424 protein-coding genes, 1 tRNA gene, 3 rRNA genes, 8 pseudogenes and 4 riboswitches (1 of these 440 cut by a window edge) are annotated in these 452633 nt (G+C 63.0%); of the genes and pseudogenes, 216 read left to right on the top strand and 220 right to left on the bottom strand.

Annotated elements, in window-relative coordinates:
- Positions 1-380 precede the first annotated feature (380 nt).
- Positions 381-542 carry an isochorismatase family protein gene (locus QN084_RS24045; RefSeq protein ID WP_319641371.1) on the top strand — a complete coding sequence of 54 codons (162 nt, stop codon included), beginning with the start codon at positions 381-383 and terminating at the stop codon, positions 540-542.
- 69 nt (positions 543-611) lie between these two features.
- On the opposite strand, the gene QN084_RS10180 is transcribed toward QN084_RS24045, so the two are convergent.
- The 4 genes from QN084_RS10180 to QN084_RS10165 all read right to left on the bottom strand — a co-directional run bounded on the left by QN084_RS10180 (position 612) and on the right by QN084_RS10165 (position 4028).
- A complete protein-coding gene (locus QN084_RS10180) occupies positions 612-1553 on the bottom strand; it encodes an ABC transporter substrate-binding protein (protein ID WP_069694445.1) in 942 nt (313 codons plus the stop codon).
- 78 nt (positions 1554-1631) lie between these two features.
- Positions 1632-2495 carry an ABC transporter ATP-binding protein gene (locus QN084_RS10175; protein ID WP_069694446.1) on the bottom strand — a complete coding sequence of 288 codons (864 nt, stop codon included), beginning with the start codon at positions 2493-2495 and terminating at the stop codon, positions 1632-1634.
- Positions 2485-3258: an ABC transporter permease gene (locus QN084_RS10170; protein ID WP_069694447.1), complete on the bottom strand. Its 774-nt coding sequence runs from the start codon at positions 3256-3258 to the stop codon at positions 2485-2487. The genes QN084_RS10175 and QN084_RS10170 overlap by 11 nt, the downstream gene beginning before the upstream one ends.
- Positions 3255-4028 carry an ABC transporter permease gene (locus QN084_RS10165; protein ID WP_069694448.1) on the bottom strand — a complete coding sequence of 258 codons (774 nt, stop codon included), beginning with the start codon at positions 4026-4028 and terminating at the stop codon, positions 3255-3257. Before QN084_RS10165 ends, QN084_RS10170 begins: the two co-directional genes overlap by 4 nt.
- A 221-nt stretch (positions 4029-4249) precedes the next feature.
- On the opposite strand from QN084_RS10165, the gene QN084_RS10160 reads away from it, so the two are divergent.
- The 4 genes from QN084_RS10160 to QN084_RS10145 all read left to right on the top strand — a co-directional run bounded on the left by QN084_RS10160 (position 4250) and on the right by QN084_RS10145 (position 8206).
- Complete coding sequence (locus QN084_RS10160; protein WP_206599653.1) at positions 4250-5167, top strand: polysaccharide deacetylase family protein; 918 nt, start codon at positions 4250-4252, stop codon at positions 5165-5167.
- Positions 5168-5176: 9 nt separating this feature from the next.
- Positions 5177-5845, top strand: coding sequence for an isochorismatase family protein (locus QN084_RS10155; RefSeq protein ID WP_083262053.1), 669 nt, complete (start codon positions 5177-5179; stop codon positions 5843-5845).
- Positions 5846-5965: 120 nt separating this feature from the next.
- Complete coding sequence (locus QN084_RS10150; RefSeq protein WP_069694451.1) at positions 5966-6682, top strand: FadR/GntR family transcriptional regulator; 717 nt, start codon at positions 5966-5968, stop codon at positions 6680-6682.
- Positions 6683-6943: 261 nt separating this feature from the next.
- Positions 6944-8206 carry an NAD(P)/FAD-dependent oxidoreductase gene (locus QN084_RS10145; RefSeq protein WP_069694452.1) on the top strand — a complete coding sequence of 421 codons (1263 nt, stop codon included), beginning with the start codon at positions 6944-6946 and terminating at the stop codon, positions 8204-8206.
- Positions 8207-8284: 78 nt separating this feature from the next.
- On the opposite strand, the gene QN084_RS10140 is transcribed toward QN084_RS10145, so the two are convergent.
- From QN084_RS10140 to QN084_RS10130, 3 genes are read right to left on the bottom strand one after another with little or no spacing between them, the layout of a single operon-like run.
- Positions 8285-9280: an amidohydrolase family protein gene (locus QN084_RS10140; RefSeq protein WP_069694453.1), complete on the bottom strand. Its 996-nt coding sequence runs from the start codon at positions 9278-9280 to the stop codon at positions 8285-8287.
- Positions 9277-9984 (bottom strand): 4-carboxy-4-hydroxy-2-oxoadipate aldolase/oxaloacetate decarboxylase, encoded by a 708-nt coding sequence (locus tag QN084_RS10135; protein ID WP_069694454.1) that lies wholly within the window; start codon positions 9982-9984, stop codon positions 9277-9279. The genes QN084_RS10140 and QN084_RS10135 overlap by 4 nt, the downstream gene beginning before the upstream one ends.
- Positions 9984-11132 carry a zinc-dependent alcohol dehydrogenase gene (locus QN084_RS10130; protein ID WP_069694455.1) on the bottom strand — a complete coding sequence of 383 codons (1149 nt, stop codon included), beginning with the start codon at positions 11130-11132 and terminating at the stop codon, positions 9984-9986. Before QN084_RS10130 ends, QN084_RS10135 begins: the two co-directional genes overlap by 1 nt.
- 98 nt (positions 11133-11230) lie before the next feature.
- Between QN084_RS10130 and QN084_RS10125 the strand changes: the two genes are divergently transcribed.
- Complete coding sequence (locus QN084_RS10125; protein ID WP_062098695.1) at positions 11231-12178, top strand: substrate-binding domain-containing protein; 948 nt, start codon at positions 11231-11233, stop codon at positions 12176-12178.
- Here the strand turns inward: QN084_RS10125 and QN084_RS10120 are convergent.
- From QN084_RS10120 to QN084_RS10060, 13 genes are all read right to left on the bottom strand, one after another.
- Positions 12175-12843, bottom strand: coding sequence for a 2,3-bisphosphoglycerate-dependent phosphoglycerate mutase (locus QN084_RS10120; protein ID WP_285751635.1), 669 nt, complete (start codon positions 12841-12843; stop codon positions 12175-12177). The genes QN084_RS10125 and QN084_RS10120 overlap by 4 nt on opposite strands.
- Entirely contained in the window at positions 12843-13691 is an 849-nt protein-coding gene (locus tag QN084_RS10115) for an alpha/beta fold hydrolase (protein WP_069694458.1), read from the bottom strand. Before QN084_RS10115 ends, QN084_RS10120 begins: the two co-directional genes overlap by 1 nt.
- A 10-nt stretch (positions 13692-13701) precedes the next feature.
- Positions 13702-14508 (bottom strand): 3-methyl-2-oxobutanoate hydroxymethyltransferase, encoded by an 807-nt coding sequence (locus QN084_RS10110; protein WP_062098685.1) that lies wholly within the window; start codon positions 14506-14508, stop codon positions 13702-13704.
- Positions 14505-15020, bottom strand: a complete 516-nt coding sequence (locus QN084_RS10105; RefSeq protein ID WP_062098683.1) for a hypothetical protein — start codon at positions 15018-15020, stop codon at positions 14505-14507. The genes QN084_RS10110 and QN084_RS10105 overlap by 4 nt, the downstream gene beginning before the upstream one ends.
- A gap of 3 nt (positions 15021-15023) precedes the next feature.
- Positions 15024-16304 carry an aromatic ring-hydroxylating dioxygenase subunit alpha gene (locus tag QN084_RS10100; RefSeq protein WP_062098681.1) on the bottom strand — a complete coding sequence of 427 codons (1281 nt, stop codon included), beginning with the start codon at positions 16302-16304 and terminating at the stop codon, positions 15024-15026.
- Between the two features lie 77 nt (positions 16305-16381).
- Positions 16382-16705 (bottom strand): 2Fe-2S iron-sulfur cluster-binding protein, encoded by a 324-nt coding sequence (locus QN084_RS10095; protein ID WP_069694459.1) that lies wholly within the window; start codon positions 16703-16705, stop codon positions 16382-16384.
- A gap of 179 nt (positions 16706-16884) precedes the next feature.
- Complete coding sequence (locus tag QN084_RS10090; RefSeq protein WP_069694460.1) at positions 16885-17985, bottom strand: carbon-nitrogen hydrolase family protein; 1101 nt, start codon at positions 17983-17985, stop codon at positions 16885-16887.
- A gap of 24 nt (positions 17986-18009) precedes the next feature.
- Positions 18010-19014, bottom strand: a complete 1005-nt coding sequence (locus tag QN084_RS10085) for an ABC transporter substrate-binding protein (RefSeq protein WP_062098675.1) — start codon at positions 19012-19014, stop codon at positions 18010-18012.
- 43 nt (positions 19015-19057) lie between these two features.
- Positions 19058-20500: a DHA2 family efflux MFS transporter permease subunit gene (locus QN084_RS10080; RefSeq protein WP_069694461.1), complete on the bottom strand. Its 1443-nt coding sequence runs from the start codon at positions 20498-20500 to the stop codon at positions 19058-19060.
- 13 nt (positions 20501-20513) lie between these two features.
- The gene (locus QN084_RS10075; RefSeq protein ID WP_069694462.1) at positions 20514-21296 is read right to left on the bottom strand and encodes an ABC transporter permease; all 783 of its coding nucleotides are present in this window, start codon (positions 21294-21296) and stop codon (positions 20514-20516) included.
- Positions 21297-21304: 8 nt separating this feature from the next.
- Entirely contained in the window at positions 21305-22099 is a 795-nt protein-coding gene (locus QN084_RS10070; RefSeq protein ID WP_062098671.1) for an ABC transporter ATP-binding protein, read from the bottom strand.
- A gap of 16 nt (positions 22100-22115) precedes the next feature.
- The gene (locus tag QN084_RS10065) at positions 22116-22979 is read right to left on the bottom strand and encodes an ABC transporter permease (protein WP_062098670.1); all 864 of its coding nucleotides are present in this window, start codon (positions 22977-22979) and stop codon (positions 22116-22118) included.
- A 33-nt stretch (positions 22980-23012) separates the two neighbouring features.
- Positions 23013-24041 (bottom strand): ABC transporter substrate-binding protein, encoded by a 1029-nt coding sequence (locus QN084_RS10060; protein ID WP_062159989.1) that lies wholly within the window; start codon positions 24039-24041, stop codon positions 23013-23015.
- Positions 24042-24223: 182 nt separating this feature from the next.
- Here QN084_RS10060 and QN084_RS10055 point away from each other — a divergent pair, with 182 nt between their 5' ends.
- Positions 24224-24850, top strand: a complete 627-nt coding sequence (locus QN084_RS10055) for a cysteine hydrolase family protein (protein ID WP_069694464.1) — start codon at positions 24224-24226, stop codon at positions 24848-24850.
- 70 nt (positions 24851-24920) lie between these two features.
- On the opposite strand, the gene QN084_RS10050 is transcribed toward QN084_RS10055, so the two are convergent.
- Together QN084_RS10050 and QN084_RS10045 are read right to left on the bottom strand one after the other, a co-directional pair.
- Positions 24921-26267, bottom strand: coding sequence for an SLC13 family permease (locus QN084_RS10050; RefSeq protein WP_062098667.1), 1347 nt, complete (start codon positions 26265-26267; stop codon positions 24921-24923).
- Between the two features lie 13 nt (positions 26268-26280).
- Entirely contained in the window at positions 26281-27099 is an 819-nt protein-coding gene (locus tag QN084_RS10045; RefSeq protein ID WP_128397134.1) for a maleate cis-trans isomerase family protein, read from the bottom strand.
- Positions 27100-27328: 229 nt separating this feature from the next.
- Between QN084_RS10045 and QN084_RS10040 the strand changes: the two genes are divergently transcribed.
- Positions 27329-28045: an IclR family transcriptional regulator gene (locus tag QN084_RS10040; protein ID WP_264398783.1), complete on the top strand. Its 717-nt coding sequence runs from the start codon at positions 27329-27331 to the stop codon at positions 28043-28045.
- A 148-nt stretch (positions 28046-28193) separates the two neighbouring features.
- Positions 28194-28826, top strand: a complete 633-nt coding sequence (locus tag QN084_RS10035) for a flavin reductase family protein (RefSeq protein ID WP_062098664.1) — start codon at positions 28194-28196, stop codon at positions 28824-28826.
- 11 nt (positions 28827-28837) lie between these two features.
- On the opposite strand, the gene QN084_RS10030 is transcribed toward QN084_RS10035, so the two are convergent.
- Complete coding sequence (locus QN084_RS10030) at positions 28838-29329, bottom strand: MarR family winged helix-turn-helix transcriptional regulator (RefSeq protein ID WP_069694465.1); 492 nt, start codon at positions 29327-29329, stop codon at positions 28838-28840.
- Between the two features lie 211 nt (positions 29330-29540).
- Between QN084_RS10030 and QN084_RS10025 the strand changes: the two genes are divergently transcribed.
- Together QN084_RS10025 and QN084_RS10020 are read left to right on the top strand one after the other, a co-directional pair.
- Positions 29541-29759, top strand: coding sequence for a hypothetical protein (locus QN084_RS10025; RefSeq protein WP_062098660.1), 219 nt, complete (start codon positions 29541-29543; stop codon positions 29757-29759).
- Between the two features lie 75 nt (positions 29760-29834).
- The gene (locus tag QN084_RS10020) at positions 29835-30365 is read left to right on the top strand and encodes an EAL domain-containing protein (protein WP_259362751.1); all 531 of its coding nucleotides are present in this window, start codon (positions 29835-29837) and stop codon (positions 30363-30365) included.
- Between the two features lie 160 nt (positions 30366-30525).
- On the opposite strand, the gene QN084_RS10015 is transcribed toward QN084_RS10020, so the two are convergent.
- The 9 genes from QN084_RS10015 to QN084_RS09975 form a co-directional block, all read right to left on the bottom strand.
- Complete coding sequence (locus QN084_RS10015) at positions 30526-30978, bottom strand: YybH family protein (RefSeq protein WP_062098656.1); 453 nt, start codon at positions 30976-30978, stop codon at positions 30526-30528.
- Positions 30979-31042: 64 nt separating this feature from the next.
- Positions 31043-32038 carry a sugar kinase gene (locus QN084_RS10010; protein ID WP_021473246.1) on the bottom strand — a complete coding sequence of 332 codons (996 nt, stop codon included), beginning with the start codon at positions 32036-32038 and terminating at the stop codon, positions 31043-31045.
- Positions 32035-32703: a bifunctional 4-hydroxy-2-oxoglutarate aldolase/2-dehydro-3-deoxy-phosphogluconate aldolase gene (locus tag QN084_RS10005; RefSeq protein ID WP_021473245.1), complete on the bottom strand. Its 669-nt coding sequence runs from the start codon at positions 32701-32703 to the stop codon at positions 32035-32037. The genes QN084_RS10010 and QN084_RS10005 overlap by 4 nt, the downstream gene beginning before the upstream one ends.
- A gap of 110 nt (positions 32704-32813) precedes the next feature.
- A complete protein-coding gene (locus tag QN084_RS10000; protein WP_069696891.1) occupies positions 32814-33542 on the bottom strand; it encodes a FadR/GntR family transcriptional regulator in 729 nt (242 codons plus the stop codon).
- A 179-nt stretch (positions 33543-33721) separates the two neighbouring features.
- A complete protein-coding gene (locus QN084_RS09995; RefSeq protein ID WP_021473243.1) occupies positions 33722-34876 on the bottom strand; it encodes a sugar ABC transporter substrate-binding protein in 1155 nt (384 codons plus the stop codon).
- Positions 34877-34998: 122 nt separating this feature from the next.
- A complete protein-coding gene (locus QN084_RS09990) occupies positions 34999-36066 on the bottom strand; it encodes an ABC transporter permease (protein WP_069694467.1) in 1068 nt (355 codons plus the stop codon).
- Between the two features lie 8 nt (positions 36067-36074).
- Positions 36075-37082, bottom strand: a complete 1008-nt coding sequence (locus QN084_RS09985) for an ABC transporter permease (protein WP_021473241.1) — start codon at positions 37080-37082, stop codon at positions 36075-36077.
- Entirely contained in the window at positions 37079-38689 is a 1611-nt protein-coding gene (locus tag QN084_RS09980) for a sugar ABC transporter ATP-binding protein (protein WP_021473240.1), read from the bottom strand. The genes QN084_RS09985 and QN084_RS09980 overlap by 4 nt, the downstream gene beginning before the upstream one ends.
- A gap of 192 nt (positions 38690-38881) precedes the next feature.
- Positions 38882-39586 (bottom strand): cysteine hydrolase family protein, encoded by a 705-nt coding sequence (locus QN084_RS09975; RefSeq protein ID WP_021473239.1) that lies wholly within the window; start codon positions 39584-39586, stop codon positions 38882-38884.
- Positions 39587-39968: 382 nt separating this feature from the next.
- On the opposite strand from QN084_RS09975, the gene QN084_RS09970 reads away from it, so the two are divergent.
- From QN084_RS09970 to QN084_RS09935, 8 genes are all read left to right on the top strand, one after another.
- Entirely contained in the window at positions 39969-40970 is a 1002-nt protein-coding gene (locus QN084_RS09970; RefSeq protein ID WP_021473237.1) for a dihydroxyacetone kinase subunit DhaK, read from the top strand.
- 2 nt (positions 40971-40972) lie between these two features.
- Positions 40973-41617, top strand: coding sequence for a dihydroxyacetone kinase subunit DhaL (gene dhaL, locus QN084_RS09965; protein WP_021473236.1), 645 nt, complete (start codon positions 40973-40975; stop codon positions 41615-41617).
- A gap of 267 nt (positions 41618-41884) precedes the next feature.
- Positions 41885-42502: a type 1 glutamine amidotransferase domain-containing protein gene (locus QN084_RS09960; protein ID WP_082694467.1), complete on the top strand. Its 618-nt coding sequence runs from the start codon at positions 41885-41887 to the stop codon at positions 42500-42502.
- 190 nt (positions 42503-42692) lie between these two features.
- On the top strand, positions 42693-44363 hold the full coding sequence (locus tag QN084_RS09955) for a GMC family oxidoreductase (RefSeq protein ID WP_021474676.1): 1671 nt from the start codon (positions 42693-42695) through the stop codon (positions 44361-44363).
- 18 nt (positions 44364-44381) lie between these two features.
- On the top strand, positions 44382-45095 hold the full coding sequence (locus QN084_RS09950) for a gluconate 2-dehydrogenase subunit 3 family protein (RefSeq protein WP_062098650.1): 714 nt from the start codon (positions 44382-44384) through the stop codon (positions 45093-45095).
- Between the two features lie 89 nt (positions 45096-45184).
- Positions 45185-46330 carry a mandelate racemase/muconate lactonizing enzyme family protein gene (locus tag QN084_RS09945; protein WP_031217326.1) on the top strand — a complete coding sequence of 382 codons (1146 nt, stop codon included), beginning with the start codon at positions 45185-45187 and terminating at the stop codon, positions 46328-46330.
- 102 nt (positions 46331-46432) lie between these two features.
- Positions 46433-47311, top strand: coding sequence for an SMP-30/gluconolactonase/LRE family protein (locus tag QN084_RS09940; protein WP_069696818.1), 879 nt, complete (start codon positions 46433-46435; stop codon positions 47309-47311).
- An 89-nt stretch (positions 47312-47400) separates the two neighbouring features.
- A complete protein-coding gene (locus QN084_RS09935; protein ID WP_069696819.1) occupies positions 47401-48411 on the top strand; it encodes a 2-hydroxyacid dehydrogenase in 1011 nt (336 codons plus the stop codon).
- A 327-nt stretch (positions 48412-48738) separates the two neighbouring features.
- On the opposite strand, the gene QN084_RS09930 is transcribed toward QN084_RS09935, so the two are convergent.
- The 7 genes from QN084_RS09930 to QN084_RS09900 form a co-directional block, all read right to left on the bottom strand.
- A complete protein-coding gene (locus tag QN084_RS09930) occupies positions 48739-49326 on the bottom strand; it encodes a type 1 glutamine amidotransferase domain-containing protein (protein WP_182264018.1) in 588 nt (195 codons plus the stop codon).
- A 168-nt stretch (positions 49327-49494) separates the two neighbouring features.
- Positions 49495-50523 carry an ABC transporter permease gene (locus tag QN084_RS09925; protein ID WP_168529802.1) on the bottom strand — a complete coding sequence of 343 codons (1029 nt, stop codon included), beginning with the start codon at positions 50521-50523 and terminating at the stop codon, positions 49495-49497.
- A 139-nt stretch (positions 50524-50662) separates the two neighbouring features.
- Positions 50663-52228 (bottom strand): sugar ABC transporter ATP-binding protein, encoded by a 1566-nt coding sequence (locus QN084_RS09920; protein ID WP_069696263.1) that lies wholly within the window; start codon positions 52226-52228, stop codon positions 50663-50665.
- Between the two features lie 48 nt (positions 52229-52276).
- Positions 52277-53320: a sugar ABC transporter substrate-binding protein gene (locus QN084_RS09915; RefSeq protein WP_069696264.1), complete on the bottom strand. Its 1044-nt coding sequence runs from the start codon at positions 53318-53320 to the stop codon at positions 52277-52279.
- Between the two features lie 111 nt (positions 53321-53431).
- Complete coding sequence (locus QN084_RS09910; protein ID WP_069696265.1) at positions 53432-55093, bottom strand: GMC family oxidoreductase; 1662 nt, start codon at positions 55091-55093, stop codon at positions 53432-53434.
- Positions 55094-55095: 2 nt separating this feature from the next.
- Positions 55096-55740 (bottom strand): gluconate 2-dehydrogenase subunit 3 family protein, encoded by a 645-nt coding sequence (locus QN084_RS09905; protein ID WP_069696266.1) that lies wholly within the window; start codon positions 55738-55740, stop codon positions 55096-55098.
- 546 nt (positions 55741-56286) lie between these two features.
- The gene (locus tag QN084_RS09900) at positions 56287-57192 is read right to left on the bottom strand and encodes an Abi family protein (RefSeq protein ID WP_069696267.1); all 906 of its coding nucleotides are present in this window, start codon (positions 57190-57192) and stop codon (positions 56287-56289) included.
- A 322-nt stretch (positions 57193-57514) separates the two neighbouring features.
- Here QN084_RS09900 and QN084_RS09895 point away from each other — a divergent pair.
- Positions 57515-58953, top strand: a protein-coding gene (locus tag QN084_RS09895) for an IS3 family transposase (RefSeq protein WP_374978454.1) whose coding sequence is annotated in 2 segments (ribosomal slippage) — positions 57515-57896 and positions 57896-58953 — 1440 coding nt in all. Because the reading frame shifts where the segments join, the coding sequence is not laid out codon by codon here.
- Between the two features lie 438 nt (positions 58954-59391).
- Here QN084_RS09895 and QN084_RS24040 read toward each other — a convergent pair.
- The gene (locus QN084_RS24040) at positions 59392-59925 is read right to left on the bottom strand and encodes a GNAT family N-acetyltransferase (protein ID WP_069696270.1); all 534 of its coding nucleotides are present in this window, start codon (positions 59923-59925) and stop codon (positions 59392-59394) included.
- A gap of 288 nt (positions 59926-60213) precedes the next feature.
- Complete coding sequence (locus tag QN084_RS09885) at positions 60214-60894, bottom strand: GntR family transcriptional regulator (protein WP_069696271.1); 681 nt, start codon at positions 60892-60894, stop codon at positions 60214-60216.
- A 254-nt stretch (positions 60895-61148) separates the two neighbouring features.
- On the opposite strand from QN084_RS09885, the gene QN084_RS09880 reads away from it, so the two are divergent.
- The 11 genes from QN084_RS09880 to QN084_RS09830 all read left to right on the top strand — a co-directional run bounded on the left by QN084_RS09880 (position 61149) and on the right by QN084_RS09830 (position 73389).
- Positions 61149-62615: a sugar ABC transporter ATP-binding protein gene (locus QN084_RS09880; protein ID WP_225740075.1), complete on the top strand. Its 1467-nt coding sequence runs from the start codon at positions 61149-61151 to the stop codon at positions 62613-62615.
- On the top strand, positions 62612-63655 hold the full coding sequence (locus QN084_RS09875) for an ABC transporter permease (protein WP_021474686.1): 1044 nt from the start codon (positions 62612-62614) through the stop codon (positions 63653-63655). The genes QN084_RS09880 and QN084_RS09875 overlap by 4 nt, the downstream gene beginning before the upstream one ends.
- Positions 63652-64695, top strand: a complete 1044-nt coding sequence (locus QN084_RS09870) for an ABC transporter permease (protein WP_021474687.1) — start codon at positions 63652-63654, stop codon at positions 64693-64695. Before QN084_RS09875 ends, QN084_RS09870 begins: the two co-directional genes overlap by 4 nt.
- A gap of 50 nt (positions 64696-64745) precedes the next feature.
- A complete protein-coding gene (locus QN084_RS09865; protein WP_225740076.1) occupies positions 64746-65951 on the top strand; it encodes an ABC transporter substrate-binding protein in 1206 nt (401 codons plus the stop codon).
- A 304-nt stretch (positions 65952-66255) separates the two neighbouring features.
- Entirely contained in the window at positions 66256-66546 is a 291-nt protein-coding gene (locus QN084_RS09860; RefSeq protein ID WP_021474689.1) for a hypothetical protein, read from the top strand.
- Positions 66543-68111, top strand: a complete 1569-nt coding sequence (locus QN084_RS09855) for a GMC family oxidoreductase (protein WP_062098624.1) — start codon at positions 66543-66545, stop codon at positions 68109-68111. The genes QN084_RS09860 and QN084_RS09855 overlap by 4 nt, the downstream gene beginning before the upstream one ends.
- Positions 68112-68163: 52 nt before the next feature.
- Entirely contained in the window at positions 68164-69540 is a 1377-nt protein-coding gene (gene aldh / locus QN084_RS09850; RefSeq protein WP_021474691.1) for an aldehyde dehydrogenase AldH, read from the top strand.
- A 75-nt stretch (positions 69541-69615) separates the two neighbouring features.
- Positions 69616-70785, top strand: a complete 1170-nt coding sequence (locus tag QN084_RS09845; RefSeq protein ID WP_069696272.1) for a Gfo/Idh/MocA family protein — start codon at positions 69616-69618, stop codon at positions 70783-70785.
- Positions 70782-71990, top strand: coding sequence for a dihydrodipicolinate synthase family protein (locus QN084_RS09840; protein ID WP_069696273.1), 1209 nt, complete (start codon positions 70782-70784; stop codon positions 71988-71990). Before QN084_RS09845 ends, QN084_RS09840 begins: the two co-directional genes overlap by 4 nt.
- Positions 71991-73160, top strand: a complete 1170-nt coding sequence (locus QN084_RS09835) for a glycerate kinase (RefSeq protein ID WP_031217240.1) — start codon at positions 71991-71993, stop codon at positions 73158-73160.
- 43 nt (positions 73161-73203) lie between these two features.
- The gene (locus tag QN084_RS09830; RefSeq protein WP_021474511.1) at positions 73204-73389 is read left to right on the top strand and encodes a hypothetical protein; all 186 of its coding nucleotides are present in this window, start codon (positions 73204-73206) and stop codon (positions 73387-73389) included.
- Between the two features lie 100 nt (positions 73390-73489).
- Here QN084_RS09830 and QN084_RS09825 read toward each other — a convergent pair.
- The 5 genes and pseudogenes from QN084_RS09825 to QN084_RS09805 all read right to left on the bottom strand — a co-directional run.
- A pseudogene (locus tag QN084_RS09825) lies at positions 73490-74344 on the bottom strand (IS3 family transposase); the annotation flags it as partial.
- 35 nt (positions 74345-74379) lie between these two features.
- The gene (locus tag QN084_RS09820) at positions 74380-74670 is read right to left on the bottom strand and encodes a transposase (protein WP_062098648.1); all 291 of its coding nucleotides are present in this window, start codon (positions 74668-74670) and stop codon (positions 74380-74382) included.
- 459 nt (positions 74671-75129) lie between these two features.
- Positions 75130-75774, bottom strand: a complete 645-nt coding sequence (locus tag QN084_RS09815) for an NADPH-dependent F420 reductase (RefSeq protein ID WP_069696401.1) — start codon at positions 75772-75774, stop codon at positions 75130-75132.
- 92 nt (positions 75775-75866) lie between these two features.
- Positions 75867-76298 carry a DoxX family protein gene (locus QN084_RS09810; protein ID WP_069696377.1) on the bottom strand — a complete coding sequence of 144 codons (432 nt, stop codon included), beginning with the start codon at positions 76296-76298 and terminating at the stop codon, positions 75867-75869.
- 188 nt (positions 76299-76486) lie between these two features.
- Positions 76487-76972, bottom strand: a complete 486-nt coding sequence (locus tag QN084_RS09805; protein WP_264398779.1) for a flavin reductase family protein — start codon at positions 76970-76972, stop codon at positions 76487-76489.
- 265 nt (positions 76973-77237) lie between these two features.
- On the opposite strand from QN084_RS09805, the gene QN084_RS09800 reads away from it, so the two are divergent.
- The 7 genes from QN084_RS09800 (at position 77238) to QN084_RS09770 (ending at position 85500) form a co-directional block, all read left to right on the top strand.
- Positions 77238-77807 (top strand): hypothetical protein, encoded by a 570-nt coding sequence (locus QN084_RS09800; protein WP_069696379.1) that lies wholly within the window; start codon positions 77238-77240, stop codon positions 77805-77807.
- Positions 77804-80698, top strand: coding sequence for an ATP-binding cassette domain-containing protein (locus QN084_RS09795; protein WP_069696380.1), 2895 nt, complete (start codon positions 77804-77806; stop codon positions 80696-80698). Before QN084_RS09800 ends, QN084_RS09795 begins: the two co-directional genes overlap by 4 nt.
- A 563-nt stretch (positions 80699-81261) precedes the next feature.
- On the top strand, positions 81262-82347 hold the full coding sequence (locus QN084_RS09790) for an ABC transporter substrate-binding protein (RefSeq protein ID WP_021474505.1): 1086 nt from the start codon (positions 81262-81264) through the stop codon (positions 82345-82347).
- Positions 82348-82395: 48 nt separating this feature from the next.
- Positions 82396-83508, top strand: coding sequence for an ABC transporter ATP-binding protein (locus tag QN084_RS09785; protein ID WP_021474504.1), 1113 nt, complete (start codon positions 82396-82398; stop codon positions 83506-83508).
- Positions 83505-84422 carry an ABC transporter permease gene (locus QN084_RS09780; RefSeq protein ID WP_021474503.1) on the top strand — a complete coding sequence of 306 codons (918 nt, stop codon included), beginning with the start codon at positions 83505-83507 and terminating at the stop codon, positions 84420-84422. The genes QN084_RS09785 and QN084_RS09780 overlap by 4 nt, the downstream gene beginning before the upstream one ends.
- 2 nt (positions 84423-84424) lie before the next feature.
- On the top strand, positions 84425-85240 hold the full coding sequence (locus QN084_RS09775; RefSeq protein ID WP_021474502.1) for an ABC transporter permease: 816 nt from the start codon (positions 84425-84427) through the stop codon (positions 85238-85240).
- A gap of 95 nt (positions 85241-85335) precedes the next feature.
- Entirely contained in the window at positions 85336-85500 is a 165-nt protein-coding gene (locus tag QN084_RS09770) for a hypothetical protein (protein ID WP_021474501.1), read from the top strand.
- A 73-nt stretch (positions 85501-85573) separates the two neighbouring features.
- Here QN084_RS09770 and metH read toward each other — a convergent pair whose 3' ends face one another.
- The 7 genes and pseudogenes from metH to QN084_RS09740 all read right to left on the bottom strand — a co-directional run bounded on the left by metH (position 85574) and on the right by QN084_RS09740 (position 94532).
- The gene (gene metH / locus QN084_RS09765; RefSeq protein ID WP_069696381.1) at positions 85574-89236 is read right to left on the bottom strand and encodes a methionine synthase; all 3663 of its coding nucleotides are present in this window, start codon (positions 89234-89236) and stop codon (positions 85574-85576) included.
- A gap of 51 nt (positions 89237-89287) precedes the next feature.
- Positions 89288-89515: pseudogene (locus tag QN084_RS24185) on the bottom strand (transposase); the annotation flags it as partial.
- Positions 89509-89849, bottom strand: a pseudogene (locus QN084_RS24180) (ISL3 family transposase); the annotation flags it as partial. The pseudogenes QN084_RS24185 and QN084_RS24180, both read right to left, overlap by 7 nt.
- A gap of 281 nt (positions 89850-90130) precedes the next feature.
- Positions 90131-92092 carry an ABC transporter ATP-binding protein/permease gene (locus tag QN084_RS09755; RefSeq protein ID WP_069696383.1) on the bottom strand — a complete coding sequence of 654 codons (1962 nt, stop codon included), beginning with the start codon at positions 92090-92092 and terminating at the stop codon, positions 90131-90133.
- Positions 92089-93051: an RND family efflux transporter gene (locus tag QN084_RS09750; RefSeq protein WP_139128022.1), complete on the bottom strand. Its 963-nt coding sequence runs from the start codon at positions 93049-93051 to the stop codon at positions 92089-92091. The genes QN084_RS09755 and QN084_RS09750 overlap by 4 nt, the downstream gene beginning before the upstream one ends.
- Before the next feature lie 201 nt (positions 93052-93252).
- A complete protein-coding gene (locus QN084_RS09745; RefSeq protein WP_139126894.1) occupies positions 93253-94131 on the bottom strand; it encodes a hypothetical protein in 879 nt (292 codons plus the stop codon).
- Positions 94132-94226: 95 nt separating this feature from the next.
- Positions 94227-94532, bottom strand: a complete 306-nt coding sequence (locus tag QN084_RS09740; RefSeq protein ID WP_021474494.1) for a hypothetical protein — start codon at positions 94530-94532, stop codon at positions 94227-94229.
- A gap of 212 nt (positions 94533-94744) precedes the next feature.
- On the opposite strand from QN084_RS09740, the gene QN084_RS09735 reads away from it, so the two are divergent.
- Together QN084_RS09735 and QN084_RS09730 are read left to right on the top strand one after the other, a co-directional pair.
- A complete protein-coding gene (locus QN084_RS09735) occupies positions 94745-95989 on the top strand; it encodes a WD40/YVTN/BNR-like repeat-containing protein (protein WP_259362744.1) in 1245 nt (414 codons plus the stop codon).
- A gap of 8 nt (positions 95990-95997) precedes the next feature.
- Entirely contained in the window at positions 95998-96285 is a 288-nt protein-coding gene (locus tag QN084_RS09730) for a MoaD/ThiS family protein (protein ID WP_031217229.1), read from the top strand.
- Positions 96286-96332: 47 nt separating this feature from the next.
- Here QN084_RS09730 and QN084_RS09725 read toward each other — a convergent pair whose 3' ends face one another.
- Positions 96333-96569 carry a hypothetical protein gene (locus QN084_RS09725; RefSeq protein WP_062098596.1) on the bottom strand — a complete coding sequence of 79 codons (237 nt, stop codon included), beginning with the start codon at positions 96567-96569 and terminating at the stop codon, positions 96333-96335.
- A gap of 279 nt (positions 96570-96848) precedes the next feature.
- Between QN084_RS09725 and QN084_RS09720 the strand changes: the two genes are divergently transcribed.
- Positions 96849-99644 carry an FG-GAP repeat domain-containing protein gene (locus tag QN084_RS09720; RefSeq protein ID WP_069696384.1) on the top strand — a complete coding sequence of 932 codons (2796 nt, stop codon included), beginning with the start codon at positions 96849-96851 and terminating at the stop codon, positions 99642-99644.
- A 68-nt stretch (positions 99645-99712) separates the two neighbouring features.
- Here QN084_RS09720 and QN084_RS09715 read toward each other — a convergent pair whose 3' ends face one another.
- Positions 99713-101035, bottom strand: coding sequence for an MFS transporter (locus tag QN084_RS09715; protein WP_069696385.1), 1323 nt, complete (start codon positions 101033-101035; stop codon positions 99713-99715).
- Positions 101036-101237: 202 nt separating this feature from the next.
- Here QN084_RS09715 and QN084_RS09710 point away from each other — a divergent pair, with 202 nt between their 5' ends.
- From QN084_RS09710 to QN084_RS09655, 12 genes are all read left to right on the top strand, one after another.
- On the top strand, positions 101238-102008 hold the full coding sequence (locus QN084_RS09710) for an IclR family transcriptional regulator (RefSeq protein WP_062098593.1): 771 nt from the start codon (positions 101238-101240) through the stop codon (positions 102006-102008).
- A gap of 251 nt (positions 102009-102259) precedes the next feature.
- A complete protein-coding gene (locus tag QN084_RS09705) occupies positions 102260-103156 on the top strand; it encodes a shikimate dehydrogenase (RefSeq protein ID WP_069696386.1) in 897 nt (298 codons plus the stop codon).
- Entirely contained in the window at positions 103156-105036 is a 1881-nt protein-coding gene (locus QN084_RS09700) for a bifunctional sugar phosphate isomerase/epimerase/4-hydroxyphenylpyruvate dioxygenase family protein (RefSeq protein ID WP_069696387.1), read from the top strand. Before QN084_RS09705 ends, QN084_RS09700 begins: the two co-directional genes overlap by 1 nt.
- A 54-nt stretch (positions 105037-105090) precedes the next feature.
- Complete coding sequence (pcaH, locus tag QN084_RS09695; RefSeq protein ID WP_069696388.1) at positions 105091-105960, top strand: protocatechuate 3,4-dioxygenase subunit beta; 870 nt, start codon at positions 105091-105093, stop codon at positions 105958-105960.
- A gap of 4 nt (positions 105961-105964) precedes the next feature.
- A complete protein-coding gene (pcaG, locus tag QN084_RS09690; RefSeq protein ID WP_069696389.1) occupies positions 105965-106579 on the top strand; it encodes a protocatechuate 3,4-dioxygenase subunit alpha in 615 nt (204 codons plus the stop codon).
- Positions 106576-107994, top strand: coding sequence for a lyase family protein (locus QN084_RS09685; protein ID WP_069696390.1), 1419 nt, complete (start codon positions 106576-106578; stop codon positions 107992-107994). Before pcaG ends, QN084_RS09685 begins: the two co-directional genes overlap by 4 nt.
- Positions 107987-108790: an alpha/beta fold hydrolase gene (locus QN084_RS09680; RefSeq protein WP_069696391.1), complete on the top strand. Its 804-nt coding sequence runs from the start codon at positions 107987-107989 to the stop codon at positions 108788-108790. The genes QN084_RS09685 and QN084_RS09680 overlap by 8 nt, the downstream gene beginning before the upstream one ends.
- A complete protein-coding gene (gene pcaC / locus QN084_RS09675) occupies positions 108787-109263 on the top strand; it encodes a 4-carboxymuconolactone decarboxylase (protein ID WP_021474648.1) in 477 nt (158 codons plus the stop codon). Before QN084_RS09680 ends, pcaC begins: the two co-directional genes overlap by 4 nt.
- 80 nt (positions 109264-109343) lie before the next feature.
- A complete protein-coding gene (locus tag QN084_RS09670; RefSeq protein WP_062098580.1) occupies positions 109344-110558 on the top strand; it encodes a thiolase family protein in 1215 nt (404 codons plus the stop codon).
- A 4-nt stretch (positions 110559-110562) separates the two neighbouring features.
- Positions 110563-111249, top strand: coding sequence for a 3-oxoacid CoA-transferase subunit A (locus QN084_RS09665; protein ID WP_021474650.1), 687 nt, complete (start codon positions 110563-110565; stop codon positions 111247-111249).
- A gap of 2 nt (positions 111250-111251) precedes the next feature.
- Positions 111252-111920 (top strand): 3-oxoacid CoA-transferase subunit B, encoded by a 669-nt coding sequence (locus QN084_RS09660; RefSeq protein WP_069696392.1) that lies wholly within the window; start codon positions 111252-111254, stop codon positions 111918-111920.
- Positions 111921-111953: 33 nt separating this feature from the next.
- A complete protein-coding gene (locus tag QN084_RS09655; RefSeq protein ID WP_069696402.1) occupies positions 111954-112757 on the top strand; it encodes an IclR family transcriptional regulator domain-containing protein in 804 nt (267 codons plus the stop codon).
- Positions 112758-112761: 4 nt separating this feature from the next.
- Here the strand turns inward: QN084_RS09655 and QN084_RS09650 are convergent, their stop codons facing one another.
- Entirely contained in the window at positions 112762-113106 is a 345-nt protein-coding gene (locus QN084_RS09650) for an iron chaperone (protein WP_069696393.1), read from the bottom strand.
- Between the two features lie 239 nt (positions 113107-113345).
- Here QN084_RS09650 and QN084_RS09645 point away from each other — a divergent pair, with 239 nt between their 5' ends.
- Positions 113346-114455, top strand: a complete 1110-nt coding sequence (locus QN084_RS09645) for an EAL domain-containing protein (protein ID WP_083262044.1) — start codon at positions 113346-113348, stop codon at positions 114453-114455.
- A 96-nt stretch (positions 114456-114551) separates the two neighbouring features.
- Here QN084_RS09645 and QN084_RS09640 read toward each other — a convergent pair whose 3' ends face one another.
- The gene (locus QN084_RS09640; protein ID WP_021474655.1) at positions 114552-115331 is read right to left on the bottom strand and encodes a VOC family protein; all 780 of its coding nucleotides are present in this window, start codon (positions 115329-115331) and stop codon (positions 114552-114554) included.
- 296 nt (positions 115332-115627) lie between these two features.
- Between QN084_RS09640 and QN084_RS09635 the strand changes: the two genes are divergently transcribed.
- Both QN084_RS09635 and QN084_RS09630 read left to right on the top strand, forming a co-directional pair.
- On the top strand, positions 115628-115894 hold the full coding sequence (locus QN084_RS09635) for a hypothetical protein (RefSeq protein ID WP_021474656.1): 267 nt from the start codon (positions 115628-115630) through the stop codon (positions 115892-115894).
- A 1-nt stretch (position 115895) separates the two neighbouring features.
- Positions 115896-116573, top strand: coding sequence for an HAD family hydrolase (locus QN084_RS09630; protein ID WP_062098572.1), 678 nt, complete (start codon positions 115896-115898; stop codon positions 116571-116573).
- Here QN084_RS09630 and QN084_RS09625 read toward each other — a convergent pair.
- Together QN084_RS09625 and QN084_RS09620 are read right to left on the bottom strand one after the other, a co-directional pair.
- Positions 116570-116974 (bottom strand): superantigen-like protein SSL4, encoded by a 405-nt coding sequence (locus QN084_RS09625; RefSeq protein WP_021474658.1) that lies wholly within the window; start codon positions 116972-116974, stop codon positions 116570-116572. The two genes, QN084_RS09630 and QN084_RS09625, sit on opposite strands and share 4 nt — an antisense overlap.
- Positions 116975-117087: 113 nt before the next feature.
- Complete coding sequence (locus QN084_RS09620; RefSeq protein WP_021474659.1) at positions 117088-117699, bottom strand: NADPH-dependent FMN reductase; 612 nt, start codon at positions 117697-117699, stop codon at positions 117088-117090.
- Between the two features lie 184 nt (positions 117700-117883).
- Between QN084_RS09620 and QN084_RS09615 the strand changes: the two genes are divergently transcribed.
- From QN084_RS09615 to QN084_RS09595, 5 genes are all read left to right on the top strand, one after another.
- Positions 117884-119044, top strand: coding sequence for a Re/Si-specific NAD(P)(+) transhydrogenase subunit alpha (locus tag QN084_RS09615; protein WP_062099400.1), 1161 nt, complete (start codon positions 117884-117886; stop codon positions 119042-119044).
- Positions 119044-119415, top strand: coding sequence for an NAD(P) transhydrogenase subunit alpha part 2 (locus QN084_RS09610; RefSeq protein ID WP_021474661.1), 372 nt, complete (start codon positions 119044-119046; stop codon positions 119413-119415). The genes QN084_RS09615 and QN084_RS09610 overlap by 1 nt, the downstream gene beginning before the upstream one ends.
- Entirely contained in the window at positions 119412-120785 is a 1374-nt protein-coding gene (locus tag QN084_RS09605; RefSeq protein ID WP_021474662.1) for an NAD(P)(+) transhydrogenase (Re/Si-specific) subunit beta, read from the top strand. The genes QN084_RS09610 and QN084_RS09605 overlap by 4 nt, the downstream gene beginning before the upstream one ends.
- Before the next feature lie 31 nt (positions 120786-120816).
- Positions 120817-121164 (top strand): hypothetical protein, encoded by a 348-nt coding sequence (locus QN084_RS09600; protein ID WP_062098566.1) that lies wholly within the window; start codon positions 120817-120819, stop codon positions 121162-121164.
- 983 nt (positions 121165-122147) lie between these two features.
- Positions 122148-122384, top strand: a complete 237-nt coding sequence (locus QN084_RS09595; RefSeq protein ID WP_021474664.1) for a hypothetical protein — start codon at positions 122148-122150, stop codon at positions 122382-122384.
- A gap of 287 nt (positions 122385-122671) precedes the next feature.
- Here QN084_RS09595 and QN084_RS09590 read toward each other — a convergent pair whose 3' ends face one another.
- Positions 122672-123919, bottom strand: coding sequence for an IS256 family transposase (locus tag QN084_RS09590; RefSeq protein WP_069696394.1), 1248 nt, complete (start codon positions 123917-123919; stop codon positions 122672-122674).
- A gap of 101 nt (positions 123920-124020) precedes the next feature.
- On the opposite strand from QN084_RS09590, the gene QN084_RS09585 reads away from it, so the two are divergent.
- Entirely contained in the window at positions 124021-124206 is a 186-nt protein-coding gene (locus QN084_RS09585) for a hypothetical protein (protein ID WP_062098561.1), read from the top strand.
- 46 nt (positions 124207-124252) lie between these two features.
- Here QN084_RS09585 and QN084_RS09580 read toward each other — a convergent pair whose 3' ends face one another.
- Positions 124253-124597 (bottom strand): hypothetical protein, encoded by a 345-nt coding sequence (locus tag QN084_RS09580; protein WP_021474465.1) that lies wholly within the window; start codon positions 124595-124597, stop codon positions 124253-124255.
- A gap of 330 nt (positions 124598-124927) precedes the next feature.
- Here QN084_RS09580 and QN084_RS24175 point away from each other — a divergent pair, with 330 nt between their 5' ends.
- Positions 124928-125068, top strand: a complete 141-nt coding sequence (locus QN084_RS24175) for an immunity protein Imm33 domain-containing protein (protein WP_420831516.1) — start codon at positions 124928-124930, stop codon at positions 125066-125068.
- A 240-nt stretch (positions 125069-125308) separates the two neighbouring features.
- Here the strand turns inward: QN084_RS24175 and QN084_RS09575 are convergent, their stop codons facing one another.
- From QN084_RS09575 to QN084_RS09535, 9 genes are all read right to left on the bottom strand, one after another.
- Positions 125309-125803, bottom strand: coding sequence for a barstar family protein (locus QN084_RS09575; protein WP_021474466.1), 495 nt, complete (start codon positions 125801-125803; stop codon positions 125309-125311).
- A 4-nt stretch (positions 125804-125807) separates the two neighbouring features.
- Positions 125808-129065: a ribonuclease domain-containing protein gene (locus QN084_RS09570; protein ID WP_069696395.1), complete on the bottom strand. Its 3258-nt coding sequence runs from the start codon at positions 129063-129065 to the stop codon at positions 125808-125810.
- Between the two features lie 12 nt (positions 129066-129077).
- Entirely contained in the window at positions 129078-129806 is a 729-nt protein-coding gene (locus tag QN084_RS09565) for a maleate cis-trans isomerase family protein (protein WP_069696396.1), read from the bottom strand.
- Positions 129807-129815: 9 nt separating this feature from the next.
- Positions 129816-131237 carry an amidohydrolase family protein gene (locus QN084_RS09560; protein ID WP_021474478.1) on the bottom strand — a complete coding sequence of 474 codons (1422 nt, stop codon included), beginning with the start codon at positions 131235-131237 and terminating at the stop codon, positions 129816-129818.
- 26 nt (positions 131238-131263) lie between these two features.
- On the bottom strand, positions 131264-132073 hold the full coding sequence (locus QN084_RS09555) for an aspartate/glutamate racemase family protein (RefSeq protein ID WP_069696397.1): 810 nt from the start codon (positions 132071-132073) through the stop codon (positions 131264-131266).
- The gene (locus QN084_RS09550; protein WP_069696398.1) at positions 132070-132759 is read right to left on the bottom strand and encodes a GntR family transcriptional regulator; all 690 of its coding nucleotides are present in this window, start codon (positions 132757-132759) and stop codon (positions 132070-132072) included. The genes QN084_RS09555 and QN084_RS09550 overlap by 4 nt, the downstream gene beginning before the upstream one ends.
- Before the next feature lie 100 nt (positions 132760-132859).
- Positions 132860-134200 (bottom strand): MFS transporter, encoded by a 1341-nt coding sequence (locus QN084_RS09545; RefSeq protein WP_021474481.1) that lies wholly within the window; start codon positions 134198-134200, stop codon positions 132860-132862.
- Between the two features lie 480 nt (positions 134201-134680).
- The gene (gene mscL / locus QN084_RS09540; protein ID WP_069696399.1) at positions 134681-135121 is read right to left on the bottom strand and encodes a large conductance mechanosensitive channel protein MscL; all 441 of its coding nucleotides are present in this window, start codon (positions 135119-135121) and stop codon (positions 134681-134683) included.
- 76 nt (positions 135122-135197) lie between these two features.
- Positions 135198-137786: an AMP-binding protein gene (locus QN084_RS09535; RefSeq protein WP_069696400.1), complete on the bottom strand. Its 2589-nt coding sequence runs from the start codon at positions 137784-137786 to the stop codon at positions 135198-135200.
- 255 nt (positions 137787-138041) lie between these two features.
- A riboswitch (glycine riboswitch) is annotated at positions 138042-138141 on the top strand.
- Positions 138142-138289: 148 nt separating this feature from the next.
- On the opposite strand from QN084_RS09535, the gene gcvP reads away from it, so the two are divergent.
- The 7 genes from gcvP to QN084_RS09500 all read left to right on the top strand — a co-directional run bounded on the left by gcvP (position 138290) and on the right by QN084_RS09500 (position 147529).
- Positions 138290-141163: an aminomethyl-transferring glycine dehydrogenase gene (gene gcvP / locus QN084_RS09530; protein ID WP_069696885.1), complete on the top strand. Its 2874-nt coding sequence runs from the start codon at positions 138290-138292 to the stop codon at positions 141161-141163.
- 11 nt (positions 141164-141174) lie between these two features.
- On the top strand, positions 141175-142296 hold the full coding sequence (gene gcvT, locus QN084_RS09525) for a glycine cleavage system aminomethyltransferase GcvT (protein WP_069696539.1): 1122 nt from the start codon (positions 141175-141177) through the stop codon (positions 142294-142296).
- 21 nt (positions 142297-142317) lie between these two features.
- Complete coding sequence (gene gcvH, locus QN084_RS09520) at positions 142318-142701, top strand: glycine cleavage system protein GcvH (RefSeq protein WP_069696538.1); 384 nt, start codon at positions 142318-142320, stop codon at positions 142699-142701.
- Entirely contained in the window at positions 142698-144017 is a 1320-nt protein-coding gene (gene glyA / locus QN084_RS09515; protein WP_069696537.1) for a serine hydroxymethyltransferase, read from the top strand. The genes gcvH and glyA (QN084_RS09515) overlap by 4 nt, the downstream gene beginning before the upstream one ends.
- A gap of 276 nt (positions 144018-144293) precedes the next feature.
- Positions 144294-145706, top strand: coding sequence for an L-serine ammonia-lyase (locus tag QN084_RS09510; RefSeq protein ID WP_182264012.1), 1413 nt, complete (start codon positions 144294-144296; stop codon positions 145704-145706).
- 23 nt (positions 145707-145729) lie between these two features.
- Positions 145730-146737: a lipoyl synthase gene (gene lipA, locus QN084_RS09505; RefSeq protein ID WP_182264011.1), complete on the top strand. Its 1008-nt coding sequence runs from the start codon at positions 145730-145732 to the stop codon at positions 146735-146737.
- A gap of 30 nt (positions 146738-146767) precedes the next feature.
- Complete coding sequence (locus QN084_RS09500) at positions 146768-147529, top strand: methylenetetrahydrofolate reductase (RefSeq protein WP_062098536.1); 762 nt, start codon at positions 146768-146770, stop codon at positions 147527-147529.
- A gap of 50 nt (positions 147530-147579) precedes the next feature.
- Here QN084_RS09500 and QN084_RS09495 read toward each other — a convergent pair whose 3' ends face one another.
- The 7 genes from QN084_RS09495 to QN084_RS09470 form a co-directional block, all read right to left on the bottom strand.
- Positions 147580-147882, bottom strand: coding sequence for a transcriptional regulator (locus tag QN084_RS09495; protein ID WP_069696183.1), 303 nt, complete (start codon positions 147880-147882; stop codon positions 147580-147582).
- The gene (locus tag QN084_RS09490; protein ID WP_069696184.1) at positions 147882-148355 is read right to left on the bottom strand and encodes a SoxR reducing system RseC family protein; all 474 of its coding nucleotides are present in this window, start codon (positions 148353-148355) and stop codon (positions 147882-147884) included. Before QN084_RS09490 ends, QN084_RS09495 begins: the two co-directional genes overlap by 1 nt.
- Before the next feature lie 143 nt (positions 148356-148498).
- Entirely contained in the window at positions 148499-148717 is a 219-nt protein-coding gene (locus tag QN084_RS09485) for a GNAT family N-acetyltransferase (protein ID WP_069696881.1), read from the bottom strand.
- Between the two features lie 167 nt (positions 148718-148884).
- Positions 148885-149031, bottom strand: a complete 147-nt coding sequence (locus QN084_RS24035; RefSeq protein ID WP_352231348.1) for a DUF6188 family protein — start codon at positions 149029-149031, stop codon at positions 148885-148887.
- Positions 149032-149123: 92 nt separating this feature from the next.
- On the bottom strand, positions 149124-149945 hold the full coding sequence (locus tag QN084_RS09480; protein WP_285751582.1) for a nuclease-related domain-containing protein: 822 nt from the start codon (positions 149943-149945) through the stop codon (positions 149124-149126).
- Between the two features lie 181 nt (positions 149946-150126).
- Positions 150127-151422 carry an Nramp family divalent metal transporter gene (locus QN084_RS09475; protein ID WP_206599702.1) on the bottom strand — a complete coding sequence of 432 codons (1296 nt, stop codon included), beginning with the start codon at positions 151420-151422 and terminating at the stop codon, positions 150127-150129.
- Between the two features lie 139 nt (positions 151423-151561).
- Entirely contained in the window at positions 151562-152503 is a 942-nt protein-coding gene (locus tag QN084_RS09470; RefSeq protein ID WP_069696185.1) for a dihydrodipicolinate synthase family protein, read from the bottom strand.
- A gap of 165 nt (positions 152504-152668) precedes the next feature.
- Between QN084_RS09470 and QN084_RS09465 the strand changes: the two genes are divergently transcribed.
- The 12 genes from QN084_RS09465 to QN084_RS09410 all read left to right on the top strand — a co-directional run bounded on the left by QN084_RS09465 (position 152669) and on the right by QN084_RS09410 (position 163822).
- Positions 152669-153706 (top strand): LacI family DNA-binding transcriptional regulator, encoded by a 1038-nt coding sequence (locus QN084_RS09465; protein ID WP_069696186.1) that lies wholly within the window; start codon positions 152669-152671, stop codon positions 153704-153706.
- A gap of 618 nt (positions 153707-154324) precedes the next feature.
- Positions 154325-154777: a hypothetical protein gene (locus QN084_RS09460; RefSeq protein WP_069696187.1), complete on the top strand. Its 453-nt coding sequence runs from the start codon at positions 154325-154327 to the stop codon at positions 154775-154777.
- 97 nt (positions 154778-154874) lie between these two features.
- Positions 154875-155723, top strand: coding sequence for a COG1470 family protein (locus QN084_RS09455; protein WP_069696188.1), 849 nt, complete (start codon positions 154875-154877; stop codon positions 155721-155723).
- Position 155724: 1 nt separating this feature from the next.
- On the top strand, positions 155725-156243 hold the full coding sequence (locus tag QN084_RS09450) for a hypothetical protein (RefSeq protein ID WP_259362738.1): 519 nt from the start codon (positions 155725-155727) through the stop codon (positions 156241-156243).
- Positions 156244-156272: 29 nt separating this feature from the next.
- Positions 156273-157502 carry an Ig-like domain-containing protein gene (locus QN084_RS09445; protein ID WP_069696244.1) on the top strand — a complete coding sequence of 410 codons (1230 nt, stop codon included), beginning with the start codon at positions 156273-156275 and terminating at the stop codon, positions 157500-157502.
- 102 nt (positions 157503-157604) lie between these two features.
- Positions 157605-157949, top strand: coding sequence for a helix-turn-helix transcriptional regulator (locus QN084_RS09440; protein ID WP_031216700.1), 345 nt, complete (start codon positions 157605-157607; stop codon positions 157947-157949).
- On the top strand, positions 157933-159177 hold the full coding sequence (locus tag QN084_RS09435) for a type II toxin-antitoxin system HipA family toxin (protein WP_021472931.1): 1245 nt from the start codon (positions 157933-157935) through the stop codon (positions 159175-159177). Before QN084_RS09440 ends, QN084_RS09435 begins: the two co-directional genes overlap by 17 nt.
- Positions 159178-159341: 164 nt before the next feature.
- The gene (locus tag QN084_RS09430) at positions 159342-160373 is read left to right on the top strand and encodes an FUSC family protein (protein ID WP_168529686.1); all 1032 of its coding nucleotides are present in this window, start codon (positions 159342-159344) and stop codon (positions 160371-160373) included.
- Between the two features lie 137 nt (positions 160374-160510).
- Complete coding sequence (locus QN084_RS09425) at positions 160511-160999, top strand: MarR family winged helix-turn-helix transcriptional regulator (RefSeq protein WP_021472933.1); 489 nt, start codon at positions 160511-160513, stop codon at positions 160997-160999.
- Positions 161000-161181: 182 nt separating this feature from the next.
- Positions 161182-162084, top strand: a complete 903-nt coding sequence (locus tag QN084_RS09420) for a serine/threonine-protein kinase (protein WP_021472935.1) — start codon at positions 161182-161184, stop codon at positions 162082-162084.
- A gap of 66 nt (positions 162085-162150) precedes the next feature.
- Positions 162151-162411, top strand: coding sequence for a GlsB/YeaQ/YmgE family stress response membrane protein (locus tag QN084_RS09415; protein ID WP_021472936.1), 261 nt, complete (start codon positions 162151-162153; stop codon positions 162409-162411).
- Positions 162412-162589: 178 nt separating this feature from the next.
- Positions 162590-163822: a hypothetical protein gene (locus QN084_RS09410; RefSeq protein ID WP_069696191.1), complete on the top strand. Its 1233-nt coding sequence runs from the start codon at positions 162590-162592 to the stop codon at positions 163820-163822.
- Positions 163823-163844: 22 nt separating this feature from the next.
- Here QN084_RS09410 and QN084_RS09405 read toward each other — a convergent pair whose 3' ends face one another.
- Together QN084_RS09405 and QN084_RS09400 are read right to left on the bottom strand one after the other, a co-directional pair.
- A complete protein-coding gene (locus QN084_RS09405; protein WP_021472938.1) occupies positions 163845-164306 on the bottom strand; it encodes a hypothetical protein in 462 nt (153 codons plus the stop codon).
- Positions 164303-166707, bottom strand: a pseudogene (locus QN084_RS09400) (molybdopterin oxidoreductase family protein). Before QN084_RS09400 ends, QN084_RS09405 begins: the two are co-directional and overlap by 4 nt.
- Positions 166708-166999: 292 nt before the next feature.
- Between QN084_RS09400 and QN084_RS09395 the strand changes: the two are divergent.
- The gene (locus QN084_RS09395) at positions 167000-167497 is read left to right on the top strand and encodes an Hpt domain-containing protein (protein WP_259362736.1); all 498 of its coding nucleotides are present in this window, start codon (positions 167000-167002) and stop codon (positions 167495-167497) included.
- Positions 167498-167561: 64 nt separating this feature from the next.
- On the opposite strand, the gene QN084_RS09390 is transcribed toward QN084_RS09395, so the two are convergent.
- The gene (locus QN084_RS09390; RefSeq protein ID WP_069696192.1) at positions 167562-168830 is read right to left on the bottom strand and encodes an MFS transporter; all 1269 of its coding nucleotides are present in this window, start codon (positions 168828-168830) and stop codon (positions 167562-167564) included.
- Between the two features lie 145 nt (positions 168831-168975).
- On the opposite strand from QN084_RS09390, the gene QN084_RS09385 reads away from it, so the two are divergent.
- The 3 genes from QN084_RS09385 to QN084_RS09375 all read left to right on the top strand — a co-directional run bounded on the left by QN084_RS09385 (position 168976) and on the right by QN084_RS09375 (position 171270).
- Positions 168976-169716: an IclR family transcriptional regulator gene (locus QN084_RS09385; RefSeq protein WP_031216704.1), complete on the top strand. Its 741-nt coding sequence runs from the start codon at positions 168976-168978 to the stop codon at positions 169714-169716.
- Positions 169717-169822: 106 nt separating this feature from the next.
- On the top strand, positions 169823-171010 hold the full coding sequence (locus QN084_RS09380; RefSeq protein ID WP_021472943.1) for a 4-hydroxybenzoate 3-monooxygenase: 1188 nt from the start codon (positions 169823-169825) through the stop codon (positions 171008-171010).
- 50 nt (positions 171011-171060) lie between these two features.
- Positions 171061-171270 (top strand): hypothetical protein, encoded by a 210-nt coding sequence (locus QN084_RS09375; protein WP_062098494.1) that lies wholly within the window; start codon positions 171061-171063, stop codon positions 171268-171270.
- A 21-nt stretch (positions 171271-171291) separates the two neighbouring features.
- Here the strand turns inward: QN084_RS09375 and QN084_RS09370 are convergent, their stop codons facing one another.
- Positions 171292-173160 (bottom strand): glycoside hydrolase family 15 protein, encoded by a 1869-nt coding sequence (locus QN084_RS09370; RefSeq protein WP_021472944.1) that lies wholly within the window; start codon positions 173158-173160, stop codon positions 171292-171294.
- Between the two features lie 225 nt (positions 173161-173385).
- On the opposite strand from QN084_RS09370, the gene QN084_RS09365 reads away from it, so the two are divergent.
- Complete coding sequence (locus tag QN084_RS09365; protein WP_021472945.1) at positions 173386-173616, top strand: DUF6458 family protein; 231 nt, start codon at positions 173386-173388, stop codon at positions 173614-173616.
- 73 nt (positions 173617-173689) lie between these two features.
- Complete coding sequence (locus tag QN084_RS09360) at positions 173690-173974, top strand: hypothetical protein (RefSeq protein ID WP_069696193.1); 285 nt, start codon at positions 173690-173692, stop codon at positions 173972-173974.
- A 9-nt stretch (positions 173975-173983) separates the two neighbouring features.
- On the opposite strand, the gene QN084_RS09355 is transcribed toward QN084_RS09360, so the two are convergent.
- The 3 genes from QN084_RS09355 to QN084_RS09345 all read right to left on the bottom strand — a co-directional run bounded on the left by QN084_RS09355 (position 173984) and on the right by QN084_RS09345 (position 175573).
- Positions 173984-174508: a DUF488 domain-containing protein gene (locus tag QN084_RS09355; protein WP_200769301.1), complete on the bottom strand. Its 525-nt coding sequence runs from the start codon at positions 174506-174508 to the stop codon at positions 173984-173986.
- Between the two features lie 70 nt (positions 174509-174578).
- The gene (locus tag QN084_RS09350) at positions 174579-174860 is read right to left on the bottom strand and encodes a hypothetical protein (protein ID WP_021472948.1); all 282 of its coding nucleotides are present in this window, start codon (positions 174858-174860) and stop codon (positions 174579-174581) included.
- Positions 174861-174979: 119 nt separating this feature from the next.
- Entirely contained in the window at positions 174980-175573 is a 594-nt protein-coding gene (locus QN084_RS09345) for a histidine phosphatase family protein (protein WP_031216708.1), read from the bottom strand.
- Positions 175574-175843: 270 nt separating this feature from the next.
- Between QN084_RS09345 and QN084_RS09340 the strand changes: the two genes are divergently transcribed.
- The gene (locus QN084_RS09340) at positions 175844-177328 is read left to right on the top strand and encodes a serine/threonine-protein kinase (protein WP_069696246.1); all 1485 of its coding nucleotides are present in this window, start codon (positions 175844-175846) and stop codon (positions 177326-177328) included.
- A gap of 432 nt (positions 177329-177760) precedes the next feature.
- Positions 177761-178228 carry a DUF8821 family protein gene (locus tag QN084_RS09335; RefSeq protein WP_069696195.1) on the top strand — a complete coding sequence of 156 codons (468 nt, stop codon included), beginning with the start codon at positions 177761-177763 and terminating at the stop codon, positions 178226-178228.
- A gap of 48 nt (positions 178229-178276) precedes the next feature.
- Here the strand turns inward: QN084_RS09335 and QN084_RS09330 are convergent, their stop codons facing one another.
- From QN084_RS09330 to QN084_RS09300, 7 genes are all read right to left on the bottom strand, one after another.
- On the bottom strand, positions 178277-179635 hold the full coding sequence (locus tag QN084_RS09330; protein WP_069696247.1) for a NosD domain-containing protein: 1359 nt from the start codon (positions 179633-179635) through the stop codon (positions 178277-178279).
- A gap of 59 nt (positions 179636-179694) precedes the next feature.
- A complete protein-coding gene (locus QN084_RS09325) occupies positions 179695-180642 on the bottom strand; it encodes a carbohydrate kinase family protein (protein WP_062098482.1) in 948 nt (315 codons plus the stop codon).
- 12 nt (positions 180643-180654) lie between these two features.
- Positions 180655-182202: a glycoside hydrolase family 32 protein gene (locus QN084_RS09320; RefSeq protein WP_069696196.1), complete on the bottom strand. Its 1548-nt coding sequence runs from the start codon at positions 182200-182202 to the stop codon at positions 180655-180657.
- 38 nt (positions 182203-182240) lie between these two features.
- Complete coding sequence (locus tag QN084_RS09315) at positions 182241-183281, bottom strand: LacI family DNA-binding transcriptional regulator (protein WP_069696197.1); 1041 nt, start codon at positions 183279-183281, stop codon at positions 182241-182243.
- A gap of 59 nt (positions 183282-183340) precedes the next feature.
- On the bottom strand, positions 183341-184264 hold the full coding sequence (locus tag QN084_RS09310) for a carbohydrate ABC transporter permease (RefSeq protein WP_374978464.1): 924 nt from the start codon (positions 184262-184264) through the stop codon (positions 183341-183343).
- A gap of 5 nt (positions 184265-184269) precedes the next feature.
- A complete protein-coding gene (locus QN084_RS09305; RefSeq protein WP_021472957.1) occupies positions 184270-185157 on the bottom strand; it encodes a carbohydrate ABC transporter permease in 888 nt (295 codons plus the stop codon).
- Between the two features lie 79 nt (positions 185158-185236).
- Entirely contained in the window at positions 185237-186523 is a 1287-nt protein-coding gene (locus tag QN084_RS09300; RefSeq protein ID WP_069696199.1) for an ABC transporter substrate-binding protein, read from the bottom strand.
- 282 nt (positions 186524-186805) lie between these two features.
- Between QN084_RS09300 and QN084_RS09295 the strand changes: the two genes are divergently transcribed.
- The 8 genes from QN084_RS09295 (at position 186806) to QN084_RS09260 (ending at position 194009) form a co-directional block, all read left to right on the top strand.
- Complete coding sequence (locus QN084_RS09295) at positions 186806-186973, top strand: hypothetical protein (protein WP_168529684.1); 168 nt, start codon at positions 186806-186808, stop codon at positions 186971-186973.
- 99 nt (positions 186974-187072) lie between these two features.
- A complete protein-coding gene (locus QN084_RS09290) occupies positions 187073-187267 on the top strand; it encodes a hypothetical protein (protein ID WP_062098472.1) in 195 nt (64 codons plus the stop codon).
- Positions 187268-187356: 89 nt separating this feature from the next.
- Entirely contained in the window at positions 187357-188562 is a 1206-nt protein-coding gene (locus QN084_RS09285; RefSeq protein WP_069696200.1) for a NosD domain-containing protein, read from the top strand.
- A gap of 30 nt (positions 188563-188592) precedes the next feature.
- Positions 188593-191190: a GH32 C-terminal domain-containing protein gene (locus tag QN084_RS09280; protein ID WP_069696248.1), complete on the top strand. Its 2598-nt coding sequence runs from the start codon at positions 188593-188595 to the stop codon at positions 191188-191190.
- A gap of 116 nt (positions 191191-191306) precedes the next feature.
- Positions 191307-191534, top strand: a complete 228-nt coding sequence (locus QN084_RS09275) for a hypothetical protein (protein WP_021472962.1) — start codon at positions 191307-191309, stop codon at positions 191532-191534.
- Positions 191535-191621: 87 nt separating this feature from the next.
- Positions 191622-192425, top strand: coding sequence for a DUF1206 domain-containing protein (locus tag QN084_RS09270; protein ID WP_069696201.1), 804 nt, complete (start codon positions 191622-191624; stop codon positions 192423-192425).
- Positions 192426-192515: 90 nt separating this feature from the next.
- Positions 192516-193433 carry an SDR family oxidoreductase gene (locus QN084_RS09265; RefSeq protein WP_069696202.1) on the top strand — a complete coding sequence of 306 codons (918 nt, stop codon included), beginning with the start codon at positions 192516-192518 and terminating at the stop codon, positions 193431-193433.
- 30 nt (positions 193434-193463) lie between these two features.
- The gene (locus QN084_RS09260) at positions 193464-194009 is read left to right on the top strand and encodes a cysteine hydrolase family protein (protein WP_069696203.1); all 546 of its coding nucleotides are present in this window, start codon (positions 193464-193466) and stop codon (positions 194007-194009) included.
- Here QN084_RS09260 and QN084_RS09255 read toward each other — a convergent pair.
- From QN084_RS09255 to QN084_RS09240, 4 genes are all read right to left on the bottom strand, one after another.
- Positions 194006-194872 carry an AraC family transcriptional regulator gene (locus QN084_RS09255; protein ID WP_069696249.1) on the bottom strand — a complete coding sequence of 289 codons (867 nt, stop codon included), beginning with the start codon at positions 194870-194872 and terminating at the stop codon, positions 194006-194008. The genes QN084_RS09260 and QN084_RS09255 overlap by 4 nt on opposite strands.
- A gap of 149 nt (positions 194873-195021) precedes the next feature.
- Positions 195022-195282 carry a hypothetical protein gene (locus QN084_RS09250; protein WP_069696204.1) on the bottom strand — a complete coding sequence of 87 codons (261 nt, stop codon included), beginning with the start codon at positions 195280-195282 and terminating at the stop codon, positions 195022-195024.
- Positions 195275-195553: a GlsB/YeaQ/YmgE family stress response membrane protein gene (locus tag QN084_RS09245; protein WP_021472968.1), complete on the bottom strand. Its 279-nt coding sequence runs from the start codon at positions 195551-195553 to the stop codon at positions 195275-195277. The genes QN084_RS09250 and QN084_RS09245 overlap by 8 nt, the downstream gene beginning before the upstream one ends.
- A 337-nt stretch (positions 195554-195890) precedes the next feature.
- Complete coding sequence (locus QN084_RS09240) at positions 195891-196079, bottom strand: CsbD family protein (RefSeq protein ID WP_021472969.1); 189 nt, start codon at positions 196077-196079, stop codon at positions 195891-195893.
- 198 nt (positions 196080-196277) lie between these two features.
- On the opposite strand from QN084_RS09240, the gene QN084_RS09235 reads away from it, so the two are divergent.
- Positions 196278-196700: a hypothetical protein gene (locus tag QN084_RS09235; protein ID WP_069696205.1), complete on the top strand. Its 423-nt coding sequence runs from the start codon at positions 196278-196280 to the stop codon at positions 196698-196700.
- Between the two features lie 4 nt (positions 196701-196704).
- Here the strand turns inward: QN084_RS09235 and QN084_RS09230 are convergent, their stop codons facing one another.
- From QN084_RS09230 to QN084_RS09220, 3 genes are all read right to left on the bottom strand, one after another.
- Complete coding sequence (locus QN084_RS09230; RefSeq protein WP_069696206.1) at positions 196705-197409, bottom strand: alpha/beta fold hydrolase; 705 nt, start codon at positions 197407-197409, stop codon at positions 196705-196707.
- A 144-nt stretch (positions 197410-197553) separates the two neighbouring features.
- Positions 197554-197916: a nuclear transport factor 2 family protein gene (locus tag QN084_RS09225; protein WP_069696207.1), complete on the bottom strand. Its 363-nt coding sequence runs from the start codon at positions 197914-197916 to the stop codon at positions 197554-197556.
- 45 nt (positions 197917-197961) lie between these two features.
- Entirely contained in the window at positions 197962-198519 is a 558-nt protein-coding gene (locus QN084_RS09220) for a hypothetical protein (protein WP_259362732.1), read from the bottom strand.
- A 287-nt stretch (positions 198520-198806) separates the two neighbouring features.
- Here QN084_RS09220 and QN084_RS09215 point away from each other — a divergent pair, with 287 nt between their 5' ends.
- A complete protein-coding gene (locus QN084_RS09215) occupies positions 198807-200015 on the top strand; it encodes an aspartate transaminase (protein WP_069696208.1) in 1209 nt (402 codons plus the stop codon).
- Positions 200016-200032: 17 nt separating this feature from the next.
- Entirely contained in the window at positions 200033-200707 is a 675-nt protein-coding gene (locus tag QN084_RS09210; protein ID WP_021472976.1) for a 4-carboxy-4-hydroxy-2-oxoadipate aldolase/oxaloacetate decarboxylase, read from the top strand.
- 257 nt (positions 200708-200964) lie between these two features.
- Here QN084_RS09210 and QN084_RS09205 read toward each other — a convergent pair whose 3' ends face one another.
- Together QN084_RS09205 and QN084_RS09200 are read right to left on the bottom strand one after the other, a co-directional pair.
- A complete protein-coding gene (locus QN084_RS09205; RefSeq protein WP_021472977.1) occupies positions 200965-201186 on the bottom strand; it encodes a hypothetical protein in 222 nt (73 codons plus the stop codon).
- 121 nt (positions 201187-201307) lie between these two features.
- Positions 201308-202252, bottom strand: coding sequence for a LysR substrate-binding domain-containing protein (locus tag QN084_RS09200; RefSeq protein ID WP_021472978.1), 945 nt, complete (start codon positions 202250-202252; stop codon positions 201308-201310).
- Between the two features lie 287 nt (positions 202253-202539).
- Here QN084_RS09200 and QN084_RS09195 point away from each other — a divergent pair, with 287 nt between their 5' ends.
- The 5 genes from QN084_RS09195 (at position 202540) to QN084_RS09175 (ending at position 207325) form a co-directional block, all read left to right on the top strand.
- A complete protein-coding gene (locus QN084_RS09195) occupies positions 202540-203328 on the top strand; it encodes a LamB/YcsF family protein (protein ID WP_170828586.1) in 789 nt (262 codons plus the stop codon).
- Between the two features lies 1 nt (position 203329).
- Positions 203330-204067, top strand: a complete 738-nt coding sequence (locus tag QN084_RS09190; protein ID WP_069696210.1) for a 5-oxoprolinase subunit B family protein — start codon at positions 203330-203332, stop codon at positions 204065-204067.
- Positions 204064-205077 carry a 5-oxoprolinase subunit C family protein gene (locus tag QN084_RS09185; protein ID WP_021472981.1) on the top strand — a complete coding sequence of 338 codons (1014 nt, stop codon included), beginning with the start codon at positions 204064-204066 and terminating at the stop codon, positions 205075-205077. The genes QN084_RS09190 and QN084_RS09185 overlap by 4 nt, the downstream gene beginning before the upstream one ends.
- A gap of 57 nt (positions 205078-205134) precedes the next feature.
- Positions 205135-206475 (top strand): MFS transporter, encoded by a 1341-nt coding sequence (locus QN084_RS09180; RefSeq protein WP_069696211.1) that lies wholly within the window; start codon positions 205135-205137, stop codon positions 206473-206475.
- Positions 206476-206575: 100 nt separating this feature from the next.
- The gene (locus tag QN084_RS09175; RefSeq protein ID WP_021472983.1) at positions 206576-207325 is read left to right on the top strand and encodes an SDR family oxidoreductase; all 750 of its coding nucleotides are present in this window, start codon (positions 206576-206578) and stop codon (positions 207323-207325) included.
- A gap of 153 nt (positions 207326-207478) precedes the next feature.
- Here QN084_RS09175 and QN084_RS09170 read toward each other — a convergent pair whose 3' ends face one another.
- The 4 genes from QN084_RS09170 to purB all read right to left on the bottom strand — a co-directional run bounded on the left by QN084_RS09170 (position 207479) and on the right by purB (position 210873).
- The gene (locus QN084_RS09170; protein WP_021472984.1) at positions 207479-207913 is read right to left on the bottom strand and encodes an acyl-CoA thioesterase; all 435 of its coding nucleotides are present in this window, start codon (positions 207911-207913) and stop codon (positions 207479-207481) included.
- Positions 207914-208015: 102 nt separating this feature from the next.
- Positions 208016-208519 (bottom strand): GNAT family N-acetyltransferase, encoded by a 504-nt coding sequence (locus tag QN084_RS09165; protein ID WP_021472985.1) that lies wholly within the window; start codon positions 208517-208519, stop codon positions 208016-208018.
- Between the two features lie 192 nt (positions 208520-208711).
- Positions 208712-209368 (bottom strand): histidine phosphatase family protein, encoded by a 657-nt coding sequence (locus QN084_RS09160; RefSeq protein ID WP_069696212.1) that lies wholly within the window; start codon positions 209366-209368, stop codon positions 208712-208714.
- Between the two features lie 98 nt (positions 209369-209466).
- Positions 209467-210873 (bottom strand): adenylosuccinate lyase, encoded by a 1407-nt coding sequence (gene purB / locus QN084_RS09155; RefSeq protein ID WP_062099383.1) that lies wholly within the window; start codon positions 210871-210873, stop codon positions 209467-209469.
- 168 nt (positions 210874-211041) lie between these two features.
- Between purB and QN084_RS09150 the strand changes: the two genes are divergently transcribed.
- Positions 211042-211353, top strand: coding sequence for a hypothetical protein (locus QN084_RS09150; RefSeq protein WP_062098452.1), 312 nt, complete (start codon positions 211042-211044; stop codon positions 211351-211353).
- Positions 211353-212711 carry an alpha/beta hydrolase family protein gene (locus tag QN084_RS09145; RefSeq protein WP_062098450.1) on the top strand — a complete coding sequence of 453 codons (1359 nt, stop codon included), beginning with the start codon at positions 211353-211355 and terminating at the stop codon, positions 212709-212711. The genes QN084_RS09150 and QN084_RS09145 overlap by 1 nt, the downstream gene beginning before the upstream one ends.
- Positions 212712-212728: 17 nt before the next feature.
- On the opposite strand, the gene QN084_RS09140 is transcribed toward QN084_RS09145, so the two are convergent.
- Complete coding sequence (locus QN084_RS09140) at positions 212729-213157, bottom strand: phage holin family protein (RefSeq protein ID WP_021472990.1); 429 nt, start codon at positions 213155-213157, stop codon at positions 212729-212731.
- 105 nt (positions 213158-213262) lie between these two features.
- On the opposite strand from QN084_RS09140, the gene QN084_RS09135 reads away from it, so the two are divergent.
- The 4 genes from QN084_RS09135 to QN084_RS09120 all read left to right on the top strand — a co-directional run bounded on the left by QN084_RS09135 (position 213263) and on the right by QN084_RS09120 (position 218344).
- Positions 213263-214381 (top strand): histidinol-phosphate transaminase, encoded by a 1119-nt coding sequence (locus QN084_RS09135; protein WP_069696213.1) that lies wholly within the window; start codon positions 213263-213265, stop codon positions 214379-214381.
- A gap of 151 nt (positions 214382-214532) precedes the next feature.
- Positions 214533-215717 carry a pyruvate dehydrogenase (acetyl-transferring) E1 component subunit alpha gene (gene pdhA, locus QN084_RS09130; RefSeq protein WP_021472992.1) on the top strand — a complete coding sequence of 395 codons (1185 nt, stop codon included), beginning with the start codon at positions 214533-214535 and terminating at the stop codon, positions 215715-215717.
- Positions 215717-216697 (top strand): alpha-ketoacid dehydrogenase subunit beta, encoded by a 981-nt coding sequence (locus QN084_RS09125; RefSeq protein WP_021472993.1) that lies wholly within the window; start codon positions 215717-215719, stop codon positions 216695-216697. Before pdhA ends, QN084_RS09125 begins: the two co-directional genes overlap by 1 nt.
- A 51-nt stretch (positions 216698-216748) precedes the next feature.
- Positions 216749-218344, top strand: a complete 1596-nt coding sequence (locus QN084_RS09120; protein WP_069696214.1) for a dihydrolipoamide acetyltransferase family protein — start codon at positions 216749-216751, stop codon at positions 218342-218344.
- A 117-nt stretch (positions 218345-218461) separates the two neighbouring features.
- Here QN084_RS09120 and QN084_RS09115 read toward each other — a convergent pair whose 3' ends face one another.
- The 10 genes and pseudogenes from QN084_RS09115 to QN084_RS09070 form a co-directional block, all read right to left on the bottom strand.
- Entirely contained in the window at positions 218462-219085 is a 624-nt protein-coding gene (locus QN084_RS09115) for a hypothetical protein (protein WP_083262012.1), read from the bottom strand.
- Positions 219082-219408 (bottom strand): hypothetical protein, encoded by a 327-nt coding sequence (locus QN084_RS09110; RefSeq protein ID WP_021472996.1) that lies wholly within the window; start codon positions 219406-219408, stop codon positions 219082-219084. Before QN084_RS09110 ends, QN084_RS09115 begins: the two co-directional genes overlap by 4 nt.
- Before the next feature lie 74 nt (positions 219409-219482).
- Positions 219483-219872 (bottom strand): hypothetical protein, encoded by a 390-nt coding sequence (locus QN084_RS09105; RefSeq protein ID WP_021472997.1) that lies wholly within the window; start codon positions 219870-219872, stop codon positions 219483-219485.
- A 24-nt stretch (positions 219873-219896) separates the two neighbouring features.
- Positions 219897-220853, bottom strand: a complete 957-nt coding sequence (locus tag QN084_RS09100; protein WP_069696215.1) for a DUF808 domain-containing protein — start codon at positions 220851-220853, stop codon at positions 219897-219899.
- Between the two features lie 117 nt (positions 220854-220970).
- Entirely contained in the window at positions 220971-222368 is a 1398-nt protein-coding gene (mtr, locus tag QN084_RS09095) for a mycothione reductase (RefSeq protein WP_069696216.1), read from the bottom strand.
- A gap of 50 nt (positions 222369-222418) precedes the next feature.
- Positions 222419-222616 (bottom strand): hypothetical protein, encoded by a 198-nt coding sequence (locus QN084_RS24170; RefSeq protein ID WP_236593566.1) that lies wholly within the window; start codon positions 222614-222616, stop codon positions 222419-222421.
- A pseudogene (locus QN084_RS24165) lies at positions 222617-222907 on the bottom strand (DUF2306 domain-containing protein); the annotation flags it as partial. It lies immediately after the preceding gene.
- 60 nt (positions 222908-222967) lie between these two features.
- Positions 222968-223306 carry a hypothetical protein gene (locus QN084_RS09080; protein ID WP_021473000.1) on the bottom strand — a complete coding sequence of 113 codons (339 nt, stop codon included), beginning with the start codon at positions 223304-223306 and terminating at the stop codon, positions 222968-222970.
- Positions 223307-223450: 144 nt separating this feature from the next.
- Positions 223451-223879 carry a universal stress protein gene (locus tag QN084_RS09075; RefSeq protein WP_021473001.1) on the bottom strand — a complete coding sequence of 143 codons (429 nt, stop codon included), beginning with the start codon at positions 223877-223879 and terminating at the stop codon, positions 223451-223453.
- Positions 223876-225183, bottom strand: a complete 1308-nt coding sequence (locus QN084_RS09070; RefSeq protein WP_069696217.1) for an aminotransferase-like domain-containing protein — start codon at positions 225181-225183, stop codon at positions 223876-223878. The genes QN084_RS09075 and QN084_RS09070 overlap by 4 nt, the downstream gene beginning before the upstream one ends.
- Before the next feature lie 104 nt (positions 225184-225287).
- Here QN084_RS09070 and QN084_RS09065 point away from each other — a divergent pair, with 104 nt between their 5' ends.
- The 3 genes from QN084_RS09065 (at position 225288) to QN084_RS09055 (ending at position 227855) form a co-directional block, all read left to right on the top strand.
- A complete protein-coding gene (locus QN084_RS09065; protein WP_021473003.1) occupies positions 225288-226136 on the top strand; it encodes an isocitrate lyase/PEP mutase family protein in 849 nt (282 codons plus the stop codon).
- 125 nt (positions 226137-226261) lie between these two features.
- Complete coding sequence (locus QN084_RS09060; protein ID WP_069696218.1) at positions 226262-227335, top strand: hypothetical protein; 1074 nt, start codon at positions 226262-226264, stop codon at positions 227333-227335.
- Complete coding sequence (locus QN084_RS09055) at positions 227316-227855, top strand: hypothetical protein (RefSeq protein ID WP_021473005.1); 540 nt, start codon at positions 227316-227318, stop codon at positions 227853-227855. The genes QN084_RS09060 and QN084_RS09055 overlap by 20 nt, the downstream gene beginning before the upstream one ends.
- Positions 227856-227867: 12 nt before the next feature.
- Here the strand turns inward: QN084_RS09055 and QN084_RS09050 are convergent, their stop codons facing one another.
- Positions 227868-228818 (bottom strand): hypothetical protein, encoded by a 951-nt coding sequence (locus tag QN084_RS09050; RefSeq protein ID WP_285751561.1) that lies wholly within the window; start codon positions 228816-228818, stop codon positions 227868-227870.
- A gap of 174 nt (positions 228819-228992) precedes the next feature.
- Complete coding sequence (locus QN084_RS09045) at positions 228993-229562, bottom strand: NAD(P)H-dependent oxidoreductase (RefSeq protein ID WP_069696220.1); 570 nt, start codon at positions 229560-229562, stop codon at positions 228993-228995.
- Between the two features lie 87 nt (positions 229563-229649).
- Here QN084_RS09045 and QN084_RS09040 point away from each other — a divergent pair, with 87 nt between their 5' ends.
- The 6 genes from QN084_RS09040 to QN084_RS09015 all read left to right on the top strand — a co-directional run bounded on the left by QN084_RS09040 (position 229650) and on the right by QN084_RS09015 (position 238571).
- Positions 229650-230255, top strand: a complete 606-nt coding sequence (locus QN084_RS09040; RefSeq protein WP_021473008.1) for a TetR/AcrR family transcriptional regulator — start codon at positions 229650-229652, stop codon at positions 230253-230255.
- Between the two features lie 331 nt (positions 230256-230586).
- On the top strand, positions 230587-231570 hold the full coding sequence (locus QN084_RS09035; RefSeq protein ID WP_062098423.1) for an ABC transporter permease: 984 nt from the start codon (positions 230587-230589) through the stop codon (positions 231568-231570).
- Positions 231570-232559 carry an ABC transporter permease gene (locus QN084_RS09030; RefSeq protein WP_021473010.1) on the top strand — a complete coding sequence of 330 codons (990 nt, stop codon included), beginning with the start codon at positions 231570-231572 and terminating at the stop codon, positions 232557-232559. Before QN084_RS09035 ends, QN084_RS09030 begins: the two co-directional genes overlap by 1 nt.
- Positions 232556-234718: a dipeptide ABC transporter ATP-binding protein gene (locus QN084_RS09025; RefSeq protein ID WP_069696221.1), complete on the top strand. Its 2163-nt coding sequence runs from the start codon at positions 232556-232558 to the stop codon at positions 234716-234718. The genes QN084_RS09030 and QN084_RS09025 overlap by 4 nt, the downstream gene beginning before the upstream one ends.
- A gap of 76 nt (positions 234719-234794) precedes the next feature.
- Positions 234795-236522: an ABC transporter family substrate-binding protein gene (locus QN084_RS09020; protein ID WP_021473012.1), complete on the top strand. Its 1728-nt coding sequence runs from the start codon at positions 234795-234797 to the stop codon at positions 236520-236522.
- 999 nt (positions 236523-237521) lie between these two features.
- Positions 237522-238571 (top strand): Gfo/Idh/MocA family protein, encoded by a 1050-nt coding sequence (locus QN084_RS09015; RefSeq protein WP_069696222.1) that lies wholly within the window; start codon positions 237522-237524, stop codon positions 238569-238571.
- On the opposite strand, the gene QN084_RS09010 is transcribed toward QN084_RS09015, so the two are convergent.
- Entirely contained in the window at positions 238568-239041 is a 474-nt protein-coding gene (locus tag QN084_RS09010; RefSeq protein ID WP_069696223.1) for a hypothetical protein, read from the bottom strand. The two genes, QN084_RS09015 and QN084_RS09010, sit on opposite strands and share 4 nt — an antisense overlap.
- A 25-nt stretch (positions 239042-239066) precedes the next feature.
- The gene (locus tag QN084_RS09005; protein WP_069696224.1) at positions 239067-240254 is read right to left on the bottom strand and encodes a hypothetical protein; all 1188 of its coding nucleotides are present in this window, start codon (positions 240252-240254) and stop codon (positions 239067-239069) included.
- Between the two features lie 268 nt (positions 240255-240522).
- On the opposite strand from QN084_RS09005, the gene QN084_RS09000 reads away from it, so the two are divergent.
- From QN084_RS09000 to QN084_RS08990, 3 genes are all read left to right on the top strand, one after another.
- Positions 240523-241248 carry a hypothetical protein gene (locus QN084_RS09000; protein ID WP_069696225.1) on the top strand — a complete coding sequence of 242 codons (726 nt, stop codon included), beginning with the start codon at positions 240523-240525 and terminating at the stop codon, positions 241246-241248.
- Positions 241249-241394: 146 nt separating this feature from the next.
- On the top strand, positions 241395-241952 hold the full coding sequence (locus tag QN084_RS08995) for an RNA polymerase sigma factor (protein WP_021473018.1): 558 nt from the start codon (positions 241395-241397) through the stop codon (positions 241950-241952).
- Complete coding sequence (locus QN084_RS08990) at positions 241949-242767, top strand: hypothetical protein (RefSeq protein ID WP_021473019.1); 819 nt, start codon at positions 241949-241951, stop codon at positions 242765-242767. Before QN084_RS08995 ends, QN084_RS08990 begins: the two co-directional genes overlap by 4 nt.
- Before the next feature lie 178 nt (positions 242768-242945).
- Here the strand turns inward: QN084_RS08990 and ald are convergent, their stop codons facing one another.
- The gene (gene ald, locus QN084_RS08985) at positions 242946-244064 is read right to left on the bottom strand and encodes an alanine dehydrogenase (RefSeq protein ID WP_021473020.1); all 1119 of its coding nucleotides are present in this window, start codon (positions 244062-244064) and stop codon (positions 242946-242948) included.
- A gap of 199 nt (positions 244065-244263) precedes the next feature.
- On the opposite strand from ald, the gene QN084_RS08980 reads away from it, so the two are divergent.
- Both QN084_RS08980 and QN084_RS08975 read left to right on the top strand, forming a co-directional pair.
- Positions 244264-245478, top strand: coding sequence for a PucR family transcriptional regulator (locus tag QN084_RS08980; protein ID WP_021473021.1), 1215 nt, complete (start codon positions 244264-244266; stop codon positions 245476-245478).
- Positions 245479-245610: 132 nt separating this feature from the next.
- Positions 245611-246531 carry an AEC family transporter gene (locus tag QN084_RS08975; protein ID WP_069696226.1) on the top strand — a complete coding sequence of 307 codons (921 nt, stop codon included), beginning with the start codon at positions 245611-245613 and terminating at the stop codon, positions 246529-246531.
- Between the two features lie 254 nt (positions 246532-246785).
- On the opposite strand, the gene QN084_RS08970 is transcribed toward QN084_RS08975, so the two are convergent.
- Positions 246786-248069, bottom strand: a complete 1284-nt coding sequence (locus QN084_RS08970) for a hypothetical protein (protein WP_069696227.1) — start codon at positions 248067-248069, stop codon at positions 246786-246788.
- A gap of 2 nt (positions 248070-248071) precedes the next feature.
- Positions 248072-248221: riboswitch (cyclic di-AMP (ydaO/yuaA leader) on the bottom strand.
- A gap of 215 nt (positions 248222-248436) precedes the next feature.
- Here QN084_RS08970 and QN084_RS08965 point away from each other — a divergent pair.
- Positions 248437-249504, top strand: coding sequence for an ATP-dependent DNA ligase (locus tag QN084_RS08965; RefSeq protein WP_069696228.1), 1068 nt, complete (start codon positions 248437-248439; stop codon positions 249502-249504).
- A gap of 7 nt (positions 249505-249511) precedes the next feature.
- Here the strand turns inward: QN084_RS08965 and QN084_RS08960 are convergent, their stop codons facing one another.
- The 6 genes from QN084_RS08960 to ptsP all read right to left on the bottom strand — a co-directional run bounded on the left by QN084_RS08960 (position 249512) and on the right by ptsP (position 253602).
- Complete coding sequence (locus QN084_RS08960) at positions 249512-249754, bottom strand: DUF6480 family protein (RefSeq protein ID WP_021473025.1); 243 nt, start codon at positions 249752-249754, stop codon at positions 249512-249514.
- Positions 249755-249870: 116 nt separating this feature from the next.
- Positions 249871-250665 (bottom strand): alpha/beta fold hydrolase, encoded by a 795-nt coding sequence (locus tag QN084_RS08955; protein ID WP_069696229.1) that lies wholly within the window; start codon positions 250663-250665, stop codon positions 249871-249873.
- 18 nt (positions 250666-250683) lie between these two features.
- Positions 250684-250926, bottom strand: coding sequence for a hypothetical protein (locus QN084_RS08950; RefSeq protein WP_021473027.1), 243 nt, complete (start codon positions 250924-250926; stop codon positions 250684-250686).
- A gap of 80 nt (positions 250927-251006) precedes the next feature.
- Positions 251007-251426 carry a helix-turn-helix domain-containing protein gene (locus QN084_RS08945; RefSeq protein WP_021473028.1) on the bottom strand — a complete coding sequence of 140 codons (420 nt, stop codon included), beginning with the start codon at positions 251424-251426 and terminating at the stop codon, positions 251007-251009.
- Between the two features lie 135 nt (positions 251427-251561).
- A complete protein-coding gene (locus QN084_RS08940) occupies positions 251562-251840 on the bottom strand; it encodes an HPr family phosphocarrier protein (protein WP_062098398.1) in 279 nt (92 codons plus the stop codon).
- A gap of 61 nt (positions 251841-251901) precedes the next feature.
- On the bottom strand, positions 251902-253602 hold the full coding sequence (gene ptsP, locus QN084_RS08935; RefSeq protein WP_031216722.1) for a phosphoenolpyruvate--protein phosphotransferase: 1701 nt from the start codon (positions 253600-253602) through the stop codon (positions 251902-251904).
- Between the two features lie 129 nt (positions 253603-253731).
- On the opposite strand from ptsP, the gene QN084_RS08930 reads away from it, so the two are divergent.
- The 4 genes from QN084_RS08930 (at position 253732) to QN084_RS08915 (ending at position 258210) form a co-directional block, all read left to right on the top strand.
- Entirely contained in the window at positions 253732-254454 is a 723-nt protein-coding gene (locus QN084_RS08930) for a TetR/AcrR family transcriptional regulator (RefSeq protein ID WP_021473031.1), read from the top strand.
- Positions 254455-254518: 64 nt separating this feature from the next.
- Positions 254519-256588, top strand: a complete 2070-nt coding sequence (locus QN084_RS08925; RefSeq protein WP_021473032.1) for a PTS mannitol transporter subunit IICBA — start codon at positions 254519-254521, stop codon at positions 256586-256588.
- Positions 256588-257733 carry a mannitol-1-phosphate 5-dehydrogenase gene (locus tag QN084_RS08920; protein WP_069696230.1) on the top strand — a complete coding sequence of 382 codons (1146 nt, stop codon included), beginning with the start codon at positions 256588-256590 and terminating at the stop codon, positions 257731-257733. Before QN084_RS08925 ends, QN084_RS08920 begins: the two co-directional genes overlap by 1 nt.
- Positions 257734-257871: 138 nt before the next feature.
- Positions 257872-258210, top strand: coding sequence for a DUF8129 domain-containing protein (locus QN084_RS08915; protein ID WP_021473034.1), 339 nt, complete (start codon positions 257872-257874; stop codon positions 258208-258210).
- 175 nt (positions 258211-258385) lie between these two features.
- Here the strand turns inward: QN084_RS08915 and cycA are convergent, their stop codons facing one another.
- The 5 genes from cycA to QN084_RS08890 form a co-directional block, all read right to left on the bottom strand.
- Positions 258386-259846, bottom strand: coding sequence for a D-serine/D-alanine/glycine transporter (cycA, locus tag QN084_RS08910; protein ID WP_021473902.1), 1461 nt, complete (start codon positions 259844-259846; stop codon positions 258386-258388).
- A 170-nt stretch (positions 259847-260016) separates the two neighbouring features.
- On the bottom strand, positions 260017-260778 hold the full coding sequence (locus QN084_RS08905; protein ID WP_069696231.1) for an ABC transporter permease: 762 nt from the start codon (positions 260776-260778) through the stop codon (positions 260017-260019).
- Positions 260775-261560, bottom strand: coding sequence for an ABC transporter ATP-binding protein (locus QN084_RS08900; RefSeq protein ID WP_069696232.1), 786 nt, complete (start codon positions 261558-261560; stop codon positions 260775-260777). Before QN084_RS08900 ends, QN084_RS08905 begins: the two co-directional genes overlap by 4 nt.
- Before the next feature lie 3 nt (positions 261561-261563).
- A complete protein-coding gene (locus tag QN084_RS08895) occupies positions 261564-261929 on the bottom strand; it encodes a DUF1048 domain-containing protein (RefSeq protein WP_021473905.1) in 366 nt (121 codons plus the stop codon).
- A gap of 1 nt (position 261930) precedes the next feature.
- Positions 261931-262260: a PadR family transcriptional regulator gene (locus tag QN084_RS08890; RefSeq protein ID WP_069696233.1), complete on the bottom strand. Its 330-nt coding sequence runs from the start codon at positions 262258-262260 to the stop codon at positions 261931-261933.
- A gap of 135 nt (positions 262261-262395) precedes the next feature.
- Between QN084_RS08890 and QN084_RS08885 the strand changes: the two are divergent.
- The 3 genes and pseudogenes from QN084_RS08885 (at position 262396) to QN084_RS08875 (ending at position 264704) form a co-directional block, all read left to right on the top strand.
- A pseudogene (locus tag QN084_RS08885) lies at positions 262396-262876 on the top strand (GNAT family N-acetyltransferase).
- Positions 262877-262999: 123 nt separating this feature from the next.
- On the top strand, positions 263000-263443 hold the full coding sequence (locus QN084_RS08880) for a MarR family winged helix-turn-helix transcriptional regulator (protein ID WP_021473907.1): 444 nt from the start codon (positions 263000-263002) through the stop codon (positions 263441-263443).
- A 19-nt stretch (positions 263444-263462) separates the two neighbouring features.
- Complete coding sequence (locus tag QN084_RS08875; protein WP_021473908.1) at positions 263463-264704, top strand: MFS transporter; 1242 nt, start codon at positions 263463-263465, stop codon at positions 264702-264704.
- Positions 264705-264748: 44 nt separating this feature from the next.
- Here the strand turns inward: QN084_RS08875 and QN084_RS08870 are convergent, their stop codons facing one another.
- The 3 genes from QN084_RS08870 to rraA form a co-directional block, all read right to left on the bottom strand.
- On the bottom strand, positions 264749-266215 hold the full coding sequence (locus tag QN084_RS08870; protein WP_031217005.1) for a sugar porter family MFS transporter: 1467 nt from the start codon (positions 266213-266215) through the stop codon (positions 264749-264751).
- A gap of 276 nt (positions 266216-266491) precedes the next feature.
- Positions 266492-268144, bottom strand: coding sequence for an MDR family MFS transporter (locus tag QN084_RS08865; protein WP_021473910.1), 1653 nt, complete (start codon positions 268142-268144; stop codon positions 266492-266494).
- 113 nt (positions 268145-268257) lie between these two features.
- Complete coding sequence (rraA, locus tag QN084_RS08860) at positions 268258-268731, bottom strand: ribonuclease E activity regulator RraA (RefSeq protein ID WP_021473911.1); 474 nt, start codon at positions 268729-268731, stop codon at positions 268258-268260.
- Between the two features lie 155 nt (positions 268732-268886).
- Here rraA and QN084_RS08855 point away from each other — a divergent pair, with 155 nt between their 5' ends.
- Positions 268887-270191 carry an MFS transporter gene (locus tag QN084_RS08855; protein WP_021473912.1) on the top strand — a complete coding sequence of 435 codons (1305 nt, stop codon included), beginning with the start codon at positions 268887-268889 and terminating at the stop codon, positions 270189-270191.
- On the opposite strand, the gene QN084_RS08850 is transcribed toward QN084_RS08855, so the two are convergent.
- The 4 genes from QN084_RS08850 to QN084_RS08835 form a co-directional block, all read right to left on the bottom strand.
- The gene (locus QN084_RS08850; RefSeq protein ID WP_256869678.1) at positions 270188-271417 is read right to left on the bottom strand and encodes an FG-GAP-like repeat-containing protein; all 1230 of its coding nucleotides are present in this window, start codon (positions 271415-271417) and stop codon (positions 270188-270190) included. The two genes, QN084_RS08855 and QN084_RS08850, sit on opposite strands and share 4 nt — an antisense overlap.
- 58 nt (positions 271418-271475) lie before the next feature.
- Entirely contained in the window at positions 271476-272759 is a 1284-nt protein-coding gene (locus QN084_RS08845; protein ID WP_069696234.1) for an FG-GAP repeat domain-containing protein, read from the bottom strand.
- A gap of 144 nt (positions 272760-272903) precedes the next feature.
- Positions 272904-274046, bottom strand: a complete 1143-nt coding sequence (locus QN084_RS08840) for an FG-GAP repeat domain-containing protein (protein ID WP_069696235.1) — start codon at positions 274044-274046, stop codon at positions 272904-272906.
- Positions 274047-274097: 51 nt separating this feature from the next.
- On the bottom strand, positions 274098-275225 hold the full coding sequence (locus QN084_RS08835) for an FG-GAP repeat domain-containing protein (protein WP_031217011.1): 1128 nt from the start codon (positions 275223-275225) through the stop codon (positions 274098-274100).
- A gap of 204 nt (positions 275226-275429) precedes the next feature.
- Between QN084_RS08835 and QN084_RS08830 the strand changes: the two genes are divergently transcribed.
- The 3 genes from QN084_RS08830 to QN084_RS08820 all read left to right on the top strand — a co-directional run bounded on the left by QN084_RS08830 (position 275430) and on the right by QN084_RS08820 (position 278177).
- Positions 275430-276038 (top strand): TetR/AcrR family transcriptional regulator, encoded by a 609-nt coding sequence (locus QN084_RS08830; protein WP_021473918.1) that lies wholly within the window; start codon positions 275430-275432, stop codon positions 276036-276038.
- A gap of 311 nt (positions 276039-276349) precedes the next feature.
- Entirely contained in the window at positions 276350-277543 is a 1194-nt protein-coding gene (locus QN084_RS08825) for an NAD(P)-dependent malic enzyme (protein ID WP_069696236.1), read from the top strand.
- Between the two features lie 130 nt (positions 277544-277673).
- Positions 277674-278177: a DUF456 domain-containing protein gene (locus QN084_RS08820; RefSeq protein WP_021473920.1), complete on the top strand. Its 504-nt coding sequence runs from the start codon at positions 277674-277676 to the stop codon at positions 278175-278177.
- Positions 278178-278253: 76 nt separating this feature from the next.
- On the opposite strand, the gene QN084_RS08815 is transcribed toward QN084_RS08820, so the two are convergent.
- The gene (locus QN084_RS08815) at positions 278254-279207 is read right to left on the bottom strand and encodes a polysaccharide deacetylase family protein (protein WP_021473921.1); all 954 of its coding nucleotides are present in this window, start codon (positions 279205-279207) and stop codon (positions 278254-278256) included.
- An 11-nt stretch (positions 279208-279218) separates the two neighbouring features.
- Complete coding sequence (locus QN084_RS08810) at positions 279219-280760, bottom strand: purine-cytosine permease family protein (RefSeq protein ID WP_069696237.1); 1542 nt, start codon at positions 280758-280760, stop codon at positions 279219-279221.
- Between the two features lie 108 nt (positions 280761-280868).
- Here QN084_RS08810 and QN084_RS08805 point away from each other — a divergent pair, with 108 nt between their 5' ends.
- On the top strand, positions 280869-282335 hold the full coding sequence (locus QN084_RS08805) for a PucR family transcriptional regulator (RefSeq protein WP_021473923.1): 1467 nt from the start codon (positions 280869-280871) through the stop codon (positions 282333-282335).
- Between the two features lie 106 nt (positions 282336-282441).
- Here the strand turns inward: QN084_RS08805 and purU are convergent, their stop codons facing one another.
- From purU to glyA (QN084_RS08770), 7 genes are read right to left on the bottom strand one after another with little or no spacing between them, the layout of a single operon-like run.
- Positions 282442-283341 (bottom strand): formyltetrahydrofolate deformylase, encoded by a 900-nt coding sequence (purU, locus tag QN084_RS08800; RefSeq protein ID WP_021473924.1) that lies wholly within the window; start codon positions 283339-283341, stop codon positions 282442-282444.
- A gap of 2 nt (positions 283342-283343) precedes the next feature.
- Entirely contained in the window at positions 283344-284723 is a 1380-nt protein-coding gene (locus tag QN084_RS08795; protein WP_021473925.1) for an L-serine ammonia-lyase, read from the bottom strand.
- Entirely contained in the window at positions 284723-285367 is a 645-nt protein-coding gene (locus QN084_RS08790; protein ID WP_069696238.1) for a sarcosine oxidase subunit gamma, read from the bottom strand. The genes QN084_RS08795 and QN084_RS08790 overlap by 1 nt, the downstream gene beginning before the upstream one ends.
- Positions 285360-288305 carry a 2Fe-2S iron-sulfur cluster-binding protein gene (locus QN084_RS08785; protein ID WP_069696239.1) on the bottom strand — a complete coding sequence of 982 codons (2946 nt, stop codon included), beginning with the start codon at positions 288303-288305 and terminating at the stop codon, positions 285360-285362. Before QN084_RS08785 ends, QN084_RS08790 begins: the two co-directional genes overlap by 8 nt.
- On the bottom strand, positions 288302-288682 hold the full coding sequence (locus tag QN084_RS08780) for a sarcosine oxidase subunit delta (protein ID WP_021473928.1): 381 nt from the start codon (positions 288680-288682) through the stop codon (positions 288302-288304). The genes QN084_RS08785 and QN084_RS08780 overlap by 4 nt, the downstream gene beginning before the upstream one ends.
- 12 nt (positions 288683-288694) lie before the next feature.
- Complete coding sequence (locus QN084_RS08775) at positions 288695-289915, bottom strand: sarcosine oxidase subunit beta family protein (RefSeq protein ID WP_021473929.1); 1221 nt, start codon at positions 289913-289915, stop codon at positions 288695-288697.
- Positions 289912-291261, bottom strand: coding sequence for a serine hydroxymethyltransferase (glyA, locus tag QN084_RS08770; RefSeq protein ID WP_069696240.1), 1350 nt, complete (start codon positions 291259-291261; stop codon positions 289912-289914). Before glyA (QN084_RS08770) ends, QN084_RS08775 begins: the two co-directional genes overlap by 4 nt.
- A 152-nt stretch (positions 291262-291413) precedes the next feature.
- Between glyA (QN084_RS08770) and QN084_RS08765 the strand changes: the two genes are divergently transcribed.
- The 6 genes from QN084_RS08765 to QN084_RS08740 all read left to right on the top strand — a co-directional run bounded on the left by QN084_RS08765 (position 291414) and on the right by QN084_RS08740 (position 300635).
- Entirely contained in the window at positions 291414-292085 is a 672-nt protein-coding gene (locus QN084_RS08765) for a GntR family transcriptional regulator (protein ID WP_062098360.1), read from the top strand.
- A 1055-nt stretch (positions 292086-293140) separates the two neighbouring features.
- Positions 293141-294336 (top strand): IS3 family transposase gene (locus QN084_RS08760; RefSeq protein WP_259362723.1). Its coding sequence is split into 2 segments (ribosomal slippage): positions 293141-293408 and positions 293408-294336, totalling 1197 coding nucleotides; the frame shifts between segments, so codons are not numbered across the junction.
- Between the two features lie 456 nt (positions 294337-294792).
- Positions 294793-296154, top strand: a complete 1362-nt coding sequence (locus QN084_RS08755; RefSeq protein WP_069696252.1) for an MFS transporter — start codon at positions 294793-294795, stop codon at positions 296152-296154.
- A 31-nt stretch (positions 296155-296185) separates the two neighbouring features.
- Positions 296186-297442 carry an aminopeptidase P family protein gene (locus QN084_RS08750; RefSeq protein WP_062098358.1) on the top strand — a complete coding sequence of 419 codons (1257 nt, stop codon included), beginning with the start codon at positions 296186-296188 and terminating at the stop codon, positions 297440-297442.
- Between the two features lie 107 nt (positions 297443-297549).
- The gene (locus tag QN084_RS08745) at positions 297550-298365 is read left to right on the top strand and encodes an IclR family transcriptional regulator (RefSeq protein WP_021473934.1); all 816 of its coding nucleotides are present in this window, start codon (positions 297550-297552) and stop codon (positions 298363-298365) included.
- 221 nt (positions 298366-298586) lie between these two features.
- Positions 298587-300635, top strand: coding sequence for a glycosyl hydrolase family 28 protein (locus QN084_RS08740; RefSeq protein WP_069696253.1), 2049 nt, complete (start codon positions 298587-298589; stop codon positions 300633-300635).
- Positions 300636-300736: 101 nt separating this feature from the next.
- Here the strand turns inward: QN084_RS08740 and QN084_RS08735 are convergent, their stop codons facing one another.
- Positions 300737-301210 carry a DUF4383 domain-containing protein gene (locus QN084_RS08735; protein WP_021473937.1) on the bottom strand — a complete coding sequence of 158 codons (474 nt, stop codon included), beginning with the start codon at positions 301208-301210 and terminating at the stop codon, positions 300737-300739.
- A 155-nt stretch (positions 301211-301365) separates the two neighbouring features.
- On the opposite strand from QN084_RS08735, the gene QN084_RS08730 reads away from it, so the two are divergent.
- Entirely contained in the window at positions 301366-302337 is a 972-nt protein-coding gene (locus tag QN084_RS08730) for a hypothetical protein (RefSeq protein ID WP_021473938.1), read from the top strand.
- Between the two features lie 55 nt (positions 302338-302392).
- Here QN084_RS08730 and QN084_RS08725 read toward each other — a convergent pair whose 3' ends face one another.
- Positions 302393-303037, bottom strand: a complete 645-nt coding sequence (locus tag QN084_RS08725; RefSeq protein ID WP_021473939.1) for a LysE family translocator — start codon at positions 303035-303037, stop codon at positions 302393-302395.
- Positions 303038-303139: 102 nt separating this feature from the next.
- Here QN084_RS08725 and QN084_RS08720 point away from each other — a divergent pair, with 102 nt between their 5' ends.
- Entirely contained in the window at positions 303140-303595 is a 456-nt protein-coding gene (locus QN084_RS08720) for an Lrp/AsnC family transcriptional regulator (protein WP_062098353.1), read from the top strand.
- A gap of 18 nt (positions 303596-303613) precedes the next feature.
- On the opposite strand, the gene QN084_RS08715 is transcribed toward QN084_RS08720, so the two are convergent.
- Positions 303614-304072 carry an Lrp/AsnC family transcriptional regulator gene (locus QN084_RS08715; protein ID WP_031217015.1) on the bottom strand — a complete coding sequence of 153 codons (459 nt, stop codon included), beginning with the start codon at positions 304070-304072 and terminating at the stop codon, positions 303614-303616.
- Positions 304073-304449: 377 nt separating this feature from the next.
- Between QN084_RS08715 and gluQRS the strand changes: the two genes are divergently transcribed.
- Genes gluQRS through QN084_RS08700 form a run of 3 tightly spaced genes read left to right on the top strand, consistent with a single transcriptional unit; the run spans position 304450 to position 307346 of the window.
- Positions 304450-305352 (top strand): tRNA glutamyl-Q(34) synthetase GluQRS, encoded by a 903-nt coding sequence (gene gluQRS, locus QN084_RS08710; protein WP_069696254.1) that lies wholly within the window; start codon positions 304450-304452, stop codon positions 305350-305352.
- Between the two features lie 9 nt (positions 305353-305361).
- A complete protein-coding gene (locus tag QN084_RS08705; RefSeq protein WP_069696255.1) occupies positions 305362-306516 on the top strand; it encodes a serine hydrolase domain-containing protein in 1155 nt (384 codons plus the stop codon).
- Positions 306517-306557: 41 nt separating this feature from the next.
- A complete protein-coding gene (locus tag QN084_RS08700; RefSeq protein ID WP_069696256.1) occupies positions 306558-307346 on the top strand; it encodes an SDR family NAD(P)-dependent oxidoreductase in 789 nt (262 codons plus the stop codon).
- 125 nt (positions 307347-307471) lie between these two features.
- Here QN084_RS08700 and QN084_RS08695 read toward each other — a convergent pair whose 3' ends face one another.
- From QN084_RS08695 to QN084_RS08645, 11 genes are all read right to left on the bottom strand, one after another.
- Positions 307472-308791, bottom strand: a complete 1320-nt coding sequence (locus QN084_RS08695; protein ID WP_069696257.1) for an ATP-binding protein — start codon at positions 308789-308791, stop codon at positions 307472-307474.
- Positions 308792-308912: 121 nt separating this feature from the next.
- Positions 308913-309833 (bottom strand): fumarylacetoacetate hydrolase family protein, encoded by a 921-nt coding sequence (locus tag QN084_RS08690; RefSeq protein WP_069696262.1) that lies wholly within the window; start codon positions 309831-309833, stop codon positions 308913-308915.
- Between the two features lie 103 nt (positions 309834-309936).
- A complete protein-coding gene (locus tag QN084_RS08685) occupies positions 309937-310608 on the bottom strand; it encodes a FadR/GntR family transcriptional regulator (protein ID WP_021473948.1) in 672 nt (223 codons plus the stop codon).
- Positions 310609-310785: 177 nt separating this feature from the next.
- Complete coding sequence (locus QN084_RS08680) at positions 310786-312294, bottom strand: amino acid permease (RefSeq protein ID WP_021473949.1); 1509 nt, start codon at positions 312292-312294, stop codon at positions 310786-310788.
- A 126-nt stretch (positions 312295-312420) separates the two neighbouring features.
- Positions 312421-313836, bottom strand: a complete 1416-nt coding sequence (gene aspA, locus QN084_RS08675) for an aspartate ammonia-lyase (protein WP_021473950.1) — start codon at positions 313834-313836, stop codon at positions 312421-312423.
- Positions 313837-313845: 9 nt separating this feature from the next.
- Complete coding sequence (locus QN084_RS08670) at positions 313846-314838, bottom strand: asparaginase (RefSeq protein ID WP_069696348.1); 993 nt, start codon at positions 314836-314838, stop codon at positions 313846-313848.
- Positions 314835-315563, bottom strand: coding sequence for a FadR/GntR family transcriptional regulator (locus QN084_RS08665; RefSeq protein WP_031217021.1), 729 nt, complete (start codon positions 315561-315563; stop codon positions 314835-314837). Before QN084_RS08665 ends, QN084_RS08670 begins: the two co-directional genes overlap by 4 nt.
- Before the next feature lie 78 nt (positions 315564-315641).
- The gene (locus QN084_RS08660; RefSeq protein WP_225739991.1) at positions 315642-316532 is read right to left on the bottom strand and encodes a GIY-YIG nuclease family protein; all 891 of its coding nucleotides are present in this window, start codon (positions 316530-316532) and stop codon (positions 315642-315644) included.
- A 78-nt stretch (positions 316533-316610) separates the two neighbouring features.
- Complete coding sequence (locus QN084_RS08655; protein WP_069696862.1) at positions 316611-317906, bottom strand: type II toxin-antitoxin system HipA family toxin; 1296 nt, start codon at positions 317904-317906, stop codon at positions 316611-316613.
- The gene (locus QN084_RS08650; RefSeq protein WP_225740095.1) at positions 317900-318115 is read right to left on the bottom strand and encodes a helix-turn-helix domain-containing protein; all 216 of its coding nucleotides are present in this window, start codon (positions 318113-318115) and stop codon (positions 317900-317902) included. Before QN084_RS08650 ends, QN084_RS08655 begins: the two co-directional genes overlap by 7 nt.
- Before the next feature lie 164 nt (positions 318116-318279).
- The gene (locus QN084_RS08645; RefSeq protein WP_021473957.1) at positions 318280-319374 is read right to left on the bottom strand and encodes a thermonuclease family protein; all 1095 of its coding nucleotides are present in this window, start codon (positions 319372-319374) and stop codon (positions 318280-318282) included.
- A gap of 219 nt (positions 319375-319593) precedes the next feature.
- Here QN084_RS08645 and QN084_RS08640 point away from each other — a divergent pair, with 219 nt between their 5' ends.
- Together QN084_RS08640 and QN084_RS08635 are read left to right on the top strand one after the other, a co-directional pair.
- A complete protein-coding gene (locus QN084_RS08640) occupies positions 319594-320199 on the top strand; it encodes a hypothetical protein (RefSeq protein ID WP_205680063.1) in 606 nt (201 codons plus the stop codon).
- 33 nt (positions 320200-320232) lie between these two features.
- Positions 320233-320694 (top strand): DUF3817 domain-containing protein, encoded by a 462-nt coding sequence (locus QN084_RS08635; protein ID WP_021473960.1) that lies wholly within the window; start codon positions 320233-320235, stop codon positions 320692-320694.
- Positions 320695-321212: 518 nt separating this feature from the next.
- Here the strand turns inward: QN084_RS08635 and QN084_RS08630 are convergent.
- From QN084_RS08630 to QN084_RS08610, 5 genes are all read right to left on the bottom strand, one after another.
- Positions 321213-321935, bottom strand: a complete 723-nt coding sequence (locus QN084_RS08630) for a hypothetical protein (protein ID WP_069696346.1) — start codon at positions 321933-321935, stop codon at positions 321213-321215.
- A 245-nt stretch (positions 321936-322180) separates the two neighbouring features.
- A complete protein-coding gene (locus QN084_RS08625) occupies positions 322181-322648 on the bottom strand; it encodes a DUF6318 family protein (protein WP_139126890.1) in 468 nt (155 codons plus the stop codon).
- A 417-nt stretch (positions 322649-323065) separates the two neighbouring features.
- Positions 323066-323443 carry an RNA-binding S4 domain-containing protein gene (locus QN084_RS08620; protein WP_062098334.1) on the bottom strand — a complete coding sequence of 126 codons (378 nt, stop codon included), beginning with the start codon at positions 323441-323443 and terminating at the stop codon, positions 323066-323068.
- A 187-nt stretch (positions 323444-323630) separates the two neighbouring features.
- Positions 323631-324728 (bottom strand): sulfite oxidase, encoded by a 1098-nt coding sequence (locus QN084_RS08615; protein WP_021473964.1) that lies wholly within the window; start codon positions 324726-324728, stop codon positions 323631-323633.
- A 102-nt stretch (positions 324729-324830) separates the two neighbouring features.
- Entirely contained in the window at positions 324831-325865 is a 1035-nt protein-coding gene (locus tag QN084_RS08610) for an aldo/keto reductase (protein WP_021473965.1), read from the bottom strand.
- 243 nt (positions 325866-326108) lie between these two features.
- Here QN084_RS08610 and QN084_RS08605 point away from each other — a divergent pair, with 243 nt between their 5' ends.
- Complete coding sequence (locus QN084_RS08605; RefSeq protein WP_021473966.1) at positions 326109-326600, top strand: flavin reductase family protein; 492 nt, start codon at positions 326109-326111, stop codon at positions 326598-326600.
- A gap of 6 nt (positions 326601-326606) precedes the next feature.
- Here the strand turns inward: QN084_RS08605 and QN084_RS08600 are convergent, their stop codons facing one another.
- Complete coding sequence (locus tag QN084_RS08600; RefSeq protein WP_069696345.1) at positions 326607-327464, bottom strand: hypothetical protein; 858 nt, start codon at positions 327462-327464, stop codon at positions 326607-326609.
- Between the two features lie 183 nt (positions 327465-327647).
- Here QN084_RS08600 and QN084_RS08595 point away from each other — a divergent pair, with 183 nt between their 5' ends.
- Positions 327648-328052 (top strand): YchJ family protein, encoded by a 405-nt coding sequence (locus QN084_RS08595; RefSeq protein WP_206616228.1) that lies wholly within the window; start codon positions 327648-327650, stop codon positions 328050-328052.
- A 12-nt stretch (positions 328053-328064) separates the two neighbouring features.
- Here QN084_RS08595 and QN084_RS08590 read toward each other — a convergent pair whose 3' ends face one another.
- Positions 328065-330029, bottom strand: coding sequence for an acyl-CoA dehydrogenase family protein (locus QN084_RS08590; protein ID WP_069696343.1), 1965 nt, complete (start codon positions 330027-330029; stop codon positions 328065-328067).
- 62 nt (positions 330030-330091) lie between these two features.
- On the bottom strand, positions 330092-330394 hold the full coding sequence (locus QN084_RS08585) for a hypothetical protein (protein WP_069696342.1): 303 nt from the start codon (positions 330392-330394) through the stop codon (positions 330092-330094).
- Positions 330395-330760: 366 nt separating this feature from the next.
- Here QN084_RS08585 and QN084_RS08580 point away from each other — a divergent pair, with 366 nt between their 5' ends.
- Genes QN084_RS08580 through QN084_RS08570 form a run of 3 tightly spaced genes read left to right on the top strand, consistent with a single transcriptional unit; the run spans position 330761 to position 336547 of the window.
- Positions 330761-332218, top strand: a complete 1458-nt coding sequence (locus QN084_RS08580; RefSeq protein ID WP_031217356.1) for a DUF3375 family protein — start codon at positions 330761-330763, stop codon at positions 332216-332218.
- A gap of 43 nt (positions 332219-332261) precedes the next feature.
- Complete coding sequence (locus tag QN084_RS08575; RefSeq protein ID WP_225740191.1) at positions 332262-333107, top strand: DUF4194 domain-containing protein; 846 nt, start codon at positions 332262-332264, stop codon at positions 333105-333107.
- On the top strand, positions 333104-336547 hold the full coding sequence (locus QN084_RS08570) for an ATP-binding protein (protein ID WP_069696341.1): 3444 nt from the start codon (positions 333104-333106) through the stop codon (positions 336545-336547). Before QN084_RS08575 ends, QN084_RS08570 begins: the two co-directional genes overlap by 4 nt.
- An 84-nt stretch (positions 336548-336631) precedes the next feature.
- Here the strand turns inward: QN084_RS08570 and QN084_RS08565 are convergent, their stop codons facing one another.
- Positions 336632-337126, bottom strand: a complete 495-nt coding sequence (locus QN084_RS08565; protein ID WP_021474722.1) for an FBP domain-containing protein — start codon at positions 337124-337126, stop codon at positions 336632-336634.
- Positions 337127-337621: 495 nt separating this feature from the next.
- Between QN084_RS08565 and QN084_RS08560 the strand changes: the two genes are divergently transcribed.
- Genes QN084_RS08560 through QN084_RS08540 form a run of 5 tightly spaced genes read left to right on the top strand, consistent with a single transcriptional unit; the run spans position 337622 to position 342788 of the window.
- Positions 337622-338692: an iron-siderophore ABC transporter substrate-binding protein gene (locus QN084_RS08560; RefSeq protein ID WP_069696340.1), complete on the top strand. Its 1071-nt coding sequence runs from the start codon at positions 337622-337624 to the stop codon at positions 338690-338692.
- Between the two features lie 5 nt (positions 338693-338697).
- Positions 338698-339810 carry a FecCD family ABC transporter permease gene (locus QN084_RS08555; protein WP_062098320.1) on the top strand — a complete coding sequence of 371 codons (1113 nt, stop codon included), beginning with the start codon at positions 338698-338700 and terminating at the stop codon, positions 339808-339810.
- The gene (locus tag QN084_RS08550) at positions 339807-340913 is read left to right on the top strand and encodes a FecCD family ABC transporter permease (RefSeq protein ID WP_069696339.1); all 1107 of its coding nucleotides are present in this window, start codon (positions 339807-339809) and stop codon (positions 340911-340913) included. The genes QN084_RS08555 and QN084_RS08550 overlap by 4 nt, the downstream gene beginning before the upstream one ends.
- 1 nt (position 340914) lies before the next feature.
- Complete coding sequence (locus tag QN084_RS08545) at positions 340915-341739, top strand: ABC transporter ATP-binding protein (protein ID WP_069696338.1); 825 nt, start codon at positions 340915-340917, stop codon at positions 341737-341739.
- Positions 341736-342788 carry a siderophore-interacting protein gene (locus QN084_RS08540; protein WP_021474716.1) on the top strand — a complete coding sequence of 351 codons (1053 nt, stop codon included), beginning with the start codon at positions 341736-341738 and terminating at the stop codon, positions 342786-342788. The genes QN084_RS08545 and QN084_RS08540 overlap by 4 nt, the downstream gene beginning before the upstream one ends.
- Positions 342789-342859: 71 nt before the next feature.
- On the opposite strand, the gene QN084_RS08535 is transcribed toward QN084_RS08540, so the two are convergent.
- Entirely contained in the window at positions 342860-343147 is a 288-nt protein-coding gene (locus QN084_RS08535) for a YciI family protein (RefSeq protein ID WP_069696337.1), read from the bottom strand.
- Positions 343148-343214: 67 nt separating this feature from the next.
- On the opposite strand from QN084_RS08535, the gene QN084_RS08530 reads away from it, so the two are divergent.
- The 12 genes from QN084_RS08530 (at position 343215) to QN084_RS08475 (ending at position 357339) form a co-directional block, all read left to right on the top strand.
- The gene (locus QN084_RS08530; protein ID WP_031217354.1) at positions 343215-343694 is read left to right on the top strand and encodes a MarR family winged helix-turn-helix transcriptional regulator; all 480 of its coding nucleotides are present in this window, start codon (positions 343215-343217) and stop codon (positions 343692-343694) included.
- 49 nt (positions 343695-343743) lie between these two features.
- Positions 343744-344514 (top strand): SGNH/GDSL hydrolase family protein, encoded by a 771-nt coding sequence (locus QN084_RS08525; protein ID WP_021474713.1) that lies wholly within the window; start codon positions 343744-343746, stop codon positions 344512-344514.
- Positions 344515-344831: 317 nt separating this feature from the next.
- Positions 344832-345068 carry a 50S ribosomal protein L28 gene (gene rpmB / locus QN084_RS08520; RefSeq protein WP_021474712.1) on the top strand — a complete coding sequence of 79 codons (237 nt, stop codon included), beginning with the start codon at positions 344832-344834 and terminating at the stop codon, positions 345066-345068.
- A complete protein-coding gene (gene rpmG, locus QN084_RS08515) occupies positions 345068-345235 on the top strand; it encodes a 50S ribosomal protein L33 (RefSeq protein WP_003798558.1) in 168 nt (55 codons plus the stop codon). The genes rpmB and rpmG overlap by 1 nt, the downstream gene beginning before the upstream one ends.
- A gap of 4 nt (positions 345236-345239) precedes the next feature.
- Positions 345240-345545, top strand: a complete 306-nt coding sequence (gene rpsN, locus QN084_RS08510) for a 30S ribosomal protein S14 (RefSeq protein ID WP_021474711.1) — start codon at positions 345240-345242, stop codon at positions 345543-345545.
- A gap of 730 nt (positions 345546-346275) precedes the next feature.
- A 16S ribosomal RNA gene (locus QN084_RS08505) occupies positions 346276-347804 on the top strand.
- A 561-nt stretch (positions 347805-348365) separates the two neighbouring features.
- Positions 348366-351527: ribosomal RNA gene (locus QN084_RS08500) — 23S ribosomal RNA — on the top strand.
- Between the two features lie 141 nt (positions 351528-351668).
- Positions 351669-351785 (top strand): 5S ribosomal RNA (gene rrf, locus QN084_RS08495).
- The 16S, 23S and 5S rRNA genes sit together here, the layout of an rRNA operon.
- A gap of 85 nt (positions 351786-351870) precedes the next feature.
- The gene (locus QN084_RS08490) at positions 351871-352434 is read left to right on the top strand and encodes a GNAT family N-acetyltransferase (RefSeq protein ID WP_062098313.1); all 564 of its coding nucleotides are present in this window, start codon (positions 351871-351873) and stop codon (positions 352432-352434) included.
- A 214-nt stretch (positions 352435-352648) separates the two neighbouring features.
- Positions 352649-352936 (top strand): HU family DNA-binding protein, encoded by a 288-nt coding sequence (locus tag QN084_RS08485; RefSeq protein WP_011776355.1) that lies wholly within the window; start codon positions 352649-352651, stop codon positions 352934-352936.
- A gap of 258 nt (positions 352937-353194) precedes the next feature.
- Complete coding sequence (locus QN084_RS08480) at positions 353195-355354, top strand: bifunctional copper resistance protein CopD/cytochrome c oxidase assembly protein (protein WP_079941392.1); 2160 nt, start codon at positions 353195-353197, stop codon at positions 355352-355354.
- Positions 355354-357339 carry an NHL domain-containing thioredoxin family protein gene (locus tag QN084_RS08475; RefSeq protein ID WP_062098311.1) on the top strand — a complete coding sequence of 662 codons (1986 nt, stop codon included), beginning with the start codon at positions 355354-355356 and terminating at the stop codon, positions 357337-357339. The genes QN084_RS08480 and QN084_RS08475 overlap by 1 nt, the downstream gene beginning before the upstream one ends.
- 105 nt (positions 357340-357444) lie before the next feature.
- Here QN084_RS08475 and QN084_RS08470 read toward each other — a convergent pair whose 3' ends face one another.
- The 4 genes and pseudogenes from QN084_RS08470 to QN084_RS08455 form a co-directional block, all read right to left on the bottom strand.
- A complete protein-coding gene (locus tag QN084_RS08470; protein WP_164888699.1) occupies positions 357445-358437 on the bottom strand; it encodes a hypothetical protein in 993 nt (330 codons plus the stop codon).
- 188 nt (positions 358438-358625) lie between these two features.
- On the bottom strand, positions 358626-360353 hold the full coding sequence (locus QN084_RS08465) for a helicase HerA-like domain-containing protein (protein ID WP_021474189.1): 1728 nt from the start codon (positions 360351-360353) through the stop codon (positions 358626-358628).
- Positions 360354-360362: 9 nt separating this feature from the next.
- The gene (locus tag QN084_RS08460) at positions 360363-360881 is read right to left on the bottom strand and encodes a GNAT family N-acetyltransferase (RefSeq protein WP_021474188.1); all 519 of its coding nucleotides are present in this window, start codon (positions 360879-360881) and stop codon (positions 360363-360365) included.
- A gap of 69 nt (positions 360882-360950) precedes the next feature.
- A pseudogene (locus QN084_RS08455) lies at positions 360951-361280 on the bottom strand (hypothetical protein); the annotation flags it as partial.
- A 43-nt stretch (positions 361281-361323) separates the two neighbouring features.
- On the opposite strand from QN084_RS08455, the gene QN084_RS08450 reads away from it, so the two are divergent.
- Together QN084_RS08450 and QN084_RS08445 are read left to right on the top strand one after the other, a co-directional pair.
- Positions 361324-361614 carry a transposase gene (locus tag QN084_RS08450; RefSeq protein ID WP_062098648.1) on the top strand — a complete coding sequence of 97 codons (291 nt, stop codon included), beginning with the start codon at positions 361324-361326 and terminating at the stop codon, positions 361612-361614.
- Positions 361615-361649: 35 nt separating this feature from the next.
- Positions 361650-362504 (top strand): annotated as a pseudogene (locus QN084_RS08445) (IS3 family transposase); the annotation flags it as partial.
- A 42-nt stretch (positions 362505-362546) separates the two neighbouring features.
- Here QN084_RS08445 and QN084_RS08440 read toward each other — a convergent pair.
- Positions 362547-364175 (bottom strand): FAD/NAD(P)-binding protein, encoded by a 1629-nt coding sequence (locus QN084_RS08440; protein WP_259362719.1) that lies wholly within the window; start codon positions 364173-364175, stop codon positions 362547-362549.
- Positions 364176-364462: 287 nt separating this feature from the next.
- Here QN084_RS08440 and QN084_RS08435 point away from each other — a divergent pair, with 287 nt between their 5' ends.
- From QN084_RS08435 to QN084_RS08415, 5 genes are read left to right on the top strand one after another with little or no spacing between them, the layout of a single operon-like run.
- Complete coding sequence (locus tag QN084_RS08435; protein WP_241650883.1) at positions 364463-365431, top strand: amino acid ABC transporter permease; 969 nt, start codon at positions 364463-364465, stop codon at positions 365429-365431.
- Positions 365428-366285, top strand: coding sequence for an amino acid ABC transporter ATP-binding protein (locus QN084_RS08430; RefSeq protein ID WP_021474185.1), 858 nt, complete (start codon positions 365428-365430; stop codon positions 366283-366285). Before QN084_RS08435 ends, QN084_RS08430 begins: the two co-directional genes overlap by 4 nt.
- An 11-nt stretch (positions 366286-366296) precedes the next feature.
- Positions 366297-367271: an ABC transporter substrate-binding protein gene (locus tag QN084_RS08425; protein WP_021474184.1), complete on the top strand. Its 975-nt coding sequence runs from the start codon at positions 366297-366299 to the stop codon at positions 367269-367271.
- Between the two features lie 24 nt (positions 367272-367295).
- The gene (locus QN084_RS08420; RefSeq protein ID WP_069696376.1) at positions 367296-368363 is read left to right on the top strand and encodes an LLM class flavin-dependent oxidoreductase; all 1068 of its coding nucleotides are present in this window, start codon (positions 367296-367298) and stop codon (positions 368361-368363) included.
- A gap of 9 nt (positions 368364-368372) precedes the next feature.
- Positions 368373-369716 (top strand): NtaA/DmoA family FMN-dependent monooxygenase, encoded by a 1344-nt coding sequence (locus QN084_RS08415; protein ID WP_021474182.1) that lies wholly within the window; start codon positions 368373-368375, stop codon positions 369714-369716.
- A gap of 229 nt (positions 369717-369945) precedes the next feature.
- Here QN084_RS08415 and QN084_RS08410 read toward each other — a convergent pair whose 3' ends face one another.
- Complete coding sequence (locus QN084_RS08410; protein ID WP_021474180.1) at positions 369946-371181, bottom strand: FG-GAP repeat domain-containing protein; 1236 nt, start codon at positions 371179-371181, stop codon at positions 369946-369948.
- Positions 371182-371381: 200 nt separating this feature from the next.
- Between QN084_RS08410 and QN084_RS08405 the strand changes: the two genes are divergently transcribed.
- A complete protein-coding gene (locus QN084_RS08405; protein ID WP_021474179.1) occupies positions 371382-372311 on the top strand; it encodes a threonine/serine dehydratase in 930 nt (309 codons plus the stop codon).
- An 11-nt stretch (positions 372312-372322) separates the two neighbouring features.
- On the opposite strand, the gene QN084_RS08400 is transcribed toward QN084_RS08405, so the two are convergent.
- On the bottom strand, positions 372323-372739 hold the full coding sequence (locus QN084_RS08400; RefSeq protein ID WP_069696375.1) for a DUF302 domain-containing protein: 417 nt from the start codon (positions 372737-372739) through the stop codon (positions 372323-372325).
- Between the two features lie 47 nt (positions 372740-372786).
- Complete coding sequence (locus tag QN084_RS08395; RefSeq protein WP_062098293.1) at positions 372787-373044, bottom strand: metal-sensitive transcriptional regulator; 258 nt, start codon at positions 373042-373044, stop codon at positions 372787-372789.
- 127 nt (positions 373045-373171) lie between these two features.
- On the opposite strand from QN084_RS08395, the gene QN084_RS08390 reads away from it, so the two are divergent.
- The 7 genes from QN084_RS08390 to QN084_RS08360 all read left to right on the top strand — a co-directional run bounded on the left by QN084_RS08390 (position 373172) and on the right by QN084_RS08360 (position 378801).
- Complete coding sequence (locus QN084_RS08390; RefSeq protein ID WP_021474176.1) at positions 373172-373792, top strand: rhodanese-like domain-containing protein; 621 nt, start codon at positions 373172-373174, stop codon at positions 373790-373792.
- Complete coding sequence (locus QN084_RS08385) at positions 373792-374691, top strand: sulfite exporter TauE/SafE family protein (protein WP_069696374.1); 900 nt, start codon at positions 373792-373794, stop codon at positions 374689-374691. The genes QN084_RS08390 and QN084_RS08385 overlap by 1 nt, the downstream gene beginning before the upstream one ends.
- Positions 374692-374717: 26 nt before the next feature.
- Complete coding sequence (locus QN084_RS08380; protein ID WP_021474174.1) at positions 374718-375059, top strand: rhodanese-like domain-containing protein; 342 nt, start codon at positions 374718-374720, stop codon at positions 375057-375059.
- 53 nt (positions 375060-375112) lie between these two features.
- A complete protein-coding gene (locus tag QN084_RS08375; RefSeq protein WP_069696373.1) occupies positions 375113-375409 on the top strand; it encodes a rhodanese-like domain-containing protein in 297 nt (98 codons plus the stop codon).
- Positions 375410-375475: 66 nt separating this feature from the next.
- Positions 375476-375838: a thioredoxin gene (gene trxA, locus QN084_RS08370; protein ID WP_021474172.1), complete on the top strand. Its 363-nt coding sequence runs from the start codon at positions 375476-375478 to the stop codon at positions 375836-375838.
- 157 nt (positions 375839-375995) lie between these two features.
- A complete protein-coding gene (locus tag QN084_RS08365; protein ID WP_021474171.1) occupies positions 375996-377396 on the top strand; it encodes an MBL fold metallo-hydrolase in 1401 nt (466 codons plus the stop codon).
- A 118-nt stretch (positions 377397-377514) separates the two neighbouring features.
- Positions 377515-378801, top strand: a complete 1287-nt coding sequence (locus tag QN084_RS08360) for an MFS transporter (protein WP_062098289.1) — start codon at positions 377515-377517, stop codon at positions 378799-378801.
- A 21-nt stretch (positions 378802-378822) separates the two neighbouring features.
- On the opposite strand, the gene QN084_RS08355 is transcribed toward QN084_RS08360, so the two are convergent.
- Together QN084_RS08355 and QN084_RS08350 are read right to left on the bottom strand one after the other, a co-directional pair.
- Entirely contained in the window at positions 378823-379545 is a 723-nt protein-coding gene (locus QN084_RS08355) for a VIT1/CCC1 transporter family protein (RefSeq protein ID WP_021474169.1), read from the bottom strand.
- 82 nt (positions 379546-379627) lie between these two features.
- Positions 379628-380608, bottom strand: coding sequence for an ABC transporter substrate-binding protein (locus QN084_RS08350; RefSeq protein WP_021474168.1), 981 nt, complete (start codon positions 380606-380608; stop codon positions 379628-379630).
- Positions 380609-380833: 225 nt separating this feature from the next.
- Here QN084_RS08350 and QN084_RS08345 point away from each other — a divergent pair.
- The 3 genes from QN084_RS08345 to QN084_RS08335 all read left to right on the top strand — a co-directional run bounded on the left by QN084_RS08345 (position 380834) and on the right by QN084_RS08335 (position 385852).
- A protein-coding gene (locus QN084_RS08345; protein ID WP_139126917.1) for an IS3 family transposase occupies positions 380834-381981 on the top strand; the annotation gives its coding sequence in 2 pieces (ribosomal slippage) (positions 380834-381107 and positions 381107-381981; 1149 coding nt in all).
- A gap of 154 nt (positions 381982-382135) precedes the next feature.
- On the top strand, positions 382136-383125 hold the full coding sequence (locus QN084_RS08340) for an LLM class flavin-dependent oxidoreductase (RefSeq protein WP_069694892.1): 990 nt from the start codon (positions 382136-382138) through the stop codon (positions 383123-383125).
- Between the two features lie 90 nt (positions 383126-383215).
- Entirely contained in the window at positions 383216-385852 is a 2637-nt protein-coding gene (locus QN084_RS08335; protein WP_069694891.1) for a trehalase-like domain-containing protein, read from the top strand.
- 68 nt (positions 385853-385920) lie between these two features.
- Here the strand turns inward: QN084_RS08335 and QN084_RS08330 are convergent, their stop codons facing one another.
- The 8 genes from QN084_RS08330 to QN084_RS08295 form a co-directional block, all read right to left on the bottom strand.
- Positions 385921-386847 carry an AEC family transporter gene (locus tag QN084_RS08330; protein ID WP_069694890.1) on the bottom strand — a complete coding sequence of 309 codons (927 nt, stop codon included), beginning with the start codon at positions 386845-386847 and terminating at the stop codon, positions 385921-385923.
- A 186-nt stretch (positions 386848-387033) separates the two neighbouring features.
- Complete coding sequence (gene panD / locus QN084_RS08325; RefSeq protein WP_170828595.1) at positions 387034-387465, bottom strand: aspartate 1-decarboxylase; 432 nt, start codon at positions 387463-387465, stop codon at positions 387034-387036.
- Between the two features lie 104 nt (positions 387466-387569).
- Positions 387570-388103 carry a DUF6036 family nucleotidyltransferase gene (locus QN084_RS08320; protein ID WP_225739997.1) on the bottom strand — a complete coding sequence of 178 codons (534 nt, stop codon included), beginning with the start codon at positions 388101-388103 and terminating at the stop codon, positions 387570-387572.
- 29 nt (positions 388104-388132) lie between these two features.
- Positions 388133-388711: a helix-turn-helix transcriptional regulator gene (locus QN084_RS08315; protein WP_021474162.1), complete on the bottom strand. Its 579-nt coding sequence runs from the start codon at positions 388709-388711 to the stop codon at positions 388133-388135.
- Positions 388712-388743: 32 nt separating this feature from the next.
- Positions 388744-390252, bottom strand: a complete 1509-nt coding sequence (locus QN084_RS08310) for a rhamnulokinase (protein ID WP_069694889.1) — start codon at positions 390250-390252, stop codon at positions 388744-388746.
- Complete coding sequence (locus QN084_RS08305) at positions 390249-392282, bottom strand: bifunctional rhamnulose-1-phosphate aldolase/short-chain dehydrogenase (protein WP_069694888.1); 2034 nt, start codon at positions 392280-392282, stop codon at positions 390249-390251. The genes QN084_RS08310 and QN084_RS08305 overlap by 4 nt, the downstream gene beginning before the upstream one ends.
- A gap of 6 nt (positions 392283-392288) precedes the next feature.
- A complete protein-coding gene (rhaI, locus tag QN084_RS08300) occupies positions 392289-393455 on the bottom strand; it encodes an L-rhamnose isomerase (RefSeq protein ID WP_069694887.1) in 1167 nt (388 codons plus the stop codon).
- Complete coding sequence (locus QN084_RS08295; RefSeq protein WP_062098277.1) at positions 393452-393814, bottom strand: L-rhamnose mutarotase; 363 nt, start codon at positions 393812-393814, stop codon at positions 393452-393454. The genes rhaI and QN084_RS08295 overlap by 4 nt, the downstream gene beginning before the upstream one ends.
- Positions 393815-393941: 127 nt before the next feature.
- On the opposite strand from QN084_RS08295, the gene QN084_RS08290 reads away from it, so the two are divergent.
- Positions 393942-394958 carry a LacI family DNA-binding transcriptional regulator gene (locus QN084_RS08290; RefSeq protein WP_062098275.1) on the top strand — a complete coding sequence of 339 codons (1017 nt, stop codon included), beginning with the start codon at positions 393942-393944 and terminating at the stop codon, positions 394956-394958.
- Positions 394959-395016: 58 nt separating this feature from the next.
- On the opposite strand, the gene QN084_RS08285 is transcribed toward QN084_RS08290, so the two are convergent.
- The 8 genes from QN084_RS08285 to xylA form a co-directional block, all read right to left on the bottom strand.
- The gene (locus QN084_RS08285; protein ID WP_069694886.1) at positions 395017-395910 is read right to left on the bottom strand and encodes an aldose 1-epimerase family protein; all 894 of its coding nucleotides are present in this window, start codon (positions 395908-395910) and stop codon (positions 395017-395019) included.
- A complete protein-coding gene (gene araA, locus QN084_RS08280; protein ID WP_069694885.1) occupies positions 395907-397436 on the bottom strand; it encodes an L-arabinose isomerase in 1530 nt (509 codons plus the stop codon). Before araA ends, QN084_RS08285 begins: the two co-directional genes overlap by 4 nt.
- Positions 397437-397467: 31 nt before the next feature.
- Complete coding sequence (locus QN084_RS08275) at positions 397468-398175, bottom strand: L-ribulose-5-phosphate 4-epimerase (protein ID WP_021474154.1); 708 nt, start codon at positions 398173-398175, stop codon at positions 397468-397470.
- Positions 398172-399938 carry a ribulokinase gene (araB, locus tag QN084_RS08270; protein ID WP_021474153.1) on the bottom strand — a complete coding sequence of 589 codons (1767 nt, stop codon included), beginning with the start codon at positions 399936-399938 and terminating at the stop codon, positions 398172-398174. Before araB ends, QN084_RS08275 begins: the two co-directional genes overlap by 4 nt.
- Before the next feature lie 261 nt (positions 399939-400199).
- Positions 400200-401486, bottom strand: coding sequence for a DDE-type integrase/transposase/recombinase (locus QN084_RS08265; protein ID WP_062095146.1), 1287 nt, complete (start codon positions 401484-401486; stop codon positions 400200-400202).
- Positions 401487-401623: 137 nt separating this feature from the next.
- Positions 401624-402607 carry a LacI family DNA-binding transcriptional regulator gene (locus QN084_RS08260; RefSeq protein ID WP_021474152.1) on the bottom strand — a complete coding sequence of 328 codons (984 nt, stop codon included), beginning with the start codon at positions 402605-402607 and terminating at the stop codon, positions 401624-401626.
- Positions 402608-402676: 69 nt separating this feature from the next.
- On the bottom strand, positions 402677-404101 hold the full coding sequence (gene xylB / locus QN084_RS08255; RefSeq protein ID WP_021474151.1) for a xylulokinase: 1425 nt from the start codon (positions 404099-404101) through the stop codon (positions 402677-402679).
- A gap of 92 nt (positions 404102-404193) precedes the next feature.
- Positions 404194-405381 carry a xylose isomerase gene (gene xylA / locus QN084_RS08250; protein WP_069696371.1) on the bottom strand — a complete coding sequence of 396 codons (1188 nt, stop codon included), beginning with the start codon at positions 405379-405381 and terminating at the stop codon, positions 404194-404196.
- A 137-nt stretch (positions 405382-405518) separates the two neighbouring features.
- Here xylA and QN084_RS08245 point away from each other — a divergent pair, with 137 nt between their 5' ends.
- Positions 405519-406730: an ROK family transcriptional regulator gene (locus QN084_RS08245; protein WP_069696372.1), complete on the top strand. Its 1212-nt coding sequence runs from the start codon at positions 405519-405521 to the stop codon at positions 406728-406730.
- Positions 406731-406735: 5 nt separating this feature from the next.
- Here the strand turns inward: QN084_RS08245 and QN084_RS08240 are convergent, their stop codons facing one another.
- A complete protein-coding gene (locus tag QN084_RS08240; protein ID WP_069696677.1) occupies positions 406736-407737 on the bottom strand; it encodes an IS481 family transposase in 1002 nt (333 codons plus the stop codon).
- A gap of 246 nt (positions 407738-407983) precedes the next feature.
- On the opposite strand from QN084_RS08240, the gene QN084_RS08235 reads away from it, so the two are divergent.
- Positions 407984-409066, top strand: coding sequence for a YihY/virulence factor BrkB family protein (locus QN084_RS08235; protein ID WP_021474148.1), 1083 nt, complete (start codon positions 407984-407986; stop codon positions 409064-409066).
- A gap of 115 nt (positions 409067-409181) precedes the next feature.
- Here the strand turns inward: QN084_RS08235 and QN084_RS08230 are convergent, their stop codons facing one another.
- The 3 genes from QN084_RS08230 to QN084_RS08220 are packed head-to-tail and all read right to left on the bottom strand — an operon-like array spanning position 409182 to position 412401.
- Positions 409182-410021, bottom strand: a complete 840-nt coding sequence (locus QN084_RS08230) for a sugar phosphate isomerase/epimerase family protein (protein ID WP_021474147.1) — start codon at positions 410019-410021, stop codon at positions 409182-409184.
- Positions 410018-411232 carry a dihydrodipicolinate synthase family protein gene (locus QN084_RS08225; protein WP_021474146.1) on the bottom strand — a complete coding sequence of 405 codons (1215 nt, stop codon included), beginning with the start codon at positions 411230-411232 and terminating at the stop codon, positions 410018-410020. Before QN084_RS08225 ends, QN084_RS08230 begins: the two co-directional genes overlap by 4 nt.
- A complete protein-coding gene (locus tag QN084_RS08220; RefSeq protein ID WP_071416091.1) occupies positions 411232-412401 on the bottom strand; it encodes a Gfo/Idh/MocA family protein in 1170 nt (389 codons plus the stop codon). Before QN084_RS08220 ends, QN084_RS08225 begins: the two co-directional genes overlap by 1 nt.
- Before the next feature lie 197 nt (positions 412402-412598).
- On the opposite strand from QN084_RS08220, the gene QN084_RS08215 reads away from it, so the two are divergent.
- On the top strand, positions 412599-413636 hold the full coding sequence (locus tag QN084_RS08215; RefSeq protein ID WP_021474039.1) for a LacI family DNA-binding transcriptional regulator: 1038 nt from the start codon (positions 412599-412601) through the stop codon (positions 413634-413636).
- Positions 413637-414599: 963 nt separating this feature from the next.
- Here the strand turns inward: QN084_RS08215 and QN084_RS08210 are convergent.
- Positions 414600-415373 (bottom strand): sugar phosphate isomerase/epimerase family protein, encoded by a 774-nt coding sequence (locus QN084_RS08210; protein WP_021474040.1) that lies wholly within the window; start codon positions 415371-415373, stop codon positions 414600-414602.
- Between the two features lie 45 nt (positions 415374-415418).
- The gene (locus QN084_RS08205) at positions 415419-416273 is read right to left on the bottom strand and encodes a LysR substrate-binding domain-containing protein (protein ID WP_021474041.1); all 855 of its coding nucleotides are present in this window, start codon (positions 416271-416273) and stop codon (positions 415419-415421) included.
- Positions 416274-416424: 151 nt separating this feature from the next.
- Between QN084_RS08205 and QN084_RS08200 the strand changes: the two genes are divergently transcribed.
- On the top strand, positions 416425-417840 hold the full coding sequence (locus QN084_RS08200; RefSeq protein WP_069696811.1) for an MFS transporter: 1416 nt from the start codon (positions 416425-416427) through the stop codon (positions 417838-417840).
- A gap of 21 nt (positions 417841-417861) precedes the next feature.
- Here the strand turns inward: QN084_RS08200 and QN084_RS08195 are convergent, their stop codons facing one another.
- From QN084_RS08195 to QN084_RS08185, 3 genes are all read right to left on the bottom strand, one after another.
- Positions 417862-418338: a nuclear transport factor 2 family protein gene (locus QN084_RS08195; protein ID WP_021474043.1), complete on the bottom strand. Its 477-nt coding sequence runs from the start codon at positions 418336-418338 to the stop codon at positions 417862-417864.
- A 102-nt stretch (positions 418339-418440) separates the two neighbouring features.
- Positions 418441-418511 (bottom strand) — tRNA-Gly (locus QN084_RS08190).
- Between the two features lie 74 nt (positions 418512-418585).
- Positions 418586-420139, bottom strand: coding sequence for a M15 family metallopeptidase (locus QN084_RS08185; RefSeq protein ID WP_069696810.1), 1554 nt, complete (start codon positions 420137-420139; stop codon positions 418586-418588).
- Between the two features lie 195 nt (positions 420140-420334).
- Here QN084_RS08185 and QN084_RS08180 point away from each other — a divergent pair, with 195 nt between their 5' ends.
- Complete coding sequence (locus QN084_RS08180; protein ID WP_069696809.1) at positions 420335-420778, top strand: SRPBCC family protein; 444 nt, start codon at positions 420335-420337, stop codon at positions 420776-420778.
- 57 nt (positions 420779-420835) lie between these two features.
- Here the strand turns inward: QN084_RS08180 and QN084_RS08175 are convergent, their stop codons facing one another.
- Positions 420836-422344 carry a CAP domain-containing protein gene (locus tag QN084_RS08175; RefSeq protein WP_259362712.1) on the bottom strand — a complete coding sequence of 503 codons (1509 nt, stop codon included), beginning with the start codon at positions 422342-422344 and terminating at the stop codon, positions 420836-420838.
- Between QN084_RS08175 and QN084_RS08170 the strand changes: the two genes are divergently transcribed.
- From QN084_RS08170 to QN084_RS08160, 3 genes are all read left to right on the top strand, one after another.
- Entirely contained in the window at positions 422292-422990 is a 699-nt protein-coding gene (locus QN084_RS08170; protein WP_021474047.1) for a hypothetical protein, read from the top strand. The genes QN084_RS08175 and QN084_RS08170 overlap by 53 nt on opposite strands.
- On the top strand, positions 422984-423559 hold the full coding sequence (dcd, locus tag QN084_RS08165) for a dCTP deaminase (protein ID WP_021474048.1): 576 nt from the start codon (positions 422984-422986) through the stop codon (positions 423557-423559). Before QN084_RS08170 ends, dcd begins: the two co-directional genes overlap by 7 nt.
- Positions 423560-423721: 162 nt before the next feature.
- Entirely contained in the window at positions 423722-424663 is a 942-nt protein-coding gene (locus QN084_RS08160) for a putative endonuclease domain-containing protein (RefSeq protein ID WP_069696806.1), read from the top strand.
- 58 nt (positions 424664-424721) lie between these two features.
- On the opposite strand, the gene QN084_RS08155 is transcribed toward QN084_RS08160, so the two are convergent.
- The 3 genes from QN084_RS08155 to QN084_RS08145 all read right to left on the bottom strand — a co-directional run bounded on the left by QN084_RS08155 (position 424722) and on the right by QN084_RS08145 (position 427890).
- Complete coding sequence (locus tag QN084_RS08155; RefSeq protein ID WP_069696805.1) at positions 424722-425921, bottom strand: cation:proton antiporter; 1200 nt, start codon at positions 425919-425921, stop codon at positions 424722-424724.
- Between the two features lie 5 nt (positions 425922-425926).
- Positions 425927-426409, bottom strand: coding sequence for a cation:proton antiporter regulatory subunit (locus QN084_RS08150; protein WP_021474051.1), 483 nt, complete (start codon positions 426407-426409; stop codon positions 425927-425929).
- A gap of 77 nt (positions 426410-426486) precedes the next feature.
- Complete coding sequence (locus QN084_RS08145) at positions 426487-427890, bottom strand: MFS transporter (RefSeq protein WP_069696804.1); 1404 nt, start codon at positions 427888-427890, stop codon at positions 426487-426489.
- Between the two features lie 129 nt (positions 427891-428019).
- Between QN084_RS08145 and QN084_RS08140 the strand changes: the two genes are divergently transcribed.
- From QN084_RS08140 to mnhG, 6 genes are read left to right on the top strand one after another with little or no spacing between them, the layout of a single operon-like run.
- Positions 428020-431001: a Na+/H+ antiporter subunit A gene (locus QN084_RS08140; protein ID WP_069696803.1), complete on the top strand. Its 2982-nt coding sequence runs from the start codon at positions 428020-428022 to the stop codon at positions 430999-431001.
- Complete coding sequence (locus tag QN084_RS08135; protein WP_021474054.1) at positions 430998-431498, top strand: Na(+)/H(+) antiporter subunit C; 501 nt, start codon at positions 430998-431000, stop codon at positions 431496-431498. Before QN084_RS08140 ends, QN084_RS08135 begins: the two co-directional genes overlap by 4 nt.
- Complete coding sequence (locus QN084_RS08130; protein WP_069696826.1) at positions 431495-433063, top strand: Na+/H+ antiporter subunit D; 1569 nt, start codon at positions 431495-431497, stop codon at positions 433061-433063. Before QN084_RS08135 ends, QN084_RS08130 begins: the two co-directional genes overlap by 4 nt.
- Entirely contained in the window at positions 433060-433626 is a 567-nt protein-coding gene (locus QN084_RS08125) for a Na+/H+ antiporter subunit E (RefSeq protein WP_021474056.1), read from the top strand. Before QN084_RS08130 ends, QN084_RS08125 begins: the two co-directional genes overlap by 4 nt.
- Positions 433623-433901, top strand: a complete 279-nt coding sequence (locus QN084_RS08120; protein WP_021474057.1) for an MrpF/PhaF family protein — start codon at positions 433623-433625, stop codon at positions 433899-433901. The genes QN084_RS08125 and QN084_RS08120 overlap by 4 nt, the downstream gene beginning before the upstream one ends.
- Entirely contained in the window at positions 433891-434274 is a 384-nt protein-coding gene (gene mnhG, locus QN084_RS08115; protein WP_021474058.1) for a monovalent cation/H(+) antiporter subunit G, read from the top strand. The genes QN084_RS08120 and mnhG overlap by 11 nt, the downstream gene beginning before the upstream one ends.
- A gap of 47 nt (positions 434275-434321) precedes the next feature.
- On the opposite strand, the gene QN084_RS08110 is transcribed toward mnhG, so the two are convergent.
- The gene (locus QN084_RS08110) at positions 434322-434582 is read right to left on the bottom strand and encodes a DUF4235 domain-containing protein (protein WP_021474059.1); all 261 of its coding nucleotides are present in this window, start codon (positions 434580-434582) and stop codon (positions 434322-434324) included.
- A gap of 37 nt (positions 434583-434619) precedes the next feature.
- Complete coding sequence (locus QN084_RS08105) at positions 434620-435291, bottom strand: NUDIX hydrolase (protein WP_069696801.1); 672 nt, start codon at positions 435289-435291, stop codon at positions 434620-434622.
- 183 nt (positions 435292-435474) lie between these two features.
- Positions 435475-435610, top strand: a riboswitch (TPP riboswitch).
- A 77-nt stretch (positions 435611-435687) separates the two neighbouring features.
- Here QN084_RS08105 and QN084_RS08100 point away from each other — a divergent pair.
- The 3 genes from QN084_RS08100 to QN084_RS08090 are packed head-to-tail and all read left to right on the top strand — an operon-like array spanning position 435688 to position 438640.
- Positions 435688-436308, top strand: a complete 621-nt coding sequence (locus tag QN084_RS08100; RefSeq protein ID WP_069696800.1) for an ECF transporter S component — start codon at positions 435688-435690, stop codon at positions 436306-436308.
- Positions 436308-437849 (top strand): ABC transporter ATP-binding protein, encoded by a 1542-nt coding sequence (locus QN084_RS08095; RefSeq protein WP_285751507.1) that lies wholly within the window; start codon positions 436308-436310, stop codon positions 437847-437849. Before QN084_RS08100 ends, QN084_RS08095 begins: the two co-directional genes overlap by 1 nt.
- Positions 437846-438640 (top strand): energy-coupling factor transporter transmembrane component T family protein, encoded by a 795-nt coding sequence (locus QN084_RS08090; RefSeq protein WP_069696798.1) that lies wholly within the window; start codon positions 437846-437848, stop codon positions 438638-438640. Before QN084_RS08095 ends, QN084_RS08090 begins: the two co-directional genes overlap by 4 nt.
- Before the next feature lie 4 nt (positions 438641-438644).
- On the opposite strand, the gene QN084_RS08085 is transcribed toward QN084_RS08090, so the two are convergent.
- Both QN084_RS08085 and QN084_RS08080 read right to left on the bottom strand, forming a co-directional pair.
- Complete coding sequence (locus tag QN084_RS08085) at positions 438645-439247, bottom strand: GNAT family N-acetyltransferase (protein WP_069696797.1); 603 nt, start codon at positions 439245-439247, stop codon at positions 438645-438647.
- Positions 439248-439294: 47 nt separating this feature from the next.
- On the bottom strand, positions 439295-441430 hold the full coding sequence (locus tag QN084_RS08080) for a penicillin acylase family protein (protein WP_069696796.1): 2136 nt from the start codon (positions 441428-441430) through the stop codon (positions 439295-439297).
- Between the two features lie 102 nt (positions 441431-441532).
- Between QN084_RS08080 and QN084_RS08075 the strand changes: the two genes are divergently transcribed.
- Both QN084_RS08075 and QN084_RS08070 read left to right on the top strand, forming a co-directional pair.
- On the top strand, positions 441533-442261 hold the full coding sequence (locus QN084_RS08075; RefSeq protein ID WP_069696795.1) for a siderophore-interacting protein: 729 nt from the start codon (positions 441533-441535) through the stop codon (positions 442259-442261).
- A 127-nt stretch (positions 442262-442388) separates the two neighbouring features.
- Positions 442389-443912, top strand: a complete 1524-nt coding sequence (locus QN084_RS08070; RefSeq protein WP_069696794.1) for a UDP-N-acetylglucosamine 1-carboxyvinyltransferase — start codon at positions 442389-442391, stop codon at positions 443910-443912.
- Between the two features lie 23 nt (positions 443913-443935).
- Here the strand turns inward: QN084_RS08070 and QN084_RS08065 are convergent, their stop codons facing one another.
- Positions 443936-444457, bottom strand: coding sequence for a hypothetical protein (locus QN084_RS08065; protein ID WP_139126926.1), 522 nt, complete (start codon positions 444455-444457; stop codon positions 443936-443938).
- Between the two features lie 219 nt (positions 444458-444676).
- Here QN084_RS08065 and QN084_RS08060 point away from each other — a divergent pair, with 219 nt between their 5' ends.
- Positions 444677-445888, top strand: coding sequence for a glutamate--cysteine ligase 2 (locus QN084_RS08060; protein ID WP_021474069.1), 1212 nt, complete (start codon positions 444677-444679; stop codon positions 445886-445888).
- A gap of 54 nt (positions 445889-445942) precedes the next feature.
- On the opposite strand, the gene QN084_RS08055 is transcribed toward QN084_RS08060, so the two are convergent.
- Genes QN084_RS08055 through QN084_RS08040 form a run of 4 tightly spaced genes read right to left on the bottom strand, consistent with a single transcriptional unit; the run spans position 445943 to position 448440 of the window.
- Positions 445943-446545: a hypothetical protein gene (locus QN084_RS08055; protein WP_021474070.1), complete on the bottom strand. Its 603-nt coding sequence runs from the start codon at positions 446543-446545 to the stop codon at positions 445943-445945.
- A 9-nt stretch (positions 446546-446554) separates the two neighbouring features.
- Positions 446555-447763, bottom strand: a complete 1209-nt coding sequence (locus QN084_RS08050; RefSeq protein ID WP_021474071.1) for an O-succinylhomoserine sulfhydrylase — start codon at positions 447761-447763, stop codon at positions 446555-446557.
- Positions 447764-447766: 3 nt separating this feature from the next.
- Positions 447767-448177 carry a rhodanese-like domain-containing protein gene (locus QN084_RS08045; RefSeq protein ID WP_021474072.1) on the bottom strand — a complete coding sequence of 137 codons (411 nt, stop codon included), beginning with the start codon at positions 448175-448177 and terminating at the stop codon, positions 447767-447769.
- Positions 448174-448440 carry a DUF1737 domain-containing protein gene (locus QN084_RS08040; RefSeq protein WP_021474073.1) on the bottom strand — a complete coding sequence of 89 codons (267 nt, stop codon included), beginning with the start codon at positions 448438-448440 and terminating at the stop codon, positions 448174-448176. Before QN084_RS08040 ends, QN084_RS08045 begins: the two co-directional genes overlap by 4 nt.
- Positions 448441-448452: 12 nt before the next feature.
- Positions 448453-448566, bottom strand: a riboswitch (SAM riboswitch).
- Between the two features lie 166 nt (positions 448567-448732).
- On the opposite strand from QN084_RS08040, the gene QN084_RS08035 reads away from it, so the two are divergent.
- The 3 genes in view from QN084_RS08035 to QN084_RS08025 are tightly spaced (at most 2 nt apart) and all read left to right on the top strand, a layout consistent with a single transcriptional unit that may run on beyond the window.
- A complete protein-coding gene (locus tag QN084_RS08035; protein WP_062098211.1) occupies positions 448733-450061 on the top strand; it encodes an NtaA/DmoA family FMN-dependent monooxygenase in 1329 nt (442 codons plus the stop codon).
- Between the two features lie 2 nt (positions 450062-450063).
- The gene (locus tag QN084_RS08030) at positions 450064-451617 is read left to right on the top strand and encodes an aromatic amino acid ammonia-lyase (protein WP_069696793.1); all 1554 of its coding nucleotides are present in this window, start codon (positions 450064-450066) and stop codon (positions 451615-451617) included.
- On the top strand, positions 451611-452633 hold the 5' portion of the coding sequence (locus QN084_RS08025; RefSeq protein WP_069696792.1) for a PLP-dependent cysteine synthase family protein. 39 nt of this gene lie beyond the right edge of the window; the window shows 1023 of its 1062 coding nt (coding positions 1-1023); its start codon is at positions 451611-451613; its stop codon lies beyond the right edge, outside the window. The genes QN084_RS08030 and QN084_RS08025 overlap by 7 nt, the downstream gene beginning before the upstream one ends.

Below are 452633 nucleotides of genomic sequence, written 5' to 3'. Positions count from 1 at the left end.
ACAGCCCGGCTCATCTCCCGTGAGCTGGGCGTGGTGCACGGATAGTTGATACCACCATCTCACCGGTGGCCTTTATGGTGTCGAGCCGGTCGGTCAGGAAGGGACCCCAGCTACGTCCGCGCGGTCCGCCGGAGACCACCCATACGTGGACTGTCGCCATCCTCATTCTCGATGACAGTCGCGTGTCTTAGACCTTCGATAACGCCGGGATGCCGGGTTCACCGACAGTGTCCGCCGACTGACTCCACGCTCCGGCTCCACACAGAAGAGCCCGACGAACAGGTCAACTCGTATGTCTGGAACACACGAGGCGGCGATGTCGGCACAGCGCCGTACATGCCGAACTGCTACACGGAATCTTGGGGGCCGAGTTCTACGGCGTGGCACCCGAGGTGGCTGAGCGGGTTGTGAACAAGCGCCGGTACTCGGCATTCGCGGGCACCGACCTCGACATGGTTCTACGAACCGCGGGAATCGAGTCGATTCTTTCATTCCAATATTTCGCAAAGCTAAGGGCAGTAGGGATGGGTCGGCGGGGATAGGGCATATCCCGGGAGAACCGGAAACCGGCCTCCCGGGATATGAACCCTGTAGTCCCTGCGCAGGGACTGTTAGGGGAAGATTTTCTCGAGTTCCGGCTTCTGCTTCACCATGCCGTACTTATGGACCACGTCGGCAAGCTTGGCTTCGGCCTCCATGTCAAAGTCCACGGTGAAGGTGGGAAGGTCCATCGTTTCCAGCTGTTCCACGGTGTTCTTGGTGTAGGTCGTCACGATTTCGCGGACCTCATCCGGGTGTTCCTGTGCGTACGCCACGGACTTAGCCAAGGCCTTATTGAACGACTCGACTACTTTTGGTCGGTTCTTAACGGTGTCGTTGGTGGCAAAGTAGCCGGCCAGTGTGAAGTTCGGGGAGAACTCAGAGAAGTTATAGGTAACAACCCTGCTGCCTTCCGCGACCGCCTTCTGCAGGAAGGGGGCAAGAATCCAGCCGGCGTCCACCTGCTTCTTTTCGACTGCTGCCTGCACCTCGGAAGGCGCAATCTCGACGAACTTCATGGTGCTTGAGTCGCCGCCGTCAGCGTCGACCAATGCCCGGATGGTGGTGTCGACCGAACCCGAGATGCCAAGCACGGCGACGGTCTTGCCTGCAAGGTCCGCAGGCTTCTTGATGGGGGAGTCGTTTGGAACGATGACTGCCTGGGACTTGGGCGCTCCGGCCGTTGTGGCCTCGTTGCTGACGAATTTCACGTCAATGCCCTTGTCCCGCGCGAGGAGTACGGAGACCGTGTTTCCCATGCCGAAGTCATAGCTTCCGGAGACGACGGCGGGAAGTATAGCGCCGCCGCCGGATCCGGTTTTGATGTCCAGGTCGAGGCCCTCCTCTGCAAAGAAGCCTTTCTCTTTGCCAAGCCAAATGGGTGCCGAGTCCACGATGGGGATGACACCGGCGGTGACTTTCGTCGGTGAGTCGGCAGAGGGCTCCGCCGGGCCTCCACAAGCGCTCAACAACAGCGCGGAGAGGGCAGCGAGTGCGAGGAAACGTTTATTCAAGGGGTTGCTCCTGGGGACGTTGCTTTGGAATTGGGGATACTGCAAAGGAAAATCACTGACTCTTGGCGAAGAACCCGTTCACACGCCCTCGCCCGCCCCGGCAGGACGGATGCCCTTCTTGGCGAGCTGAATTTGCTCGTAGACGTGGTGCCGGAGCTCTGTAAAGCGGGGCAGTGTGCGGGTATTGAGTTGGTCGCGTTCCGCGGGCAGGTCTATGACGAGGTCTTCCTGGACCACAGTGGGGGAACTCGACAGGATGATGACGCGCTCGCCGAGATAGACGGATTCATCGATGTCGTGGGTGACGAAGAGTACCGTTACACCCAGCTTCTTCCAGATTGTGCGGATCAGGTCCTCCAAGTCCGCGCGGGTCTGGGCATCCACAGCCGCGAAGGGCTCGTCCATGAGCAGGACTTCCGGTTGGTAGGCGATGGCGCGGGCGATCGCAACGCGCTGCTGCATGCCGCCGGACAACTGCCAGGGATAGGAAAGCGGCACGTGCGACAATCCCACGGCTTCGAGGGCCTCTTCAACGAGCCGGTCACGCTCAGCCTTCGGCACGCCCTGGTTTTTCAACGGAAGCTCGACGTTTTCACGGACCCGCATCCAGGGAAAGAGGGAGCGACCGTATTCCTGGAACACAACCGCCATCTTCTTCGGCGGCCCTACGACCGGTTCGCCGTTCAGGCGGACTTCGCCGGCGGTAGGAGACATCAGCCCGGAGATGCATTTAAGCAAAGTGGTCTTCCCTGAACCGGAAGGACCTACGAGGCAGGCAAGTTCACCTGGACGGAGGTCGAAGTTCAAGCTCCGAACGGCCTCAACTTCGCCGCCGTCGGTCTGGTACACCTTCTTGAGTCCGCGCACGGAGAGCATTGGGGGCTCGGTGGGAAGGGCGTTCCTCTGGGAACTGGTGGCGGCATAAGTGGAATCAGGCTGCATTTTCTACCTCTCGCAAGCCGTGGTACCAACGCAGCACACGCCGCTCGGCCCACTGGAATATAAGTGACATGACGACGCCGATGAGGCCCAGGAGCACGATGCCGGACCACATCTCCGGAACCGCGAAAGATCGCTGGAACTGGACAATGGTGAAGCCGAGCCCGGAGGACGAGGCGAACATTTCGGAGATGACCATGAGGATCAATCCGAGGGACAGGCATTGACGGATGCCTGCCATGATTTGCGGGCCCGCGGAAGGCAGGACTAGATACCGAAAGCGGGCCCTGCCGGTGATGCCGTACGTGCGGGCGGAGTCCGTCAACACCGAATCGACCGCCCGAACACCTTCTATGGTGTTGAGCAGCACAGGCCAAATGCAGCCGGAGAAGATCACGGTTACCTTCATGGAGTCATTGATGCCCAAGAGGAGGATGAGCACCGGCACCAGCACCGGTGGCGGAATGGCGCGGAAGAATTCCAGGATCGGTTCAGTCAGTTCACGCAGCCAGTGGACCGAGCCGATGACCAGTCCTGCCAGGACTCCGAACAGGATCGCCATGAGGACTCCAGCCAGCAACCTTCCGATGCTCGGCAGTACGTCCGAGAAGATGCGCTCTCCCACCCAGGTCTCCACGAACGTCGAAACAAGAGGGGCGGGCTTGGGGACGAAAAAGTTCGTTGAGGTGGAGCTCGTTGCCCACCAGATCGCGACCAGTAGCACAGGCAGGGCACTTGCATAGAGGAAACTCTTCAAGATGTTCATACAATCGCCTCCGACCGGACCGAGGAGTGCCAGGACAGGACCCGCCGTTCGACGCTGCGCATGGCAACATTGATGCCCACGCCAATGAGGCCGGTGGCTACGGCCAGGGCGTACATTTCCGGGACCGCGCCACCGGACTGGGCCAGGGCAATCTCGCGGCCCAGCCCAGGGGAGCCGATGACGAGGCCGGCGGTCACGGCCAGGATCAAGGCGACGGCCGTGGCCAAGCGAACCCCGGTCATCAGGTAGGGCAGTGTTGTGGGGAAAACGACATATCGGATCCGGGCCATGGAACTCAGTCCGTAGGACCGTGCCGTTTGCATGGCGATGTTGTCCACATCAGCCACGCCATAGAGCACCTGAATGAAGACCTGCCAGAACGACGCGTAGATGATCAGCATCAGCGACGACTCAATCTTTACGCCGAACAACAACACCGCCAGCGGGATCAATGCAACCGACGGAATCGGCCGGAGGAACTCCACTGTGGAATTCGTCAGACGGCGAAGAACAGCTGAAGACCCGATGCCGAATCCAAGGACGACACCCAAAACAATGGAAACAGCAAGACCGATCGCCCATGCCTGCATTGTTTGACCAGCCGCGATCCAGAACTTGCCGTGCAGCAGGTTGCTCAGAAGAACGGCGACGATGTCACTGGCGGGCGGAAGGAAACGAGGGTCTACAACCCCTGAACGGGAGCTCAATTCGGCCAGCAGCAGGAACCCCGTGACCCCCACGAGACCCAGCACCTGCCTTCGGGCTTTCATGAGCAGCCCTCTGGGTCTCGTGTCAGCGGTCCCGCCAATAAGGGCGATGGACTTGGTAGTCGATTCATTGACTTCTTTCGTGACGACAGTGGCTTGACTTGACCTCAGGAACATAAAGGTCTAACCAATGAATGGTATGATCAAAATCATCACGGGTGCAATAGCTCACATGCGTGAGTCACTTGGGAGCGTGTTCCGACGCCGCGGTCGGGGAATTGAAGGTGATAGCAATCGAGCAGGAACTTTATGAGTACAGTCCCATCGTCGATCGGCCTCCGCTTGAGTGGCCCAACGGTAAGCGGGTGGCATTTTACGTAGGCCTCAATGTCGAGCATTTCGAATTGGGTAAGCGATCAGTATCAATTTCGCCCGGGTCGGCTGCCCTCCCGCTTGATCCGCTCAATCACGGATGGCGTGACTACGGCATGCGGGTTGGGATATGGCGGATTATGGAATCCCTTGACCGCTACGGGTTACGCGCCAGTGCCCTGTTGAATTCGGATGTCTGCAGTCGTTATCCACAGGTAATCGAAGCCGGCAGGGAGCGGGGATGGGCCTGGCTCGCCCATGGCCGCAGTAATTCCATTCTTCAGACGGGCATGTCGCCTGCAGAAGAGCTGGAGTACCTCAGTGAAGTCGTTGACACCATTGCCATGCACACGGGCTCGCGGCCCCAGGGCTGGCTCGGGCCCAATGCCACGGAAACCCCTGAGACCCCGCGGATCCTCAGGGAACTCGGACTGAGTTATCTGCTGGACTGGCCTGCTGATGATCAGCCTTTTCACCTCAACGTGCCGGGGATGATGAGTATCCCGTACTCCTTCGAGGTCAACGACGTCAGGATGGTGGGCGGGGCGGTCAGCGCTGGCGACTTCTCGCTAATGGCAATTGACCATTATGAACAACTTAGTAAGGATGCGGCGAAGGGTGGCCGGGTTATGGCATTGCCCCTGCATCCCTTTATTAGCGGCCAACCCCACCGAACAAAGTATCTGGACTCGATTCTGAGCTTTATTACCAGCCAGCCCGATGTCTGGCTGACTACCAGCGACGAAATCGCCCGTCATTACCAGCTTGCTTGTCCGGCATCCCTGCCGCAGCGGGGCCACCACATCCACAAAACCAACTCCACACATTAGGGAAAGTAAATGCACTCTTGGAGAGACGTGATGTCCGACGAAGCCTACAAGGGGTTCGGCGCTTCAACGGAACGTGCTGTTGAGGCGGGCCAGAGGCCGGCGCTCCTGATCATTGACGTTGTCACCGCCTTCCTCGGTGAACGCGGCCTGTCCCTGGAGGAATCAATTGCGGACCGCCCACTCAGTTGCGGCCCCGCAGGCTGGTCCGCGCTGACTCATATAAAGGAACTGATCGAGTGGGCACGCGAGAAGGATTTTCCAGTGATCTATACAGTGGGAGACTCGGGAATCCTGGGTGGCGCTCTGACGCGCCCCGTCGATGAGAGGCAATCCAGCCACTCGGAAATCGCGGAAATTCCTGACATGCTCGCACCTCTTCCCGGGGAGGCCGTCATTGCCAAACCCCGCGCCAGCGCGTTCTTCGGAACCCCGTTGGCCGCTTTGCTGGTCAAGCAGAAAGTGGACAGCCTCATTGTCGCCGGATGCACCACATCCGGATGCGTGCGGGCTTCCGTAGTGGATGGGCACTCCCACGGTTGGCCGGTAGTGATAGCCGAGGATGCCGTCTTCGACCGCGCGAAGCTGAGCCACGACGTTAGCCTTTTCGAGATGAATGCCAAGTACGGGCAGGTAGCGACCTCCAAGGACATTATGGAGGCCTACGCAGTCACTGCATGAGTCCATCCATTAGGCCATTGCTGTATGATTTCCTCTGTTGTCCTGCCGCAATCGGCGGAAGGCCCGCATTATTTCTTACGCATTCGATGAACCGTCCGACCGGCGGTCGACAGGGGGGCAATGGCTACCAGCACCGAGGATCTTTTCCTCCCTGTCAACGTTGACCGGGCCTCGCAGGTCATTGTTGACCAGATCAAGGTGCTCATCCGGGCCGGTAAGTTGCAGCCCGGTGACCGGCTCCCCAGCGAACGCGAACTGTGCCAGCGTTTTAACGTCAGCCGCGTAACTGTCCGCGAGGCATTACGGGTGCTGGAGACGAACGGGTTGTTGACTATCCGTGTCGGCTCCCACGGTGGCGCATTCCTCACCACGCCGTCAGCCGAGCGCTTGGGGGTTGGCCTGGCTGATCTGCTCTCGCTGGCGCCGGCCACGGCCCATGACGTGACCGAGGCGCGCTTCATCGTCGAGCTTGGCACCCTGCCTTTGGCGGTTGAGCGTGCCACCGAGGGAGACATTGCAGCTCTTTTTGCAATGGTCGAAGAAGCTGAAGCGGCGCTTAAGGCCGGCAAGTACAACGTTGAGCTTTCCGCTGCGTTCCATACCCGTATTGCGCAATGCACTCACAATCCGGCGGTAGAGATGCTGATGCAGAGCTTCAACGGCCCATTGCGGATGTCGCTCGAGGAGTCGCACACTGCTGCGCCCATGGGTGAGCAAGGCATCGCGGAGCACCGCAAGCTGGCCGAGGCCATTCAGGCGCGCGATGTTGAGGGTGCCCGGAAGCTCATGACGGAGCACCTCAACCGGACGGCCGCCCGCGTCCTGCCAAACTCGTAGGCAACGCGGGTCAGCTCCCGGCCCCGCGTTGGTGTGCCTGCAAAGGCCAGTCGGTCTCGGCTTTTCTTCGTGGGGGCACGCGGCAATCGACCGTCCGCAAGCAACTGCTTGCCCTCTGAATCGCGCCCTCAAACCGCGCCGGTCAGCTGCGACTTCGTACGCCGTAGTCCCACAAACTTTTTCCTTTAAAGCAGCGCCTCCCACTCGCAATATCGGCGCGCCCGCGCTACGGTATAATGGTCTAACCAATGGAGGATCAACATGACCAACTCCGTCAGCGGAACCCTTATAGTCGGCGCCAGCCAAGCCGGCCTGCAGATTGCCTCGTCGTTGCGCGAATTCGGCGACACCGATCCCATCGTCCTGGTCGGCAACGAGGACGTTGCACCTTACCAGCGCCCGCCATTGTCCAAGGCCTACCTGACCGGCAAGGCCACGGCCGAGTCCCTCAGCTTCCGATCCCCCGATTGGTATGCGGGGAAGGGCATTGAGCTTCGCTTGTCCACCCACATCCAGCACCTCGAGCTGGACGGCCCCTCTTCGGGGAGCGGTGCGGCCATAACCAGCACCGGCGAGAAAATTCCGTTCGGCCGGCTCGCTCTTGCTGTGGGCGGCTCGCCGCGGCGTCTCGCTATTCCGGGCGCAGACCTCGACGGCGTCTGCGTCCTGCGCGATATGACGCAGGCAGACGATCTCCGGCGCCGCCTTGACGCGGCATTCAACGTTGTGGTCATCGGAGGCGGCTTCATTGGTTTGGAAGCGGCTGCGGCCGCGAGGGCCGCAGGCAAGGACGTGACCGTCGTCGACGTCGCTGACCGGCTCTTGGGCCGCGCGGTGGCTCCGGAGGTCTCGGCGTTTTACTTGGCAGCGCACCGGCGGCGCGGCACCCAGGTGCTCCTGTCCGCAGCGATCGAGGCTATCGAGGGGAACGATCAGAACAGGGTCACCGGAGTCCGGCTTGGCGATGGCACGGTGCTGCCGGCCGACGTCGTACTGGTTGGCGTTGGGCTCGTGGCCAATACGGACCTGGCGGCAGGTCTGGGCCTTGAAATCGATCGTGGAATCGTTGTGGACGCACTGGCCCGCACCAGCAATCCGAACATCGTGGCCGCCGGTGACTGCACCACGCTCCCGCATCCCCTCACCGGTGAGGGCCGCTACCGCATCGAGTCGGTCCAGAACGCCGTAGCCCAGGCGCAAATCGCTGCCGCCACGCTCGTGGGACGCCCGCAGGGGCCGGCGGCTGTGCCGTGGTTCTGGTCGGACCAAGCCGACCTGAAGCTGCAGATTGCGGGACTCTCCAATGGCTACGACCACGTGGTGGTCCGTGGTGAACCGGATGAGGAACAGTTCTCAGTCCTCTACTACGCCGCCGGTCGGCTGATCGCGATCGACGCTATCAATGCGCCCCGCGACTACATGGCGGTGCGCAAGCTCCTGGGGACCGGCGGCAGCATCCCGGCTGAACTCGCAGGGGACACCAACGTCCCGCTCAGGGACCTTGCGGCCGCCGTCACGGTCTAAGCCAAGCCAAGCAGCAGGGAACGCAAAAGTGCCCCTCACCTCCGTGGAGGTGAGGGGCACTTTTCTGCACGCTGTTGCTCAGCGCCTGGCCGCAATGCGCGCGGCCAGGCCCGGATAGACCCCGACGGCGTTCTCCCGCAGGATCCGGAGTTCATCCTCCGGGGAAAGGCCCGCGTTCTTCACATAAACCAGGGTGTGGTCCCACTCCACGCCGCTGTCTGGATCCGCGCCACGTACCGCCCCGAGCATTTCCGAGGCAAAGAGGATGTTGCCGGCCGGAATTACCCGTGTCAGCAGGTCTATTCCGGGCTGGTGGTACACGGCCGTGTCGAAATAGACGTTGGCCAGCAGCTCTGACGGGTCCTGCCAGCCGTTGCGCATGGAAAGGCCCCGGTACCTGCCCCAGTGGTAGGGAACGGCGCCTCCACCGTGCGGAATCACAAAACGCAGCCCGGGAAAGCGCTGGAAGAGATCCGATTGCAGGAGCTGCATGAAGACGCTGGTATCCGCGTTCAGATAATGCGCGCCGAGGGTGTGGAAGTTCGGATTGCAGGCAGTAGACACGTGGATCATCACAGGGATGTCGAGTTCCTGAATCACCTCGTAGAGCCCGAACCAGGACTCGTCAGTCAGTGGCTTTCCAGCCCAGGTTCCTGACGGGTCCGGATTGAGGTTCGCACCCACAAATCCAAGTTCGGTCACCGTGCGCCGCAACTCCGCGATAACTCCGGCGAAGTTGCCGTCAGGTGTCTGGGGCAATTGGGCCACGGGGGCGAAGTGCTCCGGGTACAGCTCGCTCACGCGGTGAACGAGGTCGTTCGAGACCCGTGCCCAGGCGTTGGCTGTAACTGCGTGCGGGACGTGGTGTTCCATGCCGGAGGCCCGGGGGGAGAGGACCATGAGGTCGCCGCCGCGCTCACGAAGGACGCGCAACTGGTTGGGTTCCACACTTTCGCGGAGCTCGTCGTCACCAATGGGAGCGAGGACGGCGTTCTCTCCGTTGAGCTGGGCCTTGCGGAAGGCGAACAGCTGGGCAGGTTCCGTGGTGTAGTGGCCATGGATATCGATAATCACTTGCGGGCCTCCTGTGTCCAGTCCTCGAAGGAGATGTAGCGAATGCCGGCCTTTTCAAGCAGCGGACGCATATCGTTGACATCCAAGGCAATCTCGCCGGCTTGATAACGCGAGCGAGCTTTGGCTTCTTTTTCCTCGCGGGCCTTCGAGGCGGCAAGGACGCGGGCGGCCTGCCGGCGTGGTACCACCACAACCCCGTCATCATCGGCAACCACCACATCACCCGGATGGACGATCCGGCCGGCGATCGAGATGGGTACGTTGACGTCGCCCAAGCTTCCCTTGCCGGTTCCCTCCGCCGAAACCGCCTTGGACCACACCGGGAAGCCGATCTCTTGAAGGTCGGCCACATCGCGTACTCCTGCTTCGATGACCAGGCCGCGGACCCCGCGCGCTTTGAGCGAGGTGGCAAGGAGATCTCCGAAGTAGCCCATGTCGCACGGGGCGGTGGGTGCCACCACCAGCACATCACCGTCGCCGCACTGCTCGACCGCGACGCCGATGGTGGTGTTATCGCCCGGGGTGACCGTGACGGTGACGGCATTGCCGGCAATCCGGGCTCCCGTCTGCACGGGGTTGATGTGCGAGCCCAGCAGTCCTTCGCGGCCCTGGGCCTCGTGGACGGTGGCTACGCCGTAGCCGGCTAAAGCGTCCACGACGGCGCGTTCGGCGCGTGGCGGGTTGGTGACAACGAGCCCGGCCATCAGCGCACCGCTCCGCCGGGCTGGCCCACCAGGTCGGGCATCATGGACACGTGAATGGCATCCTCATCGGTTTCACCGGCTAGGACGCGGATGGCATGGTCCACCTGGTCGATGCCGTAACGGTGGGTAGCCAGTTTCTCCAAGGGGAAGCGCCGTGAAGCGAGCTGGCTCACGGCGAGTTCGCAGGCGTTGAAGGAGTGGCCCCGGGCGGACTTGATGGTGATCGCCTTCTCGGTAATTTTCTTCACCGGGAACTCGGGGAAGGCGGCCAGTTCACCCTGGATGAGCAGGGTGCCTTCCCGGCGCTTGAGGACGTCAACGCCAAGCAGCACCGGTGCGGTGCCCGCGCGGGACGTGCAGTCCAGGACGTAGTCCAGGCCGCGTCCGTTGGTGAGGTCCATGATCTTCTCGCGGGGATCCTCGGTGAGGACGTCGACGACGTCGTCGGCGCCCAGCTCCTTGGCAAGCTCAAAGCGCGCCTTGTCCCGCGTGGTCCCGGAAACGATCACCTGCGCGGCGCCGGCTGTCTTGGCCGCGACGAGTTGCGCCAGGCCCTGCTGGCCCGGCCCTTGGATCAGCACGGTGTCGTTGTACCCGATTCCCGCCGTCAGCAGAGCCCACTCAATGCCGTTGGAGAGGGGCATGACCAAGCCGGCTTCCTCCGCTGTGATGGTGTCCGGGATCTTGTGAAGTACCGCGTTCCACGGCAGGTACATGTACTGTGAAAAACCGCCCCACAGCATGCCGGGGAAGTCGGCCGAGGTGTAACCGAAGCGGCGCGCATCCGGGTTGGTTCGCCAGTCGGTGGCCTCGCAGTGGCGGTACTCGCCAATGCGGCACCACTCGCAGCTGAAGCAGGCGACATAGTGTTCCACGAACACCCGGTCACCTTCTTCGAGTCCCTGGCGCTTCTTGAATTTTTCGCCGGCCTCCACAATGATGCCGACATTCTCGTGCCCCATGATCACAGGACCCTGGGTGGCCGCAGTCGATGGCGGATTGGAATACAGCTTCACATCAGTGCCGCAGATACCTGCAACCTCAATTTTCAACAGGGCCGACTCATCGTCGATCTTCGGCCGGTCAAACTCGCGCATTGCGGTGGTTCCCGGGGCAACCCGAACCGCCGCCAGCACCTTCTCAGACATCTTTGGCTCCCTTTGAGCACGGCTGCTAAGCCTTGGCAAAATGGTTAGACCAATCTACCATGCAGGTATCCATGCTTGCCATAGAAAGAGGAGCCGCCGTGCCCGTTCAACTGTCAGCCCTCAGCAGGACCCAAGGGAACAACCGCCGCCTCAAGGACGGAACCGTTGTGCCTGAAGGATTCCCTCTGGAGTTTCAGGAAATGCCGGTCCTCGTTCAGGGATTTCGCCGGATGGTCCGCGAACTGGCCTATGACGTCAGCGAAATGGCGTTAACGACCTACCTGACGGCCAAGGAACACGGCGTGAAGTTCACCGCGCTCCCGATCTTCCTGGTGCGGGGATTCCATCACAACGCGATTGTGGTCCGACGCGACTCGGGCCTCACCCACCCCGGACAGCTTGCCGGCAAACGCGTCGGTGTGAACCGCGGGTACACGGTAACCACCGGCGTCTGGGCCCGCGCCATCATGGCCAACCAGTACGGCCTTGATCTGGACTCAGTGACGTGGGTCCTCTCCGGTGACGAACACGTCCAAAACTACGTGCCGCCGTCGAACGTTATTTCCGCGCCGTCCGGCAGGACGCTGGAACAGATGGTGCTCGACGGCGAACTCGACGCCGCGATCGGCGTCAAGCCCGGCTCCCCGGACTTGGTCACACTCATCCCCGACGCAGACCAAGCCGCAATCGCGGCCCTGCAGACAACAGGTCTCTATCCGATCAACCACCTGGTGGTCATTCGGGACGAGATCCTGGAAGCGCACCCGGATGCTGCCGTCGCCGTCTTCGAAGCCTTCGCCGAATCCAAGCGGCAGTACCTTGCGGACCTGAAGGCCGGGGCGCTGGCCGAACCCGACTCCGCCGATCGGCTCCACCTCCAAGTACTGGATGCAACCGGCTGGGACGATCCCCTCCCGTACGGCGTGGATCCCAACCGTGAAGTCCTGGAGGACCTCATGGAACAAGCAAGCCGGCAGCACATCCTGACCAGGAAAGTGAAACTGGACCAACTCTTCGCCGAGCCGGTCCGCGGCCTCACGGGCTAAACGTTCTCCATCCGCGGGTCCAACTGCGCACGGACAGCCACAGGGGCTGCCGTGCGCAGTTCGCGTTGGGTGGCTTCTTCCAGGGGCACGCCGGTGGACAGATGCATCAGCGCGCGCAAGGCATTTCCGTGGCTCACCACCACCACGGTCCGGCCCCTGCGCAGTTCGGGAGCGAGGATGTGCCGCCAGTACGGCGCCATGCGTACCGCCACATCCGCCAGGCTCTCAGCGGAGATAGCCGCCGCTTCGGGGTACGCAGCGTACCGGGGATCGGCCCGCTGGGCGGACAAGGCGGCGTCGTCCGTCTTGGGAGGACGGCCGTCGATGCCGCGGCGCCAGGACTGCACTTCGGCCTCGCCAAAACGCACCCTCGCGTCAGCTTTGGCCAAGCCCTGCAGGGCGCCGTAATGACGTTCATTCAGCCGCCAATACGCGCTCGGTGAGAGCGGCCAGCGGGCTTCTTCGACCAGCAGCCGGGCCGTTTCCACGGCCCGGCTGAGGACGGAGGTGTGTACTGCGTCGGGTGCGAGCCCGGCGAGCTCCGCCGCAGCCCGCCGGGCCTCCGCGCGTCCGCGCGCGGTGAGGGGAACATCGAGCCAGCCGGCGAATACATCCTCGGCATTCGCCGTGCTCTCACCATGGCGCAGCAGCACCAGGTTGGACATCAGTGTTGCTCGAGGAACGCCAGGATCCGGGCGGGGGCGGTACTCCGGGTTTGTTCGGCCACCGGAACATCCCAGTATTCGTGAACCGGCAGGCATTCCTCGAGGTAGCGCGCCGCCGACGGCGCATGCGAGCTGTCCTGTCCGGGAACAATCAGCCCCGGCACCTGGAGGGTCATCAGGTCCTCGGCCTCGACGCCCGGCACCGTGTCCCGGTCGAACAGGCCCCGCACGGAACCGGTGACCATCAGCTCGTACTGCTTCACGTCCATGGCCGCATAGGCTGCCGCGAACCCGTCGTTGCCGCGCAGCGGCCCCGCCCACGGACCCAGGCGCGGGTCCTTGCTGAAGCCCACCATGCTGGATCGGGCGAGTTCGACGACGGCACCCATCCCATGTTCCAGGGCGAAGGCAAGATGCTGGCCGAAGCGGCGGTGCTGGGCCATCCGGTACTGCGGCCCGCCAGCGGGGGAGAACAGGACCATGCTCCGCACGCGGTCCGGGTGCCGGATGGCCAAGGCCGCCGCAGTGGAGCACCCGACGCAACCACCCATCGTATGGACGGCCTCGTAGCCGAGGTGGTCGATCAGCCCGAGCGCCTGGGTCACGTAGCGATCCCACGTAAGGCGCTCCAGGCGCCCGCCGGACTGCCCGGATTCACGGCGGTCGAAGACGATGCACGTGTAGCTGCCCTTGAAGGCATCAACGAAACCGAGCTCCCGGTACCTGCCGAAGGTGAGCCAGTTTTCCAAGGTGGAGTCGAATCCGCCCGGGCTGAACATGAGCAACGGAGGGCCGTCGCCCACGGTTTCGTAACGCGTGGGGATTCCGTCAATTTCGACGACGGGCATAACAAGCCTCCTAACCTTGGCCGCGGAGATGCTGTCCCCCGCGGATATCTGCAATGCACTCGGTCAGGGCGTCATACGCGATGCGCCCTACATTGGCATAGGTAGTGGGTTCAGCATCAATCCACTTGGCGCTGTAGCCGACTGCCGCCGTCGACATCCTGATCCGACCGTCCAGCCACGGCCCGCCGCCGAAACCGCCCAGCACCGGGATGGAAACGGCGTCCACCACCGCCGGACCCACCACGGGACCCGAGTTGGTGAAGTTGAGGGCGACGGCGCCGGCGGATTCGAGCCGCTTGGCTTCGGTGACGAACTGTTCCACCATTTCGTCCGGAACCACCGCCCCTTCGGCCTGCGAATACGCCACACCGTACTTAAGGGCTGTTTGCGGCGTGATGCCGAACTGCGCGAAGACGGGAACGCCGGCACGGGTGACCGCCTCCACTGCTTCGGGGAAGTCCGCGGCGCCGTCGAGCTTCACCATGTCAACGCCTGCTTCCTTCGCCAAGCGGATAGCCGCGCCGACTGCTCCCTTGGCCCCCTCCTGGAGGGGGCCGAACGGGAAGTCGCAACTGAGGAGGGCGGATTCCACACCACGTCGGACCGCTTTCGCTGCCACCAGGATTTCGTCCATGGTGATCTCCAGCGGATGGGAGTGCCCCCAGAGATTGACGCCCACGGAATCGCCTACTGAGACGATGTCCGCACCGGCACGGTCCGCGATCCGCGCCATCTGGTAGTCCCAGGCGACGATGCAGGCACTCTTCTTGCCGTCCCTCTTCATCTCCTGAAGCTTGGGAATGGTCATGGTGCTCATGCGCGCGTAGCCCTCAGCAGCTCAATCAGGTCATCTTCTTCGGCCGGGACCAGCAGGATCCTGGCGTGGGGCCGGAGGTGGAAGAGCGCATCGCTGGTGAGCGCACCGGGCGTCACAACCAGGCCCGCCGTCATGATGCCCCGCTCACGGGCGAGGCTTCCGACGGCGGCAACCGCCGCCCCGTTCTCCCCGGATGTGGAGACCATGATCACCGTGTTGGTGTCGGTCATGACCTCTTCCAAGGACACATCCGAGGCGCCGATTTCGGACAGCACCCCGCCGGGGTCGGCAACGGAGAAGAAGCGGGCCTGGCCCCAGTCGAGCAAGGCCGCGGAACGGATGATGCGCTCGGCTTCGTGGTCGAAGGCGACAACGCGGGTGTTCCGTGCGGCCGACAGCGGGTAGTCAATCCGAAAGGCCGCTTCCTTGGTGGTGGCCGCCCGGGCGCATGAACTCGGACCCGCGGGCACTGAACGTGGAACGCTTGAGTGTTCGTGATCGTGATCGGACATGGCTCAGACCGAGGTGTGCGGCTTGGCCGGTTCAGCGATCATGGCTTCGCCGATGCCCTCAACGAAGGCTTGGTCGGCGGGGAGCACGATCGCCACCGAACGGACCTTCTGGTCGCTGGGCCTGTTCCCGGTGGGTTCAACGCCGTCCTGCAGTGCTTTTACGGCCTTGTAGAGCTTCTGCCGGGCCTTGATGATGCCGGCGTCGGTGGCCACCAGGCGTTCCTTGGTCCGATCGACGAGCGGGCCCATCGATTCCTGGAGCGAGGAGTCCTGAAGAGCGATTCCCTCGATGCCGGAGTAGTTCTCGCCGCGTTTCTGGGACTCGCGGTCCATCAGGTAGTCGTTGTCCTTGTTCGCCAGTGGGCGGTAGGACGCGTCGTTTGCGCTGTGAACGCCCTTGCCGGCGCGCATCGCAGCGACTTCGGCTTCCGTGAGCTGCCGGGTGGGGTGGTAGTCGAAGCTGTAGGCCCAGCAGTTCTCGTCGTCGATGGGGACCCAGAAGTGGCCATGGACCGGGTGGTCTCCACGCGGCGGCACCATGGTGAAGTTCGGCAGCACCCATGGCGTTACGCGCCAGTAGTACTTGCCTTCCTCGGCGTTGCGGCGGGCGCCGATCAGCAAACCGCCTTCGTAGTCCACCACTTCGAAGAACGGCTTCAAATCGCCCTTGTTGTACTCATTGCCCTTGGATCCCTTGAACAGCGGGTCGCTTTCGAGATTGCCGCCGTGCAGGAAGGTGACGTGGCTTGAGTCGATGCCGCCCTCAAGGGCCTGCAGCCAGTTGCACTCCTGGAGGCGCTTGGAGGTGAAGACCTGGCCGTCCGGAACGGTGTACGCTTCCCACTCCGGCAACGGCGGCTGGGCGGCGGGGTCGCCCAGGTAGGCGAACAATACGTCCCCGCGCTTGACCATCGGGTAGGCCTTGAGCTTGACGTTGGCGCAGAAGTTGCTCGTGGCCGGCTCGCTGGGGACCTCCACGGCCTGGCCGGTGACGTCGTACTTCCAGCCGTGGTAGGGGCAGCGGAGGCCGTTTTCCTCGTTGCGGCCGAACCACAGCGAGACGCCGCGGTGGGCGCAGAACTCGTCCATCAGTCCGTAGCGGCCCTCGGAATCGCGGAAGGCGATAAGGCGCTCAGACAGCACCTTGACGCGGACCGGGGGGCAGTCGTTTTCGGGGAGTTCTTCGGCCAGCAGCACCGGCTGCCAGTAACGGCGGAAGAGGTCACCCATGGGAGTTCCCGGACCTGTTTGGGCCAACAATTCGTTGATGTCCGTACGCAGCATGCGAAGGATCCTTTCGTCCTGAGCGGAGTTGAAAACCGGTGTCCGGTCATGGGCTGTGCCAATGCCGGACGTGATAATTAGGGCTGGGTTGGGGGAAGGTCGACGACCAGGCCGTCGAGCTTGTCTTCGAGAACGATCTGGCATCCAAGGCGGCTGCAGTCCCGCGGCTCAGAGACGCCCATGTCGATGAGGTCCGCCTCGATCTCGCCTGGAGTGCCCACTGCATCCAGGAACTCCTCACGGACCCACACGTGGCACGTGGCGCAGGAGTTGTTCCCGCCGCACTCGCCGATGATGCCTGACACCCCGTTGCGGAGAGCCGCTGACATCACCGAGTCGCCGACCTCGGCGTCCACAACATCGATTGCGCCCTCGGCGCTGACATAAGAAATCTTGACCATTGGATCCTCCTACTAATGGTCTAACCATAATGCCGTTCCGCAACTCGTGGTGTCAATGAGGCGTCCATGAAAATTCGGGAGTTGGCCCGGGAGTCGTGGATGAAGCCCCGTCAGACAACAGCCAAGGCCCGACGCGGAGTCAGGCCTTGGCTGGATTGTTCTCTTGATGAAGCGGTGTATCAGGGTTTGATCAGTTCCGGCACGAAGGCGTCGTTCGTCGCATTTTCTTCAACGGGCTCCAACCGTTCCGTGAACTGCTCCACCGTCGCGGTGTTATCCGCGGTGACGTAATTCGTGGGGGGCTTGCGGTTGACCCTCAGCTGGAAGATGTCATTGCGGTTGTAGTGCCCGGCGAAGTCCTGCGCGATCTTCTGGCGGGCCCACTGGTCGAAGTCCAGCTCCGCATAGAGAATCCCTTCCGTAGTGCCGTCGAGGGGGCCGGCAAGGATCCGGGTGTCGGGACCGATGATGGCCGAGCCTCCCTGGCCCGCTCCTGATGAGATTCTTTCTGCGGCCTCCGCTGTCAACCCCAGGTCTTCCGCATAGCCCGGGTGGGCAATGCCGCAAGCGCTGATAACGAAGGCTTTGGACATCAGCGCGAAATTCTGTGCCGCCAGCAGCGAAGTCTGCGGCATGAGTGAAGTCCCGTCCGCAGCCGAACGGAAATGCGGTGGCCAGCTCATTCCGTGCAGTCTGGTTCCGGCGGCGGTCAGGGCAAAGATTTCCAGGGGGTTGGAATTCTCGCCGCAGACCAGGGCGCTGGCGGGTCCGAATTCGGTTTGGAAAGGCCCAAGAGTGTCCCCCCATCCTCCCCAGTGCACTATGCGTTCACCGGCGGTTGGCTGAAGTTTTTGGTGCTTGCCCAGGAACTGTCCGTCGGGGCCGAAAAAGAGTTGGGAGTTAATGAGGGATCCCGGTGCGTTTGAGGCCCGTTCACATACTCCCATTACCACGTAGGCTTCTGCGTCCCTGGCCGCCTCGGCGATTGCGTCGCCCTCCGGCCCCGGCACTCTGATGGCGTTCTTGAACAGCCTCAGGTTCAGTTCGTTTGAGATGGGGCTGCTGACCGGTTGGAAGTGGAACCACGTAGGGTGGCCGGGCAGGAAGCCTTCGGGAAAGACGATGAATTTCGCCCCGTTTGAACCAGCCTCCCGGATAAGTTCGCAGGCCTTTGTGGTGCTCTTTTGGAGGTCGAGGAATACGGGGGAGGCCTGGACTGCCGCAGCGGTGATGGAGCCGAAGAATTCAGCCAATGCTTGTCCTTTCGCGGGTTTGGACATGGTTCGCCTCCAGGCGGGGGTCCGTCACAGCTCCTGCCAGGGCTTGTAGATTTTCTTGACGTCATCGAGCGTCAAGGAAGCGGCCGACTTGATGGTGAAGTGGGTGGCTTCGAGAATCCCTTTCAGCTGGTCCTCCGTGAGCTTCCCGTCCCGGGAGCTCATGGGGATCTCCTCTTTAATGATCCGCGCCGCCAGCTTGGGGTCCATTCCCCAGTCGTCCACCATCATCTTCGTGGCCAGACTTTCGTCATCCATGATCCGGCCGGAAGCTTTGTAGTAGCACTCGGCAAAGGCCTTGACGTCTTCAGGGCGCTCTTTGATGATCTTGTTGCTCGCGAAGACCACCGTCATGGCGTTTGGCCCGATGAGTTCGCGCACGTTCTCCAGGACTTTGGCGCTGCCGGCCTGCTCGAGACCGAAAGCGGCGTGTCCGCCCCAGAGGAATGCGTCCACGGTTCCGCTTTTCAGTCCGGCCTGGATGCCGTCCAGGCTCCCCATGGTTACCTTTTTGAAGTCGGTGTCAGCCCATCCTGCTTGCTGGGCGAGCTTTTGGGTGGCGTAGTCACCTGCCGAGCCGAAACTACTGATCGCAAAAGTCTTGCCCTTCAGGTCGGCGAAGGATTTGGCGGTGCTGTCCGGCCTGACGACGAGGTATTCGTCGAATACCGACATTGAAGCGCCGATAATCGACGCGTCCAGCCCCTGGGAAATGGCGCCGATGACCCGGTTGGGGGACGTGATCCCGATGTCTGCGCTGCCTGCCGCTACGGCTTCTGCTGTCTTTTCGCCCGAGGTGACGCTGACTTTCATCTGTGGATCGCAGCTAGGCCAAATATCGAGGAAGTCCCCGGCTTCCGCGCCGAGTTCCGTGGGATCGTGCTTGTTGGACTGAATGACGCGGATCTCATTGGTCTCCGCGTCGTCAGCGCCCGCGGAACCACCACAGCCGCTGAGAAGCAGTATGAAGGCTGCGCCCGCGGCAGCTGTCCGGAGGCTCCTCGTGATGGCGGGGCGGGCAAAATTTCCCATAAGCATAAAACTCCTCTAAATGGTTGTTGGAGCGAATGTGGGCTTACATTTCTTTTGTGGTGCGACCTCGCCTGCCGTACATCAGCAGCACTGCAAGGAAGGCGACGGCGGCAAGCCCCGCGCCGACCAGCAGGACGCCTTGGAAGCCGGCAAGGAAATGACCGGGAGAAATCCCGGCTGTTGCGGGGGATCCGGCGAACAGCTGGTACAGCAACACGGTGAGCGTCACGCCGATGGCCCTCCCCAGGTTCCGAAGGGTAGCGATCGTGCCGTTGGCTACTCCGGCCTGGTCCTGCCCCAGGTCACCCATCACGGCCGAGCTGTTCGGTGAGCTGAAGAGTCCGACGCTCGCGCCGATGAGTGCCAGCAAGGCGGCAACCAACCAAGTCGGCGAAGACTCCCTGAGGAACGAGGCGCCAACAAACGTGGCAATCATGACGGACAAGGCCACGAGGGCAGGACGCCGGGAACCGACGCGGTCGCTCCACCAGCCGGAAAGGGGTGAAACCAAAAGCATGGCAACTGCCTGGCACGTCAACATCAAGCCTGTCAGGCCGATCGACAACCCCAGTACCTCGTGCATGTACAGGGGAAACAGGAAAGCGGGAAACAGCAGGAGTACGTAGGAAAGGAATGCTGCCAGTGTTCCCCAGCCATAGACACGCCTTCGGAAGTGACGGAGGTTGATGAGGGGAACGGCGGTCTTGAGCTCACGCAAGACAAAAAGCCCGCAGGTCACAACCGCCGTTCCCAACAGTCCAAGGACTACCACATGCGACCAACCGAGTCGGGGTGCGAAGCCCAGCCCGAGCAGCAGGCTGGACGAGAACATGATGAACAACGTAAAGCCGGGGACATCCAGTCGGGGAGTCCTGGCCCCCTTCTTCGAGTCCTTTGGGACCAAGGCCATGACGCCGATCGCACCGATCAGGCCAACAGGGACATTGATCAGGAAAATCGAGCGCCAGCCGAACGCCCCCGTAAGGACGCCGCCCAAGGCAGGCCCCAGAAGCGTCCCCGCGGCCACCGTGCTTCCGATAATCCCCAGGATCCGGCCCCGCTGGCCCACAGGAAAGGTCGCCAGGGCCAAGGGCGTGATGGTCGCCATGAACATGCCCGCTCCGATCCCTTGGAGCACACGGAACGCAATCATGACCGGAAGGGCCGGAGCCAGTCCCACTGCGAGCGAGGCAACGATGAAGGTCAGCAGGCCAATGCTGAGGATCCTCTTTCCGCCAATGGCGTCCGACAATTTGCCAAGGAACGGAACCACCGCCGTGATGGTCAGCAAGTAGGCTGATAACACCCATTGGAGGGAGTCGATGTCGACCCCGAATTCTTTGGCCATCATCGGCAATGCCACCACTACGGCTGTGGCATCCACATTGGCCATGAAGGTGCCTGTGGTGACGGAGAAGAGGATGATCCATCGGGCTGCTGTCCCCGCCGTCGTGCGTTGGGTGGGCTGGACTTGGGTTTCGGTCATGGTGCGCTTTGCTTTAGTGGGCGGCGTTGAGGGATTTGCCCCGTTCGGACTTGGGCGTCAGCAAGATATTGACCAGTCCCTGCAGCACGCCAACCAAGACCATGAGCAGGATGATCATGGCGAACGCTTGGGGAGCTGCAAAGGTCTGGCTGTTCAACGCGAGTTGATAACCAAGCCCCGCGGTGGAGGCCAACATCTCGGCGAAGATGACGGTGATCATTGACGCACCCGCACCAATGCGAACGCCGGAACTGGTCAGCGGCAACGCACTCGGCAACTTAATAAGGAAGTCGGTCTGGAACGAGCTGGCTCCGAACGCCCTGGCCACCGTCAGCATGGTGGGCTTCACCGTAGCGAAGGCCCGCAGCGAGTTGTAGGCGATCGGGAAGAATGCGCTGACTGCCCCGTAACCGATCTTGGACCCCACGCCCGTGCCGAAGGACAGGATGAAGAGGGGGTAGAAGAGGATCAGCGGAGCGAGGTAGCCCCAGACGAAAATTGACTGGAAGACCTGCGTCCGGACTGGTGTCCTCGCTGCCCAGAAGCCCGCTGCGAGGCCGAGCACCGAGGCGATGACGAAAGCAGCCAGGATTTCACCGAACGTGATGAACGCGGCCTCGTAGGTCGCCGGCTGCGCAAGCGCTTCACCGAGGGCTTCCATGACCCTGGGGATGGTGGGCAGAACCAGCGGGGAGATCCCGCCGGGACCGTTCCCGTAAGCCCAGATACCAACCAAAGCACCAAGCCCGAGCGCCCGGAGGGGCCATACCAGCGGGGAATTTTTGTGTTGCTTCATGGATTTCCCTATGCTCTCTGCTTTTCCAAAGGGTTGGCGTGGGGGCCGTTGCCCATGGCTTCGTTCAGCATCAGGAAGAGCCGCGAGCGCAGCTGCGCGAACTCCTCCGTGGCAATGAAATCGAGCGGGCGCGGACGCATCTGTTCGATCTTGACTTCGGCCATGACCTTGCCCGGACGCGCGGACATGACGATGACACGGTCTGCCCAGTAAATGGCCTCGTCGAGGCTGTGGGTCACCAAGACAACCGTCTGCTTGTTTTCCGTCAGGACTGTGGAGATGCTCTCGCCCAGGGAACGACGGGTCTGCTCGTCCAGTGCACCGAAGGGCTCGTCCATCAGCAGGATCGACGGGTCCATCGCCAAGGCCCTGGCCACCGCGACACGTTGCTGCATACCACCGGACAGCTGGCCGGGGTGGGAATCGGCCCACTGTGACAGGCCCATCATGTCCAGCAGTTCCTGGCTGCGTTGGTGGCGTTCCTGCTTGCTGACTCCGGCGAACCGCAGTCCGACGCCGACGTTGTCCAGGATGTTTTTCCACGGCAGCAGGGAGTAGTCCTGGAAGACGAAGGCAGCCCGGCGGGGGTCCGGCTCCTTCACCACTGAGTCGCCCACCAGAATCTGGCCCTTCGTGGGAGTCATGAGCCCTCCCATGCAGGTCAGCAGCGTGGACTTGCCGCAGCCGCTGGGACCAAGAAGGGCAACGAATTCTCCTTCGTGCAGCGACAAGTTAATATCTTTGAGTGCTTCGACCGTCGTTCCGGCACGCGTGAACGTGACTGAAACATCATTGATGGACATTCGCATTGCTGTTTACCTAACTTGTCGCGGTGGTTGTAGCGGCCCCGGAGGCGGAGGTCTGCCGCCACTTGGTCAGCCGTGTTTCTAAGTGATTCCAGATGGTCCCCGCAACGACTGCGAGGATGGTGACTGCCAGCATCAAGGCAAGGGTCTTGTCCGTATGCAGCTGTTCGGCGTAGACGCGGATCAATCCACCCACTCCGTCCGAGGAAGCCCACAGTTCTGCGATCAGGACCCCGATGAAGGCGTGGCGGATGCCGAACCACAACGCCGTGAAGATACCCGGCAGGGCGGAAGGGAGTACGACGGTGAGGATGGTCTGCCCCCAGGAGGCCTTGAAGGCGCGTGCCACTTTCATGTGGCGTTCCTCGACGAGCGCCATGCCTGCGGCCACGTTGATGGTGACGAATACTGCCGCCTCGAACGCCCCAAAAACGACGGCGGACGTGGAACCGATGCCGCACAGGAGGATGAAGATGGGCAGGAAGATGGACTTCGGTGTGGACATCAGGAACAGCAGCGGGGCCGAGTAGGCCTGCCAAAGAGTCTTGGAAAGGCCCATTACGGTTCCGACGACGATGCCCACGGCTGTGCCGATGACGAAGGCCATGAGGATGTTTCCACCCGTGCTGCCCAACGCCGTCATGACTTCGCGGGTGCCCAGCATCTCGACGAAGGCGACGGCGACGGCCAGCGGAGTGGATACGAAGTCGACGTCGATCAGGCCGAGCCGGGTGAGGACTTCCCAAACGACGATCACGGCGGCAATGACGGCCACCCTGCCAAAGCGTGCCTGGACCTTTACGTTGGAGTTTCGGAGCAGCTTGGGGGCGGACATCCGAATTTGCGGGCGGGGAGGTGCTGAAAGTTTGGTCTGCATCGGTTCAGCTCCATGCACCTTGGGGGGCCGTCATCACAGGCTCTTCCAATGCTTGTACATGCCCTTGACATCGTCGATCGTGAGCGACTTGGCGGACTTGATGGTGAACTGCGTAGCTTCCAGGAGCCCCTGCAGCTGCTCCGGGGTCAATTCGCCGTCCCGCGAGCTCAGCGGAATTTCATGTTCGATGATCCTGGCCGCCAGCTCGGGGCTCATGCCCCAGTCCTCGACCAACATCTTGGTGGCCAGGGCGGAGTCGTCCATCATGGCCTCGGTGGCCTTGTAGTAGCACTCCGCGAAGGACTTTACGGCTGCGGGGTGCTTCTCGATGATTTCATCGGTAGCGAAGACCACTGTCATGGCGTTCGGGCCCACAAGATCCTTCACGCTGCCCAGTACTTTGGCGGAGCCTTCGATCTCCAAGCCGAAGGCCGCTTGGGCGCTCCACAGGAACGCGTCGGCTGTTCCGCTCTTGAGCCCGGCCATGATGCCGTCAAGGCTGCCCATGGTGACGGTCTTGAAGTCGTTGGGACCCCAGCCTTCCTCGCGGGCGATCTTTTGAGTGGCGTAGTCCCCTGCGGAGCCGAAGCTGCTGATGGCGAAAGTGGAGCCCTTCAGGTCGGCGAACGAGGTGGCTTTGCTGTCCTTCCGGACCACGACGTACTGGTCCCAGACAGGCATGGACGCGCCGATGATCTTTCCCTTGAGCCCCTGGGACACTGCGCCGATGACGCGGTTGGGGGATGTGATACCAATGTCGGCACTCTTGGCGGCCAGGGCCTCTGCCACCTTTTCGCCGGCAGTGAGGTCAACCTTCACCTCGGGGGAGCACTCAGGCCAGATCTCCATGAAGTTGCCGGCTTCGGCACCGAGTTCTGTGGGGTCCTGCTTGTTCGATTCGATGACCCGTATTTGAACCGGTCCACCATCAGGGTTGGACGTGCCGCTGGCGCCACCGCCACATGCTGTCAGCGCCAGTGCTGACACGGCGGCCATTGAGGCCAGAAGGGGGAGTCGGCGCGGGGGACCAGATTTCTTCCTGGCCGGGATCCAAGAAAACATGAAGCTCCTCTTAGTTCAGATAGCTGCGAAACAGGTTCGGCGCATTGCAACAGAGGGCGGAGCAGGCGAACCACGTTGTTCAGGCGACAAAAACTTTTCGTGCCCGTTCAAGGACCGTAATTTACATCACTTAGGCATGTCAATAGTATGGTCAAACCATTAAGCCGAACTAAGGGGTTCTTGTGAATCGACTCGATGCAGCGAAGGCGGCAATCGTCGTCGTCGACATCCAAAACGACTTCTGCCATAGCGATGGCTACCAGGGGATGCGAGGAAAAGATGTTGCCCGGGTGCAGGCGGCGGTGGGCCGCTTGGAACCGTTCATCCAGGAAGCCCGGGACCTCGGTGTCCCCGTGATCTTCATGCAGAACCTCCACGATCCGCAGAGCGACACGGAAGAGTGGCGTGCCCGCCACCTGGAACCGCGCGATTCACAGTCCTGCCTGCCGGGAACCTGGGGCGCGGAGTTTTACATGCTGGAACCGCAGCCGCGCGACCATGTGCTTCCCAAGGCGCGCTATAGCGCCTTCGTCAACACCGGGTTGGAAGAACTCCTGCGCTCTTTGGGGCGCAGTTCGGTTTTCTTTTGCGGCGCCGCAACCAGTATCTGTGTGGAGACCTCGCTGCGGGACGCGACCTGCCTCGACTTCCTCGTCACCCTCGTGGACGACTGCTGCGGAGACTATTCGGAAACAGCCCACAACAACACCGTGTGCTCGGTGGCCGGCGGCTTCGGTGCAGTGACGGCGAGCAGGGATGTTTTGGAAGGCTTCCGGGTATCAGCCAGTCCCGTCTCTGCGGCGGGCTGAACTCCCTTAAAGGTGAAACCGCTGCGGGGCGTCCGTATGGTCCCGGACGCCCCGCAGCGGGCTTGTTCGACTAGCCCAGGCCCAGCTGGACGAAGATGAGCCACGCAAGCAGCGGCACAACGCCGATCATGACGATCGCCCAGACAAGCAGGGCGCGGAAGAACACGCGTTCATCCTTCGGCTGCGCGCTGGCCATGAGCAGGGCCCCGCTGGTGGACATCGGGCTGACATCCACCACCGAAGAGCTGATGGCTATGGCCGTGACCACTCCGATGGGGGAGAGTGCCGGATCCATCGCAATGGGGCTGACGATCGGGCTGACCACTCCCAGCGTGCCGGTGGTGGACGCGAACGCGGACACGACGGCGACGACGTAGCTGGCGATCAGAGCGGCAAGGGAGCTGTCACCCAGGCCGGCAATGCCCGCCTCGAGTTCCTTCAGGGCTCCCATTTCTTCGAGCAGTCCCACGTAGGTGACGATGCCGGTGACCAAGATGATGGCCGACCAAGGCATGGTGTCAACCGCAGGCTTCTGGATGCCGGGCTTCAAGCAGACCAGCACAAGGGCCACGATGAGGGAGGCCACACCAACATCGATGCCCAGGACAGTAGTCAACACCAGCAGCGTTCCCAGGCCAAGCAAGGTCAGGATCCGGATCGGGGTCGCCTCGACCTTCGCAGGCGCCTGGCGCGTCGGCGCGGGAGCGGCCTTGGTGAGCAGTGATGTCCCTGCGTCGCCGACCGAAGCCCCGACGGCTGGAAGCGCGGAGTCACCGCCGTCGTTGCCTGCATTATGTGTCTTCCCGCCAGAGCGGCGGTTCATGAACCACTGCACCAGGACGTAGGCGAGGAAGGCAAGGACGGCGTTGAAGACGAAGCAGTAAATGTACAGTTTCAGCGAGTCGTCGGACGCGCCCGCATCATCAAGCATGACGTTGGCGAGGACGCCGAAGGGGTTTACAGGGGAAAAGGCGCCTGCGTTCGCGCCCTGGACTATGACCAGGCCCATGGCCAGGGTGCTGATCCCGAACCGGAGTCCAAGTGCCAGAGCAACCGGGGCGACGATGGCGACGGCGGCCGGAGTAAAAGCGCCCGCGGAGGCGAGTGCGGCCGTCAGCAGGAACATCAGGATGGGAACAAGCGCCTTGCGGTCGCCGGCGAGGCGCTCCGCCCAATAGGCGAGCAGGTCAATCGTGCCGGTAATCCGCACGATGCCAAACAGCAGGGTGGCCCCTACGAGGATGAAGAACAGGCCGGCAGGAAATTGCCCGATGACATCCTTGACCGGCATTCCCACCAAGAGAGTGCCTACGCCGAATGCCGCAACGAGGGCGATGAGTCCGGCGTTGATCCTCGTGAACGAGCCAACGGCAAAGGCTGCAACGAGGATGAAAAACGCTATGAGGGAGAGGGACATGGCGGCGTCCTCTTTAGATGGTGACGCCGGTCAGGGTGCGTGCCCCTGACAGGAGGCTCCCGGCCCCCTTGATGGCGGGAGTTTGCCCCAGGGCCTTGAGGATTTCGAAGGTAGTCGCCGTGGCTGCAGTAATGACAGGCAGGCCCAGTTCATCCTCGACGGCCTGAACGGCAGGAAGCGACGGCATCTGAACGCATGCTGAAAGCACAATCGCCTCCGCGCCCTCCCGCTTGAGGTTTCGTGCAATGCCGGGCAGGTTCTGCGGATCCAGGCAGCCTACGGCCAGGTTGTCGGCTACTTCAAGGCTGGTTGCATCCAGGACAGTGATGCCCGCGCCCTCGATGTACTCCACCACCATCTGCGTTAGCGGCTTCATGTAGGGAGTGATCATGGCGACCTTCCGAACGCCCATTGCCTGCAGGGTGCGAACCAAGGCTCCGGCGCTGCTGGTGACCGGTGCGGGGTGACCGTTTTCTGCGGCGGCAGCGGCGATGACTTCTTCGGATTTGGTGTGGGCGCCCGGCCCTTGGGCCATGACCGCCACGAGGCACGCATACGCGATCACGTCTACGTCAGCGTCCGACACTGCCTGGGCGCACCCAGCAGCCTTGCCCACCATCGCCAGCAATTCTTCGCGGTTGACGTTTTTCATGCCGGCCCGTGCCGAGTGGAAAGTGTATTTGTGTCCCGTGGCTTCGGACTGGCGGCGGAAGAGCTCGGGGAGCTCAGTCTCCATGGTGGTGTTCGAGCTGGGGACGATCAGGCCGATGCGGGAGGCGCCGGGGCGCTTGGGTTCGGCGGCGGTTTCACAGGTTACTTCAGGGATGGTCACGTTTTTCTCCACGACGTTGTGCTTACAGATAACCCCACTATGCGGGTTGCAATCCCATAATGTGGGTTAGTCGGCATGAGTGTCAAATGGGTCACACTCACTGAGAGGTAGGGGCTGCCTAAGATGGAATCCGCGCGGAAGGGGATTTCCGGCGGAAAGGACTTACGTGGCATCGGAACAAGGCACGAATTCTTCACCTCTCTTGGTGCTCCATAAGGTCGCCGAGATCTTGAACTGTTTCTCCGTCGCGGAGCCCGAACCGACCCTCCAGCAGATCATCCGGCGAACCGGACTTCCCTCCAGCACCTGCCAGCGACTTGTCCAGAACATGGTCCGGGAAGGTTTCCTTGACCGCGAGGGCGACCGGTATCGCATCGGCATTGGCATGGTGCGCTGGGCTGCGCCCGGCACCCTGGGCCTGGACCTCGTCAAGCTTGTCAAGCCCGTCCTGCAGCAGCTGCGCGACGAGACCGGTGAAACCGCCTGCCTCTACGTCAGGGACGGAGCCTTTCGCACCGTGGTTGCCGTCGCAGAAACGCGCCATGTAGTCATCCGCCCTTTCATGGTGGGTATGGTCATGCCGCTCCACGCCGGTGCGCCCGGCAAGATCTTCCTGGCGCATGACCCCGACGCCTGGAGTTCGTTGTCCGAGTCGCAGATGAGTCCTTTCACGCCCGCAACCCCGGTCTCGTTCGACGTCCTCCGGAAGCAAGCCGATGAAGCCAAGGAGCAGGGCTTCTTCGCCGCCTTTGGGGAACGTAACGAAGACGTGGGTTCCGTGGCCGCGCCCGTCTTCGACCATGCGGGTCGCCTGGCCGGAGTGCTTGGCCTGGGCTTCCCCACCCAGCGCGTTACGCCCGCGGATGTGCCTCGGCTCGGACCCCTTGTGGCGCGGGCTGCGGCTGCTGCGAGCAATGCGTTGGCTTACCAGGGCGCCGGGGGGTAGGAGAATGCCGGGCCCCAAGGGTAGCAGTTAGTGCGTGAATTGTTCGGGTACTAACTCTCTGCTACGTTGTTCAGGTTCCGTCCGACGAGGTCTCCCCCAATCCGCTTCGGGCGGAACACCCAAGCTGTACATCTGCCAAGGGTGGATCATGAGACATGACTTTGACCCCGGAGAGTTGTCATCACGCGACTTCTACCGGCTGCTGACGGCGGTGGTTGTTCCGCGCCCTATCGCCTGGGTTTCCAGCAGGTCCCCCGAGGGCGTGGATAACCTTGCCCCGCATTCTTTCTTTACCGTGGCCTCGGTGAATCCCCCCGTCATCCAATTCACCTCGGTCGGCGAAAAGGACTCCCTGCGTAATATCCGCTCGTCAGGGGAGTTTGTGGTGAACCTGGCGCCAGCCGGCCTCATGGCGGAGGTCAATGCGACCGGTACGAACTTCCCCCCGGACGTGAGCGAATTTGATGCCGTCGGAGTGTCAAGGGAAGAGGGGCGCACAGTAGCGGCGGCCCGGGTTGCCGAGTCGCCGGTGTCCTTGGAGTGCCGGCTTCACAGTACGACGGCGATTGGCGATTGCGTTTTGGTTTTTGGGGAAGTAACCCATGCTGCCGTAGATTCCGACGTCTTGGATGGCAGCCATCCACGCATCGACCTCCTCGAGCCGTTGGCGCGACTTGGGCTGGATGAGTGGGCCGTGACCGGTGAGGTGATGGAACTGAAGCGAATCCGTGCTGACGACTGGCCGGTCGGCTTCGAGGCAGGCAGTCGTCGGCCGGGATAAAGCGTGGCAGACTACCGGCCTGACGGTTCTCCGGTGTCCGCGACCGCGCCATCGGGGTCGGCTTGTGCTGCGCGGGTGAGACGGGTCATGGCGTGGTGGAGTTCCCGGGCTTCTTCGCGGCTGAGGCCCAGCTTGTCGAGCATGGTGGCGGGAACGGCCAGAGCTTTCGCTCGAAGGGCCGTTCCGGCCGGCGTTAAGCTTACGGCGAGGGAGCGTTCGTCCTTCGGCAATCGTTTGCGGGTGAGGTAGCCGGCGGCCTCCAGGCGTTTGAGCAGAGGAGAGAGGGTGGCCGGGCCGAGCAGTAGTTCGGCACTGATGTCCTTGACGGAACGGGGGCTTCGCTCCCAGAGTGCCAGCATCACGAGGTACTGCGGATGGGTCAGGTCAAGTTCTTGCAGTACGGGCCGGTAGGCGCTGATGACCGTGCGGGAAGCCGCCGTGAGTGCAAAGCAAAGCTGCCGCTCGAGCAAGAGGTCATCTTCGACCTCTTTGGGAGAAGACATAAGGGAAATGATACCGAAACCGCCGGAAGTTCTCCGGGATGGTCGGGTCATCCGGGTCCAGGCCATTAATTCGTGGTCAAATTGTTCGTGTACTAACGGTCTGGTATCTTGAAATTCGGTCCCGCCCCGAGGGGCCTGGCACAAAGACGTCTCTTCAAGCTCAGGGGCCCGCGGTCCTGTAGCGTCGTCCAATCAGAAACAGGAACCATTCATGATCACCGCAAATTTCGCGCCTGTAATACGAGTAGCTGCAGAGGACCCTCAGCTGCTCGCCGAGCGCCTGGAAGCCGCTGAGAGGCAGGCGCAGGGATGGGCCATCCGTGAGGGTCGATGCGGAATCCTGGTGACACGCCATACGCCCACCGCCTTCACGGTGGAGCTGCATGAAGAGGTCCCCTACGGCACCACCCGGGAACGTGATTTCACGTAGAAACGACGGACTAGCCAATGGGTATGGGCTGCATGTCCCGGATCCTACGCGGCCTTGGACGAAACAGGGTGCTTGGTGGGGCTGAAGTTCCAGGCATCGAACCAGGAAGTATTTGAAATCGAAGCGCATCTTGAGCGGCTCTTCGCCACCAGGACGTTAGTGACCGCGTTCCAGCCGATCCGTGATCTGGCCAGCGTAGAGGTCGTGGGAGTCGAAGCGTTGACCCGCTTCGTGTGCTCCCCCCTCAGGTCTCCGGACCAATGGTTCCGGGAAGCCGAAGCCGTCGGGCGGGGCACCGATCTGGAATTCCTCGCGCTGGAGACCGCTTTGCGGGCCGCCGCGGATCTTCCGGAGCATCTTTACGTAGGAGTAAATCTCTCTCCCCGCGCCTGCCTTGATCCCAGGCTCAGCGAAGCTATAAGACGCTCACGCATGAAACCACGGAGGATTGTCGTGGAACTGACCGAGCACTCAGTCGTGGCAAACTATGCAGACCTGATGGCGGCACTAGCGTCGCTCAGGGAGGACGGACTCCGGCTAGCCATCGACGATGCCTGTAACGGCTTCTCGTCCCTACGCCATTTGCCATGCTTAGCCCCGAGATGATCAAGCTGGACCGGACAATCTCTGCTGGAATCGACACCAACCCCAACCTGCGCGCCCTGTGTTGTGTTGGGCGATGGCGAGGGAAGCCGTGGCCCCGGGGGAGGGTACATTGCGAACCTGGACGAGCCGCCCGGTGGAGCGGATTACGAATTCGTCTCCTTCAGGCTTCGTCCACAGCGAACGGATTCATCATGGCGGCTAGCGGGGATGTGGGGGGTTGTTTCCCTTGGAACGTCCTAGAGGCGTGGTACTGGGCAATCAACCATGTCTCGCCGTCCCTGCGGACCACGAGGGATAGCTGAACCTGCGTCGTTCTGGCGTCCGGGTAGGTGAAGCGGAGCGCGGCGAATCCGCAGGCTAGATCTTGAGCCAGTTCGCGGGCTTGGATAATTTGGAACGTTGCCGTGATACCGGGGGGCAGGGCATCGAAGTAGTCGAAGATTTCTTTTCGTCCCGTGAGCAAAGTTGGGCTGAGCCCCTGGAAGAGCGCATCGCGTGAAAAGAGCCTGACCATGTCTTCGGGCCTATGCTGGTCAAAAGCCCGTTTCCAGGCCGTTAGCGCCTCTGCCAAGACGCCCGCATTAAGCGTGGCTGCCGGGTCGTTGATTTTCACCTTTCGATGTCTCCGTCCACTTTTGGCTGGATTTTGCTTTCACATAGGGAGTGAAGTGCTGTCTCTATCGGGAGACGGGTTCTGTGGAGTCCAGGAGGTCCAGCTCGGTACGTCGGGGCATGCCTTCCCAGTCTCCGGGCACCAAGCAAGCGAATGCACCAGTCCGGACGGCGGTCAGCAGGCGCTGGGGAACGTCCTCGTCATTGAGCAGCTCTGCGATGTATCCGGCGACGAAGGCGTCTCCCGCCCCTACTGTGTCTACGGCCCGGATGGGTACTGCGCGCTGGGCGTGCTTTTCACCGTGGACGACTGCGACGCAACCGTCAGCGCCCAGTTTTATGACCGCCTGAGATGCTCCCATCTCGTTAATTCGTCGAGCGAGTTCCCAAGGGTCTTGAGCATCGCCTACTGCGATGGCTGCTTCAGTGTCCCCAGCAAACACAACGTCCGCCCTGGGTATTATGCGGCGGTACTGTTCGCCGGCCTCTTCAGAGGACCATAGCGCTGAACGGTAGTTCAAATCAAAGGAGACCAGAGTACCGGCGGCCTGGGCACAGTCGAGGGCGTAGTTGACCGCATCGGCGGCGCTTGTGGATAGTGCGGGGGTGATGCCTGTTATGTGTAGCAGTTTCGCTTGGGCGATCTGCTCGGCCGGTACGTCCTCGCGGCATAGCCGGGATCCGGCGCTGCCTTTGCGGTAGTACCAGACCTTTACGGCCTCAGCTGTCCTACGTTCCTTAATCATGAGCCCTGTGGGAGCTGTGTGGTCACGGGAGACGAGTGTGTTGATGGCTTCCGCTGCGAGCTCACGCAGTACCATTTCTCCCAGGCTGTCGGCTCCGACTCTGCCAGCCCACGTCACGGAAGTGCCGAGCCTGCGCAGCGCTATCGCAAAATTACTCTCTGCACCTCCCATACCCAGACTTAGTGAAGCAACGTGGGCGAGGGGGCCGGAAGACTCAGCCTTCATCAGCGCCATGGTCTCACCCATGGTCACGACGTCGGTGACATTGTAGGGAGTGATGGCAGGACTATCAGCCCCGGAATCCACCGTGATCATCGGTTTGTGCCTTTACGGTCCTCGGTCGCCGCAGATACCAGCTCGGTCACGCGTCGTGCCCTTTCTGTGAGCTGGGCGAGGCTGCCGCCGTCGAAGGCGTCACCCAGCAGGGGGCCGCCGAGGCTGACGGCGAGGGCGCCGGCCGAAATCCATCGCGGTGCGTCCTCGATGGTGATTCCGCCACTGGGTATGAGCTGCATCTGGGGGAACGGGCCGTGGAGTTGACCGATGTAATCCGGCCCGACAGTGGAAGCAGGGAAGACTTTGACGGCTACCGCGCCAGCGCTCCATCCCGCGTGCAGTTCGGTCGGGGTCAGGCCGCCTGGGACTATTGGTATTCCACGAGCGACAGCGGTATTGACGATGTCAAGGTTGGTTGACGGCGTGACCAGGAACTGGGCCCCGACGTCGCGGGCGCATTCAACTTGGCCTGTGGTGGTCACGGTGCCGATGCCTATTTCCGCAGTCTCTCCGAAAGCTGCCCTGATCTCGGGCAGGTGATCGAACACGCCCTGGGTTGTGAGCGTGAGTTCGATGAACCGGACTCCACCGGCGACCAGGCTTTCGATCACGGGCAGGTATTTGCTCGCGTGCGTGGTGCGCAGCACGGCTATCACCTGGCCCGTGAGCGGAACCGTCGGCTGTGGGGGAGAAGATGCGGTCATATCGCGTTATCCGTTCGTCCATGATGAGTTGGGCTCCGCGGAAAAATCACTTCGGATTTGGCGCGCTTATCCCTGCCGCGACCAGCGGTGGAGCGGCGGCGCTTAGAGCCCTAGTTAGGTTGGCTGGCCACCGGTTGGGCCAGGTTTTTGGCGATGTCCCTTTCGACGTCGCGAATATGGGCCACGGCCGCATCTCGGGCCTCCCGCACGCGGCCGGCGACGATGGCGTCGACAATTTTGCCGTGTCCTGCGTGGGAGTCTTCGCGACGCCCCGGCAGGGAAATCACCCGAAGCGAATACTTGGTCAGCATCGGCTCCAGGCTGCCGTAGATGGTTGCAACCAGCTCGTTCTTTGAAGCCTTCGCGATTGTTTGGTGGAGCTGAATGTCCAGCTGCACGAATTCCTCGTCCGAGAGTTCAGGGTCTGAGCATTTTTCCATGATGCTCTCCAATGCAGCGGTGGTGGCGGGAGTGATTCTTTGCGCCGCCCAACCGGCCGCGTCGCGTTCGATCATGCGCCGAACTTCGAACAGCTCGGGCACGGTGAAATCTTCGAACACGAGCAGGTCCGACTGGCCTTGGGCAGCAACGGTATTGCTGACCACGAAGACGCCCACGCCATGACTGCTACTGACCAGGCCGCTTGCCTCGATACCCCGGATTGCTTCGCGCATCGAACTGCGGCTTACCCCGAACTCGTCGGCGAGGACGCGCTCGGCCGGTAGCTTTTCTCCCACAGCATAGACGCCATTGGTGATCAGTTGCGTCAGCTGGGCAGCGACGGAGTCCGACACTCTCAGCCGCGCAACACGCTCGATCCTGTTTGTAGATTCGGTCATGAGATCCCTCTTTCGCCAACCCGCACTGCTCGGTACATCCCTAATGATACTGGTCCGGTGGCCTGAACACTGGCCCATTCCGAAAAAGAAGACCGGGCGTGGCGGGAAAAAGGTTCGCCTTTCCCTGACTGCCCAGCGGGGAGGTGGCTTCATACCCGTTGAATGCCAATGCGGGGCGCTCAGTATGTTTTCTTCGGCGCCATGATGCCGTTGATGTACGCGGCATAAGCTTCCACGTTGTCTTTGGTCACCAGATGCGTCGTGATGTTGGAGATCTTGGGGACATAGTTCTTCAGGACCACGGACTGGAAGGCGATGTCGATCATCCTGATGGCGTTATCTACAGAATTCACGTCCACTGAGGCCGTCAGTTTGCCGTTCCGGATCGCATCCATGCCCGAGAGCAGTCCATCTGCGCCCACAATCACGATGCCCTGGGACCCGTCCCACTGTTTCAGTCCCGCAGCATCGACCGCCTGAGAGGCGCCGAGGGCCATGTCTTCGTTTTCTCCGTAGATCGCATTGATATCCGGGTGCCTGGTGAGGAGGTCTTGGGCCGCGCTGAGTCCCTTGTCGCGCAGATAGCCGCCGTCTGCAGTTCCCACGACCTCGATGCCCGGATTTTCGGCGAGAGCCTGGTTGAAGCCGATCAGCCGGGCCTTGGTCCAGTCGGAGCCGGAGGGACCCATAATCTGAACGATCTTGCCCTTGCCTTTGAGCGTATCCGCGATGAATTTTCCAGCCACATAGCCCGACTGTGTGCGGTTGTCGTAGCCAATATTGGAGACGGTGTTGATCTGATCCACTGGATAGAGCTCGACTGGCTGGTTGAACTGGAAGATCTTGGTGCCAGCGTTCATGGCGTTCTTATAGACGCCCTGCATGGTGGCGAAGTTGGCGCCCGTACAGATGAAGACGACGTCGAACTTGCGGCTTGTCCAGGTCTGGACGGTGCTGATCTGTTGTTCAACGGCGTTGAAGTTGCCAGTGGGGGATGACTTTTCCCATTTCCATTTGACCCCGTAGAGGTCTTCCAGTTGCGCCATTCGCGTGAAGGCTGCGTTTTCCATCTGCGTGTAGTACTCGGACAGGACCGGAGGGGTGAATCCGATCTGGACGGTGCGCCCGTTGACGAGTTTTTTGATGGCGTCGGTGAATTCCGCGCTGCCTTCGGCGCCGCTGCCTCCAGCACCGCCGGCGGCGGCCGACCCACCAGGAGGAGTTGTGCAGGCAGTGAGAAGACCGAGCGTCCCCATCAGGGCGCCTGCCCCGAGAATGTTGCGCCGGGTAGCCCCTGAGGTCGCATTCTCGCTTCGGGTTGGGGTCGTCTCCATTGTATTTCTCCTTTGAAAGTCAAGCAGGGGTGCGGTGCGGTTGTTTGGCAGGGGAGCGGAATCACTATCAGCCGGTGCGCCAGCGGTGGCGGTGGCGCTACCAGGCTTGGGGCAAAAGTGGATCAGCTCAAGGCCTGTTTGGTCATCGTCGAGGGTGCCGATTCTTGTTGTTGCTGTGGGGATTGTTCGATTTCCGCGCTGTTCTGACGCTGCTGGAAGTATGCGGTAATGCGATCGAGCAGTACGGCAAGTAACAGGATGATTCCAGTGACGACTTGCTGCCATTCGGACTTGACGCCGGCGATGTTCATTGCGTTTGCGATCAGGGTGATGGTCAGGGCGCCGAGAATGGCACCCACCATCCGGCCGCGGCCTCCGGTCAGGGCTGCACCGCCGATGATGGCCGCCGTGATGGCCAGGATTTCATAGCCCGTCCCGAGAGTCGGGGCCACGTTGGTGGCACGGCCGGCAAGTATCACTCCGGCGAGTCCGGCACATCCACCGCTTACGACATAAGCGAATGTCTTCACCCTTGAGACTGAAATACCCGAGAGGCGGGCCGCGTCCGGGCTCCCTCCAACTGCGTACAGGTGGCGTCCAATGACCGATTTGCGCAGCATGAAGGAGACGAGGATGCAGAGGATGATGGCAATGATGATTGGGACGCTGATGATGCCGCCGAGCTTGACCTGGCCTCCAACGATCCTGTACTCCGGGGTCATATAGCGGGTGAAAGGCGTTCCCTTGGTCCAGAGGAACAGTACGCCCCGTGCTACACCGAGCATGGCGAGCGTGGCAACAAAATCGGGCAGCCCCAGTTTCGTGATCATCAGCGAATTCAGCAGGCCGCAAACGAGACCGCAACCAATGCCTGCTAACAATGCGAGCGGGAAGATGAGCCCCTGGTTGATCAGGAAGGCCGCAACACCAGCTGAGAGGCCCATGACCGAACCAACGGAGAGGTCGATTCCACGCGCGATGAGCACGATCGTCATGCCCAGAGCGAGAAGCAGCACGAAGACCGCCTGGTTGGCTACGTTTTCCCAGTTTCCAAAACTGAGGAAAGACGGTGCAACGAATGTCATCGTGATGATGAACAGGATAAGCAGGCCCACCAGGCCGGATCCTGGCTTGGCGAGAATCGTTTCGATCCGGTTGCTTAGGGCGGGTGCGTTCAGGGAAGAAGACATGTCGGGCCTCACTGGGCATTCTGGGTTGCGGCCGCTGCCGGGGACACCGGGCGGAACGTGGACTGCAGCCATTTTTGGGCGCCGCGGTCGAAGGCCACCGCGGCCACGATGGCCGCGCCGGTCACGATCGAGAACCAGAGCGGGTCGACGCCGATCAGTTGCAGACCGCGGCTGAGAATGGATAGGAAGAAGGCGCCAAGAGCAGCACGCCAGATGCTTCCGCGGCCACCCGCGAGGGCAACTCCGCCCACGACGCACCCGGCGATCGCTGTCAGTTCATAACCGCCCCCGAGTCCGGGCTGGACGGAGTTGAGGTGGGATGCCAGGAGCACTCCGCCGATGCCGGCAATGACTCCGGAGATGATGAAGACCGCGAACTTGGTCCTGCGCACGCTGACCGCAGCCAGGTACGCCGCGTTCGGGTTGATGCCTACGGCGTAGATCGTCCGACCGAAAGGTGTTTTGATGAGCGCGACCTCAAGGATGAGCAGGATGACCGCTGTGATTAGCACCCCTGTCGGGATCCCTGCGATTTTTTCTCCCGCGAGGGCAAGGAAGGAACTGTCCGCAGTACCGGTGAGCTGTGTATGAGACGTGAAGACCTGCAGCACACCAGCCCCGATGCTCAGTGTCGCTAGCGTGACGATAAAGTCGCTGACGCCCAGCCCAGCCACGAAGGCCCCGTTCACCAGCCCGAAGATCAGCCCGGTGGCGATACCGGCAAGCACAGCCAGGACAGTGGGTGCACCGTTCATGGTGGCGAAGAGGGTTGCGGCAGCGCTCAGACCGATGTTGGAGCCGATGGACAGGTCGATTCCGCCACTGATCAGGACGAAGGTCAGGCCGGCCGCCAGCAGCACCGCGGAAACGGATTCGACGAAGGTGTTGTAGATATTGTCGGGGCTAAGGAAATACGGAGACGCGAGGGCAAAGTAAACGCACATCATCAGGAAGACGATCGAAACGGCGACACCGTCAATCGCCAGTACTCGCGAAGAACGCTGGAAGATGCTCATACTGCTACCGCTCCTCGGGTTGCCAGAGAGATGATTCGTTCGCCGAGTTCACTGGTTTCGGACGCTGTTTCGTCACGGCCGGTGCTCTCGAGTTCGCCCACAATGGTTCCTTCGCGCATCACAGCGATACGGTCGGATACGCGGATCAGTTCGGGTAGTTCGGAGCTGATCACGATTGCTGCCCCTCCCTGGTCGACGAAGTCGTAGATCAGCCGGTAGACCTCGGCTTTGGCGCCGACATCGATGCCTTGGGTGGGCTCATCAAAAATAATCAGATCGGGTTCGGTGAAGAGGCAGCGTGCGATGACGACCTTCTGCTGGTTCCCGCCACTGAGATTGCGGATTTTTTCCTGCACGGAAGCCGTCTTTACGCTCAGATCACTGACGTACCTTTTCGCCGTGGCCGTCTCCTGCCGGCCGCGCAGGAACAGGCGCCCAGCGGCCGTCCTGTTCAGGTCCGAGATGGTGATGTTCCGCTTGATTGAGAAGTCGCCGAGAATAGCGTGGGTTTTGCGCTCTTCGGGCACGTAGGTGATGCCTCTCTGGCGGGCCTCACGAGGATTGCGGATAACCACGGGGCGGGAATGCAGGAAGATGGTTCCTGAGTCCGGGCGGTCGGCGCCCAGAATAACCATTGCAGTTTCGGTCCGGCCCGCACCGGCGATTCCGGCCAGCCCGAGGATCTCTCCCCGCCGGACGGACAGGCTGATGTCATGAAGAAGGGGGTGGCGGCTGACCGAATCCAGCCGCAGGACCTCGTCCCGGGCCCCGGTGAAGCCGTGAGCCCTTCCTTCCTCGACCGTCTCTTCCCGTGCTGCCAGGTTGGATCGCCCGACCATGAGCCGGACGAGCGATTCTGCAGTCTGTCCGGCAGGGTCTACGGTTGCGACGAGCTGACCATCGCGGAGCACCGTGATGGTGTCGGCCAGTCCGAAGAGCTCATCGAGACGGTGGGTGACCCAGAGCAGGGAGATTCCCCTCTGGCGTAGCTGGCGCATGTAACTGAACAATGTGAGGCGTTCGTGATCGGCCAAGCCGGAGGTTGGTTCATCCAGGATCAGGACCTGTGTCCGGAAGGCCAATGCTTTGATGATCTGCACGACGTGCTGCTTAAGGGCTCCGAGGGCTTCGACCGGGACTTTAATGTCGTGGTCGGTGAGGCCGAACTCATGCGCAAGTTCAAGCACACGGGAGCGCATTTCTTTTTCGTCGAGAACTCCGGCGACACGGTTTCTGCCGTTGATGAGTTCGCGGCCGAGGAAGATGTTCTCCACGGCGGAGAGATTCGGGGCAAGTGACTGTTCCTGGTGGACTGTTGAAATGCCGAGGTCCTGGGCGTCCCGTGGGGTCCCGATGGTGACTTCGGAGCCGTTCACCCGGACTGTTCCGGCCGTAGGGGCCACCGTTCCGGAAAGGATGTTGATTAGCGTCGACTTTCCGGCCCCGTTCTCGCCGAGAAGCCCGTGGATTTCGCCGGGGCGCAGATCAATGTCGACGTTGGCCAGGGCCACGACGCCGGGGTAGACCTTCCCGACGCCGCGCACGGACACGATGGGCTCATCGCCCGGTCCGGCCGCGCCGCTTGGAGAGTTTTCGTTGTTGTTCATTCCAACCTCATCGTCGAAATTGATTCCGTGTGGTGGTACCCCGGTAACCCGGTGGTCTGATGACTTAGTGCGAACTGGGCGCGCAAGAATGCCGGGAATGCCGGCTGTCGAGAATTGGAAAGCAGTTTGGAGCAGCTGCCGGGGGCGCGTCCCGCCGGGTGAGCGGCGGGACGCGTCGCTGACAAAGAGTGCTTAGACGGCGTCGATGAGCTCGAGGAATTCTTTGCTCGTGCGGACGTCGCCATGGTTGGCCTGAATGTTCCTCAATGCCTCCCAGTGCTGGCCGTAGCCCAGCGGATCGTCCTGTCCCGAGGGGATGGCTGCGCAGGTGTCGGCGAGAGTGATGATCTTGAAGTCCTGGTTGGCACCGTCGATTGCGGTAGCGATCTGGCAGTTGCCCGTGGAGAGGCCGGCAATCACCAGCGTGTCGGCGCCCGCACGGCGCATGTACTCTGTCAGCGGCGTGCCATAGAACGATGAGAAACGGTGCTTGCGGATCACCGGCTCATCATCCAGCGGCTTGAGTTCGTCGACGAGCTCATCGCCTCCATTGCCCCAAGAACCCGGGAAGCTGCCGAGCTGGCCTTCCAGACCCCATTTGACGTCGGCGTAGCCGGCGTCCTTACCATCCCCGCGAAGACCCCAGAGCGACCACACGACGGGGATGCCCTTCGCGCGGCAGGCTTCAAGGACATTCTTGACCGGCTCGATGGTGTCCTTGCCCTCCGGTGCGCCTCCGACACTGGGAATGTACATCGCGCCGCCGGGCTCTGCGCACGCCTTCTGCATGTCGAGTACGAGCAACATCGTCTTCTTGGGATCGATGGTCGGGGCAAGGTAGCGCGAACGGTCGATGACCTTGTCGATGTTTTCGTAGGTGTAGTCCAGTGAAGACATTTGTTCTCCTTCTTACAGGGCGGCAGCTTTGCGGCACCCATGGTTTTCCGCGTGGTCGCGGTCTTCAAGCCTTACCGGATCTTCTTTCCGACACATGTGAGCTACATGACAGGTGATCCGGTGGTCTGAACACTACGAGACGCCAAAGGGGCTGTCAATACCTTTTTAGGATTTCCAAGAAGGGCGCTGAACCGCCAGCCACAGCCGTGCTCAAGGGATCCGGTCCGGCAAGACGTCCTTGTCATCCGTCAGGGGAGGGATTGACTCGGGAAGTTTTCTAGGGGAAGCTTCTGGTCAGACCACCCGATCATCAAGCCACAGCTTCAATTTCAATCGCTGCACTGCGGAAGTAGATGGCCAGTCCGGAGGTAAATGGAAGGCAATGAAGAAATTTTTGAATGAACCATCGACTGCGGTGGATGACTACGTGGCGGGGCTCGTGGGCGCGCACCGGGAGATCCTGGAGTGGGACTGCACGAACCGGGTGCTTCAACGCCGGGAAGCTCCCCCTTTCCCGAAGGTCGGGCTCGTGGGGGGTGGCGGTTCAGGCTGCGAACCCACACACACCGGCTTCGTCGGTTACGGGATGCTGGATGCCGCCGCACCTGGGCAGATCTTCACCTCACCCGTCCCAAACCAAATCGTCGCCGCTACCCGCCGCGCCAACGCGGGAAGCGGGGTTCTGCACATCATCAAAAACTTTACGGGCGAGGTGATGAATTTCGGGATGGCTCAGGAGATCCTGTACTTCGAAGACATCCAGGTGGCGCAGGTTGTCGTCAACGATGACGTATCGATCCCGGACGACGGGGAAACGGCTGGACGCCGGGGGCTCGGGGCCACAGTCCTTGTCGAAAAGATTGCAGGCGCTGCCGCGGAGGAGGGCAGGGAACTGTCCGAGGTGCTGGCCGTTGCCGAGAAAGTGATCGCCCGCTCAGGAACGTTCGCGGTAGGACTCTCCTCGTGCACTCCTCCTGCACGCGGAAAGCCGGTGTACGAACTTGCCGAAACTGACATGGATCTAGGTATCGGCATCAGCGGTGAACCCGGACGTGAACGGGTCCCGATGGCCAACGCCCGGGAGATTGCGCGTCTGATGGTCAACGAGGTCCTATCAGACCTCGCACCGAAGGACGGGGCTGACCTTCTCATGCTGGTCAACGGGATGGGAGCCACGCCGCATCACGAGCTTTATCTTCTCGCCGGAGAACTGACCGCGGCGGCAGAGGCGCGCGGCGCCTGCATCACTCGTCAGCTAGTGGGAAATTTCGTAACTTCCCTCGATCAGACGGGCGCCGCAGTAACCTTCCTTGAACTCGACCAGGAGCTAAAAGACCTATGGGACGCTCCGGTCCATACAGCAGCATTGCGGTGGGGACGATGAAAATGACGACGGACACCAACCTGACAAGAACCGACTTGGAGCGCTGGATCCTGGATTTCGCAGACCAGATCATCCAACAGCACCTCACCCTCAGCGATCTAGACGCCGCCAGCGGCGATGCAGATCACGGCTCAAACATGGAGCGCGGAATGTCCGCACTGCTCAAGTCTGTGCCTGATTGGGACGCAGCCGCGACTCCAGGGGAGTTCCTCAAGGATGTCGGCCTGCATATCGTTTCCTCGGTCGGAGGGTCCAGCGGTGCGCTCTACGGAACCATCTTCCTCCGGATGGCGAGAGCGGTGGGCGACGCTCCGACTATCAGTCCGGGACTGCTGTCAGACGCCTTTGAAGCGGCCACCCAGGGGGTCAGTGAGAGAGGCAAAGTAAAACAAGGTGACAAAACCATGTTCGACGCGCTGGCCCCGTCCGTCCAAACACTGAAGGCGAAGTTGACGGAAGAGAAATCTCTGTCAGAGGCACTGAGGTCGGCGGCGACTGCGGCTGAAGCCGGCCGCGACGCGACTGCCGACATGGTTGCCCGCAAGGGCAAATCCAGCTACGCGCGGGAAAACTCCAGAGGGTTCATCGATCCCGGGGCAGTGTCCGTTGCCATGCTGATCCGCTCGGCTGCCAGAACGCTTGCATGAACCACGGGCAGGAGCTCAGGCCGACGCTGCCCGCGGCATCGCTATGCCCAAGGCCGGCTCAGCCCTGCAGTTCACTCAGCACCACCTAGCGCGTCCAAAAACCTTGACACCGGTGAGCAAATGCGGAAGAGTTCAGACCACCTGATAACCGGATGATTGACGCGCGGTGGTTCATCAAGTCCAGCAACTCGCGATCAGTCCGCTCGGGATATACCCCCTGCGAACCGTTCATTCCGATATCTACACACAAGAGAAAGTGAGTCACCCATGAGTTTGCATGGATCAAAGATTGCCCTGTTGATCGAGGATGAGTACCAGATCCTGGAGGGCTGGTACCCGCTGCTCCGCCTGCAGGAAGCCGGAGCGGACGTGCGCGTCATTGGCAGCGGCACGAAGAACAGTTACCACAGCAAGGAGCACTACCCGATGGAGGTCGACGCGGCTGCGGCCGACGTCAGCGCCTCCGACTTCGACGCCGTTGTCGTCCCGGGCGGCTTCGCCCCGGACAACATGCGCCTTCACCCTGAAATGATCGGCCTCGTCCGGGACATGAATGAGGCAGGCAAACTCGTCACCGCCATCTGCCACGGCGGATGGGTTCTGGTCTCCGCCGGCGTGCTCAAGGGCAAGAACGCCACCGGCTACCTGCCGATCAAGGACGACGTGGAAAACGCCGGCGGCACCTGGGTCGATGACGCTGTTGTCGTGGACGGGAACGTCATCACCTCCAGGACCCCGGTCGATCTTCCCGACTTCACCCGCGCAATCATCGCCTACCTCGAAGGCCGCCCCACCGAAACCGAACACACCACCCACAACCACGCGACAGACCTGACCGGCGACCCGGCCGGCACGCGATACGAAACCGGCGCGTCCGTCTCATAGCGGATGCCGCCAACCCCAGGCAGAAGCCACACAGTACGTGTGACCTGCGGAGTGTGTGGACGGGCCGCGTTCCCGGGAAGTGGGTGGTACGCGGCCCAACCGCGCAGCACCAGCTCCTGCAGCGGAGAACTGAAAAAGACAGAAAGTGTGGACGGCACGTGGTGCCGTCATCGAATTTAGGAGAATCGCAGTGGCTACAACGAAGAAGCCTGAAGCCGTTGACGCCGTCGTCGTCGGACTGGGTGCCAATGGCGGCACGGCGGCGAAAGTCTTGAGCGAGGCAGGGCTCAAAGTGGTCGGCTTTGACCGGGGCCCTTGGCTTCGCGCCCACGAACACTACTCCGGAGACGAGCTGAAATTCGTCAACCGCAATTACATGTGGCCCGACCCAACACTGTTCCCGCGAACCCTCCGCTATGCCGAGGATGAAGTGGCGCAGCCCTTCTCGTTCTCCCCAACCCCCCAGATGGTCGGCGGCGGAACGAACCACTGGGCGGGCTGGGTGCCCAGGCCACGGGAATCCGACTTCATGCTGCGCTCCCTCCACGGCGATATCGACGGCATGAACCTGGCCGACTGGCCGTTCCGATACGAGCACCTGGAACCCTACCTGACGAAAGTTGAATGGGCGTTCGGAGTCTCAGGCATCGCTGGGGCCGATAAGTACGAGCCATACCGTTCCAAGGGCTACCCGAGCCCGCCCCTGCGTCCTACCCGTTACGGAAAACGCTTCTATGACGCGTGCAACAAGATGGGTATCAACGCATTCCCGATCCCCCATGCGATGGTCACCAACAACCACAACGGACGCGACCCGTTCAACAAAACCAGTTTCTGGAACCAGTACGGTGATCCCTCCGGCGCCCGGTCCAACGTCTTGACCACCTTCATCCCCGACGCACTGGCTACGGGAAACTTTGAGGTCCGCGCAGAAAGCTTCGTCCGCGAAGTGAAGATCGGCAAAGACGGCAAGGCCACCGGCGTCCTCTATGTTGACCCGGACGGAAATGAGGTCGAGCAGGACGCCAAGGTCGTCATCCTTGCCTTGGGCGCCATCGAATCTGCTCGCCTGATGTTGCTCTCCCGCTCTGCGCAGTTCCCGGATGGGCTGGGGAACAGCTCCGGTCTGGTGGGAAAGAATGCAACATTCCACGAATACCTGTTCGCCGTCGGGCTGTTCGACAACGAGATCGACGAGCCGTTGAACGGCTTTGCCGGTAACTACATCTCCGGCGGATCCCTGGAATTCTACGAAACTGATGAAAACCGAGGCCACATCGGCGGGTGCATCATTTCAGCCTCGCAAACCTGTCACCCAGTCAACTGGGTCTTCCCGGGCCGCCCCACCTGGGGTGACGCCCTCAAGGACGCGGACCGAAACTATTACAACTACGCCATGAAGATCGGCCTGATCCTCCACGACATGCCCGTGGAATCAAACCGGGTCGACCTTGACCCAACAGTTAAGGACGCCTGGGGGTTGCCCGTGGCCCGCATTACCCACCGGCCACATGCCAACGACATCGCCATGGGCAAATGGCAGGTGGACAAGAACGCCGAAATCCTCGAAGCTGCCGGTGCCCGTAAGACGGTCCCGGTCTACCTGGACAAGATGACCGGCAATACCTGCCACCAGCACGGCACGGCCCGCATGGGCGTAGACCCGTCCAAGAGTGTGCTCAATGAATGGGGCCAGTCTCACGACGTCGACAACCTGTTTGTTGTTGACGGCTCCGGCTTCCCGACCGCTACGGGCGTGAACCCCACGTTGACCATGATGGCCAACGCCTGGCGCTGCTCGGACTATATCGCCACCACCTACTCCAAGGGCCGGGTCGAACGGCTCGCCCAGCCGGCCTGACGGAAAGGACACGCTGAAATGACACTGAAATCAGAATGGGAAATCGTCGGCGAACCCGTGGACCCGGATTCGACGGAGCGGTACTTCTTCACCGAACACGAATGGAACACGGTCGAGGCGGCCACGGCGCGAATCATGCCCACTGACCAGGACCCGGGGGCCAGGGAAGCCCGCGTGGTCGTCTTCATCGACCGGTACGTGTCGGGGATCGGCTATATTTTCGCGGCAGCGGATGGCTCGGGGTTCCTGAAGCTGTCAGGAAAGCATGCCGACGCGTGGCGTGGCCGGCAGTTCAAGATGCAGGAGCTTTACCGTGAAGGCGTCAAGGCGTTGGATGCCATTGCGCGGAACGTGGACGGAAAGAACTTCGTCGACCTGAACGAGGAACAGCAGGACCAGGTGCTGGTTGCCCTTTCAGGGGCTCCAAAGCCGATCAAGGTCACGCTGGGCACCAAGGAACCGGTCACGACGTTCCTCCAGGGATCGTTCGATGAGAACCTTCCGTTCTTTGACACGCTGTGCCTGCACACCCGCCAAGGCTTCTACGGCGACCCGGTGTACGGCGGCAACAAGGATCAGATGGGGTGGAAAACCATCGGATTCCCGGGTCCGAAATCGCTTAAGGACACCATGGACGGGACTTACGACACCACGGAGTACTTCTATGACGGCGACTACGACTGGTACGACCTGATCCCGCACCTGAACGAGTCTGTTCCCCGGGACCACTAACCCTAAACACGGACGGCGGCCCGGCATTTCCCGAAGTGCCGGGCCGCCTGTCGGCAGAATTCGCGACACCCGCGAAAGGACGTAAGAGCATGAAGATAACAGAGGTAAAGGCTTTCCCCGTCGGGGTGCCACTGGATGAGCCGCTCCGCTGGGGCGCGATGGAAGTGAACGTCAAAGGCGGCATCATTGTCCGGGTAAAAACCGACGAAGGTATCGAAGGGATCGGTGAGGCCGGATTCTCAGCCGAATACTTCCCCACAGTGGGTCCCATCATCAACCACCAGCTGGGTCCAATGCTCATCGGGCGTGACCCACTGGACGTTGCGTCCATCTGGCAGGACATGCTCAATGCCACACACATGTGGGGCCGCCGCGGAATCGAGACCTACGCGCTGAGTGGCATTGACATCGCCCTCTGGGATCTTCTCGGCAAGGCCAGCAACCAGCCTGTCTACCGTCTCCTGGGAGCCTCCAAGTCGAAGGTGAAAGCGTACTACGCGCCGTCCCTGAAGCCGACCGAGGCAATAGTGGAAGAGTCTATAGCCGCCGTTGAGCAGGGTTTCTTCGCCATGAAGCTGCGCAATGGTCCGAGTCTGAGCAAGGGCGTGGACATGGTCGCCCGCGTCCGCGATGCAGTCGGTCCCGACATTGACATTATGGTCGATGCGAACATGGCCTTTGACCGCCGGGAGGCGCTCACCCTTGCCACCGAACTCGAGCAATTGGGCGTGTTGTGGCTGGAAGAACCCATTCTTTCCCGCAGCCTCACCCAGTACATCGACGATCATTCCTGGCTCTCTGACCGGGTATCGCTCAAACTCGCCGGCGGCGAATCGCTGCTTACCCGCTACGAGTACCTCGACCTTCTGCGCAAGCGGACCTTTGATGTCCTGCAGCCGGACTGCACAAGTGTCGGCGGAATCTCCGAATGCAAGCGGGTGGCCGATATGGCCAGCTCCTGGAACCTGTGGTGCGTCCCCCACATTGCCTGCAGCTCCGGAACCGGGGTGGCACTGGCCGCAGGGCTCCATATGATTCTCAGCTGCGAAAATGCGCCAATGATCGAATTTGACGCCTACGGGGGCCCCGGTTGGGACGGGCTGCTGGAACAGCCCCTCACAGCCACGGGGGGATACGTTGAAGCACGTGAAGTTCCAGGGCTGGGCATCGAATTCGCAGATGGAGCATTGGAAAAATACACGCTGACCGACGCACGTTTCGCCTCGGCTGCGTAATCAACATAAGCGGTGACGCTGGTGTCGCGCTTCGGGCAAACGCGCGACACCAGAACCCCTTAACCGCACCGGATCAAAACCGCCATTCGGAGACTCCTGATCATGAAAAGCAGACACATCGACATTGCCATCGATGCCGGCGCCGATCTTGCCGAGGGGCCGTGGTGGGACGAGCAGCGGCAGGAACTGCTGTGGGTTGACATCTTCGCCGGCAGGATCCACATGCTCGACCCCGCATCGGGTCTGGACCGCAGCATCGACGTCGGCCAGCCGGTTGGCATGGTGGCGCGGCGCCAGTCAGGGGGACTGGTATGCGCAGTACGCGACGGAATCGGTTTCATCCACCCCGATGGGAACGCCTTCGAGCTCGCCGTCCCGGTTGAGTCCGACATTGCCGGTAATCGGATGAATGACGGCGCGTGTGATCCCGCCGGCCGTCTTTGGGCCGGGACCATGGCCACGGACCTTTCACCATCGGCCGGGAGCCTCTACCGAATCAGCAGCACACTCTGCGTGACCCCGGTACGCCAGAACGTTTCTATTTCAAACGGCCTGGACTGGTCGCCGGACGGCCAAATCTTCTACTTCACCGATTCGTCGACCAGAAGGCTGGATGCCTACGATTTCGATATCGAAACAGGCCAGATCAGCAACGGCCGCGTTCTGGTGGATCTGCCCCATCCTGTCGCCACGCCGGACGGAATGGCGGTCGACGCGGAGGGAACCATTTGGGTGGCCATGTGGGACGGGGGCTGTGTCCAGCGCTTCAGCCCCGAAGGCGTGTTGCTGGAAACACTCGACTTGCCCGTTAGCAGGCCGACCAGTGTCGCCTTCGGCGGCCCCGCTCTCAATCAGTTATTCATCACGTCAGCGCGCAACGGCCTGACGCCCCGGCAGCTACAGGACCAGCCCCATGCAGGTGCAATCTTCGTTCTGGAGCCGGGCGTGACAGGAAGACCCCCGTACTCTTTCCGCGGATAGGCCTTCACCATACTGGGAGACAGTGCCGGGATGGTGCAGAGCCACCGGGCGAAAGGCACGTCCAGTAATAAGCCCTAGCAAACGAGACTATGAAAATCGTCATCGCCGACGCTAGCCTCATCGTCCACCGCCCCGCCTTTGAACTGGGACTTGCCCCGGGAACGGCCATCTCCTGGCACAGATCCTGGGACGATCCCGGCGTACTGTCCGCGCTCCGCGACGCCGATGTCTTCGTCGGACCGCGCCTGACCAAGGCAATGGGAGCAGGAGCCAATAGACTCCGGCTGATTCATACCGCCGGCGCCGGCTTCGACGGAATCGAGCCGGAGGCCCTCAACACAGAAGCTGTGTGCGCCAACACCTTCCACCATGAAGGATCGATCGCCGAATACGTGGCCACCGTCCTCGTCGCACTCCGGCGCGACCTCATCGCCCAGGACGCAGCCTTGCGGAAAGGCAAGTGGCACTCAAGCGTCTATCGCCGCGGCCTGCCTCAGCCCAAAACGCTCAGGGGCGCGGTTGTGACATTCCTCGGCTTTGGTCACATCGGGGCCGCCTCATGGAAGCTCCTGCAGTCCTTCGGCGCCGAAGGCATCGCCGTGACCCGGACAGGATCAGTCGACGCGAAAGCACACGGGATCCGGTGGGCCGGATCCAACGAGGATTTGCTCACGGCCCTGAGCGACTCTGACGCTCTCGTGATCAGTACTCCTCTGACGCCCGAGACCGCTGGGATCATCGGAGCAACCCAGTTGGACGCATTGGGACCCGAAGGCCTATTGGTCAATGTGGCACGCGGTCCCGTTGTGCAGGAAAAAGCTCTTTATTCCGCATTGAAACATCACCGCATTGCCGGAGCAGCCATTGATGTCTGGTATGGGTATCCCGGACCCGGCGGCGTCGGAAAATCAAGCACACTGCCCTTCGAATCCTTGGACAACGTCATCATGACGCCGCACTCCTCGGCGGTCACCGAAGAGACTTTCAGAGGACGATCCCAGGAAATCATTGAAAATATCAACCGGCTTGCCGCCGGCCAGCCTGTGCGGAATGTCGTGATGACGGGCCCATCCTGTTCCGCTGCGGAACCGGCATCGTGAACTACGATGACGCCGCGAACCGGGCGGGTCCGGAGACCGGTGAAGGAGCTTCCCCTGCGGTTCCCTGAGCACTACCGGCGGCGCCCACCCGGAATAAATCGCTTTGATTGCCGAAAAACTGAGGTACCGGGATTACCATGCAGGCTGAGTGCATTGTCGGCGACCCGCAGCGCGGTCCTGCCTCGGCCGAAGACCTCGTCGGCCGGTAAACAATCCTTCTGGACCTGCAGCTCCGTCCTTTTAGGATGAGCAAGTAAGTAAACTCAGGCAAGATTGATGTCTCTGGGACCGCCCACGGTCGCCGTGCCGGCGGGATTCCTGCCTTGTTCAGCCGCCGGTTCTGACGTTGTCCAAACCGGCGTGTTCGTGGGTGGTGTGTTCGGTTTCGGTGGGGCGGCCTTCGAGGTAGGCGATGATTGCGCGGGTGAAGTCGGGAAGATCGACCGGGGTCCTGGAGGTGATGACGTTCCCGTCCACGACAACAGCGTCATCGACCCAGGTGCCGCCGGCGTTTTCCACGTCGTCCTTGATCGGCAGGTAGCCGGTGGCGTTCTTGCCCTTGAGCACGCCGGCGGAGACCAGAACCCATCCGCCGTGGCAGATGGCGGTGACGAGTTTGCCTGCCTCATTCATGTCCCGGACGAGGCCGATCATTTCAGGGTGAAGGCGCATGTTGTCCGGGGCGAAGCCGCCCGGGACGACAACGGCGTCGAAGTCGGAGGCGCTGACGTCGGCCGCAGCCGCGTCGACCTCCATCGGGTAGTGCTCCTTGCTGTGGTAACTGTTCTTCGTGCCGCTGCCAATGACGCGCACGTCCGCTCCGGCTTCCTGCAGGCGGAGCAGCGGGTACCAGCCCTCCAGGATCTGGTACTCATCCTCGATCAACAGGGCAATCTTTGATCCATGCAAACTCATGGGTGACTCACTTTCTCATTGTGGTGGTAAGCCCGGCGGGATGCCGGGCTGCGTCTGACGAATCTGTGGGACTGCCGCCCCACGGGCTTGCTGCTCCTGTCCTGAAGCCACGCGGTTGGCAGGCTTGTGGAGCCCAGTCGTGGCTGTGGTATGCGGCCTCGCCCGGGGCTATCTCTTCACAGCTTGCAGCTCATCGTGTGATTCGACGGCCACGGGGTCAGAAGGCTGGGCAGGGCCGGCCCTTTTCCTCCGGTTTTTGAATATTCCGCGGATTCGCTGCCTGAGGCTGAGCCCTGCGCCGGATGTGAAGTAAACGGCGACGAGAATCAGCGCTCCCTTGATCAGGAGCTGGCCTTGGACAGGCATGCTGATCAGGTCCAGGATGTTGGAGATCGTTCCGATGAGCAATCCGCCGAAGACAGCCGCGAGCGGTGTGCTCGTCCCGCCGAAGAGGGAAGCGCCGCCAACGACCGCCGCCGCAATGGAGTTCAATGCCAGGTCACTTCCTAACAGCGAGTTGCCCTCGTGCAACTGGGCGGCCAACATCAAACCGGCGAGGCCGGCCAGTAAACCTGACAGCAGGTAGGCCGTTATTATGTCCCTGTTGACGGGCAGCCCGGAGAGGCGTGCTGCCTGGGGGTTGCCGCCCAATGCGTATAGTCTCCGGCCGAAAATGCTCCACCTCATGAGCGCGGCAGCGGCCAAGGCCACGACCACGAAGATGATCACCTCCGAGCGGAACGGTCCTACCGTGCCGGCGAAGATGGCGACGAAGTCCTTGTTATTGATGGGCACGAGAGTTCCATTTTGAACGAGGAACGCGATGCCTTGCACGACGCTGGTCATGCCCAGGGTTGCGATGAACGGTGTGATCCTTCCGTAGACTACGAGCAGTCCGTTGACCATCCCTACGGCGGAACTGACGGCAATCGAGATGCCGATAACAGCCGCCACGGGGAGGCCATCACGGAGGAGCACGGCGGTCATCACCGTCGTCAGGGCTGTTGTTGCGCCTACGGACAGGTCGATCCCGGCTGTCACAATGACGAGAAACTGGCCGACGGCGACCACCGATAGTACCGCGATCGTGAGGACGATACTGCTGATGTTGCGGCTGGTCAGGAAGTAAGGGGAGATAGCGGATCCTGCAATCAGGATCGCGGCGACCGCCATCAGGAGAACGCCCCTGCTTTTCACGACTCCGAGGAAGATTGTAAAGACGTCTTCTATAGTGCGTGGACCTTTTCCCACTGTTTCTTCTGCTTTAATCATAAAATTGACTCCATTGTCATCACTGTTAAGGGCTTCAGGCAGACGGACATCGGTGAGATGGCCGCTAGCGGAGCAACGACATCACCTGGTTGAGGTCAGTTTCGTGCTGGTCAAACTCAGCCACGACGGCTCCGCTTCCCATGACGTAGATTCTGTGGCACATGAGCGCCTCTTCAATTTCGGAACTGAAGACGATGACTGCCCCACCGGTGGCGAGGAACTCGTTGATTTCCTTATAGATGTCTTCCCGGGCAGCCACATCAATTCCGCGGGTCGGCTCGCTCAGCAACAGGACTTTCGCTTCTGCCGTGAGCCACTTGCCCACGACGACTTTTTGCTGATTGCCGCCGCTCAAGCGTCCTACCTGCTGGCCGCTGCCCTGGCACTTTACTTTCAGAGTCTTGATGGCCTCGTCGGCTATCCGTTTCTCCAGTTTCCGTTTTACCCAGCCGCGGGGTGCGATCTTCCGGAGATTGGCCATTGAGAAGTTCTCACTCAGGTCCATACTGAGGACCAGGCCCTGGGTTTTCCGGTCATCAGGCACCCACCCGACGCCGGCAGCGATGAGCGTCCGAGGATGCACCGCCCGCAACCGCTTTCCGTCGACGTAAATGTGGCCGGAGGAGAATTTCCGGTCACCGAATAGGCAGGCGGCAAGTTCAGCCTGTCCGCTGCCCACCAATCCGGTCACAGCGATGGACTCGCCTGGCCTGACCCTGAGCGTTATATCGTCGAGCAGCTCCTGGTCGGTGAGATTTCGGACCTCAAATGCGGGGGGAGCGTCCTCCGGGTAGCGTTCGCGCCCCACTTGCGCAAAATTCCACTTCCTCGACGGTTCGAGCGGAGACTCAAGTACCGGTTCCTGTCTTGGCTGGAGAGCGCCGACTGGATCTGTGCCTAGCATCTTCCGCACGGCCTCCTGACGAGGCAGGAAGGCAGTCTTCTCTGTCATCACCTGCTTGCCGTCACGGAGAACCATGATGTGGTCGCAGATTTCGTACATCTCGTCGATGCGATGCGAAATGTAGATGATCCCTGTTCCCTCCTGCTTAAGTTTGCGGAGGAGTTCAAACAGTTTGGTCACATCGGGTGCGGGAAGGGTTGCTGTCGGTTCGTCCAGCAGCAGTATTTTGGCTTTCTGCCTCAGCGCCTTAGCGATGAGGACCACCTGCTTTTGCGCCGCGGTCAATTGGTCAGCCGGCGCCCGGACATCGAGATCAAAACCCAGGGCCTTAATGGCCTGTGAGGCTTCCTGGTAGAGGGCTCGACGATCCAGGACCGTTCCTTTTCGGGGCAGGTCTGACAGGCAGAGGTTCTCGGCCACGCTCATCTGAGGGACGAGAATGATTTCCTGGTGAATGGTGGCTATCCCGGCGATTTGGGCCTCGTGGGTGGAACGGAAATCCGCAGGAGCGCCGTCCAGAGATATAAGGCCTTGTGAGGGCTTTTCAACCCCTGAAATGATTTTGATCAGCGTCGACTTCCCTGCTCCGTTCTGTCCCAGGAGTCCGACTGCTTCTCCGGCGTGGATATCAAGATCGATGTTCGTCAGTACCTGAACGTCCGCATAATTTTTGGATATCCCCCGTAGGGTCAACGCGGGCGTGCGCAGTCCGGTTGCTTCTTGCATGTTCCTCCTTTCCTCACTGAGCTGTCACGATTCGGTCTGACGTCTGGTTCAGTAGTCCGAATCGCTTTTGTAGTAGGAGGAGGCGTTTTCGTGTGTGATGAGGGTAGGTTTTACGAATATCTTGTTGCCGGGGCATGCTGTGTTCTTGTCCTCACCTTTAAGTGCCTTGTCCAGCATCTGTGCAGCGATGGTTCCCTGTTGAGCGGGGAGGTTCGCGACAGTAGCGATGACCGGGGAGTTCGGATCCTCCTTCATCTGCTTGACCACCTTCATCTGCCCGTCATAGCTGGCAATCGCGACTTTGCCCTCGCCCCACATGTTCACTGATGTCAGGGCCTGCTGGACGCCCGGCAGCATGGAATCCGTGCCGACGAACATGCCCTGCAGGTCGGGGTTTCCTGTGGCGACGGATCTGACCGGCGCAACGGCCGTATCGGCAGCCCATTTCCCATAGACATTCTCGAGGTATTGGACTGGGGGAGCGCCTGCGACGGAGGCGTAGCCAGCCTTAAAACCGGCCTCGCGGTTAGCAGAGTTGGTGTCCCCGGCGAAGCCGAGGACCAGAAGAATCTTGACGGGCTTGGTTGCTCCCTGTTTGGCCTTCAGAGTCCGGGCCATCTCCGCGCCAACCAGGCCTGCGTTAACCTTTTCGTCTTCCGTTACATAGCAGTAGCTGTCCGCCAGCAGTTCGGGTTTGACTCCCGCGTTGACCAGAACAAAGGGAATCTTTTCATCCTTTAGTCGGGAAAAATTGCTTGAGAGTGCCTGCGGGTCGGTGGGATTGATGATCAGGCCGGCAACGCCCTTGGTGATGAAGTTCGACAGTTGCGAATTCTGGGTGACCGGGTCTCCGCCGCCACTGACTACTTCCAGGTCATGCCCCAGTTTTTTGGCTTCGTCGGTGGCGCCCTTGGCGTTCACCTCATACCATCCGTTGCCGAAGTTTCCTTGGGCGAAGCCGATCTTTGTCGCCCCGGCCGCCCCGGCAGGCGCGGTACCGCCTCCTGCGCAGGCGGTTGTCAGCAGGATCGGAATCGTGAGTAGGGCGATTTTTGTGCTCAGACGGTTAGCGCTTCTTGTTCGGACAGACATTCTGACTCCTTTGTCATGTGTGATCATCCCGAGACAGGGATTTGCTTGGAGCCCTGCAGCAGGGCCATGTCGGGGACAGCGGACCTGCTGCAGGGGCTGGTAGTTTCCGGGTCAGAACCCCGGTGCGTCCGCGTTGCTGGGGGTCTTGCGCTGCCCGACGATTTCTGGGAAGCGGCGCTTTATGTATTCTGCGGCGCGTACGGCGACGGCCTGGAGCGTGCTGGTGGGGTTGACTGCAGCGCCGGTTGTCAGGGAGCTGGCGTCGGTGATGAACAGATTGGGTACGTCCCAGGTCTGGTTCCACTTGTTTGTAACGGAATCTTCCGGAGTGTTGCCCATGCGGCAGGTGCCCATAATGTGCCAGCCCGGGGGAGGGCCGTCCACTCCTCCGATTCCGGTACTGGCGCTGTCGATGACGGTGCCGGCCGCCTGAGCCGCTTCATGGGCGCGGGCGCGTCCCCATTCGATCAGTTTCCGGTCGTTGTCGTGGAGGTCATAGTGGACTTGAGGAACCGGGAGTCCGGATGAGTCGACGACGTCGTTGTCGAGTGTCACGCGGTTCGTGGCGACAGGCAGGTCTTCTCCCTGGACGTAGACGAGCGCGTGCCGGGCAAAGTGATTGTTGAAGAATTCCCTGTGGTTTTCGCCCCATGGGGCCATGTTGCCTGTGTTGGTTCCCAGTGCACTGTTGGCCGGTCCCAGAGCGGTTCCGACTTGCAGGGAAAAGCCGTTGACGAAGCCGCGATCGGTGTTCGTGTTGTAGAACTCCTGAGAATACGAAACTGCAGGTTCCGGTCCTTTGAAGCCGTCGAGGGGCTCGTCGAACCAGAAATCTTCGAAGGACCAGCTGTGGAACATCAGGTGCCGTCCGACCATGCCGTTACTATTCGCCAGACCGTCGGGGTGGCCGGCTTGCGCCGACATGAGAAGCAGCCGGGGGGTGCCGATGGCGTTGGCAGCCATGACGACGATCTTTGCCTTCACCTCATGGCGTTCTCCGGTGACGCGGTCGATGTAGGTCGCCCCGGTTGCCTTGCCGTCTTTTACGTTGACCCGCTCGACGCGGGCGTTGGCGCGCAGGTCCACGCCGTTGCGGATGGCTTGGGGCCAGTAGGTGACATCGGTGGATGCGATGGACCCGCGAGGGCAGCCCCCGAGGCAGAATCCGCAATCGTTACACGCAAGCCGGGTGTCTTTTTCCCTTGTCAGGATGGCGTTGTCGGCGGGCCACCAATGCCAACCCAGTTTGTCGAATCCGGCCCCCATCTTGTTGCCGATTTTCCCGCCCTTGCTGGCGGGCCCCCACCCTTCGGGCCGGGGAGGGTTGCCGGGGTCGCCGGTTCGGCGGGCGACCCCGATCTCGGCGTCGTTGATGGCGTAGAAGGGCTCAAGGTCCTCGTAGCTGATGGGCCAATCAATAGTGCCTTCAACTCCATGCTCGGTGCCTTTGCGGAAGTCAACGGGCTTGAAACGCGGCCAGGCTCCGGCGTAGTGCAGTGTCGACCCGCCTACACCGTTCATCATCATCGGTGCCGCGTTTCCTGTGGTCGGGTAGTCTTCCGGAAATTTCCGGACGTTTGAATGCCAGTCCCAGGAACGGACCCGTTCCAGCTCCCATGAGTCGTACATGTGCGGATGATCCAAGGGGTGCAGCCAGTCGCCCTGCTCAAGGCAGATTACCTTGATGCCGTCATCACTTAGGCGCTTACTGACAGCAGCACCGCCTGCACCGGCGCCGATCACCAACACATCGGTTTCATTGCTTCTCTTCATGCTCAAACCTGGCTTTCCTGGAACTGCGTTGCTTTTGCCTTCAGTAGATCCGCCGGTACCTCCACCGGACGTACGTCTTCGGTTCGGGTGTAGGTGCCTCGGACGCGGCTAAGCAGCTGTTCATCCCAGTCATCCATGGTGTCCGAATAGCCAAACGGCTGCGGGGAGTTCCTCAGGTCCTTGCCCGCTTTCAGATTCGCGTTGATCGCCGTGATGACGGCGGGACGAGAGTAGTAGGCGTAGTACGTCAGATCTCGGATCCTCGCAAAAAAGAACTCCTCTGTCTTCTCCAGTGTCTGGAGCGTCTCCACCTGAGCCGCCGGTGAGGACTGAACGAATTCCTCACCGAGAGTGTCAAGGCGTGCCTGGAACTCCGATTCTCCAATGAAGGGAAACCACTTCGGTTCCTGGCCTTCGGGCGCGATATAGCGGCGGAAGAAGGAAACAACGTCGACCTCGCTTGGCGCCGGAAATCCTTCCCCTCCGGGTATGAGTCGGTCAACCACAGCGTTCAGGACGGAGATCTGAGTTGGGGTGAGGGAGATCCCCGGAAGCCAGCCTCCAATAGGTGGTTTCTCCGCCCGGAAGCGTGAACGCGGATCGCGGTCAGCACTCGGCGGTCGGTTGGTGTTCAAGATGATATCCATGGGTGTTGCATCCTTTCTCGGGTAGAAATCGCCAAACGCAGACCGGCGGCCAGGCACTCACTTCAAGCGCGCGCAGCAAGCACATCCAAGTTGCGCTGACTTGGTCCAAGGCTTTCGCCAAACAACAGCTAGGTGGTCTCGAAAGGGCCCTTCTCTGGGGATGCCAGCCCTTGGGAAGGAGAGCACATCGTTGTCCCCCCTCTAAACAAGGTTTGCATCGGCAGTGGTCCGGCTACCCTGTGACCGATGTCACCGGGTGATCAGGTGGTCTGACTATCTCATGAGTATTTTTCTCACGTCAAGGGATGGCCAAAACAATCTTTCGCCTCGAGTTCTCGCCGGGCCGACAGGCAACCCGACGTCAAATCGCTGAGGACAGTCGGCGCCTACAACCACGATGCCGGTATCAGCCAATGCATGACATCTACTCCGGCCAGCCGGCACCCGTTTGATGCACGATTCTCTCATCCAGTTGCGACTCGTTCGCAACGCCGATAATGGAGACTCCGTCAAGCTAGGTAGTCGTTCCACCCAGGCTTCTTGCAACTATTTCCAGAGCGCCGAGCCTGCCCATTGCGGGGGAGCACCAACATGCGAGATAGGTAGCAGCTTTACATCGGGATATGTGCGTAGAACCGCCGGGAGAAGTTGTCGCCGTCCGACGTCAAGGGTCCGAAGCATGTGCTGGATGAGCGTCAGTTGCCCGAAGGTCCGGTTCATCTCTTGGCGGGCTTTATCAACTTCAGGTAAGTGGCCCACGGCTGGAAGCTTTGGCTTGATCGCGTGGACTTTGTTGAAGAGTCTGCCGTGATGAGCGCAAATGTTCCGCACTACGTTGAGCGACTTCATCCATGACTCTAACTGCGGGGCCGTCAGGCCGAACTTGTCAGCAATGTCGTTTTGAATGTGTCGCGGCGAGAAACCATACAAGTAAGTGAGGGCTCCCCAGTCGAGGACTTCTACCGCCGCCCAAACTGGAAGAGTCCCGGCATACTTCGCCTGGTGATGCTTTACGAAGTCCTCCTTCGAATCAGCAAGACTCTTTTTGTAGCGCTTAATCCACGTCGCGTATGAGCCGCCTTGGCTCGCACGTGGGCCCAGAACTTTCGGCTCCAGATGGGCGCATTCGTGCAGTGTGCCGAGGGCGTGGCCGATCAGTGCCCTCAACGCAAGCTCGATAGGGGCCAGGGAGGCGAAGGTTGCTGTCCGGAGGCTTGCATCGAAGGTGTAAAGCCTTACGACGTCCTGGAAAGTAGTGCCAGCGTAGAAAGTGTCTTCACGGCCGGAGGTTCCCTGCCGCCTAAAGGCGTACCAGTATCCGCTAAGACGGTAGTAGTTGATGTGCTGGAGTTCTTGGATCGCTGCGTCTCGATCCCCGATGTCCATGCCCCGGGAGGCTAGGAGGTCAACCTGCTCGTCGTAAGTCTTGTAGGCCTTGACGGGTGTCGGCAACTGAGCCCCCCTGCCCAGAGAAAGTGAAGACCGGCCCTGGACCTACCGAAGTAGGCGGAACCGGTCGTAGTGGTAATAGTCTAGCTAATTTTCGTTCGTGGCTCCAGTTGGGGAGGTGCATTGCCCCTCGCTATCGTTGTGGCCAAAGCACGGAGTTCCGACCCCATCATCCGTTGGCAGTGGAGGCATGCCTGTAAGGGCTTCGGGTGCCCTAGGGGAGATGCAGAAAGGTCAATCCCCTACGTGTCAGGCTGGAACGGTACCAAGGGCTCATAGCAAGTCCGTTTGATCGCGTGGGGCGAGAACCAGGAATCCAGTCATCATGTCCAGTCCGGTTTTGAATGCAGTACGCGAAGATAGTGCTGTGAGTAGGAGTAGTAGTAGTTCTGGACCCCGGGCGGGTGGTCCGCGTTCCCGCCGGTCTTTCACGGCGGCGCAGAAGCTGGAGTTTTTGGCCGCGTACGAGAGCGCGTGCGAGAACAGTGAGGGTGGTGCGTTCCTGCGCCGGGAAGGCCTGTACTCCTCGCAGATGACCGAGTGGCGGCGGCTGCGTGACGCCGGTTCCCTGGCCGGGAAGGAACCCGGGGAATCGATCGGGAACCTGACGGCGGACCAGGCCGAGAACGCGCGTTTGCGCCGCCAGTTGGAGGTGAGCGAGAGCCGGCTGAAGAAGACCGAGGCAGCCCTGGAACTGATGGGAAAACTACAGGCGTTCTTAGAGAGCGCCTCAGAGGATATGCCGGACGAGCCCCGGTCCAGGAAACGCTGATGGCCGTCTACCGGTCGATGCTGGAACTGAAGATCCCCTCACGCCGGGCCGCGTCCTTGACGGGCGTTTCCCGGACGACCGCGAACCGCAAACCGGCCCCGCCGCGGGACCATGCGCCGGTGGTGCCGAAGAACAAGCTCAGCGCCGCCGAGCGCGCCAGGATTCTGTCGGCATTGAACTCACCGGAGTTCGTGGACCTGGCACCAATGCAGGTCTACACGAAGCTGCTGGACCAGGGAATCTACCTGGGATCGCTATCGACGTTTTACCGGGTGCTGGAGGAAAACAAACAGGTCAAAGAACGCCGCCGGCTGGCCAAACATCCGCCCCGGACAGTGCCTGAACTGGTGGCCACGGCCCCGGGCCAGGTGTTCACGTGGGACATCACCAAACTCGCCGGCCCGGTCAAGGGCAAGTACTTCGACTGCTACATGATGGTCGACATCCACTCCAGATTCATCGTCGGCGCGCACGTGCACGGCACCGAGTCCGGGGTGCTGGCGGTGGAAATGATGAAGGGAATCTTCGGGATCCACGGCATCCCCCAGGTCGTGCACGCAGACCGGGGAACGTCCATGACGTCCAAGACTGTGGCCGCGCTGCTCTCGGACCTGGAGGTCACCCGGTCCCATTCCAGGCCCCGGGTGTCGAATGACAACCCCTACAGCGAGGCGCTGTTCAAGACCCTGAAACACGGTCCGGAATTCCCCGAACGCTTCGCCTCGGTCCACGACGCCCGGGCATTCATCAGCGGCTTCGTGGACTGGTACAACCATCACCACCAACACTCCGGAATCGGCTTCCACACACCCGCGAACGTCCACTACGGCCACGCCGCCGACGTCGCCAAAGACCGCTCGGCAACGCTCGCTGCAGCCCGCGCGAAACACCCCGAACGCTTCACTACCAGCACCGACCCCAAAATCCTCGCCCTCCCAGGACCAGCGTGGATCAACCAACCCAAGGAAACCACCGAACAGTTAGCCGCCTAACTCCCGCTGGTACCGTTCAGCTTGAAAAATTCCGATCACGCCGGGCTGATGACTTTTGGCGAGTTTGAGGTGTTTGCCGCGTACTTGGGTCAACATTCCGAGCTGTCTCGGTGCCTCCATGGCAAAAGGGCACCCCATCTTTGTCACGACGCGTCCTTACGCTGTCCGCATTTCAAGCACTAGAGCCAGAATGAGGTCGATTTCCGTCTTACTGACACTTGCTCGTGGTGGTCTCAGATCCAGCCTGACAAGTCTGAGGGGATCAAGCCGGGGGGGAGCAGCTCGAGAATTCTCCAAAAAAGTCCAAGGAATCTGGGCTTGATGAGATCAGGTATCAGGAAGGCGGCGATGCAACCTGTGACGACCCGGCGGCCGCGTGAAACGACACCGGAACTCCGCCGCGACATGTGAATACTCCCTTGTCGAGGCGTCCTGACGTCAGGTTGGGGTGTGCCCGAATTGCACGGACCTTTCCAGGACTAAGTTAGGCAGAAGGGCCTGCCACGCTGAACCTCGAGTTGGCTCGGCTATAGGCCGTCGTATAGGGAGGACCAAGGGAAGGAGTTGGACCATCGCCGCAGTGCCAACACTGTTTGAAGTCATCTCTCGCGTTCCTGCCGAGACCTTCGCAGATCCGCGATGGTTGGTCATCAGCTCCTGCTCAGGGCAGTCACTTGCACGGCGGTCGTGGAAGCTCACGTGGGCAGGCTCCAGCCGCTTTATGAAGTAGACCCGGCGAAATCCATCTTCGATGTCTCGGTGTGTCTCTTGATAGCCGCGGCGCCGGTAAAAGGTCAGGTTTTCGAGCATCGCCTCGTTCGTGTAGAGGCGGAGTTCATCACGCCCTGCGCGACGGGCGAGCTGCTCGGCTTCGATGAGCAAAGCTGATCCCAAACCCAGGCCCTGAACATCAGGGGATACGGCGAGGTTATGAATATGGAGTGCAGGGTCCTCCAAACGGGTGATAAGCATGCCGACCAACTGGTCATCGCTCCAGGAAGGAGGGCGTCCCCGGAGGCAGCAATCGCAGCATAATCGAATGTCATCGGAGCGGGTTCCTTCCCGATCCGCTCAACGTAGATTGCGTACGCCCTGCGGGCGAGGTCACGCATGAAAGAGCTGTCAGAGGCACTTGCAGCCGCCAGTTTTATCCCTAATTTTCGGAGCATCTTGGAAGTGGGCATAGCCAGTGCGGGCCCCAGCCTAGCCTTTTCTTTCTGTGACGGAGCGACCGCACCAGGCTGACCAGACAGCTAGCCGTTAGCTCGCCTGGACGGCGGCGTCTACTCCCCCATTGGAGTGTGCAGTGGCGGGGAGATAGGCAGCGACATGATGGGTCAGGGCATGCTCGGCCAGCTCAGGATCGCCAGCCTCGAGGGCGTTAACAATTGGTCGATGTGATTCGGCTGCGTCATCTAATGGGATGTCACTGGAGGCCATTGCCAAGATCGTCATGACCTCGATTCCCAGGGCGTTCCAGGCGCGCAGCAGAGAGGCGTTTTCGGCCGCCCGTACGACGGATCGGTGGAACGTGGTACTGGCCGCAGCGAAAACCCTGCGGTCACCCCCTTCCGCTGCTTCCTTCATAGCCTCAAAGCCTCCACGGATCTCATCAGCGTGATTGTGGTAGTTATTGGCGGCTAAGCGGCCAGCTATGCCTTCAAGGGCAGAACGGATGGGCACCGCCTCAACCAAGTCCTTTTCGGCTAGTTGTCGTACACGGGTGCCGACGTGGATACGGGATTCGAGCAGGCCAAGGGCTGCGAGTTCACGAAACGCCTCACGCACCGGCGTCTGACTTGTTCCGAGCTGTGCCGCTATTTCCATCTCACGAACGGGGGCGCCCAAAGGTAGCCTTCCCTGCGCAATTTCCATGACGATGAAGTCTCGCACTTGGCTGGTAACGGTCGTTCTCGTCAGCCGCTTAGAGGTGGCGTCCATGGTTCCTCGGCCTTTCTTGGAGCGCCCGGAAGGCAAGCACGAGCTTTCTGGTCTCGCCGGGCTTTGCACTCACCCTACGCGGGGCAAGGAGAAAAAGAAAGTTTTAGGCATTATCGATAATGCTTGACTTGAGGGTGATCGCGGTCATACAGTTGCTGCTCGAACAGGCCGCCGAGACGATGCGGCTTTCCGCTTCGGCGGGCGTCACAACGAAGTGAGATGAGGCTTTCGTGTTAGCACTTGAAGTACGGGGAGTGAGCAAATCATTCTTCGGATTCCCGGTACTGACCGGCGTAGACCTTGAGATAAGGCCGGGAGAGGTGCACGGGCTCGTAGGAGAGAACGGCGCCGGGAAATCTACATTGATGAAGATTCTTGCGGGAGTCTACACAAGGGACGAGGGCAAGGTTGTTCTCGGTGGCAAGGATGTTATGTTCAGCCATCCTGTGCAGGCTCAGCTGGCAGGCATTTCCACGGTATTCCAGGAATTCAACCTGTTGCCGGACCGGTCCGTAGCCGAAAATATCTATCTCGGCCGCGAACCGCGTGTGCGAGGTTTCATCTCGCAACGAAAGATGAACGCAGCGACTGTAGAGCTTTTTTCATCCCTTGGAGTTGACTCCATTAACCCGGCAGCGCATGTGCGGACACTATCTGTGGCGCAGCAACAGCTCGTGGAAATCGCCAAGGCCCTAAGCTTTGACGCCCGGGTCATCTCCATGGACGAGCCAACCGCTGCGCTTGCGGATCACGAAGTGGAGCTCCTGTACAGCATCATTGAAAACCTCAAGAAGCGCGGCGTTGCCGTTCTCTACGTATCCCACAGATTGCGGGAAATTTTTAAGCTTTGTGACCGCATCACGGTTCTCAAGGATGGCGCCCTTGTAGCCACGAAGCCGGCAGAAGAACTCAACGAGCAGGAACTGGTCCGGCTTATGGTCGGGCGCCCCCTGTCCTCGTTCTTCCCGCCCAAGACCGAAGGAACAGTAGTTGGAGACACAGCGCTCTCCCTTCAAAACGCCGGGAACCATGTAGTAAACAACGTGACGCTGGAACTCCGTCGCGGGGAAATCCTGGGAATAGCCGGACTGCAAGGGTCAGGCCGCACAGAAGTCTTGGATGCTATCTCCGGATCGGCACCATTCACCCGCGGCGAGATACACGTCAATGGGGCACCCACGACCATCAAAACAACCCGCCAAGCAATTCGAGCCGGGATTGCTCACGTCACGGAGGACAGGAAAGCTACGGGACTTCTCCTGAATCAATCAGTCATTGATAATGCTCTGACAGTAATCCGAGCCTGCTATCCCAAACGCACTTCAACTGCCCGTCAGGCTGCAACCGACCTGTTTCTGGAGCTGCAACTCTCAGCACGGGGACCGGATCAGGAGATCAGGTACCTTTCCGGCGGCAATCAACAAAAAGTGATTCTCACCAAGTGGCTGCTTATGGAACCACGAATCGTCCTTCTCGATGAGCCAACCAGAGGGATTGATGTTGGTGCGAAGTTTGCCCTGTACGTCCTAATGCGACGTTTGGCTGCCGCCGGACACGCCATCCTCATGGTTTCCAGCGAATTGCCTGAACTCATCGGGATGGCCGACAGAGTTCTCGTTATGCGTGACGGGGAACTGGTCTCCGAGCTTCCTGCCGGGGCCAGCGAAGAAAGCATTTTGCAGGCAGCGGCCGGCATAACTGACACGACGGTGGCAGCATGAACGCTCACACATTCAAGTCCACTTTGATCAACACCCTCCGGTCCAATACAGGTTCGGTATATCTGGTCTGGATCCTCGTCATCTGCTGCGGTGCGATTCTCACTGGGCTCTCCGGCCGCAGCTTTTTTACCGAAGGGAACATTACCGACCTTCTGACCAGCACCACCGTCCTTGGCCTGGTTGTCGTCGGACAGACCCTCGTCATTCTCCTTGGAAGCCTTGATCTGTCCGTTCCATTCGTGCTCAGCCTTTCCAGCGTCCTGGCCGCAGGAGTCATGGCAGGACGATCAGAAAACTTTACTGCCGGTATCGTCACAGCGATTTTGGTATCCCTCGCCATTGGACTCATCAACGGCCTGCTCGTCGGTCTGGTCAAGATCAATGGCTTTATCGCCACGCTCGGTACAGGTCTTGTGGTTTCGGGATACCTCTTCACTAACTACCGCGGAAGCACTGGCAAAGCATCCCCTGAACTTGCCGCCATCGGGTCAGCCTCCTGGGGAGTGGTGCCATGGACGACAGTTGCCATGGTCCTATGCCTGGTGGCCACAGCCCTGTTTCTGAACAGGACCCGGACAGGGCTCCACATTTACGCCGTGGGCGGGGATCCCGCCGTCACAAGGATGTCGGGAATCAGGGAATCGTTACCCGCAATCGTGGCTCACTCCCTTTCCGGACTCTTCGCGGGCCTCGCCGGACTGGTCATCGTCGCGCGTCTGGGCGTCGGCAGCCCCGAGGTCGGCACCCAGGGTGGTTATGACCTGCTCTCAATTGCGGCCGTCGTGGTGGGCGGAGCAGTCCTAGCCGGCGGAAAAGGGTCCATTTGGGGCTCGCTCGGCGGCATCCTCATCTTCGCGACCATCGACAGCCTGCTGGGAATCATGGAAGTCAACCCCTACCTGAAGGAAGTAGTCAGGGGCCTCATCATCATCATCGCTGTCGCCGTCTATGCGAAAAGAACCCAGCTCAAACGATCCGCGCGCTTCGACTCACTGCGGACGAAATCAGCCAGTTCAATGAAGGAGGGAAGCATCCGATGACCACAATCAGGTATTCCGCCCAAAGGCAGCCCCTGTTTTCACGAACCCTGCATTCCTTCGCCACACCTGGTGGAGCGATTTACTTGCTCCTCCTCGCCCTCCTTATCATCCTGACCTTCTACAATCCATCCCTCGCAGAGCCGGACCAGATGACCCGGTTCATTGGGAGGTCAGTACCAATCGCGGTCGTGGCAATTGGCCAGTACTTCGTCATCGTCGCAGGGGAATTCGACCTGTCAATGGGCGCCGTCATCTCGGCTCAGGTCGTTCTTGCCGGAAATCTGATTGGCCAGGAGCCATCCCGCATCCCGCAGGTTATGGTCCTCATGATGGTACTGGGAACCGTTGTAGGCCTCGTCAACGGCGTACTGACCTCTCTGCTCAAGGTACCCAGTTTCATCACAACGCTCGGAACGGCGCTGGTCCTGTCCGGGCTGACTTTCTACTTCACCGGGGGCGCTCCCAGCGGAAACCCGGCCGATGCATTCCGCGCCATTGGCCGCGGCGGACTGCAAAATGTCCCCCTTATAGGATTCGTGCCCTACTCCGTTCTGGTTCTGCTCTTCGTAGCTATAGGCGCGGCCTGGCTCATGAAAAAACCGTTCGGACGAATGCTGATTGCAGTTGGTGACAATCCTGCGACAACAGCCCTTGCTGGCGCCAGCCCCTGGTGGATCCGTACTAAAGCCTTCATCCTTTCATCCACGGCAGCCACCGTGGCAGCAGTTCTCATGGTCGGCTACGCCGGTGTCAGTCCGGTTGTCGGACAGGGCTATGAGTTCACGGCAATCACGGCCGTCGTCCTCGGCGGCGTCGCCCTGGGAGGTGGACGCGGCGCAGTCCTGTCCGCGGTAGCAGGGGCTTACGTCCTGGAAACCCTTGTCAGCATTCTCAACTTTGCCGGCGTCCAATCGACGTGGCGCCCTTCAGTTCAAGGCGCAATTATCATCCTCGCTCTCGGCATCCCACTGCTGCGCATGAAGCGCCCAGCATGGCTGACGAAAAGGCCGGTAAACCGCAACACCCCGGATGACCAGTAACAAATAACAACAACCCCCTGGCCACAGCAGGCCACTTCGAAAGGAACAACGTGCCTACACAAGGGACCAAAACAAAGATGTTTGCGGTACTAGGTGCAGCCGCCATGATGATCACCGCGTGTGCTCCCGGTTCGACCGCTGGTGCGGAAACCTCTCCGGGTTCCACCACCACAACCAACGACTGGTTCGACCAGGCACAATTCGATCTGGAAAACTCGCAACGGACTGCAACCTTTGCCGGGGACCCATCCACCCCCTATCTTCAGCACCTCGACGGGCCAATGGTAGACGCCACAGCATTCAAAAAGAACGCGCCGGCCAAGGTCTGTTTCTCCAACGCTGCGCTCAGTAACACGTGGCGGCAGACCGGCTGGATCACCATGAACGAACAGCTCAAGGAGCTGCAAAAGCAGGGTGTCATCTCGCAAATGGAAACCCGCAACGCCCAAGACAGCGACAACACACAGGTTGCTGACATCGACTACTTCGTGAACCAGCAATCCTGTGACGCCTTCATCATCGCCCCCAATTCGCCACAGGCAACGGCACCGGCAGTGGAAAGAGCCTGCAACACAGGAAAACCCGTCATCATCTTCGACCGTGGGGCCGGCACGGACTGCGCAACCACATTCATCCACTCCGTGGGCGGCATGGCCTGGGGAATTGATTCAGCGACGTTCGTAACAGAAAACGTCAAGCCAGGAGGACACGTAGTAGCACTGCGTACGGCGCCTGGAGTTGACGTTTTCGAGCAGCGCTGGGCCGCTGCCCAGCACATTTTCAGCAAGGCAGGCCTGAAATACACGGACTACATCACCGGTGCCGACCCCACCAAAATCAAAGCAGTCGTGGCCGATGAGCTCGCCAAAGGAAATATCGATGCCGTTTGGGTGGACCTGGGCGACCAGTCGGTTCCAGCTATCGAGGCCTTCGAGGATACCGGCAAGGACATCCCTGTGGTGACCGGCGAAGACAACCTCTCTTACCTCAGGGCATGGAAGAACAAAGGGTTCAAAGGCTTCGCGTCCGTGTATGACGCCTACCAGTGGCGAACCGCGCTCCTTGCGGCAGCGTCCCTCTTCCGGGGCGAATCCATCCCCAAGGATTGGGTGTTGCCGCAGGTACCCGTCACTTCCGAAGATCTCGACAAGGTCCTGAGGACCAACGAGGGAATGCCCGATTCGCATTACGCAGCCTTCGGCGGCGAGGACCTTCCAGGCTTTCCGCAGGTGTGGCAAAAGCGGGTCATTCCCTAACGCACAGGGAAGGGCCGGGAAGGACGTCCTTCCCTCCACACTTCACTTCACTTCGAAAGGAAAACCCATGGCGGCAGACAGCGCTGTTTTTTCGCCCCATCCAGACCTATTTCCACCTGCGCGCGTCGCAGAGCTCATCATGCTGGCAAAAGCACTCTATCCACACCCGGACCTACGGGACGGACCTTACACCCGGACTGTTTCCAGCATCATCACACAGGCCGCATCAGATCCCGGGCTATACCGAACCCTGTCAGACGGATTAAGGGACTTGGCCCAGATAACAACTTCGCCAATCCGCGACATGGATTCCACGGCCCTTGATTGCCTGCTGCGAGCGGTTGAGCAAACGACGTTCTTCAACACTCTGCGTCCGCTGGTTGCATTTCACCTTTACGACGACCGCGAAGTCTGGGAATTCATAGGCTACCCGGGGTCTTCGTTCGAACAGGGCGGCTACCTGCACCGCGGATTCGACGACCTGGCATGGCTTCCCCAACCCCGCATCGAAGAACCCGCCGAGCCCCTCCTCCCCATCGGACCTCTCCCAACCACGTCTCCTGACGTGACCGAATACGCAAGGACAGCCGGATGAAAAAGTATGACCTCACTGATGACGACGTCGCCGTTATCATCGGTTCCGGCCCCGGCGGTGCCACCTTGGCCCTCAGACTCGTGCAGCAAGGCCTTAAAGTCGTGCTTCTCGAAGCAGGCCCATGGATCACCAACGACAAGTTCATCAACGACGAACGAAAGTCCTACAAGCAGCTCACATGGACCGACACCCGCCTGGCAACTGGGTCATGGAGCCTCGCGAAGGACTTCCCCGGCAGCCCGGCGTGGAACGGAAAGGCCGTCGGTGGAACGGCGACATTCTGGACCGGACTGACACCCCGATTCAAATGGCACGAGTTCAAGACACACACGTACTACGGAGACCTGCCCGATGGGACCATCGCAGACTGGCCACTGGACCTGGACGAACTCGACCATTACTACACCGCAGCGGAAAAAGCCGTGGGAGCCTCCCACCGGCACGGCCGACCTCCGCTGCCGGCGAGCAACGGCTACAAGGTCCTGGCGAACGGCGCCGAACGAATCGGATACCGCCATTACGCAACAGGCCCCTACGCCACCAACGTTGAACCCTACGATGGCCGCCCGGGCACAGTTCAGGACGGCTTCGCTATGGCAGGCGATAAAAGCCGCGCCAAGTGGTCACCACTTGTCAGCGAGATACCAAAGGCCTTAGCCACGGGCCTGCTGGAGCTGCGGACCGAAGCCCAAGCCGTACAAATCACGCTTGGCCCTGACGGCCGCGCGGACGGCGTCGTCTACACAGACACCGTCGGAAACCTGCAACGTCAACGGGCTCGCCTCGTAGCTGTAGCAGGAAACGCCATCGAAACCCCACGCCTGCTCCTGCTTTCGGCTACCTCGGGCCATCCCGACGGCCTTGCCAACTCCTCAGGCCAGGTCGGGCGCAACTATATGCGGCACACCACCGGTCTCGTCTACGCCGAGTTCCCCAACGAAGTCCATATGTACCGCGGCGAACCAATGGCAGGCATCATCAGCGACGAATCGCGGCATGACCCATCACGGGGCTTCGTTGGCGGCTACTACATCGAGATGATCGCCCAAGGGCTGCCCTCATTCAGTACCTTCATGAGCCCGGGGGAGTGGGGGCCACAATTCACAGAAAAGGTAGAAGCCTACACCCGCACAGCGGCACTTTGGATTTGCGGTGAGGACGTTCCGCAGGCATCCAACAGAGTGACCCTAAGCAACACCGTCACCGACCGCCTCGGTCTGCCCGCACCTGTCGTCCACTACGACGACCATCCCAACGACATCGCCATGCGGAACCATGGCTACGAGCAGGGCGAGAAACTCTTCAAATCTGTCGGCGCCATCCGCACAACCAGAGCCCCGGGGATGCCCTCCGGCCACAACCTGGGAACAGCCCGAATGAGCCAGAAGCCTGATGAAGGCGTCGTCAACAGTTTCGGTCAAGCCCACGACGTACCTAACCTGTTCGTTTCCGACGGGTCACAATTCACCACCGGAGCCGCCGCGAACCCCACCCTGACAATCGTCGCCCTGTCGATGCGACAGGGCGACTACATCGGCCGGCAGCTCAGCGCGGCAGCTCTGTAGACATTCCGTTCCGCTGCCCTACCAGCCATCGAAAACAGCAACAAGGAGCATCATGGCAATCGCGACCATCGACCCCACCACGGGCATCACCCTGAAAACCTTCGACGCCCATACGCCCGAAGAGGTAGAAAACCGGATCGCCCGGGCGGAAGCAGCATTCCGGTCACTGCAGAACACCTCCTTTGAAGAACGTGCCCGCTGGATGCATAAGGCCGCTGACATCCTCGAAAGCGAAGCCGATGAAGTGGCCCGTCTCATCGCCACCGAAATGGGCAAAACCTTAACGACAGCAAAGTACGAGGCCCTGAAATCAGCCACCGGCATGCGGCACTTCGCCGATCACGCCCAGCGCTACCTTAGCCCGGAAACCCCGGTCCCGGCGTCCGAGGTCAACGCCTCCAACCTCCACGTACAATTCGACCCGTTAGGCGTCGTTTTGGCCGTTATGCCCTGGAATTACCCCCTTTGGCAGGCCGTCCGCTTCGCCGCCCCCGCACTAATGGCGGGCAACACAGGGCTCCTCAAGCACGCCTCAAACGTTCCTCAATGTGCGCTGTACCTGGGAGACCTCTTCGCCCGCGGCGGTTTTCCTGAAGGCGCGTTTCAGACACTGCTGGTTGAAGGCAAAGACGTTATTCCCCTCGTGGATGACGCAAGGATCAGGGCGGTCACCCTGACCGGCTCCGTCGCTGCCGGTTCCGCCATTGCTGAAGCAGCCGGCAGGAACATCAAAAGGAGTGTCCTGGAACTGGGAGGCATGGATGTCTTTATCGTCATGCCCTCGGCCGATATTGAAAAGGCCGCTGCCCAGGCAGTAATCGCACGCCTTCAAAACTCGGGGCAGTCCTGCATCGCGGCCAAGCGCTTCTACGTTCACGAAGATGTCTACGACCGCTTTGAACATCTGTTCGTTACAGGTATGGCCGAAACAGTTGCCGGTGACCCCTTGGACGAAAGCACCAGCTTTGGCCCCCTGGCCACGGAGCGAGGACGCCAGGACGTTCATGAACTGGTTAGGGACGCCCGCGAAAAAGGGGCAGCAGTTCAGTGTGGAGGAGAAATACCGGAAGGGGAGGGCTGGTACTACCCGGCGACTGTCCTCACAGGCGTAACAGAGAACATGCGCATCTACCGGGAAGAATGCTTCGGCCCCGTGGCCTGCCTCTACAAAGTGTCATCACTCCAGGAAGCCATCGCTCTCAGCAACGACTCTGATTTTGGTTTGAGCTCAAGCGTGTGGACCAATGACGAGACCGAAGCCACCGAAGCAGCTCGATCAATCGAGGCCGGGGGCGTCTTCATCAACGGTCTGACGGCGTCATTCCCGGCGGTGCCTTTCGGCGGCCTCAAAGACTCCGGCTACGGACGTGAGCTCTCCGCCTATGGAATCCGGGAGTTCGTAAACATCAAGACGGTCTGGACCGCCTGACCCACCCGAAACGGGGCGGCGCTGACCCTACCAACCCTCAGCGCCGCCCCTTCAACCCTTCTCTCTGAGGAAAATATGACTAAAACAGCGATTGTCCGCGTCGCCATGAATGGCATCACCGGCCGAATGGGCTACCGCCAGCACCTGCTGCGCTCCATCCTCCCGATCCGCGGCGCCGGCGGCATCACCCTCGAGGACGGCACCAAGGTCCAGATCGAACCCATCCTGGTGGGCCGTAACGAGGACAAGATCCGCGAACTCGCGGAGAAGCACAAGGTGTCCGAGTGGACCACGGACCTGGAGTCGGTCATCAACGACCCCACCGTCGATGTGATTTTCGATGCCTCCATGACCAGCCTCCGCGCCGCCACCCTGAAGAAGGCCATGCAGGCGGGCAAGCACATCTTCACGGAGAAGCCCACCGCCGAAACCCTGGAAGAGGCCATTGAGCTGGCCCGGATCGGCAAGGAGGCCGACGTCACCGCCGGCGTCGTCCACGACAAGCTCTACCTTCCCGGCCTGGTCAAGCTCCGCCGCCTGGTGGACGAGGGCTTCTTCGGCCGCATCCTGTCCATCCGCGGCGAGTTCGGTTACTGGGTCTTTGAAGGCGACATCCAGGCTGCGCAGCGTCCCTCCTGGAACTACCGCAAGGAAGACGGCGGCGGAATGACCACGGACATGTTCTGCCACTGGAACTACGTCCTGGAAGGCATCATCGGCAAGGTCAAGAGCGTCAACGCCAAGACCGCCACCCACATCCCCGCGCGCTGGGACGAGGCCGGCAAGGAATACAAGGCCACCGCCGATGACGCCTCGTACGGCATCTTCGAGCTCGAGACCCGGGGCGGCGACGAAGTCATCGCCCAGATCAACTCCTCCTGGGCCGTCCGCGTCTACCGCGACGAACTGGTCGAGTTCCAGGTGGACGGCACCCACGGCTCCGCCGTCGCCGGCCTGAACAAGTGCGTCGCCCAGCAGCGCGCCCACACCCCCAAGCCCGTCTGGAACCCGGACCTGCCCGTCACCGAGTCCTTCCGCGACCAGTGGCAGGAAGTTCCCGCCAACGCCGACCTGGACAACGGCTTCAAGCTGCAGTGGGAAGAATTCCTGCGCGACGTCGTCGCCGGCCGTGAGCACCGCTTCGGCCTCCTGTCGGCCGCCCGCGGCGTCCAGCTCGCCGAACTCGGCCTGCAGTCCAACGACGAACGCCGCACCATCGACATCCCGGAGATCACCCTCTCATGACCTCGCTCATCGTTCCCTCCCACGACGGCGGCACCCGGGAGTATCGCCTGCAGGGCGCGACCACCTGGGCCCGCCCCGCCGCGCCGCTGAAGGCACGCCGGGCCTACGCCGCCGCCCACGTCATCCCGGAAGTCCTCGCGGACAACACCCCGGGCGCCCCTGCCCGGCTCGACTGGGACGCCACCATGGCGTACCGCCACGAGCTGTGGTCCTACGGCCTGGGCGTCGCCGATGCAATGGATACCGCCCAGCGCGGCATGGGTTTGGACTGGGCCGCCACTCAGCAACTCATCAAGCGCACCGGCGTAGAAGCAGCGTCCGTGGTTGCAGCGAACAATGCGGCCACAGTAGGCACGTCCGTCCGGGACCTTGTCTCCTGCGGCGCCGGAACTGACCAGCTGGACCTCGACTCCCTGCCCGCAGGCGAAGCCGGGCTGAAGGCCGTGCTCGAGGCCTACCGCGAACAGATCGCCGTTATCACCGAGGCCGGACCCAAGGTCATCCTGATGGCCTCCCGTGCCCTGGCCAAGGTTGCCGGCGGCCCGGACGACTACCTGAAGGTCTACTCCACCCTGCTCCAGGAAGTGGACAAGCCCGTGATCCTGCACTGGCTCGGCACCATGTTCGATCCCGCGCTTGCCGGCTACTGGGGCTCCGACGACGTCGCTGCCGCCACCGAGACCTTCCTGGGCCTCATCAAGGACAACGCGGACAAGGTAGACGGCGTCAAGGTCTCGCTGCTCGATGCCAGCCACGAGGTGGCCCTGCGCGCAGCGCTGCCCGAAGGCGTCCGCCTCTACACCGGTGACGACTTCAACTACCCCGAGCTCATCGACGGCGACGGCAGCCACCACTCCGACGCGCTGCTGGGCATCTTCGCGGCCATCTACCCGGCCGCCTCGGTTGCCCTGCAGAACTACGACGCCGGAAACGCCGCCAAAGCCCGCGAGATCCTGGACTCCACCCGGGAACTGGGCAAGCACATCTTCAGCGCCCCCACGTTCTACTACAAGACCGGCATCGCGTTTATGTCCTGGCTCAACGGAAAGCAGCCCGGGTTCCAGATGGTCGGCGGCCTGCACTCCGGCCGCTCCGTCTGCCACCTCGCCAAGACCTTCGAACTGGCCGACCAGGCCGGCCTGCTCCAGGACCCGGCACTGGCTGCCTTCCGGATGTCTGGATTTTTGCAGACAAGCGGGATCTAGATGGACCTTGCCAATCCGCGCCCGAATGGACACGCACGGGTTCTCATCGCATCAGATAAATTCAAGGGCTCCCTTTCCTCACGAGAGGTCGCCGCCCATCTCACTGCTGGTCTTCGCAGCGTGCATCCAGACGTTCAGGTCAAACAGCTGCAGGTCGCTGATGGTGGCGAAGGCACAGTAAAAGCGGTGATCAGTGCAGGCTTCAGCAGCCGTCTCGTTCAAGTCAGCGGTCCCACGGGACGTCCAGTTGTCGCAGAATTTGCAACACGGGGCAACGAAGCCGTTATTGAGATGGCAAATGCCGCTGGCTTAGCCCTTCTCCCAGGGGGTGCACCCGCTCCGTTGACCGCTAGTAGTAGAGGAGTAGGAGAACTCGTCTGCGCAGCCCTGGACCTGGGCTGTAACAAGATCGTCATCGGGGCTGGAGGAAGCGCCTGCACTGACGGTGGGGCTGGATTCCTAGCGGCACTTGGTGCCGAATTTCTCGATGCCAACGGTCAACCTCTGCACGAGGGCGGGGGGTTTCTGATGGACCTCGCCTCAGTGAATCTGGACAACCTGGATAAGAGACTTCGCCGGGCACGATTCGTTTTGGCAACAGACGTTAACAACCCATTGCTCGGTCCTGAGGGTTCAGCAGCGATATTCGCACCCCAAAAGGGGGCTACGATGACCGACATCGCGCGCCTCGAAGCCGGACTTGAGCATCTAGTCGCAAGTATGGAGCAAGAGATCGGTCCTCGGGCTATTAGAGCTGCCGCGGTACCAGGAGCGGGATCTGCGGGCGGGCTCGGTTACGCTGTCATCGCAGTCCTGGCTGCGCGAATCGAACCAGGAGTCGTTGCCTTCCAAAACATACTGGAACTGAATCACTACATTGCGGACTCAACACTCGTAATAACCGGTGAGGGAAACATGGACGAACAAAGCCTCGGCGGGAAGCTGCCCCTGGGTATCAGTCGCATCGCTTCAGAACACGGTGTACCAGTGATTGCAGTCTGCGGAAACATCGCCCTGGACGCTTCGCAAGTTGAGCTCGCCGGTTTCACCCGGGCCTACTCTCTGCGGGAACTGCAGCCCGATCTGTCCCAATGCATCAACCAAGCTGGGCCACTGTTAGAACAGATTGGGAGCACCATCGGATCTGATCTTCACAAACTGGATTCATGACGGACACGACGGGCACGGCAGGTCGCACGTTGGAGGCAAGAATATGAGCGAATTCCAATACCTTGAGCCCGGCAACCGAATTGAAGCATGGGATAAAACCGGCACCCGCTGGCAAGGCACCGTTGATATGGCAGACCCTGATTTGGGCGTTATTTGGATCCACACGGACGTTGGGGAACGCAAACTCCTCGACTTCCACGAGCATACGATCCTTGCGCCCTGCCGGTAAATCTGCAACAGACTCGCTCAGGCCTGTGTAAGACAAAGGCCGATAATGGACGTTTTGAGGTGTGTCAAGGATGTGAGACAGCCGGGTAGTTTCTTTTCGGTCAGGCAGCAGCGGGCAGGGGCTGGCTGTTGGTTGTGAAGTTGGCCATTGCCGTCGCTGGCGGGAGACCCTTGTTGTTGGTGTGAGGCCTCCAGCGGTTGTAGAACACTTCGATATAGCGCATCGTGGCCCGTCTGGCGTCTTGGCGGGTCTCGAAGCTGTGGTGATGGTAGAACTCGTTTTTCAGCGATGAGAACAGCGATTCGGCTACGGCATTGTCCCAACACACCCCGGTAGCGCCCATCGATTGGCGTATCTTGTTTCCGGCGCACCAGGCGCCCATTTCGCGGGACGTGTACTGCGTGCCGCGATCGCTGTGAAAGATGGCGTTCGGGGTCAGGTGGCCGCGGTCTCTGGCCATCCTCAGGGCCCCGGTAACCAACGAGGCGCGCATGTGGTCCGCCATGGCCCAACCGACGACCATCCTGGTGCACAGGTCAATGACGGTGGCCAGATACAGCCAGCCCTCACCGGTCCGCAAGTAGGTAATATCGCCCACCAAACGGGTGCCCGGGGCATCTGCCGTGAAGTCCCGGCCGATGAGGTCCGCGAAGACCTTGTCCGGATCCGAGGCTATGGTGGTGCGCTTGAAGGCGCGCATCCGCTTTGCCGCCCATCCGTTCTCAGCCATGATCCCCGCCACGGTGCCCACCGACACCTCGATGCCGGCGGCAACAAGTTTGGTATGCACCATGCGGTGACCGAAGATCCCGTCAGAGGAATCGAAGACGGTCCTCACCTGGTCCGTCAGGTCCCGGTGACGGGCCGCGGTCGGTGTCTCCTCAGCGTCCCGCCACCGGTAGTACGAGGCCCGTGGAAGCCCCAACTGCCGGCACATCCATGCCACTGGAAAGTCGGCGTTCTCCTCCTGAACAACGCGGTAGAGATCTTCTACCGCTGTTCTTTGGCGAAGAACGCCGAAACTTTTTTCAGGAAATCATTCTCCCGCTCGAGCTCCCGCAGCCGGGCCTCCATGGCTTTGAATTTCACCGGATCTACCGGGTCATCGGGCTTGCCACCGCTTTCCTGATCAGCCTCACGGGCCAACCGAATCCACCGCTTCAGAGCAGTCAACGAGATCCCGAGATCAGCAGCAACGGCAGGCAACGGACGCCCCGAAGACGCCGCCAAAGCGACGGCATCGGCCTTGAACTCATCGGAATAGGTAGGTCGAGCAGACATGAGCACAATCCTTTCAAACTGTGTCTCACATCAGTAGTACACCTCAGTTTCGTAAATCTAGGGATGCTGCCCGTACCAGCCCAATTCGCCCCTTTTCTGCCAGCAGGATTGACGTACCCAGCCAGAACCGGTGCGTGATACGGCAGCTCAACGCCCTAAGGGATCCCGCCGGGCCGTAAGCCGGAATGCCCCCAGCGCTGACTCCGCAAACTGGTGGCGTCCCAGCTCTCCGGCTCCCGTAACACCACCAAACACGAAGGCCCACAAAGATCCCGGCGGTCATGTCATTACTTCAGAAACTGCTGCCGAACTTGCCGACTGGATCATGAAACCGACCTAATCCCGGTGACTCTCGTCGTCGCAGCCTACCTTTCGACAACAAGGCCGCACCCCACTGTATGGGGCGCGGCCTGCGTTGATGCCTCGGTACTTCGACTAAGCGGCGGGCGAGGACCAGTACTACGCGGCGGGAACCAGCTTCACGCCGGAGTTCCACTGGTATGCCGGGAGCTGGTCATTGGCGGAGAGCAGGATGTGGAGGAAACCGGTCTGCTCGAGCTGGCGTGCGCGGCGCTGGGGGCCGACGACCACCGGGTTGAGGCCGGCTCCGGCAGCGAAATCTACGACGGCCTGGATCGCTGCCTCGTCATCTCCGGCGATCAGGACGTCAAGGATGTGTCCAGCTACGGTACCCTCGCCGAGGGTCGCGGCGAACGTGGTGTTGAAGGCCTTGACGACGTTTGCGCCCGTGATCTTCTGGAGTTCTTCGGCTGCAGAGCTGTCTGCGGGCACCGACAGGCCTTCGAAGGTTGCGAAGTCCACGGGGTTGGTAATGTCCACGTAGACCTTGCCGTTAAGGGCATCGCCGTAGCGGGCAATAATGGCTTTGGCTGCGTCGAAGTAGACAGCCGGGATCACGAGGTTGCTGGTGAGCTCGTCGCCCACCACCCCGGTTGAGACCTGGCCGCCGAGTTCCGAGGCGAGTGCCTGGGCCTTGGCCTTGTCTTCGTGTGCGAGCAGCTGGACGCTCTTGCCGGCGGCGATTGCCCGGGTTGCCAGGCCGCGGGCCATGTTGCCGGTTCCAATGATGGTGATATCAGTCATTTTCTTCTTCTTTCCAAAAAGGCGGGACAGGAAATTCACGGGGATCTTTTCGTTGGGTTGGGTTTGGAGGGGGCGGGCTCCCTGGGCCGAGGCTAGACGAGGGCCTTAAACCTTGTCCGGCTGAACAGGGCGTAGTCACCTGAGAATTTGGCCGGGCCGAAGAGCGCGATCGCAATTGCGGCCGCAGCAAGGACCAGGACCAGCTCATAACCGCCGTCGGCGGCGAAGACGCCGGCCGGTGCGTGAACCAGGAACAGGGCCCCCAGCATGTCCACGGCGAGAAGTGCGGCGAACACGCGTGTTAGTACGCCGAGGATCAGGGCAATTCCACCGGCGAGTTCCAAGGTGGCTACCACCGGAGCGGCGATGTTCGCTGCGGGTACGCCCATTTCGGTGAAGGACGCTTGGGTGCCGGCAATGGTGAACTGGCTGAACTTTTGCCAGCCATGGGCGGCAAAGATGAAGCCGGCGAGGACCCGCAGTACGGTCACTGCCGTGGTTGCGGCGGGGGAGAACTGATTCATGATGGTTACCGTTCGAACTAGGGGAACGAGGCCCGGTAGTCGGGCGACCGCTCTGCATTACTTGAAGCTTCAACTAGTGTGGCATGCATAAAGTTGAAGTGTCAAGTAAATTGCCAGTCGGGTTATGACTGCTTCAGCGCCCACAGGCTCCGCGCCGGCCCCGGCCCGGGTGCCGCCGTCGGGCTCTGCTACCCGACCCGCCCCCCTTCCACCAGTCGGTAGAAAGCCCGGTCGTGGTAAACCAGCGGCTCACCCTTCCCATGGTGACCAATAACTTCCAGGACCTCGGCCGCCAGCAGGATCGACGTGCCAACCGGAACCCGGTGCGTGATCCTGCAGCGCAGCGCCCACAGGGCTCCTCCCAGCAGGGGCTCCCCGGTAGGCAGCGTCCTCCAGTCCATGTCCGCCGTGAAGCGCTCCGTTCCGGGCTTGGAAAACACCTTCACGAGGTCCACCTGGGAGGCAGCCATCATGTGGACCACCACCGTTTCAGCCTCGATCAGCTGCTCGGCGGAACGGCTGCCGGACAGGGAGAAGGAAAGCGCCGGCGGATCCGCGGAAACCGACGCGACAGAGGAGACGGTCAGGCCCACCGGCCCGGAATGCCCGACGGCGGTCACTACAGTTACGCCGGCAGGGTGGGACCGGAAGGCGCTGCGGAAGAGGTCGGTCATCGTGGGAGTTGAGTCTGCGGGGGCACTGGAGAGGGGCATGGGCCTGCGCTTTCGTAGCAGTCCCCGGGTTTCCGGGGTCCCTACCACCCTAGAACCTCAACAATTGTTGAGGTCCAATCGACAGCGACGGGCCAAGGCGCCCCGGCCAAGGTGGCGGGCGCAAGGACCGGGCCGGCGGCATAGGACAACGCAGACCGCATGCCACCCGGCGTCACACAAGGCTGTTCCCAAGCCCCAAAACGCCTAAAACCCCTACCCTTAATCCGTGACTTTTCCCAAGATCCGCACCGCCGCCGCGAGCACCCTCGCCGCCGCCGGTCTCCTCATCACCCTCGCAGCATGTTCCACGCCGGCCTCCACCCGGCCGAACCCCACCGCGACCTCCAGCGAAGCAGCATCAAGCACCTCTGCCAGCGCAGCCGCTGAATCCGGCCCCTGCGACGGCGTCAAGGTCATTGTCGATTCCGGCGCCATCAAGCAAGCTGCCGCCACCGAGTCCGTCTGCGTGCCCGTCAGCGAGGCCACCACCGCAGCCAAAGTCCTCGAACAAGCCGACGTGAAGACCGAGGGCACCAAGCAGTACCCCGCCGAGCTGGTCTGCCGCGTCAACGGCGTGCCCGCTGCCGACTTCGACATCACCCACAAGGGCGGCACCTACCGCGAAGAATGCGCCACCATGCCGGCAGCCTTCGCTTACTGGGCTATCTGGATCAAGCCCGCCTCCGGTGACTGGACCTACGCGCAGGAAGGCCTGGCCACCCAGCAGGTCAAGCCGGGCGAGAGCCTGGAACTGCTCTACACGGTTGACGGCGCACCCGCCACACCCGCGGCATGACCTTCAGACCCGCGCCGTTACGCGCTGCAGCGGCACTCGCCGTTATCTTCGTTGCGGCGCGGGTCATCTATCGCATCCTCTTTAACGGAGCGGGCGCCGTCGGTCCCGTTCTTCTCGACCTGCCGCCGGTCAGGCTGCCGGCGCCGTTCGCCCACGTCGTCCTGCTCGGCCCTGTCACCGCACCGGGGCTGTGGGACGCGGTGTTGTCGGCCTTGCCGATCGCTGGCCTGATTCTCGCTTTCGGCCTGGTCAACGCCTGGGTGGATGTAGCCCGGGGGTTTGTGCGCCTTGCCCGCGGCGGTCCGTTCCAGGGCATCGCGCGCACGCTGGTGGTCGCGTGGGCCGCGCTTCCGGCGCTCGCCGACGCCGCTCGTTCCGTCCGCTTGGCCTTCCGGCTGACGGGCGAGAAATTCGGCCCGCGGGCCTTGGTCCCCATGCTGGAACGCACGCTCGAGCACGCCAGCCGGGTAGCTGCGGCCCTTGAGTTGCGCGGCTTTGGCAGCCGGAACAGCCGGCACGCGCCCCACGGAACCGGCCGGGCACCCGTGGATATCCACGACTCCTTCTTCACGATCGGCAGCACCCGGCTCCGCATCGACAATTTCCGTCCTGCGCCGGGTTCGGTCACCGTGATCTCTGGCCCCACGGGCTCCGGCAAATCGACCATTCTTCGCGGCATCGCCGGTCTGCTGTCCCACGTCGACGGCGGAGATATCTCCGGCACGGTCCACATCGGCGGTGTGAAGAGGGCGGATGCGCCGCCACGCGACACGGCCCGGCTGGTCGGCGTCGTGCTTCAAAATCCGCGGGCCGCCTTCGCGAGCACGCGCGTTGAGGATGAGATCGCGCTCGCGCTGGAATTGCGCGGGGAACCGCGCGAGGACGCCAAAGCGCGGACGCTCGAGGTCGCGGAACGCATCGGCGTCACGGCCCTGTTGGACCGGAACCTCAGCACACTCTCGGCAGGGGAAGCGACCCTGGTCGCGATCGCCGCCGCGGTGGTGGACCGCCCGCCCCTGCTTTTGGTGGACGAGCCGCTCGCCGACCTCGACCCGAATGCCCGGCACCGTGTCATCGCCGTCCTCAACAGTCTCGCGCGGGAGTCGGGAGTCTGCGTCATCGTGGCCGAGCATCGCGCGCTGCCGCTGGTGCCGGTTGCGGGCGCTTGGTGGACCATCGACGACGGCGGCCTGGTGCCGGCCGCTGCACCCGCACCTTCGCTTCCGGTGGAGGAACGCCCGACGTCGGCGGCCACGCAAGAGCCTGAGGGAACCGAACGCGTGCTCTCCGCGAGCAATCTCTCAGTGCATCGGGACGGCAAGGCGCTGGTGCGCGATGCTTCACTGACCGTGCACAGGGGCGAAATCGTGGCACTGGTGGGGCCGAATGGCGCCGGAAAATCGTCGCTGCTGGTTGCCCTGGCCCTCGGCGAGGGAACCGGTAGCGAAGCGAAGATCGACGGCGGCCGTATCGCCTTGGTACCCGACGCCTCAGATGACCTCTTCACCCGGGATACCGTGGCAGGAGAACTCCGTGCGGCAGATCGACGCACCGCCCGGCATGCAGCCAGCGCCGGCGGACGGGATACGGTTGCCGGATCAACCATCCCGGCCTGGGCCCGCTTGGCACTCCTTCGTGGACAGCCAGGGATGCCCGGCGGAACCGAGCACCCACGGGATCTCTCGGCAGGGGAGCGGCGCATCCTTGCCATCACCCTGCAGACAGCCGACGACCCCCAGGTCCTCCTCATCGACGAACCCACCAGGGGCCTCGATCCCACAGCCCGGGGTGCCGTGGCGACGGCGCTGCGCGCGGCGGCGGGGACAGGCACGGCGGTCCTGATTGCCACGCACGATCTTGATTTCGCCCGGCAAATCGGCGCCCGGATACTCCCGATGCGTGAGGGTGTGGCTCCTGCTGTTCCCGGGCCTACTCCCGTGCCAGTTGCTGCGCCAGCTCCTGCTCCGGCTGTTCCGGCGGAGGCGATGCCGGAGTCCATCTCCCTGCATGGTGCGAACCCAAGGCATGACCACGTTGCCATGCCCGCACTGCACGCTACCCGCCGCCCTACCCGGCATTTCCGCATGCCGCGGTCCGTCGAAGTGGCCATCCTCGCGGCAGCAAACGTGCTGGCCCTGGGAGCGTTTTGCTGGCCCTTGGTCGCAGCCGCGCTTCCCCAGGATGCCGCAGCCGCACTTCCTTATGCGGCTCTTGCCATTGCGCCGCTGGCGGTGGTGGCCATTGTCGTGTCCCTCGACGGCTCCGTCCGCTCGGCGCACACAGTAGCGCTGCTCGGAGTCCTTGCAGCGGTTGGTTCCGCAATCCGGGTGGCGAGCACCGGCGTCGGGGGCGTTGAAGCGGTCTTCATCCTGCTGATCCTGGCCGGCCGCGCCTTCGGTGCCCGCTTTGGCATGCTGCTGGGCGCTGTGACGATCGCTGTTTCAAGTGCCCTGTGGAGCGGTATTGGTCCGTGGTCGCCGTTCCAGATCTTCGCGTGCGCCTGGGTCGGTGCCGGGGCCGGCCTCCTGCCCCGGAACGTGCGCGGCAAGGCCGAGCTGTGGATGCTGTGCGCTTACGGCGTTGTGGCGTCGTACGTGTTCGGTTTGCTGACCAACCTGTGGTTCTGGCCTTTCGCGGTGGGCGCTGGGACGGGCATCTCCTACGTACCGGGCGCCCCGCTGTCCGCCAACCTCAGTAGCTTCCTGCTGTATTCGTTCATCACTTCGACGGCGGGATGGGACACCCTGCGCGCAGTCACCACGATCGTGGGTATCGCGTTGGTGGGACGCGCGGTGCTTGCGGCGCTGAGGCGCGCGAAGCCGCTGAGCGGCCAGTCCGGAGCGGCTGCGGAAGCTCAGGGTGCCGCCCGCCCCGTCTCTGCCGATGTCTGAAGGTGCCAAACCGCGGCGCCCGTTTCGCTGGCAGGCATAACACTGCCCTCGAAAACGAAGATCGGCTGTCCGCTGCTGCCCTCCGGCAGCCAGAATCCATTGGCTGGGCAGTGGGATCCTGTCCTGGCTGCCAATAGCGGCGCGCCGCTCCGTGATTCGTCGGGAAAAATGCGGACCTTCTTCACGTTAGCCTCCCAATCGCAATCCCGAACTCGTTAAGGCTTTCTGCCTTCTGCGAGACCACGTTAGGTTCCGGGGCGGCTCATGACCAAGATCAAATCCTGATAGCTGCATAAGCAAATCAGATGACCCGCTCGGGTGCTTTGCCAACAGGCCGGTCATGGCGGCGTCGTGGATGCCGGGCGTCATAAGGGAAAGCTATGGAGGGATACTCAATAGGTCTTTGTGTGATGCATATCTCCAGCATTAGGTTGAGAGCCGGGAACACATCCTTATCAATATTTTCCCTTTTCTACCCCAATAGAAATAAACATTTCCCTGCACCCTCGGAAGACATTTGCTGACGACGTCAAATTCTTCCTCCACATGGAAAGAGTCAATTAATGAATCTGTTCAGTAAAGGCAAAGTGGTGCTGGCGGCGGCAGCCGCGGCCACACTCGTTCTCACCGGGTGCGGAGGTGGTTCAGGGAGCGCCGGCACCAGCAACTCCAGCGCCACGTCGGGGGAAATCAACCTCATCGCCTACGCGGGTGTTTGGCAGGACCAGTACAACGCAGCCGTGATCGAACCCTTCAAGGCCAAGTACCCGGACATCAAGATCAATTACTCGTCGAAGCGGTCATCTGCGGAGATGCTGAGCGCGTTGCAGGGTCAGAAGAACGATCCCGCAACCGACGTGGCGATCATGGACAACTCCGTGTCCACCACAGGCAACACCCAGGGCCTGTTCGACAAGATCGATGAATCGGCAGTCCCCAACCTTGCCAATGTTCCTGAGAAGTTCCAGGACAAGAGCGGTTTCGGTCCCGTCGTCATGCTGGACGCCGTCGGGCTCTTGTACGACACGGCCACGTTCCCCAAGGCTCCTGAGAGCTGGGATGTGCTCTGGGACCCGGCATACGCAGGCAGGATCAACGTCAACGCTCCTCCGTCCCTGCTCGGTCTCTCCCTGACGGCGATCACCTCGAAGATGGAAGGGGAGGACTACACCCAAAGCATCGACAAGGCAGTTGCGAAGCTGAAGGAGATGGCCCCTGGCGTCCAGACGTTCGCACCCAACCCGGACGAATACCAGAACGTCATCACCGGACAGACCGTTCTTGGCCTTGGCCAGAACGCACGCGGCCAGTTCTACAGCGACCAGAGCAACAAGAAGATGGGCGTGACTTTCCCGAAGGAAGGCACGGTCTACCAGATCAACACCGTCAACCTGGTGAAGGACGCCCCCAACAAGGCGGCCGCTGAAACGTTCATCAACTACGCCTTGTCGCCCGAAGCCCAGACGGCTTTCGCTAAGGCTCTCTTCTACGCACCGTCCGTGACCAACGCCGAACTTCCGGCCGAGGTGAAGGATCGCGTGGTCCCCACTGATGGTTCGCTCAACATCGTTCCCCTCGATGTCCAGTTCCTGTCCTCGGCCCGTGACAAGTGGACCGACACCTGGAAGCGCCAGATCATCACCAAGTAGCGCCCGGCAGCGCGCCCCTCGACCAACTTCGCTTCAGGAGAACTGAAAATGATTGAATCCAAATTGTCGATCGTGGATCTGACCAAGAGATACGCAGCCGGCCTTGATCCGGCCGTCGACCGCCTGAACATGGAGGTGGAAGAGGGGCACCTGGTGGCGCTCCTCGGCCCGTCGGGATGCGGTAAGACGACCACTTTGCGCATGGTCGCCGGGCTAATGGATCCCACAGCGGGATCGATCGTGGTGGACGGCAAGGAAATAACCCACACCCCGGTCAACAAGCGCGGGATGGGCATGGTGTTCCAGTCCTACGCCCTGTTCCCGCACATGAACGTAGAACAGAACGTCGGTTTCGGCCTTCAGATGCGGCAGGTGTCCAAGTCCGAGCAGCAGAAGCGTGTTGCCAGCGCCTTGGACATGGTCCAACTGGGCCATCTGGCCAAACGGCAGCCGAAGGAGCTCTCCGGCGGACAGCAGCAGCGCATCGCCCTGGCGAGGGCCCTGGTGGTGGAACCCACCTTGCTTCTCCTTGACGAGCCGTTGTCCAACCTCGACGCCAAGCTGCGCGAAACAATGCGCACCGAGATTCGCTCCATCCAGCAACGGACACGGGCCACAACACTCTTTGTCACCCATGACCAGGACGAGGCCCTGGACATGGCCGACCGCATTGCCGTCATGAATGGTGGCCTGATTGAACAGTTCGGATCGCCCACCGAAGTGTACGAACGGCCCCGGACGCGGTTTGTTGCAAACTTCATTGGCCAGGCCAACTTCCTGAAGGCGAGGGTGGTAGCTGAGATGGGTTCGGCTGCCGACGGTGAAATCCACTACAAGGTGGACGTGGAAGGCCTGGGACAGTTCGGTGCCGTGGGAGCTCCGGGCATGGCCGGCTCAACCCGCGAACTTGTTATTCGTCCGCATCGGCTCAGGGTTGGCACGGAGCATGGTGCCACTGATGCCATCCCGGGCATTATCGAGCGGATCAGCTACACCGGAGATGCCCTCTCGGTGGGCGTCAGGGTCGCAGACCGCACGCTCAATGCCCAGCTCCTGACCTCCAGCGGAAAGCTGCCCAGGCTCGGAGACGCGGCTTACCTGTCCTGGGATGCCCAGGATGCCTACCTTCTGCCCGAAGCCCCGGAAAGCTCCGCATCATGACCACGCTCAAAGAACCATTGCAGCGGCCAAGGCTAGGCGCGGCAGAAGGGGAACTGGAGCAGGCAACCACCAAGCGGAACAGGCGGACCTACCTCGCACTGCTGCTGCCCGGACTCCTCGGCCTCGTGGTGAGCTTCGTTTTCCCGCTCGCCTACATGGTCCGGATGTCCTTCAACAAGGGAGCACCTGACGGCGTCATCGAGGAGACCTTCACCCTCGACACGTACATCCAGCCCCTCACGGACCCTTACTACTGGCGCGTCACCCTGGACACGTTCCAGATGGGTGTCACGGTCGGCGTGCTGTGCGTCATCGTCTCCTACCCGGTGGCGCTGTTCCTCGCGCGCAGTACCAGCAAATGGCGCGGCTTGCTCATTGCCATAGCCATCGCTCCGCTGCTGACGTCTGCCGTCGTCCGGACGTACGGGTGGATGGTCATTCTTGGGACCAACGGCCTGGTGAACTCCACCCTTGCCGACTGGGGCCTCATCGACACCCCCTTGAAACTGACCAACAACATGACCGGCGTGACCATCGGCCTCGTTGAGATCTTCATGCCCTACGCCATCCTGGCCATGATCTCCGGCTTCGGGCGACTCAGCCCGCAGCTTGAGGAAGCGGCCGGCTCGTTGGGGGCCAGCAAGTTCAAGGTCTTCACCAGGGTGACTTTGCCACTGAGCCTGCCCGGGATCCTCACCGCATTCCTGCTGGTCTTCGTGCTCTCCATCAGCACCTTCATTACGCCGCGACTGCTGGGCGGTGGAAGTGTCCAGGTCCTCGCTACCGAAATCTACGACCAGACCACAGGGTTGCTGAACTGGCCCTTCGCTGCAGCGCTCTCTGTGATCCTGCTGGTTTTGTTCGGCCTCATCATCGCCGTTTATCAACGCCTCACCAAGAAAATCGGAGGTTAGCCATGTCCGAGGCCCGCCTTTTCAAGCCACGCTTCAACCCGGCCAAGCCTGCCTTCGGCATCCTTGTGTTCCTGCTGTACTTGTTCCTGTTGGCACCGTTGCTGATCGTCTTCGTTGTCTCGTTCGCCTCGAACCAGTACCTTTCTTTCCCACCGGAGGGTTTCACTTTCAAGTGGTATGAGATGCTCCCCGAGGAGAGCACGTTCATGAACGGCATGAGGATCAGCCTCATCGTCGCAGTCATCGTGACCGTCATTGTTCTGGCACTCGGCGTGCCGGCGGCCTTGGCGTTGGACAGGTTCGAGTTCAAAGCGAAGGCCGCGGTTCAATCGTTCTTCTTGTCACCCCTGCTCATCCCGAGCATTGTGCTCGCCCTCGGAATGGTCCTCCTGTTCGGGCCGCTCAAGCTCACCAACACCTACGCGGGCATCATCATCGGCCACATTGCGATTACTATTCCGTTCGTCATCAGGACCACGCTGATGAGCCTCGCCACCACGGACACGTCCTGTGAAGCCGCAGCCCGGATCCTGGGAGCCAACTCCTGGACCGTGTTCCGCAGGGTCACGTTGCCCATCATCCAGCCGGGAGTGATTGCGGGCGGCGTCATTGCTTTCATCGTCTCCTTCGATGAGGCCGTGATTTCCCTGTTCGTTGCGGAGTCGGGCCTACCCACGCTGCCCGTTCAGGTCCTGAGGTACGTGGAAAACTCAGCGGACGCCGCCGTCGCCGCCCTGTCCGTCATCCTCATCCTGATCTCCCTGGCCGTGGTGGTCATTGTTGAACGGGTCATGGGACTGCGTAAGGCGTTGCGCTGATTCTTCGCTCCTATGCGCGGGATGCCGCGTTTGTCCATCTCACCGGCAGTGCCGGAACCATCAGCGAGCGGATCAACGCCCGGGTTCACGAGTACATGCCTGCCACGTTGCTGGCTTCCCAGCTGGAAACCCTCGAAGCCCCGGACGCGGATGAGCGCCACATTTCGGCCGGGATCAACAACAGCCCGGAGCTGATCGTGGGTCAGGTCCTCGCCCAGCTGGGGCGCGGGCAGCCGGGAGACCGCCAGCTGGTCCGCTAGACACTTCCAGACACCACGCCGCAACCTTCGGAGGCCCGGGCCATGCAAGCCCGGGCCTTCAACGGTGTTTAACTCACACCTTGAAGTACTTCGCCTCCGGGTGGTGGAACACGAACGCGTCCGTGGATTGCTCGGGGTGCAGCATCAGCTCATCGCTAAGGACCACACCCATCCGCTCGGGCTTCAACAGCTCCGTCACCTTCCGGCGGTCTTCCATATCCGGGCAGGCGGGGTAGCCCAGCGAGAACCGTGCGCCGCGGTAATCCAGCTTGAAGTACCCGGCCTTGTCCTTCGGCTCCTCGGAGGCAAAGCCCAGTTCGGACCGGATCCGCGCATGCCAGAACTCCGCCAGCGCCTCGGTAAGCTGCATGACCAGCCCGTTGAGTTCGTAGTAGTCGCGGTATTGGTTGGCCGCGAACATCTTGGAGGTGAACTCCTCGATCTTCGCGCCCGCGGTCACCAACTGCACGGGCAGGACGTCGATCTGGCCGGATTCCCGGGATCGCACAAAGTCGGCGAGGCACAGGTGCCGGTCGCGGCGCTGGCGCGGGAAGTCGAAACGCAACCGCTCGGAGCCCACTGCACCGCCTGAGCCACCGTCGGGGGCAAGGAGGCCCGGGGTCCCGAGGACGCCGTCGGAGTCCTCTCCGTGGTGCAGCACCACTACCTGCTCGCCTTCGGCCACCACCGGGAAGTAGCCGTATGCCACCGAAGCATCCAGCATTCCTTCGCCGAGGATCCGGTCCAGCCAATACCGGAGGCGGGGACGCCCCTCAAGTTCCACCAGCTCGTCGTAGGAGGCGCCGTCCTCGCCCCGGCCCGGCTTCAGGCCCCACTGGCCCATGAACGTGGCACGCTCATCGAGCAACGCGGCGTAGTCGTGCAGGGCCACGCCGCGAACAATGCGCGTGCCCCAGAACGGCGGCGTCGGAACGGGGTTGTCCGCGACGACGTCGGACCGGCCGGGCATTGCCTCCGGTTCAGTCACCGTGAACTTCGCCCCGCCCTTGTGGATGCGCTTCTTCAACGGAGGAAGGCCCACCGAATCCGGGTCGGCGCCGCGGGCCACCTGCACCAGCGGCTCCATGAGCGAGAGTCCCTCAAACGCATCCTTGGCGTACCGGACAGTCCCTTCGAACTGCTCCGCCAGGTCCTGCTCAACATAAGCACGGGTCAACGCTGCGCCACCAAGGATGATGGGCCACTTCTTCGCAAGGCCACGCGACTGGAGCTCGGCGAGGTTCTCCTTCATCACCACGGTGGACTTCACCAGCAGCCCGGACATGCCGATCACGTCGGCGTCGTGCTCCTCAGCGGCGGCAATGATCTCGGCAATGCCTTGCTTGATACCGATGTTCACCACTTTGTAGCCGTTGTTGGTGAGGATGATGTCCACCAGGTTCTTGCCGATATCGTGCACATCGCCGCGGACCGTGGCGATCACCATGGTGCCCTTACCCGAGGAATCCGACTTCTCCATGTGCGGCTCCAACAGGGCAACCGCGTTCTTCATGACCTCGGCGGACTGAAGCACGAACGGCAACTGCATCTCACCGGCACCGAAGCGTTCGCCAACCACCTTCATGCCCTCAAGCAGTTGGTCGTTGATGATGCCCAGGGCCGTCATGCCTTCGCTGCGTGCCAGGTCCAGGTCCTCCTCGAGTCCCTTGCCCTCACCGTCGATAATGCGCCGCTGCAGGCGTTCGCCGGTGGGCAGGGCGGCAAGCTCCGCCGCGCGCTGGTCCTTAAGTGCTGCGCTGTCGACGCCCGCGAACAGGTCCAGCATGGTGGCCAGGGGATCGTACGTGACGTTTCCATCGGCGTCGTACTCGCGGCGGTCCCACACGAGATCAAGCGCAACCTTGCGCTGCTCTTCAGGCAGCGAGGCGAGAGGCACGATCTTCGCGGCGTCAATGATGCCGCTGGTGAGGCCGGCCTGTACGGCCTCGTGCAGGAACACCGAGTTGAGCACCATGCGCGCCGCCGGGTTCAGGCCAAAGGAGACGTTGGAGACGCCCAGCGTGGTCTGGATGCCCGGGTACTTGGTGGTGATTTGCCGAATGGCCTCGATGGTTTCGATGCCGTCGCGGCGGGTTTCCTCCTGGCCCGTGGCGATGGGGAAGGTCAGGGCGTCCACAATGATGTCTTCAACCCGCATGCCCCACTCAGCCACCAAGGAATCAACCAGGCGGGAAGCGATGGACACCTTGCCCTCGGTGGTCCGTGCCTGGCCCTGCTCGTCAATGGTCAAGGCGATCACGGCCGTACCGTGTTCCTTCACGAGGGGCATGATCCGGGCAAAGCGGCTCTCGGGGCCGTCGCCGTCCTCGTAGTTGACGGAGTTGACCACCGGGCGTCCGCCGATGAGCTCCAGCCCTGCCTTCAGAACCGGCGGTTCGGTGGAGTCAATGACCAAGGGGAGCGTGGACGCCGAAGCGAAGCGGGACACCACTTCCTGGATATCCGCTACGCCGTCCCGGCCAACGTAGTCGACGCATACGTCCAGCAAATGCGCACCGACGCGTACTTGCTCGCGTGCGATATCCACGCAGTCATCCCAGCGCTCTTCCAGCATGGCTTGGCGGAACGCCTTGGAGCCGTTGGCGTTGGTGCGCTCGCCGATGGCCAGGTACGCCGACTCCTGGTCGAAGGGCACGTGGTGGTACAGGGATGCGACGCCCGGTTCGCGTTCGCTGGGCACCCGCGCGGCGCCGTCGCCGTTCCCGGCCGCCGTGCCGGCGTCGGGGGCGTTGCTGATAGTGCGGAAGGGTTCAAGACGTTCGACGACGGCGGCCAGGTGCTCCGGCGTCGTACCGCAACAGCCGCCCACCAGGCCAAGGCCAAATTCACGCACGAACTGCTCGTGCGCTGTGGCGAGTTCCGCCGGGGAGAGCGGGTAATGCGCGCCGTTCGCCCCCAGGATCGGCAGGCCGGCGTTGGGCATGCAGGCGATAGCCACCGAGGACTGCTTGGACAGGTGCCGGAGGTGCTCGCTCATCTCGTCCGGGCCGGTGGCGCAGTTGAGGCCGATGGCGTCCACGCCCAGCGGCTCCAGCGCGGTCAGGGCAGCGCCGATTTCCGAACCCATCAGCATGGTGCCCGTGGTCTCGACCGTTACTTCGACGAAAATCGGGAGCCGGACACCACGGGAAACAATCGCCTGCTTGCAACCATTCACGGCAGCTTTGGTCTGCAGGAGGTCCTGGCTGGTTTCGATCAGGAATGCATCCGCGCCGCCGTCGATCAGGCCTTCCGCCTGCAACGCGAAGGTCTGCTTCAGGTAGTCGTAAGTGGTGTGGCCAAGGCTGGGGAGCTTGGTGCCCGGCCCCATGGAACCAAGGACCCAGCGCTCGCGGCCGTCCTTGGCCTCTGCTGCCTCGGCGCGCTCGCGGGCGATCAGGGCGCCTTTCCTGGCCAGTTCCTCGATGCGGTCATCAATGCCGTAGTCCGACAGGTTGGACCAGTTTGCGCCAAAGGTGTTGGTTTCCACTGCATCGATGCCCACTGCGAAGTAGGCGTCGTGGATGTCTCCGATGACATCCGGACGCGTGTCATTGAGGATTTCGTTGCAGCCTTCCAGGTTCTGGAAGTCGGTCTCCAGCGAAAGATCCCGGCCCTGCAGCATGGTGCCCATGGCGCCGTCGGCGATCACCACGCGGTGGTTCACCGCGTCCAGCAGCGACTGGGAACGGGCAGGGCGTGGGACAGCATCAATGTCGAGCGCAAAGCGGGCCATATGAACAGACTACGGGCGGGGGTCTGACGCACTGCGTCGTATTTCGGTGTGCTACGCCTTATGTGGGCTCATCGCATTTGAAGGGTGTAGCCGAGGTCTGAATCCGCCGGTCTCGAGGAGTGACCGGGCGATGTAGTTCGCAAGGTTCCGGAAGCCGAGGGCGGAGCCGCGGAGGTGTTCGAGCCTGCCGTTGAGTGCTTCCGTGGGGCCGTTGCTGGTGCCGGGCCGGTCGAAGTACGCGAGCACGTCCCCTGCACGGCGTTTCAGCGTCCGGCCCAGCGCAGCCCGCGCCGGGAGATCTTCGCCCTCGGCTGCGCGGCTTTGGAGATGTCCTGCCGCCACACCCGGCCGCACCCAGTGCACTTGTAGCGGCGGACCCGCACCAGCAGCGTCGTCGGCCGCCAGCCTAGCGGTTCGTGCGCGAGCGGCCGTGTGACCGTGTCGCGGGCGATGCCCTGGCCGCCACACGAATGGCACCAGTCATCCGGATCAACGGCACGGCATTCCAACACCGCACGGCCAGGGCGAGACGCTGCCCGGCAGCTTCGAGCCCAAGCTCATCGAGCCGGCAGAACGTAGTCAGGTCAGGAGGCAGGAAGGTAGCGTGGGACACGGCGAGGTCTTCCGGATGGGCAGTGTAGGAACTTCCATCATCGGAAGACCTCGACCTCTATCCGGCCACCGACGCGCCCACCCCCGCTACACCCTCAAATGCGATGAGCCCCTTATGTGGATAACGACGGCGGGTGGCTGGCGTCCACACCACCACGCTTATCCACATGGCTTCCAAGGAACCCGCCCTGACGGATTCGAAGGTTCCAGTCCGTCCGATTCCGGGGAGCCGTCCATCGCCGAACCTAGTGATAGCCAGAAGCCGGAGGGCGCTCCTGGTACTCAGGAACGAATGGCGTTTGCAGGATCCTTCCGGCTCGCCAGCCAAGCGGGATATATCGAACTGACGACTCCCGTTACTGCGCCAACAGAGAGGCCAATCCCCGTAAGTGTCGGCGGCAAGACAGGCGTCCAGCCGCTCGAAGCAGAAATCACCAGCGTGAACAGGGTTCCTATTGCGCCTCCAAGCAGGCCGCCAATAGAACCAACCATCAATCCTTCTAGTAAGAAGAGCCTAAAAATCAGACTGCGGCTGGCTCCTATGGCCCGTCGTAGCGCAATTTCTGAAGAGCGAGACTGGACAGTTAGGTACATGGCCGTTGCGGCACTGATCGCGGCCAAAAGGATGAGCACGATGGATAGGACAGCAATAAAGGTCCCAAGGTCATTCGCCACGTTTACCCTCAAGTCTTGTAAGTCTGCGACTGTCTGGACAGATACACTGCCAGGGCTAGCCGGTGAGAATGCAAATGGGACCGCTTTGGAAACGGTGGACGGGAATCCTTCCTCCGTCCTGACGACCAAGCTCAGCCTCATTTGATCGATTCCTGCTACGACTTCTGGGCTCACTATGACGGACACTTGCAGTTCAGGGGTTCGGTCGTCCGGCGAGAAGTATCCTACGACCTGAACTAACTGTCCGTTAATCCACAGGCTAATGCCAGCTGGTGGACCCCCTACGCCGCTCGTGTCAATTCCGAGTTCTTCCGCAGCCTCTTTGGAAACGATGGCGATTGATCCCGACTTCCCGCCATCCAGTAGGACTGATGCCCTCAATGGAGTCGTGTCAATTCCGACAACGTCAAAATATGATGAAGAAGACGTGGCTAAAGAGATAGCGCGATCTGGTTCGGTTTCCGTGGGTGACAATCGGGTGATCTTTGCCTCCGTGGGTGAGATCTCCCCCAAGAAAGCGACTCCGCGAACGTGCGGTAAATCGGATATTCGATCCATACCGAGATCTAATTGTTCTCGCTGATCGAATAGCTGACCTTCAGCATCCCCCAGGTTGACTTTCACCTCGTCTAATGCGGCACCCTTTATCGCACTAGACACTTGATTGGATGTTGTCTCGCTCAACGCAACCGAAGCCACAAGACCACCCACTCCAATTGCGAACGCAAGAACAAGCAGTAAACTCCTTAGGCCTCTGATAGCGAGCGATGAAATGGCATCGCCGGCGTCGTCGGCGGCGATTCTAAGCAGCGAACGCATGCTGCGGTCGTGGAGCGGTTCGGTTTGCAACGGTGATACCAATGAATGCGAATTCCTTGCTGAGCCTCCGGAATCGTAAACAATTTGACCGTCGAGTATTTCGATTTGCCTGTCCGCTGCAGCAGCAACTTGCGGGTCATGCGTGATGACCACGATGGTGGAACCCGTCGATTTGAGCATACGTAGGTGGCTGACTACCTTCGCGCTATTGACCGAATCGAGATTGCCGGTTGGCTCATCCGCCAAGATAATCTGTGGCCCGGTGGCGACGGCCCTTGCAATGGCAAGCCGCTGACGTTCCCCTCCAGAGAGAGTCTTAGCAGTCGCACCGACCCTATGGGCGAGTCCTAGTCTATCGATTGCATCCAAAGCTGCTTGGGTTCGGTCGTTCATGGAAACCGACTGTGTTCGCAAACCCATGGCGGCGTTACTCAGGACGCTGTCATCGCCGAGGATGTGTGATGCCTGGAATATGAACCCAATCGAGTGTGCTCGGATCCGGTTTCTCGACGATTCCGCTGTGGCTGTTGATTCCTGTCCGAAGAGCCAGTATTTCCCTGACGAAGGATGATCCAGTAGTCCGAGCACATTCATCAGCGTCGATTTTCCGGAACCTGATGGGCCGATGATGGCCACGAATTCTCCGGCCTCTATCTTGAGGGATAGCTTGTGAAGAGCTGGTTGGTCATTCCCTGGAAACGAACGTGAGATGCTCTCAAGGTGGATCGCTGGAATCAGCTCTTCGCTCATGAGATGAGCACTTCGTCGCCAAGTCCTATGTCACCGGCCACCGCAGCGTAGCCGCCCCCGGATTTCAGGATGCTCACGGGAGTTCTGACCGTCGTGGGCTGCTTTGCTCGTTTCTCAACGTAAATGCCCGACGCGTCCTGCCGTACGGCCGACAGTGGGACAGCGAGTTCCCTTGACGCGCCACCGTCGCTGAGAACTGTGAGGGTGAGATTTTCGGTGAGTAATGGGCCCACTGTTGCGTCCGTCGGAACCACCGTTACCGGACGCCCGGACTTCTGCCCGTCCTTGCCATCCTTGAACCCTTCGATGGCCGAGATTCTCCCTTTCGCATCTTTGGTCCCAATTCGCAGTGTGAGTTCTTGGCCAACGCTGAGAGCTGTAGCGTGCGTCACATCTGCGATGAATTCAACATAGTTCTCACTGATCCGAAGGTTCATCAGGGGAGAGTCTCCGTTCAGAGCGGCCCCCACAGGCAGCGAAGAGACTACTGTCCCTCCCGTACGGGGAATTGGAAGCAGTTGCAAGTAGGGAATGAATGCGTTCTTTCGTTTCTCTTCCGCTGGGAGAGCGCCCGGCGCGTGGGCTTCAGAGTCGCCTTCCCCTGACGTGGGCAACTCGAATCCATCGGATTGGAATAGTGCTGCAATTTGCGACATGAGCAGCCCATCAACAGTTGCGTTCTCGATGACCGGGTAACCGGCAGCATTCATCGATCGTTGGAGAGCCAGGACGTCGTCTCCAGAGTCTCCGGGGTAGAGGTTACGAAAGAGTGGGAGTGGCTCGGGCAACAAGAAATAGGGTTGTCCGGAAACTACACCCGCCAGAGATCCTCCCTGCGCCAGCGCCCCGACGTCGAGTCCTTGTCTTACGATAACCGCAGGTTCGATTGCGGATCGAGCAGGAACGGAAATCGTTGTGCCTGCCTTTACTACGGCAGCAAAACTCTGACGATCATCCACAACACGTTCCTCAACAGGGGACCAAACTGAAATTGGCGCAGCGCTCTGTTTGATCGTCGTCAAATCCGGTGCCTGAAAGTAGCGGCCGGCTATGAAGCCAGCCATCGATAGGAGTAAGACGACAAATACCGTGACTGCGACGCGAACCGGACGAGCAATCCTGTGCAATCGCGGACTGTGCTTTGTAGCGTTGGGAATCATTTACTGGTTGCTCAACACGAATTGCCTGGCAGTTGCAACGAGCTTGGCCTCTTCAGACTTGACCTCATTGAGCGCAGCCTGGTTTTTCGCTATGAGAGGTAGCTGATAGCTCGCCTGAATATCGCCGAGACGCTGAGTCATTCTTGCGCTCTGATTGCACTCTGCTTCAAGGGTGGCTACGCGGATGCTTTCCTCGTTGCTGGGAGGTGCCGAAGCATCCTTGCTGCTGCGAACAGCCAGGTCCAGCGCTTGCTTACTCGACCACTCTTGCTCGCCGGTTCTCGGCTCCAAGCCGCGGCCCCTCAGGCACGTCCACCACTCCTCCCGTACGTCCCTCCAAGCGGGATCCTTGGACGCCAGAGCGAGGCTTTGATGTTGAATCTTGTCGGCGATGCTTGGATTTACAGTCGGATCCGCTGGGCTGACTTCGGCAAGTCTGCCTGCCTCCTGCTGCACGCACTTATCACGGGCATCTCCCCAGCCGGGCGGTTTTGGTGCCACATTGTCTGATGTCGTGTCGACTCCTGGAATTGAAAAGCCGTACAGGCGGGTCCGCTCGACGTTCCAAATCCCGAAGTTCCGGTCTTCTGAGATGGAAGCGGCCCGTTCAGGGTCGGGCGCAAAGCCGCCTTTGGTCATGCATTGATTCAGGATTATTTCACGAGCTTCACTTACAACAGACCAGTCAGAATTCGAAATCTGATACTGCTCTACTGGGAATGTTATCAGAGATGCGTTGTAGTCTAGCTGTACGCGCGCGGATTTATCAGGGTTTACAGGTTCATCGGACAATGCACTTGTCCCAGCGCAGCCGGTGAGCATTGCTATGCAAGCGATTGTGGCTAACGGCCTCTGTTTTGATATTTGGATAAAGTTCATCTACTACTCCATTCACGTTGGCGTGACGCGACGGGCGTCGACGGGCCCTCGAACGTAAAGTCGACTAAAACTCGAGGGCCCGTCTGCTAAATCAACTAAGACCGCTTGTAGCTAGAAATTCGGTCATTCCAGTTGTAGCCCTGCCAGTCCTGGACGCTACGCAAGTCGTTGTAGTCGTTGTACGTGCGGAGACCGTCGCCACCGTAGTTCACGTCGTTGAACCAACTGATGGTGTAACCGTAGTTTTTGATGGAGGTCGCCCTATCATTCAGGCTTCCCACCCAGGTGGAATTGTCGGCGCCATAACTATCACCGGAGTAGTTCAGGCCATCGTGCAGTGTGGTCGCGCTGGCGGCCTGGCTGCCCACCAGCGTGCAGCCTGCGGCGATAGTTGCAGTCAATGCAACTCTTCTTAGAACTTTCATGTTTACCCCGATCCATGGTTAACGAAATTCAATGGCCTTAAGGCCAAGGAATAGAAGGGTTGCCTGTTGCTCCCTTCGATTTGTTAGTGTGCGGTGGACCGGAACGTGACGTCGGTCTCAGATTGTTTCTGACTTCACCGCTGTATGCCCCAAGGAACCCGTTGCCACCTGTGCGCCCTGATGGTTCGATGGGGATCATGGCAACCCCAAATACCGCAGAGAGTTATGTCTTGGCGATCGGGACCAAGAAGGGTCTGTGGCTGGCGACCAGCCCGGACCGCGTAGATTGGTCCTTCTCCGGCCCGCACTTCCTGATGAGTGAGATACCGAGCATCGGGATAGATACGCGGGACGGCAAAACACGGATCATGGTCGGCGTCCGCTCCGAACACTGGGGGCCCACCGTGGCGCACTCGGACGATCTGGGCGCGACGTGGACCGAACCAGAGCACGGCGCCATTAAGTTTCCGGACGGCACCGACGCCGCCTTGGAACGCATTTGGCAGATATATCCCGACGCCGACTCCCGCCCCGGCGTCGTCTGGGCAGGGTGCGAGCCGATTTCCGTGTGGAAATCCACCGACGGCGGCGAACACTTCGAGCTGAACCGCGGACTTTGGGACCACCCCCACCGCAGTGAGTGGGGTGCCGGCTACGGCGGTGCGGCGGCCCACTCGATCGTGGTGGATCCCAGCGGCGAACAAGTACACATCGCCATGAGCACGGGCGGCGTCTATACCTCGCTGGACGGCGGCACCTCCTGGGAGCCCCGGAACAAGGGAATCTCGGCCTACTTCATGCCCGATCCCAACCCGGAGTTCGGTCAGTGCGTGCACAAGATCGCGGCCGATGCCACGGTGGAGGGGCGGCTCTACGCCCAGAACCATCACGGCGTATACCGGACGGACGACAACGGGGAGAACTGGACCTCGATCGCGGAGGGCCTGCCCGCTGACTTCGGCTTCGTCATGCTGACGCACCCCCGCCGCGAGGGTACGGCCTGGGTCATTCCCCTGAAGGCGGACGGCGAACGTATCCCGCCGGACAGCAAACTGAGCGTCCACCGCACGGACGATGCCGGCGACTCCTGGACCGAGCTTCACGCCGGGCTCCCGGACCACGAATACAACGCAGTGCTGCGTGACGCCGCCGCCGTGGATACAGCCGAACCCGTCGGAGTGTATTTCGGAACCCGCGGCGGATCGGTCTATGCGAGCGCTGACGAGGGCGGCACCTTCACCGAGGTGATCTCGCACTTGCCGGACGTGCTCTGCGTGAGGGCCGCCGTCGTGGTTGGAAACCCGGCGGGCTTGGAAACGCCCTTGGCGGCAGCAGAAGCCAACGTCCTGGCGGAAGCGGCAGTGATCGTCGATGCAGCCGCCCAAGCGGACGGCAATCCTGAAAGTCCCACCAGCGACCCGGTACCCGGTTAGGACCAATGGTGGCTGACATAACGGTCGTGCTTCCCGGTGTCCTGCAGCCACTCGTCGGCGGACAGTCCTACCTGACTGCGTCCGCCGACGGGGCCGTGACCGTTGGACAGTTGCTGGACACTGTGACCGGTGAGTACCCGGTCCTTGCCCGGCGTTTGCGTGATGAAACCGGTGCACTCCGCCGTTTCGTGAATATTTACGTGAACGGTGACGAGGTCCGGCGGCTCAAGGGGCTTGATACGGAGGTAGCGGGCGGCCAGGAGGTGTTGATTATCCAATCCGTGGCCGGCGGCTGAACGGGCGCGGGGTGTGGCGCCAGGGTTCTGCTCTGGTGCTGGGTCGCTCAGGCGACGCGCCAAACACTGCATTCGTCGGTATTGATGGCTTTCCTCATCCCGGAGGCGTGGTCCATGATCCACACGACGCCGATTCCAGGGGCTGTTTCCTGGACCCGACCGCGGCGAATGACCACGTCATCGTAAGCGGGTCCAACGGACAGTCGGGCCTCGATTTCGTCTCCACGATGGAGCTGGCTGATAGCGCGAATACGTGTTGTTCGGGATTTGGCTTCCTTCAGCATGGTGTCCTCCTGGCTGGAGCTGGAACTGGTGCCTGCGCTTGCCGGCCATTCCAGTGTGGCGGGGCATTGTTGCCGCAGTATTTCCGCATGGTTAGGGCCCGGTAAGCATTGCGCGCTGCCCGGGTTTCCGGACACGCCCGACGCCGGGACCTGCCCGCGGCGGTAAGACGCGCCGACGGTTGGCCGCCTCTTCCGCAGGCCCGCAAGCCTGCCGCTGTACCCTGATGTCGGTTCTTGAGACTCACGGGAACCAAAGGCTCCATCTCTGGGAGATTTTTGATGGGTTTCTTGCAGCGGTCAATTGCCGTGTCCACCGGCCTGCTGGTTTTCGCCTCCAGCCTCATTTTTGCCCAAGCCCCGGCAACGGCCGTTCCGCTGCCCTCGCCGGACAATCCGAACGTGAAGTTCGTCGAGGGCACGCCCCATTCGGACCACGTGTTTGAGACGCCGTTGGGCGGTGCCCCCCAAAGCGGTGCCCCCCAAAGCGGTGACACCCGGTCCAGCGACCCGCGCGCAGGTGCGCAGGCCGCACAAGGACCTTCCGACGTCGAAGCCCTCCTGCGGGACGGCGTGGCCGCCACGGGTCCCAGCGGCGATATCCGCGTCCGTCTGGTAACGGCGAAGCTGGCGGACAATTCGAACACCGTTTCCATGGCCGGTGCCGAGCAGGTGGTGGCCTCGACCAGCAGTTACTGGAAGGCGATGACCAACAATCGCTTGTCGATGACCGTGGACAGCAAGGTGTCCGGATTCCAGTCCAAGGCGCGGTCCACTGACCACTACAGCGTCATCATGTCCACCATCACCAGCGAGTTGAAGTGGCAGGCCAGCCCGTACACCGCGCTGGTGATCTTCATTCCCTCATCCACCCTGTCCGGCAACGCGCTCGGCGCCGGCTACAGCAGCGGCAGCTACAGCGGCAGGGTCCTGTTGCCGCAGCTGAGCAGCTTCTCCAACAACGTGATGAGCCACGAGTTCGGCCACGTCATCGGTTTGATGCACGCCGATGCGCTGCAGTGCGGCAGCGGCGTTCCAGATGTGGGAACGGACAGCAGCGGCAGGTTCACCGATCCTTCCTGCTACATCCGCGAATACGGCGACACCACGGACATCATGGGCGCGGCGCAGTACAACCAGCCTGTGATCAGCTCGTCGTTCTGGGACTATGCGGGGCTCGGCCGGGGCGATGAAATCCGCGACGTCGGAGTCGCGGGTGGTGTGAAGAGCTACACCCTCAAACCGTGGGGCGGAACCGACGCCCAGCGTGCCATCAAATTCACCGACCCCGTCAGCAAAGAGGTGTACTACCTCGAACTTCGGCAACCGGTGGGTTATGACTCGTATTTGAAGAACCCGGGCCAAGAGGGCAACAAGGGCGTCAAGATTGTCCAACGCGGCGGGGCGACCATTGCGTCGTCGCTGATCCTCATGCCGTCAACGGTTCCGTTCACCGAGCCCTGGTACGCCAAGAACCACTCGTGGCCGGCGGGCAGGACCTTCACCACCCATACCGGCACCCAGGTGACCATCGATTCCGTTTCTGCCACGTCGGCAACGGTCACCATCAACGCCGATCCGAAGCTCAAGACGCGTATGCGGTTCTCGGCCGGCGACTTCGACGGCGACAAGCTCGCCGATGTCATCTCCCGAGAGGCCGACGGTTCCCTCTTGCTGTTCCGCGGCCTGCCGGGGAACCGGCTCGCCGATCCTGTCCAGATCGGTTCCGGTTGGGGCATTTTCAACGCGGTTTTCGGCACTGCGGACTTCAACGGTGACGGTTTCGCTGACGTCCTCGCCCGGACCAGCGACGGCGGGCTCTGGCTCTACCCGGGCAACGGAAAGGGCGGCTTCCTCTCCCGGAGCCAAGTGGGATTCGGCTGGCAAGGATTCACCCAGCTGGTAGCACCGGGTGATTTCTCCGGGGACGGCCGCGCCGACGTTATCGCCTCCAGCCCGGACGGGCGTCTCTGGTTGTACCCGGGGGACGGTTTCGGCGGATTCCAAAGCCAGGTGCTGCTGGGCCAGGGCTGGGATGTCTTCAACACTCTCGCGCCGGCGGGTTCATTCGGCGGCGGATCGGCAGGGCTTCTTGCCCGCGCCGGCGACGGTACCCTCTATGTCTACCCCGGCAACGGCAAGGGTGGCTTCTTGCCGCGTGCCGCCGTCGGAAGTGGTTGGAACAGCGCGGGCGACCTGATCGGTGGCGAGGACCTGACAAGGGACAAGTCCGACGACGTGCTGGCCGCGGCCGCGGGCGGCGCCATGACGATCTACCCGGGTGACGGCAGCGGCTTCGCCGATCGTCTGGCGATCGGCACCGGTTGGACCGCCTTCGACCAGGTGTGGGAAGCGGGCGACTTCAACGGCGACCGCGTGGCGGACGTCCTGGCGCGGAGCAAGGACGGCGCGCTGTGGCTCTATCCGGGCAACGGTTCAGGCGCTTTCCTGCCGCGGGTGCAGGTGGGGTCGGGCTGGAACATGTTCAACACCATCCTCAGTGCCGGAGATTTCGACGGCGATTCACGGCCGGATTTGGTGGGCCGGGCCCCTGACGGGACGCTCTGGCTCTACCCGACCGATGGCAAGGGGAAGTTCCTTGCCCGTCGGCAGATCGGGATGGGCTGGCAGGGTTTCACGCAGCTGCTGGCGCCGGGCGACTTCTCCGGTGACGGTAAAGCCGACATCGTTGGGCAGACTGCGGACGGCGTGTTGTGGCTCTATCCGGGTGACGGCGCCGGTGGTTTCCTTGCGCGGAAGCAGATCGGCACCGGATGGAACATGTTCAACCTGGTCCTCCAGGCAGGGGACTTCAACGGCGACGGCCGCGAAGACCTGCTGGGCCGTGCTTCCGACGGGGGGTTGTGGCTCTACCCGGGCAACGGTTCGGGTGGCTTCCTTTCCCGAATGAACCTGGGATCCGGCTGGAACATGTTCTCCAGCATCGCCGCTCTGGGCAATGGCTTCACGGGTACCGGCAACCCGTCGGTGGTTGGAGTAGCCGGCGACGGAACTTTGCTCCTGTACGCCGGGACCGGTGGGGGTAAGTTCCAGCCGGTGAAACTGAATCCCCTGTAGGAGTACACAGAAAACGTTCGCCTCCCGGTTCTTCGTGAACCGGGAGGCGAACGTTTTTTTGGGGCGGTCTACTTGCGCAGGCCCAGTTCCGCGGTTGGTACCTTCGCTGATTCGCGGGCAGTCAGGGCGGAGACTGCGGCAATGGCACAAATGATTCCGCTGAAGATGGAGATCTGTACCCAGCCGCCGGCCTTGGTGCCGCCCATGGCCGTGACGATTGCCGGGGCGAAACCTGCCATGAGGAAGCCGAGCTGCGTGCCGATGGCCAAGCCGGAGAACCGAACCTTGGTGCTGAACATTTCACCGTAGAAGGACGGCCAAACGGCGTTCGCAGCGGCGTAACCGAATGAGAAGAAGACGACTGACACCAGGAACATCAGGGGGACGTTTCCGGATTCGAGCGTCAGAAGGAAAACGGGAGTCATGATGGCACTGGCAATAGCGCCGTAGATGAAGACGGGCTTCCGGCCAATCTTGTCAGCCAGGGTGCCGAAGAGCGGCTGCGTACCCAGGGCAACGACGTTGGCTACCACCACGAGCCACAGCGTGATGGTGCTGCTTACATGGGCCACATCCTGTGCGTACTTGATGGCCAGGGTGCCGAACACGGTGCTCACCGCAGCGATGAACGCGCAGCACACAACGCGCAGGACGTCGCGCCAGTGCAGCTTCAGGAGGTCGGCGACGGGAAGCTTGGCGATCTGGTTGTGCTTCTTGGCTTCTGCGAAGGCCGGGGGCTCGTGCAGGGTGCGGCGGATGAAGTAGGCCACGATCACAACAACCGCGCTGAGCCAGAACGGGATGCGCCAGCCGATGCCGTACTTGATCTCGTCCGGGAGGGCCACCACGGGGATGAAGACGAGGGCGGCAAGGATCTGACCGCCCTGGGTGCCCGTGAGGGTCCAGGAGGTGAAGAAGGAACGCCGGTTGTCCGGAGCGTGCTCAAGGGTCATCGACGAAGCGCCGGCTTGCTCGCCTGCGGCCGAAAGGCCTTGGGCCAGCCGTGCCAGCACCAGCAGGACCGGGGCCCACCAGCCGATGGTCTTGAAGTCAGGAAGGCATCCGATCACGAAGGTTGCGGCACCCATAAGCACCAGGGTGAACATGAGGACTTTCTGACGGCCGATCCTGTCCCCGAAGTGGCCCAGGATGATCGCTCCCACCGGGCGGGCAACGTAAGCGAAGCCGAAGGTGGCGAAAGACATGATGGCTGCGTTGGCGTCGGCGTCCGGGAAGAACACATGCGGGAAGATCAGCGCCGCTGCCGAACCGAAGATAAAGAAGTCGTAGTACTCCACCGCGCTGCCAAGGAAGCTGGCGAGGGCCGCTTTCTTGGGAGTGCCGGTGGTGGTTTCAGTGCCGGGCGTCGCTGACGGCATTGTTTGGCTCATGGGAGTTCCTTCTGTGACGACGATGTCGCGGATCAAGCTTCTGCGGGAGATCAAGGGCTAGGTGCGGCCGGATCGTCCCAAAAGTAACCACATGGTGAGAGCTACTTGTGCAATACAGCAATACTGGCTGTGAGAGCGGTCACTTGTCAAGAGATGTCGCCACTATCTAGAAATAGCTCTCACCATATGAAAGCATCGGACTATGAATGTGAAAGAGGGCACAAAAACGGACATGGTGGGCAAGGCGCTGAGCCTGCTTGTTCTGCTGGGTGACGAGCCGAAGGGGGCGAGCGCCGCAGATCTGGCCAGGGCGGCCGAGTTGCCGTTCAGCACCACGTATCGACTGCTGGGTTCGCTTACCCGGGACGGCTTCGTGGATTACGAGCCGGACGGCCGGCGCTACCATCTTGGACTGCGCGTGTTCCAGCTGGGGCAGCGCGTTTCCAACCACCATGGCTTCGCGGCCACGGCGCTCCCGGTCCTGCAGCGGGTCACCGAACGCACCCATGAGGCCACTATCCTCTCGGTTCGCGATGGAGACCACCACTTGACGGTCAATAAGGTGGACGGGCCCAAGACTTTCCGCGTAACCAGTGACCCCGGGCATCTCGGCGCGCTGCACACCACCTCCGTGGGCAAGGCGATCGTCGCCTTCGAGGAGGAGGTCGAGCGGAAGCGGCTCCTGGAAGAACTTCCCTTGGATCCGCTGACGGAACACTCCATCACGGACCGCGACAAATTCCGCGAGGAGATCGAGCAGGTCCGGCGCCAGGGCTACGCGGTCATGGATGAAGAGAACGAGATCGGCATGCGCGCAGTCGCAGTCCCCGTCCTCAACGCCCAGGGCAACGCATTCGCTTCCGTGGCCGTCGCTGTGCCGGTCTTCCGAATGACCATGGAGGAGCTGGTTTCACACGTCCCTACCTTGCAGGAGGCCGCAGCCGAGCTGGCGGCCCGCCTACCCCAGCGCTAAGCCACCCCACCCCGCCCATGCCAACCCCACCGACCCCACCCACCTACCCCCACCCAGCTAGGCCGCATTGGTGCGCGTTTTGACCCCTCTAAACGCGCTTAACTGCGACCTAGTTGGGTGCGCACGCTGGAAATGTTCGCCATAAGAACATGCGTGCGGAATATGAACATTTGTAGTAATCTCGATATCACCCGGCTCCGTGGACCCAGAAAATCCAAAGTCCGCGGTGCCGAAGTAAAAGGAGCTTGAGGATGAGCAACCGAGCCGAATCCGTTTTGGTGGGCCTGATAGGCGAAGGCGTCATGCCGTCGCTGACTCCGCCCATGCATGAACGCGAGGCCGATGTGCAGGGCCTTCGCTTGCTGTACCGCCCCATCGACCTTCTGGATCTCGCGTTGCCGGCAACCGCCGTCGGGGATCTCCTCACAGCCGCCGGCCGCATGGGCTTCAACGGCCTCAACATCACGCACCCGTGCAAGCAGCTGGTGCTGCAGCACCTTGATGAAGTGTCCGACGACGCCGATCGCTTGGGTGCCGTCAACACCGTCCTGATCCGGGACGGCCGCTTCATCGGCCACAACACGGACTTCTCCGGCTTCGGTTCGGCGCTCACCGACGGACTGCCGGCAGCGAAGCTGGACCGCGTCGTCCAGTTGGGCGCGGGAGGTGCCGGGTCCGCCGTCGCCTATGCACTCCTCAAAGCCGGCGTCAAGCATCTGGACCTTGTGGACATGGACGCCAACCGCGCGGCCGAGCGTGCCACTGAGCTCAGCGGACTTTTCCCGGTCGCAAATGTCACCGCGCACACGCCGGCCGACCTGAAAAACATCATGCCCCTCGCCGACGGCCTGGTCCACTGCACCCCGATCGGCATGGCAGCCCATCCCGGACTGCCGCTCGACATCGAGCTGCTGGAACCCCGCCACTGGGTGGCGGACATCGTCTATCGCCCTATCGAAACGCAGCTGGTCCGCGAAGCGCGCGCCAAGGGTTGCGACGTGCTCGACGGCGGCCGGATGGCAGTCGGCCAGGCGGCGGACGCTTTCAAGCTCTTCACCGGCAAAGACGCCGACCGCGACCGCATGCGTGAACACTTCCTTGAGCTCATCGCCACCGAAGAATCGGCACTCGTGAAGGCGGCCCACTGATGCGCACCGGGATCGCCACCGTCTGCCTGTCCGGCACCCTGAAAGAGAAGATGCAGGCCTGCGCCATTGCGGGCTTCGACGGCATCGAGATCTTTGAGCAGGACCTGGTCACGTCGCCGCTCAGTCCTGAAGATATCCGCAAGATGGCCGCCGACCTCGGCTTGGGCCTGGACCTCTACCAGCCTTTCCGCGATTTCGACGGCGTCACTCCGGACCTGCTGAAAGCCAACCTCAAGCGGGCCGAGGCCAAGTTCAAGCTCATGGCGCGCCTGGGCATGGACACCATCCTGGTCTGCTCCAACGTGGCTACGGCCACGATCGACGATGACCAACTGCGGGCAGAGCAGCTCGCACTGCTTGCCGCACTGGCGGGAGACCACGGCGTCAAGGTGGCCTACGAGGCCCTGGCATGGGGCAAGCACGTCAACGACTACGAGCACGCCTACCGCCTGGTGGAGGCAGTGGACCACCCCAACCTGGGCACGTGCCTGGACTCGTTCCACATCCTTTCCCGCGATTGGGACACCGCGCCCATCGAGGACATCAACGCGGACAAGATCTTCTTTGTCCAGGTGGCCGACGCCCCCAAGCTCTCCATGGACGTGCTGTCCTGGAGCCGCCACTACCGGGTTTTCCCCGGGGAGGGCCAGTTCGAACTCGCCAAGTTCATGGGCCACGTGGTCCGGGCAGGCTACACGGGACCGGTGTCCCTGGAGGTGTTCAATGACGTGTTCCGCCAGTCGGACGTGGAGCGCACGGCCGTGGATGCCATGCGCTCACTCATCTGGCTGGAGGAACAGAGCGCCAAGTGGCTGGCGGGCACCTCCGCAGAAACCGCCGCCGCCGGGACATCCGAACAAAAAGCCGCCGGCCGCCGTCGTTATCCCATGGAACTGGCCACCCTGCCCAAGGTGAACGAGCCCGCCGGGTTCAACTTCGCCGAGGTCAAGGCCGACGACACCGCGCAGCTGGAAAAACTCCTGGGCCAGCTTGGCTTCGAGTTCGAGGGCCGGCACCGCACCAAGGACGTCCAACTCTGGACCATGGGCCAGGCCCGCGTGATCATCAACGAACAAGCGGCCTTGCACACGGAACCGGCTATCGCCGCTTTGGGGTTCGACGTCGACTCCCCAGTGATTGCCTCCGCCCGCGCCCAGCAACTCAAGGCGCCAGTGGTGTCCCGCAAGGTCCAGGCAGACGAAGAAGTATTCCAAGGCATCTCCGCCCCGGACTCCACCGAGATCTTCCTCTGCCAAGGCAGCCCAGACGGCACAGCGGCGTGGACGCAGGAATTCGGCGAAGGGCTGGAGCACCCGCGGGCAGCCCAAACAGCAGTCATTGACCACGTAAACCTCGCACAGCCCTGGCAACACTTCGACGAAGCCGTCCTCTTCTACACCAGCGCCCTCGCCCTGGAACCGCAGCCGTTCGCCGAGGTACCCAGCCCCAGCGGCTTGGTGCGCTCGCAGGTAATGCAGGCCAGCAACGGCGCGGTCCGGCTGGTGCTGAACCTGGCGCCCGTGCAGCAGGCGTCAGCGCCAAAGACTTACCAGGAACACATCGCCTTCGCCGTGGATGACCTTGTGGCAACAGCCCGGTCAGCACGGGAACGCGGCCTTGAGTTCCTGCAGATTCCGGCCAACTACTACGAGGACCTGGACGCGCGGTTCGATCTTGAACCGGGTTTCCTGGCCACCCTCAAGGAGCTCAACCTCCTGTATGACCGGGACGCCAACGGTGAATTCCTCCACTTCTACACCGCCACCGTGGGCAGCGTGTTCTTCGAAATGGTGGAGCGCCGGGGCAACTACGACGGTTACGGAGCCCCGAACGCACCAGTCCGCCACGCCGTCCAATACGACTCACTCCACCGGGCATAGCTGCCTGCACCCTGACAACGAAGTTGACAACGAAGCCACAGAAAGGAGCCGGTTGTGCCGCAAGACGACACCGCGCAAGCTCTTGAATCAGAGGAACTCGTGCCGCCGGCCGAGCCACACGCCGCCCACGACGCCGGAAAGGTGGAGACGCAGGCGGACCTCAGTGCCGAGATCAAAGCGATCGGCGACAAGTACGCTGAGGCCCTGAAGAACGGCAAGGCTCCTGAGACCATGCCGCGCCTGGACTATGCGCCGTACCGCAGCAGCATCCTGCGCCACCCCACCAAGAGCCTGCACCATGCCGACCCGGAAACGATCGAGCTCTACTCGCCCGCTTTCGGTCACCAGGACGTGCACGCGCTGGAGTCGGACCTGACCATCCAGCACAACGGCGAACCCCAAGGCGAACGCATCATCGTCTCCGGCCGCGTCCTGGACGGCGACGGCCGCCCGGTTGCGGGCCAGCTCGTGGAAATCTGGCAGGCGAACGCCGCCGGCCGCTACAGCCACAAGCGTGACCAGCACCCCGCCCCGCTCGACCCCAACTTCACCGGCGTCGGACGTTGCATCACCGGTGCCGACGGCTCCTACTCCTTCACCACCATCAAGCCCGGCGCGTACCCGTGGAAAAACCACCTCAACGCATGGCGCCCGGCCCACATCCACTTCTCCATGTTCGGCTCCGAGTTCACGCAGCGCATCGTCACCCAGATGTACTTCCCGGGCGACCAGCTCTTCCCGTTGGACCCCATCTACCAGTCGATCGTGGACCAGGACGCCCGGGACCGCCTGGTGGCCACCTACGACCACGAGTTGACCAGCCCCGAATGGGCACTCGGCTACAAGTGGGACATCATCCTGACCGGTTCCAAGCGGACCTGGACCGAAAACGAAGCATACGGCGACGCCGGCGACGAGGAGTAAGCACATGAGCAAGCTGACACCCACACCGGGCCAGACGGTGGGACCCTTCTACGGCTACGCCCTGCCCTTCAACAAAGACAACGAGCTCCTTGCGCCGGGCAGCCCCGGCAGCATCCGGCTCCAAGGCACCGTGTACGACGGCGCAGGCAACACCATCCCGGACGCCATCCTCGAAATCTGGCAGCCCGACTCCGCTGGCAACATCGTCCAGCGCACGGGCTCCCTGGTCCGCGACGGCTACACGTTCACCGGTTGGGGCCGCGGTTCGGTAGGCAACTCCGGCGTCTACACCTTCACCACCGTCAACCCCGGGCCGCTGAAGCCGGGAGCGGCGCCGTTCATCTCCGTGGCAGTCTTCGCTCGCGGCCTCATGAACCGCCTCTTCACCCGCGTCTACCTCCCCGACAACGAGGAAGCCCTGGCCAACGATCCGCTGTTGAGCTCCCTTGATCCTGAACGCCGCAAGACCCTCATCGCCCGCCGTGACCCCGACGGCGGACTCACCTGGGACATCAGGTTGCAGGGCGAGGGCGAGACCGTGTTCCTGGACTTCCAGCAGGACGGTTCGCTGGATTTGGCAAGCGGGGATTTGACTTCCGGGGATTTGGCAACCTCATGACCGACGGCGACTTCGGCCTCCTCAGCCCCGTCACGGCCTCGCCTGCGGTGACGGCACTGACGGGCGACCGCGCCGTGATCGCGGCGATCCTCGACGTCGAAGCTGCCTGGGCAGCCGTTCTTGAGGAGTCCGGGCTGGCCCCGGAAGGGTCGGCAGCTGTGGTGGCCGAGGCCGCCGATCCAGGTCACTATGACATCGCCGCCATCGCTGAACGTGCCCAAGGCGGCGGCAACCCGGTGATCCCGCTCCTCGGCGAACTCCGCGCACGCGTGCGCAGCCTGGACACCGACGGCGTCGGCGCGGCCAAGGCCGTCCACACCTCGCTGACCAGCCAGGACGTGCTCGACACTGCACTCATGCTGCTGGCCGGACGCACCGTTTCGGCGCTGCTGGTTGAGGTCAAGGGCACGACGACGGCGCTCGCCACCTTGGCGGCACAGCATGCGGACACGCTGTGCGTGGGCAGGAGCCTGACGCAGCATGCGCTCCCGTACACGTTCGGGCTCAAGGCCGCGCAGTGGTTCAACGCGGTGGCGGCTGCTGCCCGTCGCCTGGAGTCGCTGGAGTTGCCGGTTCAGTTCGGCGGGGCGGGCGGAACGCTGGCATCGGGCTCCAAGCTGACGGCGGGTTCTTCGGCGACGCCGTTCACGCTTGCCGATTCCCTCGCCGCCAAGCTCGGCCTGGCCCCGGCCGCCGCACCCTGGCACACCAGCCGCCTGGCCGTCACGGGCCTGGGGGATTCGCTGGCTTCGTTGCTCGATGCCTTCGGCAAGATCGCTGCCGACGTAGTGTTCCTGAGCCGCCCCGAGGTAGGGGAGCTCGGTGAGCCCCTGGCCGCCGGACGTGGCGTTTCCTCGGCCATGCCGCAAAAACAGAACCCCGTCCTCTCCGTCCTGATCCGCAGCGCAGCATTGCAGGCTCCGGCACTGACTTCACAACTTCACCTGGCTGCAGCAACCTTCAATGACGAGCGGCCCGACGGCGCCTGGCATACGGAATGGCCGGCCCAGCGTCGTTTGCTCGCGCTGGCGCTGGGTGCTGCCGGACACCTTCGGGAGCTGACGGAAGGCCTGCGGGTGTTTCCCGAGGCCATGCGCAGGAACCTGGAGACCTCAGGCCCGCTGCTCCTCAGCGAAGGCGTGACTGCCGCCGTCGCACCTCTGCTCGGCGAGGACGGAAAGCAGAGGCTGCAGGCCGTCGTCGATCAAACACTCCAGGCGCCGGCTTCGCAGCAGGCAGACACGTACCGCAAGCTCCTGCGCGAGGCGGTACCGCCTGCAACGCTGCCCGACGCCGAGCTGGATGCCTTGCTGGATCCCGCGAGCTACCTCGGCGAGGCCGCGGAAATCAGCCGTCGCATCATTGCTGCCTACCCGGAATTCATTGCTTCAACGAAGGGAACCACCCGTGGCTAAGCCAATCGTCAAGGCCGTGCTGCTCTCCCCGCAGCGCGAACCAGGATCCAAGCCGCTCCTGGTGGTGGGCCCGTCGCTGGGTACCTCCACCGTGCTGTGGACCGAGACCGCCGCGCTGCTCGGCGACGAGTACGACGTCATCGGCTGGGACCTCCCCGGCCACGGCATGTCGCCGACCGCCACCGAAGGTTTCGACGTTGCGGAACTGGCTGACGCCGTCGTCGATCTTGTTGACTCTGTTTCTCCGGGCGTCCGGTTCCACTACGCGGGCGTCTCGCTGGGCGGGGCCACAGGCCTGCAGCTGGGCATCAAGCACGGCGACCGCCTGCGGAGCCTCTCGGTGCAGTGCACCGGCGCCAAGCTGGGCACGCCGGAGGGCTGGCTGGAACGCGCGGAAACCGTGCGGTCCCTGGGCACGCCGGTGATGATCCAGGGTTCGGCCGAGCGCTGGTTCGCCGCTGGTTTCATGGATCGACGCCCGGATGTCAGCAGCCGCCTCCTGCACGCCCTCCGCGACGCCGACCGCTTCGGCTACGCGTTCTGCTGCGAAGCCCTTGCCGCCTTTGACGTCCGGGAGCAGCTCGGCAGCATCACTGTCCCCACGCAGGCGATTGCCGGCGTCGAGGATTCCGTGGCGCCGCCGTCGTTCGCGGAGGAAGTGGTGGCCGGGATCAAGGCAGGTGGCACGTTTGCGGTGGCGGAAGCGCTCGACGGCGTCGCACACCTGGCGCCTGCCGAGGCACCCGACGTTGTGGCCGGTTTGATGCGGAACTTCATGAAGGAGAACGGACTGTGAATGTTGTAAACCCTGAACGGAGCGGCGACGCTTCCCGCTACGGTGCCGTGCAGCCCGGCGCAACAGGCCAGGAAATCTACGACGCCGGCATGGTGGTCCGCCGCGAAGTGCTGGGTGACGCGCACGTGGACCGGGCAAACGCCGGCATCGACTCCTTTACCGAGGACTACCAGGACATGATCACCAGGATCGCCTGGGGTGGAATTTGGACGCGGCCGGGACTGAGCCGGCAGATGCGTTCCGCCGTCACCCTCACGGCGTTGGTGGCGCACGGTCACTGGGAGGAACTGGCCATGCACATCCGGGCAGCCCTTAACAACGGCCTGAGCAGGGACGAGATCAAGGAAATCCTGCTCCAGACCGCCATTTATTGCAGCGTCCCGTCGGCCAACTCGGCGTTCAAGACGGCCCAGAAGGTCTTCGCGGACATTGACGCCGCCCCCGCCCCCAACTCCCCGAACTCACCCAACTAGGTCGCATTAGTGCGCGTTTAGACCCCTCAAAACGCGCACAAATGCGACCCAGTTGGGTACCACGAAATGAAGGAAATCTTATGAACCAGGCTTTTGTGTACGACGCCGTGCGCACGCCGTTTGGCAAGTTCGGCTCCGGACTTGCTGCCGTCCGTCCTGATGATTTGGCTGCGCACGTGGTCCGGGAATCGGTCAGGCGTGCTCCCGGGCTGGATCCGGAGCGGATCGATGAGGTGGTGTTCGGCAACGCGAACGGCGCGGGTGAGGAAAACCGCAACGTTGCCCGCATGGCTACGCTGCTGGCGGGGCTGCCGGTCTCGATTCCGGGTACTACGGTGAACCGGCTTTGTGGATCGTCGTTGGATGCGGCGATCATCGCATCGCGGCAGATCAACGCCGGGGACGCCGACGTTGTCCTCGTGGGCGGTGCGGAGTCGATGTCCCGTGCGCCGTGGGTTTTGCCGAAGACGTCCAAGCCCTACCCGGCCGGGGACATGACCTTGGCGTCCACCACGTTGGGTTGGCGTTTGGTGAACCCCGCGATGAACAAGGACTGGACCATCTCCCTGGGCGAGGCCACCGAACGACTGCGGGAGAAGTACGGGATCACGCGCGAACGGCAGGATCAGTTCGCGGCTGACTCGCACAACCTGGCCGACGCTGCGTGGAACGAGGGCTTCTACGACAACCTGGTCACCGCGGTTCCGGGCACGGACCTGGTCCGGGACGAGGGTATCCGTGCAGGTTCTTCGGCGGAAAAGCTGGCCGGGTTGAAGACGGTGTTCCGTCCCGAAGGTTCAGGGCCCGACGGCGGCACGGTCACCGCCGGGAACGCCTCGCCTTTGTCTGATGGTGCTTCGGCTGCGTGGATCGGGTCGGAGGCTGCTGCTGGGATTCTGGGGTTGGAGCCGTTGGCCCGCATCGCCGGCCGTGGCGCGCACGGCAACGATCCCCAGTTCTTCGGGTACGCCCCGGTAGAGGCCGCGAACAAGGCCCTCGCGAAGGCGGGCATTGGCTGGGACCAAGTTGGCGCCGTCGAACTTAATGAAGCGTTCGCCGCGCAGTCGCTGGCGTGCGTCGACGCGTGGGGGATCGACCCCTCGATCGTGAACCGCCACGGCGGCGCGATCGCGATGGGCCACCCGCTGGGTGCTTCCGGTACCCGCATCCTGGGTACTTTGGCGCGGTCGCTGCAGGCCTCCGGGCAGCGGTGGGGCGTCGCGGCGATCTGCATCGGCGTTGGCCAAGGCCTGGCCGTGGTGCTGGAAAACGTAACTGGTTCTGTAAAGGGTTAAGACGATGTTGAATTTCATTGACACTGTTGGCGAGGCCGTGGCCGGGATCAAGGACGGTTCCACGGTGATGATCGGCGGGTTCGGCAACGCCGGGCAGCCGTTCGAACTGATCGATGCGCTGATGGACTGCGGCGCGAAGGACCTGACCGTGGTGAACAACAACGCCGGCCAGGGCGACCAGGGCTTGGCGTTGCTGATCAAGGAAGGCCGGGTGCGGAAGATGATTTGTTCCTTCCCGCGGCAGTCCGATTCGTGGCACTTCGACGCGAAGTACCACGCCGGTGAGATCGAGCTGGAGCTGGTGCCGCAGGGGAACCTGGCCGAACGCATCCGTGCCGCCGGGGCCGGGATCGGCGGGTTCTTCACACCCACCGGATTCGGCACCATGCTGGCCGAGGGCAAGGAAAGCAGGTTCCTGGACGGCAAGTGGCAGGTGTTCGAGACGCCGATTCACGCCGACGTCGCCCTGATCAAGGCGTTGAAGGCTGACGGCAAGGGCAACCTCGTGTACCGCAAGACGGCCCGGAACTTCGGCCCGATCATGGCAGCCGCGGCCAAGCACACCATCGTTCAGGTCTCCGAGATTGTGCCTACGGGTGCGTTGGATCCGGAAAACGTGGTGACCCCGGGGATCTACGTCAACAGCGTGGTCCGCGTTGGTTCTGCAGCATCGAACGGAAAGGTGGCCTGAGCATGGGCACGCAAACAAGCATCCAAACCTCGGAGAAACCGCTGGGCCGTGACGAGCTCGCCCAGTTGGTGGCCCGCGACATCGCCTCGGGCTCGTTCGTGAACCTGGGCATCGGCCAGCCCACGCTCGTCTCCAACTACCTCACCGAGGACCAGAACATCACGCTCCACACGGAGAACGGGATGCTGGGCATGGGCCCCGTGGCGGTGGACGATGAGATCGACGAGGACCTGATCAACGCCGGCAAGATCCCCGTCACGGAACTGCCCGGAGCCTCGTACTTCCACCACGCCGATTCGTTCGCGATCATGCGCGGGGGCCATCTGGACATCTGTGTCCTGGGCGCCTTCCAGGTCTCCGCCACCGGTGACCTCGCCAACTGGCACACCGGGGCGCCCGACGCGATCCCCGCCGTCGGAGGTGCCATGGACCTCGCGACCGGCGCCAAGGATGTCTTCGTGATGATGACGCTCCTGACCCGCGACGGTGCCTCAAAGCTGGTGGAGCAGTGCACCTACCCCCTCACGGGCGTCGGCTGCGTCACCCGCGTGTACACCGACAAGGCAGTGTTCCTCACCGGACCCGACGGCGTCACCGTCCGCGAAACCTTCGGCTGCACCTTCGAAGAAATCCAGGAACTGGTACCCCTTTCGCTGAAACGGGCTGAGTAGGCCCCGGCTTCAGCGCAACTAGGATTGATGACCATGACCGACTCAGCAGTTGCCCCGCAAGCCAGCGACCAGTACGTCCAGTCGCTGGCCCGCGGGCTCGCTGTCATCCGGGCGTTCGACGCCAACAATCCGGTCATGACTCTGAGCGAGGTGGCAGCGCGTACCGACCTGACCCGTGCCACGGCCCGGCGGTTCCTCTACACCCTGGTGGAGCTCGGCTACGTCCGCACCAACGGCAAGACGTTCGCGCTGACAGCCAAGGTGCTGCAACTGGGGTACTCCTACCTCTCCGCTTTGTCCTTGCCGCAGTTGGCACAGCCGCATTTGGAGCAACTCAGTGTGAAACTGGGGGAGTCCACATCGGCCGCCGTCCTTGATGGCCACGACATCTTCTACGTTGCCCGCGTGGCCACCAAGCGCATCATGAATGTCGGGATTACGGTCGGCACGCGCTTTCCGGCCTACTCGACGTCAATGGGCCGCGTCCTTCTGGCCGGACTCCCGCAGGCCAAACTTGAGGCTTACCTTTCGACGGCGGAACTCAAGCCGCTCACGGCGCGAACCATCACCGAAGCGGCTGACTTGAGGGCCGCCGTCGAGCGTGTCCGCCAGCAAGGCTGGTGCCTGCTTGACCAGGAACTCGAAATCGGGCTGATGTCCATCGCGGCCCCGGTGTGGAACCACAACAACGGGGACAACGTGGCGGCCATCAACGTGTCCCTGCAAGCCCAGGCGGTTGCGTCCCAGCCGGACCCGGAAGCGTACTTGGATTCAGTCCGGGAAGCCGTGGTTGCCACCGCCAAGGTGATCTCCCAGGACGTGTCGGCGAAGCACTGACGCGCTACTTCCGGATCGCGGCCAGCCGGGTTTCCAGGATCCGCCGAACCAGGGAATCGGGCAGGGGGTTGTCTTCCGAGAAGCGCAGGGTCCCGGGAGACCAGGAGTATCCGCCGAGTTCCTCGGACATTTCCGGCAGGATCTGGCCGCTGAACGGGTAAAGCGCAAGGTGCTTCTTGGTTTCCAGGACACTGACGAAGCCCTTGCCGTCCACGAGCAAAGCAGGCATGCCGTAGCTTGTGCCTTCCTCGACGTCGGGCGCCAATTCACGGGCAATTTCCACGATCCGCTGCAGCAGGGAGCGGTGAGGGTCGGCGACGGTCTGCAGATATTCGGTGACGGTTCCCATAGGGCCATGCTCCCTCTTCAGGCGGGAATTCAACAGACAGCACTCAGTTAGGTAACAACCCTGCAAACGGTCTTCATGGTTGCCATGGGTCTCTTGTAGGATTCCTCACAAGCCTGGTTGCGCTGACGCACGACTGGGCTGCTTTGTTCCGTGGCGCCGCTGGGAGGTGCCCGTGGACGGAGCTGAGCCGATTGTGTACTGGGCGCAGGCGGCACAAATTAACATTGAAGGAAAAGTCGATGTCTAGAAGTGGGCTCTCTCTTCCCCTTGGCGGTGCCTTGGAAGGCCCGCCGAACGAACGCGCGGTCAGCGCGGTCCCTGCCGTGGACGACACCCGGGTCCGGCAGCAGGCCCTGGAAATCATTGAGTCCATCCTCGCCGAAACGGATCCCCGGAGTCAGCAGAGCCGGAGGAACCTCGAGGAGCGGTTCACGCAACATCCCGATGATCCCAAGGGCGTCCTCCTGGAGCACTTGATCGTGACGCGAACCCAGCCGGAGACCGCCGAGGCTCCCGCTGCCCATCAAGACTCCATGAGCCTGAACCGTGAATCCGCCGAGGCTCCACAGACGGTCACCATTCCGGTGGATACGGAGGTGCGCAAGCGCATCCAATCGGTGCTGCGGGACAAGTTGCTGCTAACAGCCTTCCAACCCATCCACGCCTTGCCGTCCGGTGAAGTGATCGGCGTCGAAGCCCTGATCCGGTTTGTTGAGCAGGATGGCGCCGCGGCCGATGTGTGGTTCCGTGAAGCTTCGGCGGCAGGTCTTGGTACAGACCTGGAGATCGCGGCGCTGTCCTGCTCCTTGGCGGCCGCAGAGGACTTCCCGGACACCATGTTCGTAGCTTTCAACCTCACCCCGGAAACGGCAGCGGACCCGCGCGTGCGGACGCTCCTGGAAGGGGCCGGCTTGTCTCCGGACAGGATCGTCATCGAATTGACGGGAAGCCTTGAGCGGTCCGACGGCTGGGACGATGACCATGGACTGGGCCCGTTGCGCCGCCGTGGACTGCGGCTTGCGGTCAGCGCGTCCGGCGCGGGTTTTGTTTCCATGGACAAGATCGAGGAACTTCGTCCGGACATCCTCAAACTGGACCGCCACCTGATCGAAGGCATTGACAACTCTGAAGGGCAACGCATCCGCGCCCGCGCGGTTGTTGCGCTTGCCCGGGAACTGGGGTCCTCCGTGGTGGCCCAAGGCATCGAAACGGCCGGGGAGCTGCAGGAAGCAACCGCCCTCAACGTTGCCGCGGCTCAGGGTTACCTGCTCGGCCGCCCGTCGGTGCATCCCCTCGACTGGTCGTCTTGGTCCCTGCACTCCCAAGCGGAAGCCCAGTCGGTCGGCTAGCAGCCTGCTGAAAAGCCCGACGGCGGTGCTGCCGCCGTCGGGCCTTTCATGTCAGGCGGTGGTCACGGCCCAGCCCCGGCCACCGCGTGCCGTCACTCAGTCGTTGGCTGGCGCCACGGCGATAACTCCGAAGACGTCTCCTTGCGGTGCTTCAACGATGACCATCCGGCCAAAGGGTGTATCGGACACGGGGACCAACAGTGTTGCACCGAGTTCTTGTGCCCGCGCAGCCGTCGATGCGACGTCATCGCTGGCGAACCAGGTGAGCCAGTACGCGGGGTCGCTCTGCGGGATTTGGGTGTCGTGGTGAATACCGGCCACTTCCCGGCGGTCGGAGTCCCGGAGGCAGGTGGCGTAAACCATGTCCGCTCCTGTGACCTCGTGGTAATTGAAACCGAAGACGCCCGCGTAGAAGGCCCGGGCCTCCGCGTAGTCGGAGGTGTGGAGTTCGTTCCAGCACAATGAGCCGTGTTCATTCACGCGTTCAGCGCCGATGTGGTTTCCGGCCTGCCACACGCCGAAGACGGCTCCGGTGGTGTCCGCGGCGATGGCCATCCTGCCGGAATCCATGACGTCGAACGGCGCCATCAGCACCTGGCCGCCGGACTCACGGATCCGCTCAGCGGTGGCATTGACGTCGTCGGAGGCCATGAAAGTGGTCCATGCGGAAGGCATGGCCGGATCATCCTTGGGGCCGAGGCCCGCAATGGCATGGCCATTGAGTTGAGCCAGGAGATACCCTGCCTCATCGTCGGCGGAAAGGTAGTCCCACCCGAACAGGCCGGTGTAGAAGGTTTTGGCAGCCTCCACATCGTCGACTGACAGGTCTACCCACATGGGCGTCCCGGCGGGCCATTTGGAAATCTTGGTGGACATGTGACTCCTCGGTTAGCGCTGCAAACAGGTCAGCTGCCTCCCCGGGAACACCATGCGCGGGCGTTCCCGGGGAAGCAGCCATCCTTCTTGTATGGGCTCAACCGGATTCGTGACTCGGTTTAGTGTTCCTTTTCCAAGTCCTCAGAACGGCCATCACAATTCTTGGTCCCGGCCTTCGCAAGTGCCGGCGGGAGCGTAAGCCGGCCGTCCGCCGTCGTGCGTTTCATGAGGCGGCGAGAGCAGCTATATAATAAGTAAACTTACTAAGCGGAGGCATCAGAACGAGGAGGTTTGGGTTGGCGGGACATCTGGAATTGGTTGACGCTCCCGATGGGGGTTACCGCGTGCTGATGGTGGACGGTGAGGACACCCTCATGGGACTGTCCAAGCGCTACTCCTCAAAGAGGGAAGCTGTGAGGGCTGTGGAAGCGCTTCGGGAAGTAGCCGGCACGGGCCTGCTGCGGCAGGGTTCGGCGGATCGTTACGCGCTCCTGGAGTCGGAAGAATTCATGATGGACCGGACGCTCGCCGGCCCCGCTCCTGCGCAGGTGGAGGTGGGCTGACGTGGCCGAATCCAAGAAGCGGGGTGTCCTGTTTGACGTTGACGGGACGCTGATCGACTCAAGCTATTTCCATGCATTCGCGTGGTGGCAGGCGTTCAGGCGCGAGGGCCTCGACGTACAGATTTCCGACATTCACCGCTGCGTGGGCATGGGCGGCGACAAGCTGGTCCGGCATCTGGTCCCCGACTGCACGGATGAATTGGAAGAGGAGCTGAAGTCGGCGCACGGTGCCGTGTTCTCGACGTTCTGGCCGTCCCTTCGCGCTTTCGAGGCAGCCCGTGACCTCTTGGCGGCGTGTTCCGACGCCGGTCTGGCCGTAGGTCTGGCTTCCTCGGCGCAGCAACGTGACTTGGACGTGAGCCGCAAGGTGCTGGACGCGGGAACGTCGATCGATGCTTGGACGAGTTCCAATGACGCCGAGGCAAGCAAGCCGGAGCCGGACATTCTGCTGGCCTGCCTGGACAAGCTTGGGCTCAGGCCTGAAGATGTCGTGTTCGTTGGCGACGCCGTATGGGACGTGAAGGCCGCAGGGAGCATTGGCATCCCTGCCATCGCGTTGACCTGTGGCGGCATCAGCGAAGGTGAACTGCGGGACGCAGGTGCCGCGGAAGTCTATGACAATCCGCGGCACCTCCTGGAGAATCTCGAAAGCAGTGCGATCGGGAAACTGGCGCGTTAGCGCTGCTCGTCCTGTACTTCCTTGTTCCGGCCGCGTCCGCGCATGGCCCACACAATCACCAGAATGATGATGATCAGGGCTGCCGCTCCGAGGATCCACGGAATGACGTTGGTGCGGTTCTCTTCCTGCGGATCCGATTCACCGGTGCCGGGGTTGGCCGGGCCGCTGCCGGCAGGATTCGGGGTTTCAGAGGCGCCCTGTGACGGTCCGGGGTTGGTTGGCGTCTGGGTCGAGGGGCCGGAGGGGTTGGTCGGCTCGGGTGAGGGGCTGGTGCTGGTTGCCGAAACGTTGCTGCTGACGTGGCCGGAAACCGGCCCGGCGGCATTGGCGGCGCCGGCAGACAGCAGGGAACCGAACAGCAGGGTGAGCGCGAAAGTGGTCGAGGTTAATCTACGAAGCATCGTTTCTCCTGGGTAGGGGCGTGTCCGAGGACCTTCACACTAATAAGCATACTGACGAAATGGTGAAAAGTGGGCCGCACACACCCGAACTTGTGCGGCCCACTTTTCCTTCCCTAGCGGTTCAGCTTGTCGGCATCGGGCTGTTCATCACCGATGTGGCCGGGTGCGTTGGCGGCCAGGACGCGTTGAACAAACGCGCTGTACTCCTCCATATAGTGGCGCAAAAGCGCGGCGGTACCTTCGTCCTTAACTGTGCCGTCGTCGTCGTACGCGTCTGCCACAAACCGGATATATGCCTCAGGTGCGTTCAACTGCGGCGCGTCCAGGAAGCTGAGGACGCTTCGCATGGACGACTGCATCACCGCGGTGCCGATGCCGCCCGGGGAAGCGCCAATGATGCCCGTCGGCTTTCGGGCGAACGAGTTGGTCCCCCACGGCCGTGACCCCCAGTCAATGGCGTTCTTCAAAGCGCCGGGGATGGAACGGTTGTATTCGGGGGAGATGAAGAGGATGCCGTCCGAAGCCGCGATGGCGTCCTTGAGTGCGCGGCCTGCAGGCGGAAAGTCGTTGTCGTAGTCAGAGCTGTACAGCGGGAGGTCTTTGATGGCGATCTCGTGGAACTCGAGTTCAGGCGGTGAGACGCTGATGAGGGCCTTGGAGAGCGTGCGGTTGATGGAGGTACTTGAGAGGCTTCCGACGAAATAGCCGATCTTGAATGAATCCATGGCGGCGTTCCTTTCCGACGGCACGGCCGGAACCGGCTCGTCGACGTGCGGAGGCTGGTTGCCCCAGCTCTCATTCGACCCTAGTTGAGTTGCGCACATAGCGCAGCCCCCTACTCCCGCCAGACGCCTTGCGGTCATAGACTCGTGGCAATCATGGTCGGGACGGCTCCGGAGAGGGGTGGCGGTGAGAGCAGGCATTGCACGCGAAACGCTCGACGGCGAGCGGCGGGTGGCGGCAACACCGGAAACAGTCAAGCAATTGGTCGGCCTGGGCCTGGAGGTGTCCATAGAGTCCGGAGCGGGGCAGGCCTCCGGCCACAGCGATGCCGACTACCAGGCCGCGGGTGCCACGGTGGTCCCGTCCCTGGACCTCGGAGCACTTGAGGTCTACTGCCACGTGCGTCCCATGGACCCGACGACGGCGGGAGCCCTCCGTCGTGGCGCCGTCACCGTGGGGCTGGGGTCGCCGTCGTCGGAGTTGCCTACCGTACGCGCGCTCGCCGCCGGCGGCATCACCTCCTTCGCCCTGGAACTGGTTCCACGCATCTCCCGGGCCCAGTCCATGGATGCACTGACATCCCAGGCGCTGGTTGCCGGATACCGCTGCGTGCTCGAAGCTGCGATGCGTTTGCCGCGCTTCTTCCCCCTCTACATGACTGCTGCAGGGACCATCCCGCCTGCCCGCGTGCTGGTGTTGGGCGCGGGTGTTGCCGGGTTGCAGGCCATTGGCACGGCAAAGCGGTTAGGAGCACGCGTCTCTGCCAACGACATCCGGCCCGCCTCCGCGGATGAGGTGGCTTCCATGGGTGGAACGTTCATCAAACTGGACCTCGAAACCGCGGAGGCGTCCGGCGGCTACGCGCGTGAGCTCAGCGCCGATCGGGGTGCTTTGCAGAGAGCTTTGCTGGCCCCGCACGTGGCGCAGGCCGATGTCCTCATCACCACTGCTGCGGTGCCCGGGAGGCGCGCGCCCATGCTGGTCACCCGCGAGATGGTCCAAGGAATGCGGCCGGGGTCCGTGGTTGTGGACTTGGCCGCGGAGTCCGGAGGCAATGTGGAGGGCGTGATTCCCGGCCAAGACCTGCACATTCCCACAGCAGACGGGCAGGGCGAGGTCACACTGGTGGGTATGAAGGACGCCGCCTCAGCCATGCCGGCCGATGCTTCGAGGCTCTACGCCAAGAATGTGGCGAACCTGCTGGCCCTCATGACCCAGGACGGGGCGGTTGCCCCGGACTTCGACGACGAAGTGGTGGCCGGAACCTGCCTGACCCACGACGGTGCCATCCGGCACGGTCCAACGGCGGAAGCCCTCGCTGCATTGGGAACAGAAGGAGCGCGTTGATGGACGGTATGAGCCTGCTGACGATCACCGTGCTGGCGGTGTTTGTCGGATTCGAAGTGGTTTCCAAGGTTTCCAGCACCTTGCATACGCCGTTGATGTCCGGGGCCAACGCCATTCACGGGATCATCCTGGTGGGAGCCATCATCGTGGCCGGGCAAGCTTCGGACCCCTGGGTGCTGGCGGTTGCCCTCTTGGCGGTTGTGCTTGCCACGGCCAACCTCGTGGGCGGCTTCGTGGTGACCGACCGCATGCTGGAGATGTTCCGCGGAAGGCAGCGGCCGCCGTCGGGCACTGACGCTGCCGGTAGCGCAGGGCGTTCCGGTAGCGCAGGGCGTTCCGGTAGCGGCGGCGCAGGGGAGCGGCGGCCATGACGCTCCTCGACCCCACCTGGACTGCCCTCCTGTACCTTGCTGCGGCTGCCTGTTTCATCCTCGCGCTGAAGGGACTGAGCTCGCCCAAGACGGCCCGTCGCGGCAACCTCATCGGCGCGTTTGGCGCCCTGCTGGCAGTAGTGACGGTGTTCCTATCGGTGAAGCTGGATAACATCCCGTGGATCCTGGGCGCGATCGTGGTGGGGTCCGGCATCGCCGCGCCTGTAGCCCGGCGCGTGCAGATGACCCAGATGCCGCAACTCGTGGCTCTGTTCAACGGCGTGGGCGGCGGCGCGGCGGCCCTGGTGGCATTGCTGGAGCTGCCGCACACGGATGATTCGTGGGTGCGCTTGGCGATTGTGTTTACGTTGTTGGTGGGGGCGGTGTCGTTTGCCGGTTCCGCCGTGACGTTCGCAAAGCTGCAGGGACTCATGACCACGCGGCCGGTCACGTTCCCTGGCCTGCCGGTGCTGATGGCTCTTGTGTTGTTGGCTGCCGTAGCTGTGGCCGTGATGGTGATTCTTGGCGGTTCCATTGGCTTGGCCGTGGTGCTCCTGGTGCTGGGGCTGGTTGCCGGCGTGCTACTGGTCCTTCCGGTGGGCGGTGCCGATGTTCCGATCGTTATTTCATTGCTCAATGCCTTCACGGGCCTGGCGGTTGCGGCCTCCGGCCTGGTCCTGGGCAACGTGTTGCTTTTGGTGGCGGGAACCCTGGTGGGGGCCTCCGGCACCATCCTGACCCGCGCCATGGCCGCGGCCATGGGACGCAGCGTCGCCGGCATCATGTTCGGCGCCTTCAAGGGAGGTTCGACGGCGGGGTCCACGGCCGTGAGCGAACGGCCGGTGCGTTCTTCCAGCGCAGAAGACGTGGCGGTGCTCCTCGGCTACGCACAACGGGTGATCATCGTGCCCGGCTACGGATTGGCCGTAGCGCAGGGCCAGCACACGGCGGCAGAGCTTGCCTCGGCCCTGGAATCCCGCGGGACGGAGGTTGACTTCGCGATCCATCCCGTGGCCGGTCGCATGCCCGGGCACATGAACGTGCTGCTCGCGGAGGCGAACGTGCCTTACGAGTCCCTGAAGGAAATGGGAGACATCAACTCGGAATTCAAAACCGCGGACGTGGCCTTGGTGGTCGGAGCCAATGACGTGGTGAATCCTGCAGCCAAGACCACCGCCGGTTCGCCGATCTACGGGATGCCCATCCTGGAAGTGGCCGATGCCCGACAAGTCGTGTTCCTGAAGCGATCCATGCGGCCCGGCTTCGCGGGCATCGAGAATGACCTTCTCTACGAGCCACAAACCACGCTGCTGTTCGGGGACGCCAAGGATTCCCTGACCAAAGTGCTGGGCGCCGTGAAGGCACTGTAAACAACCCGCGTATTGATAAGGAGCCCGGACGATGGCAGTGAAGCTCAACAAGAAGGCCTTGGACCACGCCAAGAAGTTGATCAAGGAAGGCAAAGTGGCCAAGGACGAGCGGGACGACTGGAGCGAGCACGCGCCCTCAACCAAGGAAGAAAACTCGTTCCTCGAAAAGCACGACTTCGCTGAGTACGGCAAGTGGTACCTCGGCGTGGACGACGACCATCCGGACGACCAGAAGGGGCACTACAAATTCCCCGTCGGCGACTTCAAGAAGATCCATCGCTGCGGCGTCATCTCAGCCGAAAGCCGTGCCGGCCAGAACGACTACGACGACATCCGGGACGCCCTGGGAAAGCTCTTGGACCTGATCGACAAGGACTGACCCGGACGTCCCGGCTAGCTCCTGGACCTGATCGACAAGGACTGAGCCCGGACGCCCTCGGCAAGCTCCTGGACCTGATCGACAAGGACTGAGCCCGGACGCCCCGGCTAGCTTCAGGGCATGCCAGAGGGTAACCGCCCGCCAGCTACTTCCCGCACTTGGGGTCCAGGAGCGGCGCCCCGGCCAGCTTCAAAGCGTGCCAGAGGGTAACCGCCACGGAATCGAGAACCGGTACTCCGGTGCGAGCCTCGGACTGTAGCTTTTAGGGCCCTTCACCGGGCATTAATTCGGGCGGGGTATACGGGAATCCGAGAATGGCGGAAACACTTGGAAGCTCGGAGAGCCGAAGGGCGGTGACGGAGCGGCCGGTGAACGACCGGCTTACGGGCGCGCTATTGGTCCACCCCTTAGGCGCCCTAGCCCTCAAAATGTCAGGGGCTGGCGATACCTTCCTAATACCGCGCAAAGGGCCGGTTGACTCTATAGGGGGCAACAATGAGCGCACCGGATCGACGAGTTCGCGTTATTTTCAGCTGCAAGAGAGGTCACCAACACGAACTTTGCGTGAGCATTGAGCGCCAAGTACCACCTGAGCTTCGTTGCACCCCCGATGCTGGTCAAGGGTACGGCGCCGGAGACGGCGCTGGGTGCAAGGTGCCGGCCAATCTGAACGAGGTAGTGGAGCGTGAGTTGCGTGACGCTTTCCAAGAAAGCAAACGCCGTGGCCACGTTCTAGTTCGCGAATAGTAGAAGCAACCATGGGGGTGGCGAGTTTGATAATCCGGCCACGGGTAACTGCCTAGCAGATGCTTGTGCTCGACTGCCCGGTTCCGGATCCTTGAGCGGACGGCGATCGCATCCGAGAAGGTCTGTCCGCAGCTTCAAGACGCCGGGTTCTGCTCTCCTGCATGTGCGATGGCGACGTCCGTGGAGTACGGCTTCGAGCAATCTAGGATGATTCGGAGAACCGTAGAGGGGGGAAGATGACGCTGGGCCTGGTGTTCATAATCGTTGGCCTGGTCTGGGTCGTCTTTCGGAAATGGATTGCCAGCCGCCAACTATTTATCACTGACCAGATGCTCAACCGTCCGGACGAGCCAGAAGCTGGTCGAGTGAGTGGGTTCGAACAACTTGGTGTGTTCTTCTCTATCTTGTTGATCATAAGTGGTGTGGTCATTGTTGGGCTTACGCTCATCTTCCGGCCACCGTGGTCAGGTTAATGATGAGTTCACCGTTTCTAGCGCTGGTTGGAGCCTTCCTCGTTGTGAGCGGAGTGATGCTCTACCTTCTGAGGCAACGGCTCGCACGGGTCGGCAAGGATGGTTGGTCCTGGCTGCCGGAGACAACTAAATTCAAGTCCCACGAGTACCAGCTTCGGGCTTCGAAAGTTGCGGCGTACCTGGTCGCGATGACTGGGTTTGGCTTTTTAGCGATCTCCTTCATGCCTTGACGGGGGTGTCAAGTTTTCTGTGTAAGGGACCGGTCGGTTGTCCGGTCTGCCGGGTGGTCAGATCGGAAGTCGGTTGGGGAATTGAACGGCGAAAGCGTTCAGTGCCTGGTGCCAGCCTTGGGTGCCGGTTCCGAGTTCACCGCCGCGGGTCGTTTCGATGTTTCTGATCCCGAGGTAGACCAGCTTGATCGCGGCCTCGTCGGAAGGAAATGAGCCCCGCGTTTTGGTGATCTTCCGCAGCTGGTAGTTGATCGATTCGATCTGGTTCGTGGTGTAGATGACTTTGCGGATCTCCGGGGTGAAGGCCAGGAACGGGGTGAAGTCTTCCCAGGCGTTCCGCCAGGCCAGCACCGCCCCGGGAGCCGTGGCCTGCCAGGTTTCCGCGAAGGCCTCCATTGCCAGTTCGGCCGCCTGCACGGTCGGTGCGGTGTAGATCGGGCGCATGTCCCGGGCCATGGCTTTGCGGGCGCCGTAGGAGGCGTATTTCATGGCCGAGCGCAGCAGGTGCACGACGCAGGTCTGCACGACGGTCTGGGGGTAGATGCTGTTCACCGCTGCCGGCAGCCCGGTGAGCCCGTCACAGCACAGGATCAGGATGTCGGCGGCTCCGCGGTTGCGGATTTCGGTGAGCACGTTGGCCCAGAACTTCGCCCCTTCGCTGGTGCCCAGCCACAGGCCCAGGACCTGCTTGCGGTCCTCCACGTCAACGCCCACGGCCACGTGGCAGGCCTTGTTCACCACCACGCCGCCGTCCCGGATTTTCAGCCAGATCGCGTCGATGTAGACGATCGGATACACGGACTCCAGCGGCCGGTTCTGCCACTGGGCGACCTCATCGGCAATCACGTCCGTCACCCTCGAAATCGTCGCGGCGGAGACCTTGGTCCCGTAGATTTCATCGAGGTGGGAACCGATATCCCGGGTGCTCATCCCGCGGGCGTAGAGTGACAGGATCATGTCCTCGACCTTGCCCAACCGGCGGGCCCGCTTGGGCACGATGACCGGTTCGAAGGAGCTGTTCCGGTCCCGTGGCACTGTGACCTGCACAGGCCCCTGGAGGGTCTGAACGCTCTTGGTTGTCTTGCCGTTGCGGGAGTTGCCCGTGCCCTGCCCTGCGGGGTCCCCGGACTCGTAGCCGAGGTGGTCGCTCATCTCCGTTTCCAGGGCCCGTTCCAGGACCGCGCGGGTCATCCGGGCAAGGAGTTCCTCAACACCGTTGCGGCCCTCTCCGAGGTCCTCCGCAGCCGTGACGAGCGCGTCGATCTGATCGGCGCTCAAAACGCCTTCAAGGGGGTTAGTGGTCATACTGATTTCGGCCAAGAGGGCCCGTCCTTTCAGGGGTGAAACCGCAGGTCACACCCTAGTTAGAGACCGGACCCTTACACACTCAATGAAACACCCTCGCCTTGACTTCCCTTGGTGTTGCGGCCGCGGTCCAACGCCAAGGGAATCTGTTGGGGGAAGAGCTGTGGTCAGAGTTCGAGACAAGCGGCGATCTGGACCTATCCGAGTTCGCGGACGATAGCGAGTATGGCGTCTACTTCACCCCCATCTACGCCTCCAGCCAGCAGAAACGCTTTGGACGACAATAGTGATTAGCGCCCTTTAGTCGATCCCCGACCGAACAAAGACGGGCTTTCATGCACGTAGAAGTGTGTCATGGACCGAAGCGTGCTCGCCCACCCTCACGATCAACTCGCCGGCCATTCCTCCCCAGCGGGACCAAACGTGGAACTCAATCACGCCGCGCTCGCCCCGGACACTGACCTTCACGGTCTCTCGCTCAAGAACAAGGCGCACCTCGTCACCGTGGATCCAGCGGATGCTCGCTGACCCAGCGATCTCGTCCAAGGTAAGCGTTACGGTACTGCCGTCGTTCGCCCACGCCAACAGGTCGACCACCCAAGGCTGATCAGACGTCTCGATACCAACCCCGACGTCACTCAGGTCTTCAAGCCTTGGAACTTCCAGCGGGGCACTCATAACCACTTGCTCCCATATCACCCCGCCGCAAAGATCAGGACCAGCTGCACGCTACAGGATTCTTCAACTGACAGGGACTTGTGCGCTTTCTTAGGTGATGATGTTACATATGCACGATTCGATCCTCTCCGCCCAGATGCGGCTGACCGCCAGATTCGGGGCTGTCCCTACACCACCGTTGCAGGGCGTGAAAGGGGAGTGTCCAAAAACGTGTGGTCGCCTCATGTTTATCCACTTAACGGTCTGCGGCATGCAGCCGCGGCTGGGTAGAGTGGCTGGTTCATCTGGCGCGGTGAAGACCTAGGAACGGCGGATGACTTCTTCGTTCCGTTGTACGTCGAGCATCTGACGACACGGTGTTCTGAAGTCGTTCCCTCTCTTGCCTTGCCCGCAGGGTGGCGATTCCTCTTGACGCCTGGGCACGAAGATGTCTGGTTTGACGAGTCGTTGTTGAATGTTGAGGAAAGCTGACCCGGACGTCTGGATCTCTCGTTCGGGATTCGCGACAGGTAGAGGATCCCCGAGCGGGCAATGCAGCCAACGGGCCTCGCCTGGCGTAACAGCTGGCGCGAGAACAGGCTGCTCCGAGAGTGAATGCCTTCATTACCGCTTAGGAAATCTCACCACTGAAGCCGTTAGAGACGCCAAAATCATTATCCCGGGAGAGGAATCGGGGCTGAGAGATCCAAACCTGACGCTCAGGTAGTGACATCAAGGATGCACGACAACATCAACGGGACCAATTCCAGGTTGAGCCCAAGGGAGGCGGCCAGCCCTCTCCATAAACTCATTGGCACCTGCCAAAGCTGCCAGTAGACGCTCGCCCTTTTCCTCTACCACAATGACGAAGGGGACGTCTTGAGTTCGCCACCGATCAAGGATATTTGGAAACATGGATATAAAGTCGCCAGCGATGGGCGATGTTTCGGTGGCCCCACGAACAATCACTAAGTAACCCTTCCTGTTCCCGAACCACTCAAGGTCTGAGATTAAGTCAATGGCGGCATCGAGTCCCACGGTCCTATATGGATACCTAAACTTTGCTTCGAGGTAGGCACATAGGGCCGTCTCATCAGAGAGCCCCGACAAATCCAGTTCAAAGACCATCATCCCGTGTAGATGGGCATCGGCTTTGAGACGGTCGCGTAGGGAACCGGTGACGCCCAGGTGAACGGCATACTTTTTGCTGATGTCATCAATCTTCATGGTCCTACCTGATCTGAATGGGTGCATTCACATGGTCCCAATAATAGATGGCGTTGGGGTTCTTCTCGGATCCTTCGATGATTATTCGATCCGGTCCGCGCCTTGCTCCAGCGGGAGCTGCAGTCCATTCTGTATACGTCCCTTCGGGCAGCTGGCCCAGTCTATTTTCGTAAGGTTTGCCGTCGTGACCAGGAAAGCGGACTTTTCCGGTGGCTGCTCGAGAAATCGCGTCATCAACATTGGCACGAATTTCAGGGGAAAGTGCCTCCATAGCCGCTTTCAGGGAATTGGAGGATCCTCCCTTTAGGGCACCTCTAGCTGCTCCTTTCGCAGCCCCTCCACCGGGTATGAGCGAAGCTGCGGCCCCGATTTCTGCTTGCAGCTGGGCGTCCTCGTCGAGTTCCCCACCGTTATCGGCCGCGTTTCCGGCCGCCTGCAGTCCCGTGCCGACAAGTCCTCCTGTTAGGCACGCTCCAAACCCTGGTATGCAAGCCAGAACGCCTAGGGGGCCTCCAGCTATGATCGCGAATCCTTCCCATGTTCCTATGCCGAGCTTCCGGAAATCTGACTTTGTCGGTCCGCCATATCCAGCACCAAAGTCGGTCTTGAAGGCCCAGTCGTCAATGTTTCCCGGAGAAGACGAGGGAGCCGGGCTGGTTACCTTGAGCCACGATGGCACCGAAGGTGAGGAGGAGACAGGTGCGTTTCCGAGTAGTGGTGTATTAGATGAAGACGGGTAGGAGATTCCTGTTTCCTCAGTGCATCCACAACTTGGCCTCAACCCGCTTGGATCTGAGGTGTTAATGACCATGCCGAAGGCATACGTGTACGGGGTGAACCCCCGTTGGTCTTCTGTCGTGAGGATGGGGTCTGGCGCGGTAAATACGCCGAGGACGGGGTCCATGTCCCTGGCTCCGACGTGGGTGAGGGAGCTGATGCTGTCGTCGAGTCCGGCGATGTAGCCGTTGACGGCGCTGAACCCTGTGGCACTGGCGGCGTTGGTTCCTGTCCCGGAAGTGGCGGCTGCTGCGTTGGTGAAGGCTGCGGTGCCGGTTCCGGTGCTGTTGGCGCCGCGGGCGAGGCCGAGCGGGTCGGTGCGGCGGACAAGGGTGACGGCCCCGGTTCCGACGGTGGTGTTGGGCAGTGCCATGGTTTGGGCGGTGTTGATGTTGTCGCCGATGATGAACGCGACTTTGGTGCCGGCACTGGTGGCGGTGCGTTGGGCGACGACTTTACCGGAAAAGGTGTAGGTCTTGGTCGCTGTCTTGGCACCTGTTGCTGCGTTGTGGTGGGCGGTGATGCTGCCCAGGGTGATGGTGGTCCCGGTTCCGTCGATGATCCCGACGAGGTTCCCGGCGGCGTCGTAGTACCGTGCCCCGGTGCTCCCGGCACCGGTTGTTGGTGCTGGGGGTGTGCCGGCTGTGGCATTGGGGTTCGGGTTGGCCGGGACAGTGCTGGTTCCGGTGGTGGTGTCGATTTTACCGTCGAGGGTGTAGGTGATGGTTTGCCCGGAACGGCCCGTCATCCGCCCTGCCGCGTCCCATGTGAAGGTCTGCGGTGTGGGGGTGGACCCGGTGACGGACTGGACCCGGTGGGGTCCAACGGTTCCGGGTGTGGGGTAGGCGTAGGTTTCGGTGACGGCGAGGGTGCCGTTGGATCCGAAGCGTTTGACCTGGGACCGGTCACCGGCTGCGGTGTAGGTGTAGGTCTGGGCGTAGGGTGCAGGGCCGCCGAGCCCTGTCACGCTTGCGGCCACGGGGGTTGGGGCGGTGCCGCAGGTTGTGGTTGCCGGGGTCCAGACGGCTTTGATCCGGTCGGCGTGGTCGTAGGTGTAGCACTGGTTGTCGGTCGGTGAGGACGGGCGTGAGGTGTAGGCCTGTTGGCGTGAGGTGATCCGCCCGGCCGGGTCGTATTTGTAGCTGGTGGTGCCTAGGTCCGGGGAGTTGACGCCGAGGTGGTTGGTGGCCTGGGTTTTGTTCAGCCGTCCGGTTGTTGCGTCCCAGGTGAGGGTCACGTCGATGCTGCCGGTCGTGTTGGCTCCGGAGGAGTAGTTGCTGTCGGCTTGGGTGTATTTGGTCAGCTGCCCCAGGTGGTTGTACATGCCGTTGCCGGCGTATTTGTTGCCGCTGCCGACAATCTCTGTCGGGTTGTCGAACCCGTCCCAGCCGTACCCGACGGATTCGGCCGGTAGCCCGGCAATGGCCGGGGTTCCGGCAACGTCGGTTTTGCCGGTGTAGGTGGTGGTGTTCGTGAACGTGTAGGACCCGTTGAAGTTGGTCAGCCCGGCCGGGAGCGTGGTGGTGGTGGTGCCCGGGGTGTAGGCCAGGTCGAACCCGGTGAACGTTGTGGTCACGGGCTGGTCAAATGCGGCGCCGTTGTTCCGGGTGGAGCTGGAGAGCACACCCAGGGTGCTGGACCCGTCGTAGGTGTTCGTGATCAAGGTCTTCTCCGTTCCGCCGGCGGCGGTAACGGTTTGCTTGGTGACGCGGTCCAGGACGTCGTAGGTGTACTTGGTGACCGTGTTCAGCTCATTGGTCCGGGACGCGACCCGGCCAGCTGCGTCATAGGTCGTGGTGCCGGTGCCGGTGTCGGGGTCTTCGCTGCTGATCTGCCGCCCGGCGGGGTCATACGCCCAGGACCAGAGGTTGGATCCGTCGCCCATGCCGGTGAGCTGCCCGAACACGTCATAGACGTAGGAGCTGACATCCGCGGACCCGGTCGCTGTGGTGCCGTAATAGCTGGTACGGGTCTGGAGCTTCCCGTCGGTGTTCGTCACTGCTTTGACCGGGGACGTGGTGAAGCCTGTGTCGTCAGTGGTGGTGACGGTGGTGGTGTCGACGCCGGTGTAGGTGTAGGTGGTTTTGGAGATTTCGTCGTTGTCCCAGGCCATGGCCCGGACAGCGGAGACCCTGCCTCCTGCTTCGTATTCATACAGGGTTGAGGAAGCCACCGCGACGGTCGGGGTGAACAAGACACCGTCCGGGTCGGAGTAGACGAAGTAGTCGTTGCGTTGAAGGTCTTTTTGCCCGGCGGAGTTGTAGGTCGTGTCGGTGACGATGGACCCGCCGCCCGGTGACTGGGTCTGGGTTTGCCGGACCCGGCCCATGCCGTCGTAGATGGTGTAGCTGTTGGTCCGGTCCTGGTGGCCGCTCATGGTGGTTTTCTTCACCCAGGATGGGCTGGTCGCGGACACGTTGTAGCTGGTCGCCACCGTGGGAAGGCTGAAACGGCCAGTGCTCTGGATGAGCGTGCGGGACGCCACCCCCCGAGGGCGTCAGCCCGCCAGCAACTTCCCCCACCTGGGGTCCAGGAGCGGCGCCCCCGCCAGCTTCAGGGCGTGCCAGAGGGTCACCGCCACGGAATCGAGAACGGGTACTCCGGTGCGGGCCTCCACCTCCGCCGTGATGTCGGCGCCGTACAGGTTGGTGCACAGGTACACCAACGCATCAGGATGGGATGCTGCCAACTCAAGTGAACCCGGCAGCATCTCGTCGTCCGTCACCCGTGCGAACGATTCGTTGTCGCTCAGGTCCAGGTGGCGGTGGTCGATGGTCTTGATCCCCTCGCGGGCGTACGAAGCGACCACGGCATCATTCACATCCGGAGTGTAGGGCGTGAACAGCCCGATCCGCTCGGTCCCGAACTCGGAAAACGCGGAAAGGTAGGCCAGCGTCGAGGTGGTGGCCGGGATGCCGGTGGCTTCGGTGATCTCCCGGACCATGGCGTGGTCATGCGCGGCGCCGAGCCACGATCCCGACGTCCCGTTCCAGGCGATGACATCAACGTTCGCCGTGGCCAGCAATTCGGCGGCAGCCCTCATCACGGACGAATCGAACTGCTTGTCCGAGGAATCATCCAGCGCAATACGGGTAACAGGGATCCGGGTGGAATGAATGGTCACGTCCCGGCGGTCGCCAAGGATCCGGTAGGTCTGCGGTTCCAGGCAGGTGTTGGAGGACGGCACGATCATGCCGATGCGGGTAGGGCGGTCAAGTGAAGGCATGGGGGTCTCCTAAACGGAAGCGGAAACAGGTGCAGAAAGGGAACGGTGTTCGGTGAAGCCGTTGCGGGCGATGAAGCGGCCCGCGGCTCCGGGATCGTGGAAGCCGGCGCCATCCAGGACCACGCGACCGGCAGAAACCACGACGGCGGGCCAGCCGTTCAGCGTCTTCCCTTCGAAAGGCGAGAAATCGGTCCCCATGTGCAGCGCACCGCCGTCGACGGTTCGCTGTGCGGCGGGATCGAAGATCACCAGGTCGGCGTCGAAGCCTTCAACGACGGCGCCTTTTCGAGGGAGCGCGTTGATGCGCGCGGGGCCGGCGGAGAAGACCTCCACGAAGTCCTCCACGGAGCCGCCTGACTCGGTGACCATGGCCGTGAAGGCCACGGGCATCCGGGTCTCGACGCCGGGCAGGCCGTGAGGCATGAAGCGGATGTCGTCCGTGCGCTCGCGTTTTTGGGAGAGGTCGTAGCAGGAGTGGTCCGAGGAGACCGTATGGATGGCACCGGAGGCGAGGCGTTCCTTCAGGGCAGCAACGGTTTCGGCATTGCGCATAGGCGGGCAGCAGGCATACCACTCGGGGAACGTGGATCCGTACACGCTCTCATCCAGGGTGACGTAGTGCGGGCACGTCTCCGAGTAAGCCTCCTGTCCGCGCTCGCGGGCGGCGGTCACCAGGTCCACTGCGCCGGGCGTGGACTGGTGGACGAAGTAGACGGGGGCTCCGGTGTACTCGGCCATCGCGAGGGTTTCCTTGACGGAGATTTCTTCGGCGAGTTCGGGCCGTGTGCGGTGCAGGTGCTCGATCCCGATCAGGCCGTCGGAGGCGTGCTGCTCGGTGCAGTCGGTGATGATCGCGTCGTGCTCGGCGTGGATGTACGTGAGGCCGTCCAGGCGCACCATTTCGCGCATGACCTTCAGGATGGTGTCGTTGTCCGCCATGGTGGTGCCGCGGTTGGTGGTGTACATCTTCACTGACCGGACGCCCTCGGCGGCGAGTTGTTCGAGCTGCCACGGTACGGTCTCATCCCAGGCGATCACGGAGCCGTGCAGGGCAACGTCGCAGCGGGACTCCTGGGCGAGGCGTTTCTTGTTGAGCACTGCCTCGAGTGGTGTTTCCTGGGCGTCGCGGGGGATGCCGAAATCGATGATGGTGGTGGTTCCGCCCCACAGTGCTGCGGTGGAGGTGGTGGCGTAGTCGTCCAGCGTCCGGAAGCGGCCGGTGACCTGTGCGACGTGGCAGTGCCCGTCCACGCCGCCGGGAATCACCAGCATGCCTGCAGCATCTACGGTGCGGGCCGCTGCGGGTACGGGTTCGGTGGCATCGAGCAGCGCGGTGACTTTTCCGCCGTCGACGATGACGTGGGCGGACTGCCGCCCGAAACTGTTCACCACCGTGCCGTTGGCGATTACGAGGTCTGGGAGTTGGGACATCTTCGTCCTCCTGTTCTGAAGGGTTCTTAGGACGTGGCCGACAGGTGCGCTGCTTGCGCGGCGGTCATGGCGGCGTCGAGGTGAGGGGAGAGGCCGCGGCGCGCTTTGACCGGCGGGGCCGCGAAGGAGCCACCCCGGTGGGTGCCGGACTTGAGGGAGACCACGGCCTCGGCCATGCGGATGCCTGCCGAGATGCCGTCTACCACCGGGACGGGGATTTGGCCTTCCAGGCCGCGGGCCAGCCCGGCAAGCGGGGCGCCGGCGAGGATCACGACGTCGGCTCCGTCCTCAGCGGCGGCCTGCCGGCTTAGTGCCAGCAGGGTTTCTTTGAAGTCTGCCTGGACCGAACCGATGGAATTGAGGGATTGGTTGATGGAACGGATGGACGCGAGGCGGCCGCCGAAACCGAAGCGTTCCACGCAATCGCGGTACCAGGCCTGGATGCGGTCGGAGATAGCGATGATGGAGAAGCGCTGGCCTTGCAGGGCCGCGGCGCACAGGGCCGCTTCCGTGATCCCGATGACGGGGATGTCCACCAGTTCCTTCAGGGCCGGCATGCCGGGATCGCCAAAGGCGGCCACGACGACGCCGTCAATGGCGGAACCTGAGCTTGCGTCCGAAGCTGGACTGCCGTCGTCGTGCGTGTATTCGGCAATCAGCTCTGCGACCGCGCCGGCGGCAATCAGGGATTCAAAGCGCGTCTCGATGTACTCGACGCCGTGCCCGGCGGTCCGGACCACCAGCTCGGTGCCCTCGCTGGCTGAACGCAGGGCTTCTGCCTCAATGAGCGCCGTGACGTCGTCGCTGATGTTGGGGTTGATGACCAGGAGTTTCATGGCTTCTTCCGTAGTTTTCTGGGTTCGGGCACGCCCGCGCCGGTTTCCTCCGGGAACTGGTCGCGGTACTTGCTGACGTGCGACGCCGACTGGTCGGCAGCGCGGTCAGGGTCGCCGCTGGCGATCGCCGCGTAGAGTTCGCGGTGTTCGCGGATGAGTTCGGGCAGGTCGCTGACGTGGCGGAACAGCCAATGCATGCGGCCTTGGAGGGGTTCCAGTGCGGATCGGAGAAAATCGTTGTTGGCGATGCGGGTGATGGCATCGTGGAATTCGCTGTTGGCGCGGTGGGCTTCCAGGATGGAGCCTTTCGCGAGGAACTTTTCGGCTTGGTCAAGGAGGCCTTCAAGGTGGTGAAGGTCTTCTGCAGTGGCGCGCTTGGCGGCCAGCCGGCAGGCGAGGACTTCGAGGGATTGCCGGACGTCGAAGAGGTCTTCCACGTCCTTCGCGCTCAAGCCGCTGACCTCCGAACCGCGCCCTGCACGGTCGCGGATCAGGCCTTCTTGACGGAGCATCCGGAGCGCCTCGCGGATGGGGAGCCGGGAAACGTTGAATTCGGCAGCGAGGTCCCGCTCCACCAGCCGGGTACCGGGCGCATAATGCCCTTCGAAAATCCTGGAACGGAGCGTGTCACGCACGGATTCCCGGAGGGGGCGGTCCGTGTTGTTCGTGTCTTCTGCGGTCAGCATGTGAGCTCCATTTCGTGATGTGTAAGGCAATGCGCCCGGTCCCGGCGGTGCCCGGCCGTTGGGTGGTTCAGGACCCTCCGGCCGGCCCGGTGAGTGCGAGTCAGACCGGGAGCCGCTTGTTGTAATCGAGGGCCAGGACGGAGATGCCCATGACCACAGCGGATCCAACGAAGTACAGCAGTGCCCAGGTGTAGGAGCCGGTGGCCCCGACAATCAGGCCTACCACAATCGGCGTGACGAACCCGGCAATGTTGCCGCTGAAGTTCATCGCTCCACCCAGCACGCCGGCGTTGGTACGGCCGCCAAGGATGGACGGGATGGACCAGAAGAGGCCTACCCAGCGGAGGAAGAACAGGACTGCGGAGAGGAGGACGACGGCGGTGATCGGGTCCGGGACGATCGTCACGCCAACCAGGCCGCCGACTACGACGAGGCTGGAGATACCCAGCAGGGTGCGCATGACTTTGTTGGCCGAAGCGCCGGAGGCCCGCCACTTGTCCGCAATGGCGCCGCCGAGGATCTCGCCGACGAAGCCGGCGCCGAAGATCACGAACGTGGACCAGCCGATGGTCTTCAGGTCGAAGCCCTTTGCCTGTGCCAGGTACAGCGGACCCCACGTCAGCAGGCCGTAGAACACTCCGTTGAAACCGAGCCAGCCGAAGCACATGGCCCAGAAGGACCGGAACTTCAGGTAGGGCAGGAGGGCGCGCTTGCCCTGTGCCCCTTCACGGGCGGCCTCGGCGTCTTCCTCGGCGTGGGATTCCTCGATGTAGCTGGCTTCGGCATCGTTCACGCCCTTGTGCTGGCGGGGGTTGTCACGGATGTACCACCAGACGGCCAGGCCCATGAGGACGGTGGCTCCGCCGGCGATGATGAAGGACATCCGCCAGCTGCCGGTGGAGGCGATCAGCCAGGTGATGAGGATGCCGCCCAGACCGGCACCCAGGGGAGCTCCGGCGTCGAGGATGGTGGCGCCGCGGCCACGTTCCTTCCTGTGCATCCAGATGGCATTGAGCTTGCCACCGGCCGGCATGACGCCTGCCTCGGTGACGCCGATGCCCAAACGGGCGATGAACATGCTGAGGAATCCGCCGGCAAGGCCGGATGCGGCCGTGGCAGCACCCCAGCCGACGCACGATGCGGTGACAACTTTGCGGGGGCCGAACCTGTCAATCAGCCAGCCCACGGGGATTTGCATGAGGGCGTACGTCCAGAAGAACGCCGATAGCAGCAGGCCCACGAGTTCAGGGGCGAGGTTGAATTCTTTTTGGATGATGGGGAGGGCTACGGAGATGGAACCACGGTCGATGTAATTGACCGCGACCAGGACCAACAAGAGGATAAAGAGCTTCCAGCGGACGTTCGTGCGTCGCTGCACACCGTCCTTGCCGGGCTTTTGGTCGGTGTCCTGGGTTGCCAGTTGGGCGTTTTCGGTAGACACAGCTTCTCCTTCAGTAGGAGTCGACGGGATGGGGAATGTCTTTGGGGTGAGCCGGTGCGGGATATCGCTGCGGCGTGACCCTTACCGGCGGCAACTGTTGCGGTGCCTGCTCTTCGGTGGAACGTGCCCGCAGCCGGTGGTGGATCTTTTGGGATCCCGTTTTGGGATCCCAAAATCAAAGTTAGGTGTGGCGGGGGCCACTGTCAAGGGGTTTGGTATACCCAGTCTTCCGGCAAATTGTGACCGACGGTTTCTGCGGTGGACGGTTCAGCGCTTATCGATTGCTGCGACTCCGCTTCCGACATGCGAAAACCCGGCGAACCTTGGTAGGTTCACCGGGCTTTCGTTGAGGTACTGGGCAGGATCTTGGTGGAGCTGAGCCGGCGGTTCTGGGCCGCTTGGGATACCGGCCCTTCTGCTGAGTTGGGCTTAACCCGGCCTGGGTATGCCAGCTGCCGGGCCGCCGTCGTGCTTTGCTCTTTAGCGGATGGGGTCGTTGTCCAGGTCGCGGTTCCCGCGGCCGTTTGCTTCCTTGAGCAGGTCGCGGATCTCGGCCAGCAGGGCAGTGTCGGCAGGCAGCGGCTCTTCCTCGGGCTCCTCGGTGGACAGGCGGTCCTTGACCATGGAGTTGATCTTGTTCATGGGCGCCACAAAGATGAAATAGACCACGGCAGCGGTGATCAGAAACGTCACGAGGGCGGTCAGGACGGCCCCCAGGTTCACGAAGGTGGCCTCGTTGTCAGGCCAAATCCGGAAGCCCAGGCCATCGGCGTTGACGCCGCCGGCCGCTGCGATCACCGGGTTGATGATGTTGTTGGTGAACGCGCCCACCAGTGCGGTGAAGGCGCTGCCAATGACGACGGCGATCGCCAGCTCGATCACGTTGCCGCGGAGAATGAAGTCCTTGAAACCCTTAAACATGTCATGTCCTCTGATCAGTCGGTGCTCATCGCTCAAAGCAGAGAACAAACTACCACCCGCAAGTATCAGGGCGATGTCACGCGACGGCCTCCGCGGTGGAGGCACGTGAAGGTCGACGGCGGCCAAGCCACCTTTCGGCAGCGCCCATGGCCCTCGTGGCAAACGCCCAGTAGGCGATGCCACCGGCCAGCGACGCCGCAACTGCCAGGCCGAGGCTGGCCTCGGCGAACAGTGGATAAACAAGCCAATGCGTCACGTAGATGTACATGGAAGACGTGGCCAGCAACGCAGTTATCCGGTGAAGGCCCCGCGGCACAGGCAGGGTGGTTATCCAGAGCAGGATGAGGAACCCCACCAGGACCGTGGCGCTGCGGGGTTCGCTGGAGAACGATCCCGGAATGGTCAGCAGCGCCACGAGGGTCATGGCCGAGCGTTGCCACCACGTCTTGGACAAAGCGGCGGCCCACCCGAAGGCGAAAAGCCATAGGACGGGCCCCTGCCCGGGGTAGGGGAGTTCGATCACATCGAAGCGTTGGAGCAGGTCAATCGCCGCGAGGCTGAGTGGAAGCAGCCACGGCCACCTGCGCTGTGCCCTGTCCAGTGCGGGGATGGCCAGCAGCGCCGCCAGGCCCACCAGGATATGCACCAGGATCTCAATGAACCAGAAGCGCGACATGTCGGTCCAGCCTTGGGGCCCCACCAACGTGTTGAGCAGGAAAATGTTGTGCCAACCGTAGTCGTCCGTGGTGGCGAAGGCCACGCCGATCACCGCCATGCTGGGCAGGGCGATCCGTGCCACCGCCTTCAGTTGCCGTTTGAGCCGTTCCCGGCGTGGGCCCGACAGTTGGAACCGGGCAAAGTTGTATCCAGCCACCGCTATCAGGACGTGGGCCGTCCCTTCCCAGTCGAAGAGGCCCACATGGGTGGAAACGATGAAGATGATGGCCACTGCCCGCAGGACGATCCCGGTCTCCATGCGCGCAATCAACCTGCGACGCTGCGGCGCCGTCCCCGGCTGTGGGTTGGGTCCCGCCTTGTTGAGCCCTGCTGGCTTCGCTTCCGGTTCTTTGGGAGTCAGTTCGCACACCGGCATCAGGTGCCACCCGTCGGGAAGGTAGCCCAAGGCACTTTCCAGCCGGACCGACGCGGCTACGTAGGAGAGCGAATCGCCGCCCAATGAGACGAACGTGTCCGTTTCCTTGACGTCGGTCCGCTCAAGAACATCGGCAAAAATGGTCTTGGGGTCATCGCAGGCTTTTGCGGATGGAAGCTCCGGGTTCCTTTGCGGCTCCTGCGATGCCAAGGCGAGGACGGCAGGGTAATCCGTCTTTCCGTTGACCAGCCGTGGAATCGAGTCGACTGAGCAGAGGGTCAACGCCGCCCGGGGTATGCCAAGGTCCTGCGCCACGGTCTTCGCGAGAATGGAGAGTTCATGCTTGCCTTCGACCGCGGCCACGAGGCCACTGTCGGAGCCGGCAACTGCTGCCGTGACGCCGTAATCAGCCAGGATTTTCTCGACCCGTCCCAGGTCAACGCGCAGCCCCACGATCTTCACGAAGCGACTCCGCCGCCCGACGATCTGGTACAAGCCTCCCGGCCCCCTGCGTGCGAGGTCGCCCGTGCGGAGCTCGGTGATGTCCCGTCCCCGGGCGAGGTCAGATGGCTGCTCGGCGTAACCCAGCATGACGTTCGGCCCGGAGTAGACGAGCTCGCTCTCATCCAGGCCGGGCACGGGCTCCAGCCGGAAGGATCCTCCGGGAATGGGGACCCCTATGGCGTTGGGGTTATCAGCGGCCTCATCCGGGGGAAGGTACGCCATCCGTGCTGTCGCTTCGGTCTGGCCGTACATCACAAAGAGGTCCCAGCCACGCTCCTGGCCGAGCTGCGCATAACGGCGCACGCGGGCAGGGTCCAGGCGTCCGCCCGCCTGGGTGATGTACCGGAGGCTGGGCAGCTCCATGGTTTCGAAGCCCACGCGTTCGAGCAGGTCGAAGGTGTAGGGAACCGCGGCGAAAGACGTGACAGACCGCGACCGCATCAGCTCCCAGAAGCACGGATCAACCACGGACAGATCCGTGAGGGCAATTGAGGCACCCACCAGGAGGTGGCTGTTCACGACGCTCATGCCGTAGCAGTAGGACAGGGGAAGCGTGGTGGCCGCCGTGTCCGCCGGACGGAGATGCAGGTACTGCGCAATGGCCTGCGCATTCGCCTGCACCGATGCTGCGGAGATGCGGACCAGTTTGGGTGATCCGGTTGAGCCCGACGTGCTCAGCAGCAGGGCGAGTTCGGGATGGAGATCGTGCTTGCTCCCGGAGCGGCGTTCTTCAAGGGTTGTTCCACCGTCGACGGAGCGCGCAATGAGATCCGGCTCGTAAGCCGCCAGCAGCGACTCAACGGCAGGGCCTCCGCCGGAGGGAAGGATGAGCAGCGGATGGCCCGACGAGAGGGCTGCCAGGTACACCGTCAACGACGACAGCGTGTTGTCGGCCTCGAGGGCGACCAAGCGGCGGGCGCTGCCAAACGACGCCGCCATCTCCTGGACGCGCCAGGCCAGTTGGGCGTAGCTCACTGTGTCTGATCCGAGGTGTACTGCGGGCCGGTCTCCAAACGATGCCAAGTGGGCGGCAAAGGCGACTCCGGCCAAATCCGGCTGAATACTCACCAAGGCAAGATAGAAGGTATGCCTAACCTAACTCAAATGGATTTGCGCGCGGTTCCGAAATGTGAAGCCTTGGAGCAACCCGGAAAAGGGGAGGGGAAGTGATAGAGCAACGGACCTTCGGACGCTCTATCACTTCCCGCCGCCCTGAGGGGGACGCTCTAGCACTTCCCAACCGCCCTGACCTGCGCGTCTTGCCTTTCTTCGCGATCACCCGCTATGGTGTGAAGCGTGTCACCGAGGTGGCGCACACGCTTTTGATCTGCGGCGGGAGAGTCCTGCCGGGTACATCCAGTCAGGCGCCGTAGGAGCAAATCCTCCCCAGGAATCTCTCAGGCCCATGTACCGCCGCGGCGAGGCAACTCTGGAAAGCAGTCCGGGCAACCGGGCTCACCGACGGTGCAAGTGGGCAACCAAGTCCACGGAATCTCTCAGGTCCAATACAGAGCGGGGAGGACCCATATTCACCATGGCGCTCAGCGGGCGCCTGAATCCTGGAGTTCCTCTTGACTGTTCAATCCTCCCCAACCGCGTTCGCGGACCGGCATATCGGCGCCCGCCGCCAGGCCGATATCGACACCATGCTCAAGGCCATCGGCTACGACTCCGTTGATGGCCTGGTTGACGTTGCGGTCCCCGATTCCATCCGCCAGTCCTCGCCGCTGACCCTGCAAAAGGCCCTCAGCGAGACCCAGGTCCTGGCCGAACTCCGCAAGCTCGCGGCCAAAAACAAGACTGCCGTCCAGATGATCGGCCAGGGCTACTACGACACCATCACGCCCCCGGTGATCCGCCGCAACATCCTTGAGTCCCCGGCCTGGTACACCGCCTACACTCCGTACCAGCCCGAAATTTCCCAGGGCCGCCTCGAAGCACTCCTGAACTTCCAGACCATGGTCCAGGACCTCACTGGCCTTCCGATCGCCAACGCTTCCCTCCTTGACGAAGCCACCGCCGTTGCCGAGGCCGTGCTGCTCATGCGCCGCGCCAACAAGGACAAGACCGCGAAGGACGGCAAGACCGTCCTGGACGCCGACCTGTTCCCGCAGACCATTGCGATCGTGAAGGGCCGCGCAGAAGCGCTCGGCTTCGAGGTGGAGGTTGCGGACCTCTCCGCAGGACTGCCCGACGGCGACATCAACGGCGTCGTCCTCCAGCAGCCGGGCGTCTCGGGCCGGGTGTTCAACCACGCCCCCGTGATCGCGTCCGCGAAGGAGCGCGGTGCACTGGTCACCGTTGCCGCCGACCTGCTGGCACTCACCCTCATCACGCCCCCGGGCGAGCAGGGTGCGGACATCGCCGTCGGAACCGCGCAGCGCTTCGGCGTTCCGCTGTTCTTCGGTGGCCCGCACGCCGCTTACATGGCCGTCCGCCAGGGCATGGAGCGCACCCTCCCGGGCCGCATCGTTGGTGTGTCCAAGGACAACGCCGGCGTTCCTGCCTACCGCCTCGCCCTGCAGACCCGCGAGCAGCACATCCGCCGCGAAAAGGCCACGTCCAACATCTGCACGGCACAGGCCCTGCTCGCGATCGTTGCCTCGATGTACGCGGTGTACCACGGTCCGGACGGACTCAAGGCGATCGCCGAGACTGTGCACGGCCACGCTCGCGTTCTGGCCACGGCACTGCAGAAGGCCGGCCGCGAACTCGTCTCTGATTCGTTCTTCGACACCCTCACCGTCCGCGTCCCGGGCAAGGCAAGCAAGGTGATCGGTGCCGCCGAAGCACGTGGCATCAACCTCCGCCGCATCGACGAGGACACCGTGGGTGTTTCCGTTGATGAAACCACGACGCCGGAGGTCCTCTCCGCGGTTGCCGTCGCCTTCGGCGCTGGTCCGGTCGGGGACGCGGCAGGGTTCGAACTGGCCTCGGACGTGCTCCGCACCTCCGACTTCCTGCAGCACCCCGTGTTCAGCACGCACCGTTCCGAGACGCAGCTGTTGCGCTACATCCGCAAGCTGTCCGACCGGGACCTGGCGCTGGACCGCACCATGATCCCGCTGGGTTCGTGCACCATGAAGCTGAACGCCACGGCGGAGATGGAAGCCATTTCCTGGCCCGAGTTCGCCTCCATCCACCCGTTCGCTCCGGATTCCCAGACTGAGGGCTGGCGTGAGCTGATCTCTGGCCTGGAAGCTGACCTGACGGAGATCACGGGTTACGACCAGGTCTCCATCCAGCCGAACGCGGGGTCCCAGGGTGAGCTTGCCGGCCTGCTGGCGATCCGCGGCTACCACCACTCCCGCGGAGACCAGCAGCGCAACGTCTGCCTCATCCCTGCTTCGGCTCACGGGACCAACGCAGCGTCCGCCGTGCTCGCGGGCATGAAGGTTGTGGTGGTTGCCACGGCGTCCGATGGCACCATCGACCACGAGGATCTCAAGGCCAAGATCGAGGCGAACCGTGACGTCTTGTCGGCCATTATGATCACCTACCCGTCCACGCACGGTGTTTACGACGCCGACGTTGTTGAGGTGTGCGAGGCAGTGCACGAAGCCGGTGGCCAAGTGTACGTCGATGGCGCGAACTTGAACGCCTTGGTGGGCTTGGCCCAGCCGGGCAAGTTCGGCGGCGACGTGTCCCACCTGAACCTGCACAAGACCTTCTGCATCCCCCACGGCGGTGGCGGGCCGGGCGTCGGCCCCGTTGCTGCGAAGGCGCACCTGGCCCCGTTCATGCCGGGCGATGCCAATAAGGCAGCGCATGAGGAAGGGCATGGCGTTGCCATCTCGGCTTCCCGTTTCGGTTCGGCCGGCGTGCTCCCCATCTCCTGGGCTTACGTGAAGCTCATGGGCGGCGAAGGACTGACCGAAGCAACCAAGTCCGCCCTGCTGGCTGCCAACTACGTAGCTTCCCGCTTGAACGAGCATTTCCCTGTCCTTTACACGGGCGAAGGTGGACTGGTTGCCCACGAATGCATCCTGGATCTCCGTGAACTGACCGCCCGCACCGGCGTGACCGCCGAGGACGTGGCCAAGCGCCTCATCGACTTCGGCTTCCACGCCCCCACCCTGGCGTTCCCGGTGGCCGGCACCCTCATGGTTGAGCCCACAGAGTCCGAGGACCTGGCCGAGATCGACCGCTTCATCGAAGCCATGATCACCATCCGGGCCGAAATCGAACAGGTAGCCAGCGGAGACTTCTCCGTGGAGGACTCCCCGCTTCGCAACGCGCCGCACACGGCAGCCGCCGTCGTGAGCTCTTCGTGGGAGCGCAACTACCCGCGTGAGCAGGCAGTCTTCCCGGTGCCGAGCCTCAAGCAGGACAAGTACTTCCCGCCGGTTGGCCGGATTGACGGTGCTGCGGGCGACCGCAACCTCGTCTGCTCGTGCCCTCCCCTCGAAGCGTTCGAGGAAAACACAGCAGAGCTTGCGAACTAAAGGACCCTGACATGTCTGAGAACTACACCGCTCTCTACGAGCAGCATAAAAAGGCCGGCGCCTCCTTCACGGATTTTGGCGGTTGGCAGATGCCCCTCAAGTACGAATCCGAGCTGGCCGAGCACCACGCCGTCCGCAACGCCGCGGGCTTGTTCGACCTCTCCCACATGGGTGAAGTCTGGGTCACCGGGCCGCAGGCCGCCGCGTTCCTGGACTACGCGCTGGTTGGCAAGATGTCCGCGGTGGCAGAAGGCAAAGCGAAGTACTCGCTGATCTGCGATGCCGACGGCGGAATCATCGATGACTTGATCACTTACCGCAGGTCTGCGGATAAGTTCCTCGTGGTTCCGAACGCCGGCAACGCTGCCGTGGTGGCCGCTGCCCTGCTGGAGCGCGCCGCCGGTTTCGACGTCGTTGTTGAGGACGCCTCCGCTGAGACGTCCCTGGTCGCCGTTCAGGGACCGAACGCCGAGGCAATCCTGCTCAAGCTGGTCCCCGCGGAGCAGCACTCGCTGGTCACGGAACTGAAGTACTACGCCGCCGTCGAGGTTTCCATCGCCGGCGACGAGCTGCTGTTGGCCCGCACTGGCTACACAGGCGAGGACGGGTTCGAGATCTATGTTCCCAACCAGGACGCCGCTGAGCTGTGGGAGTCGTTGCTTGAAGCCGGGGAAGGCCACGGCCTCATCCCGGCGGGCCTCGCAGCCCGCGATTCCCTCCGCCTTGAAGCAGGCATGCCGCTCTACGGGAACGAGCTCTCCCGTCACGTCAACGCCTATGCAGCCGGACTCGGCCCGGTTGTGGCGTTGTCCAAGGAAAGCGATTTTGTGGGGAAAGAAGCACTGGCCGCCATCAAGGCTGCGGGTGTCGGATCCACGATCGGTCAGAAGCTGGTCGGCCTCAAGGGCACCGGCCGTCGTGCAGCCCGCGCGCATTATTCGGTTCTGAAGGACGGCACCCTCATCGGTGAAGTGACCTCCGGCCAGCCGAGCCCAACGCTCGGTTACCCGGTGGCGTTGGCGTATGTCGACGTCGAGCATTCCGCCCCGGGTACCACCGTTGAGGTGGACCTGCGCGGCAAGGCCGAACCGTTCGAAGTTGTACCGCTGCCGTTCTACAAGCGTTCCAAGTAGTCACAAGAGAAGGATTTTGAGATGAGCAAAGTTGTTGCCGGGCTGAAGTACTCGGCTGAACATGAATGGGTTGCTGCAGATGGCGGCGGACCGGTAGGCATCGGCATCTCCGCCGTGGCCGCCGACGCCCTGGGCGACATTGTTTACGTGGATCTGCCCGAGGTTGGCTCTACGGTGACCGCAGGCGAGACCTGCGGCGAGGTGGAATCGACCAAGTCCGTTTCCGACCTGTACTCGCCCGTTACCGGTGAGGTGACCGAGATCAACGACGCTGTGGTCAATGATCCCGAACTCATCAACAACGACCCCTACGGTGCCGGCTGGCTGTTCAAGGTTGCCGCCACGGACGAAGGGCCGCTCATGACGGGCGAAGAGTACGCAGCAGCCAACGGAGGCGAACTGTGAACCCTGTTTCCGTGACTGAATTCGAGCAGGTCGTATCGCCGTCGTTGGACGCCGACCTCGCGTCGCTGGATCCCGAGATCGCGGCGAAGATCGACGACGAACTGGGCCGCCAGCGCGGTGGCCTGGAAATGATCGCGTCCGAAAACCACACCGCGGTTGCAGTGATGCAGGCGCAGGGTTCGGTGCTGACCAACAAGTACGCCGAGGGCTACCCGGGCAAGCGCTACTACGGTGGCTGCGAGCACGTGGATGTGATCGAGCAGCTCGCGATCGACCGTATCAAGTCCCTCTTCGGGGCCGAATACGCGAACGTGCAGCCGCACTCCGGTGCGCAGGCCAACGCGTCCGTGATGCACGCACTCATCAAGCCTGGCGACACCATCATGGGCCTCAACCTCGCCCACGGCGGTCACCTCACGCACGGCATGCGGATCAACTTCTCCGGCAAGCTGTACAACGTGGTGCCCTATGGCGTCCGCGAGGACACCCACACCGTCGACATGGCCGAGGTGGAGCGTCTGGCCCAGGAACACAAGCCTGCACTTATCGTGGCTGGTTGGTCCGCATACGCGCGGCAGCTGGACTTCGCAGAGTTCCGCCGGATCGCTGATTCCGTTGGCGCCTACCTGATGGTGGACATGGCCCACTTCGCCGGTTTGGTTGCCGCTGGCCTGCACCCCTCGCCGGTGCCGCACGCCCACGTCACCACCTCCACCACGCACAAGACCCTCGCCGGTCCCCGTGGCGGCATCATCCTCTCCAACGATGCCGACGTCGCCAAGAAGATCAACTCTGCCGTCTTCCCCGGACAGCAGGGTGGACCCCTGGAACACGTGATCGCAGGCAAGGCTGTGGCGTTCAAGATCGCCGCTTCTGAAGAGTTCCGGGAGCGGCAGTCACGCGTCCTGGCCGGCGCCCGGATCCTGGCCGAGCGCCTGGTGCAGCCCGACGTCACGGCTGCTGGGATATCTGTAGTTTCCGGGGGCACCGACGTTCATCTGGTCCTGGTAGACCTGCGCAACTGCGAACTCGACGGCCAGCAAGCCGAAGACCGCCTCGCCGCGATCGACATCACCGTCAATCGCAACGCTGTGCCGTTCGACCCCCGCCCTCCGATGGTCACCTCCGGGTTGCGCATCGGCACCCCTGCCCTCGCCACGCGCGGGTTCGGCGAAGCAGCCTTCCGCGAGGTTGCGGACATCATCGCCGAGGCATTGACCGCCGACGCCGAGGCGGACCTTTCGGGCCTGCGTCACCGCGTCGAGGTCCTGGCTGAGGCGCACCCGCTCTATCCGGGGGTTGCGAACCTCGGCTGAGCTAGTGGCACCCGGCGGACCTCACGTCCGATTCGTGGTCTAGCTGCGCAGTGTGCCGTGCCCTCGGCACACTGCGCAGCGAACCCCCGAAACGGGCTGGCATTGATCTCCCGGGTGTGGCATTTGCTGGGAACGGATGCTGCACATTTACACCGGGTTGGAGGTTTGTACTGGACCTCCACGGGGGCTGGGCCGGCCTTGGCTCGGACTTGGCCCAGCTCCCACCTTTTGTTTTGCTTCCCGTTGTTTTTTCTTCGACCCCGAAAGGTCCCAGCCATGGCTGTTGGTGTTTTCGATTTGTTCTCCGTGGGTATTGGTCCGTCGAGTTCGCATACGGTGGGTCCGATGCGGGCGGGGGCGGTGTTTGCGCGGGAGCTTCGTGAATCCGGTGTGCTGTCTTCGGTGGCGGGGTTGAGGGTGGATCTTTATGGTTCTTTGGCTGCGACGGGTAAGGGTCATGGCACTTTTACGGCTACGTTGCTGGGTTTGGAGGGGTTTGAGCCGGAGTTGATCCTGCCCGGTGAGGTGGAGGAGCGTCTTGCTGCGATCGCGGAGACGGGCATGCTGAACCTGGCCGGGGCTTCGGGTGAGGGTGTGCTGTTGCCGTATGCGGTGGGGGATATGGTGTTGCATCCGTTGACGGTGTTGCCGCGGCATACGAACGGGATGAAGTTCGCTGTTACCGATGCCGGGGGGAACGTGCTGAGGGAGGCGACGTTTTTCTCGGTGGGTGGCGGGTTCATTGTTCGTGAGGGCGAGGAGGACGCGGCGCGGGCTGAGTTGGAGGAGTCCAAGGCGGAGTTGCCGTTGCCGTTCCGGACCGCTGCGGAGTTGCTGGGCCGGTGCTCGTCCAAGGGCCTGGGAATCAGCGACATCATGCTGGTCAATGAGCGGGCGTCCCGGTCCGAGGAGGAGATCCGGGAGGGTTTGCTGCATATCTGGTCGGTGATGGAGGCCTGTGTTGAAACGTCGCTCAAGCGTGAGGGTGTGCTGCCCGGGGGACTGAGGGTCCGCCGTCGTGCTCCTGATTGGCTGGAGCGGTTGTTGAAGGAGGACAAGGACCGGAACGATCCGAAGTATTGGCAGGAGTGGGTGAACCTGATCGCGTTGGCGGTCAATGAGGAGAACGCTTCCGGTGGGCGGGTGGTCACTGCTCCGACCAATGGTGCGGCCGGGATCATTCCTGCGGTGTTGTATTACGCGTTGAATTATGCCCCGGGGATGGATCAGGCCACGCAGGCGGACCGGGATGATGTGGTGGTGCGGTTCTTGCTCGCTGCCGGTGCGGTGGGTGTGTTGTATAAGGAGCAGGCCTCGATTTCCGGTGCGGAGGTTGGGTGTCAGGGTGAGGTGGGTTCGGCGTCGTCGATGGCTGCTGCGGGGTTGGCTGAGGTGATGGGTGGTTCCCCGGCTCAGGTGGAGAACGCTGCGGAGATCGCGATGGAGCATAATCTGGGGTTGACGTGTGATCCGATCGGGGGGTTGGTGCAGATCCCGTGTATTGAGCGGAACGCGATCGCGGCGGCGAAGGCGATCAACGCCGCGAAGATGGCGTTGTGGGGTGATGGCACGCACCGGGTCTCCCTTGATGAAGTCATCGTCACCATGCGTGAGACGGGCAAGGACATGTCCCACAAATACAAAGAAACCGCGATGGGCGGCCTCGCCGTCAACGTCGTCGAATGCTGAAAATCGATCACAAAGGAAATTCCATGACCCTGGCACCTGAAGGCCGTAAGTTGCTGCGCGTTGAGCAGCGTAACGCGGCGGTCCCGGTTGAGCGTAAGCCTGAGTGGATCAAGGCGAAGGTCCAGATGGGCCCTGAGTTTGTTGGGTTGAAGAACCTGGTGAAGAAGGAAGGCCTGCACACGGTGTGTGAGGAGGCCGGGTGCCCGAACATTTTCGAGTGCTGGGAAGATAAGGAAGCGACGTTCCTGATCGGCGGGTCCGAATGCACGCGGCGCTGTGATTTCTGCCAGATCGATACCGGCAAACCCTCCCCGCTGGACCGCTTCGAACCCACCAAGGTGGCCAGGAGTGTGCAGTCGATGCAGCTGCGCTACGCGACCGTGACCGGCGTGGCCCGTGATGACCTCGAGGACGAGGGCGTGTGGCTGTACGCCGAGACGGTCCGGAAGATCCACGAACTGAACCCCGGCACCGGGGTGGAACTGCTGATCCCGGACTTCTCCGGCAAACCCGAACACATCGCCGCGATCTGTGAGTCCAAGCCCGAGGTGTTCGCGCACAACGTCGAGACCGTGCCCCGGATTTTCAAGCGGATCCGTCCGGCGTTCCGGTACGAGCGTTCCCTGGACGTGATCACCCAAGGCCGGGATCTGGGCATGGTGACCAAGTCCAACCTGATCCTGGGCATGGGCGAGACCCGCGAGGAAATCTCCGAAGCCCTCCGGGACCTCCACGATGCCGGGTGTGACCTGATCACCATCACCCAGTACCTGCGCCCCTCCGAGCGGCACCTGCCCGTGGACCGGTGGGTCAAGCCCCAGGAATTCGTGGACCTCCAGCACGAGGCCGAAGAGATCGGCTTCCTCGGCGTCATGTCCGGGCCCCTGGTCCGCTCCTCCTACCGCGCCGGGCGCCTCTGGGCCACCGCGATGCGGAAGAAAGGATGGGCCATCCCCGAAGCCCTGGCCCACATCGAATCCTCCGGCACCACCCGCCAGGAAGCCTCTACCATCCTCGCCGCCCACGGCTAACTGATTATCAGCCAGCACAAAGGACTCACCATGCTTGCCACCCGCGTTGAAATCATCCCTACCGATGGCATCGTTGACGTGGTCAACAGTGCGCTGCCGGCCGGTTCGACGGTCAGCATCACTTGCCTGCCCCACCACGGAGTCGAATCCACCGTGAGGACGGCGATCAAGCTGAGCGAGCTGGGCTTCGTGGCCGTTCCGCATATCGCCGCCAAGTGCGTGGAAAGCCGGGAGCACTTGTCCGGGATCCTCGATGATTGTGCGGCGGCAGGGATCACGGAAATGTTTGCGATCGGAGGTGACGCCCCGCGAGCAGCGGGCGCCTACTCCACCGGCGTCGAACTTGTGCGTGACATTGCGGAACTGAGCGGCGGGTCGATGTCGGTGGGAGTCGCGGGCTACCCGGAAGGCCACCCGACCATCAATGGCCTGCAGCTGATGGATGCGTTGCTGGAGAAACAGGAGTTTGCCGGCAAGATCGTCACCCAGATGTGTTTCTCGGCGGAGACCATCCACAATTACGTCGCCCTGCTCCGCAAGGAGGGCGTGACCCTTCCCGTCCACGCCGGAGTTGCTGGTGCAGTTCCGAAAGCGAAGCTCATCTCCCTGGCAAGCAGGATTGGAGTGGGCGCCTCGCTCAAGTTCCTCAGCCGCAAGGGACCTCTTGCCCGCAAGCTCATCCTGGGCGAAAGATACGCACCCGACGCCCTGATTCAGGAGCTGGCTGCCCGGCCGGGTGTTGAAGGCATCCAGTTGTACACGTTCAATTCGCTCGAGGCGCTGCCGCAGTAGGGCACGGCCGAAGCCCGTCTCGGCGCCCGGGATGCGCGCCTGTCCAGCAGCTAGCTTGGTAGGTGGTCGGCGCTGGCCGCGAGCCGCCGCAGCTCTTGGATATGGCCTTTAAAGGCCTGTGAACCTGCCTTTGTCATGTGTACCCAGGTGCGGGTTCGGGTGTTGACCGTGCCTTTTCGCAGGTCGACGTAGCCGGCCTGTTCAAGGACTTTCAGATGCTTACTCAATACCGAATCGCTGAGGGTGAGACCGTCACGGATTACGCTGAATTCCACTTCTCCTGCGCCGGCTAAGAGTGCGCAGATGCGCAGTCGGGTGGGAACGTGAATGATCTCGTCAAAGTCGGCCTCCATCAGTGAGAGGCTCCAATTGAAGCGGAGAGTTTCTTGTCCATCGCTGGCCCGCATACGAGCGTGAGGGCAAGTGCCAGTAGGCCGGCGGTATAAGCAGCCCACTCTCGTCCGCTGAGGGCGTGGACCACGAGGGCGCCGACGACGAGACCCGTGAAACCTGCCAGATAGAGCAAGCCGAGGACTCTGCTGCCGCTGTGCGTGTAAACGTCGATTATCACCCTGGATCGAGCGGACTGCAGGACAGGTAGAACGGAGAAAATGATGATGGAGATTCCCAAGGCGACGGCTGCCCAGCCATGGGAGGTGAACAGCACTAGCCCGATGATGAACAGGGCCATCGCTACGCCCTGAGCCGGATACAACCAGCCGGGGGAACGGACAAAAGGGGCTAGAGCACGCTGTGAAGCGGTAACCGAGTCCAGCGCCTGCTGTGCCTCCTGAGGATTGGGCCGCTCGCTGTTGTCATGTGTCATGTCATCAACCTAGACTTTCCGTTGCGGAAACTCAAGTCTTTCCATTGCGGAAAGCGTGTTGCCTGTCGTGCCCGTGAGCTGTTTGCTTTGCCGACGCTTCAGCACCCGGAGCGAGATCCTCAACCGGACAGCCTGGGACTTCTTTACAGTTGTAGGCTGAGGACTGTTCGTACGGGGATGTTCCCGCCGTGGTCATCAGCGACACGGTGCATTCCGATTTTCTCAGCTACCCGTTCAGAAGCCCGGTTATCCGGATGGATGATAGCAATCAGTTCGATGACGTCAATGTGTTCTCGGGCGTACTCGCGACAAGCAGTGGCTGCTTCCGTCGCGAACCCTTGGCCAAGAAGATCGGCGCGCACGTGGTACCCGATCTCCGAGCAAGGCGGTCATCTTATCGAGGTCGGCTTCGGTCATCTCACGGAACTGCAATCGTTCAGTCGGTTGTGGCGTCAGCATCCAATGACTCGAATACCAGTGTGTTCATATGCCCGTTAGCCGGTGGCTCATCGGACATTCCAAGCGTCCTTTAGGGGATCCATTTGCGGCTGTCCCAAACGGCCAGCTCACCTCCAGGTACGGACACGATCCGTAGTCCATCCGGTCCCTTGAGGTTCCATGATTCATACGCCGACTCGGGCTCCGGCACCACGCACAGTCGGCATCCGTCCTGCATGAGGACTTCAGGCCGTCCTCTGCTCCCGGATGCCGGAACACGTACCACAGCCCCACCCCCTGCGTTAGAGATTCGAACATCCTAGTCTCACGTCATGCAGACTTGAACCGCGAGGCTATCGACTCGTGCGTCCTCACTACGTCAACCTCACCGGTTGTCTGCTCGGTAAGCACTTTGGCTAACCGTTTCGGCCAGAGCACATGAACGCCACGAGTCGCGAACGCGCCCCCGATCAGCGGCCAATCTGCTTCGATGAAGCACAACGCCCCGGTGATCGGCACATCCGCAACATGGTCCCGTACGATATCGACCTGTTTGATCACCCCATCGACGAGTTTCGTACAATCTCGCCGACCAATGAGTAGCTTCTCTACCCGGGGGCGAAGGATGCCACCTCCGATTTTCAACTCAGGCCTTCCCTTGTACCGCTTGGCGTCAATCACCCAGATTCCAGCAGGAGTGATAGCGATGTGGTCGATGTTGGCCTTCGAACCAGGGATGCGCCGGTCGTGGAGGACAGCCAGGCCATCGGCGGCTAGGGCATTTAGCCGAGCGCCGAGGCGTTCTTCACCGATCGCGCCGCGATCCCATGACTTGGTGGGCTGCCGTTCCTCAGAGAGGGCGACTGCGAGGCCACCGAAGCGACCCCACTTCTCGCGGAGCTTTTCCTCATCCTTCGCCTTACGGCGTTCGTATTCACGCCGTGCGGACGATCCGGCTACCCCGGACTCAGCGGAAATTGAACCATCCTGAGGTGGTTCCTGGGCTGGGGACATGGTCTCCGTAGCCTCGGTGGCACAACCAAAACAGAAGACCGACTTCGTCTGGCTCTCATAGATAGCTTCTGTCCCGGCTGGAAGAGCGACGCCGCATACCCTGCACGCTCCGGGGTACCGGAGCCTCATCTGCTTCATGAGGACGCACTTTGGAGCATGGGCACGAACCCATCCTGCTTGCGGGCGGCGGCCAAGCCGCGGATGCACTTTGCCATGGTTCAATCCTCACCCGAGGAAGGAACTTTCTTGAGGGCGCCGCGCGTAGCAATAAGTAGTGCCCCAGCAGAGTTGCGGGGCACTACTTGCTGATGAGGGCGTTTTAGCCGATGAGTGTGGTGATGAGGCGGATTGAGGAAGCGATGATGGCTATCATGCCGATTGCGGCGAAGAGGTTCTGCCACCATTTATTGCGCAGGTCTCCCATGACGGAGGACTTGTTGGCCATGACGACTATGAGGACGCCCAGCAGCGGTGCGATGAGGACTGTGAGGGACTGGGCGATGACGATCATGCCAACGGGAGAGGACTGGAACAGCAGGGTGATGATCAGGCCGAAGGCCAGGATCATGCCCGTGAAGATCCGGGCCATGGGGGACCCGGCTTTCGCGCCGCGGCCGAGCGCGTCCGAGACCATGGTGCCGCCTGCGGTGGCGTTGGCGATCATGGAGGAGAACGCGGCACCGGAGAGTCCGAGGGCGAAGACCATGGATCCCACGGGGCCTGCGAGGGGCGTGAAGATGGAGGCGAGGGCGTTGATTGTGCCTGCTTCGCCGCCGGTCCTGCCCAGGACTGCGGCGGCGACCATGATTACCAGTGCGGTCATGATGCCGGGTGCGACGATACCGGGGATGGTGTCGGCGAGGGTGATGTCGCGGTAGTCGGCTCGGGTGCGCTTGTGTTCTTTGATGCCGTAGGAGGTGTAGAAGGCGGCGTTGATGGAGAAGTTGGTGCCGACCAGTGCGACGACCAGGATTTCACTGCCTGCCGGGAGGGTTGGAACAGCACCTTCCAAGGCGCGATACCAGTCCGGTTGTGCCACGACAGTGCTGGCGATGAAGGCCAGCCCCATAAGGACGACGATGACCAAGAGGGCTTTTTCAACGACGCCGTAGACGTTCTTGAAGGCCAGGACGATGCCTACAGCAACGGTGCAGACGATCGTCCAGAGTACGGGGGACCCTCCGAAAACCAGGGACAGGCCGAGGCCTGAGCCGACGGCGTTGCCGACGGAGAACATCAAGGTGATCCCGAAGACACCGAACCCTGCCAGCACGCCGACCCATTTGCCGAGGTGGTCTTTGATGGAGGTGATCAAGGAAGTTGGTGTGGCGATGCCGAGACGGACGCTCATGTCGGTGAAGAAAATCATCAGGACAGTGGATACTGCGATGACCCAGACGAGGCTGTAGTCGAAGCGGCTGCCGGCCTGCACAGCGGTGGTCAGGTTGCCGGGGCCGAACTGCCAGGCGCCGACGACGAAGGCCGGGCCCATCAGGGCCAGGTAGCCCAGGAATGTGCGGCGCTTCTGGGCGGTAGCGGGCTGGTTTCCTTGCTGGGTTGCCATCTGTTCTTCCGTGTGAACTGAACGGGTGATGGTCTTATTTTGCTCGCGCATCGGCGAGTCCTCCTTATTCAGCGACATTGCTGGGGGCGTGGTTGGCCCGGGGTGGAGAGTAAAAGCTGAGGGTATGGGCGGCGGGCTGAGGGACCCGCCGCCCATAAGGACCTGTCGTTGCCCGGTGGGGCAAGGTGGGTCAGACGGCAGCGGTGGTGGTGACCTTGCCGATGTTGGCTTCGGCGAAGGCGGCTGCGATTTCGATGTCGGCGCCCTCGGGCAGGGGCAACAGCGGGGTGCGCACGGTGGCGTGGTCCAGGATGCCGCGGTTCACCAGGCCCCACTTCAAGGCGACGGTACCCTCCATGTGAGAGCCGCGGTGGTAGACGTTCTGGGTCACCGGCAGCAGCCGCTCATGAATGGCGTGGGCGCGCGGGTAGTCCTGTGCTTTGCCGGCCTCGATCAGTTCGACGAGGAGTTCGGGGGCGATGTTGCCGTAGCCAACCAGCAGGCCGTCGACATCGAACATGGTCGGCAGCAGGTACTCATCGTGGCAGGACAGGATCTGCAGCTCGGGGTATGCGGCACGCAGCGCGGGAATCTCGGTGTACCAGCGGCGCATGTTCCGGACACCGTTCTTTGTGGCGAAGACCCCTTCCTGGCCTGCGATTTCCAGCTGAGTGTCGAGGTCGTAGGTTGCTTTGGTGTTGTCGGGGTACTGGAAGAGGATCAGCGGCAGGCCGGACTCTTCGTAGATCTCCTTGTAGCGGGACTGGGGTGCGCCCTTTTGGTATCCGAAGCGCAGCCACCCATGCGAGGGGTACACCAGACCAGCGGATGCACCGGCCTCGACGGCCTTCTTTGCCTCGAGGGCCGCGGTCTTGTTGCCCTCCTTGGTGATGCCGGCTACGACCGGTACGCGGCCGTCGGTGGACGCGACGAATGCCCGGATGACGTCCAGCTGTTCCTCCTCGGTGAGGAACGTGCCTTCGCCCGCGTGCCCTAGGACGACGAGGCTCTTCACGCCCTCAATCGACCCGAGCCACGAACCCAGACGCTGGATCGCATCGAAGTCGACAGCGCCATCTTCGGTGAACGGGGTGACAGGTGCGGGGCTGAGTCCGCGGAGATCGAGTGCCATTTGCAGCTACCTTCTTGTCTTCTTTGATGGTCGGTATCCCGCTAGAATGAAAACGTTTGCGGGAACGTTTTCAAGTTTGCACGTGTCGCAGCTCACTGTCAAGAGAACGTTTGCAAAAAGAGGAATAGAGTGTCTGTAACGCCGCTGCTGAAGAGGAGAACCGCAATGGAGCAGGCCACCCCCGGAGCCGCCGTCACGCTCAAAGACGTCGCCGCCGCCAGCGGGGTGAGTATCTCCACGGCCAGCCGTGCCTTGGACGAGCGCATCACCTCACGCTCGGCCGCAGCCGCCCACGTGCGGAAGGTCGCCGAGGAGCTCGGATACCGCAGGAATTCGTTTGCCTCCAACCTTCGCCGGGGAGAGACCCGAACACTCGGAGTGCTGGTACCCCGTCTTAGCGACACGGTCATGGCGCTGATGTTCGAAGCGGTAGAACGTGCTGCAGCGGCGCGCGGTTACTTTGCCATGGTGGCTACCAGCGGTGATGATCCTGAAGATGAGCGCCGCGCAGCCGAGACACTGCTGGACCGGAACGTCGACGGGCTGATTCTTGCCACTGCCCGGCTCGGGGACGAACTGCCAAAGCTCCTGCGTCACCGCAAGGTGGCGCACGCGCTTGTCCTTCGTACCGACGGAGAAAGCCCGTCCGCAGTTGGTGATGACGAGGTCGGCGGCTATCTCGCCGTCCGGCACCTTGTTGACTTAGGTCACCGGGACATCGCCGTGATCACCGGCCCAGACTTCACTTCCACCGGAACGGCACGTCTGGCAGGCGCCCGGAGGGCTTTGGAAGAAGCCGGCATCGCAGTAAGGGATCAGTGGATGGTCGCAGCCGGTTACGGCATCGAAAACGGCTACACCGCAGGACAAACCCTCCTGGCCGCAGGACACGGAAACCGGCCTACGGCCGTCTTTGCCGCGAACGACAACATCGCGATGGGTGTCATGGCGGCCGCCCAGCACAACGGCATCGCCATCCCCACTGATCTCGCTCTGGTTGGCTACAACGACACGCCACTGTCCGCCCGCCTACCCACACCCCTCAGTTCCGTGAGCGTCCCGCTGGACCAGATCGCCACCACCGCCATAGAACTCATCGTCAACCCCGGCACCGAACCGCGAATCCGACGAGCCACACCCACCCTGATCCCCCGCCAATCCAGCGGGGTGCCGGTGCGCCACGCCCGAGCCGCCCAACCCTGACCTCACAAGACTTCCATGCGCATTCCCTTCAAGCGCGGGTCGAGACGCGAGTGCCATGTTTGCGGGGTACTGGGCTCCCGGAGAACAGAAAGATTGCGAGACATCTGGGCTGGGCCTGGCGGAGTCCCTGCTGAGACGGCACACCCAGCCCCGCATTCCTCGAACACCAGCGCAGTTTTGGCTCAAGGCTCGCACAATGTTGGCGCAGTCGCGTGAGCAGTCGCCCGAAACGAGGCCGCAGGTCAGATAAATAGCCATCGCTAAAGCGCGCCCTCATCCGGCGCCCAGGCTTTTGCCCGCGCGCATGTCCCATGAATCGCGAAAATTCCCAAGATGGCAACGAATTCCGGCCATGATCAACAAGAAGCCCACGCGTCCGGCAGGGCCAAAATACCCCGCGAACCAAGTAGTCGTCAGTCAAAAAACCGAGTACTCGCCGCGCAAACCAACGTATTCCTGAACCATCGTTCAGGCGAAAAACAGGCGTACATCCGAGTGTGGCACCGCATGGGAAGCAACCTGAACTATTGGGGACATCGCTTCATCCGGGCAAAGGAACCGGATGGTGGGGGTTGCGACGCGGCTCCCCGGACTGCAGATGAACCAAGGAGCCAAATCATGCGCAAGCTTTCCAAGAAGAGCCGTATCACCGCTGCCGTTGCAGGTGTTGCCCTGGTCGCCGTCGGCGGCGGTGCGGCATACGCCTACTGGACCACGACGGGCTCCGGCAACGGCACCGCCACAAACTCGGCCGGCGGGGGCACCGTGACACTCCACGCCACGTTCGACGGTGGGCTCGCGCCGGGCAACCAGGTGGACGTCGCCTACACCGCGACCAACTCGACGACCTCGAGCACTAAGGTCGGTGAGCTGACTCCTACTGTTTCCACTGACAATGCTGGCTGCCTTCCCGGATGGTTCACGGCCACCGCAGAAACGTCCAACACCCTTGTAGCTGCGGGTGCTACCACGTCCGTCGGCACCGGCACCCTGACCTTCAACGACAGCGCAACGGAGAACCAGGACGCCTGCAAAGGCGCAGTAGTGACGGTTAGCGTCACCAGCGAGTAGCGGCCTCAGGCCGGGGACTGACCAACGACGGCGGTCCCCGGCCAGTTGCCTGCCCCCAGTTCCGCAACACCCGGCCCGTCCGAAAAGAGCTTCTTCCATGGACCCCACGCAAGAGCGCCGCAGCCCATTCCTCCGAGGTGGAATGCCGCTCCGTGCCGTGATCCTCGCCGTGCTGGTGGCATTGGTACCTGTCACGGCCTTGGCGGCTAGCAACGGACAGTCAAACGGACAAGGCACCCCGGGCAAGGAAACCAAGGGCATAGCGGTGACGCTGTCGCCGTCGAGCCGGAGCACTGACCAGGGGCTGGCAGTTACCTACACGGCGTCCGCGACCTCCAAAGGAGGACTCGCTGGTCCGGTGACGTTCGGCGTCGTGGGCTTGCCGGCAGGAGCAACAGCCGCGTGGTCGCCGTCGTCGGTCAACCTTACGTCCGGCAGCACCGCCCAGGCGACGTTGACCGTAACCACCGCACCCAGTACTCCGGCAGGCAAGACCGACTTCACCATCACCGGGACCGGCGGAGGTATGCAATCCACGGCGTCGGCGCAGTTGAACGTTCAGGAGGTCAAGCGGAACTTCGGCGTAACCGGCACAGTGAACGGTCCGCTGGCGCCGGGGACTTCCCAGCCAATAGAGCTGCAGATTTCCAACCCCATCGGCAAGAGCATCGCTGTGACGAATGTGTCGGTCGCGATCAGCCAGGTGGTTCGTACCCCGCAGGCTGTGGCGGCGAACTTGCCGTGCACCACGGCGGATTACGCGCTGACCCAGTTCAGCGGCACGTATCCGTTCACGGCCCCGGCCGGCTCGAGCAGCCTCTCCGGGTTGGGCATAGCCCAAAGCAAGTGGCCGCACATCAGGATGCTGGACACCCAGCTGCTTCAGGACGGTTGCAAAGGCGCCACCCTCCACTTCACGTACTCGGGGATGGGACAGGGAAACTGACATGGACATCTCCCGTATGCACCGGATTCGCCAGGGCAAGCCAGCCCGTCCAGGCAGGCTCGCCCGAACAGCAGCCGCCACCACGGCTCTCTGCCTCTTGGGCGGCGTGGGTTCGGCTTATGCCTACTGGACCGCTGCCGGTTTGGGCAGTGGATCGGCCACCAACGGCACCATGCAGACAGTCACGGTGGACGCACTCGTCCCGGGCGATACCCTGCAAAGCAGCCTCGTGCCGGGCGGATCGGCCGACGTCGTCCTCCGCATCACCAACCCGAACCCGCACGGCGTCGCTATCCACAGCGTGACCGCCAGGGGACCCATCACCGCCGACACCGGACACCCGGGCTGCGCCCCAACAGGCGTAACGTTCACGCCGGCCCAAATGACGTCCACGGCAATCGCTGCGAACACTTCCGTTCTTCTCACCCTGCCCGGCGCTGCAAGCATGAGTACGGCATCACCCTCCGCCTGCCAAGGCGCCCAATTCACCATCCCCGTCACGCTGGAGGTGCGGAAGTGAACCGGCATCGTCGTTCCCACCGTGTCAGCATGGGCGGCTGGAACCGCCTTCTCGTGGTGGCGTTGGGCATTCTTCTGGTTTCCTGGAGCGGCCCTGCGGCAAGCGCATTCTGGAGCTCGGTCAGCAGCAACGGCGCTGCGGCCAAATCCGACGCGCTGGCGCAGGGCTCAAAGCCGTCCACCAGCGTGACCGGCACCAACGTGTCGGTCACCTGGGCGGCCAGTACGACGGCGGCAGGCAGGTCCGTGACCGGCTACAGCATTGCGCGCTACGGCGTTGCGAGCGGCGGAACCCGTGTGCCTGCCACAGGTGCGTGCGCCGGGCCTGTCACGTCCTTGGCATGCGTGGAGGCCAATGTTCCCGCAGGGACTTGGTACTACACCGTCACGCCCATGCTTGCCCTGTGGCAGGGGCAGGAGAGTGCGAGGAGCGCGGGGACGACCCCCGTCACGGACACCACGCCTCCGGCCGCGCCCACAGTGACGGCGCCCGCCTTGGTGAACTCCCTCAACGTAGGGAACGTGCCGGTCGGCGGCACGGCTGAGGCCAATTCCACCGTGACGCTCACTGTCAGTGGTGCCGGTGCCTCATCCTTCTCACAGACCATCATTGCCAATAGCGCTGGAGGCTGGACCGCTGCACCAGTGGACGTCAGCAGGTTCACGGACGGCACCATCACTTTCTCGGCCAAGGCTACGGACGCCGCCGGGAACACTGGCGGCGCAGGCACAGCGACGTCAAAGAAGAAGTCGACCCCGCCCACCGTTGCCAACGTTGAGCTGGCGAATGTCGCAGGCGGCGTTGCGGGCAAGATCGAAAAGGGAGACACGGTAACCATCACGTTCTCGGACGTCATCAATGGGAAAACCGTCTGTAACACGTGGCCGGTCACCGGGTCATTCACCGTGAACGGAAACAACCAGGTCACTGTTAACGTCAGTCCGAATAACGTCCTCAGTGTGTCACTCACCGGATGTGCCCTCAATCTGGGCAGCGTTAACCTCGGTGCCGGGTACACCTCAACAGCTCTTAGCTTTTCGGGAAGCGGCAATGGAAACGGAACAACACCGAACTTTTCGTCCATGACTTGGAGCGGTAATCGGGTAGTCATCACCTTGGGCTCCGGCGTTTCCGGTGGCAACACCGTCCAGTCAGATCCGGCGGTCTTCGCAAGCTTTACGCCGGCCGGCAACATCACCGACACTGACGGCAACCCGCTCTCCACCGCTGCGGTCACCGGAACTGCGTCCCGTTTCTAGCAGCCAAATTGCAAGCTCCCGGGCTCCCGCCCACGCCTAGCCGGAAGCAGCAAATGGATAATAGTTTACGCATAACTACATGTTGCGGGTAAACTATTACCCATGGGACGTCGAGAACTGGGTCTTACCCGCGCGGCCGAGGACGCTATTGTCGTGCTAGGGCAGCAAATTCGGATGGCACGCGCTGCACGAGGGATGACGGCCGAACACCTCGCTGGCACAGCAGGCATTACGCGGAAAACTCTAGCGGCCATCGAGCGCGGAAGCGCTGCGAGCAGCATCGGCAACGTATTCAACGTTGCATCGATCGTTGGCGTGCCACTCTTCGGGGTCGACGACCCAAGCCAACTCATTGCGCTCCGCCGACGAGGCGAAGAACGGCTCGCGTTGCTTCCCGCACGTGTCGACAAGAAGCGAAGGGGCAACGACGATGGCCTCGACTTCTGACATCTACGTGTGGGTTTGGCTACCCAAGGCGGACACGCCGGTGCCCGCCGGCCGTCTTCGAGAGGGTGCGCCTGGCCAGTTTTTCTTCGACTACGGTCGGCGGTACTTGGAGCGACCCAACGCCGTATCCCTGGCGCCGACCCTCCCGCTATCCGAGCAAACGTTTGGGCCCACAGGGTCGATGGGACTGCCTGGTGCTCTGCGCGACGCTTCACCAGATGCGTGGGGGCGGCGCGTCGTTCAGTACCAAGTTACCGGTGACCGCGGGGACGACGCCGACACCGGTGACCTTGACGAGCGCACATATCTTTTGAACTCCGGGTCCAACCGCTTCGGCGCTATCGATTTCCAGAGATCAGTTATTGACTACGTCCCCCGTGCTGCGGCTCCCGCTCCGCTGGAAACCCTTCTGAACGCCGCAGACCTCGTCGACGCAGGGGAGGATTTGCCGTTCGAACTCGAGCGAGCTCTCCTGAGTGGTACAGCGATGGGTGGGGCACGCCCGAAGTCCGTCATCCACCAATCTGGCCGCGAATACATAGCGAAGTTCAGTGCGTCCAATGACCACTTTCCCGTGGTGGGCGCGGAGTCAGCGAGCATGTTCCTCGCCGGGAAGGCTGGGCTTAACGTTGCGCGTACTCGCGTCGAAAGCGTCCTCGGTCGGAGCGTCCTGCTAGTTGAACGATTCGACCGCACGCAGGACGGCGGTCGCATCCTTGCGGCAAGCGCCCTGACCCTGACCGGCTTGGACGAGCTACAGGCGCGCAGCGGCAGCTATGTAGAGTTTCTGGACGCTCTTCGAAACAACGGCGCGCCCGAGGGCACCGCCTCCGAACTCTTCGCACGCATCGCATTCAACATGTCAATCTCCAACTCCGACGACCATCTTCGGAACCACGCGGCGCTCTGGGATGGATCTGTGGCGAGGCTCAGCCCCGCCTATGACCTTTCACCAATGCGGCGTAGCGGAGAGACGGCTTCGCAGGCCATTGCATATGACAGGAATGGGACAAAGCGGAACAACCTATCTGACCTGATCGCCGCCCGCAGCCTCTATGACCTGACCAAGGACCAAGCAAGCAGTATCGTTGCCCGAATCGAAGACGCCATTCGTGAGCACTGGGCAGAGGCTGCGGACTTCGGAAGGCTCACCAGCGCCGACAGGCGTCTCCTGTGGGGGCGTCAGTTTCTCAATCCCGGCACCCTCTATGGTTTCCGGGACCGGTGAGGTTCGTCCAAGCGCAGCGTCCGTGACTACGCCCACTATCCGCCTGCCTAACGCGAGGTGACCAACCGCCCGGGCGTAACCTAGGAAGCGGACGCCAGTGCCGCCGCCGTACGTTTTTGATCCTGCGACGAAAGGCGAGCCGCTCTTTGAAGGCTGTAGCGGAAATGTTCACGATGGGCCCGTCGAACAAGGACCATCACCCGGCTATCCGTTGCGCTGTAGGCGTGTTCGTTCCCCTCATTACGCTGACGCTGCTGGGGCGGCTGGACTTGGCCGTGTTCGCGTCGTTCGGTGCGTTCACGGGCATCTATGGGCGCAATGAGCCGCATAGCGTGCGCTTCCGTAGCCAACTCCGGGCCGGAAGCTTCATGCTTTTGGTCATCCTTTGCGCCACCCTGACGGCCCGGGTCGCGCAGACTCTGGGGGTCGATGGAACCGCGTATTCGTGGCTCCTGACGGCTGCGACCACCTTGGTTGCCGGCCTCTGCTCCGTTGTGGTGGCAGCTTGGCGGCTTCGCCCCGGCGGCTCTCTCTTTCACATCTTCGCCTTCGCCGCGATTGCCTCCATCCCCGCGCAGCCGCCGCTGTGGGAAGCGATGCTTGTGGCCGTGCTGACCACGCTCCTTAGCCTGCTGATCGGCATGTCGTCCCGCATCGTCAAGAGCCATCGAACTCCTTGGAAGCGGCCGCCCCGCATCCGTCACACCGCTCTGGAACGCCGCGCGATCTGGCTCGAAGGCGGCGGCTACCTGGTGGCCGCGGGACTCGCCGGAACCATTGCCACTTTGGTAGGGGAGAAGCTCGGTTTTGGCCACAGTTACTGGGCGATGGTTGCGGCCGTCGTTCCATTGGTGGGGCACTCGACGCGCCACAGGATCAGCCGGGGTTTCCAAAGAATCGCCGGCACAGTGATCGGCCTGCTGCTGATGGCCGCCATCCTCTGGCTGAATCCGGCGCCGTGGGGGATGGTCCTGGTGATCGCCGCATGCCAGTTCGGCGCCGAACTTTTCATCGCGCGGCAGTATTTTGTGGCGCAGATCTTCGTCACGCCGTTGGCGTTGATCGCCACCCTCTTGGCTGCCCCGGTGGACCCGGGCCTGCTGCTGCGGGACCGGATCGTGGAGACAGTGATCGGCGCCGTCATTGGCGTAGCCGTCGTGGTGGCCCCGGCAGCCTGGCGGCGGTTGCGCTCGTAGCGCCACCAGATCGGCAGCACGCCTGAGGTCTGCTGGGCGCACCCGACCCGAACCTGTATGCTCATCATTTCATAAGTTTACTTAGTAGTACCATAGTACTTAGACAGACAAGCTACTCGTCTAACGAAGGAATGGTCATGACTGCGGATGTCGTGAAGGAAGGATATTGGTACGGCAATGAAACTGTTGCCGTCGAAGTCCTGAATGCCCTGCGGGATTATCGTTCGGCTGAGGCCGCCATGCGTCGGCGAACCCGCTCCTCCATGGGCATGGGCGAAACGGATCTTCTGGCTTTGCGCTACCTCCTGGAATACGAGCGCGCGGGCAGGATGGTCGGACCCAAGGAACTCGCCACGCGGCTGGGGATCACCTCTGCCTCCATGACCAGCCTGGTGGACCGCATGGTGAAGTCGGGTCACGTCGTGCGCGAGCCGCACCCTACCGATCGTCGCGCCTTGGTCCTGAGGCCGACGTCGGACTCTGACGAGGAGGTTCGCAAGACTCTCAGCGGCATGCACCGGCGAATGATGGACGTCGCGGCGTCCCTCAGTCGTGGCGAGGCCGTGGTGGTGGTCGACTTCCTGAAGCGAATGCGGGAAGCGATCGATGGGATTGACCAACATTGACCACCCGGCTGGACTTGAGTAGTAAGTACACATATAACTAGATATCCAAGATACTTATTCGAGATTGTGGGAGATGACATGACAGTCGTTGCAAGGGAGGAAGCTCCCGCAAACGAAATGTCCTGCGAAAGCGGGTTCCGGATGGACATTGAGGCCACGGATCCCGTGAACGGTGTCTCCAAATGACAGCCATCATTCCTGCAGCCGGTCCTCTGGGATCGGGCACCCTGCCGTCGAGCCTGCATCACGAAGCGATGGGCTCGAATGTGCCGGTGGCAAGCGGTCATGACAGCTTGCTGGGTGGCCGGTACAGCCTGGGACGATGGCTCGGAGGTGGCTCCGAGGCCCACGTCTACGAGGCTTTGGACGCCCGTGCAGGTTCGGTGGTGGCCGTGAAGGTCTTCCGCGAAACGGGCCGGGTCCGTGGTGGAGCTTTCGAACGCGAACTCGAAATCCACAAGCGGTTGCGGAACAAGAACATTGTGCGTCTCCGGGACTCGGGCAGCCTCATAGCCGACGGCGAGCCCCACCACTATGTGGTGATGGACTTGGTGAACGGGCAGGACCTGCGCGCCGTCCTCCGGGAAGCACCCGCAGGCTCCGGCACGACAGCTGCTTGGATGACCGACATTGCAAACGCCCTGGCGTACCTGCACCGACGCGGGATTGTGCACAACGACGTCAAGCCCGGCAACATCATGGTCCCCGGCCACGCTGGAACTGGTCCCGCCATGCTGACCGATTTCGGTGTCGCGATCAGTCCGGCGCACACGGCAAGGAGTTCGTCCTCCGGGACGCCCCACTACATGAGTCCCGAAGCGGTGTGCGGAGAAGTTCCCACCGCTGCGAGTGACATCTATTCCCTGGGATTGGTGACCCTTGAGTGCCTCACGGGCACCAAGGCATTCCCGGGCCCTCCGCTGGAGTCCATGGTTGCCAGGACTCTCAGCGAACCCCGAGTTCCCGGCACGGTTCGGCGGCGCTGGTCCATGGCATTGCATGCCATGACAGACCCCGATCCGGCCGGTAGGCCGTCTGCCAAGCAAGTCGCCGGCATGTTCCGGCGGCTCCGCTGGCAAGGCTAAACCAAGGTCCTCCCGGGCGCACACGTGGACGCCGGGAAGGACCAAAGCACTAGAGAAAGAAGAAAAATGGGAATCTTTGGATGGATCATTCTGGGCCTGATCGCTGGTGCCATTGCCAAGGCCATCAAGCCTGGCAAGCAGGGCGGCGGTATTCTTGCGACTCTCCTGCTCGGAATCGTTGGTGCCGTCCTCGGTGGATGGATCGGCAGCGTCCTGTTCAACGTGGGCATCAACGAGTTCTGGTCGCTTTCCACGTGGTTGCTCGCTATCGGCGGTGCACTGATCGTCCTCATCATCTGGGGACTGCTCACCCGCAAGCGGGCCTAGCGGCCTGAGCCTGAAGGCCCCGCGTCGTCTGTTTACGCAGACGGGGCGGGGCCTTTTGCATGCCCGGGGTCTTCCGGGAAGGTGTTGCTCGCCGGTCACAATCCGCGCGCAAGATCACGCCCCGCCCACCCGGTTTACGCTGCTTCTGAAAAGCACCTTCAAGACTCCAAGGGCAGCCATGACCTTCTCTTCAGCAGCCACCGCCGCTACGCCTCCCATTCGGAAACAGCGGAGCGAACTTTCTGCGGCCGGCACCGCTCTCGGAGCCCTCGGCATGGCCGCTGCGGTAGGCGTCTTTGCCGCCCTCCTTCACGTGCTATCGGAGGTTTCGCCCCGCATCGGCCCGGTTTTCGAAGGGTGGTCCGGCAGCGTCGACGGTTCCCCTCTGGATGCCGTGCGCTGGTTCCTCGGGGACATGACCGAGCCACTGTTCTTCAAGTCCGATCTGGCCGCAGCAGGTCTTCTGACCGGCGCCGTCATCGCATGGTGGGCGGGCCGCCGTCGGAAACGCTGGGCAGGGGAGTTGAGCTACGGAACGGGCCTATGGCCCTGGGTCTTCGCATCTGCTGCGCTGAGCCTCGCCTTGTCCAACGCAGCCTTCGGGTGGATGCTCGACGGCGGATGGCAGCCGACGTTCGTTCCTTTCGTTTGCGTCGCACCCGCCATGGTTCTGGTGTACGGGGGCGGCTGGTGGCCGTGCCTAACCGGAGCGGTGCTCGGCGCGGCCACCACAACCCCGCTTGCCCTCCTGCTGATCCCCACAGTCTCGGCGCCGCTGGGGCTTCCGGCATTGGTGGCCAACGTCCTGGCGATGGCTGTGGGTTCTGCGGTGTCGTTCGCCGTCGCGCGGAAGCTTCCGTGGCTGGCTCCGCGAGCCGTGGAACTCCGCAGGGTGGAGCCGGCTACGCAAACCGGCCATCCGGCGTCGGGCCCTACCTGGAAGAGCGACACCTTCTGGGCCGCACGGCGCGTCCTGAAGGACTTCACTGAAACGCACTTCTTTGCCAACGAACTCGCCAGTGCAGGGGTGATCCTGGGTGTGGGCGCAGCGTTCGCCTTGAACCCGGGCCTGCCCTCCTACGGCTCGAACCTGCTTCCCGGGATCCTCTTTGCGCAGGCGCTGACGTCCGCGTTCGGAGTAGTGCTGTGGCGGGAGTGGTTCCGCGACGGCGGTTGGGCAGCTACGTACGCGTCCGTGGTGTCCGTGGCCCCGGCGGCAGTACTGGCCTTCAACGGATCATGGACGTCCATCATCGGCGGGGCGCTGCTGGGAGCCTTAGTGGCGCCGCCCGTTGCGCGCGGCATCACCACGCGACTGCCTCCCGGTTACCACCCGGTGATTGCCAACACCGCCGCCATGGCGATTTCGACGGCGGTTGCGTTGCCGGTTCTGGGGCTGCTGCCGCACTGACGGTGTTTAGGAGCGGAAGGCCTTACTCAGCCACCAGCAATGCCTGCGGCGCGGCCTGTTTCATCCGCGTCTTCAGCCAACTGATCTGTTGCTGCGTCTCCGCTTGGCATTTTTCAACCGCGCTCAGCAGTTCCTTGTCCCGGAGCGCAGAACCCGCCTGCTCAACCACCGTCCACGTTGCATCCACCAAGGTGGCCAACAGATACAGGTCCTGCAGGTCGCGGAGCAGCCCCACCGGCCCGCCCCTGGTCTCTGACAAGCCGTCAGCATGGAGGCGTTCGGGTTCGTCGTCCGAGCCGTCCTCGCCGTACCGTTCGGCCAAGGGTGCCAGCAATTCCTCGTGATGGTCGCATTGTTTTGCCAGGGTCTGGCAGAGGAAATGGACATCCGGTTCGGCCCCGTGGCCCTCGGCCACCTGCCGGAACGAATCCGCCAGCGTTTGCTCACCCTTGTGCAGCAGTCCCAGATAGATGTTGAGGTTCACTGTTCTCCTCCTGCCGGCCGTGACGCTGTGGTTGTGGGCGCGGGGGCCATCCCGGCGCCGTCGCGGATCTTCTCGACTCTTACCGCCGCGTTCTTGAAAACCGGCTGCTTGGAGATCGGGTCCCACTCCGTGAGGGTTAGCTCGTTGGGGCGGCCGAGCGGAACGTATCGTCATCGGGCCGGTTGCCGTCGGCCCGGGGATCGTCCCAGTAGCCGTAGTGGAACGGGGCAAAGACAGTCCCGGGCCGGATACCGCTGACACGCGCGGGTGCCTCCACCACGCCGCGGCGCGAGGTGACCCGGACGACGTCGCCCTCGGAAATGCCAAACCTGGCGGCGTCATCCACGGAGAGCTCCACCCACATCCGCGGGGCCGCCGAATTCAGGGCCTTGGACCGGGCCGTCTTGGTCCGCGTGTGGAAGTGGTACGCGGTGCGGCCGGTCGAGTACAGCAGCGGATAGTCATCGTCCGGCTCTTCATGCGGGGGATGGAACATGGTGGTCTTGAGCCAGGCGCGGCCCTCGGGCTGCTTTGCTTTGTACGCTTCGGGCTCCACCTCGGCTCCGGTCAGAAGATCGTGCCCGAAGTTCTCGCAATACTCTGCATTGGAGGGGAACTGCCCGTCAGTGTAAAGGCGCTGCGTTCCCTCCGGACGCTCTTCGGTGCAGGGCCAAGGGATGCCGCTCCCGCCCCGCAGCTTGTCATAGCTCAATCCCGTGTAGTCGCACGGGCGGCCCCGCGAGCATTCCTTCCAAGCCTCGAAAGCGTCCTCGGGGCCGGTCCACGTCAGGAGGGGCTGACCGTTGAGGTTGGTGAAGCCCATCCGACGTGAGTAATCGAGGAAAATGTCCAGATCGCTGCGCGCTTCGCCCGGTGGGTCCACCGCTTTGTCCGAAAGGTGCACCACCCGGGAAGCGTTGGTGAAGGTGCCGGTCTTTTCGCCCCAGGCGGCTGCGGGAAGTACGACGTCGGCAACTTCCGCCGTCTCGGTCAGGTACAGGTCCTGCACCACCAGGAACAGTTCCGGCTTGGCCAGGATCTTACGGATCCGCTGCAATTCGGGCAGCGACATCGCCGGGTTCGTGGCCGAGACCCACAGGAAGTTGATGGAACCCTGTTCGGCGTAGCGGAAGATCTGCATGGCGTGGGTCGGCGGTGCCCAGTGGGGGATGATCGCCGGGTCCACGTTCCAGAGGACAGCGAGTTCGTTGATGTGGTCCGGGTTGTGCCAGTTACGGAAGCCCGGCAGGTCGCCGTCGGCCCCGCATTCCCTGTTGTTCTGCGCGGTGGGCTGGCCGTTCATCTGCAACAGCCCGGCTCCCGGGCGGCCCAGCATGCCACGCAGCAAATGGAGGTTGTTGACCTGGCAGGACGACGCCGTGGCCTGGTTGGACTGGTAGAACCCCTGCAACACCGTGGAAAGAACGCGTTCAGAGGTCCCGAAGATGCGGGCGGCCTTGCGGATGTCGTGGGCGCTGACCCCGCACACTGCGGCGGCCGCCTCGGGGGTCCATTCCTCCACCGTGGCCTTCAGGTCCTCGAAGCCCGTGGTGTGCTCTTCGATGTAGGAAGGGTCGTGCCAATTGTTATGGAGTACTTCGCGGATGAGAGCGTGCATCAACGCGAGGTTGGTTCCCGGCCGGACCGCGAGGTGTACCTCTGCGTGGCGTGCGACGTCCGTATTCCGGGGGTCTACACACACCAGTTTGGGAGGGTTGGGCCCTGAGAGGCGGTCCAGGATGCGTGCCCACAGGACGGTTTGGGTTTCCGGCATGTTGTGGCCGTAGAGGAAGATCGCGTCGCAACTGTCGATGTCCTCGTACGCGCCGGGCTGGCCATCCGCGCCAAAGGTCTCCTTGAGGGCCGAAGCCGCAGTGGCGGTGCAGAGCCGGGTGTTGCCGTCCATGTGCGGGGTGCCCACGCCGGCCTTCCCGATCACTCCCAGCGCGTAGTACTCCTCAAGGAAGAGCTGGCCGCTGGTATAAAAGCCGTGGCTGAGCGGTCCCTTGTCCTTCAGCAGTTTCGTGCTGCGCTCGACGATCCGGTTCATGGCGGTGTCCCAGTCCGTTTCCACCAGGCGGCCGTTTTCGCGGATCAGCGGTTTGGTCAGGCGGTCCTTGTTTGCCACGCCCTGCCAGCTCGCGAAGAGTCCCTTCGGCCCCAGCCTGCCCTTGTTGATCACGTCCGCTTCCCGGCCGCGGATGCCCACCATGACGCCGTCCTTGACGGCAATATCGCAACCGCAGCCGTTGCTGCACAGGACGCACGCGGACTGGACCCAACGGTCCACGTCCCCTCCTTCGACGCCTTCCATCAGGGCGTAGTCCACCCGGGTGGGCCATTGCCCGTCCCTCTCATAGGGAGTCCTGGCACCCCAGATGTCCTTGATCCGGTCCGTCATGGGTGCCGCAGCATCCCCACTGTTTGGCTGTTCCATACCTACAGGATTATCAGCATGCTTATGTTCCGTCCAGATGCCCCGCCCGCCGGCCCAACCAGGTCGCAGTAGTGCGCGTTTTCAGCGCTGAAAACGCGCACAAATGCGACCTAGTTGGGTGCTGGGGCGGGGGTGGGTGAGGGGAGGGACGGGATTTCCTGAGCCAGACTTGAGCAATTCCTCAGGAAAGCCTGAGCAGCCTGACCCACACTCATAAAGAGGCGGTCATCGACGCCACGGAAGGAGGGGCGGGACCATGAGCAACAGCATGAGTGGAACCGCCCCCGATGGCAACGGTTCCCATCCGCCCCTGAATGCCGCTGTGATGCAGCCCGTAGCGGCATTGCAACTTCCCTCCGGAACGCTTGAATCCGGCCCGGCGCACCTTCACATGGGTACGCTGCGGGCGCTGGCTGAAGAACTGGGCGACGCGGCTCACGTGCTGCGCTTCCTCTCCACCTACCTGTCCATGCTGCCAACGCGGATGGGACGGATCGACGTCGGGCTGGCCGCAGCCGAGGCCGAGCCCAGCCTCGAAGCGGTCCTGAGCCTGAAGATTTCCTCGTCGATGGTGGGCGCCCGCGTTACTGAACGCCACTGCAGGGCCATGGAAAAGATGATCCGCAAAGACCGCCTGAGCGACGCCATCCAAGCGCTTCCGGCCCTCCGGCGGGTGACCGATCAGTGCTATGCCGCACGCCCGCACCTGCTGGACAGGGCTGCGGAAGCGTTGGTCCGCCGCGGCGGACCATAAAGCACAGGCCCCGCGAACCCTCTGGGATTCAGGTTCCGGGGCCTGTAAGTCTCCGTGCCGGCGGCTACCGTTCTCCCGCCGGCACGGCTTTCTTGTCCGCGTGGATGTGCGTGGGGACAACAAGCAGTGCTACGAGGGCGAGGAGGCCTGCCGCGGCGAACACGTAGAATCCGGCAGGGTACGCGATATTGGCGGCTACCAGGGTGCCGGTCACGGCCGGGCCAACAATGGCACCCAGGCGGCCAACGCCCGCGGCGAACCCGAGGCCCGTGCCGCGGAGGTGGGCCGGGAACAGCTGGCTCACCCACGCATAGACCAGTACCTGCGAACTGAAGACGAACACGCCGGTAACGAACACGGCTGCATTGAGCAGGAATTCGTTCTGGATCTTGACGCTCAGGATGGCCAGCAGAACACCGGACAAGCCGAACCACAGCAGCACGATCCGCTTTGTCCCATGCTTGTCAGCCAGGACACCTGCCAGGAACAGCCCGGCAACGGCCCCAAGGTTCAGCACAAGCAGCAGCGTCAGGCCGGTGCTGACCGGATAGCCGGCTGCGGCCATCAGCTGCGGCAGCCATGTGTTGAGGCCGTAAACCAGCAGCAGTCCCATGAACGACGCGATCCCGATTCCCGCGGCGACCACGGGGTAGGGCTTGCGCAGAAGGTCGCGGAAGCCGGTCTTGGGCTCTTCGGTTGAACGCCCGACGGCGGCAGGGGCCTTGGCAGCGTCAGCGGACGGAGCGGGGGCTGCTTGGGGGAGGGATTCGGGCAGCTTGGCCCACAGGAACGGCAGCAGTACCAGGCCGGCCGCACCGCCAATGATGAACATGAGGCGCCAGTTGGGAATGATGAGGATGGCCAGCAAGGCAGTGGCCACGGCGCCCACGTGGTAGCCGGTCATGGTGCGCGTGGTGGACTTGCCCGCTGACCCCGCCGGGGCGTAGTCGTTCATGTAGGCCAAGGCTGCGGGGAGGCAGGCTCCCAGGCCCAGCCCTGCCAGGAGGCGAAGGACGGAGAACACGGCCACGTTGGGGGCGAACGCGACGGCCAAGGTGAAGAGGGAGAAACCTGCCACGCAAGCGATCAGTAGTTTGCGGCGCCCGAACTTGTCCGAGAGCGGGGCAATGAAGAGCGCACCCAGGCCCACGCCGACCAGGGAGATGGTGGCTGCGAATGTGGCGCCAACAGCGTCGAAGCCGAGCTCGCCGGTCTTGATGAGCGTGGGAATGACCGTGCCCAGGACCACGAGGTCGAATCCGTCCAGGACCATGGCGAGCCAACAGAGCCACACAGGCCATTGTGAGCGGCGGGCAGATGTCATCGTCGGCATAGCGTCCTCGGTACATGATGGGTCGGATCCCGACCGTCAGAATGATCGGTTGGTTATGAGATTTGTATCACCGGGAGCTGTTACGTGACGCACGTTTTACCATTGAATGGAAGGCAGCCAGGGCGCTGCTGACCTTGGGAGGAAAATGGCCAACTCGGCGTCGGGCGATTCGGTGGTGGACCGCGTGGTCCGGGTCATCGCTGCCTTCCCTGAAGGAGTCACGACGCTCCAGCTGGCGGAGGTGGCGGAGCGGGCTTCCTTGCCTCTGTCAACGGCGCACCGGCTGGTCCGGCAACTGTCCGATCATGGCCTGTTGGACCTGGGCCCCGGCGGAACAGTCCGCTTGGGGTTGAGGCTGTGGGAGCTGGTGAACCGCAATTCGCCAACCCTCGCGCTGCGTCAGGCGGCGATGCCTTTCATGGAGGACATTCAGCAGGTCCTGAACCAGAACGTGAACCTGGCTGTGCTGGAAGGGTGGGAGGCACTCTTTGTTGAGCGCCTGTCCAGGCGTGGCTCGGTAACGAACAGGGCGCAGGTCGCCGGCCGCATGCCGGTCCATATTTCCTCGGCGGGCCTCGCTTTGATGGCCCACCAGCCCCGCGAGCTGCAGGCGGAGTACCTCCGCCACTTCGAGGACCCCTCCGGAAAGGTGACTTCCGACGTCGTGCGTCACCTTCTGGCGGAAAGCGCCAGGCAAGGTTATGCCCAACTCGCGGGCGTCGTTGATCCGGACACGTGGGGAATCGCGGTCCCCGTGATGAACGGCAAGCGCCGGGCCGTCGCTGCTTTGGGCGTGGTGGTGCCCCTTGCGGAGGTGCGCCTCCAAGCGCTGGTGCCGGCACTTCAGACAGCGGCCCGGGGCATCAGCCGGCGCCTTGACGAGTGAGGATATTCCGTTCAACGGAATTCGTGTAACGCCTGTCACCCGCCCCGGTCCACACTGAGGGGAGTCTCACCCGGGATCGCCGGGACCGCAACGGAGCGAGGAAATCATGGCACGCACCACCATCACCACCCAAGTCGCCATCATGGGCGCCGGACCCGCAGGGCTCATGCTCTCCCACCTGCTGGCGAAGCAGGGCATCGAATCGGTAGTGGTGGAGATCCGCAGCCGCAAGGACATCGAGGAAACGGTACGCGCCGGAATCCTGGAGCACGGCACCGTCAACCTGTTGGTTGACTCCGGAGTGTCAGATCGGGTGCTGCGCGAGGGTGACCGCCACGACGGCATTGAGCTGCGCCTCAACGGCGAAAGCCACCGGATCAACTTCAAGGAGCTCGTTGGGGAGTCGGTGTGGCTCTACCCGCAGACCGACGTCTTCATGGACCTCGCTGCCCGCCGCGAGGCCGACGGCGGCGACGTCCGGTACAGCGTCACGGATACCTCCGTGTCCGACCTCGAGGGCAGGCCGAAAGTCTGGTTCACCGATTCGGAGGGCCAGGAGTTCGAAATCCAGGCCGACTTCCTGGTGGGTGCCGACGGCTCGCGCAGCCACTGCCGCTTCCAGATCCCGGAAGCCAACCGCAAATGGTTCTTCCACGAGTACCCTTTTGCGTGGTTCGGGATTCTCGCCGAAGCCGCGCGCAGCTCGGACGAACTGATCTATGCCAACTCGGAGCACGGATTCGCGCTCATCTCGCAGCGCACGGAAACCGTCCAGCGCATGTACTTCCAGTGCGACCCCAAAGAAAACGTGGCCGACTGGGACGACGAACGCATCTGGTCCGAATTCCGCAAGCGCGTCAACGGCAACGGCTTTGAGCTCAAGGAAGGCCCTGTCCTGGACAAGATGGTCCTGCCTTTCCGCAGCTTCGTGCACACCCCCATGCGCTACGGCAACCTGTTCCTGGCCGGCGATGCCGCGCACACCGTTCCGCCGACCGGTGCCAAGGGACTCAACCTGGCCATCAACGACGTCAAGGTGCTCTTTGAAGGCCTCGATTCCTTCTACTCGAAGGGTTCTTCGGTACTGCTGGATTCCTACAGCGACCGAGCGCTGGACAGGGTTTGGAAGGCCCAGCACTTCTCCTACTGGATGACCTCGATGCTGCACACCGTCCCTGGCGCCGACGACTTTGATCGTGCCCGCCAGCTTGGTGAACTCCGCTCGGTGGTCTCCTCCGAACACGGAAAGGCATACCTCGCCGAGTCCTACACGGGGTGGCCGGAAGTCCGCTAGGCCCGGTACCCGTGGTGTCGCTGCGGGGCTGACAGTGGGACGATGTCCCTATGGATGACCAGGAGAAGTCCCGCCCCGCCGCACCTTCGGAGGAACGCGGCTACGGTACTGGTGACGACGTCGGTTCGCCCACCACCCAGCAGATGCGGGCCGTCGGCCAGCGCCGGCGTGATGCGGAGCGGAAGCTGGATCAGCACCTTGAGGAGGCCAGGCACAAGGCCGAACTCCCGGACCCCGACGAGCAGAAGACCGAGAGCTGACGCTGCGCCATCAGTGAGGAGCTACTTCTTTCCCTTGGACGGTTCCGGGTTCTTGGGCATTGACTCCTGCTGGCCGTGCTTCCGTTCCGTGAACGGAGTGTCGCTGTCGTGGGCCTGGCCATGGTGTAGTTGCAGGGCCGAGTGGATGAGCGGGAAGTGGCTGAACGCTTGCGGGGTGTTTCCCAAATGCCGCTGGGTCCGCGGGTCCCATTCTTCGCTCAGCAGGCCGACGTCGTTGCGCAGGTCCAGGAGCCGTTCGAACATCTGCGTTGCCTCGTCCTTCCGATCGATGCCCAGCAAGGCATCCACCATCCAGAACGAGCACGCCAGGAACACGCCTTCGTGGCCTTCCAAACCGTCGTGCCCGGATTCCGTCCTGTAGCGCAGCACCAGGCCGTCCTCGGTGAGCCGTTCCTGGATCGCCTTCACAGTGCCCGCGACCCGGGGGTGGTTGTGCGGCAGGAACCCCACGCGGGGAATGAGAAGCAGGCTCGCGTCCAGTTCCGTGCTGCCGTAAGACTGCACGAACGTGTTCAGCTCCTGATTGAAGCCATCGGTCATGACTTCCTTGTGGATGGTGGACCTGAGCGCAGCCCAGCGGTCAGCGGGTCCGGGCAGCCCGGACTTCCTGACGCCCTTGACCATGCGGTCGGCGGCCACCCATGCCATGACCTTCGAATGCGTGAAGTGGCGGCGCGGGCCCCGCATCTCCCATAACCCGTTATCCGGCTGGTCCCAGGCTCCTTCGAGGAATTCCATCAAAGCGATCTGGATATCCCAGGAGCTGTCCCCCGATCCCGCCGGGGAGGCTGCCCTGGTGAGGGCCAGGCCATCCAGGACCTCGCCCCAGACGTCCAGCTGCAGCTGCGGTGCCGCGGCATTGCCGATGCGAACTGGGGCTGAACCTTCGTAACCGGGCAGCCAAGGCAGGTCGAATTCGGGAAGCCGCCTGGCGCCGTCGAGCCCGTAGACAATCTGGAGGTCCGCCGGGTCCCCGGCCACCGCGCGGAGCAACCAGTCCCGCCATGCTGCCGCTTCTTCCGTGTACCCGGCGGCCAGCAGTGACTGCAACGTCAGGGAAGCGTCGCGCAGCCAGCAGTAGCGGTAGTCCCAGTTCCGGGAGCCGCCCAGCTGTTCGGGAAGGGACGTGGTTGCAGCGGCCACGATCCCGCCCGTCGGTGCATAAGTGAGTGCTTTCAAGGTAATCAGCGAGCGCTCCACTGGTTCCTTGTATTTGCCCGTGATCTCGCTCCGGTCGATCCAGTCGCGCCAGAACGAACAGGTGGTGTCCAGGGCCCGGGAGGGATTGATCCGGCGGGGCTCGGGTTCGTGGCTTGGCGCCCACCGCAGCACAAAAGGAATCCGTTCCCCGGCCCGGACGGTGAACTCGCTGACGGTTCGCTTGTCGTGGCCTCGAAGCGGGGCATGCGTGGTGAGGTAGGCCGAATCCGGACCCGCTACGGCGCTGATTCCCTGGCCATGCCTCCGCACCCACGGCACCACGCGTCCGTAGTCGAAGCGGAGCACGAGTTCCATGGTCATGGCCACTTCGCCGCTGAGGCCCTCGACAATCCGGACCAGGTCCACGGCGTCGTCGCGCACCGGCATGAAGTCCGTGACCCGGACGCTGCCGCCGTCCACATCCCATTCCGTTTCCAGGATCAGCGTGTCTTCGCGGTACCGGCGGCGCGTGCAGTTGCCGTCACTGCCTGGGGCCGGGTTGGCGGGGGCCAGGAGCCACCGGCCGGCGTCACTGTCCGCCAGCAGAGCGGCGAAGCAGGCCGGCGAGTCGAACCGGGGCAGGCACATCCAATCGATGGAGCCGTTGCGGCCCACCAAGGCGGCCGTATGGAGGTCTCCGATCAGTGCGTAATCCTCGATCTTCGGCATAGGGCGGCTCCTTGCTTTCCCGGGGACAGGACTTAGCCTGACCGTACCCGCTTGCCGGGAACAGGGCGAGTGCGGCGGACCGTTCGCCTGGTCCGGCACGGCGTTTCTGCGTGGGACAAAGAAGGACACAAAACCCTAGCCGTCAGCGGAATTGATCAGTACTCTGACTATATCCAACGGTCGGGATTACCCCCTGTGCCCGACCGGACGCGGAAGGAGCACGTCATGAGAATAGGTTCTTCCATTGCATTGATCGCCATAGGAGCCATCCTGGCCTTCGCCCTGGCACCGGGGCTGATTCCCTTCATGGACCAGGTGCTGATCGGCTACATCCTGATGGTGGTAGGCGTGCTGGGCCTCATCATTTCCATCATCATGTCCAACCGGACACGCCACACGGTGGTGGAACGGCGCACGGCCCCGGAGACCATTGTGGAGAGGCGCCCGGAAGTCTGACCTCGCCGAAGGTCAACAGCGCACGACGGCGGCAGCCCCGCCGTCGTGCGCTGTGACCGCTAGGCTGCTCTTTATGGAGAAGACATTCGAATTCGAACGCGTGAATGAGGACGAGTACTTGGTGCGCTGGGCCTCGGAGGGGCAGAACGGCGAATCGGTGGTCCGGGTAAATCCGGATTTCCTTACCGAGGTGGGCCTGGGCGATTTCGAGCAGCAGGCCGTGGTTGAGGAGACCGCCGAACTGCTGGCCGAGCGGCAACCGGTCATCGACTTCCCCCTCACGGTCGACTTGGAAGAGATCGCCGCTGCATACGAGGACTTCGCCGAACAGTTGCGCGCCCGCCTCGCAGCCAAGTAGCCCGCGTTCTCAGCCGGTGGGGGCGTCGTACCTCAGCTGTCCGTCCAGTACCCGGCCGCCGGACGTGACCGCGTGATCCACCAGCTTTGGCCCTGGCATGAGGTGCCGTACGTGCACCCCGTGCAGCAGGGTGCAGTGATCTGAGATGAGGCGCCGGTGGCAGCGCCACCACACTGTCTCGCTGCACATGATGGCGGTACGCTGCCGGTCGGCTTCTGTCAGGAGTTGCTTCAGGGCGGCCTCGAATTCCGGCGTCCGCATGTATCCGGCGTAAGCGCGGAAGGAATCGTTGCGGAGCGAGGTGTCCGGAGAATCCGGGAGGAGTTTGCGGAAGCCGCCCAGTTCCTTCTCCCAGCGGTAGGCGATGCCTGCCTCCGGGAGCCAGGCCTCCATCGAATCCTTGCCAAAGTGCGGATGCTTCCGGCTGCCCGGACCGATCCGTACATCAACCAGCGACTCCACCCCCGCCCACCGCAGAAGCTCGACGAAGTCGGCTCGGGGTGTGGTGCCGTGGCCTACGGTGAAGAGCTGCATACCTGCCATTAAATACAGTGACCATCCAGGTAGCTGCAGTGACCACTCAAGGTGCGGGATTCTGCAACTATCACCATTGGACGTGGACGTCGAACTCCCAGGGTGCCCTGCCGGTTGATTGGCATGCAGCCTTGCGGACGGCCTCCGGTGCCCGGTCGAGCCTGCTCGCGTGCACCACCAGTCCGGGTATCTGAAGGACGCTGAGTTCGAACCATCCATCGGCGGCCAACGTCACGATGGCCGTGAGTGTCCGGATGGCGCTGCCGGGCCGCACCTCATCAAGAGGCGGGGTTTGGCTCCCGTGGGAAGCGGCATGCTTATCTGCACGGGAATCGGCCAGAAGGGGTGCCAAGGAGACCTCCAGCGCACTGGACTTTGGACGGCCAACTTCTTGACTGGCACGAGCATATAAAAACCTGCATGGCCTATGTCAATAACCTGGGGGTCTATTTCGTCTAAACGCGGAGGAAATCAGCTTTCCACCACTTCGACGAGGCGCTCGCCGTTGTAGTAGTCCAGTTGCCAGCCGTCCACGGCGTGGTGGTGGGCCAGGTTCAAGACAGCGTTGTGGACACTGTCCAGCTTCCGGCCGATCGCACGGCTGAGGGTCAGCCGGATCAATGTCCCATGGCTGACCACCAACACGCGCTGACCGGCGAATTCCTCGGCGAGATCGTTCAGTGCGTCAATCCCGCGGGCAGCTGCATCGTCATCGCTTTCGCCCCCGCGGAATCCCCCCGGGATCCGCAATGCTTCGAGTTCCGGTCCTGCTTGAAGCCCCTCTGCCGGGCCAAAGCTGCGTTCAATCAGGTTCGGAACACGACGGGCAATGTTCAGCCCCAGCCCCTCTGCGATCAAGTCCGCGGTTTCGGCGGCGCGGCTCAGCGGCGAGGAAACGATGGTGTCCCACTCATAAGCGGACAGCACATTGACGGCGTCCCGGGCCTGCTGCCGCCCCACGTCATTCAGCGGAATATCCGTGGCGCCCTGAAGCCTGCGCTCGGCATTCCAGTCGGTTTGGCCATGGCGTACGAGGGCGAAAGTCGTGAGGGTCATGCGTCCCATTCTGCCCTGAAGTCCCGGCGGTCGCAGTTCGGTGCGCCACACGGATTCATGTGCCGGGTTGCCCCGCCGCCAAGGTAGTAAGTATCCTGATGACTAATCTGGTGAACCGGATGATGCTGTTCAGATGCAGGGTTGCTCGAGCCGCAAGGAATTCGCTCCACACAGCGGACCGCGCGGCTACCGTGAAAGTTTGATCGACGGCGTTACCTGGTAGGTGATGGACATTGAGGGTCCATCGCGCACGGGAACGCCTGAAGGGCGTGACAATTGGTGGGCAAGAGAGACGAGACCGTGGATACCCGCGGCACCGAATCGGCCGAATCAAGTGGTGGCATCGTTGATGACCGTTACGAGTTGGGATCCGTGCTCGGCAGGGGAGCCATGTCCACGGTGTACCGGGCCAAGGATCTTCGGCTTGGCAGGGAAGTTGCCCTTAAGCTGTTCCTCCCGGGCTCCGGCGACGAGTCGTTCAAGCTCCGTCAGCAGACGGAGATGCGGCTCCTGGCCGCATTCGATCACCCGGGACTGGTTCAGGCTTACGACGCCGGCGTTGACACCCGCAATGATGAAGAACGGGCCTACCTCGTCATGGAGCTCGCCGAAGGCCGCGACCTGAGGGCAGTGCTCAGCGACGCTCCGCTCAGCGTTGAAGACACGGCGGCCATTGGTGCGCGCTTGGCCGGCGCCCTGGCACAGGTGCATGAGCACGGAGTGATCCACCGCGACATCAAACCTGCGAACATCCTGGTCTCGGACGAATCAGGCGACGCGAAGTCGGTGAAATTGGCGGACTTCGGCGTAGCCCTGGTCATGTCGGACAACCGGCTCACCGCCACCGGCTTCACGGTGGGCACCGCGCAGTACCTTAGCCCCGAGCAGGCCCAAGGCCTGCACCTGACCCCGGCCAGCGACATCTACTCTCTGGGCCTGGTGCTGCTGGAATGCCTGACGGGTAAAGCCGAATATCCGGGCACTCCGGTGGAAACCGCGGCGGCCCGGCTGCATCGCAGGCCCCAGGTCCCCGAGGACTTGCCCGCTCCCGTTATCAGCCTCCTTGAGGCCATGACGGACATGGACCCGGAGCGGCGGCCCTCGGCAGACGCCGTCGAGCAGGCCCTAACCAGCCCGCGACGGTTGTCCGCCATGGCAGCGACCGCTGTCCTGCCGCCCGTCGCTCCGACGACTGCGCCGGTTGCATCCAGTGCGCCGGTAGCCGCGCGGACCCCGCACGTTCCTTCCGCCCCGCGCGTTCCTTCCGCCCCGCGCGTTCCTTCGGCACGCCGCGCGGCGCGAGTGTCCGCGGCGCGACGTGGGCAGGAAAACCTGAGGCCCACCAGCAAGCTTAGAAGGAAGCTCCTTGGTGGCGTTGCGGCCGGTGTTGCGGCCATTCCGCTGGCCGTGGTCCTGTTCCTGCAGGGCGGCTCGATTGCCGGTACCTCGGCTGATCCTTCGGGGCCCGCCGATCCCGGCACCTCAACGAATGAACGCCAAACCAGCGTGCCCGTGGAAGCGGCCAACACCAGCCCGGACAACACTGTTCCGGCAGCTGTTGTGGTCCCGGTTGCTGAGGAAGCCCAGGTTGTCACCGGGCAGGTCCAGCCCGCGCCGGCAAACGTACCGCAAGAACCAGCCCCGGCGCAGGCCCCGAAGGTTAAGAAGGCCCCCGAGTCCACCCTGGACGGCCAGGTCATCGCCGAGGTCAAGAGCGGCGGCAAGAACAAGACCAATTCCGGTAAGGGCAAGGAAGGGAAGTAGCAGCCCCCTCTCCTTCCTTGGGTAAGCCGAAGTATCGGCGCAGTTCAGGAGCGGATTGCCTGTTGGCGGGCGCGTAGTTGAAGGTCGCGTCCGCCGGAAATATGAGTACCAACTACTCGTGTGCCGAGTGAAGGTAAGCATATTTACTAATGACGGCAGGACCGCACGGATGCCCGGTTCTCCAGTTCCCCTTGTGGGATGGGGCCGCGGCATGCATCGGGTCCCGCCGGGGGCCCGGGCGGCGTTACCCAGAGACGCTGCCCGGCAACCTCCGGCCCTGAATCCGGCTCTGTCAACAACGACGGCGGTAGTCGCCGTACAGCGCTGCCGAACTGACTCCGCGTGCCTGCAACCCGAGCAGGATCGGAGAAGCAGGGCCCCTTCACGGGACGTAAGGTGAAACCAGAACCGGGAAACCCCACAGGAGGAGCCATGCCTTACACCGTCGACTTCCAGAACGTCTCCACCGCGGGGCTTGAGTCTTCCCCTGTCGCGGAGGCGCTCGCAGGGCTGCGGGCCAACGAAGCGCGGTATTTCAAGAACAAGTACAACCACGTCTTCGCCACGGTCCCGGCGGAGGAGTCCCCGGAGATCGTCGACTACGTGAACCGGGTCCTTAAGGAGCGGGACCTCGTCGTCGAGTCGCGGCCCCTCGAGGTCACGTCCTTTGAGGTGGAAGGCACCCGCTGGACGTACGTGTTCTACGAATCCGGCCTGTCCATCAATGTCCTGTACGGCCTTGATGAGGGATCCAAACGGGCTGTTGGCTTCAAGCTCTCCCAAGGCATGGAGATTCCCGCGGAACTGGCCGGCACCTTCAAGTTCGCACGGCAGAAGTCCAAACTGGCAGGAGAGATCCGGGGCTCGTTCTTTGTGATCAAAGGCGAATACTCCATCTGAGTTGCAGTAGGGGTTGTTCCCAGCGCTGGGAACAACCCCTACTGCCAGTTACATGCCGGGTGTAGCCGTCAATTGGATGCCCGGCGTGGCCCTCACCGCGTTGGTGGTCCGGTCGGCCACCACCTGTGCTTCGCTGCCGGAGTCCAGGACGGTGTTGTGGACAGAGGCGGATTCGACCAGGACGGTGGTCACTTGCAGTCCTTCCGTAGCCCGGCTTGCCAGCAGTGCGTCCACCTGCGCTTCAAAGCAGGATTCGCTCGATGTGGCCTGGACATCCTTGGCCGCCACGTGGTTGGTGGAGACCATGTTGCCCGCACCCTCGGCGAGTTTGATGATCACGGGGGCTGTTCCGGAGGGCCGGATGCTCTCCGAATCCACGATCAAGGAGAAGTGGTTCGCGAAGATCGAGTTGTCGTTGCCGTGGACGCTAAGCAGTCCAAAGTCATCGTCCAAGCCGTTGTCGATCCCGAAGAAGGGCGTCCAAGGTTCATGATCGCGGAGGAAGTGGTTGGTGGCCACGAGGTTCTCCGAACTGCCCTCGGCAAGGATCACCATCCCGGGGTAGAACGAGTGCAGGCGGTTGTTAGTGACGCTTGAGCGGGTGACCCCGGAAAGGTGGACGCTGCTGGCGCCCCGGGGGAACACGTTGTTGGCCGTTATCAGGAGGCCGCCATGGTTCTCCGCGTAGATCGAATGGCCTTTGAAGCCTGCGCCGATCAGGTTGTTGGTGATCTTGGATGCCTGTCCCCACCCCCGCAGTTCGATGCAGTTCCCGCATTCGGCAATGAAGTTGTCGTGGATGGAAAGCGCATCTGCTTTGTGGATGGCAAGGGCATGCTCCAGGTAGATGAACCCCATGCCATTGACACGGAAGGAGTCATTGGCGCTGGCAACGTGAATGCCGGTCTTGCCGTTGACGTACGTGTTCTCCGCAGGGAGCGCGGAGCCGTCCGGTGAGAAGTGCAGGCCATCGATGCAGAAGTCGGTGAACTCAACGGAACTGATCCGGGGGCTGCCCTCACGCTTGACGAGGAAAGCGGCCCCCTCTGATTCGTCCGCAGAGTCGCCCGCAGCGAGGTCCATCAGGATCCGGCTGCCCCCGGGCCACAGTTCGTGCAAACCGGACCATTCTTCCTGCGGCACGTTGAACCGGATGCTCGATGACGTGAAGCCATGCCCTGAACCTTGGATCCTGAGGAAGCTTATGTCGATCAGTACCTGTGTGCGCAGGCGATAATCACCGGGCGGAAGGTAGATCACCGCACCCGGCTTACCGCCGTCGTTCACGTCCGCGGCGGTTTGCCGCTGCTTGATGTCGGCGATGATGCTGTTGATGACTTCTCCGACGTCCTCGAAAGGGTTGCCAACAGGCCACGTGGTGACGTCGTAGTAGTTGTTGCTGGACATGGTGTGAATCCCCTCGGGGTGGTGGGTTGGGAGCGTGGTCATTCCTGGGCCTTTGTGGATCACGGGACCAACGCTTCCTGTTCCGGCAGGTCCATGTGCAGCTCGGCCAAAGTCGGCGGGTTGGCGCCCGCCCGGCGGACTGTGATGGCGGCAGCTTTGGCCGCAGTCCGACCCAACGAAGCCAGCACTGACGCTGAGAGACCTTCGCTTCCGCGATGCAAGAGGCCATGGATCAAAGCCGACATATAGGAATCGCCCGCGCCGATGGTATCTGCCACTTTGGACCCGACAGCGGGAACCACAGCGTGGGCCTGCGCGGTAGCAAGCACTGAACCCCGGGACCCGGCGGTGATGGCCACCAGCCGTGCGCCGAGTCCGAGGATGTGCCCGGGGACGTCGTCCAGGTGCACCCCCGGGTACAACCACTGCGCATCCTCGTCGCTGAGCTTGACCACGTCGGTGAGCGGGACCAGCTCTTCGAAGATGCTCCTGGCCTCAGCGTGGCTTCCCAAGAGGGCCGGGCGGATGTTCGGGTCATATGTCACCAGGCAGCGCTCATGGGATTGGAGCAGCAACTCCTTCACGGCCGCTGCTCCGGGGGCCAGGAAGGTGGCAATCGATCCCGTGTGCAGGATCTTGGGCAAAGTGGCCGGAGCCGTTCCGGGAAGGGTCCAGCGGATATCAAAGTCGTAGTGTGCTGAGCCGTCGTCAGCGAGCGTGGCCGTTGCCGTCGCGGTCCGGCCCGGGCGCCGGGAGCCCGGCAGGAGGGTCACGCCGGCACCGCTGAGGTGCTGTTCGATGGCAGCCGCCCGGGGGTCGTCGCCAATCGACGTCAAAAGCGCGGTTTCAACCCCCAACCGGCCTAAGCCGTAGGCAACATTGGTTGGTGATCCTCCGGGATGTTCCACGGACCCTTGGGCTGAAACAACGATGTCCATGATCGCTTCGCCCACCACCAGGACTTCCAGCGGGTTCCTGGGGTCAGAGGTTGGCCGGGTACTTTGCATCGGGAGTCCTCCTTAAGCGAGCTTCGAAACGGCGAGTTTGAGCAGGGTTGCCCGGCTGTCCGTCAGGGTGAGCCGGTTCTCCAGGCTGCGAACGTCCGGGAAGACGAGGTCCGTCAGGACAACGCGGCCATCTTGGGCGAACACTTCCACTGAGCAGTGATCGGCCACGATGAGCAACTTGAGCAGACCGTCTTCCAGTTCAAGGGGCGCTGATTCAACGGACGGGAACTTCTGGTGGAAGCCGGTGTTTCCGGAATTCCTGCGGTCCAGCGTGAGCCGGGCAGTGGTTGGATCGTAACGAAGGTACGTGCCTTGCGCGCCGTCTCGGCTGCCGAACAGCAGAAACTCCACCAGGCCTTCGCCTTCGAGCCGCATTTCGGCGTCGATCACCTGCGCGCTTCCCGGTTCTGCGTCCGGCAGGCTAAAGGGAGGATCCCCGGGTTCAAGGTCGCTGCCAGCCGGCAGTTCGGGCAGGACTGGTTCCTGGACCAAACGGGGCGAGCCTTCGACCGTGACGAGCCGAAGCTCGCGGGGGAGTGTCATGGCCGAACGCCACGGAGAAGTGGGCAACTCGTTGGCGTAGTCCCAGTTGCTCATCCATCCGATGATGATGCGCCGGCCTCCCGGAACATTGCTGAAGGAGACAGACGCGTAGCAGTCGCGTCCCCAGTCCAACCAGAGGCAGTGCTGCAGCGCCTCGGTGCGTGCCTCCGCGTCGGGCAGGGCGGACAGCCCGGCAGGGGCGGCGAGGGCAGCTGCGTCCGGAACGAAACGGACGCCGTCGAACTGTCCCACAAAGTACTGGCCGCCCGACCCTCCGGCCACCGCGCCGGGGTTCACGTTGACGATCAGCACCCACCTGGTGTCCGCCGGGTCCCCGTCCAGTGCCAGCGGAAAAAGGTCAGGACATTCCCACTCGCCCTCATCGGCATTGGCCGGGCCGAACTCACTGAGGAAATCCCATGATGTGAGGTCGTCAGAGCGGTACAGGACCACCTTCTGCTGTTGGGCTTCGACGGCGACCATCACCCAATAGGCGTCACCCCCGCCTTCGTAGCGGAAGACTTTGGGGTCCCGGAAGTGGGCCGAGCCGCGGGTGAGCACGGGATTTCCGCCGTACTTTTGCCAGGTCATTCCCGAATCGGTGCTGTACGCAAGGGACTGCGCCTGAGTGCCGCTGTATTCGGTTCCCGGCTTGAAAGCGCTTGTATAGATCGCAACCAAAGCGGGCGCCTCAGCCGTGCCGAAACCGGACGTGTTGCCGTGGTCCACCACAACGCTTCCGGAGAAGATGTCCTCGCGCTCATCGCAGGCGATAGCCACTGGAAGCTCCGTCCAATGCAGGAGATCCTCGGACGTGGCGTGCCCCCAGGACATATTGCCCCACACGTTGCCGGAGGGATTGTTTTGGAAGAAGAGGTGGTACAGGCCGTCGTGGAAAACCAGGCCGTTGGGGTCATTGAGCCAAGTGTCCTTTGCCGTGAAATGGATGGCAGGCCGGAACCCGGAATCTTTGTCCGGAGCTGTCTCCGGGCGTGCGGCATCAAGGCTAGTGGACATGTGTGGCGTTCCTCTTGGAAGTACGTGGAAAGGGCGGCTTACCGGGGAGCCGCGATCGAGTCGCGGCGGACCAGAGGGCAACCCAGGATGGTCGGGTGGAGGGCCAGCGGATCGAGGTCCGCCTTGCCTTCAATAGCGTCAATCAGGTGCTCGGCAGCCCAAGCACCCATCTCGTAATGCGGCAGGGCCACAGTTGTGAGCCCCGGGTAGAGGTTGGCGGCGATGAGTTCCTGGTCGTCGAAACCCACCACGGAAAGGTCGGCAGGGATGGTGAGGCCCAACTCCGCAGCGGCACGGTAGGCGCCCATCGCCATGCGGTCGTTGTAGCAGAACAGGGCCGTCGGCCTGTCTTGGCCCGACAAGATGCGGAGGGTCGCTTCGTAGCCGCCCTGCACTTCGGAGAGTTCGGACTCAACAGGTGCCCCATCGCCGTCGAGCCCTGCTTCGTTGAGCGTGGCACGGAAGGCATGGAGGCGCTCGCGGGTGGCGGGGACATCATCGGTGTTGTTGATGAAACCGATCTGCGTGTGGCCGGCTTCCAACAGGGCGCCGACGGCGGCACGGGCGCCTCCGTCTTCGTCCGGGATCACAGCCGCGATGTTCCCGGCGGTCGCCACCGAGTCAACCAGGACCGACGGGACGCTGCCGAGGTTGGACGGCAGTTCCACGTTGCGGTGGTACATGGTGGCGTACAGGATGCCGTCCACCCGTCGCTCCAACAACGCCTGGACGTCGGCTTGCCGCGATTCGAGGCTGGCTGAGCCCGGCGTGTTGATGATCATCAGGTTGTACCCGCGGGCCTTCGCGGCTTCATCCGCACCGAGGATGATCCGGCCGGCGTGCGGGGTGGTGGCGATTTCCTCACTCACCAGGCCAAGCATGCCGGTCCGCTGCGTGCGAAGCGCTTGTGCCAGGCGGTTGGGACCGTAGCCGAGCTCTTCGGCAACGCTCCTCACCTTGTCCCTGGTTTCGGGGCTGACCCTGGCGTAGGAAACCTCGTTGAGGACGTGGGAAACAGTCGTGACGGACACGCCGGCGGCGACGGCCACATCCTTGATGCCCACGTTCTTGTTGCTCATCTGTCTCCCACGTCCTTATGGTCGGTTTGCCCTGGGGGGGCTATCAGTAGGCTACTGCGTCAGCCCTTGACGGCGCCGAGCGTCATGCCCGCGACGATCTTCCGTTGCAGCAACAGTGTCAGCAGGATCACCGGGATCGAGTACACCGCCGCGAGTGCAGTCATGGATCCCCAGTCGAGCCCGAACTGGGTTTGGAAGTTCGCGATCACTACCGGTGTGGTTTGTGAACGGATGGCGGTCATCAGGAGTGCAAACAGAAACTCGTTCCATGAGGCCAGGAAGGCGAAGATCGCGGTCACTGCAATGCCGCCTGATACTACCGGGATCACCACCCGCCACAACGCACCCAGCCGGCTGCAGCCGTCAACCGTTGCTGCTTCCTCCAGGTCCCGCGGTACGGCTTCGAAGAAGCTGGACATGAGCCAGATGGAGAGCGGCAGGGAAATGGTGGTGTGCGCAATGGACAGTGCAATGGGAGTGTCAGCCAGTCCCACCGCGGCCATCATCGACGCCAACGGGATGCCGATCGCCACCGGCGGAACCATGCGCGTCACCAGGGCGGCCATGATGAACACCCGGCCGCTCGGGGTTTTGTAGCGCGTGATGCCGTAAGCCGCAGGAATGGCCAGCACCAGTGAAAGCAGGGTGCTGATTACCGCGGTCTGGATGCTGTTGATGAACGACGCCACCACACCGCCACGGCCCAACGCATTGACGTAGTTCTCCAGGGTCCATTCCTTGGGGAGGATGGTGGGCGGAACTGCAATGGTGTCGATCGGCGTCTTGAACGACGTGAACAACAAGTAGAGGAACGGGAAACCGTAGAGCACCATGGCTGCCGCAAGCAGTATCCACAGGATGGTCCTGGTGCTGCGGCGGCCTGCTTCGAGGCCTTCACGGTTGACCCCGCGGCGCTTGCTCGGAGGCTGGGAAGCCGGAAGGTTCGACGCCGGCGGGCTGGCTTTGCTTGGTGCGCTCACCATGGTCATCAGGTGTCCTTTCCCGGCCGCCAGATGGTGGCCACCGCGAAGAAGGCGACGGCGAGCATCGCGATGAGGTAGATGGTGCCCATGGCGCTCGCAAGACCCGGATCGCCGAAGCGGATCATGGTCCGGTAGATCAGGAGGCTCATGGTTTCGGAGGCCGACTGCGGGCCGCCGTTGGTTTGGATGAGGATGGTGTCGAAAGCGCGGGCGGCGTCGATTCCACGGACCACCAGTGCCACGGCGATCACGGGTCGCAGCAGCGGGATGATGATCCGGAACAGGAGGGCCGGGGCCCGTGCGCCGTCGAGGCGGGCGGCTTCGATCAGGTCACCGGGTATGTTCTGCAGGCCCGCAAACAGCACGAGGCACATGAACGATGTGGTGAGCCAGATGTCCGGGATCGCTACCGAAAACAAGACGATGTTGGGGTCGGACAACCAGCCGATCTGGTTGGGATTTTCCAGGAGTCCGGCTTGGTGGAGGAGGGTTCCGATCAGGCCGAAGTTGTCGATCATCAGGAACTTCCACAGAAGGCCTGCCACGATCGGCGCGATCATCAACGGGTAAAGGAAGACGGTCCGCCAGATCTGTGACTTCTTGCCGAGCGTTGTGAAAAGCAAGGCCATGCCGAGCCCGAGCGCGAACTCGAGGGTCACCACCACCAGGGTGTAGGCGAGGGTCCGCCAGCCTGCACTGGTGAAGGCCTCGGATGCGAAGGCGGTGACGTAGTTCTGGAAACCCACGAACTCGCGGGGACCGCCGGCGATCGGCGAGATCTTGAAGAAGCTGTCTGCCACCAGGCGAAACAGCGGGTAGGCGACGAACACGGCCAGGAACAGGGCCGCGGGCGTCATCAGGAAGAGGGCAAAGCGGCGATCGGAGATACGCACGGTTTTCTTTTCTGCTGGTTGTTTTCTGCTGGTTGGAGCCGCGGCCGGCACGGTCTTTGTGGTGCCGGCCGCGGAGTCTTTACTTCAGGAGGTCCTGGACCTGCTTCTTGGCGTCGGCCAGGAGGGCGGAGGTGTCGCCTCCGGCCACGGCCTTCTGCAGCAACGGAATCAGGACGGTGTCCACGATCTGCTGCCACTTTGCCGTTGCCGGACGTGTTGCCGTGGCGGGGGCGTTGAGGGTCTCGATCAGCGGCTTGAAGCTCTCATAGCCCGGCTGGTCCTGGTACTTCTCGAAGGCGCTGATTCGTGCTGCCAGGCCCAACTTGGAGTCGATACCCGTGCTGTTGTAGTCGTAGGCGCACTTGACGAACTTCTTAGCTGCCTCGGCGTTCTTGGTCGCCTTGGGAACGGACAGGTACCACGGTCCCGGGACACCCGCGACGCCGGCGCTGCCGCCGATCATCGCAGCTGCACCCACCTTGCCTGCCACGGGAGAATCCGCGGGGATCTGGCGGTATGCGTGGGCCCAGAAGCGGGTCATGGCGGTCTTGCCCTGGTTGAACAGGTTCTGCGCTGCCGCCCAGTCAACCTGTGCAGCACCGGTCGGGGCGGACTTGGTGAGGCTCACGTAGAAGTCCAGGGCTTCCTTGTGGGCGGCGTTGTCGATGACCACGTTGTTGTTCTCGTCCAGCACCATGGGAGACCCGGCCTGGAGCACGTGTGCCAGCCATTCGGTTTCCACGGCACCCTTCACGTCCGTGCCGAACATGCCGTCCTTGGTGAAGAACTCGGAAATGTCCTGGTACTGCTTCCAAGTCTTGGGTGCTGCCAGTTCGTAGCCGTACTTGGCTTGGAAATCCGACTTGTTCTTGGCGTCCTCGAACAAGTCCTTGCGGTACAGAATGATCTCGGCATTGGTCCAGGCCGGCATGCCGATGAAGTGGCCGTCCACGTTCGCTTCCTTCACAAGCGCCGGGAAAATGTCCTTCTTTGCCTCGTCGGTGAAGAGCTCATCGATGGGCTGGACGGCGTCCTTGAAGCTGGGGAGCCACACGGAGTCCAGTGCAGCTACGTCGAAGGAGACATTGCCGGAGGAGAACTCGCTGGAGAGGCGGTTGAACATGCCGTCGTAGGGGAGTTCGACGAAGTTCACGTCCACGCCGGCGTCCTTCTTGCACTGCTCGGCCACGCCGGTCAGCTCAGCGTGGCCGCCGGCTTCCACCAGCACGTTGACAGTGCTGGAGCCGCCCGATCCGCCGGACGATGGTGCGGCACCGCCAGCGCCACAACCGGTGGCAACGAGTGCGACGGCGGTGCACAGCCCGCCGAGGGAGACGAGCTTGGAAATGGTGTTTCGAGTGGACATCGCTGTCGACTCACTTTCTCTTGAACGGAAATTGCAGAGAGATGGTGGAGCTGATGTTGGCTTGAAAAATCGTTTTGCCAAAACGACTTGGCACCGACATTAGAGCTAGTTGCGCCGATGTGTCAACAGCCTTCTTCGAAACAATTCGGGGCACTTGACGGCTTGGATTCCTAAGCCATAAAGTGATCGACGCCACTCGACAAATCGTTTTGGCATGTTTTGGCTGGCTCGGCCGCTGTTTTGGCTGGGCTCTGGGGGCGTCGGGGCTGCACTTTTGGCGGGGTGTGCACCCGTACCCGCTGGACGCACCTCTACCCGGGGGCGCACCTCTACCCGGGGGCGCACCTCTACCCGGGGGCGCACCCGTACCCGCCGGGTGCACCCAAACTCCGGGGAGCGCTTGGCGCGAAGTGGTGCGGCACTTTCCACGAACGGGTGCGCTTGGCGTAAAGGGGTGCACTGCTTCCCACGAACAGTTGCGCCAAGCCCAGTTAACTCCCTGTTGTCCCAGTACAAAGCCCAGTCAACCGACAAGTTCAAAGGAGAATCATGAACCCATCCGAGCCCCTCAGCCGAAGGAGCATCCTCCGGTTGTTCCCGGCAGCGGCACTGTCCGCAACCGCCGTCGTACTTTCAGCGAAGGAGGCCTTGGCCAAGAACAAGCCGGACACGCCAAATCCGCATCAAAGCCAAGGAAGCACCCACGCCGCGCAAGGGCATCGGGCCATTATCGGAATGCTGTAAAACCCGGCATCAAGGCAACAGAAGCAACGCACAAGCAGTCAACGCACGGCCATAAAGCAGTACCCCCAACGATGTGAGGAGAACACGCTATGACCACTGTCTACGACGTCACCACCTGGTCGGTCCCCGGGAATCCGTCGGCCACGCCCTATAACGACATCGGGCTCATCATCAACAGCATCATCGCGGACGTGAAGTCCCAGCAGACCAATCAGGCCTCCAAACCCGGCGCCGTGGTTTACATCCCGCCGGGAGACTACTCCTTGAAAACCCGTGTCAACGTGGACATCAGCTTCCTCACCATCCGCGGCTCAGGGCACGGATTCACGTCCAGCAGCATCCGATACAACGCCGGCAACACCTCCAGCTGGCACGAAATCTTCCCCGGCGGCAGCCGAATCCGTGTCGAAAACACGGACGGCAACACTGAAGCTTTCAGGGTTTACCGAACCGGCGACCCGCGCCTCAGTTCCATTGTCTTTCAGAATTTTTGCCTCGACGGTGTGTCCTTCAGTACGAACCAGAACTCGTACGTGAACGGCAAAACGGGTATCCGCTTCGATTCGGCCAATGATTCCTGCCGGGTTGAAGGAATGGGGATGGTCTACCTGGAGCACGGGCTGGTGGTGCGGGACACGGACGCCCTTAGTGTCAGTGGCAACTTCCTGGCTGAATGCGGGAGCTGCATCGAACTCACGGGCTCGGGGCAGGCATCCAAAGTGACTGACAACCTCATCGGCGCCGGCTATGTGGGCTTCTCCATTTTCGCCGAGGGCCATATGGGCCTTCTGGTCAGTGCCAACAACGTATTTCCCCGCGGGAAGAGCAGTGTCCATTTCAAGGACTGCACTCGTTCGTCCATCACGGCCAACAGGTTTCACGCGTTCTACCCGGGGATGGTGAACTTTGAAGGCAATTGCACTGAGAACCTCATTGGTGCCAACCATTTCCTGCGGCAGGTGGAGCCTTTTGATCCGCTGAAGCCCTACAACAACGGATTGGATGACCTGTTCGGCCTGGTCCATGTTGCCGGGAGCGGGAATACCGTCACAGGGAACCATTTCAGCTACGACGTACCCTCCGGGTCGGTGACTCCCTCAGGTCAGAAACCGACCATCATCCTGGTGGCCTCGGGCGCCAACAACTACATCGCTGCCAATAACACCATCTCCTCGGTAGCGGCGAACACGGTAGTGCTGGACGGATCCACCACCGGGACCAAGGTGCTGGATAGCGGCGGTGCGGGTGAGTTTGTGCATTACACGAGTTCCTACTCATTCCGGGCAACCCCCTGACCCGTCGCTGAGAAGGAAGGTCTGTCAATGATGACAAGACGCACCAAACGTGGACTGCCGGCGTTGGCGGCGGCCGCCGTCGTTGCTTCATTCACCTTGGTGGTGGCCGCGACTGCCGCGCCCGCCCAGGCGCATGCCAGCGATCCCGACCCCGCCACCCAGCAGTACCGTCCCTATTTGCACTACACACCGGTCAAGAACTGGATGAACGATCCCAACGGGTTGGTCTACTACAACGGCACCTACCACATGTACTACCAGTACAACCCTTACGGAACCACGTGGGGCAACATGAGTTGGGGGCACGCGACGTCCACGGATTTGCTGCACTGGACCGAGCAGCCACTCGCAATCCCGCAAACCTTCAACGGCAGCGGACAGGCTACGGAGGACATCTTTTCCGGTTCAATCGTGGTTGATTCACAGAACACCAGTGGATTCGGGACGTTGCAGAATCCGCCGATGGTGGCTGTGTACACCAGCAACTTCACCGGCAACCACCCCACGCTGGCCGGCAAGCAGGCCCAGTCCCTGGCCTACAGCACGGACAGCGGCCAAACCTGGACCAAATACTCGGGCAATCCTGTCCTCAGCAGGAACACCACGGACTTCCGGGACCCCAAAGTGTTCTGGTACCAAGGGGCAGCCGGCTCGTACTGGGTGATGTCCGCCGTGGAAGCCAACGAGCACAGGGTTTTGTTCTACAAGAGCACAGACCTTAAGAGCTGGACGTACTTGGATGACTTCGAACCAGCCAACGCGACGGGTGGGCAGTGGGAGTGTCCGGACCTCTTCCCTCTCGCGGTGGATGGGAACCCGAACAACATCAAGTGGGTGCTGGTGGTCAACATCAACCCGGGATCCGTGGCTGGTGGCAGCGGGGGGCAGTACTTCGTAGGCAGCTTCGACGGCACAACATTCACCTCCGAAACCACTGATCCAGTGGATGTGGCCCCACCGGGAACCCTGCTCGCGGGGTTCAACGGAGGAAGCTACAGCGGATGGAACGTGAGCAACGATCCCGCCAATCCCGGCGGTCCGTGGGGGACAGCCCCGCCCGGCGGAACTCTGGCAGGTCAGCAAACAGTTACCGGGTCGATCGGTGCCGGCCTGGTGAACGGCTTCAACGGGGGAGATGTCCCAACGGGCACCTTGGAATCCGCGCCGTTCACGATCAGCAAGGACTACATCAATTTCCTTGCCGGTGGTGGAAACCACCCGCGGCAGGCAGGGGAGCAACCCGGCAACACGCCACCCCCCGGGTACCTCCTGTTCGACGGCTTCGATTACCCGGGAACCCTGAGTGCGGCCGGTTGGCAGCTGACCGGAGACTTTGAGGCAGCCAGAAACCCGTCAACCGTTGGCGGTGAGTACGCGATCGGCAAACGCATCAACACGTTCGAGGGCGGCCCCAACGCTGACAACAACACCGGAACAATCACGTCCCCGGAGTTCTACCTCACCAACACCAATATCGGGTTCCTCCTGGGCGGCGGCAACCGGACGGACGGCCAACTCCAAGTGGAACTCCTGGTCAACGGCGTGCCCGTGCGAAGCACCACGGGCAGCAATTCGGGTGACATGAACTGGAAGAACTGGGATGTAACCCCGTACTACGGTCAAATAGCCCGCATCCGGATTGTGGACAACGCCACAGGGGCATGGGGCCACCTGACGTTGGACAACATGGTCCTCGGTTCGGAGCCGGCAAAACCGCGAAGCAGTGAAACCACCGTAAATCTCATGGTCAACGGACAGGCCGTTCGAACCACCACCGGTTCCAATTCCGAACATCTGGAATGGAAGGCCTGGGACGTCAGCGCCTACAAAGGAAGCGAGGCAACCATCCGGATCGTCGACAACAACCGTGGCGGTTGGGGCCACATCCTCGCGGACGAGTTCGTAGCCTCTGACATCACGCGGCCGGAACAGCACGACTGGTTGGACTGGGGCCGGGACTACTACGCAGCCGTTTCCTTCAGTAACGCCCCCGACGGCAAACGGATCATGGTGGGCTGGATGAACAACTGGGACTACGGGCAGTCCACGCCAACAAGCACGTGGCGGGGAACCATGGCGTTGCCCCGCGAAGTCCAGCTCACCCAAACCGCCCAGGGACCGCGACTCACGCAGAAAGTGGTCCAGGAGGTGGACGCGTTGAAGAACACAGGTGCCGCCTACACCGCATCCGCGCAGGACATCGCTCCGGGGACCAGCACCCTTCCCGTTTCAGGGGACGTGGTGCAGGTGGATGCGGAGTTCTCCCCGGGGACGGCATCGGCGTTCGGGCTGAAGGTCCTGGGTAATTCAACTGAGGCCACCAAAGTTGGTTACGCAACAAGTTCGGGTCGCGTTTTCATCGACAGGACGGCCTCCGGCAACGAAGGTTTCCATCCGGCCTTCGCCTCTGTGGATGACGTACCCGTCCAGCTGATCAACGGCAGGCTTCGGCTGCGGCTCTATGTGGACAGGGCATCCGTGGAGGTCTTCGCGCAGGACGGTCTGGCTACGCTGACCGACCAAGTGTTTCCGGCAGCGGGCGCGAACACATTGTCCCTGTTTTCGGAGGGAGGGACTGCCCGACTCGAAAGCCTCACCGTCACGCCGCTTCACAACGCGATGTGGTAGCCGGTGAGTGAGGCTCGACGGCGGCCGCGCACCCAGGCGGCCGGCCGCCGTCGGGCCTTCCGCGATCTTGAGCGAATCTTGAGATGACCCGGCGTCGTTCTTGAGGACCCCGTCCGATGGTTGAAGTGTCAGCCGAGGAGCTGGCGGAACCTGCCGGAAGGACTGCCGAAATGCCCGACCAGATCACCGTCACTTCATCAAGCACGGATGCCGCACAGCTTGCCGGCGGAACGCACGCCCCAGTGGATGGCCAAGACCGCGCAGTCACCTCGATCCGCGAGCAGTTCAATCCCCTGGGCGTCGGCCTCCGGAGCATTTGGCCCCAGTCGGTCTGCGGCTACTAGCCACCACTCACGTGGCCCCGGCACGCTTCCGGTGGCACCATGGTGTTCAAGTCCTAAGTCATCAGGAGGCTTGTCATCAAAGAAGAGATGCGGAAGGCCGCAGACGCAGCCGAGGAAGCCTCGAACTCGCGGCCCTTTGAAATTGCGGCGCGGTCCGGATTCGCTGTGAGCGGGTTGCTTCACGTGCTGATCGGTGTCATCGCCGCGCGCTTGGCCTTTGGAAGCAGCGGCGAAGCGGATGTTTCCGGTGCCATCGCCGAATTGGCCGCCCAACCCTTCGGCCCGTTGCTGCTCTGGGTCTGTTTCGCTGCCTGCGCGGCCTTGGCTCTATGGCAGTTGTCCAACGCTATCTTCGGCCACCGCAACCAGTCCCATCCCAAGCTCTCCAAGCGCCTTTCCGAGGCAGGCCAAGCGGCGGTCTTCGCTTTTGTGGCCGTGACCATCATGTCCTTCGTCGTTGGGCAGGCGCGCAACAGCCGTCAATCCAGCAGTGACCTCACCGCCACCCTCATGCAATCTCCCTGGGGCGTCGCGTTTCTGATAGCTGCGGGAGCCGGCGTCATGGTCACCGGCATTGTGTTCGCGGTGCGTGGTTTCACGAGGTCGTTCAAGAAGGACCTTGTCCTTTCGCCGCACGAAGGACCACGGAAATTCCAAGTAGCCGTGGGAACGGTGGGATACGTCGCCAAGGGGTTCGCGCTCCTTCTTGTGGGACTGCTTGTGGTCATCGCTACTGTTACCGCCCGGCCCGAGCAGTCAACCGGGTTAGACGGCAGCCTTAAGGCCCTCAAGGAACAGCCCTACGGACCGTACCTCCTTGCCGCCGTGGCCGCGGGCCTGATTGCGTATGGCCTGTTCCTCATGGTCAAGGCAAAGACCATGAGGACCTAGCCGCAGTTTCATAGTGCGGCACCCTGGGTACAAGCCGGGTGGGACGTGAAGCGTCGCGCACCAGTGAACCGATTCTGAAGGGGCAGGACCATGACACAAAGCGATCCGGAACAGCAGGGAAACCACAAGCTCACGGCTCCGCCGAAGGACCCTCGCAGCGGGTATCACTCCGGGGAGTTTCCGCAGCAGGAGCAGAAGCAACCGGGCCTCACCAAACCCCTGGAGCCCCAGCCCGATCACGGTGAGTCCAGCTACGTCGGCCACGGCCGGCTTGAAGGCAAGACGGCGTTGATCACCGGCGGTGACTCCGGCATCGGCGCGGCGGTGGCCATCGCCTACGCGCGAGAGGGTGCCAACGTCGCCATCAGTTACCTTCCGGAGGAGGAGGATGCGCGTTCGACGGCGGAATGGATCCGTGAGTGCGGCGCGCGGGCACTCCTGCTCCCCGGAGATTCGCGTGACGAAGGATTCGCAACCGAGATCGTGGAACGTACAGTCCAGGAATTCGGCGGGCTCAACATCGTGGTCCTTAACGCGGCCTACCAGAAGAACCGCGAGGGGCTTGAGACCATACCGACGGAGGAGTTCGACAGGGTCTTCAAGACCAACCTTTACTCCCTGATGTGGACCGCGCAGGCGGCCATTCCGCATCTGCGTCCGGGGGACTCGATCATCGTCACCGCCTCCATCCAGGCCTTTAACCCGTCTGCTCAGCTGGTGGACTACGCCATGACCAAGGCGGCGCAGGTGGCCTTCACCAAAGCGATGGCACAGGAACTCGGCCCCAAGGGAATCCGCGTCAACGCTGTTGCCCCGGGTCCCATCTGGACGCCTTTGATCCCGGCGACCGAGTGGCCGGACAAGCTCCCGTCGTTCGGGCAGGACACCCCGCTGGGCCGCGCGGGACAACCCGCTGAGCTTGCCCCGGCATACGTTCTGCTCGCTTCCGACGAGGGTTCCTACATTTCAGGTGCCGTGCTTCCCGTCACGGGCGGCAAGGGCCTTTAACTCCACGACAAGAGAGGTGCCACTGCGCTGATGATCGCTGTTCTGGTAATTGACATGCAAAACGCCTTCTTCGAGGACCCTGCCCTCAAGCAGAGACGCGAGGAAGTTGTGGCTGCCTGCAACTCACTGACCAGCGGGGCGCGGGAGGCGGGAGCCAAAGTTCTCCTCATTGGAACCGAGCATGAGCAGGACAAATCGACGTGGAGCCTGAACATGCTCGACGACGATCAGGGCTTTATTTTCCGGGGCAGTGAGCAGGCCGAGTTTGTTCCCGGCCTGCTCACAACCGACTTCCCCCAGATGGTCAAGACCCGCGACAGCGCCTTCATGGGAACAGACCTGTGGATGCGCCTGCGGAACTGGGAGGTGGACACCGTGGTCCTGGCGGGAGTTTCCGCGCATAACTGCATCGCGCAGACGGCGGCCGACGCCTTTGCCCACAACATCCGCGTCATCTATGCCGCAGATGCCATCGCCACGGAGAACGCCGAAGCCGCCGAAGCCGTGTTGCGGATTCTCACGCGGGAGTACAGGCAGCGGGTGCTTCCCTTGGAGGAAGTCCTCGCGTTGTTCTAGGCGGGCTGCCCTTCCGGTTCCACGGGGATCCACAACTGCCCGCTGCCATGGGTACCGCCGGGCTGGGCCTTGACGCTCAAGAGCTCCGGACCCGGGGCCCATCGGTACGGGTTGGCAGGGAACCATTCCGTTGCTGCGTCGGCCCACATGCGCTGCAGGACTTCGGGAAATTTTCCCTCGGTTTCGAAAACAACCCACTGCCCGGCCGGTACCTCGAGGACGTCAAACCCCTCGGGTGCCGGCCCCGTGGTGGCCACGGCATGCCAATAGTCCAGTTCACTGCCTTCGCTGCGGGACTCCTCGATGTTGACTGTCACGGAGACCGGGCCTGTCGGCTCAGTGTCCACCAGTTCCAGCAGGCGCCTGGTGACGCCAGGGTCGATGCTGCGCTGGAATTCAATGATGGCCGGATTGGGCCCTTCATGGACGAGCGGAACTCTGGCCTTCCGGCCGACCAGCCGAAAGGCGGCTTTGTTCACTATGCGGTGCTTCATGTCTATGTTCCCTTCGATGCGGAGGTGGAACCTCAACTGAGGTTGGGAACGGAGGACGGCGTTGGGACGCCGGGCGTCGGAAGGCGTCAACCCGTGGTACGCCTTGAAGGCGCGGCTGAATGCCTCGGCGGATCCGTAACCGTACCGGACGGCAACATCGAGCACACCGGCGCCCGCGATGATTTCAGCGGTGGCAGCAGTCAGGCGCCGTCGGCGCACGTATTCCGAGACGGGCATCCCGGCCAAGGACGCGAACATCCGCCTGAAGTGATACTCGGATGTGAGGGCGGTCCTCGCCACAGCCTTCATATCGACGGCGGCAGCCAAGTCCTGCTCGATGAGCTCGATAGCCCTGTTCCATTCGTGCATGGGATCCTCCCTTCCGAAAATCACCCTACGGCGCCGGTTGGGGCTCCGTCCCGACTATCCGTGCCCGAAAATGTCAGGCACAGCAAGAACCCGGACGCTCCCCTGGTGCGTCCGGGTTCTTGTTTATTCAGTTTTTGTCAGGGTCAGCGCTAGGTGTGACCCGTGCCTGCAGCTTCGTCATCCGGCTCGGAGGAGAAGGGGCGATCCTCCGGGGTGTCTTCGGTGTTCCGCTCGTCAAGCTCCGCATCCGCAGACGGGACGGTCTTTTCCGCGTAATCACCCGCCGTGTAATCGCCGCCGGCGTCCTCTTTGAGGGCTTCGGGTGATGCTCCCGCGTCCCCGTAGTTACCCTCCGAGTACTGGCCTTCCATGTCTTCCGGGTCGGAGTTCGGTGTGGTTCCGTTAGCCATGGTGCGTCCGGTGCGTGCGACGTCCGGTTACCAGGCCGTAGACCAGCAGCACGAGGATCGAGCCGCCGATAGCCAGAAGCCATGTGCGGATGGCGAAGAATTCGGTGAGTCCCTCACCGAAGATCAGGCCGCCGATCCAGCCACCCAACAGGGCGCCAACTACGCCCAGAAGCAGGGTCACCAGCCAGCCGCCGCCTTGGCGTCCGGGAAGAATAAGCTTGGCAATTGCGCCTGCCAAAAGGCCTAGGAGAAGAAAACCAAAGAAACCCATTTTTGCTCCTACTTTCTTGTTGATGGAGATTCCATGAACTCTGCGAAGCGGTTCAGTTCATCGGGTCGGGAAATCAAACATCCGGGCGTGGAAGAAAGACCTCCTTCTCGCCCCGGACATATGGGGGAATGGAGTGGCGTGAGAATTACTGTAAATCTAGAAACCCAACCAAAGAGCACTCCTGTCGACTGGTCCACCACGGGACTACACTTGCAACGCTAGCCGCTCCCGGAAAAAACAGCAAGTAACCTGACTATTTTGTTGCGAAGCCCCGTGGTGCATGGTCTCTGCGGTCCGGCAGTGGACGGTGAAGCCCCGGTTCCCGGGGTGTGACAGCCTATTTCTTGCCGAAGGCGTCCCTGGCCGCGTCCTTCAACTTCTCGCCCGCCTGCTTGATGTTGGCAGAGGCCTGGTCGCCTGCACCCTCGGCCTGGAGGTCCCGGTCTCCGGTTGCCTCGCCGGTCTTTTCCTTGGCCTTGCCCCCCAGGTTTTCGGCGGCGTTCTTGATCTTGTCATCCAGTCCCATGGTTTTAACTCCTCGGGTTGCGATGTTTCAATTGCCTGCGGTGATTCCGCTGGTTGGCAACAAAGTTTAGTCGAATGTTTCAATTCAGCAAATGGCCATTAACTCCACTCCCCGGGTTCTGCAACGGAAACCGGCGTGACACTGCAGATATACACCCGCTAGTGTCATAGGAAATTGCACGTCGAAAGGAGTGGTCCCATGAAAGGGAAAGTAATGTTCGCCGCTGGTGTCGCGGTGGGGTACATCTGGGGATCAAAGTCCTGGCCGGAGGTGTACCGTCGCCTTCGTGGCGGTTCGGAGAAGGTACTGAAGAACCCCGAGGTCCAGGAAAACGTGCACCATGTGGCCGAGACGGTCCAAGAATCTGTTCCGGAGATCGTGGACAACCTCTACGCGACGGGAAAGAAACTGGTGGAAAAGGCCGAGGCCTTCCTGCCCGGCACCCGGGACGGAAAGGGTGACGAAGCAAACGGTCCGGAGGACCGTCCTGCCACGAAGTCAACGGTCAAAGGTGACGTCGTCTCCGATCCAGCGCTCGATGACACCACCGGAAGCGACTGGACGGACGAAGGCGGCGCAGCACCCGAGGGACCTGCAACCAACACCCGGCCCAAGCCTTGATCGCTTAGGCTGCCCGCTCAACTGCCGTGAGGATCGCTTTCCCCAGTTCGGCCGGCTTGGTGAATTGGGGCCAATGTCCGGTGGGTAGGTCGATGAGTTCCACGTGCTTTATGCGGGCGAGCTCCTCCGTGAACGGATGCCCTGCGTCCATCATCTCGTTGAGCAGGGATGATGGAAACTCGCAGGCGATGACGGTGGCAGGAACCTCGTAACGACGCACGTCATGCAGGTGCTGCTGTTCGATTGCGACCCCCTTTGGTTGGGGAATGGCGCGCGCCCGGAACGCTGTACGGAGGTCTTCGTCCAGATCGGTCAGGTCAGCTTCCTCGAACCCTTCCCAGGGCGGGAGCGGAATGTCGTCGCCTTCGGCAGGCAAGTCGTCGTTGATGACTCCGCCTTCGCCCAGAGGCCCGCTGTCCACGTAGATTGCGCGGACAACACGGTCGGGCCTTGCGTCCACCACGGCGTGGATGATGGCGCCGCCCCCGGAGTGCCCCACCAGGACCACCTTGCCGTCCAGGGAGTCTACGGTCCGGACGACGGCGTCGATGTGGGTCCGCAGGCCGATGTTCGCGCGAGGTGCATCGGCCGATTCCAAGCCAGGAAGCGTGAGGGCGCGGACGGCGTGGCCGGCGCCCTCGAGGGCGGGGATCACCTCATCCCACGACGATGCGTCCAACCAGAAACCGGGAACCAGGATGATGTCCATGCCGGTACCCTACGGGAGGCTGCGCCCAAGATGAACACTTTTTGCTGGATCATCCTCGTCCCCGCGGACGGCGGCCCTGTGTTTGACGCGGTTTCAGCTTTGACCATGCGAATGATGCAGCAAAATCTGCACCTGCGCGTCTAGCTAGCCGGATTTGCGTGCCATGTACCACTCCGTGAACTCGCGGACCCTTCCGTCCTTGGCGAAACGGAGGACCCACAGGTTGTCGTAGGTCGGGTCGCCGTTGAGGTAGGTGGTGACGCCTTGGACGAAGGCGGTATCTCCGTCGCGGCCAAGGAGCGTCCATTCGAAGGTCCAGTCTTCGGGCTTGTCAGATGAGTCGCCGGACCATTCCCTGACGATCGCATCATGTCCCCGCCAGGCGTTGGTGTCGTGCGGGCGGGTGTTGTAGATGGCGTCCTCGGTGAAAAGGGCCCGGATGTCATCGGGCTCGTTGGAGCTCCAGGCACGTACGTACAGGTCCATCCATGAATTCACGTCGCTCATTTATCCGTTGTACCCGCCGCACGCCCGGCGTTCAACGCCTCCGGGTCAGGCAGGGCGTCCTACGCTGCGGCCGGAACGGCGAATGTGGTCCGGCGTCAGGCCTGTCAGGGACGCAAGCTCCAACTCGTCGCAGGCCTGGGTGCGCAGGGCGATGGAGATCAGTGCTTCCCGGCGTTCCAGGATAACGTTCCGGTGCCGCTCGGCTTCCTTGAGGGCGTCGTTCTTTGCCTTCAAGGCTTCCAGCTGTAGTTTGCGGGGGACCCCGCTCAGGTGGAGGTCGTCATAGGCCAAAGCGATGGTACGGACAGACCTGGCGTTCTCCCTGATGACCGCAGCAATAGTGGCAATTGATATTCCGTCCTCCACGGCCTGGGCAATCAACTCATTCCGTGCAGAGGTCAGTGTCCTGATGGAACTGGCGGCGTGGGAGAGGAGCTGGCGGTGGACTCCGAGTGCGTGAACCAGCTTGGCGTGCCCGGCATTGGCGTTCGACGATGTTCGCGCGGGGGAGCCTGCGCGGTACGTGTACCGTCCCGTTGCTGAACGGCCTTTGACCTGCTGGTCGGCGCGGCGCGGCTGTCCGGCCATGGTCGGGGTCGGCATGAGGGTTCTCCTTGCGACGGGTGGGCTCCGGTGACCTGTCGAATGTAGGCAGGGATGCTGGGTGCGCGGAAATACCAATACCAAGTGAACCCATAAGCAAAGCGCATGGAAGAAGCCCGTACCGCCGGAACAGGCACCGAAACAGGCGTCTTCGAGGAGACCGTCATAAGTCCCCCTTATGAATCCACGCACATTAGGTCTTATCCAGAGAACCCCGCGAGTACCTAGTCTCGAAACAGGAGATACGCGAATCCGCGCGTCCTGAGTTTCACATTCCTGGAGGAGACATGTCCGAGTTCCTGCCGGCGTCGAGGGTTACCCGCATCAAGGCCTCAGCCAGCGTCGCTGCGGCCGCCCGTGTGCGCGAACTGAAAGCCGAAGGCGTCCAGATCATCGACCTCACGGTAGGTGAGCCGGATTTCGACACCCCGGACCACATCAAGGCTGCCGCCATTGAAGCCATTAACAGGGGCGAAACCAAGTACACCTCGGTTACCGGCACCCCCGAATTGCAGGCGGCGATCCTCGGCAAAATCGAGCGGGACACCAGCCACTCGTACGGGGCCAACCAGCTGACGATCGGTGGCGGCGCCAAGCAGGTTCTGTATGTCGCGCTGATGGCTTCCCTCAACGCGGGTGACGAGGTCATCGTCCCGGCGCCGTACTGGGTGTCCTACCCGGATATGGTCCTTGCCAACGACGGCACCCCGGTTATCGTCGAGACCACGGAGGAAGAAGGCTTCAAGCTCACTCCGTGGGCGCTCGCCAAGGCAATCACGCCCAAGACCAAGTGGCTCATCCTCAATGCTCCGTCCAACCCGACCGGCGCTGTCTACTCCCGTGAGGAACTCCAGGCCATCGGCGCGGTCCTCGAAGAGAACCCGCACGTCTTTATCCTCACCGACGAGATCTACGATGAGGTCTACTTCGGTCAAGGCCGGGTCACCAGCCTGGTCACTGCTGCGCCGGCTTTGAAGGACCGCATCCTGTTGGTGAACGGCGTTTCCAAGGCCTATGCCATGACAGGCTGGCGCCTCGGCTACGGTGTTGGCCCTGCGCCGCTGATCGCAGCGATGAACAAACTCCAGTCGCAGACCTCTTCCTGCCCGTCGTCCATCAGCCAGGCGGCCGCGGTCGCCGCATTGAACGGGGACCAGTCCTTCGTCCGGGACAGCGTGGAGGTCTACCGCAAACGCCGCGATGCCGCCGTCGAGGGTTTGAATGCCATCAACGGCTTGTCCGTCTCTCCCGCGGAGGGCGCCTTCTACGCCTACGTGAACTGCGCCGGGGTGATCGGCAAGACCGCCCCTGACGGCCGCGTGATCGCCAACGACCAGGACTTCACCCTCTACCTGCTGGACGCCGCGCGCGTGGCGGTGATCCAAGGCTCGGCTTACGGCCTGGGCCCCTACTTCCGGATCTCCTTCGCCACCTCGCTGGAGACCATCAACGCGGGCGTGGACTCCATCCGCGACGCCGTGAACGCACTGAACTAGAAACTAAGGAACACACCATGATCCACGTCAAAACCAAGTTCGAGCGTCCCGAAGCGGACGTCGTAGCCCGCCTGGCCAAGTTCTCGTCGGCGACCATCCACGAGGCCCAGGGCCGCCGCGGTGCGCTGAGCTCCCGCATCAAACCGATCGACCGCTCCATGTCCTTCTGCGGCCCGGCCGTCACTGTCGCGTGCGCTCCGCAGGACAACCTGATGCTGCAAGTGGCCATCCACTACGCCCAGGCAGGGGACGTCGTGCTGGTCGGCGCACAGGAGATGGCCGAGGCGGGCACGTTCGGTGATGTGCTTGGCAATGCCATGAAGGCCAAGGGCATCGCGGCCATGGTCACCGACTCCGGCGTCCGTGACACCCAGGACCTGATCGAACTTGGTTTGCCGGTGTTCTCCGGTAGCGTCTGCATCAAGGGCACCGTGAAGGAGACGCTCGGTCCCATCAACCACCCGCTGGTTTTCGGCGACGAAATCATATACCCCGGCGACATCCTGCGCGGTGACGCCGACGGCGTGGTGGTGGTCCGCCGGGAAGAGGCCGAGGAAGTCATCGCCCTGTCCCAGGCCCGTGATGACCACGAGCGTGAGCTCATCAAGCTTTACCACGACGGCGGCAACACCATTGAGCTCTGCGGTCTCACCGAGAAGCTCAAGCAGAAGGGCCTTCTGGTGGAGGACTAGTCACCTCAGCGCTAGTCGCCACAGCACTGGTCGCCTCAGCGCAACGGACCGGCCGCATTCCTTGGAAGCGGCCGGTCCTTTCGTCGTTGGATGTACGACGGCGGGCGGCCGGTTTGGGTGCGCGAGGTGCCGGGCAGCGGGCGGTTGGCTTGGGTGTCCTGCGTGCCGGGCAGCAGAAAGGCGCCCGCCCGCATAGTTGCGGGTCGTGGCGCCGTAGTTGCCTGCCGTCTGTGCCCTGCGTGCCGGCCGCCTGGGCTCTAGTCGAGTCCGGAGTGGCCGGGACGGGTGTCCACAAGGTGCCATTCGATGCTGTTGCCGCCGTGCGGGGGCATCAGGCTGCCCTCAAAGACAAACAGAGGTTCACCGATTCCGCCCACCGGGCGCCAGAAACCATTTCGAGGGCAGTGGAATCCGGTGCGGGCTGTGGCTGCTCCGTGCGTTGGATTGGATACCCATCCCAGGGTGCTGATCTTTTTCACCGTTTTATCCTTTGAATGGGCCCGGTAGCCCGGGCTGGTATCGAATTTGTTCTTAATTCGATGTTAGGAACTTGAAACGGATTTGAATAAGACCAAAGATGTCTGGCTGGATAAGGCTTTTTTATGGATGCCCGGGCAGTTGGACGGGGTCTGTCCCGTACTTGGAGATCAGCTGTTGGTGGAGCATTTCCTTGACTACCAGCAGCACTGCGGAGGCGGCCTCGGACAGGGGCTCGTGGTCCGGTGTGCACAGCGCGATCTTGCTCTGCAAGGCCGGCTCCACGATGCGCAGCACTTGGAAGTCCTGATCGGGGAAGAGCGCATCGGCAGCAGACTTCGGCAGGACTGTGCCTCCCAAATTGGCTTGGATGAGCCTCGTCAACGACGGAACGGATTCAACCTCTCCCACCAGCTTCAACGGCAGGTCCTGTTCAGCCAGGCCCTTCTCGATCAGTTGACGAAGGGTGTGGTTCTTCTCCGGGAGAAAGAGCCCCACAGTGCTCGCCTCTGCTAGCGTCACGGTGTCCCGGCCCTGGCTGACGTCCACATCCGGATGCACCACCAGATGGAGGTCCTCGACGATCATGGTGGTGAACTGGACGCCGCGGATCTTGCCCGGTTCGTAGATCAACGCCATGTCCAGGCGCCCGTTCTTAATGGCTTCGCTCAGGACGCCACCGAAGATTTCGGTCAGGTGAACCACGATGTCCGGGTACCGGCGGCTGACCTCGCTGATGATCCGGGGAGTCAGGCTGGACGCCATGCTGTAGGGGGCGATCGCGATGGACACCCGGCCTGAGGGAGCTGCGCCCGATGTAGCCACATCTTGCCGCGCCTGCTCCACCAGACGAAGGATGGACTGCGCATGCCGGTACAGGGTATGGCCCGCGGCGGTCGGCTGCACGCCCTGCTTGCTGCGGATCAGCAGGCGCTGCTTCAGCTCATTCTCGAGGGACGATACCTGCTGGCTGAGAGCCGGCTGGGCTACATGGAGGGCCGCCGCAGCCTTGGTGATGCTCCCCGAGTCAACAATCTGGACGAAGTATGAGAGCTTCCGCGTGTCCATGGATCCACCTTTCTGGTCGTTCAAATATATCCACACCCGCGCCGGCAACTGCCGGGAGCCGCGTCACAGGACCGGGTGTTACACGTCATAACGCAGAGCTATTACGGGATAGTTATTAGGTCTTTGTGCGGGGCTGTGGCTGGGTGCGAGACTTTTGGTAGAACTTCTGGCGAAGGTTTCGAATTACCCGAAAGTCAGCCACGCTCCCCGGAAATGCAATATGAGTCCTTATGGGTTTTTGTCCTTTTTCGGAAATTCATAAGTTATACCCACGGAAAGAGAAGCACGTGAACCCGATGATTGATCTTGTTGCGGATCTCGGAGAAGGATTTGGCGCGTACACCATTGGCGACGATTCCGAACTTCTGGAGATCGTTTCAAGCGCCAACATCGCTTGCGGGTTCCATGCCGGTGATCCTGACATCATGGCAGCCACCGTTGCTGAATGCGTCCGCCGCGGGGTGGGTATCGGTGCGCACCCCAGCTTTCCCGACCTGAGGGGTTTTGGCCGCAGGGACATGGGCCTCAGCGCCCACGAAGTCCAGAACGACGTCCTCTACCAATTGGGTGCCTTGAGCGGGTTTGCCGCTTTTAACGGAACCAAAGTCACCCACATCGCACCACACGGCCGTCTGGGGAACCTCGTGGCTGTCCGTGCCGACTATGCATCGGCCGTGGCAGAGGCTGCAGCCCAAGTGGACAAGGAACTGATTGTGGTTGCCCAGGAAGGTGAACTGGCATCAGCTGCACGTTCGGCCGGCCTGGACGTGGCGATCGTCGGCATCGTGGATCGCGCATACCAGGAAGACGGGACGCTGGTTCCCCGCAGCCAGCCCGGCGCGGTACTCCACGACCCCAGCGAGATTGTTGATCGAACCATCCGCATGGTGGTTGAAGGCAAGCTTCGCTGCGCCAGCGGTGTGGACATGGACATCAACGTTGACACCGTCCTCCTGCACGGGGACAACCCCGGCGCCGTTGAACTTGCCCGCTTGATTCGTTCCGAGCTCGTCGCAGCCGGTGTCCAAATTGCTCCCTTGGCTGAGGTCATGGACGCCAAGCGGAAGGCAGCCTGACATGGCGGTCCTGACGGTGGCTCCCACGGAGATCTACGAATCAGGGGACTCCGCGCTCCGTGTAGTGGCGATTTCCGGAACCAGCGACGACAACTGGCTGACCGTCCACCGCCTCGCTGACTGGCTGGAAGACTGCGGAGCGGAAGGGCTGCGTGCCGCCGTGCCCACCTATGATTCCGTCCTGGTGGAGTTCGATCCGGTGATGGTATCCGCTGGCCAGATGCGCGCCTTCGTCAGGCTCGGCCTGGGTGAACTGGCCCGCGCTGCCGGGTCCGCTGCGGCCCCGAGGGAATTCGATGTTCCCGTGGTTTACGGCGGTGAGTTCGGCCCGGACCTGGAGAAGGTTGCCGAGCATCAGGGCATCTCCACGGAGGACGTCATCCGGCTCCACACCGAAAAGACCTACACCATCCGCTGCTTGGGAGCGCCCGCAGGTTCCCCCATGATGGACGGTCCGGCTTTCCCTAAGCCGGTTCCCCGTTTGAAGGATCCCCGGCTGAGCGTACCTGCAGGCGCTGTCTCAGTTGCCGGCCGCCAAGCGGTCATCGCTCCAGCGGTCGCCCCTGGCGGCTGGTGCGTCATCGGCCAAACTCCTCTGTCAGTCCTCAACATCCGCCGTGAGCCCCTGGTTCCCTACACCCCTGGCGACGTCTTGCGCTTTCGCCGCATCGGCATCGAGGAGTTTTCCCTCCTTGCCGGCCAGGAACTGCAACCGCTGGCACGGGAGGCACAGCCATGAGCGGTGAGATTCTCATCCAGCAACCGGGCAATTCCGTTGTCACGGACCTCGGCCGGACACGCGGTCCCCGCTATGGCCTGCCGGTCAACGGCGCTTTGGACCAGTACTCGGCCCGTGCTGCCAACATTCTGGCCGGAAACCTTGATAACGCGCCGTTGATCGAGATCACCGCATTGGACTTCCGCATGAGGGCCACCACGGATCTGTTGATCGCCGTCACGGGCGCACCCCTGACACTGACCGTCGGCGGCCGACCCGCGAGCCAATGGGAACCCGTTTCGGTCCTCGCCGGCGAATCGGTTTCCATCCGCGGAATCCATCGGGGCCTCCGGGCGTACATGGCGATCCACGGCTCGGTCGAGGCGGAAACCCTGCTCGGGAGCGCGGCACCGGATACCGTGGTCGGTTTCGGCCTGCAGTTGAAAGAGGGGAGCAGCCTGGCTGCCCTGCAGAGCGTACGCCCCATCCGCCAGCCCTACTTCGACCTTCCCCTCTTCAGGTTGGGTCTTGAAAAGCCCGGCATGGGGTCAGACTTGGCGGTCGACGTGACCGACGGGCCGGACGTTGCCGAGTTCGGTGAATCCGGCGAACTGCTCTTCTCCTCCGAGTACACCGTCAGCGGACGCAGCAACCACATCGGCCTGCGGCTTGGCGGGGAACTTCCCGAAAGAACCTCCAACAGCGAGGTGCTTTCCCGCGGTGTGCCGGTTGGCGCCGTCGAGGTTCCTTCACGGGAGGAACTGCTGGTCCTGCACCGGGGGCGCGGCGTGACCGCCGGGTACCCAGTGCTCGCCGTGGTCACCAGCACCGGACTGGATGTCCTGGCCCAGGCGCGTCCGGGGGACAAGGTCCGCTTCCGGAAAACCACAGTGGCGGAGGCAACTGCCGCCCATCGACGCTCGCGGGCACAGCTGGAAACCCTCCGCGAATCCGTCAACACCGTCTTCGGACTCCTTGGCATCGGATGCCGTCCCCAGTGGCAGGACCTACCAGTTGCGGCATGCAGCTAAAGAACCTGTCGTAATACCCCAAAGGCGTTGCTACGCTCATTTCAGTAAGGAAAAGTCATGACCGCAAGCACCAATGCTGCCCCCGGGCAGCGTGAGCGGCTCACCAGCCGCCAAACCCGCAAGGTTGTCACCGCAGGCTGTGTTGGCATCTTCGTGGAACTGTACGACAACGGCATTTTCGCCTTCATGGCGGGAACACTGGCCCTGGTATTCCTCGCCCCCGGAAACCCGGACAATGCGCTGTTGTTCGTGTTCGCCGGCTACGCCGTGTCCTTCTTCGTCCGGCCGCTCGGCGCGATTGTTTGCGGCTACCTCGGGGACAGGATCGGCAGGCAAAAGCTGCTTGTCTTTGTGATCATGCTGATCAGCGTGGCCACGGCCGGTATTGGTTTGCTGCCGCCGTATGCAGCGATCGGCATCGCTGCGCCCATCTTGTTGGTGCTGTTGCGCCTGGTGCAGGGCTTCTCCGTGGGCGGCGAAGCTGCCGGCGCCATGACCTTCCTCGCTGAGCACGCTCCTGAAGGCAAGCGCGGCGTCATCACGTCATACGCCCAGATCGCCTCATTCGCCGCACTCCTCACCGGCACCCTGGTTGCCTACGCAATGTCGCCGTGGCTTACCCAGGCAGCCATCGACGGCGGCGGCTTTGGTTCCTTCGCGTGGCGAATCCCCTTCCTTGTCGCCATCCCCATGGGCATCATCGGCTGGTACATCCGCAAGGCCATCAACGACACCCCCAACTTCGAGAAGCTCAAGGAAGAGGGCGGTCTGTCCAAGAACCCCCTCAAGGAAGCCCTCGCCAGCCCGGTCCACCGCCGCGCCATGCTGTTGGCCCTCTTCATTCCGCTGATGAACGGCTCCGGCTACTACGTCCTCTTCTCCTACATGCCCACGTTCCTGAAGGGTAAGCAGTTGAACTTCACCATCGGCGAGGCTCTGCTCGTCACGGCCTGCAGCCTGGTGGTCATCTGCATCGCGATTCCGTTCATGGGTGCCCTGTCCGACAGGCTCGGCCGCAAGAAGGTCATCGCGGGCTCGGCAATCGCCATGGCAGTGCTGGGCATCCCGTCCTACGCGCTGATCGCCACCGGTGAGATGGGCCTGGCCATCCTCGGTGCCTGCATTATGGCCGTCATCTTTGCCGGACACACCGCAGTCATCCATATCCTGCTGGTCGAACTGTTCCCCACCCGGGTCCGCTACTCCGCCTACGGCGTGGGTTACAACATTTCCTCGGCACTGTTCGGCGGCACCGCACCGCTGCTGATGACGTGGCTGATCAGCAGCACGAACAACATCTACATGCCGGCCTTCTACGCAGTGGTCACGGCCTTGGGCACGCTCATCGCCGTCAGCACGGTCAAGGACCGCGCCCACGAACCCCTGCGCGACGCCTAGGCGCAGTCCTCTTTCCGCCGGGTAGGGCCCGGGAACGGCCCTACCCCCTCGGCGGTCGCCCCTACGGCGGCGTCCGCCCCTTCCCACCTTTGGAGAACCAATGTCCTTTTCTGACTACACCACCGCCCTTGTCACCGGCGCTTCCACCGGCATGGGTGCGGCGATCGCCGAGCGCCTGGCCAAGCGCGGCCTGACGGTCCACGCGGTTGCCCGCAACGAAGCCCGCCTGACTGAACTTGCCGACCGCACCGGAGCCGTCCCGCACGTGCTGGACCTGACCGACACGGCCGCGCTCACCGACGTTGTCAGCGGCCTCAACGTGGATGTCCTGGTCAACTGCGCCGGGGTGTCCCGCCCGGGTAACATCCTGGACTCATCTGAGCAGGACATTGACGAACTGGTGGACGTGAACCTGCGAGGACTGCTCCAGCTCACGCGACTTGTGCTGCCGGGCATGGTGGAACGCGACCTCGGCCACGTGATCAACATCAGCTCGATCGCCGGCGTGTACAACTTCTACGGCCACACGGTCTACCACGCCACCAAAGCCGCGGTGCACCAGATCTCCCGCCAGCTCCGCAACGACACCGTGGGCAAGCGCATCCGCGTCACCGAGATCTGCCCCGGCCGGGTGGAAACCGAGATCTTCGGCCGGAACATGGGCGGCACTCCCGAGGCCATGGAAGAAGCCTGGAAGACCTACTACGAAGGCTATGAATCGCTCACCACGGACGACATCGTGAACGCACTGGACTACGCCATCGAGACTCCGCGCCACGTCAACGTCGGCATGCTCGAACTCATGCCAACCTTCCAGGTTCCCGGCGGCCTTACCTTCGATCGGCGCTGACACCCGGCGTTGTCATCCGGCGCCCCCATAAGGCGCCCCACAGGTTCCGGCGGCACTCACTCCCGTCGCCGGAAAATATAGGCCGGCGGCCGCACTTCTGCGGCCGCCGGCACCCGTTTGAGCCAGTGGTCTTCACGCTCGACGGCGGCTGGTTCAGTCCTCTTCGAGGGTCTTGGTCAGGTGGTGGGTGGGAATACGGTCGCGGTCATACGTGATCTCGGTGTAGCCGTGGGGCTGCGGGCGGCCGTCCGGTCCCAGGTTGACGAACACAATTTCCTCAATCGTGAGGATGCTCTGGCGGGTGATCATGTTGCGCACTTCAGCACGCATGGTCAGCGAGGTCCGGCCGAAGCGTTTGGCGGTCAGGCCCATTTCGATCAGGTCACCCTGGACAGCTGAACTTACAAAGTTGATTTCCGAGATGTACTTGGTGACCGCCCGGCCATTGCCCAGCTGGAGAATGGCGTAGATCGCGGCCTCTTCGTCGATCCACTTCAGCAGGCTGCCACCAAAGAGCGTGCCATTGGCGTTGAGGTCCTCGGGCCGAACCCATTTGCGGGTCCGGAAGGTGATGTCTGCTTTTTCCATAAAGCGAGATTATCGAAGAGCGGCATCGAACGCTGGATGTTGCGTTCCCTGAGCTGTTCCTTTGGGCGTGGTCTGGCTAGGCAGCCGGGCCGGGTTCCCGGCTCAAGCCATGGCCGTGTGGGAGGCGCTGTGGGAGTCGATCCGTTTGGAATAGCAGTGCGACTCCTCCGCGCCGACATAGGGGCCGAAGTTGGGGATCTCTTCAAAACCGGAACTTGCATAGAAACTTCGCCCATCCGACTGGGCAGAACCGGCTTCGGCCGTGATGACGCTGAATCCCCTCGAGTGTGCCTGCGCTTCCAATGCAGCCAGGATGGAGCTGGCAACCCTCGATCCCCGGGCGTACGGGACTACATACAGCCGCTTGATTTCGGCCGTGGTGTCATCCAGCATCCTGAGTCCACCGCAGCCGAGGGGCTGGCCGGAACATTTCTCGTACGCCACCACGAACACTGCGGTGTCGGCTTCCGACGGCGGAGGGCCGGGCTCGTGGTCCGTGCTTCCGAAACGCGCATCCAATTCTGCTTGCTGTGCTGCCCGAAGGTCGGCGCCAACGGGGTTCGACCAGGCAACCTGCCGGATGTTGAGCCGGGGATTAGTCTGCATGTGTGCCTCACTTTGCTGCGTTTCGCTGAGGTGGTGATGCGACTTAATCCTAGGAAGGAGTGGTTACCGCGGTGTTTCCTCCGCGTTAGTTCCGGGAGAACTGCTGCTACCCAAGTAGCTCGCATTTGTGGTTGCCAGGAGGGCTCAGAACAACAACTAATGCCAGCTGGTTTGAGCTTGCTCAGCCGGGCGTTAGAGTGCCTCGCCCGTGGGGTCCTCGGCGGTCCTGTCCGCGAGTGCCTGTCCGCCCACCGGCATTTGATCCCAGTGGAGGACGCGCCAGCCGGTCTTCAGGTCGCCTTCGAGCGCAACGATCCCTGTATTGGGCAGGGGATGCCTCTCAGCGAAATTGGTGTCGATGTCCACGGCCCTGCGAGCGGCCCAGCAACGGATCGCGGCGCCGTGACTGACGATTGCCGCCGTCGAGTGTCCGTTGGCCAGCACTTTTTCGACCGAAGCGTCGAACCGGGCAAAGAAGTCGTGCCCGGTGTAGGCGCCGGGCATCCGAAGGTCCAGATCACCGCCGGACCAGGCAAAGACCGTACCCATGTACCGCAGGTGGGACTCATGGTCCGTGTTCGTTTCCAAGGCGCCGGCTTCGATTTCATGCACGCCATCCAGCATCTCCGGGTCCAGGCCGGTGTTCCTGGCAAGTTCTCCTGCCGTGCGCTGTGTCCGCCGGAGGGTGGAAACATACAGGCCCTCGAGGGACTCGTCCTTGAGGGCCTGGGGAAGCGCGGCGGCCTGCCGTTCACCGAGTTCAGTCAGCCCTGGTCCCGGGAACGCAGTATCCAGCTGGCCTGCCACGTTGCCTGGGGTTTGTCCGTGCCTGATCAACAGGAGCTTCATGGTGCTCCGCTCCTTACGTGTAGGTGTCGGTGTTCGGTGCCGTTAGGACCGAAGACGACGGGGCGCGGGCCCTGCCGTCTTCGGCGCCTGACTGCCAGTTACTTCAGGTGATCCACCAGCTTGTTGGCGATACCCGTGTACTTGCCCGGGGTGAGAGCCAGCAAACGGGCTTCGGCCTCGGGAGAGAGCCCCAGGCCCTGAACAAATTCCTGCATCCGCGCCGCATCCACGCGCTGGCCGCGGGTGAGGTCCTTGAGACGCTCGTACGGGTTCTCCATGCCCTCAACGCCGGCGATGGCTTCTGCGCGCATCACCATCTGGATCGCTTCGCCCAGGACTTCCCAGTTTGTGTCCAGGTCTGCAGCGAGCACATCCTCTGCCACGTCAAGCGCCTTCAAGCCCTTGGCTACGTTGGAAATGGCGAGCAGGGAGTGGCCGAAAGCGACGCCGATGTTGCGCTGCGAGGAGGAATCGGTTAGGTCGCGCTGCCAGCGGGAAGTCACCAAGGTGGCCCCGAGGGTGTCAAGGAGGCCGTTGGAGATCTCCAAGTTGGCTTCTGCGTTTTCGAAGCGGATCGGGTTGACCTTGTGCGGCATCGTTGAAGAGCCGGTGGCTCCCGCAACCGGAATCTGACGGAAGTATCCGATGGAGATGTAGCTCCAGATGTCCGTGCAGACGTTGTGGAGAATGCGGTTGAAGCGTGCAATATCCGCGTAGAGTTCGGCCTGCCAGTCGTGGCTTTCGATCTGCGTGGTCAAGGGGTTCCAGGTGAGTCCCAGGCCCTCCACGAACGACTTCGCGACTGCTTCCCAGTCAGCACCGGGCACGGAGGCGACGTGCGCAGCGTACGTGCCCGTGGCGCCGTTGATCTTGCCCAGGTAGTGGGTCTTGGCGATCCGCTCAAGCTGGCGGTTCAGGCGGTGCGCTATGACGGCCAGTTCCTTGCCGAGGGTGGTCGGCGTGGCAGGCTGGCCATGCGTGCGGGACAGCATGGGAACCTCACGGTTCGCTTCCGCCATGGCTTGGATCTGCTCCACCAGAGCCTTGGCATTGGGAAGCCAGACGTCCTCCACGGCACCCTTGATGCCTACAGCGTAGGAGAGGTTGTTGATGTCCTCGGACGTGCAACCGAAGTGCACCATCGCGGTAAGGTTTTCAATCCCGATTTCGGGAAGGCGCCGGCCAATGTAGTACTCGACCGCCTTGACGTCGTGCACGGTGACGGCTTCGATCTCTGCCAGCTCGTTGACGGATGCGGCATTGAAACCGGTGACGATGGCCCGGAGCTTGCCTACCTGCTCGTCGGAGAGGGGTCCGGCGCCGGGGAGTACCGACTGGCTGGTGAGGTGGATGAGCCACTCAACTTCGACGTGAACGCGGTCGCGGTTCAGGGCCGCCTCGGACAGGTAATCGACGAGGGGCGCGACGGCGGCACGGTAGCGGCCATCAAGGGCACCAAGGGCGAGGGGTTCGGAAGCGAGGGACACGCGGGGGGATTCAGCCATGGTGCCCATTCTTTCATGTTCTGCGGGAGGTCCCGAGTTGGTGACACCGCCTCTGTGGAAGCCCACGGCGTTTTCCACATAGCCCTTGTTTCCGCTTCCGGACCCCCGCAGCGGCTCCGTAGCGTCAAGTCCACAGATCACCACCACAACAAAATGGAGTAACGGACTATGAGCGTCGGCTTGATGCCTCCTGCCACCCCGCCTGCCTTTGATCCCTTGGAGTGCGCGTCGCGCGGCCATGAAGTCCAGAGGCTCGCTTGGCGGGCCAACGCGTGCGTGGATCAGGCTGATACTGTACTTGCCGCCCTGCGCCGGGCCCAGTTGGAAGACTGGCAATCACCGGCGGGGCGCGCCTACAGGGCAACCGTGGCAGTTCATGCCTCGGAGCTCCAGCGTGCGCGGGAGTCCCTGGAGGCAGCTGCCGCTGCCATCCTTCGCCACTCCCAAAGCGCCAGTGTCTCCCGGAAAGCGGATCAGTAGTGGCGGATGCAGCACCTGTTGGCGCCGGTTCAGCACCGCAGCCAACTCCTCCGGCCCAGGACGGATACCTCAAAATCAGGGGTGGAATCGGAGGTATCTCTTTTCAGCTCGAAGAACTTCTGAGCGGCGTCGCGGTGATGGACGGACTGGTGCAACAGCTGATCGGCATCGAGGACGAAACGCAGCGGATCCAAGAAGCGCTGGAGCCGTATCTCTACGATTCACTTGCCACCGGCTCCGCTGCCGTGGATGCTGTGGCAGCCGGCCGGCAACACGTCGGACGGGTACGCCGCCAACTGGTGGAAGTCAGCGCCGACGTCCGTGCCAGCGCCCGCGACTACGAAGCCGCGGAAGAACGGCAGGCACGGCCCCATTTCGTCGGCGTCGACGAATTTACGTGGTCCTGGCCGTTGGGGCGCGACGTGACGGAGGAGATAGTCAACAGGGTCGTTCCCGAGGGCCATACCGCCAGGGAATCGGTGCGCGAGACCTTGAATCCCGAGGTCTTTCCAGGTCTGCAGCCCAGAACTGTCGGCATTGAGCCGGTTAGCCAGGAGACGCTGTCCGTGGATCCGTCCATGGCGTGGGCGCTCCGGCGGATTCAGGAGATTCACGCCCGTGGGGACGGCGAAATCGAGGTCATCCGGACGGACAACGGTGGCGCGCCGTCGTGGATGGTGATGATTCCAGGCACCGAACCCGAACAGGAGAACATGGGCGGGTCTAACCCATTGGATGAGGCCGGCATTGCTGAGGCCATAGGGTATGACTCCCAATACGTGGTGCCGGCCATTGCCGAGGCCCTTCGGGAAGCGGGAGCATCACGTGGAGACCACGTTGTGGCCGTCGGGCACAGCCAGGGTGGAGTCCATGCCATGAACCTCAGCCAGAACAAAGCATTTCTTGCGGAGTTCGACCTCAAGTACGTGCTGACGGCCGGCTCACCCACAGGGGAAATAATTCCCGAGCCGGGAATCACGGTGCTTCACTTCGAGCACGCCCAGGATTGGGTGCCGGGCAGCGAAGGGAAGGCGAATCCCGAGACAAGGGACAGAACTACGGTGACGCTCACAAAGCCCGTTGGGGTGCCTGAAGGAGAGGACCCCGGCTTGGGTCCGGGGCATGACCTGGACAATTATGCGGAAGGCGCCGAGTTGGCAGCCGCCAGTCAAGATCCGTCCTTGGTGGCGTCTACTGCTGTATTTGCCGGTGCAGTTGGCTCCGGTGCAGGTGCGGCCGTCTCCAGGTTCAAGCTGGTCCGGGCTCCCGCGCCGGTCGCCGTTCCTGCCCCTGACGGACGGTCCGCCCTGCGGATCCCGCATCTCCCGGAGTCAAGATCCGGATCCGGGCCTCGATAGGCCGTCCCTGAAATGCTCTATCGGTTGCGGGTTCCGGGGATCAAACCGGCAACCAAGCTCACCACGCTGATGATGATCGAGGCGAGGATAGCTGTCCAGAAGAAGGAATCGATGGTCAGATGCACCGGCGTAAAACTGCTGAGCCATGCGGTGAGGTAAAGCATCGCCGCGTTGATCACGATCGTGAAGAGACCGAGAGTCAGGATCGTCACCGGGAGGGACAGGAGCTTGACCAACGGCCTGACCACGGCATTCACAACGCCGAAAATCAGTCCTATGAAGAGATAAGCGAGGACGATTCCCACCGTGTCGGCACTATTGGTAAGTCCGGCATTTGCTGCCGCCTTCTCCGTTGCTGCCGTGGAAATCTCCAGGCCTGTCAAAAGCCAACTGGCAACCCACAGGGCCAGTCCGTTGATGATGACTCGAACAATGAAGGAACCCATGCACCTAATGCTTCCATACCGCGTTGTGTTGACACTGCTGCGGGCAATAAATAACGAATGCCTATCGCGCTTCACCGTCGATGACCTGCAAGTAGGCTTGAAGCCATGACTAATTCTGACAACGTACCGGAGGGCGTACTCCCTCGACCGGTCGTGGGCAGGCTTCCCAAATACGCGGCGGGTAAACCTCCTGCCGCGATTGAGGGCCTCACCAGCTACAAATTGTCGTCCAATGAAAACCCGCTGCCCCCAATTCCTGCAGTGTTGCAGGCAATCGCGGACCAGTCGGACATCAACCGCTACCCGGATCCGCTGGCCACCAAGCTGCGCAATGCGCTGGCGAAGTTCCTCGACATACCCGCTGACGACGTCGTCACAGGGGCAGGCAGTCTTGGCGCCCTCAACCAGATCCTCGCCACCTTCGCCGGTCAAAACGACGATGGCAAGCCTGATGAAGTGATCTACGCGTGGCGCTCCTTTGAGGCCTACCCCATCTGTGTTGGCCTCGCGGGAGCGGCCAGCGTCCAGATCCCTTTGTTGAAGGACGGGCGGCATGACCTGGAGACAATGGCTGCTGCTGTTACTGTCCGCACGAAAGTCATTCTGCTCTGCACGCCGAACAATCCCACGGGACCGATCCTCACCGCCGAGGAAACGGAACAATTCATCAAGTCCGTCCCGCCAAACGTCGTGGTGGTCATCGACGAGGCGTATCAGGAGTTCGTCAGGGACCCCGAAGCTGTCGACGGCATCAAGCTTTACCGAAAATACCCGAATGTGGTGGTGCTGAGGACGTTCTCCAAGGCTCACGGTTTGGCCGGTCTGCGCGTCGGGTACAGCGTTTCCGGTCCGCTGCTGACGCAACACCTGCGCGTCACGGCGACTCCCTTTGCTGTCTCGCAAATTGCGGAACGCGCTGCGGTCACATCCTTGGAGAATTTCGACCAGGTTGTGGAAAGGGTACAAAGCCTCGTCGATGAACGTGAACGCGTTGTCAACGGGCTCAGGGAGCTCGGATGGTTCGTTCCGGATGCCCAAGGGAACTTCGTGTGGCTGAACCTGGGTTCGAACAGTGGCGAGTTTGCGGCGTTGGCTGCGGAACAGGCGTTGTCCGTGCGCGCCTTCGGAGATGAGGGGGTCCGGGTAAGCATTGGCGAGGTTGAAGCGAACAGCAGATTCCTCCAGCTCTGTGCAGGTTATACAAAGGCGCAGGAGGGTTCCTAGCGGTTAACGAATGTCCCACCGCTACCTACTGCCTATAAAGTAAGGACCGAAAGCCAAAATATATGCCCATTCAGGAATGCATTCCTGAATGGGCATATATCCCAGCGACAGAATTGCCACTGCGAACGGCGGGGGCTAGCAAGGAGACTGTATGGGCTCGACACAACTGCCCTCCGGGGCTGACCAGACTCTGGCGGCGGCGTCGGCGGCAGTCGCGCCGGAAGAAGCTGTAGACATGGTCCAGCTGTTGGGCCCGGACGGACAGCTCGGCACCGATTCCATCTTCTCGGACTACGCCAAGCGGATAGATCCGGAAAAGCTTCGCGTCTTCTACACAGACATGGCACGGATCCGTCGCTTCGACCAGGAAGCCACCGCCCTCCAAAGGCAAGGTGAATTGGCTTTGTGGGTTCCGCTCACGGGCCAGGAAGCTGCCCAGATCGGCTCGGGCCATGCGAGCCAGCCGCAGGACTACATTTTTCCCACGTACCGCGAACACGGTGTCGCGCTGGTCCGGAATGTCGATCTCTCCGAGCTGCTCAGGCAGTTCCGCGGTGTCTCCAATGGAGGTTGGGATCCCCGCGAAAACAACTTCCATCTGTACACCTTGGTTCTCGCCGCCCAGACCCTGCATGCCGTTGGCTACGCCATGGGCATCCAGCGGGACCAGAAGGCAGCGCAGGAGTCGGCTGACCCCAAAGCGGCAGTCATCGCCTACTTCGGTGACGGCGCCAGCTCCGAGGGCGACGTCCACGAATCCATGGTTTTTGCAGCCTCCTATAACGCCCCGGTGGTGTTCTTCTGCCAAAACAACCACTGGGCCATCTCGGTGCCCACTGAAGTGCAGACCAAAGTTCCCCTCGCCAACCGGGCCAAGGGATACGGCTTCCCGGGCATACGCGTTGACGGCAATGACGTGATTGCGGTCCACGCTGTTACTGAATGGGCGCTGGAACATGCAAGAGAGGGCCGGGGCCCCGTGCTGATCGAGGCCTACACCTATCGGGTCGGCGCTCACACCACCGCTGACGATCCCACCAAATACCGGGAATCCGCCGAGGAAGCAGCCTGGCGGGAGAAGGACCCGCTGGAGCGGCTGGAGAAGTACCTCCGCGCGGAAGGGCTCGCGGATGACGCCTTCTTCGAACAGGTCAAAGCCGACGGCGACGAACTTGCCAAGTACGTCCGCAGCACCACCCACGGCCTCGAGGTTCCGGATATCCGTGACGCCTTCGCCAACGTCTACGCAGAGCAGCACCCGCTGATCGCGGAGGAACTGGCGTGGTTCGAAGAGTATTCGGCAGGGTTTGAAAGCGAAGAGGAGGCATCCAACTGATGGCAACAATGACCATCGCCAAGGCCATCAACGAAGGCCTCCGCGCATCGCTGAAGAGCAATCCGAAGTCCTTGCTCATGGGAGAGGACATCGGACACCTGGGCGGCGTCTACCGGGTTACCGACGGCCTCATCAAGGAATTCGGCGAGGACCGTGTGGTGGACAGCCCGCTTGCCGAGTCCGGAATCGTGGGCACAGCTATTGGACTTGCACTCCGCGGCTACTCACCAGTGTGTGAGATCCAGTTCGATGGCTTTGTCTTCCCGGCCTTCAACCAGATCACCACGCAGTTGGCCAAGATCCATTCCCGCAGCTTGGGAAAGCTGAGGGTGCCCGTGGTTATCCGGATCCCGTACGGCGGAGGAATCGGGTCGATTGAGCACCACTCCGAGTCTCCGGAAGCGTTGTTTGCGCACACTGCAGGCCTGCGCATCATTACCCCGTCCAACCCGCACGACGCCTACTGGATGATCCAGAAGGCGATCCAATGCCAGGACCCGGTGATTTTCTTCGAGCCGAAGCGCCGCTACTGGCTCAAGGGTGACGTTGATGTGGAGGATGCCGGACTGTCGGAGGATCCCTTCAAGGCGCACGTAGTCCGGGAGGGAACGGACGCCACGATTGTTGCGTACGGGCCCTTGGTTCCCGTTGCCCTGGCTGCCGCCAACGCCGCAGCCGAGGATGGCCGAAGCATCGAGGTAGTGGACCTGCGTTCGATTTCCCCGGTGGACTTTGACACGGTGGAGGCTTCCGTCAAGAAGACCGGCCGGCTCATCGTGGCCCATGAAGCCCCGACGTTCGGCGGCATTGGCGGGGAGATCGCTGCCCGCATCAGCGAGCGGGCGTTCCTGCACCTGGAGGCCCCGGTGATTCGCGTGGGCGGATTCCACATGCCCTACCCGGTGGCGAAGGTTGAGGAGGACTACTTGCCGGACATCGACAAGATCCTCGAAGCGCTCGACCGCTCCCTGGCCTACTAACCCTGCACTGATCCAGCCCCTCCTGAGGGCGCACGGAAACCGAGGACCACTGTGACTGTAAAGAAATTCAACCTGCCGGACGTTGGCGAGGGCCTCACCGAGGCCGAGGTCGTGGCGTGGAAGGTTAAGCCGGGCGACACTGTGGCAATCAACGATGTCCTTTGCGAGATCGAGACGGCCAAGTCCCTCGTTGAGCTGCCTTCTCCATACGCCGGCACGGTCACCGAGCTCTTGGTGGAAGAAGGGATCACCGTGGAGGTCGGGACCCCCATCGTGGCCGTCTCCGAGGGCCAATCCGGCGAAGCAGTTCCCCAGCCCCAAGCCCCTGCTGCGGGTGGGGAAACGGCCTCTTCAACAAACCAGAGCCAGCCATCCGCAGGTCAGTCCGCGGTACAGGACGCCGGACCCATGTACGGGAAGCTTCCGGCGGACAGCGGTGATGCACCGGCCGGCGGCCCCTTGGTTGGCTCCGGACCGAAGGCGGACGCCGTCAAGCGCCGTCCCCGCAAGCGTTCGGTAACGGCGGCTGTTCCCGTCGCGGAGAGCCCGGAAGGAACCGTCCAGGACCACCAGGCTGCCCTCGCCGCCCAAGCAGCCGTACCGTCGGTGCCGCAGCGGCCGCACCCGGCCCCCGCCGTCGTGCCTTCCGCTGCTCCGGCCTCCCAGCAAGCGGCTCCGGTCCAGGGAACAACCCCAACGGCGGCCTCGCGCGGTGCCGTGATCGGCGGAACCATCACGGGGCTGGTGAACAGGGTCTTGGCGAAGCCGCCGGTCCGTAAATTCGCCCGTGATCTGGGGATCGACCTTGCCGACGTCGTGGCCACCGGCCAGCGCGGGGAAGTGACCAGGGAGGATTTGGTCAGCTACCAGGCACAGCGCGATGCCGAGCTGGATGGTGCCGATTCGTTCTGGGGCGCCTCGAAGAAGCCGCAGGAGCAGAGAATCGAACGCGTACCCGTCAAGGGCGTACGCAAGGCAACCGCCAAAGCGATGGTGGACTCAGCGTTCTCTGCCCCGCATGTGAGCATTTTTGTGGATGTCGACGCCAGCCGGACCATGGAGTTCGTGAAGCGGCTCAAGGCCTCCCGCGACTTCGAGGGCATCAAGGTTTCACCGCTGCTCATCCTGGCCAAGGCCGTCATCTGGGCAGCGGCCCGGAACCCGAGCGTGAACGCGGCATGGGTTGACGACACTGACGGCAAGGGCGGCGCCGAGATCCAGATCAAGCACTTCATGAACCTGGGCATCGCTGCAGCGACCCCGCGTGGTCTCATGGTGCCCAACATCAAGGACGCCCAGGACCTCTCCCTCAAGGAACTGGCCTTGGCGCTCAACGAACTGGCCACCAAAGCACGTGCCGGCAAGACCCAGCCAGCGGAAATGCAGGGCGGAAGCCTGACCATCACCAACATCGGCGCGCTGGGTATTGATACGGGAACCCCGATCATCAACCCGGGCGAGGTTGCCATCATTGCTTTCGGAACCATCAAGCAGAAGCCGTGGGTACTGGACGGTGAGGTGATCCCCCGCTGGATCACCACTCTGGGCGGTTCGTTCGACCACCGTGTTGTGGACGGCGATTTGTCGGCCCGCTTCATGGCTGACGTCGCAGCGATCCTGGAAGAACCGGCGCTGCTGCTCGACTAAGCAGGACCTTGAATGCAAACCGGCTGCACACTTGCCATAGGCAACGGTGCAGCCGGCTTTGTTTAAGCGAGGTCGGCGCCGCGCGCGTGTCCATTGCCCTCGATAGGCGGCACATCTCTACCGCGCCAGGCCTGTCGCGATTCGTCGTGCCGTTGGTCCGGTGAGTGCTGCGACGGTGACCGCCATGAGGAGCCCGGCCACTGCGTACACAGAGATCATGAGCGGGGCGGGCGTACGCTCATCCACGATCGGCGATGGTGCGATTGTCCAGAGGAGGCCTGCTGCCCAGGCGCCGGCGTTCACCGGGATCCAGCGCAAGGTTTGCGATCCGCCGCGGCGCAGAACCAGCCACTGCAGCGATGGAATTGTCACCAGCAACAGCATCGCACCACCGGTGACCAGAGCGAGAGTTGGCGGTGAGGAGATGTCCAAGCCCCCTTGGATGCCCGGGAACATGCCAAGGGACCACGCAACAGCGGCGCCGGCAGAGGTGGCCACGATCCAAGGAACCCGCGAAACCACCCCGCGGCCGAAGCCCAGCCACTGCCCGTACCCCAGCAAGGCACCCTCACAGGCGCCGGCGGCGATCATGGCCGGGTAGACCACGGTGTCCGGGGCTCCGGTCAACCCCAGCCAAGCGCCCATGCTCGCTGGAATCAGGAATCCGAGTGCTTCCCCTGCCGCCACCATGATGATCCACCGCGGGAGGAAGCCCACGGGTGCGTCACCAGCCTTCGTCACAGGCCCTGCCTTTGGCCCCGCTCGAAGACAAGAGACCACGGATGCTCTCCTTTGCCTGTTTGCTCCCAGCCGTCCCTTGCGAGGTCTTCGAGGAGCCGGTCCAGGGCTTGTCGCATGCCGGGCGAGTATGTCTCCTCCGGCGGACCATCCCGGTAGGAGCGCGGTGAGGTGAACGTGTCGCTTGTATAAAGGGAGCGTCCATTGGACCGGGCCACAAAGCGGAGGAGTCTGCTGCCGTACTGCGATGTCAGGACCGTCAGGATCCCGGCCCACCAGGACGTACTCCCGATATCCTCCAGTTCCACGGTCAGCCGCTCACCCATGGACCGATTATGCGACTCGCCGGTACCGGTCGACCACCCCACATGCGAGCGGGCGTCGGCAGGCTCTCCGAAATCTAGAAGAACAGCAGCACAAAGCCGCCAATCGTGCTCAACAAACCAACGGCAGTGAGAACCAGCCCCAGGAGCAGGACGGTCCGGTCGGGCCGGGGAGGGGTCAGGGACCAGCGGGCCGGATGGCAGGTGTCGTAGTGAACCTGGACAGGGTTCCGCCCGTCCACAGGCAGGACGGCTTCAAGAAGCACCTGCCGTTCGCTCCCATCCGGGCGGTTCCAGCGGAGTCCGGTGAATCCTCCGGCGCTGAACGTCGTCGCTTCCACCGAGTCCCACTGGCACCGGCGTTTGGCAATGATCCACGCCGCGATGAGAAGGGGCACGCCGGGAACGAAGCCCACCCAGGTCATCATTTCCAGGATCGGGCCGAGAACATCCACAGGTGCCGCCACAGCCTGATCTTACGGCTTCCGTCCTTAGTGCGAAGTGCTTTTCTTCTTTCCGAACGGCAGTACACGCCGGACGGCCTGCACCAGGACCATGACGCCGGAACCCCAGAGGATGCCCAGGATCGCCGAACACATAGTGTTGATCAGCCACGCAAGGGCGCCGCCTATCGCGGGGATTTCAGCCACGGGCGATTCGAGTTTATGGACCAGGTCATAGGGCAGGTGCCAGCCGAGGTCGTAGCTGGCTTGCAGCAAGATATGTCCGCCAACCCAGAGCATGGCGATCGTTCCGACCACCGTGATCACGGTGAGGACTTTTGGCATTGCGGCGACCAGCAGGTGCCCGGTTCGCTGGGTGGCCGGGGCATCTCTCTTGGTCAAGTGGAGGCCGATGTCGTCCATTTTGACGATGAGGGCCACTGCCCCGTACACGGCCACGGTGATGATGATGGCCACGACGACCAAAATAAAGGCGCGAACCCAGAGGGATTCGACGGCGACCTCGTTCAGGGCGATGACCATGATTTCGCAGGAAAGGATGAAGTCGGTGGTGATGGCGCCACGGGTGACTTTGGCCTCGGCTTCCGGCCCGCGGTCCGGGGCCGGAGCGTCGGCGGCTTCGGCATGTCCCCGCACCTTGTGCCAGACCTTCTCGGCGCCCTCGTAGCAGAGGTAGGTGCCGCCGAGCAGGAGGATCACAGGAATGATTCCCGGTATGAAGGCGCTGATCAGCAGCAGGGCCGGCAGGATGATCAGCAGTTTGTTTCGCAGCGACCCCCAGAAGATCCTGCGGATCATGGGCAGTTCCCGGGACGGGTCCACCCCGGACACGTACTGCGGTGTCACGGCCGCATCGTCAATGACGACGCCGGCGGCCTTCGCCCCGGCCTTCGCGGCGCCGGCGGCGACATCATCTACAGAGGCGGCGGCTAAGCGGGCCAGTGCAGCGACGTCATCCAGCAGCGCAATCAGACCCCCGCTCACAGCTTCACACCATCCTGTAGGGGTGCATCCAGGCGGACAAGATTATCTGGGGCAAGACCTGAAAGCTGCATAGTCGCAGTCTACGTCCCGGGCTTGCCCGGCACGAAAATATTCCGGTTAGTCGAACTCGAGGCCGAGCAGGGCGTTTTCGGTGACTTCGGGCAGCGCAGGGTGGATCCAGTATTGCTTGGAGGCGAAGTCGCGCACGTCGAGGTCGAAGCTGAGGACGGTGATCATCTGTTGGATCAAGGTGGAAGCTTGCGGGCCCATGTAGTGCGCGCCGAGGAGTTTTCCGGTGCTGCGGTCCGCGATGAGTTTGCAGATCCCGGTGGTGTCTTCCAGTGCCCACCCGTAGGCGACGTCCCCGTAGTGCTGGACTTTGGTTGTCACGTTGTGCCCGTGTTCGCGGGCCTGGTCCTCGGTCATGCCGACGGTGGCGATCTGGGGATGGGTGAACGTGGCGGCGGGGACGTGGTCGTGCGGCAGCTTCCTCAGGTTTCCGGGGTTCAGCAGGTTGTGCCGGACTGAGCGCATTTCGGCGTTGGCTACGTGTTTGAGCATGTAGGGGGACGAAACGTCGCCGAGGGCCCAGACGCCTGGCGCCGACGTCGAGCGGCCGTATTCGTCCACCTTGATGCGTCCGTCTTCTGTCATCTCGATCCCGCCGAAAGACAGGTCCAGCCGGTCCCCGTTGGGGATCCGTCCAGTGGCTACCAGCAGTACCTCGCCGGTGGCGGTCGAGCCGTCGTCGAGCCGGACCTTTACGCCGTGGTCTGTCTCTTCGACGCCCACGGTGGTTCTCCCCGCCCTGACGTCGAAGCGTTCTGCGGCCAAGGAGTTGAAACGGTCGTGGAGGTCCTGGTCGAGGTGGCGCAGGAGCGTCGAGCGGGCGATGATCGTGACGTCGGTGCCCAGGGCATCGAAGACGTGGGCGAATTCCATGGCGATGGAACCCCCGCCGATGATCACCACGGACCTGGGCTGTGCGGGCAGCCGCATGATGTCTTCGCTGGTGTGGTAGCGCACGCCCGAGGCGGCGATGACTTCCGGGACTGAGGGCCGGGAGCCGGCGGCGACGACGATCCGGTCACCGGAGATGGTTTTCCCGTGTGTTCCTTGGCCTGTGCGCAGTGTGCGCTCTCCAATGAAGACGGCGTGTTGGTCATAGACGTCGATTTTTGGCGTCCTGGGGCCGCGGCGATATTCCTCACCAGCGGCGGCGATGGGATCGATGCGGGTCTGGAAGATACGGCTTACGATGCCCGGCCAGTCGACTGAGTTGACCGTAGCCAGGACGCCCAACCGCCCGGACTCAGCAATTTCCAGGGCCGTGTCTGCAACGTGAACGTACATTTTGGACGGGATGCAGCCGGCATTGAGGCAGGTGCCGCCGAATGAAGCTTCTTCGATGATCGCAATCGACAGGTCTTCGAACTCCGGACCCGGGATGGAGTTCCCGGACCCGGTGCCGATGATGACCAGGTCATAGTGCCGATCGGCGGCAGCAGCTTCCATGCGGGTTCCTCCCTGAGGGCTTTCCTCCACCCTAGTGAACCCGCGCCCGATTACCCGGCGCCGAGAGGCCTTTGCGCTTTGCGAAGCCGGGCGAGCCCCAGCACCGTCATGGCTGCTGTGCCGAGCAGAACCAGGATCAGCAATCCCAGCAGAGGAAGCTCATGGATGGCAAGCTGGGGGATTCGGCGCGAGGGCACAGCCAGCACGCCTACGAACGCGCCGATCAGACCGAAGTAGCTACCCGTCATGAAGCTGCGGTGGGCCCGAATATTCCCTGTTCTTACAGCCCACAACCCTGCGGTCAGAGTGCCAAACGTCAGAGCTGAGAGTGCATGGAGCCAGTTGAATCCGCCGTCTATGGTTCGGATTCCGAATGAGGTCAACACCACGATGTACATGGCAACAACCCAGATTCGCCCCACAATCCTATGGAGACTGCCGCCTTTGGTTCGACGCAGCAGATTGACGGCTCCAAATATGAGTGCATAGCTGGCGGCCACTGCGTGCACAGCAATCAGGACAGTCCAGGAAGAAGGCATACTCCGGAGCGTAGCGGACCCGGGAAGCCTCCGGCCCTCTTTACGGTCTGTGCTGCGGTTTTAGAACGCCGGGTAGTTGACCAGCAATGCTTGAAGGTCCGAAGAGGACATGTGGTTGGAGAGCTCAATACTCACGCCCATGGCAGCGGCCGCGATGGTGAGCATGGCGATGCAGGCCACGGACAGAAAGCGCCAGTCATTGCGGAAGACGCTGCCGATGGTCTCGGGCATGTCCAGCTGCGGGGCGATCATGTTGGGGGCGCTGTCCCAGGAGCCGTCGTCCAGCAGGGCAATGATGCGGTCATTGCTGCGGTCGAAATGCATGGTGCTGATGTTGTTGCCGTGGCGGGCCAGCAGGATGTCGTGTCCAACGCGCTGACGAGGCTGCAAAGTAAGCAAGAATATCCCCTGGAATCGAAAGAATAGTGGTGGCTCACATCATTGGGGGCATCTCGATTTTATAACGGTTGCAACTTTCGCCGGCCTCAAAAGACGCCAAAAGCCGGGTGAGACTGCCCACCCGGCGGCGTGATCCTGCTCGCTTTACGGTGCGTCTGTCTTGGCGATGTAGACGTCACACGGTGCAGTGTGCGCCACCGTGTTTGCCACGCTGCCCAGGACCCTTCCGATGCCCTGCATGCGTCGGTTGCCCACCACAATGAGCCGCGCATCGTGGATCTCGGCTTCTTTGACCAAGGCCTCCCCCGGCTTACCGCGGGCAGAGGAGTAGGTTACTTCCAGCCGGTCGTCGGCAAGTTGCTCGGCCACGGCCCGGGCTACTGCCTCGGCTTCGGCGGCGTCGGAGACGATCCATCGATCGGTTCCGATTTCCACAACCTCGGTCCGGTTGGTGTCAAAGGCGCTGACGACGCGCAGGTTGGCGCCGAGCCCGATGGCCAGCTGCTGGGCCGCTTTCGCCGCCCTCAAGGCGGTCTCGCTGCCGTCAACTCCTACAATGACTACTCCGGTCATAGCGCTGCTCCTTCATTGCTGGCTTGGATGGCCTCTGCAAGCACAGGTGCCAGACGGCGTACGCCTTCGGCAATCGTATCCGGGGGCACGGCACTGAAGGCCAGGCGCAACTTGTTGGACGGGCCGTCCGCGGGTGAAAAGGCCGCGCCGGGGATGAAGACAACACCGGCGTCGATGGCTTTTCCGAGGAGGGGATAAGTGTCCACACCCTCCGGCAGGGTCACCCAAACGAAGAAGCCACCGTCAGGCCTGGTCCAGGTAAGGCCTTCGGGCATGTGCTCGTCCAAAGCAGAAAGCAGGGCCCGGCAGCGCTCCGCGTACAACGCCCGGTAGGTTTCGATCTGGCCGCGCCAGTCGAACTCGCGGATGTAGGAGGAAACGAGCATCTGGTTGAGGGGCGGCGGGCAAAGGGTGACGGCCTCGGAAGCCAAGTAGAAGCGTCGCTGCAGGTGGGCGGGGACCAAGGCCCAGCCGATGCGCAAGCCGGGGGCAAAGATCTTGGAGAAGGAGCCCAGGTAGATCACGTCATCCGGGTTCGCCGCCCGCATGGGTGCGATGGGGTGGCCGTCAAAGCGGAGCAGGCCATAGGGGTTGTCCTCGAGAACCAATATATTCGCCGCGCGGCATATTTCGACGATCCGCTGGCGCCGCTCTGCGGCCAGCGTAATGCCTGAGGGGTTGTTGAAGTTGGGGATGGTGTAGAGGAACTTGATGCTCTTGCCCTCAGCCTGAAGCGAAGCGATCCTGGCCTCGAGCACCTCGGGGACCAGGCCGTCGTCGTCCATTTCGATCGGTTCCACCTGCACCTGGTAAGCCTCGAACGTGTTCAGCGCGCCGACGTACGTCGGATTCTCAACGAGCACCACATCGCCGGGATTGCAGAACACTTTGGTGGCGACGTCCTGCGCAGACTGTGAACCGGCGGTGACCACCACGTTTTCCGGCCGGGCATCGTTGATGCCCTCTGCGGCCATGACTTCGCAGATTTGTTGGCGGAGCTCTTCGGTGCCTTGCCCGCCGCCGTATTGCAGTGCGGTCATTCCTTCCTCGGAAATGATCCGGGCCGCCGTCTGTCCCAGCTTTTCCAGCGGAAGCGATTGCAGGTACGGGTTGCCGCCGGCGAGGGAGACCAATCCGGGCTGCATGGAGATGTCGAAGACGTCGCGAACCGCTGACTGCTTGATGTTGGCTGCGCGGGCTGAAAACAGTCCCTCGTGCGGATGGGCCGCAGTGGCTGCCCGTTCAATGGCATCGATTGCTTCGGCGGGAAGAGTGGTGTCGGCATTCAATGTTTTGTGGGTCACACTGACAGGATACTCCCGAAGGTTGCCAATAGGGCAACGTTTGTTTTCAACCAATCGGCTGGCCGGGGCTTTACGGAGTCAACCCGAACGGCTGGAATGTACTCATGACTTCGCACCAAGCATCCGTGACCAAGGCCGAGCAGTTCCATAAACTTCACCAGGCGGGTCCCGCGCCGCTGATTTTGGTGAACGTCTGGGACGCAGCCTCGGCCAAGGTGGTGCAGGAAGCGGGTGCGACGGCGATTGCTACCTCAAGCTCCGCCATCTCCTGGAGTCTGGGCTACCGGGACGGCGACCACGTGCCGTGGGGCCTGGCGATGGCGGTCCTGGGGCGCGTCGTGGCGGCGACAAGCCTGCCGGTCACCGCGGACATCGAAACGGGCTACGGACGTTCTGACGACGAACTCCGCGCCACCATCAACGCGGTACTGGACGCCGGCGCCGTCGGAATCAACATCGAGGACTCCGGAACCGAACCGCTCGCGGATATAGCGGAACAATCCCGCCGCATCGCCCTGATCCGGGCCGCGGCGGATGAACGCGGGATCCCGCTCTACATCAACGCGCGCACTGATACGTACTTGTCCGGGGCCTATCCCGATGCCGCTTACGAGGAGACGCTCGCACGCGCGGCGTCATACCTGCAGGCGGGCGCCGACGGCATCTTCGTCCCGGGCGTCTTGGATCTCCACACTTTGCACCAGCTTTCCGCAGGTATTGCCGCGCCGCTGAACGCGTTGGGCGGGCTCGGCGCGCCTTCGCCCATGGAATTGCACGACGCCGGCGTACGGCGCGTGAGCATAGGCGGCAACACAGCGAAGGCCGCTTATGCCAAGGTGGCCCGCGTCGCCACAGAAGTTCTGGGTGACGGCAACTGGTCCTGCCTGGCGGGCACCCGCAGCCATGACGAAATGGACGCGCTGTTCGCGGCGGGCCCGAAGTACGTGCCCTGATGAGGGCGTCGCCAGTGCAAGCGAACGACGGCGGCACGCGCCTTTAATGTCAGACCCCACCAATAGCTTGGAACAAGAGAAGGAGCCGGTAACCGGGCTCGGATAGCGGGCAACCAGGAGGATGGATGGCGAGGCGAAGCGTCCAGTTTTGGCGCATTGCGCAGGTGAACGGCGATGACCTCAGCCGTCCGTTTCCGGCGCGCCGGCTGGCTGAAGTGCTTCAGCAGGCTCGTCACGCGGGCACGGACCGGCACTACGTGTCCCCGGATGGAACCGTCCTGGTAGCCCAGGCTGTCGCCTTTACGCCGCATCCGGTCCTGCTGCTTGACCGGGTGCGGGACACCAACCTGCCCAGCGTCGGGGATCCATCGGGCCGCCGCAAGCCGTTGCCGTTGGCCCCGGGGGACCACCTCCTGGAAACCACCTATTTCGCTTTCTTGAAGCGAAACGTCGTGGCCGTGCTGACGAGCGGCAACGGCCCCCGCGCTTCGCGGATGGGGGAGTACCTGGAAGGGATGCTGGGCTTGGATCCCGGTCTGGTTCCGGTGGTGCGCGAGGACGTCGAGGAGATTCTCAGCCGGCTGGAAGTAAGCCGTTTTGAGTTCGCGCTGCCGGCCGAGCGTTTATCCGGAAAGCTCATGGAAGGCGAGTGGGCCGATGTCCTGGACAGCGCGTCGAGGCTGATGACCGAGGGCACGTTCCGGATCTCGCTGAGCGTCGGCCGGTCCGGCAAGGCCGCAGACAAACAGCGCATCCGCGAACGGATCCATCAATTGATCGAGCAGTTCCGGCACGCGGGATCCGTGGAACATTTCGATTACGTGGTGGCCGAGGGCAAAGATTCACTGACGGGCGATCGTGAGGTTGTCGATCTGCTCAAGGAACGGTTCATCTCGCACGTTGAGGTGGATGCGGATGCCTTCAATGATCCCGCCAAATCCGTTGCCCAAGCGGTTTCCATACTTAACAAGCAAGCGCGGGACAACGAGGAATTCTTCGCACGGACTTTGCCCGAGGTCCAGGGCTCGCCTGACACTGCCCTGGTGCCGGACCTGATCGCAGGTGGGATGGCTGCGGTGCGCGAGGCCATGGCTGCCGCCCTGGCTGCGAAAGAAGCCGCCAGTGCTGATGTGTCGACGCAAGGCGTAAAGGCGGATTCCCGGGAAGAGGGTGCCGGGCATGAGCTTGTACGAGGTTGATGTGGAACGGCGCGGAAGGCGTCGAATCCTGTGGCGTTGGTTCCTCCTCCATCCGAGGGCTGACTACCTCTGGGCCTTGATATTGGTGCTCCTGTGGATGGCTGCTGCTTTGCTGTTCCGGCAGCCTCTGATCCTGGAGGGCGTCGGACCCGGTGCCCGCCGGACGCTGTTCCAGACCCTAGCGACGATGGCCGGTGCCACAGCCGGCCTCACGCTGACCAGCGTCTCCATGCTGATCAACGTCCTCGGGAAGAAATCAGCGCCCGGCCAACGTGAACTGCCGTTGGAGAAGCTCACCCCCACGCACCGACGCCAAATCGGTGAGGTGTTCCTGTTCGCGATCCCCGGGCTCGGACTGCTCCTGATCGCTTCCCTTATCACTGTGGTCCTCGAAGGTGACGAATCGAGGGGGCTCTGGATCCCGGAAGCCGTGGTTTTCGTCTTTGCCTTCGCTTCCGCGCTGGCGTTGCTCAGGGTCGCGTGGGCGCTCCGTCGGGTCCTGGCCATTGCCACCGGATGACCGCCGCCCACGTCACCGCAGGCTCAGTGCGACGTCCAAGGTCATGCCGTTGACGTAGATTTCGGCACGCGTTGCACCGCTGGCAGCCACCACGGTGTGCGTGAGCTTCGCTTCGATCCGGGGGATGTCGCACACGCCGCCCGGCCGGATGGACCCGCCCAGGTTCACCACCACCGTGGAGCCGCTGACATAACCGGAGACGAAGTGCAGGGAGGAGGCCGCGAGGGAATCGTAGAGTGCGGCGTCGTTGTCCACGGGCAAACCTGCGCCCAACAAGCGGCCGAGGGCCACGGTCAAAGGATCGCCGGATGACGCCGGACCGCGGACTGGGACAAGGCTGTCATTGCAGCCGAACCGCACACCGCGGGAACCGCCGTCGTTGATGGCCACGTAGTAAACGGCAGGGCCGGGCTCCACCTGCGGGGGCACTACCGCTGCCCGCGCGGCCTCGCCGCCCGCTGAGGGGCTGGCTGATGGTCCCGGGGAAGGCTCGACGGCGGTGCCCGGGTCGGCCGGGCTGCTGGCGCCTTGGCTGGTGTCGGTCGGGGTCGAAGGACCTGGGACCGCGTCCGTTCCGCCCCCGCCCGACGCGCCGCCGCCCGTTCCGGCCCCGCTCGTAGCGGCCCCGCTGGACACAGCCCCGCCCGATCCCGGAAGCGGGCCGGGGGCTGAGGGCTGGCCGGGATCACCAGAAGGAGGCAGGTTCCTGGGGGTGGTATCCGGCTGCGGTGTGGCAGACGAAACTGGCGGGGCCAGGCTGTTGCTGATGGGTTCGTCCGGGTTCTGCGGACCGGTAGAACCTGCTGCGGAAACGAATGGCGTGGAGGAAGGCGAAACCGCCTCAGGCGACGCCGTGCAGCCGGCCACCCACGTACTGAACAACAGGCAGGCGGCTGCGATCGCCGTCGTACTCTGCAGCCCCAGCCCGGCACGCATGACAGCCCCACACTCCTGTCCGTTCACCTGTCCTTAAACGTTAGGCCGCCTTGCAGGTGGGCAACATGCCGGTACGGTGACGGTTCGGACAAGACTCGGTCACGCGGGGCGGGAACGGTGTGGAAAACGGTGCCGCTAAACGCAAAGTGCCCCCGTCCTGTCCGGTAGATGTGGACGGAACGGGGGCACCAGGAAGAGTGACTAGGCTGCGGCTGCTTCGTCATCCTGAACGGCGGTCAGCGGCTCGAAGATGCCCTTGATCTGTTCCACGACCTCGGCGTCGTCCTTCGGGTGCAGTTCGGCGAAGCGGACCATGGATCCCGGCACGGCGAGCTTGACGTCTTCGAGGACCTTGGCGCCGGCGATGCCGACGGCCTTGCGGGCTTCGTCCTGCGCCCAGACGCCGCCGTACTGGCCAAAAGCGGTTCCGACGACGGCGGTCGGCTTGCCTGCGAGAGCGCCGGCGCCGAACGGGCGGGACAGCCAGTCGATGGCGTTCTTGAGGGATGCGGGGACGGTGCCGTTGTGCTCGGGGGTGACCAGGAGGAGGGTGTCAGCATTGGCTGCAGCCTCGCGGAGGGCGGCGGCTTCGGCCGGAACCTGGCCTTCGACGTCGATGTCCTCGTTGTAGAACGGGATGTTGCCCAGCGAGCCGTGGATCTGGACGTCAACGTTGTCCGGAGCGTTCAGCGCGATGGCCTCGGCGAGCTTCTTGTTGTGGGAATCAGCGCGGAGGCTGCCGACGAGGGTGAGGACGGTGCTCTTGGTCATTGTGGTCTCCTTGGTAGGTTTTGGGCCTTCACCGATACTAAACGGACCACGGTCCGCTTTCTATTCCCGGGGTCTAGAATGACTCATGTGAGCTTCATCCCACTCCGGCCCGACGTGCCTTCTGAATCGCCGCACGAACGGCGAGACGCCGCGCGCAACCGGGAGCGCCTGCTGAGCGCCGCACGCGAGCTGGTAGATGAGTTTGGCGCTGAAGCGCTCACCATGGATGCGCTGGCCTGCAAAGCCAAAGTGGGCAAAGGGACGGTGTTCCGGCGCTTCGGCAGCCGGGCCGGACTTATGATGACCTTGCTGAGCGACTCCGAATCCGAATTCCAGCGCGGCTTCATGTTCGGGCCGCCGCCGCTGGGCCCCGGCGCGCCGCCGCGGGACCGCCTGGTTGCCTTCGGTGAGGGTCGGATTTATTTCATTCTGGAGAACGGTGACCTGTGGAAGGCCGCGGGTGCTTCCACCCGGAACCGTTTCGAAGCTCCACCCACCGCCCTCGCGCACCGGCACGTGGAGATGCTGCTGCGGGAGGCGGGCATTCCCGATCCCTGGGTGATGGCGATGGCCTTGATTGCGGCCCTGGACCCTGACCGGATCGTCAATGACGTGCGTGTTCACGGCATCTCGCCCAAGCGGCTCACCGATTCCTGGGGTGAGCTGGTCCGCCGTCTCGTCCCGTCAGCCTGACGGCTGCATCCGGGCACGTTCAGCGCGGGAACGCGCCCTGTCGGCTGCGGTGAGGCAGGGCCGGTAAGTGGCATAGCACCTCCATTTATGACGCAGTCTGCTCATAACGATCTGGCTGCAGGGGCGAAGACGGGGCGCAACGGGCCAAATATGAAGCAGTTATTGTGGTAGTTTCCTTGTGAATGTGACCCATGCCATACATGGCCGGTGATCACTGAAGGGGTTTGGGGGTACACATCCCTGCGCCAATTCGTAGCTGACACCGGCCACCGCCGGTAACCGCGGAAGGACCAGCTTTGAGCTTTGCCACGATCAAGGGCAGCCGCCCGACATGCTGAAATATCTGCTGAAGCGGTCGGGAATCTACCTGATCATGATCTTCCTGACCACCAGCGCGGGATACTTCCTGGCTGTCTCTACGCTCAAGCCGGCGCTCCTCGAGCAGGAGAAGATTCCGCGGCCCACCCCGGAACAGGTATCGGCGTCGTTCAGGGGACTGGGATTGGACCCGGATGCCAACCCGTGGCAGCGCTACGTGGACTGGCTCGGCGGCATCATCACACGCTGGGATTGGGGCCGCAGCCCGAACGGAGCGTACGTCAACGCCGAGTTCGCGGACCGCGTGATGGTCTCCACCCGGCTCTTCATCGCCTCCATCATCCTGACCCTCATCATCGGTGTTGCGCTGGGCGTCTACTCGGCAGCCCGGCAGTACAAGTTCCCGGACAGGGTCATCACCTCCTACAGCTACTTGGTCCACATTCTCCCCGCGCCGATCGCCTACTTCCTGGTGCAGCTGGGTGCCATCAGCGTCAACGAGGCGGTGGGGGAACGCATCTTCTTCGTGACGGGAATTTCGACGCCGGGAATAGACCCAGGCTGGCCGGCTTTCGTTGACCTTGTGGCCCACTACGCCGTGCCCACCTTCGCGATGACCATCTTCGGTTGGGCGGGATACCAGATTGCGCAGCGGCAATACCTGCTGGACAACGTCAATGCCGACTTCGTGCGGACAGCCCGCGCCAAGGGCCTCACCCGCAACCAGGCAATCCGCAAACACGCGTTGCGGGTGTCCTTCATTCCGGTAGCGCAGAGCATCGCGTTCACCATCCCGGCCATCTTCACGGGCGGTTTCTTCGCCGAAGCGATCTTCGCGTGGCCCGGCATCGGGCTGTGGAGCATCCAGGCGATCGGCCTCCAGGACGTTAACGTCGCCACGGCAACCCTGGCCTACGGGTCGGTGATCTTCGCGATCGGCGCCATCCTGGCCGACTTCGCCACCACACTGGTCGATCCACGAGTGAGGGTCCAGTAATGAGCAACATCATTGATCCCATCGCCGAAATCGACGAGTCCCGCGTTGCAGACCAGGACGTGGTGATCGGCAAGTCGCGCATCATCTTCCGTCGTTTCATGCGGAACAAAACTGCCGTGGCCGGCCTCGTGATCTTCCTGGCGCTGTTCCTCTTTTCCCTGTTTGGCGGGTTCCTGACCCCGTGGGACAAGGACACCATCGATCCCCTCAACATCGGAATGGGGCCGTCGCCCGAGCACTTCTTCGGCACCACCCAGGCAGGCATCGACCTCCTGGCCCTGATCGTGGACGGCACCAGGACCTCGATCTTCATCGGATTGATCGTTGGTGGCCTTTCCGTGCTGATCTCCGCTGTCTATGGCTGCACCATGGCGTTCTTCGGGGGCAAGGTGGACGCCACCATGCTGTTCATCCTCGAAGCGTTGATCATGATGCCCGCCATCCTGGTTGTCGCCGTCGCCACCAACGGCGGTGGCGGACTCAAGAACCTGCCCAGTTGGCTGCTGCTGATCATCGTCCTGCTGTTCTTCAGCTGGATGGGCACCGCCCGCTTGGTGCGGTCCTTGTCCATGTCCCTCATGCAGCGCGACTACGTCAAGGCCGCCAGGTACATGGGCGTCCCTTCCCGCAGGATTGTGTGGCGGCACCTCGTCCCCAACATTGGCTCCCTCCTGGTGCTCGACTTCACGCGTGGCATCACCGGAGCAGTCCTGGCAGAAGTAGCTTTCTCCTTCATCGGCATCGGCATCAAGCTCCCGGACGTCAGCCTGGGTGTCCTGATCGGCCAGGCAACAGGCCAGGTGTCCTCCTTCCCGTGGATGTTCTGGGTTCCGTTGGTGGTCATGTTCCTCCTGACGGGTTCGCTGGCCATGATGAACGACGGCCTCCGTGACGCTTTCGACCCCAGTTCCAGTTCCATCGGCCGGGCCAAGCGAAACTCCGGCAAAGCAGTCGAAGCTGCACAGAGCTCAAAGGGAGCCAGCAAATGAGCACCAACATTTCCCAGAGTCCCGCGGAACGGCTCCACGATGCAGGCCTCTACGCTCCCGGCGACGCGGTCCTCAGCGTCCGCGACCTGAACGTCCGCTTCAACTCGGAAAACGGTGTTGTCCACGCTGTCCGCGGCGTTGATTTCGACCTGATGCCCGGCAAGACCCTGGGCATCGTGGGCGAATCCGGTTCGGGCAAGTCCGTCACCTCCATGGCGATCATGGGCCTCCTGCCGGAAACGGCGGACATCACCGGGTCAGTCCGATTCAAAGGCAAGGAATTCCTGGGCCTGAGCGACAAAGCCATGTGCAAGCACCGCGGCAATGACATCGCTATGGTGTTCCAGGATCCGCTCTCCTCGCTGACGCCCGTCTACACGGTCGGCAACCAGATCATCGAGGCGCTCACGGTCCACAACCCCACCATGAGCAAACAGGCCAAAGAAGCCCGCGCCGTCGAACTTTTGCGGATGGTGGGCATCCCGAGTCCCAAGGACCGGCTCAAAGCCTTCCCGCACGAATTCTCGGGCGGTATGCGCCAGCGCGTCATGATCGCCATTGCGATCGCCAACGATCCGCGGGTGCTCATCGCCGATGAACCCACGACGGCGTTGGACGTCACCATCCAGGCGCAGGTGCTGGAAGTCCTTCACACCGCGCAAGAGGAAACCGGGGCCGCCGTCGTCATGATCACGCACGACCTCGGCGTTGTAGCGGGCATGGCCGACGACATCATGGTCATGTACGCGGGTAAGCCGGTGGAAACCGGCACCGTGGAGGACATCTACTACAACCCCCGGATGCCCTACACGCTGGGTCTCCTGGGGGCAGTGCCCCGGGTGGATACCGCCACCAAACAGTCGCTGGTGCCCATCGAAGGGACGCCGCCCAACCTCACGTTGCCCGTCACCGGTTGCTCCTTCGCCCCCCGCTGCCCGCTGGCCAGCGAGGAATGCCTGGATGGCGAGCCAACCCTGTGGCCGGTGACGGCGCCCGATGGCGCAGTTGTCCAGGGCCACCAGGCAGCCTGCATCAAGTCCGAGAAACTGGCCGGAGACGCCGACGCGCACCGCATCTTCAAGGCGCCCCCGCTTCCGGTATCGAAGTTCGACGGCGTTCACCGCGTCGAGCGGGAAAAGGTCCTGGAACTCAAGGACGTCAAAAAGCACTTCCCGCTGCTCAAAGGTGCCCTCATCAAGCGCCGGATCGGCACGGTCAAAGCCGTGGACGGCTTGAGCTTCGACATCCGCGAAGGTGAATGTCTCTCTATCGTGGGGGAATCGGGCTGCGGCAAGACCACCACCCTCCTGGAAATCATGGAGTTCCACCCCGAGCAAACGGGCGAGGTGGTGATCGGCGGCGTCAGCAACAAGTCCGCCACGGACAACAAGACCAAGATGGCCATGCGCAAGGAAATGCAGATGGTCTTCCAGGATCCCACCGGAGCCCTGGATCCGCGGTTCACCGTGTACGAGGTGCTGGCCGAACCGCTCGAGAACCTGGGCATGCCCAAGGCGGCGGTCAAGAAACGGATCATGGAACTCATGCGCCTGGTGGGGCTGCAACCGGACCACGTGAACCGGTTCCCCAACCAGTTCTCCGGTGGCCAGCGGCAGCGCATCGGCATCGCCCGGGCGCTCGCGGTCAATCCGAAGCTCGTTGTCCTGGACGAGCCGGTGTCCGCGCTGGATGTCTCCGTGCAAGCCGGCGTGATCAACCTCCTGGACCAGCTCCGCGCCGAACTCGGCCTGAGCTACCTGATGGTGGCACACGATCTCTCCGTGGTCCGGCACATCTCCAACCGGGTGGCCGTCATGTACTTGGGGAAGATCGTGGAGACCGGCGACGTGGACGACGTCTTCGACAACCCCCGGCACCCGTACACAAGGGCCCTGCTGTCCGCGATTCCCGTGCCGGATCCGGAAGTGGAACGCACCCGCGAACGCATCATCCTCGAAGGTGACCTGCCCAGCCCCCTGGACGCCCCCAAGGGATGTAATTTTGCGACTCGCTGCCCCGTATTTGCAGCGCTTCCACCGTCCAAACAGGAGAAGTGCCTTAATCTGGAGCCGCCCTTGGCCTCAGAAGGGAAACAGGAGTTTGCATGCTTCTTCCCGGATGGAGAAATAGATGCCGACATGCTGGTGGTGCATGCCTGACGACACATGACGCATTGAAAAAATCCCTGGTCTCAACTCGCAATGATTTTCCAGTCGTAAACATGAAGGGCACACCATGAAGAAGTACACGACGATCGGCGGCGTAGCACTGGCAACAGCGCTGATGCTGACCGCCTGCGGCGGGGGAACGCCGTCGGGTCCGGCCTCCCAGAAGGCCGAAGAAGCAGGCGGCGACATCAGCAAGCTGATCAGCGTCAACGCCAAGGAAGCCAAGGACCTGGAGCAGGGCGGCACGGTCACCCTGGCCGTGGGCAGCATCGGCCCGGATTTCAACGGCTTCTCCAACGTGGGCAACAGCGCGGACACGTCCGCACTCATGACCCCGGTGAACACGGCCTCCATTAACAGTGGCGGCATCGGCGGTTGCTGGAAGCTCGACTTCGACGGCAAGGCAGAGCCGAACAAGGACTTCTGCGAAGAGGTCAAGAGCGAAGTCAAGGATGGCAAGCAGACCATCACCATCAAGATCAACGACAAGGCTACGTGGAACGACGGCACGCCAATCGACGTCAAGACGTTCGAGAACACGTGGAACATGCTCAAGGGCGAGGACACGTCGATCGACATCGTAAGCGCCGGTGCTTATGCGTTTGTTGACTCGGTCAAGGCCGGAGCCAATGACAAGGAAGTCATCGTCACCACCACCCAGCCGGTCTACCCGCTGGAAGGCCTGTTCTTCGGCCTGATCCACCCGGCCATCAACACCCCGGACATCTTCAACAAGGGCTTCGCCGGTGAGATGCACCCCGAGTGGATGGCCGGCCCGTTCAAGGTTGAAAACTACGACACCACCGCCAAGACCGTCACCATGGTTCCGAACGACAAGTGGTGGGGCCAGAAGCCTGTTCTCGAGAAGATCGTTTGGCGCCAGATGGAACCCAGCGCCACCATCGCAGCTTTCAAGAACGGCGAAATCGACGCAACCAGCGGCCGTACCCTCGGCCGTTACAAGCAGCTCGAAGGCACCAAGGATTCCGAGGTCCGCCGTGGCCAGCGTCTCTTCGCAGGTGGCCTGAACCTCAACGCCAAGCGTCCGGCCCTCACCGACGTCGCAGTACGCAAGGCGATCTTCACCGCCGTCGACCGCAAGGCCATCCGCGATGTCCGCTTCAACGGCCTGAACTGGTCCGAAGAGAGCTCGGGCTCCATGATGCTCATGCCGTTCTCCGAGTACTACCAGGACAACTACCCCGTGAAGGAAGGCGGCGCCGAGCAGGCCAAGAAGGTCCTGACCGACGCCGGCTACGCCCCGAACGACAAGGGCATCATGGCCAAGGACGGCGTTCCGGTTGCCTTCAGCATCACCAACTTCGGTGACGACCCCACCACCGCCGCCACTTCGCAGACCCTGCAGAAGCAGCTCCAGGCTGCGGGCATGGACGTTTCCATCGACCAGCGCGGTGACGCCGACTTCGGCAAGGTTGTTGGCGGTCGCGAGTTCGATGTGACCATCTCCGGCTACACCGTTGGCCCGGATGCCACGGACGCAGTCAAGCAGTACTACGACTCCGCCACCAACGAGAACGGTCTGGGCGACGCCGAGCTGGACGCCGAAATCAAGCGTCTTGCAACCATTGCCGACGACGCCGAGCGCAACAAGGCCGCCATGGAGGTAGAGAAGAAGCACATGGAGAAGTACTTCTCCATGGGTACCGTCCTGAACGGCCCGGAGATCCAGTTCGTTCGTACGGGCCTGGCCAACTACGGTCCGTCCCTGTTCAAGAGCCTGTCCAACGTTCCGGACTGGACCACCATCGGTTGGGAAAAGGGCGCCAAGAAGTAGCCCGTCAAGCCTGATCTGACTGATCTGCTTGATCTGACAGTTTCGACAGGATCTGAACGATCTGCTTGATCTGACAGGATCTGAACGATCTGCTTGAACTGACAGGATCTGAACGATCTGCTTGACCTGAAGAAGGCCGGGATTTCCCGCAGCCGCTGGTGTGTGCCACGGCCCGCGGAGGAGTCCCGGCCTTCCCCATGCGTTCCTCTCTCACATCCCACCCCCTTTCACCGATCGCTCTCTCACATCCCGTCGCGTTTTGGGCATCCTTCTCTCACATCCCACCCCCTTTCACCGATCGCTCTCCCACATCCCGCCGCGTTTTGGGCATCCTTCTCTCACATCCCCTCACAGGACGTGCTCCCGCTCCGGGGTGGAAAGGCGTTTTGTACATCATGTACATCTCGGACACCATCAACCGCGCTGCCTACGGGCACGAGCGCATCAGCGTCGCACGTCGTGGCAAGGTTGCGGCCGTTTTGATCGGCGCCCAAGATCTGAAACGACTTGAACTACCCGAAGATGAGGCGGACCTGCGGGCTCTCCAAGCACGACGGCACTCGAATCGGTCTTGACGAGATGCTGAAGGAGAACGGCACTAACCGTTGACCGTCTATCGAATCGAGTTCACCGCAGCAGCTGCTAAGCAGATCCGTAAGCTCGACCCGGCTATCAGGCGACGACGTCTGCTGGGCATTTCCGACCTTCGGGACGATCCGCGACCCCCGAGTGATTTGCGAAATAGAGGACAGCGAGCTGGTTGTTGTCTTCCGGTCAGCGCACCGGCTTGAGGCGTACTGAACTGCCCGGCACGGCGTTGCCCATCAACGTGTACGGCTCCCCGATGTCCCACCGACTCCCCGGATAGCGCCCGCCCAGATAGAGCGTCGCTGAAAAGGGGTGGGGAAGTGATAGAGCGTCCGTCGGGAGGGGTGGGGAAGTGATAGAGGAAGGCCCGGGAGGGGTGGGGAAGTGATAGAGGATCGGTAGCCTAGGCACATGGCTTCCTCACCGATCCGTACCGCTGTTGCCGGCTTTGGGTTGTCCGGCAGCGTCTTCCATGCCCCGTTCATTGATGCCCACCCTGCTTATCGGCTGAGCATGATTTCCACATCGGACCCCGGGCGCCAAGCGCAGGCACGCACGAGGTACCCGCAGGCAACGGTGGTCCAAACACCGCAGGACATCCTCGACGCGGCCGGGCATCTGGACCTCATCGTCCTGGGCACACCGCCCGCAACGCACTTTCCACTCGCGAAAGCAGCGCTGGAAGCCGGCCTCGACGTCGTCGTCGACAAGCCTTTCACGGTGCGCAGCGCCGAAGGCGAGGAACTCATTGACCTTGCCCGCACAGCGGGCCGGGTCCTCACCGTGTACCAGAACCGCCGCTGGGACGGCGACGCGCTCACCGTGCGGAAACTGCTCGACGCCGGGACGCTGGGTTCAGTGACCCGGTTCGAGGTGGGGATGGAGCGCTGGGCCCCGGAGATCTCCAAGGCCTGGAAAGCCGGCGCCACGGCGGAAGACGGGGGAGGCGTCCTGTTCGACCTTGGCACCCATGTCCTGGACCTCGCCGTCCAGTTCTTTGGTCCCGCCCGGGTCGACTACGCGGAGATCACGGCCCGCAGGCCGCAGGAACGGGCGGACGATGACGTTTTCCTGGTCCTCCGCCATGAGTCCGGCGTCGTGACCCACGTGACGCTGAACCTCAACAGCCACCTCCACGGCCCGCGCTTCCGTATCCTGGGCACGGACGGCGGCTTCGTGAAGTTCGGAACCGACCCGCAGGAACCCTTCCTGCTGGGAGGCGGCCTGCCCACGGACGCTGACTACGGCGTCGAAGATTCCGCGAAACACGGAACGCTGGAAGTCAACGGCAAAAGAACTCCTGTTCCCACCGAGCGCGGCGCCTACCCTGAGTTTTACCGCCTGCTTGCGGAGAAGATCGACGACGGCGGTGCGGCCTCCGTGCTTCCCCCACCAGTGGATCCGGCCGGCTCCGTAGAGGTGCTGAAGTTGATCGAGCAGGCGAGGGAGATGGCCGTTTAGCCAACTTCGGCGCTTGCGACCAAGGCGTAGATCGCTTTGAGGTCCTGACTGTCTTCCGACGCCCGGCAGCTGCCTGTGAGTTGGACGACGTCGGTTGCCACATCCTGCTGAACCACTGTCACCGCCGTGAACTGGGTCAGGGAACCGGCCTCGGGATGGGTGTACCGGGCCTCCCTGATGTGCCAGTCCCTGCCGTTGATCACCACGGGCTCGGTGCCCAGCAGGACAGCGTCCGGGAGGGTGGAAAGGAAAGCATCCACGGAGTTTGCGACGTCCTTCAATCCATAGTCCGGGGTGCGGCGGGACACCGTGATCACCACATTCGGGACGTAGCTGCCGGGGACCGCCGGACCCATCAAAGCCCCGACGGCGTCAGGCACCACCCGGGGCATCCAGCCTTCCGGGGGATCCACCGCGATGGAAGGGAATGCCGGGAAGGCTGTTGACGGGAAAAGCTGTGTGGACGGCATGGGTGCCCTTCGCGCTGGGAAGTGGTTACTTGGACAGGAACTCGACGAATCCGGTGACTGAATCCTTGAAGCCGGACGGGCTGATCTTCACTTCGGCCCCGGCTCCGAGGCCCAGTTCCGCGGTCACCTTGGCACCGACGCCCAACGTGAAGCCGTCTTCGTCCATGGAAGCCTTGAAGGTGTAGCCCTCCCCGGCGCCGGCGGCAACAGTCCCGGAGGTTGAGAGCCGCTGCCCCAGGAACTCCACGTACTGCGACTGGGTCAACTCGGCGCCGACGCCTGCGCTCGCGGCCGAGCCTGTAACGCCGTCGGCCTTGCTGCTGCTGACTTCGGCGCTACCGGCACTTGCCCACGCGCCGCCCCGGATTTCCCCGCCTTGGCCTACCCCGAAGAGGCCTCCGGCAAACTCAGTCTCATTGGTCATGGTCACCTTCTGGCCGGCGAAGGCCTCGCCGCCGCCTCCGAAAAGGAACGGGCCGGCGTTGGCATGCGCGCTGGCCTCGGCGCCTGTCATGGCCCGGACGGTGGAGGTGTTGTTGACCCAGCCGTCGAAGAATTCGCTCTTGGTGGTGGTGATGTTCTCGATGCCGACGAAGGCCTCGCCGGTGGCCTTAAGGGCCGGGCCATCCAGGAAGTTGAAGCCGAACGGGATGTGTCCGGTGATGCTGCCGTTCCCGCGCGCACCGGCGAACGTTTCGTTGGTGGTTACGGTCTTGACGGGCCCGAACTCCCCGCTGCCTGTTATGACGAACCGACTGCCTGCCGATCCGTCCGCGGACACCCCGAATTCCACTCCGGCGGGACCGAGCGAGCCATGTGCTTCGCTGCTGCCTTCCACGCCGGTAGACCCCTCCGCGCCGATCGTCAGGGGGCCCACGGTGACGGGGTCGATGCTGAAGCCGTTGGAGTTGGAGTAACTGCTGCTGGCGACGAACGCGTCCCCGCGTGAGGCCAGCTCCTGATGGGTGGCGTTCGTCCGCAGGGTCCTGGCGTTGGCCCGTAAGCACGCGGCGGCCGCTGCAAGGCGCCGGGAGAGCTCGCTGTTCCACTGGCTACGGAAGCGGTCGGCGTCCTGCCCTCGCCAGTAGTGGCCGTCATGGACCAACGACGTTAGTTGCCGTTGAAGGGCTGCCATCTTGTCCGCCTCGGCGTCCATCACTTGGGACAGCCGCCGAAGATCCGCGACGTCGGCGCCAATCAAACCTTGTCCCACAACAGCTCCCCCTGCGTTGAAAGTTATCCGGCCGCAGACAAGGAGTTCAGCAAGGCCGTTCCCCGAGCCTAGCCGTCGGCAGAGGGGCGCGCGATGGGCAGTTCTCTCCTGTGGGTTTCCTTCTCCGTCAAAAAGTTTTTCACCAAGGCGTAACCTCGCCGGGGTCCGTAGCGATGTAGAGGGTGTGCGGGCCGCGTCCGCACCCTGATCATCCGGCTGCGGACACGTCGCTGCCGGGGCAATCTCCCAAACTTTCGGAGGGTCTTCAATGTCCTTGTTCTCTGTCATCGCCTCGAGCAAAGTCGCCGCGAGCGTCCTGGCCGCCGGAGCCGTAGCCGCCGGTGGAACCGGCGTCGCTGCAGCCAACGGCGCGCTCCCCACCGAGCTCCAGCAGAGCGCCCACGAGCTCGTTGGCGCCCCTGCCCCCGCCGTAAGCCAGGCCACCGAGCAGGCAACCCAGCAGGCCACCGACGCAACGGAAGCCGCTGCTGCCAGGGCGACTGACGCCGTCGAGACCGCCAAGGCTACGGCCGAAGAGGCGAAGGCCGCCGGTCAGGACAAGGCCGCAGACGCAGTAGCTGCCGCCAAGTCCGCTGCGAACGACGCCGTCGCCGCCACCCCGGAAGCATTCGGCCTGTGCACCGCGTTCGTCAACGGCGGACTGAAGCCGGACACCAAGATCCCCGGCTACGAATCGTTGGTCATCGACGCCGGCGGCGAAGCCAAGGTTGAGGCCCACTGTGCCGCTGTTGTGGACGCCGGCAAGGCCGCGGGACTGAAGGCTGACGCCACAGCAAACGCCGACGCCGATGCTTCCGTTTCGGCTGTAGTCCCGGCCGTTCCGGCTACTCCGGCAGTTCCCGGCACGCCGTCCGTACCGGCAACTCCTGCAGTTCCCGCCACTCCTGCGGTTCCCGCAGCTCCGGCACTGCCTTCCCAGGTTCCCACGGACCTGCCCGCAGGCCCTGGTGCAGCCCTCGATTCTGTCCGCTAAGCACCAGGCAGCTACGGTTTAAGGGCGGGGCTTCTTGCCGGATCCGAGCGATCAGGCACGGAGCCCCGCCACGTAACGGACGGCAGCCGCAACGGTTTGGGGGCTGTAACGCGTCGCTGCGCTGCGCAGGATGGAGGCATCCGCGGGTGCTGAACCCTTTGGTTGAAGAGAATGCCCAGGCAGACCAGGACGATCCTGGCCTGCTCTTTACTGCTGCCTACAACACCTTTTCCGGACCCGTCCTCGGATACCTTCGGGCCCGGGGTGTGGAGGATGCGGAGGCCGTGACGCAGGATGTGTTCCTGGCCCTGTACCCCAGGATCCCCACGCTTCAGGGCGGCCTGCAAGGGGCAAAGTCGTTGTTGTTCTCCATGGCCCATGCGCGGATGGTGGATCACTACCGCCGGCGGGAGCGCACCCCTGACGCGGCCCCCTACGATGCCGACCTTGACCACCGCAGCGCACCTTCGGCCGAGGAACAGGCTGTCGGCGGCCTCGGGGCTATCCACCTCTTGGAAGGACTTCCCGACGATTACCGCGAAGTCCTGGCACTCCGCGTGGTAGCCGACCTGTCCGTCGAAGAAACAGCGTCCATCATGGACAAGTCCCAAGGGGCCATCAAGCAACTGCAACGCAGGGCACTGACCGCGTTGAGGAAACAAGCATTGGCGCAGCGGACACCGCAAAGGAACGAGCACGCATGAACAACCATCCTCAGCGGCAACGCCCGGAGGCCTCCGTTGACCGCTTCCTGGCAGATTCCGGCGTCGACGATGCTGCGGACATCCGCACCGAACTGCTGGAGCTTCGTTCGCTCGCGGCCACCAATCCGGCGCCGTCGGACGCTGTGCGCGCGCTGATGACCGGCAGTGCAGGCGCGCAGGAAACCACGACGGCGGTACTCACCGCAGTCGACACTTCACCGGATGCGTCGGCGGCAGCCGCAACGGAACCGGGCACGACCCCAAGACCGGCTGTCCGCGACGAACTGGCCTTCCGCCGTCGTAAGCGCCGTGCAGCCTTCACGGGACTTGCCGTGGCGGTTTCGCTGGCAGGCGGCGCCACGGCCGCCGCTGCACAAGAGGGCGGAATCGCGGGAACATTCCAGCACTGGGGTGCGGCCATTGGCTCGGTAGTGGACCAGTTTGCGCCCGCTCAGGCTCCTGCCGAGGCGCCCCACGAGGAAGAGCCGGCAGGCGTCCCCGTTCAGGACTCACACTCGCCGCAACCCGCATCGGGCGTCCCCGGAGAATCGGCCGGCACCGTTCCGGGAGGCGGAGCCACGCCCCCAGCAGCGCCCTCATCCGGACCCGGGAAACCCAACGGCAACGAACAGGCCAAGGAACCCGCCCGTCCGGCAGTTCCGGGAAATGCACTCCCGCTACCCGCCCCGCCCGTCAGCCCGGAAAACCTCCCCAAGCTGGATCCACCGAAGGTTGAACCGTCCGACATCCCGGTGCCGGTTCCCACGCATGTTGTTCCGGAGGTCCCCAAGGCTCCGGCCAACCCCGCCAAGTAGCCCCCAACCCTGCGAAGTAGCCCCCCCGCGAGATGACAATTAATGCCAATGTTTCCCTCAAACATTGGCATTAATTGCCATCTCGGTAGGGGCGCAGCGGGGTGAACAGACGACGGCGGGGTGCTGCTTCCGTAGAAGCAGCACCCCGCCGTTTTTCTTGCCCGGGTTTGCTCAGCCGTTAGGCGGAGACCAGGGTGTGCCAGTCCTCAACGAGGGGCAGGTTGTGCGCCTCGGAGACGGAGTGGTGAGCCACGTGGCCGGCGGCGATGTTGAGGCCGGCTGCGAGGGCGGGGTCGCGGTCGAAGGCGGCCTTGACGCCCAGGTTGGCCAGGGCAACTGCGTAGCGCAGGGTGACGTTGGTCAGTGCGTACGTGGAGGTGTTCGGAACAGCGCCAGGCATGTTGGCAACGCAGTAGAAGATCGAGTTGTGGACCTTGTACGTCGGTTCCTGGTGGGTGGTGGGGTGCGTGTCCTCGAAGCAACCGCCCTGGTCCACGGCGATGTCCACCAGAACCGAGCCCGGCTTCATTCGGGACACGAGTTCGTTGGTGACCAGCTTGGGAGCCTTGGCGCCCGGGATCAGGACGGAACCGATGACCAGATCTGCGTCGACAACTGACTTCTCGATCTCGTAGGCATTGGAGGCAACGGTCTTCAGGCGGCCCTGATAGAGGGCGTCCAGTTCACGCAGCCGGTTGATGTTGATGTCCATGATGGTCACATCAGCACCAAGTCCCAATGCCATGGCAGCGGCGTTGGTTCCCGCAACGCCTGCGCCGAGGACAACAACCTTGGCCGGGCGGACGCCCGGGACGCCTCCCATGAGGATGCCCTTGCCGCCGGCGGGGGCCATGAGGGAAGAAGCACCAACCACCACGGAGAGGCGGCCTGCAACTTCGGACATCGGGGCGAGCAGCGGGAGGGTGCGGCCTTCCTGCACGGTTTCGTAGGCGATTGCGGTGACGCCGGAGTTGATGAGCTCGGCCGTGAGCTCGGGCTCGGCGGCCAGGTGCAGGTAGGTGAAGAGGATCAGGCCCTTGCGGAAGCGGTGGTATTCCGCCTTGATGGGTTCCTTGACCTTCATGACCATGTCCGCGCGGGCCCAGACATCGTCGGCGTCGTTGACGATTTCCGCGCCGGCGATCGAGTATTCCTCGTCGGTGATGCCGGAGCCGAGGCCTGCACCGCGCTCTACGAGGACGGTGTGGCCGTGGGTGCGGAACTCGTGCACGCCGGCGGCCGTGATGGCTACGCGGAATTCGTTGTTCTTGATTTCCTTGGGGACGCCAATGATCATCTGGGGCTCCATCGTCAGCGGCCTCTTAAGGCCGGTTTTTGTGCTGTGGGCTGTGCTTCCAGAATAGGTCCGGCTGTGAGGCAGGTGACATGGACTGGTGTGGATCCGGCTGCGGGTTCCGCGGAATACCAAGGGCTGTGCTCGACATTTGTCGAGAAGCGGAGCGTCAAGTGTCGCCTGCTGTTGGTACGCTTTCTTGATGCAGCAGGACGTTGAGCAACTCGTCGAACGCGTAGCGCTAAAGCTGGGCAGGGGATTGTCCCTTGAGGACCTTGATGGTGTCCTCCTTGCATACAGTTCCAACCAGTCCCACGCGGACCGCGTCCGGGTGAATTTCCTGCTCAGCAAGCGTGTGCCCAGCGACGTCAGCGCCTGGCAGCTTTCGCACGGTATCGCGACGGCGGTCCGTCCCGTTGTGATTCCGGCCAACCCTGACTTGGGCATGCTGGGGCGCGTTTGCGTACCGCTGTTGGTGCGCGGCTTCCGCGTCGGTTACCTGTGGGTGCAGCAGGACCTTGAGGAGCAAAGTGCGACGGCGATCCTCACCCAACTGCCCGGCGTTCGTGACGAGTTGGACCTGCTTGCGGCCTTGCTGCTGGACTCGAACACGGCGGAGTCCGAGTTCCGCCGCCGGAGGGAGCAAGAGTTCCTCTCCGCCTGTGGAGGGGAATCCAACGCGGTGGCTGCGGTGGCCGGGTGGAAGGAGATCCAGGGCAAGGGCCCCTGGCAGGTGGTGACCATCCTGGACGCCGGTGGTGCCGGGTCCGGCGTCGATCCTTTGGACGCTACCTTGACCCACCGTTCCGCGGCGCTTCAGTCCACCATCGGCGTCGATGTTGCCCTCTTCAGCGCCGGGACCGAGACGCATTCGGTGGTCCTCTTCCGTGAATCGGGCGGCCGGGCCGTTCATGCGCAAGTGCTGGTGCATTACCAACTGGAGTTGGCCAAGCGTGCCGGCCGTTCGGTGGACCGCATCATCCTAGGCATCAGCGAACCAATACAGGTGATCCGGCAGCTTGCGGGAGCGTACCGGCAGTCGAAGGTGGCTGCCCAGGCTGCGGCTGTCGAACCGTCGCTGGGAGAGCTGGTGGACAGCCGGTCGGTGGGAGTCTATCAACTCTTCGACCGCCTGCAGGCGCCCGGCGGTTGGGACGATACGGGATCCGTCCACTACAGCACCCTTGAAGGGCAGGATCGAAACGGTGAGCTCCTGCCCGTCCTGGAGCTCCTCTACGACAACGACGGTTCGGTGCAGGATGTCGCCGCCAAACTCCATCTGCATCGCAGCAGCATTTACAACCGGCTCGGCAGGATCCGCCAACTCATTGGAGCCGATCCCCTCAGTGGTGCCATCCGGCTGGAGCTTCACGCCGCGCTGAAGGCCCGGCGCTGGGCGGTCAGGCCACGAATCTAAAGGCGCCACAGGATGAACTCCGATGGACAGCCCCTGCCCGTACGCTTAGGGTGAGAAAGCGGTTTCTCGCAGGATTAGTAACTAGGGAAACCGTTCCAAGCGGGACCTGTTACCAATGCGAAAGGGGGCGGGGTGGGCGGCGTCGTCTCCGGCATCCTCATCATTTCGGCAGTCATTGCCGTGGGCTACCTGGCCGTCCGGTGCAAACTGCTCGCCCCGGAAGTGCAGGCTGCTCTGACCCGCACCGCCTTCTACATCACCAACCCGGCGCTGCTCTTCACCGTGGTGGCCGGGAGCGACATACGGGCCGCGCTCGGCGTCGACGCCCCGCTGGCACTTCTGTCTGCTGCCGCGATGGGCCTCCTGTACTGCCTGCTGAGTTTCCTCTTTTTCCGACGGCCCGTTGCCGAAACGGCCGTGGGAGCCATGGCCAGCAGCTATGCCAATGCCAACAACATCGGGATCCCCGTTTCCCTCTACGCGGTGGGAACGGCCCAGCACGTTGCCCCGGTCCTGCTGGTGCAACTCCTGGTCCTGGCGCCCTTCTATGTCACCATCCTTGGTGTGGCCGGAGGGGCGAAAATTCCCTGGAAGCGGGTAGTGCTGCAGCCGTTGGGGAATCCCATGATCATCGCGTCAGCGCTGGGTGTGGTGGTGGCGTTGACCCGGTGGGAGGTTCCGGAACTGGTCCAGCGGCCCATCGATATGTTGGCCGGAGCTGCCGTTCCCATGGTGCTGCTCGCCTTCGGGATGTCCTTGGCGGGCCGCGCTCCGCTGCAGAAGGGCGACGGCCGGGTGGAAACCGTGGTGGCGACGCTCCTGAAACTCGTGGGGATGCCCTTGGTGGTCTGGGCGCTGGGGCGGTTCGTCTTCGGGCTCGAAGGGCAGCACCTCCTGGCGTTGGTCATCATGGGTGCGCTTCCCACGGCACAGAATGTGTTCCTTTTCGCTTCCCCGTACGGCCGCGGCACTGTTGTTGCGCGCGACGTCATCCTCCTGACCACACTGCTCTGCGTGGGGGCCTTGCTGGTGGTCGCCTGGCTCTTGGGGTAGCGAATCACGTGACCCGGGGGCGGAAGAGCCGGGTGGCAGAACAGTCAGGTGGCAGAACAGTCAGGTGGCAGAACAGAAGGCAGGAACCCTTGCCGGGTCCCTGCCTTCTTGGCTTTTTTGCGGCGCCCGTCAGAAACGGCGCAACCGCTGGTGGCTCCAGCGGCCCATCCGATGGCGGAAAGTGGCCGTCCGGCTGCTGCAGCAGTACCGGCCGTGCCAGCCGATGTGGGTAGTGGTGCGGGGCATGCGGGTGCTCACTTGAGGACCCCCTTGGCTGCGTCGAGCAGGCCGTCCACGTCCAAGCTCAGAGCCTCCGTCGGTGCGCTGGACTTAGGGGCGGAGCCCGGCTTCGGGGAGTCGCTGGGCCGCGGCTTGGAAGTCTGCGTCGTCGTCGGCGTGGGCGTTGGGGTGGTGGTTGGCGTCGTCGTCGTTGAAGGCGTCGTGCTGGGCGAAGGCGCCGTGATGTTGTCCGACGGCGGTGCCGGCTGACTCGGAACGGGCGACGTCACGCCCGGTACCGGAACCACGGCCGAAGGGGCGTTGGACGGAACCCACTTGGGCTCGGCCAACGAAACCTGCGGCGTCGGAGTGGACGACGGCGGTGCTGCCGCTGCCGGAGAGGCTGCTTCGACTGCGGACTGCCCGGTATCCGTCGTAGCGGCCGACGTCGAGGACGCGGTGGAGTAGGACGGCGTCGGGCCAGGAGTGGCCGAGCCCGTTGCCCGGCCTTCGCCGGAATTGTTAGCGCCGCTGGCCTGGTTTTGGGTGTCCTGGCCGAAGATCGGCAGGTCCATGGCTTGGCTTACCGTTCCCACCGTGAGGACCAGGCCCAGTGCTCCGGCGACCACCGCCATGCGCTGGCTCATGGTCTTCACGGACGCTGCCTTGGTCAGGACGGCGTGGGGTTCCTTGGTGAAGGATGAGGAAGCAAAGGAACCAAAGGCCGACTTCGCAGCATTGCGTCCTGCAGCGGCTCGTCCTGCCGCAGGGCGTGCGCCGTCGTGCTGGCCCCGGGCGGTCTTGCGACTGGCCAGTCCGGCGGCGGCTGTAGCGTCAGCGGCGATCCGGGCCGGCGTCTTGGGCTGGGCGGTCCCGGCCTCGGCGGCAACGTGCGCCGAAACCACCGGAATAGCGGCAGTCGCGGGCTCGGCCTCAGTGGCAGGCTCCGCCGGCGTGGCCTTCACCACGGGGATGGCGGCCGTGGGCGGTCCGGGCGTAGTGGACTCCGAGCGCGGAGGAGCGGCAACTACCGGGATGGCTTCGGTGCGCGGCTCTTCGGTGGGGGATTCGGAGCCGGACTCTGCACTCGGTGCAGCTTCCGGAGCCACGACTGCCTGGGCCGCGCGCTCGCGTTCCATCGCCCGGCGCTGTGCTCGTGTCATGGGCGCTGCGGCGGGGTCGGTTGCGGTGGCGGGTGCCGCCCTCGTGCTTTCCATTTCGGTGGCCGGACCGCTGGGCTGGGCCCGACGGCGTCCGGTTGGCTTGGTGGGCTGGCCGTCCCCTTGGGCACGGCGCGGCTGATCCATGGTTGGGGACATGGTGTTTGCCTCTCAACGCCTGCGAGGTTAGCTGTCGGGTTCGGACGAGGCCGTCCGGCCGCACGTGGCGGCTTCACCCCAAGGGCCTGCGGGGAACAGGCCCGGGAACTCTGGGTCCCCCGTCTCTGCCGCGGGTCTGGCGGGATTCCGGGATGCGGCAGAGCTCGGCGTCAGCCCGGAAGCGGCCCAGCGGAGATACGGGTCGCCCTACGAAGTTACAGCAGCAGGGAAGTAAAGTCACATTAATGTAACGGACGGTACATGAGGGCCGGCAGCGCCCGCGCTGACGGACGGACGCGCCACGCACCGTCCACATATCCCTGGTGAGCACTAGCTTTCGGCGTCTACCGGCCGGTAGACATGAGCTATGGACCTACCCGTGATGCCACCCGTTTCGCCCATGCTCGCCAAATCCGTGCCCAACATTCCCGAGGTTGGGCACTACGAACCCAAATGGGACGGGTTCCGGACCATCGTCTTCAGGGACGGGGATGACGTCATCCTGGGCAGCCGGAACGAGAAACCCATGACCCGGTACTTCCCTGAGCTGGTGGAGGCGTTGAAGAAGAACCTGCCGGAGAAATGCGTGGTGGATGGCGAGATCATCCTTATTTCCGGCAACCGGCTCGACTTCGAAGGACTTCAGCAGCGCATCCACCCCGCCGACAGCCGCGTCCGGATGCTTGCAGAGAAGACGCCGTCCTCCTTCGTCGGGTTCGACCTCCTGGCCCTCGGCGACGAAGACCTCACTGCCCGGCCGTTCTCCGAGCGCCGTGCTGCGCTGGAAAAGGCGCTCGCCGATGCCGAGCCGCCCGTGTACGTGACGCCTGCGGTCACCGACCTCGAGAGGGCACAGGAATGGTTCGTGCAGCTTGAGGGAGCAGGGCTCGACGGCGTGCTGTCCAAACCGCTTGATGGCACCTACCAGCCGAACAAGCGGGTGATGTTCAAGACCAAGCATGAACGGACGGCGGACTGCGTGGTGGCCGGTTTCCGTTGGCACAAGACGGCGGACGTCGTGGGGTCGATGCTGCTGGGGCTCTATGACGATTCCGGCAAACTCCACCACGTTGGAGTGGTGGCCGCCTTCCCCATGGCGAAGCGGAAGGCGATGGTGGCCGAGTTGGAGCCGTACCAAGTGGAGATCGCGGACCATCCCTGGGGAGAGTGGGCCAGCCAGGAAACCGGAGCAGCGGTTGGTTCGAGGATGCCGGGGGCCCAAAGCCGCTGGAGTGCCGGCAGGGACTTTTCTTTTGTTCCTCTGCGGCCCGAGCTGGTGATCGAAGTGGCGTACGACTACATGGAAGGAGACCGGTTCCGGCACACCACGCAATTCCGCAGGTGGCGGCCGGACCGGACTCCTGAAAGCTGCACGTACTCACAGCTGGAGGAGCCGGCCGACTATAACCTCGGCGAGATCCTCAAGCTGAAGTAGGGGAGTTCTATTCCTCGTGCCCTTGGTCCATGCTCATGCTGTCTTCCGCTGGAGGCGTTTCTCCCGGGGGTACTCCGCCGCCGGGTTCAAGCCCTGTGACGTTGCCGTTGTCCGGATCCGGGTTCGCTGATGCGGCGGGATCGCGGTCTTCGTCCTGCCGCATGTCCGGGTCCTCGTGGATGCTGTCGGGCTCGGCCGCGCCGGACACTCCGAAGGTCTGCGGATCGTCTTCCGGGTCATAGCTTGTCATGGTCAAACCCCTTTCTAAGCAAACTTACTATTTGGCTTGCCCTGCCAGCCTAACCGTGTCCCGTCCAACGCAACAAGGGGCGTGCCGCCGTCGTGAGGCTATGCCTGCCTACGGTCCTACGTTGCGGCGACGAAGCTCCGGATGGCGTCCGCAACGGCCTTCGGCCTCATGTGCTGGGCCACGTGTCCCACTCCCGGAATCTCCACCAGCCTGCCTTGGGGAACAGCTCGGGAGAGCCGCAGCGACCATTCGGGTCCTGCCACGTGGTCGCGGCTGCCGCGCAGGATCAGCACGGGGCTCCCAACAAGGCCCAGTCGTTTCTCGGTGGGGTACTCCATCATCACGGGCAGCTCGGTGAGGTACCAGCGGGGGCCGCACAGGAAGTAGTCGGAGACGACGATCCAGTTGGATGACGGACTTTCGCGTAGGAGCCCATCCAGGAAGAGGGCCAGCGATTGCCGCCGTACGTTCTTGTGCTTCGAATCCACCACGGGACCCATCAGAACCACGTGCGAGGCCTGCTCCGGTGCATGAAGCGCAGCCTCGATGGCGAACTGGACGCCCATGGAGTGGCCCACCAGCACGTAGGAGGTAATGCCTTTCGCTTTCAGCGTCTCCGCAATGAAGGCCCCGTATTCCTCGGCCGTGACTTGGTGGTCCGGTGTGGGCGTGCCCGCAAAACCCGGCAGGTCGAACGAGTACGTCGGTGAACCTGCGGCAAGAACGGCGTGGAGACGCGCAAGGTAACGGTGTGAGACGCCGATGCCGTGAATCAGGATGTACACGGGGCTGTCCGGGGAGCCGGGCGATGGCTGCGAGCCGGGTGGCGGGGTTCCGTTCGTCCAAAGGATGCGACCCTTAAGCCCGCCGGCTTCGACGTTTTCCGAGCGCAGGGGCGTGCGGCGTGTCAATCGTCCTCGCACCCGGTTCTACTCCCGCGCAGGGTCGTCGGACCCGGCTGATTCATCCGCGCTCTGGTGAACGTCGGCAGCGTTGGCTGCTTCCCGGCGTCGGGCGATCTTTGATTCCGTCCACATCGCGACGGCGACGAACACAACGCACGCGAACATGAACGTGGCCACGAAGTTCAATCCCATGGCCGAGCCAAGGGGTGCGGCAACAGCCATGGCGGCCGCGCCGGCCACGATATGCCACCCCTTGAAATTTCCCACCAAATAAGCGTAACCCCGGCGTTTGCGGCACTCCGCCTCTTGGCCGGGATCGTTGCTTGATCCTTATCACCACGCCCTGTCTACGGCGTGTCGTCAGGTCCTGCGGCTTCCTCTGCCGCATTGGCGGCGGCTTCCTTGCGCTTCTGCTTTTCCAGCCAGGCCATGATGGCAGCCTGCCGGATACGGCGATGGGTTCCCCGGTACTCCACGGGGATTTCGCCGCGGTCGGTCATATTCCGCAGATAGGTGTGCGAAATCCCGGCAAGCTCAGCTGCCTGGGAGGTGGTGAGCATTTCCTCGACACTGCTGACGGTCACGGTTTCGCCCCGGCTGAGCCGCGCGAGGAGGTCGACGACGGCGTCCTTCGCCTGATCGGGCAGGCGGTGGACGGTGCCATCGACGAACACAGTGATGTCGTTGCTGTCCTGGAGCGAGCGTGCCAGGTTCCGGGCGTCATCGGCGGGAAGGCCGGCCGTAACGCGGGGAGCTATCAATGCCATGGCAGAAGCCTAGCGCGGCTGCACCCCAAGGCGGTGTTGCATGCCGGTTCGCCCGTTTCGACGATTAGCTGCGTGTTAGACGTTTCCTACCGTCTAACACGCAGCGAGCCATCGAATCGGGCGGCAAGCCAAGAGTCAGACGGCGTCCAGGTCCGTTTCCAACAGTTTCACCAAGGCATCCAGTGCCTCGTCAGCACCTTCACCCTCTGCCCGGAGCACCACCACATCGCCCTTGGCCGCGCCAAGCGTCATCAGGGACAGGATGCTGGCGGCGTCGAGGGCGTCTTCGGCGGGTTCTCCCTGCATGGCGATGGTGACGTCCACGGGCTGTTCACCGGCGGCCTCGGCAAAGAGCGCCGCGGGACGCGCGTGGAGGCCGGACTTGCTGGCGATGGTAGCTGTGCGTTCGGGCATGGGTTTCTCCTTGCGGTTGGGAACTTGCGGAACTTGCTGGATGCGGCGGGTCGGGCTGGACTTACAGCCCGAGCTCTTCGAGTACCGGGAGCTTGGCGCGCACCCACTCGCGGGCTTCCGTCGCACTCGGTGCGGACAGGGCCAGCCGGGCCAGCTCCTGCGCCTGTTCCAGTGTGACGGTCTTCAGGACAGTCCCGACGGCGGCCAGTGAACGCGCAGTCATGGACAGCGTGCTGACGCCAAGGCCGGTGAGTACGACGGCGAGCGCAGGGTCCGCGGCCGCCTCGCCACACACGCCGACAGGCTTGGGATCGCCTTCCCGGCCGGATGCTTCGGCGGCCGAGCCTTCCACGGTGAGCTGCACCAACCGGAGAACTGCGGGCTGCCACGGAGTGTTCAGTTCGGCCAAGGGGCCCAGCTGGCGGTCGGCTGCCATGGCGTACTGGGTGAGGTCGTTGGTGCCGAGTGAGGCGAAAGCGACCTCCCTGAGCACTGTGGCCGCGGTGAGCGCTGCCGAGGGCACTTCCACCATTACGCCCGGTGTTTTCAGTCCGGCTGCGGCGCAGAGCGAGGCGAAGCGGCCGGCTTCGGCTGCGGTGGAGATCATCGGCGCCATGACCCACACATCGGCTTCTGATTCGGAGGCGGCCTGTGCGATTGCGGAGAGTTGGCGTTCCAGCACGCCGGGGGTGGTGAAGTCGGTCCGGTAGCCGCGGACGCCCAGCGCGGGGTTGGGTTCCGTGGCATCGGTGAGGAAGGGCAGGGGCTTGTCCGCGCCGGCGTCCAGGGTGCGGAGCACAACCTTCTTGCCGGGGAACGCGTCAAACACTGCCTTGTAGGCCGCGGCCTGTTCGTCCACGGAGGGCTCGGTGTCGCGTTCGAGGAAACAGAACTCGGTGCGGAACAGGCCAACGCCCTGGGCGCCCAGCCCCGCGGCGGCAACCGCGTCCTTGGCACCTCCGACGTTGGCGAGCAGCGGCACCAGGTGTCCGTCCGCCGTCGTGCCGTTTCCGTCGAAGGAAGCGAGCGTTGCCGAGGTTTCCGCCCAGGCCATTGCGGCGGTGCGCTGTTCATCGGAGGGTTCCAGGGAGACGAGGCCCGCGGCGCCGTCAACGTAGATTTCGGTTCCGTCGGGTACGGAGTCGACGCCGTGGGCTGCCACCACGGCAGGGAGGCCGAGGGAGCGGGCAATAATCGCGGTGTGTGACTGCGGTCCGCCGCCGGAGGTGACCAGGGCCAGCACTGTGGAGGGGTCCAGTGTGGCGGTATCGGCGGGGGCGAGGTCTTCGGCGACGAGGATGAAGGGGGTTGCCGAGGAGGGGATGCCGGGCGCGGGAACGCCGCGGAGTTCGGCGACGATGCGGGCACGGACATCCAGGACGTCGGTGGCGCGTTCGGCCATGTAGCCGCCCAGATTATGCAGCATTTCGGAGACGGAGGCGCCGGCTTCCCAGATGGCACGTTCGGGGGAGGTTCCTGCATTGATCAGCTTGGTGGCCGATTTCAGCAACATGGTGTCCTTGGCCATCAGTGCCGTCGCTTCGAGGACGGCCTTGCCGTCGCCGCTGGCGGTGTCTGCCCGGCGCTTGAGCTCGTCATGGACGGTTTGGGCTGCTGCCTTCAAACCGGCGACGGCGTCTTCCGCGCTGGCGTCCGCTGCGAGCCGTTCGCCCGCGGGCGGTTCGCTGACCGGCTTGGGCATCTGCCGAACGGAACCAATGATGCGTCCAGGGCTTACCCCTACTCCTTGGAAATTCTGCACTGAATCCTCTGTTCCTGCTGGTTGGATCTGACCCTGCGGCATCGGCACCACGAGCCTTGAAGTCGAGCTTACAAAATTGTGCTGTGAGCCACTTCATATAGCAACGCTATAGGTGCTAGGGTAGCGGCTATGAGTTTCGATGACCAGCTTCCGCCTAAAATTCGGTTGCTTCGCGCAGCTGCCGAATTGCTGGCGAATTCGGAAGGGTCAGCGGTCTCTACGCGCCAAATCACCAAGCTTGCCGGTGTCACGGCGCCTACGCTCTACCACCACTTCGGAACCAAAGAGGGCTTGTTCGACGCTGTCGTGTCGGCCGGTTTCGAAGAGTACGTGGCCAAGGAGCGCGACTTTGCACCGTCCGGGGAACCACTGGAGGACGTCAGGCGGATGTGGGACAACCACGTCAGGTTCGGACTCTCCCAGCCCCATCTGTACTTGGTGATGTTCGGCAATATTCGCCCGGAGAGCCGCCCGGCCATCGTGGCCGACGCGGAAGCCCTCCTGGAGGAGATGCTGAACAAGGCCGCCATCTCAGGACAGATCAATGTGCCGCCCCGCGAAGCGGCGCGCAGCATCCTCGCGGCCAATGTGGGCGTCACGCTCATGCTTATCGCCGAACCGGCCGAAGACCGGAACCTGGAGCTATCAACAATGACCCGGGATTCCATGATCTTCGCCGTCTCCACGGACACCGCCCGTGGCGCCGCAGCGGAGGACTCCGGTAAGTCCTCCGTGGTTGTTGCGGCAATCGCCCTGAATGCGGCACTGCAGGCCTCGCATTCTGACCAACTGTCCAGTTCTGAATTGAAGCTTTTCCTGGAATGGCTTCACCGCATCTCCAGCAGCTCCTAAAGCTGTCCTCTCGATCTATATCGACTGACCCCGCGCCGCCGCGGGAAACACGTTAGGAATTCACATGGCAACAGAGACCGTTGCGAAGCCCCGCACCAGCGTTCGCGTTGGTGTCCAAAAATTCGGAACCTTCCTGTCCGGCATGATCATGCCCAACATCGGAGCCTTCATCGCGTGGGGCCTCATCACGGCCCTGTTCATCGAAAAGGGCTGGTTCCCCGTTGCCGAGTTGGGCGGGTTCGGCACCAACGCCGAGGGTGAGCCCAACGGGGGCATCGTCGGCCCGATGGTCACCTACCTCCTTCCGATCCTGATCGCTTACACCGGCGGGCGGATGGTCTATGACGTCCGCGGCGGTGTGGTTGGTGCCATCGCAACCATGGGTGTCATCGCAGGAACCGACTCGCCAATGTTCATCGGTGCCATGATCATGGGCCCGCTGGGCGGTTGGACCATGAAGCAGATCGACCGCCTGTGGGACGGGAAGATCCGCCCGGGCTTCGAAATGCTGGTGAACAACTTCTCGGCAGGCATCTGGGGCGCAGCGTTGGCCCTCGGCGGTTTCTATGGTCTGTCCTGGGTGGTCCAGCGCTTCACTGAAGGTGCGGGCGCCGTTGTGGGCTTCCTCGTCAACAACGGCCTGCTTCCCCTGACCAGCATCTTCATCGAGCCGGCCAAGGTCCTCTTCCTCAACAACGCCATCAACCACGGTGTCCTCACACCTTTGGGCATCCAGCAGTCCCTGGACCAGGGCAAGTCCATCCTCTTCCTGCTTGAGGCCAACCCCGGCCCCGGCTTCGGCATCCTGCTGGCTTACATGTTCTTCGGCCGCGGCGCCGCGAAGGCTTCGGCTCCCGGTGCTGCCGTCATTCACTTCCTCGGCGGTATCCACGAGATCTACTTCCCGTACGTCCTGATGAAGCCGATCCTGATCCTCGCTGCCATCGGCGGCGGCATGACCGGCATCGCAACCCTGGCCATCACCAACTCCGGCCTCGTTGCTCCCGCAGCTCCGGGTTCCATCATTGCCGTACTGGCCCAGACCTCCCGCGACAGCTATGTGGGCGTCATCCTGGCTGTGGTCCTCGCAACGGCAGTTTCCTTCCTGATCGCATCGCTCATCCTTCGGACCTCCAAGAACAAGGGCGAAGACGACCTCAGCGCCGCCACGTCCCGCATGGAAGCCATGAAGGGCAAGAAGAGCTCCGTTTCCTCCGCCTTGGTGGGCGATGAATCCGCCGCCGGCCGCGGTGAAGGCACTGTCCTCACCCGTCCCGTCCGGAACATTGTCTTCGCTTGCGACGCCGGCATGGGTTCCAGCGCCATGGGTGCCTCGGTGCTGCGGAACAAGATCAAGGCAGCCGGCTTCCCGGACGTCAAGGTCACCAACTCCGCAATCGCCAACTTGAGCGACACTTACGACGTTGTGGTCACGCACCAGGACCTCACCGAACGGGCACAGCCGCGGACCTCATCCGCCGTGCACTACTCGGTGGACAACTTCATGAACAGCCCAAAGTATGACGAGATCGTTGAACTGGTGCGGACCAGCAACGACGCAGAGGCAGGCGGTGCCGCCGTCGCAGAGAGCACGACGCCGGAAACCACCGCAGGTGCCCGGCCTGCCGCAGCTGCCACTCCCGCTGCTCCGGGTACCAGCCATGGTGCGCATGCCGCGGAACCGGCCACCGCCGTCGAAGGTAAGGGCGTCCTGCTTGCCGAAAGCGTGAAGCTGAACGGCTCCGCGCAGGACCGTGACTCTGCCATCGACGAGGCCGGCCAGCTCCTCCTGGACCGCGACGCCGTGGATGTCAGCTACGTCCACGCCATGCACGAACGCGAGGAATCAGTGTCCACCTACATGGGCAGCTTCCTGGCCATCCCGCACGGCACCAACGACGCCAAGGACCACATCAAGCACTCGGCTGTTTCGATCGTCCGCTACCCCGAAGGCATCGACTGGGGCGGCAAGCAAGTGAAGTTCGTGGTCGGTGTGGCCGGCCTCAACAATGAACACCTCCACATCCTGTCCTCAATCGCGAAGATCTTCACCAACAAGGCCCAGGTGGCCCGCTTGGAGGAAGCAACCACGGTTGAGGAAGTCCTGGAGCTGTTCGGAAAGGTCAACGCATAGTGAAGGCAGTCCATTTTGGGGCAGGCAACATTGGACGGGGATTCGTGGGGCTTTTGCTGCACGAGGCCGGCTACGAAGTGGTGTTCGCGGATGTCGCGGACGCGCTCATCAGCCAGTTGGCCGGCGCGGACAGCTACGACGTGCATGAAGTGGGCGAGCACGCCGCGGTCAAGACCGTGGACGGCTTCCGCGCACTGAACTCGGCAACCGAGGAAGCTGCCGTCGTGGAGGAAATCTCGACGGCGGATGTGGTCACCACCGCCGTGGGGCCGCACATCCTCAAGTTCGTGGCACCCGTGATCGCCCGCGGCCTGGCTGCCCGCCCCGCAGGGATGCCCCCGCTCCAGGTGATGGCTTGCGAAAACGCGATTAACGCCACGGACATCCTGCAGCAGGAGGTCCGCTCCGCGTGGGACGAGTCCGCAGGCAGCCTGGATGCCGTGGCTGTCTTCGCCAACACCGCAGTGGACCGGATCGTCCCCAACCAGGCGCCGGGCCAGGGCCTGGACGTCACCGTGGAGACCTTCTATGAGTGGGTCATCGACCGGACTCCCTTCGGCGGCAACGCACCGGTCATCCCGGGAGCGACCTTCGTGGACGAGCTGGGTCCCTACATCGAGCGCAAGCTCTTCACGGTGAACACGGGGCACGCCTCGGCTGCATACTTCGGGTACCAGGCAGGGCTGGAGAAGATTTCCGATGCCATGGCCGATCCTTCCGTCGCGGCAAAGGTGCGGGCCGTGCTGGAGGAAACCAAGGAACTCCTGGTGGCCAAGCACGGCTTTGCGGAAGCGGAGCAGGAAGCGTATGTGCAGAAGATCCTGTCCCGCTTCACCAACCCCCACCTGCCGGATACCGTGGTCCGGGTTGGTCGTGCACCCTTGCGGAAGCTCGGACGGCACGAACGGTTCGTTGGACCCGCTGCGGAGCTGGCCGAACGCGGCGTGACACCCTTGGCGTTGCTCGAGGCGATGTCGGCAGCTCTTCGATTCGACGAACCCTCGGACGACGAAGCCGTGGAGCTCGCCAAGCTGCTGTCCGAACTGGACGCGGCCGCCGTCGTCGAACGGGTCACGGAACTTCAGCCGTCGCATCCGCTGTTCCCCGCCGTGCAGAAACTCGTCGAGGACCGCCAAGCCCGCTGATCCTCTACCACCTCCCGCCGGTTTCCGCCGGTTCCTCCAACAGAAGAGCCCGACCCGTCACTCACCAGTGCCGGCGTCGGGCTCTTCTCTTGGTCAAGAGGCGCTCGGCCCACACGCTCTATCACCTCCCGCGGGTTTTTGGCGGTTCCTCTATCACCTCCCGCCGCGTTTGGCGGGACGCTCTCTCACATCCCCAACGGCACCCTGACGTCGCGGATTTCCGGCCTTGACCAGGAGGGCATCCAACTCCTTCTCGACTACGAGCGCGCCCACGGCAACCGCCTCCCGGTCATCCAGATTCTCGAAAGCCGGCTCAACGCGCTCAAGGGTGGAACGGAGCCAAGCGGAACCACCGCGCCCACCACCCCCGAGGTGAGCCAGTCGAGCACAGGCTCGCCGGTGAGCCCCGCGACGTCGGGCCCTCCGGTTAACCCGCCGTCGCAGGGTGACCCCACCAATCCGGCCCAGCCCCGCTAACCACCATCACTCTGCATGGTGCGGGAGGATCGCCCGAAACGCGTCGGGATGTGGGAGAGCAATCCGGAAAAGGCGTCGGGATGTGGGAGAGCGGCGGTAGCAGGGGGAAAGCGCAAAGCCCGACGTCGGGCACCCCGGCTGGGTGTCCGACGTCGGGCTTTTATTGCGTGAGTGCTTAGCGCGCTGCCGCGGTTTCCCTCTCAGCCATTGCCTTCCACTCGGCCACGCGGGCCTGGTGGAGCGGTGACCGGCGGACGACGGCGTACGCGATGCCGAGGACGGCGAACCAGATCGGCGTGACGAGCAGTGCAGTGAGCGTGTCCGGCTGCGTCGTCAGGGCCCAGACCAGGAACGCGAAGAATGCGAACACCACCCAGACCATGGGGATGCCGCCGGGCATCTTGAACGGGGAGGCCGCGTGCTGCTCGGGGCGGCGTTTGCGGTAGACGAGGTAGCTGGCCAGGATGATGGACCAAACGAACATGAAGCAGACCGCGGATACCGTAGTCACCATGTCGAACGCGGCGCCAACGTCCTTGCCGGCGTAGAGGAGGACGACGCCGGCCAGCAGCAGGACGCAGGACAGGAACAGGGCGTTCTGGGGTACTTTGCGGCGGGAGAGGTGGCCGAAAAGCTTGGGCGCGTCGCCGTCGTTCGCGAGGCCGAAGACCATCCGGGAGGTTGAGTAGATACCGGAGTTGGCCGAGGACATTGCAGAAGTCAGCACCACCAGGTTCACCACGGTCGCGGCCATGCCGAGGCCGGCCAAGGAGAACATCGCGATGAAGGGGCTGTGCCCGGCCTTGAACTCGGTCCACGGGGTAACGGACATGAGGATGATGAGGGCGCCTACGTAAAAGAGCATGACGCGCAACGGAATGGCGTTGATGGCGCGGGGGAGGTTGTGCTCCGGGTTCTTGGTTTCAGCTGCCGCCGTGCCAACCAGTTCGATACCCACGAACGCGAAGACAGCTATCTGGAAGCCTGCCACGAAGCCCATGAATTCCTTGGGGAAGAAACCGCCGTGGCTCCACAGGTTGGTGAAGCTGGCCGTGCCGGCGTTCGACTGGAAGCCGGTGAAGATCATCACGAGGCCAACAACGATCAGGGCAACGATTGCCACGATCTTGATCAGCGCGAACCAGAATTCCGTCTCGCCGAAAGCTTTGACAGTGGGCAGGTTCAGGAGCAGCAGGATGAGGATGGTGGCCAGGCCCGGGATCCACAATTGGATGCCCGGCCAGAGCTCGTTGGCGTAACCGGCGATCGCGATGACGTCCGCGACGCCCGTTACTACCCAGCAGAACCAGTATGTCCAGCCCGTGAAGAAGCCCGCCCAGGGTCCCAGGAGGTCGCCCGCGAAGTCGCTGAAGGACTTGTAGTTGAGGTTGGACAGCAGGAGTTGGCCCATGGCGCGCATCACGAAGAAGAGCATGAAGCCGATGATCATGTAGACAAAGATGACGGAAGGGCCGGCTACGGAGATGGTCTTGCCCGAACCCATGAACAGGCCGGTTCCGATTGCGCCGCCGATAGCGAGGAGCTGAATGTGGCGGTTGCTGAGCGCGCGTGACAGGTGCGGTTCGCTGTCCCTGCTGGAGGCAGCGCGCTGCCCCGTGGTTGTTTGGTCTGACATGTTTGTTCAAGAACCCTTCGGAAGAACCGGCACAAAGGTGACGGCCGTTACAAATCTGCTTGACCAAGCTATAGCGAAGTGCGGGTAATTGACCAATCGGTCGGTTGGCGGATGTCGTGGCGGTTGTTCGAGCGCGGAGGTGACGCTTGGGCAGCGCCACGTCCCCGCCTCTAGCCGGTTTTCCGCCGGTAGATCCCGTTAGCCGCGACGTACGCCACCGCAAGGATACCGAGGCACCAAGCCAGGGCCACCCAAATGTCCGATCCCACGGGCTTCTGCGCGAACAGGTTCTGGAGGGTGTTGACGATCGACGTGACCGGCTGGTTTTCCGCGAACCAGCGGACAGGTCCCGGCATGGTGTCCGTGGGGACGAAAGCCGAGCTGATGAAGGGCAGGAAGATCAACGGGTAGGAGAATCCCCCCGCACCGTCCACCGACTTTGCGGAGAGCCCGGCGATGATGGCGATCCAGGTAAGGGCAAGCGTGAAAAGTGCCAGGATGCCGGCCACGGCGAGCCAGTCAAGGATGGTGGCCGATGTCCGGAACCCCATGAGAAGCGCAACGCCAACAATGATCACCAAGGATAGGCCGTTCGCCGCGAGGGACGTCAGGACGTGCGCCCAGAGTACCGACGACCGTGACACCGGCATTGACCGGAACCGCTCGAAAATTCCGCCCTGCAAATCGGTGAAGAGGCGGACCGCCGTGTAGGCAATGCCCGAGGCGATGGCGATCAGCATGATGCCGGGCAGGAGGTAGTTCACATAGTTGGAAGTCCCGGTGCGGATGGCGCCCCCAAAAACGTAGACGAACAGCAGCATCAAAGCGATCGGTGTGATCGCGGTGGTGATGATGGTGTCCATGCTTCGGAAGATGTGCCGCATGGAACGGCCGGTCAGTACCGCGGTGTCCATCACAAAATGCGTGCTCATGACCTGTCCTTCACTGATTCGCCATGTCCCACCAGCGTAAGGAAGATGTCCTCGAGGCTGGGTTGCTTTTCGACATACTCCACCGTGGCCGGCGGAAGGAGGCGCTTGAGTTCCGCCAACGTTCCATTGGCGATGATCCGGACGCCGTGCAGGATGGCGATTCTGTCCGCGAGGTTCTCCGCCTCGTCAAGGTACTGGGTGGTGAGGAGCACGGTAGTGCCTTGGCTGGCGAGGTTCCTGACGATGTCCCACACTTCCAGCCTGGCCTCGGGATCGAGCCCCGTGGTGGGCTCATCGAGGAAGATGACCCGAGGTTCGCCGACCAGGCTCATGGCAATATCCAGCCGACGGCGCATGCCGCCTGAGTAGGTTGCGACCTTCCGCGCCCCCGCGTCTGTGAGTCCGAACCGCCCAAGCAACTGGTCTGCGGCTTGTTGCGGGTGCTCCAGATGCCGCAACCTTGCCACCAGCACCAGGTTCTCCCTGCCTGTGAGGATCTCGTCGACGGCAGCGAACTGTCCGGTCAGGCTGATGACTTCGCGAACCTTATGAGGCTGGGCGCCGACGTCGAAGCCCTCGACGGCGGCTTTCCCGCCGTCCGCTGCGAGCAGCGTGGACAAGATCCTCACCAGCGTGGTCTTCCCTGCTCCATTGGAGCCCAACAACGCGAAGATGCTCCCGCGTGGAACGTCGAAATCGACGCCTCGAAGAACATCGGTGTCCTTGAAGGACTTCCGGACGCCCTCCACAACAATTGCCGGGGCCGAAGCTGGAAGGGTCATGACTCACTCCTCCTTCTTTTTGGCGTCTTCCACGGCCTTGGTGAGCCGTTCGCGTTCCTTGTCGATCCAGCGCTTCCCCCCGTATGCCTGGGCGAAGGTTTCAGCGAACTCGATGGGGTCCTCCCCGACAATCCCGCCGATGGGTGCGCCGTCGATCGCTGCACGTTCCCAGAGATCGGCGAGGTCCGTGAACATCTGGACCATGGTCCCGCCCTCGGTCACGCCGCCGTAGTACATCAGGTACCGGTTGTATGCAGCGGCGACGGTCCGGTACGGCTCGGGGAGCGCGTCCATCCGGGATTTCGCCTGCTTGTACTGCTTCTTTTGTTCGAGTGATCCGGTGACCGTTTCGATCCATTTCGCCGTCATGTCAGTTCCCTCCCTTGCGGAGTTCTTCGAGCCGTTCGGACAAGAAGCTCCACGTGTTCCAAAATTCCTTGAGTTCGTTCTCGCCCTTGGTGTTGAGCGTGTACACCTTGCGGGGCGGACCTTTTTCCGACGGACGCTTCTCGACGTCCACCAGGCCCTTCTGCTCGATCCGGACCAGCAGGGCATACACGGTGCCTTCGGCGATATCGGTGAAGCCCCGGGCCCGCAATTTGGTGGTTATTTCGTATCCGTACGCGGCTTGTCCGGTGAGGAGGGCCAGAACGACGCCCTCCAGCGTCCCCTTGAGCATCTCCGTCATTTGCTTTCCCATGGGAGACCTCTCGCTACTCAGTGTTACTAGCTACCAGTACATAGTAAGACTGAGTAGCGGTACTTAGCAATACTGAGTTATGAACCATGGCAAGCTTGTGGGGTGAGTACCCGCCCTGCCGACCCCTCCGCCCTGATGAGTACCGTCGTCGGGCCTGGACCTTTCATACTGCGCCGCGCCGCCAAGGCGGACCTGCCCGCGATCCTGCGCCTGCTTGCGGACGACCAGTTGGGCTCGTCACGCGAATGTCCTGAAGAGCTGGCGCCGTATGAGGCGGCTTTTGACGCGATCGACGGCGACCCGGCCCACCTCCTGGTGGTCGGCGAGCTGGAGGGGGTTGTTGCTGCCACTTTCCAAATCAGCTACCTCCCGGGCCTGTCCCGCCGGGGCTCCTGGCGCTCGCAGATTGAAGCCGTGCGGGTCTCCGGCGGGCTCCGCGGCCAGGGCGTCGGCGCCCTCATGATGGAGTGGGCCATTGAGCAGGCGCGGGAGCGTGGCTGTTCGCTGGTTCAATTGACCACCGATAAGTCGCGGACGTCGGCCCATCGCTTCTACGAGCGACTGGGCTTCGTGGCAAGCCGTGGCAAGCCATGAGGGCATGAAGCTCACGCTCTAGCCTCCGCTCACCCAATCAGGGGACGCTAAACGTCCCAACGAGCACCCATTGCGACGGGCGCTGTCCCATGGGTGGACCCGCACCCTTGACTCTTAGGTACCCTAACTATTAGGATACCTAAATATGACGAAAGCTTTCGATCCCGCGCTCCTCGACTTGGCGCAGGAATTCCGTGAGACCCTGCGCCTGGGCGTATACATGTTCCGCCGGCTGGACCCTGAAGGGGAGCTCACGGCTGCGCAGCTCAGCCTGCTGGCCATGATTTCCGACGGCGGCCTCCGCGTCGGAGACGTCGCCCGGAACCTTGGAATCAAGGTCCCCAGCGCCACCGAACAAATCATCAAGCTTGAGCGCGCAGGCCTCGTCAGCAGGCAGCCGGACCCCGATGACTCCCGGGCCGTGCAGGTCGCCATCACCCAGGCCGGCATGACCGCCGTCGACTCTGCCAACCAGCGCAGGAACGAGCTGGTAGCCACGCTGTTGCAGGAACTCAGCGACGACGAACTTGGGCACCTGACGGCGGCGCTGCCCGTGATCACAAAGATCAACAACGCTTTCCAGAACTAATCCGAAAGGGGCACACCACATGTCACGCCAGTTGGCTGACGCCTCAACGAGCGCCGAAAACACTTTGGAAGCCGAGAAGGTTTCTTTCCTCAAACAGCCCAAGGCAGTGTGGGCAACGGCCCTCGCCGCAGTATTCGCCTTCATGGGTATCGGCCTTGTTGACCCCATTCTTCCCGCGATCGCCGAAAACCTGGACGCCTCCACCAGCGAAGTGTCCCTTCTGTTCACCAGCTACTTCCTGGTGACGGCCGTGGCCATGCTCATTAGCGGCTACGTGTCCTCGCGGATCGGCGGCAAGAAAACGCTGCTGATTGGCCTCGCGGTGATCGTGGCGTTCGCTTCCCTGTCCGGACTCTCCGGCAGTGTGGAGCAGCTGGTGGGCTTCCGTGCCGGCTGGGGACTGGGTAATGCGTTGTTCGTGGCCACGGCGTTGGCGGTGATCGTTGGCGTTGCCAGCGGTGGAACCGGAACGGCGATCATCCTCTACGAGGCAGCCCTGGGCCTGGGCATCTCGCTCGGACCACTGCTGGGTGCCTTGTTGGGTGGCTGGCAGTGGCGTGCCCCCTTCTTTGGCACCGCGGTCTTGATGGCTGCCGCTTTCATCGCCCTGATCGCTTTGCTGCCCAAGACCCCTGCCCCTGCCAAGAAAGCGCGGCTGCGGGATCCGCTCCTTGCGCTCGGTCATAAGGGTCTCAGCACCACCGCCGCCAGTGCGCTGTTCTACAACTACGGCTTCTTCACCATCCTGGCCTTCACCCCGTTCATCCTTGGCATGGACGCGTACGGCATCGGGGGAGTGTTCTTCGGCTGGGGCGTTGCTGTTGCAGTGTTCTCGGTTTTTGTGGCCCCGGTCCTGCAGAATCGCCTCGGTGCGGTCAAGGTCCTCACCGGAACGCTGTTCTTCCTCATGCTCGACCTGATCGGGCTGGGACTGGCCGCGGGGCACTCGGCGCCGGCCGTCGTCGTGCTTGTCATCGCTGCCGGCGCCCTGCTGGGCGTCAACAATACGATCTACACCGAACTGGCCATGGGTGTTTCCGATTCACCGCGACCCGTTGCCTCCGCCGGGTACAACTTTGTCCGCTGGATGGGCGGCGCACTGGCGCCGTTCGCGGCCGCGCAGCTCGGCGAACATTTCGGTCCCCAGGTGCCGTTCTTCGCCGGCGCCGTGGCCATGGTGTTCGCCATCCTGGTGGCGTTCGGCGGGCGCAAATACCTGAAGGCCCACGAACCCCACCTGGTCCAGCACCCAACTAAGTAGCAGCAGTGCGCGTTTTGAGCCGTCAAAACGCGCACTTTTGCGACCTACTTGGGCTGGTCGGCCGTGGGCAGCGGTGTTACGGGGACGCCCTTGGGCACGAAGAGCGTTTCTGCCTGCTCAAGGGACATGCCGTTGGTCTCCGGCACCTTGAACATGACAAAGAAGAACGACGCCGCAGCGAACGCTGCGTACATGGCGTACGTCAGCGGAAGCGAGGCTGCCGCCATGACAGGAAAACTCAGCGTGATGGCGAAGTTGGCAATCCACTGCGCTGCCGCGGCCAGCCCAAGGGCGCGTGCGCGGATGCGTGAAGGGAAGATCTCGCCCAACAGGACCCACACGAGGGGGCCCCAGGAAGCTCCGAAGCTGATCACGAAGACGTTAGCCGCCACCAACGCAGCCGGACCCCAGCCGCCCGGTAGGGAAATGGCCGTGCCGGTTCCGGTAGCCGAGGAAAACGCGACCGCCATGACCCCAAGGGACACGGCCATGCCAATGGAACCCGTCAGCAGGATCGGGCGACGACCCACACGGTCCACCAAGGCGATGGCCACCAAGGTGACCAGGATGTTGGTGACCGAAGTTGCCACTGAGATGGTCAGCGAGTCCTTCTCTTGGAAGCCGACTGCCTTCCACAGCGTGGTGGAGTAGTAGAAGATCACGTTGATGCCCACGAACTGCTGCAACACGGACAAGATGATGCCGATCCAAACCACGGGCTGCAATCCGAATGCCTTGCCGCGCAGGGAGCCCTTCTTGCTGGAGAGTTCGTCTTCCTGGATTCCCTCGCGGATCTCGCGGATGTGGCGTTCGATGTCTTCGCCGGGCATGATGGCGTCGAAGACCTTGCGGGCTTCCTTGTCCTTGCCGTTGAGCACAAGGAATCGCGGGGACTCCGGCAAGCGGTAGGCGATCAGGCCATAGACGGCGGCCGGCAGAGCGCAGGCAATGAACATCCAGCGCCAAGCCTCGATGCCCAGCCAGAAGTCGTTGGCGGCGCTGCCCGCGGAGTTGGCCAGCAGTGCGTCGGACAGGAGCGCGGCGAAAATACCGGTGGTGATGGCCAGCTGTTGGAGTGAGGCCAGACGGCCACGTACGTGGCGGGGCGAAATCTCCGAAATGTAGGCGGGAGCGATCACCGATGCCAGGCCGATGCCAAGGCCGCCCACGAGGCGCCAGAAGATAAGGTCCCAGACGCTGAACGCCAGGCCCGTTCCAAGTGAGCTCACCAGGAAGAGGATGGCGCCGATCTTCATGGCCGGGATACGGCCATAGCGGTCGGCGACTTTGCCGGCCAAATAAGCACCCAAGGCGCATCCAAGCAGGGCGATGGCAACCGCAAAACCGGTCACGGCCTCGCTCAGAACGAACTCATCCTTCATGGCATCGACGGCCCCGTTCACAACGGACGAGTCGAAGCCGAACAGGAATCCGCCGACAGCTCCCGCGACCGCCAGGCCGACCACCTTTCGGGAGACTGGTGGGGTGCCTTCAGCGCTGGAGTTGGACATGGTTCTCCCTTGGGACTTGTGGTTGGGATTCACGGTGCAGTCGTCATCGGCTTGACCGACGGGGACGCCGGTGCACACGCGCTACACAGTGTGGCACGTCATATCGGGCAAGTTCCAGTCACAAGGAAAGGATGACATGCATTCACTAAGTGAATACATGTCATCCTTTTTGGGTCTTCAGGCGTTAATTCCCCCTCTGAAGTGGGCTTTTGACCCTACTTGCGTCAATGAAATGAACACAAGGAGTGGTCGGGCCCATGAATCAAAGAAGTAGGCCTAGTGGGCCGGGGCTGCTTCCTTGGCGGCCGACTTGGGGTCGGTGAGCTTCTTGTTGGGCAGGGCGAAGCTGATCAGGAACGCGATGACCATCAGGCCCGCCGCCGTCAGCATGACCACGTCAATTGCTTGCGCGAACCCCTCAGTGATGGGCCTGGTGAGGGTGCTGTTGGCGGCGTGGACCCAACTGGTGTCATTGAGGGAGTCGTTGCTTGCGCCGTTCTTGAAGAATTCGAACAGCTTGGCGTTGGCGGGGTCGCCGGCAACGGCAGGGTCATTCATCACGGCTTGGTAATCGGGGTTGGAGACCGCGGTCTTCATGCCATCGGCGATCTTGTCGGCGGCCAGGCTGAAGAGCAGGGAGATGAAGACGGCAGTGCCGACGGCTCCGCCCATGGAGCGGAAGAATGCTGCGGTGGAGGTTCCCACGCCCATGTCCTTTGGTGGCACGGAGACCTGCATGGCGAGTGTCAGGGGCTGCATGCAAAAGCCCAGACCGACGCCGAAGAACACGGCGATCAGGCCCGGTACCCAGAGTCCGGTGTCGACGCCCAGGACCAGGCCCATGGCCAGGGCGGCGCCTGCCAGGATGGCCGTCCCCATGATGGGGAAGACCCGGTAGACGCCGGAGGACGAGATGGTACGGCCGGCACTGATGGACCCGAACAGGATGCCGACGGTGAAAGTGATCATCATGAGACCGGCTTCGGTGGGGGTGAGGCCCTTGACCAGCTGCAGGTACATGGGGAGCATCGCGATGGCACCGAACATTCCGATGCCAATGATGAAGTTCAGCAGCGAGGAGAGCCCGAAGGTGGCGTTGCTGAACAGTCGGAGCGGGATGAGTGCGTAGTCGCCGGCCTTCTTTTCGACGAACAGGAAGGCTCCGATGCCCACCACGCCGAGTCCGTAGCAGAGCCAGGAGGCGCCCGAGGCCCAACCCCAGGTGCGGCCTTGCTCGGCGACCAGAAGCAACGGCACGATTCCCAGGGTGATGGTGGCAGCACCCCAGTAGTCGATCTTCTGCTTCACATGCCGGGCCGGCAGGTGCAGGAACATGTAGACCACAACCAGCGCGGCAAGGCCGATGGGGAGGTTGATGAAAAAAACCCAGCGCCAACCGTCAAAACCGAGGATGTTGCTTGCACCGGCCAGGGCGCCGCCGATCACCGGCCCCAGGACCGAGGAAATGCCGAATACGGACATGAAGTAGCCCTGGTACTTGGCCCGGTCCTTCAGAGCAACGATGTCTCCGATGATCGTGAGAGCCAGGGCCATGAGGCCGCCTGCTCCAAGGCCTTGCACGCCCCGGGCCATTGCGAGCTCAGTCATGGAATGGACCGAACCCGCATACAGCGACCCTGCCAGGAAGATCGCAATGGCAACCAGATACAGCGGGCGTCGGCCAAAGATGTCGCTGAGTTTGCCGTACAGGGGAGTGCTGACGGTGGATGTGATGAGGTAGGCGGTAGTTGCCCACGCTTGGAGGGACAGTCCATCAAGATCGTTGGCGATGGTGTAGATGGACGTCGACACAATGGTCTGATCCAGCGAGGACAGGAACAGGCCGAGCATGAGTCCCACCATGACGGTGAGGGTCTGACGGTGGGTCAGCACCTCGCCGGCGGCCCTGGCTGAGGCGGATTTGGACATGTGGTTCTCCAAGGAAGCAGAAGGAAATCGGGAAGCGACAGATAGTTGCTTTCAGTAACTATCCTAATCCCTGTTTGATTCCCGAAAGAATTGCCGGACGGAACCGTGAATCCTTAGCGCTCCACCAGGATGCCGTCGGGATCGCTGTACACCATGACGCCGGGCTGGATCCGGACATGGTCGATGACGATCTCAACGTCGACTTCTCCTACGCCGGTCTTGGCGCTCTTTTTGGGGTTGCTCCCCAAGGCCTTGATGCCAAGGGACAAAGTTGCCAGCGCTTCACGGTCCCTGACTGCCCCGTTGATGATGACGCCGGCCCATCCGTTGGCCACGGCGCTCGCCGCAATCAGGTCTCCCATGAGGGCGGTACGCAATGAACCTTGGCCGTCGACAACCAGGACGGCGCCTTCACCGGGAGTAGCAAGCACGGTCTTGACGAGTGCATTGTCCTCAAAGCACCGGATAGTCCGGGCCGGTCCGCTGAAGTGCGATTCACCGCCGAAGTTTTGAAACTGTACAGAGATGGATTCCAGTTCCTCGCCGCGCTCGTCGTAGAGATCGGCCGTGTTCAGATGCTCGCTCAAGGTTTCTCCTTCCGGGTGTGATGCCACACTAACGCTGGAATCGCACGGGCGGCACGGTTGACCGGATCTATGTGGATATAACCGGCGCGAAGGGTTTGGCGCCCTCCGCCCGCGCTAGGCTGAAGCCAAACATTTTAAACAGGGGGGAACCTGCCATGAGTTTGTCCGACCTTCCGGGGCCGGTCCCCGACCCTTTGATCGGAGCGCCAAGAACGACGACGGCACTCGCCGAGCCCGTGGAACGCGTCCGGGGATTGTGGGTCACCGGGGTGGTGCTGGTCAACCTTGGCATCAACGCCGCTTTCTTCGGTCCTCTCCAGGTTCTGCTGGGGCAACAGGCGGAGCATTTCAACGCTGCGGAGAAGGAAGCAATCCTGGCTTTGGTGACCGGGTGCGGTGCCGCGGTTTCCTTGGTTGCCAACCCGCTCTTCGGCGCTTTCAGTGACCGGACAACCTCCCGCTACGGCCGACGTGTTCCCTGGGTCCTGATGGGGGCGATCCTTGCCGCTGCGGCTTTGGTCGCACTGGCCGGTGCCCCCAATGTTGCCGTCATGACCTTGCTGTGGTGCCTTGTGCAGGCCGGGGCGAACGCCATGTACGCCGCGATTTTCGCCGCTGTCCCGGACAGGGTTCCCGTTCCACAACGGGGAACAGTGGGCGGTTTGGCCGCTATGGGCCAGACGGTCGGCATTCTGGTTGGCGCGGTGATTGCCGCCGTCGTTGCCGGCAACTTCGCCGCAGGATACTGGGTGTGCGCGGCAGCGCTGCTGGCCAGCATAGTGCTTTATCTCTTCAAGAGCGACGATCAGCCCCTGCCTGCCGGAGAGCGTCCCGCGTTCAGGCTGCTTGGATTCCTTCGGGGCTTCTGGGTCTCGCCCAAACGCTACCCGGACTTCGCCTGGGCTTGGCTGACAAGGTTCCTTGTGAGCACAGGCAATCACATGGTGACGATCTACTTGCTCTTTTTCCTGGGGGACGCGGTACGCCTGGAGGAGACCGAAGACATCAAACCCGAAGTCGGTGTTCTTGTGGTGACCGGCCTGTACGCGGTCACCGTGATCATTACCAGTGTTGTGGGTGGAAGACTCAGTGACAGGATGGGCAAGCGGAAGCCCTTGGTAATTGCTTCATCCGTCATCATCGCAATGGCCTCGCTGATCCTCGCTTTCGCACCTACGTGGGTCGGGGCGATTTCCGGTGCCTTGGTGCTGGGGATCGGCTTTGGAGCCTACCTGGCAGTCGACTTCGCGCTGATCACCCAGGTCCTCCCCGCAGCCCTCGACCGCGGAAAGGACCTTGGCGTCGTCAATATTGCCAACTCACTGCCGCAGGTACTGGCGCCGGCAATCGCCTATCTTTTCGTCAAGAACCTTGGCGGCTACGTCTCGCTGTACGTGGCCGCAGCAGTGATCGGGCTCTTGGGGGCCGTCTTTGTGGTGAAAATCAAGAGCGTGGCCTAGAAAACAGCCGTGAAGCCACCCCATCCCCAACCGACCACGGCGGAACCCTTCCAGCGGAAGCCGGCAATACCCCAGTGGCTGAAGTCGGATGTGTCGCCGAAGTACATCGTGAGCCTTCCGCTGCGGTCGATTCCGTAAATGTCCGAATCCCCGTCGCCGTTGAAGTCTCCGGCCATTCCGAATCGCACCACCGAATCCCACCCACGGCCGATTGTGCCCGCGTAACTTCCAGGCAGACCATACTCTTCGAAGTATCCGTTGCGGTTCGACGTCCGGGCTTGCAGGTCTCCCCAGAACGTCCTCGACAAAGTCACCACGCTCGAATAGTCGAAGAAGTGGCCGGCTCCCACGGAGTCCATGTCTTGCCACCCTTGACCTATCCAGCGGGGCGGGAGCCAGCCCCCGTGGCCATTGCCCGGGTACAGGAAGAGACTGCCTGCAGAGTCCACCGCGAGGATGTCATTGCTTCCGTCGCCGTTGAAGTCGCCGGCGGCGCTAATTTCCTTGAAACCTTGCCAGCCCTGGCCCACCTGCAGTGCCTTCTTCCAGCCGCCGGATCCGTTGCCCTGATAGAGGAAGAGACGCCCCTGCCCATCCCTCGCTAAAACGTCCACGGTTCCGTCACCGTCAAAGTCGCCGGGTGAGACCAGAAGGTTAAAGCTGTTCCAACCCCAGCCGATGACTTGGGGTGCCTGCCAGTTGCCGTGTCCGTCGGTGGGGTACAGCAACAAACGGCCGAAGGAATCGCGCGCAAATATGTCCAGTGTGCCATCGCCGTTGAATCCCCTGGCCCGTGGCGCTGCCGCGACCCGGAGCGGATGGGAGGCTTGAACAGTTAAGGACGACTCGGCGTCGTAAGTCACTGTCAGGTTGGCGGCGACCACTCGTCCCAAGTCGGCGGCCGTAGCCCGGTACGTGATGCCGTTGGCCCCCGGGATGACCACGCCGTCCCGGGTCCAGAAGTAGGAAATGGCGGGTGTTCCGCCTGCCGGCGACACGTAGGCGAACGTCGCCTTGATATCGACTTTCAGGAGCCCGCCTACCGTTGGATCCCCTACGAGTCTCGGTGCGGTGGAGACATAGACGTAACGGGTAGGTACGGCCGCGGAAGGCACGGCAGCCTGGGCAGGCACGCCGGAAACCAGGAGACTGCAGGCAAGGGCGGAGGCGGCAACGAGCATCGAGAGCCGGCGTCGCCGTAGGCCCGCGAAAATGAAAGATTTCAAGTTTTTCCTCAGGGACTAAGGTGTGGGATGTTCAGTGGAGCGAATGGGAGGCATGCGCCTAGAAAACAGCCGTGAATTCGTCCCAGCCCCAACCCACGACGCCGGAACCCTTCCAGCCGCCCGCGTTGTTGCCGTAGTACATGCGCATTTGCCCGGCGGTGTCGATGCCCCAGACGTCGTTCACGCCGTCGCCATCGAAGTCGCCCACGCCGCCCAGCTTGGTGATGGCGTTCCAGCCCTGCCCTATGACCCGGCTTGTGGTCCATCCGCCTGAACCGTTGCCGCCGTAGAAGACGAGGTTTCCTGCGGAGTTCCTGGCCAGGACGTCGGGTTTGCGGTCTCCGTCGAAGTCGCCGGGGGAGAAGATCGCGGTCATGCCGTTCCATCCCCAACCCACGGTCGACGCAGCCAGGAAGCCGCCGTAGCCATTGCCCGGATAGAGGACCAGTTCGCCGTTTGTCTTGCGGGCCAGGAGGTCGTTGTTGCCGTCGCCGTTGAAGTCCCCTGCGGCGAAGATCGAATTGAAGATTCCCCAGCCCCAACCGATTTGTTGGCGGGGGTTCCAGCCTCCGTACCACGTGCCTGGGTACAGGAAGAGGGAGCCGGCAGCATCGCGGGCAATGACGTCGTTCTCGCCGTCATTGTTGAAGTCGCCCGCCGCGATCATCGTGTTGAAGATGTTCCAGCCGGACCCGACCTCGTAGGCCTGCTTCCAGGTACCGTTTCCTCCGGTGGGGAACAGCCCGAGCCGGCCCCAGGAATCACGGATCAGCAGGCTCAATGTGAAAGGGTCCCAGTAGTTGTCACGGTAGAACCCGCTGGTGTGGGGACGATCGAGGCTGACTGTGGAGGAGTAGTTGAAGTCCAGGGCATCCAACGGAACGGCCGCTGTTCCGGAGCTCGGAAGGTTGTCCGGGTTGTAGTTCAGGGATCCGTCACGCCAGTACACGATGACGTGGCCGGCCTCGGTCTGAATTTCCACGTACTGGGCACGGTAGCTGCCCGGCGCGGCTCCCGGCGCGAAGAAGACCTCGAACGTGTACGTGGAGTCCGTTGGGTTGTAGGAACCCCGGGTCACCTCGCGGTGGACCGTGCCCGTCGCTGTGTTCCGGAAGGCGACGTAAACGTCTGCGATCGGTGCTGAGGCCTTGAGGGTGATCCGTGACTGGGCATGGCCGCCGGCACCGATGGACGTTGGGGTGGTGGATACTGCTACCGGGACGGGAGCGAACGCGTCGTCGGCCAGCGCTGCAGGTGCCGAGCCCAAGCCGCTGATAAGAAGAAAAAACGTGACGAATACAGCGAGCCAGGTGCGCGCACGGCGCGCAGGAGTGATCCCCATTGTTCCCCCAAGTCAGGCTGGTTGCAGATAACCGAGCCGGTGTAAGTGACTTGAGGGTACATCGGGATAGCCGGCGTCTGGGAATTTCCTGGGAACATTTCCAGGCTTAAAGCAAGTCAAACCCCAAAACCAACCGAAATCGGTTTAGAACACCGGGTTGAAAGCGCCCCAACCCCAGCCGATGACGCCCGAGCCGTTCCACCCGCCGTCGCCGTTGCCGTAGTAAGCCAACAACTGGCCGGAACCGTCCACTGCGAACACGTCCACATTGCCGTTGGCGTCGATGTCTCCTGCTGCGGCGATGGCGGACATGCCGCCCCAGCCCCAGCCGATGGTTGCTGAGCCGCGCCAACCTCCGGCGCCGTTGCCGGCGTAGAGACGCAGGTTGCCGGAAGTATCGCGGGCCAGGATGTCGACGTCGTGGTCACCGTTGAAGTCGCCGGGGGTGATGATCTGGTTGAGGATGTTCCACCCGGTGCCCACCAAGGAGCGGTTAAGCCAACCGCCCTGCCCGTTGCCTGGGTAGAGGTACAGGTTTCCGGTGGTATCCCTGGCGAGGACGTCGTTAACGCCGTCGCCGTTGAAATCGCCGGGAGAGACGATCGACGTGAAGCCGTTCCAGCCGCTGCCGATTTGGCGACCGGCTACGAAGCCGCCGCTACCTGTGCCTTCGTAGAGGAACAGCCGGCCTGCCGAGTCCTTGGCGAGGACGTCGTTGGCGCCGTTACCGCTGAAGTCGCCGGGCGAGAACACTGTGTCGAAGCCGTTCCAGCCGGGGCCAATAATGCGCGCCGGTTCCCAGGCGTTGTTGATCCGGGGATAGAGCATGAGCGTTCCGTCGGTGCGGCGTGCGAGCAGCTCGAAGGCGCCGCGGCCTGTGAAGCCGTTGGCCCGGTTGGACGCTGAAACAGGCGGGGTCTCCTCGCTGGACACCTGCTGGCCCCCGCACCCGTTCTGGCTGGCTACAAGGTGTGCCGCAATGGTTTTGCCCTGGTCCTCTTCAGTGAGGACGTAGTTTGGCCACTGCCTGGAGGAGATGACACCGTCGCGGGTCCAGTAGATGCTGTAGTCGGGACCGGCCGCGAGGCCGCAGCCCATGTACGAGCCCTGTTCGATCTCCACAGTGAGTGTTGATCCGACGAACGGCGCTCCGTGGACCACCGGCTGGTCGGGTTCCGCGGCGGCCATGGCAGGCGCCGGTGCGAAAGTGACTGCGGCGACGATTGCGGCCGCAATTCCCGCCACCGCCCGGCGCACGCCGAACGTAGGGCGTGATGAAGCGCTCATGGTGTCCTCCCCAGACTTATGCCCTTATATGATACCGCTGCTGGGAATCACCTAGAAGATCGCTGTGAAACCACCCCAGCCGCTGCCGACGACTTCCGAACCCCGCCACCCGGTCCGGCCGTCGCTGTAATAGACCACCAGGCGTCCTTGCGGATCCACGCCGTAGACGTCCGGGGAGCCGTCCCTGTCGAAATCTCCGGCGGCACCCACCGACTTCAGGGCGCTCCATCCGACGCCGATCAGCCAGGACCGCGCCCAACCGCCTGCGCCGTTGCCGCCGTAGAAGTAGAGGTAGCCGTTGCGGTCGCGCGCCAGGACATCGGTTTTGCCGTCGCCGTTGAAATCGCCGGGTGTGAGGAGGGCGTCCATCACCTGCCAGCCCTGCCCGACGGCGGTCCGCGCCAACCAGCCCCCGGAGCCGTTGCCCGGGTAGAGATAAAGGGCGCCACCGGGTTCGCGGGCGAGGATGTCATTGGTGCCGTCCCCGTTGAAGTCCCCGGGGCTGACGATGGAGTCGAAGATGTTCCAGCCCTTGCCGATGGTTTGGGCGGGTTTCCACCCTCCCGTGCCGTCGCCGGCGTAAAGGTAGAGGGTTCCTGCGGTGTCCCGCGCAAGGACGTCCGACTTGCCGTCGCCGTTGAAGTCGCCGGGGGAGAGGACGGCGTTGAAGCCCTGCCAACCCCAGCCGACGGTCCGTGCAGGGTCCCACGCTTTGCCTGTGCGACCGTAGAGTGACAACGTGCCGTCGCTGCCCCGCGCCAGAAGTTCGAAGGCCCGGCCGGTGAATCCCCTGGCCCGGTTCACGGCTCCCACGGGTGCTGTTTCGTTGCTGTGCAGGGTTTCGCCGGAGCATGAGTTTTTGCTTGCGGTAAGGTGCGCGGCCATCCGCCCGCCGGTGTCGTCCTGCTGCAGCACATAGTTTCGGCCGGTTTCGCCGGCTACCAGGAATCCGTCGCGGGTCCAGTAGATGGTGAAGTCCGGTCCCTTGCCGCCCCCGCATCCATAGAAGGTGTAGGGGCCGATCTCGGTGGTCAGCGTCTTCCCCACAAAAGGTTCACCTTGTACCACCGGGTCCGGTCCATTGCTGGGCGCCGCCGACGCCGGCAGGGGAGTAAGTGCCATGGCCGCCGCAGCTGCGGTCACTACCGCAGCCGCCATCCGGCGTCGTAATTTCCCCATGTGTGTGCCTTCCGCGCGAGACTGAAACCTCCCAGAAGTTTAGGGTGCCGCGCCGCGAATACCGGGAACGGCATGCTGTGCCGGTGCTCGAGGGACTTTCAGGAAACGGTCAAGAAGCTCCCGTATCATTGATGCGGTCGGTCAGCAGGGGCCCCTCGCTCCAGTCCGCCGCGTCCTTGCCAGCTTCCCAGGAAATCGTCGGAGATGTCTGCAGCAAATTCACTGGAACCGTACTCCCTGGACCTGACCACAGGGCTTCCCCGCATGGCTGCCGCGCCCACTACCCCGCGGCAGTTGTTGCGTTACGCCCGCATCCTCAGGACGGCGGCGGGCTTCGCCCAGCGCCAGTTCGACACCCTGAGCCTTTCCGACGTTGCTGCCCGTGCAGACGTGCCCCTGGGCACTCTCTACCGTTACTTCCCTTCCACCGCGCACCTTATGTTGGCGGTGTACCGGCAGCAGTTGCGGGAATTGCGCGACGGCGTCCGGCAGCGGCAGGGGAACAGCCACGCCCTTGCGGGCCTGATGATGGAGATTTTCCATCTGCGGGTCATGCAGCCGGGTGTGGAACACTGCCTGATCCGCCCCGCAGGAAAGGACAGCGACACAGCCCAGCTGCTGCGGGAGATTGATGCCCTGTCCGAAGAAGTGGTGAACTCACTGAGCAAGGACCCGGGCAAGGACCCCGTGAAGGCGCGCATCCTGTTGCATCTGGTGAGTGGTCTGGTCCAGGCCGTGCGGTGCCGGCGGTTGTCGTTGTTCGAAGCGGAGAAGGACCTCAAGAAGGCCTGCAGCCTCGTAGCCGGTGAGTGAGCATGCCTAGGGCAGCCAAGGTGCCGCACCCCGGTCCTTCGTACTGGTCTAGACCTCCAGGGGCTAAAAGGGCCGGTTTTCGCATGACCTGAATCACATTTTGTACTGCAAAAACGTTTTACTCTCGAATCGTCTCTTTAGGTATTGAATCTACCTCTCCCCGCAGTTCCCTAGGCTGGAATAACCGAAGCGGCTAGCAGCCCAAATCTTCAGACTCACCGCCGGGCCAGCCACCATTGGCCCGAACCCGCAGTTCTGTCCCTGCCATTCACCACGCCGTGGGTCCACGGCTAGCCTGAGGAGACAAAGACGTGTCCACTGAGACCATTTCACCTGACAACACCACCGCCCTTGTACTGACCGAAGAGGAAATCTTCAAGGCCCACGAAGGCGGAAAGCTGACCGTATCCAGCACGGTCCCCCTCAATGACAAGCGCGATCTTTCCATCGCGTACACCCCCGGCGTCGCCGAGGTCAGCCGCGCCATCCATGCAGATCCGAAGCTGGCCCGCACCCACACCTGGGCCGAGCGCCTTGTAGTTGTGGTCAGCGACGGCACGGCAGTCCTTGGCCTGGGCAACATCGGCGCAAGCGCCTCCCTGCCGGTCATGGAAGGCAAGTCCGCACTGTTCAAGACCTTCGGCGATCTGGATTCCATCCCGCTGGTCCTCAACACCACGGACGTTGACGAGATCATTGAAACCCTGGTCCGCCTCCGCCCGAGCTTCGGCGCGGTCAACCTCGAGGACATCTCCGCTCCCCGCTGCTTCGAGCTGGAAGAGCGCCTCATCGAGGCCCTCGACTGCCCCGTCATGCACGATGACCAGCACGGCACCGCCGTCGTGGTCCTCGCCGCATTGACCAACGCAGCAAAGGTGACCAACCGCGAGATCGAAAACCTCAAGGTTGTTGTGTCCGGCGCAGGCGCGGCGGGCATCGCCATCGCCGAGATCCTCCTGGCCGTGGGTGTCAAGGACGTCATCCTGCTCGACTCCAAGGGCGTCATCAACGCAGAGCGCGCCGACCTCGTTGCCGATGCCGGCAGCGTCAAGGCACGCTTCGCCCAGCGCACCAACCCGCGCGGTGTTACCGGCGGACCGGGCGAAGCACTCACCGGCGCGGACGTCTTCGTGGGTGTCTCCTCCTCCAAGCTGGCCGAGGAACACCTGAAGCTCATGAACGACCAGTCGATCGTGTTCGCCCTTTCCAACCCGGACCCGGAGGTCCTGCCTGAGGTCGCACGCCAGCACGCAGCTGTTGTAGCCACCGGCCGCAGCGACTTCCCGAACCAGATCAACAACGTCCTGGCCTTCCCGGGTATCTTCCGCGGAGCCCTGGACGCCGGTGCACGCCGCATCACCTCTGAGATGAAGATCGCGGCAGCCCGGGCCATCGCCCAGCTTGCCGAAGAGGACCTTTCCGCCGACTACATCGTGCCGAGCCCGCTTGATGCCCGCGTGGCACCTGCCGTCACCGCGGCTGTAGCGGCTGCCGTCACCAAGTAGCGGCCACCGCTGTACCAACCACGACGGCGACGCCCCCCTCACGGGGAGCGTCGCCGTCGTTTTGCTAAGGCAGCTCGTGCCCGGTCCGGCGTGGCGGGCCGGACCGCAGGGTGCCACCTAGACTGGGCCCATGAATGCCGAAGTGATTGTGACCATCCTGTGCGGCCTTGCCATTGCCGTGGGCGTCGCCGGAGTGATCATCCCGATCCTGCCCGGCAGCATCCTCATCGGAGTGAGTTTGCTGGCTTGGGCCATCTGGGGTGGAGCAGGGACGCTTGGCTGGGTGATCTTCGCCATCGGCATGGTGTTTGTGGTGGCCGGGATGGCTGCCAGTGCGGTGCTGACCGGCAGGAAGCTGATGCAACACGGCATCCCCAACAGATCAGTGCTGGCCGGTGTCGTGGTGGGCGTCGTGGGCATGTTCGTCATCCCCGTGGTGGGGCTCTTTGTGGGATTTGCGCTGGGTTTGCTGCTGAGCGAGGTGGCACGCACCCGCGATCTGCGGACCGCCGCGCGCACCAGCCTGGCTGCCCTCAAGGCCACCGGCATCGGTATCCTCGTGGAGTTCGGACTGGCGTGTGCGGCGGCCAGCACATGGGTGATCGGTGTGTGGATCAACGCGGTCAACGGTTAAACACCGGCGCCGAGTTGGCACTTAATGACAATTGCGAGGCGCAACATTGTCATCAAATGCCAACTCGGCGGAGGCTTTAGGGGAGCGCGGGCTCCGGGTTGCGCACCTGGGCCGGGCGGAACGTGGCACCGGCCCCGGGGAACGTTGGAACATCGATGCGGGCGTGCGTGTGGATCTCCTGCACCGTTGACGCCGTGTGCCCGGCGATCTCGGCCAACGTTGTGACCCACATGCCGTCCAGGTCCTTCACCCGTTCGATCAGCTGTTCCAAGGCTACGGCGCGGGAGGGCCGGCCGGAGATGAAGGGGTGGTTGGTCAGGACGAAGCAGCTGCCCTGCGAGTGGTGGGCCTGGGCTTCGAGGGTCCACATTTCCAACGCCTTGGCGGGGCTCTCGATGACTCCGCTGCCCGTGACGCCAGGGTAGAAGGCGTATTGTTCCCAATCGTCCAGGGCCCAGTCGACGGGGATCTCCACGATGTCACGGGAGTCACCGTCGGCGACGGCCATGCGGTAGGGGGCATCGCCGTCGAGCAGGCTGGAATCGTAGAGGAAGCCGCGGTCGGCCAGCAGCGCCGGCGACTGCCAGTTCAACTCCCACCAGGGTGCCCGGTACCCCACCGGGCGTATGCCGGCAACCTTGTGGAGCGCGTCCAATCCACGGTCCAGGTAGCTGGCTTCAGTGGCGGCGTCGATTCCCTGCATGGGCTCGTGAAGGTAGCCGTGGTGGCCGATTTCATGGCCGGCGTCGGCAATCCGGCGCACGACGTCGGGGTAACTCTCGGCCGTGAATCCCGGGATGAAGAACGTTCCCTTGATGTCCTGCCGCTCCAGGATTTGCAGGATCCGCGGGACAGCGATCTTGGGGCCGTAGGACTGGTGGCTCATGAGGGACATGCGGCGGGTGCTGGTGGGGTCGTGCGCGATGGTGCAGGACTCGGCATCAACATCGAAGGTGAAAGATGCTGCTGCCCTGAAGCCTTCCGGCCAGCTGATGGGATGGAGTGAGTCCGCGAAGGCGGGCTTGTTCATGGGATCGATCCTTACTTGGCCGGCGCTTGTGCGGCGGGTTCGTGGGCGGGAGCCGGTGCCGGCTGCGTTACCGAGATGTGGTTGGACTCAGCGAGGAGAAACCTTTTGTGGACCCGGGGGCCAAGGATGGCGTAGCAGGCCGCGCTGGTGAGTCCACCGGCCAACCAGGACAGGTCCCAGCCGCCCAAGGCGACGGCGATCGGCCCCTGCATGACGGGAATCAGCCCGTACATGAACAGCCAGGTGGAGAAGATGCCTGCCAGGAGGGACACGACGCCGGCCCAGTTGACCACCGGGAGGCGCGGCGTGTTTACGCCGTCGAACAGGCGTTCCACCTTGGCGGGCCAGCGCCTGTCCAGCCAGAAGTAGTGGACCAGCATGATGCCGCCCCAGGCTGCAACCCAGGCCACGAGGCCGATCAGCCACGCATCGAGAACAGCTGCGAAGTCCTCTTGGAAGATGAAGAAGATGACGGCGATCAGGGAGAAGACGCCGACGAACAGGTTGAGTTTGCGCCGGTTGATGTTGATGTCCAGGGCCTGGGTGGCCACGGAGAACGTGTAGATGTTCAGGATGTTCGTGGCGATGGGCCCGTGCAGGACCATGAGGAGCACCGGAAGGGTGAGGACGCCGAAGTTCTGCACGATCAGCTTGCCGGGATCCACTTCCCCGCTGTTGGTCGCAAGGCTTGCACCGAGGACACCGAGCCAGACCACCGGAATGAACTGGCCCAGCACGGACGCCAGGTAGACCTTGCGCTTGGGGACCGAGGTGCTGACGAACCGCGAGTAGTCAGCGGCGTACGTGAACCACGTGATGCCCCAGCCAATGCCGATGGCGGTCATGACGGCGCTCATAGCTGCAATGCGCTCGGAGCCCTGGAGGATGTTGCCGGCCGGACCCGCGTAGCCCCAGTCGATCTTCATGCCGAACCACGCCACGGCGGACATCACTGCCAGGATGATGATGGTGGGAGGAACGGTCCATTTTTCGAACGCTGCAATGGCTTTGTAGCCAAACCAGGCGATCGCCACCTGCGCGGCCATTATGGCAGTGGCTACCCCGATCTTCCACGCATAGTTGGGAGCGTCCGGATCCACCCAGCCGAGGGTGCCGAAGAGCGCCATCACCAGGTCCAGGATGATCCAGGTGTTCACAGCGCACCAGCCGATGACAAGGAGTGCCTGGATGGCTGCGGGAAGGTAGTTGCCGCGCCGTCCGAATGCTGCACGTGCCAGGACCATGCCGGTAGCCCCGGTCTTTTGGCCCAGCAGGACGAAGCAGCCGAAGAGGAGCATGCCGATCAGGTTTCCCAGCACCAGGACAGTGACGGTGTCTGCGAAGCCGAGGCCCAGATGGATACCGAGTGCGCCCAGCACCCAGTTGATGGGAGCCAGGTTGGCGCCCGCCCAGATCCAGAATTGTCCGGATACTTTGCGGGTGCGGTCCGACTCGGGAATTGGTTGAAGCCAGGCTTCGCTGTCGTGGGCCGGCGCCGTTGCCGGGCCCGACTGCGGACCACCCGTCTGTGCTTGAGAGAGGTTGTCTTGCATGGGGAGAGCCTCCGTTTATGAAAGGGACCCTCTAAGGCTATGTGCGCCAAGTCACAGCAACAAGATACTATGTGTCATGAAGAGATAGATCCTAATTGACGGAGTGTCATGTCCATCCTCCTCGGCGAAGCATTGAGTACCAACAGCCTGAAAGAGGCCGATCCCCGGCTGCTCACGGACGTCCCCGGCGCGCTATCCAGGCCTGTCCGATGGGTCCATTCCAGCGAAGTCCTGGATATCGCTCCGCTGCTCAGGGGCGGTGAACTCCTCCTGAGCGGCGGCCAGGCGCTCGCCGGCGTGGACAGTGAGCGGCGGAGCGCCTACGTCGCTGAACTTGCTGCCCGCCGGATTGCGGCGCTGGCGCTGGAAACAGGTCCGGCCCTCCCCGAAATTCCGGCCGCCATGCTGGAGGACGCCCAGGCCTTGGGACTCCCCATCATTGAGCTGCGCCGTCAGACGCCCTTTGTTGGAATCATGCAGGAAATCAACTCCCTGCTGGTGAGCGAGTCCGTGGAGCACCTGCAACTGGGAGACCAGGCGAGCCACGCCATGGCAGCAGAGCTCGCGCACGGGGCCGGTTTGGACCAGTTGCTCGCCGTGCTGGCAGAAAAGACCGGCGTCGGCGCCCGGTTGGTGTCGCCGTCGGGCTTGACCCTCGGGGCCGCGGGCCCCGCGGCAGAGGAAGGCGGCAGCGTTACCGTAGTGGACGTGCCGGTTCGCGGCGTCCTTGCCGCCCGGCTGGAGCTGGAAGTGCCCGACGGCGGAGACAGCGGCCTCGCGCGGGTGGCGGGGGAGAGGTCGGTGGACATCCTCGGCCTTGCCCTCATGCAGCGAATGCCCCCGGGTTTGAAGGAGATGGCCGGGCTCGAACTGATGAGGGCCATCAATTCCGGCAGCCAGCCGTGGCAGCTTCACCAATTGGGCCCTGCCTCGGGGTTCCCCGTTGACGGTGCCGTAGCCGCCGTCGTTGTCCGCTCGGCAGGGTCGGGGCACCTGCGTGCCGCGGTCGATGCCGCCCTGGCTCGCTGCGTTCGGCACAGCGCCAGCTACGCCAACAACGCTGAGCTGATTGCGCTGGCGGCCCTGCCGGAAGATGTGGCCGGTGCACGTGCCGGGTTGCTGGAAGCGCTCCGGTCCTTGGAACTGCCAACCGGCGCTGCTGTTGCTGTAGGGCCTGCGGGAAAGGGGATCGACCAGGCCTCCTGGTCATTGGCCGAGGCGCGGCTGACTCTCGATATGCCGCTCGGAATGGGGGGTGTGCTTGATGCGGAGGCGTTCGCCGTTGAGCGTCTGGCGCACGGAGCACTCGGCGCGGAGGTTCGTGAAAGGTTTGTGGCGCAGCAACTCGGCGGCGTGCTGGAACACGACCGGTTGAGGAAGTCGGCGCTGCTGCGGACGCTGACTGTGTGGCTGGATTCGGGATGCAACACCGCACAAGCGGCCAGGGAACTCCACTTGGAGCGGCAGTCCATGCACCAAAGGCTGCAGCGCATCTTTGAACTCTGCGGTGGCGATCCGAGGGGGACGGGCCGGCTGGCGGGGCTGCATCTGGCGACGAGGTTGGCCCGGCTCTAACCATCCTTAAACACCGAATCGCGGGACCACTACCCCGGTCGCCGGAAAAGAACGGCGAAGAGGCAGCGGACCCGCGAAGTCGGCCCGCAGAAGGGGAGGGCAAGGACTACTTCAACACAATCGTCCTGTTCCCATTCAGGATGATCCGCCCTTCGCAGTGCCAACGAACGGCGTTGCTCAGAGCCTTGCACTCCGTGTCACGACCGGCCGCTACGAGGTCTTCCGGTCCGAACGTGTGGTCCACCTCCACAACCTGCTGCGAGATGATCGGTCCTTCGTCGAGCTCGCCGTTGACGTAGTGCGCGGTAGCGCCCACGGTCTTGACGCCTCGTGCATAAGCCTGGTGATACGGCTTGGCGCCCTTGAAGCTCGGAAGGAACGAATGGTGGATGTTGATGGCCCGGCCGTCCAGCTTCCGGGCAAGATCGTCGCTGAGGACCTGCATATAGCGGGCAAGCACCACAAGCTCAACGTCGAGTTCGTCGATGATGTCCAGCAGGCGGGCCTCGGCGGCGGGCTTGGTGGCGGCCGTGACGGGAACGTGGAAGTACGGAATCCCGTGCCATTCAGCGAGTCCCTGGTGGTCCAGGTGGTTGGACACCACGCCCACCACGTCAATGGGAAGCTCACCGATCCGTGCCCTGAACAAGAGGTCGTTCAGGCAGTGCCCGAACTTGGAGACCATGATCAGCACTTTGCGCTTGTAGCCCTGCCGCTCCAATTGCCAGTTCATGCCGTACTTCTCGCCAACGGGAGCGAAGGAGGCCCGCAGGGTGTCCACGGTGGTGTCGTCGCCGTCGGACGCAAAATGCACGCGCATGAAGAAGTGCCCTTCGGCGCGGTCGCCGAATTGCTTGTTGTCGATGATGTCGCAGCCGTGCTCCAGCAGGAATCCGGAGACCGCGTGCACAATGCCGGGACCTTCCGGGCAGTCCAGCGTGAGCACGTGCTCCACCGACGTCCCGGAAGACACAGCGGCAGAAGGTTCAGTTTGAATGGCAGTCATTGCTAGCACTCCACTACGTTGACGGCGAGTCCTCCACGGGAGGTCTCCTTGTATTTGGATTTCATGTCGGCGCCGGTTTCCCGCATGGTCTTGATGGCCTTGTCCAGGGAGACCTTGTGGCTGCCGTCGCCATGGAGCGCGAGGCGTGCGGCGTTGATGGCCTTGACGCTCGCGATCGCATTGCGTTCAATGCACGGAATCTGCACCAGCCCGCCCACGGGATCGCAGGTCAGGCCAAGGTTGTGTTCAATGCCCACTTCCGCGGCGTTTTCCACCTGCCTCGGCGTTCCGCCCAGGACTTCGCAGAGCCCTGCGGCCGCCATGGAGCAGGCAGAACCCACCTCGCCCTGGCAACCAACCTCGGCGCCGGAAATGGAGGCGTTGATCTTGAACAGGATCCCGACGGCGGCCGCCGCCAGCAGGAACCGCACGACGCCGTCGTCGTCTGCTCCCGGAACGAACTTGGTGTAATAGTGCAGCACCGCCGGCACAATCCCGGCTGCACCGTTGGTGGGTGCGGTGACGATCCTGCCACCGGCCGCGTTCTCTTCATTGACGGCCAAGGCGAACAGGTTCACCCATTCCATGGCCAGCAACGGATCGCTGCTGTTGGCTGCCTCGGCGTCCGCAAGCTTCTTGAACAACGACGGCGCCCGTCGCCTAACGCTCAAACCGCCCGGCAGGATGCCCTCGGCAGAGCAGCCGTTGTCCACGCATTCGCGCATGACTGCCCAGATGCGCAGGAGGCGTTCACGCAGTTCCTCCTCCGAGCGCCACACCAGCTCATTGGCCAGCATGATGTCGGAGATGGACTTGCCCTCGCGTTCACAGATGGCAAGGAGCTCGTCGCCGGTGGTGAAGGGATAGGGCAGGACCGTGGTGTCCGGCACGATCTTTTCCGTGCCGGTGACGTCGCCGTCCACCACAAAGCCGCCGCCGATCGAGTAGTAGCTGCGCTCCCGCAGCACCGTGCCTGTGTGGTCCAAGGCGCGGAAGGTCATGCCGTTGGGGTGCGCCGGGAGGGACTTGCGGCGGTGCAGGACCACGTCCTCGTCCCAGTTGAAGTCCACCCGGTGGCTGCCGCCCAGGCGCAGCTCGGCATCCAGTGCAGCAGCTGCCACTTGGTCATCTGCGGTGCGGGTATCCACGGTTTCGGGGGAGTGGCCCTGAAGCCCCAGAACCACGGCCTTGTCCGAGCCGTGCCCCCGGCCGGTGGCGCCCAGCGAGCCAAAGAGCTCTGCTTGGACGCGCACCGTTGCCGGAAGTTGGCCGGACGAAACAAGGCCGTCCGTGAACTGCTTAGCCGCCCGCATCGGGCCCACCGTGTGTGACGACGAGGGCCCGATGCCGACGGAAAACAGGTCAAGCACGCTCAGTGCCATTACGGAACCTCAGGCGACGCGTACTCCCGCATTGAATCGAGGAGCCAGCGGCCCAGGAAGTCGGCGAACGACGCCCGGGGGAAGATCCGGAACGTCTGGTCGTCGGTCTTCCAGAGAACCACCGGGATGTGCCCGATTTCCGTGGACAGGGCAGTGCCTGCCTTCAGGACGCGGGGGTGGAGGTCCAGTGCGCAGCTCTTCTCGAGGACTGCGCGGGCACGGCTGCCGGAGAGTTCGAACGTGGTGCGGTTGGCGGAGAGGTCCACCACCTGGCCGGAGTCGCTGCCCAGGGCCGCGGTCAGATCGGAGACCAGGGAGCCGCCGAAGGAGTCGTGGGACTCCTCGGGAGCAACCACAAGGAACTCAGTCGGGCCGAGCCACAAGGTGCTGATGGCACCCGAGCCCGTCACCTCGCCGCAAGCGGCAGGCAAGCCGCCGGTGATCGCGGCAACCCGGGAACCGGCGTCGGACGTCTTGTTGACACGGACACCCACCTGGGTCTGGTAGGGAATTTCCTTGAGCGTGACCTTGCCGGCCACCGAACCGGCAGCGAAGGCCTCTGCGAGGTGCTGCGCCGGGCTGCGGCGGGCCTCACGAACGCGGCCTGCATTTACGGGTTGTGCGGGTGTTGCTGTCTCAGCCATCTTTGCGGGTCCCTTCAGCATCGAAAAGTACGGTTTCGCCAACAACCACGTCCACCAGCTGGTCTCCGACGGAAGCCTGGAGGGTTTCGCCGATGCGGTTGCGGCCGTTTTGGATCAGGGCCAGGCCGAACGAACGGCCCAACGCGGCACTGTGGTAGCTGGAGGTCACGAAGCCTTCCATGGGAACGGGACCGTAGGCCGGGTTGACCGCGATGCCCTTCTCAACAAGCTGGGTGCCCTCGGGAAGCTTCAACGAGTGGTCGGCAGGCAGGACGCTCACCAGGTGCTTGCGGTCCTCGCGCTTGGAGTCCGCGCGGAGGTAGGAACGCTTGCCGATGAAGTCCTTGGCCTTGGAGACGATCCACTCCATGCCGGCATCCTGCGGGGTGACCGTGCCGTCGGTGTCCTGGCCGACGATCGGGTAACCCTTCTCGGCGCGGAGGACGTGCATGGTTTCCGTGCCGTACGGGGTGATGTTGAACTCGGCACCCGCGGCAGCGACTGCTTCCCAGGTGTTGAGCCCGTACCAGGAGGGAACGTTGATTTCGTAGGCCAGTTCACCGGAGAAGGAGATCCGGCAGACGCGGGCCTGCACGCCGGAGGCCAGCGTGGTCTCGCGGAACGTCATGAACGGGAAGTTTTCGGCTTCCAGTCCGCCGTTCTCCGCCAGCTGCGGGGCCACCTTGGCGATGACTTCGCGCGACTTGGGACCGACCACCGCGATGGTGCTCCACTGCTCCGTGACGGAGGTGAAAACAACATCGAGTTCCGGCCATTCCGTCTGGTGCCACTCTTCCAGCCAGTCCAGCACCTTGGCTGCGCCGCTGGTAGTGGTGGTCATGAAGTAGGTGTCCTCATCCAGGCGGAGGGTCACGCCGTCGTCGAAGATCATGCCGTCAAGGGTGCACATGACGCCGTAGCGGGCCGAACCCGGAGCGAGCTTCTTGAACGCGTTGGTGTAGACGCGGTTCAGGAATTCGCCGGCGTCCTTGCCGCGGATCTCGATCTTGCCCAGGGTGGTGGCATCCATGAAACCGACGGAGTCGCGGACTGCTGCGCATTCACGGAGAACCGCGGTGTCCATGTCTTCGCCGTCCTGCGGGTAGTACCAGGGGCGCTTCCACTGTCCGACGTCTTCGAACAGGGCGCCTTGGGCAACGTGCCACGGGTGGATGGAGGTGACGCGGGCGGGATCGAACAGCTCGCCGCGCTGGCGGCCGGCCAGGGCTGCGAAGGCCACCGGGGTGAACGGCGCGCGGTACGCGGTGGTACCGATTTCGCCGATGCCCGGAACAGCGTCAGCGCCGCCGTGCTTGAGGGCCGCGGCGATCACGCCGATCGCGTTGACGCCGGAGGTCTTGCCCTGGTCGTTGGCGGTGCTGATGGAGGTGTACCGCTTCACGTGCTCTACCGAACGCATGCCGGCGCCGGTGGAACGGAGGACATCCGCCACGGACTGGTCGCGCTGGAAGTCGACGAAGTGGTTGTGCCACTCGCCCGGTTCACCCGTCTGGCCCGGAACCAGCCACAGCTGGCGGGTCGGGGCGGACGCGGTCGGTGCCGTGAGTTCGGACGGCGTGGTTGCCGATTCGAAGCCAGCTGCGATCGACGCCGCCGCGCCGGCGGAGATACCCTCAGCCAGGCAGTCCTGCAGTTCGTAGCTGCCGCGGCCTGCGCCCACAACCTGCTGGTCGCGGACCACGCTGGAGGGGATGAAGGCCGCGAGGTCGTCGTCCCAACGCAGTTTGCCCTGGCGCTGGCTGTGGAGGTGGACCACCGGGCTCCAGCCACCGGAAACAGCGAGGACATCGGCGGCGATCTGCTCGACGCCCGAGGTGAGTTCGCCGTCGTCGTTGATGCTGCGGACGGTCACGCCGTTCAGGCGACCGGCCTCATCCGCGCTGGTATCGGCAACTGCGCTGCCGATCAGGACGCGGAGGCCGGATTCGACGGCGGCTGCGGCCTTTTCGCTGATCTGCGGACGGGCGTCGACGACGGCGGCAACCGGAATGCCTGCTGCCTTCAGGTCCGCGGCGAGCAGGTAGGCGGAGTCGTTGGTGGTGCTGATGACGACGCGCTGGCCGACTGCGACGGCGTAGCGGTTCAGGTAGGTGCGGACGGCGGAAGCGAGCATGATGCCAGGACGGTCGTTGTTCTCGAACACCAGGGGACGCTCGTGGGCGCCCGGTGCCAGGACCGCCTGTTCAGCACGGATGTGCCAAATACGCGTGCGGGAAACTCCGGGGGCTGCCGGGACGGTGAGGTGGTCCGTGCGGTTCTGGGCTGCGATGAAGTAGTTCGAGTCGTAGGAACCGAAGGCGGTGGTGCGGTGCAGGACCGTGCACTCCTCGGCGGAAACCAGTTCGGCTTCAACGTCTGCGATCCATTCGAGGGCCGGCTTGCCTTCGATTTCTTCGGCGAGTCCCTCCGCCGTGGAGGCAGAGAGCAAGGAGCCACCGAGTTCGGGCTGGTCGTCGATCAGGATGACCCTTGCGCCGGTGCGGACGGCTTCGCGTGCTGCAGCCAAACCTGCAACACCGCCACCGACCACCAGGACGTCGGTGTGGACGTACTTCTTGTCGTATTCGGCTTTGTCCTCGGCCGGGTCCAACTTGCCCAAACCGGAGAGGAGTTCGATGTTCTGTCCGTCCACCAGGGAAACCGCCGTGGCCGGGAGCATGGACTCGGCAACGTGGCCGGGGAAGCGGGGTGCGATCTTGACCAGCGCGTTGGGCTCCTCGACGCCTGCAGCCATGATGCCGCGGGGACGGGCCTCATAGAGGGAGTTGCCGGCGTTGATGTGGCCGTTGGCCAGGAGGGCCGAGGCGATCGTGTCGCCGGGGTGGCCAACGAATTCCTGGCCATCCACGGTGAACCGCCAGGTGATGCTGCGGTCGATGCGGCCGCCGGTGGCGAGGCGGGCGTTCTTGCTGCTCACTTCCGGGCTCCTTCCGGGGAGGTTGTAGTGGTGGGGGCGCCGGGGGCGAGGCCCGGAGTGCCGGCCTGGCCTTGAGCTGATTGGGCTGCTGCCTTGGAGCCCGGGAGCTCCGGCCGCGGTGAGCCCATCGCGTAGATGGAGTGGATGTCGTAGCTCACGGTGTCGCGCAGCATATTGAACCACTGCCGGCAACCGGTGCTGTGGACCCAGCGTTCGGCAAAAGTGCCTTTGGTGTTTTCGCGGTAGAACAGGTATTCAGCCCATTCCCGGTCCGTGAGGTCGTTCGGGTTTTCGGGGTAGGGCACGTGTGCCTGTCCGCCGTAGTGGAATTCGGTTTCGTCGCGTGGCCCGCAGTTGGGGCATGAGATGAGGAGCATGTCTGTGCCTTCCTAGTGGGCCACGGCTGCGGCGCCGTGTTCGTCGATAAGGGCACCGGTCTCGAAGCGTTCCAGTGCGAAGGGCTTGTTGAGCTTGTGCGGTGCCCCCGTTGCGATGGTGTGGGCGAAAGTCAGGCCCGCTGCCGGGGTGCCCTTGAAGCCGCCGGTTCCCCAGCCGCAGTTGACGAACATGTTCTCCACCGGAGTGAGGCCCACGATCGGGGAAGCGTCCAGCGTGGTGTCCACGATGCCGCCCCAGGTACGGAGCACGTGAGCCCGGGCGAAGATCGGGAACAGCTCCACGGCTGCCGCCATCTGCTCTTCGATCACATGGAAGGAGCCGCGCTGTCCGTAGCCGTTGTAGGAGTCGACGCCGGCACCCATCACCAGTTCACCCTTGTGGGCCTGGGAGACGTACACGTGGACGTGGTTGGACATGACCACCGTGGGGTGGACGGGTTCGTGCAGTTCCGACACCAGTGCCTGCAGCGGGTGGGACTGGATGGGAAGGCGGAAGCCTGCCATCTCTGCCAGTACGGAGCTGTGGCCGGCGGCGCAGAGGCCCACCTTTTCAGTGTTGATAGTGCCGCGCGTGGTCTTGACGCCGGTGACGCGGTCGCCGTCCTTGATGAAGCCGGTGACTTCACAGTTCTGGATGATGTCAACGCCCATTTCGTCGCACTTGCGGGCGAATGCCCAGGCAACGTGGTCGTGCTTGGCGATGCCGGCACGCGGCTGGTAGGTGGCGCCCATGACCGGGTAGCGGATGTTGTCGCTCGTGTTCAGGATGGGGCAGAGTTCCTTGACCTGGTCCGGTTCCAGCCATTCGGCGTCCACGCCGTTGAGGCGGTTGGCGCCCACGCGGCGCATGCTCTCGCGGACGTCACCCAGGGTGTGCGCGAGGTTCATCACGCCGCGCTGGCTGAACAGGAAGTCGTACTCGAGTTCCTCGGGAAGGATTTCCCAGAGCTTGAGGGCGTGCTCGTAAATGGCAGCGCTCTCGTCCCAGAGGTAGTTGGAGCGGATAATGGTGGTGTTGCGGGCCATGTTGCCGCCGGCGAGCCAGCCCTTTTCCAGGATGGCAATGTTGGTCATGCCATGGTTTTTAGCCAGGAAGTAGGCGGTGGCCAGGCCGTGCCCGCCGCCGCCGACGATCACTGCGTCGTACGACTTTTTGGGTTCCGGGTTGCGCCAGAGGAAGTCAGGGTGTTCGGGGAGGTGGTCGACACTCACTGGGCTGCTCCAATCATTTCTGCTTCGAGTACGGATTCGGCGCCATTCCTGTTGTTGGAAAGGTGCGGATACAGGGGGAACTTTTCCGCCAGCGCGGTGACGCGGGTACGGAGTTCGACGGCGGTCCGGTCATCCAAGGTGCCGGTGCCGGCCGAGGCGATCAACGCCGTCGCAATAATGTCTGCAACTTCGGTGAACTCTTCGGCGCCGAAACCGCGGGCGGCCAATGCCGGGGTGCCGACGCGGAGTCCCGAGGAGACCATCGGCGGACGGGGGTCGAAAGGAACTGCGTTGCGGTTGACCGTGATGCCGATGCGGTGCAGGGCATCTTCGCCCTGCTGGCCGTTGAGTTCGGAGTTGCGAAGGTCAACCAGGACCAGGTGGACGTCGGTGCCACCGCTGACGACGGAGATGCCGGCGGCTGCAACGTCTTCCTTGAGGAGGCGCTCGGCCAGGATCTTGGAGCCTTCGAGGACGCGTTCCTGGCGTTCCTTGAACTCAGGCTCTGCTGCGAACTTGAAGGCGACGGCCTTGGCGGCGATGACGTGCTCCAGCGGTCCACCCTGCTGTCCGGGGAACACTGCGGAGTTGACCTTCTTCGCGATGTCGGCGTCGTTGGTGAGGATGACGCCGCCGCGGGGTCCGCCGAGGGTCTTGTGCGTGGTGCTGGTGACGATGTGTGCGTGGGGGACCGGGCTCGGGTGCAGTCCTGCTGCCACCAGGCCGGCGAAGTGGGCCATGTCCACCATGAGGTAGGCGCCAACGGAGTCGGCGATGCGGCGGAACTCCGCGAAGTCCAACTGGCGGGAGTAGGCGGACCAGCCGGCAACGATCAGCTGCGGCTTGTTCTCGAGTGCAAGGCGCTCCACCTCTGCCATGTCGATGGTGTGGGTGTCTTCCCGCACGCTGTATGGAACGACGTTGTAGAGCTTGCCGGAGAAGTTGATCCGCATGCCGTGGGTAAGGTGTCCGCCGTGCGCGAGGTTGAGGCCCATGATGGTGTCGCCCGGCGTGATCAGCGCGTGCATGGCAGCGGCGTTGGCCTGGGCGCCGGAGTGCGGCTGTACATTGGCGAATCCGGCTCCGAAGAGCGACTTCAGGCGGTCAATGGCCAGCTGTTCGATCACATCAACGTGTTCGCAGCCGCCGTAGTAGCGCTTGCCGGGATAGCCTTCGGCGTACTTGTTGGTGAGCACCGAGCCCTGTGCCTCCATGACGGCGGTGGGGGCGAAGTTCTCTGAAGCGATCATCTCCAGCGTGGACTGCTGGCGGATGAGTTCCTGGGCGATCGCCTGATCAACCTCCGGGTCCGCTTGGGCGAGCGAGCGGATCAGCGGTTCAACCATGGTGTTCTCCTTAGAAGTACTTGTAGTTGCTGACTGTTAGTCAACTAATATATTAGAACTGATGCCATGGTATGTTGGAGATCACATAGTCGTCAACAGGTCCGCGGCAATTCGTCCAGCAGACTGGGAAATACGACCACGGGGAGTAGGCCATGAGCACAGCTTTGGAAGCACTGGAATCCGCTCCGCAGGGGGCATCCCTCGCGGAGAATGCCTACCTGCTCCTGCGCGACAGGCTCATCATGCTGGACATCAAACCGGGCGATCCCATCAATGACGGCCAGATCGCGGCCGAGCTCGGAATTGGCCGCACGCCCGTACGCGAGGCAATCAAGAGGCTTGAGAGCGACCACCTCGTGGTGTCCTACCCCCGCCGTGGCACGTTTGCCACCGGTGTGGACATCACCCAGCTCGCGGAAGTCTCCGAGATCCGTGAGTTGTTGGAGCCATTGGCCTCGCGCAAAGCGGCGCGGATGGCCAGCCCTGCCATGCGGGACGAGTTGCGCGCCGTGGCCGCGGCCATCCGTGACCTCGAAGGCCAGGACGCCTCCTCCAAGGAACTCATGCGCTACGACATCCAGGTGCACCGGCTCATCTACAAGGCCTCGGCCAACGCCCACCTTGAGGACGTCCTGATCCGGTACGACAACCTCGCCACCCGTATCTGGTGCCACATGCTGGAAAAGATGCCCTCGGTTTCCGGGCACATCTCCGAGCATGCCGAGCTCCTGACTGCCATAGCCGACGGCGACGAAGAACTCGCTGCCAAACTGGCCATGCACCATGTGGTGAGCTTCGAAGAGACCATCCGCAAGGTCCTCTAACCCACCCCTCTATCACCTCCCGCCCCTCTATCACGTCCCACCCCTTTTGCCGGCTTGCTCTATCACGTCCCACCCTTTTTGCCGGCTTGCTCTATCACCTGGCTGTACCCCCGCGCCGCGGGATCTGAACTTCTCGTGGGGCTGCGTACCGCCACGACCCACATTGGGCCGTCCTGCCCGCAGGTTCCCCCAATTTTCCGGCGTGTCACCGTCCGGCGCCTTCAATGTGGGTCGTGACGGAACGGGCCGGCGGCACTGTTACTTCCTGCCGCCGTCGTCGTCCGACGCTCTATCACGTCCCACCCTTTTTGCCGGATTGCTCTATCACCTGGCTGTATCCCCCGGGTCGCGGGTGATCTGAACTTCTCGTGGGGCTGCGTACCGCCACGACCCACATTCGGCCGTCCTCCCCGCAGGTTCCCCCAAATTTCCGGCGTGTCGGCGTCCCCTGTCCTCAAAGTGGGTCGTGGCGGAACGGGCCGGCGGCACTGTTACTTCCTGCCGCCGTCGTCGTCCGACGCGCTATCACGTCCCGCCCTTTTTGCCGGCTTGCTCTATCACCTGGCTGTACCCCCGGGCCGCGGGATCTGAACTTCTCTTGGGGCTGCGTACCGCCACGACCCACATTCGGCCGTCCTCCCCGCAGGTTCCCCCAAATTTCCGGCGTGTCGGCGTCCTCTGTCCTCAAAGTGGGTCGTCGCGGCACAAAACGATTGCACCCCACCGCCCCGTCACGCCAGGCCTGCTCTCTCGGTCTGGCGTAGGGCTCGACAGTCGGCCTCTACCCTTCCTGGCAGCTGCGTCCTGAACATTGGCAAGCAGCGGGGCGAAACGGCCGTGACTCCGAGGCATGACTTGTGGTTGCCAACCTGGTCGGCTTTGGCCTCAGCCCCTCGTTGCCCGGCGCTCTCCACTAGTTGTTTACCGCCGCCAGGGTTCCGGGATGTGAGAGAGGAAGGTCCAAAAAGGGGGTGGGATGTGAGAGAGTGGGGTTAGCCTCTGTTGGTGGACACCTGAAGTAGCGGGATCCTGGGATTCTGCGGGAAGGTGTTCTTGTGAGCACGACACGACGTAAATTCACTCCGGAGTATCGGCGGGAGGCTGCACGGCTCGTTATCGATACCGGCAGGCCGGTAGCGCCGGTGGCTAGGGAACTCGGGCTTGGAGAGCAGATGTTGGGCCGGTGGGTGGCTCAGGAACGGGCACGTCTGGCGGCCCCGGAAGAGGTCGCGGCGGCCGAGACAGAGAAGTCGGAGTTGGAGCGGTTGCGCCGGGAAAACGCGCAGTTGCGGATGGATAACGAGTTCCTGGGAAAAGCCGCAGCCTTCTTCGCCTCCAAGCAGCAGAATCGGAATGCTTCGAACTGATGGAGGCCGAGAAGGCTAACTACTCGATCCAGCGGATGGCCAGACTGCTGGGCGTGTCACGATCGGGGTTTTACGCTTGGCGGCGGAGGACCTCCGTGAGGTCACTGCGGACGGTGGTCCGGGCTGAACTGGATGCAAAAGTCCGGCGGGTTCATCAGGATTCGACCGGAGTCTATGGGGCGCCGCGGGTCCGGGCAGCGCTGGCCAGGAACGGGACCGGCGTTGACCGGAAGACCGTCGCGGCCTCGATGCGTCGGCAGGGTCTGGAAGGGATCTCGCCGCGCCGGTTCCGGCCCGTGGCCCCGATCGGTGAGGGGCGGGTCCATTCGATCCCGGATCTGGTGGCCAGGAAATGGGACACCGGTGTGCTGGACGCGGTCTGGATCTCGGATATCACTTATCTTCGTACCGGTGAGGGCTGGGTGTACTTGTGCGCAGTCAGGGACGGTTGCTCGAGGCGGGTGATCGGCTGGGCAATGGACTCTACCCAGTCCAGCGCTCTGGTCGAACGGGCCCTGCGCATGGCCTTCATTCTGCGCGGCGGCGGCCCGGCCGGGGTCGTCTTCCACGCCGACCGGGGCACCCAGTACACCTCCACCCAGCTCAATGACGTCTGTACCGGGCTTGGTATCCGCCAGTCCGTTGGGAGGACGGGCGTGTGTTGGGACAACGCGATGCAGGAATCGTTCTGGTCCACCCTGAAAGCGGAGTTCTACGACCGGCGCCGGTGGGCAACCAGACAGGACGCCATCCGGGCCACCGGCCGCTGGATCGAGGAGTTCTATAACCGCACCCGCCTCCATTCAGCACTGGGCTATAACACCCCCGTGGAGCACGAACTGCTGCTCACCACGGACCAACCTCAGCCGGCACAAGCCGCCTGACCAACTGTCCACAGCTTGCGGGCAACCCCAAGAGGAAGGTCCAAAAAGGGGGTGGGGTGTGAGAGAGGAAGGTCCAAAAAGGGGGTGGGGTGTGAGAGAGGAAGGTCCAAAAAGGGGGTGGGATGTGAGAGAGGAAGGTCCAAAAAGGGGGTGGGGTGTGAGAGAGGAAGACCAAAAAGGCGGTGGGATGTGAGAGAGCGTTCGGGGATGGCGGGAGATATTGGAGGCATTTATGCCCAGCGTGCGCCTTTCGGTGCAACTACGTTGATACAAGTGCAACAACAGCAGTCGAGGGAGATTGGGGGCACTCTCCTGCCCGTCGTCGATGGAACGTAGCGACGACATTTCTCGGACAGTTCACGGGCAGAAAAAATTCACCCTTGACCGTGGTCCCGCCCACACTTAGTCTGGTGCAACAGCGTTGCGTTCAATGCAACCCAATCAACTTGGTGGAACATGAGTAACGAATCCAACCCGGTGGCGGACGTATCGGAAGACCTGTCCAACGGCGGACAGGGAACCACACCCGCCCCCAAAATTTCGGTTAGCAAGGACACTCGACGTCGCGTGGTCACGGCTAGCTTCATCGGCAACTTCGTCGAATGGTTCGACTACGCCGTCTACGGCTACCTTGCCGGAATCATCTCGACCGTCTTCTTCCCGGAGTCCGATCGTCAGACAGCACTCCTGGCAACGTTCGGCGTCTTTGCGATCTCCTTCTTTGTGCGACCCATTGGTGGTTTCATCTGGGGCCACATCGGGGACAGGATCGGACGCAAGCAGGCGTTGTCCCTGTCCATCCTGCTGATGTCGGTTGCTACTTTCTGCATTGCACTGATCCCGGGATACGCAACCATCGGCGTCATGGCGCCGATCCTGCTCCTGCTGGTCAGGGTTGTGCAGGGATTCTCGGCAGCAGGCGAATATGCAGGAGCCTCCGCATTCCTGGTGGAGTACGCGCCCGCACATCGGCGCGGACTCTATGCCGCCGTCGTACCTGCAAGCACCGCGGCGGGACTGCTGCTGGGGTCGCTTCTGGCCGCGCTGCTGACCTCCGTGATGAGCGCGGAGCAGCTCAACGAATGGGGCTGGCGCCTTCCCTTCCTCCTGGCAGCGCCCATGGGCCTGATCGGCCGGTACATCCGGACGAAACTGGAGGATACGCCCGCCTTCCGCGAGCTCGCCGAGACAGACCACGCAGTCAAGGCCCCGGCATTTGCGATGTTCAGGACCTACCGCAAGCAGCTCGTCATCGCTACTGGAGCGGTCTTGCTGAATGCCGTCGGCTTTTACGTCATCCTCAGCTACATGCCCACGTACCTCTCGGAGGAATTGGGATTCGGTGCGGCGGAATCGTTCCTCGCAACCACGATTGCCCTGGCCAGCTACATCGGCTTCATCTTCCTCACGGGCATTGCTTCGGACAGGTTCGGCCGGAAGAAGATGCTCATCATCGCAGCGGTGCTGTTCAGCGTCCTGACGGTCCCGGCTTTCATGCTGCTGGACTCCGGAAGCTTCGCGGTGATTGTTTTCGTCCAGATCCTCCTCGGCGGCATGCTCACCCTGAACGACGGAACCCTGCCCAGCTTCCTGGCGGAACTCTTCCCCACAAAGGTTCGCTACACCGGGTTCGCGGTTAGCTTCAACCTCTCCAACGCCCTGTTCGGTGGCACGGCCCCGTTCATGGCTACCCTCCTCATTGGCATGACACACAACCAGCTGGCACCCGGCTGGTACCTGGTCGCCGCCTCCCTTGTTTCCCTCATCGCAGTCCTCTTCGCCGCAGAGACTTCCCGCAAGCCCCTGCAGCAGGACTGAAACAACCACACCCCATTGAAAGGAAAGAATCATGACCATCACGCAGAACGAGGCTGTCAACGACGTCGCCAAGCTCGAGCGCCTCAAGGTCCTCAACAACGGTGAGAAAGTGTCGCTGACCTTCTCCGACGCCGAGTTCGAGCGCCGTCTCGCCGGACTCCGCAGCATCATGGCAGAAAAGGACCTCGACGCCGTCGTCCTCACCAGCTACCACTCCATCAAGTACTACTCCGACTTCCTCTTCACCTACTTCGGCCGTTCTTACGGGATGGTGGTCACCAAGGATGACACCGTCACCATCACGGCAAATATCGACGCCGGCATGCCTTGGCGCCGCAGCTACGGCGAGAACCTCGTGTACACGGACTGGCGCCGCGACAACTACATCCACGCCATCCAGGAAGTCCTGCGCACCCGCGGCATCAAGCCGCGCCGCATCGGCGTCGAAGATGACTCCTTGCCGCTGGACAACCGCAACAAGATCCAAGCGGCGTTCGCCGATGCAACGCTGGTGGATGTTGCCCAGGCTGCGATGCGTCAGCGCATGATCAAGTCCACCGAGGAAATCGAGGTCATCAAGCACGGCGCCCGCATCGGCGACCTTGGCGGCGAGGCCATCCGCAACGCCATCACGGCCGGAATCACGGAGTACGAAGTCGCTTTGATCGGCACCGAAGCCATGGTCCACGAGATCGCCCGGACGTTCCCGAACTCCGAAATCCGCGATACGTGGGTGTGGTTCCAGTCCGGCATCAACACCGACGGCGCCCACAACTGGGCAACCACCCGCAAGATCCAGGAACACGACATCCTGTCCTTGAACTGCTTCCCGATGACCAGCGGCTACTACACGGCGCTAGAGCGGACCCTGTTCTACGGTGAGCCCGATGCCCGTTCGCTGGAGCTGTGGAACATCAACGTCGAGGTCCACAAGCGTGGCCTGGAACTCATCAAGCCCGGCGCCGTTTGCAAGGACATCGCTGCCGAACTGAACGAGATCTACGTCAGCCACGGACTCCTCGCGAACCGGACCTTCGGTTACGGTCACTCCTTCGGTGTGCTGAGCCACTACTACGGGCGTGAGGCCGGGCTGGAACTCCGTGAGGACATCGAGACTGTGCTGGAGCCGGGCATGGTGGTCTCGATGGAACCGATGATCACAGTGCTGGACGGCCAGCCCGGTGCCGGCGGTTACCGCGAGCACGACATCCTGGTTGTGGGCGAGGACGGCGCGGAGAACATCACCAAGTTCCCGTTCGGCCCCGAGTACAACATCATCGGAGCCTAGCGTGGTGCGGCCGGCGGACGCAGTGCACGGCGTCCGCCGGCCGTCCCGGCCCAGTGCCGGGCAAACCGGTACCGGTTCAACCGCTGCAGCGAAATATAGTGAGACCCATGACTCCCACCGAATCCACCGAGACTCCTGACGGCAGCAACACTAACGGCGACGGCAAAGGCACGTCGGTCATCGTTAACGCCATTGCCGTGCTGAAGAGTTTCAGCGCCGAGGAACCTTTGCTCGGAGTCACTGAGATTGCCGGCCGCGTCGGACTGCATAAGAGCACCGTTTCGCGGATACTGGCCACTTTGGAGCAAGAGGGTTTGGTAGAGCGCGACGTCGATTCGCGCAGGTTCCGCTTGGGGCTGGGAATGATCGCCATGGCGGGCCCCCTCCTGGCGGAACTCGAAGAGCGGCGCGTGGCCTATCCCGTCCTCCGCGAGTTGACCGAGCGGACAGGCGAGACCAGCGCACTCATGGTGTGGAACGGCGTCGAATCCATGTGCGTGGAGCAGATCCCGAGCCGGCACCAGGTGAAACACCTTGCCCCGCTGGGGGCGCGCTACAGCGAAGCGTTGAGTTCCTCGGTCCAGGTGTTCCTCGCCGCCGAGGACCAGGACCGCGTCCGGAGTCTCCTCCGCAGCGGTTCGGTCACACTGCCCAGCCTGGATGCCGACGCCGTTGAGTCGTACCTCCGGCGTCTGGAGGAAACATCGAAGCGCGGATGGGCCGTCAATTTTGGGGAAACCTCCATCGAGGAGGTTGGGGTTGCCTCGCCCGTTTACGATCACCGCGGCGACATCGTGGCTTCGGTGCTGATCCCGGCCCCGAAGTTCCGCGTCTCGCAGGACACCCTCAACAGTCTCGGAGAAGCCTGCGCGGATGCGGCGGCCAAGGTGACGTCGCGCCTGGGTGGGCGCCCTCCCGCCTGACGTGGCCCCAGGCCACCGTCGAGATGGCAAATGATGACAGTCCGAGGCCGCAACATACCTATTAACTGCCATCTCGGCGTGAGGGCCAACTACTTGACCTGCGCCGTTCTCCTTCCTAGGGTGTTGTGAGAAAACGTTTTCTTGCCCTTGCTTGTCCATGCCGGAGTGCCTCAGGCGCTCCCGGACTGGGTCACATTGTTGTGCCCAGGGAAGGATCATCCATGCAGAGAACCCACAAGAGAGAACGCCTGCGAAGGGTCGGCGTGGCCACCCTGGCTACAGCGCTGGGCCTGGCGTCGCTGACGGCGTTGGGAAGTCCAGCCGTAGCCGCTCCCGCGAACAAGCCCGGTTCAACGGACAGCCCGGCCTGCTCCAGCGCCAGTGTCCAGCTCAGCGCCGCCACCGGCATCGCCCCGCAGAACCTTTGCGTTCCCGCCGAAGCGACGGAGCACAATAAGACCTTGCTCGTCTGGAACAAGCCAGGTGTATACGACGACGTGGTGGACTATCGCGTCTATATCAACGGTCAACCGCTGGGCACGGCCGAGGAAAATGCGAAGACCCATTCTCCAGCCCAGGACTACATTGATGCTTTCCGGGCTGCGGACCGGGACGGGTTCCATGCGAAAACCGTGGCCCACAACTTCACGGTCACGGGGCTGGCGCCACGGACCACCTACCAGTTCAGCGTCACCGGCATCAGGAAAGACGGAACCGAGACCCCTTCGAGTGGTCCGATCACGGTGACCACCACTCCCGAACGCCACCGCGTGAACATCGCGCACCCCGCCTACAAGGCCGTGGGTGACGGTCAGACCCTCAACACCAAGGCAATTCAGAAGGCAATCGATACCTGCCGGACGCCGGGCTGCACGGTGGTGGTTCCAGCGGGCACCTTTAAAACGGGTGCCCTGTTCCTGCATTCGGATATGACGCTGGAACTGGCAGAAGGCGCACGGCTCTTGGGTTCGGACAGGCCGGAGGATTACCCGCTGGAAAAGGGCTATTACCTCTATCCCGTCCCCGACCCCGCTCCCGAAGAAACCGAATACCGGAACTTCCGCAGGCCGCCGTCGCTCCTTAACGTCCTGCCGGCAGACAATGGGCGTTCGGCAGAAGGCCGTGAGCCGGGAGCTGTCGCGAAGAACGTTCGCATTACCGGCAAGGGCGTCGTGGACGGCAACGGGTGGAAGCGGACCGCGGAGGGCTCCATCACGGACGAAGCGGGAAATGTGCTTCCGCAGTACGTTGCCAGTTCGGCCGGCAAGGTTCTGGATGACGGTCTCCTCGCCGCGGCCCAATTCCGCAATGCCAAGGAACACCCGGAGTTCCTGACGGGAGTGGTCAATAAGCCGGAAACGCTGGAGGATTCCGTGCTTTACGGCCAGTACCGCTCAAGCCTGATGACCTTCATGGGCGTGGAAGGCCTTTACCTTGAGGGAATCACGGCCGATAACCCGGCCTTCCACGGCGTGATGATCCTGGACGGCCAAAACACTACGGTGAACGGGATGCGCCACACGACGTACAACACCAACAACGGCGACGGTTTGGAATTCGGTGGCACCAGCAACGGCATGGTGCTCAACAACTTCTTCGACACCGGGGATGACCAAGTCAACTTTGCTGCCGGACAGGGAAAATACGGCGCACAAGGACGGCCCAGCGAGGACGTCTGGATCTTCAACAACTACATGCGCATGGGGCATGGCGGAGTTGCCGTAGGTTCCAACACGGCGGCGTGGGTTCAGCGCGTCCTTGCCGAGGATAACGTCATGTACAAGGTGGAGACCGGCGGACTGCGCATGAAGAGCACCTCGGACATGGCAGGCGGCGGACGGGATTTCCTGTTCCGTGATACGGCCATGGCCTGCATGGGGAGCAGCGCGTTCATCATGACGCTCAGCTACAACCAGTCGCCGTCGGGGTACGTCGCAGCAGATTCTGCGACTTTCAAAAACGTGAAGGTCAAGAATGTGTCTGTGGACGGCAACAACTCACCCACGTGCGGCATGGCCGTCTCCGACAGCAAGCCGGTGATCGACATCCAGGCGGGGCCTGCCCTGGGTGAAGGGACGGCCACGCTCAGCGGGTTCACCTTCCAGGATGTGGTGTTCCGGAACGTTAATCCCACCAACATCAAGGGCCTCACGGATTCCGCGTTCGACGGGGTGACGTTCCACAGCGTCCGGAACAACGCCAACCCCTGGCGCTTTGACGGCTACTCCACCGGGAACACGTTCACGAATGTGAGCCCGTCCGTCAAGTGATGCCGGGCTGGCACTTAGTGACGCACAACAGGACGGCGGCCGCCCCGAAAAGGAAGCGGCCGCCGTCGTGATTGTTGCGGTATTGATTAATGAGGAATGCGCTACATTGCCTTCCTTGAGGTGGTCTCATCCATAGCGTCCCTGCCCAACCACGCGCCCAAGCCAATCATGGCCACGCCAAGCACAAAGTGCAGCCAGTTGTCGGCGGTGTTGAACGGAACAAAGTTGGCAGCGGTTTCCTGGTTGATGACCAGGCCGTAGATCCAAAGGACGATGTACACGGCACCGCCACCCAGGAGGAACAGGCGAGCCATGCGGCCTGTCCTCGCCATGGCCAGGCCGGCCGCGCCAAACAGCAAATGGACGATGTTATGGAGTATTGAAACTTGGAATATTCCAAACAACATGGCGCCTGATTCATGTCCGGCAAAGGTCATGGCGCCGTAATTGGTGGTGATTCCCGGGATGAACCCAAGAACGCCTACCAGCAGAAATACAATGCCAACGCCCAAGGCGGTGTTGTGGAGCGTTAAACCCATCGCATGGTGATGTGCTGGGTGCGAAGCGGTGGTCATAAGTCCTCCCTATTCACGCTGTTTTCCGGCTCTTCTCATGGAGAGCCGGCCCGCGGCAAGGGGTGTCGGAAAACCTTGCCGACGCCGCCATAATACTCCTGAAATGCCGCTGATAGCAGGGGAAAGGGCAGTTCAGCGCCGGTTAGCATTGGTTAATGACTCAAGGCCCCAACGGAGGATTTGTTTCGATTTTCCACGACACCCGTGACGTCACTCCATTCCGTGAGGGACAGATCCGAACTCCCGTGCGCGGATTGACCGACGGGCTTGGCGGAGCCCTGTCCGGAGTGTTGATCGGCCGGAACGCAGCCAGGCTCTCGGTGAGCGGCGATGCGCCGCGGTTGAAGTTCCTGGCATCCAGGCAGTCGCGGCTGATGCACGACGCGGTTTTCGGCTCATCCGACCCGGACCGCCTGCTCTCCCTTGCCCGTGAGTTCCCGGGGTGGGCGGGTCTTTGCTATGTCATGTCCGGCTTGCTGGTTTACAAGCACGGTGGATACCTGCGGGCGTCGGAACTGCTGCAACGGGGCCTGGCAACAAGGATCGACGACGACGCCAGCCAGTTCTCTGCCCAGTACCTGGGGCGAGTGGTCGCCCGGGTTGAGGTTGCCGAACGCGTTGAAGTCCCGGTTTTGTTCAGCGAGGAGTCAGTGTTCCTTGCCCTGTCACATTGCCTGCGGGAGATGGGAATGATGGAGGCGGCGCTCGAAGCCGTGGTGAGCCTGCCGCCGTCGTTGCCTTCTGCGCTGGCCCGCTGCACGGCGGCTTTTGCGCTGGGACGCTACCGCGACGTGGTGATCTGGACCAACGGCTTGCTGAATACTGATGACCTGTCTGCCGCGCTGTTGCTGATCCGCGCCCGGGCGCAGCGAGCCCGCGGAGACTTCGATTCCGCCCAAAACGCCCTCAAGGAGGTTCTGCGCCGCAAGAAGACCAGCTTGGCCCTCCGTAATGATGCCCTCACGGACAGGGCCCTGCTTGCGCTGGACCAAGGACGTTTCACGTTGACTCCGCGGTCCCGGCGGCCTGCGCCGCCGGCTGAGTTGGAGTCTTTGGAAGTCATCCGCAAAGACGCTGAGATGCGCCGGCTGTGGGAGAACGACTTCAGGCAGCTGGGCGGCGAATAAACACGGCGTCATTGGGTATGAGCGCTTGGACGAAGTGCTCGCAGCCTGAAAGCGGCTAGATGTGCGTGGCCACCAGCGGAATGATCTGTTCCGCCAACAGCACCACGCCCAACCCCACCATGATGATGCCGCTGGTGAGGGTCACAACCCGCGCAGCGCCGGGCCTCGAGGCAAGCAGTTTCCGTGAGGTCAGCGCCACGCCCGTGTAGACCAGCCCTGCCATCACCACGAACGTCATCCCCAGCAAGCCGGACTGCACGGGCACGGGAAGCGACGCGTCGGGACTGACGAACTGCGGAACCAGCGCAACGAAGAACAGCAGGCCCTTCGGGTTGATGCCGCTGGTTCCTACGCCCTGCAGGAAAGTGCGGAGCTGGTTTCCGGAATGTACGACGCCGGCATCCGCACTAAAGCTCGCACCTCGCCACGAGCGGATGGTTGAGGCGCCAAGCCACAGCAGGTAGGCGGCGCCGGCAACAGTGAGCCAACTCAGGAGGCCCGGAACGCCTGCCAAAAGTGCCGCCAGGCCAGCCGCCATGAGCAATGTGTGAATGACGTAGCCCCCGCAGAGCCCCGCTACGGCAGGGACGAAGCTGCGCTGCCGGAGGCCTGCCGAAATGGAATAGGCCCAATCCACGCCGGGGGTGCAAGCCAGGCTGACAGACACCAGCAGGAAGGCGAAGAACAGCTGCGGATTCAAGGTTCTCTCCAGGGTTTGTTGGTAGGAAAACTCTAGGGAAAATCGCTTGAGAAGTGCTCGCCAATTTCGCCCGGATCGCTGCCCTTCGGGTAAGATTTTTGCGTGATTGACGGAATCGACAGAAGTATTTTGCGGCACCTCAAAGAAGACGGAAGGATTACTGCCACCGCGCTGGCCTCCAAGGTCGGCCTGACTGTCGCTCCGTGCCACCGGAGGCTCCGCGACTTGGAGCAGTCCGGCGTGATCCGCGGTTACCGCGCAGACATCGACCCCGCCGCCGTCGGGCTTGGTTTTGAAGCGATTGTCTTCGTGACCCTCCGCCAGGCGGACAGGGCAACCATGGCGGCTTTCGAGGCCCGGGTGGCTGCCAGCCCCAACATTGTCGAAGCGCAACGACTGTTCGGTTCGCCCGATTACCTGCTGAAAGTCATTGCCGCGGACCTGCCCGCGTATCAGCGCTTCTACGACGACGAGTTGGCCGCACTTCCGGCGGTGGAGCGTTTGAACTCGACGTTGGTTATGAAGAACCTCAAAACAAACACGGGACCACCGGTCTGAGTCGGTCCTGGAGCGGGGCTATTCCTGGAGCAGGCCGGTGGTGCGGTAAGGGATCACTTCGCGGAGGAACATGCTGGTGGATGTCCTGACGATCCCGGGGCAGAGCCGGATCTCCTCGGAAACCCGGTAGAGATCGTCCGGGCTTTTCGCCACCACCCTGATGATGAGGTCGGTATCGCCGGCTGGAGCATGGCATTCCAGGACTTCCGGGATCTTCCGCAGGGCGGCGATGGCCTCGTTGAGGTGGCTTTGGTCCAGTTCGGCGCTGACTGCAGCGGCGACGCCCCTGCCGAGGGCGGAAGGAAGCACGCGGCTGCTGTTGGCGCGCAAGGCCCCGGCCGCCGTCATGCGTTCCAAACGGGTTTGAACCGTGCCCCGGGCAAGGTTCAGCTTCTGCGCCAGCACCATGATGGGCATGCGGGGATCATCGTCCAAGGCGGCGATGATCCGGCGGTCGGTGGCGTCGAGTTCCTGCAAAGTGACTACTCCCTGTCGGTTCTTCACGGTGATACTGGTCAGATCGACTAATCATCCTAGACTCTGTTGCACCAACTGTATGCTTCCTGCTGAAATTGTGACAACGAAGCGGAACGAGGCCATCGCCGGATCCCGCAGGCACCAGGCAGCCCGGTACACCACCCGGAATCCTGCAAAAGCATCCCGCAAGGAAGCAGCCGCTGATTGACTCTTGTTCACGCATTGTCATTCCGCACAACATGCCCGCATGGGCACCACAGTAAGAGCCCCTGAGCCACCGAATCGTTGCGGTAGCTGAGGGGCTCTTGTGTTGTCCGTGGCGCGCCTTGGCGGTGGTGGAGCCATCCTGGCCGAACCACGCCGCATAGGCTTGGACCATGACTTCCGCAGGACGCTTTGCCCCCAGCCCTTCCGGGGAACTCCACGTGGGCAACCTGCGGACCGCTATCCTCGCCTGGCTCTTCGCCAAGGGCAGCGGCCGGGACTTCCTGCTGCGCGTTGAGGACCTGGACAGGGCGCGCTCAGGCGCCGAGGCCGTGCAACTCCGCGACCTGGCGGCCGTGGGCGTGCGGTGGGACGCCGCCGTCGTGCGCCAAACCGACCGCGTGACGCTCTATGCGGACGCGATTGCGCAGTTGACGGCCCAAGACCGCACGTATGAGTGCTTCTGCACGCGGCGCGAAATCCAGGAAGCACCGTCGGCGCCGCACTCCCCGCAGGGCGCCTACCCGGGAACGTGCCGGCGGTTGTCGCACGCCGAACGGGAGATCCGGCGGGCCACCCGTCCCGCCGCCATCCGGCTCATGGCAGACGTCACCGAGTGGGCTGTGGAGGACCAGTTGCACGGCCAGTACCGGGGAGTCGTGGACGACTTTGTGTTGCGCCGCAACGACGGCGTCACGGCCTACAACCTCGCCGTGGTGGTGGACGATGCAGCCCAGGGCATCGACCAGGTGGTGCGCGGCGACGACCTCCTCCCTTCAACGCCCCGGCAGGCTTATTTGGCTACCCTCCTGGGCCTCCCGGTCCCCGAATACGCGCATGTTCCGTTGGTTGTTAATCACGACGGCGCCAGGCTGGCAAAGCGCGACGGTGCCGTCACGCTGGGGGACCTCGCCGCCGTCGGGGTTTCTGCCGATGCCGTGCGGGACCTTCTGCTGGGGTCGCTCGGATTGCCCGCGGGATCCTTGGAATCCGCCCTGCCTTTCTTTGAGCCGGCGAAGCTCCCGCGGGACCCGTGGGTGTGGAAAAACCCCGTGCCGGAGATGCCCGCCCGTTAGGCTGGCAGGATGCATTCACAGGTGATCGCCCCCGGATTCGAATACGTCGCAGAGCTCTTTGGCAGCTTCCTGGAACAGGATCCGGAGTACTCCGCGCAGGTCGCCGCCTACCATCGCGGCGTCAAGGTCCTTGACCTCAGCGGGGGACCGCACATCCGGGCCGATTCCGTGACCGGCGTCTTCTCCTGTTCCAAAGGCATGGGTGGCTTGGTGATGGCCCTGCTCGTCCAGGACGGTTTGCTGGACCTCGACGCTGAAGTGGTGAAGTACTGGCCGGAGTTCGGCGTCGAAGGCAAGGAAAGCGTCACGGTGGCGCAGCTGCTTTCGCACCAGGCCGGGCTTTTAGGCGTGGAGGGCGGGCTGACCATGGAAGAGGTCAACGACTCCGGGCTGGCCGCGGCAAAACTCGCCAAGCTGCCTCCCTTGTGGAAGCCGGGTGCGGCGTTCGGCTATCACGCCCTGACAATCGGGGTCTTCATGGAGGAACTCTGCCGCAGGATCACCGGTTCCACCCTGCAGGCCATCTTCGAGGAGCGGATCAGGTCGGTTGCAGACGCGCACTTCTACCTGGGCCTGCCCGCCGAAGAGGAAGGCCGGTTCGCGCCCTTCCGTTGGGTCGCCGACCCCTCAATGCCGTGGGTTGACCCGGCAAGCCACTTCGGGCTGACCGTCAACGCGACTGCCGGGGACCTCCTGGACCTGCCCAACATCCGGGAAGTCCGCGCGGCAGGACTGAGCTCCGCAGCAGGGGTTGCCAGCGCGGACGGAATGGCACGGATCTATGCGCTTGCGCTGACGGGCCTGTCTGGTTCCGCTGAGCCGGCTTCGGGCGGCGCTGATTCTACAGCCAGTGCTTCGGCCGTCCCGCCCCTGCTCACCGAGGAGACCATCCGGGCGGTGTCCGCCGAGCGGGTCTTCGGAATCGACCGGGTGTTTGGAGAGACAGGATGCTTTGGCACTGTATTCATGAAGTCACACAACCGGATGCCTTTCGGCAGCCACCGTGCCTTCGGCCATGACGGTGCCAGTGCCTCCCTCGGATACGCAGATCCCGTGTACGAACTCGGCTTTGGCTACGTGCCCCAGCAGGCTGAACCAGGAGGTGTGGGCTGCCGGAACTTCCTGCTCAGCTCGGCGGTGCGCCAGGCGATCGCGGCGCTGTAGTCCTACCCCGTCAAGCCCGGCCCATACAAAGGATGAACACCATGACCATGACCTACAAGGGCACCACGGCCCTGATTACCGGTGCAAGCTCGGGGCTCGGTGCCGAATTCGCAACCCGCTTTGCGGCCCGAGGGGCCAACCTGATCCTCGTTGCCCGGCGTGCTGATCGATTGGAAGAGCTGGCCAGGGAGCTGCGTGCCGAACACGGGGTCTCCGTCACGGTTCTGGCCATGGACCTGAGCAGGGCAGACGTGGGCCGCGAGCTGGCCGCCGCGCTGTCCACCCGAGGGATCGCGGTTGACACCCTGATCAACAACGCAGGCTTTGGTACCCGGGGGCCGTTCGCCCAGGAGGATCCCGATGTTGTTGCCTCCGAAATCGCTGTAAACATCTCAGCCTTGGTGGACATCACCAGGGCATTTCTTCCTGGCATGCTGTCCTCCGCCAAAGGCGCGCTGGTGAACGTTGCCAGCACTGCGGCCTTCCAACCCGTCCCCGGCATGGCAGTCTATGGCGCCACCAAGGCCTTCGTCCTGAGTTTCACCGAGGCCATTGCCCATGAAACGAAGGGAACCGGACTCCGGGTCCTAAGTCTGTGCCCAGGAGCCACCCTTACCGAGTTTTTTGAGGTCCTGGGCAGCGAGTCGGCAGCAGTCGGAATCATGCAGACGCCTGAACAAGTGGTTGAAACCGCCCTCAAGGCACTGGGTGGGAAGGCCACTCCGGCCAGCGTGGTGTCAGGCCTGACCAACCGCATTGCCGCGGGGCTGGCCCAGCGCCTGCCCCGCGCCCTCACCGTGGCCATCGCCGCCCGCGCTGTGCAGGACTAGCCCTCCCGCTGTGCACCGCGGTAGTGCCGGGTTCGTGGGAATGCGTCAGGATCGCCGTTCGTCTACGCACGAAGGGGCAGGCTTCCAGCGAACTGGGCGCAGCGAACTCGGCGAACTGGGCCTGGCTAGACCCGCCCCAGCACATCGATGTCTTCGAGGAACTCCTGGTACACCTGTTCGCTGACGGTGGTCCGGGTGTCGGCGATCGCGTCGAGGTAGTCCTGCGTGACGGGTCCCTTCCGGCCCTGTGAAGCAGTGCTGCCTTTCGAGGGCGAGCCGGCGGCAGCAGCGTCGTCGTACACGGCTTTTTCCAGGGCGCGCTGGGAGGCGCTCCGCGCAGCGAACTCGATGTCCGCGGGTGAGAAGCCCTCGGTTCGCTCAACCAACAGCGGAATATCCACGTTGTCCACCACAGTTGCCGGAATGAAACGCTGCCACATGGCTTCGCGGGCATGGACGTCCGGAAGGCCGATGGGGATGACGTAGTCGAAGCGGCCGTGACGTAGGAAAGCCGTGTCCAGGGCGCGGATGAAGTTGGTGGCGCAGACCAGGAGGCGGCCGGGCTGTTCGCGGAAGGCCGGGATGATCTTCAAGAGCTCGTTGGTGACGCCCTGCAACGGCGACGGCGGATCGCCGGCACGCTGGGAGGCGATTTCCTCCACTTCGTCGATGAAGACCACAGCGTGTTCCAGCTCTGCGATCTCAAGGAAGGTTTCCCGCAGCGCACCCGCCAGGCCCTTGGGGTCGGAGGCGAGCCGGGAAGGGAAGACCTCTACGAACGGCCACTCCAGCCGTGAGGCGATGGCCTTCGCAAATGTGGTCTTGCCGGTGCCGGGAGGGCCGAACAACACCACGGCGCGTGGGGGTACTACTCCGTATTCATCGGCGAGGTCGGCTTCGGCCAGCGGAAGGACGAGGCGGCGTTCCAGCAGTTCCTTCTCGCGCTTCATGCCCGCCACGTTTTCCCACAGATCCCGGGCCAGGATCCGGCCTCCGAGCAGGCTGAGCGGCTCCAATTCCTGCCGCTGGACGGGGATGGTCCGCTCGAAGTAGCGCAGGTTCTTCTTCACCACGAAGCCGCGGCCAAGGAACGCCTCCACCCGGGTTTCGGTTTCGGGCATGAGTGCCGAGAGCTTGTTCAGGCCGTGCGGTGCCATGCGGTTCTCGACGGCGGACAGCAACGAGGTGCCGATCCCGCGGCCGCGGAACTCCGGCAGGGTGGCGAGGAAGACGATCCAGCCTTGATCATGCGCGGCGCGTCCGACGGCGGCTCCCACCACTTCGTCGCCCTGCACGGCAACAACCGCGTGGTCCTTCTCGCAGGAGGCCAGTACTTCGGAGAGTGCGTATACCGGCTCGACGCCGTTGGCCTTCAGCGATTCCCACAAATGCAGGATGCCGTCCAGGTCCGAGGAGTGAAAGTCCCTGATGCGCCAATTCGTCATGCCTGCTCCTGAGTCCGCAAAGTGGGGTCGCCGTTGATTCCTTGGAGTCGAGCATAGGCGAACCCGGCAGGCGGGACGTTGCGCGGCGGTTGCGTTACGTACCCGCCGTTGGGGTCAAGAGCTAGGCGTTCGCGAGCGATGCACCTGCCCGTTTGCCCGCACCTGCCCGCTTGCCCGTGCCCGCACGGTAGTACTCCTGGCGCTGGACGCCCAGGCCGTCGATCTCAAGCTCGATCACGTCGCCGGGCTGGATGAAGGGGAACCGGCCGGACAATGCCACGCCCTCAGGGGTTCCCGTGATGATCACGTCGCCGGCCTCCAGCACCATGTACTGGCTGAGGTGGTGGACGATCGTGGGGGCATCGAAGACCATGTCCGAGGTGTTGGAGTCCTGCCGGATCTCGCCGTTTACGCGCGTGCGCAACCCAAGGTTGGCGGTATCGACGTCGGACGCGGGTACCAGCCACGGACCCAATGGCGTGGAACCCGGGAGCGTCTTGCCCTTGGTCCACTGCCCGGCGGGGCCGTTCATCTGGAAATCGCGCTCGGAAAGGTCGTTCGCTACGGCGTAGCCGGCAATGTATTCCGCCGCCTCCTCAACAGAGGAGACGTAGGAGGCTTCCTTGCCGATCACGATTGCGAGTTCCACTTCCCAGTCGTACTTTTCCGACGTCGGGGGGATGGGGGCCGCGTCGAAAGGCCCGCTGATGGTGTTGGCCGGCTTGAGGAACGCCACCGGGACCTCGGGCGGCGTGACTCCTGATTCAGCGGCATGGGCCGCGTAGTTCAGTCCGATCGCGATGACGTTGGCCGGCCGGGTAACGGGGGCGCCGATCCGCAGGCCGTCGGCGGAGATCTCCTCGAGTTGGCCGGCGTCCAGGGCTTCGCGCGTGCGGGCGATGCCGTCCGAGGCGAGGAAGCCGCCGTCGAGGTCTTTGGTGAGGGACGTCAGGCTGAAGTACTTTTCCCCCTGTGCGTCCTGGGCAATGACAACAGGTTGTTCGTTTCCGGCCGCTCCCAGCCTGGCGAATTTCAAGGTCATGGCTTCCTCCGTTTTCGGTACTGACATCCGCAACCCAGTGTGCTGTGTCGGCCCGGCAATCCTTAAATGTGACCCGGCCGGGCTCCCGCTACCCGGCCTCCCGCTAAAGGGTCCGCCGGAGCCGCTTCTCCAGATTGCTGATGTGGACCGTGACCAGTGCCTTCACGAGTTCGGCATCGCCCCGCTCCAGGGCGTCGACGATCGTCCTGTGGTCATCCAACGCCCGAGTTACCGCCTTGTCCCTGGTGACGTCCTGCCAGATGCGGGCCCGTATGGTGCTGCTGTAAAGGGCTTCCACGAGGCTGCCGAGGTAGTCGTTTCCGGCTGCTTGCGCGATGACGCCGTGGAACGTCAGGTCATGGGCAACCAATTCCTCCACGGAGCTGTATTCGTCCACTATCTTCAAGCTGTCGCGCAGTCTGGCGATGTCCGGCGCAGTTATTTTTCCTGCGGCCAAATGGGCCGTGGCGGGCTCCAGGATACGTCGGACCTCGAAGAGTTCAAGGACCGAACGATCCTGGTGCAGGTCCACCACGAAGGCGACGGCCTCGTTGAGCAATTTGGCGTCGAGGCTGGTCACATAGGTTCCGTCGCCGCGGCGGACGTCGAGGACGCGGGTGAGTTCCAGTGCTTTGACGGCTTCCCTCAGGGAACTCCGTGAAAGCCCGAGCCGTTCGCTGAGTTCCTTCTCGGGAGGAAGCCGGTCGCCGGCTTTGAGTTCGCCCTGGATCAGCATGTCCTTGATTTTGCCGATCGCCTCATCTGTCACAGCCATGGACCCAATATTAGGTGCCAGTGATCCGACGTCTGCACTCAACTAGGTCGCAATTGTGCGCGTTTTCAGCGGTCAAAACGTGCACTAATGCGACCTACTTGGGGGCGTTAACTCACGACGGCGGCACCCGGCTTCCGCTGTTACGGAACCCGGGTGCCGCCGTCGGGCACTCAGTTGCTAGGCGTCTTTGCCCGGAAACGGCCGGTTGGCGACCACGGGAGCACTGCCGGTGTAGCCGTCACGGGTGGCAGCAATCTCGTGGATCTGCTTGCGGCAGAGGAACCAGCCCCAGACCATGAGGGCGCAGGCGATGGCCGTGACCAGCATGGTGAGCGGCGATTCGATGAACACCATCACCAAGACGCCGGCCAGGAAGAGCAGGGACAGGTAGCCCGTGTAGGGGGCTCCAAACATCCGGAACGATGGACGTTTGAGCCAGCCCTTGTCCGCCCAGCGCTTCAACTGCATCTGGCAAAGGACGATCGTCGCCCAGGTGACAATGATGCCCACGGAAGCCACGTTGAGGACGATCTCGAAGGCCTGGGCCGGGACGAGGTAGTTCAACGGGACGCCGAGCAGGGAGACGCCGGCCGTGATGGCAATGCCGCCGTAGGGAACGCCGGCCTTGTTCATGCGCTGGGCGAACTTCGGAGCCGAACCGTTGACGGACATCGACCGGAGGATACGGCCCGTTGAGTAGAGGCCGGCGTTGAGCGAAGACAAAGCGGCCGTCAGGACCACGAGGTTCATGATGACATCGACGCCCTGGACGCCGATGGATCCGAAGAAGGTCACGAACGGGCTGACGCCCTTTTCGTAGGAGGTGTACGGCAGGAGCAGAGCCAGCAGGATCACGGAGCCGACGTAGAAGACAGCGATGCGGAAGACCACGGAGTTGATGGCCTTGGGCATGATCTTCTCCGGGTTCTCGGTCTCGCCGGCCGCGGTTCCCACCAGTTCAATGGAGGCGTAGGCGAACAGCACACCCTGCATGAGGATGATCATCGGGAGCAGTCCGTTGGGGAAGATGCCGCCGTTGTCGGTGATGAGGCTGAATCCGACTTCCTGGCCTTCCACCGGGGTGCCGAAGATGACGAAGTAGGTGCCCACCAGGAGGAAGGCCACCAGAGCTGCCACCTTGATCAGCGCGAACCAGAACTCCATCTCGCCGAAGACCTTCACGGAAACCAGGTTCAGGCTGAGGACCACAACCAAGGCGATGAGAGCCCAGGCCCACTGCGGGACGGCACCCATCCACGGGACGTATTTGCCGAAGAAGTTCATGTAGAGGGCCGCTGCCGTGATGTCCACAATGGTGGTGGTGGCCCAGTTGATCCAGTAGAACCAGCCGGAGACGAACGCGGCCTTCTCGCCGTAGAATTCGCGGGCGTAGGAGACGAAAGAGCCCGACGACGGGCGGTGCAGTACCAGCTCGCCCAGCGCTCGCAGGATGAGGAAGGCAAAGAAGCCGCATACTGCGTAAGCGATGACCAGAGACGGGCCCGCGGCGTTGAGGCGGCCGCCGGCTCCGAGGAACAGGCCGGTACCGATGGCGCCGCCGATCGCGATCATCTGGATTTGGCGGGGCTTCAGGTCCTTGTGGTAGCCCTTGTCTTCCTTGTGGAGGGCTTGTTCGCTGGCATGCGCTTGGAGCGGGACCGTGTGGTCCGTGATGGGGTTGGTCATGGGAATCCTTACGGGTGTCCTTTAGGTGTACTGCACGTGCCCTGTACGGGGTTTTTGGGCGCGCGCAATTCCTTATGTGGGTGCCTCATCGGGCAGGACGGCTTTGGGGCCGTTGGGCTGGAGGGCCTACTTGCTCAGGTTTGCCAGGCGTTCGGGGCTGAGCAGTTCCTCGAGTTGGGTTGCGGTGAGCAAGCCGTGTTCGAGGACAAGCTCTGCCACGCCTTTGCCCGTGGCCAGGGCTTCCTTGGCGATTGCTGTGGCTGAGGCGTATCCGATGTGCGGGTTCAGTGCCGTGACGAGACCGATCGACTGCTCCACGGTAAGCCGAAGCCGTTCGGTGTTTGCGGTGATGCCCCGGACGCAGCGGGCCGTCAAAGTGCGGCACGCTGCTTCGAGATGGGAAATGCTCTTGTGCAGGCTGTGCACAATGATCGGTTCGAAGGCATTCAGCTGGAGCTGGCCTGCCTCCGCGGCCATGGTGACGGTGACATCGTTGCCGATGACCTCGTATGCGACCTGGCTGACTACTTCCGGGATCACCGGGTTGATCTTGCCGGGCATGATCGAGGAGCCGGACTGGACAGCCGGCAGGTTGATCTCGCCCAATCCCGCACGCGGCCCGGAGGACAGCAGGCGGAGGTCGTTGCAAATCTTGGACAGCTTCACGGCGACGCGCTTGAGCACGCCTGAAAGGTGGACGAACGCGCCTACGTCCTGCGTAGCTTCGATGAGGTCCGCTGCTGTCAAAAGGGGAAGGCCGGTTACTTCGGCGAGGTGCCGGCACGCGGCATCGGCGTATCCTGCAGGGGCGTTCAGTCCCGTGCCGATGGCCGTGGCACCCAGATTGATCTCGTGGATCAGCATGTGGGACTCATCCAGGCGGGCGCGGTCCTCGCCGATCGTCACGGCGTAGCCGCCGAATTCCTGGCCCAGGGTCATGGGAACAGCGTCCTGGAGCTGCGTGCGGCCCATCTTTACGACGGTGCGGAACTCGCGGCCTTTCTCAGCGAAAGCCACTTCAAGTTCTTCCAGTGCTTCCAGGAGTTCCTTGACGGAGAAGATCGTGGCGAGGTTGACCGCCGTCGGGTAGACGTCGTTGGTGGACTGGCTCAGGTTGACGTGGTCGTTGGGGTGGAGCTTGGAGTAATCACCCTTGGGGTGGCCCAGGATTTCCAAGGCGCGGTTGGCGATGACCTCGTTGGCGTTCATGTTGGAGCTGGTCCCGGCTCCGCCTTGGATCACATCCACCATGAACTGTTCGTGGAGCTTGCCGTCCATGATGTCCTGGCATGCCTGGTCGATCGCGTTGGCACGTTCGGTGTCCAGCAGGCCCAGTTCATGGTTGGTCCGTGCAGCGGCCTGCTTGACTGCCGCGAGGCCACGGACCAAGTGCTTGTTGGTGGAAAGCGGCTGACCCGTGATGGGGAAGTTTTCGATGGCGCGCAGGGTATGAACGCCCCAGTAAGCGTCTGCGGGAACATCGCGGTCGCCCAGAAGGTCGTGCTCGGAACGGAGAGGGATCGCCTGATCGACGGTGGTCATAGCTGTCCTTTAGTTTGTGGTGAAAATGTGTCCTGCACGGAGCTCGCCGACCGGAAGGCCGCCACCCAGCACGGGTGGGCTCTGCAGCGTGTCCAAATTGCCGCCGTCGAGCCCCAGACGACGAAGCACCTCAAGGGTGATGGGCATGCGGGCGCGGTCCCCGCCGTCGGAAATCTTCACGGCCACGGCCCGGCCGTCGGCGAGGCCGACCAGCTGCAGGCCCTCAAAACCGTCCTTGGCGAGCAGGCCCGGGACCGCACGCATCAGCGCGGTGACATCGCGACCCTCGCCGGCCACCATATCCGGGTGACGGCGCATCGCGTGGGCGACTTTGCCTTCGTTTGTTTGCTCGTCCGCTGAAGCGAGGCGGCCGTAGGCGCGGGCCATCGCGTGCAGCGAGTGGGCGAACAGGGGAGTGCCGCAGCCATCGGTACTGACCGCGGCTGCGTCCTCGCCGGTGAGTTCAGTGATGGTGTCCCGCACCAGGACCTGCAGCGGGTGTTCGGGATGCAGGTAGCCCTCAACCGGCCAGCCGTTGATGACACAAACCGAGGCCATGGAGGCGTGCTTGCCAGAGCAATTCTGTGCCAGCCGGGTGGGGCCGTTGCCCTCGCGGAGCCATTGGTTGCGTTCGTTGAATCCGTAGGGGAGGTCCGTGCTGTTGGCCAAGGCGGCTTCGGTCAGTCCGTGGATTTTGAGGATTTCCGCTGCGCCGTCACGGTGGTCCTTGCCTCCCGAATGGCTGGCTGCCGTCAAAGCCAGAAGCCGTTCCGGGATGTCCAAGCCGGCCTTGAGGAGCGCCACGGCTTGAAGCGGCTTCAGGCTCGACCGCGGGTACATCGGCGCATCCGGTTCCCCGGCTTCCAGGGCCGTGCTGCCGTCCGCATTCAGTGCCACCAGCGAGCCGTAGTGGATGCTCTCCACCAGTCCGTCGCGGGTCTGCTCAACCAGCGGGACGTGGCGGGTGGCTTGCTTGACCATTTCCATGGTTTCCTTTGTCATTTGCTGAGGATCGTCTCGAGTGCCACGCTGACGGCCTGCAGGTGCTCGGCCATGGCTTTGCTGGCGCCCTGTGAGTCACCTTCCTCTATGGCGTTCAGGATGGCTACGTGTTCTTCATCGGAACGGTGTTGCCGGTCAGCGACGAGGTTCAGGGTCTCGGACTGGTGGGCGAGGGCGTCGCGGATGTCCTGCACGACGCTCGCGAACACACGGTTGCCGCTGGCGCGTGCGACGGCGGAGTGGAAGGTCGCGTCAAGGTTCACCCACGCTTCGGGGTCGTTTTCGTTGAGCATCTCCTGGACGATGTCCTTGAGGTGCTCAAGTTCCTCTTCAGTGCGCCTTTCGGCAGCAAGCCCTGCCGCGGGGATCTCGATGTGGGGACGGGCTTCATTGAGATCGCGTGCGCTGTACTGGCCCAAGGTAAGGTCATTAGCAACCTTGTTTGCCACCACGAACGTGCCCTTGCCGGTCTTGGTGGTGGTGAGGCCCAGCGTGTTGCAGGACCGGAGTGCTTCGCGGATCACGGAGCGGCTGACGCCATACTGTGCTGCCAGCGTTGCTTCGGAGCTGAGCTTGGTGCCGATATCAAACTGTCCGCCCTCGATTGCCCTCCTGAGTGCGGCGAACACCGCTTCTGCCGCTGAAATACGGGAGATAGGAGTGGGCGTCGAGCGGCTTGTGCTCGCACCATGCTGTCCGGCTGTCCGGCTGTCTGACAGGTTCACGATATTGAATATGGCACGGGTCACAAGGGGCTGTCAACGCTGAAAGGATTGCTTCACGCCTTGGTGGTTGGGGTGGTGTCAGTTCCGGTTGAGGCCGTGTATCCGAGTCATCAAGGCGGCCTTGTAGTGCGATTCCGCCGCGTTGACCTCGGTGGAAGGCGTGCTCGGCCCGAAAACACGGAGAAGGCTGAAGAGAAAGTGGCGGGCATGGTCTGTCTTGGCACCCGTGGTACTGCCGACGCTCTCTACGGCTAGCTCCCTGAGGGCCACGTTGCCGCCGTGACCATCCCGGGCATAGGCCGTCCATCGCCCGAGGATTCGCTCAGAACCGTCTGCCTTGCCGACGTATTGTTTGCCATTGCTGGAGTCGGTGATGAGGTAGATGCCCTGAACTTCAGCCAGTGCTGCGCGCCAATCCGAGTAGCGGGAATCATCCACCAGCTCCCGCAGCTGGTGAAAGGTGAGCAGGACCCCGTCGAAGCCCGGAAACGGGACCTTATCGCGGTCGGCAATCTCGATCACCTGCATACGCCGGGCGCTTGCTGACTGCGCACTGCGGTGCCAACTCCGCGGGTTATCCCAATCGACGACCAGTCGGTCCTTGAGCGTAGCCAGGAAGTTGCTCGGCCGGAGGTCGAAGTATCGGCAATCTTGGGTACGCTCCTCTTCCAACTCGCCGTGATTTTCGAATGCGCCCCACAGCCGCGAGCGATTCTTGCCATCGGCGATGAAAATGACCCACACTTGGCCGGGCTGAGCGGGGAAGCGGCGCGGGGAGACGTCCTGCTCACGCGTGTAGGCATGAACCTTCTGCACGGTCAGATCCTCGAAGCCGCGAAGGGCAGATTCGTCATTGGCCCTGAAAGAGTGGCGGATGACGTGGATTTGCTCCAGTTGAATCGGCGGATCATGCTCCGCGCCAACGCCGGCCAAAACGTGGGCGAGAGTTAGGGACTGCTGCTGGTCCACTGCCCCCAATGCAGTTCTCTCCAATCAGTCGCCTCGCTGTACTGGATTAGTCAATCATGAGGGAGTGAATGCTCAGTTCTATTTCCGCGCGGCCGTCACAACCAGAGGCAGCAAACGTACCCTGGCAGTTACCTCTTCAGCGATGTCCGGCAAGGATCCCAGCTCCCGCAGCAATTCTTCCTTGGCGGCGTCAAATGCATCGATCATTTGCTCGCAGTAGTGCACAACAACGCTTTCTGCGGCATCGCTGGGGACGCCAAATTGCGCGCCTGTGGCGACCAGCATTTGTTTGCTGATTCTTTGCAAGCGGTACTCGCCCTTCACGCTCATCGCTAAATTGATGCTGGATTCGCCGTCCCAATAGGGGGCGTACGTAGCGAGGTCGTAGAGCGGCGCAAACCGGACTTCCTCGCCGTGGAGTAGCAGCGAATAGTTCTTCGCATGGGCGTCTGTACAGCCGGCCACCGTATTGAAGACGAAAGCCCGATATAACGACTCGCCTGCCGCTCTGCGGTCTGCTTCGAGCGGGAACGACCTGACGAGGGAGGCCATGTCGCCGGCGCCCGGACCGCCGTCGCGATGCTGGTATTTCTTGGCGGGCGAGACGCTGAGGGCCTGGCAGAAGTCTTCTTGATGCAGGCGGCGCCAGGTTCCGTCTAGGACGTGGCGGTCATAGCGACGCGTGACGAAAACGTCCCATCCACCGATCCGTTTGAGCTCGGAGTCCGCTACCTCGAGCCCTAGGAAAGCAGCGGCGCGCATCGTCAATTGTTCGACGACATCCAAACGGCTGAAGCTGCCCGCCGCGGGTTTGAGGATGTGCGTCGTAGGGGTGGCATCCGCGGGAACCGCCCACGTGCCATCCGGGAGTTGGTGGAGAGCGATCTTCGGTTGTGCTCCGGCCAAGCTGAAGCGTCCCGCCGCATCATCGTAGGGAGTGCCGTCTTCGTACTCCGTCACCACGTGGTCCAGCATCGCGGCCACCTCAGAGTCGGAGACCGGTGTTACAGAGGTCCTCTGGAACTTGCCATCGGATGATTCCGCTCCCGGTGGCAGGAATTGCAGCGCGCCCGCGACGTCCGCGCCGATGTGTTCAAGAACTGCAAAAGGGTTCGCTGGTGAGACCCTGAATCGCCTGGCGATTGTCTGCAGGGCGCCCTCGCTGTCCGGAAGCAGGCCTTGAAGGAAGGGCAAAACGGCGCGCTTCTTGTGCGATCTCGCAGCCAGCGGCATGGAAAGGGACAGTGGTGTTGCGTCACGGCGCGCCTGATATTCGGGGAGGTAGTCGAACACCAGGTTCCCTGAGGCGGACTGCTCCACTCGTCCGCAGAGCGTCCCATCCATGAAGACATCGAGTGCGCGGGTACTCACCATCGAACATCGCCCGTCTCGCTGTCCCGGATTGCGAGCTCGAACCCCAGTGCTTGGAATACGTCCATGAACTTGGATGTCTCCACAGTGGCCTTGCCGGATTCGAGGTCGATGAGGAAGGTTCGCGAGACGTTTGCCCGTCGCGCCAACTCGGCTTGCGACCAGCCGCGTTCTTCCCTCAGTTCCCGGACCAATGGTCCGGCTTCCCGCACGGTCCTCAACGAGCTCTCCTGTCGCCGTACGGCAACTTCTTCAATTGTCGCCGTACGCCGACTTTAGCATTTGTTGCCGTACGGCAACAGGAATCTGGGCTTCACGACAAAGAAAGCCTGGCACCGCCCTGCGGGCAGTGCCAGGCTTTTGCGCTCCTGCTTCATCAGCAGGGGCGCCAGGTTTTTCCGCCGGGTGCGTAGCAGCGGGGTCCGGTGTAACCCGGATATGGGTTTGATGGAGCAGCCGGCTGCGGAGCTACATACTTCGGAGCAGGTGGAACATACGGTTGCGGCGCCGGAATGTTCCGCAAGCGTTCAGCTTCCGCTGCGGCGGCTGCCGCTCGGGCCTGTTCCGCGGCGGCAGCTTCGTCAGCCGCCTTCTTAGCTGCGGCTGCTGCTTCCTCGGCGGCCTTCTTCTCCGCCGCTGCCTTGGCTTCAGCGGCTTTGCGCTCTTCCTCAGCCTTTTTCTCAGCTGCGGCCAGCGTTTTCTGCTGCTCCTTGACCTGGTTCAGCGTGGTGTCGGCGCGGGTAATCCGGTCTGACAATGCCTTGAGTTTTGAGGCAGCTTCTCCAGTGGAGTACGCCGCCCAGATGATGGAATGCTCGGAGTCCCTCTCTGCAGACAAGAGGTCATGGGCGGCCTTGGCGGCGACGAGCGCCGAAGCCCATGTCGACGCGGATGCACCAGCGGCTGATGAAGTCGTTGCCGGGGCGGCCTCCTCAGCGGATGCCAGCGCCTCTGAAGCAGCTGCCACCTTGGCCGGAAGCGTGCATTCTATGGATTCCGCGAAAAGTCCCTCCCCGGCTTTACGCGCTTCGTCGTGGGCAGCCTGTACCGGAGGCAGGAATTTGCGGTTTTCGCCTACAACCATTGGGACGCCGAGTCCTTTTCTGGCGATCTCAGCATTGACCAATTGATTGGAAGCGTTGAAGACACCAGCCAAAGTCCTGCCGTACTTGTCGTGCCGCTCGACGTCGAACTCGAGCCGAACCTTGCTTCCAGCGGGCAGCGCTTGTTTGAGGTATTCCGAAGCCTCCGGACCCAGGCACTCCGTCGGTTTGTTTGGGTCCTTTGTCTCCGGTGTATTCACGTTCAGTAGGCGGATGGTCTGGTCGTTGTTGTTGATCGAGACGACTACGGTGTCGCCGTCGACCACCCGCACAACAGTTCCGGAGTCCGCGTTTGCTGCCGCAGCAGCGATGAGAGAACCGGCGACGAGCGCTGCGGCGGCAGTCGATCCGATGAGCAGCTTACGCATGACGCCCCCTGCTCTGGCTGAAGGGTTGCTCGGAGCGTGGGCAAGTAATTATGCCGTCTGTTTGGGCGCGCAAATAGTCCCCCTATTTTGCGTTTGAGTCGAGTGAGGAAAGCTCAGCGTACTTGACGGTGCAACTTATTGCTGAACGTGCAAGCGGACGTCGAAGTTTGTGTCCTGCAGACCTACAAGCGTGCCCATTCTCAGCGCATAATGGCTGGCATGACTGCCCCTCAGTCCCGTGACACGTCGGAGCTTCCTCGCGTCACCGTGGAGGTGCCCGTGTTGAGCATCGGTGCCGGTCCTACGGATTACGAGGACCTGGGTCGCCACGTTGACGCGCTGAGGAAGCCGGGCAGCCTGCATATGACTCTCCTGCACATCGGCATACTGGAGCGCTTGGCTGCCGACATCTTCGCCTGGACCAAGGGGCGGATGCCTGCGGAAAGGGCGGCACTGGAGATAGCCACCTGGCTTCGTGAACTTCCTGTGCTCGACGGTTTCCTGGGCAAGTCAGACACCATCCTTACCTTGGGCGGTGGACGTATCAGCAGTCTGGAGGTCGTGGTTCCGCAGGCAGTGCATGACTACCAGACCTTGTTGCTTCAAGGGCTGCATGTGCTTCTTGACGACCTGGGCTTGGACTATATCGATGACTTCATTCTCAGCTCGCCGGCGCTTGGTTACCGGTCACCCCACTGGATACCGCATGTGGCGGTGGGCAAGGCACGTGCGAAACATCAAGAGCCCATTAAGATAGAAACGCTGGCTTTGGAATTCGGAACATCCCGAATACGGAACGAGATGTCCCTCCCGTCCGTTGTCTAGAGCGACCATGACTCCCATCACCGAGGAAACTCAATGCAACCCCGCGCCCTTTTCCGAACTGTTGCCTTCGCCGAAGCCGTCACTTGGACTCTTCTTCTGATCGCGCTTTTCCTTAAGTACGTCACCAAGACGACTGATGCAGCGGTGAGCATTGCAGGTGGTGTCCACGGATTCGTTTTCCTCTGTTACGCCTTCATTGCCGCGTTCACGTGGGTCAACCAGAAATGGAAGGCCCGCACCGGGCTCGTGGCCATCGTGTCGGCTGTCATTCCGTATGCCACCATCCCCGTCGAAAAGTCACTTGATCGCAGAGGCCTCCTTGCCGGACATTGGCGCCTTGCCGCTGGACGCGAGGAACCGATGGGTGCTGTGGAGAAAATTCAGGCCTGGATCTTGGCTAAGCCGATCCTTGCCGCAGTAGTGGTGTTGGTCGGCGTGGCTGCTGTATTTAGCTTCCTTTTGTACATGGGGCCGCCGGATACGTGGTTCTCGTAGGGCACGTTCGCCGCTGACCAGGTCCTGTCAGTATTCCCCGGCCAACTTCTGGGCAGCGAGCTGGCGGATCCATCCGGGAGTCTCTTTGCCCAGCCGACGATCGCAAACCAAACGAAGCCGTGCTGCCGCAATCTGGACACTGCGATCATATGAAACGGGTGAACGCTTCCTGTAAAAGGGGGAAGGGTTCTGCTCTGCTGGGGTGGACTCCGCCTGCTGCTCTTGGTACTTCACGGTAAACCTCCTGGTTATCGCAGCACGTTTGCCTCGTCGGCGTTCCGCTTGACGGAGTCCCCGGACCGTTATCTGCTTGCACAGGGTTAGTGGCCGAAGGACTCGGGTCGTGACGGGCGGAGCGGCCTTAGAAGGTCAAACAAGGTCCTCGTCTGTGCCTTGGCTGTGCCGTTGCGACCTTCTTTGATGCCCGGGTGTGCGTTTTTCCTTCGAGTTGGGTGGGTTTTGCCGTCGATGTGGGTGGTGGCGGTGCGGCTGTGTTTCTGGTGCCCGGGTTGGTGGTTTTAGTCGTTGGTGCCGGGGCAGCCCCAGGAGTGGGGGTTTTGTTCGCAGGTGTCGGCGACGAGTGCTCTTTGTGTTTTCCAGACGTGGATTGTTTTGGCCGGTGTGGTGATGTTCAGGGTTCCGTTGATGGGCAGGGGTGGGCCGTTGTTGACGGAATAGGTGCCGGTGAAGCTGGTGGTGATGGTGGCGGGGTAGTTGCCGGTTTGGGTGTAGCTGTGGCTGGTGCGGGTTTCGGTGGTGAGCCATTCGGTGTCGGGGATGGCGTAGCCGGCCGCGGGGGTGGGGCCAACGGTGGTGCCGTCGCCGTAGTTGTAGGTGTAGCTGGCCGGGGTGGCCATGAGGTGGATGGCTTGGCCGAGGATGGTGACGTCGAAGGCCTGTTCGGTGGCGGTGGTGTAGAAGTTGGTGGGTCCGCCTTTGAGGGTGTGGGGGAAGGGCTGGACTTGGAGGGTTCCGGGATTGACGGGGAGTTGGCGGAAGTCGTTAAGGATGCGGGCTGCGATGTCGGCCAGGACGTTTTGGGGTTGGGGGTCGTAGAGGCAGGTGGGTCCGGTGATTGCCGGGTAGTCCGTCCACACCGGATTCGGGATCGACTTAGGTGCCTGCCGCCAGATCACGGGTGTGCCTTCTTCTCCGCCTGCTGATTTCGCCGGGCATTCCATGGTCAGGCACCCCTTGTCAGGAGTGTCCGTTCCACCGGAGCGACAGTGGGTATCGGCCATGTACTGATTGGGGTCTTCGGCTGCTCCGCCTGTTCTGTCTGAGTTTCCCACCCCCCGGTTAGATCTTCCCGTGGCCGGGTCGAACTGCCATACGGCTCCAAGAAACACTGAACCTTCTTGGAATCCTGCATTGAGATCAGGGGGCGTCGGGCCCCGGGCCCCCTGCGCAGGGGCCTGCATGTCGTTGGTGGCCGCATGAAAGATAGCAATAATCATCACGACCGCGGCCAAGAGTACCCGCCGACTCACCGGATGATGCCCGTATCCAAAGTCATCCAAGCGTCATTTCGGAAATCGGCGAAGAAAGCGACGGCATCATTGGTTGCAGCAGTAAGTTCTCGGTGCTCCGTGCCGTCTGCGGCAAAGTAGTGGATCTCGGTCTGAATGAGTTGTACCTGTGCCTGCTGACTATTCGATGAGGAGTCCCACCGAACGTCCACCACAGGGGTCTGAAGGATTCCTCCGGTCACCCAGGACCCGTCTTCATAGCTCTTGGATACTGCTCCACCAAGATGACCGCAAAGAGTGCATTGTGGGGACGAGAGGCCAGCCACACGAGTAGTATCACCGGTTTGGTAGGCGTAGCTCAGCAGCTGAAACCAGTACCGAATGAACGCCTCCAGCCCTTCCTTCGAGTTTTCCTTCGCCAGCTCGGGCATGACGGGCACCGGTACGTTCTCGGCCTTGCCCTTCGCATCAGCGGGCTTGTACACCCCCGGATTCCCGGAGGAGGGACTCGGGGAAACGGAAGGCGAGGCACTTGCTGCGGGAGGCGAGGACGTGGTTCCCGTAACCGCGCCTGGAACCGGCGGCGAGCCAGGGTCTTGGCATGAACTCAAGAGCACAAGCGCAGAAACCGTGAGAGCGACGGAACGGAAATGGGCAGGCGAAAGATCAAACAAAAAGCGTGGCAATGTACAGACTCCCCAGCGACTGTTGTGGCGTAGTGCTGGCCAGTCTAAGCAGGGGGTTCGCGCTGGTTCGAGCCGGTAAGACCCATCTGTGGATAACTGCACCGGGAAGAATTTGCTGGATCATTGCGCGGCCAAGGCGCCAAAACCACAGAATCCAGAGGGCCCACAGAAGCGCACCACTGAATGATCCAGCAAAATTCAGCCGGGTCCGGAAGGCTATCCCCGCAGCTTGTCCATATCCCGGCGGTCCTTCTTGGTCGGCCGGCCGGCGCCGCGGTCGCGTTGGGGCAGGCCCAGCTGGGGGAGGACAGGACGCGGGGGAGTGTGGTCGGTGTAGCAATGCGATGCAGCCTCGGCGCCCACACGCTTGGCAATGAGTCGCCGAACTTCAAAAACGCGTTCCCACCCGGATTCGCGGACCCGGATGGTGTCTCCCACAATCACAGTCTGCGACGCCTTCACGGGGTTGCCGTTAAGGCGGACATGCCCGGCCCGGCAAGCTGCCGTCGCGGCGGAACGGGTTTTGTAGGCTCGGATCGCCCACAACCAGGCGTCGACGCGGACGGCGGCCGGGGCGGAAGACTGGCTACTCATGATGCAGTCGAGTCTAGCGAAAGCGGTTACGGCGGAGAGTCGTGTGTTCGCCGCAAACGTACGTTGACCGCTGCAAGGCGACAGCGAACAAGCAGGTTTCCCGCGAATTCGGCGGAAGGGAAGAGTCGTTCCCGCGAACTCGGCGGAAGGGAAGAAGGCGGGAGGGCGCCCACCCGCGAAACACCCCCTACCGAACCGTCACCTCCACCCGCTGCGCCATGTTGTTCCCTATGCCCTGGTAATTCCACACTTGTTCCGTGGGCTGGAGGGCACCGGACGAGTCCATGGCGCGGCATCGCAGCACGTGATCACCCTTGTTCGCCACCCACACCATGGACCACGAGCGCCAGGCAAAGTCCCCAACGGGCGGATCGAGGTGCGCAGGCATCCACGTTCCATCGATACCCACTTCCACGCGCTCCACGTCGCCATGCCCGGACCACGCGCGCCCGTGAAGCATCACCGGTCCGGCATCCACTACCCGGCGACGGGTGAAGAAATCGGGAATCCCCGGCGGCACCATCAAAGACCGCACCCGAATATGGGTCACGGGCAGCCCCGGCCCGTCGGGTCCTTGGAGGTAGTGGTAGGCAACAGCTTGCTGGTACCCCATAAACCTGGTTGTCACAGCTTCAATGGACGTCAGCCACTTCACGCTCGCCATTCCGTACCATCCGGGGACCAGCAGCCGGAGCGGGAAGCCGTGCTGCAACGGGAGCGGTTGGCCGTTCATGGCGTACACCAGCATCACCTCGGGGTGCATGGCCTCCTCAATGGTCAGGCTCCGCGCATACGGCTCTTCGACGCCGCCTTGGATGCCGCTGTCAGCGCCGGTGAAGACAAGTTCGACGGCGTCACTCGCCAACCCGGCCTCCTCCAGCAGGGGTGCCAGGGGAGTTCCGGTCCACTCCGCCGTGCCGACGGCACCGAGGACCCACGGCTGGCTGAGTGGCCGGGGTTGCAGGAGCGATCGCCCGTTTCCCGCGCATTCGAGCGTGACGGGCATGGTGACGGCGGGACGGGCTTTGAGGTCGTCGAGGCTGAGCTCCAGGGAGTCTGCAACAGCCCCGCCCAGCCGCAACCGCCACGTCTCAAGCGAAACGTGCGGAATGTCGAAGTGGATCAGCAAGTAGTGCAGTCCCGCGGGGGTGAGATCGTCGTGCAACGCTTCAAGCGGCATCGAGTGGTTCCGGCCGGCGAGTTGGAGTTCTTCGTGGGTGAGTGGGCCTTGGGTCGGTTGGCCCGGGGTGGCGGCAAGGCCGCGTTCAATATGGGGTGTGGACATGGCGGGCGGCGTTCTACTGGAACCGACGCTGCGGATGTGCCGCAGCACTTAGGTCAAGGATCACGCCGCGCCGGAACCGCCGTCAATAGGACGTTGCAAGGCCTACCGGCGTCGAAGTTCCGGATACTCCAGGTGCGGCGCCACGGTGCCGGCATCCCGCTCGAGGAAGTTCACGGCGGGGGCAACAATATCGTCGATCTCGTCCAGGATGGCTTCGCTGAGTACGACGTCAGCGGCCTTGAGGTAATCAGTAAGATGCTCCTCGGTCCGTGGCCCGATGATGACGCTGGTGACCGCGGGGTGGTTCATGGCGAATGCCACGGCCAGTTGGATCAAGGAGATGCCGTAGCGGGCAGCGACCCGGCCCAAGGCATCGGCCGCGTGCAGCTTCGCTTGGTTGAAGGGCGCGGTCACGTCGAAGCGGCCCGGGACAGCCGAGAAGCGCGAACTTTCAGGCTGACCGCCACCCACCCGGTACCCGCCGGCGAGCCAGCCGCCGTCGAGCGGTCCGTAACTCAAAACCCCGACGCCGTACTGCTGGGTGATGGGGAAAACGTCCCGTTCATTGGCACGCACCAGGAGCGAATACGGAACCTGGTCCACGACTGGGGGCGTGAGGTGGTTGGTGTTGGCAATCCACTGTGCCTCCACCAGTTGCGCGGGACTGAACACAGAGGTGCCGTAGTAAAGGATCTTGCCCTGCCGGATGAGGTCGTTGAGGGCAGTGATGGTTTCCAACAGGTCGGTGTTGTAGTCCGGGCGATGTGCTTGGTAAAGGTCGATCCTGTCCGTATCCAAACGACGCAGGCTGTTTTCCACTGCCCTGACGATCCAGCGCCGCGAGTTGCCGGCGTGGGCCGGATTGGAACCCATCTGGCCGTGAAACTTGGTGGCGAGGAAGACTTCGTCGCGACGGCCGTGGATGGCCTGGCCCACCACGTTTTCGGCCTCGCCCTGGGAGTAGATATCCGCGGTGTCGATGCTGGTGATCCCGGCATCGAGGGCTGCTTTGATGATGCGGATACTGTCCGCAGGACCGGTGGGGGCGGTTCCTGTCCCGAAGTTCAATGTGCCAAGGGTGAGGGGGCTGATCAGGGCGCCGGTGCGTCCAAGCGTCCGTAGCTCGTTGAGGCTCATGTCGGCTTCCTGTGGTGGGGGAGGTGTCCCGTCGAGGCTACACAGCGCTGCCGGACGCAGAAACGCAAGTGGTAGAACTTCTTCGTTTTTCGTCTTGGGAAGTAACGGAAGGGGCCTTACTGCGAGACATTTCTTGACACCGGGCAATACAAACGACTTCCGGATCCACAAACGTGGAGGTTACCGGGAACGCATGAATCATGGGGAAAGAGGTTCAATCGACGCGCAAAGGGGACAGATCAAATGACACGGACAACGGTGGATGAAACAGCAGCGATCAAGGCTGCCTTTGCCCGGTTCCCGTCCGGTGTGGCTGCGTTCAGTGCAATGGTCGACTTCACGCCCGAGGCCTTGGTGGCATCGTCCTTTACAGTTGGCGTTTCCTTGGAGCCTCCGCTGGTGATGTTTGCCGTGCAGAACTCCTCCACCACGTGGCCCAGGCTTCGGCAGGCAGCCCGGCTCGGTGTATCCGTGCTTGCCGAGGGGCAGGAAGCTGCGTGCCTCCAGCTTTCCTCCAAGACCCGCGACCGTTTTGACGGCGTGGCCCACAGCGTCACCGACTCGGGGGCTGTGCTGATCGACGGTGCCGTGCTGGGTTTCGAGTGCGAAGTCGTGTCAGAGATTCCGGCGGGGGATCACGCGATCGTGGTCCTTGAGGTCAAGTCCACCACCGTCAACCATGATTCCGAGCCACTCATCTACCACGGGGCATCGTTCCGCCAGCTGGCGGCCTGACCCCGCCTAGGAGTTGCGGCTGGCACCGCTCAAGGAACCCTTGCGCACTTGGCCCGGGGACTTCCCTTTGGCGGTGTTCTTGGGCCCCTGCTTGTTGGCAAGGGGCTTAAGTGCGGCCGGTTGGACTGGTTTTGCGGGTTCAGCCTTCTTGGCAGGGTCTGCTGGCCCGGGCGCTGTTCCTGCGTCCGGGGAAGGACCATTTCCCGACGACGGTTTGGCCGGCGATCCCGACTCTCCCACCTCGCGGACTGTCACCTTGATGGCCGGGGGCTGTTCAGCCTTGGCCCGGGCAGCCGCCCGCTGGTCAGCTTCAGCCACGGCCTCGGCCCAGCCCTTCGCCAGGACGGGCGGTTCCTTGCCTGCGGCCACGACGAGGGGATGGTGGTTGGTCTGGGTGTCCATCATTGACTTCCAGGTGCCGTCCTTGACGGAGGCAGCCGCCCCTGCGACCCGGCGTCGGGCTTCTCCAAGGAGGTCCCGCTTCGGTTGAGCCGGGGCAGGCGGCGTTTCAACCACTACCGGGGGTGCGGAAGGTACAGGCGGAGCGGCAACAGCGGCTGCGGCAACGGCGGCCACGTGACCGGTAGCGGGCTCGTTCAGCGGTAGGTCAGCAGCAGGCAGGACGCCGGAACCAACCGGGGCGGATGAGCCCTCCGGCCGCTGGGGGAGGTGGACGATCGGCGTCGTTTCCTTCTTGGGGAAGATGCCGAAAAGCGCAAGGATGATGATCGACAGCAGACGCCCGATACCGGCCACCACAAGCGTGATGATGATGACGAATCCCAGACCCAGGAACATGAGGACTGCCATCCCCAACGTCCCCAGGTAGGTCAGGTTGATGGCGAGCGTTGTCGGATCCTCCACGTAGCCTCCCCTGGCTTTGCGTTTTGATGCCTGCGGTCTCCCCCGCTTGCACCTCTAGCCTACGGTCCGGCACCGACGGAATCACGCCCGGCTCAGCACTCCGGCGGGGTTGTTTCGAAGCTGTTATACGGCGTGGGAAAATATGTTGCGCAGCTCTCATTTACGGCCTCGGAAAGGGGCATTTTGACGCCCGATCTCACCCGTCTCCGCAACGGCGCTTGCCCGTGCCTGTCCGGGGATCCATACGACCAGTGCTGTGGCCGTTTCCACCGCTCGGAAGCCGACGCGCCAACTGCCGAACAGCTCATGCGCTCGCGGTATTCGGCCTTCGTCGTTTTGGACCCCGAATACCTTCTGCGCACGTGGCATTCGAGCACGCGGCCGGACACCATGGACCTGGATCCGGACATGGAATGGCGGCGGTTGGACATTCTCGGAACCACGGCCGGCGGACCTTTGGACGCGCGGGGCACGGTGGAGTTCGCAGCCCACTACAGGCACGACGGCGAACGCGGAGTCCAGCGCGAACTCAGCCGTTTTGTGCGTGAGGACAAGCGTTGGTACTACGTGGACGGTGACGTCCGCTAACGCACCGGAAAGCTACCTGTACTTGCGGTGCAGGCTCTCCTTGGCGGAGGGGCCGGGGGAGGCGTCGGCGATCCACGGCCCTGTTCCTTCAGACTGGTCCAGGATGCCGGCCTCAAGCCAGGCGTAATCCCCGGTGAGGACCTTGCGCGAAAGGTCGCGGTCGGCGTCGTCGGTGTTGCGCCAGAGCTGGTCGAAGTATTCGTCCACCCGCACGCGGGCCTGTTCGCAGTAGGCCTCTGCCAGTTCAAAAGCTGCTGCGGCATGCTCGGGCCGGGTGTGCAGCAGGTTCTCAGCCCGCGAGCAACACGCGGCCATCGCGAACAGCTCGGCTCCGATGTCCACGATCCTGCCAAGGAACGCTTGTTTGTGCTCGAGCTTCGCCTGCCAACGGCCCATGCCGTAGAAGGTCTGCCGTGCCAGCCGGCGGGACGAACGCTCCACGAAACGCAGTTGCTTGCCCAGCCGCCCAAAGTCCGAGTAGGACCTCGGGTCCATTCCCGCCCCGGCCACCAGCTTCGGCAGCCAGCGCGCGTAGAAACCGGAAGCCCCGACGGCGGCCTTCGCTTTGTCCTGCAGGCTCGCATCCAGCGAGGCGAGGTCGCCCGCTGCCGCGAGGTGCGCGTCCACGGCCTCGCGGGCGATGAGGAGCTTCATGATCTCGCTGGAACCCTCGAAGATGCGGTTGATCCTCAGGTCACGGAGGAGCTGCTCCGCTGCCACCGCGCGCTCGCCGCGGGCCTCCAGGGAGTCGGCGGTTTCAAACCCTCGGCCGCCGCGGATTTGTACGAGTTCGTCGGCAATCCTGCAGCTCAGCTCGGTCGACCACAACTTGGCCAGTGCGGCTTCGATCCGGATATCCCGGGCGCCGGCGTCGGCCATTTCGGCGGACAGCTCGAAGACTGCCTCCAAAGCGAAGGTCGTGGCGGCGATGAAGGCGATCTTCTTGCTGACGGCCTCGTGCTGTCCCACCGGGCGGCCCCACTGGGTGCGGGCGTTGGACCACTCGCGGGCAATCTTCAGGCTCCACTTTCCGGCAGCAACGCACAGGCCGGGGATGGAGAGGCGGCCCGTGTTGAGGGTGGTCAGGGCAATCTTCAAACCCTGGCCTTCGCGCCCCAGCCTGTTGGCCGCCGGGACACGTACCTGATGGAAGCGGGTGACGCCGTTCTCGATCCCGCGCAGGCCCATGAAGGTGTTCCGGTTTTCCACGGTGATGCCAGGAGAATCCATCTCCACGACGAACGCGGAGATGCCGCCCTTGTGGGTGGTGCCGTCCGCATCCGTATGTTCAGGGACGCGGGCCATGACCACAACGAGCTCGGCTATCACGCCGTTGGTGGTCCAGAGCTTCACGCCGTCCACAACGTAAGACCCGCCGTCGTCGGACAGGACCGCGGTGGCGCCCATGCGCGCGGGGTCGCTGCCGACGTCGGGCTCTGTTAACAGGAAAGCGGTAATCGCGCCCGCGGCGCATCGGGGCAGGTACTCGCGCTTCTGCTCGTCCGTGCCGAACACCTTCACGGGCTCGGGGACGCCGATGGACTGATGGGCGGAGATCAGGGCGCCCAAGGTGGGATGGACCGAACCCACCAAGGCCAAAGCGCGGCCGTAGTAAACCAGCGACAATCCCAGGCCGCCGTACTCACGCGGGATCTTCATGCCGAAGACGCCCAGCTCGGCCAGTCCTGTGAGGTATTCGTCCGGGATCTTCGCATCGCGTTCGATCACGCGTCCGGACATGGTCCTGCAGAAGGCCTCGAGCTTGGCCATGAACTCTTCGCCGCGCTCAACATCCTCTGCCTTGGCCTCGGGCCAGGGATGGATCAGGCTGAGGTCGAAGCTGCCCAGGTACAGGCCCTTGGCGAAGCTGGGACGGTTCCATTCGGTTTCCCGCGCGGCTTCGGCGACGGCACGGGCCTCCTCTGCGGAGGCGTTGACGCTTGCTGCGGAGAGACTGTTGTCAGTGGCGGACGTCATGGGATAACTCCTCTAACCGGTTGTGCCGGATGGAGCCAGGGTCCGCCTCGGGTGCGAACCCTTCAGCTGTCCCTCAATGCTACCCGCGGGTAGCTACCCGTACCAGTGGATACCTGCGGCTGGAATTCGGCCGGGATGTCCACTTGGCCGGCATGGTGGACCAGCCGGTCCCAGGCGAAGTTGATGCCATGGATCAGTCCGCCAAGGACAGCCTTGATGGCATACCAGGCCATGCCCATGACGCCGATGAGAACAATTGTTGCTATTGCCGCCGCCGCGATGAAAGCGACCAGAAGTGCAGCGAACGCCAGCGTTCCAATGAACACGTAAGTGGCGGTTTCCAGCGTCGTAAAGTCGAAATCCACAGTTCCCCCTATGCGACAGTGCGTGGGTAGACGCGGCGTTGCCGGCGTCGATGATCTGACCTTAGGGGCGGCGGGGGCCCGCGGCCAGCATGGAAACGGTGTTGATACGGGATCGAAACCCTACCCTGTGGTAGGTCACGGAAAGGGCACGACGGCGGCACGCACGCGGGTGCCCACCCGGCGCCCCACCCCCGCGCCCACCCCCGCGCCCACCCGGGTGCCCCCCAAGTAAGTCGCACTTGTGCGCGTTATCAGCGTTCTAAACGTGCTCTGCTGCGACTTAGTTGGGTGCGGACGCTCTGCGTTAACCTTGTACGGGGCAGTTTTCGCTGCCAGCCAGGTTTCGCAGCAGCTGAAGGAGAGTAGTTGTCCCGTTCAGCCATGTCCTCCGCCGACGCCATCAGTGCCCGGCTGAGGGACCTCGAACAGCTCACCAAAGGGCCGGCCTGGACGTTGACGCGTTCGGCGCCGTGGGTCATCGCGGTGCTCCAAGCCTCCTTCACCCGCACCCGGCCGCAGCTTCCGCTCGAAGAGTTCCATGCCGACGTCGACGCTTTCCTTGAGCAGCTCCGCCGCCAGGACCCAGCGCTCGGCGGGCAGCTGAACGGCAAAGCTTTCGGCGACGAGTGGACCCGAAAACAGTTCCTCACCCGTCGTAACCAGTCCGGCCAGATCGTCTACGAAGTCACCGAAGCCGCAGCCCGCGTGCTCGCCTTCCTCGACAGCCTGTCCAGTGAACGCTCAACGCTCAACGGCTCCCGGCTGGGCACCCTGCTCGGCGATGTGGAGAAACTCGCCAACGAGACCAACCCGGACCAGAGCGCCCGCCTTGAAGCCCTCGAGGAGGAGATCCAGGAGCGTCAACAACTGGTGGAGGACATCAGTTCCGGTGAATTCGACGGGCTCCTGGACGATGAGGAAGCGGTGGAGGCCGCCGGCAACATTCTGGACCTCGCGGCCAGCCTGCCCGCCGACTACAAGAAGATGCGTGACCGCATTGAGGAACTAGTGGGTGAACTCCGGAACCAGATCATTGAAGAGTCGCTCAGCAAGGGTGCCACCATGGCCCAAGTGCTCGAAGCGGACAAGCGGCTGAGGCAGAGCCCCGAGGGTCGTACCTTCCGTTCATTCACGGCGTTCCTCGAAGACCCGCAGCAGCAATTGCGTTTCCGCTCAGCCATCGGCGAGGTCCTGAGCAGGCAGTTCGCAGACGATCTCACCCACGAGGACCGGGAAACCCTGAAGAACCTCGTCGCCGAGCTCCGGACGCAGCACAGCGAGATCCAGCGGATCTACGGCAAGCTGTCGGAAAGCCTCAACACGTATATCCAGAGTGACGATGTCCGCCAGTCGGTCACGCTCCGCAAGGTGCTCGCCGAGGCCGAGCAGGCAATCCGTTCCATGCCATACGAGCGGGACCGTCCGGGCCTTGTCCCCGGGCCCGTCCTCTACAACGCGGGCTTCGAGTCGCTGGCCATGGTCAAGCTCTTCGACCCCGACGAGTTCGCCACGCCACCCCGTCTGGCGGACCCCATCGCTTTCACCGACTCGGACCGCGTCAAGTCCGCCCGCACCGGAAAGGCAAGGCCCGACGTCGTCCGTGCCGCCATGGCAGGGTCCGCAACCCTGGGCGAGGCGTGGGAAAACCTTCCCGCTGAGGAACGGCACATCAACACCGTCCGTTCCCTCCTGTCCATGGCCTTGCAGACCGGCGCCGCCTTTGACCGGGCCGCCTGGGAGCACATCGACTTCGAACAAATCGACGGCAGCATCCGCACGGCATATCTGCCCGTCGTCACGCTGAATGAGGATTCTGATGACTGAGGAAATCACGACGACGGAACTCGCCGCGACGGATAACCCCACCATGGATGGTGGCCGGGAAGATGGTGGCCGGGAAGAGGTGGAGACGCACACCGCGGATCCGTTCCGTGTGTCCCCGAGGGATACGTTCGTTGACGGTGCAGCTCTCTTCCCCGGGGATACCGGCGTCCTGCCCATGAAAGTCCGCCACGCCCTGGTCAAACTGCTGAAAGGGCCGTACATCGACGGCGGCCGCGACGAGAAGCTCTGGACCACGCTCCTGGATAACCAACTGATCCTTCGGAGCCGGTTGTCGGAACTCTTCCTGACGCTCCAGCTGGACCACGACCGCAAGATCGCGGTCCTGCGCCCGGTGGATCCGGAGATCATCGGGGCAAGCTCCCGGTCCAGCATCCTCCGCCAACAGCGCGCCCTCAGCCGGGTGGAAACCATCGTCCTGCTGCGGCTTCGCCTGCTCCTGGACCGCCATGTCACGGCCCAGACGGATCCGACCGTAACGCGCGAGGAGATCTCCGACCTGGTAGCGAACTACACCCCGGCCGGCCAGCAGGATGCCTTGCGGGACTCCGACGTCGTGAACCGCACCATCACCAAACTCCTGGCCCGCCAACTGCTCCTGGCCACCCCCCTGGACGACACCTACACCATCAGCAACGCACTCCCGCTGGCCCTCCCCTTCGAAAACATCGGCGACATTCCGGCCCACATCGAAGCCCTGGTGGCAGTAGCAGCCGACGAATCCGGCACCGAACCGCTGCTTGACTTGGACCCCGATTCACATCAAACCAGCCCCTCAGATGACGACATGGACGACGACACGGATGACGACGGACCCGCTGCGGTGAGTTCCGCCGCGGACTCAACCGACGCCGAAGGGACCACGAAGTGACGATCGCAAGCATGCTCCCGTTGGGCGAACAGACGAACCCGGGCCAGATGCGCCTTGCCCTCGTCCAGGTGGTCAACTGGGGCACCTTCCATGGCGCCCACACCATGCACGTGGACCGCAACGGCACGCTCCTCACGGGTAATTCCGGCGTCGGCAAATCGACGCTCTTTGACGCGATGCTCCGAGTATTTGATGCCCGTCCGCGTTCCAACGAGGCCGCGGCCCAGCGGTCCGGCGGTGCTGTGGAGGACAAGAGGACCACCTTCACCTACATGCGCGGCAAGGTCGGTGATAAGGCGGTCGGCGACAGCTCGGCCAGTGCCTTCCAGCGGCCTGGTGCCACCTGGTCCGCCGTCGCACTCACGTTTGATAACGCAGCCGGCACCAAGGTGACGATTTCCGCACTGTTCGACCTGCCCAAGAACGGCACCGAATCGAGCGTCGGCCGGTTCTATGTGATCGACAGCAAGCCTTTGGATCTTGAAGCGATCGAGGGGATCGCGCAGAAGCGGTTCACCAAGGGCGCGCTGGAGTCGATCTTCCCCGAGGGGCAGGTCTTCGACGTCCATAAGGCTTTTGCCGAGCGGTTCCGCCGGCTTCTGGGCATCAATTCGGACCAGGCGCTGCCCTTGCTCCGCGTCATCCAGGCAGGCAAGGGCCTGGGCGGCAGCGTCAACACCTTCTTCCGCGACCAAGTGCTCGACGCTCCTGCGACGCTTGCCGCCGCGGACGATGTGGTTGAGGAATTCAGCAACCTGATGTCCATCCGCCAGCGGTTGGAAGACGTCCGGCAGCAGCGCGACCAGTTGGCACCGGTTCCCGGCCTCAACAAGGAATACGCGCAGGCGTTGCTGGATGCCAACCGGCTCCGTGAGCTGACGGGCGAGGAATTTGAGGCGTACAAACAGCAGCTCGCGGTTTCCGTGCATGCCAAGACCTTGGCCAGGTTCAGGGAATTGGCCCAGCAGAAAGCGCAGGAACTCGCGGCGGAGCGGACCATCCGGGACGCGCTCGCCAAGGAACTGCGGGAGCTGGAGTCCGACTACAACAACCGCGGCGGCAACGCGATCTCTGCCATTGAGCAGTCGCTGGAGAACGCCCGCGTCGGCCTGAAGCTGCGGCAGCAGGTGGAGGAGTCTGCCAGGAAGGCGTTGTCCGATGCCGGGCTGAACCTGGAATGGTCGGCTGAAGGTTGGGACCAGGCCCATGAGCAGGCCGCAGCGCGGTCGGCATCCTTGCAGGACGACTCGGAGTCCCTCAAGGAACTCCGTTTTGAGGCGTTCGATGCCCACGCCACCAAGAAGCGCGAGCTCGCAGCGGCCCAGCAGGAGTTGTTGTCGCTGCGTTCGCGCAAGTCCCTCCTGCCGCCGTCGAGCATTGAAAACCGGGCTGCGATAGCTGCGGCCACTGGCGTACCCGAGGAACGGATGCCGTTCGCGGGCGAGCTCATCGATCTCGCGGAGGGCCAGGAGCAGTGGCGTCCAGCCGCCGAACGCGCGCTCCGCAACCTCGCAACCACTCTGCTGGTCCCGGGTGAGTACTTCGCGGCCGTAACCCGCTACCTGAATGACAACACCATCCGCGGAGCCCTTCGCGCCGTGGATGTTTCCAAGCCGCTTGCAGGCGGCGCACTTGCTGTGGAGGACGTGTCCGACGGCGATCTCTTGACTAAGTTGAGCATCCTCACGTCGGGGGCCAATGCAGAGGCGGGGGAGTGGGTCCGTGAACGGATCGCCGTGGACTTCGCCTACCCGTGTGTCGAGGACCCGGACGAGCTGGCTTCGCTGGACAAGGGACTGAGCCTGGGCGGCGTGGTCAAGCGCAACCGGCACACCGTGGAGAAGGACGATCGCTTCACGAGCCGCCAGGACTACGTTCTCGGTTTCGACAACGCGTCCAAGTTGGAGCTGGTGGCGGCCCGCGTCGGTGAGCTCGAGAACGAGTTGGCCAAAGCTGCGGAACTGGCACAGAGCCGGGAAGATTCGCATCAGGGAATGGCCCGTCAGTTGGAAGCCCTCCGCCGGGTTGCCGAGGATGAGCGTCCTTGGGAGCAGGTTTCAGCAGCAGTTGCCGGGGAGGAATTGACGCGAATCGAACAGCGCCTTGCCGACGCCTTGGCCGCGCAGGCCGATCTTGAGCCGTTGCGGGCAAACATTGAGGCGGTGCGTGAGAAGCACCAATCCTCCACAGGTGCCGCGGCCGTCCTGCAGAGCGAATACAAGGCGCTCGACCATCAGATGACCACGGCTGACGGGCTGTTGGACGCGGCGAGGCTGAAGCTTGAGCAAGCACCGCCGTCGAGCTCCACCGTCACGGCGCTTGAGCCGTATTTTGCCGGCGCTGCCGACGTCACCCAGCTGTACGAGCTGGATAACCTGGCCAACAGCGTCCGCAACAAGCTGCTTGATGAATTGCACGTAGCCGAGTCCCGGGGGCAAGCAACGGCGGAGCGGTTGACCCGGATTTTCGAGGCGTTCGTGCGTGAATGGGGCAGTGCCATCAGCGCCGATCATGGCACGTCGATCGGCGCCGCCGGTGATTTCGAAGCCCGGTACCATGCGATCGTGAGCGACGGCTTGCCCGCACAGGAAGCGGAATTCCGTTTGTTCTTCAACCAGCGCACGCATGAATCGTTCAGTACGCTGCTGCACCTCCTTGATGAGGAACGCCGCAGCATCACCAGCCGCATCCTGCCGCTGAACGGGATCCTTTCCCAGGTCAATTTCCACGAAGGCAGCTACCTGGAACTGGACATCAAGCAGACACTTCCTGCCACTGCCAAGCAGTTCAAGGACGCGATCCAGAACGCGCTCAAGGCCAAGCACGCACGCCCGTCCCGGGGAGCCGCGCCGTCCGAGGTGGATGAGGACGCCGAGCTCACTGCCCGTTACAAGTCACTGGAAACCCTGGTGAAGCGGCTCGGCTCGCAGACCCCCGAGGACCGGCGCTGGCGTTCCGAGGTCCTCGATGTTCGCGGGCACCTCTTCATCCAGTGCAAGGAGCACCGCGAGGTGGCCGGAGCGTCAGGCAGGAAGAAGACGGAAGTCTTCATGCATGCGGACACCGGCTCCATGTCCGGCGGCGAGCGTCAGCGATTCACCGCCTTCATCATGGCGGCTGCCCTGAGTTACCAGCTGGGCATCGCCGAGCAGGGTTTCACGACGTACGGCACCGTGATGATGGACGAGGCGTTTGTCCTGGCGTCCGAGGAATTCGCCGGGGCGGGCATCAAGGCGCTCCACGAATTTGGGTTCCAGTTGCTGTTGGCTGCCCCGGAGAACGTCATCGACCTGTCACGCCACCTCGGCTCCGTCACGGAAATCCTCCGCGACAAGCGCACCAACCGTAGCGGCGTGCTGACCGCGCCCGTCATTTCGGGACGTGGCGAGCCCGGAGCGTGGCGTTCGGAAGCCAACCCTGTGGACATCGTCCTCCGCTGACGGCCCCGCCGCCGTCTCCCAACTGACTGGCAGCAGGGGTTGTTCTGAGCACTCATAGCAACCCCTACTGCCAGTCACATTGGCCTACTTGCCCCGTACCCTGCTCAGGAATTGGGCCGTGCGGAATTCCAGGCCTGCGATCTGTTTGAGCACCACGGCAGCCGGGTCCGGGTTGATCTCGTTGACCGGCGGCTCCTTGCGGACGTTGGCACTGCAACCGAATTCCGCGCAGATCAACGTCCCCACCGTGTTGCCGTCCTTGCCGGACTGACCCGCCCTCTTGGCAACCCACAGGTAAACGTCATCTTTGGAAAAGACGTCCCGGCACAATTCGCACAGGACTGCACGGTTCTTGCCGGAGCCGCCTTCCGGAGCGCGGAGCAGGACGCCCGTCAGCTTTCCTTCATACGGCACAACCAGGTACCCCCGTTGGGGCATCTTCTCGTCCCGCCAACCGAGGAACTCCAGGGTTTCCCATTCGATCGATTCGAAGTTGCGGGGAAGATTCAGTTTGGCAGCTTCTGATCGGCTGGCATTGATGAACGATGATCGGATTTGTTGGGCAGTGATTTTCTGCATGGCGAAGCTTCCTTTGAAAAATTACGACGTCGGCAGCGCACCTGGCGCTGCGTCATGGCACGTTAGGCGCGGGGGTCGTCTCTGTGGAGCACAAGGGCACGCCGAAGAAGCCAACAGTGGCGTTGGATCTTGGTGCTTGCGGTGCTACTTGGACGATGCCGGCGCGTGGGGGTGTGCCAAGCAGGCCAAAGCGGCCACCTCGCCAACCATGGCTGCGGCAACTGATGCAGTGCGCACGCTCATTCCCCTCGTAATTTTTCCTGGAAGCGGTAGTCCGCTGCCGATATCCTCCCAAATCTCCGCGGGAGCTGTCCACCGGGAGGGGATGTGGCAGAGGGATTCCCGTACGTGGGTGGGATGTGGCAGAGGGATGCCGAAAAAGGGAGGGGATGTGGCAGAGGGATGCCGGAAGGATTACGCGACAGAAACGTTTCGTAATTATTTGAAGGATAGGCTAGCCTTACTTAGGTTCGCATAACTTACCTAAGGAGTCCCGTGGCTTCCCTTCTTCCACGCCGCGCCCTGCTGAAGACTGCAGGTTCAGCGACGGTCGCATTGGCCGCTGTCGCACTTACCCTTTCCGGTTGCTCCACCGGTCCCGCCAACTCGGCGCCGGCATCATCGGAAGCAGCATCGTCGGCTTTCCCCGTCACCATCAAGCACGCCTTCGGTGAGACCACCATCAAGGAACAGCCCCAGCGGGTCGTCACCATTTCGTGGGTCAACGATGACATTGCGATCGCCCTCGGCGTCGTCCCTGTCGGTGTCCCCAAGAACGAGTGGGGCAACAATGACAAGGGCTCAACTCCGTGGAAGGACGAAGCCCTGGAGAAGGCCGGCGCCGGCTTTGGCTCCGATAAAGCTCCCGTCCAGTTCTCCGAGGCTGACGGCATCAACTTCACTGAAATCGCCAAGCTCAGCCCGGACGTCATTCTCGGCGCGTACTCCGGCCTCGAAGAAGCCGACTACAAGAAGCTTTCCGAAATCGCCCCTGTAGTTGCCTACCCGGAGTTGGCTTACGGTACGCCGTGGCAGGAGAGCACCACCATGATCGGCAAGGCGCTGGGCAAGGAAGCCGAGGCCAAGAAGCTGGTTGAAGACACCGAGGCCACCATTAAGGACAAGGTGTCCAAGTACCCGCAGATCAAGGACAAGACCTTCATTTACGGCAACCTCGAGCCCGCCAAGGGCGATGGCGTGAACGTATACACCGCAATCGACAACCGCCCCCGGTTCCTCTCCGACATCGGAATGAAGCTGGCACCCGTGGTCACTGAGAACACCAAGACCAACAAGGACTTCTTCATCCCTTGGTCCGCAGAGAAGGCCAACGAGCTCGACTCTGACATCTTCGTCACCTGGGTTCCGGATGCCACCACCGCTGAGGCCATCAAGACTGATCCGCTGCTGGGCCAGATCCCTGCCATCAAGAGCGGCGCGCTGGTTGCCGACTCGGACAACACCCTGACGCTGTCCATCTCTGCCTCTTCCCCGTTGAGCCTGCCGTGGGCGCTGGATACATTCCTGCCCCAGCTGGGTAAAGCAGCGGACGCAGCAGGCAAGTAAGTCCAGTGAAGTTGAGCACGACGACGGCGGCTCCCGTGGAGCGGGTTGGTGGCACTTCGGCGCCTGGTAACCAGCGAGGGATCGCTCCCGGCAGCAACGCGACCGCTCCAAACGGTCCGCGAATGGCAGGCAAGCGCACCGCCTTGCTGCTGCTCGCCGTCGTCGTGCTTGCTGCTGCGTGCGCCGCGTCTTTGGCGATCGGCGCACGCGGGCTTCCCCTTTCAACCATTTGGGAAGCTGTCACCACCTTCAATCCGCAGGACGGCGACCACGCCGTGGTCATCGCCCGGATTCCGCGTACGGTGCTGGGCCTGCTGGCGGGGGCCGCTTTGGGCCTGGCCGGCGCTGCCATGCAGGGCGTTGCCCGCAACCCGTTGGCCGATCCCGGCATCCTGGGCCTCAACGCCGGTGCTGCACTGGCGGTGGTAGTGGGCATCTACGTCTTTGGCATCACGTCGCTGACCGGCTACATCTGGTTCGCTTTCGTCGGAGCCGCAGCGGCCGCCGTCGTGGTCTACGCCATCGCCTCCCGCGGCCGTGATGGTGCGACGCCGGTCAAGCTCGCCCTGGCAGGCGCGGCGCTGAGTGCCGGGTTGTTTTCGCTGATGAACGTCATCCTGGTCTCCAGCCAGGACACCCTGGACCGCTTCCGTTTCTGGCAGGTGGGCAGCATCGGCGGTCGTGACTGGTCGGTTCTCCTTCCGGCACTGCCGTTCCTGCTCATCGGTGCTTTGGTGGTGGTGGCGGGCGGGCGTGTCCTGAACGGCCTGGCCTTGGGAGATGACGTCGCACGCGGACTCGGCCAGAACGTTGGCCTTTCGCGCGGAATCATCGGACTGGGAATCGTTTTGCTGTGCGGGTCGGCCACGGCCCTGGCCGGTCCCATCGGGTTCCTGGGCCTCGTTGTGCCGCATGCCATCCGATCACTGACCGGGCCGGACTACCGCTGGATCCTGCCGTTCTCCATGGTGTCCGCACCCATCCTGCTCATCGCCGCCGACGTCATTGGCCGTGTCATCCTTCTTCCGGGTGAAGTCCCCGCAGGCATCATGACCGCCTTGGTGGGCGCACCCGTCTTTGTCTGGCTCATCCGCCGGGGCAAGGCGGCCGGACTATGAGGACACTCCACAAGCTCCCCACCGAGTTGGCAGTTAATGCCAATCCTTCGCCCAAACACCCTCATCAATTGTCATTTCGGCGGGTCCGGAGCCGCACGTTCGTCCTTGCCCTCGCGCTGCTGGTGATGTTTGCGGTGTACGTGCTCCTGGGCAGCTACACGGTGACGATCCCCGACTTCTTCACGATCGTCATCAACCACCTCACCGGCGGCGAAAAGATCCCCGGCGCCAGCTTCATCGTCATGGAACACAAACTGCCGCGTGCAGCGGTGGGTACATTGATCGGCGTCGCGTTCGGCCTTGCGGGCGCCCTGTTCCAGACCATGCTCCGGAACCCCCTCGCCAGCCCGGACATCATCGGCATCAGCTACGGGGCGAGCGCCGCCGCTGTCACGGCGATCGTGATCTTCGGAGCCTCGGGTGCCGTGGTATCCGCGGCGGCCTTGGGCGGGGCGCTCGGCGTGGCTGCCATCATCTACGCCATCTCACGGAGTGCGGGAAATGGCGGCGGCAACCGAGGCAATGCGGCAGGCAACCGCCTCATCCTCGCAGGGGTGGGCATCGCCGCCGCACTGCACGCCGTAGTGAACTTCCTGATGACCCGCGCGGACATTCGCACGGCAGCGGACGCACTCGTTTGGCTTAACGGATCCCTTAATTCCGCCAATTGGGAACGCGCCGGAATCCTGGCCGCGGCCTTGCTGGTGCTCATTCCGGCAGCGATGTTCCTCTCCGGCCCCCTGCGCATGCTGGAACTCGGCGATGATGCCGCAGCAGGGCTCGGAATCAGGGTCAACGCCACCCGGCTGGGACTTGTGGTCACCGCCGTCGCGCTGTCCGCCGTCGCAACCGCAGCCGCAGGTCCCGTAGCGTTCGTTGCTTTCCTGGCCGGACCGATTTCCCGCCGCTTCGTCCGCAAGCCCAGCCTTCCGGCGTCGGCCCTCACAGGTGCGCTGATTGTGCTCGCGGCCGACTTCTTCGCCTCCAACATCGCACCGTTGATCCTCGATGGAACCGTCCTGCCGGTGGGCGTCATTTCCGGCGCACTCGGTGCACCGTTCCTCCTGTGGCTCCTCGTCACGTCGAACCGAAAGGAAGCCTGACATGGCCCTCCTTAATGCCAAGGACCTGACGCTCCAGTATGAGCAGCGCAAGGTGGTGGAAGGACTTTCCACGGAGATTCCCGAAGGTAAAGTGACCATGATCGTCGGGGCGAATGCCTGCGGCAAGTCCACTCTGCTGCGGGGGCTGTCACGGCTCCTGAAGCCGGCCGGTGGCGCCGTCACCCTGGACGGCAAGGACATCCACTCCCGTCCCGCCCGCGAACTTGCCCGCACGCTCGGCCTGCTGCCCCAGCACCCCACCGCTCCTGACGGCATCACCGTCCGGGACCTCGTGGGACGTGGCCGGTACCCGCACCAAGGCCTCTTCCGCAGTTGGAGCGCCAACGACGACGCCGCAGTGCAGCGCGCGCTCGAGGCGACCGCAACGCTGGAGCTCGCAGAACGCTGCGTCGACGAACTGTCCGGCGGCCAGCGCCAACGCGTGTGGATCGCCATGGCGCTGGCCCAGGAGACCGAAGTCCTGCTGCTCGACGAGCCCACCACCTACCTGGACCTCGCCCATCAAGTGGAAGTCCTGGACCTGGTGACCGACCTCAACCGCACCCGCAGTACCACCGTGGCGATCGTGCTGCACGACCTCAACCTCGCTGCACGCTATGCGGACCACGTGATCGCCATGAAGGGCGGGTGCATCGTGGCCGAAGGTCCCGCCTCCGCGGTGGTCACCGAGGAACTGGTGCACACCGTTTTTGGCCTGGACTCCCGTGTGGTCCAGGACCCCATCTCCGGCACACCCCTGATCGTTCCGATCGGACGCCATCACGCCCAGCCCGCTACAACCAACCAACTGGAGATCGCCTCATGAGTGCACACCCCACCCAGGCCACAGCGAGTGCCGTGGAGCCGATGACGCTGGCGTTCGATGTCACGGTCAGCGCTGTTCAGGAACTCAGCCCCAACTTCCGGCGCATCACGTTCGGCGGCTACTCCCTGCGCAAGTTTGGCGTAGCCGGGGACACCCTGGATCTCCGCGTGAAACTGATGATCCCGTCCATGGACGCAGCGGGACAACCGATCCCGTTGCCCGAATTCACCATGGAAGAGGCCGGCTGGTACCAGGAATGGCTGGCCATGGACCCCGCTGTCCGTGGTTCGATGCGCACCTACACCGTCCGCTCGGAGCGCCTTGATGCCGTGTACCCGGAGATCGACATTGACTTCGTCATGCACTTTGACGATTCCGGCCATGGCGGGCCAGCCGCAAACTGGGCCTTGGCCGCCAAACCGGGGGACACCCTCACCATCATCGGCCCCAACAACCGGGCCGCCCAGTGCACCACGGCCGGCGCGTACGGAGGCATCGAGTGGCGGCCGGGCCTCGCCCAGCGTGTCCTCCTCGCCGGCGACGAAACAGCAGTCCCGGCCATCAGCGCGATCCTCGAAAGCCTTCCGGCCGACATCACCGGGCATGCTTTCCTTGAAGTGCCCTCTGCCGCGGACTTCCAGGAGATCAGCACGCCGGCAAATGTCGAGATCACCTGGCTCGCCCGCGGCGCATCCATCGGACGCTCGCGTCCCCACGGGGAACTCCTCAAAGCGGCCGTCGCCAAGGCTGTTCCCGTTCCCGGCTGGGTGGGTTTGAAGGGCGCCGAAACCGCCGCCGGTCCCGAGCCGGAGGAGGTCAACGTGGACCAGGACATCCTGTGGGAAACCCCGCAAAGACTGGATGCCGCGGCCATCGAAGCAACCAAGAACCCCACGCTGCCGGCCGGTGCGTTGCCCTTCTACGCCTGGATTGCGGGGGAAGCGTTCGTGATCAAGGAAATGCGGAGGTACCTGGTGCGCGACGTCGGCATTGACCGTAAGCAGGTAGCTTTCATGGGCTACTGGCGGCGCGGCAAAGCCGAAGGCTGACCCTCTGTCACATCCCGCGCGTTGTGGGGCGTTCCTCTGTCAGGTCCCGCGCGTTTTCCGGCGTTCCTCTGTCAGGAATCCAGCAGGTTCTCGTAGCCGTCCGCCACGGTGGTGGCGTTGAATTCGATGATTTCAAAATCCGCCACTCCGTTGCTGTAGAACGGGTCCTTCGCCAGGGATTCATCCAAAGTTGCCCTGTCCACGTTGGAGAGCAGGACTCCGCCAACTGCCGGGACGCGACGTCCGGACGCTACGAACACACCGCCGTCGAACGATTCCTTAAGCCAGGCCATATGGCCTGGCCGGTGGAAGTCCACAATCTCGTCGGGAACCCTGTAGGTCAGTGACACAACAAACATGCCGTCAGCCTACCGTTTCGGGACTGCGCGGACGGGGGAGGTGACGGATTCTCCTAAGATTGAAGCCATGACTGAACCGCGCTGGCTTAACGCTGAGGAACGCCGGGCTTGGCTGGCCCTCCTGAGCATCAACACCCTTCTTCCGTCAGCGTTGGACACGCAGCTGCAGTCCGCCGGAAAGCTGTCCCTTTTCGATTACAACGTTTTGGCCATGCTCTCCGAGGCTGAGGGCCGCTACCTTCCGATGAGCGAACTCGCTGCCCGCACGAGTGCTTCTTTGTCCCGCCTTTCACACGTGGTGACCAAACTGCAGAAGCGCGGCTGGGTTGAGCGCGAGGCGCACCCCGGTGATGCCCGGGTAACTGTTGCCCACCTGACAGAGGCGGGGATGGACACCATCGTTTCGCTGGCGCCCGGACACGTTGAATCTGTCCGCACGCTGATGCTGGACTCGCTGACCCCCGACGACGTGGCGGACCTGGCGCGCATCGGTGAGAAGATCGTGGCCCGGCTCGACAACAACCACTGGATCCTCCGCGATTCCTAGCAGCCTGCCGGCTTTGTTGGGCCGAGCCTTCGGGTGGCAGACTGGCGGCATGGATTTTTCTGCCCGTTATGTTGCCCTTGGAGACTCCTTCACCGAGGGCGTCGGAGACGCTGACTCCTCGCGCCCCAACGGAGTGCGCGGATGGGCCGACATCATGGCCGGTCAGCTGGCCCAGAGCAATGAGGGCTTCGGGTACGCCAATCTCGCTATCCGCGGCAAGAAACTGCGCCAGATCATGGCAGAGCAGGTGGATGCCGCCGTCGAACTTAAACCCACGTTGGTGACCCTGTACGCAGGGGCGAACGACATCCTGCGTCCCAAGATCGACATTGACTCGCTTTTGCAGGATTACGACGCCGGAATCGCCAAGTTAAGCGCGACGGGCGCAACAGTGGTTCTCTTCACGGGCTTCGATGCCAAGGGTTCCAAGGTCTTCGGCGCCATGCGCGGGCGCACGGCGATCTACAACGAACTGGTTCGCGAAATTGCCGAAAACCACGGGGCCCTGCTGGTGGACTACTGGCGATTCGACGAATACGACGACTGGCGCATGTGGGACACGGACCGCATGCACATGTCCACTGCCGGTCACCTGAACATGGCCAAAAGAGTGCTTGATGTCCTTGAACACGAGCACGTCATCGACGTTCCGGAACCCGCGCCGCAGCGGCTGCTCAGCCGTGCCGAAACATTGCGTGAAAACGCCCGGTGGGTTCGTGAGTTCGCTACGCCCTGGGTTGTCCGGCGGGTTCGGGGAACGTCGTCCGGCGACGGGCTGAGCCCCAAGTACCCTGCGCTGGTCCGGCCTGATTGGTCTTAATTTGGTGCTGCCCGTAGAATAGTTAGGCGCTAGGTAGTGCGGAGCGTGTGCAATTGCTCCGGTTGGCGGTAAATGTTGGTCTGACCAGCATCCCGTGGGCCGGTAGTTAGGGGCTCAAGTTGCGTGCATCCCTGTATTCGCCCAGTATCCCAGGATCTGAAGCAGTGATTTTCACTGCCCTGTTCTGAGGCCAACCTTCTTCGCCGCGTTACTGCGGAATCCATCGGGCTGGTTCGGACTGGACGCGGACGCTGCCTGTCGCACGGTACTGCAGGAAGACCCTGCACGCCGTTACATTCAAACTTTGGAGGAGAGTCATGGCAGCACACTGCCAAGTGACCGGAGCCGAGCCGGGCTTTGGACACAGCATTTCGCACTCGCACCGCCGCAACAAGCGCCGGTTCGATCCGAACATTCAGAAGAAGCGTTACTGGGTTCCTTCCCTGCGCCGCAACGTCACCCTGACGCTGTCCGCAAAGGGCATCAAGGTAATTGACGCTCGCGGCATCGACGCGGTCGTCGCCGACATCCTGGCACGAGGAGTGAAGCTCTAATGGCAAAGGACAAGGACGTACGTCCCATCATCAAGCTGAAGTCCACTGCGGGCACCGGCTACACCTACGTGACGCGCAAGAACCGTCGTAACGACCCCGACCGTCTGGTCCTGAAGAAGTACGACCCCAAGATCCGCCAGCACGTCGAATTCCGAGAGGAGCGCTAAACACATGGCTAAGAAGTCCAAGATTGCTCGTAACGAGCAGCGCAAGGTCATCGTTGAGCGCTACGCTGCCAAGCGCCTCGAGCTGAAGAAGACCCTGGTTGACCCCAACGCGTCTGACGAAGCCCGCGAAGCTGCACGCCTCGGCCTGCAGAAGCTGCCCCGCAACGCCTCCCCGATCCGTCTGCGTAACCGCGACCAGATCGACGGCCGTCCCCGCGGCACCTTCCAGAAGTTCGGTATCTCCCGCGTTCGCTTCCGCGACATGGCTCACAAGGGTGAGCTGCCGGGTATCACCAAGTCTTCCTGGTAAGCACCAAGCTCGTCCAAAGAGGCCGGTAACCGTCATGGTTGCCGGCCTCTTTGGCGTTTAAGCGGCGGTTTAGGGGTTGCTCTATCACGTCCCGCCGGGTTTCCCCGGGTTGCTCTATCACGTCCTGTCGGGTTTCCCGGGTTGCTCTATCACGTCCTGTCGGGTTTCCCGGGTTGCTCTATCACCGGGCGTTCAGGGCCGGGGTAGGTGATGGGCTTCACATGGGTGCAATCTCGCTGTGCGAGGCTGTTTTCACGCCGCTTCCCTTGTGTTCCAGGGGTTTTGGAGGGGTCTCGGTGCCGATTTGTTTCGGGGGTTGGGGGTGTGTAAAGTTATTCGAGTTGCCGCCGCTGATGCGGGTTTGACGGTGACTTTCTCCCTTTCAAATGGCCGGTTTCCGGTGGTGCTTTGGTGCGCTGTTGGTGCTGGTGGGGGGTTCCGGGCTGGTTTGCTTTGTGTGGCTGGTTCGGGTAAGTTTGAAAAGTTGCTCCGGAGCGATCTGCTGGCCGTTGTGGTTGGTGGTGGTACTGCTTTGGATTAGTGACCTGTTGTTTGAGAACTCAATAGTGTGCCAAGTTTGTTGATACCGATTGTTTTTTGATTGGTTGAATTTTTGCCGGGCCATTGCGCACCCCCGTGTGTGGTGGTTTGGTTTTCAGCTGGTTTCAGATTTGCAGCTGCTTCTTGCCGTGATTTCCGGTGGGGGTGGTTGTGTTTCGTTTTTTGTTTTTGAACGGAGAGTTTGATCCTGGCTCAGGATGAACGCTGGCGGCGTGCTTAACACATGCAAGTCGAACGATGATCCGGTGCTTGCGCCGGGGATTAGTGGCGAACGGGTGAGTAACACGTGAGTAACCTGCCCTTGACTCTGGGATAAGCCTGGGAAACTGGGTCTAATACCGGATATGACTCCTCATCGCATGGTGGGGGGTGGAAAGCTTTTTGTGGTTTTGGATGGACTCGCGGCCTATCAGCTTGTTGGTGGGGTAATGGCCTACCAAGGCGACGACGGGTAGCCGGCCTGAGAGGGTGACCGGCCACACTGGGACTGAGACACGGCCCAGACTCCTACGGGAGGCAGCAGTGGGGAATATTGCACAATGGGCGAAAGCCTGATGCAGCGACGCCGCGTGAGGGATGACGGCCTTCGGGTTGTAAACCTCTTTCAGTAGGGAAGAAGCCCTCTTTGGGGGTGACGGTACTTGCAGAAGAAGCGCCGGCTAACTACGTGCCAGCAGCCGCGGTAATACGTAGGGCGCAAGCGTTATCCGGAATTATTGGGCGTAAAGAGCTCGTAGGCGGTTTGTCGCGTCTGCTGTGAAAGACCGGGGCTCAACTCCGGTTCTGCAGTGGGTACGGGCAGACTAGAGTGCAGTAGGGGAGACTGGAATTCCTGGTGTAGCGGTGAAATGCGCAGATATCAGGAGGAACACCGATGGCGAAGGCAGGTCTCTGGGCTGTAACTGACGCTGAGGAGCGAAAGCATGGGGAGCGAACAGGATTAGATACCCTGGTAGTCCATGCCGTAAACGTTGGGCACTAGGTGTGGGGGACATTCCACGTTTTCCGCGCCGTAGCTAACGCATTAAGTGCCCCGCCTGGGGAGTACGGCCGCAAGGCTAAAACTCAAAGGAATTGACGGGGGCCCGCACAAGCGGCGGAGCATGCGGATTAATTCGATGCAACGCGAAGAACCTTACCAAGGCTTGACATGGACCGGAAAGACCTGGAAACAGGTGCCCCGCTTGCGGCCGGTTTACAGGTGGTGCATGGTTGTCGTCAGCTCGTGTCGTGAGATGTTGGGTTAAGTCCCGCAACGAGCGCAACCCTCGTTCTATGTTGCCAGCGGTTCGGCCGGGGACTCATAGGAGACTGCCGGGGTCAACTCGGAGGAAGGTGGGGACGACGTCAAATCATCATGCCCCTTATGTCTTGGGCTTCACGCATGCTACAATGGCCGGTACAAAGGGTTGCGATACTGTGAGGTGGAGCTAATCCCAAAAAGCCGGTCTCAGTTCGGATTGGGGTCTGCAACTCGACCCCATGAAGTCGGAGTCGCTAGTAATCGCAGATCAGCAACGCTGCGGTGAATACGTTCCCGGGCCTTGTACACACCGCCCGTCAAGTCACGAAAGTTGGTAACACCCGAAGCCGGTGGCCTAACCCTTGTGGGGGGAGCCGTCGAAGGTGGGACCGGCGATTGGGACTAAGTCGTAACAAGGTAGCCGTACCGGAAGGTGCGGCTGGATCACCTCCTTTCTAAGGAGCTGCTAACGGCGTCCGGGTCTGCCTGCATGGGCGGGTTCCGGGGTTGTCAGTGTTGCCCATTGCGCAGGCGTCTGTTCTGCGGTGGGTGCTCATGGGTGGAATATCAGCAAATCAAGTTTTTTGGCATGGCCTGTTGGTGGTGGTGTCCTGGCGTGAGTACGGCGGCCCTCTTTTCGCACTTTTGTGTGTGGGGGGGGTTGTTGGGAAAGCGGTCCGGGGTGTTGGTTGCCGGGTTGTGTTTGGCGCACTGTTGGGTCCTGAGGCAACAGGGCCTTTTTGCAGCAATGCAGGGAATCCTTGGTGTTTCTTGTTGTTCCTGCGGCCGGCACCCCCTCGTGTTTGTGTGGGGTGGGTGTGGTTGACGGGGTTGTTGTTTGAGAACTACATAGTGGACGCGAGCATCTGGACACATGGTCCTGCACTCTTTTTGGGGGTGTGGGTTGTGTGTTCTAGCAATTTCTTTGATGAATGAACCTGGCCCTTTTGTGGTCGTGGTTCTCTCGAATTGATTGAGTGCATCAGCCGCGGCCTGTTTGGGTTGTGGTTTTGTGTGGTCAAGTTTTTAAGGGCGCACGGTGGATGCCTTGGCATTAGGAGCCGAAGAAGGACGTAGGAATCTGCGATAAGCCTGGGGGAGTTGATAACCGAGCGGTGATCCCAGGATGTCCGAATGGGGAAACCCCGCACAACGCTGCAAGGTGATTGTGTGACCCGTGCCTGAATTCATAGGGTGCGTGGGGGGAACGCGGGGAAGTGAAACATCTCAGTACCCGCAGGAAGAGAAAACAAGAGTGATTCCGTTAGTAGTGGCGAGCGAACGCGGATGAGGCTAAACCGTTCCATGTGTGATAGCCGGCGGGCGTTGCGTGGGCGGGGTTGTGGGACTTTCCGTGCTGGTTCTGCCGGACCGGTGGGGTGTGGGTGCGCGTATAGGTGAACGGTCTTGAAAGGCCGGCCAGAGAGGGTGTGAGTCCCGTAACCGTAATGTGTGGCACCGCCTTTGGAGAGGATCCCAAGTAGCACGGGGCCCGAGAAATCCCGTGTGAATCTGTCAGGACCACCTGATAAGCCTAAATACTTCCTAATGACCGATAGCGGACCAGTACCGTGAGGGAAAGGTGAAAAGTACCCCGGGAGGGGAGTGAAACAGTACCTGAAACCGTGTGCTTACAATCCGTCAGAGCATCTGCAGCCCTTCGGGGTTGTATGGGTGTGATGGCGTGCCTTTTGAAGAATGAGCCTGCGAGTTAGTGTTACGTCGCGAGGTTAACCCGTGTGGGGAAGCCGTAGCGAAAGCGAGTCTGAACAGGGCGTGTTCAGTGGCGTGATCTAGACCCGAAGCGGAGTGATCTACCCATGGCCAGGTTGAAGCGACGGTAAGACGTCGTGGAGGACCGAACCCACTTCAGTTGAAAATGGAGGGGATGAGCTGTGGGTAGGGGTGAAAGGCCAATCAAACTCCGTGATAGCTGGTTCTCCCCGAAATGCATTTAGGTGCAGCGTTGCGTGTTTCTTGCCGGAGGTAGAGCTACTGGATGGCCGATGGGCCCTACAAGGTTACTGACGTCAGCCAAACTCCGAATGCCGGTAAGTCAGAGCGCAGCAGTGAGACTGTGGGGGATAAGCTTCATAGTCGAGAGGGAAACAGCCCAGACCACCAACTAAGGCCCCTAAGCGTGTGCTAAGTGGGAAAGGATGTGGAGTTGCTTAGACAACCAGGAGGTTGGCTTAGAAGCAGCCATCCTTGAAAGAGTGCGTAATAGCTCACTGGTCAAGTGATTCCGCGCCGACAATGTAGCGGGGCTCAAGTACACCGCCGAAGTTGTGGCATTCACGCATTACCCTAGCCTTCGTGGTTCAGGGGTGTGGATGGGTAGGGGAGCGTCGTGTGGGCGGTGAAGTCGCGGTGTAAACCAGCGGTGGAGCCTACACGAGTGAGAATGCAGGCATGAGTAGCGAAAGACGGGTGAGAAACCCGTCCGCCGAATGATCAAGGGTTCCAGGGTCAAGCTAATCTGCCCTGGGTAAGTCGGGACCTAAGGCGAGGCCGACAGGCGTAGTCGATGGACAACGGGTTGATATTCCCGTACCGGCGAAAAACCGCCCATGTTGAACGGGGGATACTAACCACCGCCGGTCTTTCTTGTTGCGCCACTTGTGGTGTGATGGTTGGGCTGGTGCTGGGACCTGATCCCGGGAGGCAAGCGTATTAACAGGTGTGACGCAGGAAGGTAGCCGGGCCGGGCGATGGTAGCCCCGGTCCAAGGATGTAGGGTCAGGGATAGGCAAATCCGTTCCTGTGTGTTTCGAGCACGATCCTGAGATCTGATGGGACTCCCGCATGGGGGGATCCGGTGATCCTATGCTGCCTAGAAAAGCATCGACGCGAGGTTTTAGCCGCCCGTACCCCAAACCGACACAGGTGATCAGGTAGAGAATACCAAGGCGATCGAGAGAATTATGGTTAAGGAACTCGGCAAAATGCCCCCGTAACTTCGGGAGAAGGGGGGCCTGCCCCGTGATACAGACTTGCTTTGTGGAGCGGGTGTGGGCCGCAGAGACCAGGGGGAAGCGACTGTTTACTAAAAACACAGGTCCGTGCGAAGTCGCAAGACGATGTATACGGACTGACTCCTGCCCGGTGCTGGAAGGTTAAGAGGACCGGTTAGCCCCTTTGCGGGCGAAGCTGGGAATTTAAGCCCCAGTAAACGGCGGTGGTAACTATAACCATCCTAAGGTAGCGAAATTCCTTGTCGGGTAAGTTCCGACCTGCACGAATGGAGTAACGACTTCCCCGCTGTCTCAACCATAAACTCGGCGAAATTGCAGTACGAGTAAAGATGCTCGTTACGCGCAGCAGGACGGAAAGACCCCGAGACCTTTACTATAGTTTGGTATTGGTGTTCGGAGTGGCTTGTGTAGGATAGGTGGGAGACGTTGAAACCCGGACGCCAGTTCGGGTGGAGTCATCGTTGAAATACCACTCTGGTCACTTTGGACATCTAACTTCGGCCCGTGATCCGGGTCAGGGACAGTGCCTGATGGGTAGTTTAACTGGGGCGGTTGCCTCCTAAAAAGTAACGGAGGCGCCCAAAGGTTCCCTCAGCCTGGTTGGCAATCAGGTGTCGAGTGTAAGTGCACAAGGGAGCTTGACTGTGAGAGAGACATCTCAAGCAGGGACGAAAGTCGGGACTAGTGATCCGGCGGTACATTGTGGAATGGCCGTCGCTCAACGGATAAAAGGTACCTCGGGGATAACAGGCTGATCTTGCCCAAGAGTCCATATCGACGGCATGGTTTGGCACCTCGATGTCGGCTCGTCGCATCCTGGGGCTGGAGTAGGTCCCAAGGGTTGGGCTGTTCGCCCATTAAAGCGGTACGCGAGCTGGGTTTAGAACGTCGTGAGACAGTTCGGTCCCTATCCGCTGCGCGCGCAGGAAATTTGAGAAGGGCTGTCCTTAGTACGAGAGGACCGGGACGGACGAACCTCTGGTGTGTCAGTTGTACTGCCAAGTGCACCGCTGATTAGCTACGTTCGGATGGGATAACCGCTGAAAGCATCTAAGCGGGAAGCTCGCTTCAAGATGAGATTTCCAAACACATTATGTGTGAGAGGCCCCCAGCCAGACCACTGGGTTGATAGGCCGGATGTGGAAGCGAGGACTAAAGACTCGTGAAGCTGACCGGTACTAATAGGCCAACAACTTACACCACACACAACACACTGCACGCGTCCACTATGTGGTTCCCAACCAACAACCCGGGAACAACAACACAACAACACAACTAAACAAGCACCACAGTTGTAACCACACACACTTCCCACCCCCACACAGGGGGGACGGGTAACAAGGTTACGGCGGTCATAGCGTGGGGGAAACGCCCGGTCCCATTCCGAACCCGGAAGCTAAGACCCACAGCGCCGATGGTACTGCACCCGGGAGGGTGTGGGAGAGTAGGACACCGCCGGACAACCATTAGGTCGAGACCCCCCAACCCACACGGGTCGGGGGGTCTCCCACATCAACCACCAAAACACCACGGGTAGAGTCACAGGATGCATCTCAGCAGAATCCTGGACCTGAATTTGCAGCCTGCGGGCGCAGCTCGGCTCGCAATCCGGCCTTTGGCTTTGGCTGACGCTGCATTGCTAGCGGATGCCTATACGCGGAACGCCAGCCATCTGGCCCCGTGGGAGCCTCTGCGTGAGGATTTGTTTTTCACCGTCCAAGGTCAACGCACTTCCATTCTTGGAAAGTTGGCGCAGTTCGAATCGGGTACTGAGGTGCCGTGGGTCATCCTTGCAGGAGAACGCGTCGTGGGCACAGTCACGTTGACAGGCATTGTTCGAGGCCCCTTCCAGAATGCCCATGTGGGGTACTGGGTTGACCGGACCCTGACGGGGCAGGGCGTGGCAGGGGCTGCGCTCAAGGCCGTTCTGGAAATGGCAGGCGAAGGTCTGGGTCTTCATCGTGTTCAGGCGGCAGTCCTTGGCAACAACGGTCCTTCCAGGGCGGTCCTCAAACGGGCAGGCTTTAAGGAGATCGGGCTGGCACGGTCCTATTTGAAGATCGCCGGCCGCTGGCAGGATCACATTCTGTATCAACGTATTCTGCCTTGACGGCCCGGCAGCAGGGTCCTATTTGTGGGCCGTAGGGTACGGCATGAAGCGTTCTGAGCTCCAAAAACCCCGAAAAACCGGTGATTCGGTCAAAAAAGCGCGGAAACACGCGGAATTTGCTGGCCAACAGTGTCCAAGCTGGTAAGTTTTCGAGCAGTGGCTTGCTCGCGTTCCGCTTGCCGGCTCAAAAACGTATTAGTCCAGGAGGACGTAAATGGCTAAGAACCGTAGTGAACTCGTTGCAGAGGTAGCAGGCAAGGCCGGCACCAGCCAGGCAGCCGTCAACTCCGTGCTCGATGCACTGTTCGAAGTTTTCGAGACTTCTGTTGCTGCAGGCGAGAAGATCACCATCCCGGGCTGGCTCGCAGTTGAGCGCACCGACCGCGCAGCACGCACCGGCCGTAACCCGCAGACCGGCGAAACGATCCAGATCGCAGCCGGCCACAGCGTCAAGCTGACCGCAGGCTCCAAGCTGAAGGCTGCTGTCGCCAAGAAGAAGTAGTCAAACACTTCGGCGAACGCCCGGAAGGGGTGGCAACGTAAGGTTGCCACCCCTTCTGCTTTTAAGTGGTGCTTATCCCACTTCCCCTCCCCAGAGGCTTCCCGATTCGCAGCCCGGGGGTGGGTGTCGGACAATGGATAGGTGCCATTAGCCAGAAGCTCCGCCACTGTCCCTTCGCCGAATCCCAAACCGGGAGCGCGGGAAGGCGCCTCAGGCGTGGGCATTTCCGTACCGTGGCAACTGGCTGGTCTGGCAATCATGCTTTTGGCCCTCGCCGCGGCACTCATCTTCTCCGGCGCGGCAGCCGCTCGCCAGGTCTCGGATCCTGGAGCCTTGGTGCGCTGGGGACTTCCTGTGGCCAAAGCACTTCACAACGTCTCCGTGGCAGCCGTCATCGGTGGCCTGATTTTTGCGGTGGGCGTCCTGCCGAAGAGCATCAAGCCGTCCAGGTCACGAGCACGCGACGAGGTCGAGCCGCCTGAGCACCCCGCATTTACCCGTGCGCTGGCTGTAGCCGCGGGTGCAGGAGCGCTGTGGACGCTTTCGGCTGTAGCTGTCTTGGTTCTGACATACGCTGACGTTGCTGGCCAAGGTATCTCGGGGGACGCGGAGTTCACCCGTGCGCTGGTTTACTTCATGACTGACATCGAAACCGGCAAGGCATGGCTCGCGGTGACCATCATCGCTGCCGTAGCCACAACCGCACTTTTTGGAGTGCGGTCACTGACTGGACTGGCGTTCACGCTACTTCTAGCGCTCGTCGGCTTGGTCCCTCCAGCCCTCATTGGCCACTCCTCCAGCTCCAGCGACCATGAGGGCGCCATCAACTCGCTGGGACTGCACTTGGTAGGTGTTACCACCTGGGTGGGTGGCATCATCATGCTCGCTGTCCTGTCCGGCCTGCTGACGGGTCAGCGAAGCAACGCGAGCACAGACATCACTGAGCCGACGCTTCGACGTTTTTCCTCGCTCGCCGGCTTCGCTTTCGTCTTGGTGTTCGCATCAGGTGTCATCAACGCCGCCATCCGCGTGACCAGCCCGGGTGATCTCTTCGGTTCGCCTTACGGCCAACTGATCATCGCGAAGGCGCTGGCCACGCTGGTGCTCGGGGGCATTGGCTTCATGCATCGGCAGTGGGTAATACCCCAGTTGGGGAAGGGCACCATGTCCGCCCGCCGGGTGCTGTGGCAACTGGTCTTGGTGGAGCTACTGGTGATGGGCGCGACGTCGGGACTCGCCGTTGCGCTTGGACGTTCCGCCCCGCCGCAGCCCACCACGTATTCGCCTGATGCTTCTCCCGCATTCATCCTGTCCGGCTACGAGGTACCGCCGGAGCTTACTCCCGAGCGGTGGCTGACAGAGTGGCGCTTCGACTGGCTGTGGGTAGGTGTGGCGCTCTTTGGTGCTGTTTCCTACATCATGGGCGTCCTCAAGCTGCGCAGACGGGGTGACAGCTGGCCTGTATTGCGCACCATCCCCTGGTTGGTTGGACTGGTTGTCCTCACCTATATAACTTCCGGTCCGCCAGCCGTCTATGGGCGCGTGTTGTTCTCCGCGCACATGGTGGACCACATGGCACTGACCATGGTTGCCCCGATCTTCCTTGTCCTCGGGGCCCCTGTGACGTTGGCCCTTCGCGCGCTTCCTTCCCGTGGAGAGGGAGCGCATGGCTCGAGGGGCCTGCGCGAGTGGCTGCTGTTGTTCGTCCACTCAAAGTTCTCCCAAGTGGTTACGCACCCCCTTTTCGCTGCCGCAAATTTCGCCGGCTCCATTGTGCTGTTCTACTACTCGGATCTTTTCGGCTTCGCCATGCGCGAGCACGTGGGCCATGAGCTCATGAACCTCCACTTCCTCCTCACCGGTTACATCTTTGTTCTGAGCATGATTGGCAGCGACCCCCTTCCTCGGCGGGCGCCTTACCCCATGCGACTGCTACTGCTCCTTGCGACCATGGGCTTTCACGCCTTCTTCGGTGTGGCGATCATGGGCGGCACGGGTCTTCTGGCCGCCGATTACTTCGGCAACCTCGGCCGCACGTGGGGACCGTCGGCTATCGCAGACCAGCAGTTGGGCGGTGCCGTTGCCTGGGGCATTGGAGAAGTTCCGACGCTTCTGGTGGCCATCGGTGTGGCTGTCATGTGGTCACGTTCCGACGCGCGGGAGACGAAACGGGTAGACCGTGCAGCCGACAGGAATAACGACGCCGATCTCAGTGCTTACAACGATATGTTTGCCCGGCTCGCCGAACGGGACGCAAAGTTGTCCGACCGCCGTACTCCCGCGGCCAGCCAAGGTAGCGAGGCCACTATGGGCAAGGGAATGAGCAGTGGCAATGATGGGCAGCGAGGCAAGCAATCCGCGCCCATTGAAGACGCACCCGGGCACAACGAACCAAACACCAAGCTGGAAGGACGCTGATGAGCGAAACCGTACGCACCCAACTGCGGGTCCGGGCCTCCGAACTGGAGGGCCGCGGCTGGCTCAACACAGGCGGCAAGTCCTTGGACTTGGAATCCCTGCGCGGCAAGATCGTGTTGCTGGACTTCTGGACGTTCTGCTGCATCAACTGCCTGCACGTCCTGGATGAGCTTCGGCCATTGGAGGAGAAGTACTCCGACGTTCTTGTAACAGTGGGCGTGCATTCGCCGAAGTTCGAACACGAAGCCGATCCCGTTGCCTTGGCGTCAGCCGTTGAACGGTATGAGATCCACCATCCGGTCCTGGATGACCCGGAGCTGGCCACCTGGAAGGCGTACACCGCACGTGCGTGGCCGACCCTCGTGGTGATCGACCCCGAGGGCTACATTGTGGCCCACCTTTCGGGAGAGGGACACGCAGGGGGGCTTGGCGTCCTCCTGGAGGAACTCGTCGCTGAGCACGAGGCCAAGGGCACGCTCCACCGCGGCAACGGACCATACGTGGCGCCCGAGCCGACGTCGGGCACCCTGCGGTTCCCTGGCAAGGCCACCCAACTTGGGAACGGCAACTACCTTGTTGTCGATTCCGGTCACCATCGTTTGGTTGAGTTGCGCCCCGATTTCGAGACCGTAGACAGGCTTATTGGATCCGGAACCAAAGGCCATGCCGACGGCACTGGGGACGTTGCGCAATTCAATGAGCCGCAGGGCGTGGCAGTGCTGCCTGCTGAGCTGGCAACCGCAGTCGGATATGACGTGGTGGTTGCGGACACGGTCAACCACCGTCTCCGGGGTGTTGATCTTGGCACCGGAGAAGTCAGGACTGTGGCCGGAAACGGCATTCAACGACTGCTCGACGCCGGCCCGGCCCGGGTTACGGAGTCCGGCGCCGGTGAATGGTCCGAACCCCGTAATGAACACCACGACGGCGGCCCGGCGGACTTTGCCGCCGATGCAGTGGACGTGGGGGTACTTGGGCTCGGGACCGGCGTTTCCTTGTCTTCGCCCTGGGACGTTGCCTGGAGCGAGAAGCTGCAGCGGGTTGTGATTGCCATGGCCGGCACGCACCAGATTTTTGCTTTCGAACCGAAGTCGGGCGAAGTGTCGATCCTTGCAGGATCCGGGCTTGAAGGTTTGCTGGATGGCCCCGCGGAAGAGGCTTGGTTCGCGCAGCCGTCCGGTTTGGTGATCGACCAGGATCAGAACATTTGGGTAGCGGACTCGGAAACCTCCGCGCTCCGGCGTTTGGTAGTGGGCGATTCCGGCGTGACCGTGGAGACCGCGATCGGCAAGGGCCTCTTTGACTTCGGGTTCAGGGACGGCGAGGCAGCCGAGGCACGCTTGCAGCATCCTCTGGGTGTGACGGTCCTGCCGGATGGCTCCATAGCGATCGCTGACACCTACAACGGTGCCGTTCGCCGGTATGACCCCACGAGCACCAACGTGTCCACCTTGGCACGTGGCCTGGCCGAGCCAAGCGATGTAGTAGTGGTCAACCACGAGGACGGCGAACCTTTGCTGGTGGTGGTTGAGTCGAACAAGCACCAGCTTGTCCTGGTACCGATCCCCAAGGAAGCCCAGCAGGTAGATGAGGGCGCGTCGCAGACGCACCGGCCCAAGAGCCCTGTTGCCCCAGGGCACTTGGAGCTCACAGTGCGGTTCACGGCTCCAACGGGGCAGAAGCTCGACGATCGTTGGGGTGATCCGACGCAGCTGAAGATCTCCTCTACTCCGCCGGAACTGCTTGTCTCCGGTGGCGGTACGTCGGTGGGGCTCCTGCGTACCCTCGAATTGTCTTCGGACGTGCCTGAGGGCGTCTTGCACATCACTGCTCGAGCGGCCGCTTGTGACGGACCCGAAACGGAGGACGGCGAGATCCCGGATCACGCAGCCTGCCATCTGTATCAGCAGGACTGGGGAATCCCCGTGGTCCTGGAAGCTGACGGCGACTCGGAGCTTGTGCTGGACCTCCGCGGAATGGACTAACCGCGAGGGCACGCGTCGGCGGCTGGAAGAACAGCCGCTGGCGCGGTCAGCGGCGCCACCTGCACCGACGCCACCCACACTGGCGCAGGACGCGATACCCGGCCTCTAGAAGCTCAGCAGGGGCGTGACGGTCACTGTGTTGCCGTCCGTATCCAGCTGGGTGGTAAAGCTGAAGTCGTGTTCAACGTTGAGATCGTTGACGTAGCCCGTGAAGAGGTTGATTTCCCGGGCTGTCAGCCGGGCTTTGCCGTTGAGGGGGGCCACTACCCACTTGCCGCCGAACGGTTCGATAGTGATCTTCGGGTATTCCGTGATTTCCCATTTGATGGTCCCGTCTACCACGCGGGCGTTGCTGGCGTGATAGAAGGGGCAGTCCGGCTGGAGTCGCTGCTGCTCAGTCGCCTCTGCGGCACAGGTGTCCAGGAATTCGCGGACCTTGCCTGCCACGGCTTCATCCATGGACTTGGTGGACCGGGTTTGCAGGTTCAGCGGGGCCGTTCCGCCGTCGCGGTTTGAGACGAGGGCAGACGTTGGAGGAGCTTCAAAGAAAGTGCCGTTGAGGCTGGCCTCGTACTTGCCGGGATAGAAGACGGCAAACGTGTTGTGCCCGTTGGGCATATTGACCGGCACTCCATTAAGGGCTGCCTCGCTGGCGTTCACCACGGTCACCTCGATGGTGGGTAACGTGGTGGGGACGAAGGCCCATTTGCCGAAAAACAGCCACTGGGTACCAGTGCGTTCCAGCAGGAACTCGCTATGGAGGCGGCTGCCGTCCAACGAGTAGTCCACCGGTACAGCGACCCGGTTTCCGCCACGGGATTGCGCGTTGCCGATCTTGATATCCGACAATGCGGATGCCGCGGTTTGCAGGGCTGTGCCGTCCAGCATGGCGGCGTTGGCCTTCGGGACCTTCGCGCGCAGCAGACCAAGGGCCTGTTCGCCCTCGCCCTTCTGCAGGGCCTCAAAGTATTCCCGTACAGGCTGCTGCGGGCTCGCCACGGACTGGCTTACCAGGTTGATGCACACCACGGCGCCGGCGGCAGCAAGCATCAGACCGAGCAGCCATCCGGCTGCGGTCTTGACCAACGCTTGACTCACCTGCACGCCCTTTACGTTACCCGCCGCCGCGCGATTAGCTGCGCAGCAAGACCGTAAGGTGACTTAGCAAGATCCTCAAAGAAATCCACGACGGCGGTACGTTGCCCCACCAGACCGGCCACCCGCCGTCGGGCCCTGACCCGCCCGAACCGGTCACCCGCCGTCGTTACGACGCAGGACAACAAGCCCTAACGGCGACGACGCTTGGACGACGTACCGAAGACGCCCCGGATCAGGTCGCGTCCCAGCTGTGTCCCCATAGAACGGACCATGCTCTTTAGTCCGCCACCCAACGCGCCGCCAAGCGCACCGGCCAGGTCACCAAACATGCCGGTGTCCTGCTGGGACGTTCCTGGCGCGGAGGGTGCAGGAGGCTCGGGGTAGGACGGTGAAGGCGAAGGGGCGGGGCGGGAACTGGGGCGGCCGAGGATTTCCTCCTCGATGCGCCGGGCTTCGGCGTCGATGTCGGCTTGGGAGGGCACGGACCCACCCGATGCTTCCGAGGCGCTATCCAAAGACGGCCCTGGCGCGCCCCCCGAAGCCGGAGAGCCTGTGGGCACTGGCGCCGCCCCACTCAGTTTCTCGTACGCCGAGACGTTGTCCACGGCGGTGCCATACTTGGCCAACAGCGATGAAGCCCCAACCGTACTGCGGATGAGGTCCTCGGCGCTGGGACCCATGACTGACTCGGGTGCGCGGAGCCTGGTCAGGGCCACGGGCGTGGGTGCGCCCTTCTCATTCATCACGGTGATGACTGCCTCGCCGATTCCCGCGGAGGTGAGGGTTTCTTCGAGGTCGTAGTCGCTGACGGGGAACGTGGACACCGTGGCCTTCAGGGCCTTGGCGTCTTCCGGGGTGAAGGCGCGCAACGCATGCTGCACACGGTTGGCCAACTGTCCCAACACGTCTGCGGGTACGTCCTTGGGGGTCTGGGTGACGAAGAAAATGCCGACGCCCTTGGAACGGATGAGCCTGACTGTTGTGGTGATCGCCTCAAGGAAGGCCTTGGAAGCATCGTTGAACAGCAGGTGCGCCTCGTCCAGGAAGAACACGAGCTTGGGCTTGTCCAGGTCGCCGGCTTCGGGAAGGTCTTCGAAGAGGTCGGCGAGCAGCCACATGAGGAACGTAGAGAAGAGAAGCGGCTTGGTCTGCAGGGTGGGCAGTTCGAGGCAGCTGATGACGCCGCGGCCGTCGGGGGCTGTGCGGAGGAGTTCGGCTGTGTCGAACTCGGGTTCGCCGAAGAACTTCTCCATGCCCTGCGCTTCCAGGGACACCAGCTCGCGCAGGATGACGCCGGCCGTGGCCTTGGACAGCCCGCCCAACTCGGCCAGCTGGGGCTTGCCTTCATCCGAGGTGAGGAACTGGATGACGGCCCGCAGGTCCTTGAGGTCGATGAGTTCGAGGTTGTTCTTGTCGGCGAAGTGGAAGATCAGCTGGAGGCTGGATTCCTGGGTGTCGTTCAGGTCCATGATGCGCGAGAGCAGGATAGGCCCGAAAGAGGTAATGGTGGCCCGCACGGGAATGCCGTTGCCGTCACCGCCCAGCGACAGGAACTCAACGGGAAAGTTCTTTGCCGACCAGTCCTGCCCAAGGGCCGACGTCCGGGCGCTCAGCTTCTCGCTGGCCGTTGCCGGCGTCGCCAGTCCCGAGAGGTCGCCCTTGATGTCAGCGAGGAAAACCGGAACACCCGCCGTCGACAGTTGCTCCGCAATCATGTGGAGCGTGACGGTCTTGCCTGTGCCGGTGGCGCCGGCCACCAGCCCGTGACGGTTCATCATCGCTAACGGAAGGCGGACCTGCGCTTCCTTGTGGACTTCACCGTCCACGATTGCGGCACCCAGCTCGATGGTGGCACCTTGCAGGGTGTACCCCTGCTGGATGGTGGCGAGTTTTTCGGCAGTGGTTTTCGTGGCCATGCGGATAGCTTAGCGGTGCGCCACAAGATCCTTGCTGAAGGCCAAATGCTTGATTTCCTCGGGATCCGCTGCGAGATCGAAGAGGGCGGTGTAGCCCGTGGCGAGGTACAGGTTCCTGGCTTCGGGCTGGCGCGGCCCGGTAGTCAGGTAGAGCTTGGTGTAGCCACGGCGCAGGGCTTCAGCTTCCAACTCGGCCAGCACGCGGCGGGCCAGGCCACGCCGTCGGTGCGCCGAGTGGGTCCAGATGCGCTTCAGCTCGGCGGTGTCGGCGTCGTAGCGGCGGAACGCTCCACCGGCTACGGATTCGCCGTCTTCCTGGATGATGATCAGCGCCCCGTGCGGTGCGGCGAATTCCTCCGCCGGGTACCTGCTGAGTTCCTCGGAGGCTCCCTTGCTGCTGAACAGGTCCCCGTAGCGGGTGTCATATTCGACGGCGAGCTCATCCAGGAGCGGCCGGACGCGGGGATCGTCCATGGCGAGGCTGAGGACGGAAAGGCCCGACGTCGGCAGGGTTGGCGGTGCGGTCATGGCTTACCTTTCGTGGTGGGCACCCAAGTAGGTGACAGTTGTGCGCGTTTTGCGGGCTCAGAACGCGCATTAATGCGACCTAGTTGGGAGGGACGGGAGGGACGGAAGGGGGGTGGCCAGCGTGTGAAGGATGCGGCGGGCCAGGGCGTCGTTCTCGCGGAACGGCGCCGCGTTGGTGTTCGGCCGGGCAAACGCACCTGCGCCCCAGCCTGACGTCCATGGACCCACTGCAAACAACCCATGCTGTGGTGTTCCAACAGGAGAAAGGACCTCATGATTTCCGGAGACCAGAAGTTTCCCTGTCGAATGCGCACCGTCCAAGGTGAGCAGCCTCTGTTCGGTGCCCAGTCCGGCGTCGTGCAGGTTCAGGAGGGCAGGGTTCGCGGAACGCTCCACTGAGGTGTACTACTGATGTGAGACACAGTTTGAAAGGATTGTGCTCATGTCTGCTCGACCTACCTATTCCGATGAGTTCAAGGCCGATGCCGTCGCTTTGGCGGCGTCTTCGGGGCGTCCGTTGCCTGCCGTTGCTGCTGATCTCGGGATCTCGTTGACTGCTCTGAAGCGGTGGATTCGGTTGGCCCGTGAGGCTGATCAGGAAAGCGGTGGCAAGCCCGATGACCCGGTAGATCCGGTGAAATTCAAAGCCATGGAGGCCCGGCTGCGGGAGCTCGAGCGGGAGAATGATTTCCTGAAAAAAGTTTCGGCGTTCTTCGCCAAAGAACAGCGGTAGAAGATCTCTACCGCGTTGTTCAGGAGGAGAACGCCGACTTTCCAGTGGCATGGATGTGCCGGCAGTTGGGGCTTCCACGGGCCTCGTACTACCGGTGGCGGGACGCTGAGGAGACACCGACCGCGGCCCGTCACCGGGACCTGACGGACCAGGTGAGGACCGTCTTCGATTCCTCTGACGGGATCTTCGGTCACCGCATGGTGCATACCAAACTTGTTGCCGCCGGCATCGAGGTGTCGGTGGGCACCGTGGCGGGGATCATGGCTGAGAACGGATGGGCGGCAAAGCGGATGCGCGCCTTCAAGCGCACCACCATAGCCTCGGATCCGGACAAGGTCTTCGCGGACCTCATCGGCCGGGACTTCACGGCAGATGCCCCGGGCACCCGTTTGGTGGGCGATATTACCTACTTGCGGACCGGTGAGGGCTGGCTGTATCTGGCCACCGTCATTGACCTGTGCACCAGGATGGTCGTCGGTTGGGCCATGGCGGACCACATGCGCGCCTCGTTGGTTACCGGGGCCCTGAGGATGGCCAGAGACCGCGGCCACCTGACCCCGAACGCCATCTTTCACAGCGATCGCGGCACGCAGTACACGTCCCGCGAAATGGGCGCCTGGTGCGCCGGAAACAAGATACGCCAATCGATGGGCGCTACCGGGGTGTGTTGGGACAATGCCGTAGCCGAATCGCTGTTCTCATCGCTGAAAAACGAGTTCTACCATCACCACAGCTTCGAGACCCGCCAGGACGCCAGACGGGCCACGATGCGCTATATCGAAGTGTTCTACAACCGCTGGCGGCCTCACACCAACAACAAGGGTCTCCCGCCGGCGACGGCAATGGCCAACTTCACAACCAACAGCCAGCCCCTGCCCGCTGCTGCCTGACCGAAAAGAAACTACCCGGCTGTCTCACATCCTTGACACACCTCACACGGAGGCCGAAGGCAGGCGTGCCTCGATGTACGCGGAGGCCTCCACCAGGACCGGTGACTGGAAGGATCCGGCAACAAAGCGGCCGGTTGGTTCGTCGGCGCGGACCCACATGCCCGGTCCCAGGAATTGCAGGTACCCGGCCCGGTGCAAGGCAAGCATTTCCTGCAGTCGGTGTGCCGGAGGGCCGGAATCGACGAAGCTGAAGAAGCCGTGCCACCAGCCGTGGATTGCCTGCTGCGATCGGGCGTTGAGCCGTTCCTGCGGCACCAGGCGGCCCAAGTCCATGTAGACGAACAGCAGGGCCATGAACAGGGCAAGCGTCTCCGAATGGTCGAGGCTGGTCCGCAGTGCCAGGTCGCGTTGGATGTAGGCGGCCACGGACCGCTGCACCGCCTCATGGGAATCGAACGCGCAACCGCTGAAGGGCTGGTCCAGCGACTCAAGGTCCAGGCGCACGGCGGGATCCGGGACGGCAGAGGCCACAAGCTGCTCCCGCCCGGAGCTATACCAGTCGAGGGCATCGAAGGGCGCCTCGAAGTCCGCCCAAGCGCCACGAACCCGCTCAGGGTAGCCGGTGAACAGTTCACGGTAATAGGCGTAGCCCGCATCCTTGGCGATGAGCGGCCAGAGGTGGGTACGGAAGTCGAGCTCGTCGTGTTCGGCCAGCAACGCTTCAACAGCAGCAGCCGTGAAGTACCGCGGCCGCTCCACCGGACTGCGCAACGACGAGGAGATTTTGGAATGGTAGGGCACACCCCGGCGTGAACCGGCCCAGACCCGTGGCTCGGCGCCCGAAGGCACATATTCGAGGACGCCGTCGGGCCTTTCCTCGAAGCGGCCGCCGCGGCCCTCGAACAACAGCACCAACAGGTCCACGAAGGCCAGCCCCATCCCGGAGACGATGACGTCCTGGCCGGCTTCAATGGGGGAGTAGTCCACATCCGTTGTGTACGACGGCGGCGCGTAGTAGCCGCCGTGCGCGGCCGCGAATCCGGCCAGCCGGGTCGCTTCCGGATGCGCCTGCGAATCGGTGTGGCCCAGGGCGTACACCACGACGTCGGCACGCACCTCGGCGCCGGAGGCCAACCGCACGAGGTGCGTACCGGCGTCGGGATGCCCGGGCAGCGGCCCCGCGGCCCGTTCGACGGCGGTGGCCACATCGCGGTGGACGGTGACGGTGACGTCCGGCCCGAGCGAGGAAACCGCCCGGCGGAAGAACCACTCGAGGTACTTGCTTTGGAGTTGCCTCGTGGGGAACGACGCGGGGGTCAGGGAACGGAGCTGTTCCAGGATGTGCTGCTCGAAGACCGGCACATCACGGATACTGCCGTCCAGTACGCCGGCTGCCCAGGTGGCGAGGGCCGGGCCGTCCAGCGGCGGTCCGTCACAGGCCACGGAAGAGTCGGTGAACATTGTGACGTCGGCGGCCGTGGAGTTCATCAGCAGGCCGGGATCCTGGTGATAACGCCAGATGCGTCCTGAGCCAGGTTCATGAGGCTCAACGACGTGGATCTGCAGGGGGCCTTCGAACAAGGCGGGACGGCTGGCCGCCAGCCTTTCCAACACGCCGGCCGTGCGCGGGCCGCCGCCAATAAAGACGATGGCGGGAACTCGTGACGGCATGCGGTCTCCTGATCTGCGGTGGTTGGTAAGGCCAATGTAGGGAGCCTGTGGTGCCCGGGTCGAGGCGCCGGTAACCGCCGTTCACCACGCGTCATTCAGCGTTAACCGAGGAAAACAAAACGACTCAAATGGCTCCGGCTGAACTCATTGATGACGCCGAAAGAAGCCTTTTGAAGCCGCAATAAGTCCCGTGAAGAAGTACAAAAATCCGAATTGCCGGTGGATAAATTCCGCCCCTAGATTTGCAGCAATCCGATAGGCAAATCCCAACTGAAATGAGGTGGCGCATGAGTGCAGCCGCACCGCCCGCCACGGCGGACGAGGCCCTTCGGCCCGCCGTCGACTACTCCGACTACAAGCTGGTCCCGGCAAAGCATCCGTGGCGCTGGGTGGGCACCGTGGCGGTCGCCCTGGGCGTCACCGCCATAGCGTGGTCCCTGCTGACCAACCCGCGCTGGGAATGGGGAGTGGTTGCCCAATGGTTCACTGCCCAGTCCGTGGTGGCAGGGTTGGTGGAAACCCTCAAGCTGACCGCCATCTCCGGCATCCTTGGCTTCGTTCTCGGGTTCATCCTCGCCTTGATGCGCCTCTCATCCTCACCGCTGCTGGTCTCCGTATCCTGGACGTTCTCCTGGATCTTCCGATCCACTCCGCTCCTGGTCCAGCTACTCCTTTGGTACAACCTCGGCTACCTCTACGAGAAGATCAGCCTGGGCATCCCGTTCACGGATGTCCGCTTCTTCGAAGCCCAGACCACCACGTTGGTCAGCCAGTTCGCGGCAGCCGTCCTAGGCCTCACCCTGAACCAGGCGGCCTACTCCGCCGAAATCATCCGCGGCGGCATCCTGTCCGTCGACCAAGGCCAACTGGAAGCCGCAGCCGCCTTGGGCATCCCGGCCTGGAAGCGTTCCACCAGGATCGTCCTCCCGCAGGCAATGCGGGCCATCCTGCCCACGGCCTTCAACGAGATCATCGGCCTGGTCAAGGGAACGTCGATCGTCTACGTCCTGGCCTACTCCGAGCTGTTCTACACGGTGCAGGTGATCTACAACCGGACCCAACAGGTGCTGCCCCTGCTCCTTGTGGCAACGCTCTGGTACGTGGTGATTACTTCCGTGCTCAGCATCTTCCAGTACTACGTGGAACGGCACTTCTCCAAGGGCGCACTGCGGAACCTGCCGCTCACGCCGCTGCAAAAGGCCCGCAAGTTCTTCGCCAGCCACGCTCCCGCCTCTCCCAGCAAGGACGCCCGATGAGCATCATCACCGCACGCAAAGAATCGACGACGGCGGCAACACCTGCCGCTGCCGGCCCGGCCAGCACGGTGGCCACCAAAGGACAGGTGGACATCCACAACATTCGGAAGTCCTTCGGCAACACCGAAGTGCTCCAAGGTGTTTCACTGTCCGTGCCGCCTGGCGGAGTGACAGTGATCGTCGGCCCGTCCGGCTCCGGTAAGTCCACGCTGCTGCGGACCATCAACCACTTGGAAAAGGTTGACGGCGGCTTCATCACCATCGACGGTGAATTGGTGGGCTACCAGGCCCGGGGGAACAAGCTGCACGAGCTGCGCGGGAAGGACATCCTCAAACAACGCACCAACGTTGGCATGGTGTTCCAGAACTTCAACCTGTTTCCCCACCTAACGGCCTTGGAAAACGTGGCCGAAGCGCCGATCGTGGCACAGAAGCGCTCCAAAGCCGAGGCCCGGAAGCGCGGGCTGGAACTCCTGGACCGTGTGGGTTTGAAGGACAGGGCCGACGCGTATCCCCGCCAGCTTTCCGGAGGCCAGCAGCAGCGTGTTGCGATCGCCCGGGCGCTCGCGCTCGAACCGAAGATCCTGCTCTTCGACGAGCCCACCTCCGCATTGGACCCCGAACTCGTCAACGAGGTCCTGGACGTCATCCGCGAACTGGCCACGTCCGGCACCACGTTGATCGTGGTCACGCACGAGATGGGATTCGCCCGGGACGTAGCGGACACCGTGGTGTTCATTGACCAAGGCCGGATCATCGAGTCCGGCGCCCCGCAGGACATCTTCAGCAACCCACGCGAAGAACGCACCCGCAGTTTCTTCTCCAAAGTCATCGAACCCGCCTTCAACATCTAGGAATCTCCCCAATGCTTCGCACCACCACAGCCAAATTCCTGGCACTCGCCGTCCTCCCCGCCGTCGTACTTCCGGCGCTCGCCGGGTGCTCCGATCCTGGAGCGTCGGCAGCCAAGCCCGAATCCGAAACCGCCAAGAACGGCGTCGTCTACAACACCTCAGTGGAGCAGAACCGCATCCGCGTTGAGAAAGATGCCACCGCCGCGGCCACCGTCCCGGCAGCCATTTCCAAGGACGGCAAGCTGACGGTTGCCACAACCGCGGGGTCCGTCCCGTTGTCCTTCCACGCCACGGACGACAAGACCCCGATCGGCGTGGAGATCGATCTCGCACAGCTGGTGGCAGACAAACTGGGACTCGAGCTGGACCTGCAGGTGACATCGTGGGAGAACTGGCCGCTCAAGACCCAGTCCGGCGATTTCGAAGCCGTCTTCTCCAACGTGGGCATCAACGCCGCCCGGGTGAAGCTGTTCGACTTCTCCACATACAGGGCCGCTTACATGGGCTTCGAAGCGAAGAAGAGCGCCAGCTACGACATCAAGGGTACCGACGACATTTCCGGCTTGAAGGTTTCCGTGGGCTCGGGCACCAACCAGGAAAAGATCCTCCTGGCCTGGAACAAGGAACTCGAGGAGAAGGGCAAAGCCCCTGCCACCCTGCAGTACTACTCCTCGGACGCAGACACCATCCTTGCGCTCTCCTCAGGACGCACCGACCTGAACCTCGCCCCTTACCCGTCCGTGACCTACCGCGAGAACACCCGGGACGACCTCAAACTGGTGGGCAAGGTCAACGCCGGCTGGCCGTCCGAAACCCTGGTTGCCGCGACGACGTTGAAGGGCAACGGCTTGGCGCCCGCCATCACCGACGCCTTGAACTCCACCATCAAGGACGGCTCCTACGCGAAGGTCCTGGAACGCTGGGGCCTCTCCGAAGAAGCAGTGCCGGAGTCCAAAACCGTCTCGGAAACAAGCTTCGGCAAATAGACCCTACGAACGTCAGGACCAGAAGTGAGTACCCAAGATAACAAGGCCGGTTTCCTGGCCATAGAGCTTGACGGCGCCGGCTGGGACGGAGGCGCGTTCGGCAGCCTCGCCGGGGCGGTCCTCGCCGTCGAGGCGGCCGGATTCCATGTGGCAACCTTCAAGGACGCTCCGGAGCCGGGCCGGACGAACGCCCTGCAGCGTGCCGCCTACGCAGGGCCTGTCACGCGGACCCTCGCACTGGCCCCGGAAGTGGACACCGTTTACACCGAGCCGTTCCACATCGCCACGCAGCTTGCGAGCTTGGACTACGTCTCCGGCGGCCGTGCCGGATGGATCGTCACCGCAGCCGAGTCACCCGCGGCCGCTGCCGCCGTCGGGCGTTCCGCAGTCAGAGGCAACGCGCTGGTCCACGAGGCCGCTGCGTCCATTGAGGTCGGGCGCCGTCTCTGGGACTCCTGGGAAGACGACGCGGTGATCAGGGACGTTGCCACCGGACGCTACATCGACGTCGACAAGCTGCACTACGTGGACTTCGAAACCCCGGCCGATTTCGCGGGCACACCGTATTCCGTCAAGGGCCCCTCCATCATCCCCAGGCCGCTGCAGGGCCAGCTTCCCGTGCTGGCATCGGCGTCGCTGGTTGGCGGCGGTGTTCCGGTGGAATCTGTTGACGCAGTGCTGGTCACGGCTCCCACGTCCGAACTGCTGGTGGCCGGGGTTCGCGACGCGCGGGAACGCCTTGGGGCGGTGGCTGTGGTGGCCGAACTCGGCGTCGTCCTTGATTCCCGCGGTGAGCCGGCTGCTGCGCGGGCAGTGCCGGAAACCGGCCGCGCGCAATTTGCAGGCACCGCCGCGGAACTCACCGGGTACCTTCACGGACTGCTGTTGGAGGCCGACGGCGTTCGGCTGCACCCGGGCGACCTGGCGCGGGAACTCGATGAACTCTCCCGGCTGGTCCTGCCGGAACTCCGCCACCGGGGTTCGCTGCGTGCTCCGGTCCAGGACGGCACCTTCCGCGGGTTGCTGGGCTTGGAACGGCCCGCAAACCGCTACTCGACCTCAACCACCGCCAGCGCTGCTGCTGGAAAGTAAGGGAACAGCATGACACGGGATATCTTCAAGCCCAGCGGCCGGATCCAGTTCGGCATCTTCTTCCAAGGCGTCAACTCCGGCACGATCTGGAAGGCCGCCGAATCCGGTTCGCAGACCGATTTCGAATCCTTCCGCAGGATCGTTCAGACCGCCGAACGGGGAAAGTTCGCGGCGTTCTTCCTTGGGGAAGGCCTGCGGCTGCGGGAGCACTTGGGGCGTCCGCACGCCCTCGATGTGGTGGGCCGGCCGGATGCGCAGACCATGCTCGCGGCTTTGGCTTCGGTGACCACCAACATCGGCCTGGTTGCCACGCAGAACACCACCTACAACGATCCCGCAGACCTGGCGCACAGGCTGTCCTCGCTGGACCTGATCTCCGGGGGCCGCGCTGCGTGGAACGTCGTCACGACGGACAACGCCTGGACGGGCGCCAACTTCCGCCGGGGCGGATACCTGGACCACGCGGACCGGTACAGGCATGCTGAAGCGTTCGTGGAGACCGCCAAACGCATCTGGGATTCGTGGGAGACGCCGTCCGGTCCCGCGCACCGTGTCCTTCACCAGGGGCAGCACTACACTGTGGACGTCACACCGCGGTTGCCGCGTAGTCCGCAGTACCGTCCGGTGCTCTTCCAAGCCGGTGATTCACCCGAGGGCCGCGATTTCGCTGCACGCCAAGCAGACGTGATCTTCTCTGCGCACCCTAAATTCGACGATGCCGTGGAATTCCGCCGGGACATTGTTTCCCGCTCAGTGGCTGCCGGCCGCGGCGCCAACGCGGTCCGGATCATGCCGGCCAGCGAGTTCATCCTCGCCGCTACAGACCAGGAGGCACGGGAGAAGAAGGACTGGGTGCGGAGCCTCCAGATCGGTCCGCAGCAGGCCATTGCCTATCTGGAACAGTTCTGGGGACGTGAGCTTTCCGCGTACGATCCGGACGGCCCGCTGCCTGACATTGATCCCGTGGTGGAAGAGACCTCGGAAACCCGCGGCAGCGGCTTCCATGGCGCCAAGGCCCGCCAGTTGGCGGATCAGTGGCGTGCGGAAGCCAAGGACAAGGGCCTATCCATCCGCCAGTTCGTCACGTCCAGGACGGCTCGGATCGACTCCACCTTTACCGGCTCGTACAACGCGGTGGCCGATCACCTGGCCCAATACGCGCGGGTTGGAGCGGTGGACGGTTTCAATATCTCCCCCTGGCTCATCCCCACCGGCCTGGATGACATCGTGAACCACCTGGTCCCGGAGCTCCAGGAACGCGGCGTCTACCCCACGGAGTACCGCGGCAGCACCCTGCGGGAGAACCTTGGGTTGGAAACGCCGGTTCGTTTGAGCCAGCAGGTGAGCGTCTGATGAAGAGCCTGCTTGATTTTGCTGGATCATTCTTCGGGCGTCTGGGCGGAACCGGTTATTGGCGCGGTGTTGCCCCGGCGGATGCCCGAATGATCCAGCAAAATTGTGCGGCCTCCTCACAGGGCACCGTTCGGCTGGAACTGGCCGTGTGGGAGCAGCCCCTGTAGCTTCCCTTGGCTCGTTCGGCTCGCTGAGAGGAGTTCGGCTCGCTGAGAGGAGTTCGGCTCGCTCAGAGGAGTTCGCGGAACACGTTCCACCCTGCCCCGACCGGGCCGTAAGGCCCCCAGAGGACCCCGGTTGATGCGCCGGTGGAGTAGGTCATGAGATCCCCGTTGCCGTTGACAGCGAACAAGTTGTTGTACTGCTGGTGTCCGAAACTGCCCAGCCCTGCAATATCGGAAAAGGCACCCCAACCGCCGCTGAGCATTGCCGAGGACTCCCAGCCACCCGTGCCGTCGGCCCGGTAGATGGAGAGGTATCCATTGCGGTCCCGGGCGAAGACCTCCACGGGACCGTCCCCGTTCATGTCACCGCCGGTGATGATCTTGTCCATGATCTGCCAGCCTTGGCCCACCTTGCTGCGGGGTTTCCAGCCGCCGGCTCCGTCGCCGGGGTAAAGATAAAGGTCGCCGGCAGCATCGCGGGCCAGGACGTCGTTGTAACCGTCCCCGTCAAAATCTCCAGGACCAACAATCGAGTCGAAGATGTTCCAGCCTTGACCAACCTGGCGGCGGTCAAGCCAGCCCCCGTTGCCATCGCCCGGGTAGAGATACAGGTTGCCTGCGGCGTCGGTTGCGAGGAGGTCGTTGTAGCCGTCGCCGTCAAAGTCACCCGGCGAGAACACGATTCCCATAGCGTCCCAGCCCTGGCCTGTCTGGCGGGGTTCGTCCCACTCTCCGAAGTACCGCGGGCAGGCACCCTCGCAACTGCCGGGAACGTATGTATACGTCCGGGGGTAGAGGATCAACCTGCCATCCGCCGTGCGCCCGAGGGGTTCGAAGTTCCCGCGTCCCGTCCAACCCATGGCCCTCGAGGATGCCTTGACCGGTGCCGTGCCGGGGCTCACCCGCGTGGCATCAGGGCAATTGGGTTCTTCGGGCGTTGAAGGGTGGACCCTGAGCGAAATCCGGTGACCGAAGTCCGCCGGGGTGAGCTGAAGGACTTCGCCCTGACGTTCGGGCGGTAGGGGTACCCCGTCCTGGAGCCACTCCGCCCTGTACCCGTTGGGGGTGGTGCCGTCCGGGTTCTTGCAGCCCGCATAGTCGTAGTCGTATTGCTTCCGCAGCTCCGCGCCGACGTAGGGGACTCCGTCGATGACTGCCGTGGGGCCAACTGAAGGGGTCTGAACGTCAGGTGCGGACGTTACTTTCGGTGCTGCCGTCGCTGGGGGCGCACCCATCAGGGCCACACCTACCGCCAGTGCCGTTGCTGCGTATGCTGCCTTGCGCGTGCCAAAGATCCCCATTGTTTCCCCCCGGAAGCCAGCATCGATAGTGCGTGGGTCTCTGCTGAGGCTACCTCACTCGCGGGGATCTTGGGCAGGTTCCTTACCTCTGGGCGGGGACTCCGCCGAATATTGCGTGGACTGATGAATAACTGGAGGGCCGCATCCGCGATGCCCGCGGTCCCGATCGTAGGATGAGACCCAACGAAAGGGGCAGTCGGATGGTCACTCGCGAACAGGTTGAGGAAGCGTATTCCCGGACGGCCGCTTGGGTCCGCCACACCCCGATGGCGGCGAGCGGCAATGAAGGGACGTACCCGCTGTGGTTTAAGTGTGAGTACATGCAGCACACGGGTTCGTTCAAGGCCCGTGGTGCTTTCAACAGGCTGCTCACTGCCCGGGAGAACGGGGAGCTCAACCCCGAGGTCGGGGTGGTTGTTGCCTCCGGCGGCAATGCGGGCCTGGCAAATGCCTACGCCGCTGCGAAGTTGGGTGTTCCCGCCACGGTGTTCGTCCCGGAGTCCGCTCCCGCCAACAAGGTCCACAAGCTGTACGCAATCGGAGCAAGGGTGGTTCAAGGCGGATCCGAATATGCCGAGGCTTATGCTGCGGCGGTCGCCTTCGCTGCAGAAAGCGGCGCCGTTTACTGCCATGCCTATGACCAGCCGGAGATTGTGGCGGGCGCCGGTGGTGTGGGCCTTGAAGTGATGGAGCAACTGCCCGACGTCGACACCATCCTCGTCGCTGTCGGCGGCGGCGGGTTGATGGGTGGCATAGCGGCCTCTACCGAGGGGCGGGCCCGGGTTGTAGGAGTTGAGCCGGAAACAGTGCCTACACTCCATAGCGCATTGGCACACGGCGAGCCCGTGGACGTACCGGTTTCAGGCATTGCAGCCGATTCCCTGGGTGCCCGCAGGCTGGGGGAGATCGGCTTCGGGGTTGCCCGCAGGACGGGCGTGCAGAGCGTGCTGGTCACGGACCAGTACATCATCGAGGCCCGCCGCAGGCTATGGGAAGGGCATCGAATCGTCGTTGAGCATGGGGCAGCGGCTGCGTACGCGGCCCTGCTCTCCGGGGCTTATGCCCCGGGCGCTGGTGAGAAGGTCGCCGTCGTGCTGTGCGGAGCGAACACGGATCCGGCGCATTTCTAGCCCGGTCTCTCTTAGTTGGCCGCTTCGCTGAGGTCCGCGAGTGCTTGACGGAGGCGGGTGCCGGCGTCGTCAGCCACTTCCTTGACCGTTGGGGCGTCGCTGAGTTGGACCATGGTTTGCGGGTCGATGGCCTCGACCGTGGTGGTGTCTGCGTCCTTGGCGCGGCGCACCACGACGTTGCACGGGAGCAATGCCCCCATCTGAGGCTCTGCGGCGAGGGCGCGGCTGGCCAGGGCGGGGTTGCAGGCGCCGAGAATGACATAGTCCCCGACGGCGTCGGCGGCTTCGGCTCCGAGCTTCTTCTCGAAGGTGGCGCGGACGTCGATTTCGGTCAGGATTCCGAAGCCCTGCTCAGCCAGGGCGTCCCGGGTCTTCTCGACAACATCAGTCCAGGGGAGGGCAACGGTCGCGGCGAGGGTGTACGTCATGGTTCTCCTTGGGTAGGGCCGGGCAGGGGATTGTCGGAAGGAAGGGTTCAGGCCAGGGAGAGGAAGAGTTTCTCCAGGTCCTTGGTGTCCATGCTTGCGTCCTTTTGGACGATGCACTGCTCCAATCCGGTGGCGATGATGGCGAAGCCCGCGCGGTCCAATGCCTTGGATACTGCCGCCAGTTGGGTGACGACGTCCTTGCAGTCCCGGCCTTCTTCGAGCATCCGGGTGACGGCCGCGAGCTGGCCTTGGGCGCGCTTTAGCCGGTTGATGACGGGGGTCAGTTCGGTGGGATTCAGTTCCATGGGTACTCCAAAGTAATGCGGTTTCTTGGACCCAGCCTATACCCCCTAGGGTGTTTTGACTACCCCGGGGGGTATCTGTAATACTCGGTGGGGTATTCACCTGTTCACTCGAATCGAGAGGCCATTCATGACTTCCCCTTCCACGGCATCCGCTGTTACCGCCCTTGCTCCTGAGGCGCTGCAGTCCTGGATCAAGGAGCATCAGGACCTCGTGGTCATCGACGTCCGCTCCGCTGCCGAATTTGAGTCCATGCACATCCGCGGCTCCTACAACGTGCCTCTGTCGCTGCTGTCCGAGCACACCGACGAGCTCGCCGCCCGGCTTGGCTCCCGGGTGGTCCTGGTCTGCCAGTCCGGCGTCCGCGCCGAGCAGGCCCGCCAGCGCCTTGCCAAGTCCGGGATTGACACCGCGTACGTCCTCACGGGCGGGGCTCCGGGGTACGCCGCCGCCGGCGGCGACGTGGTCAAGGGCAAGGACCGCTGGGACCTTGAACGCCAGGTGCGCCTGGTGGCCGGCTCCCTGGTGGTGCTGGGCCTGGCCGGCGGTAAGTTCATTTCTCCCAAGATCCGGACCCTCGCGGGCGTTATCGGCACCGGGCTGACCTTCTCTGCTGCGACCAACACCTGCGCCATGGGCAAGGCCATCTCCGCGATGCCGTGGAACAAGGCCGCCAAGGAGCCCACCCGCGAAAGCGCCATCCTGGCCCTGCCCGCCGCCGGCAGCAAGAGCACGGAAGCCGCAGCCTGATGAGCCTCACCCTGCTCCTGGTCCTGGCCCTGTCGGTGGTCATCGGGCTCTCGCTGGGAGTCCTGGGCGGTGGCGGGTCGATCCTGACCGTGCCCATCCTGGTCTACGTGGCGGGATTCGAGGCCAAGGAAGCCATCGCGGCGTCCCTGTTCGTCGTCGGCGTTACTTCGGTGGTCAGCGTGATCAGCCACGCCCGCAAGGGCAGGGTGATGTGGCGGACCGGACTGATCTTCGGTGCCGCCGGCATGGCGGGTGCGTTTGTTGGCGGCCTCCTCGGCGGTCACATCCCTGGCCAGATCCTGCTCATCGCCTTCGCCATCATGATGGTGGCCACCTCGCTGGCCATGCTGCGTGGGCGGAAGAAAAAGAACGACGGCGGAGCGGCGCCTGTCAAGCACGAGTTGCCCCTTGGCAGGGTGCTGCTGGACGGCGCCGTCGTCGGTCTCGTGACCGGCCTGGTCGGCGCGGGCGGCGGTTTCCTCGTGGTGCCGGCGCTGGCGCTGCTGGGTGGCCTGCCGATGGCGGTGGCCGTGGGAACGTCCCTGGTGGTCATTGCCATGAAGTCCTTTGCAGGCCTCGCGGGCTACCTCACTACCGTCCAGCTGGACTGGGGCATCACCCTCGGGGTGACCGTCGCGGCCATCGTGGGCTCATTGATCGGCGCCAAACTCGCCGGGCGCATCCCGGAGTCGGCCCTGCGCAAGGCTTTCGGCTGGTTCGTCCTGGCCATGGGTACCTTCGTCCTGATCCAGCAGGCCCCCGCCGGAATGCAGTGGCCCATCGCCGCCGGTGTCGCGGGGCTCACCGCGGTAACCGCAGGCATCTGTTGGTTCTTCGTGAGCTCCTGCCCGCTCCGGAACCGCGGCCGCCGCAGTACCGATGTCCCGTCGCCCGTCTGACCCGGGCACCACAGAAAGGAATTGCCATGGGACTTTTCGATTCCCTCAAGAAGGCCTTCAGCAAGCCCTACCAAACCATTTCCGTGGCCCAGGCCGAGGAACTCCTGGGCTCTGGAGCCACGCTGATCGACGTCCGTTCCGCCCAGGAGTGGCGGACCGGCCGTGCGCCGCAGGCCAAGCACGTCCCCCTGGACCGGCTGCAGACCAGCACCACCGGCATCAACAGGAACAAGCCCGTGATTGCAGTCTGCGCCTCCGGAGTGCGCTCCGCCTCCGCCGCCCGGCTCCTCGCAGCCCAGGGCTACCAGGCCTACTCGGTACGCGGCGGGATGGCCGCCTGGCGCCAAGCCGGCGAACCCGTCCGCTAGGCAAATACCACCCCCAAACCGCCAGCCGCCAACCACTTCAAAGGAGAACCATCATGGCTGAAATCACCATCACCGAAGCCGAGCAGCGCCGCGCCAGTGCCCGGATCCTCGACGTCCGCGAGGACTTCGAAGTCGCCGAGGGCATGATCCCCGGCGCCCTGCACATTCCCATGGGGCAGTTGCAGGCCCGCCTGGGCGAGCTTGACCCTGCCGTCCCCGTGATCGCCGTTTGCCGCAGCGGCAACCGCAGCGCCGCCGTCGCCGATGCCCTCAACGGCGCCGGTTACAAAGCAGACACCATGGCAGGCGGCATGAGCGCCTGGACCCGCGCAGGACTTCCCACCACCTAAACCCCTGACCCGGCAGCGGCACCAGCCAACCGGGCGCAACCAAACCTCCCGAAGGGACACCAGGCCATGGCCACCATTGACATCACCCAACACACATTTGCCCAAGCCCTGGAGAGCAGCGAGATCGTCTTCGTTGACTTTTGGGCAGCCTGGTGCGGCCCGTGCCGCATGTTTGCCCCCACCTACGGCGCCGCCGCCGAACGCCACCCGGACATCACCTTCGCCAAGGTAGACACAGAAGCCGAACAGGCCCTCGCCGCCGCGGCAAACATCACGTCCATCCCCACCCTCATGGCTTTCAAGGACAAAACCCTCGTCTTCTCCCAGCCGGGCGCCCTCAACGCGACGGGACTCGAGGAAGTCATCCAGGCCGTGAAGAACCTGGACATGGACAAAGCCCGCGCCGAAGCCGGCCGTCAGCACGCCTGATCCAGGTTCCGGAAAACCGGCCGCCGGCACCTGCCAAACCCAACGAAGCGCCAGGCCTCCTGCGCCTGGCGCCAGGGCCCTCCTGCAGGATACCCCAGGGGGTATCTGTACTGAATGTAGGCCCCAACATCCCCTTTCACTTGAAGGAGAGCACCCCATGCTTATCGAGCGCATTTATGACGAAGACCTTGCCCAGGCCAGCTACCTGATCGGCTGCCAGGCCAAAGGCGAAGCGATCGTCGTGGACGGTCGCCGCGACATCGCCGTTTACCAGGACCTGGCCGCGAAGAACGGCATGAAGATCGTGGCAGTCACCGAGACCCACATCCACGCCGATTACCTCTCCGGCACCCGCGAGCTGGCTGCCGCCACCGGAGCAAAGATCTATGTCTCCGGCGAAGGCGGCCCGGACTGGCAGTACCAGTTCGACGGTGAACGGCTCTACGACGGGGACACCATCACCCTGGGCAACATCAGCATCAAGGCCGTGCACACCCCCGGGCACACCCCGGAGCACCTGTCCTTCCTGGTCACCGACGGCGCGTTCAGCGACCAGCCCGGTTACCTGCTCTCCGGTGACTTCGTCTTCTCCGGAGACCTGGGCCGGCCGGACCTGCTGGATGAAGCAGCCGGCGGCGTTGACACCCGCTTCGAGGGCGCCAAGCAGCTCTTCGCCAGCCTGCGCGATAAGTTCCTGACTCTGCCGGACTACGTTCAGGTCCACCCCGCGCACGGCGCCGGAAGCGCCTGCGGCAAAGCACTCGGGGCCATCCCGTCCTCCACGGTTGGTTACGAACGGCTCTACGCCTGGTGGGGTCCCTACCTGGCAGCCGACGACGAGCAGGGCTTCATCGACGAACTCCTCGACGGCCAACCCGACGCACACGCCTACTTCGGCCGCATGAAGCGCGAAAACCGTGAAGGCCCTGTGGTCATGGGTGAACGCACCCCACTGCCGGAGCTCTCCACCGGGACCGTCGCAGCAGGCCTGGCCGAGGACACCTTGACCTTCATCGACACCCGTTCCAACGGCGAAGTCCACGAGGGAACCGTGGCCCGATCGCTGAATGTCCCTGCCGGCAAGTCCGTGGCCAGCTACGGTGCCTGGGTGGTGAACCCGGAAACTGACAAGAACCCGCTGGTGCTCCTCGCCGCAGACCAGGAGCAGGCGATGGACCTGTGGGACCACTTGGTACGCGTGGGCATCGACAACGTGGCGGGCTACCTCACCAGCATTGACGGGCTGCCCACCACCACCCCGAAGCTGATCCAGCCTGAGGAACTCGAAGGTTTCGACGCTGCCATGGTCCTGGACGTCCGCAACAAGACTGAGTACGCCGCCGGGCACGTCCCGGGCTCGTACCAGCTCAGCGGCGGCCGTGTCATGTGGCACCTGGACGAACTGCCCGCCAACGGCACGATCGTCAGCTACTGCCAGTCCGGCGTCCGGAACTCCGTCGCCGCCAGCGCCCTGCGCCGTGCCGGGTACGACGTCGTCGAACTCGACGGCAGCTACGCAGCCTGGAACTCCTGGAAGAACAGCGTCCCCGCCGTCTAACCACCCCCAAGCCGCCCGGGCAGGTCCCCCCTCCTGTCCGGGCCCCGCCCGGGTACGCTTCCCCCAAGCGTGCCCGGGCACCCTTTTGCCCGCACACCGGATTTGGAGCACCCCGCGCATGGCCAGCGACATCCCAAAGTACGATGCGCCCTCTCCACGAACCGTACTGGGCTTACGGGAGAACTTGCCGCAGTTCATGTTGCTGGTGGCCGTCAATGCCCTCGTAGGCGGGACCTTGGGCCAGGAACGCACCGTGCTGCCCCTTCTCGCCGCACAGGAATTCCACCTGGACCAGTACACCGGCGGGCTGACCTACATCCTGGCCTTCGGCTTGTCCAAGGCCGTAACGAACTACTTTGCCGGCACGCTCTCTGACAGGTATGGCCGCAGACCTGTCCTCGTCGCCGGCTGGCTGGTGGCGGTCCCCGTTCCGATTCTTCTCATTGCCGGCCCGTCCTGGTCCTGGATCGTAGCGGCCAACGTGCTGCTGGGCATCAGCCAAGGGCTCACCTGGTCCACCGCCGTCATCATGAAAATGGACCTGGTGGGCTCCAAGCAGCGTGGACTGGCCATGGGCTTCAACGAGGCCGCAGGCTACCTCGGCGTGGCCGGCACTGCACTCGCCACAGGCTATCTGGCCACCGCCTACGGCCTGCGTCCAGCCCCCTTCCTGCTCGGGGCCGCCTTCATCGCCCTGGGCCTGGGCCTGACGGTGCTCGCCGTGAAGGAAACCCACCACCACGTAAAAACGGAAGCTGCCCGTCACGTCGCTACTCAATCACGGGCCCACGGCAGCCTGACCACCGGGCAGGTGTTTACCCTGACCAGTTTCAAGGACCGCTCCCTGTCCGCAGCCAGCCAGGCCGGACTGGTGAACAACCTCAACGACGGCTTGGCCTGGGGTCTCTTCCCCGTCCTGTTCGCTGGCGCCGGGCTGAACCTTGGGCAAATTGGCATCCTGGCCGCCGCTTACCCGGCCGCCTGGGGTTTGGCACAACTGGTCACCGGTGCGGCTTCAGACCGCGGCGGCCGCAAATGGTTCATTACGGCCGGCATGCTGGTTCAGTCCGTGGCCTTAGGAATCTTCGCCTTCGCCCACGACTTCGGACCCTGGCTTGCCGCAGCCATTATTTTGGGCCTCGGTACCGCATTGGTGTACCCAACACTGTTGGCCGCCATCGGCGACGTTGCCCACCCCATCTGGCGGGCGCGCTCCGTAGGGGTGTACCGGTTATGGCGCGACGGCGGGTTCGCCGTTGGTGCCCTCCTGTCAGGAGTGCTCGCGGACCTTTACGGCATCCCCGCAGCAGTCGCCGTCGTCGCAGCGATCACCGCGGCTTCCGGCGCAGTGGTGGCCGTGCGGATGCGCAACAATGACCATCTGCGGGACGCATCGACGTCCTAGAGGCAGGTCCTGGAGGCGAGGTCAGGCTATCCCCGTGGTGCCCAGCAGCAGGCCAACAGCGTAGGTGAAGGCCATGGCAAGGGCGCCGCCGATGACCAGGCGCAACGTGGCCTTCCGCTTCGAGCTGCCACCGATCCTGGCGCTGACCGTGCCGGTGATGGCCAAAGCCACCACCACGGCCACAAACGTCAACGGGATCCGGACCTCGGCCGGCAGGAGGAGGATGGCCAGCAGCGGAAGCACTGCGCCAACGGTGAAGGCAATTGCCGAGGCGAAGGCCGCATGCCAGGCATTGACTACCTCTGCCTCGTCGATCTTCAGTTCAGCCTCCAGGTGGGCGCCCAAGGCATCATGCTCGGTGAGTTCGCGGGCTACCGTCCGCGCGGTGGCTTCGCTGAGGCCCTTGGCCTGGTAGATGGAGGCAAGCTCCGCCAGTTCGCCTTCGGGATCGTCACGGAGTTCCTTCCGTTCCTTCTCAATCAAGGCCCGCTGGCTGTCGCTTTGGCTGCTGACGGAGACGTACTCGCCAAGGGCCATGGAAACGGCCCCGCCCACGACGGCGGCCGTGCCGGCTACCAGGATGGGGGTGACATCGTTGGTAACACCCGCGACGCCCACAACCGTGGCGGCCACGGACACGATGCCGTCGTTGGCTCCGAGGACGCCTGCGCGCAGCCAGTTCAAGCGTGCCGCGATGCTGTCATTGTGCGGTTCGTTGGGGTGCTGCTTCAGCAACTCAGTCATAGTGAACAGTAAAACACCGGTGGCTACTGCCGGCCACGTAGGTTTGCATACCCTTCACAGGTCCTGGAACCACCGTGCCCTGCTACTTCTTGGGCAGGCCTGCCGGGTTCAGTTCCGAAGCCGGGATGGCTTCGGAGGAAAGGCCCCAACGCTCGAGAATCCTGCCGTAGTTGCCGTCCTTGATCAGCTTGTTCAGGGCGCTCTGGGCGGCTACCGCCAAACCGTTGCCCTTCTTGGTGGTGAAGGCGATCTCCGCTTTCAGGGGCCAGCCGCCTTCAACCGTTCCTACCTGCTTGGTCTTGCCGTCCTGCGCAGCCTTGTAGGCCGCTGAGGCGTTGGGGCCGAACGTGAGGTCCGCACGGCCTGACTGGAGGGCAAGCTGGGAGGCGGAGTCGTCGTCGTAATACTGGAAATCAACGGGCTTCAGTCCGTTCTTCTTGTTCTCCTCGTCCCAGCGGACCAAGATGGCTTCCTGGTTGGTACCGGAACCCACGATGATGCGTTTTCCGGCTACGTCCTTGGCTTCCTTGACCTGGGAGATGTCCGAATCGCTCTTGGCGTAGAACCCCAGGAGGTCATTGCGGTAGGTGGCGAAGTCAAACTTCTCCTTGCGGGCCTCAGTGACTGTCACGTTGGAAAGCACGGCCTCGTACTTGCCCGACTCCACGCCCAGCGGCCAATCGGCCCACGCCACCGGCAGGACTTCCACCTCAAGGCCCAAGGTCCCGCCCACGGCGTACGCGATATCCACCTCGCTGCCGATGAGGGTCTTGTTGTCGGACGCGAAAAGACTCAGGGGAGGGGTTCCGCCGGTAGTCACCACCGTGAGCTTGCCGTCAGCCTTAATGGCATCGGGAACCTGTGCAGCGGCTGCAGAATCCACGTCAACTTTGATCCGGTCCTGTACCGGCGAGAGGTTGAACTGCTTGGCAGTGGCGCTCGCCGAAGCGGAGCCGGAACCGGTTGCCGCCGTCGCGCCGGGATCCGAGCAGGCCGCGAGGCCCAAGAGAGCAGTGACTGCCAGCGCCACGGTGACGCCGGTCTTGGTTGTGAATCGTGCCATGAGTACCCCTTGGGTGAAGTTCGATGCGTACTTGTCGCTGCCACTATCCGGTAGGGCGCAAAGAGCGGTCAAAGCGCTATGAAACGCGGAGATACAGGGGGTCACAGCCGGTAATCACGCGTCCCGCCCGGTCACAAAGCGGGGGTGGTTGGGTCCCCGGAGAGCAGTCCAGTGTTTGTGTGAGTTTCGTGTCCGAGAATGGACACAGGAGGTAATTCACGAATCATGGCACGCAGACACACCCCGGAGCAGGTCATCGCCAAGGTCCGGCAGGGCCAAAAGATGCTCAACGATGGCCGTCCGATGGTCGAGGTCGTCAAGGAGCTCCAGGTCACCGAGGCGACTTGGTACCGCTGGCTGAACCAGTACGGGTCTGAGAAGAACGCCGAAGCGTCCAAGCGGACCAAGGAGCTGGAGAAGGAGAACGCCCGGCTCAAGCGGTTGCTGGCGGAGAAGGAACTGGCGATCGACATCCTGAACGAGGTGGCGAAGGGAAAATTCTGAGCCCCGAACCACGTCGCCGTGCCGTGCGCATGGCGACGGAGAAGTTCGGGGCATCCGAACGCTTCGCCTGCAAGGTCTTGGGGCAGAACCGGTCCGCGTTCCGCAAAAAGAAACCCGACATGGGCTTCGAAGAGGCGCAGCTCCGCTCGGAGCTGCGTGCCATCGCAATGAAGCACCCGGCGTGGGGCTGGCGGAAGGCCCGCTGGCACCTGCTGGCCCAGCCGGCGTGGGACGGGGTAGCGCTGAACAGGAAGCGCATCCGCAGGCTCTGGCGCGACGAAGGCCTGACCTGCAAACCCAGAGCCCGGAAGAAGCGCCGCACCGGGCCCGGCGCCGGGGAACAGAAACGCCTCACAGCCCAGTATCCGATGCACGTGGTCAGCTTCGACTTCCAATCCGACGTGACCTCCTGCGGCCGGCACATCCGGTTCCTCAACGTCATCGATGAATACACCCGCACGGCGCTGGCCGTCATCCCGCGAAGGTCGTTCAAAGCCACTGACGTGGTCGCGGTGCTGGAGAACATCATCGCCGAAACCGGCACCGCACCGACATACCTCAGGTGTGACAACGGCCCCGAATTCACCGCCGCCGCACTGATCGACTGGTGCGATACCGCCGGAGTCGACACCGCCTTCATCGACCCGGGCTCACCTTGGCAGAACGGCTTCATCGAATCCTTCAACGCCCAATTCAGAAGGGAACAACTCTCCGGAGAGATCATGGACACCATGGCCGAAGCGAAGTATTTGGCCGAGGAATGGAAGACTATCTACAATCATGAACGGCCCCACGGATCCCTGGACGGCACGACGCCGAAACGCTACTGGGAAACCTGGACGCAAGAAAACCAATTAGCTACCGCATAGACGCTGGACTGCTAACGGGGGCCCAATCAGGGGATTTTGGACGCTTTGGAGAACCGCGACGTAACTCACAGAAATAAGGCGGGCAACGCCGTCGTTGTCGCTTAAGTGCCCGCCAACGGGCCGACGCGAACCACTCCGAAAGGCCGGTACCCCTGTGACTGTTCCTCTTTCCATCCTCGACCTGGCAACCATCGGGAAGGGCCAGACAGTGGCGGAAAGCCTCGCGGGCAGTGTGGCCATGGCGCAGAAGGCGGAAGAGCTGGGATATCGCCGGGTTTGGTACGCCGAACACCACAACATGTCCGCCATCGCCTCATCCGCCACCAGCGTGCTGATCGCCCACGTGGCAGCGCACACCAACAGCATTCGGTTGGGGGCAGGCGGCATCATGCTGCCCAACCATTCGCCGCTGACCATCGCCGAACAATTCGGGACGCTGGAAACACTCCACCCGGGCCGCATCGACCTCGGCCTGGGCCGTGCTCCGGGCAGCGACCAAAACACCATGCGTGCTTTGCGGCGCGATCACATGTCTGCCGACTCGTTCCCGCAGGACGTCCTGGAACTTCAGGGTTACCTCACGGGTCCTACCCGGATCCAAGGCGTGGAGGCGACTCCGGGCAAGGGAACCAACGTGCCGCTGTACATTCTGGGCTCCTCGCTTTTCGGTGCGCAGCTGGCTGCCCGGCTGGGACTGCCGTACGCGTTCGCTTCACACTTTGCGCCCGCCGCCCTGCGCGACGCAGTGGCTATCTACCACCGCGACTTCAAGCCCTCCGAGCAACTGTCCGAGCCCTACGTCATTGCCGGCGTCAACGTGACAGCGGCTGACACCAACGCAGAAGCCCAGGCAATCCACCTCGCCGTGAAGCGTGCCAGGGTGGCGCTGTTTTTTGGCGGCGGACGCGAGTTCACGGACGACGAGGCGGATATGGTCCTTGACTCCCCGCAGGGGCAGCACATCGCCCAGATGATGAAGTTCTCCGCCGTGGGAACCCCCGACGTTGTGCGGGAATACCTGGACGAATTCGCCAAGCATGCGGATGCGGATGAACTGATCGTTGCGCACCAGAGCGTGGGGACTCAGGAGCGGCTGCGGTCGGTCGAGTTGGTGGCCGAGGTGGCGGGTCTGGTCCCGGCCTAGGACCTCCTTTTACACATACGCAATTACAGAGCTATACGAGGGAAACCCTTCGGGCGGAAACTATTCCTATCCACTCCGGAAGGAACCGCCATGCCGACGCCGTTGAACCAGTCAGTTGCCGATTCGGCGCTCTTGATGAACTCGTTGCCGCTTGGTTTACTCCGTTCGTTTGTCCGTCCCCAGGAGGACCAAGGGATCACCCCGGAGTTGATGGCTGACCTCAAAGTCCTGTCCAGGGTTCCGGGCCTTTTGGTGGCCTGCAATTACGGCGGCACGCTGTGTGAGGCCGAAGGCGTTTCCAATGAGACGTTGCCCTTGGACAGCGCGGCCGTGGCACTGCGTGCGCTGGCGGCGCTTCCCAACACGCATGCAGGCATCATCTCCGGGCGGTCATTGCGGGACCTGGCCGCCGTTTCCCGGTTGCCGGCGGAGGTGCATTTGGTGGGGTCCCATGGAGTCGAATTCGACATGGGATTCGCCTACGGGCAATCCCTTGCCACCGAAAACCTGCTGCATGAGGTGGCTACGGCGTTGAGTGAGGCCGTTGGCTTCGAGAAGGGCGTCAGCATAGTCCGCAAACCCGTAGGCGTGGCGGTCCGCACCCGCCCCGCCACGCAGGATGTGGTGGAACGCGTAACGTACAAGGCGCAGCACATTGCCATCCAGTACGGCCTCTACTTCATCGTCGACGGCACCGTCCTGGACCTCACGGTGGAAGAACCTGCCAAGGGCAAGGCACTTGAACAGCTCCGATCCCGTTTGGGCGTTACAGCCGCTCTCTACGCCGGGGACGCCGAGAGCGACGAACGGGCGCTCGCCACGCTGCGCGGACCGGACCTTGGCTTGCACGTCGGGCCGGGAGATACGACGGCGGCACACACCATTCCGGACCCCGAAGCCTTCGCGAGGGTGCTGGCTTTGTTGTTCGAACTGCGGCGGTCGTGGCTCTTTGGTGAGGACGCCGTTGGTTTGGAGCGGCACTCGATGATTGGGAACGGCACCTCCACGGCGCTGCTCACCCCGGACGCGAAGGTCTGCTGGATGAGTCACCCGCTGCCCGATTCCGGGTCCTTGTTCGCACACATCCTCGGTGGCGAGCCGGCAGGTCACTTCAGCATCGAGCCCGTGAAACCCTCTGCGGTCCTCGCGCAGCGCTACGTGGACAACACCATGATCGTGGAGACCCGCTGGGCCGATGTCACCGTGACCGACTACCTCGAACCGGCACCGGACGGCATCACCAGCCTGGTCAGGGTCCTGTCCGGAAACGGCACGGCCAGGGTGGTCTTCGCCCCCCGCCCGGACTACGCCAGCGCTCCCTTCAACATGGAGATCCGCGGCGATGAGATCCACGTTGTGGGCACCTCGGATCCCATCATCCTGTCCGCGCCGGGCGTTGAGTTCACCATCACCAGTGACAGCCGGCACGCAACTGCCACCGCGGAGGTATATCTGGGGTCCGGGCCGGTTGTGCTCAATTTGCGCTGCGGTGATACAGAATCCGCCCCTCCGGATCCGGACGGAGAACCGGCCAGGCGCGCCGCCGTCGGGCAGTCCTCCAGGGAGTGGGTCAAATCGCTCCGGTTGCCGGCCATTAAGACTTCACTGGTGAGACGCTCGGCGCTCGTTCTGAAGTCCTTGGTCCACCAGCCCACCGGGGCTGTCCTTGCCGCGCCCACCACGTCGCTTCCGGAGGGGATCGGCGGCACGCGGAACTGGGACTACCGCTACTGCTGGCTCCGTGATGCCTCTATGACCGTGAATGCGTTGGTGGGCCTCGGGTCCACGGAGGAAGCGGAGGGCTTCCTCGGCTGGTTGGGGCGGATCCTGGAGAACGCCCCGGGGCCCGAATGGCTGCACCCGTTGTACTCGGTGACGGGGGCGCCGCTTTCCACCGAAGCAATTGTGGACAGCCTGCCGGGGTATGCCGGTTCGCGCCCGGTCAGGATCGGCAACGCGGCTGACCACCAGGTTCAGTTGGACGTCTTCGGTCCCATTGCGGAACTGATCCATGACCTGGCGGAACGGCGGGGTTTCCTGCCGGATGACCACTGGTTCCTCATGGAGCAGATGGCCCACGCCGTCATCGCCCGATGGCACGAGCCGGACCATGGAATCTGGGAGGCCCGCAAACCGCCCCGGCACCATGTCTACAGCAAGGTCATGTGTTGGGTCACCCTGGATCGTGCTGTCCGCACGGCGGGTTTGCATGGTCGGATGCCGCATGCCGATTGGGCGGGAACCGCTGAGACCATCCGTGATGAAGTCCTGCGGGAAGGGTGGGATTCTTCCGTTGCGTCCTACACGGTGGCCTATGACAGCCCCGACCTGGACGCCGCAGTGCTGCACATTGGATTGTCCGGCCTGCTGGATGTCCGCGACCAGCGCTTCCTGGATACGGTCACCGCAGTGGAACGGGAACTGCGCGTGGGGCCCACAGTCTTCCGGTACAGGTACGACGACGGCCTGCCGGGCTTGGAGGGTGGCTTCCACATCTGTACGACGTGGCTGATCGAGGCCTACCTCGCAGTGGGCCGTTTGGACGATGCCTTGGAGCTCTTCAACCGCCTGGTCGCCTTGTTCGGTCCAACGGGATTGTTGCCGGAGGAATACGATCCCGGCACGGAGACCCACCTTGGCAACCACCCCCAGGCCTATTCGCATCTGGGATTTATCCGCTGCGCCCAACTCCTGGAGCTCAATTTGGCGAAGGCGGACGTCGAGTAGCCCATCCAGGTCGCAGTTGTGCGCGTTTACACGCCGCTAAACGCGCACAATTGCGATCCAGTTGGGGACTAGGCGAGCAACAACGCCACTGCGATCATCGCGGGGACAGCCACGATGGTTGTGAGCAGGACGGTGTCCTTCGCTACCGTGATGCCCGCTTGGTATCGGTTGGCGGCAACGAACACGTTCTGTGCTGTCGGCAGGGCAGAGGTCACCACCACCGCGAACAGCGCGTGCCCGTCCATGTTCAAGGCGAAGCGGGCAAACACATACGCGATCAGGGGATGCACCAGCAGCTTGAACGCACTGGCCAGCAGGGTGTCCAAGCGCCGGCCCCCGGAGTTTTGCAGCGGCTTGGAACCGTTCAGGCTCATACCGAAAGCCATCAACATGGCCGGAATCGCCGCCCCGCCAATCAAGTGGATCGGCTCGAGGATCAGTTGGGGGACTTGAAAGCCGGTACCAGCCACCACAAGGCCCAATGCGGATCCCACGATTATCGGATTCCTGACGATCATCAGGACGAACCGCAGGGGAGTGGTGCGATGGTTGCTGGTGCTCGCATCCAACGCCATCAAATACATGGGCGTGAAAAATGCCAGTTGGAAGATGAGCAACGGCGCCACATAGCTGGCGTCGCCCAGGACAAACACGGAAATGGGAATGCCAAGGTTTGCCGAGTTGGCCAAAGACGAACTCATCGAGGACATGAGCGATTCAGGAAGGCTGCGCTTCAGCCAGAACTTCGCAATCAGGAAAAACAAGAGACCCGTGATGGTCGCTCCCACTGCCGTCACCAGCAGCGGCGCGGCGAAGACCTCGTGAAGCTTGGCTTTGCTCAACGTTTCGAACAGCAAGGCAGGGCTGGCGACGAAGAACGTCAGCGAACTGAGCACGGATCTCGCGTTGTCACCGAGGATGTTTCGGCGCCCCACGAACATTCCCACCAGGATGATGGCCCACACCACGAAGAACCCGGACAAGACTCCGATCATGGCAGGGGACAGGCTGCGTAAATGTGGATCACGCCTTCAGCCTAATCAGATTTATTCACGAGTAAGCGTTTTCAGTGCTGAGGTCCGTTATCCGGACGCACGCACTCGAGGGCCCACTCACGCGCGCAGACGCCGACGGCGGCACTCAGGGTGAGTGCCGCCGTCGAGGTTTGGTTTGTGGCTGGTTCAGCTAAGGTGAGCCGCGTTGTTCAAGGCATGCGGGGGCCGCATCAGTCCGGGTGTGTGGGCCTCGGCGGGATCGTTGCCGAGCTGCAGGATCTGGTTTTCCTTCCCCACGTGAACCACCTTGGGCTCGTAGGACCTGGCTTCTTCAGTAGTCATCTCCGCATAAGTGATGAGGATGACGAGGTCGCCCACATGGACCTGATGGGCTGCGGCACCGTTGATGCCGATGACCCCTGATCCGCGCTCGCCGGCGATGGTGTACGTCTCCAGGCGGGCACCGTTGGTGATATCCACGATGGACACGAGTTCGCCGGGAAGAATGTCGGCGGCGTCCAGGAGATCCAGATCGACGGTGACCGACCCGACGTAGTGGAGATCGGCGTGGGTCACCGTGGCACGGTGAATCTTGGACTTGAACATTGTGCGGATCATAATGCGTTCAGTTTAGCGCGGGGGCTTCACGGCCGCTGTGACGTAGGAGACGTTCGAGGTCAGTGATCTGCGCTCGCGGTGCATGAACCGCTGGGCGGCATGAATTACGGGGAAATGGGTGGTCGGCGCAGGGCCCGGGCGGCGGCAATTGCCTCTTCGGCGACAATTTCGTAATTTTCAGTGGGGGCGCTCAGTGTCACTGAATGCTCGCCATACTTTTGAAAAGCCAGTTGCACCAATTCGGCAGCATCATCAATGCCCATGGCCAACACCAAATGCCCAAGGTCCTCGATGTCCTTGGCTCGCTCCGCCGCTATCTTCATTGCAGCCAGGGTGGGCAAGTCGGCGAGTCTCACCGCCGAAGAGGTTCCTTTCGGACCAACAATCCATTGGGCGTCGTCAGGAAGGAACGCTGCTGCGCGGTTGTTCAACCACTTTGGGGGCAACCCGTACTCTTGGGACATGTCTGCAGCTACTGCATCCACCACACCGCTGGGGGTGTATTGGGCATCGACGTCGGTGGTTGCGCGATCAAGAAGACCGTGGAGTAGGAGCGCGGCCCCGCCAATGATTTGGATGTCCAACGAGACGCCACGGGATGCGAGGCGGGCCTCTAGCTCCTGGAGCAACCTAACCACGTCTGAACGTCGAAACTCACTCAATGCACTCACACCGTCGCCAAGTCCCGCTCGCGGATCCATACGTTCATTGCAGCGATCTCATACGGAGTTTCACGACGAATGAGCTCCTTCATTCGTTCGCTGACCGGATGGAGCTTCTCGGCCAGGAACACGGGTTGCGTTGCCGCCTTGGCGTTCTTCGCCCATTTGGGCGCTGGGGTGCCGGTCTTAGCTGCTACCCACCGAGTGACTGCGCCAAGTGCGGTGCAGTAGGCATCGTCCGCGAAGGAGGGTGCATTTGGCATGAGCGCTCGTCCGGCTGAGAGTGAGGAAGCAGCGTATTCACCCAGCAAGCGAATGGCATAGTGAAAGTCGCCCTCATTAATTGTCTTTGTAAAGTCTTCGGCGAATTCGTGGGCACGGTTGTCGTCCAAGGTTATGCTCAGGCCAAGGATTTTCATGGTCTTCAGGACCAGGCCAAAAGATGCCCCACCCTTGCCCCCCTCCAGATCGACCACAAACTTACGGGAAGTGCCGATTGCGTCAGCCAAATCCTGTTGGGTGTAGCCGTAAGCCTTTCGTCGCTCGCGAATTGCATGGCCAATAGACTCAACACTCATGTCCATGACTTCATTATGACACCTTTCGGTTACATTCTTCAGTGCGGGCCTGTGCTGGAACGTGAGGAACTCTGAACGATCCGGGCCTCCACGGGCTCGTACCTCACCAGTTCCGTCCCTGACGCAACAAGCGCCCGCAATTCCGTCAACCCGCCGATCACCACGCCGGCGGCGCGGGCTTGGACCAGCACGTTGCCCAGGGCCGTGGCCTCAACCGGCCCGGCGACCACCGGCCTGCCCGTGGCATTCGCTGTCAGTTGGCAGAGCAGCCTGTTTTGCGATCCGCCACCCACCACGTGCACCACGCCGGCGGTACGGCCGGTGAGGCGCTCGGCGTCGTTGAGGGTCCGGGCGTAACCTGCGGCAAGGCTGTCCATGATGCAACGCACGACGGCGGCCGGACGGTCGGGGAGAACGTCACCGTTGTGCCGCACGGCTGAGCGGATGCGTTCGGGCATGTTGTCCGGCGCGGTGAAAGCGGGGTCTTCGGCATTGATCTGCGGTCCGCCAGGAGGCAGGGCGGCAGCCGCGTCCAGCAGTGCGGGGAGTGATTGGGCGAATCCCTGGGCTGCCCAGGTGCGCTGGCACTCGCTCAGTAGCCAGAGCCCGCCCACGTTTCGCAGGTACCTGATGGTCCCGTCGACTCCACGTTCGTTGGTGAAGTTCGCGGCCCGGCTTTCTTTGGAGAGCACGGGGTGCTTCAGCTCCAGGCCCACCAGGGACCACGTTCCGGAGGAGATATAGGCGAACTCTTCCTGCTCTACAGGGACTGCGGCAACAGCCGAGGCGGTGTCATGCGAGCCCACGGCAACCACGGGGGTACCGGAAGGCATGCCCAGCTGTGAGGCGATGTCCGGCCGCAGGGTTCCGTAAGATTCGCCCGGCTGGATCAGTGGCGGGAAGATGTCCCGCGGAAGCCCCAGTACATCCAGGAATTCCGTGGCCCATTCCTCCGTCACCGCATCAAACATCCCGGTGGTGGAGGCATTCGTTGCCTCGGTCCGACGCTGCCCGGTCAGCAGGAAAGCGATCAGGTCCGGGATGAGCAGTGCCTGCACACCGTCGAGGGAGGGCTCTGCAGCCAGTTGGTAGATGGTGTTGAACTGCAGGAACTGCAGGCCAGTGGTGGCGTACTGCTGCTCCGGTGGAATGAGCGCGTGCACGCGCGCCACGGCAGACCGGCTTCGCTCGTCCCGGTAGCTGTACGGTGGGGCGATCAGTTTCCCGGAAGCGTCCACCAGCCCGTAGTCCACGGCCCAGGTGTCGATTCCGATGCTTTGGATCCGCTCGCCGTTTCCGGCTGCCACAGTCGCGGCCGCGCGGAGGCCTGCAAGTACCTCCGCGAAGAGGGCGTCGAAATCCCAGCGGAGTCCGCCGTCGAGTTCCACCACTCCGTTGGGGAAACGGTGCACGGTCTCCAGCGTCGCGCCTGTGGAGGGGCAGACGCGGCCCAGCATGACGCGGCCGGAGGACGCGCCGATATCGACGGCGGCGAACACACCGGAGGTGGGCCGCCCGCCGTCGATATCGCCAAATGCAGTGCTCATCGGAGGAACGCTGCTGCGACGCCGGCGTCCACGGGAATGTGCAGGCCGGTGGTGTGGGAGAGTTCGTTGCTGGTGAGCACGGCTGCGGCGTTGGCCACGTGTTCGGGGAGGACTTCGCGCTTGAGGAGGGTGCGCTGGGCGTAGTACTCGCCCAGCTTTTCCTCGTCCACGCCGTAGACCGCTGCGCGTTTGGCGCCCCAGCCGCCGGCGAAGATGCCGGAGCCGCGGACCACGCCGTCGGGGTTGATGCCGTTGACGCGGATGCCGTGGTCGCCCAGCTCTGCAGCGAGGAGCCGGACCTGGTGGGCTTGGTCGGCTTTGGTGGCGGAGTAGGCGATGTTGTTGGGTCCGGCGAACACGGAGTTCTTGGAGGAGATGTAGATGATGTCTCCGCCCAGGCCCTGGTCAATCATGACCTTCGCTGCGGCCTTGGAGACGAGGAACGATCCCTTGGCCATGACGTTGTGCTGCAGGTCCCAGTCCTTCTCGGTGGTTTCGAGCAGCGGCTTGGAAATGGACAGGCCGGCGTTGTTGACCACCAGGTCCAGGCCACCGAAGGCGAGCACGGCTTCGGCGATGGCGGCGTTGATCTGGGCTTCGTTGGTCACGTCGGCCTGGACGCCGATGGCGACGTCGGGACCGCCCAGTTCCTCGGCGACGGCTTGGGCGTTCTCAAGGTTCAGGTCGGCAATCACTACGCACGCGCCGTCGGACGCCAATCGGGTGGCGATCGCCTTCCCGATGCCGGAAGCCGCGCCGGTGACCAGTGCGATGCGGGTCGCGTGGGACTTGGGCTTGGGCATCCGGGCGAGCTTGGCTTCCTCCAGTGCCCAGTACTCGATGCGGAACTTCTCGGATTCCTCGATCGGGTCGTAGCTGGAGATCGCCTCGGCGCCGCGCATGACGTTGATGGCGTTGAGATAGAACTCCCCGGCCACGCGGGCGGTCTGCTTGTCCTTACCGAAGGAGAACATACCCACCCCGGGGATGAGCACGATCGCCGGGTCCGCGCCGCGCAACGCAGGTGAATCAGCGTCGGCGTGCCGGTCGTAGTACGCCTGGTAATCCTCGCGGTATTCAGCGTGCAGTTCCTTCAGGCGGGCCACGGACTCTTCGATGGACGCGTCCGCGGGCAGGTCCAGGATGAGGGGCTTGACCTTGGTCCGGAGGAAGTGGTCCGGGCAGGACGTGCCGAGTGCGCCGAGGCGTGGATGCTCGGTGGAGGCGAGGAAGTCAAGCACGACGGCGTCATCGCTGAAGTGCCCCAGCTGCGGTTTGTCCGTGGAGGCCAGGCCGCGGATCACGGGGGCCAGGGCCGCCGCCTTGGCGCGGCGCTCCTTCTCCGGCAGGGCGCCGTAGCCGGGGAGGGCGGGGCCGAATGGCTCGGCTTTGCCGTTCTCTGCGATGTACTTCTCGGCCTGGTCGATGATCCAGAGGGAGTTCGCTTCGGCTTCTTCGCTGGTGGCGCCCCAGGCGGTGATGCCGTGGCCGCCCAGGATGGTGCCGACGGCCTGCGGGTTGGCTTCCTTGATCGCGGCGATGTCCAAACCGAGCTGGAATCCAGGCCGTCGCCAGGGAACCCACACCACCTTGTCGCCGAAGATCTTCGACGTCAGCGCCTCACCGTCCACCGCCGTCGCAATGGCGATGCCCGAGTCCGGATGCAGGTGGTCAACGTGGGCTGCGTCCACGAGGCCGTGCATGGCGGTATCGATCGACGGTGCTGCGCCGCCCTTGCCGTGCAGGCAGTAATCGAACGCGGCCACCATCTCGTCTTCACGCTCGACGCCGGGGTAAACGGACTTGAGCGCCTGGAGCCGGTCGAGCCGGAGTACTGCGAGGTTTTCGGCCTTCAGGGTGCCCAGGTCGCCGCCGGAGCCCTTAACCCAGAGGAGTTCAACGTCCTGGCCGGTCACGGGGTCCTTCTCGAAACCCTTGGCCGAGGTGTTGCCGCCGGCGAAGTTGGTGTTCCGCTTGTCCGCGCCGAGGCGGTTGGAACGGGTGATCAGGTCTTCAACAGTCTTGTTCATGGCTACTTATGCGCCCCATCCGGCTTGCTGGCCGCCTGCGCGGTCCTCGTTGATCTTCTTCTGGTAGCCGCTGGCCTTGTAGGCAGCGATCGGGTCGGCGGGCAGGCCGCGGGATTCACGCCACTCGGCAAGGGCCTGACGGACATCGGTGTAGAAGGCATCGTTGAAGATGCTGTTGGCTGCCAGGACATCCCCGGCACGCTGCGCCTCGTTCAGCGCTGCGGTGTCCACCAGCAGGGCGCGGGCAGTCATTTCCTGCACGTTGAGCACCGAGCGGATCTGGCCCGGGATCTTCTCTTCCAGGTTGTGGCACTGGTCCAGCATCAACGCGACACCGGAATCCTTCCCGAAGCCGCCGCCACGGATGACCTCGTGCATGATGCGGAAGAGCTGGAACGGATCAGCCGCGCCCACAATGAGATCGTCATCGGCGTAGAAGCGGGAGTTGAAGTCGAACGAGCCCAGCTTGCCCAGGCGCAGGAGCTGCATCACGATGAACTCGATGTTGGTCCCCGGGGCGTGGTGGCCGGTGTCCAGGCACACGAACGCCTTCTCACCCAGGGCCAGGGTCTGCGCGTACGAGGTACCCCAGTCCGGAACATCGGTGTGGTAGAAAGCCGGTTCGAAGAACTTGTACTCCAACACCAGGCGCTGCTCATCACCCAGGGCGGCGTAGATTTCCTGAAGCGAGTCGGCCAAGCGGTCCTGACGGCCCCGCATGTCGTCCTGGCCAGGGTAGTTGGTGCCATCGGCCAGCCAGATCTTCAGATCCTTTGACCCGGTGGCGTGCATGATCTGGATGCACTCCAAGTGGTGCTCGATGGCCCTGCGGCGTACGGCCTCGTTGGACGAGGTCAGGGAGCCGAACTTGTACTCGTCATCCTGGAACGTGTTGGAGTTGATGGTGCCCAGGCCAATCCCCAGGTCCTCTGCATACGAACGCAAAGCGGAGTAATCGTCCACCTTGTCCCACGGGATGTACAGCGCAACAGTGGGCGCCAGGCCCGTAAGCTCGTGAACCTTGGCGGCGTCGGCGATCTTTTCCTGCACGGTGCGCGGGGTCCCCGGGGTGCCGAAGACCTTGAACCGGGTCCCCGAATTTCCGTAGGCCCAGGACGGCACTTCGATGGCCAGTTCTCCCAAGCGGCCCAGGGCCGATTCCGTGGTGTTCATGCTTCTTCCTTCTGGTGGGTGCTGTGACTGGCCGCAGCCAGTTGGTCTTCAAGGTTGAAAACTTCGTCGAGGATTTCGAATCCCTCATCCGGCGGTACGTCGCTGTTCGCGAAGAGGGTTGCCATGTCGGCTTGCCAACGGGCGTTGACCTCGGTGAGGGCCATGCGGGCCTGAGCGTCCGCGTAGTCCTCGCATTCCAGGTAGCCGATGAGCTGCCCGTCCGGAGCAAGGAACAGTGAGTAGTTGTTCCATCCGGCGTCCTTCAATGCGCGAAGCATCTCCGGCCAGACAGCTGCGTGCCGGCGCCTGTACTCATCCATCAGTTCGGGCTGAACTGAGGAGCGGAAACATACCCTCATCTGCGGTTCTCCGGGGTTACTCGGTTTTGAATCGTTTCATTTGTTACGATTCAAATTACCCTCGCAAGGAAGGGGGTGTCAAGGGCGTTCATATAGCCGGACAAGACGACGGGGGAGACCGGAAAGCATGTCCCAAACAGCCAGCATCAAAGATGTTGCCATCCACGCCAAGGTTGCCGTGGGCACCGTGTCCAACGTGCTGAATTACCCGGACCGGGTCTCGCAGCGGACCAAGGAGCGCGTTCTCAAATCCATTGCCGAGCTCGGATTCGTGCGCAATGACGCTGCACGCCAGTTGCGCGCCGGCCAGAGCCGAACCATCGGCTTGGTGGTCCTCGATGTCGGCAACCCCTTCTTCTCTTCAGTGGCCCGGGCCGCCGAAGATGCGGCCACCGCGCTCGGAAGCGTGGTCCTGGTGGGGGACAGTGGCCAAGACGCTGCCCGCGAAGCCCACTACATGGACCTCTTCCAGGAACAGCGCGTCCAAGGACTCCTGATCTCACCCGTAGGGGACGTCACGGCCCGGATCGATACCTTGCGGGAACGTGGCGTGCCCACGGTGCTGGTGGATCAACTCGCCGACAGCGATCGCTGCAGCTCAGTCTCCGTCGATGATGAGGAAGGCGGTTACCTGGCCGCCCGGCACCTGCTGGACATCGGCCGCCGTCGTCTGGCTTTTGTTGGTACCCCGTCCATCCGCCAGGTGGCCCACCGACTCAAGGGCGCGCAGCGTGCGGTCGCCAAAGAATCCGATGCGTCCATGGAGGTACTGGATTCTGCCGGCCAGACCGTCCTTGCCGGGCGCCAGGTGGGCAACAGCCTGGTGGAGCGCTCGCCGGAGGAACGTCCTGAAGCCGTCTTCTGCTCCAACGACCTCCTTGCCCTTGGCGTCATGCAGTCACTGACCATGCTGCGAACGGTGAGAATCCCCGAAGACATCGCCTTGATCGGTTACGACGACATCGACTTCGCCGTCTCCGCCGTCGTGCCCTTGTCCTCCATCCGGCAGCCCACCGAGGCGCTGGGCCGGACCGCCGTCGAGCTTCTCGCCGAAGAGCAGGAGAGCGGCGGAGCCAAGCACCGCGCCGTCGTCTTCACGCCCGAACTCGTGGTGCGCCAAAGTACCGCCGGCTCCCCCAAGTAGGTAGCATTTGTGCGCGTTCTGAACGTTCAAAACGCGCACAAATGCGACCCAGTTGGGTTTACAGGGAGTAGATGCTCCAGGACGCGGAGTGGGTTGCGCCCGGTTCCAGACGGATCAGGTCCGTGCCGCTGTTGAAGGCATCCGGCGGGCACGTCATGGGCTCCACTGCCAGTCCGATCCGGTTGGGCGGAGCCGGCTTGTCCGCCGTGTGAATCTGCAGCCACGGGCAGCGTTCGTCCCACGCCATTCCGACGCCGGCGCCCGCCGGGTCCCGTAGCGACAGGCGCGCCGACCCGCCGTCGAACGCTATGTCCGTGAACGCGTGGTCGATCTCGGTGGTGCCGATTGCACGTGGGGAGCGGAAGTCGAACTCATGACCTTCCACAGACGCCAGTTCAATGGGGAGGAGCCGGTCCGGCGTCACCTCAAGGAACGTGGCTGCGGGGACTTCGAGGATCCATTCGTTCAGTGGCGATCTGCCGGCCACCAGGTACGGATGCGGACACACGCCGAAGGGAGCTGCGGACTCCCCGATGTTCGCGGCGCGGACCGTGCTGTGCAGCCCGTTTTCATCCAGGGCGTACTGCGCCGTGAGTTCCAGCACGAAGGGGTAGCCCTCGCTTGGTCCCACCACACACGTCAGCGTGACCGAACCGGCGTCGTGCTCCTTCGCAGTCCAGTCGAGCGGAAAGGCGAGGCCATGCAAAGAAGCGCCACGCTCGGGTTCATTGACGGGGAGCTGGTGGGTGACGCCGTCGAAGGTGTACTGGCCGTCTTCGATCCTGTTGGGCCACGGCGCGGCGATGATGCCCCGGTAATCGGGGATGGGCCCCCCTTCCGGGAACTGAACCACCAAGTCCCGGCCGTGGAACTGCAGCACCCGCAAGGCCGCAGCGTGTTCCGTCACTACGGCCTTGTAACCGCCGGCTTCAAGGGTGAATTCCGTGCTCACAGGCCGCCTGCCAGTTTGTAGTAGGCCGCGTTCCAAGCGAGTTCCTTCTTGAACTGTTTGATGGTGGTGCTTTCGTCGATGGTGAGGAGTTCGGTTTGGGCGATTTCGGCGAAGTCCTCGAACACGTCCATACCTACCTGCGTGGACAATACCGTGTGGTGCGCCGCTCCGGCGGTGAGCCACGCGGCGGCCGAGGTGGCGAAGTCCGGCTTGGGTTCCCAGAGCGCGCGGGCCACCGGCAGGTGGGGCAGCGGCTGGTCAAGGTCGACGACGTTCACAGCGTTCGCGACCAGGCGGAACCTGTCGCGCATGTCGGACAGCGCAACGACGACGCCGGACGAGGCATCGGTGTCGAACACCATCCGGACGGGGTCCTCCTTGCCGCCAATACCAAGCGGGTGGATCTCCACACGCGGCTTTTTCGCGGTCAGGGACGGGCAGACTTCAAGCATGTGGGCGCCGAGGATCTTTTCGCTGCCCGGTTCCAGGTGGTAGGTGTAGTCCTCCATCAGCGAGGCACCGCCGGGAAGCCCGGATCCCATGACCTTTGCGGCGCGGACCAGGATGGCGGTCTTCCAGTCGCCCTCGGCCCCGAACCCGTAGCCGTCGGCCATGAGCCGTTGCACTGCCATGCCGGGGAGTTGGCGGAGTTCGCCCAGATCCTCGAACGAGGTGGTGAACGCGGCCGAGCCGTTGGCCTCAAGGAAGCTCCGGAGGCCCAGCTCGATCCGGGCGCTGTAGCGGAGGGACTCGTGGCGGGCGCCACCGGCTTTCAGCTCGTCAGCCACCTCGTAAAGGTGCTCGTACTCGGCAACCAGGGCGTCGACGTCGGACTCTTCCGCGGTGTGGACAGCGTCGGCGAGTTCGTTGACAGACCAGGTGTTGACCGAGACACCGAAGCGGAGTTCGGCCTCGGTCTTGTCTCCCTCGGTAACGGCGACGTTGCGCATGTTGTCGCCGAACCTCGTCAGCTTCAGGTTCCGGACCGCCGCCCAACCGGCGGAGGCGCGCTGCCACGCGGCCACCTGGCGCGCGACCTCCGGGTTGGAGACATGCCCGACGACGGTCTTCCGCGGCACGCCGAGGCGGGACTGGATGTACCCGAATTCGCGGTCCCCGTGGGCTGCCTGGTTGAGGTTCATGAAGTCGAAATCGATGTCCGCCCACGGCAGGTCCCGATTGGCCTGGGTGTGCAGGTGCAGGAGCGGTTTGCGGAGGGCGTCCAGGCCTTGGATCCACATTTTGGCCGGGCTGAACGTGTGCATCCACGCGGTCACGCCGATCACGGAATCGTCCGAGTTGGCTTCAAGGGCTATGCGGCGGATGGCGTCCGAATCGGTGAGGACGGGCTTCCACACGAGCTTGACCGGTACGTTGCTGTTGGCGTTGAGGGCCTCGGCAATCTCCTGGGACTGGGCTGCAACCTGCTTGAGGACGTCCTCGCCGTAGAGGTGCTGACTGCCGGTCAGGAACCAGACTTCGAACTGGTCGAGGGATGTGCTGTTGGCCGATGTGTTGTGGGGCATGAGTTCTCCTGAAGTTTGGGGTGGGCCTGGTTCAGCGGCCGTAGACGTTCTGGTAGCGGTCGAACAGGGAGGCGATCTTGGCTTCATCAATCGGCAGCGGCTCGCCAAGTTGGCGCGAAACGTGGACGGTCTTGGCCACTTCTTCGCACATCACGGCTGCCTTCACCGCCGCACGGGCGTCCTTGCCGATAGTGAAGGGCCCGTGGTTCTGCATGAGCACTGCAGGGGAGTTTGAGTGCTTGAGCGTTTCCACGATCCCGTGTCCGATCGAGTCGTCACCGATCAGCGCAAACGGCCCCACGGGGATCGGGCCGCCGAATTCGTCCCCCATCATGGTCAGCACGCAGGGGATGTCCTCTCCGCGGGCAGCCCACGCCGTGGCGTAGGTGGAATGCGTGTGGACCACCCCGCCCACCTCGGGCATGTTCCGGTACACGTAAGCATGTGCAGCGGTATCGGAGGACGGCGACAGGGCCGGATTGTGCCAAGAGATGGTTTGGCCGGTGCCGGTGGTGATGCTGTCGACCGGCACGCCATGGAGGTCGGTGACCACCATTTGTTCAGGGGTTAGGTCGTCATAGGAAACGCCGGACGGTTTAATGACCATGAGCTCGTGGCCGGGGATCCTGCCCGAGACGTTGCCGGCCGTCCACACCACCAGTTGGTAGCGGGTCAGTTCGGCGTGCAGCCTGCAGACTTCTTGCCGGACTGCGGCGATGGTGTCCTGGAGGGAGCTCATGCGGTGGCACCTTCCAGTGCTTGGCTTGCTTGGGACGCGGCGTTCGACGGCGGTGCGTCGCCGGCCATCGCTGATGCGCTTCCCTTGGACGCCGCTTTCCGCTGGATGGCCTTGAGCCGATGCATCACGTCGTTGGTGCCGCGACCGAAGTAGTCGTGGAGGGTCCGGTACTCGTTGAACAGTGCCTGGTAGGCCGCGACGTTTTCAGGGATGGGCGTGTACACGGCACCCGGGGCTGCAGCCATGGCCGCGGCGGCTTCGCGGATGTCCTTGTACTTGCCCGCAGCCACTGCAGCGTGGATGGCCGAGCCCAGCGCCGGGCCTTGTTCCGAACCGATCGTGGAGAGCTGCAGACCCGTGACGTCGGCGTAGATCTGCATGAGGAGCTTGTTCTTGAGGAGCCCGCCTGCCACGATGAACTCCTTTACCGGAACGCCGGAGTCGCGGAAGGCGTCCACGATCGTCCGGGTGCCGAATGCCGTGGCCTCGAGCAGCGCCCGGTAGGTGTCCTCCGGTTTGGTGGCCAACGTTTGGCCCACAACAACGCCGGAAAGTTCGTGATCCACCAGCACCGAGCGGTTACCGGAGTGCCAGTCCAACGCAATCAGGCCGTGCTGGCCGATTTCCTGCTTTTCTGCGAGTTCGGTCAAGTACTCGTGGACGCTGACGCCTTGAGCCGAGGCAGCTTGGTGGTATTCCGGTGGAACGCCGTTCTTGGTGAACCAGCCGAAGATGTCCCCCACACCGGACTGCCCGGCTTCGTAACCCCACAGCCCGTCCACGATTCCGCCGTCGACCACTCCGCACATGCCGGGGACCTCACGCAAGGTGTCCCCGTTCATAACGTGGCACGTCGATGTGCCCATGATGGCCACCAACTGGCCAGGTTCGACCGCGTTCGCCGCAGGGGCGCAGACATGGGCATCCACATTGCCAACAGCCACGGCGATCCCGGCCGGCAATCCGGTCCAGGCTGCAGCTTCCTCCGTCAAGGTTCCCGCCGCTTCGCCGAGGCGCCCGATGCGGTGGGCGAGCTTGTCGTCAACGAAGTCCCCGAACTGCGGGTTGAGTGCCGTGAGGAAGTCTTTGGACGGGTATTGCCCGTCCTGGAGAATGCCCTTGTACCCGGCTGTGCAGGCGTTCCGAACGTACGTGCCGCACAGCTGCCAGACGATCCAATCCGCCGCTTCCACCCACTGGTCCATCGCAGCGTAGATCTCGGGGTCTTCCTCAAGCAGCTGAAGGCCCTTGGCGAATTCCCATTCGGAGGAGATCAACCCGCCGTAGCGGGGCAGCCACGCTTCCGTCCGCTCTTCCGCAAGCTGGTTAATGCGGTCCGCCTGGGGCTGCGCGGCATGGTGACGCCAGAGCTTGACGTAGGCATGCGGCCGGTCAGCGAAGCGGTCCAGTTCGTTCAGCGGAGTGCCGTCCGCCGTCGTCGGGACCATGGTGCAGGCCGTGAAGTCAGTGGCGATGCCCACGACGTTCTCTGGATCGATGCCCGCGTCGGCGACGGCGGCGGGGACTGCGTTGCGCAGGACGTCGCGGTAGTCGTTGGGAACCTGGAGGGCCCAATCGGCGGGGAGGCGCTCGCCGGTAGCGGGGAGTACCTCGGACACCACGGCATGCGGATACTCGAACACGCCACTGCCGAGTTCCAGCCCGTCCGAGACGCGGACTACTACCGCGCGTCCGGACAGCGTCCCGAAATCGACGCCGATGACGTACTGCTGATCCAAGGGTGAGTTTTCTACGGGGTTCATGGGATTCTCCATCCGGCTGGCCAAGGCCTCGTTGCCGGGGGTCGGGTGAAGTGGGGAGGGGTGAAGGGGCGGACAAAGGGTCTGCTGCAATTGTTAGCGCTAACAACAAGCAAGTCAAGCCCCCCACTCACCGCCGCCCCCAACTGAGTCGCAGCAGTGCGCGTTTTCACGGCTTGTCATGTCTCATGACCTTGTAGACACTTCATGTCTCATGACCTTGTAGACACTTCATGTCTCATGACTTCGTGGACGGTTGTTGTCTCACGACTGTGTGGACACTTCGTCTTGGGACTTTGTTTGTCGGCCTCTGCGGGGCGGGTACTTTGTTCGTTTCTTGCGGGTGCCTTGTGGGTCTGCGACGACTCCTGAGGGTTTTCCGTTGCCGACGTAGGTGGTTCCGTGCGGAGGTCTGGGGTGAGTGATGATCTCGGTGCCTTGTGCTCCGAAGAACATGATGGTGGTGTCGTCGTAGATGATGTGCACGGTGGTGCCGGTGTGTTCTTTGCCCATTTTGAAGTGGGTTCCTAGGATCGTCACGGACCCGTTCCGGTTCACTGTTCGGTGCGCGCTTTGCCTGTCCGTTGCGGGCGTGACTTGCTCAGGAACGGTTGGCGGGGGCGTTTTCGGGGTGGCGTTCCAGGCCTCATAGGGCGTCGTTCCCGCGGGTAGGCCTTGATGTTCGCGTTCGTTGTTGTAGTAGAGATCGAAAGCGTCGACCTGCAGTTGCAGGGCAGCCATTGAAGGGGCCGGGAGTTGCCTGTGCAGGTATCGGTGCAGGGTTTGGTGGAAGCGTTCGTTCTTGCCTTGGGTGGTGGGTTTGTAGGGTTTGCCCGTTATCGGTTCGATGCCTTTGGCTTTGAGGAACTCCACGAGGGCCCCGGTGCGGCCGCGGCGGGTGGGATTCAGTGCCGAGCCGTTGTCGGAAAGGAACTTCTGCGGTGCTCCGTGGCGTTCGATGGCCTGGGTAACGACGGCGATTGCGGCGGCGCTGGTTTCGCCGGGTGCGACCAGGGAAGCCAGCGCCAAACGCGAATGATCATCGATGAGTTGGAAGATGGCTACCTTCTTGCCGCTGGCGAGCTGCCATTCGGTCGAGTCGATTTGCCAGCACGCGTTGGGTTGCGGATAGACGAACCTTTTGTAGGCGCTTCGAGGCTTCTTCCGCGGTTCGGGCATCACGACACCGGCCCGGGAAAAGATCCTGGCCACGGTGGCACGCGAGGGCGGTGTGAAGCCTTGTCGTGAGAGCTTCGCGATGACAGAAAGCGGACCGTGGTCCTGCCCGCTCTCCTGCAGTTCCGCCCGGGTACCGAGCAGCAACTCGATCATCGCCTGTGGGGTCAGGGCCGGCATGGTTCTTGGAATCGTGGGCTTTTTCTCCAATGCCTTCACCGGCCCCACCTCGGCAGCCGCCGCCCGGACCCGGTAGAACCAGGCCCGGGAGACATTGTGCTTCCTGCAGAACGCAGTAACCGCGCCTCTGGGCGAATCCTCGGACCACGTTGCCACAGCATGCCGGATCTTGATGTCCGGTTGGGGTTTGCTCATGCATAGCAGCAAACCCGCAAGCTAAGTGTCCACGATGTCCTGAGACAGAGTGTCTACGAAGTCATGAGACAGAACTGTCTATTAAGTCATGAGACTCCACACGCGTTTTCACGGCTCAAAACGCGCAGTGCTGCGACTCAGTTGGGAGGGGCGGAGGTGGTCTTGCGCGCCACCAGACGGGGCGCCACGGCTGCGGCAGTGACGCCCGGGCCGTCCTCCACCAGGTGGAGCATGAGATCGATGCAACGCTGCCCGAGTTCCTCGAAGTCCTGGGCGACGGTTGTGAGCGGCGGGATGAAATACGCGGCTTCAGGTTGGTCGTCAAAGCCCACCACGCTGATGTCCTCCGGGACCCGCACCCCGGCTTCGTGGAAAGCACGCAAGACGCCCAGGGCCATTTGGTCATTGGCTACGAACAACGCCGTCACAGTGCGGTCGGCGGCGATCCTGAGGCCTTCGCGATAGCCGCATTCGGCACTCCAGTCGCCTTCGATCAACTCCGCCGGCTCCAGCCCGGCCCCCTGCAGGGCCTCCTGCCACCCTTCGATGCGGGCGGCTGCGTCAATCCAGTCAGTGGGGCCGGAGAGGTGCCCTATCCTGCGGTGCCCGAGTTCAATGAGGTGCTGGACCGCGAGCCGGGCCCCCTCACGCTGATCGACGGCGGCGCCGCTCAACTCTTCGTCCCCCACGGCACCTACGGCTACCAAGGGCACTTGGCTTGTGACTTGGTGCAACACCTCGAACGTCCCCGGGTGCGGGACGATCACCACGATGCCGTCCACGCCCTGGTCCATGAAGTGCGCCACTGCGTCCTTGATGGTTTCCGGTGTCACGTCCCGCAGCCCGGCGACGCTGACGAAGTACCCGGCGTCCCGCGCCGCCTGCTGTACTCCAAGCAGGGTACGCGACGGACCGTATTGGCCCATTTCGCTCCCGAGCACACCAATGGTCTGGGACCGGCGTGTCACCAAGCTGCGGGCAGCGGTGTTCCGCCGGTACCCGAGCTCGGTGATCGCCTGCTCGACGCGCTCTTTGGTTTTTGCGCTGACGTTCGGATGGTTGTTCAGGACCCGGGAAACTGTCTGGTGGGAGACGCCGGCCACGCGGGCGACGTCTTCCATGACCGGAGGCCGACTGGGGGCGGATTGTTCGGGGCTCACCCTGTCACGATAGAGCACCGGCAACGCCGATCAGTGGTTGGCTGCCTTCGCGGCGTAATGACGGTACCTGGCCAGGAACTCCGGGTCCGGGGAACCGGCGGCAACGTTGGTTCCCTCCATCTCCCAGTCCGGAAGCGATCCGGTGAGGACTCCGGCGGCCTGACGTGCTGCGCCGTCGGCGACGTACTCTCCCGGTTCCGGCACGGACACGGGCAGCCCGAACGCCGCGGCGGCCACCTGCTGCACGGCCTCGGATTGCGCGCCTCCGCCCACCAGGATGATCCGCCGGGCGGCCACGCCTTGCGCCTGAAGCGCCGCAAGGCCGTCGGCCAGCGAACACAGGACACCCTCGACGGCGGCGCGCGCCAGGTTCGCGGGCGTGTAATTGGACACCGTGAGCCCATGAAGGGAGCCGGTGGCATTGGGAAGGTTCGGAGTGCGTTCACCCTGGAAATAAGGAATGAGCGTCAGGCCGCCGGCACCCTCCGGAGCGGACAACGCCAGCCGGCCCAGTTCGGCAAGGTCAACCCCGAGCAACGATGCGGTGGCATCGAAGATCCTGGTGGCGTTGAGGGTACAGGCGAGGGGGAGGTAGTTGCCTGTGGCGTCGGCGAACCCCGCCACCAGGCCTCTGGCGTCCTTGGCCGGAACATCGGATACGGCAAAGACTGTCCCGGAGGTGCCGATCGACACCACGACATCTCCGACGGCGGCGCTGACGCCGAGTCCCGCTGCGGCGTTGTCCCCGGCGCCGGGTCCGATCAGGGCGCCGGCGGGAGTTTTGCCGCCCGCTTCCAGTGGTCCAAGGACTACGGGCAGCAGGGGCACATGACCCAGCGTGTTCTCAAGGACCTGCGGCAGGAATTCATTGCGTTCGGTGGAGAAGTAGCCTGTCCCGGAAGCATCGGAGCGGTCTGTGCGGAGCAGGCGCAGCGGCTCGGGGCCCGATCCCGGACCGTGGCCGGCAAGCCGCCACGACAACCAGTCATGCGGCAGGCAAACCGCAGCGGTGCGTCGGGCGTTTTCCGGCTCGTTGCGTGCAAGCCAGCGCAGCTTGGTGGCTGTCAGGGATGCTACCGGGACAGTGCCGGTGAGCGCGGCCCACTGCGCTGCGCCGCCAGCCGGATCTCCTTCGCCTGCCTCCATAACCATGGCTTCGGCGTCGGGAGCGGAGCGCGTGTCATTCCACAGAAGCGCCGGCCGCACCACCTCGCCGGACTCGTCGAGGCACACCATGCCGTGTTGCTGGCCGCCTACGGAAACGGCATCGACGTCGTCCAATCCGCCCGCTTGGGCGATGGCTTCCTGCAGCGCGTTCCACCAATGGTCGGGGTGGACTTCGGTGCCTTCCGGGTGGGCTGCGCGGCCCTGGCGCACCAGGGCGCCGGTTGCTGCGTCCCTGATGACTACCTTGCAGGACTGGGTGGAACTGTCGATCCCGGCGACGAGGGGCATAACTCTCTTATCTTTCGTGTAAACGGATCGGGTGCGGTGGCCGGCCCGGGGTCAAAGCCGGACCGGCCACCGCAACTTCACGATGGAATGAATCAGCGGGCGCCGAGGAGGTGCTCGATGGCCAGCTGGTTCAGCCTGATGAAGGCGAAGGAGCGCTCCGCGGCCTTGTTGGCGTCGAACGACTCGAAGGCTGATGCGTCAGCCAGGAGGTCCGCGGTGGTCTCGCCGGCGGCCAGGGTGGATTCGCCGAGTTCGAACACGCCGGAGGTTGCGAGTGCTTCCTGGACTTCGGGGTCCGCGCGGAAGGCAACGGCACGTTCCTTGAGGAGCAGGTACATGGCCATGTTGGACTTGGCCGACTCCCAGACGCCGTCGTAACCGTCGGTGCGTGAGGGCTTGTAGTCGAAGTGGCGCGGACCGTCGTACTTGGGTCCGCCGTTCGGGAAGCCGTTCTCCAGGAGGTCGACGGTGAAGAAGGCGCTGGTGAGGTCGCCGTGGCCGAACACCAGGTCCTGGTCGTACTTGATGCCGCGCTGGCCGTTGAGATCAATGTGGAAGAGCTTGCCGGCCCACAGTGCCTGGGCGATTCCGTGGGTGAAGTTCAGGCCTGCCATTTGCTCGTGGCCGGTCTCCGGGTTGAGGCCGACAATGTCGCCGTGTTCCAGCTGGGCAATAAATGCCAGGGCGTGGCCTACGGTCGGGAGGAAAATGTCGCCCCTGGGCTCGTTCGGCTTGGGCTCCAGTGCGATGCGCAGGCCATAGCCCTTCTCCTTGATGTAGCCCGCAGCGGTGTCGACGCCTTCCTTCATGCGGTCCAGTGCTGCGGAAAGGTCCTTTGAGCCGTCATACTCGCTGCCTTCGCGGCCGCCCCACATGACGAACGTTTCTGCGCCGAGCTCAGCGGCAAGATCGATGTTCCTCAGGACCTTGCTCAGGGCGTAGCGGCGGATGGATCGGTCGTTGGACGTGAAGCCGCCGTCCTTGAAGACCGGGTGGCTGAACAGGTTGGTGGTGACCATGGGCGCCTTGAGGCCCGTTTCTGCGAGGGCGCCCTTGAAGTTCTTGAGGATGAGGTCGCGTTCGGACGCGGTGGCGTCGAACGGGACCAGATCGTTGTCATGGAACGTAATGCCATAGGCGCCAAGCTCACTCAGCTTGTGGACGGCTTCCACCGGGTCCAGCGCCTCGCGGGTGGGAACACCGAAGGGATCATTGCCGGTCCAGCCAACAGTCCAGAGGCCAAAGGTGAAACGGTCCTGGGGTGTGGGTTGCGGGGACATTCTTGCTCCTTTGCAATGCGTGGACGGAGGCACCTGAGAAAAGCACTCCAATTAGTTTTCAATCTGAACTATATGGATGATGATGGATCATGGTCAATGGAATCCGACAAGAAACTTTCAAGCCGCGAGGAAGTCCCATGCCAGTGAATGAGAACGCCGCGCCCGGGCGGGTGGGTGACGTCCGCCGTCGTAATCTTTCACTGGTCCTGGACTCCATAGCCCGGACGGGAGACGCCAAGCCAAGCCGGGCGCAGCTGGCTGCGGCAACCGGCCTCACCAAGGCGGCCGTGTCCAGCCTGGTTGCGGAGTTGGTGGAATCCGGGCTCGTTTCCGAGGTGGGCCTCTACAGGGACGGCGAACGCGGCCGGCCAGGCCAGGGCCTGGAGCTCAGCCCCAGGCGGGGCGTGGTGGGCATGGAAATCAACGTGGATTACCTCGCGGTGGGGCTGGTGGACCTCGGGGGAAACCTCCGCTTCACCACCACTGTGGAGTCGCATAACCGTGGTCTTAAACCCGGCGAGGTCATGGCCAAGCTCGCAGAACTTGCCGGCGAGGCGAAGGGCGCCGCGGCTGCCGGGGACATAGCCATCCTGGGAGGCGGGCTTGCCGTTCCGGGCCTCGTGGATGAGGCCCGCAGTGTTGTCCTGTCCGCTCCCAACCTGCATTGGGAGCATGAGCAATTGAACGTGGACGCGCTGCTGGGTGATGTGCCGCTGGGTGTCCGCTTGTCCAATGAGGCCAACAGCGCTGCCTTGGGCGAGCTTTGGTACGGGGCAGGCCAGCCCGATTTCCTCTACGTCTCCGGCGAAGTAGGCGTAGGTGGCGGCGTCATCATCGGCTCCGAGCTCTACACGGGCCCCGGCGGTTCGGCCGGGGAGCTCGGCCATATTGTGGTGCACCCGGAGGGGTCCGGATGTTCCTGCGGCGGCGTGGGATGCCTGGAAACTTTCGCGGGCCAGGAGGCTGTGTTCGAGGCTGCCGGGATTGCCCCCGGTCCACTCTCCGGACGGACGGCAGCTTTGCTGGCCGCCTTGGCGGACAAGGAGCCGCGCGCCGTCAAAGCAGTGGACGACGCCGGAAAGTACTTGGGCGTCGCGCTCGCCTCATCAGCCCGGTTGATGGATATTGAAGCCGTGGTCCTGGGCGGTCACTTCGCCGAACTCGCCGAGTGGCTGCGTCCCGCGGTGTTGGCCAGCGTGGAGCGCCACGCCCCGGGCCTGGTGCGCCCCGAAGATCTCAAGGTGTCCGGACTCAAGCACGCCGGTACCTTGCTTGGCGCTGCCGGGCAGGTGATCCGCTCCGTCATCGCGTCGCCGCTGGGCCTGGTGGTGACGGACCGCACCGCCTAGGTGTACTAACCCGGTAGGTTGGTGACACGGCTGGCTGGGGAGGCGCCTTTGAGTGCCGTGTGTGGCCTGCTGCGATTGTAGTGCTCGATGAAGTCCTGGTAACAGGCTTGGCGTTCGGCTTCTGAGGTGTAGGGCCGGGCGTAGGCCCATTCCTCCAAGAGGATGCGGTTGAAGCGTTCTACTTTGCCGTTGGTCTGGGGCCGGTAGGGCCTGGTGCGTTTGTGTCGGATGCCTGCATCCGTCAGGGTCTGGGCAAAGAGGCGGGACCTGTAGCAGGAGCCATTGTCGGTCAGGACCCGTTGGATCTTCACGCCGTGCGCGGCGAACGCTGCGATCGCGTTACGCATGAAGGCCGCGGCGGTCTCTTTGGTCTCATCGGGAAGGATCTCGGAGTAGACGTACCGGGAGTGGTCATCGACGGCGTGATGGATGAACGTGTAACCGCGCAGCAGGCCGCGTCCTCGGGAAACGCCCTCGGCCGAGTTCCGGGTTCGTTTGTTCGCCTCACCGGCCGGTCTTCCCACGCTCCGGTGGCCTCCGCCCTCAGGGATCCGGCCGAGCTTCTTCACATCAACGTGGATCATCTCTCCAGGCCACGCGTACTCATAGCGGCGGGCGTGTTCGCGACGGATCCTGATCCCCGTGGAACGGTCCGTGAAGCGAAGCGGAGGGCAGTGATAGCGGTGCAGGATCCGGTGGACTGTGGAGATGTTCAGATGCAGGTGGTAGGCGATCCGTGCTGGCCCCCACCGCCTGGAGGTCCGAAGGCCCACGACCCGATGTTCTGTCCGCACGGAACTGCGGTGCGGACAGCTCAGGGGCCGGCTGGGACGATCCAGCATGCCCGCTTCCCCGCATTCGACGTAACGTCTCGCCCACCGGGCAGCGGTCGGGACAGAGACATTGAACCGCTCAGCGGCTAGACGCAATGGCAAGTGACCATCGACCACACACCGGGCCAGCTTCAACCGACCGGCAGGGGCAAGGATCGCGTTAGAGTGGGACACGAGGACCTCCTGGTATCTGTGTTTGCTCTCGACAAGCTCCACATAACACCCGGAGGTCCTCTTTACTTCGTCAATTCCAGCCCCGTGTCATCAACCTGCCGGGACAGTACACCTAGGGCGGACTGTGAAAGCCGGCCCGTGGGCGCCGGCCTGATTGGGGCAACGGACTTCCCTTGTGATAATCAGCATGCTTAGTATTGTTGGGTCAGTTGTTCGCGCAAGCTATCCCCCACGGACAGGTGCCTCATGAGTACTAACGAAACTGAAAAGACCAGCACCGCGAAGGCAGCTACTGCCCCTTCTCCCGAGGACTCCCGGAAGCCGGACAGTCCCAATGACCTTGTGAAGCCCACCTGGACGTACATTGCCAAGCGCACGCTGCGTGAGTTCACCAAGGACCAGTGCCCCGACGCGGCCGCGGGTTTGACCTACTACGCGGTCCTTTCCATGTTCCCGGCGCTGCTCGCCCTGGTTTCCCTGATCGGTATCTTTGGCGATGCCGGGAAGACGACCGGGGCGCTCCTGGACATCGTCCAGCAATTCGCGCCGGGGCCGGGCGTCGAGGCCATGCGCCAGCCCATCGAAGAGCTGACTAAGTCCAACACCGCAGGTTTGGCCCTGGTCTTCGGTATTTTGGTGGCCTTGTGGTCAGCTTCCGGCTACACCACGGCCTTTAGCCGGGCCATGAACCGAGTCTACGAGGTGGACGAAGGCCGCGGCTTCGTCAAGCTGCGCGGCACCATGCTCGCCGTGACCGTCGTGGCCGTGGTTGGCGCTGCCCTGGTGGCGGCCATGCTTGTCCTCAGCGGCCCGGTGGCTGAAGCAGTGGGCGGGGCCATCGGTATGTCGGAGACGTTCCTGACCATTTGGAACATTGCCAAGTGGCCGGTCCTGATCCTGATCGTCGTCGCCATCATCGCGGTGCTCTACTACTTCACTCCCAACGTGAAGCAGCCCAAGTTCCGCTGGATGAGCATGGGCTCCCTGATCGCCCTGGTGATCTTTGCCCTGGCCTCGCTCGGCTTTGGGTTCTACGTTGCCAACTTCAGCAACTACAACAAGACCTATGGCGCCCTTGCGGGTGTGATCATCATGCTGCTGTGGCTCTGGATCCTGAACATGTCCCTCCTGTTTGGTGCAGAGTTCGACGCCGAGATGGAGCGGGGCCGTCAGTTGCAGGGCGGCATCGAAGCTGAAGAGACCATTCAACTGCCTCCGCGCGACACCAAGAAGAGCGACAAGATGCAGGAAAAGGAAGACGAGTTGGTCCGCAGCGGTGAGGAAATCCGTGAAGTCCACGGCAAGGGAGAAAGCGGGCGGAGCTCCTAGGACCCTGGACCTGCCGGGGGCACAAACAAAAGCGGATCCCTGCCGTGACCTTGGCAGGGATCCGCTCGTTTGGCTGTGATCCGCCAGGGATTCCCGACCTGACGGATCACAAGTCTCAGGCGTACGGAAGCACGAGCTCCGCGTAGCGCTCCTTCATGGTTTCCAGGACCTTGTCCCCGTCCGCATCCCAAATCTCCTGGTTGAAGATCTCCACCTCGATGTCACCCGTGTATCCGGCGTCCCTGACCCAGGTGCCGATGGTCGCGAAGTCGATGACGCCGTCGCCCATCATTCCGCGCGACAGCAGCGCATCGGCGGCAATCGGCAGGTTGAAGTCGCACACCTGGTAGGAAGCAATGCGGTTTTCGCGGCCGGCGCGTTCGATCTGCGCCTTCAGTTCCGGATCCCACCAGACATGGAAGGTGTCGACGGCGACGCCCACGGCCCTGGCGTCGTAGGGCGCGGCAAGATCCAAGGCCTGGCCGAGGGTGGAAATGAGTGCCCGGTCCGCTGCGTACATGGGGTGCAGGGGTTCCAGCACCAGGCGCACGCCGTTTTCCGAGGCGAAGGGAACCAGTTCCTCGAGCCGGTCCGCGACGCGCTGGCGGGCAGCCACAACATCCTTCTCCTTGGGTGCGAGTCCGCCGACCACCAGGAACAGCTCCCGGGTATCCAGCGCCACGGCCTCGCGGACAGCCTCAAAGTTGTCGGCAAGTGCTGCTGCCTGGCCCTCGGGATCGGCTGCCGTGAGGAAACCGCCGCGGCACAGTGATGAGACCCGAAGGCCGGCGTCCTTGATCAGCTTGGCTGCCTTGTCCAGGCCCGCTTCCGCAACGCGGTCACGCCAAGGGCCGATGGCCGGGATGCCCGCCCGTGCGCAACCGTCGACTGCTTCCGCGAGCGTCCACTTCTTGGTGGTGGCGCTGTTGAGGGAAAGACGCGAGAAGTCGCTCATGCGGCCACCCCGTTGATCCGCAGGTAATCGGACATACGGAAAGCTGCCAGCGACGGGTCCTTCAAGAGCCCGGCCTTGTCTGCCAGCTCGAAGGTCTTCGAGAGGTGCAGCACGGAACGGCCGGAGTGCAGTCCGCCCACCATCTGGAAGCCGGGCTGTCTGCCGTTGAGCCAGGACAGGAAGGCGATTCCGGTCTTGTAGTAGAACGTCGGTGCGCTGAAGATGTGCTTTCCCAGCTCACGCGTCGAATCAAGGATGGCGCGCCCCTCTGCACCGTTGCCGGCGTCGTACTTCTGGAGGGCGACCGACGCGGCCGGATAGATGGCCGCGAAGATGCCCAGCAGCGCGTCCGAGTGGTGGGTGGCGTCGCCGTCGATCAGTTCCGGGTAGTTGAAGTCGTCGCCCGTGTAGAGGCGCACGCCTTCCGGAAGGGCTGCGCGGAGGCCAACCTCATGGGAAGCATCCAGCAGGGAAACCTTCACGCCGTCCACCTTGTCCGCGTGTTCACGGATCAGGCTGAGGAACGTGTCGGTAGCCACGGAAACGTCGTCCGATCCCCAATAGCCGGCCAGTGCGGGATCGAACATGGTGCCCAACCAGTGCAGGATGACCGGCTGTTCGACTTCCTGGAGGAGCGTGGAGTAGACGTGCAGGTAATCGTCCGCGCTGGTGGCCACTTTGGCCAGCGCGCGGGATGCCATCAGGATCACCTTGGGACCGGCTTCGCTGACGACGGCGATCTGCTCGCGGTAGGCCTCGATCACGGCTTTGATGCCGGCTGCGCCGTCCGGGAGGGCTGCTATGTCCAGCTGATCGGTGCCCGCACCGCAGGAAACGAGGTCACGCACGGACTTTCCGGCGATTGCGGCGTTGTTGCCGCCCACCACCGAGGCGGCCTCGGCTCCGGTGCGCTTGATCAGTTGCTGGGTTGCGGCCCAGTCCAGGCCCATGCCGCGTTGAGCGGTGTCCATGGCATCGGCAACGCCCAGGCCGTAGGACCATAGTTCATGCCGGTAGGCGAGCGTGGCTTCCCAGTCGAGCTGGGCCGGGGCGCCGGGGGTGTTGTCAGCAGCGACCTCGGGGATGACGTGGGCTGCGGCATAAGCGCGCCGTGCGGTCAGGGGAGCAGCGGGTTTGGCCCATGTGGTGGCCGCCTGAAGGCGGTATTCGCGGGTACCGCCGTCGTCGGTGGGGAGGATAAGGGACGTCATTAGAGGCTGATCTCCGGGATGTCGATGGTGCGGCGCTCGGCCGAGGACTGAAGGCCGAGTTCGGCCAGCTGCACTCCGCGGGCCGCGGAAAGCAGGCCGAAACGGTGCTCACGGCCGGCGACGACGTCGCGCAGGAATTCTTCCCACTGCAACTTGAAGCCGTTGTCCAGGTCGGCGTTGGCGGGAACTTCCTGCCACTGGTCGCGGAAGGACTCGGTGACGGGCAGGTCCGGGTTCCAGACGGGCTTGGGGGTGTGGGCGCGCTGCTGCGCGACGCACTTGTTCAGGCCGGCGACGGCGGAGCCGTGCGTGCCGTCGATCTGGAACTCGACCAGTTCGTCGCGGTACACGCGCACGGCCCAGGAAGAGTTGATCTGGCCGATGACGTCGTCGCCGCCCGGGGTCTCCAGCTCGAAGATGCCGTAGGAAGCGTCATCAGCCGTTGCCTTGTACTCCTTGCCGGCTTCGTCCCAGCGGGTGGGGATGTGCGTGGCTGTCTTGGCGTTGACGCTCTTGACCTTGCCGATGATGCCTTCAAGGACGTAGTTCCAGTGGCAGAACATGTCCGTGGTCATTCCACCGCCGTCTTCCTTGCGGTAGTTCCAGGACGGGCGCTGTGCCGCCTGAACGTCACCTTCAAAGACCCAGTAGCCGAACTCGCCGCGGATGGAGAGGATGCGGCCAAAGAACCCTTCATCAACCAGGCGGCGCAGCTTCACCAGTCCCGGGAGGTACAGCTTGTCGTGGACGACGCCTGCGGTGACGCCGGCTTCCTTGCCGATCCTGGCCAGTTCGATGGCTTCTTCAAGCGTCTCGGCCGTGGGCTTTTCAGTGAAGGTGTGCTTGCCGGCCTGCATGGCCTTCTTCAGTGTGGCTGCGCGGAGGCTGGTCATGGAGGCATCGAAGATGATGTCCACGGTGGGATCGTTGATCACGGCATCGAGGTCCGTTGTCCACTCGGAAACCTTGTGCAGCTCGGCGAGTTCACGGATCTTGGCTTCGTTTCGGCCCACAAGGATGGGCTCCACCTGGACCTTGGTGCCGTCCTCCAGGGTGAAGCCGCCCGCGTCACGAATGGGGAGGATGGAACGCAGCAAGTGCTGGCGGTATCCCATTCGGCCGGTGATGCCGTTCATGGCGATGCGGATCGTCTTTGTTTCGAAGCCCATGTTTTCTCCAAGTGCCTAAAGTTGCCTGCCGCGACGGTGCGGGCAGTGGATGTCTGCAGGATGGGAAAGCGCATTCCCACTGAATCGATGATGCCTTATGGCGTGGCTGCTTGGCAAGCGCTTTCCCGGAATTGGAGGAATGCTGCCATAATTTCCCTAGCGCCAGTCCCGGGTGCACGCAGAGAAGGAGGGCCGTTGTGGCCGCCAGCACACTGAGCGAAGTAGCGCGCCTGGCAGGGGTTTCCCTGGCAACGGCATCGCGCGTCCTGAATGGATCCTCCCGCAAGCCGGCAGAGGACATCGCCGACCGGGTCCGCCAGGCTGCGGACAAGCTCGGTTATGTCCCCAACGCGCAGGCCCAGGCGCTGGCCAAGTCCAGCTCGGGTTTGATCGGCCTCATCGTGCACGACATCGCCGACCCCTATTTCTCGGCGATTGCCCGAGGAGTACAGGGTGCGGCCCGCGAGCAAAACCGCATGGTCCTGTTGGCCAGCACCTCCGGATCGCCCGCAGAAGAACGTGAAGCCGTGGCCGCGTTTGCGGCGCGGCGGGCTGATTCGATCGTGATCGCCGGTTCACGCTCTGCCCGGGACGAAGACGCTCTGGCCAATGCCGGGCTCGCCGCGGAATTGGACCGCTATTGCCGCAACGGTGGCCATGTAGGGGTGGTCGGCCATCCAGTGGTGGGTGCTTCAACAACCGAGGGCTACCGCGTAGTGGAGGTACCCAACGAAGAACTCGCTGCCGATCTGGCCCGGGAACTTGCAGACTCCCACGACGCTGGGTTCGTGGTGGTGGCGGGACCGGAAGGGCTCTTTACCTCGGACGACCGTGTCCGCGGATTCCAGCGTGGACTTGCGGAAGCCGGCAGGCCTGCCGCCGAGGTTATCCGGACCGGCTTCAACCGTGCAGGTGGTTACGACGCCGGGCTGGCGTTGGCCGAACGGATCACCTCAGCCAAGGACCGCCTCTGCATTTTCGCTGTCAACGACGTCATGGCCATTGGCGTTACCGCGGCCCTCCGTTCCAAGGGGGTATGGATCCCGAGGGACGCCACCATTGCCGGGTTCGACGACATTGAAACCCTCCGCGACTTCCGTCCGGCCCTGTCCACCGTGTTCCTGCCGTTGGAGGAGATCGGCCGCCTGGCTGCCGGAGCAACGGAAGGCGGCTCTGTCACGGGGTCCGTCAAGCTTCGACGCAGTACTGAGGTCCCTGCCGGCGACCCCGCCTGAGGTCGGCCGGGCGATGCTTTTCGCCGCGTTCGCCGGAAACCTGCAGTGACACCCCAAGCTTTCCCACGAACCGCAGCGTTGCGGCGAACTCGGCGGCTGTGCCCGGTTTTCAACAGGCGCCTGAGCCGGATTGGGTCCGAATGGAGCGCGTCGATAGCATGAAAAATGCCACCCGATCGGGTGGCATTTTCTCAATCTCTTTTATCTCCGAGCGTAGGCTTTCGCCCTCAAAACCCGAAGCGTGTACGCAAGACACTACCGAGATAGGCGGGTCCGGTCAATTGCAGTACGCCGAGATACGCAGGGCCATCACCCCTGCCCGACTGACAGCTTTTGACCGTGCGGCGCAAAGCAGAGGCGCCAGCCACGATGACGCCATCAACTTGTACGAGTGGAACGCCGAGCTGGCTTCGGCACTGCTGCTGCCGTTGCACTTGTTTGAGGTAGTGCTTCGGAACGCCATCCACGAAGCACTTACGCGGACGTACCTGGAGAGATGGCCCTGGGACAACCGTTTTTTGTACAGCGTCCCCCAAAAGCACGGGCGCTACGAGCCTCGCAGGGATGTTCAGCAGGCAGCTTCCCGGAACCCCACAACAGGCAAAGTTATCCCAGAGCTCAAGTTCGTATTCTGGGAACAAATGCTTTCCAGCCGGTACGACACAGCGATCTGGAATCCTTTGCTGACCACGGTGTTCCCGAACGTGCCCGAAAGCGAAGGAACATCGGCCGCTGTACGAGGGTTAGCCCGGGACGTGGGCGTGGTCCGTGGCATAAGGAACCGGGTGGCACATCATGAGCCGATTTTCTCCCAGAACATAGACCGCGTCATGGACGCCATCCAGAGAATATCGGCATGCAGATCTCACGATGTCGGCAATTGGGTTAAGGCGTCCCACCGAGTGACCGAGGTTCAGGGCCAGTGTCCATCCTGGTATGCCGGCTCGGCGGCTGTGCCCGGGCTTAGTCCTCGCCGAGGGCGATGCTGTGCAGGAACGTGGCGTCGTTGAGCACGTTTTCCGGGAGGTCGTCCGCGACGAATTCGATCATTACGTCCATGTCTTTCCCATTGCCCCTCAGCACATCGGAGACTGCCTGCCACAGCTGCTTCCGTGACCGCAGGGGTTGGCGTTCAGCTTCCGGACCCCAGGAGAAGCAATGGACGCCCACCACGTGGGGCAGGACCTTGTGGAGCGACTCCAGGGCTTGTTGATCGGAAAGCCCGACGGCGGGCTGCCAGTAAGTGCCCACGTTGCCTTGGCCGACGCGATCCAAGAGGTCAAGGGTGGCCTCGGGGGAGTCGGTGAGGGTGTTGGCGTGGTACTCAAAAGCGATGGAGATTCCGCGTTCGGCAGCGAGCCCTGCAACCCGCCGGGCATCACGGATGACGGCGTCCCGGAGTTCGGCGTCCGCGTCGGCTGAGCCCGACCCGCCTGCCCAGATCCGGATCCTCGGTGCGCCCAGGATCTCCGCAAGCTTGAGCTCCTGCTCGAAGTCCCCGAACGAGCCCGCGCGATAGTAGGAGCCGAGGGAAAGCGCGGTCAGGCCGGCTTCCTCCGAGGCCTCCCGGGCCTTCTCCGCGGAAGCGGTATCGGTGACATGCGCATCCGTTCCCCACTCGATGCCCGCCAGTCCCGCCTCGGAGGCAACGCTGACCACCTCTTCGATACTTGCGGAGCGGAGCGTGACGGAACAGATGCCGGGCGTGAGGTCCGCCAGCGTAGTGAGGTCGATCATCGGCCAAGATTACCGGGAATGCGCTTACCGGGATAGGCCTGACTGCTATGTGGACTTGTTCAGCGTTCTGCCCATGATCGCCTGGGTCAGTGCATCAATGACTTCTGCGTTGGCCAAGGGATTCCGGATCAACGTGAAGTCGACGTCCCCCACCGGTGGCAGCCCGAAGCGTTGGGTGATGACTTTCAGGTCTTCCGGAACCAGGGAAGCGGGCATGACGGCTACTCCGATGCCGGCCCGCACCGCTGCGAGGACGCCGCTGATCTGCTTGGTGCTGCACGTGATACGCCAGGTCCGGCCTGCCGCCTCCAACGCGTCAATCGCAAGCTTCCGGCTCAGGCTCGGAGCGGGGTAGGCGATCAGCGGTACCGGAGCACCCGGTTCCAGGACAGTCTGCTCAAGGCCCACCCAGGCGAAGTTGTCATGCCGGACCACCGTCCCGTCCTTGGCGCCTGCCACCCATTTGACGAACACCAGATCCAGTTGCCCGGCGTTGAGGCGCTTGTACAGCTGGTCGCTCTGGCTCACCGTGAGTTCCAGGTTGATCTGCGGGTAAAGCTGCCTGAACTCGCGGAGGATACGGGGCAGGCCGGTGATGGCCAGGTCGTCAGCGGTTCCGAAGCGCAGGCGGCCCCTCATCGCCGAGCCTGAAAAATATCGGGCAGCGGAGTCGTGTGCTGCCAGGATGTTGCGTGCAAACCCGGCCATGGCGTCACCGTTGTCGGTCAGTCGGACTTCGCGGGTATCCCTGGCCACCAGCACGCGCTTCGCGGCGGTCTCAAGCTTGCGGACGTGCTGGCTCACGGTGGGTTGCGCCAGGCCCAAGCGTTCTGCGGCCTTGGTGAAGCTCAGCGTTTCCGCCACGGCGAGGAAAGAACGGAGCTGGACAGGTTCAAACACGGAACTCCTCGAGGCCTGGCGGAAGGCGGAGTGGCGGACGCCCCATTGCGATCCGCAATCTTAGTTATCACCGCAATACGCTTCCACAATTACTGTTGGCAACCCTAGCGTTAATGGCATTCCACTAAAACCCCTGATCCGAGGACTTCCTTTGGCACCCCCTCCGCCTTCTGCGGCAAACGTCAGCCAGCCCGTCGTCGATTCCCTCTCCGCTGGTCCCATGCCGGTCACGAACCAGCCGGGCACAAACAAGCCGGACACCGCCACCCAGCCACTCGCCGTCGTGAGCGAGAAACTGCCCTGGCGGCACACATTCATTTCACTGAAGGTTCCCAACTTCCGGATCTTCGCCATCGGCCACTTCATTGCCGTCATCGCTGTGTGGATGCAGCGCATCGCGCAGGACTGGATGGTGCTTCAACTCTCCGGCTCCGTCACCGCCGTCGGAATAACCGTGGCCCTGCAGTTCCTGCCGTCGCTGTTCCTGGGACCGTGGGGCGGGATGATTGCCGACCGCTTCGCTAAACGGAAGATCCTGATCATCTGCCAGTCCGCGGCCGCGATCCTGGCGGCAGCGCTGGCGGCCCTCTCCCTGACGCGCGTGGTGGAGGTGTGGCACGTCTACGTGATCGCGCTCCTGTTGGGCTTCGTGACCGTGCTGGACCAGCCCGCACGCCAAGTGTTCGTCAACGAGCTGGTCGGTCCCAAGTACTTGCGCAACGCCATCAGCGTGAACTCCACAACGTTCCAATTGGGCGGGCTGATTGGTCCGGCCCTGGCAGGCTGGCTCCTGACCGCCGTCGGAGCCGGTTGGGCCTTCGCCGGGAACGCCGTGGCGTGCTGTTCCACGGCGACCATGCTCTTCATCCTGCGCAAGGATCAGCTCCACATCAGCCAGCCCACGCCCCGCCGGAAGGGCATGCTGCGCGAAGGACTGAACTACGCGCTCAGCAAGCCGACCATCTACTGGCCGTGGTTGATGGCCGGGTTCGTGGCGGTTTTCGCGATGAGCCTGCCCGTGCTGCTGGCCGCGTTCGCGGACCACGTGTACGACGCCGGTGCCGGAGGCTACGGCCTGCTGAACGCCATGGTTGCGCTCGGTGCGCTGACGGGGGCAGTGGCGTCAGCGCGCCGTCGCCAGCTCCGGCTGCGTTCGGTGGTGGTATCCGCGGGCCTCTACGGACTGATGCTGGTCCTGTCGGCGGCTATGCCCTCCATGGTGTGGTTCTGCGTGGCCATGGTCCTTGCAGGGTTCTGGTGCCTCATGTTCCTGACTGCCGCCAACCAAATGGTCCAGACAAGTTCGAACATGGGCATCCGGGGTCGCGTCATGAGCCTCTACCTGGTGGTGCTCATTGGCGGCCAGGCAATTGGCGGTCCGGTGATGGGCTGGCTCGCCGAACACCTCGGGCCGCAGCTGGGCATCCTGATAGCAGGCGGCGTTCCGGCAACGGCAGCCGCGGTGGTCGCCGTCGTCCTCGCCCGCCGGTCCTCCCTGCAGCTGAAAGTGGACCTGCGCGACCGTCGCCGCGTGGTGCGGATCGTGGAGAGGACACAGACCGCCTGAGGCCTGGCCGGCGTCGGTGGATTACCGTGCCGCTTCAGCCGGTGCTTCCCGGGTTGCCGGCCGGCCATGCGTGACCCGGTGACTGACCCTGTCCGCGGTGTCGACGACGCGGGGGAGATGCTCCACAGGCTCCATATAGAAGCGGGCGCTGTTGATGGCATGCTCTTCCACACCGAAGATCACTACACCCGTCAGCTCGTGGGGTGTTCCGTCGCGCCAGGCACCCTGCATGTGCAGTTCCGTCCACACCTGGTCTGCGGAAACACTGTGCGAGACCATGCGGACCTTGATGTCCGGAACTCCGGTGAAGAGCTGCTCCCAGTTGCTGCGGATAGTGTCGCGGCCCGTGAATCCGCGGGTGGGGTGGGCCGGGGTTTCGTTGACGTAGCCCGGAGCGAAGCACTCCGCCAGGCTTTCCAGATCGTGTTTGTTCGTGGCTTCCAACAGGCGGTGGATGACGGCGAGCGGACCCGCCCCAGCATCGTCGGTGAGAGTCATGGGGGACCTCCCGGGTAGGTGATGTACCTACGATTTTAGGCTCGGGGCGGCACAAGAAAAGACCCCTTGCCCGTGGAACCACAGGCAAGGGGTCTTCGTCTGAGCGGGCGACGGGAATCGAACCCGCGTATCGAGCTTGGGAAGCTAGCGCTCTACCATTGAGCTACGCCCGCATTCGTCCCGGTTGGTGACCGGAGCGAATCCCAGCTTAGCGCAGTTCACGAGCTGTTCCGGACAGAAGCGCGAGCTACTTGAAGAGCTTCAGGCTGTTCCACCCGGAGCCGACCTGTGCATACGTCGTCCACTGCCCGCGGCCCAGTCCGTAGTTGTACAGGTTGCCTTCCATGGTCTGGGCCGTGATGCCCCGCGTTCCCGCGCCTGTCAGACCAAAGCTCGGCGTCAGAACCCGCATGTATTGCCACCCGGTGCCGACCGTCATCGCCGGCCCGTAAAAACCGGCCCAGCCATCACCGCGATAGTTGATGAGTGCTCCCGATGACCTGCGGGCAATGATGTCGTTGGCGCCATCGCCCTCCCAGTCGGCCATGGTGAGTTCGAGGCCGTTCCACCCCGTGCCGATGACCTGCGGGCCGCTGAGTGCTCCACCGAACGTGTTGGGGTAATAGCGCAGGACGCCGTCGGGGAAGTATCCAACCACGGAAGGCCGGGGATGGGCGTGCGACCACTTGCCCACGGTGATGGTCATGCGGTCCCAACCGCCGTTGCCCACCACAACCTGCCCGGCGAAGCCACCTCCGGGAAGTCCCCGGTAGACGCCCAGGACACCGTTGTTCCACTGGGCCAGGATGTCGTACACACCGTCAATGTCCCAGTCCACCACGAAGCCTTGTTTCAGCCCCGTCCAGCCCGAGCCGATCTGAACCGGCGCCGCGTAGCTGCCCACCGCCGTCGCCGGGTAACGCAGCAAGCGGCCGGAAGAATCGGCAGCCACCAGGTCCGCTCCGGACTTGATGCTGGCGGCAGCGGCCGGGTTGCCCGCAAAGTACTGCTCCATGGTGGCGTAGCCGCGGCGGTTCATGTCCGTCGCCAGTGCCACTCCCACGTACCGCAAATGCCACGGTTCGTAGCTGTAGCCCGTGGTTCCGGTGTAGCCGTTGGGGTAGCGCACTATGAAACCGTACTTGTGCGCGTTGGCAGCCACCCACCGTCCGGCCACGGTGTCCCCGAAACACGTGCTCAGGCCGCAGGAACCGTTCTGGTTGCCGACGTCCACCGCCAGGCCGGTCTGGTGCTCGCTGTAGCCCGGCCTCGCGGAAATGGTGTCCGCATATGCCTGGCCGTAGATGCTGACGTAGTAGGCATAGACCTGCTGCTGTTGGGCGTAGGACCGGTAGCCGCTCACGATCGACAGCCCGCCCGTGCCCGCGTCCGCTGCCCCTTGGAACAGGCCGTTCAGCCACGCCGCTGCTTCGGCCCTTAGGTACTGCCCTGAGCCGCGCGCATTGATGAGGTCACCCGGCGCGTAGCTTGCGGGGTTCAGCGGACGGGACTTGTTCACCAGCACGGAGAAACTCGCGGGGTCGCTGATGGGGTCCACGCTTGGCAGCGGGTTCACGGTGGCGGGCAGGGCGGCCTTGGCAACCGACGACGGCGGTGCGGCGTTGGGCATTGCACCCACCCGCGCCGGGGTCATGTGGGCTGCACTTGCCGATGCGGCGGCCGTTGCGTCTGCCGGTGCGGCGACTGCTGCGCTGCCCGCCACCACGGCGAGGCCGGCAGCCAGCCCGACCAGCCGTCGTCGTACTATTGCCGCCCGAGCGCGGTGATCGTGAAGCTGCATGTTTCCCCCAACATCTATTTTTGCCAGCGGCACGCACTCTACCGCGCCCCGGGGTGCCATGTCAGGTAACCATTCGATCAAGGCTCGCCCGAGTGCGTGTTGGAGGCAGGTCCGGCTGATTATTCTGAAGGTGTTAGCTGCAGTGTATGGGGAACCGGGCTACGACCATTCGACCGTACGCCGAAAGAAGTTTCCGTGGCACTCGCAGCCTATGAAGTGGTGATCAACAGGGACGCCATGACCGTTTACGGGTTCCTCATGGATGGCCTTAACAATTCCCTCTGGCGTTCCGGCGTGCGCAGCATTTCGCTGCAATCAGGGGAGCGCGGCCAAAAAGGTGCCGTGTACCAGCAGACGCTGACAGGCCCCGGCGGCCGGTCGATCGCCGCAGACTTCCGGATCACTGACGCGCGGCCCGGAGCGGAAGTCCGTTTCGAAGTCATCGCCGGACCCGCACGCCCCACGGGCGGCTACTACCTCAGCACCGAGGGGGCTGCAACGCGCCTACGGTTTGCCCTCGAATACCACCCCAAAGGCCTGCAAAAGCTGATGGTTGGCATGGTCCAAAAAACCATGGAGGCCGAGGTTGCACAGCTGGAACAGCTTAAGGCAGTGATCGAATCGCGCCCTGCCGCCTGACGTTCGTTGCCGGCCCGGCCCCGGCTGGCTGCGCCGGTCTGCTACTGCGCAGGCTTGCTACTGCGCCAGTTTGAAGCCGGTCCAGCCGCCGCCCACGGACACTGGCGTTGTGAGTCGTCCCGAGGTGAGGTCCCAGTACTCCAGAACGCCGTTCGTGCCCAAGCCCGCGACGCCCGTGCTGCCGGGCCCGTCCACTCCCTGAAGGGAACGCAAGCCGGTGTAGTCGGTCCAGGCCGCACCGACAATCGGCCGTGCTTCCTGGCGCGGAGTGGCCAGCCCGCTGCCGCGGTACAGGCGAAGGTAACCGCTGGCCTCCACCGTGAGCAGGTCCTGGAAACCATCGGCGTTGTAGTCCACCATGCTGAGCCGCACCGCAGGATTGCCTGTGGCGATGGCGGCCTGGCTTCGGATGTACGTCATGCCGGAGTTCTTGTAGAGCCACAACCCGCCCGAACCGTCCATGGCCACGATCTGGGGCAGGCGGTTGGTCGCGCACCACTGACCCACCGCGAGGGTCAGCGATTGCCACCCATGGCCCAGGACGCCGGGCGAGCCGAACCCGCCCGAAGCCCTGCCGGGGTACACCAGGAGCTGTCCATCCGTCCGCTGGGCGATGAGGTCGAACACCCCGTCACGGTCCCAGTCCGAAACGAAGAGTTCCTTGAGCCCGGTGAAACCCTGGGCGATCTTCCGGGCCGCACCGTACTTGGCGTTGCCCAGGGAGGGGTACGAGTACACCGAACCGTCGGCTGCGACAGACACGAGGTCCGCTCCGCTGCGGATGGCGGCTGACTTCAGGTCCACCGTGGGCGGCTGGTATTTATCGCCGGGTTCGCAGGCGGCCACCGGATCAGCCGGAGGGGTGACCGTTCCCGGAGGCGTGCCTGTTCCGCCCGGTTTGGTCACCGTCCCCGACGGCAACGTGGTGTAGCCGAAGAAGTTGACCACGCCCCACATGGTGAAGCGGTTGGGCGTGGTCTGCCAGTTACCGTCGGTGTACGTGATGCCGATGCCGATCACGTTGAACCGGGGATCCCTCAATACGGCATCGTGGCCGGGAGAACCCTTCCACCACTCCACCAACTGTGCGGCGTCGCGGTCCCAACGGACGGCGATCACCTCGCCGGCACCGTTGTTTGGGTTCAAGGCGCGGGGATCCGTCCAGAAGTTGGCCCTGTGCTGGATCACTTCCCGGCTGGCAATGTTGTTGGACCACTCCTGCGCGAGGCCTGCCACGGTTGCGTGGTACTTCACCGGGGCCAGGCCGAGGGAAGCCCGGTAGCTGTTGATGGAGTTGAAAACAGTGAGGATCGCGGCCGAATTACTGTCGGGAAGCAGAGCGAGGGCGCCGTTGTCAGCGTTGGCGTCGCCGCTGGGGGTCTTGCCGGGGAACGGTGTTGGAGCGCTTGTCTGAGTTGTGGCTGTGCCGGTCGGCGTCGGCGTCGGCGTTGGAGTTGCGCTGGGTCCCGTTGCCTTGGTGGGGGTCGGGGTGGCGGTGGGCTTGGGTGACGGAATGGCTGTTGCCGACGGGCTGGCCGTTGCAGTGGGCGCTGCTGTTGGGGCCACCGTGGCGGTGGGCTTGGGTGACGGGGTCACCGTTGCGGTGGGCGCTGCCGACGGCGGCGCGGAAGGTCCGGGTCCAGCGGCGGGTGCAGTCGGCGTCGGGACTGCGGACGCGGACGGTTCGCTCGGTGCCGGTCCAGAGGCACCCGCCCCTGCGCTCTCTGATGGCGTGCCAACCGTGCCCGGGGCGTCCGGACCCCATGACGGTCCGATCGTCGGCACCGGCGGCGGACTCTCAATGGTCGGCTCGACGGCGACTGGCCGGGTTGGCCCTGCAGGTGCCGGAATCGATCCCGGGTCCGTCGCCGGGGTGGACGTGGAATCCCCGCCAACCGCGGGCGTGTCCACCGCAGGTGAGGGTGCCGGCGTCGTACTTGGTTCGGGAGCCTGGAAAGCGGAAGGTGCGCTGCTGGAGGGGGTGGTCCCGCCCCCCGGCGTGGATTCCGTCGCCGGAAGCAGCTGGCTGGATCCGACTATGACCAATGCCACTGTTCCGGCCACGACCATAGCCGCGGGCGCTGCCCATTTCCCCACAATTACCCCGCGAATGCTCGTTGCCCCCAAACCACGGGCGCGGCTTAACTTGTCCGGGAACTATCGTCCCACGGGAGCCGGAACAATCAATACTGTATTTTTGATGCTGTGCTGATCTCTGACCGCGATATTCGTGCCGAAATTGACTCCCAACGGATTGTCCTTGAACCGTACGATCCCGCGATGGTTCAGCCGTCTTCCGTGGACGTGCGGATTGATCGCTTTTTCCGGCTGTTCGACAACCACAAATACGCCCACATCGACCCCGCCGAGGAGCAGCCCGAGCTGACCCGCCTGGTGGAGGTCGAGGGCGACGAGCCGTTCATCCTGCACCCGGGTGAATTCGTCCTCGGTTCCACGTATGAAACCGTGAGCCTTCCGGATGACATCGCGGCGCGGCTGGAGGGAAAGTCCTCCCTCGGCCGGCTTGGTCTTTTGACCCACTCCACCGCCGGGTTCATTGACCCGGGATTCTCCGGCCACGTCACGCTGGAGCTGTCCAACGTGGCAACCCTGCCCATCAAGCTCTGGCCCGGGATGAAGATCGGCCAGTTGTGCTTCTTCCGGCTCACGTCGGCAGCGGAGCACCCCTATGGGTCCGGCGAGTACGGCAACCGCTACCAAGGCCAGCGTGGCCCGACCGCCAGCCGCAGCCACCTGAACTTCCACAGGACGTCCATTTAGCTGTTCCCGCCCGCCGAGGGGTTAGCTCCCGGCGCTTAGGTGGGGGCTTAGTGCCGGGAACTCACCCCTCGGTGGAGGGATCTGGCCGGGACTGCTCCTCCACACTGTGGGTAACCCGTTCGGGGCCCATCTGAGGCGCCTTTGTCGTGCCAAAAATGGTTCATGAGGAAACCTGCGGCCCTGCCTTTCGACATCCAAGGACGTTCGTTCACGTTGTCCCAGCAGAGGGATGCAGGCGTTCCCGAGCACCGAGCGTGGGCCAGTGACTTGCTGGTTCCCAGCCGGGGCATCCGGGTTCCGTGGGGCCAAACCCAGGACATCCGGCACACAGCACGCGTTCTGACGTCGGTCTGTGAGGGGACCGTTTGTGTTCGTGAAACTGCTGCCAAGTTGTGGCTGTGTCCGTTGCCATTGACCACCCAGCGCAGCTTCCTGGTGCACCTGTCCCGGCGTGATGGAACGCACCGGCCGCAACGGCGTGGAGTCCGCGGGCATCGGATGGTCCTGCCCGACGCGGATGTTTGCGAGCTGGACGGCGTGCAGCTGACCACCCCGGCGCGTACGTGGTTGGACCTGGCAAACGTCCTGCCGTTGGAAGACCTGGTGGCGGCGGCCGACCATTTTGTCTGCAGCCAGACCAGGAGTTTTGGACACAACCGCACCGCCCTGTGTTCGCTCGCCGACTTGGCTGCGCAGATCGAAGCAAACGCCGGTCAGCGGGGAATTCGCAAGGCCCGGGCTGCTTTGGAACTCGCGAGGGTAGGTGCCGATTCCGTGCCCGAGACCAAGCTTCGCCTGGCCCTGGGCCGTGCATTCCTCCCCGAACCGGTGCTCAGTTATGTGGTGTGCACTCCGGAGGGGCGGGAAATAGCGTGGCCCGACCTCGCCTTTCGGGAGTTCAGGGTGGCTGCCCATTACGACGGCGGACATCACCTGACTGCCGAGCAGAAAGAATCCGATATTCGCCGGGACGAAGCCCTGGCCGAAAACGGATGGACATCCATAACGGTGACGGCACAGCACATCCGGTCCGGTGGCTATGATGCCGCGGCAAGACGTGTACGGGATGCCCTGATCCGCAAAGGGTGGTCCCCGAGGGGTTAGTTCTCGGGGTTTAGGTGAGGGCTTAGTGCCGAGAACTCACCCCTCGGTGAGGGAGGGCTTAGACGGGGGTGGGCTCGGTTCTCCGGGGAGGAGCCTTGGGGCTCTTGCGGATCATCTTGACCAAGGGCTCCACGAACCGGGCCGCGAGTGGGCCCAGGATGGCCATAATGAGCACGTAAGCCGTTGCGAGAGCCGCGAGCTCGCCTGGAACGGCGCCGGACGCAAGGGCAAGCCCGGCAATGACGATCGAGAATTCGCCGCGGGCAATCAAGGCCGCCCCTGCCCTGAAACGACCGGGAACTGCGATACCCGCGCGCTTGGCTGCCCAGACGCCGGTAACCACCTTGGTTGCGGCTGTGAGGATCGCCAGGACAAGCGCCCAGCCGAGGACCGGCGGAATAGATGCCGGATCGGTGTTGAGCCCGAACGCTACGAAGAAAATGGCCGCGAAAAGGTCCCGCAGGGGTTCCAGGATGCGGGTGGCGTTGTGGGCGGTTGCGCCGGAGATGGCGATGCCCAGCATGAAGGCACCCACTGCGGCCGAGACCTGCAGCGCTGAGGCCAAACCCGCAACCAGGAGCGCCAGGCCGAGGACGTTGAGCAGGAACACCTCGGAGTTCTCGCTGTGGATCGCCTTCGACACCCGATGTCCGTGCCGCAGCGCCACCACCAGGACCACCGTGACAACAGCCAGTGCTATGCCCACGGTCTGCAGCCCGCCGAGGAAGCCGACGCCGGCAAGGATGGCGGTGAGGATCGGGAGGTAGACGGCCATGGCGAGGTCCTCGAAAACAAGGATCGACAACACCACGGGTGTTTCACGGTTACCGATCCGGCCAAGGTCCGTAATGACCTTCGCGGCGATGCCCGAGGACGAAATGTAGGTGACGCCGCCCATCACGATTGCCCCCACCAGTCCCCAACCAAGGAGCATGGCGATGCCCGCGCCGGGGATGAAGTTGAGGACAAGGTCCATAATTCCGGCTTGCCATGAGCGCTTGAGTCCGGTGACCAGTTCGGAAGCGGTGTATTCCAGCCCGAGCATCAGCAGGAGCAGGATCACCCCGATCTCGCCGGACAGGTGCGCGAACTCATGCAGGCCATCCAAATCCACCAGTCCGCCTGCCCCAAAGGCCAGTCCGCCAACCAAGTACAGCGGAATCGGGGACATGCCGATCCTGCCGGCCAACCTGGCAAGCAGGCCCAGGCAGAAGACTACGGCGCCCAGTTCCACCAGGGTCACTGCTAAAGGATCCATGCGGGTCAGCCGTTACGGAAGATGGCGGCGGCCAGGTCAAGGCCTTCCTGCGTGCCGACCGCTACGAGCAAATCACCGGGATGAAGGACGTCTTCGGGTGACGGTGACGGGATCACCTCGCCTTCGCGCATGAGGGCGACGATGGAAACCCCGCTCCGCGTCCTGATCTGTGCCTTCCCCATGGGCTGGTTGGCGAAGGGGGAACTGGACTTGATGGAGAACTGCCGGGTGATGATGCCCGGGAGTTCCTTGTGATCTTCCGCAAGCCGCATGGCAATGTGCTGTCCGCCAAGGAGGTTGCCCAAGGTTGCAGCTTCATCGGCCGTCAGCGGGATGGAAGCCTGGCAAGTGTCAGGATCGTCCCATGTGGAAACGAAAAGTTCGGTCTCACCCTCACGGTGCTCAACCACGCCGATGCGACGACCCGACGCTGTGACGAAGTCCTTGCGGACACCGAGGCCCGGGAGTTCGGTCTCTTCCACGTTCATCTCTCAACCTTAACTCTGTAGAAAATCTTCGATAGTCCGCTTGGGAGCGGCATTCGTGCCCGGTTCCCGCCGGGCCTTTATTTGCTGGGGACCACGGCAATCGCGGTCTTGCTCGGCGGCTTCACCGGCAGGATCACCAGCAGGCCTGCCAGCAGGACCACCATGATCCCGAGGATGCCCCAACGTTGGGCCCCACCTTCTTCAACAAACGGAGCGGCGATTGTGATGCACAAGGTGAAAAGACTGGGAGCGAGGAAGCTGACAGCCCGACCCGTAGTGGCGTAAAGACCAAAAAGTTCGCCCGATTCGCCCTCCGGAGCCAGCCTGGCAAGGTAAGCCCGGGATGACGATTGCGCCGGTCCTACGAACAGGCAGAGGAGGAGTCCGAAAACCCAGAAGGTGGTGGAGCCGGCCCATTGGTATCCGAAGAAATCATAGTCCCCGTTGCCGAGGACCAGGATGACCGTTCCGGCGATGAGCAACCCGATCAACGACAGGACGATGACGGCCTTGGGCCCGATCCTGTCATCCAGGAAGCCGCCCACGATGGCGCCGGCGGCTGCGACCACGTTGCCGAAGATTGCGAAGAAGATGACGTCCTTCAGTTCAAAGCCGAACGTGCCTGCGGCAATCACCCCGCCAAAGGTGAAGACGGCGGCCAGCCCGTCCCGGAAGATCGCGCTGGAGAGAAGGAAGAAGATCGTGTGCGGGCTGGTGCGGTAAATGGCTGCGATACGCCGCAGCAGCAAGCGATATGAAGCGAAGAAGCCCAGCGAGGCAGTGTCCTTGCGAATCCGCACTTCGGGCACCGTCAAGAGGACCGGCAGGGCAAAGACAAAGAACCACAACGCCGAGAAGACGGCCACCAGGCGGATATTAAGGGAGTCTTCCGTGGACGAACCGAACCACTCGAAAGACGGCTGGACAAACAGTTGCAGGACCAGCAGGAGGGCGACAATCCCGCCGAGGTACCCCATGCCCCACCCGAAGCCACTGACCTTGCCGATGTTCCTGGGCGTGGAGATCTGGGCGAGCATCGCGTTGTAGTTGACCCCTGCGAATTCGAAGAAGACATTCCCCAGCGCGATCAGGCTGACGCCCAGCAGAAGGAAACCCGGTTCCGGGAACACGAAGAAACACAACGCGGTCAGAACTGCCGTCGCTGCAGTGTTGACGCCCAGCCAGAGCTTCCGGCGCCCTCCGGCATCCGAGCGTTGGCCGGTGACCGGGGCAAGGAGGGCAATGGCGAGGCCGGCGACGGCCAGGGCGGTGCCAAGGGCAGCAGATGCAGTATCTTCCCCGCCGAAAGCATTCGATGTGAGGTACACGGTGAACACGAAAGTGGTCATCACGGCGTTGAACGCAGCCGAACCCCAGTCCCATGCAGCCCACGCCAGTATTTGGCCTTTCTTGGAAGAGGCAGGACCCGAGGCAAGCTCGGACGACGGTGGGGAAGTTTCGGGAACTGCAGCCGCGTTCATAGCCTGAATGCTATCCGGAGCAGGGGAAAAACTGTCGGTTCGCCTTGATAAACTAGACAGACTGAACCCAACGTATGTACCGCCTGCTCCAACTTTTGATAATTCATTCCTGACTTTGCGGAGACACCTTTGATCACAGTTCTCGCCATCACCTTTGTAGCGGCAACTGTGGCGCCCTTGATATTCAGCAAACTCGGTAGGAACGCCTTTTATGCCTTGGCCGCCATACCTGCCGGCGCGTTCATTTGGCTGGTCCTTCAGCATGACGCTGTATATTCCGCCGGCGGCATAGAAGAGATTGTCCCCTGGATTCCGGACCTGAAACTGGAATTCGCGTTCAGGATGGACGCCCTGTCCTGGGTGATGTCGCTGTTGATCCTTGGCGTGGGCACGCTGGTGCTGGTTTATTGCGCGCGGTACTTCAAGAATTCAGACCACAGTCTTGGCGGATTCGGTGCCCAACTGCTGGCTTTTGCAGGCGCGATGTTCGGTTTGGTGACGTCCGATGACCTGCTGATGCTGTTCATCTTCTGGGAACTGACCACCATCCTCTCCTACCTCCTGATCGGCTACGCGCGGACCAGGCTGGCAGCCCGCCGCTCGGCCCTGCAGGCATTGATGGTCACCACCGCAGGCGGGCTGGCGATGCTCGTGGGCCTCATCATCCTCGGCCAGGCAGCCGGAACCTACCGGATCTCGGCGATCCTCGAGCAAGCCGGGGAGCTCGTGGGCGGCCCCATGCAGGATGCCGTGACCGCCGCCGTCGTGCTTGTCCTGGTTGGTGCCATCACCAAATCGGCCCTCGTCCCGTTCCACTTCTGGCTGCCCGGCGCCATGGCGGCGCCCACGCCCGTGAGCGCATACCTGCACGCAGCGGCGATGGTGAAGGCCGGCATCTACATCGTTGCCAGGCTCGCCCCCGGTTTCGCCGAGTCCGCGTTCTGGCTGCCTGTGGTCCTCGGACTGGGCCTGGCAACCATGCTCATTGGTGGCTACCGGGCGCTGCGCCAGACCGACATCAAGCTCATCCTTGCCTACGGCACCGTCAGCCAGCTCGGCTTCCTGACCATGGTGGTTGGCCTCGGCCGCCCGGACGCGGCTCTGGCGGGCCTCGCACTGTTGCTGGCCCATGGTTTGTTCAAGGCAACGTTGTTCCTGGTGGTGGGCATCATCGACCACCAGTCGGGCACGCGAGACATCCGCAAGCTATCCGGTGTTTTCCGCTCCTCCCGGGCTTTGGGGGTGGTGGCGGCCATCGCCGCGGCATCGATGGCCGGCGTGCCGCCGTTGGCCGGGTTCGTGGCCAAGGAGTCGGTGTTCGAGACGTTCGTGCACTACGCCACCGAGCCCGATGCGCCGGCCTGGGGCATCTGGATCCTGGTGGGGCTGGTGATCGGCTCCATCCTCACATTCGCTTACAGCGCGCGGTTCATGTGGGGGGCATTCGCCACGAAGCCCGGCATTGAACGCACCCCGTTCAAAGCCATCAAGCCTGCTTTCCTCGCGGCCCCTGCCATCCTTGCCGCGCTGTCAATCGCCTACGGCGTCTGGCCGGTGCCCGTGGACGCTTGGATCCAGCCCTACGCCGCGCTCTTCGCAGGCAAGGAAAACGCCGTCGACGCCGGACACCTGGCTTTGTGGCATGGCGTCACTCCCGCTTTGGGACTGACAGCACTGACCTTCGCGGTGGGCGCGGCGATGTTCTACGGCCGCAACTTCGTGTCCCGGGCACAGGCATTTGTCCCTGACTGGGTGGATGGCGACCGCGCCTACCAGCACACCATCGGCGCGTTGGACGACGTCGCGGTCTGGATCACCGGCCGCACGCAGCGTGGTTCCCTGTACTTCTACCTGACGGTCATCCTCAGTGTCGCTTTCGCGGTTCCCCTGACAGCACTGCTCGTTTCCAACAAGCCGTTGCCCGGCAACGTGTACTTCATCGATCCCAATTCGCCGCTCCAGCTGATTGTGGGAATCGGCATTGTGGTGGGTGCGCTTGCGGCCGTCCGGGCCAACAAACGTTTCCTCGCCGTACTCATGGTGTCCGTCACCGGTTACGGGATCGCCCTGGTCTTCGCCCTCCAAGGCGCTCCTGACCTCGCCTTGACCCAGATGCTCGTGGAAACAATCGTCCTGGTTGCTTTCGTGCTGGCCATGCGAAGCCTTCCTGCAGAGCTGAGGGACCGCACCGGCGGCAGGCTGCGGGTTATCCGCGTCATTATCGGTGCAGCCTTCGGCGCCACCATGATCTTCGTTGCCATGTTCGCGATGGGTGCGCGGGTAGCCACGCCGGTCTCCCTGGAGTTCCCGAAGCTTGCCTACGAAGGCGGCGGGGGACTGAACGTCGTCAACGTGACCCTCGTGGACATCCGGGCATGGGACACGTTCGGTGAGATCTCGGTGCTGGCCGTTGCAGCCACCGGTGTGGCCAGCTTGATCTTCGTGCGCAGCCGGGGCGACCGGATCCGCACGTCAGCGGCAGTACCCGAAGGCAGTGTGGGCCGGCGGGTGGAGCGCGATTCCCGCGACAGTGCCACGCTGGCCGTCGCCCGGAAGTTCAGCGACGTGACACGCGATGCCTGGCTTGTGGCAGGCCGTACCCTGGCCCCCGAGCGCAGGTCCATCATCTTCGAAGTTGTCACCAGGTTGATCTTCCACTCCATGATTGTCTTCTCGATCTACCTGCTTTTGGCCGGGCACAACCTGCCGGGCGGCGGTTTTGCGGGAGGCCTGACAGCAGGCCTGGCCCTCACCATTCGTTATCTGGCCGGCGGCCGGTTCGAACTCAGTGAGGCAGCGACAGTCAGCGCCGGAACACTCCTGGGAACTGGCTTGGCCACGGCGGCTGCGTCCGGCGTCGTACCGCTGTTCCTTGGCGGCCAGGTGTTCCAGAGCGCCATCATCGAGTTCTGGCTCCCGGTGTTCGGGGACGTCAAGTTCGTCACCTCCACCATCTTCGATATCGGCGTGTACGTCGTGGTGGTGGGCCTGGCCCTGGACGTGCTCCGCAGCCTTGGTGCCGAGATCGACGAGCACTTTGAAGGAAAGGGAGCCCCCATCGCCGAGGAAGACGCCGCCGAGACCGCCTCTGCAGGGAAGGGCAACGCATGAGCATCAACCTGACCTTGCTGATCGTCATGGGCGTTCTCTACGCCTGCGGGATCTACCTCATCCTGGAACGCAGCCTCACGCGCGTCCTGCTGGGCCTGATGCTGCTGGCAAATGCCACCAACATCCTCATCCTCGCGACCGGCGGCTACGCGGGCCTGGCTCCCTTGTACAGCAAAGAGACAGATCCGGGGGCCTACAACGACCCCCTGCCGCAGGCTTTGATCCTGACGTCGATCGTCATCTCCTTCGCCGTCACGGCTTTCATGCTCGGCATCATCTACCGCACCTGGGCCCTGGCACGGCAAGACGAAATCCAGGATGACGTTGAAGACCGCCGCGTGGCCAAAACACCCAGCTACGACGCTGAAGACGATGCAATCGTTCCCTTGGAAACCTCGGAGTTCGCCATTACGCCGTCCACCCCCGAGGAACGCCTGGATCCGGAAGAAACCGAAACCCCCAAAACGGCAAAGAGCCGGGAAGGAGGCAGCGCGTGAATCTCGCTAACCTGTCACCGCTTGCTGTCCTTCTCCCCATCCTGGGCGCTGCACTGGCGTTCGTCTTGATCCGGCACACTGCGGCGCAGCGTGCCGTCAGCATCGGGATCCTGAGCCTCACACTGATTCTGGAATCCTTCCTCCTCTTCTCCGTGTGGAACGGCGGCACGACGTCCGTCACGCTGGGCGGTTGGCTGCCTCCGTGGGGCGTGGTCCTGGTGGTGGACCAGTTCTCCTCACTCATGCTGGTGGTCTCCACGGTGGTGAGCCTCGCGGTTTTGATTTACGCAACCGGCCAGGGCATGGCCGACGGCGATCAGGAAGCTCCCGTCTCGATCTTCCACCCCACCTACTTGATCCTCGTGGCCGGCGTGTCCAATGCCTTCCTCACCGGTGATCTCTTCAACCTCTACGTGGGCTTCGAGATCCTCCTGACCGCGAGCTACGTACTGATGACCCTGGGAGGTACCGGACCACGCATCCGCGCCGGCGTCACCTACGTGGTGGTCTCGGTTGTCTCCTCGGTCCTGTTCCTGATCGCCATCGCCATGATTTACGGCGCCACCGGCACCATCACCATGGCGGACCTGGCCATCAAACTGGCCGAGCTGGATCAGGGGACCCAGAACCTCCTGCACGTGATGCTCCTGGTAGCCTTCGGGATCAAAGCAGCCGTCTTCCCGCTGTCCTTCTGGCTGCCGGACTCCTACCCGACGGCCCCGGCACCGGTCACGGCAGTCTTCGCAGGCTTGCTGACCAAAGTGGGCGTGTACGCCATGGTCCGGACGGAGACGCTCCTCTTCCCGGGGGACACGCTCAACACCCCGCTTATGGTGGTGGCCCTGCTGACGATGGTGGTGGGCATCCTCGGTGCCCTGGCACAGAGCGACATCAAACGTCTGCTCTCCTTCACCTTGGTCAGCCACATCGGTTACATGGTGTTCGGCTTGGCGGTGTCGTCCGTGACGGGGCTGGGAGCGGCAGTCTTCTACGTGGCCCACCACATCACGGTGCAGACAAGCCTGTTCCTGGTAACGGGCCTCATTGAACGTCGCGGCGGATCGTCGTCGATCGACAGGTTGGGCGGACTGGCCAAACTCTCCCCGCTGCTGGCCGTGCTGTTCTTTTTACCGGCCATGAACCTTGCAGGCATTCCGCCCTTCTCAGGGTTCCTGGGCAAACTCGGCCTTCTGCAGGCCGGTGTGGATCTGGGAACACCGCTGGCCATAACGCTTGTAGTGGGCGGGGTTGTCACAAGCCTCTTGACGCTGCTGGCGATTGCCCGCGTCTGGAACAGGGCCTTCTGGCGCAAGCCCGAGGACGCTGACTTCCCGGACCCCGTCCTTCAGTCTCCCGGCAGCGTCGGAGTCCTCCCGCGAAGCATGGTGGGTTCCACCGCAGCGCTGGTGGTCTTCGGAGTGGCACTGACAGTCTTCGCCGGACCGCTCTTCAACCTCGCCGGCGGCTCTGCGGAAATCATGCTGGACCGGGGTGCGTACATCCACTCCGTGCTGGGTGACACCGCTCCCGTGCCCGCGCAGGCGCAGCCGGGTGATGCCAAATGAGCCGTAAACCCATATCCTTCCGGACCGAATTGCCGCTGCTGGTCTGGCTGGTCATCGTGTGGGGTGCCCTCTGGCGGGACTTCAGCCCGGGCAATCTGCTGTTCGGCGCGTTGATCGCGATCATTGTGGCCAAGCTGTTCTACCTTCCGCCCGTGGAACTCAGCGGGCGGTTCAACGTGCTCCGGGCATTCCGCTTCGCCCTCATGTTCCTCGGCAAAGTGGCGGCAGCGAGCTTCCTGGTCCTCTACTTGGCCGTGGTCAAAGGGCCCAGCGTGCGCAGTGCCATCGTCGCTGTTCCGTTGCGGAGCCATTCCGACCTCATGGTGACGGCCACCGGCCACGTCATTTCGCTGATTCCGGGCTCGCTGGTGGTGGAAGTGGACCGCTCCACGTCCACCCTGTACCTGCACGCCCTGAACATGAAAACCGAAGAGGACATCCAGAAGATCCGCCGGGAGGTCCAGGACATCGAAGCCGGGCTGATCCGGATCATGGGAACACGTGAAGAACTGGACGCGCTGCAGGCCGAGCAGCACCCAGGTGTGAAAGGGGCAGCGCTGTGAAAGAACTTGTACTGGTGCTAACGGCGGCAATCCTGAGCCTGGCTGCTGCCGGGGCCATCATCCGGATCGCCATCGGCCCGTCGCTCCTGGACCGCGTGCTGGCATCGGACGTACTGCTGGCCATCCTGGGCGCGGCGCTGGCTATCGACATGGCCGTGAACCGCCACTTGAACAACCTCATGCTGCTGGTTGCCCTGGCCGTTATTGGATTCATCGGATCCGTAACGGTTGCCCGCTTCGTGGCCGACAGAAGGGGTCAAAGCAATGAGTCCTGATGCAACGGGCATGGACGCAGTCATTGATGGCGTGACCGCCGTCTTTCTGGTGGTGGGCGCGCTGATGTCCCTGGGTGCTGCTATTGGCTTGCTGCGTTTTCCCGACCTGATGAGCCGCATGCACGCCGCCACCAAGCCCCAGGTCCTGGGTTTGTTCCTGATGCTGGCTGCCATAGGCCTGCAGATGAGGACGTGGTGGGTGTGGCCGGTCCTGCTGGTGGCCTGGATCTTCCAACTGCTCACCGCTCCAGTCTCCGCGCACATGGTGGGCCGCTCCGCGTACCGCACCAAGCACGGACACCGGGAACTGCTGACCAAGGATGAACTGGAAGCAGTGGTCCAGCGGGCAGCCGAAAGCCAGAAGGAGAACTGACACGCGTTCCTGCGTTTCAGGAACGCGTGCCAGGAAACCGGAAGCTCCTAGATGATGTCCTGGGACTTCGCGAACCGGGCAATGGCACGCTGGGTTCCGCGGCTGGTGAGCACCTGGATGAGCGTGCTGACGAAAGCCGATACCAACGCGAAGGTCAGGGCTGAGCGGAGGCTCGTCTCGACGTCGTCGTGGCCTGTGGGCGGCTTGTGGCCTGTGGCCTTTTCCCAACCCTTGTTCACCAATTTGGTGCCAAGGAAACCCGCGCCGAGGCTCACACCGGCACCCAGAAGCTTGAAGAAGAAGTTCATGACCTCAGCCTAGCGTCACGGCGGTGGGGGCCGCGTTTTACTGCTTGTTCCCGCATTCCTTCAGGAACGCAGCCATGGAGCCCGGAGGTGACACGACGGGCCGCACCTGATGCTCGGCCTGCCACACGGCCTCCACACTGTGGAACTCCGAGATCTCCTTGAGCAGGAAGTACGTTGGGGGCATGAGCTGAAGCTTGCCCTCTGCCTCGGCCGCCAGGATGCCTTCCACCGGCATCCAGAGTGACTGCCAGGCCTCCGTGGTTTGGTGCTGCGGCTCGGCTCCGGGGGCGGGCCTGGCCACGTAGAAGTAGGTGTCGAAGCGCTTGGGCATGTCCGTGGGCGTCACCCAGTTGGCCCAGGGGCGGAGCTGGGAGGCGTCGAGGGTCAGCCCTGCTTCCTCGAACACTTCACGGATGGCAGCCGCCAGCACCGTGCCTGCTTGCGCATGCGGGTCGGAGGCCGCGATCGAGCTCATCGCCCAGTCGGCCGCATGCCTTTCCAGCAGTTCGGAGGAGTAGTCCCAGCCCTCCGCGTCCGAGGCATCGACGCGACCGCCGGGGAACACCACCATGCCGGCGGCAAAGTCCATGGAAGAGACCCTGTGCTGGACAAAGGCTTCCAGTCCCGCCGACGCATCCCGAAGCAGGATCACGCTGGCGGCAAGGCGGGGTTCGGCCACGGGGGTGTCCTTGGCTGGCTGTTCTGTCATGGGATGGGCGCCCCTCTTGCTGCTGTGAATCCGGTGTGCTGAATCTGCTGGCCCCATTCTCTCAGGTGTGCGGCACAGCCGGTCGCGGCTGTGCGCCCGTGAAACAGCAAAAAGGTTTATGACCGGGCCCATAACCCGGCGCACCCCTTCCGGTGTAAACTGGGCACGCCCACAAGGGCAGATTGATAACGACAGGGGAGCGCCGCCGTCGAACCTGCAGGCATGCAGGAGACGCGAGGGCGCTGAGAGTGCGGACAGCCGCAGACCCTCGAACCTGATCCGGTTAGTACCGGCGCAAGGGAGTCGAGCTTCTCAGAGTGTCCGGAACCGGATGGCAGCAGGCCACCGGGAATACCGGGGAGCACTTTCCCCTCCTGTAACCTCAGGAGGCTAAGAATGACCACGTCAAGCGTGAAGAAGGCCGGCAACAGCTGGCGCGTTGTAGACATTGTGGTGGCGGCGCTGATTGCCATCGCAGGCGGAGTGATCTTCTGGGCCTGGTCCCAGGGCGCCGCACTCGTATCCGTTCCCATGAATGCTGCTTATCCGCCCCTCACCGGCCTGATCGCCGGTGGGTGGATGATCCCGGCCGTACTGGGCATGCTCATCATCCGCAAACCGGGAGCAGCGCTGTTCTGCGAAGCGGTCGCAGCAACGGGTGAGCTCATCATGGGGTCCCAGTACGGCACCACGGTCCTGATCTCCGGCATCCTGCAGGGCCTCGGAGCGGAACTGATCTTCGCTGCTTTCCGCTACAAGAAGTTCAACCTCCCGGTGGCCCTCCTCGCGGGTGCCGGGGCAGGACTGTTCTGCGGCCTTAACGATTCCTTCATGCCGTGGGGCTGGAACATCGCCTACGAAGCCGTCGACAAGCTGGCCTACATCGCCTTCACCACCGTTTCGGGTGCAATCATCGCCGGGGCACTGTCCTGGGTGGCCACCCGCGGGCTCGCGTCCACGGGCGTCTTGAGCTCCTTCGCTTCCCGGAAAGCCGCGTCAGAGCCAGTCTTCAACTGATGGGACCGGCACAGGTACGGCCCGCCGCCATCTCCGCCAACGGCTGGGGCTGGCGGCATTCCGGCCGGACGGTACCAGCCATCCAGGGGCTGGACCTGCAGATCGAACCCGGGGAACGGGTTCTGCTGCTGGGGCCGTCCGGCGGCGGAAAATCGACGTTCCTGCACGCCCTGGCCGGGGTGTTGGGTGATGAGGAAGACGACGCGGACGAGACCGGTTCCCTCCTCATCGACGGTGCGGCACCTCGCGAACAGCGGGGCCGGGCCGGGCTCATGCAGCAGGACCCGGAAACGCAAGTAGTCCTGTCGCGCGTGGGCGACGACGTCGCTTTTGGAGCTGAGAACCTTGCCGTGCCCCGGGACGACATTTGGGCCCGGGTCCATGAAGCGCTCGACGACGTCGGGTTGCGTACCGCTGCCGGCGACGGCCTCGCGATGGACCATCCGACGGCGGCTCTTTCCGGCGGACAGAAGCAGCGCCTGGCGCTGGCCGGGATTCTGGCGATGCGGCCGGGGCTGGTCCTGCTCGATGAACCAACGGCGAACCTGGACCCGGCAGGCGTGCTGGAAGTCCGGGACGCAGTTCGCCGCTGCCTTGAAAAGACCGGTGCCACGCTGGTTGTGGTGGAACACCGGGTGTCCGTATGGAAGGACCTGGTTGACCGCATAGTGGTCCTCCAACCGGGCGCGGCCGGTGGCGGAGTGCTGTTGGACGGCCCTCCCGATCAGGTGCTCGCCGAAGCCCGGAGCATGCTCATCACAGCCGGAGTCTGGGTCCCGGGATATGTGCCCCGTACCCGCACCAGGACCACCGCTGAGGGGCCGGCGGAGTTGCTCCTCGCAGCAGAACACGTGGCCGTTTCCCGCGAAAAGCCGCGGCGGAGGGGTTTCAAGAGCATCCCGCCCATCCCGGTCCAGGCCGGTGTGTCTGCCCAGGTTCGGGCAGGACGGGCGTTGACCATCACTGGCCCCAACGGCGCAGGGAAGTCCACCTTTGCGCTCACGATGGCCGGCCTTCTGGCGCCGGTGGCAGGAAAGGTCTCTGCCGCCGTCGAGCTTTCCGAGGGCGCCGGAATCGATCCCTTCAAATGGAAGGCGGATCAACTGATTTCCCGGATCGGGACGGTGTTCCAGGAGCCTGAGCATCAGTTCGTCACGGGCAAAGTGATGGATGAGTTGATGTTTGGGCCCCGGCACCTCGGCAGGGGTGAGGAGCGGGTGGACGAACTCCTGGAGAGGCTCCGTTTGACGCACTTGGTGGACGCGAATCCCTACACGCTGTCCGGCGGCGAGAAGCGGCGGCTTTCCGTCGCGACCGTCCTGGCCGCCCACCCACAGGTCCTGGTGCTTGATGAGCCTACCTTCGGGCAGGATGCCAACACCTGGGCGGAACTCGCGTCGTTCCTGTCCGAGTTGCTGGACCAGGGCACGGCCGTTGTGTCCGTCACCCACGACGAGGAATTCAGCGCAGTGCTGGGCGGCATGGAGTTGCGGCTGGACCCGGCCACAGAAGCTGCCAGGCAGGAAGCGGGTGCCGCATGAGGGATGCGCTAAGCCTCACCGGAAACAACGCGGTGCTGACCAAGGCCAACCCCCTGGCGAAGTTCGTCGCCGTCTTCCTGATTTCGATGGTCCTGGCCTTGTCCATCGACTGGGTATCGGCATCGATCGCCCTTGCCGCCGAACTCGCACTGTTCCCGCTGGCCGGGCTGACCTTGCGGCTCTTGTGGGTGCGGGCGTGGCCGCTCATCGTCGCAGCCGCAATTGGCGGGTGGAGCACGGCGATTGTCGCTGCGGACAGCGGGGCCGTACTGCTCGACGTCGGACTGTGGTCCATCAGCGAAGGTTCCCTTGAGTTGGGGCTGGGTTTCATGCTCCGCGGCTTGGCGATCGCCCTCCCGGCGATCCTCCTGATGACCTGCACGGACCCCACCGACCTTGCCGACGCGCTGGCTCAGAAGGCCCGCCTCCCGCACCGGTTCGTGTTGGGATCGTTGGCTGCGATGCGGCTTGTGGGGCTGATGGCGGAGGAATGGCAAACCATTGGCATGGCCCGGCGCGCCCGCGGCGTGGGATCGCAGGGAAACCCGGTGCAGCGGCTCAAAGCGACCCTTGGTCAGAGCTTCGGGCTGCTGGTCCAAGCTGTCCGGCGGGCGTCGCGGCTGGCTGTGACCATGGAGGCCCGGGGCTTCGGAGGAGCGCAGCGCACGTGGGCCCGGGAGTCCACCTATTCAATGCTGGACGTTTGGGTCTTGCTGGGAGGGGTGCTGATTGCCGCCGCGGCTGTGTTGGCCGCCTTGGGCGCAGGCACGTGGAGCTTCGTCTGGCGCTAGGGGTTCAGCGAGTGGATTGCTCCGCTTGGATTTGTTCGAAGCCGGCCCGCGTGAGGAAGCCGAACTGGGCTTCCTTTTCTTCGAGCTGGATGATCGGACCCAGCTCGAAGCAGGTCGCCTCCAGCCGTCGAAGCGCCTTGGCGTTCCTGGCATCGGGCTCCACTATGATCCGGTCCTTTCCGGGCACCGAGAACATGTACTTGATGAGGGACGTCGCAAGCCGCGGGGTGAAGTGCGGAATCGGCCGCGTCGCGGGAGCGAGCAGCAGGTGCATGCCGATGTCCTCCTCGCGCGCAGGGTAGGCCTCACCCACGGGATCGTGCAGCGGCTCGTACGTCTGGAACAAAGCCAGCGGCTCCCCGTCCAGGATCACCAGGAAGGCATGGTGCGTGTCCAGGGAGTCCAGGAACTCGTAGATTCCCTGGACTTCCTCGCGTGATTTTTCGGTCATGCCCCAGAACCTTGCCCTTGGCTGCGAGACCCACTGGTGGACCAATTCGATGTCTTCCGAAGGAATGAGCGGGACAATCCGCAACGAACCCCAGCCCGGGAGTTCTTCTGCGTAGATGGTCTGGCGGACGGCAAAGTCCTCTGTTGAGGTGGTCATTCATTCTCCATTTGGTTTGTGTGTGGCGTGCGTGCCGGAAGCAGCTGTCAGCGCGTTTCGTTGCGAAGACGGCCCCAATCCGTGATCACGGGAATGAGTTCACCCTCGGCCCAGAGGGGGAGTTGGTCGGCAAAATGGGGGCTGTCCGGTCTGCCGGAGGCGCCGAAAGGGACCACCCAGCGGCTGTTGCTTCGCTCGGCAAGGTCCCAGACATAACGGGCGACAGGTCCCCGGAAGCTGCGGTCGTCAACACCGGGAAGGCTCTCCGTGCAGAGGACGCATCCGGTGTCCCCGCTGAGCGCACGTGTTGGTGCCGAACCGGTGAGGTCTCCGGGTAGCACATGGACCGCCAGAAGCTGATGCCGGTCACCCCACGTGCCGCGGTTCTTGCTTGAATCCTCCAAGGCCCTATCCTGCGCCGCATCCTCAAGGGCCGCAGCAGCCTCAACAGGCACCGATATCCCCAGTTCGCCGGCGCGGACCGTCAGGGTTTCGAGCGCGAAACCCACCCGGGAACCTATGGAGAGCCACGGTCCGAACAAGGGCGAAAATCCCGTCGGCCCGGCAAGGGCAGATAAGGCAGGATGCCTGACCATCCTTTGGACGAGGGCACCCCGCCACGCTGCGAAGCACGCCGCCAGATGGCTCCCGGCGTCCATCCGACCGTCCCATTCGAGAAGCCTGGCATGGAGGGACGACGCCTCCGGGGAAAGATCATCTGCATCGAGGGCCGCCAAGAGTTTCCGGAAGTGTGGCCACGGCCCCAGGTACGTGTCCGAGTGAATGGCCCGCATGTGGTCCGCCGTCAAGGGTTCCGAGGCGGCCTCCAAGAGCTCGCGGATCTTCCGCGCCCGGTGTTCCGGAGCGAACTCCAAGGCTACGGAGTCTCCACCGCCAGCTGCGCGATCGTTGGCGCTGACGGCGAAACGGCGGACCTCGGTGCGGGGAAGAGCCACGTACTGCTTGTCCCATCCGTGACGGGAAGAGAAGCCCGGAACAGGCAAGCGACGGTTTGCAGGATTGCGTTGCGGAACCAGGCCGGCCACGAATTGTCGTACGGAGCCATGGACGTCTGCTGTTATGACACTGTTGACGGGTTCCACCCATGAATCGAATGCAGCCTCCACATCTGCCACGCTCCGGCTCCGCAACAGCGGAAGGAGGGATTCGAAACCCAGCCGCCCTTCAACCGACGCGGGGAAGCGCAAACTCAGCGCGCCGCCGTCGGGCGTTTGTGAAATAACGGGACCGCGGGGCGTCTGGAGGACTTCCACGCGGACCGGCTCGCCGCCCCGCACGGTGATGGTTTCGACGCCGGCCTCAACGACCTCCCAACCCTTGGGGCCCCGCGCGAGCACCCGCTCGGCGGAGGCCCTACGGCCGGGGAGCCGGCGGAGGTGTTCTTCAAAGAGATCCTGGTAGTCGGCCATGGCATTGGTGATGGCCCAGGCGGTGTGACCTGTGTGCGCAAAATGCGGCAGCCCGGGGATACCAGGGAAAGCGAACCCGACGGCGTCGAACTCCGGGCAAGCCAGGCGCACCTGCTGGTACACGCCGGGCAGTTCCATGAGGCGATGGGGGTCGCCGGCCACCAGCGGAAGCCCGCTTTCAGTGACGGATCCATGTGCAGCCCACGCGTTGCTGCCCGACCATACCGGTGCCTCGATGCTGAACAGGTCCACTGCCTTGGCGCCAAGGGTACGGGCAACGTGGGCGCGGAACAGCTTGTTGGGAAAGGTGGAGAACAGGATGTGGTGAACGAGGAAAACTCCCAGCGGGGTCCAGGGATTCCACGGTTCGGCCGCAGCGCCGGCCCGGTCGAATTCCGCGCCGCTCCGCAGGCCGTCCGCCAAAGCCTGGTTCACGCCGTCCACATATTTCCCACACCAGCGGCGGGTGGCCTCGTCCAACCCTTCAAAACAGCGCTGCGCAGTATGGTCCAGTCGGGCCTGCCGGGCGAAACGGTCCCACTCAAGGACCGCGGATCCCAGGAGCTCGGCCGTCCGTCCTTCGGAGCGCCAGCGTTCCAGTTCGATCTGCCAGGACCTGTCCGCTGCCGCATTGAAGCCTTGGAGGAAGGCCAGGTCATCGGCACTGTCAGCCCACAGGTGGGGGATGCCCCACTCGTCCCGGTAGATCCCGGAACCTTCTGCGGGCGGGTTGTACGTCGACGCTGGCGTCATAGTTCGGGGACTGCTTTCGAGCTTAGGTTAGGCTTACTTAAGTTCAAGATAGGCGGTGCGGCCGCCTTCTCAAAATCCCTGCCATTCATGAAGGAGTGTTGCTTGAAGCGGAGCTGGGAAGGCATCGTCCTCAAAGCGATGGGTGCCAAGGACTTCATGTTGGAGGTCATCGGGCGGGAAGAAATCAGCCCTGACTTCCTCCGCGTCAACGTCAAAGACGGTGGGCTGCTGATGGACTCCGAGCTGCACCCCACCATGTGGATCAGGCTGTGGTTCGACGACGGCGGAAAGGGTCATCAGCGCGCCTACACCCTGGTGGATCCGGATGTGCGGGCCGGAACTTTCAGCATGGACTTCGCCATGCACGCAGGTATCGCGGCCGACTGGGCCCGTACGGTGCAGCCCGGCGCCACCATCGAAGCGACCGTCCAAGGCAGCGCCTTCAATTTCCCGCAGCCGGCGCGGCGCCTTTGGATCGTTGGCGATCCCGCCTCGATCCCGGCCATCAACTCGCTCTTGGACGCACGTTCCGACGTGGGATCCACGGCGCCGGCGCACCTTTGGCTGGAATTCCAGCACGACGCCGATCCTTCCCTTGAGGTCCGGACGACGCCAAGCGATGCTGTTACCTGGATTCCCCGCAAGCGTGACGGAGCGGCCCTGGCGGAAGAAGTCTGCTCGTCGCTGACTGCAGAAGCCGTTTCGCCAGAGGAGGACTTTTTCTGGGTTGCCTGCGAGGCCTCCAGTGCGCGCGCCATTGCCAAACACCTGCGCAAGGTGGTGGGAGTGGATAGACTGCGGATCGACGTCCTTGGGTACTGGAAGGCCTGACCCCCGCACCTTGGCCGACAGTCCGCCGTCGAGCTTTATATCGCACCGCCCGGGTATGGTGTGACCTTAACCGCTGAATCGGCGTTTTGTGCGGGCCTTCTAACTCACTTGTGATATTTCTTGGGTTATGACCCAACCTACTGCCGAACACGTTGGCCTTCTGCTTCGCGACGCCCGCAGCGAGAAGGGCTGGACCCAAGGACAGCTGGCCGCCGAGCTGGGAACCAGCCAGAGCGCCGTGGCCCGCATGGAGCAGGGCAAACAGAACCTGAGCCTTCGAATGATTGAACGGCTTGAGGCCATCTTTGGCCGTTCCATCGTCAAGGTGGGCCGTCCCCAGATGACCCACCTAAGGGTTGAAGGCGGGCGGACGTTATCCGGTGCCGTTGACGTCAACAGCAGCAAGAATGCCGGCGTGGCCCTGCTGTGTGCCAGCCTGATCAACCGGGGAACCACCACCCTGCGCCGTTTGGCAAGGATTGAAGAGGTCAACCGGATCGTCGAGGTCCTGACGTCCATCGGCGTCGAGTGCACGTGGCTTAATAACAGCGATCTGCGCATCCGCCGTCCCGAAGTGCTGGATCTCGGCACCATGGACGTCGATGCAGCGCGCCGGACCCGCAGTGTCATCATGCTGTTGGGACCGCTCCTGGACGAGACCGACGAATACCTGCTGCCGTATGCCGGTGGCTGCGATCTGGGGACCCGCACCGTTGAGCCCCACATGCAGGCGCTGCGCGAATTCGGGCTGAGGGTCGAGGCGAAGTCCGGGTTCTACTCCGTAGCAGCCCCGCCGGCCGACGGCGAAGACCGCTCGTTCGTGCTGACGGAACGCGGCGATACCGTGACCGAGAACGCCATCATGGCTGCCGCGCACCGTGAGGGCACCACCGTTATCCGCAATGCCAGCCCCAACTACATGGTCCAGGACCTGTGCTTCTACCTGCAGGGCCTGGGCGTGGGGATCGAAGGCATTGGCACCACCACGCTGCGCATCACCGGCCGGTCCAGCATCGACGTGGACATCGAGTACTTCCCCTCCGAGGACCCCATCGAGGCGATGTCCCTTATCACTGCCGGCATCGTCACCAACTCCGAGGTGACCATCCGGAGGGTGCCCATCGAGTTCATGGAGATCGAGTTGGCCACCTTGCAGCAGATGGGCCAGGAGCTGGAGATTTCCGGCGAATACAAGGCACGCAACGGACGTACCCGTTTGGTGGACGTCACCACCAAGCCATCCGAGCTCCGCGCCCCGCAGGACAAGATCCACCCCATGCCGTTCCCGGGGCTGAACATCGACAACCTGCCCTTCTTCGCCGTGATCGCCGGCAATGCAGAGGGCCAGACCATGATCCACGACTGGGTCTACGAGAACCGCGCCATCTACCTGACCGAGCTCAACAAGCTCGGCGCCCAGGTCCAGCTCCTGGATCCGCACCGGATCTACGTCAACGGCCCCACCAAGTGGCGTGCCGCCGAGATTGGCTGCCCTCCGGCCCTCCGTCCGGCGGCGTGCCTGCTCCTTGCGATGCTTGCCGCCCGCGGAACGTCGGAGCTCCGCAACATCTATGTCATTGAACGTGGCTATGAGGACCTCGCCGAGCGGCTGAACACCATCGGCGCCAAGGTGGAGTACTTCCAGGACTAGGCCGGTCCCTCAAATTTGCTGGATCATTCCGGCCTCGGCCCTCGGGGACCCTGCCATTCCGGGGCTTCGCCTGCGGTCAGGTGCGAATGATCCAGCAAATTTCTGCTCGTCCACCCAAATGGCGGGGTCTTCCCCTGGCCAGGAAGCCCCGGATTTCCGCCATGACGTGCTCCGGCGAGTTCCAGATCTGCTCCGGGGCGTACTTCCACGGAGGCAAGGGGAAGACTGGCCTCCGGACCGAAGCGGAGACCGCCGTGCCGCACGAAGCCGTGCCCTCTGCCGTGCCTGGTGGCTAAGTGAAGCTTTGCCGGTGTGGTCTTGAGCCAGAGACCGTACCTGAGGGCTGCGCTGGCACATGTCAGGTAGCCGTTGTTGGAAACCGCCTTAAGGACAGCAGGGTCAGCCGACGGTATGGCCCACAGACCATGCCTGGGCTGATAGGCACCTGCGAGCTTGCGGATATCGGCGGGGGTGTACCCGTTGGCCCGGAGCAGCCCGATCTTGGCGACTCCGCCCACCGATGTGAGGAATTCAAGCGCATCCATAGGGCCAGCAAGCCACGATCGACGCCCCGCCAGGAGTGGGCGGGGGCCTTATGTGGATAGCCCGACGAGAAATTTGCTGGATCACTCCGGCCTTGGCCCTCGGGACCCCGCCATTTTCGGGGCTTCGCCTACGGTCCGGTACGAATGATCCAGCAAAATTGACGGACCAGGTGGCGGCGGGGTTTGCGGCCGCGGCTATCGTGGGGCGCAAAATGGAGCATGCGTACTTTCGGGGTGGAGGAGGAGCTGCTCATCGTCGATCCCGTGACGGGTCAACCTCTGGCCCTCGCGGATGCGTTGATCAGCGGAAGAGGGCAACAGGACGGGACTTCCGAGGGCGACGGTTCAGGGCTCAGCCACGAACTAAAGCTGGAACAGATCGAGACCCAGACCCGGCCCTGCCATAGCTACGACGAATTGCTGCATCAGATCAGGCGGGGCCGGGCCTTGGCAGACCAGGCCGCCCGCAAGCACGGGGCCCGCGTAGCCGCACTTGCCACTTCGCCCCTCGCTTCCACCCCGCACACGACGCCCAACCCCAGGTACGCGGAGATGCTGGAGCGTTTTGGACTCACGGCGTACGAACAGCTGACGTGCGGCTTCCACGTGCACACCTCGTTGGAATCGCCTGAGGAAGGCGTCGTAGTCCTGGACCACATCCGGGACAAGCTCGCTGTCCTGACCGCCATCAGCGCCAATTCTCCCTACTGGCGCGGACAGGCCACCGGCTTTGACAGCTACCGGACCCAGGCCTGGAACCGCTGGCCAACGTCCGGGCCGTCCGCTGTGTTCGGTTCCCTGACCTCCTATCGGCGTATGGTCAAGCGGCTGTTGGAGACGGGCGTGCTGCTGGATGAGGGCATGATCTACTTTGACGCCCGCCTCTCCCGGGACCACCCCACAGTGGAGGTCCGGGTTGCCGACGTCTGCCTGCGTTCGGAGGATGCGGCCTTGATTGCCGTGCTGGTGCGGGCTTTGGTGGAGACGGCCACCCGGGAGATGCTCGACGGCGTTGAACCCGCCTCGGTGCCGACGGCGTTGTTGCGCATGGCCAGTTTCCAAGCCAGCAACATGGGTTTGCGCGGTGACCTTCTTGACTTTGGCGAATTCCGTCCCGAACCGGCCACAAGCGTGGTGTGGGCGTTGATGGAGTACTTGACCCCCGTGTTGGCCGAGCAGGGCGAACTGGAACTGGTGAAAGCAGGCTTAGCGGACATCCTGAAGCGCGGAAACGGCGCCCATCAGCAACGGGAAGCTGCGGCACGCTTCAACAGCCGCCAACGGGATGGCCAAAGCCCCGCAGGGAGTCCGCCCAGTGTAGAGGCGTTGGGTGCCGTGGTGGGGCATGCCGTCAAAGTCACCGTCTCCGGCACACCGGGAGGTGCCATCAAGGATCCCGATCCCGTGCTGGCACGCGTCCGCCGGGCCTAGGAACTCCGCACTACGGGACCTCAGCCAACCGCGGGAACTCAGCACTGCGGGAACTCAACCAACCGCGGGGTCGCCCGCGGGAGGCTCCGGATCCCACACCATCAGGTACCCTCCCACAGTCGCCTCCGTAACGTAGAAGACGAACGGCGGAATGTCCTTGGCCTTGAGCAGGATGCCGGCGAAAAGTACCGCAGCACTGCTGGCCGTCAGCCCCACCCAGCGCTCTGCCGGCGATCGCAGCAAGCCGGTGCCGAGGGCGGCCAGGCCGGCGATGTGCAGCCATGAGTAGCCCAGGAACGGAACATTCGAGCCGCGACGATACGCAAACCGTTCAAGGTCCGACGCCCTCCGGGACAGGCTGTACACAAACAGCGGAGCTCCGGCCAGGAGCGCCGCAGCCGAGGCCTCTACCCAGTGCTTGGCCTTGGCGTCAGGCATGGCCCGTGCCAAGGCGGCGAATCCAATCGGCACGGCCGCGGTCCCGGCTGCGGCCACGTGGTGGCCGGTCACCCATCCCCGCTCACCCCGCAGAAGCAGCCTCAAACGCTCGGCCGGATCGTGGGTGGTATAGACGCGGGGCACCGGAGATATTCCCGCCAGCCACACGACCGAACCCGCAACAATGACAGCCCCCGCGCGGCGGTATGGATGCCTCATGGCATGAGATTAGACCTGTTTGAGGGCCTTCTCCAGATCCAGGATGAGGTCGTTGACGTCCTCGAGCCCAACGGACAACCGGACCACGCCGTCGGAGAGCCCGATGGCTGCACGGCCTTCGGGTCCCATGGCCCTGTGGGTGGTGGTAGCCGGGTGGGTAATGAGCGACTTCGAGTCGCCCAGGTTGTTGGAGATGTCGATGACCCGCAACCCGTCGAGCAAAGCGAACGCGGCTTCCTTGGCGGAGCGGCCGGACGACGGCGAAAGCTCGAACGTCAACACGGTACCGCCGGCCTTCATCTGCTTGGCGGCCAGCTCATACTGCGGGTGGGATGTGAGCAAGGGGTATTTGACCCAGTTGATCGCAGGCTGATCTTCCAGCCATTCGGCAATCTTCAGCGCAGAGGCGGAACTGTGGTTCACCCGCAGGCCCATGGTCTCCAGGCCCTTGGTCAGCACCCACGCGTTGAACGCGGACAATGACGGCCCGGTGTGCCGCATGAGTTGCTTGACCGGGCCTTCGATGAACTCCTTGGTGCCCAGGATCGCGCCGCCCAGTACGCGGCCTTGGCCGTCGATGTGCTTCGTGCCGGAGTACACAATGACGTCGGCGCCGAGCTCGCCGCAGCGCTGGAGCAGGGGAGTGGCAAAGACGTTGTCCACCACCACTGTTGCCCCGGCGGCGTGCGCGAGCTCGCTGACGGCTGCGATGTCCACGATCTCCTGCATCGGGTTGGAGGGGGACTCGAAGAACACCGCGGTGGTGGGCTCGGAGAGGGCAGCGCGCCACTGGTCCAGGTCGGGGCCGTCTACGAACACGGTCTCCACGCCCCACCGCGGCAGGATCTCGTTGAGGATCACGAAGCAGGAGCCAAAGAGCGAGCGGGCGGCAACCACCCGGTCGCCGGCGCCCAGCAAGGCACCAAGGGCGGTGAAGACTGCGGACATGCCCGACGCCGTCGCGAAGCAGGCTTCGGTGCCTTCAAGGAGACGCAGCCGCTCCTGGAAGGTGGCAACGGAGGGGTTGCCGTAGCGGGAGTAGACGAAGCGTTCGTCTTCCCCGGTGAAGGCGCGCTCGGCAGCTGCCGCCGACTCGTAGACAAAGCCGGAGTTGAGGAAGACGGGCTCCGCCGTTTCCTGGAAATTGGTGCGGTCAAGGCCACCGCGAACGGCTTGGGTGTCTGGATTCCAGCCGGCGGCGTCAGGGTTGAAAGTCACTTCTTATTCGTTTCCAAGGTTGGTTGGCAGGCCGCGGTTTTTCCAGCCGTTGACGGTCCGTTCGCCGTAACGGTCCGGTTCACCTTCGAAGCCTTCGAGGACGTTGTAGGCGGTGAAACCTGCCTGGGTTGCGGCGATGGCCGCAGCAATGGAGCGCTGGCCGGACCGGCAAAGGAACACAAGCTCAACGCCGTCTCCCTCGGGTGCCTGTTGCTGCAGGTCTTCGATGAAGCGGGAGTTCGGGACGCCGCCTGCAAGGTTCCACTGGATGAACAGGGGATCGTTTTCCGTGGCCTTGGTGTCGGGGATGCCGATGTGGGCCCACTCGCCCTCGGTGCGGACGTCCACCAGGATGGCACCGTCCTGCAGCTTCGCCCAGGCATCCTGCGGGGTCAGGTCTCCGGCGTAGCTCATGCGTGGCCCTCGAATGCTGCCTCGTCCTCGTAGTTCTCCAGCTCATCCACGGCATTGGCCACGGCGGCATCCGCGCTGGCGACGGCGGCAGGCAACACCACTGCCTGTGCCACGATGACGTCCGTTCCGTTGAAGGTGGCCGACGGGCTGCCATGCAGGACGTAGCCTTCAGCGAGGGCGTTGCTGATCCGTTCGCAGAAGTCCCGGGTGTCCGGGCCCGTGATCAAACGGTAGGAAAGTCTCTCTTCGATGGGTTCAGGCATTAATGTGCTCCTCAGTCACGCTTGCAGTTCGAAGTGTCGAATACGCCGAGTAGTCACCTGAGGCACCCCGCCGCGGGAGAGGGTTGCCGACCAGCAAGTCAGGGCTTGGCGCTGGTACTCATTACTCAAGAAGAAAATAACATCCGCGGCCGTTGCGACGCATGTGGCGGGTGTCCCGCCGTCGTCATGTTGCGTAACCGGACCGGCCGCCGGGACTGGACCATTTAAGACGTCACGGGAGCATAATTGACGCAATACGACCCCCTGTAACTTCGCATGAAATCAGGTCGCGGTGAACGGACAGAGCAGTTCTACACTCAAGCCCATGCTGCATTTCGGATGGTTCGTGGGCCATGGATTCGGTGTCCAGGGCTGGGGGACTCCCGGCTACAGCCTTGGCTATGACTGGAAGAAGCCTGCGCTCTACCAGGAGGCGGTCAGGGCTTTTGAACGGTCGGGGCTGGACCTGTTCATCATCGAAGATTCACTCACCGTCCCGGACACGTACGGCGGCACCGCGGAAGTGTCGCTCGCGCACGCGTCCTTCGCTCCGAAGCACGATCCCTTGGCCCTGGTGCCGTACCTGCTGTCCGCGACGGAACACCTCGGCATTGTGCCCACCATCAGCGCGTCCTTCTACCCGCCTTTCACCGCGGCCAGGCTCCTTGCCACCCTGCAGCATTTCTCCGAGGGCCAACTCGGCTGGAACGTGGTGACCTCCGGCAGCGACCTCGCCGCGCAGAATTACGGACTGGACCAGCAGATCGAGCACGACCTGCGTTACGAGAAGGCGGAGGAATTCGTCGACGTCGTCCGGCGGCTTTGGCGGAGCTGGGAACCGGACGCCGTGCTGGAGGACGTGGAGGCAGGCCGGTTTGCGGACCACACCAAAGTCCATCCCATCAACCACGACGGGCAGTTTTTCAAGGTCCGGGGTCCGCTGAATACGGCACCCCTTCCCGAGGAACCGGTGTTGGTTCAGGCCGGCGCATCGCCGAGGGGCAAAGCGTTCGCGGGCGGCCACGCCGACGTCGCCATCGCCCTGGCCCGCGGGGTAGACGGGATGAAGGCCTACCGCGATTCCATCCGTGCCGAAGCCGCCAATGCCGGGCGGAATCCCGACGACGTCAAGGTACTTTTTGTCCTCAAGCCCACCGTGGTGGGGTCTGCTGCGGAGGGGGAGGAACTGCGGGCACGGCGCAAGGAACTGACCCAGCGCGACATCGACAGCCAGCTCAACTCGATCTCCTACCTTTCGGTGATCGACTTCAAGCAATTCGACCTCGATCAGCCCCTCCCCGAGCTGAGCACCAACAGTAACCAAGGAACGCTGGAACACTTCGCCAAAGCTGCTCCTCCCGGGTCCACGCTGCGGCAGATCCTGCAGGCCCGCAGCGGCGGCGCCGGTGATTCGATCATCGGGACCGCCGGAGAGATCGCCGACTACCTAGAGGAGACGGGCGAGGCCGTGGGCGGTGACGGCTTCCTGTTTTCCGGGTTCGTCGATCCGGTGACGGTGCATGGGGTCCTGGACAAACTGACTCCCGAACTTCGTCGCCGCGGCCTGCTGAGGAAAAGCTATGGCAACGGCGGTTTCCGGCAGAATCTCCTGGATTTCTGACCATGTTTCCGGAGTCGAAGGTGCTGCTGATCGGGACGGCGCCAGTGCATGCAGAAAGCATCGCCATGGCGGCGGCGGACGACTCCTGCCACGTGAAACTCAACCATGATGCCCTGACTTTGATCGGCCGTTCACGGGAAGTCGTGGAGCACGTGGCGGCCTCCGGCGAGCGGGTTTACGGCCTCAACACCCTCCTGGGGTCCGGCCGCGATACCGCTGTTGAGGAAGGCTCCATCCTTGCCTACCAAGTGCAGGTGGTCAGGTACCACAACAGCGGGGTGGGACCCTACCTGAGCCGCGCCGAAGCACGTGCCGTGATCCTCGCCCGCCTGGTCGGATTCAGTCGCGGCGGCTCCGGCGTCCGGCCCGAAACAGCCCGCTTCTACGCCGACCTCCTGAACCGTGGCGTCCACCCCGCCATCCCGGCCGAAGGTTCGGTGGGCTCTTCCGACCTCACCCAACTGGCCGCCGTCGCCGCCGTCGCGATCGGTGAGGGAGAAGCGCTTGACGCGTCCGGCGTCCTGGTGCCCGGCGCCAAGGCCCTCGCGGACGCCGGACTTCAGCCCCTCACGCTCCACGCCGGTGAGGCCTTGGCCCTCGTCAGCGCCAATGCCTATTCGGTAGGTGCCGGCACCCTCGCCTTGCTGAGGTTGCGGCATGTGGCCCGGCTTGCGGACGTCGCGCTCGCCCTCTCCCTGGAAACCATCGCAAGGTACGACGGCGGCGGCGACCTCAGCCCCTTCTCGCCGGCTATCCAATCGGCCAAGGCCGTGGACGGCCAACGGGAATCGGCCGCCGCCGTCCGCCGCCTGTTGAGCGGCGGGTGGCTGGAAGATGTACGGCCGGAAGTTTCCGTGCAGGACCCCCTGTCCTTCAGGGCTGCGCCTCAGACGCACGGGGCGTTCAGGGCCTCGGTGGGGCAGTTGGCGGCAGCGTTGGACGTGGAATTGAACGGCAGGGGTGACAATCCGCTGGTGGACCTCGAATCGGGGCAGATGGTCTCCGGGGGCAACTTCCAGCCGATGCAGCTGGCGTTGGCCTTCGAGGGCTTGCGCTTGGCGCTCGCCCACGTGGGCATTCCGAGTGAACGCAGGATCGCCAAGCTCTACCCGCCGCAGCGTGCCATCCGGGCGAAGCATCTTGCCGCCGCGGCCGGGTCCGGCCTGGTGCAGGAAGAGTTGCCGGGGCTGCTGTGGTACTCGGCGGCCGGGCTCCTCGCCGAACTGAAATTCCTGGCAGCGCCGGCCACCCTTGGCGCACCCACCTTGTCCGCCGACGTCGAAGACCATTCAACCCTCGCGCCGCTCGCCCTGCAGCAACTGGTGAAATCCGTGGACGCCGTGGAGAAGCTGCTCGCCATTGAGGCCCTGACGGCGTCCTATCTGCTGCTCGAAGCGGGAGCTGCGCAGCCGCTGGGCAAGGGGACCGCCGCCGTCGTTGGCCGCCTTGCCGACGTCCTTGCAGACCGGCCGTCCGCCCCGGAACTGGTGGAGCACGCGCGGCGGGAGCTTCGGATTGTTGTTGACGGACTCCGGCAAGGTGGAAACGAATGGTGACGACGGCACATCGGAAGCACGGCGCGCATGCTGCAACGGTCCCTCCCGATGCGTTGGACGCCTCCGTGCTGGAGAGGGTAGGGAACACCCCGCTGGTGAAGCTCGAAGCCCTGGGCCGCGGGTTGGGCAGCAGCATCCACATTAAGCTTGAGTCGGAGAATCCCGGCGGATCCATCAAGGACCGGACGGCCTTGAGCATGGTCCGGGCAGCCGAACGGTCCGGCGAGTTGAAGCCCGGGGCCACCATCGTGGAGAGTACGTCGGGCAATACGGGGATCGGCCTCGCGCTGATCGGGCGGCTCACCGGGCATCCGGTGGTGGTGGTCACCGGCGACACCATTTCCTCGGAAAAACTCGCCGCCTTGCACAGCTACGGTGCGCGGGTGATCCTGACCGATTGGAGTGCGCCGTCCGAATCCCCGGAGAACGCCCGGGCCGTGGCTGCACGCGTTGTGGAGGGGACCCCCGGAGCTTGGCGTCCCATGCAGTTCGACAACCCGGCCAACCCCCTGGCGCATTACCGGACCACGGGACCGGAAATCTGGGAACAGACCGGGGGCGCCGTAACCCACTTCGTGGCGGGCATCGGCACTGGCGGGACCATCAGCGGCAACGGGCGGTACTTGAAGGAACGGGTGGCGAAGGAGCGGCCGGGCGGGCACGTAGAAGTGGTGGGCGCCGATCCCTACGGCTCCGCCTACAGCGGTGGCCATCCCGGCGAAATCCTGGTGGATGGCGTGGGGAACTCATGGCCGGCCGCGGAGTGGCCCAAGATCTTCGACCGCTCGATCGTTGACCGATTCCTCCGCATCCCCAACGACGAGGTCTACACAGTGGTGCACCGGCTTCTTGACGAAGAGGGCCTGTCCTTGGGGCCGTCGTCGGGACTCACTGTGGCAGCGGCCTTGCGGGTGGCCAGGGCGGCGCCCCATGGTTCGGTGGTGGTGGCGATAGCCCCCGACGCCGGCACGAACTACCTCAGCAAAGCCTTCAACCCGCAGTGGCTGGCTGAGAAC

Source organism: Paenarthrobacter sp. R1 (genome assembly GCF_030264015.1).
GTDB lineage: Bacteria > Actinomycetota > Actinomycetes > Actinomycetales > Micrococcaceae > Arthrobacter > Arthrobacter ureafaciens.
This window is presented reverse-complemented; position numbering and strand designations above follow the sequence as displayed.

What these genes read in the sequence shown, in the direction of transcription:
- QN084_RS09010 (WP_069696223.1), bottom strand. Translation starts at nt 239,041, where the DNA reads ATGCCGTCCACACAGCTTTTCCCGTCAACAGCCTTCCCGGCATTCCCT.
- QN084_RS09785 (WP_021474504.1), top strand. Translation starts at nt 82,396, where the DNA reads ATGATTGAATCCAAATTGTCGATCGTGGATCTGACCAAGAGATACGCA.
- QN084_RS08970 (WP_069696227.1), bottom strand. Translation starts at nt 248,069, where the DNA reads ATGTCCCCAACCATGGATCAGCCGCGCCGTGCCCAAGGGGACGGCCAG.
- QN084_RS08575 (WP_225740191.1), top strand. Translation starts at nt 332,262, where the DNA reads ATGGATGGTGGCCGGGAAGATGGTGGCCGGGAAGAGGTGGAGACGCAC.
- glyA (WP_069696240.1), bottom strand. Translation starts at nt 291,261, where the DNA reads ATGGTTGAACCGCTGATCCGCTCGCTCGCCCAAGCGGACCCGGAGGTT.
- QN084_RS09795 (WP_069696380.1), top strand. Translation starts at nt 77,804, where the DNA reads ATGACCTTCAGACCCGCGCCGTTACGCGCTGCAGCGGCACTCGCCGTT.
- QN084_RS09320 (WP_069696196.1), bottom strand. Translation starts at nt 182,202, where the DNA reads ATGTCCACTAGCCTTGATGCCGCACGCCCGGAGACAGCTCCGGACAAA.
- QN084_RS08900 (WP_069696232.1), bottom strand. Translation starts at nt 261,560, where the DNA reads ATGACCCTTCCAGCTTCGGCCCCGGCAATTGTTGTGGAGGGCGTCCGG.
- QN084_RS08605 (WP_021473966.1), top strand. Translation starts at nt 326,109, where the DNA reads ATGACACGGACAACGGTGGATGAAACAGCAGCGATCAAGGCTGCCTTT.
- QN084_RS10105 (WP_062098683.1), bottom strand. Translation starts at nt 15,020, where the DNA reads ATGTCCGATCACGATCACGAACACTCAAGCGTTCCACGTTCAGTGCCC.
- QN084_RS09950 (WP_062098650.1), top strand. Translation starts at nt 44,382, where the DNA reads ATGACACTGAAATCAGAATGGGAAATCGTCGGCGAACCCGTGGACCCG.
- QN084_RS09975 (WP_021473239.1), bottom strand. Translation starts at nt 39,586, where the DNA reads ATGTCTTCACTGGACTACACCTACGAAAACATCGACAAGGTCATCGAC.
- QN084_RS09315 (WP_069696197.1), bottom strand. Translation starts at nt 183,281, where the DNA reads ATGAGCAACAAGAACGTGGGCATCAAGGATGTGGCCGTCGCCGCCGGC.
- QN084_RS09590 (WP_069696394.1), bottom strand. Translation starts at nt 123,919, where the DNA reads ATGACCACTAACCCCCTTGAAGGCGTTTTGAGCGCCGATCAGATCGAC.
- QN084_RS10075 (WP_069694462.1), bottom strand. Translation starts at nt 21,296, where the DNA reads ATGAAGCAACACAAAAATTCCCCGCTGGTATGGCCCCTCCGGGCGCTC.
- QN084_RS08405 (WP_021474179.1), top strand. Translation starts at nt 371,382, where the DNA reads ATGGTCACTCGCGAACAGGTTGAGGAAGCGTATTCCCGGACGGCCGCT.
- QN084_RS08655 (WP_069696862.1), bottom strand. Translation starts at nt 317,906, where the DNA reads ATGGTGAGTACCCGCGCACTCGATGTCTTCATGGATGGGACGCTCTGC.
- QN084_RS08480 (WP_079941392.1), top strand. Translation starts at nt 353,195, where the DNA reads ATGCTTTTGGCCCTCGCCGCGGCACTCATCTTCTCCGGCGCGGCAGCC.
- QN084_RS08765 (WP_062098360.1), top strand. Translation starts at nt 291,414, where the DNA reads ATGAGCACAGCTTTGGAAGCACTGGAATCCGCTCCGCAGGGGGCATCC.
- QN084_RS08670 (WP_069696348.1), bottom strand. Translation starts at nt 314,838, where the DNA reads ATGACAAAGGAAACCATGGAAATGGTCAAGCAAGCCACCCGCCACGTC.
- QN084_RS09620 (WP_021474659.1), bottom strand. Translation starts at nt 117,699, where the DNA reads ATGGATTCATTCAAGATCGGCTATTTCGTCGGAAGCCTCTCAAGTACC.
- QN084_RS08350 (WP_021474168.1), bottom strand. Translation starts at nt 380,608, where the DNA reads ATGGCACGATTCACAACCAAGACCGGCGTCACCGTGGCGCTGGCAGTC.
- QN084_RS08040 (WP_021474073.1), bottom strand. Translation starts at nt 448,440, where the DNA reads ATGCCTGAACCCATCGAAGAGAGACTTTCCTACCGTTTGATCACGGGC.
- trxA (WP_021474172.1), top strand. Translation starts at nt 375,476, where the DNA reads ATGGCCACCATTGACATCACCCAACACACATTTGCCCAAGCCCTGGAG.
- QN084_RS08310 (WP_069694889.1), bottom strand. Translation starts at nt 390,252, where the DNA reads ATGAGCACTGCATTTGGCGATATCGACGGCGGGCGGCCCACCTCCGGT.
- QN084_RS08815 (WP_021473921.1), bottom strand. Translation starts at nt 279,207, where the DNA reads ATGAACAAGCCCGCCTTCGCGGACTCACTCCATCCCATCAGCTGGCCG.
- QN084_RS09735 (WP_259362744.1), top strand. Translation starts at nt 94,745, where the DNA reads ATGGGGATCATGGCAACCCCAAATACCGCAGAGAGTTATGTCTTGGCG.
- QN084_RS09325 (WP_062098482.1), bottom strand. Translation starts at nt 180,642, where the DNA reads ATGCAAAGTACCCGGCCAACCTCTGACCCCAGGAACCCGCTGGAAGTC.
- QN084_RS09875 (WP_021474686.1), top strand. Translation starts at nt 62,612, where the DNA reads ATGAACGCTCACACATTCAAGTCCACTTTGATCAACACCCTCCGGTCC.
- QN084_RS09435 (WP_021472931.1), top strand. Translation starts at nt 157,933, where the DNA reads ATGGCCTCGACTTCTGACATCTACGTGTGGGTTTGGCTACCCAAGGCG.
- QN084_RS10115 (WP_069694458.1), bottom strand. Translation starts at nt 13,691, where the DNA reads ATGCCCGTCGTCGAAATTGACGGAATCCCCACGCGTTACGAAACCGTG.
- QN084_RS08155 (WP_069696805.1), bottom strand. Translation starts at nt 425,921, where the DNA reads ATGGATCCTTTAGCAGTGACCCTGGTGGAACTGGGCGCCGTAGTCTTC.
- QN084_RS09860 (WP_021474689.1), top strand. Translation starts at nt 66,256, where the DNA reads ATGGATTCCACGGCCCTTGATTGCCTGCTGCGAGCGGTTGAGCAAACG.
- QN084_RS09460 (WP_069696187.1), top strand. Translation starts at nt 154,325, where the DNA reads ATGCGCAAGCTTTCCAAGAAGAGCCGTATCACCGCTGCCGTTGCAGGT.
- QN084_RS08220 (WP_071416091.1), bottom strand. Translation starts at nt 412,401, where the DNA reads ATGGGCTTCGAAACAAAGACGATCCGCATCGCCATGAACGGCATCACC.
- QN084_RS08490 (WP_062098313.1), top strand. Translation starts at nt 351,871, where the DNA reads ATGCATCTCAGCAGAATCCTGGACCTGAATTTGCAGCCTGCGGGCGCA.
- QN084_RS08880 (WP_021473907.1), top strand. Translation starts at nt 263,000, where the DNA reads ATGACGAAAGCTTTCGATCCCGCGCTCCTCGACTTGGCGCAGGAATTC.
- QN084_RS08225 (WP_021474146.1), bottom strand. Translation starts at nt 411,232, where the DNA reads ATGACGTCCCTTATCCTCCCCACCGACGACGGCGGTACCCGCGAATAC.
- QN084_RS08550 (WP_069696339.1), top strand. Translation starts at nt 339,807, where the DNA reads ATGAGGACACTCCACAAGCTCCCCACCGAGTTGGCAGTTAATGCCAAT.
- QN084_RS08840 (WP_069696235.1), bottom strand. Translation starts at nt 274,046, where the DNA reads ATGAGCGCTTCATCACGCCCTACGTTCGGCGTGCGCCGGGCGGTGGCG.
- QN084_RS08745 (WP_021473934.1), top strand. Translation starts at nt 297,550, where the DNA reads ATGACTCCCACCGAATCCACCGAGACTCCTGACGGCAGCAACACTAAC.
- QN084_RS09725 (WP_062098596.1), bottom strand. Translation starts at nt 96,569, where the DNA reads ATGCTGAAGGAAGCCAAATCCCGAACAACACGTATTCGCGCTATCAGC.
- QN084_RS10085 (WP_062098675.1), bottom strand. Translation starts at nt 19,014, where the DNA reads ATGGGAAATTTTGCCCGCCCCGCCATCACGAGGAGCCTCCGGACAGCT.
- mtr (WP_069696216.1), bottom strand. Translation starts at nt 222,368, where the DNA reads ATGGAAGCTGCTGCCGCCGATCGGCACTATGACCTGGTCATCATCGGC.
- QN084_RS10175 (WP_069694446.1), bottom strand. Translation starts at nt 2,495, where the DNA reads ATGCAGCCTGATTCCACTTATGCCGCCACCAGTTCCCAGAGGAACGCC.
- QN084_RS09255 (WP_069696249.1), bottom strand. Translation starts at nt 194,872, where the DNA reads ATGCACGAATGGAACAGGGCTATCGAGCTCATCGAGCAGGACTTGGCT.
- QN084_RS08565 (WP_021474722.1), bottom strand. Translation starts at nt 337,126, where the DNA reads ATGCAGAAAATCACTGCCCAACAAATCCGATCATCGTTCATCAATGCC.
- QN084_RS09450 (WP_259362738.1), top strand. Translation starts at nt 155,725, where the DNA reads ATGGACATCTCCCGTATGCACCGGATTCGCCAGGGCAAGCCAGCCCGT.
- xylB (WP_021474151.1), bottom strand. Translation starts at nt 404,101, where the DNA reads ATGCCCCTCGTCGCCGGGATCGACAGTTCCACCCAGTCCTGCAAGGTA.
- QN084_RS08740 (WP_069696253.1), top strand. Translation starts at nt 298,587, where the DNA reads ATGCAGAGAACCCACAAGAGAGAACGCCTGCGAAGGGTCGGCGTGGCC.
- QN084_RS09660 (WP_069696392.1), top strand. Translation starts at nt 111,252, where the DNA reads ATGGGCACGCAAACAAGCATCCAAACCTCGGAGAAACCGCTGGGCCGT.
- QN084_RS10030 (WP_069694465.1), bottom strand. Translation starts at nt 29,329, where the DNA reads ATGTCTTCTCCCAAAGAGGTCGAAGATGACCTCTTGCTCGAGCGGCAG.
- QN084_RS08805 (WP_021473923.1), top strand. Translation starts at nt 280,869, where the DNA reads ATGTCCATCCTCCTCGGCGAAGCATTGAGTACCAACAGCCTGAAAGAG.
- cycA (WP_021473902.1), bottom strand. Translation starts at nt 259,846, where the DNA reads ATGTCAGACCAAACAACCACGGGGCAGCGCGCTGCCTCCAGCAGGGAC.
- araB (WP_021474153.1), bottom strand. Translation starts at nt 399,938, where the DNA reads ATGAACCCCGTAGAAAACTCACCCTTGGATCAGCAGTACGTCATCGGC.
- QN084_RS10145 (WP_069694452.1), top strand. Translation starts at nt 6,944, where the DNA reads ATGACCAACTCCGTCAGCGGAACCCTTATAGTCGGCGCCAGCCAAGCC.
- QN084_RS08535 (WP_069696337.1), bottom strand. Translation starts at nt 343,147, where the DNA reads ATGTTTGTTGTGTCACTGACCTACAGGGTTCCCGACGAGATTGTGGAC.
- QN084_RS10010 (WP_021473246.1), bottom strand. Translation starts at nt 32,038, where the DNA reads ATGATCACGGTGGATTCCGGGGCTGATAGTCCTGCCATCACTCCCTAC.
- QN084_RS08355 (WP_021474169.1), bottom strand. Translation starts at nt 379,545, where the DNA reads ATGACTGAGTTGCTGAAGCAGCACCCCAACGAACCGCACAATGACAGC.
- QN084_RS09810 (WP_069696377.1), bottom strand. Translation starts at nt 76,298, where the DNA reads ATGAATCAGTTCTCCCCCGCCGCAACCACGGCAGTGACCGTACTGCGG.
- QN084_RS09025 (WP_069696221.1), top strand. Translation starts at nt 232,556, where the DNA reads ATGAGCACCAACATTTCCCAGAGTCCCGCGGAACGGCTCCACGATGCA.
- QN084_RS09390 (WP_069696192.1), bottom strand. Translation starts at nt 168,830, where the DNA reads ATGCCGACGATGACATCTGCCCGCCGCTCACAATGGCCTGTGTGGCTC.
- QN084_RS09225 (WP_069696207.1), bottom strand. Translation starts at nt 197,916, where the DNA reads ATGAGCGACGTGAATTCATGGATGGACCTGTACGTACGTGCCTGGAGC.
- QN084_RS09200 (WP_021472978.1), bottom strand. Translation starts at nt 202,252, where the DNA reads ATGGACACGCGGAAGCTCTCATACTTCGTCCAGATTGTTGACTCGGGG.
- QN084_RS08315 (WP_021474162.1), bottom strand. Translation starts at nt 388,711, where the DNA reads ATGGACATGAGTGTTGAGTCTATTGGCCATGCAATTCGCGAGCGACGA.
- QN084_RS09885 (WP_069696271.1), bottom strand. Translation starts at nt 60,894, where the DNA reads ATGGACGCCACCTCTAAGCGGCTGACGAGAACGACCGTTACCAGCCAA.
- QN084_RS09970 (WP_021473237.1), top strand. Translation starts at nt 39,969, where the DNA reads ATGAAGAAATTTTTGAATGAACCATCGACTGCGGTGGATGACTACGTG.
- QN084_RS08865 (WP_021473910.1), bottom strand. Translation starts at nt 268,144, where the DNA reads ATGTCCAAATCCGCCTCAGCCAGGGCCGCCGGCGAGGTGCTGACCCAC.
- rpmG (WP_003798558.1), top strand. Translation starts at nt 345,068, where the DNA reads ATGGCAAAGGACAAGGACGTACGTCCCATCATCAAGCTGAAGTCCACT.
- QN084_RS08095 (WP_285751507.1), top strand. Translation starts at nt 436,308, where the DNA reads ATGGGACCGGCACAGGTACGGCCCGCCGCCATCTCCGCCAACGGCTGG.
- QN084_RS09775 (WP_021474502.1), top strand. Translation starts at nt 84,425, where the DNA reads ATGTCCGAGGCCCGCCTTTTCAAGCCACGCTTCAACCCGGCCAAGCCT.
- QN084_RS09035 (WP_062098423.1), top strand. Translation starts at nt 230,587, where the DNA reads ATGCTGAAATATCTGCTGAAGCGGTCGGGAATCTACCTGATCATGATC.
- QN084_RS08030 (WP_069696793.1), top strand. Translation starts at nt 450,064, where the DNA reads ATGTTTCCGGAGTCGAAGGTGCTGCTGATCGGGACGGCGCCAGTGCAT.
- QN084_RS09075 (WP_021473001.1), bottom strand. Translation starts at nt 223,879, where the DNA reads ATGACCGGAGTAGTCATTGTAGGAGTTGACGGCAGCGAGACCGCCTTG.
- QN084_RS08780 (WP_021473928.1), bottom strand. Translation starts at nt 288,682, where the DNA reads ATGCTCCTCATCTCATGCCCCAACTGCGGGCCACGCGACGAAACCGAA.
- QN084_RS09030 (WP_021473010.1), top strand. Translation starts at nt 231,570, where the DNA reads ATGAGCAACATCATTGATCCCATCGCCGAAATCGACGAGTCCCGCGTT.
- QN084_RS09745 (WP_139126894.1), bottom strand. Translation starts at nt 94,131, where the DNA reads ATGAACTTTATCCAAATATCAAAACAGAGGCCGTTAGCCACAATCGCT.
- QN084_RS08615 (WP_021473964.1), bottom strand. Translation starts at nt 324,728, where the DNA reads ATGTCCACACCCCATATTGAACGCGGCCTTGCCGCCACCCCGGGCCAA.
- QN084_RS10065 (WP_062098670.1), bottom strand. Translation starts at nt 22,979, where the DNA reads ATGCAGACCAAACTTTCAGCACCTCCCCGCCCGCAAATTCGGATGTCC.
- QN084_RS10070 (WP_062098671.1), bottom strand. Translation starts at nt 22,099, where the DNA reads ATGTCCATCAATGATGTTTCAGTCACGTTCACGCGTGCCGGAACGACG.
- QN084_RS08990 (WP_021473019.1), top strand. Translation starts at nt 241,949, where the DNA reads ATGAACAACCATCCTCAGCGGCAACGCCCGGAGGCCTCCGTTGACCGC.
- QN084_RS09935 (WP_069696819.1), top strand. Translation starts at nt 47,401, where the DNA reads ATGAAAATCGTCATCGCCGACGCTAGCCTCATCGTCCACCGCCCCGCC.
- QN084_RS09915 (WP_069696264.1), bottom strand. Translation starts at nt 53,320, where the DNA reads ATGTCTGTCCGAACAAGAAGCGCTAACCGTCTGAGCACAAAAATCGCC.
- QN084_RS09855 (WP_062098624.1), top strand. Translation starts at nt 66,543, where the DNA reads ATGAAAAAGTATGACCTCACTGATGACGACGTCGCCGTTATCATCGGT.
- QN084_RS09575 (WP_021474466.1), bottom strand. Translation starts at nt 125,803, where the DNA reads ATGAAGATTGATGACATCAGCAAAAAGTATGCCGTTCACCTGGGCGTC.
- QN084_RS09940 (WP_069696818.1), top strand. Translation starts at nt 46,433, where the DNA reads ATGAAAAGCAGACACATCGACATTGCCATCGATGCCGGCGCCGATCTT.
- QN084_RS09260 (WP_069696203.1), top strand. Translation starts at nt 193,464, where the DNA reads ATGATCGCTGTTCTGGTAATTGACATGCAAAACGCCTTCTTCGAGGAC.
- purU (WP_021473924.1), bottom strand. Translation starts at nt 283,341, where the DNA reads ATGACTGCCATTCAAACTGAACCTTCTGCCGCTGTGTCTTCCGGGACG.
- QN084_RS09755 (WP_069696383.1), bottom strand. Translation starts at nt 92,092, where the DNA reads ATGAGCGAAGAGCTGATTCCAGCGATCCACCTTGAGAGCATCTCACGT.
- QN084_RS08940 (WP_062098398.1), bottom strand. Translation starts at nt 251,840, where the DNA reads ATGCCCGAACGCACAGCTACCATCGCCAGCAAGTCCGGCCTCCACGCG.
- QN084_RS09790 (WP_021474505.1), top strand. Translation starts at nt 81,262, where the DNA reads ATGAATCTGTTCAGTAAAGGCAAAGTGGTGCTGGCGGCGGCAGCCGCG.
- mnhG (WP_021474058.1), top strand. Translation starts at nt 433,891, where the DNA reads ATGAGTCCTGATGCAACGGGCATGGACGCAGTCATTGATGGCGTGACC.
- QN084_RS09490 (WP_069696184.1), bottom strand. Translation starts at nt 148,355, where the DNA reads ATGACACATGACAACAGCGAGCGGCCCAATCCTCAGGAGGCACAGCAG.
- QN084_RS09710 (WP_062098593.1), top strand. Translation starts at nt 101,238, where the DNA reads ATGAATGTGAAAGAGGGCACAAAAACGGACATGGTGGGCAAGGCGCTG.
- QN084_RS09770 (WP_021474501.1), top strand. Translation starts at nt 85,336, where the DNA reads ATGCCTGCCACGTTGCTGGCTTCCCAGCTGGAAACCCTCGAAGCCCCG.
- QN084_RS08845 (WP_069696234.1), bottom strand. Translation starts at nt 272,759, where the DNA reads ATGGGGATCACTCCTGCGCGCCGTGCGCGCACCTGGCTCGCTGTATTC.
- QN084_RS09945 (WP_031217326.1), top strand. Translation starts at nt 45,185, where the DNA reads ATGAAGATAACAGAGGTAAAGGCTTTCCCCGTCGGGGTGCCACTGGAT.
- QN084_RS09990 (WP_069694467.1), bottom strand. Translation starts at nt 36,066, where the DNA reads ATGTCTTCTTCCCTGAACGCACCCGCCCTAAGCAACCGGATCGAAACG.
- QN084_RS09805 (WP_264398779.1), bottom strand. Translation starts at nt 76,972, where the DNA reads ATGACCGACCTCTTCCGCAGCGCCTTCCGGTCCCACCCTGCCGGCGTA.
- QN084_RS08070 (WP_069696794.1), top strand. Translation starts at nt 442,389, where the DNA reads ATGACCCAACCTACTGCCGAACACGTTGGCCTTCTGCTTCGCGACGCC.
- QN084_RS09625 (WP_021474658.1), bottom strand. Translation starts at nt 116,974, where the DNA reads ATGCTTCGTAGATTAACCTCGACCACTTTCGCGCTCACCCTGCTGTTC.
- QN084_RS09240 (WP_021472969.1), bottom strand. Translation starts at nt 196,079, where the DNA reads ATGGGACTGGATGACAAGATCAAGAACGCCGCCGAAAACCTGGGGGGC.
- QN084_RS08160 (WP_069696806.1), top strand. Translation starts at nt 423,722, where the DNA reads ATGAGGAAACCTGCGGCCCTGCCTTTCGACATCCAAGGACGTTCGTTC.
- QN084_RS09870 (WP_021474687.1), top strand. Translation starts at nt 63,652, where the DNA reads ATGACCACAATCAGGTATTCCGCCCAAAGGCAGCCCCTGTTTTCACGA.
- QN084_RS08395 (WP_062098293.1), bottom strand. Translation starts at nt 373,044, where the DNA reads ATGGAACTGAATCCCACCGAACTGACCCCCGTCATCAACCGGCTAAAG.
- QN084_RS09140 (WP_021472990.1), bottom strand. Translation starts at nt 213,157, where the DNA reads ATGGGTTCCTTCATTGTTCGAGTCATCATCAACGGACTGGCCCTGTGG.
- QN084_RS08135 (WP_021474054.1), top strand. Translation starts at nt 430,998, where the DNA reads ATGAGCATCAACCTGACCTTGCTGATCGTCATGGGCGTTCTCTACGCC.
- lipA (WP_182264011.1), top strand. Translation starts at nt 145,730, where the DNA reads ATGACCCTGGCACCTGAAGGCCGTAAGTTGCTGCGCGTTGAGCAGCGT.
- QN084_RS10130 (WP_069694455.1), bottom strand. Translation starts at nt 11,132, where the DNA reads ATGTCTGAGAAGGTGCTGGCGGCGGTTCGGGTTGCCCCGGGAACCACC.
- QN084_RS08080 (WP_069696796.1), bottom strand. Translation starts at nt 441,430, where the DNA reads ATGACGCCAGCGTCGACGTACAACCCGCCCGCAGAAGGTTCCGGGATC.
- QN084_RS09125 (WP_021472993.1), top strand. Translation starts at nt 215,717, where the DNA reads ATGGCAACAATGACCATCGCCAAGGCCATCAACGAAGGCCTCCGCGCA.
- araA (WP_069694885.1), bottom strand. Translation starts at nt 397,436, where the DNA reads ATGCCCCACAACACATCGGCCAACAGCACATCCCTCGACCAGTTCGAA.
- QN084_RS08210 (WP_021474040.1), bottom strand. Translation starts at nt 415,373, where the DNA reads ATGATCGACCTCACTACGCTGGCGGACCTCACGCCCGGCATCTGTTCC.
- QN084_RS08435 (WP_241650883.1), top strand. Translation starts at nt 364,463, where the DNA reads ATGAGTGCAGCCGCACCGCCCGCCACGGCGGACGAGGCCCTTCGGCCC.
- QN084_RS09415 (WP_021472936.1), top strand. Translation starts at nt 162,151, where the DNA reads ATGGGAATCTTTGGATGGATCATTCTGGGCCTGATCGCTGGTGCCATT.
- QN084_RS08145 (WP_069696804.1), bottom strand. Translation starts at nt 427,890, where the DNA reads ATGAACGCGGCTGCAGTTCCCGAAACTTCCCCACCGTCGTCCGAGCTT.
- QN084_RS08870 (WP_031217005.1), bottom strand. Translation starts at nt 266,215, where the DNA reads ATGTCCAACTCCAGCGCTGAAGGCACCCCACCAGTCTCCCGAAAGGTG.
- QN084_RS09475 (WP_206599702.1), bottom strand. Translation starts at nt 151,422, where the DNA reads ATGCGCGAGCAAAATAAGACCATCACCCGTTCAGTTCACACGGAAGAA.
- QN084_RS09275 (WP_021472962.1), top strand. Translation starts at nt 191,307, where the DNA reads ATGGTTGAAGTGTCAGCCGAGGAGCTGGCGGAACCTGCCGGAAGGACT.
- pcaG (WP_069696389.1), top strand. Translation starts at nt 105,965, where the DNA reads ATGAGCAAGCTGACACCCACACCGGGCCAGACGGTGGGACCCTTCTAC.
- QN084_RS09060 (WP_069696218.1), top strand. Translation starts at nt 226,262, where the DNA reads ATGGCGAGGCGAAGCGTCCAGTTTTGGCGCATTGCGCAGGTGAACGGC.
- QN084_RS09230 (WP_069696206.1), bottom strand. Translation starts at nt 197,409, where the DNA reads ATGGACATCATCCTGGTTCCCGGTTTCTGGTTGGACGCATCGTCGTGG.
- QN084_RS09135 (WP_069696213.1), top strand. Translation starts at nt 213,263, where the DNA reads ATGACTAATTCTGACAACGTACCGGAGGGCGTACTCCCTCGACCGGTC.
- QN084_RS08305 (WP_069694888.1), bottom strand. Translation starts at nt 392,282, where the DNA reads ATGAACAAGACTGTTGAAGACCTGATCACCCGTTCCAACCGCCTCGGC.
- QN084_RS09495 (WP_069696183.1), bottom strand. Translation starts at nt 147,882, where the DNA reads ATGGAGGCCGACTTTGACGAGATCATTCACGTTCCCACCCGACTGCGC.
- QN084_RS10120 (WP_285751635.1), bottom strand. Translation starts at nt 12,843, where the DNA reads ATGTCCAACCTGGTGCTGCTGCGCCATGGTGAGAGCACGGCGAATGCC.
- QN084_RS08065 (WP_139126926.1), bottom strand. Translation starts at nt 444,457, where the DNA reads ATGGATGCGCTTGAATTCCTCACATCGGTGGGCGGAGTCGCCAAGATC.
- QN084_RS08630 (WP_069696346.1), bottom strand. Translation starts at nt 321,935, where the DNA reads ATGGCCGATACCCACTGTCGCTCCGGTGGAACGGACACTCCTGACAAG.
- QN084_RS09055 (WP_021473005.1), top strand. Translation starts at nt 227,316, where the DNA reads ATGAGCTTGTACGAGGTTGATGTGGAACGGCGCGGAAGGCGTCGAATC.
- QN084_RS09905 (WP_069696266.1), bottom strand. Translation starts at nt 55,740, where the DNA reads ATGGATATCATCTTGAACACCAACCGACCGCCGAGTGCTGACCGCGAT.
- QN084_RS10050 (WP_062098667.1), bottom strand. Translation starts at nt 26,267, where the DNA reads ATGTCCCTCTCCCTCATAGCGTTTTTCATCCTCGTTGCAGCCTTTGCC.
- QN084_RS08485 (WP_011776355.1), top strand. Translation starts at nt 352,649, where the DNA reads ATGGCTAAGAACCGTAGTGAACTCGTTGCAGAGGTAGCAGGCAAGGCC.
- QN084_RS08895 (WP_021473905.1), bottom strand. Translation starts at nt 261,929, where the DNA reads ATGACGGCGAAATGGATCGAAACGGTCACCGGATCACTCGAACAAAAG.
- QN084_RS09375 (WP_062098494.1), top strand. Translation starts at nt 171,061, where the DNA reads ATGGATGACCAGGAGAAGTCCCGCCCCGCCGCACCTTCGGAGGAACGC.
- QN084_RS09650 (WP_069696393.1), bottom strand. Translation starts at nt 113,106, where the DNA reads ATGGGAACCGTCACCGAATATCTGCAGACCGTCGCCGACCCTCACCGC.
- QN084_RS08195 (WP_021474043.1), bottom strand. Translation starts at nt 418,338, where the DNA reads ATGACTCTCACCGACGATGCTGGGGCGGGTCCGCTCGCCGTCATCCAC.
- QN084_RS09715 (WP_069696385.1), bottom strand. Translation starts at nt 101,035, where the DNA reads ATGAGCCAAACAATGCCGTCAGCGACGCCCGGCACTGAAACCACCACC.
- QN084_RS09640 (WP_021474655.1), bottom strand. Translation starts at nt 115,331, where the DNA reads ATGTCCACCAAGATTTCCAAATGGCCCGCCGGGACGCCCATGTGGGTA.
- QN084_RS09210 (WP_021472976.1), top strand. Translation starts at nt 200,033, where the DNA reads ATGATCCACGTCAAAACCAAGTTCGAGCGTCCCGAAGCGGACGTCGTA.
- QN084_RS09445 (WP_069696244.1), top strand. Translation starts at nt 156,273, where the DNA reads ATGGGCGGCTGGAACCGCCTTCTCGTGGTGGCGTTGGGCATTCTTCTG.
- QN084_RS09980 (WP_021473240.1), bottom strand. Translation starts at nt 38,689, where the DNA reads ATGAACAACAACGAAAACTCTCCAAGCGGCGCGGCCGGACCGGGCGAT.
- QN084_RS09330 (WP_069696247.1), bottom strand. Translation starts at nt 179,635, where the DNA reads ATGTCCAGCAACAACTACTACGACGTCACCACGTGGCCTGTTGGCAAC.
- QN084_RS09920 (WP_069696263.1), bottom strand. Translation starts at nt 52,228, where the DNA reads ATGCAAGAAGCAACCGGACTGCGCACGCCCGCGTTGACCCTACGGGGG.
- QN084_RS09235 (WP_069696205.1), top strand. Translation starts at nt 196,278, where the DNA reads ATGAAAGGGAAAGTAATGTTCGCCGCTGGTGTCGCGGTGGGGTACATC.
- QN084_RS09995 (WP_021473243.1), bottom strand. Translation starts at nt 34,876, where the DNA reads ATGGAGACGACCCCAACCCGAAGCGAGAATGCGACCTCAGGGGCTACC.
- QN084_RS10150 (WP_069694451.1), top strand. Translation starts at nt 5,966, where the DNA reads ATGGCTACCAGCACCGAGGATCTTTTCCTCCCTGTCAACGTTGACCGG.
- QN084_RS10170 (WP_069694447.1), bottom strand. Translation starts at nt 3,258, where the DNA reads ATGAACATCTTGAAGAGTTTCCTCTATGCAAGTGCCCTGCCTGTGCTA.
- QN084_RS08440 (WP_259362719.1), bottom strand. Translation starts at nt 364,175, where the DNA reads ATGCCGTCACGAGTTCCCGCCATCGTCTTTATTGGCGGCGGCCCGCGC.
- QN084_RS09215 (WP_069696208.1), top strand. Translation starts at nt 198,807, where the DNA reads ATGTCCGAGTTCCTGCCGGCGTCGAGGGTTACCCGCATCAAGGCCTCA.
- QN084_RS09150 (WP_062098452.1), top strand. Translation starts at nt 211,042, where the DNA reads ATGAGCGTCGGCTTGATGCCTCCTGCCACCCCGCCTGCCTTTGATCCC.
- QN084_RS09720 (WP_069696384.1), top strand. Translation starts at nt 96,849, where the DNA reads ATGGGTTTCTTGCAGCGGTCAATTGCCGTGTCCACCGGCCTGCTGGTT.
- QN084_RS09655 (WP_069696402.1), top strand. Translation starts at nt 111,954, where the DNA reads ATGACCGACTCAGCAGTTGCCCCGCAAGCCAGCGACCAGTACGTCCAG.
- QN084_RS09560 (WP_021474478.1), bottom strand. Translation starts at nt 131,237, where the DNA reads ATGTCCCAACTCCCAGACCTCGTAATCGCCAACGGCACGGTGGTGAAC.
- QN084_RS08060 (WP_021474069.1), top strand. Translation starts at nt 444,677, where the DNA reads ATGCGTACTTTCGGGGTGGAGGAGGAGCTGCTCATCGTCGATCCCGTG.
- QN084_RS10165 (WP_069694448.1), bottom strand. Translation starts at nt 4,028, where the DNA reads ATGAAAGCCCGAAGGCAGGTGCTGGGTCTCGTGGGGGTCACGGGGTTC.
- QN084_RS08085 (WP_069696797.1), bottom strand. Translation starts at nt 439,247, where the DNA reads ATGACCACCTCAACAGAGGACTTTGCCGTCCGCCAGACCATCTACGCA.
- QN084_RS08245 (WP_069696372.1), top strand. Translation starts at nt 405,519, where the DNA reads ATGCCAGTGAATGAGAACGCCGCGCCCGGGCGGGTGGGTGACGTCCGC.
- QN084_RS08590 (WP_069696343.1), bottom strand. Translation starts at nt 330,029, where the DNA reads ATGACGTCCGCCACTGACAACAGTCTCTCCGCAGCAAGCGTCAACGCC.
- QN084_RS08620 (WP_062098334.1), bottom strand. Translation starts at nt 323,443, where the DNA reads ATGAGTAGCCAGTCTTCCGCCCCGGCCGCCGTCCGCGTCGACGCCTGG.
- QN084_RS08730 (WP_021473938.1), top strand. Translation starts at nt 301,366, where the DNA reads ATGACTCAAGGCCCCAACGGAGGATTTGTTTCGATTTTCCACGACACC.
- QN084_RS08335 (WP_069694891.1), top strand. Translation starts at nt 383,216, where the DNA reads ATGCCGACGCCGTTGAACCAGTCAGTTGCCGATTCGGCGCTCTTGATG.
- QN084_RS10110 (WP_062098685.1), bottom strand. Translation starts at nt 14,508, where the DNA reads ATGAGCACCATGACCATTCCCAAGCTTCAGGAGATGAAGAGGGACGGC.
- QN084_RS09645 (WP_083262044.1), top strand. Translation starts at nt 113,346, where the DNA reads ATGTCTAGAAGTGGGCTCTCTCTTCCCCTTGGCGGTGCCTTGGAAGGC.
- QN084_RS08295 (WP_062098277.1), bottom strand. Translation starts at nt 393,814, where the DNA reads ATGAGGGTATGTTTCCGCTCCTCAGTTCAGCCCGAACTGATGGATGAG.
- QN084_RS08980 (WP_021473021.1), top strand. Translation starts at nt 244,264, where the DNA reads ATGCAGCAGGACGTTGAGCAACTCGTCGAACGCGTAGCGCTAAAGCTG.
- QN084_RS09780 (WP_021474503.1), top strand. Translation starts at nt 83,505, where the DNA reads ATGACCACGCTCAAAGAACCATTGCAGCGGCCAAGGCTAGGCGCGGCA.
- QN084_RS09180 (WP_069696211.1), top strand. Translation starts at nt 205,135, where the DNA reads ATGACCGCAAGCACCAATGCTGCCCCCGGGCAGCGTGAGCGGCTCACC.
- QN084_RS09270 (WP_069696201.1), top strand. Translation starts at nt 191,622, where the DNA reads ATGCGGAAGGCCGCAGACGCAGCCGAGGAAGCCTCGAACTCGCGGCCC.
- QN084_RS08830 (WP_021473918.1), top strand. Translation starts at nt 275,430, where the DNA reads ATGTCTGCAGCAAATTCACTGGAACCGTACTCCCTGGACCTGACCACA.
- QN084_RS09245 (WP_021472968.1), bottom strand. Translation starts at nt 195,553, where the DNA reads ATGGGTTTCTTTGGTTTTCTTCTCCTAGGCCTTTTGGCAGGCGCAATT.
- QN084_RS24040 (WP_069696270.1), bottom strand. Translation starts at nt 59,925, where the DNA reads ATGCTTATCACCCGTTTGGAGGACCCTGCACTCCATATTCATAACCTC.
- QN084_RS09000 (WP_069696225.1), top strand. Translation starts at nt 240,523, where the DNA reads ATGTCCTTGTTCTCTGTCATCGCCTCGAGCAAAGTCGCCGCGAGCGTC.
- gluQRS (WP_069696254.1), top strand. Translation starts at nt 304,450, where the DNA reads ATGACTTCCGCAGGACGCTTTGCCCCCAGCCCTTCCGGGGAACTCCAC.
- QN084_RS08390 (WP_021474176.1), top strand. Translation starts at nt 373,172, where the DNA reads ATGACTTCCCCTTCCACGGCATCCGCTGTTACCGCCCTTGCTCCTGAG.
- QN084_RS08610 (WP_021473965.1), bottom strand. Translation starts at nt 325,865, where the DNA reads ATGAGCCTCAACGAGCTACGGACGCTTGGACGCACCGGCGCCCTGATC.
- QN084_RS08185 (WP_069696810.1), bottom strand. Translation starts at nt 420,139, where the DNA reads ATGCAGCTTCACGATCACCGCGCTCGGGCGGCAATAGTACGACGACGG.
- QN084_RS09700 (WP_069696387.1), top strand. Translation starts at nt 103,156, where the DNA reads ATGCGCACCGGGATCGCCACCGTCTGCCTGTCCGGCACCCTGAAAGAG.
- QN084_RS09185 (WP_021472981.1), top strand. Translation starts at nt 204,064, where the DNA reads ATGAGCGGTGAGATTCTCATCCAGCAACCGGGCAATTCCGTTGTCACG.
- QN084_RS09290 (WP_062098472.1), top strand. Translation starts at nt 187,073, where the DNA reads ATGAACCCATCCGAGCCCCTCAGCCGAAGGAGCATCCTCCGGTTGTTC.
- QN084_RS09670 (WP_062098580.1), top strand. Translation starts at nt 109,344, where the DNA reads ATGAACCAGGCTTTTGTGTACGACGCCGTGCGCACGCCGTTTGGCAAG.
- QN084_RS08525 (WP_021474713.1), top strand. Translation starts at nt 343,744, where the DNA reads ATGGATTTTTCTGCCCGTTATGTTGCCCTTGGAGACTCCTTCACCGAG.
- QN084_RS08430 (WP_021474185.1), top strand. Translation starts at nt 365,428, where the DNA reads ATGAGCATCATCACCGCACGCAAAGAATCGACGACGGCGGCAACACCT.
- QN084_RS09510 (WP_182264012.1), top strand. Translation starts at nt 144,294, where the DNA reads ATGGCTGTTGGTGTTTTCGATTTGTTCTCCGTGGGTATTGGTCCGTCG.
- QN084_RS09370 (WP_021472944.1), bottom strand. Translation starts at nt 173,160, where the DNA reads ATGCCGAAGATCGAGGATTACGCACTGATCGGAGACCTCCATACGGCC.
- QN084_RS08925 (WP_021473032.1), top strand. Translation starts at nt 254,519, where the DNA reads ATGGCAACAGAGACCGTTGCGAAGCCCCGCACCAGCGTTCGCGTTGGT.
- QN084_RS09175 (WP_021472983.1), top strand. Translation starts at nt 206,576, where the DNA reads ATGTCCTTTTCTGACTACACCACCGCCCTTGTCACCGGCGCTTCCACC.
- dhaL (WP_021473236.1), top strand. Translation starts at nt 40,973, where the DNA reads ATGACGACGGACACCAACCTGACAAGAACCGACTTGGAGCGCTGGATC.
- QN084_RS08360 (WP_062098289.1), top strand. Translation starts at nt 377,515, where the DNA reads ATGGCCAGCGACATCCCAAAGTACGATGCGCCCTCTCCACGAACCGTA.
- QN084_RS09300 (WP_069696199.1), bottom strand. Translation starts at nt 186,523, where the DNA reads ATGTCCACTCGAAACACCATTTCCAAGCTCGTCTCCCTCGGCGGGCTG.
- QN084_RS09265 (WP_069696202.1), top strand. Translation starts at nt 192,516, where the DNA reads ATGACACAAAGCGATCCGGAACAGCAGGGAAACCACAAGCTCACGGCT.
- QN084_RS08545 (WP_069696338.1), top strand. Translation starts at nt 340,915, where the DNA reads ATGGCCCTCCTTAATGCCAAGGACCTGACGCTCCAGTATGAGCAGCGC.
- ald (WP_021473020.1), bottom strand. Translation starts at nt 244,064, where the DNA reads ATGATCATTGGCGTCCCCAAGGAAATCAAGAACAACGAATTCCGCGTA.
- QN084_RS09500 (WP_062098536.1), top strand. Translation starts at nt 146,768, where the DNA reads ATGCTTGCCACCCGCGTTGAAATCATCCCTACCGATGGCATCGTTGAC.
- QN084_RS08045 (WP_021474072.1), bottom strand. Translation starts at nt 448,177, where the DNA reads ATGAGCTACGCCGGAGACCTGACCCCGCAGGATGCCTGGGCGAAGCTG.
- QN084_RS08385 (WP_069696374.1), top strand. Translation starts at nt 373,792, where the DNA reads ATGAGCCTCACCCTGCTCCTGGTCCTGGCCCTGTCGGTGGTCATCGGG.
- QN084_RS09220 (WP_259362732.1), bottom strand. Translation starts at nt 198,519, where the DNA reads ATGCCGACCCCGACCATGGCCGGACAGCCGCGCCGCGCCGACCAGCAG.
- QN084_RS08750 (WP_062098358.1), top strand. Translation starts at nt 296,186, where the DNA reads ATGACCATCACGCAGAACGAGGCTGTCAACGACGTCGCCAAGCTCGAG.
- QN084_RS08890 (WP_069696233.1), bottom strand. Translation starts at nt 262,260, where the DNA reads ATGGGAAAGCAAATGACGGAGATGCTCAAGGGGACGCTGGAGGGCGTC.
- QN084_RS09665 (WP_021474650.1), top strand. Translation starts at nt 110,563, where the DNA reads ATGTTGAATTTCATTGACACTGTTGGCGAGGCCGTGGCCGGGATCAAG.
- QN084_RS08795 (WP_021473925.1), bottom strand. Translation starts at nt 284,723, where the DNA reads ATGGCACTGAGCGTGCTTGACCTGTTTTCCGTCGGCATCGGGCCCTCG.
- QN084_RS08055 (WP_021474070.1), bottom strand. Translation starts at nt 446,545, where the DNA reads ATGAGGCATCCATACCGCCGCGCGGGGGCTGTCATTGTTGCGGGTTCG.
- QN084_RS09020 (WP_021473012.1), top strand. Translation starts at nt 234,795, where the DNA reads ATGAAGAAGTACACGACGATCGGCGGCGTAGCACTGGCAACAGCGCTG.
- QN084_RS08290 (WP_062098275.1), top strand. Translation starts at nt 393,942, where the DNA reads ATGTCCCAAACAGCCAGCATCAAAGATGTTGCCATCCACGCCAAGGTT.
- QN084_RS10025 (WP_062098660.1), top strand. Translation starts at nt 29,541, where the DNA reads ATGATCACCGCAAATTTCGCGCCTGTAATACGAGTAGCTGCAGAGGAC.
- xylA (WP_069696371.1), bottom strand. Translation starts at nt 405,381, where the DNA reads ATGTCCCCGCAACCCACACCCCAGGACCGTTTCACCTTTGGCCTCTGG.
- pdhA (WP_021472992.1), top strand. Translation starts at nt 214,533, where the DNA reads ATGGGCTCGACACAACTGCCCTCCGGGGCTGACCAGACTCTGGCGGCG.
- QN084_RS08960 (WP_021473025.1), bottom strand. Translation starts at nt 249,754, where the DNA reads ATGACAAGCTATGACCCGGAAGACGATCCGCAGACCTTCGGAGTGTCC.
- QN084_RS08090 (WP_069696798.1), top strand. Translation starts at nt 437,846, where the DNA reads ATGAGGGATGCGCTAAGCCTCACCGGAAACAACGCGGTGCTGACCAAG.
- QN084_RS10005 (WP_021473245.1), bottom strand. Translation starts at nt 32,703, where the DNA reads ATGACCGCATCTTCTCCCCCACAGCCGACGGTTCCGCTCACGGGCCAG.
- QN084_RS09285 (WP_069696200.1), top strand. Translation starts at nt 187,357, where the DNA reads ATGACCACTGTCTACGACGTCACCACCTGGTCGGTCCCCGGGAATCCG.
- QN084_RS08905 (WP_069696231.1), bottom strand. Translation starts at nt 260,778, where the DNA reads ATGAGCACGCATTTTGTGATGGACACCGCGGTACTGACCGGCCGTTCC.
- QN084_RS09465 (WP_069696186.1), top strand. Translation starts at nt 152,669, where the DNA reads ATGGAGCAGGCCACCCCCGGAGCCGCCGTCACGCTCAAAGACGTCGCC.
- QN084_RS09600 (WP_062098566.1), top strand. Translation starts at nt 120,817, where the DNA reads ATGGCAGTGAAGCTCAACAAGAAGGCCTTGGACCACGCCAAGAAGTTG.
- QN084_RS09910 (WP_069696265.1), bottom strand. Translation starts at nt 55,093, where the DNA reads ATGAAGAGAAGCAATGAAACCGATGTGTTGGTGATCGGCGCCGGTGCA.
- QN084_RS08425 (WP_021474184.1), top strand. Translation starts at nt 366,297, where the DNA reads ATGCTTCGCACCACCACAGCCAAATTCCTGGCACTCGCCGTCCTCCCC.
- QN084_RS08125 (WP_021474056.1), top strand. Translation starts at nt 433,060, where the DNA reads ATGAGCCGTAAACCCATATCCTTCCGGACCGAATTGCCGCTGCTGGTC.
- QN084_RS08150 (WP_021474051.1), bottom strand. Translation starts at nt 426,409, where the DNA reads ATGAACGTGGAAGAGACCGAACTCCCGGGCCTCGGTGTCCGCAAGGAC.
- QN084_RS09170 (WP_021472984.1), bottom strand. Translation starts at nt 207,913, where the DNA reads ATGGAAAAAGCAGACATCACCTTCCGGACCCGCAAATGGGTTCGGCCC.
- QN084_RS09930 (WP_182264018.1), bottom strand. Translation starts at nt 49,326, where the DNA reads ATGAGTTTGCATGGATCAAAGATTGCCCTGTTGATCGAGGATGAGTAC.
- QN084_RS09845 (WP_069696272.1), top strand. Translation starts at nt 69,616, where the DNA reads ATGACTAAAACAGCGATTGTCCGCGTCGCCATGAATGGCATCACCGGC.
- QN084_RS09960 (WP_082694467.1), top strand. Translation starts at nt 41,885, where the DNA reads ATGAGTTTGCATGGATCAAAGATTGCCCTGTTGATCGAGGATGAGTAC.
- QN084_RS09430 (WP_168529686.1), top strand. Translation starts at nt 159,342, where the DNA reads ATGTTCACGATGGGCCCGTCGAACAAGGACCATCACCCGGCTATCCGT.
- QN084_RS08810 (WP_069696237.1), bottom strand. Translation starts at nt 280,760, where the DNA reads ATGCAAGACAACCTCTCTCAAGCACAGACGGGTGGTCCGCAGTCGGGC.
- QN084_RS08170 (WP_021474047.1), top strand. Translation starts at nt 422,292, where the DNA reads ATGGCTGTTGCCGACGGGCTGGCCGTTGCAGTGGGCGCTGCTGTTGGG.
- gcvH (WP_069696538.1), top strand. Translation starts at nt 142,318, where the DNA reads ATGAGCAAAGTTGTTGCCGGGCTGAAGTACTCGGCTGAACATGAATGG.
- QN084_RS09835 (WP_031217240.1), top strand. Translation starts at nt 71,991, where the DNA reads ATGGACCTTGCCAATCCGCGCCCGAATGGACACGCACGGGTTCTCATC.
- QN084_RS08410 (WP_021474180.1), bottom strand. Translation starts at nt 371,181, where the DNA reads ATGGGGATCTTTGGCACGCGCAAGGCAGCATACGCAGCAACGGCACTG.
- QN084_RS09190 (WP_069696210.1), top strand. Translation starts at nt 203,330, where the DNA reads ATGGCGGTCCTGACGGTGGCTCCCACGGAGATCTACGAATCAGGGGAC.
- panD (WP_170828595.1), bottom strand. Translation starts at nt 387,465, where the DNA reads ATGATCCGCACAATGTTCAAGTCCAAGATTCACCGTGCCACGGTGACC.
- QN084_RS09480 (WP_285751582.1), bottom strand. Translation starts at nt 149,945, where the DNA reads ATGAAGCAGATGAGGCTCCGGTACCCCGGAGCGTGCAGGGTATGCGGC.
- QN084_RS09595 (WP_021474664.1), top strand. Translation starts at nt 122,148, where the DNA reads ATGACGCTGGGCCTGGTGTTCATAATCGTTGGCCTGGTCTGGGTCGTC.
- QN084_RS08260 (WP_021474152.1), bottom strand. Translation starts at nt 402,607, where the DNA reads ATGGAAGACGTCGCCCGCGTGGCCGGCGTCTCCCACCAGACAGTTTCC.
- mscL (WP_069696399.1), bottom strand. Translation starts at nt 135,121, where the DNA reads ATGTTTAAGGGTTTCAAGGACTTCATTCTCCGCGGCAACGTGATCGAG.
- QN084_RS10100 (WP_062098681.1), bottom strand. Translation starts at nt 16,304, where the DNA reads ATGCTGCGTACGGACATCAACGAATTGTTGGCCCAAACAGGTCCGGGA.
- QN084_RS08275 (WP_021474154.1), bottom strand. Translation starts at nt 398,175, where the DNA reads ATGAGCTCCCTCCAGGACACCATCGCCGCAGTCCGGCAAGAAGTCTGC.
- QN084_RS09840 (WP_069696273.1), top strand. Translation starts at nt 70,782, where the DNA reads ATGACCTCGCTCATCGTTCCCTCCCACGACGGCGGCACCCGGGAGTAT.
- QN084_RS09410 (WP_069696191.1), top strand. Translation starts at nt 162,590, where the DNA reads ATGACCTTCTCTTCAGCAGCCACCGCCGCTACGCCTCCCATTCGGAAA.
- QN084_RS08945 (WP_021473028.1), bottom strand. Translation starts at nt 251,426, where the DNA reads ATGGCATTGATAGCTCCCCGCGTTACGGCCGGCCTTCCCGCCGATGAC.
- QN084_RS09280 (WP_069696248.1), top strand. Translation starts at nt 188,593, where the DNA reads ATGACAAGACGCACCAAACGTGGACTGCCGGCGTTGGCGGCGGCCGCC.
- QN084_RS09310 (WP_374978464.1), bottom strand. Translation starts at nt 184,264, where the DNA reads ATGGTGAGCGCACCAAGCAAAGCCAGCCCGCCGGCGTCGAACCTTCCG.
- QN084_RS09470 (WP_069696185.1), bottom strand. Translation starts at nt 152,503, where the DNA reads ATGGCACTCGATCTCCGCGGACTCAGCCCCGCACCTGTCACCCCGTTC.
- aspA (WP_021473950.1), bottom strand. Translation starts at nt 313,836, where the DNA reads ATGACCACCGTCGATCAGGCGATCCCTCTCCGTTCCGAGCACGACCTT.
- QN084_RS08100 (WP_069696800.1), top strand. Translation starts at nt 435,688, where the DNA reads ATGACCACGTCAAGCGTGAAGAAGGCCGGCAACAGCTGGCGCGTTGTA.
- QN084_RS09830 (WP_021474511.1), top strand. Translation starts at nt 73,204, where the DNA reads ATGAGCGAATTCCAATACCTTGAGCCCGGCAACCGAATTGAAGCATGG.
- QN084_RS09065 (WP_021473003.1), top strand. Translation starts at nt 225,288, where the DNA reads ATGACTTCGCACCAAGCATCCGTGACCAAGGCCGAGCAGTTCCATAAA.
- QN084_RS09815 (WP_069696401.1), bottom strand. Translation starts at nt 75,774, where the DNA reads ATGACTGATATCACCATCATTGGAACCGGCAACATGGCCCGCGGCCTG.
- QN084_RS08365 (WP_021474171.1), top strand. Translation starts at nt 375,996, where the DNA reads ATGCTTATCGAGCGCATTTATGACGAAGACCTTGCCCAGGCCAGCTAC.
- QN084_RS08380 (WP_021474174.1), top strand. Translation starts at nt 374,718, where the DNA reads ATGGGACTTTTCGATTCCCTCAAGAAGGCCTTCAGCAAGCCCTACCAA.
- purB (WP_062099383.1), bottom strand. Translation starts at nt 210,873, where the DNA reads ATGGCTGAATCCCCCCGCGTGTCCCTCGCTTCCGAACCCCTCGCCCTT.
- QN084_RS08640 (WP_205680063.1), top strand. Translation starts at nt 319,594, where the DNA reads ATGACTGCCCCTCAGTCCCGTGACACGTCGGAGCTTCCTCGCGTCACC.
- QN084_RS10000 (WP_069696891.1), bottom strand. Translation starts at nt 33,542, where the DNA reads ATGACCGAATCTACAAACAGGATCGAGCGTGTTGCGCGGCTGAGAGTG.
- QN084_RS08820 (WP_021473920.1), top strand. Translation starts at nt 277,674, where the DNA reads ATGAATGCCGAAGTGATTGTGACCATCCTGTGCGGCCTTGCCATTGCC.
- QN084_RS08855 (WP_021473912.1), top strand. Translation starts at nt 268,887, where the DNA reads ATGAGTTTGTCCGACCTTCCGGGGCCGGTCCCCGACCCTTTGATCGGA.
- QN084_RS09165 (WP_021472985.1), bottom strand. Translation starts at nt 208,519, where the DNA reads ATGCAGACTAATCCCCGGCTCAACATCCGGCAGGTTGCCTGGTCGAAC.
- QN084_RS09985 (WP_021473241.1), bottom strand. Translation starts at nt 37,082, where the DNA reads ATGAGCATCTTCCAGCGTTCTTCGCGAGTACTGGCGATTGACGGTGTC.
- QN084_RS08680 (WP_021473949.1), bottom strand. Translation starts at nt 312,294, where the DNA reads ATGACCAACCCCATCACGGACCACACGGTCCCGCTCCAAGCGCATGCC.
- QN084_RS09550 (WP_069696398.1), bottom strand. Translation starts at nt 132,759, where the DNA reads ATGCTGACCGCAGAAGACACGAACAACACGGACCGCCCCCTCCGGGAA.
- QN084_RS10095 (WP_069694459.1), bottom strand. Translation starts at nt 16,705, where the DNA reads ATGGTCAAGATTTCTTATGTCAGCGCCGAGGGCGCAATCGATGTTGTG.
- aldh (WP_021474691.1), top strand. Translation starts at nt 68,164, where the DNA reads ATGGCAATCGCGACCATCGACCCCACCACGGGCATCACCCTGAAAACC.
- QN084_RS09360 (WP_069696193.1), top strand. Translation starts at nt 173,690, where the DNA reads ATGGAGAAGACATTCGAATTCGAACGCGTGAATGAGGACGAGTACTTG.
- rhaI (WP_069694887.1), bottom strand. Translation starts at nt 393,455, where the DNA reads ATGAACACCACGGAATCGGCCCTGGGCCGCTTGGGAGAACTGGCCATC.
- QN084_RS09685 (WP_069696390.1), top strand. Translation starts at nt 106,576, where the DNA reads ATGACCGACGGCGACTTCGGCCTCCTCAGCCCCGTCACGGCCTCGCCT.
- rpsN (WP_021474711.1), top strand. Translation starts at nt 345,240, where the DNA reads ATGGCTAAGAAGTCCAAGATTGCTCGTAACGAGCAGCGCAAGGTCATC.
- QN084_RS09345 (WP_031216708.1), bottom strand. Translation starts at nt 175,573, where the DNA reads ATGGGACGCATGACCCTCACGACTTTCGCCCTCGTACGCCATGGCCAA.
- QN084_RS08700 (WP_069696256.1), top strand. Translation starts at nt 306,558, where the DNA reads ATGACCATGACCTACAAGGGCACCACGGCCCTGATTACCGGTGCAAGC.
- QN084_RS08540 (WP_021474716.1), top strand. Translation starts at nt 341,736, where the DNA reads ATGAGTGCACACCCCACCCAGGCCACAGCGAGTGCCGTGGAGCCGATG.
- QN084_RS08695 (WP_069696257.1), bottom strand. Translation starts at nt 308,791, where the DNA reads ATGACGAATTGGCGCATCAGGGACTTTCACTCCTCGGACCTGGACGGC.
- QN084_RS08835 (WP_031217011.1), bottom strand. Translation starts at nt 275,225, where the DNA reads ATGGGGAAATTACGACGCCGGATGGCGGCTGCGGTAGTGACCGCAGCT.
- QN084_RS09355 (WP_200769301.1), bottom strand. Translation starts at nt 174,508, where the DNA reads ATGCAGCTCTTCACCGTAGGCCACGGCACCACACCCCGAGCCGACTTC.
- gcvT (WP_069696539.1), top strand. Translation starts at nt 141,175, where the DNA reads ATGTCTGAGAACTACACCGCTCTCTACGAGCAGCATAAAAAGGCCGGC.
- QN084_RS09425 (WP_021472933.1), top strand. Translation starts at nt 160,511, where the DNA reads ATGACTGCGGATGTCGTGAAGGAAGGATATTGGTACGGCAATGAAACT.
- QN084_RS08645 (WP_021473957.1), bottom strand. Translation starts at nt 319,374, where the DNA reads ATGCGTAAGCTGCTCATCGGATCGACTGCCGCCGCAGCGCTCGTCGCC.
- QN084_RS09015 (WP_069696222.1), top strand. Translation starts at nt 237,522, where the DNA reads ATGGCTTCCTCACCGATCCGTACCGCTGTTGCCGGCTTTGGGTTGTCC.
- QN084_RS08705 (WP_069696255.1), top strand. Translation starts at nt 305,362, where the DNA reads ATGCATTCACAGGTGATCGCCCCCGGATTCGAATACGTCGCAGAGCTC.
- QN084_RS09555 (WP_069696397.1), bottom strand. Translation starts at nt 132,073, where the DNA reads ATGAAACTCCTGGTCATCAACCCCAACATCAGCGACGACGTCACGGCG.
- QN084_RS08265 (WP_062095146.1), bottom strand. Translation starts at nt 401,486, where the DNA reads ATGAGCAAACCCCAACCGGACATCAAGATCCGGCATGCTGTGGCAACG.
- QN084_RS08690 (WP_069696262.1), bottom strand. Translation starts at nt 309,833, where the DNA reads ATGACCTTGAAATTCGCCAGGCTGGGAGCGGCCGGAAACGAACAACCT.
- QN084_RS09420 (WP_021472935.1), top strand. Translation starts at nt 161,182, where the DNA reads ATGACAGCCATCATTCCTGCAGCCGGTCCTCTGGGATCGGGCACCCTG.
- QN084_RS08930 (WP_021473031.1), top strand. Translation starts at nt 253,732, where the DNA reads ATGAGTTTCGATGACCAGCTTCCGCCTAAAATTCGGTTGCTTCGCGCA.
- QN084_RS10080 (WP_069694461.1), bottom strand. Translation starts at nt 20,500, where the DNA reads ATGACCGAAACCCAAGTCCAGCCCACCCAACGCACGACGGCGGGGACA.
- QN084_RS08235 (WP_021474148.1), top strand. Translation starts at nt 407,984, where the DNA reads ATGAGTACTAACGAAACTGAAAAGACCAGCACCGCGAAGGCAGCTACT.
- QN084_RS09820 (WP_062098648.1), bottom strand. Translation starts at nt 74,670, where the DNA reads ATGTCTGCTCGACCTACCTATTCCGATGAGTTCAAGGCCGATGCCGTC.
- QN084_RS08450 (WP_062098648.1), top strand. Translation starts at nt 361,324, where the DNA reads ATGTCTGCTCGACCTACCTATTCCGATGAGTTCAAGGCCGATGCCGTC.
- QN084_RS08685 (WP_021473948.1), bottom strand. Translation starts at nt 310,608, where the DNA reads ATGGCTGTGACAGATGAGGCGATCGGCAAAATCAAGGACATGCTGATC.
- QN084_RS09110 (WP_021472996.1), bottom strand. Translation starts at nt 219,408, where the DNA reads ATGGGTGAGCGGCTGACCGTGGAACTGGAGGATATCGGGAGTACGTCC.
- QN084_RS09395 (WP_259362736.1), top strand. Translation starts at nt 167,000, where the DNA reads ATGAGCAACAGCATGAGTGGAACCGCCCCCGATGGCAACGGTTCCCAT.
- QN084_RS09455 (WP_069696188.1), top strand. Translation starts at nt 154,875, where the DNA reads ATGGACCCCACGCAAGAGCGCCGCAGCCCATTCCTCCGAGGTGGAATG.
- QN084_RS10090 (WP_069694460.1), bottom strand. Translation starts at nt 17,985, where the DNA reads ATGTCCAAACCCGCGAAAGGACAAGCATTGGCTGAATTCTTCGGCTCC.
- QN084_RS09160 (WP_069696212.1), bottom strand. Translation starts at nt 209,368, where the DNA reads ATGAAGCTCCTGTTGATCAGGCACGGACAAACCCCAGGCAACGTGGCA.
- QN084_RS08105 (WP_069696801.1), bottom strand. Translation starts at nt 435,291, where the DNA reads ATGACAGAACAGCCAGCCAAGGACACCCCCGTGGCCGAACCCCGCCTT.
- QN084_RS08965 (WP_069696228.1), top strand. Translation starts at nt 248,437, where the DNA reads ATGGACCTACCCGTGATGCCACCCGTTTCGCCCATGCTCGCCAAATCC.
- QN084_RS09580 (WP_021474465.1), bottom strand. Translation starts at nt 124,597, where the DNA reads ATGAGTGCCCCGCTGGAAGTTCCAAGGCTTGAAGACCTGAGTGACGTC.
- QN084_RS08415 (WP_021474182.1), top strand. Translation starts at nt 368,373, where the DNA reads ATGACACGGGATATCTTCAAGCCCAGCGGCCGGATCCAGTTCGGCATC.
- metH (WP_069696381.1), bottom strand. Translation starts at nt 89,236, where the DNA reads ATGGCCCGCTTTGCGCTCGACATTGATGCTGTCCCACGCCCTGCCCGT.
- QN084_RS08230 (WP_021474147.1), bottom strand. Translation starts at nt 410,021, where the DNA reads ATGAGCGACTTCTCGCGTCTTTCCCTCAACAGCGCCACCACCAAGAAG.
- QN084_RS10035 (WP_062098664.1), top strand. Translation starts at nt 28,194, where the DNA reads ATGAGACATGACTTTGACCCCGGAGAGTTGTCATCACGCGACTTCTAC.
- QN084_RS08735 (WP_021473937.1), bottom strand. Translation starts at nt 301,210, where the DNA reads ATGACCACCGCTTCGCACCCAGCACATCACCATGCGATGGGTTTAACG.
- QN084_RS24035 (WP_352231348.1), bottom strand. Translation starts at nt 149,031, where the DNA reads ATGCAGGACGGATGCCGACTGTGCGTGGTGCCGGAGCCCGAGTCGGCG.
- QN084_RS10060 (WP_062159989.1), bottom strand. Translation starts at nt 24,041, where the DNA reads ATGTTTTCTTGGATCCCGGCCAGGAAGAAATCTGGTCCCCCGCGCCGA.
- QN084_RS08110 (WP_021474059.1), bottom strand. Translation starts at nt 434,582, where the DNA reads ATGAACTTCTTCTTCAAGCTTCTGGGTGCCGGTGTGAGCCTCGGCGCG.
- QN084_RS08465 (WP_021474189.1), bottom strand. Translation starts at nt 360,353, where the DNA reads ATGGCCACGAAAACCACTGCCGAAAAACTCGCCACCATCCAGCAGGGG.
- QN084_RS08375 (WP_069696373.1), top strand. Translation starts at nt 375,113, where the DNA reads ATGGCTGAAATCACCATCACCGAAGCCGAGCAGCGCCGCGCCAGTGCC.
- QN084_RS09440 (WP_031216700.1), top strand. Translation starts at nt 157,605, where the DNA reads ATGGGACGTCGAGAACTGGGTCTTACCCGCGCGGCCGAGGACGCTATT.
- QN084_RS10155 (WP_083262053.1), top strand. Translation starts at nt 5,177, where the DNA reads ATGCACTCTTGGAGAGACGTGATGTCCGACGAAGCCTACAAGGGGTTC.
- QN084_RS08635 (WP_021473960.1), top strand. Translation starts at nt 320,233, where the DNA reads ATGCAACCCCGCGCCCTTTTCCGAACTGTTGCCTTCGCCGAAGCCGTC.
- QN084_RS09705 (WP_069696386.1), top strand. Translation starts at nt 102,260, where the DNA reads ATGAGCAACCGAGCCGAATCCGTTTTGGTGGGCCTGATAGGCGAAGGC.
- QN084_RS09610 (WP_021474661.1), top strand. Translation starts at nt 119,044, where the DNA reads ATGGACGGTATGAGCCTGCTGACGATCACCGTGCTGGCGGTGTTTGTC.
- QN084_RS24170 (WP_236593566.1), bottom strand. Translation starts at nt 222,616, where the DNA reads ATGACGGGTAGCTACTTCGGTCTGATCGGCGCGTTCGTAGGCGTGCTG.
- QN084_RS08755 (WP_069696252.1), top strand. Translation starts at nt 294,793, where the DNA reads ATGAGTAACGAATCCAACCCGGTGGCGGACGTATCGGAAGACCTGTCC.
- QN084_RS09380 (WP_021472943.1), top strand. Translation starts at nt 169,823, where the DNA reads ATGGCACGCACCACCATCACCACCCAAGTCGCCATCATGGGCGCCGGA.
- QN084_RS10135 (WP_069694454.1), bottom strand. Translation starts at nt 9,984, where the DNA reads ATGGCCGGGCTCGTTGTCACCAACCCGCCACGCGCCGAACGCGCCGTC.
- QN084_RS08460 (WP_021474188.1), bottom strand. Translation starts at nt 360,881, where the DNA reads ATGACCGCACCGCCAACCCTGCCGACGTCGGGCCTTTCCGTCCTCAGC.
- QN084_RS08790 (WP_069696238.1), bottom strand. Translation starts at nt 285,367, where the DNA reads ATGGCTGAGACAGCAACACCCGCACAACCCGTAAATGCAGGCCGCGTT.
- QN084_RS08530 (WP_031217354.1), top strand. Translation starts at nt 343,215, where the DNA reads ATGACTGAACCGCGCTGGCTTAACGCTGAGGAACGCCGGGCTTGGCTG.
- QN084_RS09385 (WP_031216704.1), top strand. Translation starts at nt 168,976, where the DNA reads ATGGCCAACTCGGCGTCGGGCGATTCGGTGGTGGACCGCGTGGTCCGG.
- QN084_RS09335 (WP_069696195.1), top strand. Translation starts at nt 177,761, where the DNA reads ATGCCTTACACCGTCGACTTCCAGAACGTCTCCACCGCGGGGCTTGAG.
- QN084_RS08330 (WP_069694890.1), bottom strand. Translation starts at nt 386,847, where the DNA reads ATGATCGGAGTCTTGTCCGGGTTCTTCGTGGTGTGGGCCATCATCCTG.
- rpmB (WP_021474712.1), top strand. Translation starts at nt 344,832, where the DNA reads ATGGCAGCACACTGCCAAGTGACCGGAGCCGAGCCGGGCTTTGGACAC.
- QN084_RS09365 (WP_021472945.1), top strand. Translation starts at nt 173,386, where the DNA reads ATGAGAATAGGTTCTTCCATTGCATTGATCGCCATAGGAGCCATCCTG.
- QN084_RS09565 (WP_069696396.1), bottom strand. Translation starts at nt 129,806, where the DNA reads ATGCCTTCACTTGACCGCCCTACCCGCATCGGCATGATCGTGCCGTCC.
- QN084_RS09250 (WP_069696204.1), bottom strand. Translation starts at nt 195,282, where the DNA reads ATGGCTAACGGAACCACACCGAACTCCGACCCGGAAGACATGGAAGGC.
- QN084_RS08400 (WP_069696375.1), bottom strand. Translation starts at nt 372,739, where the DNA reads ATGACGTACACCCTCGCCGCGACCGTTGCCCTCCCCTGGACTGATGTT.
- QN084_RS08875 (WP_021473908.1), top strand. Translation starts at nt 263,463, where the DNA reads ATGTCACGCCAGTTGGCTGACGCCTCAACGAGCGCCGAAAACACTTTG.
- QN084_RS08475 (WP_062098311.1), top strand. Translation starts at nt 355,354, where the DNA reads ATGAGCGAAACCGTACGCACCCAACTGCGGGTCCGGGCCTCCGAACTG.
- QN084_RS09045 (WP_069696220.1), bottom strand. Translation starts at nt 229,562, where the DNA reads ATGACCAAGAGCACCGTCCTCACCCTCGTCGGCAGCCTCCGCGCTGAT.
- QN084_RS09605 (WP_021474662.1), top strand. Translation starts at nt 119,412, where the DNA reads ATGACGCTCCTCGACCCCACCTGGACTGCCCTCCTGTACCTTGCTGCG.